At 37.1% G+C, this 461,373-nt stretch carries 432 protein-coding genes, 18 tRNA genes, 6 rRNA genes, 4 pseudogenes, 8 riboswitches and 3 other annotated features (2 of these 471 running past the window's edge); of the genes and pseudogenes, 115 read left to right on the top strand and 345 right to left on the bottom strand.

Annotated features, from left to right (window positions below; genetic code table 11):
• From MKY37_RS15775 to MKY37_RS15740, 8 genes are all read right to left on the bottom strand, one after another.
• Positions 1–816, bottom strand: the start of a protein-coding gene (locus MKY37_RS15775; protein WP_340778607.1) for a carbohydrate-binding domain-containing protein. Its footprint begins 1,482 nt before the window's first position; 816 of the gene's 2,298 nt are visible here — the first part of the coding sequence; the start codon lies at positions 814–816; its stop codon lies beyond the left edge, outside the window.
• A gap of 56 nt (positions 817–872) precedes the next feature.
• Positions 873–1,559 carry a DUF4956 domain-containing protein gene (locus MKY37_RS15770; protein WP_340778606.1) on the bottom strand — a complete coding sequence of 229 codons (687 nt, stop codon included), beginning with the start codon at positions 1,557–1,559 and terminating at the stop codon, positions 873–875.
• Between the two features lie 161 nt (positions 1,560–1,720).
• Entirely contained in the window at positions 1,721–2,422 is a 702-nt protein-coding gene (locus MKY37_RS15765) for a polyphosphate polymerase domain-containing protein (RefSeq protein WP_340778605.1), read from the bottom strand.
• Between the two features lie 302 nt (positions 2,423–2,724).
• Positions 2,725–3,504 carry an enoyl-CoA hydratase gene (locus tag MKY37_RS15760; RefSeq protein WP_445323050.1) on the bottom strand — a complete coding sequence of 260 codons (780 nt, stop codon included), beginning with the start codon at positions 3,502–3,504 and terminating at the stop codon, positions 2,725–2,727.
• Between the two features lie 30 nt (positions 3,505–3,534).
• Entirely contained in the window at positions 3,535–3,708 is a 174-nt protein-coding gene (locus MKY37_RS15755) for a hypothetical protein (protein ID WP_340778603.1), read from the bottom strand.
• Between the two features lie 387 nt (positions 3,709–4,095).
• Positions 4,096–4,440, bottom strand: a complete 345-nt coding sequence (locus tag MKY37_RS15750; RefSeq protein WP_090570206.1) for a YlbF family regulator — start codon at positions 4,438–4,440, stop codon at positions 4,096–4,098.
• Between the two features lie 18 nt (positions 4,441–4,458).
• A complete protein-coding gene (locus tag MKY37_RS15745; protein ID WP_445323069.1) occupies positions 4,459–5,604 on the bottom strand; it encodes a DUF445 domain-containing protein in 1,146 nt (381 codons plus the stop codon).
• Positions 5,605–5,667: 63 nt separating this feature from the next.
• Positions 5,668–6,057, bottom strand: coding sequence for a ferritin-like domain-containing protein (locus MKY37_RS15740; protein ID WP_340778601.1), 390 nt, complete (start codon positions 6,055–6,057; stop codon positions 5,668–5,670).
• A 72-nt stretch (positions 6,058–6,129) separates the two neighbouring features.
• Between MKY37_RS15740 and MKY37_RS15735 the strand changes: the two genes are divergently transcribed.
• Entirely contained in the window at positions 6,130–6,333 is a 204-nt protein-coding gene (locus MKY37_RS15735; RefSeq protein ID WP_340778600.1) for a YheE family protein, read from the top strand.
• A 9-nt stretch (positions 6,334–6,342) separates the two neighbouring features.
• The gene (locus tag MKY37_RS15730; RefSeq protein WP_340778599.1) at positions 6,343–6,738 is read left to right on the top strand and encodes a hypothetical protein; all 396 of its coding nucleotides are present in this window, start codon (positions 6,343–6,345) and stop codon (positions 6,736–6,738) included.
• 292 nt (positions 6,739–7,030) lie between these two features.
• Here the strand turns inward: MKY37_RS15730 and MKY37_RS15725 are convergent, their stop codons facing one another.
• From MKY37_RS15725 to chrA, 7 genes are all read right to left on the bottom strand, one after another.
• Complete coding sequence (locus tag MKY37_RS15725; protein ID WP_340778598.1) at positions 7,031–7,912, bottom strand: DMT family transporter; 882 nt, start codon at positions 7,910–7,912, stop codon at positions 7,031–7,033.
• 96 nt (positions 7,913–8,008) lie between these two features.
• Positions 8,009–9,175: a PucR family transcriptional regulator gene (locus MKY37_RS15720; protein WP_340778597.1), complete on the bottom strand. Its 1,167-nt coding sequence runs from the start codon at positions 9,173–9,175 to the stop codon at positions 8,009–8,011.
• Positions 9,176–9,518: 343 nt separating this feature from the next.
• A complete protein-coding gene (locus tag MKY37_RS15715) occupies positions 9,519–10,775 on the bottom strand; it encodes an MFS transporter (protein WP_340778595.1) in 1,257 nt (418 codons plus the stop codon).
• A gap of 128 nt (positions 10,776–10,903) precedes the next feature.
• The gene (locus MKY37_RS15710) at positions 10,904–11,710 is read right to left on the bottom strand and encodes a DUF2935 domain-containing protein (RefSeq protein ID WP_340778594.1); all 807 of its coding nucleotides are present in this window, start codon (positions 11,708–11,710) and stop codon (positions 10,904–10,906) included.
• A gap of 559 nt (positions 11,711–12,269) precedes the next feature.
• Positions 12,270–14,009: an ABC transporter ATP-binding protein gene (locus MKY37_RS15705; RefSeq protein ID WP_340778593.1), complete on the bottom strand. Its 1,740-nt coding sequence runs from the start codon at positions 14,007–14,009 to the stop codon at positions 12,270–12,272.
• Entirely contained in the window at positions 14,006–15,748 is a 1,743-nt protein-coding gene (locus MKY37_RS15700) for an ABC transporter ATP-binding protein (protein WP_340778592.1), read from the bottom strand. The genes MKY37_RS15705 and MKY37_RS15700 overlap by 4 nt, the downstream gene beginning before the upstream one ends.
• 379 nt (positions 15,749–16,127) lie before the next feature.
• On the bottom strand, positions 16,128–17,285 hold the full coding sequence (gene chrA, locus MKY37_RS15695; protein WP_340778591.1) for a chromate efflux transporter: 1,158 nt from the start codon (positions 17,283–17,285) through the stop codon (positions 16,128–16,130).
• A gap of 221 nt (positions 17,286–17,506) precedes the next feature.
• On the opposite strand from chrA, the gene MKY37_RS15690 reads away from it, so the two are divergent.
• A complete protein-coding gene (locus MKY37_RS15690; RefSeq protein ID WP_340778590.1) occupies positions 17,507–18,844 on the top strand; it encodes a hemolysin family protein in 1,338 nt (445 codons plus the stop codon).
• Between the two features lie 79 nt (positions 18,845–18,923).
• A complete protein-coding gene (locus tag MKY37_RS15685; protein ID WP_340778589.1) occupies positions 18,924–19,808 on the top strand; it encodes a cation diffusion facilitator family transporter in 885 nt (294 codons plus the stop codon).
• A 292-nt stretch (positions 19,809–20,100) separates the two neighbouring features.
• Here MKY37_RS15685 and MKY37_RS15680 read toward each other — a convergent pair whose 3' ends face one another.
• From MKY37_RS15680 to MKY37_RS15665, 4 genes are all read right to left on the bottom strand, one after another.
• Positions 20,101–20,748, bottom strand: a complete 648-nt coding sequence (locus tag MKY37_RS15680; protein WP_340778588.1) for a response regulator transcription factor — start codon at positions 20,746–20,748, stop codon at positions 20,101–20,103.
• A 12-nt stretch (positions 20,749–20,760) separates the two neighbouring features.
• On the bottom strand, positions 20,761–21,876 hold the full coding sequence (locus MKY37_RS15675) for a GAF domain-containing sensor histidine kinase (RefSeq protein WP_340778587.1): 1,116 nt from the start codon (positions 21,874–21,876) through the stop codon (positions 20,761–20,763).
• A gap of 132 nt (positions 21,877–22,008) precedes the next feature.
• Positions 22,009–23,730 (bottom strand): phospho-sugar mutase, encoded by a 1,722-nt coding sequence (locus MKY37_RS15670; protein WP_340778585.1) that lies wholly within the window; start codon positions 23,728–23,730, stop codon positions 22,009–22,011.
• 21 nt (positions 23,731–23,751) lie between these two features.
• Positions 23,752–25,293, bottom strand: a complete 1,542-nt coding sequence (locus MKY37_RS15665; protein ID WP_340778584.1) for a GNAT family N-acetyltransferase — start codon at positions 25,291–25,293, stop codon at positions 23,752–23,754.
• 128 nt (positions 25,294–25,421) lie between these two features.
• On the opposite strand from MKY37_RS15665, the gene MKY37_RS15660 reads away from it, so the two are divergent.
• The 3 genes from MKY37_RS15660 to MKY37_RS15650 are packed head-to-tail and all read left to right on the top strand — an operon-like array spanning position 25,422 to position 27,220.
• Positions 25,422–25,847 carry a disulfide oxidoreductase gene (locus tag MKY37_RS15660; RefSeq protein WP_340778583.1) on the top strand — a complete coding sequence of 142 codons (426 nt, stop codon included), beginning with the start codon at positions 25,422–25,424 and terminating at the stop codon, positions 25,845–25,847.
• Position 25,848: 1 nt separating this feature from the next.
• Positions 25,849–26,319, top strand: coding sequence for a thioredoxin family protein (locus MKY37_RS15655; RefSeq protein ID WP_340778582.1), 471 nt, complete (start codon positions 25,849–25,851; stop codon positions 26,317–26,319).
• A 52-nt stretch (positions 26,320–26,371) separates the two neighbouring features.
• Positions 26,372–27,220, top strand: a complete 849-nt coding sequence (locus MKY37_RS15650) for an RluA family pseudouridine synthase (RefSeq protein ID WP_340778581.1) — start codon at positions 26,372–26,374, stop codon at positions 27,218–27,220.
• A gap of 187 nt (positions 27,221–27,407) precedes the next feature.
• On the opposite strand, the gene MKY37_RS15645 is transcribed toward MKY37_RS15650, so the two are convergent.
• The 10 genes from MKY37_RS15645 to queG all read right to left on the bottom strand — a co-directional run bounded on the left by MKY37_RS15645 (position 27,408) and on the right by queG (position 33,475).
• Positions 27,408–27,827 (bottom strand): NUDIX hydrolase, encoded by a 420-nt coding sequence (locus tag MKY37_RS15645; protein WP_340779956.1) that lies wholly within the window; start codon positions 27,825–27,827, stop codon positions 27,408–27,410.
• A 64-nt stretch (positions 27,828–27,891) separates the two neighbouring features.
• Positions 27,892–28,110: a hypothetical protein gene (locus MKY37_RS15640; protein ID WP_340778579.1), complete on the bottom strand. Its 219-nt coding sequence runs from the start codon at positions 28,108–28,110 to the stop codon at positions 27,892–27,894.
• Positions 28,110–28,394, bottom strand: coding sequence for a hypothetical protein (locus MKY37_RS15635; RefSeq protein WP_340778578.1), 285 nt, complete (start codon positions 28,392–28,394; stop codon positions 28,110–28,112). Before MKY37_RS15635 ends, MKY37_RS15640 begins: the two co-directional genes overlap by 1 nt.
• 94 nt (positions 28,395–28,488) lie before the next feature.
• Complete coding sequence (locus tag MKY37_RS15630) at positions 28,489–29,037, bottom strand: NUDIX hydrolase (protein WP_340778577.1); 549 nt, start codon at positions 29,035–29,037, stop codon at positions 28,489–28,491.
• Between the two features lie 20 nt (positions 29,038–29,057).
• Positions 29,058–29,276, bottom strand: a complete 219-nt coding sequence (locus tag MKY37_RS15625; RefSeq protein ID WP_340778576.1) for a hypothetical protein — start codon at positions 29,274–29,276, stop codon at positions 29,058–29,060.
• A gap of 21 nt (positions 29,277–29,297) precedes the next feature.
• Positions 29,298–29,573, bottom strand: a complete 276-nt coding sequence (locus tag MKY37_RS15620) for a hypothetical protein (protein WP_340778575.1) — start codon at positions 29,571–29,573, stop codon at positions 29,298–29,300.
• 508 nt (positions 29,574–30,081) lie between these two features.
• Positions 30,082–30,909, bottom strand: a complete 828-nt coding sequence (locus MKY37_RS15615) for an aldo/keto reductase (RefSeq protein WP_340778573.1) — start codon at positions 30,907–30,909, stop codon at positions 30,082–30,084.
• Between the two features lie 286 nt (positions 30,910–31,195).
• A complete protein-coding gene (locus MKY37_RS15610) occupies positions 31,196–31,378 on the bottom strand; it encodes a hypothetical protein (protein WP_340778571.1) in 183 nt (60 codons plus the stop codon).
• A 471-nt stretch (positions 31,379–31,849) separates the two neighbouring features.
• Entirely contained in the window at positions 31,850–32,323 is a 474-nt protein-coding gene (gene trmL / locus MKY37_RS15605) for a tRNA (uridine(34)/cytosine(34)/5-carboxymethylaminomethyluridine(34)-2'-O)-methyltransferase TrmL (protein ID WP_340778570.1), read from the bottom strand.
• A 12-nt stretch (positions 32,324–32,335) separates the two neighbouring features.
• Positions 32,336–33,475: a tRNA epoxyqueuosine(34) reductase QueG gene (gene queG / locus MKY37_RS15600; RefSeq protein WP_340778569.1), complete on the bottom strand. Its 1,140-nt coding sequence runs from the start codon at positions 33,473–33,475 to the stop codon at positions 32,336–32,338.
• A gap of 55 nt (positions 33,476–33,530) precedes the next feature.
• Here queG and MKY37_RS15595 point away from each other — a divergent pair, with 55 nt between their 5' ends.
• From MKY37_RS15595 to MKY37_RS15585, 3 genes and pseudogenes are all read left to right on the top strand, one after another.
• Positions 33,531–34,196, top strand: coding sequence for a B3/B4 domain-containing protein (locus tag MKY37_RS15595; protein WP_340778568.1), 666 nt, complete (start codon positions 33,531–33,533; stop codon positions 34,194–34,196).
• 29 nt (positions 34,197–34,225) lie between these two features.
• A complete protein-coding gene (locus MKY37_RS15590) occupies positions 34,226–35,284 on the top strand; it encodes an ATP-grasp domain-containing protein (RefSeq protein ID WP_340778567.1) in 1,059 nt (352 codons plus the stop codon).
• A 68-nt stretch (positions 35,285–35,352) separates the two neighbouring features.
• Positions 35,353–35,979: pseudogene (locus MKY37_RS15585) on the top strand (TerD family protein); the annotation flags it as partial.
• 100 nt (positions 35,980–36,079) lie between these two features.
• On the opposite strand, the gene proS reads toward MKY37_RS15585, so the two are convergent.
• Entirely contained in the window at positions 36,080–37,519 is a 1,440-nt protein-coding gene (proS, locus tag MKY37_RS15580) for a proline--tRNA ligase (protein WP_340778565.1), read from the bottom strand.
• 239 nt (positions 37,520–37,758) lie between these two features.
• Positions 37,759–37,975: a binding site (T-box leader), on the bottom strand.
• Between the two features lie 276 nt (positions 37,976–38,251).
• On the opposite strand from proS, the gene MKY37_RS15575 reads away from it, so the two are divergent.
• The gene (locus MKY37_RS15575) at positions 38,252–39,034 is read left to right on the top strand and encodes an alpha/beta fold hydrolase (protein ID WP_340778563.1); all 783 of its coding nucleotides are present in this window, start codon (positions 38,252–38,254) and stop codon (positions 39,032–39,034) included.
• 201 nt (positions 39,035–39,235) lie between these two features.
• Positions 39,236–39,607, top strand: coding sequence for a VOC family protein (locus MKY37_RS15570; protein WP_340779955.1), 372 nt, complete (start codon positions 39,236–39,238; stop codon positions 39,605–39,607).
• A gap of 155 nt (positions 39,608–39,762) precedes the next feature.
• On the opposite strand, the gene MKY37_RS15565 is transcribed toward MKY37_RS15570, so the two are convergent.
• The 4 genes from MKY37_RS15565 to MKY37_RS15550 all read right to left on the bottom strand — a co-directional run bounded on the left by MKY37_RS15565 (position 39,763) and on the right by MKY37_RS15550 (position 41,773).
• Positions 39,763–40,224, bottom strand: a complete 462-nt coding sequence (locus MKY37_RS15565) for an SRPBCC family protein (protein ID WP_340778562.1) — start codon at positions 40,222–40,224, stop codon at positions 39,763–39,765.
• Positions 40,208–40,597 carry a DUF1801 domain-containing protein gene (locus tag MKY37_RS15560; protein WP_340778561.1) on the bottom strand — a complete coding sequence of 130 codons (390 nt, stop codon included), beginning with the start codon at positions 40,595–40,597 and terminating at the stop codon, positions 40,208–40,210. Before MKY37_RS15560 ends, MKY37_RS15565 begins: the two co-directional genes overlap by 17 nt.
• Positions 40,598–40,723: 126 nt before the next feature.
• Positions 40,724–41,119: a VOC family protein gene (locus tag MKY37_RS15555; RefSeq protein WP_340778560.1), complete on the bottom strand. Its 396-nt coding sequence runs from the start codon at positions 41,117–41,119 to the stop codon at positions 40,724–40,726.
• Positions 41,120–41,320: 201 nt separating this feature from the next.
• A complete protein-coding gene (locus tag MKY37_RS15550; protein WP_340778559.1) occupies positions 41,321–41,773 on the bottom strand; it encodes an SRPBCC family protein in 453 nt (150 codons plus the stop codon).
• A gap of 166 nt (positions 41,774–41,939) precedes the next feature.
• Between MKY37_RS15550 and MKY37_RS15545 the strand changes: the two genes are divergently transcribed.
• Positions 41,940–42,344 (top strand): nuclear transport factor 2 family protein, encoded by a 405-nt coding sequence (locus MKY37_RS15545; protein WP_340778558.1) that lies wholly within the window; start codon positions 41,940–41,942, stop codon positions 42,342–42,344.
• Positions 42,345–42,548: 204 nt separating this feature from the next.
• Positions 42,549–43,397, top strand: coding sequence for an MBL fold metallo-hydrolase (locus tag MKY37_RS15540; protein WP_340778557.1), 849 nt, complete (start codon positions 42,549–42,551; stop codon positions 43,395–43,397).
• 346 nt (positions 43,398–43,743) lie between these two features.
• Here MKY37_RS15540 and MKY37_RS15535 read toward each other — a convergent pair.
• From MKY37_RS15535 to MKY37_RS15430, 22 genes are all read right to left on the bottom strand, one after another.
• Positions 43,744–43,826 (bottom strand) — tRNA-Leu (locus MKY37_RS15535).
• A 33-nt stretch (positions 43,827–43,859) separates the two neighbouring features.
• Positions 43,860–43,933, bottom strand: a tRNA-Cys gene (locus MKY37_RS15530).
• Between the two features lie 11 nt (positions 43,934–43,944).
• A tRNA-Gly gene (locus MKY37_RS15525) sits at positions 43,945–44,019 on the bottom strand.
• Between the two features lie 7 nt (positions 44,020–44,026).
• Positions 44,027–44,098, bottom strand: a tRNA-Gln gene (locus MKY37_RS15520).
• Between the two features lies 1 nt (position 44,099).
• Positions 44,100–44,175 (bottom strand) — tRNA-His (locus MKY37_RS15515).
• A gap of 38 nt (positions 44,176–44,213) precedes the next feature.
• A tRNA-His gene (locus tag MKY37_RS15510) sits at positions 44,214–44,289 on the bottom strand.
• Positions 44,290–44,315: 26 nt separating this feature from the next.
• Positions 44,316–44,389: transfer RNA gene (locus MKY37_RS15505), tRNA-Trp, on the bottom strand.
• A 9-nt stretch (positions 44,390–44,398) separates the two neighbouring features.
• A tRNA-Tyr gene (locus MKY37_RS15500) sits at positions 44,399–44,482 on the bottom strand.
• A 7-nt stretch (positions 44,483–44,489) separates the two neighbouring features.
• A tRNA-Thr gene (locus tag MKY37_RS15495) sits at positions 44,490–44,565 on the bottom strand.
• A gap of 9 nt (positions 44,566–44,574) precedes the next feature.
• Positions 44,575–44,650, bottom strand: a tRNA-Phe gene (locus MKY37_RS15490).
• A gap of 135 nt (positions 44,651–44,785) precedes the next feature.
• A tRNA-Asp gene (locus tag MKY37_RS15485) sits at positions 44,786–44,861 on the bottom strand.
• A 3-nt stretch (positions 44,862–44,864) separates the two neighbouring features.
• Positions 44,865–44,939: transfer RNA gene (locus MKY37_RS15480), tRNA-Met, on the bottom strand.
• Positions 44,940–44,975: 36 nt separating this feature from the next.
• Positions 44,976–45,051 (bottom strand) — tRNA-Val (locus MKY37_RS15475).
• A 168-nt stretch (positions 45,052–45,219) separates the two neighbouring features.
• Positions 45,220–45,294 (bottom strand) — tRNA-Glu (locus tag MKY37_RS15470).
• A 24-nt stretch (positions 45,295–45,318) separates the two neighbouring features.
• Positions 45,319–45,410: transfer RNA gene (locus MKY37_RS15465), tRNA-Ser, on the bottom strand.
• Between the two features lie 5 nt (positions 45,411–45,415).
• Positions 45,416–45,490: transfer RNA gene (locus MKY37_RS15460), tRNA-Asn, on the bottom strand.
• An 8-nt stretch (positions 45,491–45,498) separates the two neighbouring features.
• Positions 45,499–45,614 (bottom strand): 5S ribosomal RNA (gene rrf / locus MKY37_RS15455).
• Between the two features lie 117 nt (positions 45,615–45,731).
• Positions 45,732–48,660 (bottom strand): 23S ribosomal RNA (locus tag MKY37_RS15450).
• A 152-nt stretch (positions 48,661–48,812) separates the two neighbouring features.
• A tRNA-Ala gene (locus MKY37_RS15445) sits at positions 48,813–48,888 on the bottom strand.
• Positions 48,889–48,904: 16 nt separating this feature from the next.
• Positions 48,905–48,981 (bottom strand) — tRNA-Ile (locus tag MKY37_RS15440).
• 94 nt (positions 48,982–49,075) lie between these two features.
• Positions 49,076–50,629 (bottom strand): 16S ribosomal RNA (locus MKY37_RS15435).
• The 16S, 23S and 5S rRNA genes sit together here with 18 tRNA genes alongside, the layout of an rRNA operon.
• Positions 50,630–51,098: 469 nt before the next feature.
• Positions 51,099–51,965 (bottom strand): nucleotidyltransferase-like protein, encoded by an 867-nt coding sequence (locus tag MKY37_RS15430; protein WP_340778556.1) that lies wholly within the window; start codon positions 51,963–51,965, stop codon positions 51,099–51,101.
• A gap of 134 nt (positions 51,966–52,099) precedes the next feature.
• On the opposite strand from MKY37_RS15430, the gene MKY37_RS15425 reads away from it, so the two are divergent.
• From MKY37_RS15425 to MKY37_RS15410, 4 genes are all read left to right on the top strand, one after another.
• Complete coding sequence (locus MKY37_RS15425; protein WP_093538186.1) at positions 52,100–52,444, top strand: YgzB family protein; 345 nt, start codon at positions 52,100–52,102, stop codon at positions 52,442–52,444.
• A gap of 84 nt (positions 52,445–52,528) precedes the next feature.
• Positions 52,529–54,286, top strand: coding sequence for a LytS/YhcK type 5TM receptor domain-containing protein (locus tag MKY37_RS15420; RefSeq protein WP_340778555.1), 1,758 nt, complete (start codon positions 52,529–52,531; stop codon positions 54,284–54,286).
• On the top strand, positions 54,283–54,999 hold the full coding sequence (locus MKY37_RS15415; protein WP_340778554.1) for a LytR/AlgR family response regulator transcription factor: 717 nt from the start codon (positions 54,283–54,285) through the stop codon (positions 54,997–54,999). Before MKY37_RS15420 ends, MKY37_RS15415 begins: the two co-directional genes overlap by 4 nt.
• A 133-nt stretch (positions 55,000–55,132) precedes the next feature.
• Positions 55,133–56,596: a carbon starvation CstA family protein gene (locus MKY37_RS15410; RefSeq protein WP_340778553.1), complete on the top strand. Its 1,464-nt coding sequence runs from the start codon at positions 55,133–55,135 to the stop codon at positions 56,594–56,596.
• Between the two features lie 130 nt (positions 56,597–56,726).
• On the opposite strand, the gene perR is transcribed toward MKY37_RS15410, so the two are convergent.
• From perR to bcp, 3 genes are all read right to left on the bottom strand, one after another.
• A complete protein-coding gene (gene perR, locus MKY37_RS15405; protein WP_340778552.1) occupies positions 56,727–57,170 on the bottom strand; it encodes a peroxide-responsive transcriptional repressor PerR in 444 nt (147 codons plus the stop codon).
• Between the two features lie 113 nt (positions 57,171–57,283).
• Complete coding sequence (locus tag MKY37_RS15400; RefSeq protein ID WP_340778551.1) at positions 57,284–58,225, bottom strand: D-2-hydroxyacid dehydrogenase; 942 nt, start codon at positions 58,223–58,225, stop codon at positions 57,284–57,286.
• A gap of 2 nt (positions 58,226–58,227) precedes the next feature.
• Positions 58,228–58,710, bottom strand: a complete 483-nt coding sequence (gene bcp / locus MKY37_RS15395) for a thioredoxin-dependent thiol peroxidase (RefSeq protein WP_340778550.1) — start codon at positions 58,708–58,710, stop codon at positions 58,228–58,230.
• A 181-nt stretch (positions 58,711–58,891) separates the two neighbouring features.
• Between bcp and MKY37_RS15390 the strand changes: the two genes are divergently transcribed.
• Together MKY37_RS15390 and MKY37_RS15385 are read left to right on the top strand one after the other, a co-directional pair.
• Positions 58,892–60,178 (top strand): glutamate-1-semialdehyde 2,1-aminomutase, encoded by a 1,287-nt coding sequence (locus MKY37_RS15390; protein WP_340778549.1) that lies wholly within the window; start codon positions 58,892–58,894, stop codon positions 60,176–60,178.
• Between the two features lie 39 nt (positions 60,179–60,217).
• Positions 60,218–61,300: an FUSC family protein gene (locus MKY37_RS15385; protein ID WP_340778548.1), complete on the top strand. Its 1,083-nt coding sequence runs from the start codon at positions 60,218–60,220 to the stop codon at positions 61,298–61,300.
• 226 nt (positions 61,301–61,526) lie between these two features.
• On the opposite strand, the gene MKY37_RS15380 is transcribed toward MKY37_RS15385, so the two are convergent.
• The 10 genes from MKY37_RS15380 to mutY form a co-directional block, all read right to left on the bottom strand.
• Positions 61,527–62,426 (bottom strand): ABC transporter permease, encoded by a 900-nt coding sequence (locus MKY37_RS15380; protein ID WP_340778547.1) that lies wholly within the window; start codon positions 62,424–62,426, stop codon positions 61,527–61,529.
• 14 nt (positions 62,427–62,440) lie between these two features.
• Entirely contained in the window at positions 62,441–63,445 is a 1,005-nt protein-coding gene (locus MKY37_RS15375) for an ABC transporter permease (RefSeq protein WP_340778546.1), read from the bottom strand.
• Positions 63,446–63,666: 221 nt separating this feature from the next.
• Complete coding sequence (locus tag MKY37_RS15370; protein ID WP_340778544.1) at positions 63,667–65,295, bottom strand: ABC transporter substrate-binding protein; 1,629 nt, start codon at positions 65,293–65,295, stop codon at positions 63,667–63,669.
• A 25-nt stretch (positions 65,296–65,320) separates the two neighbouring features.
• Entirely contained in the window at positions 65,321–66,304 is a 984-nt protein-coding gene (locus MKY37_RS15365; RefSeq protein ID WP_340778543.1) for an ABC transporter ATP-binding protein, read from the bottom strand.
• The gene (locus MKY37_RS15360) at positions 66,279–67,298 is read right to left on the bottom strand and encodes an ABC transporter ATP-binding protein (protein ID WP_340778542.1); all 1,020 of its coding nucleotides are present in this window, start codon (positions 67,296–67,298) and stop codon (positions 66,279–66,281) included. Before MKY37_RS15360 ends, MKY37_RS15365 begins: the two co-directional genes overlap by 26 nt.
• Before the next feature lie 177 nt (positions 67,299–67,475).
• On the bottom strand, positions 67,476–69,227 hold the full coding sequence (locus MKY37_RS15355; protein WP_340778541.1) for an ABC transporter ATP-binding protein: 1,752 nt from the start codon (positions 69,225–69,227) through the stop codon (positions 67,476–67,478).
• Between the two features lie 61 nt (positions 69,228–69,288).
• Positions 69,289–69,828 carry a nucleoside tri-diphosphate phosphatase gene (gene ntdP / locus MKY37_RS15350; protein WP_340778540.1) on the bottom strand — a complete coding sequence of 180 codons (540 nt, stop codon included), beginning with the start codon at positions 69,826–69,828 and terminating at the stop codon, positions 69,289–69,291.
• Positions 69,829–69,965: 137 nt separating this feature from the next.
• Positions 69,966–70,118, bottom strand: a complete 153-nt coding sequence (locus MKY37_RS15345; RefSeq protein ID WP_340778539.1) for a gamma-type small acid-soluble spore protein — start codon at positions 70,116–70,118, stop codon at positions 69,966–69,968.
• Positions 70,119–70,477: 359 nt separating this feature from the next.
• Positions 70,478–71,224, bottom strand: a complete 747-nt coding sequence (fabL, locus tag MKY37_RS15340; protein ID WP_340778538.1) for an enoyl-[acyl-carrier-protein] reductase FabL — start codon at positions 71,222–71,224, stop codon at positions 70,478–70,480.
• Position 71,225: 1 nt separating this feature from the next.
• A complete protein-coding gene (gene mutY / locus MKY37_RS15335) occupies positions 71,226–72,290 on the bottom strand; it encodes an A/G-specific adenine glycosylase (RefSeq protein ID WP_340778537.1) in 1,065 nt (354 codons plus the stop codon).
• Positions 72,291–72,412: 122 nt separating this feature from the next.
• Between mutY and MKY37_RS15330 the strand changes: the two genes are divergently transcribed.
• Entirely contained in the window at positions 72,413–73,396 is a 984-nt protein-coding gene (locus tag MKY37_RS15330) for a metal-dependent hydrolase (protein WP_340778536.1), read from the top strand.
• A gap of 676 nt (positions 73,397–74,072) precedes the next feature.
• On the opposite strand, the gene MKY37_RS15325 is transcribed toward MKY37_RS15330, so the two are convergent.
• The 3 genes from MKY37_RS15325 to recX are packed head-to-tail and all read right to left on the bottom strand — an operon-like array spanning position 74,073 to position 75,475.
• Positions 74,073–74,339: a YfhJ family protein gene (locus tag MKY37_RS15325; protein WP_340778535.1), complete on the bottom strand. Its 267-nt coding sequence runs from the start codon at positions 74,337–74,339 to the stop codon at positions 74,073–74,075.
• Position 74,340: 1 nt separating this feature from the next.
• Positions 74,341–74,670, bottom strand: coding sequence for a YfhH family protein (locus MKY37_RS15320; RefSeq protein WP_340778534.1), 330 nt, complete (start codon positions 74,668–74,670; stop codon positions 74,341–74,343).
• On the bottom strand, positions 74,663–75,475 hold the full coding sequence (recX, locus tag MKY37_RS15315) for a recombination regulator RecX (protein WP_340778532.1): 813 nt from the start codon (positions 75,473–75,475) through the stop codon (positions 74,663–74,665). Before recX ends, MKY37_RS15320 begins: the two co-directional genes overlap by 8 nt.
• A 106-nt stretch (positions 75,476–75,581) precedes the next feature.
• Here recX and MKY37_RS15310 point away from each other — a divergent pair, with 106 nt between their 5' ends.
• From MKY37_RS15310 to rlmD (MKY37_RS15300), 3 genes are read left to right on the top strand one after another with little or no spacing between them, the layout of a single operon-like run.
• Entirely contained in the window at positions 75,582–76,478 is an 897-nt protein-coding gene (locus MKY37_RS15310) for a TIGR01777 family oxidoreductase (RefSeq protein ID WP_340778531.1), read from the top strand.
• Between the two features lie 52 nt (positions 76,479–76,530).
• On the top strand, positions 76,531–77,340 hold the full coding sequence (locus MKY37_RS15305; RefSeq protein WP_340778530.1) for a polysaccharide deacetylase family protein: 810 nt from the start codon (positions 76,531–76,533) through the stop codon (positions 77,338–77,340).
• 42 nt (positions 77,341–77,382) lie between these two features.
• Positions 77,383–78,756 (top strand): 23S rRNA (uracil(1939)-C(5))-methyltransferase RlmD, encoded by a 1,374-nt coding sequence (gene rlmD / locus MKY37_RS15300; protein WP_340778529.1) that lies wholly within the window; start codon positions 77,383–77,385, stop codon positions 78,754–78,756.
• Positions 78,757–78,806: 50 nt separating this feature from the next.
• On the opposite strand, the gene MKY37_RS15295 is transcribed toward rlmD (MKY37_RS15300), so the two are convergent.
• Positions 78,807–79,259 (bottom strand): SRPBCC family protein, encoded by a 453-nt coding sequence (locus MKY37_RS15295; RefSeq protein WP_340778528.1) that lies wholly within the window; start codon positions 79,257–79,259, stop codon positions 78,807–78,809.
• Positions 79,259–79,600, bottom strand: coding sequence for a MerR family transcriptional regulator (locus tag MKY37_RS15290; RefSeq protein WP_340778526.1), 342 nt, complete (start codon positions 79,598–79,600; stop codon positions 79,259–79,261). The genes MKY37_RS15295 and MKY37_RS15290 overlap by 1 nt, the downstream gene beginning before the upstream one ends.
• A 140-nt stretch (positions 79,601–79,740) precedes the next feature.
• On the opposite strand from MKY37_RS15290, the gene MKY37_RS15285 reads away from it, so the two are divergent.
• Entirely contained in the window at positions 79,741–80,880 is a 1,140-nt protein-coding gene (locus tag MKY37_RS15285) for a zinc-dependent alcohol dehydrogenase (protein ID WP_093495073.1), read from the top strand.
• A 51-nt stretch (positions 80,881–80,931) separates the two neighbouring features.
• On the opposite strand, the gene MKY37_RS15280 is transcribed toward MKY37_RS15285, so the two are convergent.
• The 5 genes from MKY37_RS15280 to MKY37_RS15260 form a co-directional block, all read right to left on the bottom strand.
• Positions 80,932–81,771, bottom strand: coding sequence for a DUF2785 domain-containing protein (locus tag MKY37_RS15280; protein WP_340778521.1), 840 nt, complete (start codon positions 81,769–81,771; stop codon positions 80,932–80,934).
• Between the two features lie 192 nt (positions 81,772–81,963).
• The gene (locus MKY37_RS15275; protein ID WP_340778520.1) at positions 81,964–82,935 is read right to left on the bottom strand and encodes a DUF2268 domain-containing protein; all 972 of its coding nucleotides are present in this window, start codon (positions 82,933–82,935) and stop codon (positions 81,964–81,966) included.
• Positions 82,932–83,366, bottom strand: a complete 435-nt coding sequence (locus MKY37_RS15270; RefSeq protein ID WP_340778519.1) for a hypothetical protein — start codon at positions 83,364–83,366, stop codon at positions 82,932–82,934. The genes MKY37_RS15275 and MKY37_RS15270 overlap by 4 nt, the downstream gene beginning before the upstream one ends.
• 136 nt (positions 83,367–83,502) lie before the next feature.
• The gene (locus MKY37_RS15265) at positions 83,503–85,254 is read right to left on the bottom strand and encodes a methyl-accepting chemotaxis protein (RefSeq protein ID WP_340778517.1); all 1,752 of its coding nucleotides are present in this window, start codon (positions 85,252–85,254) and stop codon (positions 83,503–83,505) included.
• Positions 85,251–86,429 carry an MFS transporter gene (locus MKY37_RS15260; protein ID WP_340778514.1) on the bottom strand — a complete coding sequence of 393 codons (1,179 nt, stop codon included), beginning with the start codon at positions 86,427–86,429 and terminating at the stop codon, positions 85,251–85,253. Before MKY37_RS15260 ends, MKY37_RS15265 begins: the two co-directional genes overlap by 4 nt.
• A gap of 394 nt (positions 86,430–86,823) precedes the next feature.
• On the opposite strand from MKY37_RS15260, the gene MKY37_RS15255 reads away from it, so the two are divergent.
• The 3 genes from MKY37_RS15255 to MKY37_RS15245 all read left to right on the top strand — a co-directional run bounded on the left by MKY37_RS15255 (position 86,824) and on the right by MKY37_RS15245 (position 92,058).
• Complete coding sequence (locus MKY37_RS15255) at positions 86,824–87,009, top strand: SE1561 family protein (protein WP_090568418.1); 186 nt, start codon at positions 86,824–86,826, stop codon at positions 87,007–87,009.
• A gap of 1,464 nt (positions 87,010–88,473) precedes the next feature.
• Positions 88,474–90,003 carry a fumarate hydratase gene (locus MKY37_RS15250; protein ID WP_340778511.1) on the top strand — a complete coding sequence of 510 codons (1,530 nt, stop codon included), beginning with the start codon at positions 88,474–88,476 and terminating at the stop codon, positions 90,001–90,003.
• 144 nt (positions 90,004–90,147) lie between these two features.
• The gene (locus tag MKY37_RS15245) at positions 90,148–92,058 is read left to right on the top strand and encodes a heavy metal translocating P-type ATPase (RefSeq protein ID WP_340778507.1); all 1,911 of its coding nucleotides are present in this window, start codon (positions 90,148–90,150) and stop codon (positions 92,056–92,058) included.
• A 29-nt stretch (positions 92,059–92,087) separates the two neighbouring features.
• On the opposite strand, the gene MKY37_RS15240 is transcribed toward MKY37_RS15245, so the two are convergent.
• Both MKY37_RS15240 and MKY37_RS15235 read right to left on the bottom strand, forming a co-directional pair.
• Positions 92,088–93,059: a YihY/virulence factor BrkB family protein gene (locus MKY37_RS15240; RefSeq protein ID WP_340778506.1), complete on the bottom strand. Its 972-nt coding sequence runs from the start codon at positions 93,057–93,059 to the stop codon at positions 92,088–92,090.
• Between the two features lie 26 nt (positions 93,060–93,085).
• On the bottom strand, positions 93,086–93,469 hold the full coding sequence (locus MKY37_RS15235) for a YtxH domain-containing protein (RefSeq protein ID WP_340778504.1): 384 nt from the start codon (positions 93,467–93,469) through the stop codon (positions 93,086–93,088).
• Between the two features lie 201 nt (positions 93,470–93,670).
• Between MKY37_RS15235 and MKY37_RS15230 the strand changes: the two genes are divergently transcribed.
• Positions 93,671–95,029, top strand: coding sequence for an alanine/glycine:cation symporter family protein (locus tag MKY37_RS15230; RefSeq protein WP_340778502.1), 1,359 nt, complete (start codon positions 93,671–93,673; stop codon positions 95,027–95,029).
• A 65-nt stretch (positions 95,030–95,094) separates the two neighbouring features.
• A complete protein-coding gene (locus MKY37_RS15225) occupies positions 95,095–95,316 on the top strand; it encodes a DUF1128 domain-containing protein (protein ID WP_340778500.1) in 222 nt (73 codons plus the stop codon).
• Between the two features lie 400 nt (positions 95,317–95,716).
• On the opposite strand, the gene MKY37_RS15220 is transcribed toward MKY37_RS15225, so the two are convergent.
• From MKY37_RS15220 to motA, 4 genes are all read right to left on the bottom strand, one after another.
• Positions 95,717–96,628: a pseudouridine-5'-phosphate glycosidase gene (locus MKY37_RS15220; RefSeq protein WP_340778498.1), complete on the bottom strand. Its 912-nt coding sequence runs from the start codon at positions 96,626–96,628 to the stop codon at positions 95,717–95,719.
• Positions 96,625–97,725 (bottom strand): PfkB family carbohydrate kinase, encoded by a 1,101-nt coding sequence (locus tag MKY37_RS15215; RefSeq protein WP_340778495.1) that lies wholly within the window; start codon positions 97,723–97,725, stop codon positions 96,625–96,627. The genes MKY37_RS15220 and MKY37_RS15215 overlap by 4 nt, the downstream gene beginning before the upstream one ends.
• Before the next feature lie 249 nt (positions 97,726–97,974).
• Complete coding sequence (motB, locus tag MKY37_RS15210; protein ID WP_093495083.1) at positions 97,975–98,748, bottom strand: flagellar motor protein MotB; 774 nt, start codon at positions 98,746–98,748, stop codon at positions 97,975–97,977.
• On the bottom strand, positions 98,732–99,535 hold the full coding sequence (motA, locus tag MKY37_RS15205; RefSeq protein WP_340778491.1) for a flagellar motor stator protein MotA: 804 nt from the start codon (positions 99,533–99,535) through the stop codon (positions 98,732–98,734). Before motA ends, motB begins: the two co-directional genes overlap by 17 nt.
• Before the next feature lie 191 nt (positions 99,536–99,726).
• Between motA and MKY37_RS15200 the strand changes: the two genes are divergently transcribed.
• From MKY37_RS15200 to MKY37_RS15185, 4 genes are all read left to right on the top strand, one after another.
• The gene (locus MKY37_RS15200) at positions 99,727–100,959 is read left to right on the top strand and encodes an aminopeptidase (RefSeq protein ID WP_340778489.1); all 1,233 of its coding nucleotides are present in this window, start codon (positions 99,727–99,729) and stop codon (positions 100,957–100,959) included.
• 91 nt (positions 100,960–101,050) lie between these two features.
• Positions 101,051–101,185, top strand: coding sequence for a hypothetical protein (locus tag MKY37_RS15195; protein ID WP_340778487.1), 135 nt, complete (start codon positions 101,051–101,053; stop codon positions 101,183–101,185).
• 255 nt (positions 101,186–101,440) lie between these two features.
• Entirely contained in the window at positions 101,441–102,448 is a 1,008-nt protein-coding gene (mreBH, locus tag MKY37_RS15190) for a rod-share determining protein MreBH (protein ID WP_340778485.1), read from the top strand.
• Between the two features lie 720 nt (positions 102,449–103,168).
• Complete coding sequence (locus tag MKY37_RS15185; RefSeq protein WP_340778481.1) at positions 103,169–103,738, top strand: beta-class carbonic anhydrase; 570 nt, start codon at positions 103,169–103,171, stop codon at positions 103,736–103,738.
• A gap of 312 nt (positions 103,739–104,050) precedes the next feature.
• Here the strand turns inward: MKY37_RS15185 and MKY37_RS15180 are convergent, their stop codons facing one another.
• On the bottom strand, positions 104,051–104,596 hold the full coding sequence (locus tag MKY37_RS15180) for a GNAT family N-acetyltransferase (protein ID WP_340778480.1): 546 nt from the start codon (positions 104,594–104,596) through the stop codon (positions 104,051–104,053).
• Positions 104,597–104,602: 6 nt separating this feature from the next.
• A complete protein-coding gene (locus tag MKY37_RS15175; protein ID WP_340778478.1) occupies positions 104,603–106,405 on the bottom strand; it encodes a M3 family oligoendopeptidase in 1,803 nt (600 codons plus the stop codon).
• Positions 106,406–106,562: 157 nt separating this feature from the next.
• On the opposite strand from MKY37_RS15175, the gene MKY37_RS15170 reads away from it, so the two are divergent.
• On the top strand, positions 106,563–107,288 hold the full coding sequence (locus MKY37_RS15170; RefSeq protein WP_340778477.1) for a tryptophan-rich sensory protein: 726 nt from the start codon (positions 106,563–106,565) through the stop codon (positions 107,286–107,288).
• 28 nt (positions 107,289–107,316) lie between these two features.
• Here MKY37_RS15170 and map read toward each other — a convergent pair whose 3' ends face one another.
• On the bottom strand, positions 107,317–108,066 hold the full coding sequence (gene map, locus MKY37_RS15165) for a type I methionyl aminopeptidase (protein WP_340778475.1): 750 nt from the start codon (positions 108,064–108,066) through the stop codon (positions 107,317–107,319).
• A 47-nt stretch (positions 108,067–108,113) separates the two neighbouring features.
• A complete protein-coding gene (gene thiT, locus MKY37_RS15160; RefSeq protein ID WP_340778473.1) occupies positions 108,114–108,695 on the bottom strand; it encodes an energy-coupled thiamine transporter ThiT in 582 nt (193 codons plus the stop codon).
• Positions 108,696–108,758: 63 nt separating this feature from the next.
• Positions 108,759–108,850, bottom strand: a riboswitch (TPP riboswitch).
• A gap of 106 nt (positions 108,851–108,956) precedes the next feature.
• Here thiT and MKY37_RS15155 point away from each other — a divergent pair.
• Both MKY37_RS15155 and MKY37_RS15150 read left to right on the top strand, forming a co-directional pair.
• Positions 108,957–110,033, top strand: coding sequence for a M20 family metallopeptidase (locus tag MKY37_RS15155; protein ID WP_340778471.1), 1,077 nt, complete (start codon positions 108,957–108,959; stop codon positions 110,031–110,033).
• Positions 110,034–110,054: 21 nt separating this feature from the next.
• Complete coding sequence (locus MKY37_RS15150) at positions 110,055–110,387, top strand: DUF4870 domain-containing protein (protein ID WP_340779954.1); 333 nt, start codon at positions 110,055–110,057, stop codon at positions 110,385–110,387.
• Between the two features lie 332 nt (positions 110,388–110,719).
• Here the strand turns inward: MKY37_RS15150 and MKY37_RS15140 are convergent, their stop codons facing one another.
• The 6 genes from MKY37_RS15140 to MKY37_RS15115 all read right to left on the bottom strand — a co-directional run bounded on the left by MKY37_RS15140 (position 110,720) and on the right by MKY37_RS15115 (position 115,622).
• A complete protein-coding gene (locus MKY37_RS15140; protein ID WP_340778466.1) occupies positions 110,720–111,589 on the bottom strand; it encodes an SGNH/GDSL hydrolase family protein in 870 nt (289 codons plus the stop codon).
• A 13-nt stretch (positions 111,590–111,602) separates the two neighbouring features.
• On the bottom strand, positions 111,603–112,832 hold the full coding sequence (locus MKY37_RS15135; RefSeq protein WP_340778464.1) for an aminopeptidase: 1,230 nt from the start codon (positions 112,830–112,832) through the stop codon (positions 111,603–111,605).
• Positions 112,833–112,834: 2 nt separating this feature from the next.
• Positions 112,835–113,986 (bottom strand): DEAD/DEAH box helicase, encoded by a 1,152-nt coding sequence (locus tag MKY37_RS15130; protein WP_340778462.1) that lies wholly within the window; start codon positions 113,984–113,986, stop codon positions 112,835–112,837.
• 113 nt (positions 113,987–114,099) lie between these two features.
• Positions 114,100–114,258, bottom strand: coding sequence for a Fur-regulated basic protein FbpA (locus tag MKY37_RS15125; RefSeq protein WP_340778459.1), 159 nt, complete (start codon positions 114,256–114,258; stop codon positions 114,100–114,102).
• A gap of 38 nt (positions 114,259–114,296) precedes the next feature.
• Positions 114,297–114,857, bottom strand: coding sequence for a VanZ family protein (locus MKY37_RS15120; RefSeq protein WP_340778457.1), 561 nt, complete (start codon positions 114,855–114,857; stop codon positions 114,297–114,299).
• A gap of 30 nt (positions 114,858–114,887) precedes the next feature.
• Positions 114,888–115,622, bottom strand: a complete 735-nt coding sequence (locus MKY37_RS15115) for an AAA family ATPase (RefSeq protein ID WP_340778454.1) — start codon at positions 115,620–115,622, stop codon at positions 114,888–114,890.
• A gap of 54 nt (positions 115,623–115,676) precedes the next feature.
• On the opposite strand from MKY37_RS15115, the gene MKY37_RS15110 reads away from it, so the two are divergent.
• Both MKY37_RS15110 and MKY37_RS15105 read left to right on the top strand, forming a co-directional pair.
• Positions 115,677–116,285 carry a DUF3298 and DUF4163 domain-containing protein gene (locus tag MKY37_RS15110; protein WP_340779953.1) on the top strand — a complete coding sequence of 203 codons (609 nt, stop codon included), beginning with the start codon at positions 115,677–115,679 and terminating at the stop codon, positions 116,283–116,285.
• Between the two features lie 60 nt (positions 116,286–116,345).
• Positions 116,346–117,125, top strand: coding sequence for an HAD family hydrolase (locus tag MKY37_RS15105; protein WP_340778452.1), 780 nt, complete (start codon positions 116,346–116,348; stop codon positions 117,123–117,125).
• A 706-nt stretch (positions 117,126–117,831) separates the two neighbouring features.
• On the opposite strand, the gene serA is transcribed toward MKY37_RS15105, so the two are convergent.
• Positions 117,832–119,418, bottom strand: a complete 1,587-nt coding sequence (gene serA / locus MKY37_RS15100; protein ID WP_340778450.1) for a phosphoglycerate dehydrogenase — start codon at positions 119,416–119,418, stop codon at positions 117,832–117,834.
• Between the two features lie 58 nt (positions 119,419–119,476).
• Positions 119,477–119,709: a binding site (T-box leader), on the bottom strand.
• 378 nt (positions 119,710–120,087) lie between these two features.
• Here serA and MKY37_RS15095 point away from each other — a divergent pair.
• Positions 120,088–121,452 carry an aspartate kinase gene (locus MKY37_RS15095; RefSeq protein WP_340778448.1) on the top strand — a complete coding sequence of 455 codons (1,365 nt, stop codon included), beginning with the start codon at positions 120,088–120,090 and terminating at the stop codon, positions 121,450–121,452.
• Positions 121,453–121,570: 118 nt separating this feature from the next.
• Here MKY37_RS15095 and MKY37_RS15090 read toward each other — a convergent pair whose 3' ends face one another.
• The 16 genes and pseudogenes from MKY37_RS15090 to MKY37_RS15015 all read right to left on the bottom strand — a co-directional run bounded on the left by MKY37_RS15090 (position 121,571) and on the right by MKY37_RS15015 (position 137,904).
• Entirely contained in the window at positions 121,571–122,557 is a 987-nt protein-coding gene (locus tag MKY37_RS15090) for a ketoacyl-ACP synthase III (RefSeq protein WP_340778447.1), read from the bottom strand.
• 145 nt (positions 122,558–122,702) lie between these two features.
• Positions 122,703–123,053, bottom strand: coding sequence for a hypothetical protein (locus tag MKY37_RS15085; protein WP_340778445.1), 351 nt, complete (start codon positions 123,051–123,053; stop codon positions 122,703–122,705).
• 190 nt (positions 123,054–123,243) lie between these two features.
• Positions 123,244–124,236, bottom strand: a complete 993-nt coding sequence (locus MKY37_RS15080) for a bifunctional NUDIX hydrolase family protein/GNAT family N-acetyltransferase (protein ID WP_340778443.1) — start codon at positions 124,234–124,236, stop codon at positions 123,244–123,246.
• 390 nt (positions 124,237–124,626) lie between these two features.
• A complete protein-coding gene (locus tag MKY37_RS15075; RefSeq protein ID WP_340778441.1) occupies positions 124,627–125,901 on the bottom strand; it encodes an MDR family MFS transporter in 1,275 nt (424 codons plus the stop codon).
• A gap of 299 nt (positions 125,902–126,200) precedes the next feature.
• On the bottom strand, positions 126,201–127,487 hold the full coding sequence (locus MKY37_RS15070) for a globin-coupled sensor protein (RefSeq protein ID WP_340778437.1): 1,287 nt from the start codon (positions 127,485–127,487) through the stop codon (positions 126,201–126,203).
• A gap of 231 nt (positions 127,488–127,718) precedes the next feature.
• Positions 127,719–128,159 (bottom strand): cell wall hydrolase, encoded by a 441-nt coding sequence (locus MKY37_RS15065; protein ID WP_340778435.1) that lies wholly within the window; start codon positions 128,157–128,159, stop codon positions 127,719–127,721.
• 106 nt (positions 128,160–128,265) lie between these two features.
• A pseudogene (gene uvsE, locus MKY37_RS15060) lies at positions 128,266–129,233 on the bottom strand (UV DNA damage repair endonuclease UvsE).
• Between the two features lie 104 nt (positions 129,234–129,337).
• Positions 129,338–129,748: pseudogene (locus tag MKY37_RS15055) on the bottom strand (solute carrier family 23 protein); the annotation flags it as partial.
• A 184-nt stretch (positions 129,749–129,932) separates the two neighbouring features.
• Entirely contained in the window at positions 129,933–130,256 is a 324-nt protein-coding gene (locus MKY37_RS15050) for a phage holin family protein (RefSeq protein WP_340778432.1), read from the bottom strand.
• A gap of 60 nt (positions 130,257–130,316) precedes the next feature.
• On the bottom strand, positions 130,317–131,198 hold the full coding sequence (locus MKY37_RS15045; RefSeq protein WP_340778430.1) for a hypothetical protein: 882 nt from the start codon (positions 131,196–131,198) through the stop codon (positions 130,317–130,319).
• A 415-nt stretch (positions 131,199–131,613) separates the two neighbouring features.
• On the bottom strand, positions 131,614–132,888 hold the full coding sequence (locus MKY37_RS15040; RefSeq protein WP_340778428.1) for a nucleobase:cation symporter-2 family protein: 1,275 nt from the start codon (positions 132,886–132,888) through the stop codon (positions 131,614–131,616).
• Positions 132,885–133,472: a xanthine phosphoribosyltransferase gene (locus MKY37_RS15035; RefSeq protein ID WP_340778426.1), complete on the bottom strand. Its 588-nt coding sequence runs from the start codon at positions 133,470–133,472 to the stop codon at positions 132,885–132,887. Before MKY37_RS15035 ends, MKY37_RS15040 begins: the two co-directional genes overlap by 4 nt.
• Positions 133,473–133,620: 148 nt before the next feature.
• Positions 133,621–133,722, bottom strand: a riboswitch (purine riboswitch).
• Positions 133,723–134,488: 766 nt separating this feature from the next.
• The gene (locus MKY37_RS15030) at positions 134,489–134,779 is read right to left on the bottom strand and encodes a hypothetical protein (RefSeq protein ID WP_340778424.1); all 291 of its coding nucleotides are present in this window, start codon (positions 134,777–134,779) and stop codon (positions 134,489–134,491) included.
• 68 nt (positions 134,780–134,847) lie between these two features.
• Positions 134,848–135,756, bottom strand: coding sequence for a methyl-accepting chemotaxis protein (locus MKY37_RS15025; protein WP_340778422.1), 909 nt, complete (start codon positions 135,754–135,756; stop codon positions 134,848–134,850).
• Positions 135,757–135,780: 24 nt separating this feature from the next.
• Positions 135,781–136,869, bottom strand: coding sequence for an NAD(P)/FAD-dependent oxidoreductase (locus MKY37_RS15020; protein ID WP_340778421.1), 1,089 nt, complete (start codon positions 136,867–136,869; stop codon positions 135,781–135,783).
• A gap of 3 nt (positions 136,870–136,872) precedes the next feature.
• Positions 136,873–137,904, bottom strand: a complete 1,032-nt coding sequence (locus tag MKY37_RS15015) for a S66 family peptidase (protein WP_340778419.1) — start codon at positions 137,902–137,904, stop codon at positions 136,873–136,875.
• 121 nt (positions 137,905–138,025) lie between these two features.
• On the opposite strand from MKY37_RS15015, the gene ypfJ reads away from it, so the two are divergent.
• From ypfJ to MKY37_RS15000, 3 genes are all read left to right on the top strand, one after another.
• A complete protein-coding gene (gene ypfJ / locus MKY37_RS15010; RefSeq protein WP_340778417.1) occupies positions 138,026–138,874 on the top strand; it encodes a KPN_02809 family neutral zinc metallopeptidase in 849 nt (282 codons plus the stop codon).
• Positions 138,875–138,947: 73 nt separating this feature from the next.
• Entirely contained in the window at positions 138,948–139,802 is an 855-nt protein-coding gene (dapF, locus tag MKY37_RS15005) for a diaminopimelate epimerase (protein WP_340778416.1), read from the top strand.
• Positions 139,803–140,167: 365 nt separating this feature from the next.
• The gene (locus MKY37_RS15000; protein ID WP_340778414.1) at positions 140,168–140,734 is read left to right on the top strand and encodes a 3D domain-containing protein; all 567 of its coding nucleotides are present in this window, start codon (positions 140,168–140,170) and stop codon (positions 140,732–140,734) included.
• A 16-nt stretch (positions 140,735–140,750) separates the two neighbouring features.
• Here the strand turns inward: MKY37_RS15000 and MKY37_RS14995 are convergent, their stop codons facing one another.
• The 5 genes from MKY37_RS14995 to MKY37_RS14975 form a co-directional block, all read right to left on the bottom strand.
• The gene (locus MKY37_RS14995; protein WP_340778412.1) at positions 140,751–141,392 is read right to left on the bottom strand and encodes an NUDIX hydrolase; all 642 of its coding nucleotides are present in this window, start codon (positions 141,390–141,392) and stop codon (positions 140,751–140,753) included.
• 16 nt (positions 141,393–141,408) lie between these two features.
• On the bottom strand, positions 141,409–142,050 hold the full coding sequence (locus MKY37_RS14990) for a FusB/FusC family EF-G-binding protein (RefSeq protein ID WP_340779952.1): 642 nt from the start codon (positions 142,048–142,050) through the stop codon (positions 141,409–141,411).
• Between the two features lie 417 nt (positions 142,051–142,467).
• Positions 142,468–142,731: a CD3324 family protein gene (locus MKY37_RS14985; protein WP_340778410.1), complete on the bottom strand. Its 264-nt coding sequence runs from the start codon at positions 142,729–142,731 to the stop codon at positions 142,468–142,470.
• A 239-nt stretch (positions 142,732–142,970) separates the two neighbouring features.
• Positions 142,971–143,216, bottom strand: a complete 246-nt coding sequence (locus MKY37_RS14980) for a DUF3006 domain-containing protein (RefSeq protein WP_340778407.1) — start codon at positions 143,214–143,216, stop codon at positions 142,971–142,973.
• Complete coding sequence (locus MKY37_RS14975; RefSeq protein WP_340778404.1) at positions 143,203–144,402, bottom strand: MBL fold metallo-hydrolase; 1,200 nt, start codon at positions 144,400–144,402, stop codon at positions 143,203–143,205. The genes MKY37_RS14980 and MKY37_RS14975 overlap by 14 nt, the downstream gene beginning before the upstream one ends.
• Positions 144,403–144,517: 115 nt before the next feature.
• Positions 144,518–144,562, top strand: a riboswitch (PreQ1 riboswitch).
• Positions 144,563–144,568: 6 nt separating this feature from the next.
• Between MKY37_RS14975 and MKY37_RS14970 the strand changes: the two genes are divergently transcribed.
• Positions 144,569–145,051, top strand: coding sequence for a QueT transporter family protein (locus MKY37_RS14970; protein WP_340778401.1), 483 nt, complete (start codon positions 144,569–144,571; stop codon positions 145,049–145,051).
• A 42-nt stretch (positions 145,052–145,093) separates the two neighbouring features.
• Here the strand turns inward: MKY37_RS14970 and MKY37_RS14965 are convergent, their stop codons facing one another.
• The 7 genes from MKY37_RS14965 to MKY37_RS14935 all read right to left on the bottom strand — a co-directional run bounded on the left by MKY37_RS14965 (position 145,094) and on the right by MKY37_RS14935 (position 151,173).
• Positions 145,094–145,987 (bottom strand): glycine betaine ABC transporter substrate-binding protein, encoded by an 894-nt coding sequence (locus MKY37_RS14965; protein ID WP_340778399.1) that lies wholly within the window; start codon positions 145,985–145,987, stop codon positions 145,094–145,096.
• A 4-nt stretch (positions 145,988–145,991) separates the two neighbouring features.
• Entirely contained in the window at positions 145,992–146,636 is a 645-nt protein-coding gene (locus MKY37_RS14960; RefSeq protein WP_340778397.1) for an ABC transporter permease, read from the bottom strand.
• Positions 146,637–147,599, bottom strand: coding sequence for an ABC transporter ATP-binding protein (locus MKY37_RS14955; RefSeq protein WP_340778395.1), 963 nt, complete (start codon positions 147,597–147,599; stop codon positions 146,637–146,639).
• 698 nt (positions 147,600–148,297) lie between these two features.
• Complete coding sequence (locus MKY37_RS14950; protein WP_340778393.1) at positions 148,298–149,275, bottom strand: ring-cleaving dioxygenase; 978 nt, start codon at positions 149,273–149,275, stop codon at positions 148,298–148,300.
• Between the two features lie 336 nt (positions 149,276–149,611).
• Positions 149,612–149,740, bottom strand: coding sequence for a hypothetical protein (locus tag MKY37_RS14945; protein ID WP_340778391.1), 129 nt, complete (start codon positions 149,738–149,740; stop codon positions 149,612–149,614).
• A 249-nt stretch (positions 149,741–149,989) separates the two neighbouring features.
• Positions 149,990–150,535 (bottom strand): histidine phosphatase family protein, encoded by a 546-nt coding sequence (locus tag MKY37_RS14940; RefSeq protein WP_340778390.1) that lies wholly within the window; start codon positions 150,533–150,535, stop codon positions 149,990–149,992.
• A gap of 86 nt (positions 150,536–150,621) precedes the next feature.
• A complete protein-coding gene (locus MKY37_RS14935) occupies positions 150,622–151,173 on the bottom strand; it encodes a hypothetical protein (protein ID WP_340778388.1) in 552 nt (183 codons plus the stop codon).
• Positions 151,174–151,367: 194 nt separating this feature from the next.
• Here MKY37_RS14935 and MKY37_RS14930 point away from each other — a divergent pair, with 194 nt between their 5' ends.
• On the top strand, positions 151,368–152,822 hold the full coding sequence (locus MKY37_RS14930; protein WP_340778387.1) for a phospholipase D family protein: 1,455 nt from the start codon (positions 151,368–151,370) through the stop codon (positions 152,820–152,822).
• A gap of 62 nt (positions 152,823–152,884) precedes the next feature.
• Here the strand turns inward: MKY37_RS14930 and MKY37_RS14925 are convergent.
• The 7 genes and pseudogenes from MKY37_RS14925 to MKY37_RS14895 form a co-directional block, all read right to left on the bottom strand.
• A pseudogene (locus MKY37_RS14925) lies at positions 152,885–153,025 on the bottom strand (IS5/IS1182 family transposase); the annotation flags it as partial.
• Between the two features lie 318 nt (positions 153,026–153,343).
• Entirely contained in the window at positions 153,344–153,565 is a 222-nt protein-coding gene (locus MKY37_RS14920; protein ID WP_340778384.1) for a helix-turn-helix domain-containing protein, read from the bottom strand.
• Between the two features lie 10 nt (positions 153,566–153,575).
• Positions 153,576–154,058: a DUF2975 domain-containing protein gene (locus tag MKY37_RS14915; RefSeq protein WP_340778382.1), complete on the bottom strand. Its 483-nt coding sequence runs from the start codon at positions 154,056–154,058 to the stop codon at positions 153,576–153,578.
• Between the two features lie 440 nt (positions 154,059–154,498).
• Positions 154,499–154,972 carry an NUDIX hydrolase gene (locus MKY37_RS14910; protein ID WP_340778380.1) on the bottom strand — a complete coding sequence of 158 codons (474 nt, stop codon included), beginning with the start codon at positions 154,970–154,972 and terminating at the stop codon, positions 154,499–154,501.
• A complete protein-coding gene (locus tag MKY37_RS14905; protein ID WP_340778378.1) occupies positions 154,956–155,456 on the bottom strand; it encodes a YbaK/EbsC family protein in 501 nt (166 codons plus the stop codon). Before MKY37_RS14905 ends, MKY37_RS14910 begins: the two co-directional genes overlap by 17 nt.
• Before the next feature lie 163 nt (positions 155,457–155,619).
• Positions 155,620–156,753 (bottom strand): TIGR04053 family radical SAM/SPASM domain-containing protein, encoded by a 1,134-nt coding sequence (locus MKY37_RS14900; RefSeq protein ID WP_340778376.1) that lies wholly within the window; start codon positions 156,751–156,753, stop codon positions 155,620–155,622.
• Positions 156,754–156,928: 175 nt separating this feature from the next.
• Positions 156,929–157,168 carry a DUF2249 domain-containing protein gene (locus MKY37_RS14895; protein WP_340778375.1) on the bottom strand — a complete coding sequence of 80 codons (240 nt, stop codon included), beginning with the start codon at positions 157,166–157,168 and terminating at the stop codon, positions 156,929–156,931.
• 173 nt (positions 157,169–157,341) lie between these two features.
• Between MKY37_RS14895 and MKY37_RS14890 the strand changes: the two genes are divergently transcribed.
• Positions 157,342–158,034: a Crp/Fnr family transcriptional regulator gene (locus MKY37_RS14890; protein ID WP_340778373.1), complete on the top strand. Its 693-nt coding sequence runs from the start codon at positions 157,342–157,344 to the stop codon at positions 158,032–158,034.
• Positions 158,035–158,094: 60 nt separating this feature from the next.
• On the opposite strand, the gene MKY37_RS14885 is transcribed toward MKY37_RS14890, so the two are convergent.
• The 3 genes from MKY37_RS14885 to MKY37_RS14875 are packed head-to-tail and all read right to left on the bottom strand — an operon-like array spanning position 158,095 to position 160,061.
• Entirely contained in the window at positions 158,095–158,361 is a 267-nt protein-coding gene (locus tag MKY37_RS14885; RefSeq protein WP_340778371.1) for a hypothetical protein, read from the bottom strand.
• A gap of 27 nt (positions 158,362–158,388) precedes the next feature.
• Positions 158,389–159,144 carry a methyltransferase domain-containing protein gene (locus MKY37_RS14880; protein ID WP_340778368.1) on the bottom strand — a complete coding sequence of 252 codons (756 nt, stop codon included), beginning with the start codon at positions 159,142–159,144 and terminating at the stop codon, positions 158,389–158,391.
• A gap of 17 nt (positions 159,145–159,161) precedes the next feature.
• Positions 159,162–160,061 (bottom strand): S16 family serine protease, encoded by a 900-nt coding sequence (locus tag MKY37_RS14875; RefSeq protein ID WP_340778366.1) that lies wholly within the window; start codon positions 160,059–160,061, stop codon positions 159,162–159,164.
• A gap of 445 nt (positions 160,062–160,506) precedes the next feature.
• Between MKY37_RS14875 and MKY37_RS14870 the strand changes: the two genes are divergently transcribed.
• The 4 genes from MKY37_RS14870 to MKY37_RS14855 are packed head-to-tail and all read left to right on the top strand — an operon-like array spanning position 160,507 to position 162,526.
• Positions 160,507–160,761, top strand: a complete 255-nt coding sequence (locus tag MKY37_RS14870) for a DUF2249 domain-containing protein (protein WP_340778364.1) — start codon at positions 160,507–160,509, stop codon at positions 160,759–160,761.
• Positions 160,751–160,966: a DUF2249 domain-containing protein gene (locus MKY37_RS14865; protein ID WP_340778363.1), complete on the top strand. Its 216-nt coding sequence runs from the start codon at positions 160,751–160,753 to the stop codon at positions 160,964–160,966. Before MKY37_RS14870 ends, MKY37_RS14865 begins: the two co-directional genes overlap by 11 nt.
• Position 160,967: 1 nt before the next feature.
• A complete protein-coding gene (locus MKY37_RS14860) occupies positions 160,968–162,212 on the top strand; it encodes a hypothetical protein (RefSeq protein ID WP_340778361.1) in 1,245 nt (414 codons plus the stop codon).
• Positions 162,213–162,232: 20 nt separating this feature from the next.
• Positions 162,233–162,526: a metal-sulfur cluster assembly factor gene (locus tag MKY37_RS14855; RefSeq protein ID WP_340778359.1), complete on the top strand. Its 294-nt coding sequence runs from the start codon at positions 162,233–162,235 to the stop codon at positions 162,524–162,526.
• A gap of 811 nt (positions 162,527–163,337) precedes the next feature.
• Here the strand turns inward: MKY37_RS14855 and MKY37_RS14850 are convergent.
• From MKY37_RS14850 to MKY37_RS14790, 13 genes are all read right to left on the bottom strand, one after another.
• Positions 163,338–163,886, bottom strand: a complete 549-nt coding sequence (locus tag MKY37_RS14850; RefSeq protein WP_340778358.1) for a hypothetical protein — start codon at positions 163,884–163,886, stop codon at positions 163,338–163,340.
• A gap of 1 nt (position 163,887) precedes the next feature.
• Complete coding sequence (locus MKY37_RS14845) at positions 163,888–164,520, bottom strand: SCO family protein (protein WP_340778356.1); 633 nt, start codon at positions 164,518–164,520, stop codon at positions 163,888–163,890.
• 65 nt (positions 164,521–164,585) lie between these two features.
• A complete protein-coding gene (locus tag MKY37_RS14840) occupies positions 164,586–166,265 on the bottom strand; it encodes a cbb3-type cytochrome c oxidase subunit I (protein ID WP_340778354.1) in 1,680 nt (559 codons plus the stop codon).
• Positions 166,266–166,281: 16 nt separating this feature from the next.
• A complete protein-coding gene (locus MKY37_RS14835) occupies positions 166,282–166,749 on the bottom strand; it encodes a cytochrome c oxidase subunit II (RefSeq protein WP_340778353.1) in 468 nt (155 codons plus the stop codon).
• 16 nt (positions 166,750–166,765) lie between these two features.
• Entirely contained in the window at positions 166,766–166,906 is a 141-nt protein-coding gene (locus MKY37_RS14830) for a hypothetical protein (RefSeq protein ID WP_340778351.1), read from the bottom strand.
• Between the two features lie 326 nt (positions 166,907–167,232).
• Positions 167,233–167,694 (bottom strand): hypothetical protein, encoded by a 462-nt coding sequence (locus MKY37_RS14825; protein ID WP_340778349.1) that lies wholly within the window; start codon positions 167,692–167,694, stop codon positions 167,233–167,235.
• A gap of 172 nt (positions 167,695–167,866) precedes the next feature.
• Positions 167,867–168,652, bottom strand: a complete 786-nt coding sequence (locus tag MKY37_RS14820; RefSeq protein WP_340778348.1) for an SDR family oxidoreductase — start codon at positions 168,650–168,652, stop codon at positions 167,867–167,869.
• Between the two features lie 70 nt (positions 168,653–168,722).
• A complete protein-coding gene (locus MKY37_RS14815) occupies positions 168,723–169,499 on the bottom strand; it encodes a methyltransferase domain-containing protein (RefSeq protein ID WP_340778344.1) in 777 nt (258 codons plus the stop codon).
• Entirely contained in the window at positions 169,489–170,199 is a 711-nt protein-coding gene (locus tag MKY37_RS14810; RefSeq protein ID WP_340778342.1) for a YwaF family protein, read from the bottom strand. Before MKY37_RS14810 ends, MKY37_RS14815 begins: the two co-directional genes overlap by 11 nt.
• A 96-nt stretch (positions 170,200–170,295) precedes the next feature.
• Positions 170,296–172,008 (bottom strand): GGDEF domain-containing protein, encoded by a 1,713-nt coding sequence (locus MKY37_RS14805; protein WP_340778341.1) that lies wholly within the window; start codon positions 172,006–172,008, stop codon positions 170,296–170,298.
• A gap of 100 nt (positions 172,009–172,108) precedes the next feature.
• Positions 172,109–172,621: a GNAT family N-acetyltransferase gene (locus MKY37_RS14800; protein ID WP_340778339.1), complete on the bottom strand. Its 513-nt coding sequence runs from the start codon at positions 172,619–172,621 to the stop codon at positions 172,109–172,111.
• 5 nt (positions 172,622–172,626) lie between these two features.
• Positions 172,627–173,625 (bottom strand): glutathione S-transferase family protein, encoded by a 999-nt coding sequence (locus tag MKY37_RS14795; RefSeq protein ID WP_340778337.1) that lies wholly within the window; start codon positions 173,623–173,625, stop codon positions 172,627–172,629.
• A 209-nt stretch (positions 173,626–173,834) separates the two neighbouring features.
• Positions 173,835–175,691, bottom strand: a complete 1,857-nt coding sequence (locus MKY37_RS14790; RefSeq protein ID WP_340778334.1) for a serine hydrolase domain-containing protein — start codon at positions 175,689–175,691, stop codon at positions 173,835–173,837.
• Between the two features lie 413 nt (positions 175,692–176,104).
• Here MKY37_RS14790 and MKY37_RS14785 point away from each other — a divergent pair, with 413 nt between their 5' ends.
• Together MKY37_RS14785 and MKY37_RS14780 are read left to right on the top strand one after the other, a co-directional pair.
• A complete protein-coding gene (locus MKY37_RS14785; protein WP_340779951.1) occupies positions 176,105–176,356 on the top strand; it encodes a phospholipase in 252 nt (83 codons plus the stop codon).
• A 137-nt stretch (positions 176,357–176,493) separates the two neighbouring features.
• A complete protein-coding gene (locus tag MKY37_RS14780) occupies positions 176,494–177,237 on the top strand; it encodes a GTP pyrophosphokinase (protein WP_340778332.1) in 744 nt (247 codons plus the stop codon).
• A gap of 668 nt (positions 177,238–177,905) precedes the next feature.
• Here the strand turns inward: MKY37_RS14780 and MKY37_RS14775 are convergent.
• On the bottom strand, positions 177,906–180,083 hold the full coding sequence (locus MKY37_RS14775) for an MMPL family transporter (RefSeq protein ID WP_340778329.1): 2,178 nt from the start codon (positions 180,081–180,083) through the stop codon (positions 177,906–177,908).
• A gap of 220 nt (positions 180,084–180,303) precedes the next feature.
• Between MKY37_RS14775 and MKY37_RS14770 the strand changes: the two genes are divergently transcribed.
• The 4 genes from MKY37_RS14770 to MKY37_RS14755 all read left to right on the top strand — a co-directional run bounded on the left by MKY37_RS14770 (position 180,304) and on the right by MKY37_RS14755 (position 185,337).
• Positions 180,304–180,834: a TetR/AcrR family transcriptional regulator gene (locus MKY37_RS14770; RefSeq protein WP_340778326.1), complete on the top strand. Its 531-nt coding sequence runs from the start codon at positions 180,304–180,306 to the stop codon at positions 180,832–180,834.
• Positions 180,835–180,945: 111 nt separating this feature from the next.
• Entirely contained in the window at positions 180,946–182,754 is a 1,809-nt protein-coding gene (locus MKY37_RS14765) for a sulfatase-like hydrolase/transferase (protein WP_340778324.1), read from the top strand.
• Positions 182,755–183,155: 401 nt separating this feature from the next.
• Positions 183,156–184,433 carry a phytoene desaturase family protein gene (locus tag MKY37_RS14760; protein WP_340778322.1) on the top strand — a complete coding sequence of 426 codons (1,278 nt, stop codon included), beginning with the start codon at positions 183,156–183,158 and terminating at the stop codon, positions 184,431–184,433.
• Positions 184,434–184,437: 4 nt separating this feature from the next.
• The gene (locus MKY37_RS14755) at positions 184,438–185,337 is read left to right on the top strand and encodes an RNA polymerase sigma-70 factor (RefSeq protein ID WP_340778320.1); all 900 of its coding nucleotides are present in this window, start codon (positions 184,438–184,440) and stop codon (positions 185,335–185,337) included.
• Positions 185,338–185,621: 284 nt separating this feature from the next.
• Here MKY37_RS14755 and MKY37_RS14750 read toward each other — a convergent pair whose 3' ends face one another.
• Together MKY37_RS14750 and MKY37_RS14745 are read right to left on the bottom strand one after the other, a co-directional pair.
• The gene (locus tag MKY37_RS14750) at positions 185,622–186,527 is read right to left on the bottom strand and encodes a hypothetical protein (RefSeq protein ID WP_340778317.1); all 906 of its coding nucleotides are present in this window, start codon (positions 186,525–186,527) and stop codon (positions 185,622–185,624) included.
• Positions 186,528–186,665: 138 nt separating this feature from the next.
• Complete coding sequence (locus tag MKY37_RS14745) at positions 186,666–187,355, bottom strand: hypothetical protein (RefSeq protein ID WP_340778316.1); 690 nt, start codon at positions 187,353–187,355, stop codon at positions 186,666–186,668.
• A gap of 183 nt (positions 187,356–187,538) precedes the next feature.
• On the opposite strand from MKY37_RS14745, the gene MKY37_RS14740 reads away from it, so the two are divergent.
• Positions 187,539–188,033: a L,D-transpeptidase family protein gene (locus tag MKY37_RS14740; protein WP_340779949.1), complete on the top strand. Its 495-nt coding sequence runs from the start codon at positions 187,539–187,541 to the stop codon at positions 188,031–188,033.
• A 231-nt stretch (positions 188,034–188,264) separates the two neighbouring features.
• On the opposite strand, the gene MKY37_RS14735 is transcribed toward MKY37_RS14740, so the two are convergent.
• The 3 genes from MKY37_RS14735 to MKY37_RS14725 form a co-directional block, all read right to left on the bottom strand.
• Positions 188,265–190,637, bottom strand: coding sequence for a polyprenyl synthetase family protein (locus MKY37_RS14735; protein WP_340778313.1), 2,373 nt, complete (start codon positions 190,635–190,637; stop codon positions 188,265–188,267).
• Between the two features lie 219 nt (positions 190,638–190,856).
• On the bottom strand, positions 190,857–191,918 hold the full coding sequence (locus MKY37_RS14730; protein WP_340778310.1) for an LLM class flavin-dependent oxidoreductase: 1,062 nt from the start codon (positions 191,916–191,918) through the stop codon (positions 190,857–190,859).
• 255 nt (positions 191,919–192,173) lie between these two features.
• Positions 192,174–193,361: a DHH family phosphoesterase gene (locus MKY37_RS14725; RefSeq protein WP_340778307.1), complete on the bottom strand. Its 1,188-nt coding sequence runs from the start codon at positions 193,359–193,361 to the stop codon at positions 192,174–192,176.
• 182 nt (positions 193,362–193,543) lie between these two features.
• A riboswitch (Lysine riboswitch) is annotated at positions 193,544–193,723 on the top strand.
• Positions 193,724–193,950: 227 nt separating this feature from the next.
• Between MKY37_RS14725 and dapA the strand changes: the two genes are divergently transcribed.
• Positions 193,951–194,838, top strand: a complete 888-nt coding sequence (gene dapA / locus MKY37_RS14720; protein WP_340778305.1) for a 4-hydroxy-tetrahydrodipicolinate synthase — start codon at positions 193,951–193,953, stop codon at positions 194,836–194,838.
• Positions 194,839–194,901: 63 nt separating this feature from the next.
• On the opposite strand, the gene MKY37_RS14715 is transcribed toward dapA, so the two are convergent.
• The 5 genes from MKY37_RS14715 to MKY37_RS14695 form a co-directional block, all read right to left on the bottom strand.
• Positions 194,902–195,414: a YehS family protein gene (locus MKY37_RS14715; protein ID WP_340778303.1), complete on the bottom strand. Its 513-nt coding sequence runs from the start codon at positions 195,412–195,414 to the stop codon at positions 194,902–194,904.
• Positions 195,415–195,582: 168 nt separating this feature from the next.
• Entirely contained in the window at positions 195,583–197,280 is a 1,698-nt protein-coding gene (locus MKY37_RS14710; protein WP_340778300.1) for a methyl-accepting chemotaxis protein, read from the bottom strand.
• A 516-nt stretch (positions 197,281–197,796) separates the two neighbouring features.
• Positions 197,797–198,669, bottom strand: coding sequence for an aminoglycoside 6-adenylyltransferase (locus MKY37_RS14705; RefSeq protein WP_340778299.1), 873 nt, complete (start codon positions 198,667–198,669; stop codon positions 197,797–197,799).
• A gap of 79 nt (positions 198,670–198,748) precedes the next feature.
• Positions 198,749–199,171, bottom strand: a complete 423-nt coding sequence (locus MKY37_RS14700; protein ID WP_340778296.1) for an SRPBCC family protein — start codon at positions 199,169–199,171, stop codon at positions 198,749–198,751.
• Positions 199,172–199,340: 169 nt separating this feature from the next.
• Positions 199,341–199,751 carry a GNAT family N-acetyltransferase gene (locus MKY37_RS14695; protein WP_445323049.1) on the bottom strand — a complete coding sequence of 137 codons (411 nt, stop codon included), beginning with the start codon at positions 199,749–199,751 and terminating at the stop codon, positions 199,341–199,343.
• A 495-nt stretch (positions 199,752–200,246) separates the two neighbouring features.
• On the opposite strand from MKY37_RS14695, the gene MKY37_RS14690 reads away from it, so the two are divergent.
• Positions 200,247–200,435: a hypothetical protein gene (locus MKY37_RS14690; RefSeq protein ID WP_340778293.1), complete on the top strand. Its 189-nt coding sequence runs from the start codon at positions 200,247–200,249 to the stop codon at positions 200,433–200,435.
• A gap of 155 nt (positions 200,436–200,590) precedes the next feature.
• Here MKY37_RS14690 and MKY37_RS14685 read toward each other — a convergent pair whose 3' ends face one another.
• Together MKY37_RS14685 and MKY37_RS14680 are read right to left on the bottom strand one after the other, a co-directional pair.
• Positions 200,591–201,244 carry a M48 family metallopeptidase gene (locus tag MKY37_RS14685; protein WP_340778291.1) on the bottom strand — a complete coding sequence of 218 codons (654 nt, stop codon included), beginning with the start codon at positions 201,242–201,244 and terminating at the stop codon, positions 200,591–200,593.
• Positions 201,245–201,546: 302 nt separating this feature from the next.
• Complete coding sequence (locus tag MKY37_RS14680; RefSeq protein WP_340779946.1) at positions 201,547–202,098, bottom strand: DUF4256 domain-containing protein; 552 nt, start codon at positions 202,096–202,098, stop codon at positions 201,547–201,549.
• A gap of 270 nt (positions 202,099–202,368) precedes the next feature.
• On the opposite strand from MKY37_RS14680, the gene MKY37_RS14675 reads away from it, so the two are divergent.
• Both MKY37_RS14675 and MKY37_RS14670 read left to right on the top strand, forming a co-directional pair.
• Complete coding sequence (locus MKY37_RS14675) at positions 202,369–203,049, top strand: phosphoribosylaminoimidazolesuccinocarboxamide synthase (protein WP_340778289.1); 681 nt, start codon at positions 202,369–202,371, stop codon at positions 203,047–203,049.
• Positions 203,050–203,187: 138 nt separating this feature from the next.
• On the top strand, positions 203,188–203,628 hold the full coding sequence (locus MKY37_RS14670; protein ID WP_340778286.1) for a YtoQ family protein: 441 nt from the start codon (positions 203,188–203,190) through the stop codon (positions 203,626–203,628).
• Positions 203,629–203,893: 265 nt separating this feature from the next.
• On the opposite strand, the gene MKY37_RS14665 is transcribed toward MKY37_RS14670, so the two are convergent.
• The 3 genes from MKY37_RS14665 to MKY37_RS14655 are packed head-to-tail and all read right to left on the bottom strand — an operon-like array spanning position 203,894 to position 205,419.
• Positions 203,894–204,403, bottom strand: coding sequence for a YfiT family bacillithiol transferase (locus MKY37_RS14665; RefSeq protein WP_340778283.1), 510 nt, complete (start codon positions 204,401–204,403; stop codon positions 203,894–203,896).
• 24 nt (positions 204,404–204,427) lie between these two features.
• A complete protein-coding gene (locus MKY37_RS14660; RefSeq protein ID WP_340778281.1) occupies positions 204,428–204,574 on the bottom strand; it encodes a hypothetical protein in 147 nt (48 codons plus the stop codon).
• On the bottom strand, positions 204,568–205,419 hold the full coding sequence (locus tag MKY37_RS14655; protein WP_340778277.1) for a DegV family protein: 852 nt from the start codon (positions 205,417–205,419) through the stop codon (positions 204,568–204,570). The genes MKY37_RS14660 and MKY37_RS14655 overlap by 7 nt, the downstream gene beginning before the upstream one ends.
• 546 nt (positions 205,420–205,965) lie before the next feature.
• Between MKY37_RS14655 and MKY37_RS14650 the strand changes: the two genes are divergently transcribed.
• A complete protein-coding gene (locus tag MKY37_RS14650; protein WP_340778275.1) occupies positions 205,966–206,772 on the top strand; it encodes an aldo/keto reductase family protein in 807 nt (268 codons plus the stop codon).
• Between the two features lie 201 nt (positions 206,773–206,973).
• Here MKY37_RS14650 and MKY37_RS14645 read toward each other — a convergent pair whose 3' ends face one another.
• The 5 genes from MKY37_RS14645 to MKY37_RS14625 form a co-directional block, all read right to left on the bottom strand.
• The gene (locus MKY37_RS14645) at positions 206,974–207,582 is read right to left on the bottom strand and encodes an ABC transporter ATP-binding protein (protein WP_340778273.1); all 609 of its coding nucleotides are present in this window, start codon (positions 207,580–207,582) and stop codon (positions 206,974–206,976) included.
• Positions 207,572–208,495 (bottom strand): ABC transporter ATP-binding protein, encoded by a 924-nt coding sequence (locus tag MKY37_RS14640; protein WP_340778269.1) that lies wholly within the window; start codon positions 208,493–208,495, stop codon positions 207,572–207,574. The genes MKY37_RS14645 and MKY37_RS14640 overlap by 11 nt, the downstream gene beginning before the upstream one ends.
• A gap of 131 nt (positions 208,496–208,626) precedes the next feature.
• Positions 208,627–209,499 (bottom strand): ABC transporter permease, encoded by an 873-nt coding sequence (locus MKY37_RS14635; protein ID WP_340778268.1) that lies wholly within the window; start codon positions 209,497–209,499, stop codon positions 208,627–208,629.
• Entirely contained in the window at positions 209,496–210,455 is a 960-nt protein-coding gene (locus MKY37_RS14630) for an ABC transporter permease (RefSeq protein ID WP_340779945.1), read from the bottom strand. Before MKY37_RS14630 ends, MKY37_RS14635 begins: the two co-directional genes overlap by 4 nt.
• 43 nt (positions 210,456–210,498) lie before the next feature.
• Entirely contained in the window at positions 210,499–212,115 is a 1,617-nt protein-coding gene (locus MKY37_RS14625; protein ID WP_340778265.1) for an ABC transporter substrate-binding protein, read from the bottom strand.
• Between the two features lie 265 nt (positions 212,116–212,380).
• Between MKY37_RS14625 and MKY37_RS22410 the strand changes: the two genes are divergently transcribed.
• Positions 212,381–212,662, top strand: coding sequence for a recombinase family protein (locus tag MKY37_RS22410; RefSeq protein ID WP_445323048.1), 282 nt, complete (start codon positions 212,381–212,383; stop codon positions 212,660–212,662).
• A gap of 630 nt (positions 212,663–213,292) precedes the next feature.
• On the opposite strand, the gene rlmD (MKY37_RS14620) is transcribed toward MKY37_RS22410, so the two are convergent.
• From rlmD (MKY37_RS14620) to MKY37_RS14455, 35 genes are all read right to left on the bottom strand, one after another.
• A complete protein-coding gene (gene rlmD, locus MKY37_RS14620; RefSeq protein ID WP_445323047.1) occupies positions 213,293–214,690 on the bottom strand; it encodes a 23S rRNA (uracil(1939)-C(5))-methyltransferase RlmD in 1,398 nt (465 codons plus the stop codon).
• A 310-nt stretch (positions 214,691–215,000) separates the two neighbouring features.
• Positions 215,001–215,327, bottom strand: coding sequence for a YckD family protein (locus MKY37_RS14615; protein WP_340778263.1), 327 nt, complete (start codon positions 215,325–215,327; stop codon positions 215,001–215,003).
• A 155-nt stretch (positions 215,328–215,482) separates the two neighbouring features.
• Positions 215,483–216,187: a YjjG family noncanonical pyrimidine nucleotidase gene (locus MKY37_RS14610; RefSeq protein WP_340778260.1), complete on the bottom strand. Its 705-nt coding sequence runs from the start codon at positions 216,185–216,187 to the stop codon at positions 215,483–215,485.
• Positions 216,188–216,480: 293 nt separating this feature from the next.
• A complete protein-coding gene (gene cydS / locus MKY37_RS22405) occupies positions 216,481–216,585 on the bottom strand; it encodes a cytochrome bd oxidase small subunit CydS (protein ID WP_445323046.1) in 105 nt (34 codons plus the stop codon).
• Between the two features lie 12 nt (positions 216,586–216,597).
• Complete coding sequence (locus MKY37_RS14605) at positions 216,598–217,626, bottom strand: cytochrome d ubiquinol oxidase subunit II (RefSeq protein ID WP_340778258.1); 1,029 nt, start codon at positions 217,624–217,626, stop codon at positions 216,598–216,600.
• Positions 217,623–218,969, bottom strand: coding sequence for a cytochrome ubiquinol oxidase subunit I (locus tag MKY37_RS14600; RefSeq protein WP_340778256.1), 1,347 nt, complete (start codon positions 218,967–218,969; stop codon positions 217,623–217,625). The genes MKY37_RS14605 and MKY37_RS14600 overlap by 4 nt, the downstream gene beginning before the upstream one ends.
• A 257-nt stretch (positions 218,970–219,226) precedes the next feature.
• Complete coding sequence (locus MKY37_RS14595; protein ID WP_340778253.1) at positions 219,227–220,138, bottom strand: diacylglycerol kinase; 912 nt, start codon at positions 220,136–220,138, stop codon at positions 219,227–219,229.
• Positions 220,139–220,264: 126 nt separating this feature from the next.
• A complete protein-coding gene (locus MKY37_RS14590; RefSeq protein ID WP_340778249.1) occupies positions 220,265–220,828 on the bottom strand; it encodes a thioredoxin family protein in 564 nt (187 codons plus the stop codon).
• 82 nt (positions 220,829–220,910) lie between these two features.
• Positions 220,911–222,041 (bottom strand): hypothetical protein, encoded by a 1,131-nt coding sequence (locus MKY37_RS14585; protein WP_340778247.1) that lies wholly within the window; start codon positions 222,039–222,041, stop codon positions 220,911–220,913.
• Positions 222,025–222,555 carry a sigma-70 family RNA polymerase sigma factor gene (locus MKY37_RS14580; protein ID WP_340778245.1) on the bottom strand — a complete coding sequence of 177 codons (531 nt, stop codon included), beginning with the start codon at positions 222,553–222,555 and terminating at the stop codon, positions 222,025–222,027. Before MKY37_RS14580 ends, MKY37_RS14585 begins: the two co-directional genes overlap by 17 nt.
• A gap of 93 nt (positions 222,556–222,648) precedes the next feature.
• Complete coding sequence (locus tag MKY37_RS14575) at positions 222,649–223,278, bottom strand: Type 1 glutamine amidotransferase-like domain-containing protein (RefSeq protein WP_340778244.1); 630 nt, start codon at positions 223,276–223,278, stop codon at positions 222,649–222,651.
• Between the two features lie 1,011 nt (positions 223,279–224,289).
• Positions 224,290–225,717, bottom strand: coding sequence for an Asp-tRNA(Asn)/Glu-tRNA(Gln) amidotransferase subunit GatB (gatB, locus tag MKY37_RS14570; protein WP_340778243.1), 1,428 nt, complete (start codon positions 225,715–225,717; stop codon positions 224,290–224,292).
• A gap of 1 nt (position 225,718) precedes the next feature.
• The gene (gatA, locus tag MKY37_RS14565) at positions 225,719–227,182 is read right to left on the bottom strand and encodes an Asp-tRNA(Asn)/Glu-tRNA(Gln) amidotransferase subunit GatA (RefSeq protein ID WP_340778241.1); all 1,464 of its coding nucleotides are present in this window, start codon (positions 227,180–227,182) and stop codon (positions 225,719–225,721) included.
• A gap of 21 nt (positions 227,183–227,203) precedes the next feature.
• Entirely contained in the window at positions 227,204–227,494 is a 291-nt protein-coding gene (gatC, locus tag MKY37_RS14560) for an Asp-tRNA(Asn)/Glu-tRNA(Gln) amidotransferase subunit GatC (protein ID WP_340778239.1), read from the bottom strand.
• 80 nt (positions 227,495–227,574) lie between these two features.
• Positions 227,575–228,711: a CamS family sex pheromone protein gene (locus MKY37_RS14555; RefSeq protein ID WP_340778237.1), complete on the bottom strand. Its 1,137-nt coding sequence runs from the start codon at positions 228,709–228,711 to the stop codon at positions 227,575–227,577.
• A gap of 13 nt (positions 228,712–228,724) precedes the next feature.
• The gene (gene ligA / locus MKY37_RS14550; RefSeq protein WP_340778236.1) at positions 228,725–230,728 is read right to left on the bottom strand and encodes an NAD-dependent DNA ligase LigA; all 2,004 of its coding nucleotides are present in this window, start codon (positions 230,726–230,728) and stop codon (positions 228,725–228,727) included.
• Positions 230,729–230,746: 18 nt separating this feature from the next.
• Complete coding sequence (gene pcrA, locus MKY37_RS14545; RefSeq protein ID WP_340778235.1) at positions 230,747–232,975, bottom strand: DNA helicase PcrA; 2,229 nt, start codon at positions 232,973–232,975, stop codon at positions 230,747–230,749.
• Between the two features lie 53 nt (positions 232,976–233,028).
• Positions 233,029–233,718 carry a heptaprenylglyceryl phosphate synthase gene (locus MKY37_RS14540; RefSeq protein ID WP_340778233.1) on the bottom strand — a complete coding sequence of 230 codons (690 nt, stop codon included), beginning with the start codon at positions 233,716–233,718 and terminating at the stop codon, positions 233,029–233,031.
• Between the two features lie 381 nt (positions 233,719–234,099).
• The gene (locus MKY37_RS14535) at positions 234,100–234,417 is read right to left on the bottom strand and encodes a YerC/YecD family TrpR-related protein (RefSeq protein WP_340778231.1); all 318 of its coding nucleotides are present in this window, start codon (positions 234,415–234,417) and stop codon (positions 234,100–234,102) included.
• An 82-nt stretch (positions 234,418–234,499) separates the two neighbouring features.
• On the bottom strand, positions 234,500–235,558 hold the full coding sequence (locus MKY37_RS14530; protein ID WP_340778229.1) for a DUF3048 domain-containing protein: 1,059 nt from the start codon (positions 235,556–235,558) through the stop codon (positions 234,500–234,502).
• Between the two features lie 13 nt (positions 235,559–235,571).
• Positions 235,572–237,302, bottom strand: coding sequence for an adenine deaminase C-terminal domain-containing protein (locus MKY37_RS14525; protein WP_340778227.1), 1,731 nt, complete (start codon positions 237,300–237,302; stop codon positions 235,572–235,574).
• Between the two features lie 343 nt (positions 237,303–237,645).
• Entirely contained in the window at positions 237,646–238,905 is a 1,260-nt protein-coding gene (gene purD / locus MKY37_RS14520; protein WP_340778224.1) for a phosphoribosylamine--glycine ligase, read from the bottom strand.
• A 14-nt stretch (positions 238,906–238,919) separates the two neighbouring features.
• Positions 238,920–240,455 (bottom strand): bifunctional phosphoribosylaminoimidazolecarboxamide formyltransferase/IMP cyclohydrolase, encoded by a 1,536-nt coding sequence (purH, locus tag MKY37_RS14515; RefSeq protein WP_340778223.1) that lies wholly within the window; start codon positions 240,453–240,455, stop codon positions 238,920–238,922.
• 368 nt (positions 240,456–240,823) lie between these two features.
• Positions 240,824–241,411 carry a phosphoribosylglycinamide formyltransferase gene (gene purN, locus MKY37_RS14510; protein WP_340778220.1) on the bottom strand — a complete coding sequence of 196 codons (588 nt, stop codon included), beginning with the start codon at positions 241,409–241,411 and terminating at the stop codon, positions 240,824–240,826.
• Positions 241,411–242,466: a phosphoribosylformylglycinamidine cyclo-ligase gene (gene purM / locus MKY37_RS14505; protein WP_340778218.1), complete on the bottom strand. Its 1,056-nt coding sequence runs from the start codon at positions 242,464–242,466 to the stop codon at positions 241,411–241,413. The genes purN and purM overlap by 1 nt, the downstream gene beginning before the upstream one ends.
• Positions 242,467–242,477: 11 nt before the next feature.
• Complete coding sequence (gene purF, locus MKY37_RS14500; RefSeq protein ID WP_340778216.1) at positions 242,478–243,899, bottom strand: amidophosphoribosyltransferase; 1,422 nt, start codon at positions 243,897–243,899, stop codon at positions 242,478–242,480.
• Complete coding sequence (gene purL / locus MKY37_RS14495; protein ID WP_340778214.1) at positions 243,875–246,106, bottom strand: phosphoribosylformylglycinamidine synthase subunit PurL; 2,232 nt, start codon at positions 246,104–246,106, stop codon at positions 243,875–243,877. The genes purF and purL overlap by 25 nt, the downstream gene beginning before the upstream one ends.
• Positions 246,090–246,776 carry a phosphoribosylformylglycinamidine synthase subunit PurQ gene (gene purQ / locus MKY37_RS14490; RefSeq protein ID WP_340778212.1) on the bottom strand — a complete coding sequence of 229 codons (687 nt, stop codon included), beginning with the start codon at positions 246,774–246,776 and terminating at the stop codon, positions 246,090–246,092. The genes purL and purQ overlap by 17 nt, the downstream gene beginning before the upstream one ends.
• A complete protein-coding gene (purS, locus tag MKY37_RS14485) occupies positions 246,773–247,027 on the bottom strand; it encodes a phosphoribosylformylglycinamidine synthase subunit PurS (protein ID WP_340778210.1) in 255 nt (84 codons plus the stop codon). Before purS ends, purQ begins: the two co-directional genes overlap by 4 nt.
• Entirely contained in the window at positions 247,024–247,740 is a 717-nt protein-coding gene (gene purC, locus MKY37_RS14480) for a phosphoribosylaminoimidazolesuccinocarboxamide synthase (RefSeq protein ID WP_340778208.1), read from the bottom strand. The genes purS and purC overlap by 4 nt, the downstream gene beginning before the upstream one ends.
• Positions 247,741–247,768: 28 nt before the next feature.
• A complete protein-coding gene (purB, locus tag MKY37_RS14475) occupies positions 247,769–249,064 on the bottom strand; it encodes an adenylosuccinate lyase (RefSeq protein ID WP_340778206.1) in 1,296 nt (431 codons plus the stop codon).
• Between the two features lie 16 nt (positions 249,065–249,080).
• Positions 249,081–250,202 carry a 5-(carboxyamino)imidazole ribonucleotide synthase gene (gene purK / locus MKY37_RS14470; protein ID WP_340778204.1) on the bottom strand — a complete coding sequence of 374 codons (1,122 nt, stop codon included), beginning with the start codon at positions 250,200–250,202 and terminating at the stop codon, positions 249,081–249,083.
• The gene (gene purE / locus MKY37_RS14465; RefSeq protein ID WP_340778203.1) at positions 250,199–250,687 is read right to left on the bottom strand and encodes a 5-(carboxyamino)imidazole ribonucleotide mutase; all 489 of its coding nucleotides are present in this window, start codon (positions 250,685–250,687) and stop codon (positions 250,199–250,201) included. Before purE ends, purK begins: the two co-directional genes overlap by 4 nt.
• A 219-nt stretch (positions 250,688–250,906) precedes the next feature.
• Positions 250,907–251,006, bottom strand: a riboswitch (purine riboswitch).
• Positions 251,007–251,104: 98 nt separating this feature from the next.
• Positions 251,105–251,293, bottom strand: coding sequence for an NETI motif-containing protein (locus MKY37_RS14460; protein ID WP_340778201.1), 189 nt, complete (start codon positions 251,291–251,293; stop codon positions 251,105–251,107).
• On the bottom strand, positions 251,290–251,832 hold the full coding sequence (locus tag MKY37_RS14455) for a DUF2179 domain-containing protein (RefSeq protein ID WP_340778199.1): 543 nt from the start codon (positions 251,830–251,832) through the stop codon (positions 251,290–251,292). Before MKY37_RS14455 ends, MKY37_RS14460 begins: the two co-directional genes overlap by 4 nt.
• 459 nt (positions 251,833–252,291) lie before the next feature.
• On the opposite strand from MKY37_RS14455, the gene MKY37_RS14450 reads away from it, so the two are divergent.
• Positions 252,292–252,618: a transposase gene (locus MKY37_RS14450; RefSeq protein WP_340778197.1), complete on the top strand. Its 327-nt coding sequence runs from the start codon at positions 252,292–252,294 to the stop codon at positions 252,616–252,618.
• A gap of 494 nt (positions 252,619–253,112) precedes the next feature.
• Here the strand turns inward: MKY37_RS14450 and rrf (MKY37_RS14445) are convergent.
• The 4 genes from rrf (MKY37_RS14445) to MKY37_RS14430 all read right to left on the bottom strand — a co-directional run bounded on the left by rrf (MKY37_RS14445) (position 253,113) and on the right by MKY37_RS14430 (position 260,113).
• A 5S ribosomal RNA gene (gene rrf, locus MKY37_RS14445) occupies positions 253,113–253,228 on the bottom strand.
• A 186-nt stretch (positions 253,229–253,414) separates the two neighbouring features.
• Positions 253,415–256,343 (bottom strand): 23S ribosomal RNA (locus MKY37_RS14440).
• 195 nt (positions 256,344–256,538) lie between these two features.
• A 16S ribosomal RNA gene (locus tag MKY37_RS14435) occupies positions 256,539–258,092 on the bottom strand.
• A 689-nt stretch (positions 258,093–258,781) separates the two neighbouring features.
• On the bottom strand, positions 258,782–260,113 hold the full coding sequence (locus MKY37_RS14430; RefSeq protein ID WP_340778195.1) for an NCS2 family permease: 1,332 nt from the start codon (positions 260,111–260,113) through the stop codon (positions 258,782–258,784).
• Positions 260,114–260,204: 91 nt separating this feature from the next.
• Positions 260,205–260,306: riboswitch (purine riboswitch) on the bottom strand.
• Positions 260,307–260,491: 185 nt separating this feature from the next.
• On the opposite strand from MKY37_RS14430, the gene MKY37_RS14425 reads away from it, so the two are divergent.
• The 5 genes from MKY37_RS14425 to MKY37_RS14405 all read left to right on the top strand — a co-directional run bounded on the left by MKY37_RS14425 (position 260,492) and on the right by MKY37_RS14405 (position 265,005).
• Positions 260,492–261,418 carry a helix-turn-helix transcriptional regulator gene (locus MKY37_RS14425; RefSeq protein ID WP_340778193.1) on the top strand — a complete coding sequence of 309 codons (927 nt, stop codon included), beginning with the start codon at positions 260,492–260,494 and terminating at the stop codon, positions 261,416–261,418.
• A gap of 31 nt (positions 261,419–261,449) precedes the next feature.
• Entirely contained in the window at positions 261,450–261,830 is a 381-nt protein-coding gene (locus tag MKY37_RS14420; protein WP_340778191.1) for a GyrI-like domain-containing protein, read from the top strand.
• Positions 261,831–262,147: 317 nt separating this feature from the next.
• Positions 262,148–263,356 (top strand): sensor histidine kinase, encoded by a 1,209-nt coding sequence (locus MKY37_RS14415; RefSeq protein ID WP_340778189.1) that lies wholly within the window; start codon positions 262,148–262,150, stop codon positions 263,354–263,356.
• Entirely contained in the window at positions 263,343–263,987 is a 645-nt protein-coding gene (locus MKY37_RS14410) for a response regulator transcription factor (protein WP_340778187.1), read from the top strand. Before MKY37_RS14415 ends, MKY37_RS14410 begins: the two co-directional genes overlap by 14 nt.
• 145 nt (positions 263,988–264,132) lie before the next feature.
• A complete protein-coding gene (locus MKY37_RS14405; protein WP_340778184.1) occupies positions 264,133–265,005 on the top strand; it encodes a CPBP family intramembrane glutamic endopeptidase in 873 nt (290 codons plus the stop codon).
• Between the two features lie 212 nt (positions 265,006–265,217).
• Here the strand turns inward: MKY37_RS14405 and guaA are convergent, their stop codons facing one another.
• The 11 genes from guaA to MKY37_RS14350 form a co-directional block, all read right to left on the bottom strand.
• Entirely contained in the window at positions 265,218–266,771 is a 1,554-nt protein-coding gene (guaA, locus tag MKY37_RS14400) for a glutamine-hydrolyzing GMP synthase (RefSeq protein ID WP_305080237.1), read from the bottom strand.
• Between the two features lie 140 nt (positions 266,772–266,911).
• Positions 266,912–267,013: riboswitch (purine riboswitch) on the bottom strand.
• A gap of 34 nt (positions 267,014–267,047) precedes the next feature.
• Entirely contained in the window at positions 267,048–269,252 is a 2,205-nt protein-coding gene (locus MKY37_RS14395; RefSeq protein ID WP_340778181.1) for a transglutaminase domain-containing protein, read from the bottom strand.
• Positions 269,249–270,454, bottom strand: coding sequence for a DUF58 domain-containing protein (locus tag MKY37_RS14390; protein ID WP_340778179.1), 1,206 nt, complete (start codon positions 270,452–270,454; stop codon positions 269,249–269,251). The genes MKY37_RS14395 and MKY37_RS14390 overlap by 4 nt, the downstream gene beginning before the upstream one ends.
• Positions 270,451–271,401 (bottom strand): AAA family ATPase, encoded by a 951-nt coding sequence (locus tag MKY37_RS14385; protein WP_340778177.1) that lies wholly within the window; start codon positions 271,399–271,401, stop codon positions 270,451–270,453. The genes MKY37_RS14390 and MKY37_RS14385 overlap by 4 nt, the downstream gene beginning before the upstream one ends.
• A gap of 165 nt (positions 271,402–271,566) precedes the next feature.
• Positions 271,567–272,394 carry an ammonia-dependent NAD(+) synthetase gene (gene nadE, locus MKY37_RS14380; protein ID WP_340778176.1) on the bottom strand — a complete coding sequence of 276 codons (828 nt, stop codon included), beginning with the start codon at positions 272,392–272,394 and terminating at the stop codon, positions 271,567–271,569.
• Entirely contained in the window at positions 272,394–273,878 is a 1,485-nt protein-coding gene (locus MKY37_RS14375; protein WP_340778173.1) for a nicotinate phosphoribosyltransferase, read from the bottom strand. Before MKY37_RS14375 ends, nadE begins: the two co-directional genes overlap by 1 nt.
• A gap of 405 nt (positions 273,879–274,283) precedes the next feature.
• Complete coding sequence (locus MKY37_RS14370) at positions 274,284–276,467, bottom strand: outer membrane protein assembly factor BamB family protein (RefSeq protein ID WP_340778171.1); 2,184 nt, start codon at positions 276,465–276,467, stop codon at positions 274,284–274,286.
• A 144-nt stretch (positions 276,468–276,611) separates the two neighbouring features.
• The gene (locus MKY37_RS14365) at positions 276,612–277,892 is read right to left on the bottom strand and encodes an aminotransferase class I/II-fold pyridoxal phosphate-dependent enzyme (protein WP_340778168.1); all 1,281 of its coding nucleotides are present in this window, start codon (positions 277,890–277,892) and stop codon (positions 276,612–276,614) included.
• 103 nt (positions 277,893–277,995) lie between these two features.
• Entirely contained in the window at positions 277,996–278,748 is a 753-nt protein-coding gene (locus MKY37_RS14360; protein ID WP_340778166.1) for an exodeoxyribonuclease III, read from the bottom strand.
• Between the two features lie 837 nt (positions 278,749–279,585).
• The gene (locus MKY37_RS14355; protein WP_340778164.1) at positions 279,586–281,181 is read right to left on the bottom strand and encodes a catalase; all 1,596 of its coding nucleotides are present in this window, start codon (positions 281,179–281,181) and stop codon (positions 279,586–279,588) included.
• Positions 281,182–281,259: 78 nt separating this feature from the next.
• Positions 281,260–281,856, bottom strand: coding sequence for a hypothetical protein (locus MKY37_RS14350; protein ID WP_340778162.1), 597 nt, complete (start codon positions 281,854–281,856; stop codon positions 281,260–281,262).
• Between the two features lie 394 nt (positions 281,857–282,250).
• On the opposite strand from MKY37_RS14350, the gene MKY37_RS14345 reads away from it, so the two are divergent.
• The 4 genes from MKY37_RS14345 to tatA all read left to right on the top strand — a co-directional run bounded on the left by MKY37_RS14345 (position 282,251) and on the right by tatA (position 285,326).
• A complete protein-coding gene (locus tag MKY37_RS14345; protein ID WP_340778160.1) occupies positions 282,251–282,508 on the top strand; it encodes a hypothetical protein in 258 nt (85 codons plus the stop codon).
• A gap of 29 nt (positions 282,509–282,537) precedes the next feature.
• On the top strand, positions 282,538–283,290 hold the full coding sequence (locus tag MKY37_RS14340; protein ID WP_340778158.1) for a gluconate 2-dehydrogenase subunit 3 family protein: 753 nt from the start codon (positions 282,538–282,540) through the stop codon (positions 283,288–283,290).
• Between the two features lie 26 nt (positions 283,291–283,316).
• Positions 283,317–285,041, top strand: a complete 1,725-nt coding sequence (locus tag MKY37_RS14335; protein WP_340778156.1) for a GMC family oxidoreductase — start codon at positions 283,317–283,319, stop codon at positions 285,039–285,041.
• An 81-nt stretch (positions 285,042–285,122) separates the two neighbouring features.
• Positions 285,123–285,326 (top strand): twin-arginine translocase TatA/TatE family subunit, encoded by a 204-nt coding sequence (gene tatA, locus MKY37_RS14330; protein ID WP_340778154.1) that lies wholly within the window; start codon positions 285,123–285,125, stop codon positions 285,324–285,326.
• A 267-nt stretch (positions 285,327–285,593) separates the two neighbouring features.
• Here the strand turns inward: tatA and MKY37_RS14325 are convergent, their stop codons facing one another.
• The 20 genes from MKY37_RS14325 to MKY37_RS14230 form a co-directional block, all read right to left on the bottom strand.
• Positions 285,594–287,606 carry a sensor domain-containing protein gene (locus MKY37_RS14325; protein WP_340778152.1) on the bottom strand — a complete coding sequence of 671 codons (2,013 nt, stop codon included), beginning with the start codon at positions 287,604–287,606 and terminating at the stop codon, positions 285,594–285,596.
• Positions 287,607–287,652: 46 nt separating this feature from the next.
• On the bottom strand, positions 287,653–289,764 hold the full coding sequence (locus MKY37_RS14320; RefSeq protein WP_340778150.1) for a FapA family protein: 2,112 nt from the start codon (positions 289,762–289,764) through the stop codon (positions 287,653–287,655).
• 166 nt (positions 289,765–289,930) lie between these two features.
• Positions 289,931–291,958, bottom strand: coding sequence for a PAS domain S-box protein (locus tag MKY37_RS14315; RefSeq protein WP_340778148.1), 2,028 nt, complete (start codon positions 291,956–291,958; stop codon positions 289,931–289,933).
• 471 nt (positions 291,959–292,429) lie between these two features.
• Positions 292,430–292,750, bottom strand: coding sequence for a hypothetical protein (locus tag MKY37_RS14310; protein WP_340778146.1), 321 nt, complete (start codon positions 292,748–292,750; stop codon positions 292,430–292,432).
• A 113-nt stretch (positions 292,751–292,863) separates the two neighbouring features.
• The gene (locus MKY37_RS14305) at positions 292,864–293,469 is read right to left on the bottom strand and encodes a TetR/AcrR family transcriptional regulator (protein WP_340778145.1); all 606 of its coding nucleotides are present in this window, start codon (positions 293,467–293,469) and stop codon (positions 292,864–292,866) included.
• 213 nt (positions 293,470–293,682) lie between these two features.
• Positions 293,683–297,123: a methionine synthase gene (gene metH, locus MKY37_RS14300; RefSeq protein WP_340778143.1), complete on the bottom strand. Its 3,441-nt coding sequence runs from the start codon at positions 297,121–297,123 to the stop codon at positions 293,683–293,685.
• Positions 297,104–298,963 carry a bifunctional homocysteine S-methyltransferase/methylenetetrahydrofolate reductase gene (locus MKY37_RS14295; RefSeq protein ID WP_340779942.1) on the bottom strand — a complete coding sequence of 620 codons (1,860 nt, stop codon included), beginning with the start codon at positions 298,961–298,963 and terminating at the stop codon, positions 297,104–297,106. The genes metH and MKY37_RS14295 overlap by 20 nt, the downstream gene beginning before the upstream one ends.
• Before the next feature lie 72 nt (positions 298,964–299,035).
• A riboswitch (SAM riboswitch) is annotated at positions 299,036–299,144 on the bottom strand.
• A gap of 301 nt (positions 299,145–299,445) precedes the next feature.
• Positions 299,446–300,267: a nuclease-related domain-containing protein gene (locus MKY37_RS14290; RefSeq protein ID WP_340778141.1), complete on the bottom strand. Its 822-nt coding sequence runs from the start codon at positions 300,265–300,267 to the stop codon at positions 299,446–299,448.
• Positions 300,268–300,509: 242 nt separating this feature from the next.
• Positions 300,510–301,901, bottom strand: coding sequence for a protoporphyrinogen oxidase (locus tag MKY37_RS14285; RefSeq protein WP_340778139.1), 1,392 nt, complete (start codon positions 301,899–301,901; stop codon positions 300,510–300,512).
• Between the two features lie 558 nt (positions 301,902–302,459).
• Positions 302,460–302,891: a hypothetical protein gene (locus MKY37_RS14280; RefSeq protein ID WP_340778137.1), complete on the bottom strand. Its 432-nt coding sequence runs from the start codon at positions 302,889–302,891 to the stop codon at positions 302,460–302,462.
• A gap of 66 nt (positions 302,892–302,957) precedes the next feature.
• Positions 302,958–303,584, bottom strand: a complete 627-nt coding sequence (gene kynB / locus MKY37_RS14275) for an arylformamidase (RefSeq protein ID WP_340778136.1) — start codon at positions 303,582–303,584, stop codon at positions 302,958–302,960.
• Between the two features lie 11 nt (positions 303,585–303,595).
• The gene (gene kynA / locus MKY37_RS14270) at positions 303,596–304,435 is read right to left on the bottom strand and encodes a tryptophan 2,3-dioxygenase (protein WP_340778135.1); all 840 of its coding nucleotides are present in this window, start codon (positions 304,433–304,435) and stop codon (positions 303,596–303,598) included.
• Positions 304,432–305,709, bottom strand: a complete 1,278-nt coding sequence (gene kynU / locus MKY37_RS14265) for a kynureninase (protein WP_340778134.1) — start codon at positions 305,707–305,709, stop codon at positions 304,432–304,434. The genes kynA and kynU overlap by 4 nt, the downstream gene beginning before the upstream one ends.
• Before the next feature lie 214 nt (positions 305,710–305,923).
• A complete protein-coding gene (locus tag MKY37_RS14260) occupies positions 305,924–306,619 on the bottom strand; it encodes a glucosamine-6-phosphate deaminase (protein ID WP_340778133.1) in 696 nt (231 codons plus the stop codon).
• A 147-nt stretch (positions 306,620–306,766) separates the two neighbouring features.
• Positions 306,767–307,486, bottom strand: a complete 720-nt coding sequence (locus MKY37_RS14255) for an SIS domain-containing protein (protein WP_340778131.1) — start codon at positions 307,484–307,486, stop codon at positions 306,767–306,769.
• 20 nt (positions 307,487–307,506) lie between these two features.
• Positions 307,507–308,661 (bottom strand): N-acetylglucosamine-6-phosphate deacetylase, encoded by a 1,155-nt coding sequence (gene nagA, locus MKY37_RS14250; RefSeq protein WP_340778128.1) that lies wholly within the window; start codon positions 308,659–308,661, stop codon positions 307,507–307,509.
• A 115-nt stretch (positions 308,662–308,776) separates the two neighbouring features.
• Positions 308,777–310,219, bottom strand: coding sequence for an N-acetylglucosamine-specific PTS transporter subunit IIBC (gene nagE / locus MKY37_RS14245; protein WP_340778126.1), 1,443 nt, complete (start codon positions 310,217–310,219; stop codon positions 308,777–308,779).
• A 65-nt stretch (positions 310,220–310,284) separates the two neighbouring features.
• A complete protein-coding gene (locus tag MKY37_RS14240; RefSeq protein WP_340779939.1) occupies positions 310,285–311,106 on the bottom strand; it encodes a PRD domain-containing protein in 822 nt (273 codons plus the stop codon).
• A 32-nt stretch (positions 311,107–311,138) separates the two neighbouring features.
• Positions 311,139–311,627, bottom strand: coding sequence for a PTS sugar transporter subunit IIA (locus MKY37_RS14235; RefSeq protein ID WP_340778125.1), 489 nt, complete (start codon positions 311,625–311,627; stop codon positions 311,139–311,141).
• Between the two features lie 260 nt (positions 311,628–311,887).
• Positions 311,888–314,116 (bottom strand): PepSY1/2 domain-containing protein, encoded by a 2,229-nt coding sequence (locus tag MKY37_RS14230; RefSeq protein ID WP_340778123.1) that lies wholly within the window; start codon positions 314,114–314,116, stop codon positions 311,888–311,890.
• 166 nt (positions 314,117–314,282) lie between these two features.
• On the opposite strand from MKY37_RS14230, the gene MKY37_RS14225 reads away from it, so the two are divergent.
• Positions 314,283–315,038 (top strand): serine/threonine-protein kinase, encoded by a 756-nt coding sequence (locus MKY37_RS14225; protein WP_340778120.1) that lies wholly within the window; start codon positions 314,283–314,285, stop codon positions 315,036–315,038.
• A 45-nt stretch (positions 315,039–315,083) separates the two neighbouring features.
• Here the strand turns inward: MKY37_RS14225 and MKY37_RS14220 are convergent, their stop codons facing one another.
• The 4 genes from MKY37_RS14220 to MKY37_RS14205 all read right to left on the bottom strand — a co-directional run bounded on the left by MKY37_RS14220 (position 315,084) and on the right by MKY37_RS14205 (position 317,074).
• Entirely contained in the window at positions 315,084–315,209 is a 126-nt protein-coding gene (locus MKY37_RS14220; protein ID WP_340778118.1) for a hypothetical protein, read from the bottom strand.
• A gap of 102 nt (positions 315,210–315,311) precedes the next feature.
• Positions 315,312–316,055: an EcsC family protein gene (locus tag MKY37_RS14215; protein WP_340778116.1), complete on the bottom strand. Its 744-nt coding sequence runs from the start codon at positions 316,053–316,055 to the stop codon at positions 315,312–315,314.
• A gap of 367 nt (positions 316,056–316,422) precedes the next feature.
• Positions 316,423–316,722: a DUF1292 domain-containing protein gene (locus tag MKY37_RS14210; protein WP_340778113.1), complete on the bottom strand. Its 300-nt coding sequence runs from the start codon at positions 316,720–316,722 to the stop codon at positions 316,423–316,425.
• Between the two features lie 76 nt (positions 316,723–316,798).
• The gene (locus tag MKY37_RS14205) at positions 316,799–317,074 is read right to left on the bottom strand and encodes a DUF1292 domain-containing protein (protein ID WP_340779937.1); all 276 of its coding nucleotides are present in this window, start codon (positions 317,072–317,074) and stop codon (positions 316,799–316,801) included.
• A gap of 452 nt (positions 317,075–317,526) precedes the next feature.
• On the opposite strand from MKY37_RS14205, the gene MKY37_RS14200 reads away from it, so the two are divergent.
• From MKY37_RS14200 to MKY37_RS14190, 3 genes are read left to right on the top strand one after another with little or no spacing between them, the layout of a single operon-like run.
• Positions 317,527–319,023, top strand: coding sequence for a spore germination protein (locus tag MKY37_RS14200; RefSeq protein WP_340778111.1), 1,497 nt, complete (start codon positions 317,527–317,529; stop codon positions 319,021–319,023).
• A complete protein-coding gene (locus MKY37_RS14195; RefSeq protein WP_340778109.1) occupies positions 319,024–320,187 on the top strand; it encodes a Ger(x)C family spore germination protein in 1,164 nt (387 codons plus the stop codon).
• 16 nt (positions 320,188–320,203) lie between these two features.
• The gene (locus MKY37_RS14190) at positions 320,204–321,301 is read left to right on the top strand and encodes a GerAB/ArcD/ProY family transporter (RefSeq protein WP_340778107.1); all 1,098 of its coding nucleotides are present in this window, start codon (positions 320,204–320,206) and stop codon (positions 321,299–321,301) included.
• Positions 321,302–321,460: 159 nt separating this feature from the next.
• On the opposite strand, the gene MKY37_RS14185 is transcribed toward MKY37_RS14190, so the two are convergent.
• From MKY37_RS14185 to MKY37_RS14150, 8 genes are all read right to left on the bottom strand, one after another.
• Positions 321,461–321,991 (bottom strand): D-glycero-alpha-D-manno-heptose-1,7-bisphosphate 7-phosphatase, encoded by a 531-nt coding sequence (locus MKY37_RS14185; RefSeq protein WP_340778105.1) that lies wholly within the window; start codon positions 321,989–321,991, stop codon positions 321,461–321,463.
• Between the two features lie 61 nt (positions 321,992–322,052).
• The gene (locus MKY37_RS14180) at positions 322,053–322,556 is read right to left on the bottom strand and encodes a GNAT family N-acetyltransferase (protein WP_340778103.1); all 504 of its coding nucleotides are present in this window, start codon (positions 322,554–322,556) and stop codon (positions 322,053–322,055) included.
• A gap of 67 nt (positions 322,557–322,623) precedes the next feature.
• Complete coding sequence (locus MKY37_RS14175) at positions 322,624–323,088, bottom strand: hypothetical protein (RefSeq protein ID WP_340778101.1); 465 nt, start codon at positions 323,086–323,088, stop codon at positions 322,624–322,626.
• Between the two features lie 104 nt (positions 323,089–323,192).
• Complete coding sequence (locus MKY37_RS14170; protein WP_340778099.1) at positions 323,193–323,792, bottom strand: lysozyme inhibitor LprI family protein; 600 nt, start codon at positions 323,790–323,792, stop codon at positions 323,193–323,195.
• A gap of 72 nt (positions 323,793–323,864) precedes the next feature.
• A complete protein-coding gene (locus tag MKY37_RS14165; RefSeq protein ID WP_340778097.1) occupies positions 323,865–324,320 on the bottom strand; it encodes an SRPBCC family protein in 456 nt (151 codons plus the stop codon).
• 18 nt (positions 324,321–324,338) lie between these two features.
• Entirely contained in the window at positions 324,339–324,791 is a 453-nt protein-coding gene (locus MKY37_RS14160; protein ID WP_340778095.1) for an NUDIX hydrolase, read from the bottom strand.
• Positions 324,792–324,800: 9 nt separating this feature from the next.
• Positions 324,801–325,124 carry a hypothetical protein gene (locus MKY37_RS14155; protein ID WP_340778093.1) on the bottom strand — a complete coding sequence of 108 codons (324 nt, stop codon included), beginning with the start codon at positions 325,122–325,124 and terminating at the stop codon, positions 324,801–324,803.
• 16 nt (positions 325,125–325,140) lie between these two features.
• Positions 325,141–325,848, bottom strand: a complete 708-nt coding sequence (locus tag MKY37_RS14150; RefSeq protein ID WP_445323044.1) for a nucleotidyltransferase domain-containing protein — start codon at positions 325,846–325,848, stop codon at positions 325,141–325,143.
• Positions 325,849–326,190: 342 nt separating this feature from the next.
• Here MKY37_RS14150 and MKY37_RS14145 point away from each other — a divergent pair, with 342 nt between their 5' ends.
• Positions 326,191–327,138, top strand: a complete 948-nt coding sequence (locus tag MKY37_RS14145; RefSeq protein ID WP_340778089.1) for a DUF1672 family protein — start codon at positions 326,191–326,193, stop codon at positions 327,136–327,138.
• A gap of 13 nt (positions 327,139–327,151) precedes the next feature.
• Entirely contained in the window at positions 327,152–329,236 is a 2,085-nt protein-coding gene (locus tag MKY37_RS14140) for an SA1320 family protein (RefSeq protein ID WP_340778086.1), read from the top strand.
• A gap of 555 nt (positions 329,237–329,791) precedes the next feature.
• On the opposite strand, the gene MKY37_RS14135 is transcribed toward MKY37_RS14140, so the two are convergent.
• The 17 genes from MKY37_RS14135 to MKY37_RS14055 form a co-directional block, all read right to left on the bottom strand.
• Positions 329,792–329,968 carry a hypothetical protein gene (locus tag MKY37_RS14135; RefSeq protein WP_340778084.1) on the bottom strand — a complete coding sequence of 59 codons (177 nt, stop codon included), beginning with the start codon at positions 329,966–329,968 and terminating at the stop codon, positions 329,792–329,794.
• Between the two features lie 90 nt (positions 329,969–330,058).
• The gene (locus MKY37_RS14130; RefSeq protein ID WP_340778082.1) at positions 330,059–331,963 is read right to left on the bottom strand and encodes an endonuclease MutS2; all 1,905 of its coding nucleotides are present in this window, start codon (positions 331,961–331,963) and stop codon (positions 330,059–330,061) included.
• 468 nt (positions 331,964–332,431) lie between these two features.
• Positions 332,432–333,493 carry a D-xylose ABC transporter substrate-binding protein gene (gene xylF, locus MKY37_RS14125; protein ID WP_340778079.1) on the bottom strand — a complete coding sequence of 354 codons (1,062 nt, stop codon included), beginning with the start codon at positions 333,491–333,493 and terminating at the stop codon, positions 332,432–332,434.
• Positions 333,494–333,505: 12 nt separating this feature from the next.
• Positions 333,506–335,053, bottom strand: coding sequence for a response regulator (locus tag MKY37_RS14120; RefSeq protein ID WP_340778077.1), 1,548 nt, complete (start codon positions 335,051–335,053; stop codon positions 333,506–333,508).
• Complete coding sequence (locus tag MKY37_RS14115; RefSeq protein ID WP_340778075.1) at positions 335,028–336,491, bottom strand: sensor histidine kinase; 1,464 nt, start codon at positions 336,489–336,491, stop codon at positions 335,028–335,030. Before MKY37_RS14115 ends, MKY37_RS14120 begins: the two co-directional genes overlap by 26 nt.
• On the bottom strand, positions 336,488–337,468 hold the full coding sequence (locus MKY37_RS14110) for a sugar ABC transporter substrate-binding protein (RefSeq protein WP_340778073.1): 981 nt from the start codon (positions 337,466–337,468) through the stop codon (positions 336,488–336,490). Before MKY37_RS14110 ends, MKY37_RS14115 begins: the two co-directional genes overlap by 4 nt.
• Before the next feature lie 310 nt (positions 337,469–337,778).
• Complete coding sequence (locus MKY37_RS14105) at positions 337,779–338,954, bottom strand: sugar ABC transporter permease (RefSeq protein ID WP_340778072.1); 1,176 nt, start codon at positions 338,952–338,954, stop codon at positions 337,779–337,781.
• A 13-nt stretch (positions 338,955–338,967) separates the two neighbouring features.
• On the bottom strand, positions 338,968–340,488 hold the full coding sequence (locus MKY37_RS14100) for a sugar ABC transporter ATP-binding protein (protein ID WP_340778070.1): 1,521 nt from the start codon (positions 340,486–340,488) through the stop codon (positions 338,968–338,970).
• An 83-nt stretch (positions 340,489–340,571) separates the two neighbouring features.
• Entirely contained in the window at positions 340,572–341,675 is a 1,104-nt protein-coding gene (locus MKY37_RS14095; RefSeq protein WP_340778069.1) for a sugar ABC transporter substrate-binding protein, read from the bottom strand.
• A gap of 290 nt (positions 341,676–341,965) precedes the next feature.
• Positions 341,966–342,667, bottom strand: coding sequence for a Type 1 glutamine amidotransferase-like domain-containing protein (locus MKY37_RS14090; RefSeq protein WP_340778066.1), 702 nt, complete (start codon positions 342,665–342,667; stop codon positions 341,966–341,968).
• A gap of 1,076 nt (positions 342,668–343,743) precedes the next feature.
• Positions 343,744–344,106: a helix-turn-helix domain-containing protein gene (locus tag MKY37_RS14085; RefSeq protein ID WP_340778064.1), complete on the bottom strand. Its 363-nt coding sequence runs from the start codon at positions 344,104–344,106 to the stop codon at positions 343,744–343,746.
• 172 nt (positions 344,107–344,278) lie between these two features.
• Positions 344,279–345,094 carry a class I SAM-dependent methyltransferase gene (locus tag MKY37_RS14080; RefSeq protein WP_340778062.1) on the bottom strand — a complete coding sequence of 272 codons (816 nt, stop codon included), beginning with the start codon at positions 345,092–345,094 and terminating at the stop codon, positions 344,279–344,281.
• Positions 345,095–345,418: 324 nt separating this feature from the next.
• On the bottom strand, positions 345,419–346,186 hold the full coding sequence (locus MKY37_RS14075; protein ID WP_340778060.1) for an ABC transporter ATP-binding protein: 768 nt from the start codon (positions 346,184–346,186) through the stop codon (positions 345,419–345,421).
• 29 nt (positions 346,187–346,215) lie between these two features.
• Entirely contained in the window at positions 346,216–348,570 is a 2,355-nt protein-coding gene (locus tag MKY37_RS14070; RefSeq protein ID WP_340778058.1) for an ABC transporter permease, read from the bottom strand.
• A 620-nt stretch (positions 348,571–349,190) separates the two neighbouring features.
• Positions 349,191–349,724: a hypothetical protein gene (locus MKY37_RS14065; RefSeq protein WP_340778055.1), complete on the bottom strand. Its 534-nt coding sequence runs from the start codon at positions 349,722–349,724 to the stop codon at positions 349,191–349,193.
• A gap of 9 nt (positions 349,725–349,733) precedes the next feature.
• On the bottom strand, positions 349,734–350,198 hold the full coding sequence (locus MKY37_RS14060; protein WP_340778054.1) for a hypothetical protein: 465 nt from the start codon (positions 350,196–350,198) through the stop codon (positions 349,734–349,736).
• A 28-nt stretch (positions 350,199–350,226) separates the two neighbouring features.
• Positions 350,227–350,772, bottom strand: coding sequence for a helix-turn-helix domain-containing protein (locus tag MKY37_RS14055; RefSeq protein WP_340778051.1), 546 nt, complete (start codon positions 350,770–350,772; stop codon positions 350,227–350,229).
• A gap of 123 nt (positions 350,773–350,895) precedes the next feature.
• On the opposite strand from MKY37_RS14055, the gene MKY37_RS14050 reads away from it, so the two are divergent.
• The 4 genes from MKY37_RS14050 (at position 350,896) to MKY37_RS14035 (ending at position 354,212) form a co-directional block, all read left to right on the top strand.
• A complete protein-coding gene (locus tag MKY37_RS14050) occupies positions 350,896–351,135 on the top strand; it encodes a PLD nuclease N-terminal domain-containing protein (RefSeq protein ID WP_340779936.1) in 240 nt (79 codons plus the stop codon).
• On the top strand, positions 351,132–352,037 hold the full coding sequence (locus MKY37_RS14045; RefSeq protein ID WP_340778050.1) for an ABC transporter ATP-binding protein: 906 nt from the start codon (positions 351,132–351,134) through the stop codon (positions 352,035–352,037). Before MKY37_RS14050 ends, MKY37_RS14045 begins: the two co-directional genes overlap by 4 nt.
• Positions 352,034–352,822 carry an ABC transporter permease subunit gene (locus tag MKY37_RS14040; RefSeq protein WP_340778048.1) on the top strand — a complete coding sequence of 263 codons (789 nt, stop codon included), beginning with the start codon at positions 352,034–352,036 and terminating at the stop codon, positions 352,820–352,822. The genes MKY37_RS14045 and MKY37_RS14040 overlap by 4 nt, the downstream gene beginning before the upstream one ends.
• Positions 352,823–353,072: 250 nt before the next feature.
• Positions 353,073–354,212 (top strand): SpoIIE family protein phosphatase, encoded by a 1,140-nt coding sequence (locus MKY37_RS14035; RefSeq protein ID WP_340778046.1) that lies wholly within the window; start codon positions 353,073–353,075, stop codon positions 354,210–354,212.
• A 106-nt stretch (positions 354,213–354,318) separates the two neighbouring features.
• Here MKY37_RS14035 and MKY37_RS14030 read toward each other — a convergent pair whose 3' ends face one another.
• The 19 genes from MKY37_RS14030 to groES all read right to left on the bottom strand — a co-directional run bounded on the left by MKY37_RS14030 (position 354,319) and on the right by groES (position 375,749).
• The gene (locus MKY37_RS14030) at positions 354,319–355,176 is read right to left on the bottom strand and encodes a CheR family methyltransferase (RefSeq protein WP_340778044.1); all 858 of its coding nucleotides are present in this window, start codon (positions 355,174–355,176) and stop codon (positions 354,319–354,321) included.
• 12 nt (positions 355,177–355,188) lie between these two features.
• Positions 355,189–357,978, bottom strand: a complete 2,790-nt coding sequence (locus MKY37_RS14025) for a CHASE3 domain-containing protein (RefSeq protein ID WP_340778041.1) — start codon at positions 357,976–357,978, stop codon at positions 355,189–355,191.
• A 180-nt stretch (positions 357,979–358,158) separates the two neighbouring features.
• Positions 358,159–359,415 carry a DUF4179 domain-containing protein gene (locus MKY37_RS14020; RefSeq protein ID WP_340778040.1) on the bottom strand — a complete coding sequence of 419 codons (1,257 nt, stop codon included), beginning with the start codon at positions 359,413–359,415 and terminating at the stop codon, positions 358,159–358,161.
• Entirely contained in the window at positions 359,412–359,912 is a 501-nt protein-coding gene (locus MKY37_RS14015; protein WP_340778037.1) for a sigma-70 family RNA polymerase sigma factor, read from the bottom strand. Before MKY37_RS14015 ends, MKY37_RS14020 begins: the two co-directional genes overlap by 4 nt.
• A gap of 260 nt (positions 359,913–360,172) precedes the next feature.
• Positions 360,173–360,328, bottom strand: coding sequence for a hypothetical protein (locus MKY37_RS14010; RefSeq protein WP_340778035.1), 156 nt, complete (start codon positions 360,326–360,328; stop codon positions 360,173–360,175).
• A 162-nt stretch (positions 360,329–360,490) separates the two neighbouring features.
• Positions 360,491–360,676 carry a hypothetical protein gene (locus tag MKY37_RS14005; protein WP_340778033.1) on the bottom strand — a complete coding sequence of 62 codons (186 nt, stop codon included), beginning with the start codon at positions 360,674–360,676 and terminating at the stop codon, positions 360,491–360,493.
• 307 nt (positions 360,677–360,983) lie between these two features.
• A complete protein-coding gene (locus tag MKY37_RS14000) occupies positions 360,984–361,553 on the bottom strand; it encodes an SF0329 family protein (protein WP_340778031.1) in 570 nt (189 codons plus the stop codon).
• 541 nt (positions 361,554–362,094) lie between these two features.
• Positions 362,095–363,579: a hypothetical protein gene (locus tag MKY37_RS13995; RefSeq protein ID WP_340778030.1), complete on the bottom strand. Its 1,485-nt coding sequence runs from the start codon at positions 363,577–363,579 to the stop codon at positions 362,095–362,097.
• Positions 363,580–364,218: 639 nt separating this feature from the next.
• On the bottom strand, positions 364,219–364,860 hold the full coding sequence (locus tag MKY37_RS13990) for a lysozyme inhibitor LprI family protein (protein WP_340778028.1): 642 nt from the start codon (positions 364,858–364,860) through the stop codon (positions 364,219–364,221).
• Positions 364,861–365,046: 186 nt separating this feature from the next.
• Positions 365,047–366,048 carry an LCP family protein gene (locus MKY37_RS13985; RefSeq protein WP_340778026.1) on the bottom strand — a complete coding sequence of 334 codons (1,002 nt, stop codon included), beginning with the start codon at positions 366,046–366,048 and terminating at the stop codon, positions 365,047–365,049.
• 76 nt (positions 366,049–366,124) lie between these two features.
• Positions 366,125–367,114 carry an LCP family protein gene (locus tag MKY37_RS13980; RefSeq protein ID WP_340778025.1) on the bottom strand — a complete coding sequence of 330 codons (990 nt, stop codon included), beginning with the start codon at positions 367,112–367,114 and terminating at the stop codon, positions 366,125–366,127.
• Positions 367,104–367,631, bottom strand: a complete 528-nt coding sequence (locus MKY37_RS13975) for a sigma-70 family RNA polymerase sigma factor (protein ID WP_340778024.1) — start codon at positions 367,629–367,631, stop codon at positions 367,104–367,106. Before MKY37_RS13975 ends, MKY37_RS13980 begins: the two co-directional genes overlap by 11 nt.
• 617 nt (positions 367,632–368,248) lie before the next feature.
• Positions 368,249–370,270 carry an ABC transporter permease gene (locus MKY37_RS13970; RefSeq protein ID WP_340778023.1) on the bottom strand — a complete coding sequence of 674 codons (2,022 nt, stop codon included), beginning with the start codon at positions 370,268–370,270 and terminating at the stop codon, positions 368,249–368,251.
• A complete protein-coding gene (locus MKY37_RS13965) occupies positions 370,260–371,027 on the bottom strand; it encodes an ABC transporter ATP-binding protein (protein ID WP_340778022.1) in 768 nt (255 codons plus the stop codon). Before MKY37_RS13965 ends, MKY37_RS13970 begins: the two co-directional genes overlap by 11 nt.
• Positions 371,028–371,083: 56 nt before the next feature.
• Entirely contained in the window at positions 371,084–371,500 is a 417-nt protein-coding gene (locus MKY37_RS13960; protein ID WP_340778020.1) for a hypothetical protein, read from the bottom strand.
• Positions 371,501–371,659: 159 nt separating this feature from the next.
• Positions 371,660–372,673 carry a sensor histidine kinase gene (locus MKY37_RS13955; RefSeq protein WP_340778019.1) on the bottom strand — a complete coding sequence of 338 codons (1,014 nt, stop codon included), beginning with the start codon at positions 372,671–372,673 and terminating at the stop codon, positions 371,660–371,662.
• Complete coding sequence (locus MKY37_RS13950; protein ID WP_340778017.1) at positions 372,670–373,338, bottom strand: response regulator transcription factor; 669 nt, start codon at positions 373,336–373,338, stop codon at positions 372,670–372,672. The genes MKY37_RS13955 and MKY37_RS13950 overlap by 4 nt, the downstream gene beginning before the upstream one ends.
• Positions 373,339–373,790: 452 nt before the next feature.
• Entirely contained in the window at positions 373,791–375,425 is a 1,635-nt protein-coding gene (gene groL / locus MKY37_RS13945) for a chaperonin GroEL (RefSeq protein WP_090568932.1), read from the bottom strand.
• A gap of 39 nt (positions 375,426–375,464) precedes the next feature.
• On the bottom strand, positions 375,465–375,749 hold the full coding sequence (gene groES, locus MKY37_RS13940; protein ID WP_340778015.1) for a co-chaperone GroES: 285 nt from the start codon (positions 375,747–375,749) through the stop codon (positions 375,465–375,467).
• A gap of 187 nt (positions 375,750–375,936) precedes the next feature.
• Here groES and MKY37_RS13935 point away from each other — a divergent pair, with 187 nt between their 5' ends.
• Positions 375,937–376,674 (top strand): CPBP family intramembrane glutamic endopeptidase, encoded by a 738-nt coding sequence (locus tag MKY37_RS13935; RefSeq protein WP_340778014.1) that lies wholly within the window; start codon positions 375,937–375,939, stop codon positions 376,672–376,674.
• Positions 376,675–376,719: 45 nt separating this feature from the next.
• Here the strand turns inward: MKY37_RS13935 and MKY37_RS13930 are convergent, their stop codons facing one another.
• The gene (locus MKY37_RS13930) at positions 376,720–377,361 is read right to left on the bottom strand and encodes a redox-sensing transcriptional repressor Rex (RefSeq protein WP_340778013.1); all 642 of its coding nucleotides are present in this window, start codon (positions 377,359–377,361) and stop codon (positions 376,720–376,722) included.
• 131 nt (positions 377,362–377,492) lie between these two features.
• Here MKY37_RS13930 and MKY37_RS13925 point away from each other — a divergent pair, with 131 nt between their 5' ends.
• Positions 377,493–379,424 carry an ABC-F family ATP-binding cassette domain-containing protein gene (locus MKY37_RS13925; protein ID WP_340779934.1) on the top strand — a complete coding sequence of 644 codons (1,932 nt, stop codon included), beginning with the start codon at positions 377,493–377,495 and terminating at the stop codon, positions 379,422–379,424.
• Positions 379,425–379,481: 57 nt separating this feature from the next.
• On the opposite strand, the gene MKY37_RS13920 is transcribed toward MKY37_RS13925, so the two are convergent.
• From MKY37_RS13920 to MKY37_RS13880, 9 genes are all read right to left on the bottom strand, one after another.
• Positions 379,482–380,564, bottom strand: coding sequence for a serine hydrolase domain-containing protein (locus tag MKY37_RS13920; protein ID WP_340778011.1), 1,083 nt, complete (start codon positions 380,562–380,564; stop codon positions 379,482–379,484).
• 137 nt (positions 380,565–380,701) lie between these two features.
• A complete protein-coding gene (locus MKY37_RS13915; protein ID WP_340778009.1) occupies positions 380,702–380,977 on the bottom strand; it encodes a hypothetical protein in 276 nt (91 codons plus the stop codon).
• Positions 380,978–381,463, bottom strand: a complete 486-nt coding sequence (locus tag MKY37_RS13910; RefSeq protein ID WP_340778008.1) for a DinB family protein — start codon at positions 381,461–381,463, stop codon at positions 380,978–380,980.
• 525 nt (positions 381,464–381,988) lie between these two features.
• On the bottom strand, positions 381,989–383,008 hold the full coding sequence (gene tsaD / locus MKY37_RS13905; RefSeq protein ID WP_340778007.1) for a tRNA (adenosine(37)-N6)-threonylcarbamoyltransferase complex transferase subunit TsaD: 1,020 nt from the start codon (positions 383,006–383,008) through the stop codon (positions 381,989–381,991).
• A complete protein-coding gene (gene rimI / locus MKY37_RS13900; RefSeq protein WP_340778006.1) occupies positions 383,005–383,460 on the bottom strand; it encodes a ribosomal protein S18-alanine N-acetyltransferase in 456 nt (151 codons plus the stop codon). The genes tsaD and rimI overlap by 4 nt, the downstream gene beginning before the upstream one ends.
• Positions 383,450–384,136 (bottom strand): tRNA (adenosine(37)-N6)-threonylcarbamoyltransferase complex dimerization subunit type 1 TsaB, encoded by a 687-nt coding sequence (gene tsaB / locus MKY37_RS13895; protein ID WP_340778004.1) that lies wholly within the window; start codon positions 384,134–384,136, stop codon positions 383,450–383,452. Before tsaB ends, rimI begins: the two co-directional genes overlap by 11 nt.
• Complete coding sequence (tsaE, locus tag MKY37_RS13890; RefSeq protein ID WP_340778003.1) at positions 384,133–384,585, bottom strand: tRNA (adenosine(37)-N6)-threonylcarbamoyltransferase complex ATPase subunit type 1 TsaE; 453 nt, start codon at positions 384,583–384,585, stop codon at positions 384,133–384,135. The genes tsaB and tsaE overlap by 4 nt, the downstream gene beginning before the upstream one ends.
• 880 nt (positions 384,586–385,465) lie before the next feature.
• Entirely contained in the window at positions 385,466–385,876 is a 411-nt protein-coding gene (locus MKY37_RS13885; protein WP_340778002.1) for a YugN family protein, read from the bottom strand.
• A gap of 60 nt (positions 385,877–385,936) precedes the next feature.
• Complete coding sequence (locus MKY37_RS13880) at positions 385,937–386,548, bottom strand: SGNH/GDSL hydrolase family protein (protein ID WP_340778001.1); 612 nt, start codon at positions 386,546–386,548, stop codon at positions 385,937–385,939.
• Positions 386,549–386,658: 110 nt separating this feature from the next.
• On the opposite strand from MKY37_RS13880, the gene MKY37_RS13875 reads away from it, so the two are divergent.
• Entirely contained in the window at positions 386,659–387,705 is a 1,047-nt protein-coding gene (locus MKY37_RS13875; RefSeq protein WP_340777999.1) for an acyltransferase family protein, read from the top strand.
• Positions 387,706–388,421: 716 nt separating this feature from the next.
• Here MKY37_RS13875 and purU read toward each other — a convergent pair.
• Positions 388,422–389,324, bottom strand: a complete 903-nt coding sequence (gene purU, locus MKY37_RS13870) for a formyltetrahydrofolate deformylase (RefSeq protein WP_445323068.1) — start codon at positions 389,322–389,324, stop codon at positions 388,422–388,424.
• Between the two features lie 137 nt (positions 389,325–389,461).
• On the opposite strand from purU, the gene MKY37_RS13865 reads away from it, so the two are divergent.
• Positions 389,462–389,959, top strand: a complete 498-nt coding sequence (locus MKY37_RS13865; protein ID WP_340777997.1) for a hypothetical protein — start codon at positions 389,462–389,464, stop codon at positions 389,957–389,959.
• 44 nt (positions 389,960–390,003) lie between these two features.
• Here the strand turns inward: MKY37_RS13865 and MKY37_RS13860 are convergent, their stop codons facing one another.
• The gene (locus MKY37_RS13860; protein WP_340777996.1) at positions 390,004–390,999 is read right to left on the bottom strand and encodes an ABC transporter substrate-binding protein; all 996 of its coding nucleotides are present in this window, start codon (positions 390,997–390,999) and stop codon (positions 390,004–390,006) included.
• A 122-nt stretch (positions 391,000–391,121) separates the two neighbouring features.
• On the opposite strand from MKY37_RS13860, the gene MKY37_RS13855 reads away from it, so the two are divergent.
• Together MKY37_RS13855 and MKY37_RS13850 are read left to right on the top strand one after the other, a co-directional pair.
• A complete protein-coding gene (locus MKY37_RS13855) occupies positions 391,122–392,162 on the top strand; it encodes a FecCD family ABC transporter permease (protein ID WP_340777995.1) in 1,041 nt (346 codons plus the stop codon).
• Positions 392,162–393,187: a FecCD family ABC transporter permease gene (locus MKY37_RS13850; protein WP_340777994.1), complete on the top strand. Its 1,026-nt coding sequence runs from the start codon at positions 392,162–392,164 to the stop codon at positions 393,185–393,187. Before MKY37_RS13855 ends, MKY37_RS13850 begins: the two co-directional genes overlap by 1 nt.
• Positions 393,188–393,250: 63 nt before the next feature.
• Here the strand turns inward: MKY37_RS13850 and MKY37_RS13845 are convergent, their stop codons facing one another.
• The gene (locus MKY37_RS13845) at positions 393,251–394,006 is read right to left on the bottom strand and encodes a 3D domain-containing protein (protein WP_340777993.1); all 756 of its coding nucleotides are present in this window, start codon (positions 394,004–394,006) and stop codon (positions 393,251–393,253) included.
• A gap of 339 nt (positions 394,007–394,345) precedes the next feature.
• Complete coding sequence (locus MKY37_RS13840; protein WP_340777991.1) at positions 394,346–394,981, bottom strand: 3D domain-containing protein; 636 nt, start codon at positions 394,979–394,981, stop codon at positions 394,346–394,348.
• A gap of 622 nt (positions 394,982–395,603) precedes the next feature.
• Between MKY37_RS13840 and MKY37_RS13835 the strand changes: the two genes are divergently transcribed.
• The gene (locus MKY37_RS13835) at positions 395,604–396,146 is read left to right on the top strand and encodes an NADPH-dependent FMN reductase (RefSeq protein WP_340777990.1); all 543 of its coding nucleotides are present in this window, start codon (positions 395,604–395,606) and stop codon (positions 396,144–396,146) included.
• On the opposite strand, the gene MKY37_RS13830 is transcribed toward MKY37_RS13835, so the two are convergent.
• Together MKY37_RS13830 and MKY37_RS13825 are read right to left on the bottom strand one after the other, a co-directional pair.
• Positions 396,141–396,356, bottom strand: coding sequence for a hypothetical protein (locus MKY37_RS13830; RefSeq protein ID WP_340777989.1), 216 nt, complete (start codon positions 396,354–396,356; stop codon positions 396,141–396,143). The genes MKY37_RS13835 and MKY37_RS13830 overlap by 6 nt on opposite strands.
• Before the next feature lie 228 nt (positions 396,357–396,584).
• A complete protein-coding gene (locus MKY37_RS13825) occupies positions 396,585–396,716 on the bottom strand; it encodes a hypothetical protein (protein WP_340777987.1) in 132 nt (43 codons plus the stop codon).
• 352 nt (positions 396,717–397,068) lie between these two features.
• Here MKY37_RS13825 and MKY37_RS13820 point away from each other — a divergent pair, with 352 nt between their 5' ends.
• The 5 genes from MKY37_RS13820 (at position 397,069) to MKY37_RS13800 (ending at position 401,352) form a co-directional block, all read left to right on the top strand.
• Positions 397,069–397,902, top strand: a complete 834-nt coding sequence (locus MKY37_RS13820) for an alpha/beta fold hydrolase (protein WP_340777985.1) — start codon at positions 397,069–397,071, stop codon at positions 397,900–397,902.
• A 199-nt stretch (positions 397,903–398,101) separates the two neighbouring features.
• Entirely contained in the window at positions 398,102–398,818 is a 717-nt protein-coding gene (locus MKY37_RS13815; RefSeq protein WP_340777984.1) for a carboxymuconolactone decarboxylase family protein, read from the top strand.
• A 19-nt stretch (positions 398,819–398,837) separates the two neighbouring features.
• A complete protein-coding gene (locus MKY37_RS13810; RefSeq protein ID WP_340779932.1) occupies positions 398,838–399,518 on the top strand; it encodes a CoA transferase subunit A in 681 nt (226 codons plus the stop codon).
• Positions 399,511–400,146: a 3-oxoacid CoA-transferase subunit B gene (locus MKY37_RS13805; protein ID WP_340777981.1), complete on the top strand. Its 636-nt coding sequence runs from the start codon at positions 399,511–399,513 to the stop codon at positions 400,144–400,146. The genes MKY37_RS13810 and MKY37_RS13805 overlap by 8 nt, the downstream gene beginning before the upstream one ends.
• Positions 400,147–400,158: 12 nt before the next feature.
• Entirely contained in the window at positions 400,159–401,352 is a 1,194-nt protein-coding gene (locus tag MKY37_RS13800) for a thiolase family protein (RefSeq protein WP_340777978.1), read from the top strand.
• A gap of 79 nt (positions 401,353–401,431) precedes the next feature.
• On the opposite strand, the gene MKY37_RS13795 is transcribed toward MKY37_RS13800, so the two are convergent.
• Positions 401,432–401,752 carry a DUF3870 domain-containing protein gene (locus MKY37_RS13795; RefSeq protein WP_340777976.1) on the bottom strand — a complete coding sequence of 107 codons (321 nt, stop codon included), beginning with the start codon at positions 401,750–401,752 and terminating at the stop codon, positions 401,432–401,434.
• Positions 401,753–401,906: 154 nt separating this feature from the next.
• Between MKY37_RS13795 and MKY37_RS13790 the strand changes: the two genes are divergently transcribed.
• The 5 genes from MKY37_RS13790 to MKY37_RS13770 are packed head-to-tail and all read left to right on the top strand — an operon-like array spanning position 401,907 to position 406,540.
• Entirely contained in the window at positions 401,907–403,238 is a 1,332-nt protein-coding gene (locus tag MKY37_RS13790; RefSeq protein ID WP_340777975.1) for a short-chain fatty acid transporter, read from the top strand.
• A 60-nt stretch (positions 403,239–403,298) separates the two neighbouring features.
• Positions 403,299–403,901 carry a carboxymuconolactone decarboxylase family protein gene (locus MKY37_RS13785; RefSeq protein WP_340777973.1) on the top strand — a complete coding sequence of 201 codons (603 nt, stop codon included), beginning with the start codon at positions 403,299–403,301 and terminating at the stop codon, positions 403,899–403,901.
• A gap of 14 nt (positions 403,902–403,915) precedes the next feature.
• Positions 403,916–404,803, top strand: a complete 888-nt coding sequence (locus MKY37_RS13780; RefSeq protein WP_340777969.1) for a 3-hydroxyacyl-CoA dehydrogenase NAD-binding domain-containing protein — start codon at positions 403,916–403,918, stop codon at positions 404,801–404,803.
• The gene (locus tag MKY37_RS13775; protein ID WP_340777968.1) at positions 404,804–405,847 is read left to right on the top strand and encodes a zinc-dependent alcohol dehydrogenase; all 1,044 of its coding nucleotides are present in this window, start codon (positions 404,804–404,806) and stop codon (positions 405,845–405,847) included.
• Between the two features lie 12 nt (positions 405,848–405,859).
• Positions 405,860–406,540 (top strand): cyclase family protein, encoded by a 681-nt coding sequence (locus MKY37_RS13770; RefSeq protein WP_340777966.1) that lies wholly within the window; start codon positions 405,860–405,862, stop codon positions 406,538–406,540.
• Between the two features lie 55 nt (positions 406,541–406,595).
• Here the strand turns inward: MKY37_RS13770 and MKY37_RS13765 are convergent, their stop codons facing one another.
• The 15 genes from MKY37_RS13765 to MKY37_RS13695 form a co-directional block, all read right to left on the bottom strand.
• The gene (locus MKY37_RS13765; RefSeq protein WP_340777965.1) at positions 406,596–407,270 is read right to left on the bottom strand and encodes an AlkZ-related protein; all 675 of its coding nucleotides are present in this window, start codon (positions 407,268–407,270) and stop codon (positions 406,596–406,598) included.
• 311 nt (positions 407,271–407,581) lie between these two features.
• Entirely contained in the window at positions 407,582–408,460 is an 879-nt protein-coding gene (locus MKY37_RS13760) for a MurR/RpiR family transcriptional regulator (RefSeq protein ID WP_340777964.1), read from the bottom strand.
• 56 nt (positions 408,461–408,516) lie between these two features.
• The gene (locus tag MKY37_RS13755) at positions 408,517–409,464 is read right to left on the bottom strand and encodes a GNAT family N-acetyltransferase (protein WP_340777963.1); all 948 of its coding nucleotides are present in this window, start codon (positions 409,462–409,464) and stop codon (positions 408,517–408,519) included.
• A gap of 6 nt (positions 409,465–409,470) precedes the next feature.
• On the bottom strand, positions 409,471–410,382 hold the full coding sequence (gene murQ / locus MKY37_RS13750) for an N-acetylmuramic acid 6-phosphate etherase (RefSeq protein WP_340777962.1): 912 nt from the start codon (positions 410,380–410,382) through the stop codon (positions 409,471–409,473).
• 12 nt (positions 410,383–410,394) lie between these two features.
• Entirely contained in the window at positions 410,395–411,555 is a 1,161-nt protein-coding gene (locus MKY37_RS13745) for an exo-beta-N-acetylmuramidase NamZ family protein (protein WP_340777961.1), read from the bottom strand.
• 2 nt (positions 411,556–411,557) lie between these two features.
• A complete protein-coding gene (locus MKY37_RS13740; protein ID WP_340777960.1) occupies positions 411,558–412,526 on the bottom strand; it encodes a carbohydrate ABC transporter permease in 969 nt (322 codons plus the stop codon).
• 17 nt (positions 412,527–412,543) lie between these two features.
• Complete coding sequence (locus MKY37_RS13735; protein ID WP_340777959.1) at positions 412,544–413,488, bottom strand: carbohydrate ABC transporter permease; 945 nt, start codon at positions 413,486–413,488, stop codon at positions 412,544–412,546.
• 60 nt (positions 413,489–413,548) lie between these two features.
• Entirely contained in the window at positions 413,549–414,880 is a 1,332-nt protein-coding gene (locus tag MKY37_RS13730; protein ID WP_340777958.1) for an extracellular solute-binding protein, read from the bottom strand.
• 25 nt (positions 414,881–414,905) lie between these two features.
• On the bottom strand, positions 414,906–416,057 hold the full coding sequence (locus MKY37_RS13725) for an anhydro-N-acetylmuramic acid kinase (RefSeq protein ID WP_340779930.1): 1,152 nt from the start codon (positions 416,055–416,057) through the stop codon (positions 414,906–414,908).
• Positions 416,058–416,162: 105 nt separating this feature from the next.
• A complete protein-coding gene (gene nagZ / locus MKY37_RS13720) occupies positions 416,163–417,731 on the bottom strand; it encodes a beta-N-acetylhexosaminidase (protein ID WP_340777957.1) in 1,569 nt (522 codons plus the stop codon).
• Position 417,732: 1 nt separating this feature from the next.
• Complete coding sequence (locus tag MKY37_RS13715) at positions 417,733–418,449, bottom strand: PIG-L deacetylase family protein (RefSeq protein WP_340777956.1); 717 nt, start codon at positions 418,447–418,449, stop codon at positions 417,733–417,735.
• A gap of 10 nt (positions 418,450–418,459) precedes the next feature.
• On the bottom strand, positions 418,460–419,512 hold the full coding sequence (locus MKY37_RS13710; RefSeq protein WP_340777955.1) for a serine hydrolase domain-containing protein: 1,053 nt from the start codon (positions 419,510–419,512) through the stop codon (positions 418,460–418,462).
• A 55-nt stretch (positions 419,513–419,567) separates the two neighbouring features.
• A complete protein-coding gene (locus MKY37_RS13705; protein WP_340777954.1) occupies positions 419,568–420,539 on the bottom strand; it encodes a BadF/BadG/BcrA/BcrD ATPase family protein in 972 nt (323 codons plus the stop codon).
• Between the two features lie 551 nt (positions 420,540–421,090).
• Complete coding sequence (locus MKY37_RS13700; RefSeq protein WP_340777953.1) at positions 421,091–422,674, bottom strand: SpoIID/LytB domain-containing protein; 1,584 nt, start codon at positions 422,672–422,674, stop codon at positions 421,091–421,093.
• Between the two features lie 285 nt (positions 422,675–422,959).
• On the bottom strand, positions 422,960–423,664 hold the full coding sequence (locus MKY37_RS13695; RefSeq protein WP_340777952.1) for a DUF421 domain-containing protein: 705 nt from the start codon (positions 423,662–423,664) through the stop codon (positions 422,960–422,962).
• Positions 423,665–423,831: 167 nt separating this feature from the next.
• Here MKY37_RS13695 and MKY37_RS13690 point away from each other — a divergent pair, with 167 nt between their 5' ends.
• Positions 423,832–424,416 (top strand): Crp/Fnr family transcriptional regulator, encoded by a 585-nt coding sequence (locus tag MKY37_RS13690; RefSeq protein ID WP_340777951.1) that lies wholly within the window; start codon positions 423,832–423,834, stop codon positions 424,414–424,416.
• 8 nt (positions 424,417–424,424) lie between these two features.
• Here the strand turns inward: MKY37_RS13690 and MKY37_RS13685 are convergent, their stop codons facing one another.
• Positions 424,425–425,132: a DUF4386 domain-containing protein gene (locus MKY37_RS13685; protein ID WP_445323043.1), complete on the bottom strand. Its 708-nt coding sequence runs from the start codon at positions 425,130–425,132 to the stop codon at positions 424,425–424,427.
• A gap of 142 nt (positions 425,133–425,274) precedes the next feature.
• Here MKY37_RS13685 and MKY37_RS13680 point away from each other — a divergent pair, with 142 nt between their 5' ends.
• Entirely contained in the window at positions 425,275–425,670 is a 396-nt protein-coding gene (locus tag MKY37_RS13680; RefSeq protein WP_340777950.1) for a pyrimidine dimer DNA glycosylase/endonuclease V, read from the top strand.
• 435 nt (positions 425,671–426,105) lie between these two features.
• On the opposite strand, the gene gltS is transcribed toward MKY37_RS13680, so the two are convergent.
• Both gltS and hutG read right to left on the bottom strand, forming a co-directional pair.
• Positions 426,106–427,296 carry a sodium/glutamate symporter gene (gltS, locus tag MKY37_RS13675; protein ID WP_340777948.1) on the bottom strand — a complete coding sequence of 397 codons (1,191 nt, stop codon included), beginning with the start codon at positions 427,294–427,296 and terminating at the stop codon, positions 426,106–426,108.
• Positions 427,280–428,263 (bottom strand): formimidoylglutamase, encoded by a 984-nt coding sequence (gene hutG / locus MKY37_RS13670; protein WP_340777947.1) that lies wholly within the window; start codon positions 428,261–428,263, stop codon positions 427,280–427,282. The genes gltS and hutG overlap by 17 nt, the downstream gene beginning before the upstream one ends.
• 119 nt (positions 428,264–428,382) lie before the next feature.
• Here hutG and MKY37_RS13665 point away from each other — a divergent pair, with 119 nt between their 5' ends.
• On the top strand, positions 428,383–429,264 hold the full coding sequence (locus MKY37_RS13665) for a LysR family transcriptional regulator (RefSeq protein WP_340777946.1): 882 nt from the start codon (positions 428,383–428,385) through the stop codon (positions 429,262–429,264).
• Between the two features lie 145 nt (positions 429,265–429,409).
• Here the strand turns inward: MKY37_RS13665 and splB are convergent, their stop codons facing one another.
• Positions 429,410–430,438 (bottom strand): spore photoproduct lyase, encoded by a 1,029-nt coding sequence (splB, locus tag MKY37_RS13660; RefSeq protein WP_340777944.1) that lies wholly within the window; start codon positions 430,436–430,438, stop codon positions 429,410–429,412.
• Positions 430,439–430,745: 307 nt separating this feature from the next.
• On the opposite strand from splB, the gene MKY37_RS13655 reads away from it, so the two are divergent.
• Positions 430,746–430,853 (top strand): putative holin-like toxin, encoded by a 108-nt coding sequence (locus MKY37_RS13655; RefSeq protein WP_245762754.1) that lies wholly within the window; start codon positions 430,746–430,748, stop codon positions 430,851–430,853.
• Positions 430,854–431,675: 822 nt separating this feature from the next.
• Here the strand turns inward: MKY37_RS13655 and MKY37_RS13650 are convergent.
• The 3 genes from MKY37_RS13650 to MKY37_RS13640 all read right to left on the bottom strand — a co-directional run bounded on the left by MKY37_RS13650 (position 431,676) and on the right by MKY37_RS13640 (position 434,467).
• Positions 431,676–432,407 carry an MBL fold metallo-hydrolase gene (locus MKY37_RS13650; RefSeq protein ID WP_340777942.1) on the bottom strand — a complete coding sequence of 244 codons (732 nt, stop codon included), beginning with the start codon at positions 432,405–432,407 and terminating at the stop codon, positions 431,676–431,678.
• Between the two features lie 131 nt (positions 432,408–432,538).
• Positions 432,539–433,156, bottom strand: coding sequence for an ankyrin repeat domain-containing protein (locus MKY37_RS13645; protein WP_340777940.1), 618 nt, complete (start codon positions 433,154–433,156; stop codon positions 432,539–432,541).
• A gap of 147 nt (positions 433,157–433,303) precedes the next feature.
• On the bottom strand, positions 433,304–434,467 hold the full coding sequence (locus MKY37_RS13640; RefSeq protein ID WP_340777938.1) for a TerD family protein: 1,164 nt from the start codon (positions 434,465–434,467) through the stop codon (positions 433,304–433,306).
• Positions 434,468–434,617: 150 nt separating this feature from the next.
• On the opposite strand from MKY37_RS13640, the gene MKY37_RS13635 reads away from it, so the two are divergent.
• Positions 434,618–434,944 (top strand): nucleoside triphosphate pyrophosphohydrolase, encoded by a 327-nt coding sequence (locus tag MKY37_RS13635; RefSeq protein WP_340777937.1) that lies wholly within the window; start codon positions 434,618–434,620, stop codon positions 434,942–434,944.
• A gap of 168 nt (positions 434,945–435,112) precedes the next feature.
• On the opposite strand, the gene MKY37_RS13630 is transcribed toward MKY37_RS13635, so the two are convergent.
• From MKY37_RS13630 to MKY37_RS13610, 5 genes are all read right to left on the bottom strand, one after another.
• Positions 435,113–437,164 carry a HAMP domain-containing sensor histidine kinase gene (locus MKY37_RS13630; RefSeq protein WP_340777935.1) on the bottom strand — a complete coding sequence of 684 codons (2,052 nt, stop codon included), beginning with the start codon at positions 437,162–437,164 and terminating at the stop codon, positions 435,113–435,115.
• Positions 437,151–437,837, bottom strand: a complete 687-nt coding sequence (locus MKY37_RS13625; RefSeq protein WP_340777933.1) for a response regulator transcription factor — start codon at positions 437,835–437,837, stop codon at positions 437,151–437,153. Before MKY37_RS13625 ends, MKY37_RS13630 begins: the two co-directional genes overlap by 14 nt.
• A gap of 546 nt (positions 437,838–438,383) precedes the next feature.
• Positions 438,384–439,346, bottom strand: a complete 963-nt coding sequence (locus MKY37_RS13620) for a helix-turn-helix transcriptional regulator (RefSeq protein WP_340777931.1) — start codon at positions 439,344–439,346, stop codon at positions 438,384–438,386.
• Positions 439,347–439,391: 45 nt separating this feature from the next.
• The gene (locus MKY37_RS13615; RefSeq protein WP_340777930.1) at positions 439,392–439,925 is read right to left on the bottom strand and encodes a nuclease-related domain-containing protein; all 534 of its coding nucleotides are present in this window, start codon (positions 439,923–439,925) and stop codon (positions 439,392–439,394) included.
• Positions 439,926–439,956: 31 nt separating this feature from the next.
• Positions 439,957–441,018, bottom strand: a complete 1,062-nt coding sequence (locus MKY37_RS13610; protein ID WP_340777929.1) for an NERD domain-containing protein — start codon at positions 441,016–441,018, stop codon at positions 439,957–439,959.
• A 360-nt stretch (positions 441,019–441,378) separates the two neighbouring features.
• On the opposite strand from MKY37_RS13610, the gene MKY37_RS13605 reads away from it, so the two are divergent.
• Together MKY37_RS13605 and MKY37_RS13600 are read left to right on the top strand one after the other, a co-directional pair.
• Positions 441,379–442,179: a hypothetical protein gene (locus MKY37_RS13605; RefSeq protein ID WP_340777928.1), complete on the top strand. Its 801-nt coding sequence runs from the start codon at positions 441,379–441,381 to the stop codon at positions 442,177–442,179.
• A gap of 280 nt (positions 442,180–442,459) precedes the next feature.
• Positions 442,460–443,230 (top strand): NRDE family protein, encoded by a 771-nt coding sequence (locus MKY37_RS13600; protein WP_340777927.1) that lies wholly within the window; start codon positions 442,460–442,462, stop codon positions 443,228–443,230.
• 163 nt (positions 443,231–443,393) lie between these two features.
• Here the strand turns inward: MKY37_RS13600 and MKY37_RS13595 are convergent, their stop codons facing one another.
• From MKY37_RS13595 to MKY37_RS13580, 4 genes are all read right to left on the bottom strand, one after another.
• Positions 443,394–443,615, bottom strand: coding sequence for a hypothetical protein (locus MKY37_RS13595; protein ID WP_340777926.1), 222 nt, complete (start codon positions 443,613–443,615; stop codon positions 443,394–443,396).
• A gap of 573 nt (positions 443,616–444,188) precedes the next feature.
• Complete coding sequence (locus MKY37_RS13590) at positions 444,189–445,853, bottom strand: DUF262 domain-containing protein (protein ID WP_340777925.1); 1,665 nt, start codon at positions 445,851–445,853, stop codon at positions 444,189–444,191.
• A 393-nt stretch (positions 445,854–446,246) separates the two neighbouring features.
• Complete coding sequence (locus tag MKY37_RS13585) at positions 446,247–447,080, bottom strand: alpha/beta fold hydrolase (RefSeq protein ID WP_340777923.1); 834 nt, start codon at positions 447,078–447,080, stop codon at positions 446,247–446,249.
• Between the two features lie 200 nt (positions 447,081–447,280).
• Entirely contained in the window at positions 447,281–448,030 is a 750-nt protein-coding gene (locus MKY37_RS13580; protein WP_340779927.1) for an SDR family NAD(P)-dependent oxidoreductase, read from the bottom strand.
• Positions 448,031–448,144: 114 nt separating this feature from the next.
• Between MKY37_RS13580 and MKY37_RS13575 the strand changes: the two genes are divergently transcribed.
• Together MKY37_RS13575 and MKY37_RS13570 are read left to right on the top strand one after the other, a co-directional pair.
• The gene (locus MKY37_RS13575) at positions 448,145–448,777 is read left to right on the top strand and encodes a TetR/AcrR family transcriptional regulator (protein ID WP_340777922.1); all 633 of its coding nucleotides are present in this window, start codon (positions 448,145–448,147) and stop codon (positions 448,775–448,777) included.
• A 48-nt stretch (positions 448,778–448,825) separates the two neighbouring features.
• A complete protein-coding gene (locus tag MKY37_RS13570; RefSeq protein ID WP_340777921.1) occupies positions 448,826–449,359 on the top strand; it encodes a dihydrofolate reductase family protein in 534 nt (177 codons plus the stop codon).
• 27 nt (positions 449,360–449,386) lie between these two features.
• Here the strand turns inward: MKY37_RS13570 and MKY37_RS13565 are convergent, their stop codons facing one another.
• The 3 genes from MKY37_RS13565 to MKY37_RS13555 form a co-directional block, all read right to left on the bottom strand.
• Positions 449,387–450,040 carry a LysE family translocator gene (locus MKY37_RS13565; RefSeq protein ID WP_340777920.1) on the bottom strand — a complete coding sequence of 218 codons (654 nt, stop codon included), beginning with the start codon at positions 450,038–450,040 and terminating at the stop codon, positions 449,387–449,389.
• An 11-nt stretch (positions 450,041–450,051) separates the two neighbouring features.
• Positions 450,052–450,516: an Lrp/AsnC family transcriptional regulator gene (locus MKY37_RS13560; protein WP_340777919.1), complete on the bottom strand. Its 465-nt coding sequence runs from the start codon at positions 450,514–450,516 to the stop codon at positions 450,052–450,054.
• 294 nt (positions 450,517–450,810) lie between these two features.
• Entirely contained in the window at positions 450,811–452,223 is a 1,413-nt protein-coding gene (locus MKY37_RS13555) for a tetratricopeptide repeat-containing diguanylate cyclase (RefSeq protein ID WP_340777918.1), read from the bottom strand.
• Positions 452,224–452,740: 517 nt separating this feature from the next.
• Positions 452,741–452,993 (top strand) — a binding site (T-box leader).
• A 69-nt stretch (positions 452,994–453,062) separates the two neighbouring features.
• Between MKY37_RS13555 and brnQ the strand changes: the two genes are divergently transcribed.
• Entirely contained in the window at positions 453,063–454,385 is a 1,323-nt protein-coding gene (gene brnQ, locus MKY37_RS13550; protein WP_340777916.1) for a branched-chain amino acid transport system II carrier protein, read from the top strand.
• 63 nt (positions 454,386–454,448) lie between these two features.
• Here the strand turns inward: brnQ and MKY37_RS13545 are convergent, their stop codons facing one another.
• Complete coding sequence (locus MKY37_RS13545) at positions 454,449–454,691, bottom strand: hypothetical protein (RefSeq protein ID WP_340777915.1); 243 nt, start codon at positions 454,689–454,691, stop codon at positions 454,449–454,451.
• A gap of 286 nt (positions 454,692–454,977) precedes the next feature.
• On the opposite strand from MKY37_RS13545, the gene MKY37_RS13540 reads away from it, so the two are divergent.
• Genes MKY37_RS13540 through MKY37_RS13530 form a run of 3 tightly spaced genes read left to right on the top strand, consistent with a single transcriptional unit; the run spans position 454,978 to position 455,651 of the window.
• Positions 454,978–455,205 carry a MarR family transcriptional regulator gene (locus MKY37_RS13540; RefSeq protein ID WP_340777914.1) on the top strand — a complete coding sequence of 76 codons (228 nt, stop codon included), beginning with the start codon at positions 454,978–454,980 and terminating at the stop codon, positions 455,203–455,205.
• 54 nt (positions 455,206–455,259) lie between these two features.
• Complete coding sequence (locus MKY37_RS13535; protein ID WP_340777913.1) at positions 455,260–455,436, top strand: hypothetical protein; 177 nt, start codon at positions 455,260–455,262, stop codon at positions 455,434–455,436.
• Positions 455,437–455,477: 41 nt separating this feature from the next.
• Positions 455,478–455,651 carry a hypothetical protein gene (locus MKY37_RS13530; RefSeq protein ID WP_340777912.1) on the top strand — a complete coding sequence of 58 codons (174 nt, stop codon included), beginning with the start codon at positions 455,478–455,480 and terminating at the stop codon, positions 455,649–455,651.
• Positions 455,652–455,786: 135 nt separating this feature from the next.
• Here the strand turns inward: MKY37_RS13530 and MKY37_RS13525 are convergent, their stop codons facing one another.
• Positions 455,787–456,374: an NAD(P)H-dependent oxidoreductase gene (locus MKY37_RS13525; protein ID WP_340777910.1), complete on the bottom strand. Its 588-nt coding sequence runs from the start codon at positions 456,372–456,374 to the stop codon at positions 455,787–455,789.
• 117 nt (positions 456,375–456,491) lie between these two features.
• Here MKY37_RS13525 and MKY37_RS13520 point away from each other — a divergent pair, with 117 nt between their 5' ends.
• Positions 456,492–456,923, top strand: coding sequence for a MarR family winged helix-turn-helix transcriptional regulator (locus MKY37_RS13520; RefSeq protein ID WP_340777909.1), 432 nt, complete (start codon positions 456,492–456,494; stop codon positions 456,921–456,923).
• A 19-nt stretch (positions 456,924–456,942) separates the two neighbouring features.
• On the opposite strand, the gene MKY37_RS13515 is transcribed toward MKY37_RS13520, so the two are convergent.
• The 4 genes from MKY37_RS13515 to MKY37_RS13500 form a co-directional block, all read right to left on the bottom strand.
• Complete coding sequence (locus MKY37_RS13515; protein WP_340777908.1) at positions 456,943–457,125, bottom strand: hypothetical protein; 183 nt, start codon at positions 457,123–457,125, stop codon at positions 456,943–456,945.
• 173 nt (positions 457,126–457,298) lie between these two features.
• Positions 457,299–457,568 carry a 30S ribosomal protein S14 gene (gene rpsN / locus MKY37_RS13510; RefSeq protein ID WP_090568730.1) on the bottom strand — a complete coding sequence of 90 codons (270 nt, stop codon included), beginning with the start codon at positions 457,566–457,568 and terminating at the stop codon, positions 457,299–457,301.
• A 54-nt stretch (positions 457,569–457,622) separates the two neighbouring features.
• The gene (gene rpmG, locus MKY37_RS13505) at positions 457,623–457,772 is read right to left on the bottom strand and encodes a 50S ribosomal protein L33 (protein WP_090568728.1); all 150 of its coding nucleotides are present in this window, start codon (positions 457,770–457,772) and stop codon (positions 457,623–457,625) included.
• A complete protein-coding gene (locus MKY37_RS13500; RefSeq protein ID WP_340777906.1) occupies positions 457,769–458,905 on the bottom strand; it encodes a GTP-binding protein in 1,137 nt (378 codons plus the stop codon). The genes rpmG and MKY37_RS13500 overlap by 4 nt, the downstream gene beginning before the upstream one ends.
• Before the next feature lie 477 nt (positions 458,906–459,382).
• Between MKY37_RS13500 and MKY37_RS13495 the strand changes: the two genes are divergently transcribed.
• Positions 459,383–460,126 carry an SDR family NAD(P)-dependent oxidoreductase gene (locus tag MKY37_RS13495; protein WP_340777904.1) on the top strand — a complete coding sequence of 248 codons (744 nt, stop codon included), beginning with the start codon at positions 459,383–459,385 and terminating at the stop codon, positions 460,124–460,126.
• Positions 460,127–460,224: 98 nt separating this feature from the next.
• Here the strand turns inward: MKY37_RS13495 and MKY37_RS13490 are convergent, their stop codons facing one another.
• Together MKY37_RS13490 and MKY37_RS13485 are read right to left on the bottom strand one after the other, a co-directional pair.
• Positions 460,225–461,259 carry a Gfo/Idh/MocA family protein gene (locus tag MKY37_RS13490; protein WP_340777902.1) on the bottom strand — a complete coding sequence of 345 codons (1,035 nt, stop codon included), beginning with the start codon at positions 461,257–461,259 and terminating at the stop codon, positions 460,225–460,227.
• Positions 461,260–461,269: 10 nt separating this feature from the next.
• Positions 461,270–461,373, bottom strand: the final stretch of a protein-coding gene (locus MKY37_RS13485; protein ID WP_340777900.1) for an ABC transporter permease. 871 nt of this gene lie beyond the right edge of the window; the window shows 104 of its 975 coding nt (coding positions 872–975); its start codon lies beyond the right edge, outside the window — the gene reads right to left on this strand; its stop codon occupies positions 461,270–461,272.

Here is a 461,373-nt window from a genome sequence, read left to right as displayed (position 1 = left end):
TATAATTTCCTTTTCGGCTTGTATACCGTCCCCCTGTGCTACAACTGTTAAATAGCCACTTTCGAGCACAATATTACCTTGATTTGCATCCTCATCATTTGATGATTTTACACCATCACCATCTGCAGTTATATTAACTGTAGCATTAGACATTGCAAACACATCGCGACCGACAACTCCATCATCGACTGCAGTTACATTAATAGTTCCACCTGTAATAATCAAATCATCACGGCTCGTTATTCCGTCTTTGTACTGACCATTAACTGTCAAAACACCAGTACCATTGATGACTAAATCATCCTTACTAAAAATAGCTGCCCCGACTTCTGTATTTGATTCGTCTTCATAAACATAGGATGTTGCATCAGTTAAATTATTTTCTTTTCCTTTTTCAAGTGAGATAATCGTTTTATCTGATTGCTCGATATTAATCGTTGCATTAGTGGATGAAGTAATATCTACACCATTTAGTATTAAGCGTACATTTCCAGTGTCCTCTGTATTCACCTTAATTTGACCATCAGAGAGAGATCCTTCCAGTACATAAGTACCTGATGTATGAATCTCTACATTTTGACCATTAATAATAACGCCACCAGAGCCGTCAAAAGTTGTTGCCTCATCATTTAAAGTTATTTTGGTAAATATATCACCTTCCCAGGAAGTGTAGTAATCTTCTGAATCATAATCTACATATTGAGAAATTAGCGCTTCCGTATCCAGTGATGATGTCTCTGAACTACTCTTGTCATTACATCCGGCAGCAATTAAAACTGCCGATAATATTAACGGTATTACTATTTTTTTCTTCATCATTTTACCTCCTACTATAGAAACAAAAGGTCTGTAAATTTACAGACCTTCTAAACTTATGCTGTAAAATTACCATCGTAGCTTAGCATTACCGCTGAAGATACACCTTTTACTTGTGAAATATCTGAAACGATTTTTGTATCATTTTCTCTCACACGTATTTCATACGTTACTTCCGTTTCATATTCTAAAATATGAGACTTCGATTTTAACGCATATTTCTTCGTTGAATTTCTCAATAGTTGATCAATAGAATCTGCTGCTTCACCATTAGCAAATTTCACAACTAATAAATATGGATTTTCAACTACAATTTTATTTGCAAATATTATAATAACTAAACTTATTAAGATTGTGCCGACGATTCCCAACAGTATAAAACCTGCACCACATAAAATCCCGACAATGATTGACCAAAATAAGTAGACTAAATCCATTGGATCCTTAATCGGCGTACGGAAACGAACGATAGATAACGCTCCAACCATACCAAGAGACAATAGAACATTTTGACTAATACCCATGATGACTAGCGATGTTGCCATTGTCATAATCATCAGTGAGATATTAAATGTATGAGAGTAAATTACTCCATTAAATGTTTTCTTATAAACTACATAAATAACTACCCCCATAAGAAATGCTGAAATAAGACCTATTAGTGAATCAGTTAAAGAAAATGTAGCTGTTTTTTCTATAAAGCTTGATTTGAAAATATCTGTAAAAGTTGTTGAAGTTGCCATTTTAAATCCTCCTATTTTATCCCGGATTAACGGGCAGTATAACTCCACCATCAAGGCCTGACCCAATAACTCATATAGCTGGAAGATAACTGCCCGTAAAAGCCCGATTGGTTTAACTAACAATCAGCGGGAATAAAGACTCCCCTGAATGGAGTTTCACTTTATATATACATACGACTTAACTGATATTTGGAATACGCTTCATGTTTTGTATTAATACCTTGAAGCATCATTTTCACAACATCTGGTAAGTACTCGTCAAATTTCACTTCTAAAATAACCTCTGTCGGATCAAGGACATCGATCATTGGTAAATGCTTATTGAACATATCCGTATTACGTATGCTTGTTTGCACTTTACTATCAAACGTCACTCTAACATTCCCATATAAATAAACGTAAGCCTCTCTCTCGTAATCTACTACTGACATTGGCTTTAATAAGTTCATTTTCATTTCTAAGTACAAGTCACAAATTAACGAGCGATTATCTTTTTCCATCCACGAAATATCACCAATACGAATCTTTTCAAATTCGGTCCGTGTCATATTACACTTAGATTTAAAAGTTAAGTTATTGCGCTTACTTTTCCGTTCTAGATTAATAATCTGATCACTTTTCCCATAAATTCGGACACGGTATTTATCTCTAGTTAAATACCCTTCCTTTTTCTCGTTCATTATTTTGTTCTCAAAATTATCGAAGTAACAAGAGCGAATTAAATATTTTCCTGTTGGACCAGCATGTGTATCTAAACGCATCACATATTTCAGTTTGTTTTTTAATAACATATAATCTAAATATGTAATGCCGTATTTCAGTTCTTGTCGCCCCTTTGGACTAAATGATGTTTGAATAGGCATGATTACACTCCTTTTTTGTTCAATTGGCTTTGGAAATGATCAACTAACTTGCTGATAATCCTACTTTAACTGCTAAATAAGTCAGCAATATGTCAAGTAAATATTTTTTAAATTTTTCATCTGATGACTTAGTATTTCTAGTTGTTTTGAACTTTTTCTGACTTCATAAAAAGAGGATAGAATGACTAAAAGTCGCTTCCATCCCCTGTTTTAATTAATAATGTATCGAATTGCTTCCTTTTTTGGTATCCAATCATACAAAAAAAGAAGATCAACTTAATGACCTTCTCACTTTTGTTTCCTTATTTACCTTTAAACTCAGGCTTACGCTTTGCTACAAAAGCCTGAATACCTTCTTGATGATCTTCCGTTTTTCGCATTGCTGATTGGGCAACAGCTTCTCTTTCTAGAACGGATTGTAGTTCTTTTAATTTTGTCGCGTGTAAGATTTCTTTAGATGCGATCATGGCAGCAACTGGAGATTGGATTAGCTTTTGTGCATAGGAAGCTGCAGTTGCAGATCCTAAGCCGTCTGAAGCAACTTCATCTACAAGTCCGATTTTTTGAGCTTCTTTTCCAGAGAAAAGCTGTCCGCTCCACATAAGCTGTTTTGCTTTTGGAATACCGACTCTTTCTTTTAGGAAGAAGTGGCCACCTCCATCTGGAACTAAACCAATTCCGATAAAATTCATGGCAAGTTTGCTATTTTCTTCAGCTATGATAATATCACATCCTAATACCATACTAAATCCTAATCCAGCAGCTGCCCCATGTACTGATGCAATAGTAATCTGTGGCAGCGTATATAAAGTTGTAGCAATTCGTGTAAGGTAGGTCATCGCCTCATCAATATCAAAAGGATTCTCTTTATCTAGCATCGCTTTAATGTCTCCACCTGCAGAAAATGCGCGCCCCTCTCCTTTAATAACTAGTACTTGAACAGATGTGTCAGATTGAAGAGATTCCAGGCTTTCTGCTAACTCTCTCATCATCACTCCATTCATCGAATTCATTGCTTCTGGACGATTCATTGTTAAAGTCGCAATACGACCTTCTTTTTCCAGCAATAAAGTATTATACATATACATTCCCCTTTGTAAGTGAATAGTCATTCATTCTTCTATTAGATTCGCCATTAAACTTTTAAAGTCCTGCTGAAAAAAGTAAAAACTATTTACTTGAGTTGGCATGGCTGTTACTTGCTTTACTCTGTAGTCAACTTGTGCTTCTTCCCCAGTTACTTCTGCTAGATAGCGATTTACTTGAGGAACGGATAAAATTACCATAGTATTTTACTAATTCAAAGCCTAAATGTGTAGAATTGAGCTACTTAAAAGTCTTTTTCTAATTAGTAGGTCGACTGCAATGAAAAGTATCTTTAGCTAATCTTGCATTCATCGTGTTCAACACAAAGGCAGGATATTAATTGATTGATTGTAGCGGAAGTCGGCGACTCCAGCGGGATTAGCGTTAGGCGAAGACCCCGCAGCGTAGCGAGGAGGCTGAGGCAACGCCCGCGGAAAGCGTCCGACTGAAGTGAAAATCATAGCGATATTATTCATTTATTTATTTAATTATCAAGAACTTAGTGTTCACGTACTTTTTGATATACTTTATTTAAAGACAAAAAAAGAACCTCTCCTGTAATAGGAAAAGTTCTTTACGTTTATTTCTTAGATGCCTTCATAAAGTTCTTGGACTGGCTTGATCAATACTCGGTTTACTTCTTCAATTAGTTGACTTAAAGCCATTTCTGCTTGAAGCATGTGGAATATTTTTTCGTTTCCTTGCGCTAGCTGAGCTGTTTTTTGAGCATACTCAATCTCTTCTCCAGAAATTTCTTCCCCATTCATTTGTTTCTCTTGTAAAGACAATTGAACCTTACGGAAACTTTGGAATAAAGCTAGAGCCTCTTCATCTGCTTTTACAGATTCTACTGCAGTCTGCACATTGGAGAATTCATCTGTTTGGCGTAGTGTTTTTTCTAGTTTGTTAATGTCATCATAAATGTTAATCATGTTAGTAGCCCCTTTAATTTAAGTAGTAAAGAATACGATTAGTCCTTGAATAATACCGATAAGTCCACCAAGAACACCACCTAAAATGGTAATCATTTTGAACTCTCTCTTCGAAATACCAAGAACAATCTCCTCTAAGCGAGATACTGGGAAAGTATCTACTTGCTCTTTTACCATATCTTCTAATTTCATTTTACGCAAGACTTCTTCTAGCTTTGTTTCTGCTTCCTGGAATGCAAATGTCGTCACTTTCGGAATAAGATATGACTCGGTCCATCCAGTTACTCCTGGGAAGTAATGGAGGAAACTATAATCTAATCTTTCTTCGATTGCCAACTGTTCTGTCAAATACACTTTAACATTTTTAACAATAGGCTCAAAGTCAAAACCTTCCATCATTTCATTGAGCGGGCGATCCTTTAACTTCTCCCATTCGCTTCGTACTATTTTTTCTAGCATATTTTTTGTCCCAGGTGCTCTTAGAAATTTTAATATTTCCGGCTGAACCTTCCCAGCAAGTGATGATGATTCCCCCATGAACATTTGTATCATATTGCCAAGCGTCCCTTTTGTAGAAAGGAAATCATCAATAAGATTTTTTACCGTCTGCTTACCTTCATCTGATTCGAAGAAATCTTCACCCTTAAGTAGAATGTACGAAACGATTTCTCCCACTTTAGTATCTGCTTTTTGCTGCCAATCAATTGGTGCAAGCTGACGTATTGTTTCTTTTTCAAATCTAGTTTTTAATTGACTAAATTGCACGTCCACCTGTTCTTCTATTTTTCCCTTTACAATAGTTGGCACGCTTTCTAGTCCAGCAAGTTTCAACCAATCATTTATCGTTTTGTCCGATTGGAAGATTTTATCGTTCAGTTGCTCCGTTAAGAAATGAGCCGCTTTATTTTTCATTTCTTCGTTAAAATATTTTTTCTTAAAAATATCAGGCGTCAACAAATGCTGGATAACAGTATTACCTAGTTGTTTCGCAAGCTCATCACGTCTTTTAGGGATCAGACCAGGTGTGAATGGGATGCGCCACGAGCCTATATATTTTGCCTCATGTGGTCTGAATAACATCTTAATAGCAAAGTGATTAGTTACTGATCCAATAGCTGCTCCGACTACTGCCATGAATGTGATTGTCCATATAAAATCCATCAATTTCACCTTTTTCCTCTAGCTTCTAGATTATTATAGCAGAGGATGGGCAAACACTAAAAGAATTTACAATAAATGAAGCATAGTTGTAAGACGGATTGCATGCTCGGTCTCATCATGCATTGCAACAAATAAGGGGGCGTAAGCTTGTTGAATTGGTATTTGTAATACCATTTCTTTATAAAGCTCCGCAGATTCTAGTTCATCTCTAATAGCATCTTTTAAGCATTCCTTCAAGTCTGTACATAAAATGGGTTCCGGAAAGCTTTGTACAAATGTACCAGTCAGCATATAATAGAGTTGTTGGAACATTTCGTAATGGCTTCTTTCATCCTCATATATATGTTCGATAAAACTTTGAAAATACGGATCATCCGTCAATTTATACATAGAACGATAAAAATGATAATCCTGAAATTCGTTAAGTATGGCTTGCCTTAACTGCTCATTAAACAATTCGATGCTCCTTCACTAATCATTTATACTAGTGTATGCGAGCAAATTCACTCACATGAAAGGTTGATATTCTTGCTTCAACATTTTAGCTTTAAACCACTCTTTGAAAACAAACAACTTCCAGGTTGGACTATCTCTTTCTTTTATAAACAACAGAGATACGCCGCTGAATATGAACCGGATGGAACTATTAAATGGCTTGGTGAAACACCTGTTGATGAAGAGACAGTGAAAAAAATGATACATGAACTAATGCTTTTTCATGTGTATGACTGAAGTATTAATATGAATACATCTGAGAATAAAAGATCTATTTTAATTGATAGTGATTCAATAACTATTTGGGATGCCATAACGGATCCGCTTATACTCTCTGAGTGGTATGTTCCAGGTTCACCTTGGGAAATTCCAAATTTGAGGAAAGGTGAAAAAGGAACCTTTACATTAATGCCTAGCCGACATAATAGTTTAACAACAAAGCTTTATATGCCCTTTACTATTCAAAGTATTCATCCATACAAAGAATTTGCTATCTATTTAGATGAACAACAAGTAATGATATCTTTTACGGTAGAAATCGAATCCAAAAGCACAAAAGTAACTATAAATTCAGCAGGATTCGATCAACCTTTAGAAAATCTCAAAGCTTTAATAGAAGGAAATGAAATTCCTCATTTTTAAATCGGTGATTGCTAATCGTTCGGAATAAAAATTGATTAAAACATATCTACGAATGTTTATCTAATAGAAAATTTTAGCCCCTATTTTGAACAAAGACTGATCAAAATGGGGCTATTTGTAATAAAGAATGATTATTTTGGAAAGTGAATATACAACTGATGTACCAGTTTAAGTGTCATTTTTCACAATGTCCCGTAGAAACGGTTCAGCTTTGTAAATGTTTTTTTATATTTCATTAAAAAAGGTTTTAGAACGGCCAATTCTAACAATCGATTAAAACAACCTATTTCATTCACGTGCGTTTCTTACAATGTGTTTTTTTGTAGAAGACTGGCTTTACTTCAGAAATTAAGATAGCCACCATAATTAATACAGCTCCCATAACCATACGATCTGTCAGTACTTCATGTAGAAATAAAACTGACAATATCATGCCAAAAATTGATTCTGTTGATAAAATAATGGCTGCCTTTGTAGCTGTTGTATATTGATGTGCCATATTTTGAAAAAGATAGGCAATCGTTGTTGAAAAGACTGCTAAGTACACAATCGAATACAAGGCTTCTTTTTCAATTTCTGTCGGTATATCCCCTTGAATGAACACCATGGTTACGCTAATCAAAGATGCTGTTATGAATTGTACTATCGTTAGTAAAATGGCATCTTCCTTTTGGACAAATACATTGGTATAAAAAATATCAAAAGCAAAGGCGACTGCACACGCAAGGGATAGTGCATCACCTATATTGATCATCATAGAACCTTGTAATGACAATAAGCCAATGCCTAAGATTGCGAGTATTGAGCCTATTATTTCATATCGGTCAATCCTACGTTTGTAAATTAGAAAAGCAATGATTGGCACAATCACAACATTAATTGCTGTTAAAAATGCATTTTTAGATGGTGTTGTATATTGTAAACCTACCGTTTGTAATGCAAAAGCAATATATAAAATAGTGCCTAATATAACTCCTTTCCACACGACAGATTTTGTCATTTTTTTGTATTTGTAACCAAACAATATTGTAAGTATAAGTGTAGCTAAAGCAAATCTTCCTGCCATCACTTGACTAGCAGTTAAATATTCTAATGCAATGTCGGTTACAACAAATCCACTGCCCCAAACAATCGCTGTAATGAGCAACATTCCATCGCCAATATATTGTTTCATCTCTTCTCCTCCTTGCTATCACAAGGAACAAGGATATCATGAGAAGAGGGAAAGTAATTTGATATTAATTCTAAAATTTCCAGCTTATTTTTGGACTTATTCCAAAGCAATTGTTATTTCTTTAATTGTTTGATGCAGTAAATACAATTTTACTGCTGTAGATAAATGCTCAAAAAAAATGAACTCGTTGCCAAAAGGTTCGATTAATTGACGTATTTTCGTCATACGATAACGAATCGTATTCGGATGACAATAATGTGTGACGGCTATTTCTTTCACATTGCCTTTTTTAAGTACAAATGTCACAGCTGTATCCAGTAAATCCTGTTCTTCTAAAAGCGGTCCTAAATACATTTCCACATAATGATTTGTAAACTGTAAATCTTTTCGATAAAGCTCAATCAGCAATCGTTCAGATGCAAGCTGTTTATAGTGACAAATAGGCATTAGTTCAATTTTAGCCATGACACAAGCATAATAAGCCTCTCTAACAGCTAGATGAAGTTCCGTCTTAGTCTGGTGAACTTGGCTAAAACCAATTGTTAATGCATCTGTTGGAATTGCATAAATCCTCATCCATTCCATAAGTATTTTTTCAAATTGTTTTTGAGATTTATCTGTATAAAGGATGAAGATGCTTTGATTATATGTACAAATTATGCCAGATTTCAAAAAGGAATCTAACTGGAAAAAGGAATTCATCCAATGGGAGCCTTTGGACTGTTTCATTTGAATATTCGCTACAAATACATATTTGTCAAACGGTTTATTCATTTGTATTAAGAAGGACTCTATTTGTTCCGCTGTAACCTCTTCTTCGATTAGACATCTCATCGTATTTTGCAAGAAGAGCGAATGGTTCCTTTTGTTTATATGATTCATCACTTTAAAAATGACATCTTCAAAAAATTCATCTCCCCCAAAACGTAAAATCGGGAAATCTTGCTCATTTGCGAAAATTAGGACCTCACTAGGTAAATCCTTAAAAATAACTGGCTTATAGGCTAAAGCACTTACCTTTAATTCAATAAGCTTTTTAATCGTGTCGATTAAACTTTTGGGCTTTTGGTTAGCAAATAATAAGCTGCTTAATACAATGCTATGAGAGCTGAAGGCAGTTTCTCTCACTTGATGAATACCTTCCGTAAATTCAAAATCTAAAATTTCAATACTTTGGATTGTTTTATTTAATCCATTGCCACCTGCTACAACCGAAAAATCTTTTGTAACTGGCAACTGCAATAATTCCTTTACAGTTATCATACCTATTATCCTTTCTAATAACATATAACATGATTATAAAGTATCGCAGTATGATTCATATACTGCCCCATGAACTAACCTGCCGCATTAACTTAAGTTTATTTTTTCAAAATTTTTAATGCATTTTTAACATAAGTATTCAATAGAAGTCACTTCTAACAAAAATTTGAGAAGTAATTTTTATCAAACTATAAACAATCTTTTTTTATAAACTACAACTTCCTACTAAAGTGTATGGAATTGATTTCTTCACTTCCATACACTTTTTTATTCCCACAAAAAAATGATAAATTGATGTTAAATCATATGGCAGGTAGCTCTTAGTTTCTTCAGGGACATAATTCTAATTGCTACTAGTCTTCTTACGTCCAAACAATAAATAAAAATAGGTAGATGCAATAATATATAGAATTCCGGTAATCGTAAATGTATATGCATATCCCCAGTAAAAGCCAAATGTCATGACAAGCCCCGTTGAAATAGCTCCAGTACTTGCCCATCCTACATTAAAAACCATTTGATTTACTGAGTTTGCAAGCCCCTTATATTTATCCTGCACTAGGTCCATTGCAATTGCACTTTGAATAGGATTCCCAGCATTCATCAAAGCCTGGCGCATTAAAAACGCTATAGAAGCGATGATTAAAGAATTGGTATAACCAGTGATAAATAGAAATGGTATTGAGAGCAGCTGAAAAATAACTAAAGCCTTTACTTTCCCGACCTTCTTCACAAGGGCAGGTCCTAGTAACATTGCCACTGCCGTCATCGCAGATCCGAGCGACAGGATGAGTCCAATATAAGTGTTCGATGCATCGAATCGGTTGGAAAAGTATAAGTTCAAGTAAGGAATTACAAGTCCTGAACCTGTTCCGATCAATAAGTTCGCAATTCCAAATAACACAATAACCTTCAGATTTTTTCGGAATCCACTTGGAGCACTTACTCCTGATTCTTCCGTTTGCTCCTCAGTATTCTCCTCTATTTTTATTGGCTTCAGCTGAAATAAAGGAACTATACCCAATGTAAAAATAATCGCTCCAATTATTAATACATACTTAATGGAATCTACTGTAGGAATATTTCCAATTACATGAAGGGCATCAGCTAACACCCCTCCCCCTAAACTTCCCACTACACTAGCAATGGTCATCAAGGAAAAGTGAATACTAAATAGGTGCATACGCTCACTAGAATCTGTATTTTCAGCTAAAAAAGGAACGCCGGATACCTGAACTAATGCCATAAATAATCCTGTAAAGAATGCAGCATAAATCAGTGATTGTTCGCCCGTTACTAAACTTCTGTAGAATAGAGTACTTGCAGCAACTACAGCACCTGCGATTATGATTCTTTTCCTACCTAACCGGTCACTTAAATAACCTGCCGGCACTAACATAAGGGCAGAAGCAAGAGATGTCATAGAAATAATCTTGCCATTAAGTGTTTCAGGGAAGCCAAGCTCTTTTATGTATAGGTTGTACATAACTGAAAATACACCCATTCCAATTTGAATGAGTATATTTGCAAGCATAAACATTTTCACATTCCTATTAAAGGATGACAACTTCTTTTTCCAATCAGCAATCCAAATATACATAGAGTACCTCTTCTTTTTTATTTCGATACTCTAAATATATGTTTTTCGAATTAAAATTTCAATATAAAATATTTTTATTACTCTGTTAATATCATGAAAATTTAGCTTTCCCGCTCTCTACTGTGTGGTTATTGTCCTACTGCAGGGGTTCCGTTAGTAAGATTTTCCTCAAATAGATCGATAATTTCTATAAAACGTTCTGCTTCTCTAAACGTGTGGTCTGCTAATAGGGGATGAATATTGCTCTTAATTCGACACGCCTCAATTAAGTCACGTGCCGTTTTCTTAAAGTCTCTTAATGAAACGACAGATACTCGATTTTGATCTAAAAACTGGTGAAGCAGTGGTGGAGTCTCTGATTGTGGTCTCATGCTTTCCAAGTCAAGTGCCTGATATAATAACTGATCAAAATCGTGGCTAAATTCTCTTGCCTGATCGACTAATTTTCGTTCACTTGGATCTAAAAGATGACCAATAAATTTAGCGTGGTCTGCCATAATTTTAAGGAAAAACACATTTTCTTTAATAATTGCTTCTGGCAAAGGCTGCAGTTTCCCTTCATTTAATTCTTTTAACCTTTTAGCAAAGTAAGCTGCTTCTCTACTTATATGATCAACTAATAGTGGATAATTGTTAGTTCTGATTTCGCAACGTAGTATTAGTCCTAATACTTTCCGTTTATACGCCCAAATCGATACGGCCGCTTGATACACATGTGAATTGAAAGCCTGTATTTGCCTTGGATCAGAATTCAACGAGTACCCCGCTAACTGCTCTTCGATTTTTTCGAAAATTGCAATGTACTGTTGCGCCTCTTCAATTAACTTTTGCTCATTAAAAGTAAATCCTAAGCTTAAAAATAATGCATGTTCCTTCATAATCCTTGACCAAAATCTAATTTCATCTAATGACCTTCCAACAAACTCATTTGCCAACCTTCCACCTCCAGGTTTTTCGTCCTAACATTGTATGATTCGTTTAGTAAAAAAATCTCCAAACTATGTGATCAGAATAACCGAGCAAAAAAACGGAACATTAAGACCTGTTTCTATAGATTACGAAGGGGTTTGAACAGACGTTTTGCTATATGATTAACGATAGACTTTTTAAGAGACTGATCGTGACTAACGTCACGACCAGCCTCTCTTTTCTTGGTATTCTTATGGCTTTTGTCTTTCTGTCACCCTTCTACCCCCCCTAAAAACAGGTTAAAGCGTTTTTGGATAACTAGAGAAACGATTTCTAAGCATACGATATGTTATATCTTATAGTTAGTTGAGTACTACATATTATGTTGATTGTATTGAAAGGTGGCGACTCCGGCGAGATCACGAAGGCGTTGCCACACGAGGTGGCGCTCTTAGCCTTTGTTCCTCCACCTGAAACGCAAATCAGTAGTAGTATTAATTCATTCTAAAAAGTATCTTGAACTCAGTGTTCACGAGACAATTTTATATACTTTCTTTCAAAAAAAAGGGAATATCCCCGCATGTGTTACACATGCTGAGATACCCCTGCTTGTAATTTATACATTTGTTCATAGCGACCTTGTAATAGTAGTAACTCATCATGAGATCCACTTTCGACAATTTCTCCACGGTCCAATACTAAGATGCGATCAGCATTCTTAATAGTAGAAAGTCGATGAGCAATGATAAAAGTAGTTCTTCCTTTTTTCAGTACATCCATTGCGTGTTGAATAATCTCTTCGGTTTCCGTATCAATATTAGATGTCGCTTCATCCAAAATTAATATAGCCGGGTCAAATGCAAGGGCTCTTGCGAAAGAAACGAGCTGTCTCTGACCGGACGAAAGTGTGCTCCCCTTTTCAATAACAGGTTCATCCAAACCTTTTTCTAGATTTTTCAACACTCGTTCTCCTCCCACAGCCTCTAAAGCTGCCTCTACCTTCTCTCGAGAGATACGAGGATCGTTTAAACTTACGTTTGACTCTATCGTTCCTGAAAACAAATAAGGATCCTGTAAAACAATACCCATATGATTACGAATCGTTTGTCTAGGTAATGTAGTTATGTCTGTTCCATCTATCAAAATTCTCCCTTTTGATGGATCATAAAAGCGGAACAACAAGTTCATAATAGAACTTTTACCAGAGCCTGTATGACCAACAAGCGCTACTGTTTCTCCTTTATTTGCTACAAAGTTTAAATTCTTCAAAACATATTCATCTGCTTTATATGCAAAGGATACATCTTGAAATTCAACATTTCCTTCATATCGTTCCATACGCTCATCATTTACTTCTTCGCCAGTTTCATCAAGTAATTGGAACACACGATTTCCAGCAACCAATGATCGTTCTAACTGCGAAAATTGGTTAACAATCCCTGTAATTGGATTAAATAATCGTGTTGTATAATCTACGAATGCATAGAGCATACCAGCTGAAATAATTGTATCTGGCTCCATGGATAAGCTTCCAAAATACCAGATGAACATGATAAACATAATCGTACGGAGCACACTTACTAGGTTAAATGCAGTTGCTGAATCTAAAGTTAGTAACTTTTTCTGATAGAGATAATGCTCTTCATTCATCTCCTCAAATTCACGTTCCATTTGCTTTTCGCGTTTAAATGCTTGAATAATGGACATTCCTTGGATGGATTCATTTAACATTGCATTTAAATCAGCAATTTTTGTACGAACTATATGATTATATTTAGATGCATATTTCCGATAAGCAATCATCCAAACATACACAATTGGAACAACAAATAGTGCCATTAAAGCCATTTGTACATTTAAGATGAACAATGCTACGTAAACCCCTGCAATAGAAATAATACTTGTTGCAAACTGAGATAATACTTGCACATATAAATTACGAATTGCTTCTGTATCGTTCGTAACACGTGCTACAACTTTTCCAGCAGGCAAGTTATCAAAATACTGTATTGGCAATGTTTGAATATGCCCGAAAACATCATTTCGGAGCTTTTGCACAACTCGGTTTGCGCCAATTTGCAAATAAATAAACATAAAGTATCTAAAAATCGCTGTTACAATTGCTAAACCAAAATATAGAGCCAATAGCATTAATATAGGCTGAAGATTAATAGCTCCATCTGTAATATGGTCATCGATAATTTTCTTAGCTATGAATGGACCTGTTAAATCAGCAAACACTGCAATAGTTAAAAAGATTAGACCAAGAATAATTGGTTTTTTATAAAATAACGCATAATGGTAGAGTCGTTTTCCAGTACTCATGACGACACCCCCTCAAGCTGTTGGCGATCATATTGCTCTTTGTACCAACCATTTTGTTCAAGAAGGTCTTCATGAGACCCTTCTTCCACAATAAGACCTTCATCTAAAACGATAATATGGTCAGCATGTTGTATACCCGACAATCGATGCGTCGTAATAATTGTTGTCTTCCCACTACGTTCATTTTGTATATTTTCGATAATCTTAGCTTCTGTCTTTGCATCTACAGCAGAAAGAGAATCATCTAACAGTAAAATTTCTGGATTTTTAATAAGTGCACGTGCAATCGATACACGCTGTTTTTGTCCACCTGATAATGAGACCCCTTTTTCCCCAACTAACGTTTCTAAGCCCATCGGTAAATTCATCAAATCCTGTTGAAAATGTGCTAATCGAATTGCTTCTTCTAATTCATCCTCCGTCGCATCTTCTTTACCAAAAAGAATATTTTGACGAATCGTTCTAGAAAACAATACATGGTCCTGTGGAACATATCCAATCCATTCTAGAACCTGATCTTTCGTTTGCGCTGAAATAGCAGTTTCTCCTATTGTAAGCTGACCAGCACCAATCGGATATTCCTTTAATAATTGCTTCATAAAGGTAGTTTTTCCGGAACCAGTTTTGCCAACAATCCCTAGTGTTTGACCTTTTTGGAGATTCACTCTAATATTTTGAAGATTTTTTACTTGGGACAATGGGTATTGGAATCCAACATCCTTAAATCCAATGGAATCCACACTATTTAACTGGACTGGTGATATAGGATCTTTTACATCCTGGTCGTAGTCTAGTGTTTCTTGCACACGATCCAACGAGGCATTTCCACGTTGCATTACATTGATCAGTTCTCCAATTGCAAACATCGGCCAAATTGCCATTCCTAAGTAAACGTTGAAGGTGATTAAATTACCAACTGTCATTTCACCTTTTGATACTAGATAAGCACCATAACCTAGGGCAACTACATAACTAATACCAGTTCCCACTTTAGTAATAGGGCCAAAAAGTGCATCAATTCGTTCTACAACCATATTTTTTTCGTAGACTTCTTCACTCATATCAGCAAAATTCTTTTCATCAGCTCGTTCTTGCACATAAGCGCGGATAACGCGAACCCCAGCAATTGACTCTAATACACGGTCATTTAAATCCCCAAATGCATCCTGTGCAACCATATACTTTTCGTGAATAATTTTCCCAAGATATTGCATGATAAATGCTAAAATAGGTATTGGTAAAATTGCAAAAATAGTAAGTTTCCATGAAATGATAAAGCCCATTGCAAGTATAAGTGCAGCCATATACATTGTTGAATCAATTAATGTCATGATTCCAAATCCTGCTGTAGTTGCTACAGCATTCAAATCATTTGTTGCACGGGCCATTAAATCACCCGTACGATTTTTCTCGTAAAATGTAGGTGTCATATTCAAAAATTTTAAGTTTAACTTTGATCGTAATATACGCTCGATCGTGATTGAACCACCAAATAATTGATATTGCCAAACAAAGTTAAGTCCATAACCTATAATAATTATTCCAACAAAATAGAGTACATATTGCATTAATGACTCTTTTGTCATTTCCCCCATAGTTATTGAATCGATTGCCTCACCAACTAACCACGGTGGTAAAACCTCAAATGCACTAGCAATTATTAACAAACTAACCGCTACTGTATAACGTTTCCAATGATCTTTAAAAAACCATTTCAATTTAAATAAAACAGAAAACATTGTATAACCCCTCTTTTCTTCTTTCTACACATTACTTATTAGCTATCCACCTTCAAGAGATTCCTTCAGTAAAATTTGTTTTGTCCGTTGAATATTCATATCCAACACTCCTTTTCATATTTTTCACCAAAAATTGGAAGTAAAAAGACATAAAAAAGCGCATTACCCATCTAGAGGTAATGCGCTTTAATAATAGACAAAATAATACGTAAAATGTCTGTTATTAAATCATTTCCGGTCTAATGGTAGGTATGAACAACTTATTAAGTCAACAACACTATCTTTTAAACGAATCATTTTGTCATACCTCCATTTCCATTTTTTTGTGTATATTAACAGTAGCATACCGAAATTTTAATTGTCAATACTTTTCGAATTTTTATAATGAATGGACTATTGCACCTAACACAACACTTATAAGTACTACTTTGTATGGTGCTAATTTATATACAACTAAAAGTGTAAAAGTTATTAATACAATCACAAAATCCATCGGACTATTCACAGCACTCGTGAATACTGGATCATAAAGTGCTGCAAGAAGAATTCCAACAACAGCTGCATTAACTCCCTTTAAAGCGGCTTGAATACCTTTTTTGGAACGAATAATAGACCAAAATGGCAATGTTCCAATGACCAATAAAAATGATGGTAAAAACATTGCAAAAACTGCTATCAATGCTCCACCAGTTCCAGCAGTTATTTGCCCTAAAAAACTAGCGATTGTGAATAACGGTCCAGGTACTGCCTGTGCTGCTCCGTACCCAGTAAGGAACATATCTGCTGATACATCTACTTCCCTTTGTAGCATTGGTAATACAACATGCCCACCACCAAACACAATCGATCCCACTCGATAATAAGTGTCAAAAATAGCATAATAGACAGATTGTACAAATGGCTTTAATAAAGGCAGTAAAGTAAGCAATATAAAAAACAATATCCAACTAATTATTCCAGTCTTTTTCCCAAAGCTGAGCTTCATCTCAGGAGCGGAATCAATTGAAGCATTTTTGAAATAGAAATAACCAAAAATACCCGCAATAAGAATAATTGCTATTTGTCCAACTGCAGTTGGAAAAAGTAACGTGAGTATTGCGCATCCTATTGCAATCGTAATTCTTATACGATCTGGAGCTAATGACTTTTGCATACCGATTAAGGCATGTGCAACAACTGCTACTGCCACTATTTTTAAGCCTTGGATCCACCCACTATCAAAAGAGCCTGAACTCGATATGAATGCAGCAAATAACATTAAAAGGATTACTGATGGCAGCGTAAAGCCTATCCATGAAATAATACCTCCTAATAATCCCCCTCTTAATAATCCAATAGAGATTCCTACTTGAGAGGAAGCTGGTCCAGGTAAAAACTGACATAACGCAACGATATCTGCATACAATTTGTCGTCTAACCATTTCCTTTTATCCACATACTCATCCCTGAAATATCCTATATGAGCAGCTGGTCCCCCAAATGATGTTAAACCAAGCTTAGTGGATGCTTTAAGTATTTCTATATATTTATTTTTCATTTGAACCTCCTCAATTATATTAATCTCTATTATCTAACATGTATGAGATGATATATATTAAGTTTTTGTAAATTTTGTTAACAGAATATCTCTATATAGAGTAGAAAGATTTGTAATTTCTTTTTTTATATTTTATTATTAAACGTATAAACTATTTTTTAGAAAACAGGAGGTGTACACTTTGTCTTACCCCTCATTTGGGTTAGGGACAAAGTAATTATTTGGACATAGCCATACGATTGACAGCGTTTGCTGTCTTAATCGCATTCACTGCATTTTTCGTTGCGAGTGAGTTTGCAATTGTAAAAGTAAGAACTACAAGAATTGATCAGCTTATTGCTGAAGGGAACACTAAGGCGATAAATGCCAAAAAAGTAGTTTCCAATCTGGATGAATATCTATCTGCCTGTCAGCTTGGAATCACCATAACAGCATTAGGGTTAGGGTGGCTTGGAGAACCGACAATTGAACGGATTCTACATCCGGCATTTAATTATTTTGAGCTCCCAGAGAGTGTTGCCTCTTTACTTTCATTTATTATTGCATTCTCTCTTGTAACGTATATTCATGTAGTTGTAGGAGAGTTAACACCAAAGACTTTTGCTATTCAAAGGTCTGAACAAATTACATTAGCAGTAGCAAAACCGCTTATCATTTTTGATAAACTTATGTATCCAGTTATTCACGGTATGAATGGTTCCGCACGTTTCCTAGCAACTAAAGTATTTGGTTTAGATGCTGTTTCAGAATCAGAGGTTGCTCATTCCGAAGAAGAGCTTCGTATGATACTTTCTGATAGCTTTAAAGGCGGAGAGATCAATCAAGCCGAATACAAATACGTAAATAAAATTTTCGAATTTGATGATCGTATTGCAAAAGAAATTATGGTTCCACGAACGGAAATAACTTCTATTGATAAAGATTTTACGTTAGATGAGGTATTTCAGCTAATCGGTGTAGAACAATATACAAGATATCCAATAACTGATGGGGACAAAGATCATATTATTGGACTTGTTAATATGAAAAATCTATTAACGGCATATATAAAAGATCCTACAAATGCAACAACACCCGTAAGCGATTATATGCAACCGATTATCCGAGTTATTGAGAATATGCCAATTGCTGATTTATTACTTAAAATACAACGTGAACGAATTCATATGGCAATCTTAATGGATGAATATGGTGGTACTTCAGGACTTGTGACTATAGAAGATATTATCGAGGAAATCGTTGGCGATATTCGTGATGAATTTGATACTGATGAACTTCCAGAAGTTCAAAAGTTAGAAGAAAATCATTATATTGTTGATGCCAAGATGTTAATCGAAAATGTTAATGACCTACTAGGTATAGATATCGATGAAGAGGATATAGATACTATAGGTGGTTGGTTCATGACTAAAAGCTACGAAACCGTAAAAGGTGAAAAAATTCAAGAACAGGGCTATGATTTCATGATTAAAGAGATCGATGGACATCATATTCAATACTTAGAGATTATTAAATCTGCTCCACCAGTTGAAGAGCTAGAGCCAATAATTGAACAATAAAATCATTATAGATTACAAAAACGACTCTCATTTGAGGGTCGTTTTCCTATGTCTATAATTGTTGAAATGAGGAAACATTGTGGAGCTATACACAAACTTACGTGAAGGGGAAAAAGGTGCCTGGATAAGTATTAGTATTTATCTACTGTTGAGTACACTTAAGCTAACCATTGGTATCATCGGATCTTCAGAGGCCTTAAAAGCAGATGGCCTAAATAATTTTACAGACATTATTGCCTCTGTCGCTATATTAATCGGACTGCGTATTTCTCAAAAACCACCCGATAGTCATCATCAATATGGACATTTACGTGCTGAAACTATTGCTTCGCTAGTAGCTGCGTTCATCATGGCTTTTATCGGAATCCAAGTACTTATTCAAGCAATTCAACATCTTGCTAACCCTACCCAGGAAACCCCTTCATTTTTGACTGCGATTGTTGGATTAGTTAGTGCCATTATTATGTACGTTGTCTATAGATATAATTTACAGCTAGGAACCCGTATAAACAGTGCTGCTTTAAAAGCTGCAGCCTATGACAATCGATCAGATGCATTAGTTAGTATCGGTGCAACTATTGGTATAGTCGGATCTATTTTAGGGTTTCCAATTTTAGATGGAATAACTGCCCTACTAGTCGGAGTAATCATTATCTATACGGCCTATACCATTTTTCATGATGCAGCCTACACATTATCTGATGGCTTCAATGTAGAGGAAGCCGAATCTTTGTCAACAATAGTAAGACTCGTCGAGGGTGTTGATAAACTAACGGATTTTAAAGCGAGAATGCATGGAAATTTGATGTTTGTCGATATTACTGTAACAGTAGATCCAAATTTAAATGTTGTGAATAGCCATCGTATTACGGAGGAAATAGAACAACGTATAATGAAGGTAAAGCCATTTTCCGTTATCCTAGTCCATATTGAACCAAATATGGACATACTGAATAATGAGTAAGTAGTTTTTGGATTATGCGTAAATACCAACAGGTTTTACGCAACTTTCTACTCTTTATGCGCAACATTTCCATGCGTTTACGCAATGATTTCTTTATACGCAACATTTTTCTGCTTACTCGCAACTTCCGAAGCCATTTGCGCAACTTTCTGCCCTGTAAGCGCAACTCCCAAGCGGTTTTACGCAACGTTTAATAGATTTCATCTTTTGTGCGAACAAGTTCTAGAAGAAATATGCCAGACTAACAAAAAAGCACGGGATCTCGCATGGCCATTGCGATTCTCCGTGCTTTTTATTGTCCACTTGGTTCTGTTAATCCGTGCTTTACCGCATAAAGAGCTGCTTGTGTACGGTCTTGAACATGTAGCTTGGCAAAGATATTGGAAATATGCGTTTTTACTGTTTTTTCAGTAACAAACAATGATGATGCTATTTCTCTATTACTTTTCCCTTTTGTTAATTCGGATAATACGTCCTGTTCCCTTGGAGTTAACGGATGTTCTTCATGTGGACTTAGTTCCACTGGCTCCCACTCTTTTTCTAACTGGGTTGTCGCCTCTGGATGTAATGTATTTTCACCTCGCATTAGCTTTCGAATTGCATCGGCAAGGTCATCTGGCTCTATATCTTTAAGTTGATACCCGGCTGCCCCAGCTTTTAAGGCAGGTATCACATGGTCTCTATCTGAAAAACTAGTGAGCATTAATATTTGGATTTCTGGATTTGTAGCCTTTATGCGCTTCGTTGCTTCTATGCCATCCATTACGGGCATGACCAAATCCATCAATATAACATCGGGCTTCAAATCTGCTGTTAGCTGCACAGCTTCTTTCCCATTTGTAGCCTCACCTACAATATCCATATCCTTTTGCGTTTTTAGAAAAAACATTAACCCTCTTCTTACTACATGATGATCGTCTGCAATTAGTACACGTATCATAATTACTCCCCCCTAATAAGGTAATCGCACTAATATTTCTGTTCCTTTTTCCCACTCCGTTACCCAATCCACCGTTCCACCAACAAAATTCGCTCTATCCCTCATGCTTTGTAAACCGATTGAACGTAGTCTTTTAGGTTCTTTCATATGAAATCCACACCCCTCGTCTTTCACAACCAATAAAACATCTGTAGGAGTAACCGTTAAATATAGTTCTGCTTGAAGTACACCAGAATGCTTGCGTATATTATTCAATGCTTCCTGAGCAATTCGAAATAGTGTTTCTTCAATAATTGCAGGCAGGTTAATGACTCCCTTTACCTTCACTGTCAATGAAAGTCCTAAAATATCTCCGTATCCTTTAAGACCTTCGATAATTCCTGACTCCAATCCTTTAGGGCGTAGCTGCCAAATGAGTGCTCGCATTTCTGTTAGTGCTTCCTGAGTTAAATATTGTATTTCTTTAAATGTATTTTTTATCTCCTGCTGCTCTGTCATTTCTATTCCACCGCGAGCAGTTAGGGTTACTGAAAATAATAATTGGTTAACCGAGTCATGTAAATCTCGTGCAAGTCGGTTACGCTCCTGTACGAGAGCTACTTGCTGCTCCTGCTTTGTGAGGAAAATTCGCTTAATAGCTGAGCCGATTTGAAAGGCTACCGATTCCAGTAAAGCAAGCTCTCCATCTGAAAATCGAATCGTATTCGGAGTAGCTACATTTAATAGACCAAAGTTTTCCTGACCTGATTGTAACGGTACCGTTGCATGGTGCGTAATGCCACCGCTATCTTCATTACTCATCTTTCTTGCGTTGACAATTCTTTTACATTCAATAATATTTGAAGCCTTTTTTAACTCCCCATTTTGAAATCTTGAAACACACCAACAGCCACCTTTTTGCAAATGTTTGCAGTCATTTTGCTGTAATGCATTTGGCAGATTTTCATGTGCAATTAGCTGTTGCTTCCCCTTTTCATCAATAAAAAATATCCAACCCGTTTCAAATAATGTACCCTCTAATAGTTTGTGCAAGGCACCCTGTAACATTTTTTCCATTTCTGTTTCTTCATTTAATAATTCTGCTATTTCTTTTAGTAATTCAATGTTCGAGAGTTCATTTGATAGCATGTAAACTCCTCCAGGTATGTAATTCATCTTATTCCATAATATCACTTATCCACTATTCTCAGTAGGATCTGGACATCATACTTTTGACCGAAAAAAAACAGGAAAAGCAAGTTCACTTTTCCTGTTTCTCTATTATTCTTCTAAATATTGATTCATCTTCAACAAAAAATCATCCTGTAAAGCTTTTAGTTTTTCTATACTTTCTGCTTCTGACCCACTAAGCACACCAAAATAATATTTAATCTTTGGCTCTGTCCCGCTTGGTCTCACACAAACCCATGAGCCATCTGCAAGGAAGTACTTAATAACGTTTGATTTTGGGAGGAATATTTCCTCCTCTTCTCGACCATCCGTGAATGTTCGAATTGAATGCAAATAGTCTTCTTGAGAAAGAACAGTAATTCCGGCAACTTCCGTAATTCTATTTACACGAACCTGTTCAAGTAAGTTTTGAATTGCATTCGCACCACTTACTCCTTTTTTCGTAACAGACCTGAGCCCTTCCAAATAAAAACCATGTCTTTCATATAACTGAGATAATACATCGAGTAAGGTCAAGCCTTGTTTTTTATAATAGGCAGCAGCTTCTACTATCCCTAGCACGCTTTGTACCGCATCCTTATCACGTGCAAAGTCTTTTATCAGATAACCATAGCTTTCCTCATAGCCAAATAAAAACTCAAACTCTTTGGTCTCTTCGTATTGCTTGATTTTTTCACCGATAAATTTGAAGCCGGTTAATACATCTTCTGTACTTACTCCGTAATATTCGGCTATTACTCGCCCTAAGTCCGAGGTAACTATCGTTTTAAAAACACGCCCATTTGCAGGTATATTCCCTTCCGCTTTACGCTGTGACATCAGATATTCGATTAATATAGCTCCGGTTTGATTGCCCGTTAAAAGCTCATATTTAGAATGAGTTTTAACAGCAATACCTACTCGGTCCCCATCTGGATCAACAGCTATTAGAATATCTGCATCATTTTTTTCTCCATATTGAATAGCGTATTCAAAAGCACTTTGCTCTTCTGGATTTGGAGATACTACCGTTGGGAAATCTCCGTCTGGATCCATTTGTTCATCTACATAGTAGATATGCTCGTAGCCAATCTCACTTAATATTCTTTTAACCGTTTTTCCAGATGCTCCGTGTAAAGGTGTGAATACTACCTTCAAATCAGTGGACGATGCTAATCCATCTTTTTCTTGAACTGTTTTTAGGGCATCCATATATGCTTGGTCCAACTGTTCATCTAATTGAATTACTAATTGTTTATCTGGATTTCTTTGATCGATATGGAGTGCATCTCCCGCATCAGTCACATGCTGGATAACTACCTCGGCGTCTGCTAGATTTAACTGTGCCCCATCCTCCCCATAAACCTTGTACCCATTATATTCAGGAGGATTATGACTTGCAGTAATGACTATCCCCATGAAAGCATGCAAATATCTTACTGAAAATGAAAGCTGGGGTGTAGTTCTAGGTTCCATATATAGATAAGCTTTTATACCATTAGATGCTAGCGTATTTGCTGCTTCTCGCGCAAACTCTGGAGAATATCTGCGACTATCATAAGCAATAACGACTCCACGCTCCATCGCTTCTGCTCCAGCTCCTTTAATATAAGAAGCAAGTCCAGTGGTCGCTTTACGAACAGTATACGTATTTATACGATTCGTACCAGCACCGATTTCCCCTCGCATCCCACCAGTTCCGAATTCTAAATCGCGATAGAATGCATCTTCTATTTTTTTTTCATCCTTTGCTAGAAGTTGAAGATCCTCTTTCCAATAGGACTCAAGCTCTGAGAAGTTATTCCATTGGTCAAAAAGTTGTCTATATCGCATAGGCTTGCTAACCCCTCTCCATCATTTTTTGTAATCGACACTGTAAATATCATGACGTCTATCTTTTAATTGTTTAACCGTCCCATCTTGACGTTGACGGCGGAGGATTTCTAAATCTACATCCCCTATTAAAACCATTTCTACATTCGGCTCTGTTTCCCCTACAATTCCATCACGAGCAAACTCAAAGTCAGATGGGGCGAAAATTGCGGACTGAGCATATTGAATATCCATATTTTCCGTTTGAGGTAAGTTTCCAACTGTACCAGAAATAACCGTATAGATTTGGTTTTCAATTGCACGTGCTTGTGCACAATAACGAACCCGTAAGTAGCCTTGACGATCCTCGGTACAAAATGGAGAGAAAATAATATTCGCACCCATATCTGTTGCAATTCGTGCAAGCTCTGGAAACTCTATATCATAGCAAATTTGAATCGCAATCTTACCACAATCCGTATCAAATACTTGAACGGAGTCACCTGCACTAATTCCCCACCATTTACGTTCGTTCGGTGTAATATGGATTTTATATTGTTTATCAATGGCACCATCTCGGTGGAATAAATAAGCGATATTATATATTTCCTCGTTCTCTTCTTCCACAAAGTGAGAGCCAGCAATAATATTAATATTGTAACGGATCGATAAATCCGAAAATAACTCCATATATTGCGGAGTATACTCTGTCAATTTACGGACCGCTTGACTTGGAGAGGGTTCGTTTAGGAATGACATTAGCTGTGTAGTAAAGATCTCGGGAAACACTACAAAATCTGATTGGGCATCGGACGCCACATCAACAAAATATTCACATTGGTTGGCAAACTCTTCAAATGAATTAATTTTGCGCATCATATATTGGACTGCACAAATTCGTACAGGATAGCTCGTTTTGAAATGTCGTTTAGAAAGTGGGATATAATCAATATTATTCCACTCCATCAGTGTTGCATATTTGGCAGATGCCTTATCATCTGGTAGATAGTTAGGATTAATACGCATCAATGTAAAGCCATTCATTAATTGGAAAGTTAAAACTGGATCATATATTTTATGGCGAGAAACAGACGTCACATATTCTCTTGGAGACATCTCTTCTGCAAATTTATGATAGTTTGGAATACGCCCTCCAATAATAATTGATTTTAAGTTGAACTGTCTTGCAATATCTTTTCTGCCTTCATATAAACGTTGACCAACTTTCATTCTTCTGAATTCTGGGTGCACCATGACTTCAATTCCGTACAAATTATATCCCTCTGGATTATGGTTTGTAATATAGCCTGCATCTGTCACATCCGACCAGGAATGGCGGTCATCATACTCATCAAAATTAATAATAAGACTTGAACAAGAACCAATTACTTTTCCATCCAGCTCAGCAACTAGCTGCCCTTCTGGGAAAATAGTTAAGTGACTACGTAAATGAGCTAATTTCCACGGGTCCATACCCGGAAAACATAATCGTTGAATTTCTAAAATTGACTCTATATCGGAAAAAGACGTTTGTCTTATAATCATGCTTTGTTCAAATGGAGATAAATCAAATTCTTCAGTCATTTTATCGGCTCCTCTTTTATTAAGTAACTTCATTATATAGCTCTTTTCACTTCAGATAAAATATTTTACATGTAATTAAAGAAGCATTATACTTTAATTTGAGTTCAAAGTAATTTAAAGGAGTTCCTATGACAAAAAAACTGGAAAATCTATTATTATTTATGTGGACAGTTGCCTTAACTTCAACACTAGGTTCCCTTTATTTTTCAGAGATAAGGGGATACGAACCTTGTGATCTATGTTGGTATCAGCGTATACTCATGTATCCACTTGTACTAATATTGGGGATTGCATACGTTCAAAAAAATCCGAAAATCGCAGTGACTTCACTTGTATTCTCTGTGATCGGTGGATGTATATCTGCCTATCATTATAGCATTCAAAAGCTGACTTTTATGCAGGAATCTGCACCGGCATGTGGGAGAGTTGCTTGTACAGGGGAATATATAAACTATGCAGGATTTATCACAATCCCATTTTTGGCTCTTATTGCATTTATTTTAATCGCAATTACAAGTGTTATAGTATGGAAGGACATCAAGGAGGAAAAATAACTTGAAGAAACTACTAATATTCGGTGGTATTATCATCGCGGTCTTTGTATTAATCTTTGTTTTAAACTCACAGAAAAACAAGGATGCATTAGCTAATAATCCATACGATACTAAGGATTTAAGACAATCTACCATTGATCTAATTGATGATCCGAACTATCAGAACATTATTTTACCAGAGGATTTGAAAAAAAAGATTGCTACTGGAGAACCTGTTACAGCTTATTTCTTCAGCCCAGAATGTGTTCATTGTCAAGAAATGACACCACGTTTATCTCCACTTGCTGAAGAAAATGACATTGAAATTGTCAAATATAATGTACTTGAGTATGAACAAGGCTGGGATGACTATCTTATCCAAGCAACACCAACAATGATCTATTTTGAAGATGGCAAAGAAGTTGTAAGAGTTGAAGGCGCTATTTCGAATGATCAAATTCAAGGATTCTTTGATGAAGTCGTTTTAAAATAACCAAAAGGGTCATGTCGAGTAGACAGACCCTTTTTTTTAAAGGAGTGGGAAAATGATTCATACATTAACATATACCGTACAAGAAGATGGTTTAACGATAGATAGCCTTTTCCAAGAAAAATGGAAACTTGGCAAAAAGTTAATACATGAGCTGCGCATGCAAAAAGCTGTTAGCAATACGAGTGGAGAACTTTTACAATGGAAGCTTCCTAACAAAAAAGGTGATGTACTTGTCATTAAATGGGAGGGTGAGTCCTCGAATTATCTACTTTCCGATCAAATCCCTTTGTATGTGGCGTATGAAGATGAGTATTTATTGATTGCTTCTAAACCACGTGGTGTATCGACGCATCCCAATGAAGAAGGTCAAAATCATACCTTTATGAACACCGTGACAAACTATTTGCATGGTAAAGGTCATCATTACGGAGAACATGTACATCGCATTGATGAAGGCACAAAGGGTTTAGTCGTCATTGCAAAAAGTCCTCTTGTTAAAGGTATGCTAGATCGTATGTTGGAAAATAAAACTATCGTCCGCACCTATGAGGCAATTGTAGAAGGACAAGTAAAAAATCAGCATGGTACAATTCGAGCAGCTATTGGAAACGACCGCCACCATCCAACTCGAAAAAGAGTTTCTACATCTGGTCAAAATGCGATTACACATTATGAAGTTGCTGGGAAACATGAGCAGTTCACGAAAATACATGCAATTTTAGAAACTGGACGGACGCATCAAATCCGTGTTCATTTAGCTCACCTAGGACATCCTATCGTAGGTGATGAGCTATATGGTGCTAAAAAAACACCTACGAAAATGTATGAGCTTCATGCTTTTAAAGTTCAATTTAATCACCCAATCACAGGTGAAGTACTTGTTGTGGAAGATAAACGATAATATAGGTTAGAAAGGCTAGCGAAACTCGCGCTAAAGCGTCTCTATGTTGCGGATAAATAGCGGAATGTTGCTCATAAGCAATAAAAGTTGTGCATAAACATGCCAATGTTGTGAATATACCTTCGGATGTTGCACAAACGAAAAAGCAGATGAGAGATTTTCATTTCTCATCTGCTTTTTTTAAAGTCTAAATATTTTTATCCAACTTCACTTCAAACTTAGGATTCGTTACATATTCCATATATTTTACCTTGCCATTAAAGCTTTCATATGCCTCATATCGTGCTCTAACAGCAGCTGCAGTAACGAATTCTAGTACTTTCTCTTTCTTAACCCAACAGCTCTCAGACGTTTCCTCTGAGGTACTTAGTATTCCACCAATAGGCTTACATACAAAATCGAACATTACTTTTGTAGGCACATCTGTAACTTCGTCATACCATTTATAGATTCCTGTATTTGAATAGGTTCCTATTAAGTGGCCTACTTCTATATCAATTCCGCTTTCTTCTTTAACTTCTCGAACTAACGCATCTATTAGATTTTCTCCAACCTCCACTTGACCACCAGGATAGACCCATCCTCCATGCTGCGTTTTTACTAACAGAATTTCCCCTTTCTAATTTTCAACAATTCCCCCAACAGCCACAATATGCGTAGGCATAATCATTCTACCTTTCCTCCTTCTTATCTTTCCTCTTTCTTCTATAAATAAAAGCACATATTGTAAAAATTGCCAATATAAGAGTACCAGCCGTTCTTACAGCTAGATGATATTCAGTTGGGAGAGTTATAAACAAGATAATAGAAACAATAGTAATCGGCAACATCACATAAAACCACAAGCGAACAATTGGATTGCGAAAACTAACTTCAAAACGATCGTCCATCATAATTCCACCTTTAATGAATGTCGTTCATATTTTTTCCATTTAGCAAAGACATAGCAAAATTGCATAACTATTCCTATTATCAAAATTCCTGAGAAAAGAATAAATTCAATTTGTGACCAGTCAGCTAATTTATAAATAATGATAAGACAAAGAATAACAAGAGGAACTGACCACAATATTCGAATCAATTTTCTCCTATAGCTTAACTTATAGTAAGCAAATACAAATCCTTTATCGACTTTTTCCTTATTTCTATAAATAGTTGCTGAAATCCAACTCACAATCAAGCATATAACCACTATAATGTAATTAGCATAAGAGATAATTTTTCCTCCTTTATAATTTAGTATTTTGATCCTCATGGGTACATTTATATTAGTTTTCAATTAGAAAATTTCTTGCCATATAATAAGCACTAGCAGTAAATAGCTGCGTTTTAATCTCATTCCTTTTTAACAAAGAACTGAATAACTCAAAATCAATTAGCCTTATATTTATCTCTTCGGTTTCATCTAAATCTTGTTCATATTGTTTAAAAGCATCTACTATAAGATAGGTTTTTATTTTGTTATTTTGTGTGGCAGGATTTATCATAAATTCACCTAACAAAATAGGTTTTTTATATGAAACAAAGCCAGTTTCTTCTCTAATTTCTCTTATAATACCTTCTTCATCCGTCTCATTTTTTTCTTTTTTCCCAGCTGGAATTTCTAAGTAAATATCATTTCCAGCATGTCTATATTGTTCGACAAGTAGCATTTGTTTTTCCTTTGTAAGGACAATCGCATTCACCCAATCGGAATATTCATTTACATAATAATCATCGATAACAATCCCATTAGGGAGCTCGCATGTATCTTTTCTAATATTTCCGTATGGACTTTTATGCACATACTCAGATTTTAACATTTTCCACTGTTCCATATTTATCACCGCTTAATCCTTTATTTTATCATCTCGTTAAAAATATAAAGATTGTACAATGCAGGGATTAGCAAGCCAACTCCTAGGCAAATTACTGCTCCGAATTTAGATTGTCTAGTTAATCTAGCATCACCTTGCTTTAAGTATTGAAAAAAAGTAAGTGTAAAGTAAAAGCATAATATTATAAATACCATAGAAAATATTCCTACCCAATTCCCTGTTCCCATAAAATTTCGCATTTACGTTTCCCCTATCGTTATTTACTGAAGAATAATAGCAAATAAAATATACAAAACCCCTAATCCTATTTCTCTTCTTATGATCTTCTTACTTGCTTTTTGAAGATAGCTTTCTATTCCTTCTACAAATGAATTAATTCCTACAAACACGAACACTAACTTCACATAGAAAATATCGATACCGTTTAAAATGGCCATTATTAGCATAGTAATCATCAAGACTATCAATACCAGCTTTAGTATTATGAATGGTGTACTACTTTTTTTCTTGTTCGTATTTTCAAAAAATATACTCATCAATGAACCTCATCTAATATTTATTAAACTATATTACTAATACGTTAAAATATGTAATAGGTTTCATTATTGAGTAATATTTTCCAATCCACAAAAAAATACACGATATTACTTTTTAAGTGAAAAAGTACTATCGTGTTAGTTTAATTTTAATTTTATTAGAAGAGTTATATCATATTGTTGATTTCTATTACACTAGTTTAGCCCTTATGGGTGAGCTGGTCTGAAGATAGGATCTATATATGACCTTGCATCGGCATCGTGTTTAATAGAAAATTTCAATTCTAATTAATAGTTAAATACTGCTCATTTTTAATTGAAAGGAAAGTCGGCGACTCCAGTGGGAACAGCGAGAAAGTCGAGACCCCGCAGGGAGTATTCATAGGAACGTAGGCTGTATTTTGTTTCATATTCAGACAATTTGTGAACAGTAGTTTACTTACCCGAGGAGGCTCGGTCTCGCCCACGGAAAGCGCCCGACTGAAACGGAAATCCGTAGAATTATTTGTTATTCAAAACTAAAGTTATCCGGATCTTTTCCTGTACGCTCATTTAAGTTAAGTGCATCAATATTTTTCATATCCTCGAATGACAACTCAAAATCATATACATCCATATTCTCCGCAATTCTAGATGGATTAACAGATTTAGGAATAACGATTAAATCATGTTGCAGATGCCATCTAATAATTGTTTGAGCAGTTGATTTACCATATTTTCCACTAATACGTTGAAGTGTTGGCTCTTCTAGTAAATGACCTCTTGCAAGTGGTGACCACGAAGTTATCGCAATTTCTTGCTCCGCACAATACTCACGTAAATCAAACTGAGTGAGTCGCGGATGACATTCAATTTGGTTGACCATTGGTTTAACGTTAGCTTTAGCAGCAATCGCCTCTAAATGATGCTCATGATGATTTGCTACTCCAGTTGCACGAATTAGCTTTTCATCATATAGTCGTTCTATTGCACGATATGTATCCACAAAGGTTTCTTTAATTGGCCAATGGGTTAAATATAAATCTACGTAATCCATTCCTAATAATTGCAAAGATTTTTCGAATGCTCTCAGTGTTTGATCGTAGCCTTGATCTGTATTCCACACTTTTGTTGTAACAAATATGTCTTTGCGTGGAATATTTGATGCTCGAACAGCCTCTCCAACCTCTTTTTCGTTGGCATAAAAACTCGCCGTATCAATATGACGATATCCATAATCCAGTGCAGTTGTAATTGCTTGAATAGCGATATCGGATTCTGTCATTTTATAAACACCTAATCCGAGTCTTGGCATCTCTACTCCGTTATCCAATTGTTTCATTGATTGTATATTCATTTTTTTCATCCTTTCTTATAAGGAAAACGACTGAAATAAAGTGAAACTTTAATCAGCGGGGTTGCCACTGATTGAAATAAAAATGAGTTCAGGCAAATAACACCGCGTCCGGCGGCATATGAACATAGCTAAAGCCACACGAAGTGGCATTTTTCATCTATGTTCTACGTCGGGTTTTTACGAGCGGCTATCTCCCACTTTTGCTTTTTAACTTGGGTCAGCCCTGGTATGGTGTCTTACGGCGTGCAGGACGTACTAGTTGACCTGTCCGTTAATGCAGGATAAATCAGTCGTTTTCTCTTTTCTTCATGGAAGAAGTAACTTCTGATTGGGCTGGATCGGATACGCGATTATCTTCTTCCAACTCATTATTGTCCCTCATTCTATCCATCTGTTTTCCTAGTTGCTTTACTTCTTCCATATTCGTTGCCATTGAGCCGTTCTCTGGATCATTTTTGAATTCATTCATTCCAAAAATCACTCCTTTTCTTAATGTTAGTAGAATATTCGAAAGCTTGCAACATTCAAATGAACGATTTTCGTCAAATTTCATTTCTTCGCATTATTTCTTTTTCAAACAATTTAGGGTATACTAGGTGCAGAATACTATAGAGGAGGCACTCCATATGAACTTAATTCTTATTCTAGGTGTTTGTGTTTCATTTCTTGTTGCAATTTTAACTGCAGGATATGATGACAAACCAGGTGCATCTGAAAAATAATCTATTATTAAAACGGACGAGTCTTTTATGACATCGTCCGTTTTTTTATCTGTCTAACTACAGTGCCTCGCCCCTCGAGTCGTTTCAGGATGTCGGAGGCCCACAGGATGTGGGTCAGTCAGTCGTTGCGAAATGCTTTTTATTTTACGACGAGCTTTGCGCAGGAGCACCACGATGTCGCAACGACTGACTTCCAAAACATAGGCACTTGCGCTTTTCTAGTGTAAATTTGGATAGTTCTGCTGACGTAATGCTTCATAGACTAATATTGCTGCTGTGTTTGATAAATTTAGAGAACGAATATTATCATTCATAGGAATTCGTAAAGCACGGTCCGGATGAGCGTCGATAAACTCACGTGGCAATCCTTTTGTTTCACGCCCAAAAATAAAGAAATGATCTTTCTCAGAATCACTAAAATCAAATGTAGTATGTGGCTTAGCACCAAACTTCGTGATTAAATAATATTCTGCTGCTGGATGTGCTGCAAAAAACTCCTCTAGTCCATCATAATAGGTAATTTCAACATGCTCCCAATAATCTAATCCAGCTCGCTTTAACATTTTGTCATCTGTCGAGAAACCTAAAGGTCGGATTAAATGTAATTTAACCCCGGTTCCCGCACATGTTCTAGCTATATTCCCTGTATTAGCAGGTATTTCTGGTTGATATAAAACAACATTAATACTCAATTATTCCACTTCCTAGTTCTCTATTGTATAGTAGTCGAGCCCTTTTCGAATCTCTTCTATGACCTCTTCTACTTGTTCATTTTGTTCGGCTTCTTTAAGTGCAAGTAAGCCTTCTTCTGTATTTATCTTACCTATTGCCCATGCTGCAGTACCTCTTATTACTGGTCTAGCATCATGCTGCATTAAATCTATAAGCGTAGGAACAGCTTCCTGCTCTTTAAAATGTGCTAATGCGATTATAGCATTTCGCTGAATCGGATTCTTCCCTCTCCAAGCACCGGACATATGACCATACGTTTCTTTGAAAGTACGATTAGTCATTTTAAGTAAAGGAAGGAGTAAGGGCTTCACTAACTCAGGATCTGGCTTAAATGCTTCGTTATGAAGATTAGCTTTTCCTTTATTTTTTGGACAAACTGTTTGACATGTATCACAGCCATAAATACGATTGCCTATTTTCGCTCGAAACTCATCTGCCACCATTGTTTTCGTTTGAGTAATAAAAGCAATACAGCGCTGTGCATTTAACTGACCGCCTTCTATTAATGCTCCTGTCGGACAAACATCTAGGCATAACCGACAATCCCCACATTGATCTTCCATCTGCTCACTCGGAGCAAAAGGAATAGACGTAATCATTTCTCCTAGATAGACATAGGAACCAAACTCAGGGGTAATAATAGAGCAGTTTTTAGCACTCCATCCTATACCTGCCCGCTCCGCTACAGCACGGTCAGAAAGTTCTCCCGTATCCACCATGGAACGAAGTTTAGCTTCCGGTATATGCGTTAAAATATATAATTCCAATAGTGCTAACTTTTCTCGTAAAACGGTGTGATAATCTATGCCCCATGATGCACGTGCGAAGATCCCTCGTCTTGCACCTTTCACACTTTGTGGAGCATCCTTCATTTTTGAAGGGTACGCAATTGCGATAGATATGATACTACTAGCTTCGTCTAGCAAAATTTTAGGATGTACTCTTTTCTCAATATCAGGTTCTTCGAATCCGGAAGCATACCCTAACTCCTGCTGCCTGAGCAATCGATTTTTTAATTCGTGAAATGGAGAAGCAGAAGTAAATCCAATTTTATCAATTCCAATGGATGCAGCGTAATCTATGAGGTTTTGTTGAAACTGAATGATATTCACAAATGTTCTCCTTTCTTATGCTACACTATAGAAAATAAGTGTAAGGATGGTTGATATGATAGTAAAATTGGATGATTTAATTGTTGAAATAGAGCCCTCATATAAAATAGGCATTATCCATTATACCAAAATTGTCGTTACTTCTTCTCCCCAAATGCTTAAAGGACGTCTTCAATTATTTCAAGAACAACTTTTCTTTGAATTGGATGACAAAGCAGTAACTGATTTCGACGGGATAAAAGAATGGAGAGCTCTTTGGAAAAAGTTCGGAGCAGATCCAAACCGATACCGCCCTTCAATGGAAGCAATGTACAGAAGGATTGCAAAACAAAATTATATCACACCGATGCATTCTGCTGTGGATTTAAACAACTTCTTCTCTGTACAATATGAAATTCCAATGGGAATCTATGATGTGGCAAATATTCATGGTAATATAACTCTAACAATTGGCAATGAAGAAACAACATATAATGGGCTAAATGGAAGAGAAAATAAATTACGCAATATACTTACTCTTCAGGATGATATAGGACCATTCGGCAGTCCATTTGTAGATTCTGTTCGAACTGCTGTGACTGAAAACACTACAGAGGCTCTACAAGTCGTATTTCTACGACCTTCGATAAATAAGGAAGATGCTCTCAAATTGATTACTTCTATGGGGGCAATGTTCACCCAAATACATGGCGGAGATTTTGATACTACATTAATTGGTTAGTTTACACATACATGAAAGGGAGAATAATAATGGTGCTTAATATTTGGTTTAATAGATGGTTTTCCACTGTGTCACATTATATGGAGTCGATCCGAAATAACCCCGATCAACAGGAATTTGTTATTTACGGAACTCATCCCAATCCGGATACTGTGTATTTTAATTACTGTGATGTATCTGGTACTGAACCAGATATCGCTGGCGAAGAATATCTTCAGTTTTGTATTGACTATTGTATACAAAATAACATACATATTTTTGTACCGCGAAAAGAGAATGTCCTTATTTCCCAGCATCTAGATAAGTTTGATGAAATTGGCGTGAAGGTGCTAGTTTGCCCTGATGGTGATTTAATGGCTATGATGGACGATAAAGCGGCGATGTATCGTTCTTTGGAAATCCGAGAGACGGAAGGCAATTGTATCGTACCTATCCCTACCTACCGAGTTGTAAACAATGCTGATAGCTTCAAGAAGGCGTATGCCGAACTAAGCAACGATAATATGAAATTATGTATTAAACCAGTCATTGGAGAAGGTGCAAGTGGATTCCGTATTATAGATAATAATGCCGATACCATTCCATTTATCTTCAGTACTGCTTCCTCCCAAAAGATATCCTATGAAACAGCTTATAAGATTTTGCAAACAGAAGAGCATTTTCCTGATTTAATGGTTTTAGAATATCTTGATGGCTATGAGTATAGTATCGATTGCTTAGCCGAAGCAGATGGAACTTTGCTTACTGCAATACCAAGGAAAAAAGGTAATGGACGAATTCGAGAGATTGAATACAATAAAGAATTAATCGAAATCGCTGAGAAAATGGCTGCACAATATAAAATTCCTTATGTGTATAACATTCAAGTAAAATACAAAGATAATATACCTAAACTATTAGAGATTAACCCTCGAATGAGTGGAGGAATGCATATTAGCTGCCTTGCAGATATTAATATTCCTTATTATGCTATCAAGTTACTCCTAGGATACCAAGTAGAAGCTCTTCATCCTAAGTTTGGAGTCAAAGCAACTCATATTGAACAACCAGTAATATTATCATCTAAAGAACCTGCTATATTAGCTTAACCTCATATTTTGGATATAATAACCTTAAATGGTATACAATAGAATAAAAGAGGAGTGATTAATTAATGGTGAACTTGAACAAAATCGAACTAAAGAAAAAAGGACAATCTATTAATCTCACTAAGAGCAACAATAATAATATTGGAGAAATTTTAGTAAACCTTCAATGGGATCAACAAGTTAAAGCAAAATCTGCTGGGTTCCTTTCCTCCTTACTTGGTGGAAAATCAAAAGGTGTAGACCTAGATTTAGGCTGCTTATACGAATTAAATAATGGAGAAAAAGGCTGTGTGCAAGCTTTAGGAAATGCTTTTGGTACACTTAAGCAAGCCCCATATATTGAACTAGATGGGGATGATCGCACTGGCTCAGTATCAGGAGGAGAAAACCTAAGAATTAATGGAAATAAAGTATCCGATATTAAACGAATTCTCGTGTACTCGTTCATCTACAAAGGTGTTGCTAATTGGGCAGAAGCAGATGGGGTTGTTACATTAAAATATTCGGCAGGACCAGATATCGAAGTAAAGCTAGATGAGCATCGAAATGGACAAATCATGTGTGCAGTTGCAATGATTGAAAATGTAAATAATGAGACATTCAAAATTGAGCGTCTAGTAGAGTACTATAAAGGGCATAAAGAGATGGATAATGCATATAACTGGGGTATGAACTGGGTAGCTGGATCAAAATAAATATATTGAGGATCGTAATACAATTCACAATCCTCTTTTGTTTAGACAAAAAAATCAACCATTTATAAACAATGGTTGATTTTTTTTGATCAATCTTTAATTAGTACGCGCGACCGAACCATACAGTATGTTTAGAATCTTTACCACAGTTGATACATGTAGCTTTTTCAGCTGGTGGATTGAATGGAATATTGCGAGTGGTAAATTTCGTTTCGTTTTTCACATTCTCTTCACAAGCGTCATCCCCACACCATCCTGCAAGAATCCATCCTGGAATCTCTCCTTTTTCAGTTGAATCTGTAAGATGTTGCTTTAACTGCTCTAAAGAATCCACATTTGTATGTGAGTTCTCGTCACGGAATGCTCGAGCTTTTTCAAGTAAACGTGTTTGCATTGTAGTTAGGGCACCTTCAATACATTCAACAGCCGTTGCTAGCTCCACAGAAACTTTTTCAGCTTCATCACGTACTTTGATCAGTGCTTGATTGTTTTCTAAATCACGAGGTCCTAATTCAATACGAACTGGTACACCTTTTAGCTCCCATTCATTGAACTTATAACCAGGAGATTGATCTGAATCATCAAGACGAACACGAATACCTTTTGCTTTCAATGCTGCATATAGCTCATCTAATTTTTCCATTATTGCTGGGTTCTTCTTCCAAGGACCCACTGGAATCAGCACTACCTGAGTTGGAGCAACACGTGGTGGTAATACAAGCCCTTGCTCATCACCATGTACCATAATAACAGAACCGATTAATCGAGTAGATGTTCCCCATGATGTTGTGTGCACATGCTGATGTTTGTTTTCCTTATTCAAATATTTAATATCAAATGCTTCTGCAAATTTTGTTCCTAGATAATGAGAAGTACCAGCTTGAACCGCTTTCCCATCTTTCATCATAGCTTCAATTGAATATGTGTCTACAGCACCTGCAAAACGTTCTGAAGGTGTTTTTTGACCATCGTATACAGGGATGGCTAAAAGTTCCTCTACAACCTCTTTATAGATGTTAAGCATCTGCATTGTTTCGTGACGTGCCTCTTCTTCATCTACATGTGCTGTATGCCCTTCCTGCCATAAAAATTCAGAAGTACGGATAAATGGTAGAGTTTTCTTTTCCCAACGGAACACATTTGCCCATTGGTTAATAAGAACTGGCAGATCACGATAACTCTTAATCCAATCTGAGTACAAATGACCAATCATCGTTTCGGAAGTTGGACGTAATGCTAAACGTTCTTCTAGCTTTTCACCAGCTGCTTCTGTTACCCATGGTAGCTCTGGAGCGAAACCTTCAATATGATCCTTTTCTTTTTGGAAGAAAGATTCCGGAATTAGCATTGGGAAATAAGCATTACGATGTCCTGTTTCTTTAAAACGTCTGTTCATTTCGTCTTGAATATGCTCCCAAATTTCAAAGCCATCTGGTTTAAATGCAATACATCCACGAACAGGCGTGTAATCCATTAAATCGGCCTTCTGGATTGTATCGATATACCATTTAGTAAAATCATTTTGCTGCTGATTTGTCATCTAAATTCCTCCTATTTAAATCAATTACGTCTCGGCGTTATTGCGTCCAGATTTTAAGTTGTGTATAGGCCTGCGTGATGCAGGTTAGTTGGCCGTTGTCGCATGGATGCTACGTATTTAGGCTAACATCCTTTCCACTCCTTTTTAAAATCTGTGACATCTGCCAGAGACTTTAATTCGATTTAGTCAGGGTCCCTCTACCTGCTAAAGCGAATTAAAAAAGCACAGAATCGTCCTCGTAAAAGGACGTCTCTGTGCTGAATAGACGTGGTACCACCTTAGTTTAGCTCAAAATAAATTTAAGCCCTCTAAACGTTTGGTAACGAAAACGAATCGGTTATGTTTGCATAACATCTCCGTGATAGGTTTCAACAAGAAGTGGTGATATAGCTCTCAGCGTACGCTATACTTTCTGTTTCACAATTCTCATCTACTTGGTCACTTCGCAGATTGTATTACTAATAATATACCAAATATCCTACTTTAATACAATGTAGATTAAGCTATGCCTGTAATTTTTCTATTGTATTTGTGGAGTGAGACAGTGGACTTGTGATTTTAAGACTGTAGCTTGCGATTGTTGCTGTGGAACTTGCGATTAAAGGACTGTACTTTGCGATTTGTGGACTAGAACTTGTGATTCAGAACTTGCTCTTCCGCAATAGGTATTCACCCATATGTTGAGTTTTGAGTATCTTATACCTGTAATACTTTTTTTATGGAGGAATCAATGTGGGATATTTTGTAAACGTAGAGCACGGTGTAAATTTATATGTTGAAGACATTAACCCAAGCGCAAGCAAGACAATTGTGTTTTTACATGGTTGGCCATTAAGTCATGAACAATTTGAATATCAGTTTGATATACTGCCATCCATGGGATATCGCTGCATTGGTATTGACTGGAGAGGATTTGGAAAGTCAGATAAACCTATGAGTGGCTATAATTATGACAGACTAGCAGATGATATCCATTCCGTAGTTAAAGCACTCCAACTTAGCAATTTCACACTAATTGGTCACTCCACCGGGGGAGCAATCGCTATACGCTATACTGCTCGTTATAATGCTTACGGAGTATCAAAACTAGTCTTAATAGATGCTGCTGCTCCCACTGGATTTACACAGGAAACCGCGAACAAACTACTAACAGAGACACTAAATGATCGTCCCAAAATGATGCAAGGTGTAACGGATACTTTTTTCTTTCAATATATTTCAGTTCCATTCTCTAATTGGTTTAATGGGTTAGGGCTACAGGCAGCGGGATGGTCCACCTCAGCAATCATCAACACCTTGAGGGATGAAAAGCTTGATGCAGATCTTCCCAAAATAACTGTTCCTACTTTAATCGTTCATGGAGTACATGATAAGGTTATCCCATTTGAACAAGCTCAAATACTTAACCAATCCATAAAAAATTCAAACCTCGTCCCATTTCATTACAGCGGACATGGGCTTTTCTGGGAAGAACGAGTAAAGTTTAACGAGCTATTAATGCAGTTTGTTGGATAGATACAGTGGAATAAATTTAAAATACGAAGGTTCACAAGAAGCTTTTAAATATACTTGTGAACTTTATTGTTTTACACCTAAATATATAGCCAGTTATCACCCCAAATACTCACAATAAGTAGAAAATACAATCATAATATCTTATACTTATAAATGATTGAATTTTCAATTATTAAAGTGAAATATGAGAGGTGGAGAAACATGAAACTAGGTGCTTTTTCTGTAAGTTTAAATGTTAAAGATATTAATGCTTCAAAAGATTTCTATGAAAAACTTGGATTCCAATCCTTTGGAGGTGAAATTGCTCAAAATTGGTTAATCATGAAAAATGAAGATACCATAATTGGTTTGTTCCAAGGAATGTTTGAGAAGAATATTCTAACCTTTAATCCTGGATGGAATAGCAATGCCGAAAATCTAGAATCTTTTACTGACGTTCGTGAACTTCAAAAACAGCTTAAACAGAATGGAATAGAACTGCAGACAGAAGCAGATGAAACTACAGAAGGACCCGCACATTTTATACTCGAAGATCCAGATGGCAATCAGATTTTAATAGACCAACATAGATAAATTAAAAGCAAATCGAGTAGAATTTTAATAGCGCTTGAAGAAATGCAACGGGGTTCATTTGTTTAATTGAGAGATGAAGGAAAATGAAATTTTATTAATTTAATAATACATGAAGCAGGTTCAAATAGGGGAACCTGCTTTTTTATTTCTTATTGTTATACGTTAGCATCAGGAAACTTATCTGCAACAAGATTCAACACAACATTATGCTCAAGGAATGCCTTTAGACCGCAAAGAACTATGGTATATCCACCTGTTGAGTCTATTACTTGATTTACTATTTCAGATGAATTGCCCTTAAAACCATAATTTTTAATCTCAATGAATGTTCCTTCTGATTCCCTTGGAGTAAAAAGCCATTCAACATTTGTGTCATCATCAAATTGTATAAGAATTCGCTTGTTTTGTTCAATTTCCTTCACGTCAAGCTCCGCAGAAACACCGTACATCTCCCAATCCCAACGAATTTGTTTTCCCTTTTCTAATCTTCCATTGCTTTTAGTAAACCAAAATTTTGTTGTAATTTCGGGATTAACAAAAGCTTCAAATACCTCAGCTACAGGCTTTCTAATAAGCATTCCTACATTAACAGTTGATATTTCACTTAGATTGGACATTATATTCTCCTTCATTTAAAGCAATTGCCTCTTGAATAAGAGACGTAAAAACATCTGATTGGATTTCATCTATTTTTGTAATTCTAATATGTCTCATTGTTTTACCTGACCCCTGCAATAAATTATTTATATCTTTTTCTATCAGTTCATTTCCTTTTTGAAAACCTAAATTAACATGTTTTTTGGCTGTTTGCAGATAGCAAACTAATCCTTTACATGAATAGTTAGGCATCGACCATTTATATTCTTCCACAAGAGCGGGAGATGCGTCTAGAATTATTTTTCTTAATGCCTCAGCAATGCTTTGAATATCATTAGGTAAACCTCGGATAAATTTATCAACCTCTGTAATTGTTCTTGTACTATTTTCCATGGTCTATCTCCTTCCCTAGTTTTTCTAATAATAACTGCTATATAAGCCTTCTTTCATCCAATTTAAAAAAGACGCCCGAGATTACAATAATCTCAAACGTCATTTGTAACGTTCCTTTAATAGATTCTACTTCGCGTTCTCATCAGGCTGATGAATACCAAAAACATTACCTTCAGTATCAACATAATATCCCTGCCAAGCCATTCCAGGAAGAGCATACTTTGGCATTGCTACTTTTCCACCATACTCAAGGATTTTTGCTTCTGTTGAATCGTAATCTTCCACACCCAATGTACAAGAAAATCCATTCATAGGCTGGTTTTGTTCTGGAGGAGGTGTTTGACGTTTCATTAAAGCTCCATCTATACCAGGTTGACTTGCATCACCAGTAATAGCCCCAAAATAAGGCATTCCCGCAAAATCAGTCCAGTCCTGAAATGTCCACCCAAATATTTCTCCATAAAACTTCTTTGCACGGTCCATGTCATCCACATGAATTTCGAAATGAACTAATCTCCCCATAATTCTCCTCCTAGTTATCTCATTTAATAAGCAAGTATACTTTCTATCTTATTGTAATAAAGATTGAAAATTAAATCAATTTGTTAAATGACAACTAGCTTAATATTTTCACATAAACTCTATTTGGAGAATATCCATATGACTGTTAACTGATTTTATAACTAAGTAGCTTTATAAACATTGTTAATCGGTCCTGTTGAATCATTTTTCTAAGTATGCAATCAATCCATCCAAATCCTTTGCAGATGCTTTCTTAAAGGTACCCGCCATCATTTTACCAAAAAATTTAGTTATGCTGGTGAGCCCTTTTATTTCTCCGTTCAACGTAATCTCTGTAAGGTTATCAGATGAAGTAACCATATATGTAAAAATATATTCTCCTTTACCAGTTGTACCTTTCGTTCCATCACAGCGAAGAACAATTTTATACAACTCATTTAGTTCAGCAACCTCAAAATGTTCCGTAGCCACTTGTCCAAACATTTTTCTAGATTCCTTCCACTGGCTCCCTACTCTCATTGGTCCATCATCCAATCGCTCAATACCTACAAGCCCTTGCATCCAGTGATTAGCAGCCTCTAGATCAAGTAAACCATTATACACTTGCTGCTTAGTTACTTTGGTAGTTCTTTTCACTTCAAAATTAATGCTCAAGACAAATAGCCTCCTAAAATATTTTCTAAAGTATATCATACAGCCATGTAGACTTTACTTGATAAAGATAATTTTAAAGTATTATCTTTATCAAGTAATGAAGATTGACATACAAGTTACAGTAACTTAAACTTCTCTCCAAAGTTAAAACTCTCGTTATGAAAGGATGAATAAATTGACCATTGACCAACAGTCGAAGCCCCTCTCCCTTAAAGAGAAATCAATTTCTTTTCTTCAGAATGTAGCATTTGGCAATGTTCGAGAAGTTTACCAGAAATACGTAGGTCCTGGATTTCTTCATCATAACCCATTTTTCCCAGGTGATGCCAAATCTCTAATGATAGCAATGGAAGAAAATGCTGCCAAAAACCCTAATAAAAGATTTGAAGTAAAATTTGCGATTCAAGAAAAAGATATGGTTACGGTTTATTCACACATAAAACAAAATCCAGATGATCTTGGAGCAGCTGTAGTACATATCTTTCGTTTCAAAGATAACCAAATCGTTGAAATGTGGGATGTAGGTCAGCTGATACCTGAGGATTCTCCTAATAAGAATGGAATGTTTTAATAAAAACTAGAATACAAAAAAACACTCACAAATGTTGACTTAACAATTTTGTGAGTGTTTTTTTATATACCGTTAATAGATACTCTTCTTTGATAACAGCGAAAGAGAAAGATGAATTTGAAGACACTTCTAGCATTGTTTTGTCACTTCTATAAATAGTAGTATATAATGAACGTTACAACATTTTTAAAGGAGTACGAATTCATGCAAACATTAGAAAAACTTTCCGATCGGCTCTTTTATCTGCCTCCATATCAAAAAACAGATCGACCGATATTAGCTGCTATTGTAGGGGACAATCAGACATTATTGATTGATGCTGGGAATTCTTCTAATCACGCTAAATATTTTAAAGAGCAATTAGCTTCTTATCATGTCACCGGAGATATTCTGGTTCTCACACATTGGCATTGGGATCATGTATTTGGCTTAAGTGAAATGGATATGCCTTCAATTGCCAATTTCATGACCTACGACAAAGTAAAAGAACTACAAGAGTTATCATGGGAAGACAAGGAGTTGGATGGACGTGTCGAAACAGGGATTGAAATTCCGTTTTGTGCAGACGCGATAAAGCTAGAGCTTGGAAGTGTGCGAGAGGTTATCATACCAAATCCCACTATCATTTTTGAAAAGCGATTAAAACTAAATATCGGTGGGGTTACCTGTATCATTGAACATGTTGGTGGAGATCATTCATCTGATTCGAATCTCATTTATATACCGGAGGAAAAAACGCTATTTCTTGGTGATTGCCTCTATGCAAATATGTACGCAGAAAAGTGGCATTATACCATTGAAAAAATGTATAGCCTTCTGGGGAAGATTAAAGATTATGATGCAGAAATCTACTTCTTATCTCATCATCCAGCACCTTTGACAAAGGATGAGTTTGCTTCCTTTGTTTCATTATTGAAGACAAGCGCTGAATTAACGAATAAGCATAAAGGGAAAATAGAGGCAATTGAAGCAGAAATGTCCTCTCATTTTGGACGTAACTTAACCGAAGACGATTTAGAAATAATCACGTACTTTGTAGATGGTTATGCGTAACATGCATCGAAGTTTTACACATTACAAATTTTCCCAACAAGAAAGCTTACTTCTTCAAATATAGAATAATAGTGAGATGTACTCTCTTTGGATAAGTAATGTGAGATTTTCACCTTGCACTTCAGCGAAATGATTTCACCTTTGGTAGCAAGAATACTATTGGATACCAAAGGTGTTTAGTTTGCAGTTTTAGCCATGGGGGTCTCAATCAAGTAATATGGATGGACAAGAGATGCGTGATTGAGCTCTACTAATACAGTAAAAGTTGGATTACAAAAAAACACTCACAAATGTTGATTAAACAACTTTGTGAGTGTTTTTATTAAAACGTGTTTGTTTCTAATGATACCGGTGGTCGGGGTCGAACCGACACATCCAGAGGATACGGGATTTTGAGTCCCGCGCGTCTGCCAATTCCGCCACACCGGCAAAAATAAAATACTAGGCAGTTTTTTAAAAAATTGGAGGCGGCAACCGGATTTGAACCGGTGATAAAGGTGTTGCAGACCTGTGCCTTACCACTTGGCTATGCCGCCGAAAAAGTAATTGGAGCGGAAGACGAGGTTCGAACTCGCGACCCCCACCTTGGCAAGGTGGTGTTCTACCACTGAACTACTTCCGCAAAAAAACTGGGGTACCTGGATTCGAACCAGGGCATGATGGAATCAAAATCCATTGCCTTACCGCTTGGCTATACCCCAATGGGGCGACTGATGGGAATTGAACCCACGAATGCCGGAATCACAATCCGGTGCGTTAACCACTTCGCCACAACCGCCATAAATAAATAAAAAAAGAGCTAACTCAATAGGAATATGGGGCGACTGATGGGAATTGAACCCACGAATGCCGGAATCACAATCCGGTGCGTTAACCACTTCGCCACAACCGCCATTATTCAAAGTTAACTTATACATTTGGCAGGGGCAGTAGGAATCGAACCCACATCAAAGGTTTTGGAGACCTCTATTCTACCGTTAAACTATGCCCCTATTAAAAACTGGTGGTGGGGGACGGATTCGAACCGCCGAACCCGAAGGAGCGGATTTACAGTCCGCCGCGTTTAGCCACTTCGCTACCCCACCACTATAGTGGTGCCGGAAAAAGGACTTGAACCCTCAACCTACTGATTACAAGTCAGTTGCTCTACCAATTGAGCTATTCCGGCGTTTAAATATGGTGGCTCAGGACGGAATCGAACCGCCGACACAAGGATTTTCAGTCCTTTGCTCTACCGACTGAGCTACTGAGCCTTCTTCGATTTACGCTAAGCGGCGCATCTCTTTGTCAGCTTCACTCACTCTGTCAGTCACGTATTTTAATACGTTCCTTCTTTCGCTCGATTGCTTCCTCGACCTGCTTGCTTATCCTAAACCTTAAATAATAAATGGCGGTCCCGACCGGGATCGAACCGGCGATCTCCTGCGTGACAGGCAGGCATGTTAACCGCTACACCACGGGACCATTTGGTTGCGGGGACAGGATTTGAACCTGCGACCTTCGGGTTATGAGCCCGACGAGCTACCACTGCTCCACCCCGCGACAATAGAATACTTACTAATTTATTTCTTAAAGAAATGGTGGAGGATGACGGGCTCGAACCGCCGACCCTCTGCTTGTAAGGCAGATGCTCTCCCAGCTGAGCTAATCCTCCTGGGTAAAATTACGATAAGCTTCGCATCTCTGCGTCAATTTCATTCGTTCAATCAGTCACGTATATAAATACGCTCCCTCATTCTCTCAATTGTTTCCTGAATCTACTCGCTTCTCCTAATTTACATAAGATAAGCTTCGCATCTCTGCGTCAAATTGATTGAAATAATGGTGACCCCTACGGGATTCGAACCCGTGTTACCGCCGTGAAAGGGCGGTGTCTTAACCGCTTGACCAAGGGGCCATTCTTTTATGTGGAAAACTTATCTGGCGGAGAGCAAGGGATTTGAACCCTTGAGACAGTTTAACCCGCCTACACGATTTCCAATCGTGCTCCTTCGGCCACTCGGACAGCTCTCCTTAAATGGCTCCGAAGGTAGGACTCGAACCTACGACCAATCGATTAACAGTCGATTGCTCTACCACTGAGCTACTTCGGAATAATACAGCCTAGCGACGTCCTACTCTCACAGGGGGAGACCCCCAACTACCATCGGCGCTGAAGAGCTTAACTTCCGTGTTCGGTAAGGGAACGGGTGTGACCTCTTCGCCATCATCACTAGACATTATTAATTTGAAAGACAATATTTATTATACCAAAACTATATATTATTTCAAGCTTTTTTTATATTTTTTTTGTACTTTCAAAACTGGATAAACGACATTGGAACTGAAACAAATTTGGTTAAGTCCTCGATCGATTAGTATTCGTCAGCTGCACGTGTCGCCACGCTTCCACCCCGAACCTATCTACCTCATCGTCTTTGAGGGATCTTACTTACTTGCGTAATGGGAAATCTCATCTTGAGGGGGGCTTCGTGCTTAGATGCTTTCAGCACTTATCCCGTCCACACATAGCTACCCAGCGATGCTCTTGGCAGAACAACTGGTACACCAGCGGTGTGTCCATCCCGGTCCTCTCGTACTAAGGACAGCTCCTCTCAAATTTCCTACGCCCACGACGGATAGGGACCGAACTGTCTCACGACGTTCTGAACCCAGCTCGCGTACCGCTTTAATGGGCGAACAGCCCAACCCTTGGGACCGACTACAGCCCCAGGATGCGATGAGCCGACATCGAGGTGCCAAACCTCCCCGTCGATGTGGACTCTTGGGGGAGATAAGCCTGTTATCCCCGGGGTAGCTTTTATCCGTTGAGCGATGGCCCTTCCATGCGGAACCACCGGATCACTAAGCCCGTCTTTCGACCCTGCTCGACTTGTAGGTCTCGCAGTCAAGCTCCCTTCTGCCTTTACACTCTTCGAATGATTTCCAACCATTCTGAGGGAACCTTTGGGCGCCTCCGTTACACTTTAGGAGGCGACCGCCCCAGTCAAACTACCCGCCTGACACTGTCTCCTACCCGGGTTACGGGTATGGGTTAGAATTTCAATACAACCAGGGCAGTATCCCACCGACGCCTCCTCCGAAGCTGGCGCTCCGGGCTCTATGGCTCCTGCCTATCCTGTACAAGTTGCACCAAAATTCAATATCAAGCTATAGTAAAGCTCCACGGGGTCTTTCCGTCCTGTCGCGGGTAACCTGCATCTTCACAGGTACTATAATTTCACCGAGTCTCTCGTTGAGACAGTGCCCAGATCGTTACGCCTTTCGTGCGGGTCGGAACTTACCCGACAAGGAATTTCGCTACCTTAGGACCGTTATAGTTACGGCCGCCGTTTACTGGGGCTTCAATTCGCACCTTCGCTTGCGCTAAGCACTCCTCTTAACCTTCCAGCACCGGGCAGGCGTCAGCCCCTATACTTCACCTTACGGTTTTGCAGAGACCTGTGTTTTTGCTAAACAGTCGCCTGGGCCTATTCACTGCGGCTCTTCAAGGCTATTCACCCTAAAGAGCACCCCTTCTCCCGAAGTTACGGGGTCATTTTGCCGAGTTCCTTAACGAGAGTTCTCTCGCTCACCTTAGGATTCTCTCCTCGACTACCTGTGTCGGTTTGCGGTACGGGCACCTATCACCTCGCTAGAGGCTTTTCTTGGCAGTGTGAAATCAGGAACTCCGGACATACGTCCTCGCCATCACAGCTCAATGTTATAGAATGCGGATTTGCCTACATTCACACCTTACTGCTTGGACATGCATAACCAACAGCATGCTTACCCTATCCTTCTGCGTCCCCCCATTACTCAAACGGTGGTTTGGTGGTACAGGAATATCAACCTGTTATCCATCGCCTACGCCTATCGGCCTCGGCTTAGGTCCCGACTAACCCTGAGCGGACGAGCCTTCCTCAGGAAACCTTAGTCATACGGTGGACGGGATTCTCACCCGTCTTTCGCTACTCATACCGGCATTCTCACTTCTAAGCGCTCCACCAGTCCTTCCGGTCTGACTTCAACGCCCTTAGAACGCTCTCCTACCACTGATACCAAAGGTATCAATCCACAGCTTCGGTGATTTGTTTAGCCCCGATACATTTTCGGCGCAGCGTCACTCGACCAGTGAGCTATTACGCACTCTTTAAATGATGGCTGCTTCTAAGCCAACATCCTGGTTGTCTAAGCAACGCCACATCCTTTTCCACTTAACAAATACTTTGGGACCTTAGCTGGTGGTCTGGGCTGTTTCCCTCTTGACTACGGATCTTATCACTCGCAGTCTGACTCCCAAACATAAATCATTGGCATTCGGAGTTTGTCTGAATTCGGTAACCCGGGATGGGCCCCTAGTCCAAACAGTGCTCTACCTCCAAGATTCTAACGTTTGAGGCTAGCCCTAAAGCTATTTCGGAGAGAACCAGCTATCTCCAGGTTCGATTGGAATTTCTCCGCTACCCACACCTCATCCCCGCACTTTTCAACGTGCGTGGGTTCGGACCTCCAGTAAGTGTTACCTTACCTTCATCCTGGACATGGGTAGATCACCTGGTTTCGGGTCTACGACCACATACTCATTCGCCCTATTCAGACTCGCTTTCGCTGCGGCTCCGTCTTCTCAACTTAACCTTGCATGTAATCGTAACTCGCCGGTTCATTCTACAAAAGGCACGCTATCACCCATTAACGGGCTCTAACTACTTGTAGGCACACGGTTTCAGGATCTATTTCACTCCCCTTCCGGGGTGCTTTTCACCTTTCCCTCACGGTACTGGTTCACTATCGGTCACTAGGTAGTATTTAGCCTTGGGAGATGGTCCTCCCGGATTCCGACGGAATTTCACGTGTTCCGCCGTACTCAGGATACACTCAAGAGAGAATGAATTTTGGACTACGGGGCTTTTACCCTATCCTGCGGACCTTTCCAGATCGCTTCGTCTAACTCATTCCTTTGTAACTCTATGTAGAGTGTCCTACAACCCCAAGAGGCAAGCCTCTTGGTTTGGGCTATTCCCGTTTCGCTCGCCGCTACTCAGGGAATCGATTTTTCTTTCTCTTCCTCCAGGTACTTAGATGTTTCAGTTCCCTGGGTGTGTCTCAGATGCGCTATGTATTCACGCAAATGTACTGCTCCATTACGAACAGTGGGTTTCCCCATTCGGAAATCTCCGGATCAAAGCTCACTTACAGCTCCCCGAAGCATATCGGTGTTAGTGCCGTCCTTCGTCGACTCCTAGTGCCAAGGCATTCACCGTGCGCCCTTATTAACTTAACCTAAAAGTTAAAAAGTCTTACACGTTATGATTACCGAAGTAACCACAACTTGAATTTCTTGTTGTTTATTGTTTCAATGTCGTTTTATCCAGTTTTCAAAGAACAAAGGTTTTGCCCTTTGCGACGAATAATCGCAGAAGCAAATTATAAATTTGGTGGAGCCTAGCGGGATCGAACCGCTGACCTCCTGCGTGCAAGGCAGGCGCTCTCCCAGCTGAGCTAAGGCCCCGAAATTTAAAAAGGTATGGTGGGCCTAAATGGACTCGAACCATCGACCTCACGCTTATCAGGCGTGCGCTCTAACCAGCTGAGCTATAGGCCCTCTTTGAATTTCCATATATAAATATGAACATTCAAAACTGAACTGCAAAACGTTAAGATACAGATAAAGATCTGTATTCCGATATTATCCTTAGAAAGGAGGTGATCCAGCCGCACCTTCCGATACGGCTACCTTGTTACGACTTCACCCCAATCATCTGTCCCACCTTCGGCGGCTGGCTCCCGTAAGGGTTACCCCACCGACTTCGGGTGTTACAAACTCTCGTGGTGTGACGGGCGGTGTGTACAAGGCCCGGGAACGTATTCACCGTGGCATGCTGATCCACGATTACTAGCGATTCCGGCTTCATGTAGGCGAGTTGCAGCCTACAATCCGAACTGAGAACGGTTTTATGGGATTTGCTCACCCTCGCGGGGTTGCGACCCTCTGTACCGTCCATTGTAGCACGTGTGTAGCCCAGGTCATAAGGGGCATGATGATTTGACGTCATCCCCACCTTCCTCCGGTTTATCACCGGCAGTCACCTTAGAGTGCCCAACTGAATGCTGGCAACTAAGATCAAGGGTTGCGCTCGTTGCGGGACTTAACCCAACATCTCACGACACGAGCTGACGACAACCATGCACCACCTGTCACCGCTGTCCCCGAAGGGAAAACTCTATCTCTAGAGCGGTCAGCGGGATGTCAAGACCTGGTAAGGTTCTTCGCGTTGCTTCGAATTAAACCACATGCTCCACCGCTTGTGCGGGCCCCCGTCAATTCCTTTGAGTTTCAGTCTTGCGACCGTACTCCCCAGGCGGAGTGCTTAATGCGTTAGCTGCAGCACTAAGGGGCGGAAACCCCCTAACACTTAGCACTCATCGTTTACGGCGTGGACTACCAGGGTATCTAATCCTGTTTGCTCCCCACGCTTTCGCGCCTCAGCGTCAGTTACAGACCAGAAAGCCGCCTTCGCCACTGGTGTTCCTCCAAATCTCTACGCATTTCACCGCTACACTTGGAATTCCGCTTTCCTCTTCTGTACTCAAGTCCCCCAGTTTCCAATGACCTTCCACGGTTGAGCCGTGGGATTTCACATCAGACTTAAAGGACCGCCTGCGCGCGCTTTACGCCCAATAATTCCGGACAACGCTTGCCACCTACGTATTACCGCGGCTGCTGGCACGTAGTTAGCCGTGGCTTTCTAATGAGGTACCGTCAAGGTACGAGCAGTTACTCTCGTACTTGTTCTTCCCTCACAACAGAGTTTTACGATCCGAAAACCTTCTTCACTCACGCGGCATTGCTCCATCAGACTTTCGTCCATTGTGGAAGATTCCCTACTGCTGCCTCCCGTAGGAGTCTGGGCCGTGTCTCAGTCCCAGTGTGGCCGATCACCCTCTCAGGTCGGCTACGCATCGTCGCCTTGGTGAGCCGTTACCTCACCAACTAGCTAATGCGCCGCGGGCCCATCCTGTAGTGACAGCCGAGACCGTCTTTTAACATTTCCCCATGTGAGGAAATGGATTATTCGGTATTAGCCCCGGTTTCCCGGAGTTATCCCAATCTACAGGGCAGGTTGCCCACGTGTTACTCACCCGTCCGCCGCTAAATCAGAAGAAGCAAGCTTCTTCGTCATTCGCTCGACTTGCATGTATTAGGCATGCCGCCAGCGTTCGTCCTGAGCCAGGATCAAACTCTCCATAAGATCTGGATGACGTTACGCAGCACATTGCTTTGTCAGCTTCACTCGTTCGGTCAGTCACGTACGCTAGTACGTTCCTTCCCTCTCTCGATTGCTTCCTCGCACTGCACTACGTCTCGTCATCCAGCGAATAGAACTAGTTTAAAAGCTCATTTGTTTTGCTGGCATCATCATTAAATGATGTCAAAATTGTTTTGCTTATCATTCTAACAAGTTAGTTGTAAGCTGTATGTCTTAACGTTTTGCATGTTCAGTTTTCAATGTTCAATTTGCTGTGTCGTTTTTTGCGACTTCTCTAATTTACCATCGTACTAAGTAAGTGTCAAGAAGTTTTTCAAAAAACTTTTTCGCTAATATTAATTTGAAATAGTTCGCCGTGCTTTTGACGACGCTTATTATAATAACACGTAATAAATTAATATGTCAACAATAAAAACGAACAAATTTAATTGTCCGTTTTTAAATGTTGTCTCTATAGGACTACTTTATAGTATCTATGCATGATCCCATCACTTTTCGTTTGTTGCTTTTCAATTAAAATATATCCTTTATCTATTAGAAACTCGATGAAAACCTCTAAATCTACAGAGTAGTTTTTAAGTTCTTTTTGCTCATGAATTTCTTGGATGGTCCAAAATTCTTTTAATCCTAATACCTCTACTATGTGCTTTGCACCTTCTTTTGTTCGGGAATGGATCAAGAAGTCACTGGCTAAAAATAGAAGCTCTAATCTTTTTTCTAAAGATTCCTCACTCGAGATTAACTCATCGTACAATTTATAAATAGAAGGATCTAATTGTTTTACTTGCTTCCATACCATCACCTCTGGATGCATGCCATTTTCAAAAACAGCTAGACGAGCCAAATGATGTAAAGAATCTACCATATGATTATAAGCGTCCAGATAGTTACGTTGTTCAAAAAATAATTTACCTTCTAAATATCTTCTCGTTAGTTTTGCAAACTCAATACCCATACGAGCTTTTCTACCGTTTATCGGAAATACGTACAGCTCCTGTTTCAAACTTTCTACATATTCATTTCTATCAAATACCACACGACCATTGATCAACCAATCCACCATTTTAGGATTAGTCCCCAACAATAACCACTTTCTTAGCTGCTTCTCCGTAATTATATGAAGTGCAGTTTTTTTATCCCCATACGTATAATGCTTTGTGAATACAGGTACAGAAGATTCTTTCGTTATGATAAATAAAATGGAATCAAACATATCTGTAATAGGACTAAACTCTGCCCGTTTCTCTACTAAAATAATACCTAGTGTATTAGGTTCACTCGCTCTTTCTTGATAAATTGGTCTCAATAATGCTTCCAAAAGTGAAGCCTCCTTTATTTCCTTCTACTAATAAATTTTCGACAACTTTTCTATATTTCCTTCTATATTTACTTCAAAACTTAACTTTATATTAAAATATGATATAGTGTATGTAGAAATTAGGAGGTCGAAAAATGAAACCCTATAAAAACAAAATAAATCGTATACGCTCCTTTGCACTGGGACTTATATTCTTTGGTTTTATCATAATGTATGGTGCAATATTCTTTAAGGATAACGGAATATTAGTTACCATTTTCGTGACACTTGGGCTACTATCTATTTTAGCGAGTACAGCGGTCTATGGATGGATAGGATTATTATCTACTAAAGCTGTACCTGTTGTATGCCCTAACTGTGGGAAGCATACTAAAGTGTTAGGCAGAGTAGACATGTGCATGTACTGTAAAGAACCACTAACGCTTGACCCTAATCTTGAGGGACAAGAATTTGATGAAGCATTGAACAAAAAAAGATAATTGGACACTTTGCTTTTTAGCAAAGTGTTTTTTATATGTTCATAGTAGTATAGAATAAAGATACTTTAAAAGGAGGTCAATTATTTGTTAATCGTATCTCTGATTGAGCGTCTAGCTATCATTGCGACAATCGCTTTTCTTTTAACGAGATTTAAGTTTTTTCGGAAATTATTTGATTATCATACACAAATGTCAACAAAACAGAGAATAGTTCTCACTTTAATATTCGGATTATTTGGAATTATAGGTACATATACAGGAATTATTGTAAACCCCTTTGAAAATACAGAAGATCGCTGGTCCAGAGCATTGAATAATGAAGAAGCTATCGCTAATTCTCGTGTTCTAGGAGTGGTTGTTGGTGGTCTACTAGGGGGCGTTCGGATTGGTTTTGGGGCGGGTATCATTGCGGGGGTGCATCGCTTCTTTCTCGGTGGCTTTACAGCGGTCGCATGTGGAGTAGCGACCATTCTTGCTGGGTTGATAGCAGGTTTGATCGGAACAAAGCTGCGGAAACAGACTCTACTCTCTCCTTGGACTGCTCTTATTGTCGGGACAGCGACGGAATCTATTCAAATGATTGTCATTTTGTTAGTAGCGGACCCATATTCTCAGGCAGTTATTTTAGTGAAGGAAATAATGTTCCCTATGGTTATAACGAACGGTATTGGCTCCGCCCTTTTCATACTTATCATAAGAAGCGTTCTTAAAGATGACGAAAGAACAGAAGCTAATGGTGCCCAAAAAGCATTGCAAATTGCGGAATCGACACTGGATCATCTTAGAGCAGGACTAACATTCCAAACTGCGGAAAAAGTATGTGAGTTAATCTATTCCAAAACTACCTCTCTTGCAGTTTCTATGACAAACAAAGATACTATCTTAGCTCATGTAGGGATGGAAAGTAATCACCATAGCTCCGGAAGTCCCATTCAAACAGAGTCTACTCGACAAGTTATACGATTGGGCCACCTATTATCTATAGGAAAGGATGAGATATTATGTAATCACCCTAATTGTTCTTTAGGTGCTGCAATCATTGCTCCGATAAAGATAAAAAATGAAACCGTAGCTACTTTAAAGATTTATGTACATAATGAGAATTTGCTAACTCCTTCTTTAATAGAACTTGTTCAAGGATTAACAAGCATGTTCGGACATCAACTAGAGTTATCCGAGCTAGATCAATTACAGGAACTCGCAAAAGAGGCAGAGATTCGAGCATTACAGGCACAAGTGAATCCCCATTTCCTATTCAATGCTATGAACACAATTGTTTCTTTAATACGAACCAATCCTGATCGTGCACGTAGCTTACTAGTTTCACTTGCAAATTTTATTCGGCAAAACGTAGAAAGCTCAACAGCTGGCTTGGTCACACTTCAAAAAGAAGTAGAACTCATCAAATCATATCTATTAATAGAGGAAGCAAGATTTGGTGATCGTATTCAAGTGAAGTATTCCATTGATCCAAACACACTCAGGTTTTCTATTCCATCCATGGCCATTCTTACTTTAGTACAAAACTCTTTTAAGCATGGGCTACAAAAGATGAAAAAAGAGGGTTTAATAGAAATCACTATTAGAGATGAACAGTATTTTATCCATATTTCCGTTCTAGACAATGGTACGGGAATGAATGAATCCAGAAGGTCCTCACTTCTAAGTGATAAGGTGGAATCGGAAAACGGTACAGGAATCGGTCTTTATAACTTGCATCAAAGACTACAAAAAATGATTCACCGGTCAGACGGGCTTAATATTAAAAGCAGTGAAAACGGAACAGAGATTTATTTCTTTGTCCCAAAAGATGATGAACAAGAGGTGAAAAGGTCCTCATGACATACAAAACAATTATTATTGACGATGAACGATTTAGCCGTGAAGAACTATCTTTCTTACTTTCTACTTATAAAGAGATAGAAATAATTGCGGAGGCTGATTCTGCCGAGAGTGGATTAATACTTGTGGCTAAAAATGAACCGGATATTGTGTTTGTGGATATAGAAATGACTGGAATGAATGGTATTGATTTTGCTAAGATTACGAAACAAATGAAAAAATCACCTATAATTATATTCGCAACAGCGTTTCCAAATTATGCACTTGATGCTTTTGAGACAAATGCATTCGATTACTTATTAAAACCATTTGAGAAAAAACGCCTTGATGAAACGATCGCACGAATTCATTTGGCTACAAAACCATCAGTGTCCCCTTTTGTGACACTGAAACTCGCGGTACACGAAGATGACCGTATTATTTATATAGAACCTAATTCTATTTTGTATATTTCTCGTAATGATCGAGATACAGTTATACGGACCGCCAAAAGGGAATTTACCTCCAAATATACATTAAAGGAATTAGAGGAAAAACTAACAGGTCACCATTTTTTCCGTACACATAAAAGCTTTTTAGTAAACATTCATCAAATTGTGGAGGTTTCCACATGGAGCTCAAGTATCTATCATGTTCGTGTAAACGGGATTTCTGAACAAATTCCTTTAAGTAGAAATTATGTAAAGGAATTGAGAGAGCTATTAGAAATGTAGGATAACAACATGTAAGCGTGAATTTTATACATCTTAGACGGAAATTTTAACATCTCGCGCCTAAAATAACTATTACAGGAGTTTTTGAAATAAACTAATAATTGTAAATAATTATTAGTTTAGGGGGAAAACAATGATTACTTTCTTAGTTTCCATCGTATTGTTAATAGTAGCTTATTTTACGTACGGTAAATACGTTGAAAAGGTTTTTGGTGTGAAGGAAGAACGTAAGACACCAGCTTATTCACTTGCGGACGGCGTCGATTACGTACCAATGTCTAAAAACAAAAACTCACTTATTCAATTATTGAATATAGCAGGAGTTGGTCCAATCTTTGGACCTATTATGGGTGCACTTTACGGACCAATCGCTTTTCTTTGGATTGTACTCGGTGCAATTTTTGCCGGTGCGGTTCATGATTATTTAACGGGGATGATTTCCTTGCGTAACAAAGGGGCTCATTTACCTGATCTTGCTGGAAAGTTTTTAGGAAAAGCTTTCAAACATGTTGTAAACGTTTTCGCACTTTTATTATTAGTTTTAGTTGGTACTGTTTTCGTTTCTTCACCAGCAGCACTTCTAGGCGACTTGACGAAAGGTTGGATGTCCGTCGGTGTTTGGATTATTATTATTTTCGCTTATTACATCTTAGCAACTATATTACCAGTTGATAAGATTATCGGACGTTTATATCCAATCTTCGGAGCACTTCTACTAATCAGTGCTGTAGGTATCGGAGCAGCTTTATTAATTCAAGGATATACTATTCCAGAACTATCATTCCAAAATATGCATCCAGATAACTTACCTATTTTCCCATTATTGTTCCTAACTATTTCTTGTGGAGCATTATCGGGATTCCATGCAACACAATCACCAATAATTTCCCGTACAACACAAGGAGAGTCCCAAGGACGTTATATCTTCTACGGAATGATGATTGCAGAAGCAATAATTGCTATGATTTGGGCAGCAGCTGCAATGTCAATTTTCAATGGTCAAGATTTAAATACATTACTAAATACAGTAGGTACTGCTGGTATTGTTAAAGAAGTATCTGTAACAACTCTTGGAGCTGTAGTTGGAACAATTGCTGTATTAGGAGTTGTTGTTCTGCCGATCACTTCCGGTGATACGGCATTCCGCAGTGCACGTATGATCATTGCAGATTATATCGGGATGGCACAGAAGAAAGTATCAAAACGTTTCGTTATAGCGATACCTATGTTTGTCATTTCGATTGCACTTACGCAAGTAGATTTTACAATCCTATGGAGATACTTTTCTTGGGCTAACCAATCCACAGCAGCAATTGCACTTTGGGTTGGCGCAATGTACCTAGCACTCCAAAAGAAAAATTTCTGGATTGCAGCAATACCTGCAACATTCATCACAATGGCTACATTTACGTATATCTTCAATGCAAAAATTGGGTTTAACTTATCGATGCAAACTTCTTATATAGCAGCTATAGTAGTAACCGTAATAATCATTATCGGATTCTTCTGGGGACTAAAACGCAAACTAGAAGCAGCAGAAAGTGGATTCAAACCTATTGTTCTTGATGATAGTCTTGAAACTCAACCTGCGAGATAGTATTTAGTATATAAAATGGTTGGTCACGGATACTTATCTCGCGACCAACCATTTTTTTGAGTAGTGGTATTCCTTGTTCGATTCTAATAGTTTTCATAAAAAAACCGAGCGTAGATACGCTCGGTTTTGCTTATTGTATTTTCGTTGCATGCTCTTTACATGTTGGACAAACACCGTAAATTTCCATTCGATGATAACTTACATCAAAACCAGTTAAATGAGAAGCTAAATGCTCCACCTCATCTAGTCCAGGATAATGAAAATCAACTATTTTACCACAGGCATCACAAATCATATGATAATGATCATTTGTAACAAAATCGAAACGACTAGACGAATCTCCGTAAGTCAATTCTTTCACAAGTCCTGCTTCTCTAAAAACGCGTAAATTATTATAGACCGTTGCAACACTCATGCTAGGAAATTTACTTTCTAGTGCTTTATATATATCGTCCGCTGTGGGATGTGACATAGATTGGATTATAAATTCCAGTATCGCATGGCGTTGAGGCGTAATTCGTACACCAGTCGATTTTAATGTATCTAAAGCATCTCTTAAATGTACTTCCGTCATCGCAATGCACCTCTTTTCATATTCATTCTTTAATTATAATTGTTACAATAAGTATAATTAAAAGATACATGAACTGTCAAATTTATTACCCCTTCAGTAAAGAAATACATAGATTAGTAACCTTTTTCCAAGTCAATTTCATTTTCCAATGGCTTCTGCTCCACCCAAGCATCTAAATTTCTGGAGAAGATTTGCAATGCTCGTACAACATACTGAGAAGAGTGACTAGACACATGTGGAGAAATGATAACATTAGTCATGCTCCATAATGGATGTCCTTCTGCAAGTGGTTCTTTCTCAAATACATCTAGAACAGCATATGCAATTTGCTCTTCTTTTAATGCACGAAGTAGGAGCTCTTCTTTTACTACATCTCCACGTCCAAAATTCATAAAGATGGCTGTTGGTTTCATAGACTGTAAATGCTCATATGTGATTAGCTCTTTTGTTTGTTCCGTACTCGGTAGTATTGAAATAACAATATCTGCTTTTGGCAAGACATCATTTAATTTTTCAAAGGAAACTATTTCGTCCATATATAGAGCAAGACGTCCACTACTATTACATCCAATTGTATGCACGCCAAAAGCTTGCAGTATTCGACCGACTTCTCCACCTATTGCACCCGGCCCTAATATTATTGCGGTTGAACCTAGTAATTCGGTAGGAAATACCCGCTTAGACCACACCCCATTTCGTTGATTTTCATTGATCAACTGGAGTGACTTTTTGATAGACAGTATATGTGCTAAGATCGTTTCTGCCATAGGAGTTTTGTGAATTCCTCGTACATTGGTAACGACAATACCCCGGTTTGCGATTTCCTCTAACGGCATTTTTTCTAGTCCAGCGGAAGCCACCATAATCCATTTTAGCTGTTCTGCAGTTTCGAGATGACTTGCATGTAAGTCCTCCCCATACGTAACTAGAATTTGTGATGACTTTAATACATCTTCATTTAGACCTTTTTGAAATACAAATTCTGCATCTGGGAAATTCCCTATTAATTCATCTTGTTGCTCTTGTTTAGGTAAAAAAGAAAACAATATTTTCATACTTATTGCCCTTCAGTCACTAATGATTTTAATGTTAGCAGCGCTTCTTCGACATGTCCGTCAACTTTTACTTTATTCCATTCTTTTACGACCGTCCCAGTGGGATCGATTAAAAAAGTAGAACGTTCAATACCCATATACTCTTTTCCAAAATTCTTTTTCAACTTCCATACTCCATATGCTTCGGAAACTTCATGCGTATCATCTACTAATAGGGAAAACGGTAGACCATGCTTGTCTATAAATTTTGTATGAGCCTTTTCATCATCTGCACTAACTCCTAGAATAACCGCATTTAACTCAGTAAAACTTGTAAAAGCGGTTTTAAAATCACACGCTTCTGTTGTACAACCTGGCGTAGCATCCTTTGGGTAAAAATACAAAACTACATATTTCTTACCTGCAAAATCTTTTAATGAAACAATTTCTCCTTTTTCATTTTTCAATGAAAAGTTTGGTGCTATCATACCTTCTAATTTTTCCATCCTAATCCCTCCTATATATTATATCGTATCGAAGTTAGTCACTATGTTCAATTTTCTTAGCATTTTTCCTTATTATTGTCTACAATTAAAGTGGACTTAAAAGAATTAACACACTAGACAATAATTGGATAGGAACGTTATACTTTCTATCTGCAAACAAACTAAAGCGGAGGCTATTACATTGAAACAAACACAATCAGAAATAATACAAAAAGAAGCGTTAGAACATATAGTAGGTGGGGTAAACAGTCCATCAAGGTCATATAAAGCTGTAGGTGGCGGAGCACCAATCGTTATGGAAAGAGCGGAAGGCGCTTATTTTTATGACGTTGATGGCAATAAATACATCGACTATTTAGCTGCATACGGTCCCATCATTACTGGTCATGCACATCCACATATTACAGAGGCTATCACAAAAGCTGCACAAACTGGTTTATTGTATGGTACCCCAACAAAACATGAAGTAACCTTTGCAAAAATGTTAAAGGATGCTATTCCTTCTATGGATAAAGTTCGTTTTGTTAACTCGGGAACAGAGGCGGTCATGACAACAATTCGAGTTGCACGTGCCTACACTGGAAGAACAAAAGTTATGAAATTTGCTGGATGCTATCATGGACATTCCGATTTAGTATTAGTTGCAGCCGGTTCAGGACCAGCAACACTTGGTACACCAGATTCCGCAGGGGTACCTCAATCTATCGCTAAAGAAGTAATCACTATTCCATTCAATGATCCAAAAGCTTATGAAGAGGCAATGGAGAAATGGGGAGAAGAACTAGCATGTATTTTAGTAGAACCAATCGTAGGAAACTTCGGTATGGTAGAACCAAATGAAGGCTTCCTTCCATTAATACACAAAATTGCGAAAGACAAAGGTGCATTAGTTATTTACGACGAAGTAATTACAGCATTCCGCTTCCACTACGGCGCAGCATCTACCATGTTAGAACAGACACCAGACTTAACTGCTTTAGGGAAAATCATCGGTGGTGGACTTCCGATTGGTGCATACGGCGGCAAAAAGGAAATTATGGAACAGGTTGCACCATTAGGACCTGCTTACCAAGCGGGAACAATGGCAGGTAATCCAGCGTCAATGCAAGCAGGGATTGCTTGTTTAGAGGTTCTACAAACCCCAGGAATATATGATGAACTAGATAGACTAGGCGCACTTCTCGAGGCTGGTATTTTAGAAGCTGCCAAGAAAAATAATGTAACTATTACTATTAACCGTATTAAAGGAGCCCTATCTGTTTACTTTACAGACGTAAGGGTAGAAAACTATGTGCAAGCAGAAGCAAGTGACGGTGAAATGTTTGCGAAATTCTTTAAGCTAATGCTAAACCAAGGTATTAACTTAGCACCTTCTAAATATGAAGCTTGGTTTATAACGACTGCCCATACAGAAAGTGATATTCAAGAAACACTGAAAGCAGTTAATAATGCCTTTGCTAAGCTCTAATAATCAAGTATGCTGTTTCTTACGAAAGGATAGGATTTAATGAAATTAGGAGCTCGAATTTTTAAAACTGGAGTAGCTATTGTATTCTCTTTGTTCATAGCCGAATTACTTCAACTTCCTAATCCTGTTTTTGCAGGAATAGCAGCTATTTTCGCCATTCAGCCTTCTATTTATAGATCGTATAAAACAGCAACTGAACAAGTTCAAGGTAATCTAATTGGAGCTATTATTGCAGTTATATTCTCCCTAGTTTTCGGAAATGATTATGTAATAGTAGGATTTGCTGCAATTATCACAATTACGATAATGCTTAAATTAAAATTAGAAAAAGCATTAACATTGGCCCTTGTAACAGTAATCGCTATTATGGAAATACAGGGAGATGACTTTTTAGTATTTGCAGTGTTACGATTTGCAACCATTTTAGTTGGAGTAATCTCAGCATTTATAGTGAATTTGGTATTTTTACCTCCTAAGTTTGAAAAGAAGCTTTTCAATGCAATTCACTATACGCAGGATGAAATAATCCGTTGGCTACGAATAGCAGTTAGGCAGGCGTCAGATCATCAATCGACTAAACAAACAATCCAGCAATTAAAAGATAGACTAGTTCGAGTCGATCAACTATACTCCTTCTTTAAGGAAGAACGTGGGTACACAAAAAAAGCACCTCATACAAAGGGAAGAAAATTAGTTATTTATCGCGAATTAATATCCACTTCGTACAAAAGCTTAGATGTACTCAAAAAATTACATCACCATGAGCATGAACTAACTGATCTACCGGAACATTTTCGGATGATGATAAAGGAAAGATTGGATACACTATTAACCTATCATGAACAGCTCCATTTGAAGTTCATCGGTAAGTTAAGACCCGAGCATATGGAAGAGAACGATTCGGAGGCATTCTTGCAAAGGCAAGAGGTAATGGATATTTTCGTCAAACAAATTACCATTACGCAAATGGAAGAGGAGTTTTCGTCTTACCACCTTCTGCATTTACTATCGTCTATTTTAAAGTATGAGGAACAATTGGAGCATGTCGATAAACTGATCACATCGTATCAAAACTTTCATAGTGAAGAACTGACTGTTCAAATTGAAGAATCGCCTTATTAAATAAACTGGTTGATCGTGAGTTACTTCGCGACCAACCAGTTTTTTTATAGACTGTTTTTGAATGTTAAAGTATTCGACCGATTGTTAGTAGTATTCAACCTATTATTCTTTCTATTCGACCTATTATTGCTGGTATTCATCCGAATTACTCTTGTAATGGGTCGATCAACTTTTAAAAAGAGCAAAACATGCCACCCAGCAATAAACTTGCTAGATGGCATATTTGTTAATTTTTCATCTTAGGATCTAGTGCATCTCGGAGTCCATCGCCCATCAAGTTAAATCCTACTACTGTCAACATTATTGCGAGTCCTGGGAATATCATCGTCCACGGAGCATTCCTTAAATACATACGAGCATCCGCCAACATCTTTCCCCATTCAGGTGCCGGTGCCTGAGCACCCAGTCCTAAGAACCCTAATGCGGCTGCTTCGATAATGGCCGATGCAATTGCCAGTGTACCTGCAACAATAACCGGTGCCATTGAATTAGGTAGAATATGAGAAAATAAAATTCGAATATCTCTCATCCCAATAGCTTTAGCAGATGTTATGTACTCCTCTTCTTTAATACTTAGAACTTTTGAACGTATTAGTCGACCAAAGTTAGGGATATTAATAATCGCAATAGCGATTAACGCATTTTGCAAAGATGGTCCTAAAACAGATACAACTGCTATTGCCAATAGTATACTTGGAAAAGCTAACATGATATCGAAAATTCTTGAAATAATCATGTCTATCCATTTCCCATAGTAACCTGCAATAATACCTAAAATACTACCGACTACTACAGAACCAATAACAGAGAAAAATCCTACCATTAGAGAAATTCTAGCTCCATGAATAATTCGAGAATATATATCCCGCCCAAAATCATCCGTACCGAACCAGTATTGACTAGACGGTGGTTGTAAGCGGTCTGTTAAAAGCTGATCATTAATACCTTGTGGAGCAAGCAGAAAACCAAAACCAGCTAAAAATACGAAGAATAAGACAATCCCTGCTCCTACAAGCGCTCCTTTATTTTTACGAAAGCTACGCCATGCATCTCGCCAAGGACCGGTCGACGTTTCTTTAGTTGCCATTACTTGATCATTTGTCGAATTCGGAACCATTTCGGACATATCTATTCCTCCTTTTAGTCATATTTGATCCTAGGATCTACTAACCCATACAAAATATCTACGAATAAATTAATCATAATAAATATAAAAGCGACAACAAGTATACCTGACTGAATAACAGGATAATCACGGAATGAAATAGCTTCGTAAATATACCGTCCGATTCCCGGCCAGCCAAAGATAGTCTCTGTTAAAATAGCGCCTCCAAGTAATAGCCCTGTTTGAAGTCCAATTACAGTTAATACAGGAATAATTGCATTTTTTAAAGAATGTTTGTAAACAACAAAAAACATTTTCTGACCTTTAGCTCTAGCAGTACGAACATAATCCGCTCGCATTACCTCTAGCATACTAGATCTAGTCATACGTGCAATAATCGCCATTGGAATTGTAGCCAATGCAATACCAGGCAATATTAAATGCTTCAAAACGGTACCTAATTGATCGAATCTACCCTGTATAATTGTATCTATAATATACAAGCTGGTAATAGAATTAACAGGATCCCGTACTTCTTCTCGACCAGTCGTTGGAAGCCATTGCAATTCAACACCAAAAATCCATTGTTCCATCAAACCTAGCCAAAAGATTGGCATTGATACACCTATTAAAGCTAAAACCATTGCCATATAATCAAACCAAGAATTCTGGAACCAAGCAGATATAATACCTGCATTCACTCCAATAATAACCGCAATAATAATAGCAAAAAAAGCAAGCTCGATTGTTGCAGCCAAGTATGGCCAAATCTCTTTAGCAACCGGTTGAACCGTTCGCATGGATTCTCCTAAATCGCCTTTTAAGAGACCAACTAAATAGTCAAAGTATTGTGTATACCAAGGCTGGTTTAAGCCTAGCTTAATCTCCAATGCTTCTATCGCTTCTTTAGATGCTAATTGTCCTAGAATTACTTGAGCAGGATTACCAGGAATTGCTCGTATGATCATGAAAACAATGAATGTCATACCAAGTAATACGGGTATCAATTGTAATAATCGTTTACCGATATAGTGAAGCATTTTCTTCACCTCTCTAATTTAAAATAAGAAAAGCACAAACGCCTATGAAAGCCTCGAAAAGCGCTGGAAGGAATTGACGTAAAGGCGTCCTTTGCCTTTACTAAAATCCTGAAGCGACTCGAGGGGCTAGGCGTTGGAGCTAGACAGATGCTGAATAAAAACAAATTTCTAATTGAATAAAGAAAGGGGAGAAATCACGGAGACCTCTCCCCTTAAGTATATTACTTAAAGTCGACCTTGTTTAATCTATCAGAACCAGTCGGATGTGGTTTGAAATTAATAATTTCTGCATCACCTGCTAGTAAAGGTGTTGAGTGTGCAAGTGGAACCCACGGAGCATCCTCAAAGATAATTTCTTGCGCTTGTTTATATAGTTCATTACGTTTCTCTTCGTCTACTTCTGTTTGTGCTTCGATTAATAATTTATGTGTCTCATCATTACTGTAGTAGCTATAGTTGTTACTTCCTATATTATCTTCGTCAAGTAACACATAGATGAAGTTATCTGCATCTCCATTATCACCTGTCCAGCCTAACAAGAATGCGTCTGCTTCTCCGTTTTCAGCTTTTTCTAAATAAGTAGCCCATTCATAAGATACGATATTAGCAGTAATACCAACATCAGCTAAGTTCTTTTGAATAGCTTCTGCAACTTTTGCACCATCTGGCATATATGGACGTGGAACTGGCATTGCCCATAGTTCCATTTCAAATCCGTCAGCAAAACCAGCTTCTGCTAATAATTGCTTCGCTTTTTCTGGATCGTATTCATATCCAGGAATATCATCATTGTAACCGCTTATAGTCGATGGCATTGGATTTTTCGCTACTTCTGCACGACCTTCGAAGAAAGCATCGACAATCGCTTGTTTATCAATTGCATAGTTTACAGCTTGACGAACTTTTTGGTTATCAAATGGTGGACGAGTACTTGTTAAACCAAGATATCCAACATTCATAGATGGTCGTTCGAATAATTGTAGCGCTGCTTCTGCTTCAACTGTTGTACCATCTGATGGATTTACCCCATCAGCTAAATCTATTGCTCCAGTTAGAAGATCGTTCAAACGTGCAGAATTGTCTGGAATTGCACGGAAAACAACTTTATCCAATTTAGGCTCTTCTGAATTCCAATACTCATCATTCTTTTCAATAGTAATAGAATCATTACGTTTCCATTCTACAAATTTAAATGGTCCAGTACCAACTGGGCTATCACCAAATTTGTCTCCAGCTGCTTCAAATGCAGTCGGACTTGCAATTGCGAAAGGACTCATTGCAATATTTTTTAAGAAAGGTGCTTGAGGACGAGTAAGCTTAAATATTACTGTGTAATCTCCTTCAGCAGTAACTGAATCAATTACGCGACTTTCGTCACCAGCAAATCCCCCGAACATAGACTTATAATACGGGAATAGATCTTCGGAACCATTTGCCCAACGTTCAAAGTTTTTAACTACTGCCTCTGCATTGAAGTCTGTTCCATCATGGAATTTTACTCCTTCACGAAGTGTGAATGTATAAGTAAGTCCATCCTCAGATGGCTCCCATTTCGTAGCTAGTCCTTCATTGATCTCCGTATTTTGCTCACCAAAGTTCAATAGTGTTTCTAACACGTTTTGTGTAACTTTAAACGATTCACCATCCGTAGCACCTGCTGGATCTAGTGTAACCGAGTCACCTCCACGACCAAAGACTAATACTTTCTCTTCAGAAGTATCTGTCGTCCCCTTGTCATTATCTTTTTTTGTATCGCCGTCTGATGAATCGCCAGATGAACACGCAGCAAGTACTACAGTAAGTGCAACGAACATCAACAGCATAAATGACCATATTTTCGATTTTCTCATTTGGACCCCTCCATAAAATTTATTATCAATGTTGCATTTGCTCATTGTATAAATGGCATGCAACAAAATGACCAGCTTTAGCTTCTTGTAATTGTGGAATTTCCTTCACGCAAATATCCATTTTAAAAGGACATCTTGTATGGAAGGTGCACCCTGTAGGTGGGTTAGAGGGACTTGGAATGTCTCCTTCTAAAATAATTTGTTCGCGTTTAAATTCCGGATCTGGTACTGGTACCGCTGAAAGTAAAGCTTTTGTATAAGGATGTAGAGGTTCAGCATACATAGATTCACTTGTAGCAAGCTCTACCATTCTACCTAAGTACATTACCCCTACACGGTCACTAATATGGCGAACTACTCCTAAATCATGGGCGATAAAAATATAGGTTAACTTTAGCTCTTTCTGTAAATCTTGCATGAGATTCAAAACTTGTGCCTGTATAGATACGTCGAGAGCAGATACTGGTTCATCCGCTATTATTAACTTCGGATTAGTCATCAATGCTCTTGCAATTCCTATACGTTGCCGCTGTCCTCCACTAAATTGATGTGGATAACGTTTTGCATGATAGCTACTTAAACCAACAATTTCTAGAAATTCATGTACTTTCTTTTTCCGACTTTTTGGGTCTCCAATATTATGAACAATTAATGGCTCCAATAAAATCTTTTCTACGGTATGCCGAGGATTCAAGGATGCGTATGGATCTTGAAATACCATTTGTATTTCACGTCTTGCTTTTCTCATCTCGTCATTGGAAATATTCGTTAGCTCTTTTCCGTTAAATGTCACTTTACCTTCAGTAGGCTCTAGTAATCTCATAAGCATTCTGCCAGTAGTAGATTTACCGCATCCAGATTCGCCAACAATGCCAAGTGTTTCTCCTTCATTAACAAAAAAAGAAATACCATCAACTGCCTTGACATTGCCTGTGTGCTTTCCTAACAGTCCAGTACGTATTGGAAAATACTTTTTTAAACCTTCAACTTTTAACAACGGCTCTGTCATCTGCCAAAACCTCCTTCTCATCGTATAAGAAGCATCTTGTTTTATGACCTTCCGATGTTTCGTATAATGGAGGATTTTCTTCGGTACATCTTCCAAATACAAATTCACAGCGAGCTGCAAATCTGCAGCCCTGTTTAATAGATCCAGGTTTTGGAACACTTCCCGGAATAGAATAGAGTCGTTGTTTTTTATAACGCATATCTGGAACAGAAGCGATTAAGCCTTTTGTATAAGGATGTTGTGGGTTATTAAAAATCGTATCCACAGTACCCTCTTCCACTACTTTTCCCGCATACATAACGACTACTCTCTCACAAGTTTCCGCTACTACCCCTAAATCATGTGTTATTAAAATTACTGCTGTGTTTAGTCGTTCATTTAACTCGCGCATTAGTTTTAATATTTGAGCTTGAATTGTTACATCTAAGGCTGTAGTTGGCTCATCAGCTATTAAAAGCTTAGGATCACATACTAAGGCCATTGCAATCATTACACGTTGTCTCATTCCTCCGGAGAGCTGGTGTGGATAGTCTTTCATAAGCTCTTCTGCTCTAGGTAGTCCAACTAGTTTTAACATTTCCACCGCTCTTGCATATGCTTTCTTTTTGTTCCAATCTTTCTTATGTAAAGTAATTGCCTCAAGCAATTGATTTCCAATTGTAAATAAAGGATTTAAAGATGTCATCGGCTCTTGGAAAATCATTGCAACATCGTTACCACGTACTTTACGCATTTCTTTCTCCGAAAACTTCGTTAAGTCTTTTCCTTCGAACATTATTTGACCACTAGTAATTTTCCCAGGTGGACTAGGAACTAGTCCCATAATAGAAAGAGATGTTACACTTTTTCCACATCCAGATTCCCCAACAATACCTAATATTTCCCCTTCTCTAACATGAAAATCAATATGGTCTACGGATGGAATAACACCATCATCTGTGAAAAAGGACGTTTGAAGATCTTTCACTTCCAAAATTGTTTGTCGTTCTCCCATGATGCTCCCTCTTTTCACAAAAATTGAAAATTTTCTAACTAATTTACTATTAATTTAATTTTACACAAAAACTTTTCTTATGCAATACTTTTCTGAAAAGTCGCGCGACTCTGTTATCTCATTAGGTTAGAAAAAACACCTTATAAGCTTAAAAGCACTTATAAGGTGTTTAAATGACTATTCAATATCAAGTTGTTGGATTTGAAATAAATTATAATAAATATTTCGTTGTTTCATTAGATCGACATGCGAACCGTTTTCCATCACTTTACCATCTTCAATAACAAATATATTATCCGCATGGGTAATTGTAGATAGTCGGTGAGCTACAATTATGGTCGTACGATTTGAAGCTAGCTTCACTAATGAATCCTGTATTAAAGATTCACTCTCTAAATCTAATGCGGAAGTTGCCTCATCTAGAACTAATATAGGTGGATTTTTTAGAAATACTCGTGCGATAGCAACGCGTTGCTTTTGACCTCCCGAAAGCTTCACTCCGCGTTCCCCAACTTTTGTTTCATATCCCCCAGGCAGCTCCATTATAAAATCATGTGCATTTGCAGCTTTTGCCGCTTCCATTACTTCTTCGTCTGTAGCATCTGGTTTTCCCATTAATATATTGGATTTGACCGAATCACTAAAAAGAATATTATCCTGTAGCACTATACCAATTTGTTGTCTTAACGATTCAATAGTGACGTCTCGAACATCTTTCCCGTCAATGAGTACTTGTCCAGTAGTAACATCATAAAATCTAGGGATTAAGCTGATAATAGTCGATTTACCACCACCACTCATACCTACAAAAGCAACTGTTTCTCCTGCATTAACACGAAAGTTAACATCCTCTAAAATCATATGACCTTCTTTTTCATACTGAAATGAAACGTTTGAAAATGTCACTTCCCCACTAGCGATACCTATAGTAGAAGCTCCTTTTTTATCGACAATATCATACTCTTCATCCATGAGCTCAAATACACGATCCATAGAAGCAAATGACTGCGTTAGTGTTGTCGATGAATTCACTAAACGTCTTAAAGGGCTATATAAACGCTCAATATATGCTATAAATGCAGCCATCGTTCCTACTGAAAGTCTTCCATGGATAGCTTCATAACCAGCATAAGCAATCACAAGTAAAGGAGCAATATCCGTTATCGTATTAACTACTGCAAATGCTTTTGCATTCCAAACTGTTTGTTTTACTGCTGCATCTAGAAATTCTCCATTTGTTTCGTTAAAAAGTTTTTGTTCATGTTTTTCTAATGTAAATGTTTTAATAATGCTCATGCCTTGTACACGTTCATGCAAATAGCTTTGAACTCCAGCTAGTGCTTGCGAACGCTCTTTCGTCAAGTCCCGTAATCTTCCGAAGAAATATTTGACACTGAACGCATAGAACGGGAAAGCGAGTAACGTGACTAAAGTAAGCTTTACATTCATCGTTAACATAATTCCGATAGCGATTAAAATAGTTGCTAAATCCAGCCAAACATTCATCAAACCAATTATGACAAAGTTTTTCGTCTGCTCGACATCATTTATAACCCGTGATATAACCTCGCCAGCACGGGTGTTAGAATAATATTTCAAGCTTAGCTTCTGCAAGTGAATATACAGTTTTTTACGTATATCAAATAAGATTTTATTACTTACTAGTTGTGCTAAATATTGTCTATAATATTCTATTGGTGGACGAACGATTAAGAATACTAATACAGTCCCTCCAAGCCAATAAAATAATTGAGTTAACTTTTCATCATTTGTTAAAGCTTCTGCTCCGATAATATCGTCAATAACAATCTTGATAAGAATCGGAATAAATAACGGAATTGCAAATTTAATAATCCCGATCACAATCGTTAAGAAAATTTGAAAGTTATACGGTTTTACAAACTGCATATATCTTTTCATCGAACTCATTTTAAAACTCCCTTCTACCATGAGAAAAACCTGTTGCATGTTTTCAACAGGTTTCCTTCAACTACTCATTCAACTGTTTATGAAAATGATAACGACTTGTCCAAGCCTCAATAAAGTCTGGTGCAAATGGACCTCTTCTTTGTTTGATCCAGGATATGAGCTTTTCTACATTGCGATTTAGAATACCATCAATTTCTTCTGGATACTTCATTTCCTTTTTATGTTGCTCGTATTCGTCCTCATCTAGAATTGTGTAGGTCATATCAGGAAAGACCTTCACATCCAAATCATAATCAATGTACTTTAGCATTCCATTGTTATAGACAAATGGAGAACTCATGTTGATGTAATAGTATACACCATCTTCTCTTAGCATACAAATAATGTTAAACCAATATTCTGCATGAAAGTAGCAAATAGAAGGTTCTCTTGTAATCCAAGTTCTACCATCTGATTCAATTACAAGTGTTCGCTCATTTGCACCAATTACAATATTTTTGGTTCCTTTTAAAACCATCGTTTCTTGCCAGACACGGTGGATTCGGCCATTATGCTTGTAGCTGTGAATTTGAATAGTCTCTCCTTCGTTTGGAATCGCCATGATTTAGCCACCTTTTCGTCAAGCGCAAATTAGAATTTATATACTTATTTTCTTATTATAGCAATTCACTGTTAAAAACTATAGTAAAAAAATCAGCGAGGGTATTTTTACCCTCGCTGACTTTTGGTGAATCCATGTTATTTAGTTGGGTTAGAAGAACGATTTGCTTGTGGACCGCTAGCTTGTTGTTTTTTCAACTCTGCTTGACGATTTTGTTCTTTAACTTTTTGAATATCAGTTTCAGAAGCAAACTCTTGGTTTTGGTTCTGCTGTTTTCTGTTATTCTTCATGGACTTTTCACCTCCGCACATAGATATCATGTGCAGATAGCAAAATATTATTCACTTTTTTGTTTTTTTATTGCTTATTAGGACCCTTTAAGTTCGAAACCTGTTTCTAGCGTTTCTGAAGTGCTACTCACTATAAAATAACAGCATTATATTCTCGTGTACCACTTTTTTTATAAGATTGTAGTGGAAGGTGGCGACTCCAGCGGGATCAGTGAGACAGATGAAACTTCACAACGAAAGCGAAGCGGCGGTGAAGGTTCATCGTTCCCCCCGCGGAAAGCGTCCACCTGCAACGGAAATCTGTAATATCGATTATCTATTATTAATAGAAGTTATACTCGAATGTAGCATGCCATCTCTTACATTTTTATCGATCTTCCACCATCGACAATGATTGTTTGTCCGCGAATCATAGAAGCGTCATCTGATAGTAAGAACATGGCGGTTTTTACCATGTCTTCGATTTCTACCATTCGACCGGCTGGTGTGTTCACTCGGGCATCCTCTAATAGTTCATCCCGATTTGGAAAATGCTTAAGAGCATCTGTGTCGAGTGCACCACCAGAAACAGTATTTACGACAATGCCTTTAGGAGCAAGCTCCACAGCTAAATATCTTGTAAGTGACTCGATAGCCGCCTTAGATACACCCACAGTTGTATAGTTTTCTAAATAGCGGATAGATCCTAGAGAACTGATCCCTAATATCTTTCCACCTTCAGGCATTAACTTTGCCGCTTCTTGGGCACCAAAGAGCATTCCTTTTGCGTTAATATTCATCGTCCAGTCCCAGTGTGATTCCTCCAATTCCATAATAGGACGTAAAACACCAGACGCTGCATTGCTAACAAAAATATCTAGTCGACCAAACTCTTCTTTAATTGTTTGGAACATTACTCGTAGCTTCTCTACATCCCCTACATTTGCCTTCACTAACAGTGTTTTTCTTCCTAAAGCCTCTATTTCCTTTACTGTTTCAAGGGCTGCAGTTTTACTTCTCGCATAGTTTACAACTATATCATAACCATTTTTAGCAAGCTCAATAGCAATAGCTTTCCCTAAACCTCTACTACTACCTGTAACTAATGCAACTTTGTTTGTTGTCATGTTAAATCTCCCTCTCTTTCCATGCATTCCATATTTTTAACATTGGAACAGGCATCGGTTGTTGATTTATTTCCTCAATTGTAAGCCATTTACATCGAGATGTTAGTTCTTTTTCCTTTTTTAAGGTTGCTTCAAAGCTCTCCATTTCCCATACTAAATGAGAGAATACATGTTTAAATTCATTGATCGAAGGACCTTTTGATATTTCCACTCCGTAATCATGTTCAACAATCTCTTCAACTGTATGGTTAGGAGTTGGTAGTTCTACCATGGGAAACTGCCACATATTCGCAAGTAATCCTTTAGAAGGTCGTTTTTCCAATAAAACAAGACCAGCCTTATTACGTATAACGACCGTTTTTACTTTATGTATTTTCGACTTTTTTTGGATTGTTTTTATTGGTAGCTCTTCTTGCATACCTTCAAAAAATGCAGAGCAGTTTTCCCGTACTGGACATAATAGGCACTTTGGTTTAGTTGGAGTACAAACTATTGCGCCTAGCTCCATAAGTCCTTGGTTAAAAGCAGAGGGATTTTCAGGATCTATTAAATCCATTACCGCTTCTTCAAATATTTTCTTCGATTTCGGCTTCGCAATATCTTCTTTTATCAATAATAGTCGAGAAAGTACACGCATGACATTTCCATCGACTGCGTGTTCTGGGACTCCATATGCAATACTAAGAACAGCCCCAGCTGTATATGGACCTACACCCTTTAACTTGGAAATTTCTTTTCTTGTGGAAGGGACAACACTTCCATATTGTTGAACGACTTCTTTAACACCAGATTGTAGGTTTCGGGCACGGGAATAGTAACCTAATCCTTCCCATTCTTTTAATAGTTCTCCTTCATCAGCATTAGCTAGTGACTCAAGCGAAGGATATTTTGCGATAAATCTTTCATAATAAGGAATAACCGTATCAACCTTCGTCTGCTGTAGCATAACCTCGGAAACCCAAATTTTATATGGATCCGTTGTTTTTCTCCAAGGTAAATCACGTTTTTCTTCAAGAAACCATGAAACTAGAGCATTTCTAACCTGTTCTTTATATAATTCGTTCACTGTAAAATCCTTCCTTGCGATTATTGACATGAAATAATGGGTATATGAATAGTAGTAGCTTTGTTTTTTAAGTAATCTATTTTAAGATGTAGTTAGCTTTAATCCTAAAAGGAGCTGGTTGTATGGACACAGGTACACATGTCGTTATGGGTATAGCACTGGGTGGTCTATCTCTTATTGACCCCGTAGTAGCAGGCAGTACGCTTACAACGACTGCAGTAATAGCAGGTACAATAATCGGCTCACAAGCCCCTGATATAGATACCGTTTTAAAATTACGTAATAATGCTGTTTATATTCGACATCATCGTGGGATTACCCACTCCATTCCTGCCGTTATTTTATGGCCTATCTTGATAGCAGGAGTGCTATGGCTTATTTTGCCAGAAGCAAATTTACTGCATTTATGGTTATGGACCTTTTTAGCGGTGTTTGTACATGTTTTTGTTGATATATTCAATTCTTATGGAACTCAAGCATTAAGGCCATTTTCAAGGAAATGGGTTGCCTTAGGTGTTATCAATACATTTGATCCTATTATCTTTGGCATTCATGTGGTTGGTCTACTGTTTTGGATGTTTGGTTTAAATCCTGTTCCAACCTTTCTTACTATGTACGCCGTTGTTTTCGTCTATTATATTTTAAGATTTGCCGTACAGCATGCGGTAAAAAATTCTGTAAAGCATACTATTCCCGATGCAGATGAAATTATCGTCGCGCCAACGATGAAATTTCTACAATGGAGAGTGGCGGCAATTTCAAAAACACATCATTATGTCGGACGAGCATATGGTAGGTCTATCACTATCTATGATAAGTTTGAACGTAATCCGCTTCCCGAATCTGAATTAGTAAAAGCGGCCTTAAAGGATAAAAACTTAAGTGCCTTTACTTCTTTTTCTCCTATATATCGCTGGGAGATTACTGAATTTGAACATATTTATGAAGTAAGGCTAATTGATTTACGATATCGTAGTAATGACTATTATCCATTTGTAGCTGTAGCACATTTGAATGCGGACCTAGAAATAGTCAATTCCTACACAGGATGGATTTTTAGTGAAGACAAGCTACACAAAAAGTTAGATTTCATGCCACATAACTAACAGTAAGTAAATTTTTACTTTTCACTTATTTCGAAACGTAGATATACCGTTGATTTCCGCTCCGAGCGGACGCTTTCCGTGGGCACGGCTTCAGCCGCTTCCCTTGCTCCTGCGCAAGCTCGTCGCAAAAAAGATTTTCGCTACGCTCTGTCCAGGGTCTTCAGCTCGCGCTGTTCCCACTGGAGTCGCCGCTCTGCGCTACAATCAATTGGGTCACTTTATATAATAGGATAATTTGATATAAAACCACATAAATAAACGTGTTTTATTTTAAGTAGGTAATGATGAGTTAGATCCTAATAAAAGAAAATCCATTTTCTTCTTTCATGATAAAATAGTATACCTAATCGGGCAGAAGGTTTTATCACTAAATTCACTTTGACTGCTATTATCGTCTAAGCAATACGCTTTGCCAAATCTTATAGTTGAGAACTACACTTTATATTGATTGTAGTGAAAGGTGGCGACTCCAGCAGGATGAGTGAGACAGATAAGACATCACAACGAACGCGTAAGCGGCGGTGATGGCTTATCGCTCACCCTGCGGAACGCGTCCACCTGAAACGGAAATCATAGCACTATAATTTCTTTCAAGTCCCATGAGCCAAGTATTCACGAAGCTTTTTTATACTTTCTATCTTTTAGGAGAAAACGCTAGGATACTTTCCTAGCGTTTTTAATTGGTAAAGTCATCTGTTTCTAATAAATGCTTATACTTCTCATTCGTGTTTGCAAATTCATGCAATTGTCCACCGTAGCCATCGATCCATTTTCGAATAACCATTTCCGTTACGGCTGCTCCTTTATAATCATAGCCTGCCTTTGCATAAGAGGATTCAAAATCTGACCACAGAAGCTCTATCCACGCTCTTGCTTTTGCAGCGGATAATTTATCATTTTTTTCAAGTAGTGCGAAAGTTAATTCATCTATTTTTGTTTGCATATTATTTCCCTTCCTCTAGCGATTCTAACATTGAGATCGGTAAAGCTTCCTCATATTTATCTCCACCTAATCTATATCCCCATGCAAATCTCCCTTTCAAATATTCCACTTGAAAGAATACACCCGGATCTCCAATAATACGATACATTTCACCTGATTTAATAGAGGCTGGATCTATCAAAAATGCTTGTGCCATCAATGCTTTTCTTTCGTAAACAGCATACTCATTTACAATGCCTAGTTGCTCTGCCTTACGTGATTTTTCCTTTAGGTTTGCAATTTCTGTTCTAAGTTCCTGTACAGTCATATCACTATATTTTTTCTCAGTCATCTTGCTCTTCCAGCTCCTTCTTTTCAATATAAAGATCAATTTGTTCAGCAGGGAATCCTTTTTGATACAATGCTGTCTTTATACGTTTGTGCAAATCATTCCCCTTATATTTCGCGGCATGCTTACGCCAAATTTTATCTCCCTGGGTAGTAATAATTTCAATCCATTCCTCCTCACTTTTTTCTAATTCAAAAGTGGAAAGGGCTTGTGAGATTATTGAAAAATTATATCCTTTTCTTTGGAGGGTATCTTGAACTTTTTGTTTAATTTGTCTTGGTGTTTTATCTTGATATTGATTGATGATCTTCTCTGCTAAGGTTTTCGCTATACCAACTTGCTCTTCTTCGGAATAGTTCCTCAGTACTTCCTCTTGAAGGTCTTTTTCAATTCCCTTTTTCTTTAATTCCTGACGAATTGCAACAGGTCCTTTTTTGCTATTTTTCTTTTGCGTTTCTACCAGTGCTTTTGTAAAGCTTTCATCATTAAGGAAGCCATACTCATATAATTTTCGGATTGCTTCTAATATAACTGCTTCACCAAACTCATTTTGCAGAAGTTTTTGTTTCACTTCATGCTCACTTCTCATTCGGTAGCTTAAAAAGTTAATCGCTTTATTAAAAGCCTTCCTTACTTCATCATCAAAAACCATTTCATCTAATGTAAATGCTTCGATGACTTTTCCCTTTGTTAGCTGATACTTTATGAGTACTGCTTCATCTAAGCTAAGTGCATATTTTTCATCCAAATATAAATTATACCGTTCATTATTATTTTTTTGTCGTGCAATTTTCGTAATAACCGGCATGTATAAATCTCTCCATTTCTCTACACTTATCAATTATAACCGATAAGTTGGTTGGTGATAAATGATTGAACTGTTATGATAATGCTAAGAAGGAGGTTGGTGACAAATGAAAATTGCAATTACTGGCGGAACTGGTTTTGTTGGAAGAGAACTAACGGATTTACTTTTACAAAAGGGACATGAAGTTTTTATATTATCTCGTTCGAAACAGGGGAAGGAACGTGGCGTAACGTATGTACAGTGGCTATCAGAAAATGCATCTCCCGAAAAACAGTTAGAAGGCGTCGATGCTATTGTAAATCTGGCTGGTGAGTCGATCAGTAATGGAAGATGGACCGAAAAGCAGAAACAGAAAATTTATGATAGTCGGATGAAAACGACAGATGAAGTGCTCCGAATTTTACATGCCTTAGCCATAAAACCAAAAGTGTTAGTAAATGCGAGTGCAATTGGCATTTATCCAGCCTCTAATAGCACAAGGTATACAGAGGAATCCAAAGAAGTTGGTACGGACTATTTGGCTCGAACAGTTCGAGATTGGGAACTGAAAGCTCAAAGTGCAGAAAAGCTTCAGATTCGTGTTGCTTGTGGCAGATTTGGCATTATTTTAGGAAAATCAGAAGGTGCACTCCCTTTAATGGCACTCCCATATAAACTATTTGTTGGTGGACCTGTTGGAGCCGGTGATAATTGGATGTCTTGGGTACATGTAAAAGACGTTGCAGATGCATTACTATTTGCAATAGAGAATCCTATTAATGGTCCCTTCAATGTCACAGCTCCTCACGCTAAAAAAATGAAGGATTTTGGAAAAACTTTAGCGAGTATATTAAAAAGACCGCATTATTTTCCAGTTCCATCTTTTGCATTAAAGATTGCACTTGGAGAAAAAAGTCAGCTTGTGATAGAAGGCCAACATGTGATCCCACAGATATTAATAGATGAAGGTTATTCATTCCATTTCCCTAATTTGGAAAGTGCATTACGTGATATTTATAAATGAATAACTAAATCACATTGGCGCAACCTACTAAAAAAGAAGGGTTGCGTTTTTTATGTGGAAATCTCATTTTGTAGGAATCGTAATTGCTACAATCATTTTAAGTGCTGGATTAATGTATAAACCTTTCTCTGCACAAGCAGAGGAAATCCATTGGGGGTTAAAAAAGGCAACAAATGAGCAGCCAGCGGAAGCTGGCGGAGAATTGGATGCTATGCTTAAAAAACATGGTGCAATATATAAAGGCTCTGCTGATAAAAAAATACTGTATTTTACATTCGATAATGGCTATGAAAACGGCTATACCGAAAGCATTTTGGACACCCTGAAAACGGAAAATATTAAAGCTACATTCTTTTTGACCGGCCATTATTTAGAGAGTGCTACTCCTTTAGTAAAACGTATGATTACAGAGGGACATCAAATTGGTAACCACTCTTATGGCCATCCAAATCTAGCAAAGCTCTCAAAGGAAGGGATTCAAAAAGAACTGCAAAAGTTTGATAAACGTTTGAGTGAATTAACTTCATTAACAAGAACTACTGTAACTCGTCCACCAGAAGGAATTTTTAATGAACAAGTACTTGAGGCTGCTAATGAAATAGGACATCAGCATATATTTTGGTCTGTCGCATTTATTGATTGGCATAAGGATCAGAAAAAAGGTGGCAAATATGCCTATGATCAATTAATGTCTCAAATACATCCTGGTGCAATTATTTTAATGCATACTGTTTCACCTGATAATGCAGAAGGCTTACCGATGTTCATCAAAGAGGCTAGAAAAATGGGATATACCTTTGGCACTCTGGACGATTTAATCATGAATAATCTGGATATTCCGCTTACTTTGCTTCCTGAATAAACTACTTTATAATAGAAAGAAGATTATAAAGGACGTGAAGTTATGAGTGAAAAATCAGTTATAGAAATAGGACAAGAATTTCCCCTTACGATTAAACGACTTGGTATTAACGGAGAAGGCGTTGGATTTTTTAAGCGCAATGTTGTTTTTGTAAAAGGAGCACTTCCAGGAGAGGTAATAACTGCAAAGGTTACAGTAGTAAACCCTAAGTATGCCGAAGCGGAAATTAAAACATTAAGAGAATCATCTCCACATCGTGTTAATCCCCCCTGCCCGGTATATGAAGCTTGTGGAGGATGTCAGCTGCAGCATATGACATATGAAAGTCAGCTACATGTTAAAAGGGATTTAGTATTACAAGCTTTAGAACGTTATGTGAAGGACCTGGCTCCGACAATTGATGTAAGACCAACTATCGGTATGGAAAACCCATGGAATTACCGTAACAAAAGTCAGTTCCAAGTGAGAGAATTAGGCGATAAAGTTATTGCAGGGTTATACGCAGAAGAATCCAATATGTTAATCGATATTAACGAATGTTCGGTTCAAGAGCCAGCCACTACCCATATTACGAATGAAATAAAAAGATTCCTGGAAGAACTGAAGATTTCTATCTACGATGGTAGAAATTCTAAAGGAATCGTCCGTACTATTGTCGTTCGTACTGGTATGAAAACTGGACAAATTCAAGTTACACTTGTAACAACTCAAAAGAAAATGCCACATAAAGAAGAACTAGTTCAAAAAATACGAGCAATCGACCCTAATATTGTGTCCATTAGTCAGAATATTAATCCAGAGGATACTTCTCTGGTATTTGGAGATACGACATTTAACTTACATGGTAAAGAAACGATTCATGAAAAACTTGGAGAACTAGCTTTTGACTTATCTGCTAGAGCTTTTTTCCAATTGAATCCGGAACAAACAGTTCATTTATACAATGAAATTGAAAAAGCAGCAGCACTCACAGGTGAAGAAACAATTGTAGATGCATATTGTGGTGTTGGTACAATAGGACTTTGGCTTGCCAAAAATGCAAAAGAAGTTCGAGGGATGGATATTGTACAGGAATCTATTCAAGACGCGAAAAAAAATGCTAAACGAAATGGTTTTAAAAACACAAAATACGTTCATGGTACAGCACAGCATTGGTTACAAAAGTGGAAAAGCGAAGGATTCGTTCCTGACGTATTAACTGTAGATCCACCTCGTGCAGGCTTAGATGATGAACTGTTAAAAACGTTATTAGATATTAAACCAAAACGCTTTGTTTACACTTCATGTAATCCATCAACACTTGCAAAGGATTTAGCAGCGCTTAAAGATGTATACAACATCAAGTATATCCAACCTGTTGATATGTTCGCTCAAACTGCTCATGTCGAAGCAGTGACACTGTTGGAGTTAAAATAAAGAGAAGAAAGCTGTCGGAGATATTTAATTAATCCGGCAGCTTTTTGGTTTTATAGCTTTAATGCTTCTCGATTTACCTTTTCCATAAATTCTTGGACCACTTTATTATTACTTTTCTCACTACCAAGTTTCATCATTGCTCGTCCTACAAAATTTACTCCTTTATTTTGTCCCTCATAAATAAATCTTGTATGATTATCATCCATTTTATACAAAGTAAAACTAAACATAATTTCAAATGCTTTGCCCAATACAAAACTTATTTGTTTGTGCTTTTTATCTGGTCGGTCCTCATATGCCAATGTTTCTACGATATATGTCTCTACTCGCTTCCCTTCCCGATAACTTTGTCTATGCTTCGCACCAACCTCATTCTCCTGTTTTTCTATAAGAACGTGCTCCTCCACCTTATCCATAATCTTATGTATGTTTTTATCCATAAATAAGCTCCATACTTTTTCGATGTTTACCTTGATTTCTGTTTCTTCACTCCATTTAATCATTAATTATTCTCCCTTCCTGATTCTAAAAATTCATCTAGCTCACCTAATTTGGCTGTTAGATTATCTATTTGAAGCAATATTGTACTTCTTTTTTGCTGTAGTATTTTTTCAAGGTTAGCAAATGATTTATCGTCCATTACAGAAATCATTTCTTGTATAGTAAATCCAAAACTTCTCAGTTTCACTAAGAGGATGGCTAGAAAATAGCTGCCATCATCGTAGTACCGATAATTATTGAGTGGATCAATATAAGCTGGTTCGAGTAATTTAACTTCTGCATAGTATCGTAAGGTCTCCTTGCTTAACCCAGTTATGTCGACAAATTCACTAATCTTATACATTCTGCGCCTCCCTTTTTTATTATAAACTGTGGGGTGCACCACAGAGTCAATCCATTTTACCTAAATATATCATGATGCGTTTTATTTGAAGAAGTTAAGGGAATCAATAGTGTGAACATTTAATTAAAGGAGGAGTTTAAGTGAAGGCAGTCACATTTCAAGGAGCCAAAGATATTCAAGTAAAAGAAGTTCCAGATGCAAAACTGGAGAAACAGGATGATATTCTAGTACGTATTACTACTACGGCTATTTGTGGATCTGATCTCCATATTTATAGAGGTGGAATACCTACTCGAAAGGACTTTGTTATTGGTCATGAGCCAATGGGTATCGTGGAAGAGGTTGGTCCAGCTGTAACAAAAGTTAAAAAAGGTGATCGAGTTGTTATTCCTTTTAATGTTTCATGTGGAGAATGCTTTTATTGCCAAAATGAGATGGAAAGTCAGTGTGATAATTCAAATGATAATCCAGCCTTAGACTCCGGTGCTTATCTTGGCTACACCGAACGTTATGGTAATTTCCCAGGTGGGCAGGCTGAATATTTAAGAGTCCCCTATGGAAACTACATGCCTTTCTTAATACCGGAATCATGTGAACTAGAGGATGAGTCTTTGTTATTCCTATCAGATGTTCTTCCAACTGCCTATTGGAGTGTTGAAAACTCAGGCATGAAAGAAGGAGACACAATTGCAGTTTTAGGTGCAGGTCCTGTTGGTTTAATGGTACAGAAATTTGCGTGGATGAAAGGTGCAAAACGAGTAATTGCAGTTGATCACTTAGATTATCGTTTAAAGCACTCTGTGAAGATGAATAACGTCGAAGTCTACAATTTTGAACAGTATAAAGATATGGGCTCCCATATTAAAGAGATCACCAATGGAGGAGTAGATGTTGTCATTGACTGTGTAGGGATGGACGGTAAAATGTCAATGGTCGAAAAAGTAGAGCAAAAGTTAAAGCTCCAAGGTGGAACTCTAAGTGCTATTGATATAGGAATAAATGCAGTAAGAAAATTTGGAACGATTCAATTAACTGGTGTTTATGGATCATTATATAATATGTTCCCATTAGGAAATATTTTCGAACGGAATGTGTCACTAAAAATGGGACAGGCACCCGTCATTCATTATATGCCTCTATTGTTTGATAAAATTACGAATGGCGAATTTGACCCGAAAGAAATTATTACGCATAGTGTACCACTAGATAAGGCAAGTGATGCTTATAAAACTTTCCACGATCATGAGGACGAAAGTATTAAATTTGTGTTAAAACCATAAAAAATTTAAGTGAAGATGAGGACAGACTTCCTGACTTGTCTGTCCTCACCCTCACGATAGAAAATTCCAATCTGATTTAAGACAATCTTCTATACTTTTTTTCAAAGGATCTAATTTGGGTATTTTTTGAACTTTAATAAGGAAGCTTTTTAAAAACGCCTTACAGTTCGCGTACAGGAACCAATACTCTTCTTCCTTAATTATACTCTTTTTCTTTTTTAATTCGTTTGGTATTTGTTGTATCAGTAATTCTATTTCCTTTATTTTCAAACCTCGTTCGAGCATCTCCAATATTGGAATTAAAATTCTTTCCTCTTCTTCGTGTATGTAAACACTATCGAAAACAAATAATTTGTTCCATAGTGCATTTAACATTTCTCCAAAGTGTTCTGAGTCTACTTTATTACTTTTTACTAGTTCATCAAAAGTATCTGCTACATGCGCAATACTATGAGCCCAACCTTTATCTGGTACAAAGCCTCTTAAGTCTTTTTCAAGATTAATATAATCAATCAAGTTATCTTTTACTCTTAGAATCATATTTTGGTCAAGAAAGTCATTTTCGTTATCTCTATATAGGATAAGTGCTATCAAAAGAGTAGTAAAAGATCTCGTAAAAACAGTATCTGTTTCCTTTTCTCCAATTCCTTTGTATAACAAATCATTTAACGCCACTTCCAATAATTCAGTTAGTAGTTTAGGCCCTAGTAAATTCTTTTCTATTATTAATTGATAAAACATGCTGTAGATTAGTTGATCTCTTAGTTCACCATCTGTAGAACCTATATGTTCTAGCATTGAGTAAACAATCACGTCGTCCTGTTCTGCTTCCCAAGTTCTTTCTCCACTTTTTAGTTCACTTAAAATCTTTTTAAGTTCATTTGCTTCCATCTGATAATCTCATTTCCTTCCTTAAGATACGATTAGCCGTTTACTATTACATAAAAATTAATGAAGTTCTAAATCTATTTTCTGCTTTAAAACCTCGAGCTGGTTCTACTACAATTATAGTGGTCCTTAGCTTAGGAACCGTTACATCTCTTTTTTTGTACTGGAAACTTTTTTTCTTTCGCAAATTCTCGTCTATTCTGTCTTATTAAGCAAAAGATTACTTTTTTCTAGCACTTCTTTTGCTGGCATTTTTGTCCATTCTTCCACTGTCAAATTTGAATGCTTTGTTAGCAAGGCTTCCATAATTTGAGATCCTATTATATATGTTGCAAACTGCGGTATATCTTCCCGTTCGTCTCCATACAAAAAATCTACAGAAAGTTCCACGTCAGTTGATTCCAAGTTTGCGCTGAATATCTCCATTACTTTTGTATTTTCTTCAGTTGTAAAAGGTTCATAATAAGACATAAAACTCTCTGGATATAACATCGTTGCGAAAGTATCAGCTTTTCCTTCTAGTACAGCTTGTTCTAACAGAGTGTACCATTTACCACCTTTAGTATCCATGTAAACCACATGATGATACTCATGAGCTACAGTGTATGCCAAATCAACTTCTAGAAAAGAAGGACCAACAAGTAGAACGATATTATTTTTATTCCAGGCGTAACCACCTACACTACCTGCTTCCTCTTCTATGTTGTGAGTTATTTCAGGAATAATAGGCATAATGTGAATCTTTTTACTTCCTCCAGGGAGTTCCGCGACCGATGTAGCTAATGCTTGTTTAATGGTTGTATTAAGCTCATCCTGTCTTTCAATAAGCACTTCTATTGTATTTCTAAGTTTCACCACATCACTTGGTGTGTAAAATATCTCTGCATTAAAATCGCTATAACTAAAACCATTCTCTTTAAAAGAATTCAGTACAGTATTTTTATATATTTCCTCCACATTATCTGGTTGTTTCTCAGCTTGAGCTAAAAAGTCTAAAAAAGATTGATAATAGGTATAAATTTCAAATTCCTGTTCTCCCTCTATATAAGTTTCTGGGCTACTAAGAAGTGTTGGAAGTGGTTTTTCAAATTCTTCCGTCTCATTAGAACAGCTAGCTAAAATTACTAGAATAATTATTAGATTTATACATCTAAAAGTTTTTTTCAAACTAGTAACCCTCCAATCACTTTCTTCAAAAAATTTAACCTATCTATATAAACAAAAATAGCCATTACAAAAATAACAATAAAAATACCTGATATTATTAAAGCAGGTTTAAATTCCTTCCTTTCAACTAGATTTGAAATGCTTATGAACCATGTGGAGAACACAACAATTCCCATAAGCCAAAGCGTTTTAAGGAAAATAATTTCCGATTTCAAAAGAGCAAATTTCAGTGCATTTTCTTCTGTAAGCTCAATCTTATACTGCTCTTCTTGAATAATATCTATTTTTGTTATTGTTATAGATTGTGCATCAACATAATCTAGTTGATACCCACCAGGATATAGATCTAAGGAGTATGTAACTAACCCAAAAATTATAATAAACAAGTATACAAGCAAATTTCTATACTTCTTTTCCCTAGTAACCTCCAAAGTTGCCCCCCCTACTTTTTCTTAAAATGGTATCTTCTACTAATTATACGGTAAATTCACAGAAAAGTTCCGCTACTCAAGAAAAAACACTAAGGCTCAATGTTCCTAGATAAGAACAAGCCTTAGTGTTTCGATATTATAGATTAAATTGATTAATTGCTTTGTGAAGCTGATCAGCTGATTGTTGCAGTGTTTGAATCGTTTTATCTAAATTTTCGACGGTAGTCACTTGGTAATCCGCTGAAACAGCCACAGTTTTCGTTTGTTCGACTGACTCATTTACAATAGATGCAACCTGCTCCATTGATGCAAGCACTTCTTCAGAACTTGCTGACATTTGTTCCGTTACTGCTGAAACATCTTGTACTTCTTCATTTACATGTAGTACAGATTCTAGCACCTTATTTAAGTCGTTTCCTATTTCTTCCACAGCTACAGACCCATTTTGAACATCTTCAGCACTTTTAGCCATTTCTTCGAGTGCTTGAACAGTTACTGCTTGAAATCCATGAATATGATTACGAATTTCTTCCGCAGAGTTTCTCGACATTTCTGCAAGTTTTCTAACTTCGTCGGCGACAACTGCAAATCCTTTACCTGCTTCACCTGCTCGAGCTGCTTCAATAGCTGCATTCAATGCAAGGAGATTCGTTTGATCGGCAATACCAGTTATAACTGTAACCATGTCCTCGATTGAATGATATTTTTCTCCTAAATCTTTTACATGTTTTTCAGTTGCTAGTACAGAAGCCTCCACATTTTTGATTTGACGAACGACTGACTTAGAATTTGCTGCACTTGTGGTAACCAGCTCTGTCATGTCACTCGATGATATCGCCACCGATGTTGAAGAATCTGCAATTCTTTGGATACCAATAGTCATTTCTTCCATAGCAGTTAACGCTTCATCATTATTTGTTTTCTGTACTTCCGAACCAGAAGCTATTTTATAAATACTTTCTGATATTTCATCATTAGAGATTCTAACTGACTTCATTACTTTCTCTAATTCATCGGATACTTTTAATAACGAACCTGCTGTTCCATTCATATTCGTTAAAATAGAGGATAATTGTCCAATAGATTTTCGGAATGATTTAGCAAAATCGGTTATTTCATCATTTTGTCTCATTGATACGGTTGATAATGTTTCCTCTGCCTCACGTAAATCTCCATTTGCGAACTTATAAGAAGCATCTTGCATCTTTGCAAGTGGCTTCAATGCAATTCGGATATAACGATAGAGCAAGAAAATAATGATTATGCTTAGAAGAATAACCATTAGCATAGAAAAAGGTATAGATTGCTTTATTGAATTTTGTTGAATCGCTTGTATATCTGTAGCTGCAATATCTACTCCAACAATTGCAATTGTCTCTCCTGCCTCATTCTTTAATGGAGCATATGAAGATAGGTATTCACCATACACTTCATCGACTACTATGTCCGTATAGTCCCCATCACCTTTTATAGCACCTTCTACTACATCATAATCTGTTCCTTCGCTTATATCTCCAGGTAAATATACTGAATCATCTTCTGCTTCACCTGCATCTACAAGGATAGTGGCAGCTTCTCCTGCTTGTGGGATATCCGTAATATACGCATACATAACACCGTTTTGAACGGTTAAATCATATAATTCCTCTCTTAATTCCCAATATATATCGTTTTGTTTAGGATTTTGTTTAAATTCTTCATACGCTGGTACATCAACTAGTGTCGCAATATTTTGAGCTATATGTATACCATTTTGCCCCATTGTATTTTTAACCGTAGTATTCGTGTTATAAATAAGTACAGTTATAAATAACGCCACAAGTAAAAGTATGCCTATGATTAAATATAATGCTATTTTATTGCCTAATTTAGAGGATTGTTGCTTCATAGTAATCGACCTTTCTTATGTGGATTTGAGATGAATATGACAAATGATAATGAGCCTAACAAAAGGGCTATTAGAATTAAGAAGCTTACACCTTCAAATAATTGTATAAATAGACCACCTAAAAATGGACCCGATAAACTGCCCATACTAAAGAAAATTCCGCAAAGTAAATTACCTGTTGGAAGTAATTCTTTTGGTGTAAGATCGGTCATATACGAAATTCCAAGAGAAAATGTAGAACCTACAAATGTACCAGCAATAAAAAATAAGCTTCCTATTACTAATGCTGAGGTTTCGAACATACTCGCTACACCAAATGTCACTGCGCCAAATGCAAGTGCAAAAATAAGTACTTTTCTTCTACCGATACGATCACTTAGTACCCCTAATGGCAACTGTGATACAACACCACCGATAGAAAAGGCGGCTAGTATGTATGAAAGATCCGTAACATCTAGTGCATTACGTAATGCATACACAGGATAGATTGCATTTAAAGAGGATTCCAAAAAACCATAGCTAAACGGTGGTATAAACGCAATCCATGCAACAGCAAATGCTGCTCCAAAGCGTTTCCATGTACCTGCTAAAGAGGCACTATCAGTAAAAACTTCCGGCTTCTCATTTTTAATACAAAACACAAGAACCCAAGCACATAAACAAAGAATACTCGAAATGATGAATGGTAAACCTTCAAAGACTTCCACCAACTGGACAAATAAAGGTCCAACCGCAAAACCTACCCCAAACGATAGTCCATAAATAGCTATATTTCTACCTAAACGCTGCTGCGGAGAAAAGCTAGTAATCCAAGTCTGCGTGGAAAAATGAAGTGCATGATCACCAATTCCGATTAATAATCGTAAAACAAACCAAAAGGCAACACTTTTCCATAAAGGGAATAGCATTAAGGACATAATAACAAGAAGTCCACCGAATATAATAATCGGCTTATACCCAAATCTTCGTAAAGGTGGTTCCATAAACGGGGAAATCAATAACGTACCTATGTATAATCCAGTAGCACTCAATCCATTTAAAGTTGCACTTACACCATCCTGTTCAAAAATGACAGAGATCAGCGGGAGAAGCATCCCTTGCGAGAAACCGGATATCGAAACGATTATGACTAAAATTCTAAAACGTTTTTTTTCTTCTATTGTAAATTCATGCATAGTAATACCTCTTTTTTTACATACTAATTATCTAATAGCTTAAGTTTAGCAGAGAATAAGTATGGATAATATATAAATTTACACAACAAAAGGCTCAGCCGATATCTCTGTAAGATAATGGACTGAACCTTTACATATAACTACTATTCACTTGTATATTCATAACTGCATTTTCGGCTAGTTTGCCGGTGAAATGTCTAAACACCCTCCTTCTAACTATTAGAATGGTCGACTATTCACTACGGCCTCCCTTCTATGTATCTTAAAGTTACTTTATCATATAAACAGAATATTGTAAAGATTGTAAATAAACGAATCATTAAATTAACTCTTTAGACCTATCTTTTCTTTACAATTTCCTTTATCCTATACATATAAAGTGAGGTGTTTTTCTGTGGGTAATCATATTTCAAATCCAGAACAACAAGTATCTTATTTAAAAGATCGACTACAAATGTTTTTAGAAGTATTAGACACAATCGAGCCTGAAACAACAGAACTTGAAGATATAGACCGTCTGATTCAAATGATGGATGACCTTGAGTTAAAAATGGAGCAGTTTAAGAACACAAAGGAATAAACGAGAAGTTCGGAATGAATCCATTCCGAACTTTTTTTATTTGGAGGCGGATGGCTACGTTCTCGAGCGGATGACTGTTGTTCCCGAGCGTTCGATTGATTTCCGAGCGGATGACTGCCATTCTCGACCGCATAGCCCTTGCTCTCGGGCGGATACATCTACTTCTCGGGCGTTCGATTGATTCTCGGGCGGATGACGGTCGCGCTCGGGCGCATAACTCCTGCTACCGGGCGGATACATCTACTTCTCGAGCGTTCGATCGATTTTCGAGCGGATGACTGCCATTCTCGGGCGGATGACTGCCAGTCCCGAGCGCATAGCTCTTGCTACCGGGCGGATACATCTACTTCTCGGGCGTTCGATTGATTCCGGGCAGATGAATGCCATTCTCGAGCGCATAGCTCTTGCTACCGGGCGGATACATCTACTTCTCTGGCGTTCGATTGATTTCCGAGCGGATGACTGCCATTCTCGAGCGCATAGCCCTTGCCCGCGGGCGGATACATCAATTTCTCGGGCGTTCGATTGATTTCCGAGCGGATGACGGTCGCGCTCGGGCGCATAACTCCTGCTCTCGGGCGGATACATCAACTTCTCGGGCGTTCGATTATTTCCGGGCGGATGACTGCCATTCTCGAGCGCATAGCCCTTGCTCCTGGGCGGATATATCAATTTCTCGGGCGTTCGATTGATATCCAGGCGGATGACTGCCAGTCCCGAGCGCATAACTTCTGCTCCCGGGCGGATACATCTACTTCTCGGGCGTTCGATCGATTTCCGAGCGGATGACTGCCATTCCCGAGCGCATAACTCTTGCTCCCGGGCGGATACATCTACTTCTCGGGCGTTCGATCGATTTCCGGGCAGATGAATGCCATTCTCGAGCGCATAGCCCTTGCTCTCGGGCGGATACATCTACTTCTCTGGCGTTCGATTGATTTCCGGGCGGATGACTGCCAGTCCCGAGCGCATAGCCCCTGCTCCCGGGCGGATACATCAATTTCTCGAGCGTTTGATTGATTTCCGGGCGGATGACTGCCATTCTCGAGCGCATAGCCCTTGCTCTCGGGCGCATACATCAATTTCTCGGGCGTTCGATCGATTTCCGGGCGGATGACTGCCATTCCCGAGCGCATAGTCCCTGCTCTCGGGCGGATACATCTACTTCTCGAGCGTTCGATTGATTCCGGGCGGATGACTGCCATTCTCGAGCGCATAGCCCTTGTTCTCGGGCGCATACATCAATTTCTCGGGCGTTCGATCGATTCCCGAGCGGATGACGGTCGCGCTCGGGCGAATAGCTCTTACTTGTGGGTCGATGAATGATTTTTTCCCCGAGCCATAACCACTGCGTAGGCGTATTCTCCAGCATTTATTCCCCCAGCGACTCTTTTTTTCATCCTAATAAAATAGTATACTTGTAATGTTTGTTATCTACATACATTTAAAAGGAGCGTTTACATCATGCAATTGGAGCAATTAGAGAAAAGTATTTATGATTTGATTACCGAAACTTCTACAAATTTACCGAAAGATGTTCGTCGCGCTATCAAAAAAGCAAAAGCGGCAGAAAATGCTGGTACGCGTGCAGCGATGAGTCTAGATACGATCACAAATAATATTCAAATGGCCGATGATAATGTATCTCCTATTTGCCAAGATACTGGTTTACCAACGTTCAAGATTAAAACACCAATTGGTGTAAATCAATTAGAAATTAAAGCTGCTATTAAGCGCGCTATAGCTTCAGCTACTAAGGATGCAAAGCTTCGCCCTAATGCAGTTGACTCTTTAACGGGTGCTAACAGCGGGGATAACTTAGGAGATGGGCTTCCTGTCGTAAAGTTTGAGCAATGGGAAAACGACTATATTGAAATGAAGCTGATCTTAAAAGGCGGTGGCTGTGAAAACAAAAATATTCAATATAGCCTGCCAACCGAACTAGAAGGATTAGGTCGTGCTGGACGTGACTTAGATGGAATTCGTAAATGTATTTTACACTCTGTTTACCAGGCACAAGGTCAAGGGTGCTCAGCTGGATTCATCGGAGTAGGAATCGGTGGCGACCGTTCTTCTGGCTATGATTTAGCTAAAGAACAATTATTTCGCCATGTAGAGGATTCTAACCCCAATCCCGACCTAGCAAAACTAGAACAATATATTGTTGAAAAAGCTAACACACTAGGTATAGGTACAATGGGCTTCGGTGGAGAAGCTACTTTACTTGGCTGTAAAATTGGCGTAATGCACCGTATCCCTGCTAGTTTCTATGTATCTGTTGCTTATAACTGTTGGGCTTACCGTCGTATGGCGATCAATATCAACCCAACTAGTGGAGAAATTATCGAATGGCATTACCAAGATGGAGAAAAAATTGAGTTCAAAGATCAAACATCAGAAGAAGCTCCTAAAAAAGTAGTTGAATTACAAGCTCCTATTACGGAAGAACAAATTCGTGAACTACAGGTGGGAGATGTCGTATCAATTACTGGTCGTATGTATACTGGTCGTGACGCAATCCATCATCACTTGATGAGCCACGATGCACCAGTTGACTTAAATGGACAAATTATTTATCACTGCGGTCCAGTTATGCAAAAAGATGAAGCTGGAGACTGGCATGTACGTGCTGCAGGTCCAACTACATCAATACGTGAGGAACCTTACCAAGGGGATATTATGAAAAAATTTGGTATCCGTGCAGTTATCGGTAAAGGTGGAATGGGTCCAAAAACACTTGCCGCTCTTTCTGAACATGGCGGAGTTTACTTAAATGCAATCGGTGGTGCTGCTCAGTATTATGCAGATTGTATTAAAGGAGTTGAAGGTGTTGACTTAATGGAATTCGGTATTCCAGAAGCAATGTGGCATCTTCGTGTTGAAAAATTTACAGCAGTAGTAACTATGGATTCCCACGGTAACAGCCTACATGCAGATGTGGACAAGTCTTCACTAGAAAAACTATCCGCTTATAAAGAAAAAGTTTTTAGCTAATGTAATTGGTTGACTTATAAAAACCTCTAGATTATAATAATTATAAATTAGTAATAAATATAAAATGGATTTCCTATTGGAAGTCCATTTTCTTCATTTATACAGCTTATTAATATTGAAATTCATTATCAAGGAGGTTTTTATATGACAACGATAACCGAAAGGAAATCTACCCCGATTTTCCTTACACCTATACTGACCAATGCAGAATTGGTGGCAGCTCTTTTTTCAGGAGTACTAATTCTAATAGCATGGCTTTTAGGTAATGCACAACAAGAAACTGCATCGATCATTTTCTACTTACTAGCATTTGCAATAGGTGGGTACGCAAAAGCCAAAGAAGGTCTAATCGAAACATTTAAAGAAAAAGAGTTAAACGTGGAGTTGTTAATGATATTAGCAGCAATTGGCTCTTCTATCATCGGCTATTGGACAGAAGGAGCAATCCTAATATTTATATTCGCAGTAAGTGGTGCACTAGAAACGTATACGATGAATAAAAGCAAAAAGGAAATTTATTCTCTCATGGAGCTTCAGCCAGAAGAGGCATTACGATTAAATAGTGATGGCACTACTTCACGCATCCCAGTAAGTGAGCTTGTTATAGGTAATAACCTTGTTGTAAAACCGGGTGAACGAATCCCTGCCGATGGGAAAGTCATAAGTGGCACGACTGCAATTGACGAATCCGCAATAAGTGGTGAATCTATTCCTGTAACTAAACAGCTGCATGATGAACTATTCGCAGGAACAGTTAATATGAGCGGTGCTATTACAATGGAAATGACAAAGGCAAACAAGGACTCACTTTTCCAAAAGATCATCAATCTTGTTCAAACGGCTCAGGATGAAAAATCTCCTGCTCAGCAATTTATAGAACGCTTTGAGGGTACTTATGTGAAAGTTGTCTTAATTACCGTAGCATTCATGCTGTTTCTCCCTCACTTTCTACTTGATTGGGACTGGAACACAACATTCTATCGAGCAATGGTTTTATTGGTAGTGGCATCACCTTGCGCACTTGTAGCATCTATCATGCCTGCCACCTTAGCAGCGATTTCAAATGGTGCTAAAGTGGGAATATTATTTAAAGGTGGGGTACATTTAGAAAATGTCAGTGAAATGAAAGCAATCGCATTAGACAAAACAGGTACGCTAACAACCGGTAAACCAGTCGTTACAGACTTTTTAGTTCGACCAGATTTAGATAGAACATCAACTTTATCAACGCTGGCAACTATTGAGGGGCAATCCAACCACCCACTAGCACAAGCAATTACTGCTTTCGCAAAATCAGAAGGGATAGGACATCTCCCTCTTATCCATATTGAAGATAAACCCGGATTCGGCATACAGGCTACAATTGACGGAGAAATAGTTCTAGTAGGAAAACCTGATTTTGTCAATAAAAATGATGCATTTGCTTTTCATAATGGGATTGCTTCATCGCTTGCGGAAGAAGGAAAAACCGTCATCTTTATGCGAGACGAAAAAGGAATTGCCGCTGTTGTTGCATTAAAAGATACGGTTCGAGAAGAGGCAAAAACTGCGATTAAGCAACTCCAATCACTCGGTATTAAAACAGTAATGCTTACTGGAGACAATGAGAAAACGGCAAGCGTAATTGCCAAAGAGGCTGGAATTGATCAATATATTGCAGAATGTCTACCAGAAACGAAAGTTAAGCATATGAAAGAATTACTTAAGGAACATAGATTTGTTGGGATGGTTGGAGATGGTATCAATGATGCTCCTGCACTTGCAACAGCAACTACAGGTTTTGCCATGGGAGAAGGTACAGATGTCGCGCTAGAAACTGCAGATATCGTTTTAATGAAAAATGATTTGTCAAAAATTGCGTATGCAGTGAAAATGTCTCGTAAAATGCGTCGAATCGTTAAGCAAAACATCGTCTTTTCAATAACGGTTATCGCACTTTTAGTTGTCTCCAATTTCCTTCAAGCAGTAGATCTTCCATTGGGAGTAATCGGCCATGAAGGTAGTACCATATTAGTTATATTAAACGGATTACGAATGCTAAATAGAAATATATAAATGAATTTAAAGAAAACAGAAGGACACGATTAGACGTGTCCTTCTGCTTCTTTTTTTTCTATAGCTATTTTACGTTCCTGCATAACTGCATTTATCTGACCACCAACCAACAAGATGATGCCCGAAATATATAACCATAACATTAATACAATAATTCCCCCGATACTTCCATACGTGGAAGAATAGTTAGAGAAATTACTAACATAGAAAGAGAATCCTAATGATACGATAATCCAGCCAAATGCTGCAAAAGCAGCTCCTGGTAGCACACTTCTTAGGAATAACTTTGTGTTTGGAACTATCCAATACAAGGCGATCAATACGATAAACATTATTAACGGACTAATCGTCCATCTTAAACTATTCCAAAGCTTAACAAAGCTTTCTTCAAAACCAAAGTAAGAAAATAGAATTGTGCCAATTTGTTGACCGAAGACCGGTAATACTAGCGCTATTATAAATAACATAATCATTAATAACGTAAATACGATAGACATTAATCTGACGATGAAAAAGGGTCTTGTTTCTTCAAGTGCATATGAACGGTTTAACGATTTTACAATTGCATTCATCCCATTCGAAGCAGACCAAATCGTACCAATAATCCCGATGGATAATAACCCACCGTTCCTACTTACCAAAACTTCAATTAATGTTTCCTCAATAAGAATATATACGTCCTGTGGAGCATAATTTTCTAAAAGGCGAAAGACTTGTGCCTCGTCTAAGTTTAAGTATGGCAACAAGGTTATGATGAAAATTAATAATGGAAATAGGGATAGTAGGAAGAAATAGGCTAATTGAGCTGCAAAGCCCGTAATATCCGTTTTCTGAATATGTAGTATTAAATGCTTTATGTACCCTGACCATGTAGTAAGATCATGATGCACTTCTTCCTTCTTTTCCTTCTTTTTTATATTTAGAAATTTTAACTTCTCGAACCAGCTATTGCTTGAGGATGAAGTTTTTTTATTTTCTTTTGTCTCATGAAATTCTTTCACTCCATCCTCTCCTTTCTGATCAATGATTACTTTTTTGGTTCAAAAATACTTTTTTCTTCCTTTTCGGGAACTACTATTGATTTGTACTCCTCTTTTGATTGGGAGAAGGTATCTTTTGTATCAGTTAATATTGTTTTAACCTGTGGTGTTATTTCTTTAGCCTCTTTCACTTTTTCAGTCAAATACATTGCATCCGATGAAAACTGATCATATATAGATTTCCATTTTGTTATTTGATGTTCGATATTTGTCTTTAATTCTTCCCTATTTTTACTGTAATACTGAATTTCATTTCGCATGTACCTTGTTTTGTTCATAACTGAATCTCTTGTTTTTCTATCGAGCATCGTTAAAGCACCACCAATAACTGCACCACATATAATTCCTTTTACAAATTTATTTTCACTCATCCAAATTACCTCCAAGTTTAACTATATAAAGATGCTTTAATTATACCCTCACCAAAATAGAATCAAACAATATTTTCATTTATTTAAAAAATAGTCTTGACTAGCAAGCGGAATTTTACGAATATTGTAATAAGGTAGAATAATTTGAAAGGATGATAGATTCCATATTGTATTTAAATATAAAACTTGGGGGTAATGTTGATGGAACAATTGAATGAGTTTTTAGGGTCTGTATCAACCTTTTTATGGGGTATTCCACTTCTTGTATTAATAGTAGGTACTGGTATTTATTTGACGGTGCGTTTAGGAATTTTACAATTACGCTTGTTACCTGCTGCATTAAAGCAAGTTTTCTCCAAAAATCACGATAAATCTGCAGAAGGAGATATCTCACAGTTTCAGGCTCTCACTACAGCATTGGCCGCAACAGTTGGTACTGGTAATATAGTTGGGGTTGCCACTGCGGTAGTTTTAGGTGGTCCTGGGGCAATATTTTGGATGTGGATTTCTGCATTCTTTGGAATGGCGACAAAGTATGGAGAAGCAGTACTAGCTGTTAAATATCGTGTTAAAGATGCCAATGGTGAAATGGCCGGCGGACCTATGTACTATTTAGAGCATGGTTTAAAACAAAAGTGGTTGGCTGTTTTATTCGCAATTTTTGGGGCAGTGGCAGCATTCGGTATCGGAAACGGAACACAATCGAATTCTGTTGCAGGAGTTGTAAATGATACATTTGGAATTGAAACTTGGATTACCGGAATTGTATTAACTGTTTTTGCTGCTTTAGTTATTCTAGGTGGTATTAAATCGATTGGTAAAGTTACTGCAATTTTTGTTCCTGTAATGGCGGTTTTCTATATTGCTTCTGGATTAATTATTATGATTTTGAATGTTACAGCTATTCCTGAAGCATTTGTAACAATTTTCAAGATGGCATTTTCAACTGAAGCTGCGGCAGGTGGAGCAATCGGTGCTGCTATTAGATATGGTATTGCTCGTGGGGTATTCTCAAATGAAGCTGGTTTAGGTTCTGCTCCTATTGCTGCAGCTGCTGCAAAAACAGACCTTCCAGGTCGCCAAGGACTTATCTCAATGACTCAAGTATTTTTTGATACATTTATCATCTGTTCAATTACCGGTATCACAATTGTCATGTCTGGAATATATACCGATAAAAGTTTAGCTGCAAATGAAATTACAACTGGTGCATTTGGTCACTTCTTAGGTGACTTCGGACCAATTGTAGTAGCAATTGGATTAATATTCTTTGCTTCATCTACGATAATTGGTTGGGCTTATTACGGAGAGAAGTGTTTCCAATATTTATTCAAAAATCCTTCGCTATTGATTGTTTACCGCATTGCATTCGTATTGATGGTATTTGTTGGATCTGTTATTTCACTAGATCTAATCTGGACTTTCTCTGATATAACCAATGCATTAATGGCTATTCCTAACTTAATCGGTCTTCTTGGACTTTCTGGTGTAATTATTTATGAAACGAAAAAAATTCAAGATAAGTTAAAGGAAGAAAAAGAGGCTGCAAAATCTATTTAGTGTTTGACATTGTCGGCATAGCGTGAAATGATTAATTCTAATGTATGAAAGGCAGGTTACAATAGATGAATCTATCACAACCCTCAGTAGAAAATGTCACGTATATGATTGAAACAATAAAAGAGAAGCTTCGGATGGTCAACGTAGACGCAATGAGGCCAGAAGATTTCAATGCAACACAATATGAAGATCTTGTTTACTTATATGAAATGGTTAAAAAACGAAATACTTTCAGTCCAAGTGAAATGCAAGCAATTGCATCTGAGCTAGGAAACTTAAGGAAATAAGTACATGCAATGATTGGCCGTGAATAAATTCATGGCCAATTTTTTTGTTTTAATTTGAGTATAGGTACAGTCTTAATCTCTAACCAATAAAATACCCCTGTTCAAAAGGGATGAAGTAGCTATAGTGACACATCCTAAAAGGTATATGCCGTAGCGTACAGTAAACGCATATTCGTGTACTTGTTCTTACCAGGATTTTACTCGCTTTACTCTGCTAGTTACTTGCTCATACTCTTCACTTACTTGCCCTCGACTGAGGATTACTTGCAGAACGGTAAATTAACCATTTCCACGTATTCTTGTAGCAATCGGCAAGCGTACTTTTCAAATAGAATTTCTCCAAATAATATAAAAAAGCTATCTATTGTCACTTTGCTGACAATAGATAGCTTTATTTCTCTTATAGATTATTTAACTCAACTGCAATTTTAGATCCAACTCGAGCATTATTATAAACTAGTTCGATATTCGCCTCTAAAGATTTACCTTCTGTTAGTTCTTTTACTTTTCCTAACATAAATGGTGTTACGTCTTTTCCTTTGATGCCATTTTCTGCAGCTTCCTGTAAAGCAGATTGGATAATCGAATTAATATAAGATTCTTCCAATGAATGTTCTGTAGGAATAGGATTCGCAATTACTGCACCACCATTTAACTCAAGATCCCATTTAGCTTTCAGCATTTCCGCTACTTCTTTTTCGCTGTTTAAACGGAAGTCCGCATTGAATTCACTTGTTGTTGTATAAAATGCTGGGAATGAGTCAGTTTGGTAGCCTACTACTGGAACACCTTTTGTTTCTAAGTATTCTAATGTTAAACCGATATCTAAAATAGATTTTGCTCCTGCACATACTACTGCAACATTTGTATTTGCTAGTTCTTCTAAATCAGCTGAGATGTCCATAGTCGTTTCTGCACCTCTATGCACACCACCAATTCCACCTGTAACAAATAGCTTAATACCCGCCATTTCTGCACAAATCATTGTTGTTGCAACTGTAGTTGCACCAATTTCTTTTGAAGATATAACATAAGCAAGATCTCTTCTAGAAGTTTTTCTAGCATCTTTGCTCGTTCCAAGCGTTTCTAACTCTTCATCGGATAAACCAATTTTAATTTTCCCGTCCATGATAGCAATAGTCGCTGGAACAGCACCATTATCACGAACAATTTGTTCTACTTTTCTAGCCGTTTCAACATTTTGAGGGTATGGCATACCATGAGAGATAATTGTCGATTCTAATGCTACGATAGCCTTTCCTTCTTGCATACCTTTTGCTACTTCTTCTGAATAAGTGATGTATTGTTTCATTGTGTATTTTCCTCCATCTCATTAGTTAAATTATTTCGAGAAAGCTCTGTTCGTACCGTATCGCTTGAGCGAATAGTTCTACTTGCGTTCATCATACCTGTTTGGATTGTTTTTGGAATATCTTCTCCACTCAACCAAGCGTATAAAGTTGCGGAAACAAAAGCATCCCCCGCACCAGTTACATCAACTACATCCTCTACTTCAATTGCTGGAAAATAGGACGTTTCCATGTCACTACCCGCGTACATTATCCCCTCACTACCCCAGGTTATAACTACATGTGAAATACCCTTTTGTACAAATTGCCTTGTTGCTTCTTTCCACGATTCTTTATCCTCAATACTCATACCTAAATACATTTCTGATTCATCTTTATTGGCTATTAACCATTCAATCCCCTCTAATGATTCAGGCATTCTATCCATTTTCGGAGAAGATACAGGTATTAAAGCTAAGGGAATATTATGTCCTACCGCAACAGTTCGAATATATTCAATCACTTCTTTGGAACAGTTCATGTCTATAATGATTAGTTGAGCATTCGTTAAATGAGCTTCATGTTTTTTTAAATAATCTACAGTCAACTGTTCATAGATATCCATATTTGCTAAAGCTAGAAGCATTTCACCATTCGAATCTAGTACTGCCGAATATGTTCCTGTTGTATAATTTGGTAACTTTTCAATGGAAAATAAGTTAATCCAATTACTTGAAGCTTTTTCAATAGCTTCATATTCCATATCTGTTCCAACAACTGATAACAAACGTACAGCATGTCCTAATCTACCTAAGTTTTCTGCAATATTCCTTGCAACCCCACCTACACTTTGTAAGCTAGATGTAGGATTAGATGTACCCATTTGGAGATCTTTGATCAATGTATATTTTCTGTCTACATTCGCTCCACCGATACAAATGATTTCTTTGTTCTCGGGTAAAATATAAGCTCTTCCAGTTATGTTCCCATTTTTTATTAATTGGGAAATAATATTAGCTACGGCTGGTCTAGACATATTTAGTTCATTTGCTATTTCCATTTGGGATGCATATGGATTTTCCCGCAAGTACTTTAAAATATTCATTTCTTTTGCATTCACTTTGCGTACACCTCCCTTCCGTCTTGAACTTTTGTTTTAATTATAAACTTTTGTTTTAAAAAGTCAAATAAAAACTGCCAACAATTATTCTGTTGGCAGTTTTTACTTTTATCCCACATTAGCTTCCTGCGAGCCTCGGTAAATAGGATGTTGGTCACTTAGGCATTGCCGCACGATGCTGCGTTACTTGCCTAATTTCAATTTGACAATCTGTAGGGGATTAAGCCCTTCACGGATTGAAGTTTCATTTTACTCAGGTTGATCGTTTAAAGTACCATCCTCTAGAACGCGTGGTTGAATCAATACTTCAACTCTTCTATTTTTTGCCCGATCTGCTGGAGTATCATTGGAAGCTACAGGTCTAAATTCACCGTAACCTTTCGCACTAAAATATAGCGGATCTATCGTATTATTTCCTGCTAATATTTTCAGGAAATTAACTGATCGCATTACACTTAGCTCCCAGTTGGAAGAATATTCACTACTAGAGATAGGAATATTATCTGTATGGCCAGTGATAACGACATTTCTAGGAGGATCAAATACAAGTAAATCGGAGATATCTTCAGCAATTGAACGATACTCACCTTTTACTTCTGCTTCGCCAGTATCAAATAATATACTATCTCTTATCGTAACAAGTAAGCCTTCATCGGTTAGTTTAGTAACAAACTGTTTTTCTAGCGCATTTACTGCTATATATTCATCCACACTGTCTTGAATTTCGGAGAGTGCTTGCTGGTCTTCCATATATGCAGTGCTCTCCCCATCTTCTCCCTGACCTGAATCATCAGGAGCATCTGGCACTTCCAAAGGAGATGGCTGTTCAAAAATACCGGTTCCACCATTAAGGACTTCGTTGAACGCTTGAGACATTTGTTCCAATTTTTGTTGGTCTACAGAACTAGTAGCAAATAATACGATAAATAAGGCTAATAATAATGTTAAAACATCGGAGTACGGAAGTAGCCAGGCTTCACTTACTTCTTCCTCATGCTTATGTTTTTTATGCTTCTTTGCCAAGGCCAGCCTCCCCGCTTTCCTCTAAGACTTTTTTGCGCTCTGACATAGATAAATAGGAAGCCAGTTTTTGTTCAATAACCCTTGGTGCATCTCCCTCTAATACAGAAAGTATACCTTCGAGCATCATGGTCTTTTGTCTAACTTCTTGTTTAGATTTACGTTTTAATTTATTCGCAAATGGATGCCATAAAACATAACCAGTGAAAATCCCTAGAAGTGTCGCTATAAATGCTGCAGAAATGGCATGTGCTAATTTATCAATATCACTCATATCACTTAAGGCTGCAATTAGCCCAACTACTGCACCAAGTACACCTAGAGTAGGTGCATATGTACCTGCTTGCGTGAAAATTTGTGCTCCTCCAGAATGTCGTTCCTCTAATGCGTCAATTTCCTCTGTCAAGACATCACGAATATAATCTGCATTTTGCCCATCAATAGCCAATGTCAGACCATTTTTTAAAAATGTATCTTCTACATCTGTTGTTTTACTTTCTAAAGCTAATAATCCTTCTCTACGCGCTAGGTCTGCCCAACTAGAAAACATTTTAATTACTTCCACATCAGGTACTAGCTTCGCCTCTTTAAAAATAACTCCAAAAAGCTTAGGTATCCTTTTTAACTCATTTGTTGGGAACCCAATGACAATTGTTGCGATTGTCCCAAATATAATGATTAATATTGCAGCAGGGTTTAATAAGTTTACTAAACTTGCCCCTTTTAATACCATACCAACCGCTACTGCAAGAAACCCTATTAATAAACCGAATACTGTAGACTTATCCATTCAACTTCCCCCACATTCTATTTCTTTCCTTTATTTCGGCTATATTAATAGTTTTTTAATAAAAAACAACCGAATGATTTTATTAAATTTCTAAATTATGAACAAAATTTAACTTATAGACTTATTTGAATATTGATAATGCAAGCCCATAACTGATACTATGGAGATAATAATAGAAAGGAAGTATCCATATGACATCTTTTAATACAAAATTAGAAAACTACGCTTCACTTGTTGTAGAAGTAGGAGTGAATATTCAATCAGGACAAAATTTATTTATTGCCGCTTCCACTGATAGCGTGGAATTAGTTCGATTGATAACAAAGAAAGCATATGTAGCCGGAGCTAAACAAGTATTCGTAGACTTTACAGATGATGAAATCACACGCTTACGCTATGAGCTTGCACCGGGAGACTCATTTGATTTCTTCCCTTCTTGGAAAGCGCAAGAAAAAGAATTATTAGCCGAAGGTGGCGCTGCATTTATAAGTGTTGTAAGCCAAAGCCCAGACCTTTTAAAAGGCATGGATTCTTCTAGAATCGCAGCGTTCCAAAAGGCTGCTGGTCAAGCATTAAGTAAATATCGTCAATATGTACAATCGGATAAAATTAGTTGGTCAGTCATTGCATCTCCATCTACAGATTGGGCAAAAAAAGTGTTCCCTGACTTACCAGAGGAGGAACAAGTACCTGCACTATGGGAGGCAATCTTCCAAGCAGTTCGTGCTGATGTTGCAAATCCTACAGAAGCATGGATTGAACATGATAACCTTTTACATACAAAGGTAGATTATTTAAACGACAAAAATTATAAAAAACTTCATTATACAGCTCCGGGTACAGACTTAACAATCGAATTACCAAAAGGACATTTATGGTGTGGAGCTGGTAGTACTAACGAAAAAGGATTTTCTTTCATGGCTAACATGCCAACGGAGGAAGTATTCTCTGTTCCACTAAAAACGGGCGTTAACGGTTATGTAGCAAGTACTAAGCCATTAAGCTACGGTGGGAATATTATTGATAACTTCACTATCACATTTGAAAATGGACGTATTGTAAAAATAGATGCTGAACAAGGTCAAGAGGTGCTTGAGAACTTAGTTGCTACGGACGAAGGGTCACACTATTTAGGTGAAGTAGCATTAGTACCACATGACTCACCAATCTCTAACTCGAATCTATTATTTTATAACACATTATTTGACGAAAACGCTTCTAATCACTTAGCAATCGGTAGTGCATATGCTTTCTGTATAGAAGGCGGCAAGAAAATGAGTCCCGAAGAATTAGCAGAAAATGGCTTAAACGAAAGTATTACGCATGTAGATTTCATGATTGGTTCAGAAAAAATGGATATCGACGGTATTAAAGAAGATGGAACTTCAGAGCCAATATTCCGCAATGGAAACTGGGCATTTTAATATTGTTAACTTAAATTCTATATATTTCTAGTTACAATTCTTTCATTTTTACGTTATAATAAGTACAAGAAAACAAGTGAGGTGTTATAAAATGGCTTTATACACAGTTACAGTGCTTGGTTTTACTGCAATTATGGGAATCGTAGGCTATGTGATTTTACATTACTTTGGAAAAGGTATGAATTCAAAAGATTCAACTACAATAGATCCAAAACCTTTTCAATAACTCACAAAACAACCGTCGAGTAAGCTGACGGTTGTTTTTTTATATGTTATCTCTTCTCTTTTTCTTCTCAAATCAACTACAAATCTATTACATTTAGATGACAAAGCATTACTATTCATTCATTTTTTCTGTCTTTCCTATTTCAAATGACCTAAAAACCTCTGAAATATATGTAAACTTCCATTATGTTACAAATGGCAAGACCCTGTTTATCTATTATACTTACTAAGTATGATTGGAATAGGAGGAAGACAAATGTTTTCAAACTCACATATTGGAATAGATTTAGGTACAGCAAATACGTTAGTTTATACAAAAAGCAAAGGCTTATTAATAGATGAACCTACAGTAGTAGCAGTTAATACTAAAACTCGTGAAATCGTTGCTTTCGGCGAAGAAGCAAAAAAAATGATTGGTAAAACACCCACTTCAATTGAGGTAATACGTCCTTTGAAGGATGGGGTAATTGCTGATTTTGATATTACAACACAATTATTGAAACTAATCATGCAAAAAGCAGGAAAAAAACTTGGTACTTCATTGAGAAAACCGACTGTAGTTGTATGTACTCCATCTGGTGCAACTTCTGTTGAACGAAGAGCTATACAAGATGCGGTAAGACAAAGTGGCGCAAAGGACGTTCAGTTAATGGAAGAGCCCGTTGCTGCTGCAATCGGTGCCGGTCTACCAGTCGACGAGCCAGTAGCTAGTATGATTGTGGACATTGGTGGAGGTACTACAGAAGTAGGTATAATTTCTTTCGGTGGAGTTGTAGCATCTAATACAGTAAAAGCCGCTGGAGATCGTATGGATGAAGCAATTATTCACTTTGTTCGAAAAGAGTATAATGTCATCATTGGCGAACCTACAGCTGAGATTATAAAGATGACTATTGGACATGCTTTATTGCCTCACGCAGTAGAACAAATGCAAGTTACAGGAAGAGATGTTGTGAGTGGATTACCAAAGACTATTCACCTATCATCTACTCAAATTCAAGGTGTTTTAACAGAATCGTTGGAAACAATTTTAGAAGCAATTCGTGCTACTTTAGAAACCTGCCCACCTGAACTTGCGGGAGATATAGTCGACCACGGAGTAATATTAACCGGTGGTGGGGCATTACTAAAAGACATTTCCGAGTGGTTGACTCAGGTCATTGAAGTACCGGTTCATCTTGCACCAGAGCCATTACAGTCTGTGGCTATTGGTACAGGAAAATCCTTTTTTATATCAGACAGAAAACAAAAACTAGCAAGATAAAGTGAAACTACAATCTGGGGAGATTCTTCCCCCCCTGATTGTTAGTTGAACCAATAGGGCTTTTACGGGCAGTTAGCTCCCACTGACTCTTCGTTACTTCGGTAAGCCTTAAAGCGAAAGTCTTACTGCCCGTTAATGCGGGATAAAGTGAAACTACAATTAGTGGGGTTTATTTCTCTTTCTAATAAAATTTTCTAATATAAATGCAATAGAGTTGTCCACTGTGGTGAACAACTCTATTGCTCTTTATACATTAATAAGATTAAATTGTACGATAAGTACCCATGATGTATGACACTTATTTAGAAAGAAACGAATCTCTATACAGTAATATAAATTATATCCAAAGCTCTAGTCGAGTTGGTAGAGAATCGCACTTATTTATGGATGAAATTTCTACATAGCAAGTGAATTGTCTTTAAACGCAAGTAAAGGATAGATATCAGCAAGTTACTTTTTGAGTAGAGCAAGTAAAATCCCGATGAGTGCAAGTATATGGTTGGGAAGTTGTAATCACTCTTTATAGATACCTGTTATACGGTACGGATGTGCGCTTCTTTCAAGGATGATCACCATAGTCTCTTGAGTAAAGCTAGGTGCATCAAAAGCTTCCCTCTTCTTCATCCTTTTGAAGTCTTGTTTTGACAGGCACAAGTATTAAGTAAAGCAATTATCTTTCATTTCCTATAAAATATAATTACAACATAAAGGGGGAATACAATGCCAAGCCTTCAAGAGATTTTAAAGTACAATGATGACTTTGTGGAAAACAAACTATACGAACCATTTTTAACTACAAAATTTCCAAATAAACGAATTGTTATCTTAACTTGCATGGATACAAGGTTAACAGAAATGCTCCCAAAATCCATGAATATTAAAAATGGTGATGTGAAAATTGTTAAAAGTGCTGGAGCAATCATCAACCATCCATTTGGCGGAATTATGCGCAGCCTTATCGTAGCTGTTTATGAGCTAAAGGCTGATGAGATTTATGTAATTGGTCATCATGATTGTGGAATGAGTGCTATCGAAACCGATAAAATTATGGATAAAATGATTACTCGAGGAGTGGACCCTCTTGTATTAGATATCCTCAAAAATTCTGGAGTGAACTTAGAAAAATGGTTGGAAGGTTTTTCCAACGTAGAAAGTAGTGTTTTACATAGTGTTGAAATGATTCGAAATCACCCGCTTATGCTTCCAACAATTCCGGTTCATGGTCTGATTATTGATCCAGAAACTGGTCGACTTGATTTATTGACAGATGGTAATGTCGACAAAAACTAAATTATTTCCCGGGAAATCGACAGGAATAGTATAAAGAAGAGACTGGGACAGAAGTAGCAATTTTATTGGATAAGGAGAAAACTTTACTTATTAGTGGATATTTAATAAAATTGATTGAAATGTAGGGGCGACTCCTACGGGAATAGCGTGACACCTGAGACTACAGGCTCAGGCCACGCCCGTGGAAAGCGTCCCTGGAATGGAAATCAATTTTGTGCATAGCAAAAAAACAGCATTTTTCTCACTGAGAAAAATGCTGTTTTTGGGTTCTGTCCCAGCCTCTTTTAGTTTATCAAGTATATTCTTACTCTTTCAATGTTCGTCAGTTAAGGATGCATATATAAAATGATCTTGCCATTTACCATTGATATAGAGCAACTTTCTTAGTAGACCCTCTTGCATGAAACCGTTTTTTTCTAAGACTTTTATACTGCCATTATTCCGCGGAGATACATATGCTTCGATACGATTTAATTGGACATGCTCAAAACCAAATATTGTAACTAGATGTACTGCTTCAGAAGCAATTCCTTTTCCAATATAAAGCTCATCCATAGAATAACCAATAAGCCCACTTGAAAAAGGCATTCTTTTAATACTGTATAGCGATACACTGCCAATCATTCTTTCTGTCTGATGCTCAAAAATACCGAAGCTATATTCTCTTTTTTCCTTCGATAACGTGAGAGATTCTCGAATTTTCTCTCGTTGAACAGAAGTCGTGTAATAATCATCTCGATGTAACGGTTCATAAACAGACCAATACACCTTATTGCGATAAGTCAGATCCGCTAGGGCTGGTGCATCTTTTATATTCATTGTTCGTAAATAACATGTATCTCCTTCTAGATAAATCAAACACCTTCACCCTTTTGCGTTAGTTAATTGGATAAACTCATTCACGTCTTGAATACAAAGATCAATCCCCTTTATCCAAAATGATTCCTGAGTAATATCTTCATTTAAATGCTTTATCGCTAAATCTTCTACTGACATTACTGCAGTATCTTGCAATAAAGCAATATATTTTTCCTCAAAGTTTGCCCCTTCGCTTATAGCTTTTGCATAAATACTTAAAGAGAATAAGTAACCAAATGTGTACGGGAAGTTGTAAAATGGTACTTCTGTAATATAAAAATGTAATTTAGATGCCCAAAAGTGTGGATGAGTTGTATCTAATGCATCGCCATATGCTTCTTGTTGAGCTGTCTCCATTAAAGCACTTAATCGAGCTGCAGATACGATTCCATTTTTTCGCTCCTCATAAAATCTAGTTTCAAATAAGAACCTAGCATGGATATTCATGAAAAATGCTACACTACGTTGGATTTTATCTTCAAGTAAAGCAATTTTTTCTTCATCTGTTTTTGCTTCTTTTACAGCAGCGTCTGCTACAATCATTTCTGCAAATGTGGAGGCAGTTTCAGCAACCCCCATTGCATATTGACGATTCATCCAATGTACCGGTCTTAAAGCATATGAATGGAAGGCATGACCTAATTCATGAGCTAATGTAGAAACATTGGACATTGATCCACTATATGTCATGAAAATACGAGATTCCTCCGATACAGGCATACCTGTACAAAATCCTCCTGGTCGTTTGTTTGGACGATCCTCTGCCTCAATCCAACCCTTTTCAAATGCATTTCTTGAAAATGATTCTAATTTTGGTCCAAATTCTTTAAAATGCTTTAAGATAAACTCTGCGCCTTGTTGATAATCCATTTTCTCCGTAGAAGTACTAACTGGTGCGTCTAAGTCATACCAATGCATTTGTTTTTCGCCTAGCATTGCCGATTTTTTATTTAAGTATTCTACGAATGGAGCTTTATTTTTCGAGATAGCACCCCACATTGCATTTAGTGTTTCTTCTTTCATGCGATTAATCTGGAGAGGCTCTTCTAAAACGGAATTCCATCCTCTTTTTTCGTAAATAGCAAGACGGAACCCTGCTATATGATTCAGTGTTTTTGCAAAGAATTCTTCTTTATCTGTCCAAGCAGCTTCTAGTGCTTCAAATGACTCTTTACGAATCGTGGCATCCTCGTGAGAACTTAGATTATTTGCTTGGCCAACCGACATTTCTTTTTGTTCACCGTCTATTGTAAGCTTAATGCGAATATCACCAACTAGTAAATCATAAAGCTGTCCCCATGAATGATAACCATCCACTCCAAGTGTCGTAATCATGTCTTCCTCTTTTTCAGAGAGCATCCGCTTTGCTTCATCTCTCCATTCATTTAATACAAATGCAAATGGAGAAAGCTCAGCAGTTTGCAGTAGCTTCTCCCACACTGTTTCCTCCGTTTTACTTAGCACTTGTTGGATGGTTAGCATTTGGGAAGAAAACTTAGCATATAGCGATCCTACCTCCCCCTGTAATAATGCCGCATGCTTATCTGTTGTATCCTGTGCTAAAAAACAACCTATTACTGCTCCACCTTCTGATAAATTGGTTGCTATATCTTTTAACTCATTAATCATTTGCTCGATTTTCGAAACATCAGCAATAGATACCGGAGATTCAAAGTTTTTTAGTTTAGTTTCAAAGCCGCTCAGCTTTCCTTTTACTTCATCCAAATGGCTTCTTAAAGATGGTGAGCTACTACCCCCTTCAAAAAAGCGATCAAGATCCCAAACAACCGGATAAGTTTGTTCAATCATCTAAATATTCCTCCTATATTGACAATTATTTTAGAATTCTAGTATATCATGTTTTTCTAATGCAGATTGTTTGATTTTCGTCACATAACATTCATAATTCTAATTTGTTGTTGCTATATATCAAAGGTATACTTATTAAATAGAAGGAGGCAGCTGAATGTTAAAAATAATCCTTTTAATGTTATTTTTTATATCTACTGTAATCGTTAAATTACTATCTAATTTACTTCCCATAAATGGTCAAACTAGTGGCGAAATATTCCATAGACTTCCTGTATTTTTTACTCCAGCAAATTATGTATTTTACATATGGGTTGTTATTTTTATATTATTAGCTTGGTGGATTTGGAATATTATGAAGGACTACAAATTTTCTCGTCCAATACCTACGAAGCGCATTCTATTATATGGTGTAGCCTCTATTTTATATATTTTGTGCATATTTAGTTGGCATTACGAACTGTTTGGATATGCTTTTGGTATTCTCACTGTCTTACTAAGCTGCTTGTTTAAATTGTATTTAACCTATCCTTTAGATGATATTAATCGAAAGAATCGTTTGCCAATTTCCTTCCTTTTAGGTTGGACATTTATCAGTTTCTTCACAAATCTATCTTATCTCCTAACGTTTTATGAATTCGATGGATTTGGTATGACAAAATCGCTTTGGGGAGTTATCTTCTTAACCATTGCGACAGCCATAGCTCTTCATTTTCGTTATCATTATTTCGACCGTCTTATGTCGGTTGTTTTTATCTGGACTTTCATCGGAGTAGCAATTCAACATAACTTTAGTCAACTACTCCTAACCGCAGCCTCACTTTTTTTAAGTTGTGTACTGATTGTAGGAATATTCTTCTTAAATAAAACGCCTTCGAAATAGTAAAATTTCGAAGGCGTTTTGTTTTGTTTTAATCTAATTTAGTTAATAAAATAGGAGCACCTTTTGTCACAACAATCGTATGCTCAATCTGTGCTACTAACGATTTATCAGGAGTCACAAATGTCCAACCATCACCGGATTCCACAATATGTTCTGCTTTCTCAGAAATAAACGGTTCTACAGCTAAAACCATTCCCTCTTTTAATATCGTAGGATCCCATGCATCGTAATAATTCAGTACATGCTGAGGAGCTTCATGTAATGATTTCCCAATACCATGTCCAGTTAGGTTCATAATAACATGTAAGCCATTATCTTTCGCTTCTCTTGCTACGGCTTTCCCGATTTGATTTAAACGAGAACCAGCCTTAACTTTTAGCATCGCACGATCAAATGCACTCTCAGCTACTGCACATAACTTTTCTTTTTCTTCATATCCCTCACCAACAACAAAAGAAATCCCAGTATCTGCAAAGTAACCATCAAGTGATCCAGAAACATCGATATTCACGATATCGCCATCTTGAATAACACGAGAGCCTGGCATTCCATGTGCTACTTCCTCATTAACACTGATACAAGTATATCCTGGGAAATCATATTCACCCATTGGTCCAGAAATAGCACCATGGTCTTTAAATAGCTTGCCACCGATTTCGTCCAGTTCTTTCGTTGTAATCCCAGGTTTAGTTGCAGCTTTCATCACATCACGAATTTCTGCAACAATACGACCTATTTTTTTTAATGCTACTAACTCTTCGTCAGTTTGTACAATCATCTTAACAAGATCCCTTCTTCACTAAATGTATTCTAATCATATCATATTTAGTGAGAATTCGGCAGTGCTAGGCGCGGAGCTTTAACAAATAAAACAGAACAAATAAAAGCAGCTATTAAAAATACTGGAATCATATAAGTAGAATTATAGATTAAAGAATACAAAATCACGTTTTGATCACCAGCAAATTCTCCAAAAAATAGAATACCTGAAGTCACATGTGCTAAATAGCGAAGAAAGCCAGCGATGAATGCACCAATGACAACTGCTGTAATCATTTTCACTTTATCCTTTTGTTCAAATGCTTGTATAAATGCAGGTCTTAGAAAGCCTGCGAATCCTGCAACCATAAAGGCGATGAAATAATCGATTGCTACCTGTGCAATAACTATTTCAAATGATAGTGGGGCTGCATAAAAACGACCTGTCACTACTTGTAATACACCTATTAAAAAGCCAGTAGCAAGTCCCGCAACAACGCCACGACGAAAGGCCATTAGAATAACAGGTACAAGAACGAATGTTACGGATCCACCTTGTGGCATTCCAAAGCCAATCATATCTAAAACATATCCTAGCGCCGCAAAAATAGCTATTTCCATTAATATTAATACTCGTTTATTTTTCATAACAATCCCCTTTTTTGACCACAAAAAAACGACCCCTGGGATAGACCCAGACATCGCGCGATTGTCAGTTTCCATCCACATCCCTACGCAAGCATTAACTTACAGGTTCGAAGGGTACTATCTCAGCCGAATCACCGGCGCCCCTTGTGGTTTGAATTATTTAGTTCGAATTCATTGTAGCTGAATAAAATAAGTAATGCAACCTTCTTTTGTTCATTTGTTATACTTGTAAAAATACTATATGCAAAAGGGGATGTATACATGATTACCTTATTAAAGGATTTGGTACGTATCAAAAGCGATACAATCGAAGGCGCAAATAATGCTTTATTATTCTGTGAAAATTGGCTTGAGGAACGAGGGATTACTACTACCGTCTTAAAGCATGAGGAAAAACTGATGCTTGTGGCAGTAATTGGAGATGGTGATGAATGTATGATTTGGAACGGTCATGTAGATGTTGTTCCGGGGAACCCAGAGCAGTTCGAGCCATTTATAGAAGGAGATTTATTATATGGTCGCGGAACTGCTGATATGAAAGCAGGAGTTGCTGCGATGATGCAAGCCTTTTATGAGCTATCTAAAGAACCTAAAAATCTAACTAAAAAAATTCAATTACATATTGTAACGGATGAGGAAACAGACGGTGAGACATCAAAATTTTTAGTAGATCAAGGATATACTGGTGACTTTGTTATATGTGGTGAGCCTACCCACCTAAAGATTGGCTTACAGGCAAAAGGAATTATTCAATTTGATGTCATACTCAAGGGGAAATCTAGCCATGGAAGCCGTCCATGGGAAGGAAAAAATGCTATTGAACAAGCCTTTCTCTTTGACCAACAGCTCCGCACGCTTTCTTTTTTAACTGCAAGCAATGAGTTCTATGATTATCCTTCCTTAAACTTGGCAAAAATACAAGCAGGCGAACGCTATAACGTTGTACCTGACAATTGCATAATAAGCTATGATCTTCGTTTCGTTCCTGGACAGGATATGCAGAGTATTATCGCAGATCTTACAAAGTTGGCAGGGGAATTTCCCAATAGTGAACTAAAGATTCAAACGACTGCTCCTGCAGTAACAACGAAAGCTATCAACCCATATATACAACGCATTGCTTATGTCACATCACAGTTTATAGGAAAACCTGCTGTATTATTTGGACAGCATGGAGCTGCAGATGCTCGATTCTATGCGGAAACTGGAGCAGGTGCCATTGAGTTTGGACCAAGTGGCGGAGATTGGCATGGTGAAAAAGAATATGTATCTATTTCCTCTACGGAAACCTTCAAAAATATTTTAGTTTCCTTAGTTATAAATAAAAGTATTTCGTAAAAAAGAAGGAGGTTGAGTAGACTGGATAATCCTAGAATTTTATCAGCACTTTCCTATTTTAGTGTATTGTTTGCACCCTTTTTATTGCCCATTATCGTTTATTTTATATCGCAGGATTCTGAGGTTAAATATCATGCAAAAAAATCATTAATCTCTCATATCATCCCTGTTATTTTGTTAGTAATTTTATTCATAAGCGTTTTTACAAGCTTTCTCCCTATTACTTCAGGATTTAATGAACAACCTTCGTTATGGATGGCAGCAGGACCGCTCATACTTATCGCTGTCTATATGCTCGTTTATGTAATAGTAATGATTTGGAATATCGTCCAAGGTATTAAAGTTTTGCGTTAAAGTGAACGTTTGAGTATAGGCTTTTGAGGGTACATAATTATTAAGATCGAAAGCCAAGGAGCGATTACGATGAAAGTAAAAAACTTAGTCAAAACAGCTATTAAATGGGCCCCAATTGTTTATCCCATTATACGAAAAGTAATAAAATCTAAAAAAACTGCACGCTAAAAAGCTGTCCTCCTGATTCGGGGACAGCTTTTTGTTGTTGTGCATTATACTTTGCGCAATGTTTCGACATGTATGCGCAACATTTGTCTGATTATCCGCAACATCTACCTCGTTTGAGCAACTTCCAAATGCTTATGCGCAACTATACATTAGTAGTGCCTAAGCTATATTAATGGCTTCATTTCTGTTAACGAATAGTAATTATCCATTCCTTTTGATCTTGCCACAGGAGACTTCATCTGATCATTAGTTGCATTCAAAATTTGCTCAAAAGTAATTGGATTTGGTGCTGGCAACTCACTTTGTGTCACAAATATCCCATTGTTATATTGCTTAAAGAATGCATTCGCCATAACACGATATCCTTCCATCGTTGGATGCACATCTGCAGGATTTGGTAAAAGAGTTGTAGCGTTTACACCGAACGATTCCTCTACGGATACATATGTCGCCCCATTAATCTCCGACTGCGTTTTTAAAATGGTATGCAATCGGTCTAACTCTTTCTTAATACCTTCCTTTTGGGACGCTCTCACATGAGGATAGGCAAAATAATAGCCCATTACATAAATTTTTGCTTTTGGTGCTGTTGCCTGTACTTCTGTAATAATTTGCTCTATGTTTTTTCGAACATTATTTAACGCAAAATCAGCTGGGATTTGCTGATAGGCAATGGAACCACTTGTTGAATTGACTTGCACCATTTGTAGCAAATCATTAGCTCCTGCTGATATAGTAACTAACGTAGCGTTCTTCAACGTTTCCTTTGCTTCATCCGTCTTAACCTTAGCAAGCACATCCGCAGTTGTATAACCCGGGTAAGCCAATGCTTTCGTATAATAAGCAAGCTGCCCAGTCCTAGTTAGCTTCTGTGCTATTAAATCTGTATAACCAGTATCTATAGCTCGATTCGGTGTTTGACCGGCTGCTAAGGAATCTCCAAGCGCAATATACACTTCTGTTCCCTTGGCATCTACCGTGATAGATCCAAATGAAATAAATAGAATGATTAAAGTGCAAAGCCATTTCTTCAAGCCTATCAACTCCTTAAAAAGCCCAAGTACCTTTTGTAAATATAGGCTCCATTGTTCCATCTACTAATTCACCCATAATATCCATGTCTCCGCTACCAATCATAAAGTCTTCATGAACTATTGATGTGTTAATACCAATGTCCTCTAGTTCACTTTTATTTAAACCACGAGCACCCTCAACACATGTAGGATATGCTTCCCCAATAGCGAAATGGTTGGAGGCATTTTCATCAAATAATGTATTAAAGAATAATACATTCGAAGCAGAAATAGGTGATTCATGTGGTACCAAAGCAATCTCGCCTAAGTATTTTGCTCCTTCATCTGTTCCAATTAGCTCTTGCAATAGCTTCTCACCGGTTGACGCTGTAATGGAAATAATCTTGCCATTTTCAAAGGTTAAAGTAAAATCATCTATTATATTCCCCTGATAGACAAAAGGCTTTGTATTTTTTACGTAGCCATTTACACCTGTTTTGAGTGGTGCAGTATATACTTCCTCTGTTGGCATATTCGCTATGAACGGAACGTTTTGACCATTTTTACTTGCTCCTGACATCCAAATATGTTCTTTCGGAAGCTCGACTTGAATATCTGTTCCTTCTGATTTATAGTGCAGCTTTTTGAAGCGTTTATTATTTAATAGTGTTGCTCTACTTTCGAGGTTATCAATATGTTCTTTCCATTTTTGAACAGCTGTTCCTTCACCTATACGCACAACTTGGAATATTAAATCCCATAATGCCTGCATTTGTTGCTCAGGCTTCAGGTCTGGAAATACCTTAGCAGCCCATTTTTCTGAAGGCATTGCAACGATTGACCATGTAATAACATCATTCATCACTGCTTTACGATAGTTTTCTAACGCTTTGCCACTTGCCTTTTGAAAGCTTGAAATACGATCAATCGAAACGCCTTCTAATAGGTCAGGATTATCTGCATCAATCCATAATAATGCGCCTTTATTTTCGATTAGCTCATCACGCTGCATAGCAGCCCATTTCGGGAATTCATGGAAGGCATCATCTGGAGCAAAATCATAAAATGCACGTGCACTTACTTCATCTGTATAATTTACGTCTACTCGTTTCGCACCTGCTTCATACGCCTTTTTCACTATTAAACGTGTAAATTCAATTGTGTCCGTCGTCGTATTTATAAGAAGTGGTTGGTTAGGCTGAATGTTCAGACCCACTTTTACTACTAATTCAGCATATTCTTCAAGCTTTTGTTGAAAATCCATCTTTATTTCCCCTTTTGAGCGATAGTTTTGGATGATCCCTCGATTAATTCGCCGCGATACCATACTTTTTGAACTGGCTTTTTAGGAAGCTCTTTTGTCCACTTTTTATACGTCTTTTCATCAGAATAAGTTAACAACGTCATTACCTCTCCATCCGCTCCAGCACGTCCTGTACGTCCCGAACGATGTAAGTACTGTTCGACCGAATGCGGTACATCTACATGGATAACATGTGTAAGCCCAGAAATATCTAAGCCTCTTGCTGCCACATCCGTAGCAATCAATAAGCTCACCTTACCGCTTTTAAAATCATCCAATGCTTTCTTCCGTTCATCTTTTTTCATCTCCGAATGAAGAGAAACGATTGGTGCATCTCTATATGCAAGTTTTGCATCCTTCATTAAGAGCTGATCTAGACTATTTACGAACGCAAGACCACGCATACCTTTTAAATAAGAGATTCTACGTAACAATTCGGTTTTATCACGAGGTTCCGTCTTCACAAAACTGTGTACAACTTCACCTTGCGATGGGACATCTTCTGCAGATACTTGAATACGCACAGGATCCTTCATCATTCGTTCCGCAACTAATTCTATTTCTTCTGTAATTGTTGCAGAAGTAACAATCAGCTGACTTTCCACAGTTGCGTCGACTAGACTTTTCACAGTTGTACGATGCTCTCGGCTTAGGAGTTGGTCTCCTTCGTCTAGAACAACGATGTTTATCTCATGCATTTTTAGTTTTTTAGTTTTCACTAGCTCTTGTAATCTGCCTGGAGTACCAACGACAATTGTCGGCTTCTTTTTAAGCACATCAATCTGTCTGTTAATATTTGCTCCGCCGATTAATTGGGCAACCGAGATGTTTGTATCTTTCACCCATTCACGGAATACCTCCACAATTTGCATACCAAGTTCCTGAGAAGGAATGATTACCATTGCCTGTATTTGTTTCTTGGTTGGATCAACCATCTGCAGGATTGGAAGCACGTAAGCAAGTGTTTTTCCAGTTCCTGTTGGAGATTCTGCCACAACGTCAGAACCATCCAACATATGTGGGATTAATTTGGATTGTATCGGCATTGGAGATGCAAAATTTGCATCCTCCCATTTTTTTTGTAATGTTTCATTTAAATTAGTTATAAAAGTCAAGTTTGTTTCCACCTTATCTGTATTTGAGTCAAGTGTACCATATTTTTTATATCGACTAATATTTATAGATAATAGAGGTTTGTTCAAAAAAAAGTGCCCTGTAGGAAAGGCACTTATCTACTCTCATCTTCAGTTGTATATTCCTTCATTAATTCATAAAAGTTTAACTCATATAATTGTCTTCCATCAATTTTATATACACCTTTGTTTACAAACTCTTCAATAATATCATCACGTTTTTGCTCAGTTTGTGATTCTTTAATTTTCATCATGTTTACTATCTCCTTGCAATATTCTTACTATCCTATATTTACCCATTCTTATGTTTTATAAACTCGCTTTTTTTGAAAGCAACTGTAAACGAAGGGAAAGCTTTGCGAATAAAGATATAGCATAGATAGCCAAGAAAAGCACCAAGCGTATTTAACCATAAGTCATCGACATCACTACTCCTACTTTGAGGAAGCTGCATAATTTCAATAAATAAGGATATGCCTAGACCTACTAATATAGGAAATATAAAAAACTCCATTTTTTTAAAGAGTAGAGGTAAGAGAAACCCAATAGGCATAAAAAGAATAATATTACCAAGAAAGTTAATATAAAATGGCTGCCAAAATCCTAAGTATATAATGGCATTATATGTTTCTTCTACAACACGAAATAATTCTAAATTAACGCCAGTAGTATAAGCAGGCACCTCACCTGCTTTGGGTAATATCGTTTGAGAAAACAGGCCAACAAGCACAGAGAAAAAAACTAAAATGCCAAGCTCATGTAAAAACTCCTTTAGCTGAAATCCTCTCTTCTTCCAACGAAACAGTCGCCAAATGACAATCAATGGAAGTGCTATCCCTATAAAAAATAACATATCATCTAAATAATTTATAATTACATGCATTTACTCACCTTCAAATAGCTCTTCTAAAAATTTTTCCCGATGGTCTAAAAAGTATTTCGTAATTTGATAATGTCCAGTCATTTCATAATCGATTTCCTCAATCTCTCCATCATCAAAACTTAGGATTGTCGATTCTGGATACCCTAAAATAATGGGAGAATGTGTCGCAATGATAAATTGGCAATTCTGTTCCTTGATCAAATCATGCATGATACGTAAAAATGCCAATTGTCTCTGTGGTGATAACGCTGCTTCTGGCTCATCTAAAAGATAAATAGCTTGACCATTAAAACGATTTAAAAATAGCGATAGAAAAGACTCTCCGTGTGATTGTTCATGAAGCGATTTTCCACCGTAGCTATCTAGTACACCTTCTCCAGGATTTTCTCTTTCCTGTTCATCGATATGAGATGCAAATTGATAATAGGATTCTGCTCGTAAAAAGAAACCACTCGTCACTTTCGGCATCCAGGAAAGTTTAAGATATTTCCCTAGAGCACTTTCTGCAGAGTCTACATCATATAAATTATTCCGGCTTCCACCTGCTGTATTAAATTCACATTTATCTGCAATTCCTTCTAAAAGTGTGGATTTCCCTGTACCATTCTCGCCTACAAAAAAAGTTACTGTTGAGGTTAACTCAAGCTCTTTAAAGTTGCTAATAGCTGGAATGGTGAAGGGATATTGACTTTCCACTTGCGGCTCTTTGAAAAGGGTCACTCTATTTAAAAACATATGATTCCTCTCCCACTCATACTATTTATTATTACTTAAGAAAGGTTGTCTGCCATGGATCTACCTGTTCGTATAGAAACGAAATATATTAGGAAAAGTTCACCAAACATTAATGTTTATTATCCTATTGTTACTAACTTACCTCATCCCGCAGTAGAAAAAAAGATAAATGCTGATATTATTCATGCACTAAACACGCTTTTGATCGAACAAGGATTTTACAGTGAGCATTTAGTAGAAATGGTCAGTACTTATGAAATCAAAACAAACGAGCGTGGAGTGCTAAGCTTAAGTTTGACTGTCTATTCCTTTACAGGAGGTGCACACGGACTTACAATTACAAAATCACTCACCTTCGATGTGAAGACAGGTAAGCTATATGTACTAAGTGAACTGTTTAAGCCGGAAAGCAATTATGTTAAAGTTCTTTCTGAAATGATTAAAAAGAAAATAATAGAGTGGGATGTCCCACTATTAGAGGATTTTACACAAATACGCAGTGACCAAGATTTTTATATTGCCGATCACTCACTCGTCATTTACTTTCAAGTGTATGAATTGACTCCATACGTATACGGCTTCCCTTATTTTCCAATTACTATCAAAGATATAGAAGGAATTATTCGGGAAGATGGAATTCTAGAAAAAATGGTACCATTCTAGTGACACGAACTCTTTAGTACGGTAAAGTATTAAGTAAATACATGCTGGAGGTTTCGGTGAATGAAAAAAGCAATTTTCTTTGACTTAGATGATACTTTACTATGGGATAATAAAAGTGTGTCCGTTGCATTTGACAAAACATGTGCATACGCAGCGGCACAGGTTAATGTAGATCCACTTGCATTAGAACAATCCGTACGTGCAGAGGCAAGTGCATTGTACGATACATATGAAACACGCACATTTACCCAAATGATCGGTATTAATCCCTTTGAAGGATTATGGGGGACATTTGACGATCCTTCAGAGGATTTTCAAAAAATGAAAGCCATCATACCAGAATATCAACGATTAGCATGGACAAAGGGATTAGAGAAACTAGGGATAGATAATGAAGAATTAGGCAGAAAGTTAGCAGAACATTTCCCGAAAATGCGAAAAGAAAGCCCATTTATATATGAAGAAACCTATGAAGTATTAGATAAATTAAAAGGAAAGTATACGTTATTATTAATGACAAATGGCTCGCCGAGTCTTCAAAACATTAAATTGGAAATCACACCGGAGATAGCTGCATATTTTGACCATATACTTATTTCTGGCGCTTTTGGTAAGGGGAAACCCGATCCATCGATTTTTGAACATGCTCTTGAAATTGTCGGATTGACGGCAGATGACGTATTGATGGTCGGCGATAATCTAATGACCGACGTTTTAGGATCTTCTAGGGTCGGCATGCAATCCGTATGGATCAACCGCGAAGAAAAACCTGTCAGTGAAGAAGTAAAGCCTACATATACAATTAAGAACTTAAGAGAGCTATTGACACTGCTTGCATAATTAAAAAGCTGAATCCAAGACAAGTACTTGTCCTAGATTCAGCTTTTTTGTTGGTTGCGAGCGGATACGCTCCTTTCTCGGTCGCATAACACTCAGCCTCGAGCGGGCGATTGTCACCCGAGCGCATAGCCTCTTCTCGCGGGCGGATACGCTCCTCTCTCTGGCGCATAACCCTCAGCCTCGAGCGAGCGATTGTCACCCGAGCGCATAGCCTCTTCTCGCGAGCGGATACGCTCCTCTCTCGGTCGCATAACGCTCAGCCTCGAGCGTTAGATTGTCCTCCGAGCGCATAACCTCTTCGGGCGAGCAGATACGCTCCTCTCTCGGGCGCATAACGCTCAGCCTCGAGCGGGCGATTGTTCCCCGAGCGCATAGCCTCTTCGGGAGGGCGGATACTCTTCTCTCTCGGGCGCATAACGCTCAGCCTCGAGCGTTAGATTGTCCTCCGAGCGCATAACCTCTTCGGGCGAGCAGATACGCTCCTCTCTCGGGCGCATAACGCTCAGCCTCGAGCGGGCCGATTTACCTCCGAGCGCATAGCCTCTTCTCGCGAGCGGATACGCTCCTCTCTCGGGCGCATAACACTCAGCCTCGAGCGGGCGATTGTCCTCCGAGAGCATAGCCTTTTCGGGCGGGCGAATACGCTCCTCTCTTGGGCTAACAGAGTCACCCGACCGCAAACCTTAACACATACTATTCATCTCTCTTATAGATCAATCGGTGTTGCATCAAAGATGTCTTCTAATGCTTTAAGCTGTTCAATACCAGAGTTTTCTACATGCTTATCAATGGAAAGCATCATGATTGCATCTCCACCTACTTCTGAACGCCCCACTTGCATGGCGGCGATATTGATACCTTCAGAAGCAAGTAATGTTCCTACTCGTCCAATAGCGCCGGGTTGATCTTTATGACGGATAAACAATAAGTAGCCAGATGGGATTACATCGACGATAAAGTCATCTACACGTACAATGCGTCCACCCAATCCATTTAACAAAGTACCTGCTACTTTTCTTGTTCCAGCTGAAGTTTTTATTTCAACTGTGATTAAGCTAGTAAATCCTTTTGATTTAGAAGTTTTTAATTCATTGACAGTTATACCTAAACGGTCTGCCAGGAATTTTGCATTTACATCATTAACAGATTCACCTAGTTTGCTTTTTAGAAGACCTTTTACAGCATTACGAGATAATGGACGAGTATCTAGGTTTGCTAATTCTCCAGAATAAGTAATATTTACCTCCTCCGGAACTCCTTCAGTAAGATCGCTTAGGAATGAACCTAATTGCTCTCCTAGATTAAAGAATGGCTCAATTTTAGCTAGGACATCCTTTGGCACAGAAGAAAGATTAACTGGATTTTTCACTGTTCCATTTTGTAGGAAGCTTACTACATCATAGGATACATCGATTGCTACAATTTCTTGTGCTTCTACAGTACTAGCACCTAAATGAGGGGTTGCGATAACCTGTGGAAGGGTTAATAATTTATGTTCTACAAACGGTTCTTCCTCGAATACATCTAATGCAGCTCCTGCAACCTTACCTGACATGATTGCATCGTACAATGCATCTTCATCGATAATTCCCCCACGAGCACAGTTAATAATTTGAACGCCGTCTTTCATTTTTTCAAACGCTTCTTTATTAATTAAATGACGAGTTTCTTTTAAAAGAGGGGTATGCACAGTTATAAAATCTGCCGCTTTGATAACATCCTCTACTGAACCAAATTGAACACCTAATTTCTCCGCTCTTTCAGCTGTTAGGAATGGGTCGTACGCAATGACATTCATACGTTGGCCTTTCGCACGGAAAGCTACCTCTTGTCCAATTCTTCCGAAACCTAGAACACCTAACGTTTTGTTCTTCACTTCTACACCGATAAATGTTTTTCGATCCCATTTTTTATTTTTCAAAGAATGGAAGGCTTGTGGGATATTACGCGCAAGTGACATAAGCATAGCGATTGAATGTTCTGCTGCTGAGTTTGTATTTCCGTCTGGAGCATTAACAACGATGATCCCGCGTTCTGTTGCAGCAGTTAAATCGATGTTATCTACTCCTACTCCAGCCCGACCAATTATTTTTAAATTAGTCCCTTTTTCAATAATTTCTCGAGTAACCTGTGTTTGGCTACGAACTAATAATGCATCAAACTCACCAATTTTTTCGCCAAGTTGTTCTGGTGTTAGTGCGGTATCTACGACAATATTAAATCCTTCTGCTTCTCTTAATGGGAAAATACCGTCTTCGCTTAGTGGATCACTGATTAGAATATTGAATGTCATGTTATTTTTCCTCCTTATTTTTGAAAACATAAAAAAGCCCTTCACTCCCTACAATCATGTAAGGGGCGAAGAGCTTATAATAACTCACGCGGTACCACCCAAATTTTACTGCAATTATCTTGCAGATCTCTATTAGTATGCTTAACGCGCATTAACGGATGAACCTAAATCCTCTGTTTTTAGTCCACCAATTCTAGAGTGCTACCCCACAAACGAAACCACTGATTTACACCGACCATCAGCTCTCTTAAGATTTCAATATGTAAAGCCTATCTCCGTCAAAATTGTTCACACTTTATTGAATTAAACTTATCATACGCATCAGCAAATTAATTGTCAATATAGTTAAAAAACTTGTAAACGCTACCATTTTATTTTTCATTCCCAAAATGCTGATTTCATGCAGTTTACTCATTTGAAAAAATATTTTTATTTTTTTATAATTCGTGTTCTGACGATAAAATCAATAGAATATAAATACATATACATATTCACCTCTAAAAATACGAACTTTATTAAGATATTTTATTTTAAAGTTCGTATTAATAAAATAATATTTAAGAAATAACCACAAAGTTATTGACCTCTAACGATAAAGTTTGTACACTGTATAAAACCATCTGTTTTTTCCATAAGTACAATCATATAAAAAAGTAAGGATTTGATTAGATGAAGGTAAGTAAATTTGGAGGAACTTCTGTAGCAAGCGCAGTCCAAATAAAAAAAGTAGCTGCAATTGTTAAAGCAGATCCATCTCGAAAATTTGTCGTTGTGTCTGCACCGGGTAAACGCTTCGATGCCGATAAAAAAGTAACAGACTTACTAATCGAATTGGCAGTTGCCGCAATACATAATAAAGAAGTGGAAGAAAAACTCCGTCAAGTAGTGGATCGTTATAAGGAAATTGCACAGGGCCTATCACTAGACGAGACCATTTGTGACGTGATTGAAGAAGACCTACGAGCACGCATCAGGGAAGATCAAAGCGTTATTGAATTATTTATAGACAATATTAAAGCAAGTGGAGAAGATAATAATGCAAAACTAATTTCTACTTATTTCACAAGTATTGGTCTTGACTCTCAATATGTGAATCCGAAGAATGCTGGATTAGTCGTAAATGATTTTCCTGAACGAGCACAAGCCTTGCCTCAGGCATACGACAATCTCCATGCATTAAACAACCTTACTGGAGTCGTTGTGTTCCCGGGCTTTTTTGGATATACACCAAACGGGGTTCTTCGCACATTCGATCGGGGAGGGTCAGACATCACCGGTTCAATACTAGCGGCCGCGGTCAAAGCAGATTTATATGAAAACTTTACCGATGTCGATTCTGTATTTTGCGCTAATCCTAAAGTAGTAAACCATCCTGCGGAAATAGAAGAAATAACATACCGAGAAATGCGCGAGCTTTCCTATGCAGGCTTCTCTGTTTTTCATGATGAAGCATTAATGCCTGTATATAAAAGCGGCATTCCAGTATGTATTAAAAATACAAATAATCCATCGGCTCCTGGTACGAAAATAGTAGATAAGCGTAAAGCAAACAAACGTCCTGTAACTGGAATTTCTGCTGATAATGGATTTTCTATTTTATATGTAAGCAAATATTTGATGAACCGAGAAATTGGATTTGGTCGTAAGCTTCTTCAAATTTTAGAGGAAGAGCATATTTCATATGAACACACACCATCAGGATTAGACGACATTTCCGTTATCATGCGAAGTCATCAATTAGATCCAGAAAAAGAAGAGCGTATTTTGAATCGTGTATTGAACGAGTTAAACGCAGATGATGCCCATTTCCGTCATCATTTTTCGATGATTGTTATTGTAGGAGAAGGCATGAACAATAGTACTGGACTCGCAGCTCGTGCTGCAACTGCCATTGCAAATACTGGTTCAAATATTGAAATGATTAACCAAGGATCATCAGAGGTCAGTCTAGCATTTGGAGTACATGAAAGTAGTGAGAACAAAATACTGCGTGCACTATACAGCGAATTTTTCTCTGCAGTAACAGTTGGATAATATAATAAACCAGACTACCTCTTAGTTAGAGATAGCCTGGTTTATATTTTTTTGCAAAGTAGCTAGTACTAGCGAAAATTCAGTACTTTTGCTATTTCTCTGCCCGTCGCCTTTTACTTTAATATCTAAATAACATAGTAATGAACTCGTGACCGCCACCGATTGTCCAAAATAATATTAAGTCTCCACGCTTAATGTTACCAGATTCGATTCCTTCATGAAGGGCAATAAAAGGACTGCTTGTACCAGTATATCCATAGCTGTCTCCTACATAAATAACTTTTTCTTCTGGTATATCAAAATGGTTTTGAATTTCATCCATATTAACTTTAGCAAATTGAGACAAGCAGAACACGTCCACATCATCAATTTTAAGCTGATTCCTTTCTAAAATGGATTCAAACATTTCATACGTATATGGTAGTGACATCGTTCCGTCAAATGGGAGCCAATGCATGAATTCTGCACTTTCATTAGATTTAATCGTTTGGGATAATCCCTTGTGTGGATATAGAATATTATTTCGGTTACTTGAGTCTACTTCAAACATCGCGTCGACAAATCCTGTATTAGTCGCAGTCTTTTCTAATATAATTGCAGAAGCAGCATCTCCAAAGTTCGCAAAGGTCATTGCATCCTTTGGATCAGCCACTAATGAAAGATAGTCAGAACCTATCACAAGTGCGGTATTAACATGTGGATTGGATTTCATGTATCGTGACGCCTGTTCTACTCCTATCGTCATACCAGCGCAGTTTGCATTCATATCAAAAATAACTGTTCCTTTTTTTGCTTGAATAGCATTGTGAATGAACATAGCGTTGGTTGGAACAGTTACTTCAGGTACTTGAGTAGAAAATACAATCATATCTATATCCTTACCTTCTAATCCCGCTTTTTTCAATACCCGATTTGTTGCTTCAATCGCCATCGTAATAGTATTTTCTTCAAGATTATCAATGACATAACGCTGTTTTCTTCCCATAATATTCAAGAAATTTGTAATATCTTTTTCTTGTTTTTTAAAGTGTTCGAGGTAAACATCATTGTTTACTTGCTTTTTCGCATGGTAAACATCCACTGCTTTAATTCTTATGTTAGTCATAGTCGTAATAACCTCTCTAATGAAATTTTAGAATTATATCGAAGTCCGTATCATTTTTTTATCCCATCAATTTTACGAGCTTGTTATTCAAATACCCAATAAAAAAGGCAGGATCTATTAATAGCTCCCTACCTTTTTACGAGTATTAATATTTTTGAATTACTTCAAACGTAGTTAGCCCCACATTATTCGCCAAGCGTTTTAATTGCATGGAGATTATAGCACTTTTCTTAATGCCTACTTCTACTTTCTTAAATCCAGTAGATTTATAAAGTGCTAAACAATTTTCAAGATCGGGTATCATTTCTTTTGTTACTACATCCAAATCTCTGCAATCAAATTCCAAGACGAATTCGCTGGCATTAATCGATGCTAGCTTAAGCTGATAATCATCGATAAATTGTTTAGCTTTTTCAGGAGTAAAAGTTCCACTCACCGTCATATCAACCGTTTTATCACTAAGATTTACTTTCATTGTGTAAGTACCTTCTGCCATAATATAATACACTTCCTTATTACAATCTATGAGAATTTTCATTTAGCCTTTTCATTTAATAGGGATATTTACTTAGAATTTCCTCCCTATTTTAGATATATACAACTAAAAAAATTCCCCACTATAAGTATCGACATATAACAAATTTTGTTAATATCTATTTAATATTACATAACTTTATTTTTGTTTTTCATGTTGAAATTGGTTTCAAATGGTTGAACCCAATTAACTTTGTATAGTGAACAAGTGTCATCTGCTCATTTACCTTCCATTCATCACCTGTTTTCAGATAGCCCATTTTCTCGTATAAATAGCAATTTCTTTGTTCCTGCTTAATCGTATCTAGCTCCCAGCTTTGCGCTTGTGGATACATACTTTCTAGACGGCTCATGACCTTTTGGGCAATTCCTTTACCCTGAAACTGTTGTAAAATATTGATCATATGTAATCGCATAATGCCCGAAGACTTCGGATAAACATGGACACTTCCTACCAATAAGCTATCTTCATAGATTTTAAAATAGTCTCCTGTTTGCAGACGTTCTGTAAATCTTTCAAAAGATTGGAAAACCGGACTCGTATCATGATCCTGATATTTTTCATAAATAGGTTGAAAAACCTTTTTTTGCATCGCAAATAATTCTTCAGCATCTAATAGACTAGCCTTCCTTAAAGAAATAGATGATCTGCTAATCTGGAAAAGCGGTTCTAGAATATGATAAGGAATGAAATCCCTACTTTCGACAAGCTCGAGTATTTCATCCATTGTTGCCCATTTAGCATCTGCTACCTCTTCGTACTGCAGATTTAATTGTTCCAGATCTATTTCTTGTTTTACCAACCAATGATCATCAAAACCACGAGAAAACTTTACAGTAAATACAACCTCTGCATGATCCATTTGTAGCTCAATGCCCAATTCTTCTTTAGTTTCACGCATAGCACCTATTTCACTAGTTTCTCCTACTAAAACAGATCCTGCAGCAGCACAGTCCCACATATTAGGCCACCCTATTTTCCAAGGCTGACGCTGTTGTATAAGAAACTCTCCTTTTTCATTCATAATCCAAATATGAACAACCTGATGAAAGTCCCCTTCCATCATTTCATCTCCTCTTATCCAAGTCTTTCCTGTTTTCTCTCTGAACTCATTTAAGATATCCCATTGTTCTATTTTCTCCACCCACTTTACTTAATTTACCATTGAATTAGTATATCATTTTTGCTCGTTATTTTTGACCATATTTGACATTTGTTTTTTTGTGTGAGATAATGTCCTAGTTAACATTTGGTACGACATAGTTTTTAGATATTGGCATTCTGCTATATGTGTTTTTGATAATACTTATTCACACTGGAGCGGCTACAGGGTCGCAAGGACGTAAAAGAAGGTAGGGTTTACGTTGCTTAGGTTAGAAGGCAACCAGTGGAACAATTTACCGCGGCATTGAAAGTGTTTCTTTCATGGAAATTATTCCCCGAGCTTTTCGGGATGAAATTTAAAATTCAAAAGTTATGTTATACCTATACAAAATCAAGGGGTGTTCTCATTAGGAGAACACCCCTTGTCCAATTATACGGCTATTTCTTTTTTTCGTTTATTGTATTCTTTAAACATCAGCAGATAGATGAATCCACTTAGTAACGCTAAAGCTGCTAGTATAACAAATGTCCATGTAAACCCAATCCATGTGACTAGCGGAAATACTAATGGTGCAATTGTACGACCAATTGTATAGCGCAAACTTGCCGCCGCAAAATACTGTCCCCTCATATCATCAGGAGCTAATTTTGAAACAAAGCTTTCCTGCAATCCAACCGTTGCTAGTTCTCCTAATGTAAAGATTGCCATAGCAATTAGAAAAACCCAGAAGTTCGCTGTCATCGGAAATACAAGCATTGCCACTGCGTATAAAAACGAGGATAGAAAGAATACCCACTTTTCCGGATACTTCGTCATCCATCTGGTGACAAATACCGTAAACATCACTACTAATAATCCATTTTCCGAAAGTAAAATACCGAACGAACCTTCCCCCGTTACCGCCCACTCCCTGTTAAACAGATTACCAAGTACCTGCTTATCAATAGCTTCCTTCATATAAACTGGTATGAGCATATCCAATTGCATATATGTTTGTGCCAACAAAATACCAGCAATGACAAATAAGAAGAAAACCTTATCCTTCACGATCAATCCATAAGCTTTAACTTGCTTGACGACAACCTGCATCCAATTATTCGAGCCGCTTGCCATCTGTGCCCGTACATCAGTCGGTAACGTCTCTTCTGTTAAAAATCTAATGGCCAATCCAACCAAACAGAAAATAATTCCAGAAACCAATAAAAGCACAAAACGGTAATTAAAGAATAATACCGCTCCTACTATTGGTCCAATAACTACCGAAATATTTATGGACGTATAGAACACCGAAAATACAGTACTTCTGTCCTTCTCTGGCACAACATCTGCGACAATTGCTTGACTTGCAGGATGATACAAGGAACCAGCCATACCTGCAATCGTAAAGGCCACAAAGCTTAGCATCGGTGAATCGAACCATGGAGAATTCGCAAAAGCAAATAAAATAAATGCTAGCCCTTCTGCAGTTGCAGAGAAAAATAACATTGTCCTTCGACCAAATCTATCTGCACAATAACCTCCGATTAAATTAGAACCAACCGAAAATACTTGCGATGCAACGAGTAAAATCCCTGCCATACTCGTACCAAATTCATCAGCAAAATAAATCGCTAAAAAGGGAAATACCATCCAAAAACTTAAATTACTAAAAAACTCTCCAAACAAACGGACCTTCAAACTACGATCCCAATCTCTTATTCTCATCATTTTTTCCTCACAACTCTTAGATTAGACAATACTATCACATTATTTCGGTTTGCGAAATAGATATTTTACTAGAGTTCGTTTTCTTAGTACGTGAGTCTTGTGAGATGAGTAGTAAAGCCCGGTAAAACTACTAATATAGCCCTTAAGCCTTCTTATACAGCCCATATCTGTACTGCAAGCCCTTAAACCAAATAATAACCCTTAAAGCTTCGCAAATAGCTCTAAAACTGCAACCAACCGCCCATAGAAGGTCTAAGGTTTACGACATATTCACCTGATAAGCTTACAAGGATTAACTAAATTTTTTGAATTGTCTCATCTAAAAGTTTTGTAGACTCTAGTATTTGAATGGACGCCGCTCCAATAGATTCAACTGCAAATGTTAAGTCATTAATATCCTTGCCGACTATCTCAGCGTCAGCTGCTACTTCTTGAATCATGATGGAAATACTCGCTAAGGATAAGGCTGTTTGGTCACTTTCTTTCAAACCTATATTTGCTAAACGCTGTACATCCTCAATAGATTTTACAACTTCCAATTGCGCATCGTTCGAGACTCCAATTAGCAAGTCGATTTGCTCTACAGAATTCTTGGTTTGTTCGGCAAGCCTACGCACTTCCTCCGCAACTACAGCAAAACCCTTTCCATACTCACCTGCTCTCGCTGCTTCTATAGCTGAGTTTAATGCTAGTAAATTTGTTTTTATCGCTATGTCTTTGACTATTTTTACAACATTCAAAATTTCTTGAGAGGATTGGTTTAATTTATCGATTAAACCTGACATGGAATTTGTTTTGCCGTATATTTCCTGCGAATGACTAGTTAAGGTTTTTATAATTTGCTTGCCAGTTTCCGCCTTTTCAATCGCCTTATTGGAGGTTTCGATACTTTTTGCCACCTCAGTCTCCACTTCTTTTGTCGTTCCAACTAGCTCTTCTACAGAGGTAGTTGTTTCGGAAGATTGATATTCTAGGTTAGTAACGATATTTCCCAATGTCTCTTTGATTGCTCTTTTTATTTCACCTTCTTTTTCCTTTGCTTGCTCTTCCGCATATTGATCGTAAGCCTCCACAACTAATTGTTGCTCATAGCTAATTATCTTGTTTAAAGATGATACAAATTGGATTTGTGGCTCTATTGGCAGTTGAGTTAATAGTATCTTCTCAACCAAACTATTTTGAAGCTGATAACAAGCGCCTAAATAGCTTTTCGTTTCTAGCTGAATATGCACATGCATTTTAGCAATTTTCTTACGTTTTTCTATGTATTGCTCGTTCAAAACTCCGGTAAACCATTCTTCTAAGTGCTTTACCAATGTTTGTTCTAAACGATCGCGTGAACTATGTTTATTGATAATATCCACTAATTTTTCATTTACCATTAGGGAATCGTAGAAGTTCTTCACTGCTCCGGGAATGTAAGGCACCATGAATGACTCCATTTGTTTAAGGTTTGCTAGATCTTTTTCGGAGAAATCAATCAACTGTAACTGAGATAGAATGTCTGTATCTCGAATTGCTAAGTGAACTTCAGGATTATTTAACAGATTGATTGCTGGCAAATTTCGTTTTTTCCAAAACATTTCAAACCTCCTAATTATAAAGCATTATAATATATGCTAGCAAATAGGCAATTTGTCCACAGTGACTTTTCTCACATTTTTTTATATTTTACAATTACTTTACAAATAAGGCGTTGAATATATCATTTAATTTTCTTTTCATAAAACTAGAGCCATACTACATTAGACTATGTAGTATGGCTCTTTAAAGTTGTTTAAATACAAATCAAGTAAAGTAAATTAAATTGTTCCTTACCCCATATAAACACTTTCACAAGTTCCAGGTGCTGGTTCATAATAACAATGTTGTTTATATTGACCCGCAAAAGGTTGATCATACCATGTAGGAGGGCAAGGTGCATATGGATTAAAATACCATAGTGCATATTTCCCTGGATGTTCTCTCCAATAATCCAAAGCCTTTTTTGCTAATCTTTTTTCAACAGATCTCGCTCTTTCATAAAACAAATTACCTTTTTGAACTGCTTCAAAAGAATAATTTCCTCCTTGAACTTGAAAAATGACATCTTCAATTGTTCTTACATCTTGAAAGTCTAAACAATCAGCTTTAGCACGATTAACAATTACATTTCCAACGTATAACATTCCTTGTTTACCTTCACCTTCGGCTTCTGCTCTCATCATCCTAGCCATTAAGTCCACGTCTTTACTTCTGTAATTTACTCTTGGCATTTTTTCACCCCAAAGTATAGTATGAAAAAATGCCTTCATTGGTGTCGATATCCAACTCGCAGAAAAATTTTCAAGATTCATAAATCCTTAATACGACTGGATGTAATTACTTTAAATAAAAAGAGGAACCATCAATCATTTCAACATCTTTCCTTTTTTTAATCTCATCGATTAAGAAAAACAAAGCTTCATCCTTCTTTTTCGCCTCAATCATACAATCAATCTGCGAAACCGTTTCCTTGACTTCTTTTAAAAAGTGGAAAAACATATTCACATCCACATAGTCCGAATGATGACGAAATTCAGCCTCATTTTTTGGACTAGAAATATGCATTTGATAGGAAGGGGAGAATCATCCCAAGTTGCCACTGCTCGATTCCAATTACCTTCCCAATTTTTGTTACGATGGTGGGCAAGATGATGATGGTAATCAAATACAAGCGGAACTCCTAATTTTTCGCACAAATAAAGAGTATCGTCAAATGTAAAAGAAGTATCATCGTTTTCTAGTATGATCATCTTTTGAATGGAGCTAGGAACATCATTCCAGTTATTTATAAAACGTTCCAATGATTTTTCTGTATCCTTATAGTTACCACCTATATGAAGAACACAGCGATGGGTAGGATCAATCTGCATTTCCTTTAACAGCAAATAATGCATCTTTAATGTTTTTAATGAATTAATTAATACTTCTGGTTTGGAGGAATTCAGTATAACAAAATGGTCCGCGTGAAAATCTATTCTCATATTATGTTTACTCGTAAACTCACCTATTTCATGTAGCTTTTCTTTTATCGACGGTATCATAAAATCCCAATCGGGAATATCTACATGATTGGCTAATGGAATTATTCGAGAAGTTAAGCGATAAAAATGAATTTCACTAAACATATTATGTTTAAGAAGTCTATGCGTATTTTCTAAATTAGCCAGCGCAATCTGTTCTAATTTAGAAATTGCAGCTTCACGATCTCTGTATTTTTGAAATTGAGAGAATGTCATTGTTTTGGATGGGGAAGCATTTTTTAGTTCCATACTCATCGCAACATATCCTAGACGTACAATTGTCATTTTTATCACCTCCTCCATTAGTATGGAGAAAATAGCTAGGAAGTACACTATACACAGCTAAAAAAAAACTACGAATGATTATCTCCCTCGTAGTCTCTAGAAAGTTATGAAATTTTTCTTCTTGGAATCATGTTAAAGACGATATTTAAAACGATTGCGGTCACGCTTCCTGCTACAATCCCATTACTCGTCAATATTTTCATGTTCTTTGGTAACTCAGCAAATAACTCAGGAACCACTGTCACACCAAGCCCAATACCAATTGAACATGCTATTATCATCGAATTATCCTCAGTATCGGACACTACTTTACTTAACATTTTTATCCCTTGTGCTACAATCATTCCGAACATAGCAATCATTGCTCCACCTAACACGGACTCAGGAATGATTGTTGTAAGAGAAGCAATCTTAGGGATGAAGCCAAGTACGATAAGCATTGCTCCAGTTATATAAATAACTGTTTTCGTCTTAACACCTGAGATTTGCATAAGCCCTACGTTTTGAGAAAACGATACACATTACTATTACTTTTAAACCACTGATATATCAATAACTTCATTACTTTAATAATCCCACATTTTTGATAGTCGCCTACATTTCACTATCATATTAATTCAAATATAAATCATTTACTATTATTTAGCAACATAGGATGATAACACATAAAAAAAAGAGCATAGCAGTAATGCTACAATCTCAAATACCCATATAAAAGAAATAGCCATGTTCTAAAAACAGACACCCTGATGCAGTTAATACGTTCAACAAGTTAGCAATGATGATAACTAACATAATGGATGATTTTTTTAAAAATTCCCTATAAGATACTTTAGAATTTAATTTTTTCTGTATCGCTGCTTTTATTAAACCTGTGATTATATCAATAACCATGAATACAACTAATATTGTTAGTGATATGTGCCATCCACCTATTAAGAAAACAAAGAATGTTCCTAAAAGGGTGAAGACGAATAATAACTTTTCTATTTTAACACCTCCTATAGTGTGAAATTTGGACAAAAGAAAAAGCCACATCATTTAGATGTGACTTTGTGAATTAATCCTTTTACAGAAATATATTTATCTTGAACTTTGAATACTGGTTATATAATGGTCTTCAAAATATAAACTCCCTCTATCATAAACCCATTGTTCTTTAACTCCATAAGTAGTTTCAGTTTTATTTATACTTTTTGGTTTTCCCCATGTAGATTCTATTGCTTCATAATCGGTCATACCTATAAATGGTTCATACTTTGTAGTTGATGTAGTAGTTGTCGTATTATAACTTTCTCTTTCTCGTTCTTCTTTGTTTTCATAAGATAATACAATACCACGAAGTTTTTCAATATCATATTTGCTTATCATTTCTTTTTGAGAATCACCTAAATAGTTTGAATTTCCATTGATATATTCTAATTCATCAACATAATATCCCATTGCACGAGCATCTGGTAATGAGTGAATATCTATATTTTTAACTTCTTCATGCTCTAAATATAAAGTAACGATTTCATTATATTTCTTAATCATTTTATCATCAGGAGAATTTACCCTTACTATCCATTCAAAAGCACCTAAACCTTTACTTAAACTTTCCACATCATTTTCGTTTGCTTCTAACATATCTGAATACCCACTATCATATACCGTTTGATTTAATTTTCTTTCTTCAATAAAATCCGTTATGTTATTTAAGTTGAATAATAATATAATTCCTAGAATCCCAATGATAACTAATAACTTTTTAATAAATGTCAACTTTATTTTTTTTTTCATATTCCTACCCATTGTAAACTTTCTTGATTCATTAAATGTATTTTTTTTAAATAAATCAGGAGATTGGACGAACTTGAACGGTTGAGGACTAGTATTAGGAGTTTTCCTCTCATCAATCACCTTCTGAACTTTTTTCTCATTTCCTGTTTTAAAATCTTTTATTATTCTCACCCCTGTAAACATATTTACCCATATAGTACCATGACAATATATCTAAATGATAGGTTAATTGTCAAAATTTATATGTGCGTGAAAGTTGATATACTAGGGGTTTTGTTTTAACAAGTCCAATATCTTTATTGGTATTTCTGACCCAATTCATAAAAAAATTAAAATGTTCTTTGTAAGTTATTAGAGTGGTCTTTCGCATATCTTCTAATTTCTTAGCTGAATAAAAATAATCAAATGCTTGTTGAAACGTGAATGAAACAATTACATCATCACTTAAATCTCTACCTCTAAGATGCACCCTTTTTCTCATAAAAAATGTCCCCTCCTTTAATCTAAATGAATAGAAAAAGTAGGCGACATTTTATCATATTTTACCTCAAAATATGTGGGGTATTTCAAGGTAAAATCTTATTTGAATTTAATAGTTTTACTTCTTTTTTCTTCTTGGAATCATGTTAAAGACGATATTTAAAACGATTGCGGTCACGCTTCCTGCTACAATCCCATTACTCGTCAATATTTTCATGTTCTTTGGTAACTCAGCAAATAACTCAGGAACCACTGTCACACCAAGCCCAATACCAATTGAACATGCTATTATCATCGAATTATCCTCAGTATCGGACACTACTTTACTTAACATTTTTATCCCTTGTGCTACAATCATTCCGAACATAGCAATCATTGCTCCGCCTAACACGGACTCAGGAATGATTGTTGTAAGAGAAGCAATCTTAGGGATGAAGCCAAGTACGATAAGCATTGCTCCAGTTATATAAATAACTGTTTTCGTCTTAACACCTGAGATTTGCATAAGCCCTACGTTTTGAGAAAACGTTGTATAAGGGAATGAGTTGAAAACACCACCTAATACCACGGCAATTCCTTCCGCACGATAACCTTTCGTTAGATCCTCTTTTTCTATTTTCTTCCCAAGCATATCACCGAGTGCAAAGTACACTCCAGTCGATTCGACTAACGATACTATCGCTACTAAAGTCATTGTAATAATAGGTGAAACTTCAAAAGTTGGTGTACCAAAGTAGAATGGTTGAATCATATGGAAGAAATCTGAATCTCGAACAGGAGAAAAGTCAACTTTCCCCATAAATGCTGCTGCAATTGTTCCACCAACAATCCCTATTAAAATAGAAATAGCTTTTATAAAACCTGTAGAGAAGCGGTATAACAATACAATAAATATCAGGGTACCAAAGGCTAACAGAATGTTAGAAACGGAACCAAAGTCTTCTGCTCCTTCTCCGCCCCCCATATTATTGATAGCAACGGGTATTAACGTAATCCCAATAATAGTTACAACAGAACCAGTTACAACAGGAGGGAAAAACTTTACAAGCTTCCCAAAAAATCCACTTATTAATATAACGACTACACCAGAAACAATAATTGCTCCATAAATAGCAGAAACCCCGTAATCCCCACCTATAGCGATCATTGGTCCAACTGCAGTGAATGTACATCCTAATACTACAGGGAGCCCTATTCCAAAAAATCGGTTACTCATAACCTGTAAAATGGTTGCCACACCACACATTAATATATCAATAGCTACTAAATACGTAAGCTGTTCCGTCGTTAGACCAATTGCTCCCCCAACGATTAGCGGTACAATAACCGCTCCTGCGTACATTGCAAGGACATGCTGAATACCGAGCGCAGTGTTTTTTAAAGCGCTATTCATCTTACCGTTTCCTCCTCAAAAAACTCAACTTTACCGTTTGCTAATGATTTAATATTGGCAAGTGAATCTACACGAATACCTTTATCACGAATAAGTTTTCCACCAGGCTGAAAACCCTTTTCAATAACTATTCCAACACCTGCAGTTTCTGCTTCTGCTTGATTTACAATATCTAAAAGACCTAATGCAGCTTGTCCATTAGCCAAAAAGTCATCAATGATCAATACCGTATCTTCATGGTTAATAAAATCTTTTGAAACGGAAATATCATTCGTTTCTCCTTTAGTAAAAGAGTGCACCTTCGAAGTAAATAGATTGTCAGAAAGAGTTAATGATTTACGCTTTCTTGCGAATACAACTGGAACCCCTAATGTAAGTCCTGCAAACATAGAAGGTGCAATACCTGAAGATTCAATCGTTAGTATTTTTGTTATGCCCGCATCCTTATAACGAGCTGCAAACTCGTTGCCTATTGCCTGCATTAACACAGGATCAATTTGATGATTTAAAAAAGAATCTACTTTTAATACATTTTCTGATAAAACTTTACCGTTTTTAATAATTTTATCTTGTAGTAATTTCATTATTAATCATTCCCTCTCGAGTTTTAATTTGGACAAATAAAAAGCCCGAATGATATTGCAGCCACTCAGTTATGGAGTGGAGCAATGTCATTCGAGCTAAAAAAGTCGAATCGAAATAAAATAGATTATGGCAATAATGCCATAAACCAAGTATTTCATCGCCACCCATAGTCAGCTTGTTTACGGTAAGCTGGTAGAAACTTGCAGGCCATATCCCTGCTATTATACGAGTTGTTGCTATTTGAATATTTCTCATTATAGCACGCTTATCCCTATTTACAATCACCCACAAATATGTTCTATGATTCATAAAATTCAGTCGAAATTCACAAACCAGTGGTATCTTGTGCCTAGGATTAAAGCCGTATATGCACTAGCCAAGCTGTCATGTGCTCGGGAGGATAGCGAACGTCCCAGATTTTTGCGCTATCCGCCCGAGAGAGTGGCGTATCCGTTCGAGCCAGGCTGCCATGCGCCCGATAGCATAACGCATCCGCCCTAGCCACGTCGCTATCCGCTCGGGAGGGTAGCAACGCCCCAGATTTTTGGGCTATCCGCCCGAGAGAGTGGCGTATCCGCTCGAGCCAGGCTGCCATGCGCCCGATAGCTTAACGCATCCGCCCTAGCCACGTCGCTATCCGCCCGGGAGGATAGCAACGCCCCAGATTTTTGGGCTATCCGCCCGAGAGAGTGGCGTATCCGCTCGAGCCAGGCTGCCATGCGCCCGATAGCATAACGCATCCGTCCCAGCCAGGACGCTATCCGCTTGGGAGGATAGCGAACGTCCCAGATTTTTGCGCTACCCGCCCCATAGAGTGGCGTATCCGCTCGAGCCAGACTGCCATGCGCCCGATAGCATAACTTATCCGCCCTAGCCACGTCGCTATCCGCTCGGGAGGGTAGCGAACGTCCGGGGATTTGCGCTATCCGCCCAAGAGCATAGCGTATCCGCCCGAGGCACGCTGCCATGCGCCCCCACTAAAAAAAACATCCACGCCTTATTAAAACGTAGATGTTCACGAGTGTTCAGTTTTCAATAACTTAAAGCCTTGTATAAAGTTAGATGGATTTTCTTGAATTTGAAATGGAAAAACACCTTGGTTTGTATGTAGATATAAAAGGCCACCTCCAAACGAGAATGGTTTATGAGATACATCATACACATGCTGCAGCTTAAACTTATTGCGCTCAGATATGATTCCATCCATCGTTAACTGGAGTTCGAATTGTTTTTCAACCTGCTTCATTTGAAAATAGAAATCTATTTGCCGTTCGATTTCAATATATCCTATGAAATATTTACTCATCCGCTGTACCTCCTATACCTCATCTAGTTTAACATGATTTAGGTTGGAATATACGCTAAGAGACCTTCTTAAATCATTTTCACAAATTCAGCCGTCTGACTTTCTAATTTGATAGCCGCTGATGAAATATCTTTGAACTCCTCTAAAGCAGAACGTATTTCTTCCTGACTTTTTTCTATACTTGCCTGAGAATTGCTATTACTACTCGTTACTTTCTCTACTTGCTTCGCGATGCCTTCGATATTTTCACGTACTTCCACGATGGAGTTCTCTACTCTTCCAGCTAATTTACGCACTTCCTGGGCTACTACATTAAATCCTCTTCCATGTTCTCCTGCCCGCGCCGCTTCTATCGCCGCATTCAATGCAAGTAAATTCGTTTGAGCTGCAATTTCTCGAATCGTTTGCACAATCCCGCGGATAGAATCTGCTTGTACTTGTAGGCTGTACAAAGTATCCGTATTCTCTTTTGAGCCGGTCGCAATCTCATCAATTCGCTGAAGTAATTTCTCACTTCTATTTGTACCGACCTCTGCACGTGTACTTAATTCCATTGACATCTCTTTAAGTTCTTCCGTCACATTCAGCAATATTTCATGACGTTCCGTTACATTTGTCGCGACTTTAGTTACCCCTAACACCTTTCCTGCAGAGCCAAATATCGGCATATAAGTTGCTTCTAACATAACACTATTACCTTGTTTAGTTTTACGCTCCACCTTATCTTGAAAATTCTTTCCGCCAATTAAATCCTTCCAAAACTTTTCATATTCCGGACTTTTTGCAAAAGCAGGGAAACATAATTCTTTATGCTGCTTCCCCATTAATTCACTAACAGAATAGCCGATTTCTTTTGCAAAGTTTTCATTTACATAAGCAACTCGACGATCTAAATCGAATCGGATAATAGCTAAATTCTTTTCTAAAGCCTCAACCACTGTCATATCGTTTACTTCTTCTACCTGTGAATAATTCACAATCCCCAACCCCCATGTTAATCTTTACATTGGTACATAATCAGTTAAATTCAGAATCGTTTCTTCCCCTAAGATGAATCTAGCTAGCTCTGCTCCAACAAATGGCCCTGCTGTTAAACCAGAGGCCCCTAATCCGTTGGAAAAATAAATGGACTCATAGCCAGGTAACTTCCCAATTACCGGAAGAAATTCTGGCGTATATGGTCTAAATCCTACTCGAACTTCTTCAACTGAAGCATTCTCCAGTGAACTAGCGATACTTATAGCGTTCTCTAGAAGCTCTTTCTTACCAGCCTCTGTCACCTCTGTATCATAACCAGTATTTTCTTCGTATGTAGACCCTGCTACAACTTTCCCATTATCAAATGTTAATAAATACTGATTAGTAGGAGGCAACACGACCGGCCATTCTCCAGTGTCCAAATTATTCACTAGAAAATGCATGATTTGTGCTTTTTGAAAACTAACTTTCATATCAACACCAAGCTTCTGTGGTAACTCATTGCCCCACGCACCTGCAGTAAATACGATTGCATTTGCTTCCATTAGCTGACCATCCACTTTTAAAACACCATTCGAAAATGTGGCATTGCCATAGATCACTTCTGTCCCAAGCTTTTTAGCAGCGCTTATTAATGCATCGCGCATCCCACCGCCGTCTACTCGAGCAGCACCCTCCACATATAAGGAAGTGAAGTCTTCTGATATTAGAGGAAATTGTACTTTCGTCTCTTCTGGTGATAATATTTTCAACTCACCAATTTCCGGTGCATCCACTCTTTTTTCCAGAGCTCGCTCTAGCATTTTCTGAAGTTTTTTCGGATCATTTTGAAGTGCAATAGCCCCCACCTGTTTATAGCCTGTGGAAGTTTCTCCTAAAGCCTCTAACTCTTCCACAAGCTGTTTATAATAATGTGCACCATTTTTAACTAATGCGTACCACTTTTTATTTCTTCTTTGGGAAATCCAAGGGCAAATTATTCCAGCAGCTGCAGCGGATGCCTGCCCCTTATCCTGACGATCCACTAGAGTAACCTTCACATTTCGTTTTGCGAGATGATATGCAGTGGATGCTCCCAAAATTCCACCACCTACAACTATATAAGAAGACATCAATTACTCCACTCCACTATCTAAAATAGAAAACGTTACATTTTCACAATTAATTTCCACATTTGCCCCGTACGGAAGAACAAATTTAGGTTCCGTATGTCCAAAGTTCAAGTTATATAAAATTGGCAGATTATCTAAGGAAAGCTCTTTCATGATTAAACGAATAGACTCTTTATATTCCTCATAGTATTTCTCATTTTGTGGCTTACCAAAAATAATTCCTTTTGCTTGCTGAAGAATTCCTTGAGTGCCGTAATTACGGAGCCAATATTCTAATTGACCAGGTGTTGGTAGCTCCTCAGACGTTTCGAAAAATAAAATACTGTCTTTCCAATATTCTTCTGCTGGCCAAAGCGATGTGCCTTTTGCAAATTCTAATACTTCGATACAGCCTCCTATTAATCTACCTTGCACTACCCCAGAACCTTGTAGTAGTTCATACCCTTTATTTGGATTCATCTTCCGTTTTTTATCTTTGTTTTCAACAATCCATTCTAGTCGTTCACTTGTCCATTCAGTTGCAGGCTTCACTTCACCAATTGCATCGACTGCAAACAAAGCCTTCTTCAATGCCTCTACGGTATATTCATGCATCACTACATTTTCCGCAAAATCCATTAATATAGCTGGTCCATAAAAGGAGGATATCCCTGCTTTATGACAGAATAGGTGCGTTACAGTAGAATCAGAGTAGCCTATAAATACTTTTGGATTCTCTCGAATTACATCAAAATCAATATAAGGTAATAATCGAATGCTTTCGCTACCACCAATATTAGAGAATATCCCTTTAATGGAAGGATCCTTAAATGCATTCATTAAATCTTCTGCACGTGCCTGTGGGTTTTCATATAAATAGTCGCCACCCTTCAAACTATTTGGCATTGCCACAACTTCCAGTCCAAACACATTACGTAATCTATCTACCCCTTGTTCATATCTCCATCGTAGCTCAGGTTCGCCAGCTCCTCCCCAAGACAAACTAATTGTAGCTATCTTGTCTCCAGCTTTTAGCATTTTTGGTTTTATAAGCATGAAAAATCCCCCTTTTTTATACATTATAAAGCAATCGTACCTCTGTGAATGTCTAATTTAAAAATTATTGGGTATAAAAATAATATACATACTATTTGCAATGGAAAAGGAAGTGCGAGAGATGAAATGGAAAGGTCGAGCCGGCAGCTCCAATGTAGAAGACCGTCGAGGAATGGGTGGAGGTAAAGCTATTGCCGGAGTAGGCGGCGGCTTAGGACTAATTATTATTATCATTGTTACATTACTTGGCGGAAACCCTGATGATTTGACGGGTAATCTTAGTACAACAGATCAATCGAACAGTATACCCTATGAGGAGACTGAACAAGAAAAAGAGCTATCGGAATTCGTTTCCGTTGTACTAGCTGATACCGAAAAGGTTTGGACTAAAATATTCCAAGAAAACGGCTTAGATTATGTAGAGCCAACTTTAGTGTTATATACAGATAGCGTCAATTCAGCGTGTGGTGCTGCAGGTGCATCAGTCGGACCATTTTATTGTCCGGGTGATCAAAAATTATATATCGACTTAAGCTTTTATCAAGAATTACAAACGAAGTTCAATGCACCAGGAGATTTTGCAATGGCTTACGTGATTGCACATGAAGTCGGGCACCATGTCCAAACTTTACTTGGTACAACTGAACAAGTAATGCCCCTGCGTCAGAAGTTAAATGAGGAAGAATTCAATAAATACCTTGTCCGCTTCGAGCTTCAGGCAGATTATTTCTCCGGAGTATGGGCAAAACATGCGCAAGGTCTGGGCTATCTTGAAGAAGGAGATTTAGACGAAGCATTGACTGCTGCAAGTGCTGTTGGAGACGACACACTTCAAAAACAGGCGATGGGCTATGTCGTTCCTGAAAGTTTCACACATGGTACCTCTGAACAGCGTAAAGATTGGTTTTATAAAGGCTATGAAAACGGCACGATTCAAGGTGGGGACACGTTTAATAGCAAAACTCCATAACATATTTTCTCAATGACCCGTATGTTATAATGGGATAACTAAGAAGATTGCGACAAAAGGAGTTACGCTAAAGATGAAAATACCATTCACAAAAATGCATGGCTGCGGAAATGATTATATTTACATTAATTGTTTTGAGCATGCTATCGATAATCCCAATACACTAAGCAAGCATATCTCTGACCGACATTTTGGTATTGGTGGAGATGGACTTGTATTAATATGCCCATCTGATATAGCAGATGCTCAAATGCGTATGTTCAATATAAATGGCAGTGAAGGAAAAATGTGTGGAAATGCTATCCGCTGCGTTGCCAAATACGTGTACGATAATAATCTTTCCACAAAAGAAGTGTTAACCATCGATACATTAAGTGGCATTAAAACAATTGAACTTTTTATCGAAAATGGCAAAATGACTTCCGCTAAAGTAGATATGGGCAAAGCCATTTTAGAGCCAACTCTTATACCTGTTCATTCAAAAGCATCAAATCCGCTAATAAACTTCCCCTTCGAGGTGGAAGAAAAAACATATCATATCACAACTGTATCAATGGGTAATCCTCACTGTGTTGTTTTTGTGGAAGATCCAATGTTAGTAGACTTACCACTTATTGGACCTAAATTTGAGCATCATTCGTTTTTCCCGGAAAGTGTAAATACAGAGTTTATCTCGATAGAAAATCGCAAGACTATTTATATGCGCGTATGGGAACGGGGCAGTGGTGAAACACTTGCCTGTGGAACTGGCGCTTGTGCTGCAGTAGTGGCTGCTGTCTTAAATGGACACTGCGACAAAGACGCCGATATAACTGTAAAACTATTAGGTGGTGATCTTGTTATACGCTACACCGATGAAGGAGTATTTATGACAGGGCCCGCAGTAAGTGTGTTTGATGGAGAGATTTTAATAGAGCCGATAAATTGATTGATTGCCGGAGAGCCTTTTAGTGAAAACTAGTGAGGTTCTTTTTTTATGGGCTACCTTCGTTTGTTTATGGGTTATTGATGAGGGGTTATGGGCTAAACTGAGCAATTTATGGGCTTTCGTCCGTTTGAGCAATTAGCTTGGAGGAATTATGGGCTACCTTAAGATATTTAAGAGCTATCAGCAGGGAATATAGTTTCCATTGGTATAAAACGCAAATCTATTTAATAAACTATAATCTGCGAATGTTAATTTTCAGATGTAACATTATTAAGATTTGTAACGATATTGGTAAGTCATCGTAATACTCTCGTAATAAAGTCCTGGTAAGATGTGCTTAGACTAAATAGCAAGGGGTAGAGTATTTGAGAAGAATTCTTGGGACACTCATTATTACATTTGCATTATTGGTTAGCGGAACAAGCACAAGCCTAGCCGCATCTTCAACTTATACTGTTCAAAAAGGCGATACTTTGTATAAAATTGCTAAAACGCACAAAGTCTCTGTATCAACTTTAAAATCATGGAATCATTTAAAATCAGATACGATTAAACTTAACCAAAAGTTAAAAATCTCATCAAAAGCGGCAACTGCTGCAAAGAAACCGAAAACACCTTCAAGATCTACAGATGATAAGGTAGTAAAAGAAATTGTTGTTACTGCAAGTGCATTTACAGCAACCTGTAATGGCTGCTCTGGTGTCACTAGCACAGGCATCAATCTCAAGCGTAATCCGGATGTAAAGGTCATCGCAGTAGATCCTAAAATAATTGCACTTGGTACGAAAGTTTATGTCGAAGGATATGGTTATGCAATAGCTGGAGATACAGGAAGTGCTATCAAAGGAAATAAAATAGATGTATTTTTCCCAACGAAAAGCGAGGCCTATAAATGGGGTCGCAAAAGTGTAAAAATCAAAATTTTAGAATAGAATATAACCAACTTTCTTAACTAGAAAGTTGGTTTTTTAATGAAAAAGATATCATTTCTTTGCAAATTTCTTCGTAGTAAAACTGATCATGTGGAACAAAACTCGTTTTTCCAACAACCTGGTGAATCGGACTTTTAGCACCCTCTTCATTCATTTTAAAACCGAAGATTTCTATTTCCTTTAATTCCTCTTTCCAAAGTTTAACAAACTCCGAAATCTCCACACGTACTATTCCTGAAACCTCTTCTGCCTGTAACGCAAATTGCTCCCATTCCAATACGCAGTCATACAAAAATACATGAGCTAATTCATTATCTACTAATTCACCCGTCTTAACAGAATACTTCATAACACCAAGTGAATATAATTCCTCAAAGAGCACGTCTATACCGAGCTCCTCTTTCACCTCTCTTATCCCATCAAAAACTGTTTCACTCGCGAGTAAATGCCCCGCAGCAGTAATGTCCAACAGTCCAGGATAGTCTTTTTTCAAATCACTTCGTAATTGCAAGTAAACATATTGTTTTCCCTCATGTTTACCTATAAACCAGCATTGAAATGTTTCATGCCACAAACCAAGTTTATGAATCTCCTCCCGGGTCTCCACCCCTATTTGGTTATGCTCCTCGTCAAATACTTTTAGTAGTTCTTGTTCCATATTAATACCTCTTCATTTATTTATTTTGAATAAGCTCTACGAAATTATTTAATTTTTCCAATGAAATAATGTTTTCGTTACACTTTTGACTATCCTGGCAAATATAATTCCCTCTCGTAATAAAGGCATCTTGTGTTACACCCTTGACCGATGAAGTAAACATTCCAATTTCTTCTGTGCGATTACATAATGCACAAATTCCTTTTTTGTTCGAAACTTTATAACCACCAGATATTCCGACTAATTTGTTTTTGTGTTCAACAACGAGAAATTTTTTATTGGACCCTTTATCTAACCAGCCTAAATAAGATATTTCCTTAAAATCAATACTTTCTAATGAAGGAACTTTGAGTTTCTTCGCCTTCGGAAAAATCTTTTTAATAGCAGTCTCGCTAATTTCTTTAAATGGAATGACATAGGGCTTTAGAGTTTCTAAAAATTCTTCGGCATCTAATTTTTCTTTTACTTCTACAATCGGATTCAATAGACTTTTTTGGTCTACTGTCATTTCCGCAAATAATCCGAATACCTTCTCGTATGATAATGCTTGTAAGGCATTTAAAACCGCACGATCGTTTACAGTGGCATGTCCATTTACCAATGTTTGCGCTTGTCTTTTTATAAAGTTATATTGATCACTTCTAATGAAAGGATTCATATATCCCTCTCCATTCATAATTATTTTCATTAGTCCAATTGTATCGAAAAGTAATTGCTTAATAAACGGATAAGATGATTAGGAATTGTTTTCACCATATAAATCATAAGAAAAACCGGTCAAAAAGACGCCCTGTCCCTGAAGATCAAAACCTGCTTCTATCGTTTTCGAAGGGCTTTGATTTCGCTTCTTTTGACTCCAGCGGGATGAGGGAGAAAGATGAAACATCACTACGTACCCGAAAGGGCGGTGATGGTTCATCGCTCCCCCCGCGGAACGCGTCCACCTAAAACGGAAATCATTCGTATTATTCATACTACTAAGTTCTATAAACCCAGTGTTCACGCTACATGTTTTTATACTTTCTTTTCTTTTAAAAAACTGGCAGCCCCTATAGGAGCTACCAGTGTATACTTATTACTTTGTATAAATAATTTTCTTAACAGTTTCGATAGAAAGATAATACTCTTTTGCAAGCTGCTCCATGGAAATCCCACTTCTATATGCTTCTTTTAGAGAATTATTTCGCTCATCAATCCGCTTTCTTTCCCCAGAAAGCGTTCCCCATTGTTTATAAGTTTTTCCCGGTTTTGGGATATAAATCGTTTCCCCTTGAATATACTTTTGAATTTCCTTCACTAGCTCCTCAGGTAAAACGGAAGTTGCTTTAATATATGTCATTTTACGCTCGCTCCTTATTTTTACTATCTAAATAAGGTGCAAAGCCAACATTATGAAATGGCGATAAAAATATTATAACTTCTCATACAAAGTATCGCCCTTTCATCTTTAGGCTTTGCATGAGGCGTTGCACTGTCTAGCAAGATCCTACTATTTGCCATTCCACTCACCTCCAAGTTCGCTATTTCCTATTTTAATACAAGTGAAAATTTTTCAGAACCAATAAATTGAAACTTTCATCAGGTTCTATTTTTTAGTTGTTCAAGTAATTGGCTAATCCTTTCCTTCTGGCTCGCTGTTTCTTCAGCTAAAGGTTCAATCTTATATTTTTCTTCTTTAATTGAAATATTAACTATATCTCCTTTTTTTACCTTATCATTTAGTTCAGAACTTTGGACAAGCAGGCTCTCAGTTTCATTTGGATATTTCAAAAAGACTGCATAGTCCCCTTCAAAACGGTCTAATGTATATTTATTCGAGTTCACTCACAATCTCTCCTTTGTTATTCAATAATGTGGCTGCGTCCCCATCATTTCTCCACATTTGTCCAGTCGTCCATTTCAGATAGCCTGAGCCCTCTTTTGCTTCTGAACCACTTGTTACATAAATCGTCTCCCCAGCCTGTAAGTTGATATTTGGAAACTTGAATATTTGATTGCCAATTACTGAAACTAATTGCCAGTCTTTTAAAATAATAGCAGTATCACCATAATTGGTAATCCCGACTATCTCACCTCGAAGATCTTTACTAGAAATGTTAATGCCTATTGCTGTATCAGCAATTTCAGATGGCTCCACACTTCCATTTGTTAATACGTTATAATCTTGCCCATCCGTTTCCACCACTATATTGCCAACTTCTGCAGTACCATATATTTGTGTTTTTATTTGTTCCAGTCTCGACATAACTTCCGCATCCGGATGACCATAGGAATTATCTTTACCATAACTTAAAATAGTAACCTTTGGATTTACTGCCTCGATAAACTCTTTTGAGCTACTCGTGTCTGAACCATGATGTCCAGCTTTCAAAACAGTTGCTTCTACGTTTGCGCGTTCTAATATTTCCTTTTCCACAACAGTATCAGCATCCCCCATCAATAAAAAGGAAATCTCCCCATAAGATATTTTTAATACAATAGATGCTTCATTATTATCATCTGAATCATCCCCTACATTTAAAACCTTAATATCTAGTTCATCATCTAATGAGATATTATCACCAATATTTGGCACGGTAAACGGTATAGCTTTATCTAATATAAGCTGTAGCATTTCCTCATATGTTTGAGAGGTATGTACCTTACCAGAATCCACAAAGTTTTTTATAGATATAGAGTTCAAAACGGAAATCAGTCCGCCGATATGGTCGGCATCAGGGTGAGTTGCCACTACATAATCTAGTTTTTCAACTCCCTGCTTTCGTAAGTAATCTACTACATCTTTTCCAGCTTTTTTTGTACTTCCATCGACTAGTAAATTTTTTCCGCTTGGAGATTGTACTAAAATAGAATCCCCTTGCCCTACGTCTAGAAAATGGACCTTCATCTCTTTACGAGCCTCGACTGGTACCTGAGAAGATTCTAATGTCTTGTTCGTTTGCTGATTTAGTGTACAACCACTAAGCAAAACTGCCATACATATACAAACTATCATTACTATCTTTCTCATATAAAACCTTCCTTTTCGTTGCTGTGTACCATTCTACCATAGGAAAACAAAATTCATATATTACAAATTCCCTTGACAGTTGATAACTATTCGCATAGAATAACTGTTTGTGAAAACTAACGTGGTTCGAGAACCTCCCACGTAAAAAAACTAAGGAGAAATGATAATGAAAACAAAGACTATTGCAGTAACTGGTGTAATTGCCGCTCTTTATGTTGCGGTATCTCTACTAGTGGCTCCTTTTGCATTTGGTGCAGTACAGTTTCGTATTGCAGAGATGTTTAATCACTTAATCGTATTTAATAAAAAATACTTTTTTGGAATTGTATTAGGAGTATTCATCACAAACATGTTCTCTCCAATGGCCGCTTACGACCTAACATTTGGAGTAGCTCATTCTATTATTACGCTATCACTAACGATTTTGGCAACTAAATATGTTAAAGGAAACATCGCTCGCATGGTTATTAATACAGTTCTCTTTACAATTACCATGTGTATTATCGCATTTGAATTAATGCTTGCGCTTGATTTCCCATTCTTCTATACATGGTTAACCGTTGCAGCTGGTGAATTCGCTGTACTGGCCGTCGGTATTCCGATTATTATTGCTTTAGATAGACGACTGAATTTCAAGACTCTAATCTAAATAATTCCACCCGATTCTAGTATTCTAGAACCGGGTGTTTTTTTATTCTTCTATTAAACCTTTCTCTACTAGAAAGTCTCGAGCAACATCCTCTGGTTTATCGCCATCTATATCTACTCTTGCATTCATCTTTAGCATATCTTCTTCAGATATTTGACCAGCCAACTCGTTTAGTGTATTTTCTAGTTCCGGGAATTTTTCTAATGCTTCCATACGCACGACTGGAGCTGCATCATACTTAGGGAAAAAGCCTAAATCATCCGTTGTCGTTAGCAAATCAAAACGCTCAATACGTCCATCAGTCGTAAATGCAGGTATCACATCGACGTCTCCATTTTTCAACGCTTCATACATCACATTTGGATCTAAACTTTGCGTTTCTGAAAATACAAATGGATACGTATTTATTAGATCGTCAAAGCCATCTCCTTTTCTTTCATAGAAAGCATGAGGTGCCCCAAATACCATATCACTAGTTTTAGAAGCCTCTACTAAATCAGAGTAAGTTTCTGCATTGTACCCATTATCCTTTGTATAAGCTAATGTATACGTATTTTCAAATCCAAGTGGGCTCAACCATGTAGCTTCAAACTGTTCCTCGTAGCCTTTTCTTACTTTTTCCAGCACACTATCTGAGCTTTCTCCCACCGCAGATTCCTCTTTCAAAACATCCTTTAAGCCCGTGCCAGTATACTCCACATATAGATCAATATCGCCTTTTTCCAAAGCAGGAGTCATAATTGCAACTTCTCCTAGACCTTCTTTATACTCCACATCAATATCTGTCTTTCCCTCAATATATTGTCCTAAAATCTGAGGAAGTATAAATTGTTCCGTCCATGGTTTCCCACTGATTACTAATGTTTCCTCTGAATCCGAGCAGGCACTTAAAAGCATTATTGCTGCAAGTCCCACTATCCCTATTAACTTTTTCATCCCATCATCCTCCAGTACTCATTCCTTTTGGTGTAGCTCTTTTCTCAATCCATTTCAATAGTAGATCGAATAGAATTGCTAATAATGCAACGGGTAATGCACCAGCTAAAACGAGCGAATTATTATAAGATTGCAATCCACGGTAAATTACATCCCCTAACCCACCTGCTCCAACAAATGTTGCCAGTGTAGCAATACCTACAGTCAGAACTGTAGCGGTTCGAATACCCGCCATTATAAACGGCAAAGCAAGCGGAAATTCAATCTGCCAAAGCAGCTGACTTTTCGTCATACCCATTCCTCTTCCAGCCTCTATCATCGATTCATCAATATTTGAAATCCCAGTATATGTATTACGTAATATTGGTAAAAGTGCATAAATGATCAGGGCGATTAAAGCTGTTTTAGCACCAATTCCTATTAGTGGAACGAGAAATCCGAATAATGCTAAACTAGGAATTGTCTGAAAGATCGCGGTGATTCCTATAACTGGCTCCGCTACTCTACGATATCTTGCAACTAATATCCCTAAAGGTAGGGCAATTGCAATCCCTACTGCTAAAGCTATAAAGGATAAGTAAATATGTTGCATAAATGCCTCTTGTATTAAATCTGAACGACTTTGAATCGTTTCTATAAAATTACTCACTTATAACACCTCTTCCTTTACAAGCATTGCTCGAAGAAGTATTGATTGGTTAACAAAGCCTAGCTCCTTATTACTTTGCATTACTAGCAGCCCTCTCGTACTTTCATTTTCCAGTAAAGCGATAGCTTCTTCCACTAACATAGAACCGTCAACCTCTAGATAATGAGATCCCCTTTCACCATCAAAAAATGAAGCGAAGTCCTGTAACTCTCTTTTGCCAACCGATTTTTTTCTATTGATACGTTCGATCCCAATAAAGTTTTTCACAAAGTCATTAATAGGGTTTTCTATTATCTCTGCTGGTGTTCCAACTTGCTCAATCATTCCATCTTTCATGACGACAATCATATCCGCAATCTTTAATGCCTCATCTATATCATGAGTAACAAAAATGATTGTTTTTTTTATTTTTTCCTGCAAATACTTTATCTCATATTGCAATTGTTCACGGCTTATCGGATCCAGTGCACTAAATGGTTCATCCATTAAAATAATATCCGGGTTCGCAGCAAGCGCCCGCACAACACCTATTCTTTGCTGCTGACCACCACTTAGCTCAAGTGGATATTTACGTAGAAATTGGTCGGGTTCAAGTCCAACCATCTTCATTAACTCATGAATTCGAGCTGTCGTCTTCTCCTTTGGCCATCCTTTCAAATTCGGTACAAGCGCAGCATTTTTTTCAATCGTCATATGAGGGAACAAGCCAATTCGTTGAATAACGTATCCAATCGTTTTACGTAGCTCAACGGGATCTATAGTGGATATTGCTTTATCCTCCACGTAAACTTCACCAGACGTAGGAGTTTCTAAGAGATTGATCAGTTTTAATAGGGTAGTTTTACCGCAACCACTCGGTCCAATAATGACCACTAATCGCTCTTTCGGAATTGTTAAAGAGACATCCCTCAAAGCATTCGTTCCATCAGGATATACTTTCATAATATTTTCAAAACGAATCAAATCACTGGCCTCCTTTCTTCTACTATATTTAGTTTCTACTATATTTACCCTAAAAAGTTTATGATAAAGCCTTTTATCCGATCTATTTCGTGAAAAATTTTGGAGTTTGTGGAAATCATCGTTTATGTTGTGCTCTCTCGTATAGGGAACTTGCTCTCTTGTATAGCTACTGGTGGCTCTCGTTTAGAACTCGGCGGCTCTCGTTTAGAACAATTTCTCTCTCGTATAGGGGCTGATCGCTCTCGCATAGCACAGGCTCTCTCGTTTTGACCTCGGTGGCTCTCGTTTAGAACAATTTCTCTCTCGCATAGGGGCTGATCGCTCTCGCATAGCACAGGCTCTCTCGTTTTGACCTCGGTCGCTCTCGTTCAGAACAATTTCTCTCTCGTATAAGGGCTGATCTCTCTCGCATATTGCAGGCTCTCTCGTTTAGACCTCGGTGGCTCTCGTATAGAACAATTTCTCTCTCGTATAGGGGCTGATCTCTCTCACATAGCACAGGCTCTCTCGTTTTGACCTCGGCGGCTCTCGTATAGAACAGTTTCTCTCTCGTATAGAGGCTGATCTCTCTCGCATAGAACAGACTCTCTCGTTTAGACCTTGGCGGCTCTCGTTTAGAACAGTCAAAAGTATCTACTTTCACTTCCAAATGTACGCATGCAAAAACCGCCTCCTTCAGGAAGCGGCTCACTCTGTTATTATTCTTTTACAAACTCGATGGTGCTACGTACTGTGTCGATCGGACGCACTAGTCCTTCGATTTGTTCTCGTTTTGGTTCTAAGAAAGGAGGCAATGATAGTTTTTCTCCTAGAGTTTCATATGGTTCGTCTCCCATAAATCCTGGACCATCTGTTGCAAATTCAAATAGGATTCCGTTTGCAACTCTCGAATACAATGATTGAAAAAAGAAACGATCGACGAATCCTGATGTCTGGAAGCCGAAGCTTTCCATACGATGTGTCCATTCATCTAGCACTGCTCTATCTTCAACTCGGAAAGCAGCATGGTGAACTGTTCCAAAACCTTGACGACCTGGTGGAAGAATGATATTTTTTTCCACAATAACCTGTGCACCATTACCACCTTCACCTACTTCAAATAAGTGAAATGCTCCGTTCTGTCCAATTTCTTTAAATAATAGAACCTTTTCAAGCACTTCTTTCATATAATCAAATTCTGCAATACGAATAGTAATCGGACCTAGACCGGTAATAGCATACTCTAGTGGAATCGGACCTTTTTGCCATGGTGTACCTGCTGCAACACCTTTATTGTTTTCGTCTGACACTAGTTGATAATGTTGATCATCGAAATCTACAAATGACAATACTTTAGTTCCGAATTGCTCTTGGATTCCAGTATGCTTCACATCTAGTCGATCAAAACGTTTTACCCAGTAATCTAAAGCCGCGTCAGTCGGTACACGGAAGCCCGTACGGTATATTTCATTTGTACCATGCGTCCCCTTTGGAATGTTTGGAAAATCGAAGAACGTCATATCCGTTCCAGCTCCCCCAACATCATCTGCAAAAAACAAATGATAGGTTTGAATATCATCCTGGTTGACTGTTTTCTTAACGAGTCGCATGCCTAATACATAAGTGAAAAATTTGTAATTTTCTTCAGCACTGCTTGTAATTGCAGTAACATGGTGCATACCTTTTAAGTGATTCATATATATTCCTCCAATATTTTGTCTTTAATTTAATTATCTTCAATTCGAAGTAATTTTATCATGAATAAAAAAACATGTCAACAACTCCATTCTTCCACCAAATTACAAAAGAAAACCACCTATTAGAGTAATTTTTCACAAATAAAAAAACTGTCCCAGTTAAGACAGTTTCTACTTGCTGCTGAAAATACGTATCATACTTATTAAACATTCTTAATCACAAATGCAATTACTATCTTTGTTTTCATATTTAGTAATCGTAATCATTGTCTTTCTCAGTGGATTTATTTATGATCTACAAACATATTTAATAATATAACACCAAATATATTATTTTTATAAGCTACCCATTTCTCTCTTTTCAATAAAATCTTCTTCCCATACTTCTTTCTTATCTGTAACTAAAAGATATTGGAATCTTGCAAATAGCTCTTGAATCTCTTTCTGCTCATTTATAATGGTCATACTTTTATTGTATTCTTTTTCATCTGCATATCTAGAAATTTCTATCCATTTTGTTTCATCATCTTTGCTATTGATTTACATTGTATGAAAATTTAAATATTTGCTATAGATTTCTGAGGCTTTTTCTTGAATACTTAAATATTCTTCAACCTTATCTTGTTGTATATGGTACTGATAGATTTTAACAAACATATTTACTCTCCTTTTTTGTCTAAACCTCTTCCTCTAGTCAAACCAGGAATATGTCGTTCAATTCCAATGTTTTGCACCAGTCCTTGTTCTACCTTTCCACCCCATCTTCTTTAATTCCTTGGTGATTAACATATTAAAAAAACCATGACCAACTAAAACGATTGATTTATGTTCATTCGTGTGATCAATTAATTGCTGCGCGGCCTTCTTTGCCCTTAATCTCGCCTGACTCAAAGATTCACATTGATTAGAATAGCCGCTAAACCATAGCAATCTTAAAATAACTGCCCATGTATTTGGCTTTAATTTTATATTTAATAATATTCTTGGACTAGCGGGTAACTCGGTTTCTCGAAACAAGGAGTCAGAAATGGTTTTTGTTTTTGAATTTAATAATTTTGCTGAAACAACAGATCTTTTCAAATCACTTGTAATTACAAGCTTCGCAGCTGTTACTTTTTCGATTGTCCCTACAGGATAGACCGACTCTTCAAATACTCCATTAAAATCATATTTTTCAACCCACTTCTTAAAGTCTGCAAAAGCTATTCTATCATTTTCTATTAATTGTGATTTACCGTGCCTTATCAATGAAATCTCCATTTCATACTCCTTAATTATTATAATAAGAAAAAGAGCTATCTAAGTAGCTTAAAAGTTATTAAGTATACAAAATATTGAGTAGAACCCTATGTATTTCTCCATACAGTTGCATATTTCTTTTGATATTTACTGTCTTCTTCTGTTGCAATGAGATCAAGTGAGGTTTGTTTTATTTCTTCTTGTTTTGTCTCATCATATAGATTTCTAAGACCTTGAATAATATCAAATCGGATCAATGTGTAATTTTTTTCTTCGGCGCAGTTTCTAAAGCGATCAGTCAAGTGATTAATAAGCAGCTCTTTTTGTTCAACTCCTGCTAAACCTACTCTCCATATGGATTGCAAACTATGTCTTGCAGTAACAAACTTAGGGTCTTTTGTCACTTTCCACAATGAAGAAAAATCATTAAGCATTCTCTTCTCAGGGTCGCTTATTGCTAAATGAGAAAGAAATTGTGCTGCAAGTGATCTTTTATGATTGTCTCGATTGTTTAAGTCTTGTAATAATTTATCCCAAACCTCATATGCCCAGTCTACTTCTTTTTCTGTAACCGCCAATAAACTTTTGTATGCTTCATATTTCATTTCTTTGATTGGTGATTTTAAATCGTCAAAATACCTTTGAATCTGTGCTTCCATTTTATCAGCTCCTAAAAGGGTAGTGTATGTATTTTACTATAGCACTTATCTAATTTTTAGTTATATTTTTCATTGTCTCCTATTTCTAACAACAAGTACTCGGTTAAAATAATCTCCCGTGTTCACCAACTAATAGTTTGTAATCGACTGTTTAAGGGAAAGCACTTACAAAGAGATTAATAGGGGGAAGAAAAATGGCTAAAAAGAAAAGGAAGCCATGGAGCAAAAAGAAGAGAATCGTGATGGGTTCACTAGGAGTATTTGTACTTTTCTATATTGCAGTTATATTATGGCATACATATAAGCCTTTACCAGAAGGCGTTTCCTTTAAAGGGGAAATACATAATACAGATTCAGTTGAGATGATTACTGACTTAACCTTTGCACAGGACAGAAAAGGAACTGGCATGGTACACGAAAACTATATATTTGACGAAGTTTATAACATGATTGAGGAAGCGGAAGATTTTGTCGTAGTAGATTTTTTCTTGGTTGATGGTTTTTACGATGAAAAGGAAGATTTCCCGAAGATTGCAGATACTTTGTCAATTACATTAGCTCAAAAAAAGAGAAATCATCCGGATATGCCTGTTATATTTATCACGGATCCACTGAACAAGGGTTATGGGTCCTTTGAAAGTAAATGGTTTAAGAAAATGAGAGAAGCTGGCGTAGAGATTGTTTACACCGATCTAGACCAATTGCGCGATTCTACCCCTATCTATTCGGGTATTTATCGTACTTTTTTCCAATGGTTTGACTTTGGAGGCGAGGGTTGGATTGCGAATGCGATGGCAAGTGAGGCACCCAAGATGACCGTGGCCTCGTATTTGACATTACTCAATGTGAAAGCAAATCATCGGAAGGCAGTAGTAACGGAGAAAGAAGCGATGGTGACTTCTTCTAACCCTCATGATGCAAGTGGTTTTCATGGAAATGTTGCTTTGAAAGTAACTGGTCCTATCTTAAATGATATTTTAGAATCGGAGGAAGCTGTTTCTTTGTTTTCCGGAGGACCTAAATTACCCCGGGTTGATACGAAAGAATCTGGCGGGCAATATCAAGTTCAGTATTTAACAGAGAAGAAAATCCTAGATGTGTTACTTGCGGACTTAGCAGCAACAAAAAAAGGGGATAAAATTTGGCTCGGTATGTTCTTTGTAGCTAAAAGAGATATTGTCAATGCACTCATAGACGCAGCAAATCGTGGTGTTGAAGTTAATATGATTCTCGATCCAAACGAAAACTCCTTCGGTCAGCAGAAGTCTGGACTTCCGAATCGTCCAGTCGTGCAGGAAATGGTCGAGGACACAAAAGGTAAGTTAAATATACGTTGGTACAATACCGTTATCGGTCAATACCATACAAAAGCAATTTGGATTCAATCAGACGAGCAAACAATTATTTCAAGTGGTTCCTCGAATTATACTGAACGAACATTAGATGATTATAATCTAGAAAATAACTTAAGGGTAATTGCACCAAATGATAGTGAGTTAGTAGTCAAAATGGAAACTTATTTTGAACGACTTTGGAACAATGAAGATGCTATGTACACGGTAGAATTGGAAGAGTTCCAAGACAACTTTACTTGGTGGCAGCGATGGATTTATACATTGCAAAAGTTTATGAAAGTGACTACTTATTAAGTAAACAGAAGTATATCCTGTATATAAAGACGTAAAAAAAACGCTGAGTATATTCAGCGTTTCAGAGGTTCGACTACTGGATATATGAATGAAAAATCTATGGTAGCTTCAAGCTTTTGTACAAGATGATCTTGTGGTACAAGTTCATCAATCGTAATCATCTCTATTTGATCGCGTTCAACGTTTTGATTTTTAGTCATCATATCCATTCACCTCAATGTTTATTTAGAAAGTAGTTGATTGTAGTGTAGGCGGCGACTCCTGCGGGAACAGCCCGAGTCTTGAGACCCCGCAGGAGCTTGCGACGAGGAGGCTTGAGCCGGGCCCGCGGAAAGCGTCCGCCGAAACGAAAATCAACTAACCCTAATTCGAAAAATACTAATTCTATTTTAAAAGAAAAAAGACTGTAGTTAAACTCTAAATTTCTCGAGTTTGTCTACAGTCTGAAACGCTGAGTATATTCAGCGTTTTATTTCTCTTTATGGAAACTAAGCCATTGATAATTTTGTTATCTAATCCTATTATTTTTGAGCTTCTTCTTCACTTTTGTATTCTAAAATGTCTCCAGGCTGACAGTCCAAAGCCTTACAAATTGCCTCTAAAGTTGATAATCGAATTGCTTTCGCTTTTCCGTTTTTCAATATAGAAAGATTAGCCATTGTTATTCCAACTTTCTCAGAGAGTTCCGTAACGCTCATCTTCCTTACAGCTAGCATCACATCAATATTAATTATTATTCCCATTTTATTCACCTCAGACCGTTAAATCATTTTCAGACTTTATATTAATCGCTTCTTGTAAAAGTCTTTGGAGAACGGCTGCAAAGACTGCAATCATAATCGGAGCAAAAACAAAGAGCATTCCAATCAATACTACACCTGGCGCATCGTCTAACTGCGCAAATATAAAGAAGAATGGCATACCAGCCACATATAGACCACTGATTATAATTGCACAATATTTAATAATTTTTAAAGCTTTTACAGACACTTCCGAAAACGCTTTACTCTTATCAATATAACTTAAAAGTTTAAAAGCTTGATACAATGCAGCGAAAAATGGTACCACGGATACATACATAACTATTAAAATGCCGTATAGTACATAAGTGAACTCCGAATTACTTTCAGCTGCCTCTTTAGCTAATAAAGGCAACCCAAATATACATATAGCAAGAACTGGAGTCCCAATAAGAAAAACAGCTATCTTTAAAAAGATTGTTGAACCTTGTTTCATGAAAAGCACCTCACTCATTTGTTGTTAATTTTACTTTAACATACGTTTTATCGATTTACAATAAAACATTGTTGTAATTTAACATACTATTATTGTTAAATAAATTTTGTTCGTTTTTTTAAAAAGAAAAAAAGCATTTCTAATTTACAAGAAATGCTCTAAAACATAAATTATTCAATTTATAACTTGTACAAATCTATCCTCAAATGCGTCTCCACTTAGTTAGTGTTGAAATACTACTGTTAATGAAGTAAGGAAAACTATTAATCCACTATTTCAATCATAGTTCATTTTCACATTGTCTGTCGGGAAACATAATCGCTATAAGCTGATAAAACAGCATTCCAAATGTCATCATTAGTTTGCAATTTACTACGACTTATTTTAATTTTTTTTTTATTAATTCCTCCTCATCCTGTCACACTACCTCAGAGCTTTTTTCAAGTTTCAACAATATGCTTTATATGTAAAGGTAACTCGCTCATTTTCTCCTTCAGAAACTCTGGATATAGATTTATTAATTTTATTTCGTCCAACGTTTTCCAATAATAAGTATGTATTTTCCCGTTCTCATCTACTATAAATTCACTGCCTTTTTTAAGGATTTCCTCATCTATAAGCTCTAGCAAATAAAAAAAGCAAACTTCATGAAATTGCTCATGTAATTTATCTTCTTTGAAAAAGTTTTCATTAACCCAAAGCATCCGGCTTACCTTCACTTCTATTCCGAGTTCTTCTTTTATTTCACGCTTTACGGCATCTTCGCTTTTTTCGTTCATCTTGATCCGACCACCTGGTACATAATAATAAGCTTGGCCTTTGTCTTGCATAACTAGCAGTTTCTCATCGTGTACCACCAATCCTGCAACACGATAATTAAATCTTCCCTCCGTAGTCTTAAACGATATATCCATTAGTAGTTTCCTCCTCGTACCAGCCTTTGCAAACATCTACCCACTCAGCCGCTTTTGCAAAGATAAAAAGTTCTTCACATGAAAGCTCAATTGCACTATTACTGCTCCCACAAGCCGGAAAAACCGTCTCAAAACGTTTTAATGACTCATCTAGATAGACGTTAATATGTGCTGGGATGCCAAATGGACAAACTCCTCCAACTGCATGTCCTACCTGCTCTAATACTTCTTCTGGAGATAGCATTTTTGCTTTTACACCGAATACACTTTTAAATTTTGCATTATCAATTTTTGTATCACCAGCAGCTACTATGAGAATACAGCCATCCTCCATTTTAAACGATAGTGTTTTAGCTATCCTAGCAGATTCCACATTCAATGCCGCAGCCGCTAATTCTACGGTGGCACTAGACGCCTCATATTCTTGTATTTGGTTTTCCATTCCAAACTCTTTAAAATACTCTTTTACTAGTTCAATTGCCATTGCCTAATCCCTCGTTATTCTTTCGTCGTATTTTTCTGACTAATACATCTATTCTACTTGTTTTCATAGAAATTTGCCTAGCCTAAAATAAATTTGCAACTCAACCTTGTCGTCACATAAAAAAAACAAGTAATAGCATCTCCTCCTATTACTTGCTTTATAGTTATACAGTTGGTTGTTTGGATTTCTTTCGCATGGACTGCGGAATATATACGCAGTATGGTTCGCTTTCCATATAATCTCCTGTTACATTGTATGCTCTGGATCTGGATCCTCCGCACACTTTATTGAACTCACAAACTCCACATTTCCCTTTATATTTATCAGGACTGCGAAGGTTTCGGAAAACTTCTGAGTCACGGTAAATTTCTGCTAATGGTGTTTGACGGACATTACCAGCTTTTATCGGAAGTAGTCCACTTGGAAACACATCACCTGTATGCGAGATAAAGACAAAGCCATTTCCGTCATTTACTCCTTTTGGTGCTCGTCCTAAACCATCAATTTTACCGGTATCTCCCATTGTCAATGTATCTTCATAGAGGATATGCTCTTTATCACTCAATCCTTTTTGTTCCCGTAATTTTTGTTGAATAACCACTCGGCGATAATGCTGTGCTGCAGTTGTTTTAATATCAAACGGTACACGTTTGGAAAGATCATACAGCCATCTAAATACTTTTTCATGTTCTGCTGGTGAAATCATGTCTGTTTCTTTCCCACGACCAGTTGGAACTAAGAAGAACACACTCCATAATACACAGTTAAGCTTCTCTACCATTTCTGCTAACTCATCCAAGTATTCATAGTTATATCTCGAAATAACTGTATTAATCTGTAAAGGCATTCCTAATTCATTTAAATATTCGATAGCCTTTATCGTCAAATCAAACGAACCAGTCGTTCCCCTAAAGTGATCATGTACTTCTGCAGAATGCCCATCAATACTAAAAGCCCACCTAGCTAGCCCAATATCTTTTGCCTTTTGCATTGCTTCTTTTGTCACATTTGGAGTAGCAGATGGAGTCATAGATACACGGATACCCTTTTTAATAGCATACTCGGCAATATCAAATACATCTGGTCGTTCCAACGGATCCCCACCTGTAAATACAAGTAAGGGATTTTCCATTTCATAAATATCATCTATTAATTTTTTACCTTCATCAAACGTTAACTCCAATGGATGTCTATGATGCTGAGCCTCTGCACGACAATGCAGACAATGAAGCTGACATGCACGGGTTAACTCCCAAATAACAATAAATGGATTTTTATTATAATCTCGTGAAAACATACTTATTCCCTCCTAATTTGTTTCCTAAAATGACCGTAAGTTAACTTATACTTGGATTTTAACATTTTCACTTTTAATCCGAAGTGATATTATTCACATAAAAAATAGGAAGATATGACAAATAATAAACAAAAAGATCCCGAAATAGCTCTCTCTAGGATCTTTACGTGAAATATTATTTTTTACCGATAGCAACTCGCCAATGATTAGGGCCGTTTTCAATATATTCCCATGTGTATGTGTCTTCACGTTCTATCATAAATTGATAAAGCAATGGTTTTGGATCATGGTCATTTGAAAGTTCTAAAAACTCGCCTGACTGTAAAGCATCAAACGCTTCAAATATTCTAGGATGACGAATTCTTGGTTCAATATCAGGTGCGTTTAGTTTTACTGCAAATTGAATATTACTCATTTTGGTTTCCCTCCATTATTTTTGCTTCTGTTCCTATCATAAGGCTTGCCATTTTAAACTGAAGTGAGAAAAAACACATTGACCCTATGATTTTAATCACATCTCAGGTTCTCCAAAGAAAAACTTTTGATGGTACAATGAAAAGGACAGTCTAAAGAGAAAGGATGAGCTATATGAATGCAGAATCGATACAGGCACTTCTACAACGTTTTTCCTTATTTAAAGATTTGACCAATACAGAAATAGAACCAATACTTGATTTGGCAAAAAATCGATTTTATCGCCAAGGTACTCATATTTTTATGCAAGATGATCCACTAACTAATGTTTATTTTGTTCATCAGGGGCAAATAAAAATATATCGTACGGACATGCAAGGAAAAGAACAAATCATCAATGTTCTTGGGGAGGGTGAAATGTTTCCTCATATGGGATTCTTTCGCAAAGGTACCTACCCCGCTCATGCAGAGGTGTCAGAGGATGCGGTTTTAATATATATACCAATTCAATTGTTCGAGCAATTCCTAAAAACTAATCCAGAAATTTGTGTGAAGATTTTCCGAATACTCGGAGACAAAATCGTAGACCTACAAAATCGGTTGGAAGAGAAAATTTTGCATAATACATACGAGCAAATTATTTTACTATTAATACGCTTAGTAAAAAGTCATGGGAAGAAATACGATGACAATCACTATATCTTCACAACGCAGTTCACAAATCGAGATTTAGCTAATATGATCGGTTCGAGCCGTGAAACAGTTAGCAGAACGCTCACTTCTTTAAAAAAGTCAAAACTAATAAGCGCTGATCCAGCAGGCAATATTATTTTGAATATAGATAAGTTAAAAGATGAATTGTTTTAAAGAGAAAAAAAGGCAACCAAATTAATTGGATGCCTTTTTATTACAATAGAAATTTACATATTAAAAAAATAATACTTTTGAAATTAACAACAATATAATGATTGATGAAATAGATCTGATCCAAATAACTTTTTTACTAACGCCAGCTTTATTTTCCAGATAATTTATATAAGAAAAAGTAAGAATAAATCCAAAGAAAGGTAGCAAATAACCAGAAGTAACTTCAATAGTTTCATAATATTTGATAATAGTTACTGTTAAAAGAATCAGACCTAATGCACCTATACAAGTATGAAAATATAAAGTGAACTTATTGTCCTCCTCCAATTTCTCTCCTCCATCTAATAGCTCAAACTATTTTTTTGTAGCTTTAATAATCATAGTAGTCGGGAATCTTTTTGCTTTGTACAAAGAATAATATCGATCAGATACTTCTTCTGGAACTGATTCATAATTAACTGATACATCACTTTCAATTACAGAGTCTATTGTGAATTCTACTTTTATCAATTCATTAATATATGTACTGAGCTTTCTTTTAGGAATTACCATCGGAGCATCTTCACCTTTGAAGTTAGGATATGTTGTGATCCCTTCCTCCTGATATGAACCATTAAGACTTAGTTGCCCATTTTGACTGGCTATATGAGGATATAACGGATGATCCCAACTAAATACAAAGCTTCCTCCTTGCTTCAAATAGGAATAAATTAATCTAAAGGTAGTAGTCAAATCAGTAGTCCATCCAATAGCATAAATAGAATATACACAGTCAAAATACAATTTCGGTAATCCAATATCAACTTCCATTGGTGAACAGAATAAATGAGTTTCTACATCTTTTAGCGTTTCTTCGGCAGTCTTAATCTGCTTCTCAGAAAGATCAACTCCCCATAGTTCGCTAGCACCCCTGTTCGCCATATACAATAATGAGTGTCCGCTTCCGCAACCAATATCCAGTACTTTCTTGTTTGCTATATCTTTTAATAAGCTTAGTTCTTCTTCAGTTTGCGCAAAGGGACCATAATTAGGCAAAGCATCTACTCCATTAAAATGGTGAGCTACCACATCCCAACTTTGCTTGTTTTGTTTTAAGATTTCAGTAGTCATAATTTCCTCCCTCTCAATTATTTTGCATGTTCTTCATTTAATTTTTTAATAAGATCCATAGCCTGATCAATATGATTAACATCAAATATCTCTACTTTAAGATCGTGCATTTTCTTCACTTCATTAGCTTCCTCTGCGTTCTCACTAGGAATAATCATATACGGGTATGCATGTTCAGCTGCTATCAATACTTTTTCTTTAATCATGCCAATTGCCTTCACATCTCCTGAAGCGCTTAAAGCACCTGTCACCCCAAAAGTTAAATCATTTTCTAGTTTTCCTTCTCCAATCAAACCTGACAGTGCTAATCCAAGTCCCACACTATCACCAGAAATATCATTTCTATTTAAAACGTCATCGATACTATCCGTTTTAGCCACAAGATAACTAGTTACATTATCTCTCATAATAGTGAAATCATCTTTTTGAATTTTTAACCATCGAAGGATCTCACTATTTTTACTGTGGTAACGAATTTTATTGGTAACTTTATGTAAGTCTATGATGTCTAAGTTATCTTGTTGTAGTCCTTCCATGATAAGATCCTTATCTTCTAGGTATCCAATTTCAAAAGTAGTTACAAGCATTAAATGGATTCCTGAATTGTCGAAGGCTTCTATCGGTTCAGCATGACAACTAGCTGTATATGTATTAGATTCGTACCATAATAGTGGAGTTTCAAAGCACAATATCCCCCCCAGGATTAGTACAATCCAGCTTAACTTTCGTACCCTTTTTCTATCATTTCGATATACAATTAAAGGAATTAAGATTATTGCAAATGCAACTAGCATTACTCCTATAAAAACAAAACCATTTATGAGATCATTATTATAGGCAGCTAACAAAATAGAATAAAAAATAATGAGGGCAATAACCATAAATAGAAAAGGTAAATTTCTCTTTACTACATTCAAACTCGCATCTCCTTTCGTCATTACAGGAACAAGAAATATTATGCTCCCATAACTACTTCGACATCAAATCATTAAACCCTTCATATTCCTTTATCTACTAAATTGAGAAATAAATGCTCCTGAATGTTCAGTTCATAGGAATGTACTTTCAGGTCATACTTGGCATTTTTAAATCATTCAGCCTATATCAATTTTTTCTTTATCTACTCTATTAAAACAAAAATAACTTATAACATCCTCACCATTCATGACAACAAATATGGACTCCCCTCTGCTTTTACTAGTTCATTTCTTTTATTACATTCTACTAAGACCATCTAATACCTTCCTTAATAATAAAATATATACTCGCAGAATTAGGCTTTTTGCATAAAGTGATGTACGTCACTACGTTTGTAATTGAAAACGATTATCATATAGATAACAATAAAAAGGTGGGATACTTATGTATTTGCAAACGATTGTAGAGTTAGACGTTAGAGAGGATTTATTACTAAAAAAAGAGCCTTTTGACAAGATCATGGGAGCAATTAAACAGTTGGAGCCCGGTCAAGCTTTAGTACTACATGCACCATTCAACCCGTTACCATTGCACAAGCTATTAAGTAAAAAAGGATTCATTTACGAAGTGATTAAGTTAGAGAAAAAACATTGGCAGGTTACTTATATACAGAAAGAAGTGGAGAACAGTGATTCTTGATAATCGCGGGTTAGAACCTCCACATCCAATGATGCGCACATTAACAAAGCTAGAAAACATGGATGCTGGTGAAACAATTACCATTATAAACGACCGTAGACCCATGTTTTTATACGAAGAGTTAAATGGGCTTGGTTATTTGCATAATACCGAAGCTCTTGAAGATGGTAGCTTTAAAATTACAATTACAAAGTCTGGTGAGTAATTTGAATTCTACAAGTTTAAAATCCGACACAAATATTAAACTTCCATTAGCGTTTATCTTATATGCGTTAATAGCTTTTGTTGTAGCACAGGGTGTTCTTTTACTGAATAGTGATTTGTTAGTATCAAGTCAATTTCGACTTCCAAGTTTGTGGATGGGCGCACATTTCCTATTGCTCGGCTTTGCAGTAATGATAGCTATGGGGGCAATGTATCAGTTAGTTCCCGTTGCATTTTTAACCCCAATTTGGAATCAAAAATTGGGATATCTCCAATTTATAATTACAGTTGTTGGAATAACTAGCCTTACCCTCCTTCTTGGATTTCAGCCTAGCCACGCATTTTATGGAGGGATTCTGACAATCATTGGCATTACCTTATTCATCTTCCAAATGGCAATGACTATAGGTAAACAGAAAAAGCGAAATATGATTTCACTTTTTGTTATTGCGGCTATTTCGAGTTTTGCACTCACTATCTTGGCAGGGTTTTTACTAGCTTGGAATATTGCTTACGGAGGAATAGAAAGTCACAATACAATTCTCTATTCCCATATAACGTTAGGTGTAGCTGGATGGTTTACACTTTTAATATTCGGTTTTTCTTATAAATTAGTGCCTATGTTCAGCCTATCACATGGGTTTTCATTGAAATGGACCAGCCTTTCCTTCTCAACTTATGTATTCGGATTACTTATACTCATCGTTTCCTTTTGGGTTGAGTTTGCTGCACTAACTAAAATTGGTTGGCTATTTCTTTTTGTAGGGTTTTGCTTTTTTGTATTAGATATGAGAGAAATTCTACATAAAAGCTTAAAGAAAAAACTAGATAAGCCTTTTGTGTTTTCGATTATTGCGATAGGGAACGGTTTAGTAACACATTTTCTTGCTTTAATACTCAGTCTGATAGGAATAAACGATCCGTCTATTTGGAGCTGGCTAATATTTCTATACGTAATGAGCTGGATTATATTTAGTATTTTAGGATATTTGTATAAAATTGTACCGTTTCTTTGGTGGACACATAAATACGCAGATAAAATCGGTAAAGAAAAAGTTCCGACAATGAAGGATATGATTGACGAAAAGATGAGCGTCGTATTATTTAGTTTGTTTGTAGTTAGTATTAGCGGATTGACTGCCGGAGCATTATTACAAATCAGTTTAGTCGTTTTGACTTTCCAAGTGTTACTGACTGCAACATCCTTTTTCTATGCAATTTCCATCATTCGTATTCTATTTAAATAGTAAGGAAGGGAGTTCTTAGTATGTCTTATGAGGAAATAGTAGAACAATCATTATATGATGTAGTCGATCCAGAATTAGGGATTAATATTGTGGATTTAGGGCTAGTTTACGAAGTAAGTTCTGATGAAAATAACAATGTGATAATTACTATGACGCTCACTACCCCTGGTTGTCCAATGCATGACAGTATTACCAATGGGGTTAAGCACCGAGTTAGTCATCTAGAGGATATTGGAGAAGTTGAAGTAAATCTTGTTTGGGAGCCAGAATGGAGTCCAACTAATATGAGTGACCGAGCGAAGGAGCTGTTGTAAAGGTAGTTTGATAAGACTTGTTCTTGATGAGCAAGTCTTTTTTTGTGCTTGAATAAAATGAATTAAAGTGGATGAATCGCAAGTCCATACGGAAGCACAACAGGGTTCTTAGACGCTAGGCTCTCTCGTACCTTGATCTCTCTCGTAAAGCTCATAATCTCTCTCACATAAACCCTAATGCCTCTCGTATACGATTGGCTCTCTCGTATAAACCCCGATGTCTCTCGTATGCGATTGGCTCTCTCGTAAAGCTCATAATCTCTCTCGCATAAACCCTAATGCCTCTCGTATGCGATTAGCTCTCTCGTAAAGCCCATAATCTCTCTCGCATAAAGCCCGATGTCTTTCGTATACGATTAGCTCTCTCGTAAAGCCCATGATCTCTCTCGCATAAACCCCGATGTCTCTCGTATGCGATTAGCTCTCTCGTAAAGCCCATAATCTCTCTCGCATAAGCCCCGATCTCTCTCGTATACGATTAGCTCTCTCGTAAAACCCTTGATCTCTCTCGCAAAGCTCATAATCTCTCTCGCATAAACCCCGATGTCTCTCGTATGCGGTTAGCTCTCTCGTAAAGCCCATAATCTCTCTCGCATAACGCCCGATGTCTTTCGTATACGATTAGCTCTCTCGTAAAGCCCATGATCTCTCTCGCATAAACCCCGATGTCTCTCGTATGCGATTAGCTCTCTCGTAAAGCCCATAATCTCTCTCGCATAAGCCCCGATCTCTCTCGGATAGCTCACAAGCTCTCTCGAATACCAATACAATATAAAAAGTGGACAATTCGATAAACAAATCGTCCACGTTTTTATTCATAATCTAAAGGGTCAATTATTAGAGTTGAGATGAAGTAAATCATAATACTGACTGCAAAAAATACAAAACCCCAGCCTAGTGTCTTTTGTTCGATGATTAAATAATTATTGCATAGCTGAACGGGTGATGCGATGTATAACCATGCCATGACTCCGAAAATTACACTTACCAAAACATACATAATATTTTTTCCTATATTGCTTAGTTTTCCCCAGCTATCTCGCAATGGAACTCCAGCAAAAAATGGTAAGCTTATAAATTTAAATAGCTCGACTGCGGGTATCGACAGTGCTTCATCCATTGTTCTCGGAAGCAGCCAGTATCCGAGTATCACCATAAACAATAGAATACCCGGTACACCATTGCTATTCCATTTTTCAAATAATCTACGAAATCGTGTTTGAAAAAATGGAGCCATCAGTACACCAACGACAACAAGCAACGTCATCTGCATATGCATATGAATAGCCATAACTGATTCTGCTAAATTGGCAACAGGCGGTAGCATTAAGAAAATATATAGGACTAGTCCGTATTTCAAGCTACTCCCCCACTTTCGAATCGAGAATGGAATTTACTTTATTCGCTGCAATTTCGACTTTTTCATAGTCCATAACTTCTATTAAAATACCATTTGGATCTACTAAATAGAATGCCGAATTATGCTGGAAGTTGCCATTTTCATCAGGGATAACAGTCACTCCAAATTCTTTCAGTAATCCTTCTAACTCTCGTTGGTCTGAGATTCTCGCCATTCTCCATGTTTCACCATCGCTATCAAAATAATAGCGATACTTCTCAAGAGTTGCCGGATCATCATTCTTTGGATCAAAGCTAATACTTAAAAAGACGATATCCTTACCTATATACTTGGGTTGAATTTGCTTATAAACCTCAGCTAAATTGAATTCTAATTGTGGACAAACGTCCGAGCAGGCAGTATATATAAATGTCAGCATCACATATTTTCCCTCGAACTCTGAAAAGGAATAGACTCTTTCTTTACTATCCTCTAGTGTGACTCCAGGAAAAACTGGGTTTTCCTCCATTAATTTATTCACCCGAGCAGTTTCCACTGTATATGCAGTAAATCCGTCTGTTCCGATATAAAATAAAATTGCTCCGAATAATAGGACAACAAGGATTGCTATTGAATTGTATTGTTTGTTCTTCATAACAATCACAACCTCATGTTTTATTAAAGAAAAAGATAGCCTTCAAAGACTATCTCCACTTCTTTTTACCAAGTTCTAAATGGTGGTGAGCCTGGTGGTGCGTTTACGATCATATCGACAACTGGTATTACGTATGCCATGGAAACTATTAAAATCATTAGGACAATCCATAATGTCCAACGTTCTGTCCATTTCGGTGTTGGCGCAGCATTTTCCTCTGGCTCCGCGATTTGGAATTCCGTTTGTCCTTTTGGTGCAAAGAACATTAGATTGAATGCGATGTAGACCATTAGCACGACACCAACCATTAACAATGTACCACCAACTGCTAGCAGCAACAGGTAAGGATCCCATCCTAATGCTGTCGCATTATCTCCATAAGTTGTATAAGAAGTTCTTCTTGGAGAACCAAATAGGCCAACATAGTGCATAGCCCCAGACATTAGTGCCATACCCATTGTCCAAACTAATGTTTGAATAATCCCTAATTTATTTATTCGAGGAGTTAGAATACGTCCGGTTAAATGAGGTATCAACCAGTAAGCAACTCCAAAGAATGATAATACAACTGTAACGCCTAGAGTTAAGTGGAAGTGACCTACAACCCACATTGAATTGTGTACAACGGTGTTCAGTTGGTTATTTGTTTGTGCGATACCCCCTGCCCCAGCAGGTATAAAAGCGATCATCGCAATCATTGGCGCTAGGAATCGAACATCGCCCCATGGTAATTTTTTTATCCAACCTAACAGACCTTTCGCGCCTTTCTTTCTACCTGAACGTTCAAATATCGCAAACATTGCAAATGCTGTCATTAAGGAAGGAAATCCGATAGATAGACTCATAAATACATGCATGAATTTAATACCTTCTGTGATTCCTGGATCGACAATTTGATGATGGAATCCACCAGTAATATTTAAAACTACTAATAGTATTACAACCAGTCGAGTAAGCGTGTCACTCCATTGTCTTCCGCCGATAATTTTCGGTACAGCAATATACCAAGTAGATACAGCAGTAAGGTACCAAATGTTTACTAATGTATGTCCAAAGCTCCAGAATAGCGTACGACTTAACAGCACATTAATCGTATCCGTCCAACCAAACGCCCAAGGAATAATCATTAAAACTTCAATTGTTACACCGATACTACCGAAGAACAAAAGTACAAATACGCCAACTGCAAAGAATGCAAGCAAAGGAATATGCTGTCCTTTATGGTTCTTTCTCCAGTTCGCTACATTTATGAATGCACCAAATGCGCATAGCCAAATACCTACTACTAGAAATACTAATCCTACATAAAACCAACCAGATGCTGCCATTGGTGGATAAAACGTATACATGACAGATGCATCACCCATAATAATAGTTGTTGCAACAAACACAACCCCGACTACCATTGATCCAAAGCCAATCCATCCAAGTTTTCTAACCTTCGGAAGTAGCCCTCCTAATGTATGAGATAATGCAGCATAAAAATATCCAACCGTAAATGTTGTACTAAATACAAGAACTAAAAGTACCCCATGACCTGACAATACTTGATAGTAATTTAACCAGGCCGGCAGTTCTAATATTCCAGCGCGATTAAGACCTTGAAGCAATCCTAAAACTCCTCCGATAAAAAACGCGATAAATGCTACTATAAAAAGCGCTAGAGAAAATCGTGCATCTAGAGGATTAGCTCCTAACACGTTATTTACTTTTTGTTTCATTGTTTTCTTTGCTACTGCTTCCATGATGATCCTCCTTCCCCTATTTAACAGTAATCGTAGTACTCATCATCTGATGTCCAGCTCCACAATACTCGTTACATAAAACTAAGTATTCTCCGGGTTCATCGAACTTTTGAGTTACTCTTTGTATATGTCCTGGTGTAACCATTGCATTTAAATTAGTATTTGCTACTTGGAAGCCATGAACAACATCTTTAGATGTCATGATAAAAGTTACTTCTGCTCCTGCTGGGACTTCAATATCCATAGGTGTGAATGAGAATATTTGTAGAGTCATGATGACCTCGTATTCATTGTCTCCCGTTTTATAAACACCTGGTTTATCAAAAGGCGCTGTTTCATCAACCTTTTGCGGATCAATTGTCTCCAGTCCACTAGGTGTCCCCATATCCAAAGCAAAAGCCTGATATCCCGTGATTGCCATCGAAATAACTAAAATGGCTACGCCAATTATTAGCCAAATTTCTTCTGCACGATGCATTTTCATCCTTTTTCTCCTCCTATCAAACTCGATCTATATATAAAACTAGTAGTAGAACAATACATAAAATAATCGGTACCCCTACAAAGACGAGAGAGGCAAATAATGCTCCACTATAAGATTCCCCATGTTTTTTCACTTTTATTTCTTTATTGATTCCCATCTGTTTCGCCCTCCTTGAATTTCTTCTTACTCCTATTCTAGTAATAAAACACATACTAAAAAGTGTTCTAAATCACTTGTAGCTGTGATTTTGAACACGATGGTAATTTTGAGATAGACCATAAAAATGTGGAATTAGCCTTTAAACTGCTGTTATCCGCCAAAAAATCACGGCATCGCCCATAAAGTCACCAATATAGCCCTTAAAACTATTACCACTGCACATAAAATCACAAAATAGCCCATAGTCTAAACGTCTATACACTTGCAACAAAAAAAGCACTCAAGTTACTGTTTCTAAACAGTAACTTGAGTGCTTTTCCATCATTATGGCATATATTTCTCTTCAACTTTCACTATTACATCATCTTCAACTGTCACATAATAAGGTCCTTTGACACCAAGTAAGTAGGTGATAAATTCCTTCTCATCCACTACTCTAGGCTCCGAGGGATTCTCTTGATTAACAAGTAAGAACTCTGCATCCTCGGCTACTTTCATACTAGATTCTTCTTTTGTTTCATTATACATCACAAAGCCAGTAGGTAAGTCCTTCTCCACGTCCAGCCCTAACTCCTTAATTCTATCTTTGTCCGATTCCTCTATCCATTCAACCTCATCCAAAACAAGATTTCTGGTAGAAAGTTCATAATTCTTTATGATCGCTAATTGTTTACCTGGCGTATCTGTTTCTTTTGGTGTTTCCTCTTCCGAACAGGCTCCTAGCAAAATAATACCTAACATTACTAGAACAACCATGCTCCAACCAGACTTTTTAAATAAGTTCATATCATTAACTCTCTCCTTTATGAATTAGACCCTTTTGTAAATTAACAACTTTCATTCCTTTACACCATATATACAGAGATCCTGAAGCAATTCGTCCGACCACCCCGGAACATATACATAAAAAAAGTAGAGCACCAGTATATTGGTTAGCTCTACCCCTATATGAAAAATATTAAATTTCCATATCCCAGCGTTCTTGTTGAGCTTGTTTAGCTTGTTTTTCAGTTTCTTGTGGATACATAGTACGAAACTTATGATGGTCAGCTGGTATGATTTCAATCATTTTTTCAATCATATCTTTGGGATCGAATTGGTTTTTTAACTGCTCTTCTTGTTTTTGCATATCTTCCTTGTTGGTGAAATTGCTTTCTTCATTATACCATTTATATTTTTCCTCCGCACTTCTATCATTAAATCCTGTTTTATATGGTCCAGGATTAACCGTTGCCACTTGTACTCCAAACACTTTTAACTCTTTTTCAAGAGTCTTGGCAATTCCTTCAATTGCATGCTTTGTGGCAGTATATGGACCCACATAAGGTGTTGCAGATACGCCTGCAATAGAACTCATAAATACTATCTTTCCACTACCATTACTCACGAATTTCTTAGTAGCAATCTGCACCGTTTCTAAAGTAGCGAAAACATTTACTTCAAACAATGCACGAATCCGATCCATTGGTACCTCTCCTAGTGGACCTCCTTCATTGATAGCGGCATTAGCAACAAAAATATCAAAATCATAATCTTCCATTTGAGCACGGTCTCGTTCATTTGTAATGTCCATCTTAAATATTTCCATATCTAAACCTAACTCGTTGGCCTCTCGTAACAGATCGGTTTTCTGAGCGGTATTTTCTGTCGTAGCGATTAAACGATGCCCCTTCTTAGCAAGTCCAATTGCAGCACCTCTTCCAAGTCCACTACCCGCACCTGTGATAAAAATAGTTTTACTCATAATCATTCCTCCTACAAAGTGTCATCTATTTTCTGTTCCCTACCAGAAATATATAAAACACTTCTTTCGTTTAAATGGTTAAACGAACTATATAACGAGAAAATGTTATAGGTAGCCCTTGAGGAGTACTATTTTTTTCAAATATTTGCGTAATTTCCGATAAATTTTCTTTCTTTAGTCTTTCATAAACCGAGACCTTTTGACCAAAGCAGCGTATTTTTAATACATCTATAGGGGAATGCAGATATTCTTTACTTGTTACATGTTCGAGCTCAGCGGAAGTAAAACTACTAATCTCCAGTTGTCGATTTACTTTATTTAATATTGGTGTACCAAAAGAGTGGGCAAATAGATTTGGAAAAATTAGAGGAAGTTCCTTTGCAGAACCATCACCAGGATGAAGCCCGAGAATTGATCCTCCCTTCATTACTACTTCTGTAAGGGCTCGATATGCAGAAGTTGGCCCCTTTCGGACGAATGCACATTCAAACTCCTCTTTTTCAAAAGGTAATCCCTGTTTTGTATTTCCAACAATGAACGAAAGATTCGACTTTTCATTCACTTTTGCAACTTCTAAGAAATTTTCTGTTACATCAAACCCCACTATCTGTTTTGCAAACGAACTACAATACTTAGTAAACTCGCCATGTCCACAACCAACATCCAAAACTTTTTTATCCTTGATCATCTTTGTTACTTCTCCATCAAAAATAGACTCTCCGCTTGGGCCTGTAATTGTAGAATCCCAAGTATATTTATAAACACCCTGTAATTCTGAAAGTTGTTGATACCAGTCTATGGAATGTGGTGTTAACCATTCAGAAAAGGTCGTTGGATTATTTAACATCTACACTCTCCCCTTGACTGTTCCGCTCCTTAAACAAAAGCCACAAACAGCTAAATACAATAAGCGCAACGAATTCTAGTGATAAAATATACCATGGATAAGGGCCTAAAAAGTCCAACAAGCTTCCACCTTTAGGCTTTTCTCGTAAAAACATATAGTTGCCTTCAACTAGAAAATTTATAGCAAATAGGAATGGTAGCAATATATTTAACGTTATCATCGTCTGGATAACCCCTTTAAAGGTGGGTCTGTAACCTTTCACCCACGTAAAATAAAGGGCGGTTAAAATAATTCCAAAATGCGTATAGAAAAAATGAAAGAACCTAAAATGCGGAAAGTTAATATCTAAAACTGGTGTAGCAACTGCCTGAATAGCTCCTCCAATACCTGCGTAAAATACAAATGGATAGATCTTCTTATTCCCTGTCCAGAGCAAAACAATCGTTACTATTAAACTAATACTACATAGTTCAAGTGGCAATGAGTTGCCAAAGTCCCATCTTCCTGTTTGAACAAGCCATATATAATAACAACCGTCCATTATTAATAAGGTAAGAGCAAAAAAACGTTCGATGAATTGAACTTTCTGTTGTTCAATAGTCCACCTATTTCTACTGAAAAATAACAGAAGTATGAAAAAGCATAAGGAAACTATTATACTTAGATGTACTGCTGAAAACATTTCAAATGTAGTTTTCAATCTACCCCTCCCACTTTACGTTTATTCTATTAATATATCGGTACAATTCATTTATTGTCTGAGAAAAGATGCTTAATCCCTCATCAAGTAACTTCATCACTTGAATATAATTTTGACGTTATTACGTCCGGTAGATTTCGCTCTATAAAGCTCCTCATCTGCTATAGAATACATTTGTGCTTTGTCCTTAAACTGGCTACAAATACCATGGACACCGCCCACACTGATAGTCACATGAAAAGAATGCTGCTCCCAACAATAAAGTAAGGACAGTTTTTCAATCTTGTCTCTCAAAGTTTCTGCAAATTGAGCAAACTCTTCTCGACTAATATCCTTTAAAAAACAAACAAATTCTTCTCCACCGAAACGCCCTAGAATGCCTTCTCGACCATCCATCACAGATTTCATACAATCTGCTACTTGCTGTAAACAATGATCACCTTCCATATGACCATGAAAATCATTGTAGCGCTTGAAATGATCAATATCAATCATACAAAGTGCAACTTGCAAATCTTCACTTCCTAGATCCCATACATCTTTCAAGTATTTTGTCACATATTTTCGGTTGGGTAGCTGTGTCAAATCATCATAGAAAACTTCCCCACTTAGATGCAAATTGGTTTTTTGAAGTTCTTCCATCATTTTCTTTTGAGCAGCAATCTCATTTTCTAATTGATTATACATATTTTCTATTTCTTCTATCTCTTCCCCAGCATACAGTTTATTTAACTCGAGTTTGATAATTTCTAACCGCTGGGATATAGCTGTAGACCCCACCATTTGTTCCATTTGATGAAACTTTTTGTAATAGTCTAATGCCAGATCATGATTCCCTTTTGATTCGTAAAAGTCGGATAGTTTTTTAAAAATATGGCTAGATTTTTCTCTAGCCTGAATAGTTTCTGCGTAATTAATCGCTTTGTTAAGGTACTGCAAAAATAATTGTTCATTGAACTGAACTTCATATTCCGCCAAATCGACCAATACATCAATCGCATAGTATTTATTTCCAATCGTTTCTAACCGAGATAGTGATTGAACATAAAATTGTTTTGCCAGGTCTAAATCTTTTTGTAGATAATATATTTTACCAATCTTGTTTTCAACTTCCGCAAGTGAAGCCACATTGTCGAGCCTTAAAAGCATTTCATAACTTTCTTGATAATAATTATAGCTTGCTTTCAAATCTCCTTGTTGAAAATAAACCTGCCCAATGTTTCCCATAATGACCGCACTATTCATCAGAACCTCGGACTGCTGTGATAAATCAAGGGCTTTCAAATAAGCTATTAGAGCTTCCTCCGTATTACCTATCTTTCGGTATATTTCTCCGATATTATTATAAATTCGACTCATCAGCTCCGCGTCTTTAGGAAGACTCAGTACTCGCATTGCTTTTAAGAAATTTTCCATCGATTGCTCATACATAGCATTATAAAAGTAAGCCACTCCTATTAAATTCAGTGCAGTTGCGACACCTTCTAAATCTTCTAGCTCATCATATATTTGGTAGGCATCATAAGCATAATCAAAACAACTTTCTAATCTTGTCATTGATCTACAAGCTACAGCCATTACATACAAAGAAGCAGCTTCTTCTTCACGAGCTTGTAAGATACACGCTTCTTCGTATGTACCAGAAGCCCTTTCAAAAGCTTCCTCTGGATACTTTAATGCAGTTTTTCGAATTTCTAAAATCACCATCATTAATGTATTAGGTTGTGATAACATAACATCCCCCTTATATTTCACATTTTCGTCTGCTTGTCTTCCACTAATTTTATATTCAGATAATTTAAATAGCAATATTCTACTAGAAATAAATTCTATAAAAAAGTACCTGGTCCAAAACAACGTGAATTGCTTTGGGCCAGGTACTTTTTTGTTTATTCTTTCATTTTGAAAATTAAACCGTAATCCGGAATGCTTTTACGATAATTCCATCATTTGCTGGTTCAAAGTCAAATTGCGGCAATCGTTCAAAGCCAAGATGAGTATATAGTTTTATGGCATTTTCCATAAAATCTGCGGTATGGAGTCCCATCTCCGTGAAACCTTTTTCTTTTGTGCGCTTAATGCATTCATTGATGAGTGCTGTAGCTACTCCTTTTCCTCTTGCCTGTTGAGAGATTGCTAGCATACGTAGCTCTGGGTAATCCAGTTCTTCATCTAATAAGCCCTCGTAAATTTGCTTATCCGGTGCAAATAAGGCAACACTTCCTACTATTTCTCCATTAATCTCTGCTACCATTCTTTCAATACCAGGTTTTGAATCTGCATCCGATAAGATGGATTGTTTGAGTGTATTCCAATGAGCTTCTGGTATTTTGGATGCATGCTCCTCGTATGCCTGTAATCTCATTTCACGTATATAAGCTAATTCTTCCTCTTTCGAATCACGTATGAACAATTTTCCCATCTCCCTTATTGAATAAGATATTTCACTTCCTTACCACTCAAAGCTTCACGATCATGTTTTAAGCTGAAGATAGTGGTATCTGGACCTTTTGGTAGTATGTTATTTGACCCTTTTTGATCATCACTCGCAATATGGTTCGATAAATGATAGTGAATTTTAATCGCTTGAAAGTCTGTTGTATCTCCGAATCCAGGTGTTTGATATAAATCGCGTAGGTAACCCCACAAATTCGGAAAATCTACGATGCGATTTCGATTTGTTTTAAAAGCAGCATAATACGCAACATCGAAGCGGACAAGTGTCGCATATAAGCGGACATCTGAATCCGTTATATAGTCTCCCAATAAGAAGCGTTGTGTAGAAAGTCGTTCTTCTAATTGGTCTAATCGAGCAAATAAAACATCATATGCCTCTTCATAAGCCTCCTGCGAACGAGCAAAACCACATTTATATACACCATTATTCACTTCATGGAAAATAGTATCACTTAATGCATCAATCTCTTCACGCAAATGCTCCGGATACAAATTTGGTGCATTTTCTTTGTGGAATGGTTTCCAAGCTGTCTCTAAATGATTTGTTAATCGGAAGTAATCGTTGTTCACGGCTTTTTTCTCTTTCACATCGACAATAACAGGTACTGTTGGTCTGCCCTCATATGTAGCATCTGCTTGAAGATATATTTCACTCATATATTTAATACCTAAAACAGGATCTACTCCATTTTCATCCAATGAAAACTCCCAATCTACTCGATTAATATTCGGACGCATCGGACTTGCTGTACCTAAGCTAATAACATTTTCTAACCCAAGTACACTTCGTACAATGACAGAGCGATGTGCCCACGGACAAACCGCCGCCCATAAAAGACGATATCTTCCAGCTTCTACTGGAAGCTCCCCAGGTTCATTTCCGAAAGGTGTGGCAAAACGATTTTTTTGACGAATAAATTTGCCCTTTTCATCGACTTCTGATGGTATTTGTTTATTAGTCTCTTTCACTTTTCATCATCCTTTATTATAAAGCATATTTTTCCACTTGGTTTAGTTAAGCTTAAGGAAATATTATCTTGAAGTCAAGGTATATTAAACGCCGTTTATTTTAATTCCAAAACATTTAGCACCTAGCCTTAACTTAATTGGTTTAGACTAGGTGCAGTTTTATTTCTGAATATCAGCCACCAGGTCTTAAACTATATGGTTGCTAAAGGTTACTTATAAAGTTCCCAGCCTATGATTAAAGTCGCTAGCAAGAAACCCACCATACATGAAAGAATATAGTTTATGTTTTGTAATTTACTAGACGGAGCTTTTTTCCACTGTATTGCAATTGTCGTTATACATATTGCAACCATAGCTAAATAAGTATAGTTAATCCAAAAATGTATTTTTAACGATGCATACGATGCGTAGTAAAGTGTTCGATATGCTAGTATTGCGACATTAAATAACGCCATGATTCCAGCTACATTTAATAAAATAATCCACTTCTTAGTTGGTAAAGTGGTAATAGACTTTTTTCTATTTCTGATGCTGTTTACAGTCATCGCTATTAGTGAACCAAACAAGTACAAAACGGAAATGACCGTGGTAATACTACTAAAAATAGAAAAGCTCTTCAAACCTATAGGCATTGGGAACATATCTGTAACCATCATTGAAACTTTCTCTACTTTTCCATCATCCTCTGTAAAATGAAGAAACAAGTTATGTTCATCTGTCGACCGGTATAAATAAGGAGAAACTTTTTTGAATGTCGTACCAAACAAAGCAAAAGTTGAATCATCTTCTGCCTTTAAATGACCTGTCATAAAAACACCCATTAACTTGGAAAAACCTTTATAGACTTGTCTTGCCTGCATATAGCTTCCTTCCAAATCACGGGCAGTTGATAATGCCCCTTCACTGTCTTCGTGAACATAATCGCCATATATATAAACAGGTAACCCATAACTTAATCCTGTTTCAGCAATTTGATTTGTCATCACTATAACAGCTAAATTTTCTTCCTTCGAAAAGGTGAAATTACTAGAAAAGCTATCTGTATTTCCCCCATGCTCAAGCACCCCTACTGCATACATGCCTTGCCAAAACCCATGTGCATTTCTAGGGATACCATCATCATAATAATCGCTTGTAGTAAGCATATTATCTAAAGTAGTATTAGTCTTAAACAAAGGACTATTTTTTCCTTCTTGAGGCATCAATGCCGCAAGAAACTTTGCAGCATCCTCCGTTGTTCCAATTGCACTACCGGCAGGGTATAAACCGATATATATTCTGCTGTATGGTGAACGGCTAAAACCACTATCTCTATTTCCTAAGTACCCATGGACGGATTCCCTTTTCAGTGCGACACTCTTATTATCTTCTTGTGAAGGGTGTATGGCTGTGTTCTTCATATCAAGAGCGGTAAAAATATGTTCATTCACATAGTCATAAAATGGTTGTTCCGTAATTTTTTCTACAATATAGCCTGCAACAGCAACCCCATAATTGGAATAGGCGACAATTTCTCCTGGTTTGTTAATCTGACTTGGTTCGGAAATAGTTAGCATTTCCCCTAAAGGTTTAACATCTTTAGCCGAATGATAAAATAAATCCGTATAATTATCCTCCCATCCAGCGTCATGGTGCATAAGATTTAACATGGTAATTGGTGTATCATATTTTAGTTTTTTGAAAAACCCTTGAGGCAAGTACGCTTGAATATCTTCTTCTAAGTCCAGTTTACCTTGTTCCACAAGCTGCATCACACTTGTCCATACTAGTAGCTTAGTGGCAGATCCCCATTCAAAAACCGTATCCTCCCTAACTTCTTCCTTCTTTTCTAAATCACCATAACCATACGATGAATTAATAACTAACTCTCCATCTTTCACAATGGCAATTGCTGCCCCAGTTGTTGTTTCCCCAATATAGTTTGCAGCGTATTCATCCACCCGATGCTGTAGTTCTGAGTAAGGAATACCTGATGGTGTTGCATCGCTATTTTCAGTTGCCAACATCGTTGTTGGGTATTGACTAATAAGTAAAACGAAAACAACAAACAATATAACTTTTCTCATTTTTTTCATCCCCATTTTTTTGTCTCTATTATCTTATTACCAGATTTTTCGCTATATTCTTATTATCACATAAATTGGATGCTTCTTATTCCTCTGTAGCATCAAAATATACTAATAAAACATCTTTTCCTACTGCTTCGACTGCCTTTCTACTCTTTTCTTCACATCATCATGTGAAACATTCCGCAATGTGCTAAGTAGACGAGAAAGAGAGTTAAATGAAGTGAATATGTTGTGAGAACAACAAAAGGTGCTATCTATATTTAATTGCTACTTTCCTCCACTAATAAATGACATTTTTTGTTTGATAGTTTATACACTGTTAAAGTTTCGGAATAGACTATAAGAAGTAAATCAATTCTAAGGAGGTTTTTAATTTGGCACGTAGAAAAAATAGAAAACCCAGTTTTTGCGTGTTGCCAGGGTACAATTGGTGTGGACCCGGTTGCAGTGGACCTGGTGCACCAATAAATGATGTGGATGCGGCTTGTAAAGCACATGATGAATGTTATAGAAGGGGAAATAATCGGTGTGAATGTGATCGAGAATTTCTCCGTCGGCTAGAGCCTAAAATCAATAATTACACAAAAAAAGGAAGACATGCTCGCAAGCTATATAATTATATGAAATTACAGACAGCATTTACTTGTAAAGATTCTAGATAATAAAAAATAAATACTATTATAAAAAGATAGTAGGTTAATACGGTTCATTTCGCTTTCGCTACCTATCGATATATTTGTTTAGCAATGATAAATTTGTTATCCTTTTTACAGGTAGATATTTGAAGGAGCGCTTATAGATGAATCCAGAGCAAGTAGAACAGTTTCAGCAGATGAAAAAGAAAATGACGCGAATGATGCTGTTATATAAATTTGCATTAAGTGAGCTTGAAACAAAAATTGAAATTCTACGAGAAGAATTTTTAATGATCCATGACTATAATCCAATTGAACATACGAATTCTAGATTGAAATCACCAGAAAGTATTTTAAAAAAACTTAATCGAAAGGGTAAAAGTATTTCAGTAGACAGTATACGAGAAAATGTGAAAGACATTGCGGGATTGCGGGTTTCTTGTTCTTTTATTTCTGATATTTATCGGGTATTTGAGATGTTGGAAAAACAAAGTGATATAAAAGTATTGGAAGTAAAAGATTATATTAAAAATCCAAAAAGTAATGGCTATAAGAGTTTGCATGTGTTGTTGGAAACTCCCGTGTTTATGTCGGATGGCAAGGAAATTGTGACGGTCGAAGTGCAAATCCGAACTATTGCAATGGATTTTTGGGCAAGCCTTGAACATAAAATCTTTTATAAATATGATCAGTTTGTGCCGGAACAATTATTAATCGAGTTAAAAGAAGCGGCCGATTCGGCATTTGCACTAGATGAGAAAATGGAAAGACTGCATAACGAAGTTAAAGTAATTAAAGATGAAAATAAAATAACTGAAGTAGATGAAATAACTAAGCTAATAAGCAATTCAAGTCAGCCAATAACCATTCCTCCTGCTTTTTTGGAAATGCTAGAAAAAGTTAAATAAGATATCCTTTGACTTGTATTGCAATATAGTAGATATCTGTTGAGGCTTTTTGATAGTATTTCAATAATAAGAATAGCCAGGCAAAAAATGCCTGGTCCATATAGTTCAAAACATGTTTCTAATGTTTTCGAAGTCCTCTGAACAGACTTGTCGCTATATGATCACCGAATATTTTTTAGAGCAGCTGGTCGTGACTAACACCACGACCAGCTGCTCTTTTCTCCATAATCTTATGGCATTTGTCTGTCCGTCGTCCAACCACAACTTTTAGAAACAGGTTAGTGCATTTTTGGATAACTAGAGAAAAGCTACTAACTATTCCTAGAGTAAGCTCACGAAGATGCAATTTCGTTCGCTATAATACTTCTTTATATAGTAACCACTTACTATTTCCATGGTTCGTGGATCACCCTGCGGAGGCCAACAGGAGGTTGGTCACGAAGGCATTGCCACATGAGGTGACGCTCCTAGCCTTCGTTCCTTTGTAACCACCTGAAACCGAAATCAGTATTCATTCATTTTTAATAGTGCTGAAAACTCAGTGTTCCCTGGTCATTTTTCTATACTTTCCTATCTAAAAAAAAGGACCTACTTTAGGTCCTTTTTTGTATTATTCAACTAAATGTATGAAGTTTAAGAAATTTACTTAAGAGTTACTCACCACAGTATTATTTCTTGTTTTTTTCCACTTCTTTCATAAATGCTTCTCCCTCTATATCTAAATTCGGAAGTATTTTATCTAACCACTTTGGCAAATACCAAGCCGAGTTCCCCATTATAATCATTACTGCAGGTACAATAGCCATTCTTACTACAAATGCATCGAATAGAACACCAAATGTGAGTGCTAAGCCCATTGATTTAATCATTGGATCTGGTGCTAACATAAATCCAGTAAACACTGAAATCATGATTAACCCAGCAGCTGTAACTACTCCACCACTATCTCTCATCCCAGCTAAAACAGCCTCTCGTGCATTTCCTGTATGTGTATATACTTCACGCATTCTACTAACTAAAAAGACCTCATAGTCCATTGCTAATCCAAACAATATTCCTATTACTATTACTGGTAAGAAACTTAATACTGGATCTGCAATAGGAAATCCAAATAAATCAATCAAGTTTCCATCCTGTACAATAAATACCGTAAATCCTAGCGTTGCACCTAAAGAAAGTACAAAGCCCAGAACTGCTTTTAATGGAACTAAAATAGATCTAAATACTAGTACCAATAAAACGAATGAAAATCCAATAATTAATAGCGCAAATACTGGCAATGCATCACTCAATTTTTGTGATATATCAATATTTACCGCTGTAGAACCTGTAACCATTAATGTTATATGATCGGATTTTTCCAAGAAATCGGACCTTTTTCTAATATCATTTACAAGATCTTTTGTTGCTGAATCGTTTGACCCTGTCTCTGGAGTAATAGAAATAAGATATAACTCACCTGAAGGTCCAGGAATTGCAGGACTAACACTTTTTACATTTGATAAACCACTTAACTCTTCTATAGTATCATTTAACGCCAATTGTAAATTGGTAGTTTCACTTGAGGTTTTTGCAACTACAAGTAACGTTGCATGATGGCCAGGTCCATAAGCTTCAGTTAGTAAATCATATGCTTTTCTTTCCGTTGTCTCTTCATTTTTCGAACCGTTATCTGGGAGACCAAGTTCCATATGGAGCATAGGAGTCGCAATTATAGAAAGAACTACAATTCCAACAATCGCAACCTTCCACGGCTGTTTTGCAACAAAATTCCCCCATCTATCGGAAGTAGTCTGTTTTTTATCACTTTTAATTTTTGTTAAAAAAGTATTTTTTCTATCTGGTCCTACTTTTTGACCCATCATTCCTAAAAAGGCCGGCACCACAATAACTGCTATCAATATTGCCAATAGAACGCAAAGTGCTGCAGATAGACCCATCATTGTTAGAAATGGAATTTGTGCAACAGATAAACCTAACAGTGCAATAATGACAGTTATACCAGCAAACACTACAGCACTGCCGGCTGTTCCAGTTGCAATTGCTACAGACTCTGAAACGGAGTATCCTTCTTTCCTTTGTTGTCTAAACCGAGTCATTATAAAGAGAGCATAATCGATACCTACTGCCAATCCTAACATTGCAGCTAAGGTTATCGAAACAGAAGTAATATCCAAATAATTTGTTCCAATCACTATCAATAATAGACCAATAGCTAGTCCTATAACTGCCATTAAGATTGGCATTCCTGCCGCTAAGAAGGAGACAAAAGTAATTGCCAATATAACATAGGCTACTACTACTCCAATAGCTTCTGTGATTCCTCCAATTTCCAGTTCAGAAAATACAACATCACCAGCTAACTCCGTTTGAATACCAGCATCACGAGTCTCTTTTATATTTTCAATAATATTGTCCTTTGATTTTTCCGATACTTTATCGGCTGCTACATCGTAAGCAACAATCGCATAACCGATTTTTTTATCTTTACTTAAATTCCCTAATTCAACCGGAGTAACTACAGAAACAACATGATTGTCGTTGTCTTTTATCGCTATCAATGTGTCTTTAATTACTTTGTTAACCTCTTCGGAATCTAAGGTTTTATTTTCCGGTGCTTTTAATACTAACTGTACTTGACCACCCGTATTAGATGGAAATTCTTTTTTCATGAGTTGAAGCGCTTTTTCTGATTCAGTTCCTGGTATAGTCATCTCTTCCGAAAAATTTGGTCCCAGATTTAGTGCAAAGATTGCTATAACAATGAGAATCGCTAATGTGCTTCCGATTACTTTTTTGTTATTATTTGCTGCCCATTTACCTAACTTGTAAAGATACTTTGCCATTTAAAGCTTCCTTTCATCCTAAATTACCCTCCCTATTAAAACAACTAGTTATTATTTAAACACTCTGTTGTTTTAATGGTACAGAAATAGTATATTAAAGCTATTGGAAGATAACAATAAACAATGTTGAACTACCTGTTATTAAAAGGACAACTTTTAAAACTTTTGTTCAAATAACGACATAATAAATAGATTTGATGGTAAGTAGGAGGAGAAATACATGGTTGGTATAAAAGGAAACCGAAGAACCCTATATAGTAAAAAAGTAATTATAGATGCTTTTTTACTGTTACTTCAGGAAAAAAACTTAAATAAAATTACCGTAACTGAGATTTGCAAAGAAGCTGATATTAATCGTGGAACTTTTTATTCTTATTACAATGACCCTTTTGATTTAATGAGAAGTATTGAAGATGAAATGATAGAGAATATGATGAGTAAAATAAATAATTCAGGAGACGAATCCCTTCATGGAGTATTGAATTTGATAATTGAAAACAAAGAATTCTGCAAAATCATTTTAAATGAAAAAAGTAGCTCTCGGGTATTTAATACAATTTTGAATTTTACCTATGAAAATTCAATCGCAGAAAAGAAACAGTTACCAAATGCAAATAATACTTATTTAGAATATTATTTCTCTTATTCAACAGGAGGAACCATTGAAGTAATAAGAAAATGGTTAAATGATGATATGAAAATTCCTGTTGAAGAAGTTGTACAAATTTTAGAAAGTATGTACGTTACGTAACTATTTCCTTTGTTTAAAAATTGGACATCTCTCTAGACTAAATATCCATTACACCTCCTTCATTTTTCATAAGCTAAATAGATAGATAAAATAAATGGAGGAGTTTTTAAATTGAACAAATCAAATAAAGTCTTTTCAAGTTCTCATCACCATAAAAAGCGACCAAATATTCTTTTTATGATTGTAGATGAAGAGAGATTTCCGACTGTTTACGAAACCGAAGCTTTAAAAAAATGGCGAGTAAAAAATTTAAAAACACAAGAGCTTTTAAGAAATAATGGGATGACATTTTTAAATCATTATATTGGAAGTACGGCTTGTTCACCAAGCAGGGCAACTCTTTTTACTGGACAATACCCATCACTGCACGGTGTGACACAAACGACTGGCGTTGCAAAAGGCGCATTCGACCCTGATGTATTTTGGCTAGATCATAATACGGTACCTACTTTAGGCGAATACTTTCGTACTGCAGGATATCAAACATATTGGAAAGGAAAATGGCATCTTTCCGATGAGGATATTTTAATTCCGGGTACACATAAGGCCCTACCTAGCTACAACACTAAAACTGGTGTATCTAATCGTGCACAAGAGCAACTTTATGAACATGCCAATCGTTTGAATAATTATGGTTTCGATGGTTGGATTGGTCCTGAACCACATGGGTCAAATCCACGAAACTCCGGGTCTTCTGCTGGTGTCGGTGTAAGTGGTCGGGATGAAGTTTATGCAGCCGAGGTCGTAGATTTAATTCATTCGCTTGAGAAAAATGCACATTTAGAAGACGATCAGCCCTGGCTCATTGTGTCCTCCTTTGTAAATCCTCATGATATTACTCTCCTTGGGCTTTTCACTCGATTCAATCCCACATTTAATTTTGAAATTGATCCGACTCTCCCATTTGTTCCGCCTGCTCCTACAGCTAATGAAAACCTACTCACTAAACCATCCGCTCACTTGAGTTATCGTGATGTATATCAACAAGCACTTCAGCCAACGTTCGATTCACTACTTTATCGACAGCTTTACTATTCTCTTCAAAAAAAGGTAGACGATGAGATGTATAAAGTATTTCAGGCTCTTCAATCTTCTGTTTTTTATGAGGATACGATTATCGTTTTTACAGCAGATCATGGAAGTTTAGTCGGGGCTCATGGTGGTTTATTTCAAAAATGGCATAATGCTTATGAAGAATCCCTTCATGTCCCATTAATTATTCATAGCCCGAAGTTTTCTACTACTAAGGAAACTGACATGATCACCAGCCATTTAGACATTATCCCAACACTTCTAGGTCTCGCAAATATCGATGTTACCGATGCTCAAAATGACCTCAAAAAAAGTCATACCGAAGTGCATCCATTGGTAGGACGAGATCTCTCCGAATTGCTAAACGGGAATAACAAATTCACTCGAGCAAACGAACCTATATATTTTATGACGGATGATGAAGTGACGAAAGGATTGAACCAGTTTACTGTAACTGGAAAACCATATGAATCAGTTATTCAGCCAAATCATTTAGAAACGGTGATTTTGAAATTACCTACTGGAAAAGAAAAAACGGAGGAGATTTGGAAGCTTACTCGGTATTTTGATAACCCTCAATTTTGGAGTAATCCTGGAATAGATGATGAAGAGAAGGATCTGAAAGATTCCCAACCAGTTTCAGATACGAAGGAAGTTGCAATTTGTATAACAACAACCAAGCAATCCCCAGTCGAAGATCAATATGAATTATACAATGTTACAAGGGACCCAATGGAAGAATGCAATCTTGCATTTCATTTGAACGAAACACCTGAGTCAAAAGTTATTCAAAAAATAATAGTAAATATACTCCACGAACAATCCAATCAAAAAAGATTATCACCAACGAGTGGAACTGTTCCAGGTATGCCGAGCTGTAAGAACTAAGTAGGCCCTCTCATATAGGCTTTAGTTTCTCTCGTATCGAAGGTCAACACTCTCGTATAGCGTATCTTTGCGATCGCATAAATTGGTGGCTCTCGTATCGGCTTTAGTTTCTCTCGTATCGAAGGCCAACACTCTCGTATAGCGTAACTTTCCGATCGCATAAATTGGTGGCTCTCGTATAGGCTTTAGTCGCTCTCGTATCGAAGGTCAACACTCTCGTATAGCGTAACTTTCCGATCGCATAAATTGGTGGCTCTCGTATAGAAGCTAAACACTCTTGTATAAGTTTGCTTTTGCATTCCCTTACTTGCCATTTGTAAAAAAACCTTTTTTGAAAAGTGTCACAAATCATTCTCCACCCCCGTCTTAAGTTATGAAATAAAAGAGGAGGGATTCATCTTATGAAAGGTACATGGGATGTTGTAATAGTAGGTGGTGGTTTGGCGGGTTATGTTGCAGCAAATTATTTAGCTAAAACAGGGATGTCTATATTAATCATTGAAAAAGATAAAAAAGTTGGTGGTAGAGCTAGAACGGATAAGATTAATCAGGAGTTTTTTAATTTGGGTCCACATGCTCTTTATAAAAAAGGAAACGCAGTACCTATTCTTCAAGAACTCGGTATAGAATTATATGGTAAGTCACCAAAATTACAGGGATTATTAATGAATGATAAGGTGGAATATACTGCTCCTTTTAACCCTTTAGGAGTATTTACAACTGGCTTTTTGAGCTGGAAAGAGCGTATGGAGTGGTTGAAGGTTTTAGTGAAACTTAAAAGTACGGATATCGAAAAGCTTTCAGAGCAAACTTTTCAACAATGGGTTCAACAAATAACCAATTCCAAAAATGTTCAATCTCTACTCCTTATTCTTGGTAGGCTAGCAACTTACTGCCATGCCCCTGAGAAAGTAAGTGCAAGTGTCATAGTTACCCATCTAAAGATGGTTACGCAAGGTGTACTTTATATAGATAAAGGTTGGCAGACAATTATTGACCAGCTTCACAACAAGGCGGTTATCTCTGGGGTACAAATACAAACAGGCGTAATAGTTAATGAGATTAAAATGGCAGAGAATAATATAATATTGTCCCTTTCAACTAAAGAGGAACTAATATGCAAGTATGTACTCAGTACAACTGGACCTCAAGAGCTTATGAAAATGTTAGGTGATAACACTACACAAACGCAGATGGATTTTTTTGCTCAAATGTCACCTGTAAAGGGAGCTGCTTTAGATATCGCACTAACACAGCTTCCTAAACCAAATCGACTATTTGCTATGGAAATAACGGAACCCTTTTACTATTCCGTACATTCAAATTCTGCTGTTCTTTCCGACAACAAAAATACTATCGTACTACATGTGTTCAAATATCTTCACCCAGATGATAACATTGATGGAAAAGAACTTAAAAAAGAGCTTGAACAATTTTTAGAAAAGATACAGCCTGGCTGGCAAAAACACAAAATTTCTAGTCGTTTTATGCCTACTATTACAGTTAACCAGCGCTTACCTCAAATAGGAGATGAACAAAAGTTACAGCGTTCTAAATCGGAGGTTACTGGATTATATTTAGCAGGGGACTGGGTCTCTTCTCACTCCATATTATCAGAAGGAGCAGTAAGTAGCGCGAAGCAGGCTGCGGAAGAAATAATAGAAAAAGAGCAGAGGTGATGTTGTGCAAATTAGCAATGAAGTTTACCAACAGTATAAACCGTTATTGTTTTCCATAGGTTATCGTATGCTCGGATCTGTAGTAGAAGCCGAAGATCTTGTACAAGAAACTTTTTTAAAAGTCTATCAAGTTGAAGAAGACAAAATTGAAAACGTTAAAGCTTACCTTTGTAAGATGATGACAAATCGGTGTATAGATAGCTTAAGGTCCTCTCGATACAAACGAGAAGAATATGTGGGACCATGGAATCCGGAACCCTTATTGCTTGAGAAAGCACATGGCCTCGATCCATCTGAGGTTGTTCTACAAAAAGAAAGTTTAAGTATTGCTTACTTAAGAATGATGGAGCATTTGGCACCAGATGAAAGAGCAGCTTTACTATTAAGAGAAGTTTTTGAGTTCTCCTATTCAGAAATTGCAAATGTCCTGGAGAAGAAAGAGGAAAACTGCCGAAAAATATTAAGTCGAGCAAAGCAAAAAGTCACTGGTATAGAATGTGAAAGTCTAAACTATGAAAATAACAAGTCTATTATTAACCGATTTATCCAAGCTTTTGAACAACAACATATGAATATATTACTAGAGCTTTTATCCGAAAATGTTACCCTCTATTCTGATGGTGGAGGAAAAGTAAGAGCAGCTATACGCCCTATCCATTCTTTGCCGAATGTGTTGGCGTTTTTATATGGTATTGCGAAGAAGACCTCTCCAGATTATTATTTTGAGATAAAAAATGTCAATGGTCAGCCTGCAATGATAAATTATATGAATAGTAAGTTACACAGTGTCATCAGCTTTTACATTAAAAGTGACAAAATTGATGAATTTTATATTACAATGAACCCAGATAAATTGAGACTTCAATTAGTGGATGATTTCTTCTCTCCCACTACAGAAAATTGAACTTACACAAATAATATTATTATCCTTTAATTCAATCCAAAAATTAGCTAGTATAACTTCACTTTCTAATTCAACTATTTTTTTGTCTTTACTAATAACTAACTATGGCTTTGTTAGTTTTTTCTCATTCACAAAAATTCCTAAATATACTACGACTTCTATTATTGGAAGCCACTGTGTGCTCTTCCCAACTACTACCTTATTGCTTTAAATTATTTTCGCTAAAATTAAAAAGGTGCCGCCCCAAGCATCTTCCATTACTTGGTTTGACACCTTTTATCATGTTATTGTTCAGTTACTTCTATTGGATTTCCTTCTAAAATCTGCTCAACTTCTTCATATCCCTTTGGAAATGCAAAATTATATCGTGCTGGTAAAGCAAAAACATATTTGTCATTTCTTGCTAATTCAGTTGGAGGAATTGGTGCTGCTCCTATATGAAATTTTTCTTGCTGCAGCAAATCCCATTGTTCTATTGTCAAAATCATGATGGGAATATCTTGGCGAGGATCTTTGGCAGACCACTCGGGATGACGAATGGATATCATCGGTCCTGTTTCAATTACTTCTTCTTTACTAGTTGTAGGAATGGATAAGCCTTCCCACTTGTCTGTTACAATTGAATAGTTTTTCCAAGTATCCGGTAATGTGAAAGAAAAGTTGTATTCGGAATTTTGATAAACAGTTGAATTATTCTGATCAGTATCGGTCATTACTATCTCGCTTATCAGCCACTTTTCACCTATTTTCTCTACTAAAAGTTCTATCGGTATTCTGTTTGCCATCGCATCGCCACTTGTTATTTCGATTATTTCACCAGTCATCGCATATACAATTTCTGACTTTTGTTGGAGCGAACTAATTTCAATCCGATCTGGCCATGGACTGGAAGTTAGTCTGCCTGGAGCGTTTAGCGGATCATCCAACCATTTTTCAATAAGCTCTGGTTTAACCAATTCTTGATAATTTTCTTGCATGCTCTTTTTTAAGTCCTCATCTGGACCTAGTAATGAAACGTTTTGCAGTCGACTTCCAAATGTTTCTACTAATTTACGTACAACCTTTTCCTCTTGGTTATTAGTCTCTTCTGGAGGATGCTCTTCCGAAAGTACCTTTACGTCATTTTCCATGTTTCCACATCCAACTAAAGAAATACTCATCAAAAGAATTGCACTTAGTATTTTTTTCATATTTTCGCCTCCTAAAAGGTCATCTATTAATATAGACGTTTTCCTGTCTATATCGTTACATAGAAAATTACTACCCTTTAGAATGGTTCAATTTAGTACTTCTATTCAATTTATAAATATACTCCACTTCTATTTTCTTTATTGCCAAAGTCTTACAACTACTTTGTCATGTTCATAGCGTTTAATAATAATACATAGTTTTTGATACCATTCGTTACAAAGTGAATTTGCTTCCATATATTCTTCCGAGTCTATCTCAAGGGATTTTCCATATTCTATAAATGGATATTCTAAAATGGGATTGGTTAAATCATCTACTACTATTTTCAAACACAATGCTTCTATGAATTCTTCCTCATCATCTTCTTCATCTTCATCTTCATCTAAATCTTCATCCATTATTCCTTCGTTATTCACTAGAGTGCTTCCCAGTAAACCTTCCTTAGGATATAAGTTTACAACATGTTCTTCCTCTACTATTGCAGCCTCTAGTACTTGAAAAAACGGAATATTTTCTATACTAAAATCTTCTTCCAGAGAATCCCTTTGAAGTATATAAAGAATATTGTTTACATCATCAATTAGCATAACATTTAACAAATTGTCCGAAATCAGAGATTGAGTATGTGGAATCTCCGCGAGCAATTCCTCACATCTCCTTCTGTTTTCATTGTTTCTTCTATTAATAGTTCGTCTCCACTCTACTACTCCCCAAAAGAATAATAACAATGAAATGATTAAATATATGCCAATTGCTTTTGTACTTTCTAGAGAAAGTGATAATGCAAAATAAACAATAAATAATAGAAATATAAATAGTATTTTCAATCTCATTCCACCTTTAGAATTCTGTTATAAGAGATTCTATTCGTGAAACTATGTCCTTATACTAAAATTAAAAGACTTTCCGCGAGTAGGTTGTATATATCGAAAAAAAACGACATGATGAAGCATTTTTTAAAATTAACATATAATATACTATTTTAACAATTAATAACGGAGGTGTTTACACTGATTCATACTGTTCAACAAGGGGAAACACTGAGTCAAATAGCCAGAGACTTTCGGACACCCCTATCCGAAATAATTAACGCTAACCAATCTATAAATCCGAATGTACTTTTTATTGGCCAATCCATTGTTATACCAGGCTATCCGGACCCAAATACGCTTCCATATCAAATAGAGGTTTCTATAAATAATCGTCGGCTACGATTACTAAAAGACGGTCTTTTACAAAAAGAGTATCCTATTGCTGTGGGAAGAATATTATTCAATACACCTGTAGGGCATTTTATCATTATTAATAAAGCTCCTAATCCGGGTGGACCATTCGGCACAATGTGGATGAGTTTATCGAAAGAACATTATGGAATCCACGGCACAAACAATCCTAGTTCCATTGGTAAAGCGGTCTCACGTGGTTGCATCCGCATGCACAATAAAGATGTTGAGGAATTAGCACGTATTATTCCAATAGGAACCCCGGTTTCTATACGACCGTAATTAGAAAAACCATGCAAAAAAGAGGCTCGTTCCTTTACGTTCAAAACCTGTTTCTATCGTTTTCAAAGGTCTTTGGACAGCCGTTTTGCTATATGATTATCGAGTGAATTTTTAGGGATGCTGGTTGGTTGTGACGTTCGTCACGACCAACCAGCATCCCTTTTTGCGGTAATCTTATAGCATTTTGTCTGTCTGTCGCCCTCCGAAAACTTTAGGAAATATTACCAAGTCCTACTTGTCGCGATTGATAATATAGTCCAAAAAATGCTTCAAAAAAGTTGTATCCCGTGGTACATCTTGTAATGATTCCATCGCAATGCAGTAATTTTCCCACATTTCTTTTTTGGCATCATTCACACCTAGTATAGATACAAAAGTTGAGCTGTTATTTTCTATATCCTTACCAATCGTTTTTCCAAGTAAGGCTGTATCACCCTCTACATCGAGAAGGTCATCCTTAATCTGAAATGCAATACCTGCATGGCGTGCAAATTTTTTCAATGCTTCTATTTCTAATTTACTAGTATTTGAAAGAATTGCTGGCATTAGAATAGATGCTTCAAATCCTAGTCCGGTTTTGTAAAAGCACATTTTATTTAATTGTTCTAAAGTCAATTTTTCTCCTGTGGAATTTAAGTCCATCGCTTGGCCTCTGCACATATCAGCTGTCACTTGAGCCGAATACTGGATAAGTCGAAGCACAGCTTTCGAATCGAACTGCTCCAAAGTGGTTTGTTCCCAAATAGCCTTCTGCGTCAGAAAAAGCCCAGTTAACTCTGCAATAGAAATATTATAAACCTCATGGAGTGTTGGACGACCTCTACGAAGTGAAGCATTATCTTGGGACGGAAGATCGTCAAAAATGAGAGAGGCTGTATGCATATATTCTAATGATTTTAAAAGTGGTTCAAGTACTGAGCTACTTAAGCCATATGCATTTACTCCCATGAACCACGTGACTATTGGTCTTAGTCGCTTTCCATCACCTTGTAGACTATAGTTTGCAGCATCTATTATGGAATCAGTCACCTCATTGGTTTTCGGGATATTAAGGACTTTGTTAATCTGGCTACGTATAGTTTTTGCATTATCTATAAAGTCTTCCTGCCCCTGCCTGTCATTTTTCAAGCTTGTAATCATATGATCACGCAGCAATTTGTCAAAGAAATCTACATCGTCCGCTTTTCGCACCATCTCTTGAATTAGTTTATTGAATTTAGGATTTCCGGAAGCAAAAAGGTCCATTACCTCTTTGTATTTTTCCGCACCTGCTCGCTCCTTAAATCGTTTTAGCCCGTTTATAGCACGATCTAAAATTACCTCACGCGTCATTTTATCTGAATTATAAACTTGATGAATCAAATTAGAGATTACTGTCCAGTACATTTCAAAAGGATTTATGAGATCCGACCGTTTATCGTGATACTTCAAGTAGTACGTATAGGGAGTTACTGCGCCCTCCTCCATGTCATCAAACATATCTGCAAAATCATCTGCAAGTTGATTGTAAATGCCATAAAAAAATGTTCTGCTGTCAAATCCCTCATCCTCAGGAGCACCAATTACGGAACGAACAATCAATCGGGAAAAAGCGGATTTTAAAATAACTGGTATATACAACTCTTCGTTTGTATATTTTGCATTAGCGAGGTCTTTTTCACGATCTACTTCTTGTGAATTGAAAAACACATAAGATTGCTCAAAAAAGTTATTTCTTGTCTCCTGCCGCTGATTAGCCTTTATATAATCAAAGGCTTCTCGGAGTTCTGCATGAACATAACCTATTAACTCTGCGTTATTTCCAATCCATTGTTCTAGTTCTGGGACTACTCCAGTAGTAAGTGTTGTTCGTATCAGATTGGCGTATTGTTTTTCTTCTTCGTCTGATAAAATTTTTGCATCTAGAAGATCGTCAATAAACGGATAGGTAAGTCCATAGGAATAACCTAGCCTAATTGCTTTATCTAGCCTCAGCTTCCTCTCTTCTTTAGGAACCTCATTGTTCATCTCTTCAATTTCTTGCATAATTACCCCGGCAATGATTTTAATAAGTTTTCGCTGTGCATGCTCAGCATCCATCCCTGTCGGAATATTTGCGGATACTATCTTGAGCTTGTTGATCAGCCATATGAAGGTCGATTCCACACCTTCCTTCTGTGCAAGGCGGTACAAACCACTCATACTGAACATCTCTCCATCATTCTTTCGATCCTTTGTCGTAGATGTAAGATGATTCTTCAAACTTTCCACTACATTCCGGATCCGGCTTTCTGTGTCTGGAGAGTTCAATGATTTGCCTAGATCTCGCATAAAAATATAGGAAATGCTTCGATTCAAATAATTATCTAATTTCCCTGTATAATTTAGCCACTTTATATAATTATGGTACCCGCTAGCATTAGCTTTTCCTTTCCCTCTTGAAAATAATGATAGAATGGAAGGATTCCGGATATGGTTATGTTTCCACAAGTGTATATCTTCTGTAAGGATTTTCGCATACGTCCTTTGCTGAACCTGCGTATAAAGTGATTGGAAATAATGATTGGCCTTTTCCTCTGCTTGCTTATAGCAATCATCGGCATTGATGATTAAATTCTCGTTCATATCATTACTCACCTTCACTTCTTTTTTGTAAATTCCGAAATAAATATTATATTTATTATAACATCTAACTCTTTTTTAACTTATTATGAACCTCTAATTTTATAACTCTTTCTATTCCTATGAGTAGAACTACCACTTCATAATAGAAAAATAAAAAAAAGAGAACGAAAACCGTTCTCTTAGTAATTCTATATTAAAAATTTTTTAGAAAAAACTATATTAATTACCTTCACTATCTGCTTCCCATCTATCAATTTCTGCACGAACGATCGGCGCCACTTCTTTACCTAGTAGTTCAATTGCTCTCATCACGTCTTCATGAGGCATCGAACCAACTGGTACATGGAGCATAAAGCGTGTGATACCTACGTTTTTACGAAGGAATATAATCTTATCGGCTACTGACTTTACATCTCCTACATATAAAGCTCCTTCAAGGCTACGAGCAGCATCGAAGGTTGAACGAGTATACGGACCCCATCCACGTTCTCTTCCTAAAACGTTCATCGCTTGCTGTGTTGGCGGGAAAAATTTATCCACTGCAGTATCTGTACTTTCAGCAACAAACCCGTGAGAGTGTGAGGCAACTGTCAACTTCGATAAGTCATGTCCTGCTTCACTAGCAGCTTTCTTATATAGCTTCACAAGTGGTTCAAACTGCAATGGGCTTCCTCCAATAATTGCTAACACAAGTGGCAATCCAAGGAAACCAGCTCGCGCAACGGATTGCGGAGTTCCACCACTTGCGATCCAAACCGGTAGAGGGTTTTGTACAGGACGCGGATAAACCCCACGATTCTGAATCGCAGCTCGATGCTTACCACCATTCCAAGTAACCATTTCAGACTCCCGTATTTTTAGTAGCAAATCTAACTTTTCCTCGTACAATTCATCATAGTCCTTTAAATCATAGCCAAAAAGTGGGAAGGATTCGATAAATGAACCACGTCCAGCCATAATTTCTGCACGCCCATTGGAAATAGCATCTAATGTAGAAAACTCCTCAAATACTCGTACTGGATCATCAGAAGAAAGTACCGTAACAGCACTTGTAAGTCTTATTTGCTTTGTCTGAGAAGCTGCGGCAGCCAGAAGAACTGCCGGTGCAGAAGCGGCATAATCCTTTCGATGATGTTCACCTACACCAAAAACATCTAAACCTACCTGATCTGCCAATACAATTTCTTCTACAACCTCACGAATGCGCTCAGCATGGCTGATTACTTTGCCAGTTTTTACATCTGGAGTTGTTTCTACAAACGTTGTTATTCCAATTTCCATTTGATTTGCCTCCTTAGATTCTCCGGTTTCAATTGTTTATATAAAAGATTTTGTCGACTTTAATCATACCTTATCATTCTATTTATATTCAATTTTCCCGTTTCATTGGAGGAAGTAAGTTTTTGGTTAAATATTCCTTTACGAAAGTAAACCTAGGCTGAGAACAAGTAAGTAAGGACACTCCGCAAGTATTCGACCGATGAATGCAATTAAATGGCTCAAAAGTCAATTCTTTTCTACTAAGAATTCAGATCATCATGAGTTTTCTCTACTCTTCACTTCACTCATTAAGTAATCGACAAACAGGTCATCCCTTACCAAAGCAGCCTCATAGTTTCTTTTTAAGAACCGCTCGCCTTCTTCAAAGCTAGTAAAGGTTTGTTCTATTTCAGCTTTATTTTTTTCAAGGATCCAATCCTGATTATTTTTAGAATACAAAATGAAAGTATCATTATTTCTATTCTTATAAAAAGAACCAAACGACGATTGTTTCAAATTATATTGATTTCTTTTTGCATCTTCGGGTATTGGTGACAGATGGAAAGTGTCCAACACAAATAACTTATAAGCTTCCTCTGTTAATGTACAGCCAGATGCTTTTTGATGTCCTCCACCCCCGAATTGTCCAGCAACTTCAGATACATCAATATGGTCATAAATCGTACGAAGGGAGATTCTTTTCCCTCCCATTATTACAATTGCGATGTAATCGAGATGTGGAAACTCTTTCCCTAGTTCATTGCCTAGCTCTGAATGATACGTTTCTGCATACACAATACCAGCTAAATGCTCCCCAATGTTTGCCTGGACAATCTCTCTTTTCTTTCGACGTATATATCGGTCAATCTTGTCTGCTTCCATTTTCAATATTTTCTTTTCAAATTCATCAAAATCGAAATGATCACTTGTACGAAGGCGTTCAATTATTTTTTCTTCAAATTCTTCCATCGATATTAAATAGAAAAGCGAGTTTAACGAATGGGCCTGGTGGTTCCCATTCTTTTCCCATTCCCACGTATCATACTGTCTTACTAATTCTACAAATTCCGTTAGTGCAGCAGTCGGTTCTAACAGTTCATTTGTTACAAGATATTCATATAATAACGAAGTAGCTGAAGTTAATTTGCCTTCATGATCTTCCACTAAAATATATCCCCACTCATAATCATTAAAATGCAAAGCAGATTTATGATGATCAATTAGTTGGACCTTCCCTTTTGCATCGTAAAAATCATTAAGCCTTTTTTCATTATCCTCGTTTGGAGTCAAATCAGTTATAAATAAAAACGTATCTGGCTCATCATTTTCTAAAAAGTATTCAATCTCTCGATTAAGGGATGAAATCGAATTATAACGCACCTTCACTTGCTCTCCAAAAGCTAGCTTTGCTAAAATGCCACATCCGACGCCATCTAAATCATTATGAGACAATAATTTATACATCCTTTTCACCTCTTGATTAGTATGGTTTTAACGTTTGAAACTTATTAATTTTCATCAAAAATATAGTTTATCATGTCATAAAAATAAGTTAACACTTATTTTACAGGTAAACTGTTGCAATAGTATAAGAAAACATGTATTATCTTAGTAATTAAATATTCTCTTATTTCAAATACATTTGAAGTAAGGATAGAGGCGCGAAGACCATCAGTACACATTCGGAGGATAATGAGATCCTATGACAATTGTGGAAAGGGGGATTTGCCGAAGTTGAAAGAATCTCATTTTTCTTGAAGCTGGTTCAGCTGTTGAATAAACACTGAATTGTCATATAGGAGACTATATGGAGGGCTATCTTACGCACGGAAATATTACTTTATTTCTATTGCAACAACGAGCCCCTCGTTGTTGCTTTTTTGCGTCTACATAACTTGACTAAACAACCGTCAAGTTATGCCTCCGGCGGATGTCACAGATTTTGAATTTCGCTAGTGTAATTCAAAATCTGTACGCAATTACGCCGAGGCGTAATTGATACCGCCCTTCTCCCTGAATTTTTAATAATAAAACTAGAGGATGTGGAGAAGTTATGAATTTTGGACAAATATTAACGGCTATGGTGACTCCTTTTGATCATAATGAGGAAATCGATTTTCCAGCTACACGAAACTTAATAAATTACTTAATTGCCAATGGAACAGAAGGCTTAGTTGTATCTGGTACTACTGGAGAGTCTCCGACGTTAACTGAAGAAGAAAAAGTCCAGCTGTTTAAATTTACAGTGGAAGTTGTGAATGGTAGAGTACCAGTAATTGCTGGTACTGGTTCATATAATACAAAAGCGTCCATTGATCTAACAAGACAAGCAGCTGATGCAGGTGTCGATGGTATTATGCTTGTAGTTCCGTATTATAACAAGCCTTCACAAGAAGGTTTGTACCAACACTTCAAAACTATAGCTGCAGTTACATCATTGCCGATTATGCTATACAATATTCCAGGCCGTAGTGTCGTCAACATGTCAGTGGAAACGGTTATCCGTCTTTCTAAAATACCAAATATCGTTGCTATTAAAGAAGCTGGTGGGAATTTAGATGCAATGTCTGAAATTATTAGTAATACACCGGAAGACTTTTCGCTATATAGTGGTGATGATGGGTTAACAATCCCGGTACTATCGATTGGTGGAACAGGCATCATTTCAGTAGCATCACATGTTATTGGAAATGAAATGCAAGCAATGATTGCAAAGTTCAACAGTGGTAATGTAAGGGAGGCAGCTAAGGATCACCGCAAATTATTACCTATCATGAAAGCTCTATTTGCTGCACCAAATCCTACTCCTGTAAAATCTGCATTAAATTTAAAAGGAGTTCCTGTAGGAGGTGTTCGCTTACCTATGATTCCTTTGAATAAAGAAGAGCTGACTTCTTTACAAGAAGTACTATCCACATTGCCACAAACCGTGAAAATATAGGCTTTTCAATTGTTTACAGATAAAGAGGAAGAGCGAACTCAATTTAGAATTCGCCCTTCTTTATTAATTTCTATATTTTACTGCTAAACCTTTAAGGAATTTACGTGCAAAATTATCCCCGCATTCCTTATAATTACGATGTCCTGGTTTTCTTAAAATAGCACCTAGTTCGCCTTTAGATACAATAATTCCGCCATCATCTAATACTTCCAGCATATCTTCCGTTGTTAACTGTAAAGCTACTTTTAGTTTCTTCAAGAGTATATTATTCACATGATCCTTCTGCTGTTCTGCAGGCTCTGGATTAGTAGGTTGTCCCTGTTTTGGATCCTGTTTACCTCTTTTATGTGTGATTAAACCATTCAAAAATGATTCCAACATCTTGTTGTTACACTTCATATGATTTTCATCTTCCACTACTTCTTCATCATCAATATCTTCTTTTGATTTAGTAAGAATTTTAAGTACATCTTCTTTTGTAAGTTCAACGCCACCTAGTTTAAAAATCTCTACCATGTCTTTGTTTTTAATATCTAGGGCATATCTCAATCTGATTAATATATCATTATTTTCCATTTATTAACCTCCTATAAAACTATCTATATAACCAATATCTTCTCCATTTTACACGATTTCAATTCCACTATGTTACTGCCTTACAAATTTAACTTTAAAATTAGTTTCATAAAAATAAATGTGCCTGGTTCTAACACAATTCAGAATTGCATTAGAACCAGGCACTTTTTATTCTGCTGTTTTAGTTGTTTTAAATTTAGAAACTGCATCAGCAAGATTCATAGCAATTGTCGCCAAGTGTTGGGAACTTGCTACTACTTCTTCCATCGAACCAACGGATTCCTCAGCGGACGCAGCTGTCTCTTCTACACCTGCAGCAGATTCCTCTGAAACGGAAGCAATTTCTTGAACGGATGCATTAATCTGTTGGCTATTTGCGCTAACTTGTGCTAAATTCTTTGAAATCTGCTCTACCTTTTCTGTCATTGCATGAATACCACTTGTAATTTCCTTGAATTTTTCACCAGTACGTTGAATCTGTTCTGTTCCATCTGTTACTTCTTTATAACCGTTCTCTAAAGTGGTAACTACTGATTGAGATTCATTTTGTATTGTTGCGACAATATCGGTAATTTCTCCAACTGAATGGGATACCTGCTCCGCGAGCTTTCTCACCTCATCTGCTACAACTGCAAATCCTTTTCCATGCTCGCCTGCTCTTGCTGCTTCAATTGCTGCATTCAAAGCCAATAAGTTTGTTTGATCGGCAATAGATTGAATAACCTCAACTAGTGTTGATATTTCATTCGTTTTGTTATCTAATCCTTTTACTCTGTCCACAGAGCCTTTGACAATTCCATCGATATCTTTCATTTTATTAACGGATAGTTCCATTAACTGCTGTCCATCCTCAGCACCTAGGGTCACCAGATGAGAATCTTCAACAATACCTCTACTCGATTCATCCGAACTTTGAATAGCTTGTGCAAAACCATCCATCATTTCAGAAATATCCGATGCACTGGACGCCTGTGTCTCGGCCCCATTTGCAAGCTCATGCATTGTGGTTGCGATTTGCTCACTACCAACTTTAACTTGTTCCGCTGATTGAGATAATTGCTCGGATTGACTTGATAATGTATTGGAAGCCAAATGTATTTCAGAAATAACATTTTGTAAATCTTGTTGCATCTCATTTGTAGCATTGACCAATATTCCAATTTCATCTTTTCGCTTCGTAATTAATGGTGACTTGGTTAAATCACCAGATGCAATTTCCACTAGTCTCTCTGCTACTTTACGTGTTGGATTTCCTATTTTGTTACCCATAACAACACCAATGATAACGGCTACTATCAACGCAGCAAATGTAATGACAAATACGATGAATCGATTCGTTTCAAATGCTGACTTGTTGATATTATTCAGTTCCTCCGCAAGGGAGATATTTCTATCTTTCAATACTAGTAAACTATCTCTAGAAACCGCAAATGTTTCCTCACCCGCTCTTAGATCAGCAAGCGCATCATTATAGTTACCCGCATTAACCAATGCAATATTCGATTGAACTATAGTTGTAAATGCATTCCAATCTGTTTCAAATTTCGTAATGGCTTTTTTCCCATCCTCATCAAGTACTAGCCCCCGATAATGTTGGATGAGTAAAGCCACTTCTTCCATATTAGATTTTGCTATTTGCGTCTTTTCAGGATTTTCATTTAAAACAGCAGACAGCATTTGTACCCTCGTATTTTCTGTTAAACTTGCCATTTCTACAACAACCGTTAAAGGTATAACACGATTATGATACATTTCTTTCGAGTGTTGGTTAGTAGCGCCAAGTGCTAACAAAGATACACCTGCCACTACAAAGATGAAAACCGTAATTATCAAATAAGTACTAATTAGCTTTCCTTTTAATTTCAACCTAGAACCCCCCTGTTCTTAATAACTCAAACTCTCTATTCTTATAAAATTCTTTATAAACTTACGATTATCAACACATTCTCATATTAAGAAAACTGACTATCTATAACCTTATACTAGTTTATCGGATTATTTTAAAGGCTGTGAAGTAATCAAAAATCTATTTTTTCACCTTTTTAAGGGATGTTTTGTATCTACTAAAAAGGACTTCAATTCATTCCAATATCAATAATTTTTCTGATATATATAGCAATAAGAGATTGAGGACTTGAAAAAAAGAGCGAATTCCAAGTAATATGGGAATTCGCTCTTTCATCATTTTAACCTTCATTAAAAACAATATGTTTTATGTTAAATATCTCCAAATTTTCATTATAAAAGATAACTTAGGTTGAGTTTAAATTGATATTATACTACTTTCCAATTATTACAATTTCGCTCTATTTGGTAAAAAAGTAAAAAGCTCGAAAATTCAAAGTTGAACTTTCGAGCTTTTTACAGATGCATTATAATTCACTAATAGATTTCAGTTGCATTTGGAGATAAACGCCTAATATGTTCTAGGTATGCAGTAACTTGTTTATCCTCTTCACTTTTATAATTAAATCCTAATCTATCAGCAACATATAATGCTGTAGTTCGAAATAGACTAACCATTGCAAATAACGCTCTCCAAACATCATCATAACTTCCGTTGGCATAAGTGGAAAGCAGCTCCTCCCAACACTTTTCCGAAAGATATTTTTCCAAATATTTACCACATTTACCTACACTAACGGAATAGTCATTATCAATACCAACCTTCCACTCAAGCATTTTAAGCAGCATCGGTCTGAGAACATTATTCAGATGCTCATGAGCATATAGTATTTCTCTTCTCCATAATCCCTTTGCTACATATGTAGAGACCCACCAAAATTCATTGCAGCAATCAGAAAAAAAATCAGCAGAAGGACGTTTTGCCCAATAATCCTCATCTATTGGGGACGGGATTTCCGGAAGGCTGTTATCCTTGTCCATTAAAATAACCGTTAACTTATCCTCTTTGCAATACGTATCTTTTTCCTCAATCGGAACAAGTGTAAGATCAATACGGTTTCCGTCCTGAAACAACATAAGATAAGAGAATCTCCCTCCTAAAGTTGGTGGGAACATGGACGTATTCTCAGGAGTTTGCATAATGATTCGTTGTCCGAATACATCTATCCATTGTTGATCTTCCTTAAACGAATTCATCTCGGTTACTAAGTAAACAATATCAAAATCCTGAAACATATCTTTTGGTGCATTTGGATTCGTTTGCGAACCATTTAGTCCTACCGCACGAATTCTTTCATCATTCTTTGCATAAGTCAAAACTAATTCCATCATTTCATTTGGTGATCTCATGCTGATTCCCTCCTGCAATAAAAAGTGCCTAGTTCAAATACAATTCTGAATTGTAATAGAACCAGGCACTATATTCTAATTACTGTTGCTCCGCATGCTTTTTGAAATTGTTTAAAATTGCCTGCCATCCTTCTTGCTGCATTTCATTCGGATTAGTCGTTTCTGGCTCGAAAACTTCTACCACCTTCGTGTAGTTTTCTAATGGGATAAAAGTAATTTCAACTTTTCTTCCATCTTCTAATTTATAAGAAATGAACTCATGGGCACGCACTTCATCATAAACTCCTCCAAAATCAAAACCAAAGCTTCCATCTTTCGCTTCCATTCTAGAAACAAATTTCCCGCCGGCTCTTAAATCATTTTCAGCAAGTGGTGTATGCCAATCATCTGAAGCGGTATTCCACTTCGTTATATGATCCGGCTCTATCCAATATTCCCATACTTTTTCAACAGGGGCATGCACAATTGCTTCCACCGTTATTACTGAATTATTCTTGTCCATTTTATCGTCTCCTTTTCCTTTGTCATTCTCTATATTCGCTGTTTCTCTCCACTATTCCTTTATAGTTTGTCTGATTTTTTTACCCTGTGTCAAAAACAAACATGAAACTCACAACATTCACGTTTGTTTGAATCAACATGAATATTTCTTACACAGGGTTGTTTTTTATTTAGTTATTTCCAGATTGCATTTTATAGTTTCTCAAAACCATACCATTTGTCTTCGTCATTCCGAACTTATCATAATAAGGAACTAAGTCATCGTCACAACATAAATCTATCATATATATGTCAGCAAGTTCCTTTAGCATCCGACTTACTAATTCCTTGCCTATACCTTTATTTTTGTATTCTGGTAAAACCTCAAGAAATGGAATATAGGCAGATAGAACTCCATCACTTATCGCTGTAATAAATCCTACTACTTGGTTTGTATTATCATCAATCGCTATAATCACTTTACTGCTTTTATTTAACATTGCTAAGTGAGTTTTTGGACTCGGTGGATTAGGCCAATCCACAAAAAAACCTTCTAACATCTCAGAAGATATATTACTTGTTGAGTTTCTGTATACTATCATCATATCAGCTCCTAATTTATATTAACTAATTAGATAGACGATACATATCAAAAGTAAAGTAACAAAAATATAACCTCCCAACATTCTAAATATTATTATAAGTTAACTATTAATAAATGCAATATTTAGTATTTTCTAAAACGAAGCTAAACCACCTATATATATTGAAATAAACAAAGATACCCAATTCCTCGTTTAAAAGCAATGAATTTTCAATTATAGGACGCTATTATAGATTAACAAGCGGCCCTGTGTTAAAAACATTAAGATTACTGAATTTACAAGATTGACGGTAGAATTATTAAAAGCACGATTCAATTTATCTACTACTAGACAACATGAGCAACACATATATAATGCTCTTTCCGTTTCTTATTAACTAAATTCCTTTTCACTGTGCGCATACCCTCTATGTGCCTTAGATGTCTGAATATTTTATAGAGAGGGGAGAAGTTGAATTTATTGTTCTCTTTGATTAATTTATAGGAGGGAGGAATGGACATGCTGTTTTTTGGTAATGAAATACAGAAAGTGAGTAAAAAAGTGGGACAATCGGGAAGGAATATAATGCGATTACAAGACCCACGCGTAAATGGACAATTGCGGAAGGATCAGATAGCCCGGGAGACGGAAGCAAAGGAAGTAGAGAATCGTAGAAATCGCTCATTGAACGGAGATGACTGATTAGGTTAAAAAGACGTTGCCTCACCGATAAAGGTTTGGCTACGTCTTTTATTTTATGAATTTGAATCTATAATATTTGTTATGGGATCCGTATAAAGTGACCATGTTTATTGGGCTACAATTTCCTGCGTCAGATTTGGAAATGTAATCGTTTTTTAAAGTGACATCAAATGAGCATTCCTTGCTAAAAACTCTTCCTTTTCTTTGTAGTCTGGCATAATACTTCCAACACGTCTCCAAAATGAACGATCATGGTTCATATGAGTTATATGACATAATTCATGGATTATCACATAATCGATTACTTCTATTGGAGCCATGGCAAGACGAAAATTAAAGGTAATCTTTTTATCCGAACTACAGCTACCCCATTTGACTTTAGATTCTACTATTTCAATGATTTTAGGCTTTACTTTCAGCTGTTTTTCATATATTTTTATACGTTCCTCTACGATCGCTTTACACCTATTGATATAGAACTTCTTGAGATTTCTTTTAAGTGCCTCCTCATTTAAATCACTAATATCTATTAATTCATGAAGAAAACACTCTTTTCCAAGGTATAAAAACTTCCCTTGAGCGTGATACTCTCTTGCCCTAGGAATTTCTCGAGATACTTCAATTTCATGAATTTTCTCAAGTATCCATTTCCCTTTACTTTCTATTGCACTGACAATAATTTCATTACTTGTACCCTTTGGAACTTTAACAGTTATGAAACCCAACAAATCTATAAGTATGGATAGCTTCTTCCTATTTCCAAATTGAACATTAAATTCTATCATATTATTTTCAATTTCAACTTTCATGACTACCCTCATTTTAATATATATTAATTTCTAACTCGTTTTTAATAAAATCAAGGAATATGCGCAGTGCCTCGAGAGGAGTCTTTGCCTAATATAAACAAAACTATTTTAAACTTTACTATCTCTGGCCCGATAGAAGCTCCGTACGTAGAAAAGGTGTTAGATCCTAATACAATTTTGAATTGTTTTAGAATCTGGCACCTTAACTCTAAATCTATTCTAATTCTATTAATGAAACCGGCTATGAAATAGCCTTCCACAGGTGATAGCTCAAAATATAAATAGGGCCGTTTGTGTAAAAATTAGACCCTTAGAGAGCCACGGAAACCCCTTGCAGCATAGTAGGAATCTGCTCCATTGTGGTAAACAAAGACAGTGTCGTAGCGACAATCACAAAATAGAGCCCCGCCGAGTTTTCTAATATTATTAGGTGTTTGCACCCAACTCGATGTTTTCAAATCGAAATTACCAAGTTTCTGTAACTCTCGATATTGTTCCTCCGTTAAAAGTTCAATTCCCATGTCAGTTGCCATATCAATGGCGCTATTTTCTGGTTTGTGTTTTTTTCTTGACTCCAACGCTTCACGATCGAAACAAACACTTCTGCGACCTTTGGGACTTTCTGCTGAACAGTCAATGAAAATGTATTCGTCATTCTGCTTATCATAACCAACAACATCCGGTTCTCCTTCGGTTTTTTCCATTTCATAGAGAGACCACAGTTTTTCAGTATTCGCTTCTAACTTTGCTTGGACACTAGTCCATTCAATTCCATCATGACGATTCATGTATTTCTCAAAACGGGCTTTCAATAACCTAAGTAATTCTTCACGTTGTTCTAGTGACAACTCCATATTATTTTTTGTCAATTGGATTCCTCCTAATTGGTTTTCTAGTTCTTTTTTAATTTATCTTCACACAGTTTAGTATTCATTACAAGCTTGGACTAATTGAACAACTCTAGTTTACTAAAGACAAATAACTTGATAGAGGGCATAGTCTAACTATTTTTTGAAAATTCTTTTTTTAAAAATGTTTCCTTCAAGTATAATAGTGATAGAAATAGAAATCGTATAACTAATTTTGAATTACGATGGCTCAAATATAAAGGAGATAGATTTGACATGAAGCATGTTTATACAGGAAAAACAAAAGATGTATATGAATTAGAGGATGGCAACTTCCTTCTACAATTTAAAGATGATGTTACAGGTGTTGACGGTGTATTTGATCCAGGTGCCAATTCAGTAGGGTTGAAAATCGAAGGTGCTGGACGTTCAGGATTAAAGCTTACAAAATACTTTTTTGAAGTATTAAAGGAAAAAGGAATCCCAACTCATTATGTTGATGCTCATATCGAAAAGGCAACACTGACTGTAAAACCTGCTGAAGTTTTCGGAAAAGGGCTTGAAATCATTTGCCGATATCGTGCGGTAGGAAGCTTTTTACGTAGATACGGATTATACGCTGAAGAAGGACAACCATTAAATGCTTTCGTCGAAGTGACACTTAAGGATGATGAACGCGAAGACCCGCCAATTAGTGAAGATGCTTTAGATATGCTTGGTGTCTTATCAAAAGATGAATATAAAGTATTAAAAGAATTAACACAACAAATCGGAAACGTCGTTAAAGAAGAACTTGCGAAAAAAGACATTGAGTTATATGATATTAAATTTGAATTTGGCCGTACAGGTAAAGATAAACAAATTGTTTTAATTGATGAAATCTCTGGTGGCAACATGCGTGCTTATAAAGATGGAAAATATATCGAACCATTAGCATTAGAAAAACTATTCTTATAAGTAACCAAAAAACAAAAAATCTAGGACATAACATATTTTATGTAGCTAATATGTTATGTCCTTTTTGGTGCTCACTTTGAAAACTTCCTTAAATTCGATACTATATGATTAGAGTCAAATAGCATTGGAGGAATTAAAATGGAACTTATTGTTTATTTAGCAGGTCAGATCCATGATGATTGGAGAGAAGAAGTTGCACAAAAAGCAAGGGTTAAAAATCTTCCCCTCGTATTTGTATCCCCTCAAACAAATCATGATCGTTCAGACAATATCGGCGAAGAAATTCAAGGAAAACAGCCATCTGCTCTTTATAAAGATGATGCTGCATCAGATATTAATAATTTCCGAACACAAGTCTTAATGAAGAAAGCGGATATCGTCATTGCCTTATTCGGAGAAAAATATAAACAATGGAATACAGCAATGGACGCCAGCACGGCAATTGCTATGAACAAACCGACGATTATTATTAGACCTGAATCATTAATTCACCCATTAAAAGAGCTTTCAAATAAGGCAAATGTTACTGTAGAAACCGTTGATCAAGCAATAGATGTCATCAGTTATATTTTTAATTGATATTAGAATAAATAAAAACAGCGATTTTGAAACTTTACTCACTGTTTTTATCACTCTACTGTTCTCCCCGTCGTATCAACTTTCTTGTGCAAGTACAAAAAATGGACGCGGTAAATTACGCTTTTTTAATTTTTCTTCTAACATGTTGTCTATTTGGAAATTCAGAAGTAAAGCAGACGGTCAATTTGAGGTGCATTACCTCACTTCTAAACCGTCTGCTTTATATATTTCAAATTATTTAGTTATAGAAAACCTACATAGTATATCATTTTGATAATGCGATTTTAATATGGGCTAAGTGATGCTCTTCATGCCAAGATAATTTTGCAACTTTTGTTGCCACTGTTATTTTGCCATTTGTTTGGTGAGTAAATGCTCGTTCTAATTGCTCTTCAGTTAAACTTTGTCCTAAAGATACGATACGCTCATTGATGCCTTCTAACATTTTAATAGAACTTTCTACTGGAAGCCCTGTATCTGGTTGAATAGCCCACTTTTCTTCATCAAAAGCTGGGACTGTTGGATTGTCAGCTGTTAAAGCAAGCTTCAAACGTTGATACATGTTCAACTGAGAGTCTGTAATATGATGAACAAGTTGACGAACTGTCCAGGCACCTTCACGGTAAGTTTTGCTTAATTCCTCGTCACTTAATAAGTCGACAGTTTTCCTTAGTCGAACCGTGTAAGTTTCGATTTCCTTTAACCATTCTTGAATATTTGCTAACTTTACTTTTTCAGGAACTTGTAATTTTCCAATTGGGTATTTTACATCCATTTTCAACCCCCTCTTCCCTATTCTTTATTTTTCGATATTAACATTTACTATATCAAGCGGCTCAGATGCTGTAAACATTACTAAACTAAAACACTTAGAACCATCCATAATTGGAACTAAAAAAGTCGATCCTTCACTTGGAACGCCTTCTTTAACTTTGGTTGCTAACATTCTACTCCTGCAATCCCAAAACCACCTGGCCCAGCATGGGTTGAAATCATAGCACCCGCTTGCATCCATGTAACATTTTCGAAACCTATTTCCTTTGCGATTTCATCCATCCGTCTCTTAATACTCTCATCAAGTCCGATAGAGTAGATCAAATACAGCTGTTTTCTATCTATATCGTATTGGTTTAAGTAATCTCGCATGAGTTTTTCCGCAACTATGCTCATACTCCCACGGTATTTTCTAGTTGAAACAAGCTTTCCCTCTATTAACTCGATACAGGGCTTTATTTTTAATAATAACCCTCCAATATAAGCAACGTTACTTACCCGTCCACCCGCTCTTAGAAAATCTAAACTGCCGGGAAGGAAAGCCAATCTTGTTTTAGGAACTATAGATTCTAGCTCTTCTATTAAGCGAACATGGCTAATGGAAGGTTCTTCCTCAAGCATAGTTGCCGCATACATCACGATTGCAGCTAATCCACCTGTTACATTTAGCGTATCAAATAGGAAAAGGTCTTCAAAATCTTCCGCTGCAATTAATGCACTTTGAAAGGAAGCAGATGCTTTTGACGTATATCCAATGTGAATAATGATGCTATCAGGAAAATTTAATCGGATTTTCGTAAACAAATCATGATACTCATGTACATTCGTTGCTGTTGTAGATGGTATTTTTTTGGTACGACTATGATAATTAAAAACTTCCTCTACAGATAGCTCACCATCTAAATAATCCTTCCCATCCATGATGACGTGCATCGGTACTACTTGAATTCGATGTTTTTCAACCAGGTCTTTCGGTAGATCGGCTCCACTCTCTGTCGATAAAATAATCCTTCTCATTGTACATTCCTTTCAACTATCGCAGCGATTCCTGCGTACTTTTTTATTTTAATTATTCTAAATATACACCAAAAGGAAAAATTATACAGTAAAATAATCAGAAAATTTATCCTGCATTAGAAACAGATGTGAAAATTAAAACAGTCACGTTTGTTTGAATTAGAATAAATGTTTCTGGCACAGGGTTGTTTTATAAATAAACCATATGGCATAACGTTCTGCTGAAATGACGAAAATATCAGAGAGATAAGAAGCAATTGCTGGCTCCAGTATAGTTGGATTATGGGAAATAATGATGAGCACCATTAAAGATAGAACTCGTTAATAGCATTAAATACAGCTACATCAATTGAAAATATGTTTTAGAGCATAATAAAATACCAGGTTCGTGAACAATTTAGAGTTGTTCTTGAATCTGGTATTCTCTTTGCATATTATATTTTTAGAGCCACTGCCACATAGTACATATGAACAAATCATATTGTTTGATTCTATTTTTTAGTGAGGGTAAGGTAGGGTAAGAAAAACAGCATAGGAGGAATTAGGATGAAAAAAATTAAATTAAACAATGGCGTTGAGATTCCAATTGTTGGTACTGGTACAAATACATACGGTAAAGAGGAAAATCAGTACTCGGGTGCTTTAAGGGGTGACACACAGGAGATTGACTGGGCAATTGAAAATGGCTACCGTCATTTTGACTCTGCGCAAGTTTATTTCAATGAAGAAGTGCTAGGAGAAGGGTTAAAAAAATCTTCTCAACCACGTGAAAATTACTTTATCACAAGCAAGCTTAATACCTTTAAAGGTTTTGGCGGTACAGACTGGGCTCATGCGGAAATTAAAAAAAGTTTAGAGAAATTACAAACTGACTATATTGATTTATTCTTAATTCATTCTCCTTGGGATAACAACGAGGAAATTTTAGAAGCATGGAACATTTTAGAAGAATACTACACTCGTGGTGTGTTTAAATCTATTGGTGTTTCGAACTTTAAAAAAGGGCATTTGGATTTAATTCTTGAAAAAGGAAAAATAAAACCTGCTGTTAACCAGATAGAATCACACGTTGGACAATGGAATGAAGAATTAATTGCGTACAATAAAATCCACGACATAGCAACAGTTGCTTGGTCCCCATTAAAAGGTATCGATGAAAATGCTAAGCAGGTTCTAGAAAAAATTGGAAATCAGTATGGAAAGACGTATGCACAAGTTATATTACGTTATCAAATTGAAAGGGACGTTATCGTCATTCCTAAGTCTCATAATAAAGATCGCCAAGCACAAAGTTTAGATACTTTTGACTTTGAACTAACAGCAAACGATCGTGAACGTATCGCTGCCCTATAATTCAAGTTGGATTTTTTAATGTCCCGGTGTTATCCAATACATTAGTGTTTGGACCCTGTGTCAGAAACAAGCATGAAAATCATAACATTCACGTTTGTTTGAATTAACGTGAATGTTTCTGACACAGGGTAGCACTTTAAAATTATAACTCAAGCCATACAGGAATACTTTTTTGCTGTGTTTAAATCTGAATTCTATACCTTATGCATTAAAATTTTCCAACTCAATCTCTCGATGACAAAGTCTTTGAATCAGCTTCGCCTCATGGCTGACAATGATTATACCCATCCCTCGCTTTTTGGCGATTTCAAGAACTGCATGCCAAATTTGAGCTTGTGTAATTGCGTCGAGCATTGTTGTCATTTCATCCGCAATTAAAAAGCGAGTATTGGGTCCCAATGCCCTAGCTACACAAAATCGTTGTAACTCTCCTCCAGACAATTCGTTAGGCCAACGTGTCAGCCACTCCTGCTCAATTCCTAATAAATCTAGCAGTTCTTGATCAGGTTTCCACCCTTCATTAAGAATCTTCTCCATTTTCCATCGTGGATTTACCGCTTTTTCCGGATGTTGAAAGACTAATTGTACAGGATGAAATTCTTTCTTGGACACCGGTAGCCCATTTACGGTAATGTTACCCTCAATAGGTTTCTCGAATCCCGCTAAAATACGACAAAAAGTTGTTTTACCACGTCCACTCGGGGCCGTGAGTCCAACGATTTCCCCTGGTTCTATAGTTAAATCGACTCCCCGAAACAACCATGGCCCATTCCCATAACGAAATCCGATGTTTTTTGCATCAAGTTGCATGAATACACCTCACCTTCCCATTCCGAAGGTTGCGCATTTCCGGCAGTGCTTGTTCGCATTCAGAGGTTGCCATCGGACACCGTGGGGCAAACAAGCAACCAGATGGTAAAGCACTAGGATGGGGTTGGGCACCCGGAATTGGTGTAAATTCATTTTGTGGCAGCGCTCTCCATAAAGCCTTACTATAAGGATGTCGCAAAGCTTCACCATCACCAGTGAAATTCTCAACTGGGGCTACTTCTACAGTCGTACCTGCATAAAACACAGCAATTTTATCAGCAATTGTTAAAGCGGATTCAATATCATGTGTGATGAGCATAACCGCACATCCATTGTCTGCGAATTCCTTGAAATTATTTAAAGCTTCTTTGATAACAACTGGATCGAGTCCTGGTGTAGGCTCATCCGCAATTATGACTTTAGCTCCACTTACAATTGCAGTGGATAGAAGCGTTCTTCGTGCCATACCTCCAGAAAGCTGAAATGGGTACATATTCTCAACAGCTAATTTTAGATGAAGTCGCTCAAAAACATTTCGTTGTGCTGCAATAGCATCTCCATTTTTTACAGAAGTACGAACTTGATTCCCTACACGCATAAGTGGATCGAGATAGTTTACTGATTGTGGAATAAGTGCAATATCCTTACCGCGTAGTAAAGCTTGCCGTACGGCAGTAAGTACCTCTCCTTCATATTTAATAGTTCCACTTATGGCTGCATTGTCTGGAAGTATTCCGAGAATGGCATGGGCTAGTAAACTCTTCCCTGAACCACTGGCTCCTACGACTGCCAGAATTTCACCTGGTTCAAGCGTGACATTTAAACTTGATATTACATTAAAACTTTTCTGTTTCAAACCACTTATATATTGTTTAAAAGATATCGATAAATTTTCTACTTCAAGGATAGGCATCATTTACCTCCTCACAAAATAATAAGGTGACTTATGTCTCGTTATCACCTTGAAGAAACTTCTCCTCTTGTTAAAAAAAAGTGGACCCAAACTCTGTTCGCTTTTTCCGAAAATAAAATACACTTTATATATTACTTATCATGAGCTTTAGTGGGATCCATAATCATTCTAATACTTTCTCCAATCACATCAAATATCCGTACAATAATTAGTAAACAAAGCCCAGGGAAAAAGGCAAGCCACCACATACCAGCTGACAAATATTTCATGGATTCCGACAGAATAATACCAATGGCTGGCTCGTGAGGCGACATCCCTAAACCTAAAAATGTAACTGCAGCTTCGTGTAAAATCACGTGGGGGAACAGCAACATAAAACCAATCATAATTTGTGGGATCAAATGTGGAAGTATATGATGTGCAGCTATCCACCAACGAGATTTTCCCATCTGTCGAGAAATCTGAACATATTCGGCGGAACGAATTTGCATGACCTCTGCTCTGATAACTCGAGCAAGGCTTGGCCAATGGGTTAGCATAAGCCCTATAACAATACCTTTAAATCCTCCCCCCAACGTAAAAGCAATCAAAATCAGCGTTACAAGATGGGGCACACTTAGAAAAAGGTCGATAAGCCATGATATTAGACGATCTGCCATTTTCCCCATTGTTGCTGCAGCCATACCAAGGATAAGTGCAATTGACGTACTGCCAATTGCTCCAATCAATCCAACTCCAATACTTAATGAAAGCCCCATAATCGTCCGGGTAAACATGTCCCTACCTAACCAATCCGTACCAAAAAGATGTTCCATGGATGGGGACAAATTTCGAGCGATAAGATTTGTTGCAATTCTTTCTCTATCAAGTACGGCACCGATCACTACAACACTTACCAAAAAAATAGTCGCGATTAGGATTGTAACGAGCGTCTTCTGCCTTCTATTTAGGGAAAATAGTTTTATCTTACCTTCTGTTTTTTTCAATTTGAGACTTCGAATCATATCATCCGACTCTCCCTTGTTCTCGGATCTACTACGTAGTAAATCGTATCAGCAATTAAATTTCCTACAAAAACAAATATCGTACTAAATATGACTAATCCTAATAAAAGAGGAACGTCTCCCCTTAGACCCGCTTCTACTGTCGCTTGTCCAAGACCCGGATAAGAAAACACTTGCTCAGCAAGAACAGCACCACCAAACAATTCACTAAATGCAGCAAATTGTAAGGTGATTGCAGGCAGAGCAACATTACGTAATCCATGTCTCCAAAACAAAATAAAGCCACGTTCACCCCGCGCCCTTGCAAACAACACATAATCACTCGCAAGAACATCGATTAGCTTCTGGCGCGTATGTAATGCCACATTCGCAACACCAAGAATGCTAAGTGTCATCGCCGGAAGTACAAGATGCCGTATTCGGTCTGCTAGTGTGACATCTTCCGAGAGAACTCCCGCCGGAACACCTAACCCAATTGGGAACCATCCAAGCCACACTGCAAAAACAATCAGCATCAGAAGGCCCATCCAAAAGGTGGGTGTCGATGCCAAGGTATAACAGTACCATTTTATGATTCGATCGACCCAAGTGTCCTTTTTCATGGCCGACACTACGCCCATGACAAAACCGATAACTCCCGACAATACCCATGCGGTCAGCATCAAGACAAGAGAGTTTAAAAAGCGTTCACCGATGATTTCAGACACCGGACGTCGGAAAATCATTGAAGTTCCCAAATCACCAGCAAATAAAGCAGAAAGCCAACTAAAAAACTGCACCATTACAGGTTGATCCAGTCCCCAATACTCAGCAATCTTCTCTCGCTGTTCAGGTCCTACCTTTAACATATCAGCGCCAACGTAGGCCTGAATCGGATCAATCGGGGAGTTCTTTATTAATAAAAATGATATTAAGCAAATCGCAAACAATAATGTAAGCATTCTTAAACCTTTCATCAATAGAAAGGTCCCTATCTTTACAACGATATTTTTACGCACATTATTTACTCCATTTCCAATCAGCGATATTGTCTGTAGCAGGCCATCCATGTCCATGTACATGGATTCTTTGCTCTCCAATATCAAGGCCTTCTTTCACCAGGTACAAATGATCGATGTTAACCAACCATGCCCATGCAGCGTCCCCTTTTCCACTTAAACCAGTCGTGCCATCCCACTGTGCTTTTTTCCAAAACTCGATTGCTTCCGCTTCACTTTTCGCATGAAGGGCCTTCTTAAAATATTCATCTACTGTTTCATTTTTATAGTGGCCCGTATTATAGTACTCAACCCCAGCATTATTGCTGCTATAAATGCTGTAAAGTTCAAGTGGATCGTGACTTCCCCAGCCCATGAGTACGGCCTCGGAATACATTTTCTTTCCAATAATGTCCCAACTTCCACCCTCTACTTTTATATTAATGCCAAGTGGTTTCATCATATCTGCAACAGTAATGGCAAGAGATTGTCTAATCATGTCATTCGCTAAGTAGTAAAGACTGAATTCAGCTTTCAAAGAGCCTTTATCAAGTATTCCATCACCATCCGTATCTTTCCAACCCGCCTCTTCCAATACTTTACGCGCTCCGTCCACATCGCCATCTTCAATGACTGTATCCGGATTCCACCAAGGAAGCCCATCAACAGATGTATAGGCAGGTGTTCCGTATCCTTCCAACACACCGTCAATTAACGCTTGTCGGTCAACCGCAATATTAATTGCATGACGGATGGCTGGATCAGCCGTTACGTCATTACCGATTGGTAGACCTTCCTCAGTAAAATCGCCAGACTTTACATAAGGAAATACGATTCCACGATTGTCCACCGTTTTTTCGGCTTCGAGTTTCATGCCAGGCACTTTTTTGCTACTAAATGCAGCAGGTATATAGGCAAGATCGACTGTGCCCGCTTGAGCAGCTGCAAATGCAGCATCCTCATTTAAGAATACAAAGGTCAACTTCTTAAAATATGGATTTGTGCCATAGTATTCAGGATTCGTCTTCACAATCATCTGCTGTCCCTTGTCCCACTGTACAAGCTGATAAGGGCCTGAACCGATGGGATTTTCAGCATAATTATCACTATATGCATGTTCTGGGACAATTCCTGTTGCCACTAGATTGTTTATAAATGTTGATTGTACTTCTTTCAATGTAAATTTCACAGTAGTGTCATTTACTGCTTCGACTTTCTCCAATACGTTTAAATCGACAACTGATCCACTGTTAGCTGCTGTTTCAAATGTAAATTTCACATCTGTTGCTGTTAATGGTTTACCATCCGAAAATTTTATATCATCGCGTATATGAACAGTCCAAACCTTACCGTCTTCATTTACTTCGTAACTTGTTGCAAGATCATTTACAATGTTAAGCTTGTCATCTCTTTTTAAAAGTGTACTTTGGAATAGTGGTGAACCATAACGTCCCCATCCAGTTATTGGATCAAATCCGGTTTCAGGCTCAGATCCAAATGCCAGCACAAGCTCGTCCTTTGGTTTTTTCTCATTTTTTTGGTTTTTGTCATCCTTTTGACCAGACTCAAATAGTGTACATCCTGCTAACATAGTAGCTAAAATAGCAATTACTATGAGTCCCAAAAACTTCTTCATCATCTATTACACTCCTTCAATAAATATTATATAAAATAAAAATTCACAGTCCTGTTAACATTAATAATTTATTCAAAACCATTTGTAGAAGTGATGCTCCTACAAGCGTTGAAAAACTATAATTTCTAAATTAGACTTGTTCTACTGATATCACCTGTTCTATAAGCTTCTACCTACTCTAAGTAGAAGAAACAACAAATATAATTGTACGAAACTCTAGAAGCTCAGAATACTAGCGAAAGACTAAAGTTATTGTTCAAAGTATCAAATGACGGAGTTCACAGGTGCAAAATCCCCATACATGTATAAAGTTAATGTGATAAATAAAAACTTCAATTTCGTTACGATTCGACCTTTTGATATTATCAGAAGAATATTTTCAAAATATATAGCAGGTAATGGGTTTAAATGCTATAGCAAGCATTATTATATAACGAGGGGGGAACGACATCTTAACAAATCGCAGGAAAAGGCTACTGATAGGTGGAAAAGATTATCAGTGAGAGTAATACTCAAAAGTCCGCACTATGCTGGCATTTTACAACAATAAAGAGATTATAAACCTAGTATTCTAAGTAATAACAAGTACCTTGAAAAATAAGTAAAAGAGTTGTAGCAAACACGATAAAAATCGAGGCTATAATCGAAGTAAACACAGAGCAGTTGAAAGAGAAGAAGATGGATAAAACAAACTTAATAATTTTACTCGCAATTGGGGTCATTTCAAGTATAGACTATCAGTTAGCTATTAAAATAATCAATGAAGATATTTCAAAGTTATAAACTAGCAATTATAATCTCTCTAAAAAATTAGAGTACCGCGATACTGATAAAGAATCAAATAAGTTCAATAATACTTAATCCTGAAATGCTTCTTATGTTAGTTGATAAAATATAAGTTCATGCAGACGGTACAGCCAAAGGTCATTATCAATTTAAAGCACCAGCCCGCCTAACACCGATCTTTCGATTACTCTTTTCCAAATAAATAAAATAAAGTCACGCAATGATTTCATGTTTTTCGATTTACAATAAAGACCTTTATCTTTAAGCCCAAAGTGTTTACGAATAAGGGTTTGAAGAAGATATTAGGGTTAAAGAATGCTGGTCTTTATTTTAAAAACTTGAAATCGGATATAACGAATCGACTATATTTTAAAGTCTAAGACTTTATTTAGGTCTACAACTGTAATTCTAGTAACGCACAGCATTCCACATGTGTACTCTGTGGGAACATATCAACTGGTTGAATTTCCTGTGTTTTATAACCACCATCTTCTAAAATTCTCAAATCGCGAGCAAGTGTTGCTGGGTTACAAGATACATACACGACACGCTTAGGACGTTGTTCGATGATTGTCGTAAGTAGTGCCTCGTCACAGCCTTTTCTTGGTGGATCCACTACCAAGATATCTGCTTGCTTTCCTTCTTTGTACCATTTAGGAATAACTTCCTCGGCTGGCCCTGCTTCAAAATAAGTATTAGTAAATCCGTTCAGTTCGGCGTTTCTTTTCGCATCTTCAATTGCCTGTGGAACGATTTCTACGCCAAGTACCTGTTTTGCCTTTTGCGCTAAAAAGAGTGAAATCGTACCTATTCCACAGTAAGCATCGATCACTGTCTCATCACCTGTTAGCTGAGCATGTTCAAGCGCTTGCTTGTATAGAACCTCTGTTTGTTCTGGGTTTACTTGGTAGAATGAACGGGCTGATATTTCAAAGCGAACATCTCCGATTAAATCTTCAATAACTGCTTTACCCCAGATAACGTTTGTTTCATTTCCAAAGATCACATTTGTGTTTCGATTATTCACATTATGAACGATTGACTTTACATTTGGCTCCACTTCACGGATGAACTGTATAATAGCGTCTTGCTTTGATAGTTTAGCATGCTTCGTTACAAGTACAACCATGATCTCTCCAGTTGCTCGTCCTTTACGAACAACTAAGTGGCGTAGCTGGCCTTTTTTTGTTTCTTCATTGTATGGGATTAAGTCTAGCTTCAATGCATTTTCTTTTACTGCTCTAAGTAATCTATCCGCTTCATCCGTCTGTATTAAACAAGTATTTGTATCCGCAATACGATGTGATTTAGACTGGTAGAATCCAGCGATTACTTGACCATTTTCCAAATCGAATGGAATTTGAGATTTATTGCGGTATTCCCAAGGCTTGTCCATGCCCTTTACTGGAAGTACAGGTGCATCTATTTTCCCTATGCGTTTCATGACGTTACGAACCATGCTCTCCTTCCATGCAAGCTGTCCTTCATACGTCATATGCTGAAGCTGACAGCCTCCACATTCATAAAACACTGGGCATGGTGCCTCTACACGAAATGGAGAAGGTTCCACGATATTTTTTAACTTGGCAAAGCCATAGTTTTTTAATGTTTTAAGCACATGGACTTCTACAGTTTCGTTCGGTAAGCCACCCGCAATAAATAAAGGATATCCATCGACCTTTGCGACTCCTGCACCATCATGTGTTAAATCTTCAATATAGACTGTTAACTGATCATTTTTTTGTACTGGTGTATTCAATGTTAATCTCCGTTCTAGGTATGATTGATTCATTATACCAAAAAGAATGCGTACAAGTCTGCTGACCCATTCGCATAATCAAATATTTTTCAGTTCTTTTATATTTAATAGTTTAATTTCTTGTTGTCCCTCAAGCTTAATATAACCTTTTTCCTAGTATACGGCTAACTTTCTACTTAACGTTTCTTGTGACATTAGTTGAGAGGCAAACACCGCTTTTTGCTTATCTATTCCTAATATGGAACTTGGAGCTGGATGAATGGTAAATACTACATTGACCTACATGAAAATTGAATGTAAAAAAGCAACCAAAATTATTACTTTGGCTGCAATATTTTATTGCTTAAGATTCTTTGCTTCGATGTTTTTTATAGTCATCATGAAAGTTAGGGACAAATTCATTTTGTTCCAGTTTTTTATAGCGCTCTTCTAAATGCGTTATTACTTTTTGACCTTTTTCTTTTGAAAACACACCGTACTCAACATACTTATTGATGATTTCTTTCTTTTGGTTAAGGGCATCTTGTTGTAAAGACTTCATCTCTTCTTGTTGCTCGGTCGTTAATTTTACATCTGTCGGCATATCTGCCTTTACCACTAATGACGACAATCCTATCATCCCTACAGCCATTAAAATCGCTGTCAATACACTAAACAAACGTTTATTCATTCACATTTCCTCCTTTCCTTGTTTTGTTTTATCGTGTGCTATTCGACAGCAATTATCCTTTTTTTGAAAAACTGTATAGTTTCCGGATATGGATAAATCCTATGAGTAGAAAAAAGTAGACAAAAAAAGAACCTCATCTCGAGGTCCATAATTTATTATTTTACTTCCAATACTTTTGTGTTTAGAATTTCCGCTAACTGATCCCATGTATGAATTTCAAAGGTTGGCTGGATATCAATATGATTTAACTTTCTATTTGGATTAAACCAGCATGTATCAATTCCGAAGTTATTTCCACCTTGGATGTCGGATGTAAGCGAATCACCAATCATTAAAACACGAGATGGATCGGAAATTTGAAGTTTTTCTAAAGCATATGCAAAAATTTCTTTCTGTGGTTTTTGGAATCCTGTTTCCTCTGAAGTTATAATGACTTCAAATAAATTTTTTAATGCCGATCCATTTACCCTTGGATGTTGTACATCTTTAAATCCATTCGTAAGAAGTGCAATTCGAAAATCCTTTATGCTAGCGAACATTTCTTCCACGCCTGCAATCATATGTACTTCTTTCCCTAAATTTTCTATGTACTTTTGACCAAATACTATAGGATCTATATTTAATGCATGTTCTGTAAATAATCGTTTAAAACGTTCGACCTTCAACTCTGCTAAGGTTGTGCGACCATTCTCTAGATCATCCCATAAAACTTTACTAATCGTCCTATAGCTTTCGTGATAATCATTTAAACCATTTGGAAACCCATACTCTTCAAATAGAAGACGGAATGCATTATGTTCAGTCATTCCAAAGTCGAGTAAAGTATCATCCAAATCAAATAGCAACACATCATATTTCATCAAAACCGCCCCTTTCCTACTTCTCTAATTGTAGCATATTTAAATCCAGAGATTAGATTGGAATACTTTTCTTGCTATCCTATTATTTAGAATCTTTACAAAGATCCTTGATTTGACTGAAAAAAATTTTATGGGCTTTATTCATTGTGTTATAGGCTATTTTAATACATTTAAGAGCTTTATTGCTGGATTTATAGGCTTTTTTTGGGGGGATTTTTAAGGGCTATCCAATCTTAGGTCTCTGACTGATAACATAAAAATGACCCCAATCTACTTGATTGAGGTCGCAAGCATTATTCGTCCTTCACTGCCCCGTCTTTAGAAGCAGCCCAAAAGGCTACGATAATGGAGCCAATCAATACGATGAATGGTGCATAAAATATCATAAACTCTGTCATATTAGCTCCTCCTTATGCATGATTATCTTCCTTTTTTCCACGTACATAGTCTTTATTGAATAAAAATAACCTTAGTAATAAATACAGTGACGGGATTAACAGAGCAAGCCCAGCTATAAAAGCAACAATTAGAGCAATAGCCATCGCTTCATTTGTAAAACTGTCGTATATCGTTAAGTGTGGATACAGTAAATATGGACGATGCGCAAATCCGTAAGCGAAGAATGCTATTAGAAATTGTCCTCCTAGTAACACAAATGCCAAACCGTAGTTTCGTTTTGACCAAAGTAACCATACTGTTCCGATAAAGAGCAATAGTGATAGTGCAAATGCCCACCAAATATCGAGCATGTTTTCATAATGCTCCGGATTATGTGAACGCAGCTCCACCATAATCCCACCTGCTGTTATGATGGTCGGAAGTGCCCAAATGAGCGCATACTTTCTCATCAGCCTTGTTGCGTCTAAATCTCTAGCTTTATCTGCATACCAGGTTAGGAATACGGATGAAATGTACAGAACTGAAGTAAGACTTAACACAACGATCGCCCATGTGAGTGGGCTTGTAAATAGAGCCTCATAATCGAGGGTTGGTGATTCATTGATCATATGGACAAAACCGCCCTCTGAAATGGTCAGTACGATAGACAGAGCCGCCGGTATAAATAGACCAGCAAGACCGTACATAAATGAATAGCCCTTATGTCCTCTAGAGCCATACGTTTCAAACGCATAGTAAGAACCACGGATTGCAAGTAATATTAATGCGATGCTAGCGGGTACTAGCAAGGTCGTACCATAATAAAAAGCGGTCTTCGGGAAAAATCCGATAATACCCACAAAGAAAAATACAAGAAACACATTCGTTACTTCCCAAACCGGCGACAAATAACGTTGTATAATATTCGTTAGTATTCGTTGCTTTCCAGTTAGCAAACTGTAAGCGTTAAAAAAACCGGCGCCAAAGTCAATGGATGCTACGATCAAGTAGCCAAAGAGAAACGTCCACAATACAAAAATTCCGATGATTTCTAATGTCATAAAATATCACCGCCCTTTTCAGCATGTCGATCTTCTATTTCCTGTTCCACTGGATTTTTTCTAAACATGCGACTTAAAACCACGATACTTCCGACACCAAGGACCAGGTATAGACCTGCAAAAAGGATTAACATTACATCCACATGAGGACTGGACGTAGCGGCATCTTCAACCCGCATTATGCCCCTTAATATCCATGGCTGTCTTCCGACTTCTGCAAGCCACCATCCTGCTTCAATCGCTAAAACGGATGCAGGTCCACCTAATACAATGAGCCATTGATACCATCTAGCGTCAACAAAGGACCATTTTAACTTTTTACCAAGCCAGTATAATCCCGAAAGCACTACCATAGACATACCAATCGTCACCATGATATCAAACAAATAGTGAATATATAACGGCGGTGTTTCATCCTCTGGAAACTGATCTAAACCAATTACCTCTGCCGTCGGATTGAAATGGGCTAGAATACTTAAAGCAAATGGTATTTCTAACGCATATTTCACTTCTCCATCATCTAAAATTCCATATAAAATAAGTGGTGCATTTTCCTCTGTTTCAAAATGCCATTCAGCAGCCGCCAGTTTTTCAGGCTGATATTCCGCCAAATATTTTCCAGAGAAATCTCCAATAATGGCAGTCGCAATAGAGAATATTAGTCCAACTTTCATAGTAAGGAATAATGCTTTTTTATGATAAATATGATTAGAGCCTTTTAATAAACGGAATGCGGCAATTGCAGCTAACACAAATGCGGAGGTCATATACGCTGTCACTACTACATGTGCCACCTTTGTAGGCATGGCAGGATTGAACATTGCTAGTAGCGGGCTAATATTCACTAACTCCCCATTAACTACATCAAACCCTTGAGGTGCATTCATAAACGCATTTACAATCGTGATAAAAACGGCGGAAAATGATGCTCCAATGGCCACTGGAATAAGTAATAGGAGATGTTTTTTTTGATTTTCAAATCGATCCCATGTATACAAATAAATACCTAGGAAAATAGCTTCAAAAAAGAAAGCAAATGTCTCCATAAATAGAGGAAGGGCAATAATATTTCCCGCTAGTTCCATAAAGTTCGGCCAGAGTAAAGAAAGTTGCATACCAATCGCTGTCCCAGTCACTACACCAACCGCTACAGTAATTACGAATCCTCTTGCCCATCTACGTGCTAGTAATATGTAATGTTCATCATTCTTTTTAATACCTACCCACTGGGCAATCATAATCATTAAAGGAACGCCAACACCAATAGTTGCGTAAATAATATGAAACGATAAGGTCAATTCGGTTAGTACGCGACTAAAAAATACGGATTCTTCATTCACCATTCTTCCCCCTTTTTAATTCCCAAATATTCTCCCCGCAATTGATAGCATCATGATCCCCGCCACAACAAAAGCAAGCCACATTAAATACTTTTCCTGTTTCTTATACATGTGCTCCACTCCTTTATCTATATGATACCCAAAATTAAAATTATTGAACTTTATTATTATGAAGGTAATACAAAATTATGATAGTAGAGATTTTCGTAGACAAAGTGCATATAAAAAAAGCTCAACATCTAAAATGTTGAGCTTTTTACTTACGGTCTGTCTTCTTCTCTAATTTCATCGATTGGAACAAAGACCTCTATATGTCTATATAAATTTTGGAATGTTGCTGGGATAGTCCCGCCATATTCGCCATCTAAGTTAAGAAGAACTTTATCATCAGACGTTACTTTAATATGTTTCGCTTTTTTATGAATAACATGTGGATCAGTCAAATGCTCTCCGCGTAATGCTAAAGACGCCACACGAATAAACTCGGCAATGTTCAATTTTTTCAATATCAATAGAGAAAATAATCCGTCGTTAATACTTGAACTCGGAGCAAGCTTTTCAAATCCACCAACTGAATTCGTTAAACCTACTAAGAACATCATAGCTTCGTCATCAAATACTTCTCCATCATATTCAATTCTTACCTTTGTTGCATTAATCGATGGAAGCATCTCGATACCTTTTAAATAATAGGCAAGCTGCCCAAGCATCGTTTTAAGCTTGCTTGGCACTTCATAAGTAAGCTCCGTAATTCGACCGCCACCTGCAATATTGATAAAATAGCGATCATTAACCAAGCCCACGTCAACTGGGATTGTGTCCCCTTTAACAATAATCTCTACGGCTTTTTTAATGTCTCTTGGAATATGAACAGCTCTTGCAAAGTCATTCGTCGTGCCCATTGGAATCAGTCCAATTTTTGGACGTTTCTCAAATTCACTTACACCTGCAACTACCTCGTTAAGCGTTCCATCTCCTCCAGATGCAATAATGATATCAAAGCCATTTTCTACTGCCTTCTTCGCTGCCTCTATGGCATCTCCTTCAGCTGTGGTCGCATGACATGACGTTTCATAACCAGCGATTTCTAAGCTTTCCAAAACCTCTGGCAGATTTTTTTTAAATAACTCTCTTCCGGAAGTTGGGTTATAGATAATTCTTGCACGTTTCATACTTATTTCCTTTCTGCTTCACAATACTTTCTTGTCATATAGACTTCATCACATCACAAAAAGTTTCATGCCACTATTAAAAGAGTCGACTTCTGCCGACTCCATTAAAAGTTTGTTTAAAATATTTTATTTTTGAAGTGCTTGTAACCAAGTATTACGGATGTCTTCATATACAGCTAAGTGAAATTCTTGATTGCTAACAAACTCATTGGACATTTGTGCATAAAAGTCTTTTTGTATTTCCTCAAACGAAGGATCTTCTTTTGCAGGGAATTTTGCTCTACCATCCATTACGAACTGTTGAACTTTTTCTGCGCGTGGACCCCATTTAGAAATCACTTCACCGTCTTTATCCAACAACAAATAAACTGGAATCGAACGTCCGCCATTTGTTAAATACTGATCAATTAAATCCAGGTTTTCATCGCGATAAACAGCCCGTACTTCTACATTTGCCGCCTCTGCAATTTTACGTAAAATGGCGTTGTTCATCATTGCATCCCCACACCAGTCCTCTGTAATAACTAGTATATGTGGTGTTTTTTCCTTTAATACTTGAATGAATTCATCATCTGCAGGTACATCGAATTTATTGTAGATGCTGAATGACTCTTCTTTTTTCGTAGTCATATCATCCATATAGTGAGGTAGTGGTTTTGCATTTTCAAAATACTGTTGTTCTGTAGACAAGTGAGTAGCCCCCTTTTTTCTAAGTATACTTCGTTTTCAATTCTTATTCAAACAAGCTAGACTCGTGATTTTTCAAATTATATTATGGATCCTGCAAATACATCGTTCGCTCAGTACCTTCTCCGTTTACTACTAGCACACCATCATCCGTAAACCGAGGTCGTACAAGTCGTTCGCTAATATTTTTGAATGCCGGGACCTCTTTAAGCTCATTATCTTCTATTTGATATAATTTAACCGTAGTGCTGTCCTTAACAACAACTGATAATGCTACGTAATCTTCATACACAGCATACTCTGAAAAGAGTGGAGTCTTTATTTCATGCAATTTTCCATCCTCTAAATCAATATAACCTAACCGCGAATTTTCATCCTCATTAATAAGTTCGGCAAATATTTTATTGTCTGTAAGAGTTACAAAAGCTGCCATTTCATAAGGAACTTCATATTCACCAATCAAAATATTTTTTCGATAGTCATATAAGTAAAATCTGACGAGCTGTTCACCATCGGTTTCTACTTCCTCTGGAACTACTAGTAAGTTATCGTAAACAGATGCACTGCTTCTACTACCGTTACCAGTTAACTCATGGATTTCATGCTGTTCCATGGTTGATAAATCAATAGCTCTATAACCAATAAAACTATCTTTTACCCCGATGTCCATGAATATTAATGTACTACCTTGAAGCTGTAGATTTCCAATAGTTATATTAGGTAATTCCATAACCTCCTTGCTATTTCGATTTAGCACATTTAATGTACTTGTCGTGATATCTTCCCAAGCTAGCCAATTCTCATTCACATCAAATAGATGGATTCGCGCATCTTCCTTTGGGGTAACAAGTATTTCTTTTGTACCTGTCTCCACCGAATAAGCATATATTCCATTCCAATCCGTATAAATCATTTCTTCGCTATTATCCACATAAATTGATCTTATTAACGAATCGTATGGAGCATACGGTATGGTCACATCCACTAAATTCTCATCATAGAGCTGCTGAAAATCAGCCTTTAAATACGGAATCACTAAAAATAATGAAAGGGATATGATTGCTACACTAACTATAAAAGGAATTGATGGCAGCTTGAATCTCTTCTGTTTCATTCGATTAGGGGCTTCCAGCATAATTTTACTTTTTTGTGCTTCCGTTAACGTAATATGTCTCGGAATAGACGCATCTAAATGACGTTTAATGTCTTCTCGCATGTTCAATCTCCTCCTTTAATGTTAGACGTGCCGCATTTCTACCTCTCACTAATCTTGTTTTCACAGTGTTTGGTGAACACTTTAAAACCTCTCCTATTTCAAGAACTGATAGCTCTGCAAAATAATGAAGCCATAATACCTCTTTATATTTAATAGGTAATTCATTTATTTTTAGTGCAACATATTCAGCTTGTTCCTTTTGCAGTATCTCTTCTTCAGTCGTTTGTTTATTAGTTAGTAAATTATTCACTAGATTGGAGAGTTCCAGTTTTCTATAAGCCCAGCTTTTAAAATAGTTATGACACTCATTGACAGTGATACGGTATAAGTACGTTTTAACACTTGAACGGCCTTCAAAGTTTTCCAAATTTACGTAATAACGTATAAATACTTCTTGGACGATGTCCTCTGCTCTTACCTCATCCTTTACAAAAGCGTAGGCTAGTCTCGTGAGATAATGACCGTATTCATCCATTGCTTTTATTAACAAATGGTCCTTTTCATGCTTTTCCAAACTACCCCTCCCTCCCCGTTATCTGTTAGACAAAGCAAAGTCCATAGTGGTTTCAGTTTGCAATAAAAAAGACTGTCACCAAGACAGCCAAATTTATATTATTGATTTTTTCTTCTCTTGAAATGCAATTACGGCATTTACTTTTTTATGTATATTACCATCCTTATAAAAAACGGCACTTCCATCTGGGAGAGCATAAATAGTACGTTCAGTGGAAAGTGACATTAACTCATCGTCTGATTCCACGTTATAATGTACTTCCACGCTAAAGTCTACTAGACCTAAACCTTTTATCACTAAGGACTCTGGGTAGTCATCGTCTTTCGTTAAAATACAATCCTCGCAAAATGCCAGTGCCCCTGCACTATAGCCAATTAATAGCCCCGGATAATTTCTAATGCTCGAAACTAGTTCTTTTTCTTTGATTAACTGAAGTAACTTTTCCGGTCTCCCACCTATTAAATAAAGTACATCACTATCATTAATCATAGATACCATTTCACTTTTTGAAAGATCCTCATGCAATAATTCTAGTTTCGCATTTGAAATGTTAGCGAAAACCTGTTCAAGACTTAGCATCCAGCTATCATATTTTGAAACATCCGTAGCAAAAGGAACTACTACAATATTTGCATTTGGTTTAATCCTCTTCGACAATTCTTCGAATACTTCATCCAACTCACCTTTTAAAACATGTCCTCCACCAATAAAACATAGATCCACTTCACTTGCCCCCAATACGTATAAAATATGCTTTCATCATAGCATCAGTATACTTGGAAATAAATACTATCACTTGAATATAGATAACGAGAGCGAATCAACCCTATACGAGAGCAATCTCACGCTATCCGAGAGCGTTTCACATACTTACGAGAGACACTATGAATTTCCTATCTATACGAGAGTGAATCAACCCTATACGAGAGCAATTTCATGCTATTCGAGAGCGTTTCACATACATACGAGAGACACTATGAATTTCCTTTCTATACGAGAGTGAATCGACCCTATACGAGAGCAATCTTACGCTTTCCGAGCGAGTTTCACATACTTACGAGAGACACTATGAATTTTCTTCCTATACGAGAGTGAATCGTCCCTATAAGAGAGCAATCTCATGCTATCCGAGAGCGTTTCACATACATACGAGAGACACTATGATTTTCCTTTCTATACGAGAGCGAATCAACCCTATACGAGAGCAATCTCACGCTATCCGAGAGCATTTCACATACTTATGAGAGACACTATGAATTTCCTTTCTATACGAGAGTGAATCAACCCTATACGAGAGCAATCCCATGCTATCCGAGAGCGTTTCACATACATACGAGAGACGCTATGATTTTCCTTTCTATACGAGAGTGAATCGACCCTATACGAGAGCAAACTCACGCTTTCCGAGAGCGTTTCACATACATACGAGAGACACTATGATTTTCCTTTCTATACGAGAGTGAATCGTCCCTATACGAGAGTGAATCAACCCTATACGAGAGCAATTTCATGCTATCCGAGAGAGTTTCACATACTTACGAGAGACACTATGAATTTCCTTTCTATACGAGAGTAAATCAACCCTATACTAGAGCAATCTCATGCCATCCGAGAGCGTTTCACATACTTACGAGAGACACTATGAATTTCCTTTCTATACGAGAGATAACCGCTCATATTCGAGAGTGCACACACACAAAAAGGATGCCCCAGTCACTCGGGCATCCTTTAGTATTAACGTTTAACGATTTCTTCGTTCAAGATTTTGTTAACAAGAGGTGGATTTGCTTGGCCTTTTGTTGCTTTCATGATTTGTCCAACTAGGAAGCCGATTGCGCGGTCTTTCCCGTTTTTGAAGTCTTCGATAGATTGTGGGTTAGCATCAAGTGTTGCTGTAACGATTTCGCGTAGAGCGCCTTCGTCAGAAATTTGTACTAAGCCTTTAGCTTTCACGACTTCTGCAGCATCTCCGCCGTTGTCAGCAAGTTCTTTGAATACTTTTTTCGCGATTTTTGATGAAATAGTACCATCTGTAATTAGTTTAATCATTCCAGAAAGATTAGCAGGAGTTAGACCTATGTCCTTCAATTCTTTTTGGTCTGCGTTTAGATAGGCAGAAACCTCACCCATCATCCAGTTAGCAGCTAGTTTTACGTCTGCACCATCGGCAATAGTTGCTTCAAAGAAGTTAGCCATATCCTTAGACAATGTTAATACATGCGCATCGTATGGTGATAATCCTAGCTTTTCGATATAGCGTTGTTTACGAGCATCTGGTAGCTCAGGAATTTCAGCACGCACACGTTCTAACCATGCATCATCAATTACTAGATCTACTAAATCTGGCTCTGGGAAATAACGATAATCATCCGTACCTTCTTTAACACGCATAAGAATCGTTTTACCAGTTTTTTCATCATAGCGACGAGTTTCTTGTTCAATGATTCCTCCAGCAGATAATACTTCGGCTTGGCGAACCTCTTCGTGCTCTAGACCTCTACGAACGAAGTTGAACGAGTTTAAGTTTTTCAACTCTGTTTTAGTACCAAACTCTTCTTGACCATAAGGACGAATAGAAATATTCGCATCACAGCGTAAAGATCCTTCTTCCATTTTACAGTCTGAAACGTCTGTATATTGGATAATAGATTTTACTTTTTCTAAGTAAGCGTAAGCTTCCTCAGGTGTACGGATATCTGGTTCTGAAACGATTTCTACTAGTGGTGTTCCTTGGCGGTTAAAGTCTACTAAAGAATAACCATCAGCATGGGAAAGTTTCCCAGCATCTTCTTCCATATGAAGACGAGTAATACCGATACGTTTTTTCTCACCATTTACTTCAATTTCAACCCAACCATTTTTACCGATTGGTTTATCAAATTGTGAAATTTGATATGCTTTTGGATTATCTGGGTAGAAATAGTTTTTACGATCAAATTTTGTATTTTGTTCGATTTCCATATTTAATGCAAGTGCTGCACGCATTGCGAAATCTACTACGTTTTTATTTAACACAGGTAGTACGCCAGGGTATCCTAGGTCTATTACTGTTGTATTTGTGTTTGGCTCAGCTCCGAAATGATTAGGTGCTGATGAGAAGATTTTAGAATTAGTTTTTAACTCTACGTGTACTTCTAATCCAATAACTGTTTCAAAGTTCATGTTATTTTCCCTCCCAAATTTGAGGAGTTTGTTTATGGAAATCAGTAGCTTGCTCGTAAGCATGCGCTACGCGATAAATTGTTGATTCGTCAAAATAATTTCCGATAATTTGTAGCCCTAGTGGTAACCCATCTTCAAATCCACAAGGGATAGAAATTGCTGGTACACCTGCAAGGTTAATCGGAATTGTTAAAATATCGTTTGCATACATCGTTAAAGGATCTTCTACGTTTTCTCCAATTTTGAATGCTGGAGTTGGTGCAGTTGGTCCGACAATTACATCATAGTCCTCTAATACTTTATCGAAATCTTGTTTGATAAGTGTACGAACTTGCTGTGCTTTTTTATAGTAAGCATCGTACGTTCCTGCGCTTAACGAATAAGTCCCAAGCATAATACGACGTTTAACTTCGTCACCAAATCCTTGTGCACGAGTTTCTTTATAAAGATCCAATAAGTTTTCAACGTTCTCAGCGCGGTAACCATAACGAATTCCATCAAAACGAGAAAGATTTGAAGAAGCCTCTGAAGATGAAAGAATATAGTATGTAGCTAAAGCATATTTAGAATGTGGCAATGAAACCTCTTCCCAAGTTGCTCCTTGTGCTTCTAGTACTTTCAACGCATCCATTATAGACCCACGAACTGCTTCACTTACACCCTCTCCTAAATATTCTTTAGGCACGGCAATACGAAGACCTTTAATGTCTCCAGTTAAAGCAGCAGCAAAGTTAGGAACTTCAACGTCTGCAGAAGTAGAGTCATTAGCATCAACTCCAGAAATTGCTTCTAAAAGTAGAGCATTGTCTTCCACGTTACGAGTGATTGGACCAATTTGATCTAAAGAAGATGCAAACGCTACAAGTCCGAAACGTGAAACACGTCCATATGTTGGTTTCATCCCAACAACACCACAATAGGATGCTGGTTGACGAATAGATCCACCTGTATCTGAACCTAATGAGAATGGTACTTCACCAGCTGCTACTGCTGCTGCTGATGCACCTGAAGAACCACCAGGTACACGGTCTAATGACCATGGGTTTTTAGTTGTTTTATATGCTGAATTTTCATTGGAAGACCCCATTGCAAATTCATCCATATTCAATTTACCGATTGTAATCATACCAGCCTCGCGTAACTTTTTCACAACCGTTGCATCATAAATAGGATTGAACCCTTGTAAAATTTTACTTGCACAAGTAGTTTCTAATCCTTCTGTTACGATATTATCCTTTACTCCGATTGGTAAACCAAATAATGGCCCACGTTCTTCAAAAGGAATTTTTTCTAATTGTGTAGCTGTTTCTAATGCTTTTTCTTTATTTAAAGCTAAGAAGGCTTCTACCTCGCCATCAAGTTTTTCTACACGTTCAAAAGCTTCGTTTGTTAAATCTACTAAAGAAACTTCTTTACTATGTACAAGCGCTTGTAGTTCTTTCGCTGAGCGATTAAATAACGTCATGATTTTCCCTCCTTACATCTATTAGTCCATAATTGATGGTACTTTTACTTGACCAGCTTCTTGTTCTTTCACATTCAACATCATTTTTTCACGATCTAGCCCTTTAGTAGCGACGTCATCTCTAAGCACATTTACCAATGGTAGGACATGTGTAGTAGGTTCTACATTTGTTGTATCCAATTCTTTTAATTGATCAGCAAATTCTGTGATTGCTCCTAGTTGAAGTGCAAACTTTTCTGCTTCTTCTTCCGTAATTGCAAGTCTTGCAAGATGCGCAACGTGCTTTACTTCTTCTTTTGTTAATTCCGCCATTTATAACACCTCCGAATTCAAGTAACCATAAGAAATATCATATCATTTTTCACTCTGCTTGAACAGAGAGTACCCATTGCTTATTGTGAGTATATATGCACAATTGCCTCTTCATCACCAGGTTTTTTCACAAGCAATGCTTCAGCACCATCTAAGGAATTCACTTGTACTTCGATATTCATCGAAGGATTAAAATGATCCTTTACCAAGACAGCTAGATGCTGTGTAAATCCAATTACCTCTGCAGTTCCGTAAAACTGAATAGGAATAGTGATCGTCCACTTTTGAAGCTGTTTGTCTTTAAAATAGCCTGTCCCAATAATACTCGTGTAATTGGAAAAGTACATTTCTACATCCTGTTTGAAGTTACGGAAAATTGTATCTAAATCGCGATACTTTTCTTGAGAGTCCGCTGTAGGGAATAGAACATATTCTTCGTCAATAGCCTTCCAATCAGACACATTTTTCCCTGCTGGTGCTGTACTATACGTAAAATATGTTCCTGGAACAACTGCATTCCTGCTATTTTGCTTGAACAAGCCTACTACAATTGGAATATCCGCAAGACCATCCATTTTGCGTAAACGTGTAACTACTTCTTCCGCAATCCTTTTACCATTCTCTTCAATTTGAGCCTGTGTCAGTTTCTCTTCATAAGTTGCACCATAGTCTTCCTTCGTATAGTAATACGTCGAGTTTAATGCCAAACCTATAGAAATTCCGGATAGACTTACTGCATTATCTTTCTTTTCTAAATAATTTTGTTCCACGATATGAGTTATATAGACTGGTGCTTTTTTGGCCTTTTCTTCTCCAACTAAGCCCTCATCACTTGGATTTAACCCGCCTTCTTCTTGATTGCTTCTAGCTAGCCAATCCTTTAGGGTGCTCGTATCTAAGTACTGCCCTTCCTGGAACAAATACTTATCCGGCGAAAACTCATTTTGAGATAGACGAAGAAGGCCGTTTTCTACTTCCTTCATATCGTATTTAGTAGATAAATTAGATAAGACTAATCCTCTACTTGCGCTTTCCTCATAAGGTAATAATGTTCGGTAATATGTTTCGTCTAGCTGTAAACTCGGAATTATTACTGTTTTGGTCTCTTCTTCTTCCGTATTTTGTATAACCTTTGTTTCGTCACCCAAAGAAGGAGCACAACCAGAGACCGTAAGTAATAAAGCCAGTGTCAACATGCCTATTTGTTTTTTGGTCATGTTCGCCACTCCCTTACTCCGTTGTGGAGTCTAATAATTTTTGTTCATCCCAAACCTCGATACCGAGGCTTGTTGCTTTTTCTAGTTTAGATCCTGCTTCTTCTCCAGCAATAACTAAATCCGTTTTTTTACTGACACTTCCGGCAACTTTTCCACCTAATGACTCAATTTTTTCTTTTGCTTCTGTCCGAGTTAGTTGAATAAGCTTCCCTGTTAATACAACTGTTTTACCCGCAAATGGGCTGTTTTCCATTACAGCTGCATCAATAATTCTACCAGTATACTGTAGCGTCAATCCTGCATCTTTTAATCGACCTATCAATAACTGGACCTCGTCCTGCTCAAAATAGGTCACTAATGAATCGGCCATTTTGTCACCTATTTCAAAAATAGCTATAAGCTCTTCTCTTGTTGCTTTCATTAACGCTTCAAAGCTATGAAAATTCTCCGAAAGTATTTTTGCAGCTTTTTCTCCAATATGACGGATACCAAGTCCAAATAATACTCGTTCCATTGAATTTGCTTTTGAAGCTTCAATTGCTTCCACTAAATTAGTTGCAGATTTTAGACCCATACGCTCCAGCTTTACTAAATCATCCACTGTTAATGTATATAAATCCGAAATATCTTTGATGAGTTGTTCTCTAAATAACTGTTCCACCACTTTTTCACCAAGTCCATCAATATTCATCGCATTGCGAGAAGCAAAGTGGTAAATACCTTCTTGAATTTGGGCAGGACATTGTGGATTTACACAACGAAGTGCGACTTCTTCTTCAATTCTAATTAATTCGCTTTCACAAACCGGACAATTGGTAGGCATTTCGTACGGTACTTCCGCACCTGTTCTCTCTGCAGTTATAACTGCTACTACTTCTGGAATAATATCTCCTGCTTTTCGAATAATAACACGATCACCGATGCGAATATCCTTTTCACGGATTAAATCTTCGTTATGAAGTGTAGCACGTTGGACAGTAGATCCGGCTACTTGTGCCGGCTCTAAAATAGCAGTTGGAGTGACAACACCCGTGCGACCAACTGTTAAGTCGATATCGATTATTTTCGTGACTACTTCCTCTGCAGGAAATTTATACGCTATTGCAAATCGTGGACTCTTTGCGGTAAATCCTAGTTCTTCTTGCTGTGCATAGTCATTTACTTTTATAACAATGCCATCAATTTCATATGGAATGTCATGTCTTTTTTCCGTCCACTCTTCTATAAAGCTAAGTACTTCTTCGATGGATGTACATTTTTTTGTTTCCTTATTAGTCGGTAATCCCTGTTTCTTCATAAATCCTAGTGCATCTAAATGAGTGTCTATATTCTGGTCCTCACCGTCGCCACCCATGCCATAGACGAACATTGATAAATTACGGCTAGCAGTTATTTTAGGGTCGAGCTGACGTAAGGAGCCTGCTGCTGCATTACGAGGATTTGCAAATAATACCTCAGTCTGTGCTGCGCGCTCTTCATTCAACTTTGCAAAGGAAGACTTTGGCATATATGCCTCTCCTCTTGCCTCCACGGTTACCTTTTCCTTTAAGCGCATTGGAATGGAACGAATGGTTTTAATATTACTTGTAATATCCTCACCTGTCGTACCATCCCCACGGGTAGCCCCTCTTACTAAAAGACCATCCTCATATAATAGGGAAATTGCAAGTCCATCAATTTTCAATTCACATACATACGTTGGTGCTTCATCGATAATACCTTGAATACGTTTATCAAAATCACGCAAATCCGCTTCGTTAAAAGCATTCGATAGACTAAGCATTGGATTTGCATGGGTTACTTTTTTAAAGCCTTCACTTACGATGGAACCAACTCGCTGAGTAGGGGAATCCGGTAATATTAGATCTGGGTTTTGTTCCTCCAAAGCTATTAGCTCATGCAAATATTGATCGTAAACGGCATCCGGAACAATAGGATCATCTAATACATAATAGGCATGTCCATAATCGTTTAAAAGCTTGTGTAGTTCTTGAACTCGTTGTTCTAACTGATCCATCCAGGGCTCCTCCTGTTGTTATACTTTTTCAATTGGGGCAAATTTAGCGAGTAGACGCTTAATACCCGTAGGACTTGGAAATGCAATATCTAGCTCGGTATTCTCACCTTCGCCACGAACACTGACAACCATACCTTCGCCCCATTTTTTATGAGCCGCTTTATCTCCAACCTGCCAGCCCATTTTCTCTCCACCAGATTCATTATATGCCGGTCGAGTTACTACTGCTTTACGAGTATTACCAATAGCTTTTGCATGTCTTTCAGGATTTTTGCCAATGTCTTTAGTCCAACCAACGACCTCTATAATATCATCTGAAATTTCTTGGATAAAACGAGATGGGCTATTAAAACTGCCACGACCAAATATAGTTCGGGACTGCGCACAAGTAATCACAAGTCTTTCTTCAGCTCGGGTGATTCCTACATAAGCCAGGCGTCGTTCCTCTTCCATTTCATCATCATCACCAAGTGAGCGTGAATGTGGAAAGATATTTTCTTCCATTCCGATGATAAATACAACTGGAAATTCCAAGCCTTTTGCCGCATGCATCGTCATTAAAATAATATTTCCTTTAGATATATCTTCATCTTCATCCAATTTATCTATATCGGAGATAAGAGCTAAATCTGTTAAAAATGCAACTAACGACTTGTCCTCACTCTTTTCCTCAAATGCTTTCGTGACAGATAGAAACTCTTCAATATTTTCTAAGCGACTCTCCGCTTCAATAGTCTTTTCATTTTTTAGCATCGTACGGTAGCCCGTTTTATCAAGCACTTGCTCAACAATTTCTGTGACAGACAAAAATTCCTGCATTTGGGTCAAGTTATTGATTAGCCCTTGGAATTGAATAACAGAATTTACAGCACGAGCTGGTATCCCCATAAAGTCGACTTCATTTAATGCATCTAAAATCGAGCGATCTTGGTCCAGTGCATAGAGCGCCATACGTTCAAAGGATGTAGCTCCGATATTTCGTTTAGGCTCATTAATAATTCGAGCAAGTGATAGATCATCATCGTTATTGGCTATTAAACGTAAGTATGCAAGTAAATCTTTAATCTCTTTGCGATCATAGAACTTTGTGCCACCAACAATTGTATAGGCCATATTAGATTTAACAAGTACTTCCTCCATCACACGGGATTGAGCATTCGTGCGATACAAAATGGCGAAATCATTCAATGTACGATTTTCTAATTCCATTAATTCTTGAATTTTTTGTACAACATATTGTGCTTCCTGATGCTCATTCATCGCACGGAATAACTCGAGCTTTTCCCCTTCTAGATTCTCTGTTCGTAAAACCTTCGGATATCTACTCGTGTTATTTCCAATGACGTCATTTGCCGCCTGTAAGATTCTTTGAGAAGAACGATAGTTTTGTTCTAACATAATCGCTTTTGCATTTGGGTAATCCTTTTCAAACGATAGGATATTCTGAATATCTGCTCCACGCCAGCGATAAATCGATTGATCCGAGTCACCAACGACACAAATATTTTTGAACTTTTTAGCCAGCATCTGCACTAACTCGTACTGCGCTTTGTTCGTATCCTGATATTCATCTACATGGATATACTGAAACTTGTTTTGGTAAAATTCAAGTACGTCAGGAACTCGTTTGAACAATGTCAACGTGAGCATGATTAAATCATCAAAATCAAGGGATTGGTTCTTTCTCAACTTTTTTTGATAACTTTGATACACATTGGCAACCGTCTTTTCAAACGGATTCATCTCATTCATCTGTGCACGATACATATCCGAATCGATACAAATATTTTTGGCACCACTGATGGCATTTAGCATCGAGCGAGGGTCATATTGCTTCGAATCAATATTTTGTTCTTTTAGTACATTTTTAATAACTGTCAATTGGTCACTTGTATCCAGTATCGAAAAGTTTTTTGTATATCCAATTCGATCAATATCTCTTCTTAATATACGTACGCACATGGAGTGAAATGTAGATACCCACATTCTTTCCCCAGTTCCTGGTCCTAATAAGCCATCTATACGTTCTCGCATCTCTCTTGCTGCTTTGTTTGTAAAGGTGATCGCTAAAATTTTCGATGGATATACTTCCTTTTCAACGATTAAATATGCGATTCGATGTGTTAATACACGTGTTTTTCCAGAACCCGCACCTGCCATAATAAGAAGTGGACCTTCTGTTGTCTTCACGGCTTCTTCTTGTTCTTTATTCATACCATTCAATAAGTTTTTCGCGATGATTTCCATAGTGCACTTCCTTTCTTTAGAACATTTGTTCCATCATATCGTAGTTCCAATATTTACTCAATGTTCTTTACAGCCTGAACTGTCCTTAACGCTTCTGCTAAGTTGTCATATATCTGATTGCCTACGATGATTGTATCTGCATAGGTAGCCATTTGTCTTGCATGCTCCTCTGTTTGAATACCCCCACCATAAAATAGCCTTGTGTTTTTTAAACGTTCCTTCACTTTTTTTACTGTATTTACATCGCCATACATCCCACTATATTCCATGTAGAATATAGGGAATTTGAACAAATGCTCCACCATTTCTGCATATGCTATGATATCTTCTTCACTGCCTGGATTCACTGCATTTGTTAGTTTTGCTGCTTTGCAATCAGGATTTAAAATACAATACCCCTCTGATATAATTTCATCCCAATTCATAACTTCCCCAAACTCTTTGGTAGCTGCATGATGTAAATCCTTTACCCACTTCGTTTCGGAGCTATTTAACACACTCGGTATAAAATAATAATCAAATCCAGGCGTAATAGATTCAATCGTAGATACCTCTAACGCCACAGGCACTGCATATCTTCTAATACGCATTAACAAATCTATCACATTGTCAAGCGTTACATTATCTGATCCCCCGATTATAATCGCATCTGTACCAGATTCGCATACCAGTTCAAGTGCCTCTGCATCTATAGTTTTAGCGGGATCTAACTTAAATATATGTCGCCAATCTTTATATTCCATTTTTTCACCTACATCTCGTTAGTTAACATTTATCCATTATAACAAAAAAACTGAACAGACATCGCTGTTCAGTACATGTTCTTACATATTTTGAAAACTTATATTTTTCTTCCTATTCTTTAATCCCGCATTAACGGGCAGTATAACTTCCACAACAACGTTTAGCTGAAACAACAAAGCGAAAGTGGTTGATAACTGCCCGTAAAAGCCCGTCGTAGAACAATAGACGAAAAGCCCCACGTCGTGTGACTTCGTCTATGTGACTCGCTTCCTGCGAGCCTCGGGCCAACAGGATGTTGGTCACTTAAGCATTGCCGCACGACGCGGCGTTTTTTGCTTGAGTTCCATTTACAATCAGTGAAAACACCACTGATTGAAGTTTCACTTTATCGTTGGTGCCGGATTTTCTTCTGGATATAGACGTCCTAACATTTCATCGTAGGTACCATTACCATAGTCGTATGCACGTCTTACGCGTGATATTGTTGCAGTACTTGCCCCAGTTTCTTTTTTTATAGATTCATATGTTTTTTTCAAGCGCAATAAATGAGCTACCTCGAAACGCTGCGCCAAGGATTGAATTTCACTTATCGTACATAGATCATCAAAAAATCGATAGCATTCTTCCATATTTTTTAATTCTAATACCGCTTTAAATAGTTGCTCTGTTTGATTTCCTTTTATTTTCTCAATTTGCATTACGGTCATCCTCCTCTTTCTTTAAATCGGCTATGTTATTTCGTCTCTGCATTTTCACTTGTCTCATATAAACATCTAAGTATTAAGGCAAATAAGTTACCATTTCCTCTAATCCAGGACTTGTTGGTATAAAACTGATCCAAGTCTGTCCAGGTACTAGTTTAGCAGGAACTCCATTTTCCATCGGCATGAGAATTCCATCGATATTTTCCCATTCGATTTCTCTCATAATACCCGCTTGAAAAATATAAGCTCTTCCCCCATCACTTAAAGATAACTGAAGTCGACCAGAACTATCAATAACTTTATGAGGCATTTCCATACAAATTATATTTGCAATTTTAATAGGTTCTTCTGTCTCTTTGTCTATTGTTAGAACTCCAGCAGTCTCTCTTATATATATACCTTCATCGGAAATATACGTATATTTATTTTCAAAAGAGGAGCCCGAGCCATAATGGATAGAAAAACTAGATACCGGATTACCAATTTTTATCCCTTCAAAGGATTCAAAGAAAGAGAATTTTGGTATTTTATTAATTTCCATCGAAGCCCCTACTTTTTCTGCACCTGCTAAAACATTATCCTTTGAAATATACGAATTATGCGGAGCTTTTCGCTCACTTGATCGGTTAAATAATATACCGTCGTATTGCATCCCATTTATGTTATCAACTACTCCCGCTTTCAGCATTTTTTGAGCATCTGGACTATATCCATGTGCAATATAAAATGCATCCAGCCCTTTGGCGATGTCAACGAAGTAATCTCTAGCACTTCTAACAGGACCAAGTTTTTCTGGAATTTCACTTTGATACACTGCTAAAAATCTTGTTACATTGCCTTCTGCTAACATTTCGTAAATGATATCCGCTTTTGCAATTCCCGACTGTGGACGTGCGAGCGGATGATTGTTTATAGTGACTAGTACTGGTCTTTGTGTCAATTCTGTTTCTGAACCAACACCAGTAAAAGGTGCTATAAACGGCACCACAGCTTCCACTTCTGGCACTTCTACTTCTTCCACAACTTCTTCTATTATCTCTTCTACTGGATTTACTTCTTCTTGTCCTTCCTCTTTATCGGAACAAGCTACAAGAAGTACACTAGCGGCCAATAAAATTCCCCATTGTTTGAACACAACCTACGTCCCCCTACCTCATTAATGCTGGAAATAATACTTGTTTTTTCATCACATCAAAAATTCCTCTTTGCGTAACCCTTACATATGGTAAGTGTGTTGCTTGAAGAAATAACAATGTGTAAATCGCATCCCCATGCTTAAATCCTCTATTAGCTAGTTCTTTTTTTAACACTAGCTCCTCTTCTATCAATTCTTCTACTGACTTATTAGAAAGTACCCCACCTATTGGGAGCTCAATAGAACAAATGACTTGTTCATCCTCTACAACGACAATTCCACCGTTCATTTTTTTTACTTCGCGAAAGGCTTGTTGCATGCTTTTCTTGTTCTTACCGATTAAAATAATATCTCCTGTATTAGAGTACGAGGAGGCGAAGCCCATTAAAGAAGTTGCAAAACCTTTAATAAGTGTGGATACCTTCCATTTCCCTTTACGGTCTATTAACAATAGAAAACTTTCGTCGTGATCTTTTGATAGCTCGATGTCGGTTGTATCAAATGAGATGGAATAGGGTTTAGTAATTACATCATTTACCATTTCTATTCCAAACGGTATCGAGAACTGAAAGTCTGCTTCTGATACATCAAACGACAAGTTTAAGTCTGGCATAGGAGACCAGTCAATTGGCTCTAATGCTCTAGTCTTTTGTTGCTCTTTCTTCAACCATACTCCTTTGGATAACACACTTAATGGGACAGGACTTTGCTCATCCTTTAAGAAATTGAGATTTGCAAAACGTCCCGTTGCAATTACGCCATGTAAATTGGACAAATTATAGTATTTCGCCACATTAAAGGATGCCATCAAATATGCATCTATCGGTTTCACTCCTGCATCTAGTGCGACTTGAATGCATTTATCCATAACTCCATCCACATGAAACGAAGGAGTTGCTCCATCTGTCGTCATCATTAAATGATCAAAAATATGAAGATCTTTTTCTAAAATATCCTTTAATAGTTGTGGTAAATCTGGACGTATCGACGAATGACGGAGTGTTACCGCATACCCATGAAGAATACGCCGCTCCACTTCTTCAATGGTCATCGCCTCATGATCTCCATCTGCTCCTAATAAACGCATCCTTGCAAGCGTGCGCTCAGAGGCTCCAGGAAAATGCCCTTCAATTTTCATACCATTTGTCTTAGCTTGCTGCAGCCAATAAAGCATTTGATCATCACCTGAAAGTAAGCGTGGCCAACCTGTCAACTCACCGCCCATTATGACATCATGACGCTTTATCCATTCTCCAACCGTTTTTGAAGTAAACAATTCTTCTTCATTCTCTAACTCCGTTTGAGAATCAAAACGTGCCCACCAATAAAAAGAAAATGGCCTTTTTTGTAGTTCATCTATTAATGAAAACGCTTTCTTATTTTCAAGCATCAAGAAAAATGTTAAGTTATCTGCGATAAATGTTGTCGTTCCTAATTGAGCAGCATAGTCTGCGAATGTTTGTGGATTATAAAGCTGGAATGGATGTACATGAGGCTCAATATAACCAGGTACTATTTTTTGACCTGTTGCATCATATACCTCTGTTTGTTCAGAAATTAATGGCATCTCAGAACCTGTATAAACAATTCGATCTTTTACAATCCAGATGTTTCCTGTAATCCATTTCTTTAAATGACTATGCAGAAACGTTGCATTAGTAATAACAATATCTGGTGACTGCGTTCCATTGACCACATCGAGCTGATGCCTTATTTCTTCAATCTTCCAAATGGGATATTGCATACCATCCATTCTCCTTTCATTTGTTTACTCATAAATCGATTTCATAATAGAGTATTTAGTAGTGAAATCCGAACAAAGTTGATATCCAATCCAATCAACGAAACCCACTTTGTTTCAGTAAATAATCGTATATAAAATCAACTTAACGTCTGGGTTATTTAATGATATCAGTAATTATGAAATTGACTCTCATAAAAATAATATTAGCATAGTGCTTTAGTAAAGCAAAGTATTGAATTTTAATTTCAAGGAAATCTTATAGAAAAATTAGGAAATTGGATCTTGAACCCACCACAAAAATAGGCAAAGAAAAACATGTCGTTTTTCTTTGCCTGTTCATCCATTATTGAAATGTACGCCAGCCAATATCTTTACGATAGAATAGACCATCCCATTCAAAATCAGCTAAGCCTTCATATACTTTTTGTTGTGCTTCCTTTAAAGTAGACTCGCTTGCTGCCACTAGGATGACACGCCCTCCATTAGCTATAAAGTCTTTGTCTTCTACTTTTGTCCCTGCGTGGAAAACATATAATCCTGCGCTAGTTAATGTAGTTAAATCTGGAAGCTTAGCTCCTTTTTTCACATCAGTCGGGTAACCCTCGGATGCGATTACAACACCAAGCATTGCTTCATTTGACCATGTTAATTCAAATGGTGTTTCATTCATTAAGGCTATCATGAACTTTCCAAAATCACTCGTCATTCGGGGCAATACTACTTGCGTCTCCGGGTCTCCGAAGCGCGCGTTGAACTCGATCACTTTTGGTCCTTCATTCGTCAAAATCAATCCTGCGTAAAGAATACCTGTAAAAGTGATTCCTTCTGCTGTCATTGCTTTCACAGTTGGAACTACGACTGTTTCGTACGCTCTGTCAACTATGTCCGATGAGATTTGTGGAACTGGTGAATAAGCACCCATTCCCCCTGTATTTGGTCCTTTATCGCCATCATAGGCACGCTTATGATCCTGTGCGATGACCATTGGATAAATTTGTCCTTTATGGACGAATGACATAAAAGAGAATTCTTCTCCGGCTAAAAACTCTTCAATAACTACTCGTGATGAGGACTCTCCGTATAACTGATTACCAATCATGTCTTCCACAGCTTGGTTTGCCTCTTCCACCGTCATGGCAACTACGACACCTTTACCAGCTGCAAGTCCATCTGCTTTTACAACGATTGGAGCTCCTAGCTTTTCAATATATGCTTTCGCACTAGCTACCTCTGTGAAAGTTTCATACGCAGCTGTAGGAATATTGTATTTATCCATAATTTCTTTTGCGAACGCCTTACTTCCTTCAATTTGAGCTGCTGCTTTTGTGGGACCAAATATTCGTAAACCTTCTGCTTCAAAATAATCTACGATGCCGGCTGCCAGTGGTTGCTCTGGTCCTACAAATGTTAAGTCAATGTTATTATCCTTTGCGAAGGTTGCCAGTTCTTCAAAAGCCAGCACATCAATGGGAACAATCTGAACATCCCTTGCTATGCCGTCATTACCAGGAGCTACAAATACGTTTTCAACTGATGGAGAATCAATGAATTGCTTGGCGATCGCATGCTCACGACCGCCACTACCAATTACGAGTATATTCATATAGAAATTCCTCCTTAGTGTTTGAAATGACGTACGCCAGTGAATACCATCGCAATGCCGTATTCATTCGCTTTGTCGATAGAATCTTGGTCTTTCACTGACCCACCTGTTTGAATAATAGCTGTAATACCTGCTTTAGCAGCTATCTCCACTGTATCGTTCATTGGGAAAAATGCATCTGAAGCAAGACCTGCTCCTAATGCACGTTGTCCCGCTTGCTCTAAAGCAATTTTAGCTGAGCCTACACGGTTCATCTGGCCTGCACCAACGCCAATGGTCATATCTTCAGTTGCTACTACAATTGCATTTGATTTTACGTGTTTAACAACACTCCAGCCTAGCTCTAATGCTTTCCATTCATCGGCAGTCGGCTCACGGTCCGTAACGACTTTTACATCTGCATCCTTTAACCCGAATGTATCAGGGGATTGAACAAGTAACCCACCTTCCACAGATACTGTATTCCACGCATCCTTTTTCGTTTGCTCATAAGAAATAGTCAAAAGGCGAATGTTCTTTTTCGCTGTCAGCATAGCAATTGCCTCATCTGAGAACGAAGGAGCAATAATAATTTCTAAGAAAATACCAGCTAATACTTTTGCAGTTGCTGCATCTACTTCACGATTTAAAGCAACAATCCCACCGAAAATAGACGTCGAATCTGCTTCATAGGCTTTGTTGAAAGCAGCCGAGATTGTTTCACCTGTCCCAACACCACAAGGGTTCATATGTTTTACCGCCACTGCAGCAGGTAGCTTGAATTCTTTTACGATTTGAATAGCAGCATTGGCATCTTGGATATTGTTATAAGAAAGCTCTTTACCATGCAATTGAGTGGCAGAAGCAATAGAGAAATCAGATCCAAGTGGTCGTTTGTAAAATGCTGCTTGTTGATGTGGGTTTTCACCATAACGTAAAGATTGCTTACGTTCGTATGTAAGTGTCAATAATTCTGGGAACTCTTCTCCAGTTAAATCAGTCATATAGCTAGCGATTAACGCATCGTACGCAGCTGTGTGACGGAATACTTTTGCAGCAAGCTTGCGGCGTGTTTCAAGTGTCGTTTCACCAGTCTCTTTTAACTGAGCAAGCACTTCATCATAATCAGAAGCATCTGTTACAACTGTTACGTACTGATGATTTTTTGCAGCAGAACGAAGCATTGATGGACCGCCGATATCAATATTTTCTATTGCATCTTCAAATGCTACATCTTGCTTAGAAATTGTTTCACGGAATGGATACAGGTTTACACATACTACTTGAATAGGAGTTATTTGATGTTCTTTTAGCTGTGCTTTGTGTGAAGGGTCGTCATGCTTTGCCAATAAACCACCATGTATCATTGGATTTAATGTTTTTACTCGACCATCCAAAATTTCTGGAAAGTTTGTTACTTGGTCTACCGAGGTAATAGCCACGCCATTTTGTTCCAAAAATGCTTTTGTTCCACCAGTCGATAAAATTTCATAGCCAAGTAGTTCCAACTCTTTTGCAAACTCGAGAATTCCTGATTTATCTGAAAGACTAATTAACGCACGTTTTGACACCATAATTCCTCCTTAAATTGGTAGATCTAGTTGTGTTCATCGCTGTTGAGAGATTAGTACTGAGATTCGAACTTAGTCGCATCCATATTAGTCTGATGTATGCTGCAGCCCTCGCTATTCAAGGCTACAACATAACAAAAAATGGATATATTCCCCATTACGCAAGTAAATCCTAGCTAAGAGCAAGTAACCGAATTTGAAGCGCAAATAACTTATGGAGTTAAGCAAGTAAAATTGTATACAACGCAAGTAACTGACATGTCAAAGCAATTAAGTAGGGATGAAAATGAGCTAATTGACGATAGATGATTACTCTTTACCTATACCGTTGTGTGCTGCCCTAATCTACTCATGAGTCCTCAGTATGTTTACTTATCTAAATGATTATTACTAAACAACTGTTGTAAAGCCTTCGGATACAACGCATGCTCTACCGCATGGATATGTTCCTCCGTTTGTTCTCTGTTTCCTTTTACTACTTCTACTGCTTGCTGAGCTATGATTGGTCCAGTATCCATTCCCGCGTCCACATAGTGAACCGTTACTCCGGTTACCTTCACTCCGTGCTCCATTGCTTGTCCAATGGCATCTTTCCCCGGAAATGCGGGTAGTAACGAAGGGTGGATATTGATAATTCGAGTGGGAAATGCTTCTAGTAAAACATCCCCGATTAGCCGCATATATCCAGCTAGGACAATCCACTCCACATTTAGCTCATTAAGCTTTTCTAAAATGGCATCTTCATAAGCTGCTTTTGAGGGAAAACTGGCTGGCTTAATAACGAGTGTTTCGATGCCTGCATCCTCTGCACGCTTTACTACAAAAGCACCCGGCTTATCGGTAACTACTAACACTGTCTCGCCAGCAAGATCCCCCTCCTGTATTGCATCATAAATAGCTTGAAAGTTCGTACCACTACCCGACGCAAACACAGCAAATTTCGTCACTTCAGTCATTACACTAAACTCCCGTCATGTGTTCCGTTGAAGATAACACCTTCACCTTTCACAACACGTCCAATTGTATATGCTTTTTCTCCATGAGCTTCGGCAATTGCAATCGCTTTTTCTGCTTCCTCTGCAGAAAGTGCAAGTACAAAGCCTACTCCCATATTAAAGACATTATATAAATCACGGTCCGCTAGCTCGCCTTTTTCCTTTAACAAATCAAATATAGGCAGCACTTTCCATGAACCAAGTTCAACTTCAACAGCTAAACCATCTGGCATCATACGGGGTAAATTTTCATAAAAGCCTCCACCCGTTACATGAGCCATCCCGTGAATAAAAAGCTCTTGATGCATTTCCATTACTGGCTTCGCATAAATTTTCGTAGGTGTTAAAAGGGCTTTCCCAATCTCACCTAAAGCTTCATAACCTTCTACGACATCACTTGGAGAGTAGCCCTGCTCTTCAAATACAATTTTACGTACAAGTGAATACCCATTCGAGTGAACACCGCTAGAAGCAATACCAACTAGCACATCTCCATCAGCAATATTTTCACCTGTTACGATTTTTGATTTTTCGCAAGCACCTACCGCAAATCCAGCAAGATCATACTCATCTTCCTCGTATAAACCTGGCATTTCTGCTGTTTCTCCACCGATTAATGCTGCTCCGGATTGCACACAACCGTCAGCCACACCTTTAACAATTTGTTCAATTCGTTCAGGGAACGCCTTACCTACCGCTACATAATCTAAGAAAAATAAAGGCTCTGCGCCCTGTGCAACGATATCATTGACACACATCGCCACACAGTCTACACCGATGGTATCGTGCGAGTCTGTCATAAATGCAAGCTTCAATTTTGTTCCAACACCATCTGTTCCAGAGATTAAAACAGGTTCTTTATAATTCAATGAAGATAAATCGAACATCCCACCGAAACCACCGAAAGTACCCATGATTCCTTTTCTAGCTGTACGCTCGACATGTGATTTCATTCTTTGCACGGCTTCATACCCTGCTTCAATATTCACGCCTGCTTTTTCATATGCCTTTGACATGTAAAATCCTCCTATCGAACAAGCTCTTTTTCATGTGGTAATTTCGTATCCGCGTAAATACTTGTCGGATATTCTCCAGTAAAGCATGCTAAACAATGCCCGCAATTTTTTTCAGCATCTGATCTTCCAATTGCCTCTACCATTCCTTCAACCGATAAGAATGTTAACGAGTCTGCTCCGATCAGTTCACGCATTTCGTCAATTGTATTGTTAGCTGCGATCAGTTCAGAATCCGAACTTATATCAATGCCATAAAAACATGGATTCTTTAAAGGTGGAGAGCTAATAACAACATGAACTTCCGTCGCTCCTGCTTCCTTCAACATTTTCACAATGCGACGAGAAGTAGTTCCACGAACAATTGAATCATCTACCATAACTACCCGTTTGCCATTCACAACCTGACGTACTGGTGAAAGCTTCATCTTGACACCACGCTCACGCAGGTCTTGTGATGGTTGGATAAATGTTCTGCCAACATAACGGTTTTTAATAAGACCAAGCTCATAAGGAATACCTGTTGCCTCAGAAAAACCAATGGCAGCAGAAATACTTGAATCTGGTACACCTGTTACAACGTCTGCATCAATAGATAATTCTTTTGCAAGTTGCTTACCAAGACGTTTTCTAGCCATATGAATATTAATACCATCAATATCTGAATCAGGACGGGAAAAGTAGACATACTCCATCGTACAAATAGCACGGTCTTTTTTTTCTACATAACGCTCTGAACGACAACCTTCTTCATTTATTACTAATAATTCACCAGGGTCAATCGAACGGACCAGCTCTGCACCAATTAAATCGAATGCACTTGTTTCAGATGCAACTACCCATGCACCGTCTAGCATCCCTAAAGAAAGAGGACGCATGCCCTGTGGATCCTGCGCTACATACATCGCATGCTCGGTCATGATAATAACAGCAAAAGCTCCATCTAATAAGCGTAATGCTTGTTTTGCACGATCTTCAAATGAAGCAAGATTACTTTTCTTCAATAAATGCGCAAGAACTTCTGTATCAGATGTAGTTTGGAAAATACTACCCTGCTGCTCTAAGTTACGTTTCAAACGTGTTGCATTTACGATATTCCCGTTGTGCGCAATCGCAAGGCCTCCAGTTGTCGAATTAAATAACAAAGGTTGAACATTTTCAATGCCAGAGCCACCAGAGGTAGCATAGCGGACATGCCCTATTGCAGCGTGTCCCTCTAATTTCTCTAGTTTGCCGTTATTAAATACATCGTTTACTAGACCTTCGCCTTTTACTGCACGTAGGTACTTGCCATCCGTCACGATAATTCCAGCACCTTCTTGACCTCTGTGTTGAAGTGCGTGTAATCCGTAATAAGTCATGGCTGCAGGATTTGGATGTCCCCATATCCCGAATACACCACATTCTTCGTTTAAGCCTCTGAGTTCAGCAAGCATGGTATTGCTCCTTTCCAAGCGGAACGGAATTCATCAACAGAACCGCTAATCCAAGTAGTTCCGTCTTCATGTGAGATTACTACATTATTAGAATCAGTTACTTTACCAATTTGTGCTGCGTCTGCTACGATTTCTTCAAACTTCTTAGCATGTTCAGGTTTTACCGTTACGATAAAGCGTGATTGAGATTCACTGAATAACGCACTTGTAGCCGATCCAGTAATTGTTACTTCTACTCCAAGACCAGTAGCACCGAAAGCTTTTTCAGCTAAAGCTACTGCAAATCCACCCTCCGAGATATCATGTGCAGACTGCACAATCCCAGATTTGATTGCTTTTAAAATAGCTTTTTGACGTGCTACTTCTACTTCTAAATCAATTGATGGTGCTTGTCCAAAAATACGTTTTTCTATTAATTTTTGAAGCTCAGATCCACCAAATTCTGTTTTTGTATCCCCAATTACATATACAATATCTCCAGTTTGTTTCACTGATTGGGTCGTTACATGTGCAAGGTCTTCTACAAGTCCAACCATGCCAATTGTTGGTGTTGGATAAACCGCAGTTCCACTACGTTCGTTATATAAAGATACATTCCCACCGATTACTGGTGATTCTAATGCGATACATGCCTCAGAAATACCGTCTGCAGATTTCTCAATTTGCCAGAAGATTTCTGGGTTCTCTGGGTTACCAAAGTTTAAGCAGTCCGTAATAGCAAGTGGTCTTGCACCTGAACAAACAACATTTCGAGCAGCTTCAGCTACTGCAATCTTACCGCCGACTACTGGGTCAAGATAGATATAACGAGAATTACAATCTGTTGTCATAGCTAGTCCTTTATTAGTCCCACGAACTCGAACTACCGCAGCATCCGAACCAGGTGTTACAACTGTACTTGTGCGTACCTGATAATCGTATTGATCATAAACCCATTCTTTAGAAGCTATTGTTGGTTGTTGAAGTAGGCTTAATAAAGTCTCTTTATAATCTGAAACTGCAGGCTCTACATTTTCCATCTCTTGGAATTCTGTATAGTAAGCAGGCACTGATGAGGGTTTATAGTAAACTGGTGCTTCTTCTGCAAGTGCATCTGCAGGTACATTTGCTACTATTTCTCCGTTATGAATTAAACGAAGCATTTTATCATTTGTAACTTTACCAACAGCTACACAATCTAGGTCATATTTTTCAAAGATTTTAACAATCTCATCTTCACGGCCTTTTTTCACAACGATTAGCATACGTTCCTGTGATTCAGAAAGCATCATTTCATAAGCTGTCATCCCAGTTTCACGCTGTGGTACGAAATCTAAGTTCATTTCTACACCGAAGCCAGCTTTGGATGCCATCTCAGCAGATGATGAGGTTAACCCAGCTGCTCCCATATCTTGAATACCGATTAAAGCATCTGATTTTATCACTTCTAAACAGGCTTCTAATAGAAGTTTCTCCATGAATGGATCTCCTACTTGAACAGCAGGACGCTTTTCTTCAGAAGCTTCAGTTAACTCTTCCGATGCGAATGTCGCTCCATGAATACCGTCACGTCCAGTTTTTGCACCAGCGTACATTACTGTGTTACCTTCACCAGCTGCAATCCCTTTTTGAATATCCTCATGATTGATCAGTCCTACACACATGGCATTAACAAGTGGATTTCCTTCGTAACAGTCGTCAAATTGAATTTCTCCGCCTACTGTTGGAATTCCGATACAGTTACCATAGCCAGCGATACCAGCTACTACCTCTTCAAACAAGTATTTCACACGCGGAGTCTTTAACTCTCCAAAACGAAGTGAATTAAGCATTGCAATTGGACGTGCTCCCATCGAGAAAACATCACGGATAATACCGCCAACGCCTGTTGCTGCTCCTTGATAAGGTTCAATCGCAGATGGATGATTATGAGACTCCATTTTGAATACGACTGCTTGACCATCGCCAATATCAACGATTCCAGCACCTTCACCCGGCCCTTGTAAAACATGTTCCCCTTTTGTAGGGAACTTACTTAAAACAGGTTTAGAGTTTTTATACGAACAATGCTCCGACCACATAACTGAAAATAAACCAGTTTCAGTATAGTTAGGTAGACGTCCTAGAATTTTCTCAACCATTTCAAATTCTGAATCGGACATTCCCATTTGAGCATATATTTTTTGTTCCTTAATTTGCGTTGGATTTGGTTCAAGCATGACTGACATGAGTTTCCCTCCACTGTTTTACTATTGATTTGAATAATGCTAGTCCATCCGAGCCACCCACAAGTTCATGTACAGCGCGCTCTGGATGAGGCATCATGCCAAGCACGTTTCCTTTTTCATTGATAATACCTGCAATATCCTCAATGCTTCCGTTTGGATTGTCTGTAGCGTATGTGAAAACGATTTGGTTATTATCTTTTAGTCTAGCAAGTGTTTCATCGTCGCAATAATAATTCCCCTCACCATGTGCGATTGGAATTTGAATTACTTCGTCTTTTTCATATCCAGCAGTAAACTGTGTTGCATTGTTTACTACTTTCAACTCAACGGAACGACACATGAATTTTAAGTTTTTATTACGTAGAAGGGCTCCGGGTAGTAACCCAGCTTCGGTCAACACCTGGAATCCGTTACAAATACCAAGAACTGGCTTGCCTGCTTCTGCTGCTTTAACTACCTCTGACATTACGTTAGATTGGTTAGCCATAGCTCCACAACGTAGGTAATCCCCATAAGAGAATCCTCCTGGCAATAAAATTCCATCAAATCCGCTTAAATCCTTCTCATCATGCCAAACGTATTCTACTTCTTCCCCAAGCTCGTCTTTGATCGCGTGATACATATCTAAATCACAGTTCGATCCTGGAAATACGATTACTGCAAACTTCATTTGCTTACAGCCTCCTCAACTTCATAGCGATAGTCTTCGATTACTGTATTCGTTAGAAGTTTTTCACACATTTCTTTAACTACTGTATCTATATCACGAGTTCCTTCTTCTATTTGAAGCTCTAAAAATTTTCCGATACGAACATCCTTCACTTCGTTATATTCCATTGAGTGAAGAGCCCCCATAACTGCAGAACCTTGTGGATCTAAAACACTTTCACGTAACGTCACATACACTTTAACTTTTTTCATTTGGATAATCCTCCTAGGCGGGAAAGTATTATTTCATAAACTTCTGTTAAGCTTCCTAAATTACGTCTAAACACATCTTTGTCTAGTTTGTTATTTGTTTTGTCGTCCCACAATCTACAAGTGTCGGGAGAAATTTCATCAGCAAGTAGAATTTCACCATTTGCTGTTTTTCCGAACTCTAATTTAAAATCGACTAGGGTAACACCTATTTCTTTGAAGATGGGCTGAAGCACTTGATTGATTTCCAGTGCCTGTGATTGAAGTGTTTCTATTTCCTCTGGTGTAGCAAGTGCTAGTAATTCTATATGAGCATTTGTAAGTAGTGGATCTCCAAGCTCATCATCCTTATAATAAAATTCAACGATGGTGTACTTTAACGGTGTTCCTTCTTCCATTCCTAATCTCTTTGATAGACTACCAGCTGCAATATTACGGACTACTACTTCAAGTGGAATGATATCCACTTTGCGAACAAGTTGCTCATTGTCTGAGATCTTCTCAACAAAGTGGGATTCAATTCCTTTGCTTTTTAGTTGCTCGAAAAGGATCGTTGTAATTTTATTGTTTAAAATACCTTTTCCATCGATGTTTTCCTTTTTCTCACCGTTAAATGCAGTAGCACTGTCCTTATAGGATACAAACAAAATATTTTCATCTTCTGTTTCGAATAATTGTTTTGCTTTACCTTCGTATAATAGGCGACCTTTTTCCACTGTCAATTCCCCCTAATCAATCTAAAGCTTAGTTAAGTCCTAAACGTTCAAAAATCATGTCTACATGCTGAATGTGATAGTTGTAGTCAAAGCAATCATCTAACTCTTCTTTTGTTAATAAAGAAGTAACTTGCTCATTTGCATCCACAAAAGTGCGGAAAGCAGTTTGAGATTCCCATGCTTGCATTGCAAGAGGTTGTACAGTGTCGTATGCTGTTTCACGAGCTAAGCCTTTGTCGATTAATGCAAGTAACACACGTTGTGAGTAGATTAATCCAAGAGTAGAATCCATATTGCGTTTCATATTCTCTGGGAAGACAGTTAAGTTTTTCACGATATTCCCAAAGCGGTTTAACATATAGTTAAGAGCAATCGTTGCATCTGGTAAAATAACACGTTCTGCAGATGAATGGGAAATATCTCTTTCATGCCATAATGCTACGTTTTCATATGCTGTCATCATGTAACCACGGATAAGTCTTGATAGTCCAACCATATTTTCCGATCCAATTGGATTACGTTTATGCGGCATAGCAGATGAACCTTTTTGACCTTTTGAGAAGAACTCCTCTACTTCACGCGTTTCTGATTTTTGCAGACCACGAATTTCAGTAGCAAATTTTTCAATAGAAGTAGCAACTAATGCTATAACACTTAAGTATTGTGCATGACGATCACGTTGTAATGTTTGAGTAGAAATTGGTGATGCGGCTAAACCTAATTTTTCACAAACATATTGCTCTACAAATGGATCAATATTGGCATATGTTCCAACAGCACCTGACATTTTACCTGTTTCAATTACCTTTGCTGCAGCTTCAAAACGTTCTAGGTTACGTTTCATTTCCTCTGTCCATAGAGCTAGCTTTAATCCGAAAGTGGTTGGTTCTGCATGAACTCCATGCGTACGCCCCATCATTACTGTGTATTTATGTTCTTTTGCTTTGTTCTCTAAAATTTCGATAAAGTTTTCAATATCTTTACGTAAAACAACGTTTGCTTGTTTGATGATATAAGAAAGAGCTGTATCTACTACGTCAGTAGAAGTAAGACCATAATGTACCCATTTGCGCTCTTCTCCTAATGTTTCTGATACTGCACGAGTGAAAGCCACTACATCATGTCTTGTTTCTTTTTCAATTTCTAAAATGCGTTCTACATCAAAGGAAGCATTTTTACGAAGAAGAACTGTATCTTCTTTTGGAATATCTCCAATTTCAGCCCAAGCCTCACAAGCTAGGATTTCTACTTCTAACCATGCATTGTATTTATTTTGTTCTGTCCAAATTGCTCCCATTTCTGGGCGGGTATAACGTTCTATCATTTAATTTCCTCCTAGTTTATAACCAAATTTTAGATTGTTCTATTTCCTTTAATGTCTGCTCTACATCTGTTGATAGGATTGTTACATGCCCCATCTTTCTATTCTCTTTCGCTTCGCTTTTGCCGTATAGATGAACCGACCAATTTGGATATTTGGCAAGATTATTTGTTAGAGGTATCACATGCTGGCCTAATATATTCACCATTACTGTTTCTGTCCAAAGCTTTGGCTTTCTTAGTGGCCATCCGCAGATAGCTCTAACATGCTGATGGAATTGAGAGATATTACAAGTTTCGATTGAGTAGTGACCTGAATTATGTGGTCTCGGTGCTAATTCGTTTATTAATAGTTCATTATTCTCTAAAACAAACATTTCAACCGCAAGTGTACCTATTAAATTTAGACGGTTGGCAATTTTTTCAGCGGACTCTATAGCTTTTGTAGAAAGTGATTCATCAATACGAGCTGGCACAATTGTTTCATGCAAAATATGATTTACATGAATATTTTCACCAATCGGTAAGCAATATGTGTCACCACTTCCATTACGCTGTACAATGACAGATATTTCCTTCGTAAATGGAACAAACGCTTCTGCGATACAAGCCGAATGAGCAAACAAAGATTTTGCTAAAGGTAGTTGATCTTTTGTTTGAATTATTTGCTGCCCTTTGCCGTCATATCCTCCACGAGAGGTCTTAACTACACATGGAAAGCCTACTTTATCAATTCTTTGCTCTAACTCTTCATACGTAATAGCTTCGACAAATTTCGCAATAGGAACACCAGCTGACTGGATTTCTTTTTTTTCAAGAATACGATCTTGAGTGATTCTCACTAATTCCGCTCCTTGAGGAACATACGCAATTTCTGATAGTCTCTTTAATCCAGCATAATCAATATTTTCAAACTCATAAGTTATGACATCGCTGACCTCTGCTAACTCCTCTAACGCAGTCTCATCATTGTACGGGGCAACAATTTGTATATCGGAAACTTGTCCACAAGGTGAATCTATCGTAGGATCTAAAACCGCTACCTTAAATCCAGCTTCCTTTGCAGCTAGTGCCATCATTCTACCAAGCTGCCCGCCACCAATAATTCCTATCGTCTGTCCTGGATAAATTACTTTTGTCATTGAAGTTCACCATTGCTTTCAAATACTTTGTTTTTCGTATCTTCTCTTCGCTTTTCAAGACGTTCTGCTAACTCATGATCTAGGATAGAAAGGATTTGAGCGGCAAGTAATCCTGCATTTGTAGCTCCAGCCTTTCCTATTGCAACAGTTGCCACCGGTACCCCACCTGGCATTTGAACAATCGATAATAATGAATCTAATCCGTTTAGTGCTTTAGATTGAACTGGCACCCCGATAACTGGAAGTATTGTCTTGGCTGCAACCATACCTGGTAAATGTGCTGCACCTCCAGCTCCTGCAATAATCACCTGTATTCCACGTGATCTTGCTTCCTCTGCATATTCAAACATTAAGTCTGGTGTTCGATGTGCAGATACTACTCGTTTTTCATAAGGTATATGAAGCTCCTCAAGAATCTCGCAGCTATATTTCATTGTCTCCCAGTCACTAGAGCTACCCATTATCACACCAATTTTTGTATTCAAAATTTATCGTCCCTTCTGTCAAATTCACCTTGGCATCGAAACTAAAACTCAGGCGATTACATCGAGCTTAATGGATTAACCTAAGGCATAAATGTTGTAAGCATAAAAAATTCCCCAAATAAACTACTCTCTCTATGAAAGAAAAGCAGTTTACTTAGGGAACATAATTGCCCAGTTTGTGTCGGAAATAACATAAACAAACACATCCTTTTGCAGTATCCATAAGTCGCTTTCCCTCATAGTCCAGTCATTACGGTGACTTGGTAGAGACGCTAAAGCCAATCCTTTAGCATATATGGGGATATAATCGTCTATTTCTATTCATATTTTAACAACTTAAATGGAGAACGTCAATGCTTAAATACGAACGATTAATTTTCAGAAAACTTTAATGTTCGGTTTTAGGTCGTTTTTTCACTACTTTAATTCTTTAATTCCCTTTAACATTATTAATTGTCTAACAGGAACAGGTTGACCGTCAACCTCTGCAAAAAGCGGCTCCTCTCTCCGCCCTGCAATCTGGAAGCCATCTTTAGTCATTCTTTCTATACACTCAGTAATAGTTTCATTCTCTTCTACTTCAAACCATTTTGTTTCTTTCTTCATTTAAATAATTTCCCTTTCTTCACTGATTTTACCCAAAATCCGCCGTGAATCGTTTTAGCTTCGTATGAGATAATAAAAATTTTCGGATCAAGTTCTTTTAGTCTCAAATATAACTTTAACTCATATCTACGTGGAGTTAAGATTTGAAGAGCTTGTCTATTCCCTTCACGACCATTTGCTTGCCAATCAGTCACGCCATATCCTTCTACTCTTAAAATTTCCGGTAAATTTAAATCCATTTCGGTAGAAATTGCATTAACCATAATATACCCAAGCGCCATTTTTTCTTCAATCTTCGTTCCGATAATAACCCCAGTGCCATACCCTACTGCATAAGCAACCAAATTTTGAATCTCATTTAAGTTATCTAAAACTAGACCTAATCCTACTATATAAATTACCACTTCTACCATGCTTATTAGTGCAGCGACATAGCGGTATCCCTTTAATGTAAGAATCATTCGCAAAGTAAAGAAAGTGACATAGACAATATTTATAGAAAAGATAATGACAACCATTAAGATCGCAGATGAATCCATCCAATCAACTCCTAATATATATGTTTTATATTGTTCTTCATTATCGCATATAGTGACACAATTTCAAGGAATTCAAGCTTATAACTAGAGCTTTACATTATAAGAATAGCATAAACGCCTATGCACCCCTCCAACAACACTCTTCTGCGCAAGAGCACACACTGGAATAATTTTACTTAAAAGTGTCTTTTGCTTTGCTTATCCTGAAAGCTAGACAGATAATGAGTAAAAAACTTAAACATTCTAATCTTTTTAGAAAAGCAAAATCCTTCTTTATATTACTTGGCAATTTTTAAATATCTATTAAATTAAAGTTTCCTATTATCTTGATGACAAATAGCATAAAATATAGTACAATACACTAATTGAGTGAAGCGTTAAAGTGTAAGAATAGTTATACTCTTATTTCATGAATATTTGTAGAAAATATCATCAATTTCTAAATAGGGGGATCAGTCAATGCATGGACAATTTAGGAAAAGATATACGCAAACAACACAAGAACAAAAGATGTATGCAGTACAAGAAGTACTTAAAAATGGACGAGGACGCAAAGAGCTAGCAGAAGAATTGAATGTGAGTGTCAATTCAATCACGACATGGATAAGAAAGTTTAAAGAAACTGGGAAAAATGGTATCACCTCCTATTCACAAGACGAAATAATGCGTCTTAAAGAGATTGAAAAAAAGTACAATGAACAGAAAGAAATGGAGTCACTAAAAAAACTCCCCATTTATATACACGTGAAAAAACTACCGTATCCCAAAAAGGTAAAGAAGCTATGAATATTTCTTAATTTATCTTTACATAAAAGTCCTTTGTTTATCTTAAACAGAGTAGACAAGTTAGAAATGAATGAAGTTTTCTCCCTACGAGCGTGCTAATACTGCTCTTAACCGAGACTGAGCATCGAAATTTTCTACTCTCTTTCCAACAATTCATAAAAAAAGTCGTTACCGAGATAACTCGGTAACGACTTTTTCTTTGGTGCCCAGCACGTCCTACTCTCACAGGGGGAGACCCCCAACTACCATCGGCGCAAGAGCTTTACTTCCGTGTCCGGGACTGCGAAAGCAGATGGGCGGCAGATATTTCTTCGTCAGCCCCACTCGTCCAATTCTCGCGTATGTTATACGCTCCGAGTCTCTCTCACTTGCTTCCTTGAACTCTTTGCCCCTCTACTTTCTCGCATACTTTCTTATAGAGATAGACTACCTACGGCTTATTTTTTAACACAAAAAAGCCGCTACCAATTACTCGGTAACGACTTTTCTTTGGTGCCCAGCGACGTCCTACTCTCACAGGGGGAGACCCCCAACTACCATCGGCGCTGAAGAGCTTAACTTCCGTGTTCGGTATGGGAACGGGTGTGACCTCTTCGCCATCATCACTAGACTCTTCGGCTTTCAATACACATCGTACTTCTTCGTCAACTGCATTCGTTCGGTCAGTCACATACGTTAGTATGTTCCTTTCCTCTCTCAATTGTTTCCTCGAATTACTCGTGTCTTGAAACCCTCGTATAAATAGAGTGTTTGTTCACTCAAAACTGGATAAACGACATTGTTACGATAAACAAATTTGGTTAAGTCCTCGATCGATTAGTATTCGTCAGCTGCACGTGTCGCCACGCTTCCACCCCGAACCTATCTACCTCATCGTCTTTGAGGGATCTTACTTACTTGCGTAATGGGAAATCTCATCTTGAGGGGGGCTTCGTGCTTAGATGCTTTCAGCACTTATCCCGTCCACACATAGCTACCCAGCGATGCTCTTGGCAGAACAACTGGTACACCAGCGGTGTGTCCATCCCGGTCCTCTCGTACTAAGGACAGCTCCTCTCAAATTTCCTACGCCCACGACGGATAGGGACCGAACTGTCTCACGACGTTCTGAACCCAGCTCGCGTACCGCTTTAATGGGCGAACAGCCCAACCCTTGGGACCGACTACAGCCCCAGGATGCGATGAGCCGACATCGAGGTGCCAAACCTCCCCGTCGATGTGGACTCTTGGGGGAGATAAGCCTGTTATCCCCGGGGTAGCTTTTATCCGTTGAGCGATGGCCCTTCCATGCGGAACCACCGGATCACTAAGCCCGTCTTTCGACCCTGCTCGACTTGTAGGTCTCGCAGTCAAGCTCCCTTCTGCCTTTACACTCTTCGAATGATTTCCAACCATTCTGAGGGAACCTTTGGGCGCCTCCGTTACACTTTAGGAGGCGACCGCCCCAGTCAAACTACCCGCCTGACACTGTCTCCTACCCGGGTTACGGGTATGGGTTAGAATTTCAATACAACCAGGGCAGTATCCCACCGACGCCTCCTCCGAAGCTGGCGCTCCGGGCTCTATGGCTCCTGCCTATCCTGTACAAGTTGCACCAAAATTCAATATCAAGCTATAGTAAAGCTCCACGGGGTCTTTCCGTCCTGTCGCGGGTAACCTGCATCTTCACAGGTACTATAATTTCACCGAGTCTCTCGTTGAGACAGTGCCCAGATCGTTACGCCTTTCGTGCGGGTCGGAACTTACCCGACAAGGAATTTCGCTACCTTAGGACCGTTATAGTTACGGCCGCCGTTTACTGGGGCTTCAATTCGCACCTTCGCTTGCGCTAAGCACTCCTCTTAACCTTCCAGCACCGGGCAGGCGTCAGCCCCTATACTTCACCTTACGGTTTTGCAGAGACCTGTGTTTTTGCTAAACAGTCGCCTGGGCCTATTCACTGCGGCTCTTCAAGGCTATTCACCCTAAAGAGCACCCCTTCTCCCGAAGTTACGGGGTCATTTTGCCGAGTTCCTTAACGAGAGTTCTCTCGCTCACCTTAGGATTCTCTCCTCGACTACCTGTGTCGGTTTGCGGTACGGGCACCTATCACCTCGCTAGAGGCTTTTCTTGGCAGTGTGAAATCAGGAACTCCGGACATACGTCCTCGCCATCACAGCTCAATGTTATAGAATGCGGATTTGCCTACATTCACACCTTACTGCTTGGACATGCATAACCAACAGCATGCTTACCCTATCCTTCTGCGTCCCCCCATTACTCAAACGGTGGTTTGGTGGTACAGGAATATCAACCTGTTATCCATCGCCTACGCCTATCGGCCTCGGCTTAGGTCCCGACTAACCCTGAGCGGACGAGCCTTCCTCAGGAAACCTTAGTCATACGGTGGACGGGATTCTCACCCGTCTTTCGCTACTCATACCGGCATTCTCACTTCTAAGCGCTCCACCAGTCCTTCCGGTCTGACTTCAACGCCCTTAGAACGCTCTCCTACCACTGATACCAAAGGTATCAATCCACAGCTTCGGTGATTTGTTTAGCCCCGATACATTTTCGGCGCAGCGTCACTCGACCAGTGAGCTATTACGCACTCTTTAAATGATGGCTGCTTCTAAGCCAACATCCTGGTTGTCTAAGCAACGCCACATCCTTTTCCACTTAACAAATACTTTGGGACCTTAGCTGGTGGTCTGGGCTGTTTCCCTCTTGACTACGGATCTTATCACTCGCAGTCTGACTCCCAAACATAAATCATTGGCATTCGGAGTTTGTCTGAATTCGGTAACCCGGGATGGGCCCCTAGTCCAAACAGTGCTCTACCTCCAAGATTCTAACGTTTGAGGCTAGCCCTAAAGCTATTTCGGAGAGAACCAGCTATCTCCAGGTTCGATTGGAATTTCTCCGCTACCCACACCTCATCCCCGCACTTTTCAACGTGCGTGGGTTCGGACCTCCAGTAAGTGTTACCTTACCTTCATCCTGGACATGGGTAGATCACCTGGTTTCGGGTCTACGACCACATACTCATTCGCCCTATTCAGACTCGCTTTCGCTGCGGCTCCGTCTTCTCAACTTAACCTTGCATGTAATCGTAACTCGCCGGTTCATTCTACAAAAGGCACGCTATCACCCATTAACGGGCTCTAACTACTTGTAGGCACACGGTTTCAGGATCTATTTCACTCCCCTTCCGGGGTGCTTTTCACCTTTCCCTCACGGTACTGGTTCACTATCGGTCACTAGGTAGTATTTAGCCTTGGGAGATGGTCCTCCCGGATTCCGACGGAATTTCACGTGTTCCGCCGTACTCAGGATACACTCAAGAGAGAATGAATTTTGGACTACGGGGCTTTTACCCTATCCTGCGGACCTTTCCAGATCGCTTCGTCTAACTCATTCCTTTGTAACTCTATGTAGAGTGTCCTACAACCCCAAGAGGCAAGCCTCTTGGTTTGGGCTATTCCCGTTTCGCTCGCCGCTACTCAGGGAATCGATTTTTCTTTCTCTTCCTCCAGGTACTTAGATGTTTCAGTTCCCTGGGTGTGTCTCAGATGCGCTATGTATTCACGCAAATGTACTGCTCCATTACGAACAGTGGGTTTCCCCATTCGGAAATCTCCGGATCAAAGCTCACTTACAGCTCCCCGAAGCATATCGGTGTTAGTGCCGTCCTTCGTCGACTCCTAGTGCCAAGGCATTCACCGTGCGCCCTTATTAACTTAACCTAAAAGTTAAAAAGTCTTACACGTCATGATTACGTAAATAATCACAACAGAATTTCTTGTTGTTTATTGTTTCAATGTCGTTTTATCCAGTTTTCAAAGAACAAATTTCGAATCTTCATATAAAATGAACATTCAAAACTGAACTGCAAAACGTTAAGATACAGATAAAGATCTGTATTCCGATATTATCCTTAGAAAGGAGGTGATCCAGCCGCACCTTCCGATACGGCTACCTTGTTACGACTTCACCCCAATCATCTGTCCCACCTTCGGCGGCTGGCTCCCGTAAGGGTTACCCCACCGACTTCGGGTGTTACAAACTCTCGTGGTGTGACGGGCGGTGTGTACAAGGCCCGGGAACGTATTCACCGTGGCATGCTGATCCACGATTACTAGCGATTCCGGCTTCATGTAGGCGAGTTGCAGCCTACAATCCGAACTGAGAACGGTTTTATGGGATTTGCTCACCCTCGCGGGGTTGCGACCCTCTGTACCGTCCATTGTAGCACGTGTGTAGCCCAGGTCATAAGGGGCATGATGATTTGACGTCATCCCCACCTTCCTCCGGTTTATCACCGGCAGTCACCTTAGAGTGCCCAACTAAATGCTGGCAACTAAGATCAAGGGTTGCGCTCGTTGCGGGACTTAACCCAACATCTCACGACACGAGCTGACGACAACCATGCACCACCTGTCACCGCTGTCCCCGAAGGGAAAACTCTATCTCTAGAGCGGTCAGCGGGATGTCAAGACCTGGTAAGGTTCTTCGCGTTGCTTCGAATTAAACCACATGCTCCACCGCTTGTGCGGGCCCCCGTCAATTCCTTTGAGTTTCAGTCTTGCGACCGTACTCCCCAGGCGGAGTGCTTAATGCGTTAGCTGCAGCACTAAGGGGCGGAAACCCCCTAACACTTAGCACTCATCGTTTACGGCGTGGACTACCAGGGTATCTAATCCTGTTTGCTCCCCACGCTTTCGCGCCTCAGCGTCAGTTACAGACCAGAAAGCCGCCTTCGCCACTGGTGTTCCTCCAAATCTCTACGCATTTCACCGCTACACTTGGAATTCCGCTTTCCTCTTCTGTACTCAAGTCCCCCAGTTTCCAATGACCTTCCACGGTTGAGCCGTGGGATTTCACATCAGACTTAAAGGACCGCCTGCGCGCGCTTTACGCCCAATAATTCCGGACAACGCTTGCCACCTACGTATTACCGCGGCTGCTGGCACGTAGTTAGCCGTGGCTTTCTAATGAGGTACCGTCAAGGTACGAGCAGTTACTCTCGTACTTGTTCTTCCCTCACAACAGAGTTTTACGATCCGAAAACCTTCTTCACTCACGCGGCATTGCTCCATCAGACTTTCGTCCATTGTGGAAGATTCCCTACTGCTGCCTCCCGTAGGAGTCTGGGCCGTGTCTCAGTCCCAGTGTGGCCGATCACCCTCTCAGGTCGGCTACGCATCGTCGCCTTGGTGAGCCGTTACCTCACCAACTAGCTAATGCGCCGCGGGCCCATCCTGTAGTGACAGCCGAGACCGTCTTTTAACATTTCCCCATGTGAGGAAATGGATTATTCGGTATTAGCCCCGGTTTCCCGGAGTTATCCCAATCTACAGGGCAGGTTGCCCACGTGTTACTCACCCGTCCGCCGCTAAATCAGAAGAAGCAAGCTTCTTCGTCATTCGCTCGACTTGCATGTATTAGGCATGCCGCCAGCGTTCGTCCTGAGCCAGGATCAAACTCTCCATAAGATCTGGATGACGTTACGCAGCACATTGCTTTGTCAGCTTCACTCGTTCGGTCAGTCACGTACGCTAGTACGTTCCTTCCCTCTCTCGATTGCTTCCTCGCACTGCACTACGTCTCGTCATCCAGCGAATAGAACTAGTTTAAAAGCTCATTTGTTTTGCTGGCATCATCATTAAATGATGTCAAAATTGTTTTGCTTATCATTCTAACAAGTTAGCTGATAAGCTGTATGTCTTAACGTTTTGCATGTTCAGTTTTCAATGTTCATGTTGTTTAAGTTGTCGTCTTGTTTCAGCGACCTTTGTATCTTAACACCCTTTTAATAACTTCGTCAACACCTTTTAGTAAAGATGTTGTGTAAAATATGATAACACTTTATTCTAAAAAATTCAACAATTAACTAGATTCGATTTAAACCCTTTAAAACACTAACTTTATAGCACTATTAGTAAACTTAAATTAGGCTACTTCTTTTATTAATCATAGTTTTAAAATCTAATTTAAATCAGTATATATCTTCTATTTCATATTTCATCATCAAGTTTTGTATTAAAAGTCTAAGTGGATAAGATTATAAGTTTTTAATATCCCATTCTTATACATGACTACTTAATACTAATAATTAATAACTCTTTTTTATTATAGAAGAAACAAAAAAAGAGAGGCAAGATACCCCTCTCTGCTAAAACGTTTATAAGAAGATAAAGTAACAAAGGAATACTACCCAGAGACCATACATGATTGGGTGAATTTCTTTTATTCTACCAGCAACGATCATAGTAATTGGATAGAATAAAAATCCGATTGCGATACCAGTTGCGATTGAGTACGTAAGTGGCATTGCTAGGATAACGAAAAATGCCGGAACAGCAATCTCAAATCTCTTCCAATCAATTTGCCCTAAAGCCGATACCATCAATACACCTACGATGATTAATGCTGGTGCAGTTACATATGAAGTAACAACACTTAATACCGGATAGAAGAATAACGATAACAAGAACAATACACCAGTGACGATAGCTGCAAATCCAGTACGAGCACCTGCTGCAACACCCGCTGTAGACTCTACATATGAAGTAGTAGTTGAAGTACCTGAAACTGCACCTGCTACTGTTGCAATTGAATCTGCCAATAACGCTTTACCAGCGCGCGGAAGTTTATCATTTTTCATTAAACCTGCTTGGTTAGCAACAGAAATTAGTGTTCCTGCGGTATCAAAGAAATCTACGAATAAGAATGTTAGTACTATCACTAAAAACTGAGTCGTAAGTAGTGCTGTTGGATTATCGAAGAATACATCAAATGCAGCACCGAATGTTGGTCCCATATCTGGAACGCTTCCTACTATTGCATCAGGTAAAGCCACTAAGCTGAAGATCATTCCGACAATAGCTGTAATCAGCATGCCGTAGAAAATCCCACCTTTAACACCTTTTACCATCATAATAACAGTTATAACAAGTCCGAAGATTGTTAATAAAATGTTAGGATCAGATAGATCTCCTAAGGAAACTACTGTATCTGGATTTGAAACAATGATTTTAGAATTTTGTAAACCTACAAATGTGATAAATAAACCGATACCTGCACCCACTGCATACTTTAACTCTGCAGGGATTGCATTGATAATTGTTTCACGAATACCGGATAATGAAAGAATAATAAAGATAATACCTGAGAATAGAACCCCAGTTAAAGCAATCTGCCACGGAATTTCATAAGTTAATACTACTGTATATGCAAAGAATGCATTGAGTCCCATACCTGGAGCTAGCGCAATTGGATATCTTGCTATTGCCCCCATAAGAATAGAACCAATTGCAGCGGCGATTGCTGTTGCTGTAAATACTGATCCTTTATCCATATACATAAATTCTGGTAACCCTTCTACCGTTTCCAGAGATAATGTCATTGGGTTAACAACTAGAATATAAGCCATCGCCAAGAAAGTAGTTAGACCACCGATAATCTCATTCCGATAATTTGTACCTAGTTCTTCAAATCGAAAATACTTTTTCATAATTTCCTCCATTTATTGTCTGTATAACAGAAAAAAGCACACGACTAGTGAATCAGTCGTATGCTTTAGTATCTCAAGTAAGGGAAGAATTATCCTTCTTCCACTTAATCGTAGTCGAATCATTTACGGTGATTCGGTAGAGACTTTTGGGCCTTATTCCCAACGTTATACGACGACATAATTAAATTATACTAGTAATATAACATCATTATTTTAGGAAATCAACACTAAATCCGAACATTTTTAAATAATAAGTTGAAATAGTTCGGCAATGTGGCATTTCCAACATTACTAGAAAATCAAAGCACGGAAGCATTTCTCACTAGTATAATTAAAAGGAATTACTAACTTACGTCTTATATAGAAGGAGTGTGCATAATGACAAAAGTTGAACGACTATTATCTATACTAGTCACTTTATTAAATAGGGAAGTAGTATCAGCAGATGAACTAGCCAAAAAGCTAGAAGTTAGTAAAAGAACGATTTATAGAGATATCGAATCATTAGGATTATCAGGGCTTCCAGTCGTAACTATTCACGGTCGAAATGGAGGCGTTGGATTGATGCCTTCCTACAAAATGGACAAATACTTGTTTTCTGATGAGGAGAAACAAAAAATTATAGAATCTTTAAAAATACAGCATAATATATTGCAAGAGGATAACCAAGTTCTCATAGAAAAGTTGGAGAATCTAAAAGGAAATGATGAATCTTTTAATCACCTTTCCTATTATTCTCCCACTATGCATAGAATAGAAATCGAACAGGAAACCAAGGAAAAGCTAGCAACTTTAAGAGGAGCAATATTACAGAAAAAAAAGCTGAAAATAAAATACATTTCTTTAAATGGAGATATTACTAGCCGTGTTATTTCTCCCAGTAACATAGTTTTAACAAATGGTAGCTGGTATCTGGAAGCATATTGTGAAAAAAGAAAAGATAGAAGAATGTTCAAGCTTACCCGAATTAGAGAGCAGCTCTTAATAGATGAAGAATCTACCTCAATAGAAGGAAAAGAATTTAACATAACAACTATTTATGAGCAAGCTGAACTAACTTTCCATAGAAATCAGTTAGGCAAGTTATATGATTTTTTCTTGGAAGAAGAAATTGAAATTAGAAGCAATTATATAAAAGTCACTTTCAAATATGACAGTAATAGAAATCTGATACCTTTTTTATTAATGTTCGGTAGTACTGTTGATGTGATAAAACCACAGACATTGAAACAAGAATATTACAATGAATTAAATAAAATCCACAAAAAAATAAATGATGACAATCAGTTGTCATATATACCATGATATATTCCCTTTAGAAGGGTGGAGATTTAAAGTGAAAACTAAAGTGATTTACGGAAATAAAGTGAGAACAAACAATCATGATAGTAGTATATTTTCTAAAAAATGGGAGGAGTTCTTACAGAACAAAGTTAATGGTGATATTTATGCCATATATGGTAACTATGAAAGTGATTTTACTGGTGACTTTGACTTCATGATTGGCACGGAGGAAAATACCGGAGAAGATAGCTTTACTATCGCAAATGGAGAATATTATATTTGGGAAGTCAAGTCAAAAGATCCAAGTGGTGTTGGTCAAGCATGGAGAGAAATTTGGGAAAGTGATTTGCCGAGAGCTTATAAAACAGATTTTGAAGTTTATAAAACAAACGGAAGTATAGCCATTTATTTATCCATTTTATCTAAGTCGTAAAAAATAGCCTTGCATCCTTTTTTCAATAAGGATACAAGGCTATTATTAACTAACTATTACCACTTAATAGTAGCTGGCGGCTTACACTAAATGTCATACACTACGAAGTTAGTGTGAGGTGATACTACAATAAATCGAGACAATACTTGCAGACCTTGCGGAGTTTCAGGTTACATATATTGCCGGTAGATCCTATTACTCCCTAAGTCATGAACGAAGCAACCAATCGAGTATGGAGTAGTTGTAAAAAGATTTAACCTTATAATAAAAAGTAAATTGTTGGAAGTAAACTTTAATGATACACTTGATTCACTGGTGTGATTTATTGGAAAAGTGGGGATGGCGATATAAAAAAAATATTATCTTTCATGGATTGGGGCATATTTGCCCTGCGTTTATACCATTATATTTTGCTATTGTCGCAGTTTTTCACAGAAAGTGAGCTTTCGAACAGAACATTGTTAAACTTCATCTGGTTGATGATAGCACTTATCATCCCTATGATATTTTGGTTTCCTCAACGAAGGATGAACAAAGTCTGGTTCTGCATACTGGAGCTATTGCTAGGCGGTTCTTATTATGTGAATTCCGTCTTCGATCCGGATTTGACATCAAAAGCAGACTACTTGTTACCGAGTCTTACAATGGGATACTTATTGACTAAGCAGACGTTTTGGATCATTCCTGCGGTTACTTTGATTCCTTTTACCTTTCAGTCTTTCTTAAGATTACCTTGGGAACAAACCCTGAGTATCGGAGCAGACAATCTGTTATTCTGCTTCATCGGCTTATGGGTAAGCTTAATAGCCAAAGCGTATTATCAGAAAAATGAACTGGTAGCTGAAGTGGAGCAACAAAATAAGCTGTTAACCCACTATGCAGATGAGATTGAGAAGATGACTTTACTTGAAGAGCGCAACCGCATGTCCAAGGAACTTCATGATACACTGGGGCACTCTTTTATCTCACTCATTATGAGTCTTGATGCTTCCATTGCCCTTTTGGATCGTAAACCTGCCGAGGTAAAAGGTCGGTTAATTCGTTTAAGAGCATTAGCTGAACAAAACCTGGACGAAATGAGAAACATTGTCCACGAGATGGGAGAAGAAGAGGAGTCGAATCTTACACGACAAGTTGAGGCGCTTGCGGTCAGTTTCCGGGAGTACACTGGAACAGTCCTCACTTTGAATCTGTTTGGAATAGAGCAGCCGATGCGTTTTGAAGTTCGACAAACTATCCTTCGAGTCATTCAGGAGTCTTTTACAAACGCACTAAAACATGGAAAAGCGTCTCAACTGCATTTGGAGCTTCGATTTTCCGAGTCCAATTTGCAATTGTTAATTCAGAATAATGGAAAACCGATTGAAAACAATTTGGAATATGGCTTTGGCTTGACTACTATGAAACATCGAGTTGAGCGATTGGGAGGTAGACTGTTTGTGTCACCTAAAGTGGGAAATGAAGCAATCACCGAAGTCAGTTGTGAAATTCCGCTGAAAGGATTGATGCTGCATGGCGAAAATTAAAGTGTTGCTTGCCGATGATCAGGAATTAATTCTGGAAAGTCTGCACATAGTACTCTCCATGGAAGAAGATTTAGAAATTGTCGGGTTAGCCAAGAATGGCGAAGAAGCAATTAAAGGCTGTGAGCAGTTTAGGCCAGATATTGTGCTGATGGATATCAATATGCCCGTCATGGACGGCGTTGCCGCAACTGCCCTGATAAAAGAACAGATACCTGCAATCAAAGTTATTATGCTGACCTCCTATCGAGAAGTAGAGTATGTATTGACAGCATTAAGCCATGGAGCAGAAGGTTATCTGCTCAAAGCTATTCATCCTAGGGATCTGGCTGCAGGCATACGGGTAGTTCATGCGGGAGGGACTTTAATCACTCAGGAGATGGCGAGTAAAATGATTAAAAGTATGAACAATAACTCCTCCACAAAAAGTAATGAATACGGACTCAGTACCCGTGAAATTGAAGTGCTGCATAAGCTGGCTTTGGGCTTGCGCAATCAAGACATTGCTGAGGCACTATTTCTTAGTGAAGGAACTATTAAAAATTACATCTCAACCATTTATTCGAAACTTAATGTGAGTGGAAGGCGTGAGGCCGCCCGTAAAGCCCGAGATTCCGGAATCATGGATCATTAAGAAACCGATATTTAAGAAGCTAGCAACTTATTATTGTTGCTGGCTTTTTTGGTCATGTTTAAATAATGACAAAAGCTCACTTTCTCTTTATGACTTTTTCAACCTATACTCATAACTATCAAGCAATAGAGGAGCTGAAGCAAGAATGAAGAAAACGTCTGCACACAAAGTGAAGCAGCAGGTTGGTGGAAAATTAAGTACATGGAGTCGATTTTGGCGCTTTCCAATCATCTGGATGATTGCAGGGTCAATCGGTATTATTCTCGTGGATTCACTATTCCGTGCTCTAGCAGAACAAGTAGAGGGAATTTTTTCCCTTCTTTTGACATTAACAGCGGGTTTTGTTGCCATTATGGTCTACAAGCTTACGATGAAATACCTGGCAAGTCGGTCAACTCCAGAGATATCAACACACCGCATAGGAATTGAAGCTGGCATGGGATTACTAACTGGGGCAATCTTTATCATAGTATCCACTTTTATAATAGTTGCTATGGGAGGTTACTCCTTTCAATGGGCGAGTGCGGATATGGGTTCTGTTCTTATATCCTCCATTGAAGCAGCTTTAGGCGCAGCCATTATTGAGGAACTCATCTTTCGTGGGCTTATGTTCCAAGCCATCAGTAAATTAGCAGGAAACTGGCTCGCACTCGCTGTGACCTCACTATTCTTTGGAGTTGCCCATCTTGGAAATACAGGGGCAACACTATGGAGCTCGTTCGCCATTTCTATAGAAGCAGGTCTTCTGCTCGGAGCAGCATTCATGTGGCGACGGAATTTGTGGTTTGCCATGGGACTGCATTTTGCCTGGAATGCATGTGAGGGTTTACTTGGTATTCCGGTTTCTGGACACTCTTCAGTCGGTCTGTTTACTGTGAAAGTAAACGGTGCTGAACTTCTCACGGGGGGGGATTTTGGACTCGAGGGCTCTATTGTGCCGGTTATGATCAGTCTTCTGATAGCCATTCCCATGCTGATTGGCTCTGCAAGGCATCGAGCATCAGTAGGGAAGCTTTGAACTTGAGAATCAATTAAATTTATATGTGTAAAATTCAATGGAATTTCCTCCCTTCTGTCATGAAAAAACTCCCTTCTACTTGTGAAATAACACAAATAAAAGGGAGTTTTTTATGAAATCAAATGCAGGTAGACGAATAGTACCTTATGTCAAAACCACAATTCATTTTGATTTATAAGGATATAGCAGACATTTAAAGTATCTAAAAATGGTTATTCCCACTCAATAGTAGCTGGTGGTTTACTCGTAATGTCATACACTACGCGGTTAATGTGAGGTACTTCATTTACCAAACGAACACTTACTTTTTCTAGAACATCCCATGGGATACGTGCCCAGTCAGATGTCATTCCGTCGATAGAGGTTACTGCACGGATACCGATTGCGTAATCATACGTACGTGCATCGCCCATTACTCCAACGCTGCGGATGTCAGGAAGTACTGTGAAGTACTGCCAAATATCACGGTCAAGTCCAGCTTTTGCAATTTCCTCACGAAGGATGAAATCAGATTCACGAACGATTTCTAATTTTTCTTCTGTAATTTCACCTAATACACGAATTCCTAGACCTGGGCCTGGGAAAGGTTGGCGCCAAACGATTTTTTCGTCTAAACCAAGTTCTAGTCCTAAAGCGCGTACTTCATCTTTAAATAACGTTTTTAATGGCTCAATTAGTTTAAACTGCATATCTTCAGGAAGTCCACCAACATTATGGTGAGATTTGATCGTTTGAGCTGTTGCAGTTCCAGACTCAATAATATCCGTGTAAAGAGTACCTTGTGCTAAGAAGTCCATACCATCTAACTTAGAAGCTTCTTCATCGAATACGTAAATAAATTCGTTACCGATAATTTTGCGTTTTTTCTCTGGATCTGAAACACCGGCTAATTTATTCATGAAGCGCTCACGAGCATCAATTTTGATGACGTTCATGTTAAAGCCTTCTGTAAAAGTCTTCATAACTTGCTCCACTTCACCTTTACGGTTTAAGTTATGATCTACGAACATACAAGTTAATTGGTCACCAATTGCTTTATGGATTAATACCGCAACTACAGAGGAATCCACTCCACCACTTAATGCACAAAGAACTTTTTTATCCCCGACTTCTTGACGAATGTTTTGAAGCTGCATTTCAACAAAGCTCTCCATTGACCAGTCACCTTTAGCATGACAAACATCAAATACGAATTGACGAATTAACTCAATCCCGTAAATGGAATGTCTAACCTCAGGATGGAATTGTACAGCATAAAAATTCTTCGCTTCATTTGCCATTGCAGCCACTTCACAAGATGGACTAGTTGCAATAACTTCAAAGCCTTCAGGTGCAACTGTTACATGGTCTCCATGGCTCATCCAAACAACTTGGTTTTCTGGAAGTTGTCCAAATAAAGGCGTTGCATTTTTCACATTAATCTCTGCTTTACCATATTCTCTATGAGAAGCTTTTTCTACTTTCCCACCGAAATGCTGAGACATTAACTGCATCCCGTAACAAATACCTAAAATTGGCACACCTAAGTCATAAATTGCTGAGTCGATATGGAATGCATTTTCATCGTAAACTGAATTAGGACCACCTGAGAAGATAATTCCCGTTGCATTTATTTTTTTCAATTCTTCTGCTGTAACTGTATGTGGAAGTAGTTCGCTATATACTCCAAATTCACGGATACGACGCGTAATTAATTGGTTATATTGACTTCCGAAATCTAGAACGACAATTTTTTCTTGTTCTTTTAACAATGGTGTTAAAGACATTAGCTCCACCTCTTCTTATAAGTAATCCAATTATACCCTCTGTCTCATTGAATGATAAAAAAACGCGTTAGAAAGCATACCTCTTTCTACGCGTTTATGTTTTCTACATCAAAAAGGTGAATGCATATGCCTGAAAAAGACATGACTGCATTCACCTTCATAGTCAAGTTGTTAATGGCAACTTGGTAGAAACATCCGAACCATATCATCGGACATATACGAGGGCAACATTGGTCATTTTATTTGACTTCAGTTTACAGGTTGTTGCCCTTAAAATCAACCACTAAGCTGATTGATTAAATTTTCCCAACTTTCTCTCATTGATATATAATCTATGCCTTCTCGATTATTACCATATAAACCTTTTTCGTATGCAGCCGTTAATTTGCGCATATGCGTTTCTCCAAGGCTTGCATCTACATATTTTGCATATGCAGATAACGTCTGTCCTTGCTCTCTTGTCATTCCATATGCATTTAATTGTTTTAATAGCTGGTGATACATTTTTTCAAACGTATCCCAATCGTTTTTCCGCATTCGGTTAACCGGTATCAATACTTTTGATAACCACTTTCTCCGATGGCGATATGCAAATATAGATAATAAAGCTAAACCGAATATCGTCCAAAAAATTAGCGCTTTATGATCAGATACCCATTTAGCAATATTGCTCATGATTTCTGTAAAACCTTTAGAAACTTCCTTCTCATCTTTATCCGCTTGAGTTTTTTCTGGAGTTTCCACTGGGGTATTTTCAGGTGTTTCCAATTCATCTTTTTCAGTATCTATATCATAATTTAAATTGACAGCATTCGAAAATCCAATAGTTGGCTCAAACGTCATCCATCCTACACCTGGGAAATAAGCTTCTACCCATGAGTGGGCATTATTATTTGTCACCTCATAAACCGGAAGTCCATTTTGGCGTTCGACTACCTCTCCTGGTGCAAAACCTTTTACCCAACGTGCGGGAATTCCTTCAGAACGCAATAACACAACCATCGAAGTCGAGAAGTTATCACAATAGCCTATCTTTGTATCAAATAAAAACTGATCAACATAGTCGGTATCGCCCTCCGGAATCGCAGCCATATCCTGATTATAACTGAAGCCACTTAGACTGAAATACCGTTCAATTGCTTTTGCTTTATCATATAAACTATCACTATTTGTTGTAATAGAAGTTGCCAAATCTCTTACCCTCGTTGGTAATGTTTCGGGAAGCTGCAAGTAGCGATCGAATTCACTAGGCAATCCTTCTAAGTTTGCAGGCACCGTTTCCCTAAGTGCTTTTAAGCTATAAATCGGCTCATTGTACATTACATTGTAGGCCCCAACAGGTGTTTCTTCGGTCCCGTTAAATGTATTCAGCTTTTGATTTCTAACATTTAACGATAAAGTAACTGGCTGCTCTGAATCAACCTGCTCAATTCCATAGGGCTGCATGATAAAAGGATAAGACTGAGACATGAAAATATTTGCCACTAACGAGTCATCTTCTGTTCCAGGTGCTATATCAGATTCAATTGGCTCTCCTAGCTTGTAATTCGTTAGAATTGGAGGTTCTGTTGCAGAATTAACCCAGCCCTTCGAAGTATAAGTATCCTTCGTTTCAATCTTCCAATATTGCTTCGTTGGAGCGGTTGCATAAAATACTGGGGTAGCATCGCTTGCGAAAGCCCCACCTAAGCGCTCATCATTTTCCCCGTATCCAACTCTTTGGGTAGCTCCACCCACACCTCTTCCATCTTCACCATTTGAAGCGTTTGGACTAGTAGACAATAGAAAAGGTACTGGATCTGGCCAGCTTGGACCTGCTTTTGGCAACACATAAGCAAGAGTACTACTAAGAAGTATGACACCGCACAAACATCCAATACCTGCTACTAAAAACGCCCCATGTAGCTTACCATCTTGCTCATGCATCATTTTTTGTGCATATAACAAGCCTAAAATGATGAACCCAGAAGTTAATACGATAACGATACTTTTCTCGCCACTATATGGACTAAACGTATCTAAAATCGTTATAAATAAAACCGTAAATAAAAAGAACAACATCAAGTTTTTACGTAGCCGTATCCAATAGTTTAGTAAATAAGTAGTCATCCATAGTAAAATAAAAAACAAAAATGTTCGAAAGGGATTCGTAACTCCTACCCAGTCTTGGCTTAAAAGAGAGACAATATTTTCTACGAACATCCCCCAAATTAACTTAAAAGTATCTAATGATAAGAAAGATAAATCTGTATAGATATGTACAATTACCCAACAAATATATACTAACTTAACGGGAAATACATATACCCATTTCAATTTTAATAGATAAAATGCGAAGGAAATAGCTAAATACCAACCAAATAAGTCTAAGTAACCCGTATCTGTGAGTTCAATTACCGGTTTTAACCACTCCAACATTAGTATAAAAACAAATGAATAAATAAATACAGATAGTACGGTTTGCTGTGTTTTTTTACTCATGAACGTTTCACCTCCAAAAAGGCTTGGGCAAAGCGATCTTTCGTAATAGACTGTACTTGAAAACCTCTGCTTGCTGCATACTTGTACATGGCATTCTCTTCCCGGGTAGTTTTTTCAGTTTTCGTTTTTATGACAAAACAAGTACAAGCTCGGAGGTTCGTTGCATTTTTTTGTACACTATCCATCCATTCATAAGTTAAGTTACTAGTTACATATAAAAGAGTTGTTGCATTAGACAACGATGGATCATGCAAAATTACCTGTTCTAGTGGTTTCGTTAAGTCATCTCTCACTTTGGTTAAATGGTATAGTACTCGCTGTAGATGTTGATCAGTCTGAACTTCAGGTAAAAACATCCGATCCTCTCCGACTGACAGAAATGCTGAGGAAGCTTGGTGCCTTACGATTGCTTGCATAATGGAAGCCGTTAAATCGACCACTTCCTCAAACAAAGGCGAAGGAGTTCGATCGATCATAACGAACATATCCTGAGATTGCCGATCTTCAAATTCCTTTGTTTTTAATGTTTGCGTTCTCGCAAAAGACTTCCAGTGAATCCACGATACTCGGTCACCAGGTTGGTATGATCTAACTCCAGTCGCCATCGATGTATCTTTCATTGCTTGGATTCTTGAGGCAGCTGCTCCTTGGTCATATCTCGTTTCAATTGGTATGTAGACCATCTCCGTCAAATTAGGGAATACTAGTATTGTTTTAGGATTGGCTATAAATAATTCCTTTTTCACCCACCCAAACAAATCACTAACTCGAATGCTCATCCCCTCTAAAACATGCTCACCACGTGGAATATGCTCTATTTCATAGGTCCATGTAAATTCTTTTTTCATACCCCAAAAGGTAAGCTGTTTCCAAGAAGCTTCTGTAGTAAGGGAAGGACTTACCTTCTCCTCCATCTGAACGTACATAAGCGGAAAACGACTTTTCCTAGTCACACGAATTGTCGCTGAGAACCTACCACCACTTTGAACTTTACGCGTCTCAATTATTCGCTCAACGACTATATCAGCTAACGAATTCATAAATAATAGCAACGAATATAAAGAAATAGGGACGATCAAATAAAATAAAAACCAGCTAACAAATCCCCCTTGAAACATTGCATACACGAATGCTACAACTAACAGAAACAGCACGCCTACTACTCCTCGAATCTTCCTCCATCGGTTAAGCAATCGCTTCATTGACTTACTTTCCTCTTAATAGGGACCGGAGTTCGCTTCACAATTCGTGCTAGCACTTCTTCAGAAGAAATCCCATCATATCGTGCTTCTGGGCGTAAAATGACACGATGTCCAAATACATAAGGCATCAAATACTGAATATCATCTGGAGTAACATAATCTCTACCATGAAGCATGGCTAGCCCCTGTGATGCGCGCATCAAAGCAATAGATGCACGAGGGCTAACCCCTAGATAAATATATGTATCCTGTCTTGTACGATTAGAGAGGTCAACAATATAGCCCTTCATCGTTTCATCTACTTTTACTTCTTTCACTCGTCTTTGTAGATGGATTAATTCCTCTAAGGAAATGACGGGCACTAAAGTATCAATCGGTGACGCATGCTCTAATCTATTTAATACTTCAATCTCTTCCCTCGGATGCGGATAGCCCATCTTTAATTTTAATAAGAAACGGTCTAACTGCGCCTCTGGTAACGGGTATGTCCCTTCATGTTCAATCGGATTTTGCGTTGCCATAACAAAAAATGGCTTTGGAATTGGTATCGTCACTCCATCAATCGTAACGGAAGCTTCCTCCATCCCTTCTAAAAGCGCAGATTGCGTTTTAGGAGATGTACGATTGATTTCATCAGCAAGAACAATATTCCCTAAAATCGGACCTGGTCTAAATTCAAATTCCATTTCCTTTGGATTGTAAATAGATACACCTAATACATCCGAAGGCAATAAATCCGGTGTGAATTGGATTCTTTTAAAGTCTGCTCCGATAGATTTAGCAAGGGCGCGTACCATCATCGTTTTCCCTACACCTGGTACATCCTCTAATAACACATGCCCTTGTGCCAATAATGCAACTACAGCGAGCTGGGCAATATTTTTTTTACCAATCATTACTTTTTCTATGTTCTCAATAATTGATTCTATCTGCGCTTGTTCTCTCATCCATTCTTCCCCCTTAGGTACCTTATAAATAGATTAGCGTGAAAATTTATACAATGCAGTATAAGCATACCCAAAATTTGCCTTAAGTACAAATACAAATTAAAAAGTCGAGCTGTCATTTTAACCGACAGTTCGACTTTTCGTTCTATTATTCCGGCTTTGATATTATTTCCAAAAGTCGTCAAAAATGGTGATTGGTAAATGACGCTTATGCATGGATCTGTTATAAAAGCCTTCAATTTTTTCTTGAGATTCCTTCGACACCGTTTTACCTTCTAAATAATCATCAATTACTTCATACGTTACACCAAGCGCTACTTCATCTGGAAGTGCAGGTCTATTTTCTTCCAAATCTGCAGTAGGAATTTTCGTATAAAGATGCTCAGGACATCCTAATTCCTTCAATAATTGTTTACCCTGACGCTTGTTTAAGCGGAAGATGGGGGTAATATCTACCCCGCCATCTCCGTATTTAGTGTAGAAACCAGTTACTGCTTCTGCTGCATGATCCGTCCCAAGAACAATCCCATTATTCATAGCTGCAATAGAGTATTGTGCTTTCATTCGCTCTCGAGCTTTTTCATTCCCTTTAGCAAAATCTGATAGTATAATACCAGCTTCTTCTAAAGCTTTATCGCTAGCATCTACCGCTTCTTTTATGTTGATCGTCACACGTTTACTTGGGTTTATAAAATCCAGTGCATCTTGACGATCTGTTTCATCAAATTGAACACCATACGGCAAACTTACTGCTATAAATGAATATTTATCCTCACCAAGCTCTTTATTTAATTCGTCTATTGTAAGCTGTGCAAGTTTACCAACTAATGTAGAATCCTGACCACCAGAAATCCCTAAAACCAAACTTGTCAAAAATGGGTGTTTTTTTAAATAGTCCTTCATAAAATCAATACTAATACGTATTTCATTTTGTACATCAATGGCTGGCTTCACTTTTAACGCTGCTATAATTTCTTGTTGTTTAGCTGACATTAATATCTACCTCCATTTTGATCAATAAAATTATGTTCCATCTCCTTGATCTCTTGAATATTACGCATTTTATTATCCCAACATTTTTGGCTTAAATCCACTGGATACTCCTCTGGATTTAAAGAGCGTTTATACTCTTCCCACAATAATTCAAGATTTTCATGCGCATACTCACGAACCTTAGATAACTCAGGGATTTCGTAGATTACTTGACCGTTTTCTATCACTTTTTTATGTAAATCCCTTGCTTCAAAATTTGTCACAAATTTAGAGACAAATGTATGCACTGGATGGAACATTTTTAAGCGTTCCTCATGCGTAGGGTCTTCATCATACATCGTGATATAGTCGCCTTCTGCTTTACCATTTTCTTTATCGATAATTCGATATAGTTTTTTCTGACCAGGAGTCGTAACTTTTTCAGTAGTAGAAGAAATCTTAATCGTATCTTCCATAACCCCAGCTTCATTTTCAATTGAAACAATTTTATAAACAGCACCAAGTGCCGGCTGATCATATGCCGTGATTAGTTTCGTCCCGATACCCCAGCTATCAACCTTGGCTCCCTGAGCTTTTAAGTTAAGAATCGTATATTCATCCAAATCATTGGACACAACAATTTTAGCATCATGGAAACCAGCTTGATCTAACATTTTTCTTGCTTCCTTCGATAAAAACGAAATATCACCTGAATCTAAACGGATACCGATAAAGTTAATCTTATCGCCAAGCTCTTTTGCTACTTTGATAGCTGTAGGCACTCCTGTTTTCAATGTATTATATGTATCCACTAAAAATACGCAATCTTTATGGCGCTTCGCATACGAATGAAAAGCATCATACTCATCCTTATATGCTTGTACTAACGAATGAGCATGCGTCCCCGTAACGGGAATTCCAAACATTTTCCCTGCACGAACATTACTAGTTCCATCTATTCCACCTATGTATGCAGCTCTTGTTCCCCAAATAGCAGCATCCATCTCTTGCGCACGTCTAGAACCAAATTCCATTGCGACCTCATCTTTTATCACTTGTTTGATACGCGATCCTTTAGTTGCTATTAACGTTTGATAATTGACGATATTAAGTAAGGCTGTTTCCACTAGTTGCGCTTCCGCAAGCGTAGATTCAATTCGAATAATCGGTTCATTCGGGAAGACAAGCTCCCCTTCTATCATCGAATACACATTTCCAGTGAAACGAACAGTACGCAAATACGCTATAAAATCTTCTCTATATCCAAGCTCATCTTGTAAGTAAGCTAAATCACTATCAGTAAAATGAAAGTTCCGTAAATAATCAAGACATCTTTCCAATCCTGCAAAAATTCCATAGCCATTGCCAAATGGAAGTTTACGGAAGAACAATTCAAACACCGCTTTTCGTTCATGCATATTATCTGCCCAATAGGCTTCCACCATATTTATTTGATATAAGTCAGTATGTAATGCTAAACCGTCATCTGGATAATTTTTTTTCATAAAAATCCCCTTCTCCATAACTATTGAACTAAGTATACACTATTTACCCTTTTTCTTGGCAAGTAATCCTATTTAGAAGTGGTCAGGAAAAGGCGCTGTACAGATTTCCGGTCACGTTGCAATTACTAGCAGTAATATTGCGCATATGCGTTCGATTGTTGCGCATAGACGACCCAATGTTGCGTTTAGCCTGGTGTAAATTGCGTATACGATAAACGTTGCGCATACAGGATAGAATGTTGCGGGTAATCGGAGAAACGTTGCTTATAACTATAATTATTATAAGTGTTATTTTTTTGAATTAGATGCGCCACTCAGGAACGCTAGTAATTCATAAGAAAAAGAAAAAGCTACCCACTAAGTTTGAAGGACAACTTAATGAGTAGCTAATAGCTTTTTCTTGCACTATTCTCCCTGTGAAGAAATTACATCTGCAACATAAGCCGCCACTGCTTCAATTTCTTCTGGCGTCAGCGTATCTTTAAACGAAGGCATCGAAGAACCTCCCTCTTCTATACGTGCTATAACTTCCTCTTTACTTTCAGCTACTTCGCTATTTTGTAAGTTTGGTCCATTATGACCGTTTGCCCCCTGGTTCCCATGGCAAGCTAAACAGTTTGCATCATATACAGAAATACCTTTATCAGGTTTTGCGCTCACTGTTTCTCCTGCAGTTGAATCTTCTGCAGGTTTTGTGCTTTTAGCTGGAAATTTAATTACTTGACCTTCTGGTAGATTTCCATCTAATTTAAATGTGTATATTTTATCCCCATGTTTACTACCTGCAAGCGCATTCCCTGCAGCGTAAATACTGATATATTGCTCACCATCAATTTCATACGTAATGGATGGTGCATTTGCTCCTGCGTCCATCATGTATTCCCAAACTTGATCGCCAGTTTTTGCATCGTATGCTATTAGACGTCCATCATTATGTCCAACAAAAACAAGATTTCCTTTAGTAGTTAAAACACCACTATACGCTTGAGCATCCCACTTTTGCTGCCATGCAATTTTGTTTGTTTTTACATCTATCGCAGTGACAGTCCCACGAACAGGAGCATCTAAAATTGGTCCAAAAATACTTCCAAAATATTGATCTCCTTCTTTGAATTCCTCCAATTCACTTCTCTCAAACGACATATATGTGTCATTACCTAATACATAAAAGTATTCGGTATCAGGGTTATAAGCTGAAGGTGGCCAGTTTGCCCCACCAGTTGGCCCTGGCTTAAGTGTTATTGGAACATCCCAAAACGGCGTGAAAATACTTCCAATTTCTCCTGTAAAATCAGCTGATAGATCATTCTTCACATCTTCCTCTGTTACAGCCTGCGGAACAAATGCATCTCCAATAGGAAACGGTTGTGTTGCTGCAGTTTTTTGACGTTCATCCTGTGGTACAGGTTTTTCTTCTATGCCAACAAGTGGAGTTCCATCTACACGGTCTAAGAGATAAACCCAACCAGTTTTACCAGCCTGCCCAAGCCCTTTTCGCAATTCACCATCCATTTTTACATCATAAAGAATGACAGGGTTTGCAGGATCCATATCCCAAATATCATGATGTACTTGTTGGAAATGCCATACATATTGACCGTTTTCGGCATTCACCGCAACGACGGAATTGGCATATAAATTATCCCCTTCACGATTACTGCCATCTAAATCTGGTGCAGTATTTCCAGTTGCAAAGTAAATGTACCCCAGTTCAGGATCTACTGATGGTGTATTCCATACTGGACCACCACCCGTTAACCAGGCATCGTTATCTGCTGGCCATGTATCCCCATTAATATCAGCTGGATTTGGAATTGTGTAGAAACGCCAAACTTCAAAACCTAAATCTGCATCATAAGCCATTACCCGACCACGAATACCATATTCTCCTCCTGCTACCCCGGTATATACTTTCCCGTTATAGAATAATGGTGCACTAGTAATCGTGTAGCCTTCTTCCCATTCAGCTACTTTAGTTTCCCATAAGACTTCTCCAGTTTTTTGATCAAGTGCGATTAAACGAGCATCGAGTAATCCTACAAATACTTTCCCATCACCAATTGCAACCCCACGAGTCGTCCACCCGCAGCAGACTGTATCCATCTCTTGTGGAATATCAGGATTGTACGCCCATATCTGTTCTCCAGTTTTAGCATCAATTGCGAAAACGTCATTAGCGCCAGTAGCGATATACATAATACCATCAACTACAATTGGAGTAGCTTCACCAGAATATTTACCTTCTGCTCCAGATCCTAAACTTGAAACCCAAGTTGGTTTTAAACCCCCAATATTTTCAGTAGTAATTTGGTTTAGCATAGAATATCGCCTGTTGTAGTAATCTCCACCATGTGTTGTCCATTCTGCCTGCGCATACTTTACTTCTCCTTCATTAGTTGATGGACTAGTTTCAACTTGGGCTTCTTTTTCTGGTTCATCTTTTACTGTTATGGTGGCATATGGAACTTCTTCGTTCCCTTCATCTGAACTTTCAAAATTTACCACTAAAAATATCATAAACAAGGCTACCAAAATAGCTAATAAACCTATAAAAAATAGTGCGGATACCGATAACCCTTTGTTTCGCATCTGACTCTCCCTCCAAACTCTTGAATTGTCCTGATTAAATAGTTTATGTTTCGAATTTGAAAGAAATGCCGTCAGATATAACTTCGAAACAAAATAAAAAACTGTTCAAGAGTTTTAGACTCTTAAACAGTTTTTATCAAATTTTTATTTTGTTAAATCTTTGCAGCCCTCATAGATTAAATCAAAAAGCTCTTGAATATCGTTTTCTTCTACACAGGAGAATGCTACACGAATGTCTGTTTTATTGCTTGCGATTACACCTACACCATACCTGTCGAGTAGATGCAGTCGTAACGTTTCAGCATCGACTGTATTTAGCTTCAAGCACATGAAGTATCCTGAGTTAAATGGATAATAAGTCCAATGCTTTGCGTATTTTTCATCCGCTAAGACTTGCTTCGTTTTTACTGCTCTTCCTTGCATGATTTGGAACTTCTCTTCTTTTTCTTGTAAAAAGTCTTCAGATTGAAGTGACTCCAAAAGAATCGTCTGAGAAATATGAGATCCACTTGAAACAGTTCCACGAATGATGCCCTTCGTTTTTTGTTCTAAAGCATCTAGAGTTTCTGGAGCTGCTGCGTACGTGATGAATCCAACACGTAATCCCCAAACGTAGTTTTCTTTCGTCGCACCATCAATTTTTACTGGCAAAATATTTTCATGGCTGTCTGCTAGTAAACCGAACAATGATTCTTTAATAGAATCCTCATAAAATAAGCCGAAATAAGCATCATCTAGTAAAACAACTAATTTCAAGCCATCTTCTGCAACATCCTTCAACACTTGGACGATTGCTTCTGCTTCTTCTACAGAAGGAGTAAAACCGGTAGGATTGTTAGGGAAGTTTAACAAAACAATTGCTTTTTCCGTTTGTTTAGCAAGTGTTTCACGGAAAGCTTCCACATGGAAACCACCAACTTCATTGAATAGAGGGAAGGTTTCAACACGGCCGCCTCTTCTTACTTGGAATACCGTATTGTAATTACCCCAGTATTGCTGTGGTGTTACTAGCACGTCTCCAACGTCCATGAACAAATCTGCAGCTATACTTAAGCCATGTGTTAATGCACTAGTTACAATCGGTGTGCCAATCGATTTGCCTTTCATAGATGGGTTGTCCACTAAAAGCTTTTCCTTCCATAGTGATCGTAAAGCTTCCTTACCTTGAGGAGCTGCATATGGATATATATCATTTGGTTTATAATCTAATTTCTTTTGTATATGACGAAAATGCATCGGTTCGCCATTTTCCGTCGCGATTCCAATAGTAGCATTAAAGCGATGTGCTTTTTTCCCTGCTTCCGCACTTTGGCTTAAAATCCCTTTTGGGTAATACAAGTTTTTACCTAAGTCCGATAACATATTATAAATTGCAGGATTTTCTTGTTGTATTTTCTCGTTTAATTGCGTTGCTAAAGCATTCATCTATTGGTACCTCCATAATATTTGATTTAAAAGTATTGTACTCTATTTGGCTAAAGTATTATACCCTTTCATGAAATATATTGAATATTTCATAATTTACCCACTACTTTAGTTTTAAAATAACCGGACAATGATCACTTCCAAGTACATGAGAATCTATAGAAGCATCCTTTAATAATGGTACAAGCTTTTGGGAGGCAACAAAATAATCAATTCTCCACCCAATATTGCGCTCTCTTACCTTATTCATATAAGACCACCAACTATAGGCACCTTCTGTTTCCGGATAAAAATAACGAAATGTATCAACAAAGCCTTTCCCAAGTAAATCCGTCATTTTGCCACGTTCCTCATCCGTAAACCCAGAGTTTCCTCTATTGGATTTAGCGTTTTTCAAATCTAAATCCCCGTGAGCAACATTTAAATCCCCACACATAATTACTGGTTTTATAGCATCTAGCGTCTTCAAATAAGTGCGCATCTCATCTTCCCATTCCAGTCGATATGGAAGTCTAGTTAAATCTCGTTTTGCATTCGGCGTATATACGTTCACTACATAAAATTGATCAAATTCAAGGGTAATAACTCTACCTTCATCCTCTGAATCACGATCTCCTACACCATACTTCACAGAAATTGGTTTTATCTTTGTAAACACTGCTGTTCCAGAATACCCTTTTTTCAAAGCATAATTCCAGTACTGTTCATATCCATCCAATGGAAGCTCTATTTGACCTGCCTGCAGCTTCGTTTCCTGCAAACAAAAAATATCTGCGTTTACTTCATTAAAATATTCCAGAAATCCTTTTTTCACGCAAGCTCTTAAGCCGTTCACATTCCATGAAACCAACTTCATTTTATTTCCTCCAAAATTGTATTCTATGTAATTAGTTTTATGTTAATCATAACAAAATCTTAGTTTAATGAAAAACCAGAGATAACCAAAGCGTTGCAGATTGCTAAAGAGGGATTAAACATCCTTATTAATAAAAGAGACTGGGACAGAACCCCAAAACAGCATTTTTCTGAATTAGAAAAATGCTGTTTTTTTGCTGTGCACAAAATTGATTTCCATTCCAGGGACGCTTTCCACGGGCGTGGGCTGAGCCTGTAGTCTCAGGCGTCATGCTATTCCCGTAGGAGTCGCCCCTCCATTTCAATCATTTTTATTAAATATCCATTATTTAGTAAAGATTTCTCCTTATCCAATAAAATTTCTACTTCTGTCCCAGCCTCTTTTATTTTTTGGACATCCTCAATAATACAAATATAGCGATAGCAAGCGCAAAAAAACCAAACAAAATAACCAATGAAATAGCTCCAAATGCAAGTAAGCTCATATGTAGACCCCCTTAGTTGCTTCTATTCCTTTATTATATTTCTTTATAGGAATTACACAAGGAGGGAAATCACGGGTCAATGGCCAAAAGGCAAGTGCAACGGATGAGTATGCTAAAACGCCTGCCGGCTTGCTCTATCCACCCGTAATCCTTGACTATACGCCCAAGCGTACCTTGTCCGCAATATGCCTATCTTCATTCATCTCTTCTACTATATCCGCCCGCAAGTACCCAGTACGCCCGACGACTCACTTTATAAGCTCGTAATCTACACCTTTACGCCAACCATTCTCCTCTAGCCGCCCGAGTTCACAATAGAAAACCCTGCTCCAGTGAGAGCAGGGCGATTATTATTAATATGGTTCTGCTTCATGGCCTTTATTGACTGCCTTTTCTGGTGCTTTATCTCCGTCTTTGTTCCCCAACGGTTTTTGAGAGGAGCCATTATTTTTAGCATGAGCAAGTCCTTCTCTTAAATGTCGACCATAGTCTTCATCTGCTTCCTCCGCTAGAGCGATCATCCTTTCTTGAATTCGTGGATCACATGCAGAGAGGTCATTAACAAGATTAGCGATAAGCTCTGTTTTTTCCCATTGCTCAAATTGCCGATAGGTTTCTCCTGCTTGCTTTGTATTACTTTGACGCTCGATAGACTCTCGAACTAAGTTTCCTTTTATCAATGGAGTGTACTCTTTACCTGTCTGAGTTGCTTCCTTTAAGCCGTCTAATATAGACGGTTCGTAATTTATATGTGGATTTTGGAAAGGTCCTCTATCTAATCGGTATGCCATTTGTCCGCCACTTTGATTGGTTGCTACTCTTTTTTTCGGCGCATTGATCGGTAGCTGTAAATAGTTCGCTCCAACACGATGTCGCTGTGTATCAGAATACGAAAATGTACGACCTTGCAGCATTTTATCGTCTGAAAAGTCCAATCCATCTACGAGCACGCCCGTTCCAAATGCTGCCTGCTCCACTTCTGTAAAGTAATCTTCAGGGTTTCGATCTAACACCATTTTTCCCACGGCCTTCCATGGGAATAAATCTTCTGGCCAAAGCTTCGTATCATCTAATGGGTCAAAATCGAGCTCTGGATGATCATCATCACTCATCGTTTGAACTAGCAGCTCCCATTCGGGGAAATCTCCCTTTTCAATCGCATCATATAAATCTTGCGTGGCATGATTAAAGTTTTTCGCTTGTATTTCCTCTGCTTCCTTTTGAGTTAAGTTACGAATACCTTGCTTCGGCTCCCAGTGATACTTCACGAGAACTGCTTTCCCTTCGCTATTTACCCATTTGTACGTATTCACACCAGAACCTTGCATCATTCGATAGTTTGCTGGAATCCCCCATGGAGAATATACGAAAGTCACCATATGGAAGGACTCAGGAGAACTAGCACAAAAATCAAAAAAGCGCTCAGAATCCTGAATATTCGTTACGGGATCTGGCTTAAAGGCATGAATCATATCTGGGAACTTTATCGCATCACGAATAAAGAATATCTTCAAATTATTCCCTACTAAATCCCAGTTTCCATCCTCTGTATAAAACTTCACTGCAAATCCACGTGGATCACGCAATGTTTCGGGAGAATGTCCTCCGTGAATAACGGAAGAAAAGCGAACAAATACAGGCGTTTTCTTCCCCTTCTCCTGAAATAATTTAGCTCGAGTATATTTAGATACTTTCTCATCCCCAACAGCACCATACGCTTCGAAATAACCATGCGCACCTGCACCACGTGCATGTACGACGCGCTCTGGTACTCGTTCTCTGTCAAAGTGACTAATTTTTTCAATGAAATCATAGTTTTCTAAAGTAGCCGGCCCTCTGTTTCCAACCGTTCTCATATGCTGATTATTCGTTACGGGATGTCCCTGTCTATTCGTGAGCGTATCCTCATTTTCCACATTTGTATCGTAGTTTGTTTGTTCTTCTGCCACTCTTCATCCTCCTAGACATTTAGATAGAATTTACATTCTCCTATATACTGTCCAGAACAATGAGTAAATATTCCAATATTACATAAAGCTTGCTATCGATAAGGCATATTTTCTCCAAACTGATACATGAATCGGTTGCTCTACATTCCTTTTACTACTCACATATGTTTGCAGATTCCCCTTAAATTTTAAGGTTAAGGCTGAAAGTTGTTCAAAGTGATGTGGTTGAGCCAAAGGTGGTGCAACCTGTAGTCGCGAAGATGGACATTCTTTCATAATTGTTGCGACAAATTGAGAGCAAAAGAAAGCATTCTCACGCTCCATTTCAATATTTATAGCAACAAACACCAAACCTATTAAATTATATTTGTATAGTTGTTTCTGCTTTTCCATCTGGCTAATTTTATTTTTCATCCCCAAATATTCGGAATCTGTCACCTCGCACTCATATATAGCACAGGTCGCTCTTTGAAACAGTCCTTCAGTAGGATTCTCCTTAATGAACCCTCCATTGAATGGATTATGACTACTTTTCCGACCGAAGCTATACATCTCATTTAACTCTTCATCAAAAGCAATGGAGGCATGGTTTAAATCTTTTTTTGTATACATGCCAATAGCCTTCGAAAATAATGTACCCGTATTACTAAGAATTATATAAATCTTTTTCCCCATTTTGCCACCTCGTTCATAAGAGACATTTTTGCCTCAATTCTATTATTTTAATCATGCTCTATTTGCTGATTATTCCATACGTACTTAAGATGGAAAATGACTAAGACCTAAGGCGTAGATGATTGATATAATACGATTCTTAGCTAGGTAGGTCGGAAAATAATCATCTTTTTATGCAATACTACCCAATTAGTTTATATAACTAGTCCAGTTAATGGAAGATTCAAAATAAACTTTTCTATCAAACACTTATACTCTGAGTGTTGAGTAAGTAGTCGTTTAGCCTTGCATTAATGATTGTGGACATATTACAAAATTGTTACACTGTCATTGTTTGTAATAATTACAAAATAATTATTATTCCACAGAAATAATATTTAAAAGGAGAGATAATGTGACCCAATATAATTTAGAAGAATTAAAAATATTGAATCAGTTTTTATTTGCTCTATTTATCGTAGCCGATTTTGCACTTTTTCTTCATTTTAATAATACCATTTTTCCTTGGTTCGCATTAATTGGTGCAGCAATTGGCTTGTCCATTATTGTTGCTTGTTGGACAGGAAAAAAATATACAAGTTTTATCGTAGCTTTATTAGTAAGCACGGCATTATTTTCAATCGTTTATAATTGGCAAGCAATTGTACATTAATACTTTTTACATAATTGGAGGATTTGAATATGTCAAAGCAGGAAAAAAATAATCCTATTTTAGATAATCGTTCATCTAGACGTACATTTATCAAAAATTCTGGGTTAACTGTTGGTGGTCTTGTTTTAGGAGGAGCCCTCGGTACTTTAGTTGGTGGAAAAACAGAAACAACTAGTCATACGAAAACAAGTGGAGCTACTCATACTGCAATCGATTATAGTGATACACGTCAGTTTTTTGTACGTCAAAAAGATTTTGATGCACTTAGCACAGCAGCTGAACTTATTTATCCAGAGGATGAGCATGGACCAGGGGCTATAACTCTAGGAGCACCTTATTTTATTGATAAACAACTAGCTAGCCCTTGGGGTATCAGTACGGATGATTATAGAAAAGGTCCTTTCCAACCAGGGGAAGTCCCACTCGACAAAGCCGAAATTATGCTACAGGGGGTTCGCAAGCTAAATGAGGTTTCGGAAAAAGAGCATGAAGGCACGGTCTTTAAAGATTTAACCGAAGAGCAACAAATTGCCATCCTTACTTCTTTCCAAGCAGGAGAAGTCGAAATGGATTTAGTAAATTCAGCAGCATTCTTTGCATTACTTAGAACCCTTACTTTGCAAGGTTGCTTCTCAGATCCACTTTACGGGGGAAATAAAAACATGGCCGGTTGGAAAATGAAAGAATTCCCAGGAGCTCAAATGTCTTATACATCCTATTTAGAAGAAGAGGAATTTGTATTAATAGAGCCAATCAGTTTAGGCGGACACAAACATTCATAAGTTGAAACAACACGAGGAGGATTACAATGGTTACAAAATTACCTAAGGTTGATATAGTAACAACAGGTATGGGCTGGACAGGCGGTATTGTTGCTGCAGAACTAACGAAAGCAGGCTACCATGTTGTTGGATTAGAACGTGGAGTAGAAAGATCAATCGAAGACTATTTACACGGTCATGATGAACTAAAATATAATATTCATAAAGAATTAATGCAAAAGTTAACAAAGGATACGATTACATTCCGTAATACATTAAACGATGCAGCAAAACCAGTACGTGATGAAGGTGCATTTGTAGTAGGAACTGGTACTGGCGGCGGCGGAGCTCACTGGGGTGGTCAAACATATCGCTATTTCCCATACGATTTTCAAATTCGCAGTAAAACGATTGAAAAATACGGAGAGAGTAAAATACCTGCAGGAGTTACTATTCAAGACTGGGGTATTTCGTACGATGAAATTGAACCGTATTACGCTAAGTTTGAACAAATGGCTGGTATTTCTGGGGAACCCGATCCGTTAGCAGGACATCGTTCAATCGATTACCCAACACCTCCATTAAAAAAATTACCTCAAATGAAAATGTTCCATGAGGCAGCTGAGAAACTTGGGTATCATCCATTCGTAGTTCCAACAGCAAACGTTTCGGAAAGCTATACAAATCCAGATGGAGAAACGTTAAATGCATGCCAATACTGTGCATTTTGTGGTAACTATGGCTGTGAGTACGGTGCAAAAGCAGATCCAATCGTAACTGTTATCCCAACTGCGAAAAAAACCGGAAACTTTGAACTGCGTACAAATTCTATAGTTACGCGTGTATTATATGATGGAACAAAAGCTACTGGGGTTTTATATAAAGATACGAGAACTGGTGAGGAATTCGAACAGCCTGCAGACCTTGTTGTTTTAACTAGCTATATCTTTAACAATGTTCGCTTATTATTGTTATCCGGTATTGGTAAGCCTTATAATCCAAAAACTGGCGAAGGAATTATCGGTAAAAACTATACAGATCACCATACTATTACTGGAGCAATCGGTTATTTTGAAGAGAAGAAATTCAATAGTTACATTGGAACAGGTTCTTTAGGTTCTGCTTTCAATGACTTTAATGCCGATAACTTTGACCATGCTAATCTCGATTTCATCCATGGCGGTCAGATTGAAATGCATTTAATGGGCAATGAACCAATTGCTAATAACCCCGCTCCTTTTGGAACACCGACCTGGGGTAAAGAATTTAAGAAAAACTCTTTACACTATTTCTATAGAAATGTAACTGTTGTATCCCAAAGAGCTATTTTGCCGCATAAAGATCATTATCTAGACCTAGATCCAACGTATACAGATGATTATGGTGATCCGTTGATTCGCGTAACATTCGATTATACCGAGATGGACCATAAACGTAATGAGTTTTTAGTAGAAAAATGTAATGAAGTAGTAAAAGAAATGGGAGCAGACATTATCGATACAATCCCAATGGCTGAGCATTTCGGTGGAAGGTTCACATTCCAACACGATGGTGGCGGTGTAATTATGGGAGATAGCCCAGATAACTCTGCTGTCAATAATTACATGCAAATGTGGGATGTAGATAACTTATTCGTTTGTGGAGCTTCAGCATTCCCTCACTTCGGTCCAACGAACCCAACCCCAACTGTTGGCGCGTTAGCTTACCGAGCAGCTGAAGGCATGATCGAGTACTTGAAAAACGGCGGCGGACCATTAGTATCTAAAAAATAATACAGTCGCAAGTGTCAAACCATCATTTTTGCCCAGAATGTGTTATATTAATAACGATTCTTTATAGAAGGAGGAGATTCTATGCCAAACATAGGGATACCCGGTTTAATACTTGTACTAATTATTGCTTTGATCATCTTTGGTCCATCTAAATTACCTCAACTAGGCAAAGCTGTTGGACAAACGTTAAAAGAATTCAAAACCTCAACTCGAGATATTATAAATGATGAAGAAAAAGATGCTAAGAAAGTCGAAGCATCTGAAGTAGATTTAGATAAGAAATAAACCATTCCTGAGTGAAAATTAGGGACAGAACCCCAAAACAGCATTTTTCTCTGTGAGAAAAATGCTGTTTTTTTGCTGTGCACAAAATTGATTTCCATTCCAGGGACGCTTTCCACGGGCGTGTCCTGAGCCTGTAGTCTCAGGCGTCACGCTATTCCCGTAGGAGTCGCCCCTCCATTTCAATCAATTTTATTAGATATCCATTCCCAGCCTCTTTTCTTATTTAATCGAAAAGAAATGGGGTTGTTTTAATATTACTATTGATTCTCACAAATTTTCCTTTTGTTTTGCAGGATATCTAATGCCGAATTGCTGTAAGCGATAAATAAATTGATCTTCATTTAGTGGCATATCATAAAAAAATCCTTGTATTAAAGCACAATTATTAGCTATAAGAAAGTCCCTCTGTTTCTCGGTCTCTACTCCCTCTGCAAGAACGTCTATCTTTAAATTATTAGCAAGTACAATAATCGCTTGGAGAATAGCTTCACCTTTTGTATTTTTTCCAATACAATTTGTAAAAAACTTATCTATTTTTATTTTGGATATTGGTAAATTACTTATATAGGATAAGTTCGAATAACCTACTCCAAAATCATCAATAGCTATACGAATACCTGCTTGTTGGATATCATGCATATGATTATTAATAATAGAGGATGAAAAAATTTGCACATTTTCTGTAATCTCGATTTCTAATATCCCTCTTGGAATTGAATACTTCTCTAATTGATACATAAGAAATGAAACAAACGACGGCTCATTCAATAAAGAGGATGACACATTTATTGAAATTCCACCAGCGAACCCGCTTATTTTTTTCCATTTATTGTATGTTAAAAGCGAAGTATCTATTATATGCTCTGTAAGCATTCGAATCTGACCAGTTTCCTCTGCGATAGCTATAAACTCATCAGGTGAAATATATCCTAACTCAGGATGTTTCCATCTAGATAATACTTCAATCCCTATAATTTCGTCCTTTAAAATATTTACTTGAGGCTGAAAAACAGTATAATATGCATTTGTTAGAATTGCTTCTTTCAAGCTTTTTTCAATAATAAGACGTCTATTTAAAGACTTCGACATAACACTTTCATAACGTCTCCATTGGTCACCCTTTGCTTTTTTCGCTTCGTACATCGCAATATCGGCAGCAGTGATTAAAGAATCCACAGAGTTACCATTTTCAGGGAACAAACTTATCCCTATACTCGCTGTTATATTTAAAGGAGGTAATGCGGGATTATTAAACGGTTTTTCAATAGCAGACAAAATATGGTAGGCATCACTTTGAACTTGAAAATCATCTACAAATGTAGTGCAAAGAACAAACTCGTCTCCCCCATATCGAGAAATAATGAACTTTTCAGGTAGATCCCGTTTTAACCTATTAGCTATTTCTAGTAATAGAATATCTCCCGTTTCATGACCATATGCATCATTTACTAGTTTAAAATTGTTCAGATCTAAAAAGAACAATACAAATGGTTCCTGTTTTGCTATTTTCTTATCTATCTTTTTATATAAAAGTAAACGATTAGGCATTTCCGTAAGATGGTCATGATGAGCCGTATTCCATAGTTTATCTTCTTTTGACTTTTTATCGTTAATATTATTAAAAAAAATAGATACCCCACTTTTTCCTTTCGGGTAAGCATGGATTTCAAACCATGTTTCTAAGGGATCATAATATGCTTCGAAACGAGTCTCCACACGTTCATACATCGTTTTTGAATAGTTTTCATTAAATATCGAATCGACTGCATCAGGGTAAATTTCCCATAAGTCTACCCCTAGTAAATCTTCTTTAGAAGCAAACAATAGCTTTTCTGCCTCTTTATTAAGAAAGGTAATTTGCCAGTCTTTATCAACCGTTAAAAATGCATCTGTCATATTTTCTAAATCGTTATACATTTCTATGCGTTCTTTTTCATATTCACTTATGTCTTTATGGGTAATCGTTGCACCTATAATTTTACCTTGATCCATAAGAGGACTCACTAACTTGGTATACCAATTCTCCGATAAGCATGGATAAGTTGTGTTAAAAAAAGGAATCTCTCCTTTTAATACTGCTAATATTCCATTGTATTCCTCTAGGTAAATAGAATTAGATAAAATTTCCAAGTAATTTATGCCAACGACGTCCGCATTTTTGAGACATCCATTAGTCTCCTGGCAAAACTTTTTCCAGGATTTATTTGTAACAATAATTTCACCGTCCGCATTTATAACTGCTATAGAGTCTTGCAACGAATCGATTATTTCTTTATACATACTTCTCACCTCATTTCTTTTTAGCTCAACTCTATTATGCGAACTACTAATATAACTGTAGATTTCCCTCAGCATCTATAAAGGCTGCAATCTTCGCTGTACCTTGACTAAAGGTATGCATACGTCTACCTATTTGGATTACAGTATCCACATGTGCATAATTAATGTATATTTTCCCGTTTATAGGGACGGAAATAGTCGTTTTACCACCATTTTCGGAACCAACTTCATTAAGAACAATATCATTTCCTGCTGAAATCATCCCTCCACGGCAAACACCTTTAATAATCACATTATGATCTGCATGCAGCGAACAATGATACACACCCTGGCCAAATATATGAATGTTCCCACTTGAATATAAAGTAGAATTAATACCATACGGTAATTCTATTGTCGCATTTGGTTCTGGAGGTAAAAAGTATATTTCATATATTTCCCTTGCACTCTCTATAAGCGACTCCAAAGCTTTCAACTGAATATTTTGATCTCTTGATACGGTTATAAAATATTCTTTCAACTTAACGGATAACGATTTCCAATCTCTATCCAAATTCTGTTCATTTTGCTCGATTATGTCACAAAATCTTATTACTAAGTCACGAAAATCCCCGTACTTTTTTTCTAATAATAAGCGTATTAAATATGAAATTTTCATAGTTTCTTCTTCTGGCTTGTTTTGTTGACGAATCATTAGTATTTGATTGATTGCCCCTAGAATATGATCTAAATACGTCAATAACTCCGACAAAACTTGAGTCAATGAAGCGATAATATGGTTAACCTTACCCACTGATAATTCAGAGGAAAACACATTTTGTTCTACTCTCATGAAATGCCCTGATTGTATAACTGCTCTATTGACGGTACCTTTTATATAAACTCTTCCTTCTGCTTCAACAAACATAGAATCCAGTACATTGCCATTTATGCGTATATCTCCTTGGAACCGAATATTCCCGCTTTCTAAACTTACGTCTCCCGTATGAACATACTCTTTAATAACATCAATTTTTACTAATTTTCCCCTTGTTTCAATAGAAGGTCTGCCTGCCGTAAGAGCTACTATTTGGTTATCTTTTTGTTCCACATGTTTTCCTATCTTCAGAACCACTTCGTGTACGGGCTTTGAAGGTACTATAGTTCCAAATAAATCAGAGCCATGTTTTCCGGCAATAGCCAGTATCTTTTTGGCAATAATTTGACCAACTTCTACCGCTAGAATAGATTGACCTTCTCTATAATCAATTTTCTCTGAATGAAGTATATCCTTATCATCCACCTTATTATCTTCCCATCCATCAATTAGTATTTCTATATCTCCATCCAATCCTTCTATTGGAGAAATACCTTTTGCTATAATTGCCTCTCCTACTCCATCAATTAACATATCACGGATAGAAGGATATATAATACCTCTTTCAATTTTAAGGGATTTCAACTTTTGCAATACCTCATCTAATCTAATATCTATAAAGGAAGACTCTGTTTCTTTTGCGCTAATAACAAGATGTTCTTGAGGACCTGTCTCTTCCAACTCCCGTACTATCTTCTTTCCTGGCTTGATCGAAAGAGTGGCCATCATGTTATTATCTTTTATATCAATCCAAAAACTACTTGGAATAACTTCATTCTCTAAAACAACCTGAACTTTATCTGTGCTTGTAACAATTTGTGGTTTTACCAAACGTTCACCATTTACTAACACTTTCACTTTTCCGTCCGCTTCGATGATTGGTAGTCTTTGATCATTTTCCTGTATATACACTTTATTGTTTTGTATCCAGGCACCAAATGTAATCTCGCTGTGTAAGGCTCCCGAATCTTTTTTTGGAAGAGTTGGAACAATTGCTTCCTCTCGTTCCTGCTCTGGCATATCGTAGTCTATAACTTTATCAATTAGTTTATCCAATTCCCTATCGTTGATAGCAAAAACAGAATTTTCTTCCTCTCTTTTTGCTTTAGTTAAAATAACATTGGAATTTACCTTTGTAATACTAACTTCCGCTAAACGTTTCCTTAAACCAAATAAACTTTTCGAAGGTGATTTTACAACTTGAACATTAATATCCTCGGTCGTACATTGCAAAATATTAAGAGCCGTTTGAACAGCTTCCTCGATAGTTTCTGCTTTTATAGTAATAGAATTTTGTAACATATCAATTAAACCTCCCTTCCACCTAATAAAATAGGAATAAAAACGCAGTTACAATATACCTACTTACACATTCACTAGTGAGTCTAAAGACTATGTAATTACACAATAACACATCATTCATTTTATTTCGATATTTTATTTTATATTTTTTGAATATATATTCTATTCAAACTTCTTTGTATAGAACGAATCTATTCCTCCCATTTTCCTTTGCAGTGTACAATGCTTTATCCGCATTTACCATCAATGTATCCATATCTGTACCGTCACTTGGATAAAGAGCAATACCGATACTTGAAGTCGTCTTAAAAGAATGTCCATCAATTATCCATTCGCGCTGTAAACTCTCCAATATTTCTTTCGCGCAGATTTTAGCTTTTTCCCCACTCTCAATATCAAGTAACAGGGCCGTGAATTCATCCCCTCCTTGTCGAGCGAGCATATCACTATCACGTAAGCAGGCACTCACTCTCTCACCAAATAATTTTAATAATTCATCACCAATTGAATGTCCAAGATTGTCATTAACCCTTTTAAATTTATCTATGTCCATATACAATAATGCGAATTTCTGATTTTTTCTGTTCGCTTCCTTGATGACTTGCTGCATCTTCTGCCCGAACAGCCTTCTATTCGGTAAACCTGTTAAACCATCATGGAAAGCCATAGATTTTAGTTTTTCTTGTAATTTTTTTCTTTCTTCAATATCACGAGAAACAACTAGCAGGAATGGTTTGCCATGTTCTTCATCAATACAATAGGTTGCTTTCGCTTCCACCCATAGCCATCCTTTTGTTTTATGTTTTACCCTAAACTCTGCTGCAACAGATTCTGTTCTGTTTAATAATGACTTAAAACGGGGAATAATTTGAGCAAAGTCTTCAGAATGTACTTGCTCCCTTGCTTTTGTGCCTTGTAATTCTTCTATTGGAAATCCTAAAACAGGTTGAAAAGAAGGGGAAATATACTTTAATATTCCATTCTCATCAATGAGAGAAACTAAATCGGTCATATTTTCTGCTATTAATCGGTATTTTTCTTCACTACGTATTAAAGAATCTAATAGCCTTTTTCTTTCCGTAATATCCCTATATATTACTTGTATGGCCGGCTCATCTTCATATTCTATTCCTAAAATTGTCGCTTCTACTAAAATGGTTGAACTATCTGCCCGCAACATTGTCTGTACTATAGTTTTTTTAGGAAAGTATTTATCTATTTTAGACATTCGAATACTCTCTCTGACGGTTTCCTGGGAGTTAATATGAGTAAAATCCAGTATATGGCGATTCAGTAACTCGCTAGGATGATAGTATCCAAACAATTTAGTCCCGGCTTCATTTATATAACGAATCACGCCTTGACTGTGTACGCAAATTGCTTCTGGAGATACGTTTAATAAAGACTTATATCGATTTTTACTATCTCTTAGATCGGACTCCATTTTTTTTCTTTCTGTTATGTCACGAGAAATATCTAAAAATCCAACTACTTTTTCTTCTCCATTCAAGAGAGGAGATATGGTTATGCTCATATCAATTGAAGTGCCGTCTTTTTTTATACAATCTACTTCCAAACCTCGAGTATATTCTCCTAGTATTGCCTTTTCACGTCTTTCTTTTACTGCATCCAAGCGACTCTTTGGTATCGTTGGCAGCTTTTTTCCGATAAGCTCTTTCTTATTCCATCCATACATTACCTCGAAGGCAGGATTAACTAACATGACATTTCCATTTATATCGATAATGTCAATAGCATCCGCTGAGGAATTAAAGATTGAAATAAATTTTTCGGATGTCTCTTGTAATGTCAATCTCGTTTGAGTAAGTTCTGTTTCATCTTTTGCTACAACCATGACACCAACAGTTTTGCCCTCTTCCAACATTGGAACATTTTTAACCTGTAAATAAAGAACACTTCCGTTTTTATGATATGCACTTGCCTGATAGGCACAAGTTTCGCCGTTCCATGATTTATCCATTAATGTTTTTAAACTATAGTCTGTACTTGGTATTATTATATTTGGATAATATAAATTCAACATTTCTTCAGCCGAATAACCATATATATTAGCAGTTGCGCTATTACTATCTAAGACTTTTCCATTTTCATCTAACAAGAAAATAGCATCTGGATTATTACTGATTATAGATCGATAGACATCATTAGAAATATTATTAAACAATCTTTTCATATTTTTTTCCTTTCAAGAAGATTAATAGATAAATTAATTTATCTTTTGATCCACCTAAGATTAATATTGTTACTAAAAAAAAGAAGATTAATTTACCTAAAAAGGTAGTGTGTGGTTTTTGTAAATGAGGATTACGTTGAGGATTTCCAGTTTTAACCTCTTCCGGTTGAGGGAGGATGAAATTATTACTTTACGGTGGGAAATAGCCCTCTTGTTTTAATTAAGCTGAAAATATAACAACCCTGCCGGAATATTTAATCATTTATTTATATCATTGTCTAGTTTAATTTCCTTCTTCTTTGCAATTGAAATATAGCATTCAAAAGTAACTAATAAGTCCTTTTCAATATTCCCAAACAGGACTTAAGGTTCTGTTTTAGGTATAGGTATTTTATATTATAACTACCCACATTATACGTTTCTAAACATCATATCCAAGCAGACTACCTCAACTCGAGATATTATAAATGACTAAGAAAAAGATGCTAAGAAAGTCGAAGCATCTGAAGTAGATTTAGACAAGAAATAAACCACTGCTGAGGAAAAATTAATATAATTCCATTTTAAAAAAGCTAGTATTTTCACAATAGCTAGCTTCAGACTGTAGACAAACTCAATTTTTGGTGCATAGAGTTGTATACTAAAATCGGCAAGGACCACCACTTCGCTTTCCGTGGGCTTGGCTTCAGCCTCCTCGTCACTGCGTTCCTGCGGGGTCTTCTGCTCAAGCTGTTCCCACAGGAGTCTTCGTGGTGGTCCTTGCCTTATAAACAACTCCTTAAAGGTTTCCACTATATATACTTTTATTTAGATAAAGCAACCTCATTAAAGATATTTATTATTACTCATAGCAGTTTATAAAAATACTTTTGTCGTCAAGCTAAAGCCAGCTATTTTCACAATAGCTAGCTTTTCTTATTGAATCGAAATGAAATGGAATTGGTTTTAAATATTTCTAACAGATTATCTGCGATTTCCTCTGGTGTTTGTATACAACCACCGTTTATCCATTCCAGAATAACGCCGTAAGAACCGTACATTTTATACGTATTAAAGTGCTCTAGCACAATACCCTCATTTGCTTCATTTAAATATGTGATTCCTTCGAAAACTTCTTTAAACTTCAAAAAGAATTTTTCTTTAAATCTAGGAATGGTATCTTCCAAGCTTAATAAACTATAAAATTCTCTATTAACATAAAAATGCCTAAAAAAAGCATTAGATGAAGGTAAGATGAGGTCATATTCAACAACCTTCGTGTTTATAAAAGGTTGATGAAATGCCGTTTCTAACTCTGCCAAAGTTTCGGCAACTAATTCTTCGGCTATGTCTTCCTTATCTTTAAAATGTAAATAGAATGTGCTTCTATTATAGTCAGCCTTCTCCACGATATCCGTGACCGTTACATTTTTATATCCTTTTTCTTTCACTAGTTGGATAAAATGCCCCTTCAGGAGATTTTTTGTTCTCCGAATTCTTCGATCTCCCATCGAATGATTTTCTAAATTCATGAGCAATCCCCCTTGTTTTTTTATACATAGTGAAAATTATACATGATTAGTCACCCTTGAACCAAACTCTTTTAAGTTCGTGCATCTTTTGTTATCAAGTGACTAATCGATTATTCTACCCGATTAAACTATTTGACCGATGTTGAGTATTATTCAACCAATTCGCCATTTTATTTCATCAAAAAAACACTGCCGATATGGCAGTGTTTCATTTTAGTCTACGACAAAATATCTTGCGTCTGGGTGCGCAAATACGATTGCAGACACAGAGGCTTCTGGTTCCATCATGAATTCTTCGGTAAGCTGGACTCCGATATCTTCAGGTTTTATAAGACCAAACAGTTTTGCTTGGTCATCTAAATTCGGGCATGCTGGATAGCCGAATGAAAAGCGTTGACCTTGGTATTTTGCAGCAAAACGGTCGCGCATTGTGAAATCCGTCGCATCTGGGAATCCCCATTGGTCTCTAATTTCTTGATGAATACGTTCGGCAAATCCCTCAGCTAATTCTAGCGCAGTCGCCTGCAGTGCGTGGCTTTCTAAAAATTTGCCTTGGTCTTTTAGTTTAGCCGATTCAGCACGAACTCCATGTCCAGCAGTTACTAGCATCAACGCAACATAGTCCATTTCCCCACTGTCCACAGACTTTAAATAATCTGCTAAACAAAGAAATGGCAGGGCAGATTGGCGTGGGAATGTGAATCGCTCGATTTCTGTTTTTGCGTCGGTTGGGTCATAGATAATTACATCATCTCCATCCGATTGCGCAGGGAAAAATTGATATACCCCTTGTGGCTTCAAAATATCCGATTGTAAGTATCCTGTAACTAATTCATGTAACCCGGTTGCACGCTCGTCACCTTCTGCTAATAATTTATCGCTATATCCCTTTAGTCCTAAATGATGACCTATTAGCGTTCGCATATTCACATATGGATGCAAATGGGAAACCGAGTAATCTTTTAAAATATGTCTTCGAACATCCTTTGGTACGTATACTTGAACATCCTCACGTACGGTTTTAACCGGTTTTTCTAAAACAGCAACCGCCTGCTTGGCTGAGCGATTAGCTTCTGCAATTTTTCGTTTTTCCTGTTGAACATCAAGTTCTACTAATAAAATCTCTTTATCCGCTTCATTTTGCAAACGATTAGCTAGGTCGAGTCCCTGCATCGCATCTTTCGCGTATAGAACGGGACCATCATATTCAGCAGAAATTTTTGTTTCTGTAAAACGACGAGAAAGCGCTGCTCCACCTACAAGTATAGGTACATCAATACCCGCTTCTTTAAAATCCTGCGCAGTAATTACCATTTGCTGTGCTGATTTTACAAGCAGTCCCGAAAGTCCAATCATATCGGGCTTTTCCTTCCGAATAACTTCTATTAAAGTGGCTGGAGTTACTTTAATGCCGACATCGATTACTTTATATCCATTGTTACTTAATATTATATCTACTAGGTTTTTTCCAATATCATGCACATCGCCTTTAACAGTCGCAAGGACAATTTTACCTTTACCTGAATCATCCTCTTTTTTCTCCATGAACTGCTCCAAGTATGCAACAGAAGCTTTCATCACACCAGCACTTTGAAGCACCTCTGCAACTATTAGCTGATTGTCATTAAACAGTCTCCCTACCTCGGCCATGCCCTTCATCAATGGACCATTAATGACATCTAGTGGTGCATCATACATTTGAAGAGCAGCTTCTAGATCCGGGATAAGCCCTTCCTTCGTTCCTTCAATAACATAATAGGCAAGACGTTCTGGTACAGTTTTCGGAATATCATCTTCCGTCTTTTCTTTCTTTTTGTCACGGTAAAAATCGGTGAAATCAGCCAGTGTTTGATCAGTCGTTGTAAATAATAGCTCATTTGCCATGTCAATTTCCTGTTTAGGAATAGAAGCATACCTTTCAAGCTTTTCTGTATTTACAATTGCGTAATCCAGACCAGCCTGCGTACAGTTGTATAAATAGACAGCATTCAATACTTCACGACCAACTGGCGGAAGACCAAATGATACATTACTGACACCTAAAACAGTCAATGCTCGTGGTAATTTTTCTTTTATTAGCCGGATACCTTCAATTGTCTCTACTGCCGATCCGATATATTGTTGGTCTCCTGTTCCAACCGGGAATACAAGTGGGTCAAAAATTATATCCTCTGGCGCAAGTCCCCATTTATTTACTAATAAATCATATGAACGCTCTGCGATTTCAAGCTTCCGCTGCCTTGTAACCGCCATACCTATCTCATCGATTGTTCCAACTACTACTGCCGCACCGTACTTTTTCACTAGAGGCATTACCGCTTCAAATCGCTCTTCACCATCCTCTAAATTAATAGAATTGATAATTGTTTTTCCTTGGGAATATTTAAGTGCTGCTTCGATTACCTTTTCATCGGTCGAATCAATAACAAGAGGAACTTTAACTTTTTTTACTACTTCTTTCATGAAGTTAGTCATGTCCTCTAGCTCATCACGGTCAGGATTCGCTAGGCAAATATCAATTACATGAGCCCCACCTTTAACCTGTGCTCGCGCAATTTCAGATGCTTCTTCAAACTTTTCATCTATGATTAAACGTTTAAACTTTCGAGATCCTATTACATTTGTACGCTCCCCTATGAATAACGGACGCATCGATTCATCGTATTGAAGGGGTTCTATTCCGGATACTACATGCCCTTGTCGACCCGACTCTGCCGGTTTTCGTGGAGCAAGGTCTTGTACTGCTTCTCGGACTGCTCGAATATGAGCAGGGGTCGTTCCACAGCATCCACCAACAACATTCAACCAACCTTTTTCAGCAAAGCCACGGAGCTTTTTGGAGAGCGATTCTGGAGATTCATGGTAATGCCCTTCTTCATCTGGTAAGCCGGCATTTGGATAACAGCTAACATAGCCGTCCGATAGCTCAGATAATGTGCGGATGTGATCCGTCATAAATTCAGGTCCTGTCGCACAATTCAAGCCAACAGAAAGTGGTTTTATATGTTCAATCGAAATATAAAATGCTTCAATACTTTGGCCTGCAAGTGTCGTCCCCATTGGTTCGATGGTTCCTGAAATCATAATTGGAAGATCTTTTTTCAATTCCTCAAATGCCTGTTTTATACCGATTGTTGCGGCTTTTACATTCAGCATATCCTGGCTTGTTTCCAAAAGGATAACATCTACGCCGCCTTCTATTAAAGCCTTTGCTTGTGCATAAAAATCGTGCGTAAGTTCATCAAATGTGATTCCACCAGTGACTGACAATGTTTTTGTCGTCGGTCCAATTGCCCCCGCTACAAACCGAGGCCAATCAGATGTAGAAAATTCCTCTGCACAGTTTTTAGCAAGCTCGGCTGCACGAAAGTTGATATCATGGGCTTGATCACCAAGATCATATTCATTTAACACGACTGGCGTCCCACCAAATGTATTCGTACAAATAATATCAGCGCCAGCCTCTAAATATTCACGATGGACTTGTTCAATTACACTTGGCTTGAAGACATTTAAATACTCATTACAGCCGTCGTAATCTTCGCCTCCAAAGTCTTCTGGACTAAGATCTGCATTTTGTATCATCGTTCCCATCGCACCATCGATAATTAGTATTCTCTTTTGGAGTTGCTGCTCAATTAGATGTTTGGACATAGCTGAATTCTCTCTCTTTCTTACGATCAATTTCTTGAATATAATGAATTAACTCGAGGGACATATCATATCGGAAAAATGGTGTAATAATATAAATGCCGTTAAATAGTTCTGCTGCTGTATCGATTAATTCCTTCGATATTTGAATACCTTCTGCAGTAGCACGCTCTCTATCTTCTCCACATAAACGCATCCGTTCCAGCACTTCTTCGGACAATTTAATGCCAGGCACTTCATTGTGGAGGAACTCAGAATTACGACTATTGGTCAATGGCATAATGCCGATGAAAATAGGCGTCGATAAATGCTTCGTTGCTTCATATATTTCATGCATTTTTTCTTTTGAATATACAGGCTGCGTGATGAAATAATCAGCCCCACATTCGATTTTCTTCTCAAGTCGCTTCACTGCACGCTCAAGCACACGAACATTTGGGTTAAACGCAGCTGCTACTGAGAAATTAGCTTTTTTACGAAGTGATTTTCCAGAGAAAGAAATACCTTCGTTTAATTGTTTGATTAGCTGCAGCAACTCTAAGCTCGAAACATCATAAACACTTGTTGCTCCAGGGAAATCCCCAATTTTCGTTGGGTCCCCAGTTACCGCAAGAATATCATGAATGCCTAGCGCATCCAGCCCCATCAAATGAGATTGAAGACCGATTAAGTTACGGTCACGGCATGTAATATGAGCGAGGGGACGAATTTTTTTTTCATACTTTAACATAGAACCCATTGCCATATTGCTAATACGTGGGGAGGCCAATGAATTGTCCGCCATCGTCACTGCATCAATTCCAGCGGCATATAGCTGTTCCGCACCTTCCATGAAAGTAGCTGTATCTAGGTGACGAGGAGTATCTAATTCCACAATAATCGTCCGTTCGGTTTTAACTTTTTCATGAAGGGGCTGTGTGTTAGTCGGTTTGGCGTCTTGAATAATAATTGGCTTTTTCAACTCTACAACTTTACTCGTAATTGGTGCTAAATGCCCAATATGTTTTTTTACTGCTTCTATATGCTTTGGCGTCGTCCCGCAGCAGCCCCCTATTAGTCGGACTCCTGCATCCCTCAGGTATAACGCAGCTTTACCAAAATATTCAGCATCGGACTCATAGACAATCCGTCCTTCATCTATATCAAGCAGACTCGCATTCGGATAAGCAGATAGGAACGCTTTTTCCGGAAGCTTTACTCCTTCTAATGCTTGAATCGTATGATGGGGACCTAGTCGACAGTTGACTCCAACTATGTTCGCCCCAATTGCTTCAAGCTGAAGCAGAGCATCATTAAGTGGTAAACCATTTTGCAAAATACCGGGCTCATGCATGGATACTTGGGCAATGATTGGAATATCTGTATGTGAGCGAAGATGCGTTATAGTAGTCTTTAATTCTTCCAAGTCATAATACGTTTCGAGTAATAATCCATCTGGATCTCCTGCTAACAGCTGGATTGCCTGCTGATCGAGTGATTGGATAATCTCCTGAAGCGAGGCATCACTTTTCCGAATTCCTCGAATGCCCCCAATCGTACCGAGGACAAATTGGTTGCCCGGTGCAGCAGCTCTTTTAGCAATTTGGATAGCCGCTTCATTTATTTCTTTCACTTGGTTTTCTAAGCCATAGCGAGCAAGCTTGATGGCATTCGCTCCATACGTATTCGTTTGAATAATATCTGCTCCAGCTGCAATATAATCCTGATGTATCTTCTCAATAATTTCCGGCTTTTGAATATTCAATTCCTCATTGCAATAATCGATTCCATACGAATAAAGTAACGTACCCATTGCCCCATCCGCTGTCAGTATAGATGTCTGTAACCCCTCTAATAAACCCATATTGTATCCATCCTCTCCATATAAAAAAGCCTTCCATGAAAAGAAGGCTTTACGAGTATGCAAGATACCACCTTCTCATCTTTCAGACTTTGCAAAGTCTGCTGGATTTAGCACCTGACCAATTAATTGGCTGGTTGCTGAAGCATCATAGGGCCAGTCCCTTAGCTTCTCTTGATAAGAATTTCATTTATTCAATTTTCTAATTAGACATATCGTACCTTTATTCAACTAAAGCGTCAAGACATGTTTTGAATTTTCTATACTTTTTGACTTATGTTTATCGCATTCAAGTGATTTTCCTGTATATTCTAGTGATTCTGTTCTGGATTCTAGTGATTCTTCGCTACATTCTAGTGATTCTTCTCTACATTCTAGCGATTCTTCGCCACATTCTAGCGATTCTTTGCTACATTCTAGTGATTCTTCTCTACATTCTAGCGATTCACTCTTTTTCTATCTTTCTCAGTATATGCACAGTTGCTTTACCATATCCATTTATACTTGGTGTTCCTGGATGTTCCAATCTTGGTTAGATTCATTGAATGCAGGATTCTGTGCGCAATATAATTTGACTCTAGATGAAGAAATGTTCTGCATTGTTTATTCGTAATAGTATCACTAATCAGCATAAACCAATCCCTAATAGCTTTTTCATGTGCGAATTTATCGAAATGACCACAGCGAGCGCAAGTCCAACCACTTTTTCTTTTTACCATTCCATGAAAATTACAGTTTTCACAGCGGACTCCGCTTTTCAGGTCTTCAGGTTTAATTCCCCAGCGTGCACACATTGGAAAGGGAATATAGGTTTGTTGGTCGACTTTTATTTTTTCACTAAATTTTTGCATCTCATTCGAATTAAAATATACATTTTCACGAGGAAGATTGCGCAAATAGACAGGAATGGTTTGTGGAAGAATAGCACTATGTTTTTTCGGGGGTTCAATCACTCTTACTTTCGGATTGCTAAGAACGATCACTCCGTGTATGGGGATAGTCAATGCTTGATCTCCTAGCCATTCTTCCAGTAAATAAATATTCCGGGATAATTGAATTTCTGGGCTTTCAAATACATCTATTTTCCCATCATTTGTTTCACGCTCTAACAATGCAGGGTTTTGTTTGAAAAATAACTTACCACTTATATTTTTACTTTCAAGAATTACTAAAAAAAAGGGAGTAAGAAAGATTGCATCCATTTGAAATTTACCGTTTGAATTCAACCCTACATTTTCAACGAATAAGTACTCAAAAGGAAATGTATATTTTGCAAACACCTCACTTATTCTTCGTTCTCCTTGCAAACCAGCTTTTGCCCCCTTTGCTTTTGCAATAATTATTTCCTTTTGTGCATGTGTATCATTTCATCGTTCCCCTAACACTTGTAAACCAATTAAATTATATTCGCAAGAATCCATATTTTTAAGCATACAATCACCTCCATCTGCATCGTAGCACAACAAAAGAAATTGTAAATTTCACCAAATATGCAACTATTCCACTTTCCCCATAAAAAAGGACCAAAATTGAATTTTGGTCCAAAAACTTACTCAACTATTGAATTTATAATATTTTCCGCAGTTTCTTTACCGTTCTTAATACAAGCGACAATTCCAACCCCATAATAAGAACAGCCAGCCAGCACTACGTTTGGCATTGCGTCAGTCATTTTAGCTGTTAATGACTGAATCGCCTCACCGTGTGCTAAATGATAGTTTGGCATTTGGTCGTTCCATTTTGTTACTTCAATCACCTCAGGCTTGCCCGTTAATTTCAAGCTCATTTCAATGTCTTGGAGCGCAACTTTTACTAGCTCATCCTCCGTCATATCCTTCATGCTCTCGAAGACTGGACTTGAGCTCTTATAGAACATTCGAACAAGTAATTGATTGTCCTTTGATGTATGTGTCCATTTGCGGCTTGTCCACGTGCATGCATTACATTTCACATCACTATTTTCGGATACGATAAAACCAGTACCCTCTGCAGGGAGTTGCTCGTCAGGTATATCAAAACCAAGATATACGCTAATAAGAGATGAATTTTTAAGGCTGTTGAAATCAGTATCTAACTCTTCGTCCTGAAGAATTACCTGAGCTACATGATGAGGAGTAGCGAGCACTACACTATCTGCTTCAATCGTTTCTCCATTAGCCAATAAAACCAGATAGCGGTTATCCTTCTTTTCCACTTTCTTCGTTGCCACACCTTTAATAATCGTTGTTTCACTCAGCACTTCCTCTAAACGATCGATAAGTGTAGAAAGCCCATGTCGGAAAGAGATAAACTTCTTATTTGCTGCTGCAAGGAATTTGGCTTTATTTTCTTCAAAACCTTTAATAATACTTCCGTATTTATTTTTATAATCAATCAAATAAGGCAGTGTTGTAGCGATAGTTAGCTTATTTAAATCGCCAGAATACACACCAGATAACACAGGTACAATTTGTTTTTCAACTAATTCTTTCCCTAAGAAATATTCTAAAAATGACCCCACGGAGCTTTCTTTCGTAAAGGTTTCATTTCGCAATTCCAAATCCTTTAATGCTTCTTTTTTCCCCGCTTCTGATACTAACGTACTGCTATTTAACGACTCGATGCTTGTGGGAATACCGAATACAGTGTCTGCGGGAATCGCATGTAATTCATTGTTTGTGTAAATGTATGAAATGCCCGTAGAGTTATACACTTTTTCATCTTCAAGCTTAAGCTCTTCAATCAACTCTGAGATGGCTTCGTTTCTTGCAACGATTGAATCCGCACCAACCTCAATTATGAAGTCGTTCTGCTTCACGGTATGAATCTTACCACCTAAATACTCATTCGCTTCAACTAATACTAACTCTATATCTAAAGACTTTTCGTTTTTAAGTTTTTGCAAATAATGCATTGTAGAAAGCCCTGTAATTCCCCCACCAATAACCACTATTTTTTTCAACGTAACCACTCCTTATTTCAATTCATACAACTAGTATAAGTGTTTTTTAAAATATCGGATATGATTTACCTCACTGTTAAAAGGAATTGTGAAGAAATAGAGAAGTTAGCACTAAATTGAAGTAGGTACGCAGAGGACTAAAAAAGGACCTTTTATAAGGTCCTTTCAGCTTGACGACAAAAGTATTTTTATAAACTGCTATGAGTAATAATAAATATCTTTAAAGAGGTTGCTTTATCTAAATAAAAGTATATATAGTGGAAACCTTTAAGGAGTTGTTTATAAGGCAAGGACCACCACGAAGAATCCTGTGGGAACAGCTTGAGCAGAAGACCCGCAGGAACGCAGTGACGAGGAGGCAAAAGCCAAGCCCACGGAAAGCGAAGTGGTGGTCCTTGCCGATTTTAGTATACAACTCTATGCACCAAAAATTGAGTTGTATACAGTCTGAAAGGACCTTTTATAAGGTCCTTTTCTTAAGAGGCAATGAAGAAATCAAAATCCAATTTTCTTACTTCATATTGTATAGCTTTATATCAGTCAACAACTTGCATTATACTAACTCACACTTTCCGTAGAGGAGGTGTTACTTTTTAAGCTATCTAACAGAACGTAGCCAAATATTACCCCAGCTATAGACGTGAATATTGTATCCCCTAACATGAGAAATGATTTTGAAAATAATAAATTTGTTCCGAAAGAAATAATAAGAAGTGGAATTGTTGCTATATAGAAAGACGGAATTCCAATTACTATGATCTTCATCCAATCAAAGGACCATTTCTTTTTGTCTCTTATTTCTATTATCAATTTAGGTAATCGTAATAATAACCCTATAAAAACGGGGTAAATACTTATAAATATATAATAAGGTTTCATATCAAATACGATTGCTGATTTTTCTCTTAATCTCACTTGATATTCCATTCCAATATAAAAGATAATTCCAATAACTACTGTGGAACAGAAAATAAATAAAAACCTTTTCATTCTAACTCCTCCTTTTAAAATAGAAAAGGATAGACTAGCATATTAAAGTGCTATCTATCCTTGTTATTAAATTTTTCTCAGCACTGCTCGTATGGGACTCCCATCTGCCCCTTCAATTTTCAGAGGTAAAGCTATTAAATCATAATCACCAGGTTCCACATTTTCTAGCAAGAGATTTTCTATAATATGCACATCATTTTTAAACAGTGAATGATGTGCTAATAGTTCCTTACTTTCTATACTATCAACTGATGGTTGGTCCGTTCCAATTAGAAAAATACCATTCTCCTTTAAAAAAGGTCCGATATTTTCTTTCAATATATTTATCTGTGTAGGAAACTTTTCGGGAGAAGCAGTATTCACCGTTTTTAAAAGCAAACGCTCCACACCTCTTAGGTCAAATCCTTCTAATTCTTCCCTGCCAATTTCGGAAGCCCCAACAACACTCACCACTTTTGCATGTCCAATATACATATTCACATCAAGCTTATCTAATGTTTTCCCTTCACTGGCATAATGAAATGGTGCGTCTGCATGAGTTCCAGTATGCAAACTTGCTTTTATTGTCCCGACATTTGCAGCACCACCCTCTTCTTTTGTAGCGGTTAGTTCAAATTCAAACAGAGTATCCCCTGGCCATGTCGCTATTCTAGTCGAGATAGTTTGTGTAATATCAATCCATTCATTTTTCATATTCATTCCTCCTATAAATTTGTACGTAATTCCCAAAGCTCTGGAAAGAAACGATGGTCTAATACATGTCGTAAATAATTCACACCAGATGATCCTCCAGTGCCCTGTTTAAATCCTATTATTCTTTCTACTGTTTTCATATGACGGAAGCGCCACTGCTGGAGCCAATCCTCCACATCTACTAGCTTTTCTGCTAGTTGATACAAATTCCAGTGTTGATCGACATTTTGGTAAACTTCCTTCCACGCACTTGCCACCGATTCATCCCCAACATACGTAATAGAATAATCTCGATTCAATAAATCCGGATTTATCGAAAACCCAGCTTTCGCCAAAGCTTGAATCGAAACATCATAAATACTAGGTGCATGAAAAGCAACTTTTAAGTCCTCATACAATTCTTTCTCCTGTTCATAAATCTTGAGTATATGCTTTGTCTTATAGCCAAGTGCGAATTCGATTTGTCGGTATTGAAAGGATTGAAAGCCAGACGCCTTACCAAGCTTATCTCGAAATTCTAAATACTCGGCAGGAGTTAATGTTGAAAGAACATCCCAAGCCTGAATAATTTGTGTTTGAATTTTCGTAACTCGTGCAAGCATTTTAAAGGCTGCTTGCATTTTATTCGCTTGAATTGCTTGAATTGCACTAGTCAATTCATGTAGTATAAGCTTCATCCAAAGTTCACTAACCTGATGGATAATTATGAATAGCATTTCATCATGATGTCCTGATAACCTTTTTTGACTGGATAATAAATTATCTAAATTAAGGTATTCTCCATATGTCATATCCTCACTAAAGTCTGTATGAATTCCGCTCTCTTTCGACACGCTACCTCTCCTTTTCAAGCAATTACATCACGTTTGTTTTCATACTTTTTATAAAGATTTTCCTCCATAATCATCTTTAAAATCTGCACAGTCTTCCACACATCCTCAAACGAGTTATACAATGCAACCGGTGCCAGACGAATGCCATTTGGTGAACGAAAATCGGGAATAACTTGATGTTCTTTTAACGCTTTGCATATACGAGCCGCCTCATCATGTACTAAAAAGATATGACCACCTCGCTTTTCCGATTCACGTGGATTGGCAATTACAAAACTATATTCACCTAACTCCACATCGATTAACATCATCATATAATCAGTCAGCTTTAGCGACTTTTCCCGAATAGCATCGATTCCAACCTCCGCGAACATTTCTAGCGATCCATATAGCGGCGCACTACTTAATATATGCGGAGTCCCAATTTGATAGGCACCCGCATTTGCTGCGGGAATCATTTGAGTCGACAAATCAAACTGCTTCTCCTTATCTGAGCCGAACCACCCTGCAAGTCCAGGCTTTTCCCCAAAATGCTTACGGTTTATATATATACCCCCCGTTGCTCCAGGACCACCATTCACATGCTTGTAGTTGCACCAAAATGCGAAGTCCACATTCCACTTATCCAGCTCATGTGGTACAGAACCAATCGAATGACATAAATCAAAGCCAATCAAAACATTTCGCTCATGCGCCGCCTCAGTGAGTTTCCCAATGTCTAATACCTGACCGCTTCGATATAACACACTAGGCAGTACTATTAAAGCCACATCATCCGTCATCGCGGTTATTATATCTTCTTCCAGTAATGTAAAGCCGTCATGACTTTTCACCAGTTTCATATGTTCTTCCGCATCGAAACCATGCAATGCTAGCTGACTACTAATTGCATATAAATCGGATGGAAAGTTTAGTTCATCCGCTACTATTTTCGTGCGCATTCCATCTGGTCGATAAAAACTAGCAACTAATTGATGTAAGTTTGCCGTTGTAGAGCCTGTTATGATAATTTCATCCTTTAATGCACCCACCAGAGGAGCACTCATCTCACTTAAAGTTTCTGCAAAATAAAACCATGGATGCTCCCCTTGTGTCCATCCGTCTATTCCATAACGCTTCCATGAATCTAGTAGCTTCAATACCGACCTTTCCGCTCGCTTGGATAGTAATCCGAGGGAATTTCCATCCATATAAATGACATCTGGTTTCACATAAAATTCATCTCGATACATCCTCAAAACATCTTGCTCATCTAACTTTTTTGCATAATCTAATGAAGTACTTCGTTCCATAATTTATCCTCTCCTTCATAAACCTCACCCACTCGCAAATAAAACTTCCTTTACCTACTTCTGCAATTATCTGAGAAATCCTGCTTTCTGTTCATTGAATGTGATTATGGGGAGGATCAAAAATATCCCTACATTATCTCTATATGCACAAAAAAACATCCGAAAAGATACTCTTCGGACGCTTTTATATAAGTAAGCTATTTTCTTTTTCTTATTAGATCGTCAAATCGGTTAACACGATAACATTTGGATGATTGCAAAGTCTGGTAACTGGAATATCCTCCGTTACATCTCCTTTTAACAATGCTTCAATGGCAGCTCTTTTTTCTTCTCCAACCGCTATTAAAAGAATGCATTTTGCTCTCATTATAGAAGCAATCCCCATCGTAATGGCTTGCTTGGGAACCTCATCCATCGTATCAAAAAATCTTGCATTTGCAGATCTTGTAGAAACTGTTAATTCGACCACATCTGTTTCACTTTGGAAGGACGTACCTGGTTCATTGAATCCTATATGTCCGTTCACGCCAACTCCTAACAATTGCATATCGACGGTTAGTGATTTCAACAAGTTTTCATATTTTAACGCTTCGGCATGTACATCTTCTGCTACTCCATTTGGAATATATGTATCTTTAAATGGTTTTGCTTCAAAGAGTTGCTGTTGCATAAACGTATAATAACTTTCGGGATGCCCTTGTGGAATTCCCACATACTCGTCTAAATTCACACTCTTACAATGAGAAAAATCCAACGAACTATTTCGTAGTTTTTCATATAGCGGTATCATAGTCCCGCCTGTTGCCAATCCAAATGTACTTGCACCATTCTCTAATTCTGTTGAAAAGATTTCTTGTGCACGACTATATAAAGCATCCTTATCTTCCCATACTTCTAAATTTAATGTCATTATTAAACCCACCTTTTTTCCTAAATTGCAATCATTTGCTAATTACTAACACGCTTCACTTAAATAGATTATTAGTTAATGAAATTATCATTATATTCAATTTGGTCATTTGATGCAAATGGAGAAGCCCCTCTCACAATAATGACTCTAATTAAAATCAATTCGATTCTTATATTTCTCCATCATAGCTTCATTATGAAGATGGCTATCTGATAGATTTGCGCTTTTAAAAACAGGCAATTCTTCAGCGCCCTTACTTATCTCCACGATTACTTGGCTTATGAGTGCATTGAGAAGTGCAGCACCAACAACTGTAGATGCCGGTCCATATTGTAGTCCCTTATTACTTAATAGACCATCACCAACAGGGACATGTGTATTTAAAACAATATCCACAACTTCCTCAAGTCGTTTTCCACTCGCATGACGCCCTTCCTGGTCCCTGTACAATAATGACTGAAGTGAAATGACCAAGATTCCAGCTTCCTTTCCCAAGAAAGCCATATCTATTGGTGCTGGATTACGACCAGATGTAGAAATAACGACTAGAATGTCATTCGGTTCAAAGCTAATTTGATCCTTATTTTGCTCGATGAATGCAGGATTTTTCTCGTTCTGCGAAGAAGTCAATGCTCCTTTATGAAGCATTAAAGGCTCTAACGTAATAGGAGCAACTGGCACTAACCCACCCGCACGGTAATATGCTTCCTGTGCCAAAAGGTGAGAATGTCCACATCCAAACAATTGTATTATTCCACCCTTTTTAATACGATCTGCGATTAATTTAGAAGCATTCTCTATATTCTTAATTTCTTGTTCAGCAACCTGCTCCAGTAGAATGCTTATTTCTTTCCAATAGGACTGCATTTGATCACCTCCATTTTCTTTTAATTTTCAAATACAATATTTCCTCGGCAGATCGTTTTTTGTACATTCAATTCCATATCCAATATAACCAAATCTGCATCAAAGCCCTCTCCAATATATCCTTTATGAGATAAATTCAATTGCTTCGCTGCATTTGTAGAAGACATCGTAACGAGTTCCTTCAATGAACAACCCGTCGACTGTTTCATATTACGAACGGCCTGATCCATTGTCAGTATACTCCCCGCTAATGCGCCACTAGAAAGATGAGCACCTTTTTCTGTAACATGAACAGTTTGTCCACCAAGGTCATACTCCCCGTACTCTAATCCTTTGGCACGCATCGCATCTGTTATTAAAATAATTCCTTCTGCACCTTTCAAACGATATGCAAAATTTACTGCCTTCGTATGACTATGTATATAATCGACGATAATTTCCACTTGCATACGGTCTTCCATTAAAACAGACCCGACTATACCTGGTTCACGATGATGGAACGGACGCATTTGGTTATATAAATGTGTAGCCTGTCTAGCTCCTAGTTGGACTGCTTTTTCTACTTCTTCTGAATCGGCATCTGAATGACCTATTGAAACTACAATATTTTCTTTACTCATTGCTTGTACAAATTCAAAACCACCCGCTATTTCAGGAGCAACTGTAACTTGTTTAATACGATTACCACTTAGCTTCTGCCACTTAAAAAACTGTTCAATAGATGGCTCGGTAATATGCTCGACTGGCTGTGCCCCAGCCCATTTAGTAGATATATATGGACCTTCTACATGAACGCCTAGAACCTCTGCTTCATCTTCATTATTTACAAAGTCTTTTACATTTTGGAGTGCTGCTTCAATAGCATCCACTGCCTGAGTGATTGTCGTCGGCAAATAGCCAGTAGTTCCTTCTTTTACTAATGAACGTGACATTCCTCTAAGGGCTTCTTCCGTTGCATCCATCATGTCAAAACCAGCTGATCCATGAATATGCATATCGATAAACCCTGGCATAACTATCCAGTTCTTTGAAGTGCCGTCTATATAGACATCAGCCTCTACTTGTAGAGCTTGTCCCATTTTTTCAATCTTACCGTTTCGAATAAATATATTTCCCATACTCTCTTGGTCATGATTCACAATAATTACATTCGATATGAGTATACTTTTGTTCATTTGCTACACCCCTCTGTAGTTTACTTATTTACAGTATATATTAATATAAACTATAAATATAAATAAAAGCCGTTTAATGTGGAATCCCATATTAAACGGCTTTTTCTATTATTGACTATTTACGAATCTTCTCAATTTCATCTGCAACAAATTGTACGCTTGTTCCTACAATAACTTGAATACTTTTCGGTCCCACTACATTAATACCTGGAACACCAGTATCTTTAATTTTCTTTTGATCGACCTTATCCATGTCTAATACTTCTACGCGTAAACGGGTTGTACAGTGATCTACAGAAGCAACATTCGCATCTCCACCTAGACCATCATAAATTCTAGCTGCCATATTTGAAAACTTATCATCAGTTGAAACTTCTACAGTATCATCCGTCTCATCTGTATCATCTTCTCTACCAGGAGTTTTTAAGTTAAACTTCACGATTAAGAAACGGAATAAGAAATAATAGATAACTGCAAATACTAATCCTTGAAGCACTAGCATAAGTGGTTGATTTGCTATAGGAATACGAAGACTTAAAAAGTAATCGACAAATCCTGCACTAAACGCAAAACCTGCTGTCCAGTTAAAGGATGCCGCGATGAATAAAGATAAACCTGTTAATGCTGCATGAACAACATAAAGAGCTGGAGCTAAAAACATAAAAGCAAATTCAAGAGGCTCAGTTACACCTGTAAAGAACGCTGCAAAACCAGCTGCAAGCATTAGAGAAGCTGCTTGTTTTTTTCTTTTCGTTTTAGCTGTATGATACATAGCAAGAGCTGCTGCCGGTAAACCGAACATCATAATCGGGAAGAATCCAGCCTGGTACATACCAGTTACTCCCTTAACACCTTCACTTGCCCAGAACTTACCGATATCATTAATACCAATAGTATCAAACCAAAATACTGAGTTTAGTGCATGATGCAACCCTGTAGGTATTAATAGTCTGTTAAAGAATCCATAAAGCCCAGCACCTACTGCTCCTAGATTACTAATTGCTTCACCAAAGTTAACTAACCCACCAAAAACGATTGGCCAAATATAAAATAGTGCTGCAGAAGCAATTAACATTGCAACAGCTGACATGATAGGAACTAAACGTTTTCCACTGAAGAATGCTAAGAAATCAGGTAATTTTACGTGACTGAAGCGATTATACATCACTGCAGCGACAACTCCAGAGAGAATACCTATAAATGCGTTATTAATCTTTCCGAATGCAGGATCAACGTTCTCCACATCGATTCCTTGTAATAATGAAACTGTTCCACTTGAAAGCATCGTTGTGACAACTAGGAAAGCAACTAATCCACTTAATGCAGCTGCTCCATCCTTCGCCTTGGACATCCCTATAGCTACTCCTACTGCAAATAGAATAGGAATATTGTCGAGGATTGAGCCCCCAGCTTTTATCAAAAAGGCAGCCAAGACATTTCCAGATCCCCAACCTTCAGGGTCAATCCAGTATCCAATACCCATTAATATAGCAGCTGCAGGTAATACAGCTACTGGAAGCATTAAAGAACGTCCCAGCCTTTGTAAATATTTCATCATAATCTTTTATCCCCCTTTTTACTGTTCATAAATAAAATATAATAATATAAAATAATGCCGAATTACTAAACTTGCTTTCTTAAACGTTCAATATGCAGTGCAATATAGCCTAACTCTTCTTCGGGAAATTCAATAGCATGTTCATCCTTTAGTTCTTTTGCTATTTGAGTTGCACAACTATAGCCAACCGGGAATTTCTTTTGAATCATTACTAGCATCTCTTCATCCATCATATGAAGCTCAGACTGATTTAACCTTGTTAATGCAAAACGCAAATGGGTTATTAAACGATGATAAGAAATATCATTCTCCTCAATCTCGATGTTCAAGTATCGTTTAATCGATAAAACCATACCTTTTATTAAATTCGTTTGTCTTATTGTCTGATGTAAATCCCCCCCTTGAATTTTCATCGTATGTATGTGAAGCGCTATGTAAGCCGCTTCATCAACAGGCATTTCTACCTGACACGAATTTTTTATATGCTGTATTGCCCAAAGGCCGATTTCAAACTCTGCTCTATAGAGAACGCGAATCTCATGGAGCAGCCTATTATTTAGATTAATGCCATCCTTAGCTCGTTCAATAGCAAAAGAGATATGGTCTGTCAAAGCTATATGAATATGCTCATTTAGTCTTGTATTTAAATACGCTTCCGCGTAGGTAATTATTTCTTCCGAGATAGTAAAATGCTCTTCTGGAATTCGACTTAATAGCTGCACCAGCTTGTCATTTTCTTGCATGACAAAAATCTTTTCAATCTTAGAACTAATGATAATGTCATTTCGTTTCTTTTGAAAAGCTATGCCCGAGCCAATTGCTATTTTCTCGCGTCCATCTTGTAAAACAATCACCGCGTTATTATTAAGTATCTTTGTGATCTTAATGGAAAGTCAGCTCCTTTCACATACTTCCCCTTTCACACTTGCTTCGAAGAAACAGTCATTACTAACGTTTCACCTGCAACACTAGCTGTCGCTTCAGCATATTCTACAGATCTCTCTGCACTATTGGTAATTACTATTGGAGTAATAATGCTTGGAACTTTATCTTTTATAAGATCCCAATCCACTGCCAAAAGTTTTTGCCCGATAGAAACCACGTCGCCTTCGTTTACAAATACAGAAAATCCTTCACCCTTTAATGTAACCGTTTCCAATCCAACATGAATTAGCACCTCAGTATCATCTTTTGTACGAATACCTATAGCATGTTTTGTTTTGGAGATTAACACAACTGTACCATCGATTGGCGAGACTACATCTCCTCCTGTTGGCATAATAGCTACTCCCTCACCCATCATCTTTTGGCTAAATACTGGATCTGGAACCTGTTCTAAGGCAATCACTTGACCATTTAATGGTGAGAATACTTGTACTTTGTTTTTTTTCATAAATTTAGAAAACATTAGTAAAACTCCTTTGTGTAGATGTTTTTTCTAGTTGTAAAATCGTCTTATTAAAATATATTGATTCATGAAACCGATAAGAACATAAAAAGGCATGGGGCAAAGGAAAAGAATAATAATATTCTCTCTCATTTTACCACCATGCCTGAAAATTCAGTAACATGTGACCAATATGTGTATTTATAATCCGATAATATCATCAAAGGTTCAAAAAAGCAACGTAAATTTATATGTTTGAAAAATATTTGAGTGCTTATTTATTAATAAGGGAAAGCTCTTCCTTTTTCTGAAATTTTATGAGCAAGTTGAATTGTTGAAACCGCTAGCTCTGCATAAGTTACTTCTTTTTTAGGATTAAACGCACCTTGATCCGCCTCTAATAATTCTAATGAGTTAGCTAATGCAACATAACCTAATAATTCTTTTTGTACCTTATCTGTATCTGTAAATGAAAGCTTATAAATAGCAGAATTTTTGGCTGCCTGATCAAGTCCTAATGCACGAATATACCAAACCGCTAGCTGTTCTTTACTAATTGCAGTATCTATCGCAAAGCTCTTCGTATCAGGTTTTATCACACCCATTTCAACAGCACGCTCAACGGATTGGTATAAAGGATGGTCAGGATCGATGTTATCGAATGTTTGGTTCCTATTTTCCTGTTCAGGATAATAGTAGCCGCCATACATATACGTAAGGGATTTCATAAGGACTTGGAGAGCTTCTCCCTTGGAAATAGCTGCATCTCCATTAAACTGTTTTGGATCTTTTACATCGAGGATTTTTGCATTTATAAAATAATTTAGCTCCTCCTCCGCCCAAGGATGTGTCACAACAGTTGAATTATTTTCACCATTTAGTGATTGCCACTCTCCTGTTAAAGCATCTAAAGTACTAAAAGATCTCTCATTAAATAAAGGGGAGTAGACAAGGTCATAATGGTTATTTTCTTGTTTTTGATTGGCCTTCATATAATTGAGCCTTAAGCTTAAAGCTTTCGTTAAAATTTCCTTGGCTTGTTTTTCTGATATAGCTTTATCTACTGATGGCCAGTTTTCCACCTCTTGATAATTTACATATAGATTATTTAAAGAGCCATCTTTTGCAACTCCTACGTTTATAGAGTCACCCGAAACAATTACTCCGTTTACAACTCTCGGGAAGTTAAACATATAGCTTCCTTGCATTTCATCCAAATACGCGACCTCCATAGGTTTTGCATAGTTATGAAGGTAGGATGGAACCCATTTTTTAATATGTTCAATTGCTTTTTCTAGAGCCTGTTTTTCTGACAGAGGTTTCGCTTCGCTTGGTTTCTCTCCTAGTTGCTCTAAAATTTCGCTCTTCACATTATAGTACTGGGTAACTTCGCCTGTTTGTTTATTTATTTCTAGATTTGCTCCTGAACCACCATTTGGAAAACTGTACATATATTGAATACTATAAACTTCCTGCCCATTATAATTTTTTGTTTCTCTAATAGACTCAATGTTTGATTTAACATCTTTCAAATCGATTTTCAGTAATTGTTCTGCTATTTTCTTAGCCTCTTCAATAGTTATCCCTCCCTCGTTCTTTGTAGGGAGAGGTTTTGAAGCGAGCATAGATATGGTGGATTTCTTAGGAAAATCTGCTGAGTATCCGTTTAAAGTTAGGTATTTTCCAGATGAAGCATGAACGCCAAGTAAGCTTGGTATCGGCTGATAAACGAGTCGAACGTGGCGTTCACCAGTTTGGTAATCTGTTTCTATTTGATATTGCTTTTCCAAATATAGATTTTCTTTTACCTTTTTTAATATGGCATCTTTCGCTTTTACTTGTTTCGTGTCATCAAAGGTGGAAGCTTTGTTAGCATTCAGATTTCTATAGAAGCCAACTATCTCACCGTTTCCTAAAACAGAAACTTCTATTCGTTGGTCATTGATGGAAACTTTGTTTTTCAAGCGGGTATAGGAAAATGAGTATCGGATAGGTTCCGTTAGTAGTTGAGTTGGGTAATATCCATAAGAATCCGTTTCTAATTGGTATTCCCCTCCCTCTAGATATTTTTTCATAAAATCTCCAGCAATTTTCTGTGCTTCATCTTTGGAAACTTTAGCTGGAAAAAGCGCTTCTGTTACAGTTGCCGGCTGATAAGAAAAATTCTCTATTTGTAAATCCTTACCTACAAACGAAACATTTCCATACAATTGTTTTCCACTAATGGTTTTTGTAAAGAATAGATCGTAACGCATCGTCTCCTCACCAGGATAATAATAACCACCGTTCATTTGAAAATCAGCATTCGTTAAGAAATCAAATTGCTTCGGAAACAATGCACGAAACTTCTTTATCAAATCTTCTTTTGTGAAAACATTCTCTGTTGATGCCGCTTGAATTTGTACAGGTGGTTGTTCATTCAAAGTTGTAGTTGCACTTACGTTCGCTGAAAAAAGTCCAAGTGATAATGCAGAAGCTCCTAGTATGATACCAACGTGTTTAAAATCCATAAAAAAATCTCTCCTTCTTTTGCAGTCTTTGAATTCTATGATTGCAGAAGAGAGAAAATACCAATTATTTGATATTGAATCTATTTCATCCGATTAAGGTAAAATTACTTTATAATGAAGTAAATAGGGGGCGAGTAAATTTTCTTTCTTACGTTCAATTCGAAAAATGTACCAGTTTTTTGTAGATAAACCGGTCGATAACGGGACTATTATAAATAACCTTTATAAGGTATCACATGTTATTGGCTCGGGTAGTTATGGAATTATTTATTATAGTAATGATATACAAACAAATGAAATAAGGGTCCTTAAACAACTGCGAACGAGTAAGCACCGAACGAAAAGCGAAGTAGCTTTATTTGAAAACGAAATTTCGATTATTAGTAGGTTACAGCACGCTCACATGCCACAGTTTTATGAAGCTTTTTCAGTAAATGGCTCTCTTTTTTACTCAATGAATTACATAGAAGGTATAAACATGGAGGACCTGATCTTTTCAACGAATAAAACATTCAATGAACAGGAGGCACTGGCCTTTATATTAGATTTACTTCCTTTAATAGATCACTTACACAAAAGGAATATTTTCCATGGAGATATACGTATTTCGAATATTTTAATGAACAAAGGCAAGCTATTCCTTATAGATTTTGGTTTGTCAAAGATAGAACAAAATGACTTCAAATTCTTAGAGATGAAGCAAGAGGACTATTATGATTTAGGGGACATACTTCTATATTTACTTTACACGACCTTTTCCTCCGAAAGTAAAAAAGCTCTTCCTTGGACAGAAGAACTTTCTTTAGAAAAGGAAACTGTTCATTTACTGAAGAGATTATTACAAATCAATGAAGCATACTCCACCTTAGAGAACATTACAAAAGATGTAGAAGTGGCACTTTTAGCTATCACTAAAAAATAATTTAGCTACTACTGCGTCCTTTACGTTTGTAGTAGCTACTTCCACCTAATGGATTACGTTTATGGCGGCTACTGCTGCTACTTCCTCGTTTATAATAACTTTTGTGACGATCGCTACTGCTTCCTTTTCGATAATGACCATGCCTACGTTCACTACTTCCTCTGGTTGCATCTTTGATTTGTTTCATTATTTTTTTAAACATAAAACCCTCTTTTCCTATTTATATTTACTCTAACATAGCTAGCTAATTAGCTCACTAAATTTACCTTTATGCTATTTTAAAAATTGGCTACTTTCTTGTTCCTCATCTTTGGATAATAAACGTAAACGATATGAATTCATCGCTGTTTCACCAAGTTGATCGAGCAAATTATAATTAGCAACAGCACCTACCATCGCTCCTATTCCCGGTAGTAATTGGAACATTTTCACTAGATCAATATAATCCCGATATTCCTGTTGAAAGTCTCGCCAATCCATCTCACCAATTAAGTCCTTTTGTTGTTCCCAGTTCTCCATAATTTCCAGCGTTTCTTTTCGTTTTTCCTCACTCGAAAAAGCTAGAAGGAATATATGCAAAATATAAAGTCTTTCCTCGTATTCATCCGTATCAAATCCATAAACCGCAGCTGCTTCAAATAGAAACTTCATTTTAATAGATAATAGCAGTGGGAAGTCTGCTAGGCCAAGGAGTATACCTCCCGCTCCCGTTCCTGCCCCTTCTACCACAGCTGTTTTCCTAAACGTAGTGAGCTTTTCCTTTAAAAGTTCATCTTGCTCCTGAAGGCTACGTTTTATTGGTAGTCTTTTTTTCATCTTTATATTCGACCCAACAAGCGTTGCCTTCACCATATTTTTAATGCTTTCCGTCATCACTTTATGTACCTTTTCAGGGATGAGCCCGTTAATCTTAGTTTGTACATTTTTAGACGTACGACCTATTAACCCAGTTCGTTTCGTCATTTTCCTTTTCCAAAGAAAAAGTTCCTCTTCTACTTTCCATCTATATGCATCCATCTTTTTTTACCCCTTATCTATTACTATTATCGTCCATTATATCTTATTACAGCTACATTCGAATGAGCCTTGAGATCGGCTATATCTCCGCCTAAAGATGTAGTAAAAAACCAGGCGAAAAGATGCCCGGTCCTAAAGTTCAAAACCTGTTTCTATCTTTTTCGAAGGACTTTGGACAGACGTTTTGCTATATGATTACCGAGTGAACTTTTAGTGGGGCTGGTTTGTTGTGACGGAAATCAGCCGTTGTATTCATTTTTTTAAATTGCCGCAACCTCCGTGTTCACAGCACATTTTTATATACTTTCTTTTAAAAAAACATGATACCTTTTGTCTATCAGGTACCATGCTCTAATTTTCTAAGTTATTATCTTTTTCTCTGTTTAGTAAAGTTATTTTTCTCTAGCTTGATATATGCTGCTGTTACGCTCTCAAACTCTTCTTCGCTCTCCATCATAACAAAATCATTATCATTCTCTACACGGAAGAAGAAAATACCTATTTCATCTTCTGAATCTTCTTGTATATCTTCTATAAAGCTAACTGCTACGTATTCTGTGTCATCTACACTTAAATAACCTAAAACCTTTAGTTCCTGCTCTTGATCATTTTCATCTAAGACTTTAAACGTACCGCCAACTTCCAGTTTACCTTCATTTTGTAACATTCCATTTACCTCCTACAAAACCTTTTCTACTTGCGAAATAAAAAAAGAGGAAATAATCCTCTCTTATTTAATATTCCTATTCTTCGTCTTCTGCTTCTTCAGCCTCAAGAAAGGCTGCGGATACTTTTTCAAATTCTTCATCCGTTTCAATTTCTGCTAAGTCTTCTCCTTCAACCACTTGGAAAAAGAATACGTCCATATCTTCGTCTGTTTCTTCTTGCGTATCCTCTGCAAATGCAACAGCTGCATACTCTTTATCTTCAATTGTTAATAGCCCGATTACTTCAATTTCTTGCTCACGATCATCTTCATCTAATACTGTTAGGATTTCTCCAACTTCGATGCTACCCATTTTTTCTTCCATTCAAAATTCCTCCTATTATTGTAGCGTTATTCTTTCTAACCATTCACTTACCCGAAACAGCTTGCATTTACACAAAATCTATTTGATTTGTTTACCCATTTAGTATTTCACGTACCTATGGTTTTATTCGTGACTCCATGCATATTCAAATCATCTCACATTCGCTAGCCTTTAGCAAAATCCTATTTCTTTTCGAATTATATGCTAATGACATACGATATAATTCTGCCAGAACAATACCTTCTTTTAGATAGGATCATTCTGTATGACTTTTGTGTTTATTGAAAATTTGAAAAAGTTGTCTCTTATACTTCGGATTCTTCATCTTTTTATTAATTCTCCCAGTATGAACGTTTTCTTTAGCTCTAATATCATTAAACTTGAATGATAACAAGCTAACTTGGAAATAATTAAATAAACATTTAGGAAGAGGAGTTTTGATGAAAACAGCAGATCTTCATCTAAAAGAATTTATTAAATCCTATGAATTTCTACCATCATCACTTGAAGAGAAAACAAAAATATTGAAAAAAATCTATAAAAATTGTGATGATATAGTTTTTCATCCTTTTTTCTCTAAACAATCTGCTTATCTTCTTATTTTTGTAAGTGGATTATGTGACGAAGAAAAGATACATGAACATATTGTTAGACCAATACAACATACAAGCATAGTGTCACCAGAATTACCGTTGATTATATCTCATGTAACAAATATAACAAATACAAAGATTCTGTCTAATACACTTGAAATTATTGACGAGATTGCAGATGGAAATGCCATTCTCTTTAATGATATAGAAAATAAGGCAGTTTCCTATCGTATTACGAGTTATGAAAAAAGATCAATAGAAGAGCCCCAAGCAGAATCTGTTATTATTGGGTCAAGAGAAGGATTTATCGAGTCTGTCAGTACAAACTTGTCTCTTGTTAGAAGAAAAATAAAAACTCCTTCTTTAAAAATGAGTTCTATGGTAATCGGAACATATTCTCATACTTCTATTTATATATCTTATATCGAAGGTATCGCCAGTTTACAAATTGTAGAGGATGTAAAAGAAAAGTTAAAGAAGCTTAATGTTGATGCCGTTCTTTCTAATGCTTCTATTGAAGAAGCATTAGAAGATAATTGGTCTTCTCCATTTCCACAAGTTCAATACAGCGAACGGCCGGAAGTGGTAGCCGCTGCCCTTTTAGAGGGAAGGGTAGCTATTTTTATCGATGGTGTTCCATTTGTTTTAATGGTCCCAGTCACTCTCTTTACCCTTTTGCAAACCCCTGAAGATTACACAGAAAGGTTCATAAACGGAACACTTAGTAGGTGGCTTAGATACTTTTTTCTAATGGTTGCACTACTGGCACCATCAGCTTATATAGCTATTTTGACTTTTCATCAAGAAATGATTCCTACTACACTTTTACTACGCATAGCGCAGAGTAGAGAGGAAATCCCTTTTCCTGCATTTTTAGAAGCTTTAATCATGCAAGTGATATTTGAAGTACTTCGAGAGGCTGGAATACGTTTACCAAAACAAATGGGTTCCACGGTAAGTATAGTAGGCACTTTGGTCATTGGACAAGCAGCGATACAAGCAGGACTAGTTTCAGCGCCGATGGTTATGATTGTTGCTATCACTGGTATTTCTTCATTTTTGTTACCTCAGTATACACTAAGTATTGTACTTAGATGGATTCCGTTTCCGGTAATGTTTCTTTCTGGAATGTTGGGGCTAGTGGGGCTAATGCTAGGAGTTTTAATAATTGCTAGCCATCTTTGTTCACTAAAATCATTCGGTCTTTCTTATTTAGCACCCTTGGCTCCAAATGATTCTTCTTTGTTAAAGGATGTATTAATAAGAGTACCTCTTAAATTTATGAAAAAAAGACCGAGTATCTATTCATCCATTAATCCTAATCGACGAAATGAAGGGAAATAAATGCGCAGAAAACATCTTAATTCTTTAAAAATATATATTACTCTTATATTAACTTCAATTATTCTCTCCGGTTGTTGGGACGTTATGGAAGTCAACGATTTAGCAATAGTAATTGCTACAGGTATTGATCAAATAGAGGATGAACAAATAGAAGTAACTTTTTTATTATATGTACCTAATCCTTCAGGGGCTGCGAGTGGAGAAGTAAGTGGCTCTAGTAAAAACTCATATTCAATTTCAATGACTGGAGATACATTTTCAGATGCTGTTATGAAGCTTGAATCAGAAGTACCTAGAGAAATCTTTTGGGGTCACTCAAATATTTTTATCTTTGGAAGTGAGCTTGCAAAAAAAGAACTTGGTAAGCAGATAGATTTTCTTGTTAGAACAGCGGAACCAAGAGAACAATCTCAAATTTATATTAGCCAAGACAAAGCTAAAATAGAAGTAAATAAGTTTGTAAGTATAAACACCGCCGAATTGTTTAGTAAACTTCCGAAGTCTCGTTATTTAAAATCGATTACATTAAAAGACATAGAGGAAATGCTTGTAAATAATTCTCAAGCTGGCCTCGTTCCTATTAGTGATACTAACAGTATTAAAACTTCAGCAGATACAATTGACTCTTTTGCGGTCAAAGGGTCCGCTATAATCTACCAAGGAAAAATGATTTCAAGTATCTCCGGGGAAAAAGATATTGGCAGTCAATGGCTATTATTTCCGAGGACAAATACTCCCATTAACATTAATCCGGATGGGAAAAATGGTAAAGTGTCTGCAGAAACGATTAAAAAATCTACTAAAGTAACCCCATTATTAGAAGATAAAACATGGAGTATAAAAATTAAAGTAAAGACAGATTTATTGATTCTACAAAATTCCACTTCTCTTGACATATATAATCCTACTGTGATGAATCAATTGAAGAAAGAGTTTTCTAAGAAAATAAAAGCCGATATAGAAGAATTCATAAATCATATACAAAAAGATTTAAAAGCTGATGTCATTCAATTTTATGAAGCATTTCATCGAAGCTATCCTAAAGAAACTGATGATGTAAAAGAAAACTGGGAAGAACAATTTGAAAATATAAAGGTTTCCATCCAAGTGGAAGTAAAAATTAAAAATCCAGGAGTTACAAACCTAAATATCGAGAATAAGTAGAGCAGGTGTTATTGCTTTGAATGATAATGTATTGACATACAAACAATTATTTTGGTTATTTTTAAGTATGCAGGTAATTATGAATATGCTGCTTACACCCTCAGGTTCAATAATGATAGCCCAACAAGATGCTTGGTTGTCCGCTTTAATAGCAATATTAATTTCCTTACTTACTTTGTGGACTTCTATTAAAGTGTGCACTAGATATCCAAGTATGGATTTTCATGTAATTATTGAAACTATTGCTGGGAAATGGATCGGTAGAATATTATCCATATTTTTATTAATTTCTTTTACTATTGTATTAGCAGTAATGCTTAGACAATACGGGGAATTTGTATCGGGCACAGTTTTACCAAAGACTCCTATTAGTGTAATAATATTTTGTATCTTAGTCACTGCCATATATCCAACCTTTCATGGATTAGGTGTTATAGGTCGTCTAGCAGAGATTTTTGGACCCATTCTTTTGTTGGGAATTATATCTCCTATACTTCTCGGCATAGTAAATATGGATGTAAAACATCTACTACCCTTTTGGTATGACAGTGGTATTTTAGCTATTATAACCGGTTCCTTAGGACCTGCTGCTTTTTTAACAGATTGTGTATTAATATTATGGATTTTTAATCTTAGTGAATTTCATCCAAATAAAATAAAGTATTTGGTGTGGGGTATTATTACAAGTGGTTTACTATATTTATTATCTGTTACATCGATTATCGCTACGTTCGGAGTTAAGATCGCTTCTACTCATCTATATCCATTTCTAATTTTAGAAAGATACATTTCAATCTTCGGGATGATCGAAAATTTAGATGCAATTGTGATAACGGTTTGGATATTAAGTATCTTCTTGAAAATTTGTTTATATTTATTTGTAACTAGTTACGGTTTTTCAATGTATACAGCAAAAAAAAATAGACAAAAAATGGTGTTTTATATAGCTGGTATAGCATTTCTTCTATCCCTACTACCAAGGAATGTTGTTGATATATCTATCGAGTTTCCCCAAGTAGTTGGAATACCATTTATTTTACCTTTTTGGGTAGTTCTCCCCTTATTTCTCAGCCTAACAATTTTTATAAAAGATAAAATAAATAAGACCCAATAAATACTTTGTTATTTTAACAGGGTTTACTCCAACCTTTACATTGTCCATGCAATTAAGTAGGATACTGAAGATACTATACTACTACATTGTCCCCAATATTATCATCTGGATCAATAACTGTAGCTATTCCGCCTGTCCAAACATTGGAACTAAATTCTCTTATCTTGTTTTTGCATCTTGTAAAATCCAATCTACTGCAGTTATTAAATCTGGAAAAACAGCATCCGCAATAGGGTCGCTTTTGCCTAAGAAAACTCCCTTTGTACCTGCTTTCTTCCCTGCAATAATATCTGTGTCAGTATCACCTACCATATAGGATTTGGATAAGTCGATATTATACTTTTTACCAAGATCTACGATTAATTTGTTGTGTGGCTTGCGACATGCACAACCAGATTTCGGCTTATGAGGACAATAGACTGCTTCATGAATGGTGGCACCTTCTTTTTTTAATTGTTCAATCATATATTCATGAATTTTTTGCAGTTGAGATTCCTTCATAAATCCCAATCCTACTCCTCCTTGGTTGGTTACGACAAATATATAATCGAAGAAGGCATTCAATTTCTTAATAGCTTCGGGGACACCTTGTAAAAAGTAAAGTTCCTCTGGCTTGTTCACAAATTTAACCCGTTCTGATAACACCTCATTAATAACACCATCGCGGTCTAAGAATACTGCATTCTTCATGTAAGACAACACCTTTGCTTAAGATTCGTTTACTCCTTAGTTGTTCCCCAAAATTAACAACTTATTTTGTTTTTTCACTTTTAGAGCCAAGATAAATCATCGTAATGGATGTCCCTGCTATACAATAGTCTACAAAATCTAACTTCCTATAAATATGAACTGCACTTGTGTTCTTAGGGTCCACACTTAAAGATAATGATTTATAACCATCCTCCTTAGCCTGCTGAATGATCTTTTTCATAAGCAATGTCCCTATTCCTAATCCTCTGGCTTCTTTAGTAACTGCTATTCCTAATTCAGGAGTTCTATTATTTACAAAGCCATATCCCTTATTTGATTCATCAAACAATCTATACCAAACTGCTCCTACAGCCTGGTTATTCTTATCTATCGCTATTAATGCTGTATCCCCTTCTTTTCCCCAGTCTTTATAATACTTTTTAATAGAAGGGGAATTTAATAGCTCCTCTTTATTCTTTATATTCTCTGGAATATAAATAGATTCATATAACATATCCTTCAGAAATTCCAGTTCCTTTTTCTCTAAATTTCTAATAATTACCAAAGTATTTTCACCTCATATATCAGCCTATTGCTTACTTCTACAAATCTCCAACTATCCCTGCAAGTTCTTATTCCATTTCTACAACAAATGTATAAGATACTTCCCCATTTGACCATTCTGCAAGCACTTCGTATACATACTTTCCAGCACTTTCTGGTGCTTCCATTTGGTTATTATTTACTGAAACCTCTTTTTGTCTTCCTTTTTCATCCCAAAGATACACAGTTATTGTTGGTTTATCTTCTATATTAATATGAATGGGCTCTCTCTGACTGATTGGAATTGCCTCAAAGTTTTCCGCAATTTGATAGGGTGAAGCTGCATCGGTTACTATAACTTGTGTCTCCATTCCTTGTTTTCTTTCCCATCTGTAATTCCCAGTTGCTATATCATATTGTTGCCCATTAACTTCTATAGTTCCTTTCATTGTAGGCGGAAAATTATTTTCGTTTTCTGTTTTACTTGACTCAGACGAACAGGCTGTCATTGCTAGCGATAGCCCTAACAAAATAACTGCTAAAATTCTTTTCATAAGATAGCCCCCTTTATAAAAGTTAGACTATTAATATCAAATAATGTTACATCTATTTAACAAAAAAGCTGAAAACCAACATTCGCTGATTTTCAACTCCATTTTTACTTCATATATTTTTCTACTAATTCATAACTGCGTTCTTTCGTCAGCTGTGCCAGTGTAGCTACGTATATAGTAGACTCCATCGTTCCACCCTTAAAAACATAAGACTCCTCTTTTGCCTTTTGATCTCTTTGCTTAATCCAATTCCGCTGTTCCTCTTGCAGACTACTCATTTCATCTGCAGATAACTGTTTTTTCAATACACCATAGATTTCATTTAGAGCATTATCCCATTTTTTTAGAATTTCAGACTTCGCTTCGTGCATCTCGGATTGTGTACCACTATTGTATTGATCGTTCAAATCACCTAGGCTATTTTCAATGTCATTTAGCTGCTTTAAATATTTCTCTTTTGTGCTATGGAGATTTACAGTTTCTGTTTTTTCTTTAGTTACAGGTTTTTCCTCTACTATATCATTGCTTTTATCTTCTTTAACAATTGTAGTTTCTTCTAACTCATTTTCTTCAGCCTCTTCATTTGGCTTTTCTGTTACCGTTTCGCTTCCTAGCTGATCCGTTTCTGGAGCCTGTTCTGTCTCCTCATTATTGCACCCAATCAATAAAACCATTGGTATTAAAACAAATAGTAAATTCTTCATTTTCTCCTCCTGATGTATGTTCTTTAAAGTAGTTATCTATTAGACGTTCTACGAGGTTAAAAGTTTGGAAATTTATCTATCTTTTTCCGCTATTTTCTTTAGTTCCATCGATCGGGAAATAATGAACTTTTTCATATATCTTTCTAAAAATAATTTATCTGCCAGTTTTCCCAGAATGCCAAAAGGAGACTTATAGTCAAATGTATCAATCATTAATGTGCCTTCTGGTACTTCTAGAAAATCATGTGTGTGCATAAACGAATGAAAAGCGCCTTTTACCATAGTATCTTTAAATTGATTTGGCCTTTCCATCCAGATTATTTTAGCAGTAAGCCTCTGCCTAATACGGAAATGTGTAGCTTCCCAAGTAACTATGTCTCCTTCCTCTAATAAACCTTCCGTTACGCCTCCTACTGCTTTTTCGTTTGTATGAGAGGTTGTTTTTGTATGTACTTCCACGTTCCTTGCCAAGTCAAAGCATATTTCTTTAGGAGCATTTATGATTTGTTTATACACAATTTTAGGCAAGTACTCACCCCCTATTTTTTAAAGCCAATTATGTTCCTTAGCAGATTCTTCCGCTAACTTTATGAGATTAGTTCTTTTTGGGTTACTTGGTTCGATCTTTTCGATTAATTGTAATGCTGTTTCAAAGTTAAATGATACATAGCCCGTTTTTTCAAAATCATAGGAATATGGCTTTATCTCTATTATTTTGGCTAAAAACCATATCGTATAAGAATCTGTAGAATCCCAATACCATAAAGCAAAAGGAACTTTCTCTTCCCCCAATATAATTCCTACTTCTTCCATCGCCTCACGTTCTAGCGCCTGGTCAATGTCTTCATTTGCCTCTATCCTTCCTCCTATTGTAGTTAATAGTTGCTCATCTCTATCCCACGCCATAAGAATATTGCCATTTTCCGTAAATGGAACACAATGTACTCCTGCAATTTTTTTATCAGTTGGCATAGCATCTATTTTAGTTAGCAATTCCATTCCCACTCTCTATCCTTTAGTCCATAAGTAATCTACCATTGAAAATAACGATCCTATAACAATTATAAGAATCCCAAAACTGCTTCCCGCATCGCCAGGTTTCAATACGAACGCAATTCCAAATAAAATCATCGCAATACCTATACCTATAACTCTCGTATAAATTCTACCTTTTGCTATTCCTCGATTACTAAGTACTATAGCTCCAAGTACACATAACGCTACTCCATATATAGTTAACAGAATATTCCCTACTTTTCCGAACTGATTAATTGTTATACTAATAAATAGTGCTCCAAATAATATGGATATTATTGCAATAAAAGTTTTCATACGCCCTCCATATTCCTTATTTCCCTAGCGAGAAACCTTCTAACAATCGTCCTCCAAAAGGCTCCATCACTATCCCAACTAAATGAATTACCTCTCTTTTATCGCCAGTTTTGTAATACGTATCAAATGCTTCAACAAATTGATTGGTAAACCCTTCGTCAAAAGCCTTTAAAGAGCGGACAATCCATTTAGAAGTACCTATCCAATGACAATTGGTTCTTAAAACAAATTCACTTAATAGTTCTGCTAAAGTGTTTGCGATGAATATTTCTTCAGCTCTATTTGAACAACCTACAAAATCATCTAGTGTATCTGTAAGAAAATACCGTTTTATTTGTACAGTTTCTTCGGACCATTTTTCTGGTCCTTCATTTAACAGTTCCGAAGCTTCTTTTTTTATAGCTTCTATTACTCCATCGTCACTTAAAATAATTCCCTCCGACACCATTCTAGGCATCGATGGTTGGGCACGTTCTCGATCAGTCTCAAAAAATGGCTTATAGGAGCTTGCATTATGTACAAACACTTCAATTGGCCAATCAAATTCTATAAACGACTCTCGATACGAAGAAGGAACTGTTTCATCAAAAATAATAATATCTAAGTCAGATGTATCCGTTCCCTCTCCCCGAACGACGCTCCCTGCTAACAAAGCACCATTACAACTCGGAAAATATTTTTGTATAAATTTTTGGGCTGCCTCCATAGGATTATCTTTGTTCATATCTATCATCCCCTCTCTTATTAATTTCTGTAGTAATGAGGAAATACCTTCATTTTATGAAAGGATAAAAAAACCTTTTCAGTTCTGGACAATAACCAATCTTTTAGCTTTTAGTCTCGTAAATTATCATTTTAAAGTATCATCTAGTCTTTTTATCCCTTCAATTCTATTTTAAAAGACCTATATATTTTTTTTAAATCCATTCCCTTTCACCTGTTTTTTTAAAATTCAAACAAAAACTTAGGATTACATTTTCATATCTCTTCTCGTTTTAATACAATTAGTAAATATAGGATATTTCAAATGATTAAGTTTTAACATCCACGTTAGGAGGATTTTCATATGCGTAAGAATTATAAATTTTTGGCATTTGGTTTAGGCATAACAGTTTTGTTAGGAGGATGTAACATGGAGAAAGATACTACTAAAAACACTGACGTAGAAACTTCAGTTAAAGCTAATCAAAAAGATGGAGTTACGTTAAACACAGAAAATTTAGTAAGTGTACAAGAATATACCGGGGAAGGTTATGCATTAAGGAATGGTGAAAAAACAGATAAAATTGCAGAAGATAACCGGGAAGATATCGAGGTTGCTGTGAAAAAGTTCTTTATTGAAAAGTACAAAACAGAAGTACTTGTACACAATCTAGTAGGAAATACGGATGGTGTTTCGGTATTTGTGGAATCAGTAAGGGAACCTCATTTTCACGCTGTCGCGATTGTCCCGATTGATGTAGATAATAAAACAATTGAAACAGACAAAGTGTTTACCCAAGCCGGTCAAGTAGAAGATGCGCTAGCCAGCGGGTTATACGCAATGGCATATGAAGAAGAAATAGAAAGTTTAAATAACTTTATAGAGCAAATATCAAAAGATTATTCTTTAGTAGGAAAAAATGAAGAAGCTGTTCAAAATGTAGGCGGAACAGGGTTTTTAACTCCTTATTATTTCATAAGTTCTATAGGTGAGACCTTCGATAAGATTAACTCTATGTACTTAGAGGATCAAAATATAGATAAAACAGAGATCAGAAGTATTTTGGATGAAAGTAAATTCAATCCGGATGATGTGAATATCGTTTTTAACGTTTTTATGAAAAACGGCAGTACAGAGCCAGATGAAAAAGCTTACGATGAAATTTCCAAAATGATTGAGACAGCTGAAGGATTTCCTAGAGGTTCTTACTCTCTCCTAATGCATGATAACTTAATCAACAGTAAATATGGAAGCGGCTCAAAAGGAAACACTATAGATAAACACTCCATAAACGAAATTATGAAGGAATAGGAGTTGAATACCTATGACAACATTAAATAACTTAACCAGTCCTGATACTAACGACAAGGATTTAGTTGAACTGGCAGGCTATCATGCTTACCAACACTATGAAGAAAAGAAAAGAATTGAAGTTAATGGAAAACATTTTGATGTGATTAATGTTGTGAATGACTCTAAATATGGACTTGATGCTATAACAGTTAAAAATGTGGACTCTAAGGAGCTGACTGTTGTTTTCGTAGGTAGCGAACAATTGGATAAAGATTGGATCGATACGAATACTAAGCTTATTGGTAAAGTTCAACCACCTCAGATTGAAGAGGCTAAAGCATATTTCCAGCAAATGAATAATAAATACGGAGAAATTTCGTCTGTCTCTGGAAATTCACTTGCTGGTGCATTAACAAACGCAGTTGCGATTGAGAATCCTGGGGTAAAAGCAGTGACGCTTAATCCTGCTATTCTTCCTCTTGGTATGGTCGATTCTAGCAAAGAATATCCCAATATTACAAATTACTATAGTAAATATGATTTCCTCACAGGAACAGAGGAATCTCTTAGTTTAGGTGATCGGATTCCTGGAAACAAATATGGGATAAATAATGGCGTTCCTCTCTTTTCAATGCTTGGTTCAAATCACACTGGCTATGTAGAAGCGGATGAGAATGGCGAGTTCAAAATTGAAGTAGGGGTAAAAGGTCAACCCGGGCATGGATTTATCTATATTGGTGCAGATGATCATATTGTTACGAGCCTTTGGACTGGTTCCCCTTTATATGGTGGTCAAACAGAAAAAATTGTTTTAAACAAAGAAAATTTGCTACTGCTATCAAACGGGATTCAAGATCAGGTAAAAGGCAGAATTACCAACGTTCAAAACTACCTAAACAATTCCGTAGATATTGTATTAGATGAAAGTATGCATTTTGCTACTCGTGTAACAGTCTTACAGCAAACCTTTCAAATGATGTTTGATGAAACTGCGGGAGAACCTTTATTCAACGGGATATCCAACACGGGTACGCTTATCAAAGGGTGTATTGACCATTTAATTGCTCTACTTGACGCTGCTGAAGCGAAATGCAGAATTCTAAATTCTATACTGAACTCTAAGCCTGCAGAAATTATAGAATTTATCGCTTCCATAAATATTGATGTAGAAAGTCTCTTTGCTCCTGCAAGAGAATATTTAAATCAGTTAAAAGATGATGTGGATAACTTAGTGAATGGTGCGCAAAACATTATCCAAACTTACATACCCGAACTTTTTAAAGGTGGCAAGGATATGTTCGTAGATGCAGTAGTCGGTGAATTAAATGCGCATTATTCAATCGTTCACAAAAACAAAGAGGCGGTTTATAACCAATTAACAAACTATGAAACACAGGTCAAAGATATAGCTACGTCCATGTTTAACAAGGACCAAAATCTGGGAAGCTCTATCCAATCTGGGACCTCACTTGCAGACGGTGTAGATGCTATACAAAAGACGGAGATCATGCATATTGATAATTCTCCATATCTAACAATAGGGATGAAAATAAAAGAACTTCAAGTTAATCTAGCCCACCAACAATTTACTTCATTAGTCACTACTATATTATATCCAATTGTTGACAGTATTTATCGGTTGGCTCTGCTAATTGAATCAGCAGTAATCGCGATTACTATTTCCGTTAAAGCTGCTTTAAATGTAGGACTCTATGGTAATCCAGTTGGTTTATTAATCAGTTTATTTACAGATTATGAACAAAAGATAAAAGCAGCAGTTAATAATGCATTAGTGCCTTTAGAGGAGATTAAAACAATAGCAGAAACTGTGCGTCTTGGAGCTGGTAGTATGTCAGCCAATCTTCCTGAAATGCTTCAGAACTTTAAGCCTTATATTGATACAGCCATTTTCGAGCCTGGTAAGTTTGATGATGTTCGACTCTATAACATTTCAACCTTAGCTATTCTAGACGAAATGGAACTGCTATTTAATGATATTATCTTTCAATTATCCGATGAAAAAGCAAATGCTATTGAAGCAACACTAGAAGTATCCAAGAATGTATTGAGCAATCTACAAATATTAAAGGAACAAGTTAATCGAGGTACACTTTAGATAAAGTGACACTAACCATAAAACCTATTTCTATCGTTTTTGATAGGCTTTGGACAGACTTGTTTGCTATATTACCTTTTTATTTTCTTTGAGGCAGGTCGTGACTGACGTCACGACCTGCCTCCCTTTTCTCGGTAATTTTATGGCGTTTGTCTATCCGTCGCCTTCTACAACTTTTAGAAACAGGTTAGTATTTTTTTGGATAACTAGAGAAAAGATACTTTCTTATTAATAGAATAAGCGCTCATACTACATTCATTCTATTACCTCAGCAATTTGTTTGTTAAATCTTATTGTTGAACTCTACACTCTATATTGATTGTAGTGAAAGGTGGCGACTCCAACAGGAGGAGTGAGACAGAGAAACCATCACAACGAACGCGTAGCGGCGGTGATGGCTTCTCGCTCCCCCTGTGGAACGCGTCCACCTGAAACGGAAATCGCTAGTATTATTCCTTCTTTAAAGTACTATGATTCCAGTTTTCATAGGACGCTTTTATATACTTTCATAAGAAAAAGGTGAGCTCTTAATGATCTCACCTTTCATGTCATTTACTAATTATTTTTTCTTTTGTTAGATGGGTTTTTATTAATTTCATTCGTTATCTTATTTTTGGAAATCTCCACAAACTCTTCTGAAAATTCCTCGTCCGGATTATTCGTAGGATTCTTGTACAATTCATAACTATTGTGCGTTCTTACATTTACCGTCTTATTGTTATTTTTACTCATGAATATTCACCTCCTAGAGTCTAATTTGCTCTAGCTAGAGGGATTTATGCTTATTGTGTAAGTGTATATTCAGGATTAATTACTCTCCTGCTAATCATCCGTTCTCTTTTTTATTTCCTTAGCTATTTTTCTTAAAGCTTTTTTGGACCCTCTTTCCATGTCATGCGTGAATTTCCTTTCTGCATAGCTTATAAATAATGTTGATAGATCGTATCCTTCTGGGTATAAGTCGGCTGCTTTTCCCTCCAACACGATTCTTTTCACATTTTGCTTTATTACTTCGTTTTTATAGAAAACAGACACATTATTCTGTTGATCCTTTTTCTCATACACGATACCAAAATCGTCATGTTCAAGTAACTTTACTCTGTCTCCTCTTTCGAAGTTGTACGTTTCTTCATTTGGCGCCATTATAGTAGTTGGTTTTTTTATTTTATTTTCTCTCACCCGTTCTAAATCATACGTTTTGTTTTCCATATAATTTTGCGCTTTTTTGAGAACTTTTTCTTGTATATTCATTTTTTTAGAAATCCATAGAGCATTACTTTCCCCTGATTTACCAATGAGAAGCTTATACATCGGCTCTAATGCTTCACTGTCAAACTGCATCGCCGCATTCATAAAGTCACTATGGATTTCTGAGTAACGCTTTATCTCTCCATAGTGAGTCGTTGCGACGGTAATACAGCCCATTTGATAAAATTCTTCCAGGATTGCAATAGCTAGTGCTGCCCCTTCATTTGGTTCGGTTCCACTTCCTATTTCATCAAAAAGAAGCAATGTATTATTCGTCGATGCACTCATAATTTCCGAAATATTTTTCATATGCGACGAAAAAGTGCTAAGGGAATTTTCAATGCTTTGATTGTCTCCGATATCGACAAATAGGTTATCAAACACCGATATTTCCGTCTCAACATCAGCGGCTATATGAAATCCCGACATGACAGCAAGAGTTAAAATACCAATTGTCTTCAGCACAACCGTTTTTCCTCCTGCATTTGGTCCAGTTATTATCAAGCTGCGATAGTCCTTTCCAATTTCAAAATCTAGAGGTACGATGTTGCCAGGTAAAAGTGGATGCTTACAATTTTTTAAATGGATATATCCATAATTGTTTAACTTCGGTTCAATGCCATCGATGCTTTTACTAAATTTTGCTTTTGCAAAAATCATGTCATACTGAGCAATCAATTCAATATTAATATGAATTTGTCTAACTTCCTCTTGAATCATTCCTGAAATAGTCGCTAAAATTTGATACTCTTCTATCGATTCCTCCGATTTAAGAATTGCAAGCTCTCCGTTAAGTTTAGTGATCGTTACTGGTTCGATAAACACTGTAGATCCTTTAGAAGATGACTCAATTATCGTACCCTGCACTTGGTTTTTATAGGAAGCTTTAATCGGGATAGTAAATCTATCATCTTTTTTACTAATAAAAAATTCCTGTATATATTCTTTGTTGGCACTACTTTTGAGAAATTTATTCAGCCTCTCCTCTATCTTTTCTTCGGTTTTTGCTATTTGATTTCTTATACGCTTTAACTCTCTGCTCGCTTCAGAATCCACCATATTCCCTCTAATAGAAGCATTAATCGTTTCCTCAATAGTCGTAAACTCCATCATGGAATAAGCATAAGAGTGAAGAATAGGCGCAAAAAATTCTTTTCCTAACATAAATTTCTTAATCACCCTACACCCTCTTAAGAAATCTGATATTGCTACTAATTCAGACGGTCCTAAAATAATCCCTTTCTCAAGTTTCTCCATGAGGTGACTAATATTGGAGATACCCTTTAACGGAAGATGATTTTCTGCATCTAATAACTTTCTTGCCTCGGTTGTCTCGTTAAGTCTATTTTTCACCACTTTACTGTTTGGACTTGGGAAAAGATTATCCAATAATTCCTTTCCTAAGCTGCTAACGCAGTAGGATTTCACCATTTCTTTAAGTTCGTTATATTGTAATTTTTCATATGTCATCTTATTCATTTTCTTACCTCCACTTAAAATAATAAAAAAATGCCCGCAAAAAATCCTCCTACCACTCCATTTCAAAAAATGGATAGAAAGCTCCTGCGGGCATCTGCCAAGTATATTAGACAAAGCATACAAATCGTTCACAAAAAGAGGCCAAGAAAAATGAGCGCAGCAGGACAAATCCCACCACGCTCTTCGTTCTAACATACATCATGTTAAACGAACAAGGGATGCGGAAGCAGTCTTCAGGTAGGTATCCACATTGAAAAACAATGTAGAACAAGGCGTACTAAACAAGCTGGTTTATCACCAGGTTTTTAAACACCTTATTAAACTAATGAAAATTAGCTCATACCTACTTCAGACATACTTCACCACACCTTTTATTAGAATATTTACACTATAGCATCATTTAAAATGAGAGTCAATCAGTTATTGTGCTTGAAAACGTTGTGTGCGTGGAACTCGTACCCCGATCTTTTATTCTTTACCTTTTCCATAAACCTCTTCTGCTGCATGAAACCCATCCTCAATAACGGTGCTTTCTAGATTGTCTGTATTTACGGCAATTGGAGGTAGCAACACCGATGGCACTTCCTTCTTACCATTATTGACTTGTTGGTTGGCTGTTACGGTTTCCCCCTTTGCCATAGCGACTGCTATTTCAGCTACCTTTTGGGTAAGCATATGAATAGGCTTATAGACAGTCATTGTTTGTGTTCCTGCTACAATTCGTTGGACACCCGCTAGGTCGGCGTCTTGTCCTGCTACTGGTATCTGACTAGCTAAGCCATGGTCTTCCAGTGCTTGAATGGCACCACCTGCTGTGGCATCATTCGCGGCAATTACTGCGTCAATCTCTCCATTCGTGGTACGAATAGCTTGCTCCATATTGGTCTGTGCATTTACAGGAGTCCAATCTTTCGTCCACTGGTCATAGACAACATGGATATCTCCTCGCTCAATATACGGTTGTAACACCTTGAATACGCCCTCTTTCAATAGATGGGCGTTGTTGTCTGTAATGGCTCCTCCTATAAAGACATAGTTCCCCTTTGGGACAAGTGCTGTCATAGCCTCTGCCTGCATTTTGCCAACTTGCTCATTATCAAAGGATACGTACATATCCAGCTCTGCATTTTTGACGAGACGATCATAGGCAATTACTTGAATTCCTGCTAGATGTGCTTTATGGACAATTGCCGCTGTAGCCGCAGCATTATGAGGAACGATTACCAAAAGATCAATGCCGCTTTGGATGAGTGTCTCTGCTTGCGATATTTGTAACGCATCGTCCCCATTTGCAGCAACAATTTCTACCTCTGCTCCAAGGTCTTCTATAGCTTCTTTAAACAAATCACGGTCTTTTAACCACCGTTCTTCTAGTAATGTATCCATCGAAAAACCAATCCTTACTGGGGCATCGTCTTTCATGACTGGGCTAACTTCGGGTTCAAGCGTTTTAGGTATAGAGGTATCCGTACAGCCAAAAAGAAGCATAATTACTCCTAAAAGGCTTACAGAAAATATTTTATTTTTCATCTGACTCCCCCTCTACACTTCAGCTTTTTTGCTCCATAATGTTTTTCTATATTCCTTCGGAGACACCCCACACATTTTCTTAAATACCTTACTAAAATAATTTGGTTCATGGTAGCCAATCTCAAAGGTAATTTCCTTTAAGCTTTTTTCTGAGTCATTCAATAATTTCTTTGCTTTATCTATACGACACTCCGTTAGATAATCTATATAGTTAACCCCCAGCTTTTCTTTGAACATTTTACTAATATAAATCGGGCTTAATTTCACTCGATGTGCTAGCGTATCTAGAGAAATATCTTCATGCGAATGTTCTAGAATATACTGTTGGATTTGGTGGATTTTATCTGCTTCTATTTGATCATAATGTGCATTATATTCAAAATTCAACTGTTCCAACAATAATAATGTCTCTGTCCGTAGCTGTCGATAATCATTTGCTTGGAAGGAGAAAAATAATGTACTTGCTTTCATTCCCATTTCATCCATCACACGATTTGTCACCCAAAGTAGCTCCAGTATTCGCTGCTGCGTATAGATTAATGAATTCCCAACATTTTCGTACTGCTGAATTATATCCAACAAATTGGTACGAATAGCCATCCAGTCTCCAAGTCGAATATGGTCAAAGAAATCTTTCTGTTGTTGCTTAATAATCTGATTATCTGTTTCTAAAGTAAGCGCTGGAACATCCACATAAAACCGGTATTTAACCGCTAGAGTTGTATCCATAGTTGCAATAAGTGCCTCTTGGTAAGACTGTCGAATGTCATCCAGTGTTTGACACACCTGACCGATTCCCAAAAACCAATCTTTTCCGTGCCGTTCCTTATCTAAAGACAAAATGGCTTTAGCTAAAGCTATCGCTTGGGAACGAAAGCTCCTCTTGGAATCTCGGAAAATAATTAGAGGGAGCTGCCTCCCGCTTAAAGCTCCTACCCAAGCGTCCCCAGTTTCCCGAACCCTTTTTTTTATTGGCAAATAATAATTGAGTGCTCCTTCTGGTAATACAACTACTACAACAAACTTTTCAAGTGTAGAGCGAGTATCAAGCATTTCTACGAGCATATCAATATGAACCTCATGTACGTGGTCAAATAATAATTGGGTGACAATATCTGTTTCCACCAAGGTAAATGCCTGCTCCCACTTCTCGATTTGCCTATTGGTATTACTAGTTGCCATCTGCTCCTTCTGACACTCATCCAGTACTTTTCCAACAGTTAAAACTATTTCGCTAGCTTTACTTGGCTTCAATACGTAATCCTTCACACCAAGCTTGATAGCCTGTCTTGCATAATCAAACATATCAAAAGCAGTTACCATCACAAATTTGATAGTAGGATGAGAAACCTGAATTGTTTCAATGGCTTCTAGCCCAGTCATGCCTGGCATCATGATGTCCATTAAAACCAAATCAGGCTGAAAACTGTCAGTTAGTTCGATTGCCACCTTTCCATTTTTAGCCTGTGCAATTAAAAGGTCTGGAAATGCCTTTTGTAGGATGGCTTCCATTCCTGCTCGCTCAATTGGTTCGTCATCCACGATTAAAAGTTTCATCACTTACCTCCTCCCTAGTTTCTGGGATTTGTATGATTACCTTTGTTCCAATGCCTTTTTTACTTTCAATGGATACTAAATTTTCCACACCGTAAAATAGATGGAGCCTTTTTACTACATTTTGAAAACCAATGCCAGTGGAATGCCCTTCATTTGCATCGATTTGTCCTTCAAGTAGCTGATCTATTTTTTCCTTCGATATTCCTTTTCCGCTATCCTCTATTTCAATAATAATCCATGAGCCATCTCTTAAAATTCTAAAAGAAATAGAACCACCATTCTCTTCTGGTTCGATCGCATGGATGACAGCGTTTTCAATAATAGGCTGAAGTGTAAGACCAGGGATATTGACATGCAAGCATGATTCATCGATAGTTGCCTGGAAATGTAATCGGTCCGTAAAACGTGCTTTTTGTATTTCCATATATTGATTGAGCACAAGTACTTCCTCATATAAAGTAACTGATCGATCTATTCGCTTTAGGTTATACCGCAATAACCCGGCTACACTAACTAACAGGTCGCTCGTTTCTTCTGCCCCGTCCAAATATGCCTTCTTGGACAAAGTATTCAATGTGTTAAATAGAAAATGAGGATTAATCTGACTCTGTAGACTTCTTAACTGACTCTCCTTCAGCAGCAACTTACTCTGCTGCAACTCATGCTCAAGCTGTGCCTTTTGCTGAATCTCCAATATCAAGTCATTAATATTAATACGCATTTCATCAAACGTTTGAGCTAAGAATGCAATTTCATCGTTAGATTCCACTATTATTTTTTGATTGAAACGTCCCCGTGCTAACTCATTTGCTGCCTTCGTTAGCTGATGAACAGGTTTTGTAATACTTAGCGAGAACCAATAGGTAGCCAAAAGTAATACAACTGTTACTAGTAGAAGTATCCAAATTCCTAGCTTTTTTAATTCCTCTGACTGATCGATGATTTCTCGGTAGAAAAGATTATAAGTCTTTAAATCCCGATCTAAAATAGTTAATGTCATTTCAGATATGTACAGTGAAATGCGATTCGCTTCATTGAATTCATTCGTAGAACCTTCTAACTCCTGCTCCTCTGAAAATAGTATAGAACGATTTGCCGTCTCCACTAAACTATCGATTAAATGTATATAATTCGTAACAGAAAATGCATTCTCTTCATTGCGAAGCTTTGCTACATCATGTTGAACTTCCTCTATAGTTTTAATGCTTTTTTTTATTTGTGTTTTATGCACTTCTGAAGGGTCCAGCAAGTAGTTATTTAAGTCGGTTATTATTTTTTGACTAGCAATAGTTACTTCATTCATGCGTAAATAGCGCTGTAGAATGGTATTCGTTTGTTCCTGGGTTTGCTGATTGTAATATGTTAGCATCATCCAAATAATTCCCATGGAGAGTAGCATAACGGAAACGAGCAGCCAAATCTTTCGTTGAATGGTTGTCATGGGGTATCACCATCCGGTACGAGCATATGTGTTTCCGTCAAATACCCATCGGAATCGAGCGGAACCGTCTTACCTGTAATCCATTCCATGAGCCACTTTACACTTTCCTTGCCCATTTCTTTAGGCTTTTGCTCTAAAATACCATCTAGCTTTCCCTGCTCTAAAAGGGTAGTCGATTCAACTCCATCATCAAACGTATAAATATGGTATGGCTCCACCTGTGTTCGTCTTCCTATTTCCTGAATCATAGGTCCTGCATATTTCGCATTGATCGCGATAAACGCAGTAGCTCTAGGTGCTTCGTTCATCAGTTGTTGGGTTGTCGAAATCACTCGTTCATTTGTATCCTCTGTTCCTCGAATGATTATGTTAATCTCTGGATATCCTTCGAGAGCATCCTGTATTCCTGCTAAACGTTCTTTTTGATAATATGCTTGCACTTCATCCCCAAGAATTATGACTTCCCCAGATGTTCCCATTTCTTTAATGAGCTGATGGGCAACCATCTTTCCTGCCCAGAACTGATCCGAACCGACGTATGTTTTACGCAAACTTTCTTCCACTGGAACGTCATTAGCAACTGTGATGACAGGAATTCCATAAAAGGCTGCTTTAATTTTTGACAGCTCTTTAAATTCCTCGGTATCTAGCCCCTGAACGATGATCCCATCCACTTTGGAATGAATGGCAATCTCCATCTTTTTTAAAAAATCGTCCTGGTCATTTCCATAGCTTCCCCACACTTCCAGCTCAACGTTTTCTTTCTTAGCCTGCTCCTTGGCCCCTTGTCCGACCTTATTCCAAAAGGGTGTATCTAACTCTTGCGTGATTAGTACGATACGAACAGAATCCTCCAACTTGGAAAGGGGTGCAGGTAATTCACTTGTGGATCGAAAAGCCTTTGTTGCAGATATAATCGTGAAATAACTGAAAACAATGATGAGTGCACCAAGTAGAAGAACAATTTTTTTCCGCATTTACCTTCCCCTTTCCATATACTTGTTTCTTCCATATTAACACCCGGAATTAAATTGACAATCCTATTTTTTCGGCATGTTTTAACGGTGAATATCCTCTTATTATTAGATGCCCTGTTTATTTTTGGTAAAAAATTGTCCATTCCGCAAGTATTTTCACCTGTGGCGCAAGTAAATAGAGGTTGTATGCATGTATGCTATACTAATGAGCAAGTAATCGCCCTATTATCTTTTTAGAAAAACATTATCATATGAATAACACGAGGCACCCCTATAACAGAAAGGGTGCCACAAATCATCACTTATTGTATTAAGCTCGTTGCTTACGTGTCATCACATCAAAGATTACCGCTCCAGCTAAAACGCCTCCACGAATCATGTACTGATACGAAATACCAACACCAAGTAAGTTCATCCCACTCGATAAGGAAGCCATAACAATGGCACCAATAATAGCACCTGTTACTTTACCGACACCACCAGCAGAAGATACCCCTCCAACATATGCTGCAGCGATTGCATCTAGCTCGAATAGTGTTCCTGCTGTAGTCGTTGCTGATTGAAGCCTAGAAGTAAATAGAATCCCAGATAATGCAGCGAGCATTCCCATCGACCCAAATACGATATATGTAATCTTTTGTACATTGATACCGCTTAAATGAGCAGCTTCTGGATTACTCCCGACTGCATAAATATGGCGACCAAGTACAGTTTTCGACGATAAGAAGTGATAGATAATTACTACTATAATCATAATGATTACTGTCCAAGACAAACCGTTATACCCTGCTAAAATCCATGTAATATATCCAATAATTGCGGATATTAATACAAGCTTTGCACTGAATAATCCACTAGACATAACCTCGAAACCATAGGTCATTTTGTTACGTCTATTTGAAATTTCATTGTAAACAAACAAAAGAATCCCTATTAAACCTACTAATAATGTTAAAAGATGTAAGCCATTTATTTGCATAATAGATGGGATAAATCCGTTCCCAATCGCATTAAACTGATCGTCTTTAATAATAATAGTTCCTGTCTTTTCCGTAACCTGAAGCAAAGCCCCACGGAAAATCAGCATTCCTGCAAGTGTTGCTACAAAGGATGGTATTCCAATTTTCGCTACTAATACACCATTAACCAATCCAATCAGTGCTCCAAGGATTAAAATAACTGGGATAGTAATCCATACTGATACTCCCATTTGTGTTAAAAATATCGCAGCAATGGCACCTAAAAATCCTGCTAAAAACCCAACTGACAAATCTATGTGACGAATGACAATCACTAGCGTCATCCCTACTGCCAATACAGCGATATAGCCAGCTGAATCCAATAAATTACTAATGTTTCGTGAAGACATAAATAATCCGTTCGTCATAATCGTAAACGTTAACATAATCACTATTAACGCAATATACATTCCATAATCTCGAATGTTGGCTTTGACGAGCGCTTTAGCTTCCTTAAAAAAGTTCATCGTTATCCCCCTTTTATTGCGTCGCAAGTTCCATTATCGTTTCTTGTGTCGCTTCTTCCATCGTTAGCTCGCCTTTAACGGAGCCTTCTGCCATGACATATATTCGATCACTCATCCCTAGTACTTCACCTAGTTCTGAGGAAATCATAATAATACTCATTCCTTCGCTGATCAGTTCGTTCATTATTGTATAAATCTCAAACTTCGCTCCTACATCGATTCCTCTTGTCGGTTCATCCAATATCAAAATCTTAGGTCCAGTAAACAACCATTTACCAAGTGATACTTTTTGTTGGTTTCCACCACTGAGTTTCCCAACAATCTGTTCAAGTGAGCTTGCTTTAATATAAAGCGAATCCTTATATTCAGTTCCTATCTTCACTTCTTCGTTTAAATTTAGTATTCCCTTTGTGGAGATTCCTTTTAGATGCGCTGCAGAAACATTACTCTTAATATCCTGTAATAGGAATAAGCCGTCTCCCTTACGATCCTCGGTCACATAGGCAATACCAGCTTTAATAGCTTCACTTGTATGCTTTAGTTCTTTTGTTTCCCCAAACATTTTCATGTTGCCCTGTAGCTTATAGTTTTTAGGGTTACCAAAAATGCTGAGTGCAAGTTCTGTACGACCTGATCCCATAAGTCCTGCAATTCCAATGATCTCGCCTTTTTTCACCTCAAGCTGAACGTTTTTTACGACATTCCGACCGAGTTGGGAATCATAAGCAGTCCAATCAGATAATTCTAGAATCGTTTCACCGATTTTCTTGTCCAGACGCTTTGGATAAATATCTTCTATGTCGCGGCCTACCATATTTTTTATAATGACATTTTCAGATACTTCACCGCTACTCGCGTCTAGAGTACAAATCGTCTGTCCATCACGTAATACTGTTACTTTATCTGCAATGGAGATGACTTCCTTTAGCTTATGAGAAATCATAATGCAGCTAATTCCTTGGTTTTTCAGTTCCTTTAAAAGTACCAATAAATTTTCACTGTCATCCTCATTAAGTGCGGCAGTTGGTTCATCTAATATAAGCAAGTTAACATCCTTACTTAGAGCTTTGGCAATTTCAACTAGCTGTTGTTTCCCTACACCTAATTCCTTGATCAATGTTTCTGGAGTCACTTTTAACTTTACTTTTTCCAACAAACCGGTTGCTTGAACTATCGTTTTGTTCCAATCTACGAAGGGACCTTTTTTAAGTTCGTTTCCAGCAAATATATTTTCATACACAGTCAAATCTGGAAATAGTGCTAGCTCTTGATAAATAATTCCAATACCAACTTTGACACTATCTGTTATTTCATTGAACTGTTGAACTTTTCCTTCAAATACAATATCCCCATCGTAAGTTCCATATGGGTACACTCCACTCAGCACTTTCATCAGAGTCGATTTTCCTGCACCGTTTTCTCCAACCAAACAATGAATCTCACCTTTTCTCACTTTGAAATTCACATTTGAGAGGGCCTTGACTCCTGGGAATTCTTTAGAAATTTTATTCATCTCTAAAATATAATCACTCATACTATTGCCTCCCCTTACTAAAACAAATAAAAATGGAGAAATAGTGATAGATGAATCTATCACTATTCTTCCTTTTCAGATGTTTACTCTAAACCAGTGAATTCGCTTGCCTCGTAATACTCAGAGTCGATAAGCTCTGCTTTAACATTTTCTTTATCAACTACGATTACATCTGTTTGTTTTGCTTTTACTTCAACTGACCCATTGTCGTAAGAACCTGTTGTTTCTGGTGTATTACCATCTAACACTTCTACTGCCATACCCATAGCATCTTTTACTAATGTACGAACATCCTTGAAAACAGTCATCGATTGTTGTTCATCTATAATATATTGAATCGATGCTTTTTCTGCATCTTGCCCAGTTACAAAGTATTTAGTAATTGCGCTGTCAGAAGCAAATACATCTGCGATAGAACGCGCAGTTCCATCATTTGGTGCAAGAATTGAAACATTTCCTTTTAAATCGTCACTAGCTGCAGTTAAATGTGTCTGTGCTTTATTTTTAGCATCATTGGCATCCCAGTTCGTTGTAATCTGACCGATGATTTTACCTAATTGGTCACGCGATAGATCCGCTGAATCCTTTAAAGCTTCTGCTTCACTTGAGTTTGCAATTTTGAAAGTTCCATCAGCAATTTTCGGTTGAAGCACTTTCCATGCGCCCTCGAAGAACAAGAATGCATTGTTATCAGACGCCGCACCCGCATACAAATAAAGTGGAACGTCTGAACCATCTGCATTATCTACTAAATACTGAGCTTGTGCAGCCCCAACTGCTAAGCTATCAAAAGTTACATAGTAATCTACCGCGTCAGTATCCGTGATTAAACGGTCATATGCTATAACTGTTACATCCTCTTTTTTCGCTGCTTCTACCGCTGCAGCTGCTGCCGCTCCATCATGAGGAGTGATGATTAATACTTTTATCCCTTTATTTAATAATGCTTCTACATTTTCTTTTTCTTTCGCTGAAGATCCTTGGCTGAACAGGATTTCCGTAGAATAATCCGAATCTGCTAAAGCATCTTTAAAGCGTTGTTCATCTTGAACCCAACGCGGCTCATCCTTTGTTGGCAAGACGATACCAACATCTACCGAACTGCCTCCGCCATTGTTACATCCCGCGGCTACTAATGCGAAAACCATTAAAATAACTAAAAAAGTTAACCCCTTGAACTTCTTCATTCTTTTATCCCTCTCCCTTTTTCTAAAAAGTAATTACTCTTTAATTATAAATTCCGAATACTTTTGTGAAAGCGCTATCAACTGTATTCTTTTATCATTACCTATACTTTTTTAGCTTTTGGAATGATGAAGAGGGTTTTGGGCTAGAATTCAAGGTGGATTGCGTATTATATATGTCAATAAAAAAGAAACCTTAAGCATCAAATGCTACTGGCTTCTTTGAAAGTTCTATTTTACTATGTAATCAGGTCCTGGTGAGCTTGCAATTCTAAGCACAAGTCTTCCCCTGTTTAATAATATGAACCTAAGTATTCCGTTTCTAGTTCTGTTTCCACTAAGTGATTATCGTATGAAATCTTATATGCTTTTGCGGCTGGTCTTGAACTAACTATTTTATTTATTTTCTGATCAATATAGTGAATGGCAACACCGTCATCAGTTGCGATTCCTGGTTTAATACTATTAGTAGCGATTAGATTCTGATAAGCAGGTCTCCTATCAGATTCTCCATCATAATGAGGACAGTTACTTCCCCTTAATAAGCCTAGACACGAAATTGGTTCAAGGCTATCCCCATAAGAATCAGTAACTCCTTCTTCAAACCAACAAATAGAGCCTGCACTAATTCCAGCCAATACCACGCCTTGCTCCCATGCTTTTTTTAGCATAGTATCAATTCCCCATGCCTTCCATAACACTAATAAGTTTTTCGTATTTCCGCCACCAACATAAATAATATCTTTATCTAATAGGAAGCTTTCTAAATCTCTAGCTGGTGGTTTAAACAATGAAAGATGAGAAGGCACACAATCTTGTTTATCAAAAAAGTCATAATATCTGGAGATATACCCCTCTGAATCTCCACTTGCCGTAGGGATAAAACAGACTTTTGGTGTGGCTTTACTAGCCGACTGCAGAATATATAAATCCAACAAAGGGTTATCTGGTTCCATAGAGAATCCCCCACCACCGAGTGCAATTATTTGTCTCATAATTTTACCTCCATTTAAAAGTCATTTACTATAAAGATTTACTAGCTGCTTACCGTCTGTTGGACCAACAATTGTATTTAGTGCCCGGATTCGTGAACAAGAGCTATAAAAGGAAAAATTAATAAAGTTATTACGATGAAGTTAATTAAGAAATCCATCTTTCCACCCTTTTTTTTACATCTACAAAATAACTAAAGAGTAGTTCCAATTATTTTATAAGTAATAAGAAATCGAACAAGAAAATCCCAGATCCTTAAAGTTCAAAACCTGTTTCTATCGTTTTCGAAGGGCTTCGGACAGACCTTTTGCTATATGATTACCGAGTGAAATTTTAGGGATGCTAGTTGGTTGTGACGGACGTCACAACCAACTAGCATCTCTTTTGTTCGGTAATCTTATGGCGTTAGTCTGTCCCGCGCCCTTTTATAACTCTTAGAAACAGGTAAGTGCATTTTTGGATAACTAGAGAAAAGCTACTTTCCTATTCATAGAGAAAGCTCTCGAAAATGCAATTTCGTTCGCTATTTCGCTTCTTTATAAGGTAAACACTTACTATTTCTCTATACTTCCACTTGTATAATAGAAATTCTACTTCCTTCATCTCTTATCAAATAATAGCATTTCTAATTTATAAGCGATTACAAATGATTTTGTCCCTATTTAAAATTTGACCAATCTTATCATCTAAGCGATAAGCTATGCTAATTCTTCTAGTTGGGTACTACACACTGAATTGATTGTAGTAAAAGGTGGCGACTCTAGCAGGATGAGTGAGACAGATAAGCCATCTTAGGCGAACGCGCAAGCGGCGGTGATGGATTATCGCTCACCCTGCGGAGGCCAACAGGATGTTGGTCACGAAGGCGTTGCGATCGCGAGGTGCGCTCTTAGCCTTTGTTTCTTTGCCTGAAACGGAAATCAGCTGTTTTAATCCTTCTTTAAAGTCCAATGAGCCCAGTGTTCACAGGACATTTTTATATAATTAACCTGTAAAAAAGTTGATGATCAAATAATAATCATCAACTCTTCAATTCTATATTAATTTTCTGTTTTTTCGAATTGTTATCTGGATATCTTTAGCCATTTCGCCAATCATCTTCCCAAAGTTCCTGTTTTGCATTCCCTATATTCTTCTCTTTATCTTGTACAAATTGTTCAAATGATTCCATCAAGCGTTCAAGTAAAATATTTTCTTCCTCGTAAGTGTCTATTGGTTTCACGTCTACTGATGAAACATTCGATGGAACTCCAGTAAGCTTATAAACACTCACATCTAAGGCTCGTGCAATCGGTCTATTATACCGTTCATCTGGGACGTATTCCTTTCGTTCCCAGTTAGAAATGGTGCTGACTGTAACCTTTAACTCTAAAGCTAGTTCTTCCTGTGACATGTTCTGTTCTTTTCGTACTGTACGCAATACCTCTCCCTTGATTTGCAAAGTATAGTCCCCTTTCTTACCATTATTTAATAAGCAATCTACTAATATTTACCCCACTTCATAAATATTATGTAAATTATCAGATAATGACTAGAATGTACCTATACTAAGAGAATAGTTATTTCGACCGACTAAATAAGTTTATAATTGGAATCGTATATTTGTAATTCTATTAAGCATCTATCTTTCTTCCAATATAAAGTAAGTGTGAGGAGATTCCTAAAACATTAGGATCACTAGCTTTTTCAGTTAGTAATTTTATGACTTTTGCAAACTCATTTTCTCCTTTATCTCTCCAGTAACTCCAATCATCACTGCTCAGGAGGGCACCTATATTGGAACCTATTAATGCTAGACTTTCAAATCCCTGTGACTCCATGAATGGTTTTATTTCTTCTATATTAAAGTAATAAGCACCTGTAAATCGCCCTTCATCTCCATGATTAAAGCATCCTGTTCGAGCAAATTGCTCAATGTTATCCATTTCGTTATTTGGCTTCCAATTTTCAGGATGTAAAAGAGAAGTTAAGATATGTCTAATTCTCGGCATAAATGCCACAAAAACAATACCATCCTTTTTCGTAACTCGATATAACTCTTCTACTGCTTTAATCCGATCTGATTCTTCCTGTAAGTGATACAAAGGGCCAAGCATTAATGAAGCATCAAACTGCTCATCCTTCAGTAAAGTAAGATCTCTTGCATCAGCCGCATGGAAACCATTAAAGTTTTGTTCTATCTTAAGTTCATGCGCTTTGGTTTTCGCAAGTTCAACTAGCTTTGGGGTTAAATCAGTGAGCGTAACCTTATACCCCTCATTAGCAAGTTGCATAGAATATTTCCCTGGTCCTGCACCATTATCTAGAATATTCCCATTCAGAGGAAGATACTTTTTTATATAATGCCAATTCACTTTAAACTCGATAGGCTCTCTATCCAGTCGCCCCCATTCATCAAACTTGTTGTAGTATTTAATAATGTTATTCATCTACGCACCTACATTCTTTTCATTTAATTAGTAGTTCAACATAAAGATAGAAAGTTCCTTCTATAAAAAACTATCTCTTGTACTTTTTCCCTTTTCGGAGATCTTACAAGGTTATATACTATTTCAATGTAAAAAAGAGACCTCTCATTTATCATTTAGTATGAGGAGAAATCTCTAAATTGAATTTAACCAACTTGCCCCTATAAGTTTCATTGATGTTGCTTCATGTGCCGCAATTATTCGTACGGGGATATCTTTTCCTCGTAGCTAATTATAGAACGGTAGTATTTAGTCAGGATTTCTTTTAACTCATTTTAATAAAATTTAGAACCCATTTTCCACTAACCATTTCATAATACTTTCTTCTCTTTGCTTAATATCGTCTTGCTGCTCATCGTATTTTAGCATTTTCTTCTGTGCAACAAGATTTCCATCTACCATAAATAGTATTCTTTCAGTTTTTGCTGCCACCTTCACATCATGTGTAACGAGCATGACAGTTGTCCCTTCCTTGTTAATCTCTGCCAGTATAGACATTATCTCTCTTGTCGATTTGGAATCTAATGCTCCGGTCGGTTCGTCTCCAAAAATAATATCTGGATTATTTATCAATGATCTGCAGATAGCTACTCTCTGTAACTGACCACCAGAGCCTTGGATGATAGTACGATCTGCAAGCTTGTCAATTCCTGTCATCTTCATCAGATTTTTTGCTTTTTGATACACTGCATTTTTATCCACATCCTTTGGTACAAGAGCGGGAAACATAACATTGTCAATCAATGAAAGATTTTTTAATAGATGAATATCCTGAAAGATAAATCCCATGTGATCCAGTCTAACCTTTGCAAGTTCTTCTTCTTTTAGTGTGCTGATTTCACGGTCTTTAAATTTCACACTGCCGGAAGTAACTCTATCCATTCCGCTTATATTATACAAAAGCGTTGATTTTCCACTACCAGATGGCCCCATAACTGACACGAATTCACCTTCTTCTATATCCAGGTTTACATACTTCAATATATGAAGCTCATTATCTTTTCCTAATTCTACTTTTTTGTTCATACTTCTTGCTTCTATTATATTGCTCATCTATATCCCTCCATGTCTTTTCAGCACTTCTAACTTCTTAAAACGACAGATAAATCATCTTTTACGGCTACCCTACAGGACACAAATATTGTAAAGCCAACTACTACAATCAGCGCTAGCGGACATAGCAGCCAAGTCTGCCATACAACATGAACAAATTCAATTTTTGCAGCTCCCATAAAGGACATAGCCATACTAACAAGAAACTCCCCTAAATAATTCGAAAACAGCACGCCAAGTATGATTCCTAATATCAGGACCATCAAAGTTCCTGCCATATATTGATGACTAATATTTTTTGAAGTTAGACCCGTACTTCGCATGATTGCAATCTGAGACATATCCTTGGATAATAACATTCGAAGGAATAATGCCGTAATTAATACAGCTATAATAATCGCGATGGCGAATCCGCCTATCACTACGGTACCCATCTGCTCTATGATATTTCCAAGTGTCTGATGCGTATATTCTTTGATATTATTGACCTGAGCTGTGCTATAAGCATTCTGGTAGTAGTCCATTTTCACCCGATTTTCAGCACCATCAGCCAAATCCAAACTCACAATATACCAAAGAACGGCCTCTTCATTTACTCCAAGACTCGTATGGGCCTTTGCTGTTTTTCCACCATTTGTAATATCCTGATAAATACCCGTAACCGTTAAAGTCTGTTCTTCCTCGCCAATCTTGACTGTTATATCATCTCCTACTTTCTTGTTTAATCCGTCTTTTGCGGCATTGGCAAAGGAAAGTGAGATCTCTGCTTTACCCTCCGGTGCTCTTCCTTCCAGATAATTTAATGGAAATACGGAAAAATCTCCAGTTTCAATATTATTGTAGTCCCAAGAACCTTCCCTATTTTTAACCTGGTAGGAACTTGTGATATAAGCAGCATACTTTTCTATATCCGAATCATTTTTCAGCTCTTCCTGCAGCTTTTTAAAATCTTCTGTAATACGATCAGTCCTTCTAAGATCTATTCGCATATCGGATTTCCCTATTCCCATGTAAGTGGAAAATTCCGGTGAATTCATCGTGTTATAGATATTTACAGGAAGTATGGCAATAAACGTACATACGATAAAAATAACAAACAGCAGCCTGTATAGTTTGAATCGTTTCCATACATCCCTTAGTCCCATATAAATATTAGTGCTGAAAATTTTGTTTTTCAGCAGCGGAAAACTGTACTTTCGATTCTTTCCATGTTCCATAGAATCTTTCCGCAATGCTTCCACCGCAGAAATCTTATCAATTCGTTTCAGTACTTGTTTGCTGTACATCACAATCATGAAATATACAAATAAAGGTGCTATAAGAGTTAGTACATATTTCAAGTTTCCAGATAAATCCGAAGAGATATAAAGTCTCATATTACCGTTCAACAGATTTACCGCTACAAAGGAAAGTAAATAACCGATAATACCAGCAGCTATTGAGATAACTCTATATTTGTTAAGATAGACCTTTTTTATATCTCTTTTGGATATCCCAATTGCTTTCATAACACCAATTTCTTTAATATCCTCATCAAACGTTGCCAGAAATGTAAGTCTGATACAGAGTGTAGCAATCACAATAAGCAGAATACTAATAAATATAATAACAAGTGCAACTGCCAAATCTGACATGGCATTAAACATCGTAAATATCTTACCTTCCATTATAGGCCCGTTTGCCGGAAGACCTGCTTCGTTATAGGCAGTCTGAACAACCGCAGAATCCCCTTTTTCATTCAGCTTGAATTCGATTAGATATTCTAGTTCGCCTGCCTGCATTTTAAGCATTTCATTATAGTCATTTTGATTTATCACAAACCGTTTAGAGGAAGTAATGGAAGAGTTCATCTCAAAATCTCTTGCATAATCTGAAATGATAAGCTCTTTCTCATACCCGCCACTTTTCACCGTAATCGTATCACCTATTTTTAAATCACATCGTTCCATGAAATAGATGGGAACCGCAACGAAACCTTCCCTTACATCCAACTTTTCATTATCCAGGTCCAAAATAAAATCAATATTCTTATTCTGTATAACAAATGAAATATCCTGTATAGTTCCAGCCATCGTTTGATTTTGAGCAAAATGAATATCACTTCCATCTATATTTTGAAGAACCATCGTCTCCTGCATAAATATATGATCTCGGTATTCTTCTGTGAAATGGTCGATGTCTGCCTGGTCATATTCTCCGGCATGCATCACAGTAATGTCAGCTGGTACTGCACTCTCCTGAAAGTCTGACACCCCCTGAATCAGATTAGCAATATTATTAATGGCACTGGCCGCCATAATAACGGACATAGTGATAAACACAAATATGGACACAGTTAAAAACTTATTCTTAATGAAATCGTTTTTCACAATTCTTAAAAACAAAATTCCCGCTCCTTTCTCCTATAGAATTTTTCTGTTTTTTTATAAATACAATTTTTCTAACTTTCATAATAATCATACGATACTAAATTATGAAATTAACGCTCTAGAGCCTAATTATCCACTAAGGCGACAGCCCTATTTTAGTAAGTTGACTAGATGTAGAAATTATTGACATCCAAAAAAAAGAAGCCTTCCAGAGTTTTAAACTCATGAGAAGCTTCAGTTATATGATGATGAAAAATCTGCCCTAGTTCAACTTTTGGACAGGCAATTCTTTATTCTTTTATCTCGATTACACGAATCCTTTTGTAATCAGCTATCCAATTACTGTCTTTACAAGTTTTCTAAATTATTCTGAACCTTTGTTATTATGTAGTCTTTTTTATCTCCATCAATACCTTCAAACATTTGACTGCCGAACATTTCAATCAAATTCTTTAATCTATTTTCACCGTCTAATAGAGTTGGGCTATCTAAGTGCTGGGAAGTTCCTTCTATAAGTCTTCATATAAAGAAAGACCTCTCTCCAATTTAATAATGAAGAATTAGCTTTAATGGAGTTTCCAAGTATTATGTAAAAAAGCCCCCGATCAGTTCAGTAAATTGATTGGAGTCTTATTTTAGTTTTCGTCATTCCAAAAATCATCTTTAAAAAATGGCTCTAGCTTTGTTTCTCTAAAAAAATGTTTCATATGAGGTATGTTAATGTCCGCATTCGGCTGTAAAACTTCTTTCCTAAGTCGATTACACCAAATAGGGTCTAATTCTGGAAACCTTTCTTCAAACGATATTAGTTTCTCGTCCTCCAAATGAATAAAAAACCATACAATAAATGCATACATAATCGGAAAATCTCGTTGAATTTCCTGATGATATGTGACAAATGCTTTTATATAGTGATGAAATTCATGCCATTTTACATCTCCAAAACCACCGACAAACTTACGTTTATGCTGAGGGGTAAACGAAAAACTACTACCAGCATGCCAAGTACCAAGTTGCATCGTAAAAGCTGTAGTTGCACTTCTTCTTACTTCCATGTCCAGATCATTTAAATATAAATCATAGCGGTCATATGGAGGTACCATACCAGTATGAAAACCACCTACACCAACTCCAGTTAAAGCCGCTTTTACCTTTTCTATTATCGTCATAATTCACCTCTACCTTTGTTGGACATAATGCATTAGTTCTGTTCTGTACTTGGCAATTTCCTTACTCGGATTCGGATATAATTCAAGTAATAGCTGCATTAAATCAATCATGCCCTCCCTTGAATGCCCTAGCTTATAACGTACTACAGCAAGCATTGCACGAAATGCTTCCGAATCATGAAATTTCCCTATGCCATTATAGAGTATTTGTTCTGCCTCTTCATACCGATGAAGTGAAAAATAATTAAAACCAAGATCCATATAAGCTTTTTGCTTTAATTCCTTTGGTAACTCTAGTTCAATGGCTAACTCATAATACTTGATGGCCTTATTTGCATTGTCTAGAACACTATAATTCCATCCACATTCAAAATATATACGCCCATCTTTATCAGGGATACTTTCTAATATTTTTATAGACTCTTCAATCTTTCCGTCTCGTCGCATTTCTATAGCTTGTTGAAGTTGTTCCATAATTATTACCTCCCTCGCAATTACTACTTCATGTATCTGGAATAATTGTAACCGCTATTGTTCGCACAGGGGTATCTTTTTCATTTTGGTCCTTCGTAGAATGGTAGTATTTAGTTAAGATTTCTTTTAGCTCATTTTGAAAATTTAGGAAGTCTCCATCATTCATTTTTAATTCCACTAAAGAAAATGTCGCTCCATCAGGAGAATCGTTCGTTTCTTCTATTTTCTTTAAATAATTTTGATATTGAGTCATTAGTGATAATTGATAAAAGGATACAAAATCCAGTTTTTCTTGTTGTGACGCTTGATTCCATTCATCTTGGTCAAGTTTCAGCTTCTCTTCATTTAATACATAATATTTCTCAGATACCGACTTCACCTTTTTTTCCTTTATTACACGAATTATTTCGGAGTCCAATAACACTTGTATATGTCTGTAGAGTGTTGCTTGTGGCACATCTTTAATGATTTTGACCATTTCTAATGGTGTTAGTCCATCTTCTTTATTCCTTAATAATGCTTGAGAAATTTTCATTCGTACTGGATGCATTAGAACTTCAACTTTATTTAACATTCTATCCCCTCACTTAGTTATTCTTATTCTCATTATAAAGAATAAGAATAACTAGTGCAAAAAATAACTTATCATGTTATCATTATCAATAATGAAAATGAAATTATTGAAGGAGTTGGGATTATGCAATTACATTATGGAATAGATGATTTAAAGGACTTTGATTTAATGTCGTTTCTACCTATTGTACTTCCAGTTATTTTAGTAGGATTCATACTTGCAATGGTGGCATTAATAGATTTGTACAGAAATAAAAGCAGAAGGAATAATGTACTCATATGGACGCTAATAATAATTTTTGGCAATACAATTGGACCTATTCTGTATTTTGTTATAGGAAGAAAGGATAGTGAGCGATTTTGAAATTGGAAATCAGAAATGTAAAGAAAACTTTTAAAAACAAAACTGCAGTCGACAGCTTCTCGATGGAGCTACAATCAGGAGATTGTGTCGGACTAATCGGACCGAATGGAGCTGGGAAATCGACGCTCATTAAAATGATCGCAGATATTATTAATCCAGACACTGGTGAAATACTCTTAAACGGAAAAAAAATTTCTTCGATGAAAAAAGAAATTGGATACTTACCACAATATCCAAACTTCTTTCATTGGATGACAGCTAGAGAGACACTTATGTTCATGGGAAAACTTTCGGGACTAAGTAAAAATGTATTAACGAGCTCTATTCCAATCATTTTAAAAAAAGTTGGATTAAGCAAAGAGGAAGACACGAAAGTAGGTACATTTTCAGGAGGCATGAAACAACGACTTGGAATTGCTCAAACTTTACTACATAAGCCTTCCCTCATTATTATGGATGAGCCAGTTTCTGCCTTAGACCCTATTGGTCGAAGAGAAGTATTAAACCTTATTCAAGAAATAAAAAAGGAAACAACGATTCTACTATCAACACATATTTTAGGTGATGCACAAGAAATCTGTGAGAGATTTATAGTTATTAAAGATGGATTGAAAATTGAGGATACATCAATTACTGAACTACTTCAAAGAAATGGTGACAATAAATTAAATATAGAGATTACAGAGAAGGATCAAAAATGGATTGGCATTGTAGAAGAATTACCTTACGTGAAAGGCATAGAAGTAATTGGGAATAAGCTAAAGGTGAAAGTTGAAAACCTTGAAACTAACAAAAACTTATTACTAAGTCATGCACTGAAGCATAATGTAAATATCCTAAAGTTTGAAATCGGAAACGATACATTAGAAGAAATCTTTTTGAAATTGGTGGTGGAAAAATGAATAGCTTTATAGTCCTCGTAAACAAAGAATTTACCCAGATGATACGAGATTTTAAAATCATTTGGCTGCCGCTAGTATTTATCTTATTAGGCATTACACAACCTGTAATGACATATTACTTACCTACCATATTAGAAGCTTTAGGGAGCGGTCAAGGCATTACGATTGACCCTAGTATGACTGCTCAGCAAGGTGGAGAGATTTTAGCTGGAACGTTAGCTTCACAATTTGACCAACTAGGAATTATGATTATCGCAATCTCTTTGATGGGGATTATACAAACCGATAAAGCGAACGGAATGCTAGCCTTTATATTAACCAGACCTGTAGCGGTTCGTTCATACGTAGGAGGCAAAATTGCTTCTAACTATATTTTTACTGCATTTAGTATTACTGTTGGGTACCTTGCATCCTATCTATACGTGAATTTTCTATTCACAAATGTTGCTGTTTCCGATATGCTCATAGGCCTATTATTTTATCTTGTCTGGGTTCTTTTTATAGTCTCGTTTACAACTATGATTAGCACTCTTATAAATAGTCCCGGCCTTATCGCATTAATTTCCATTGCGTGTTTAATAGCTTGCAGAGTTATTGTGGGCTTAAGTTCAGTCATAGATTTAGTAAACCCTGCTAGTATGAGTATGTATGCTATGGAAGTACTCATAACAGGTTCTGTAAATTCAAACGCAATAGGCAATCTAGCGCTAACCTTTCTTTGTGTGATCTTGGCAGTATTTGTAACAAACTATTGGATTTCCAATAAAAAATTCAGTAACGAATGATAGGAGACTAAAATAGAAATGGTACGTCCATATCACCAATTTTGTGTTAGGTAGCGAGTTCCTATTAGCGTTAAATTGGACACCTTGATACAAGTATATTGAACAAGATTTTAAATTGAAGTATTTAATCATCTTTAAAACATACCGTATCTGTGTATTCTTTTGTATAATAAAGAGATAATGAGTTTAGCTATTATTTTTAAATAATAAAATACAAAACTATCTTTTTAAATACAGGGGGAAATAACCAATGACGATTCTACTGGTAGATGACAATACAGTCAATCTATTTGTAATAGAAAAAATATTAGATAGCGCTGGTTATAAAGATACTGTACCACTAACATCGGCTCAAATGTTATTTGATTATTTACAGCTGGACAACCCAAATCCAACCTTTAATTCGGTGGATTTAATCTTACTAGACATTATGATGCCCGAAATTGATGGCATTGAGGCTTGTAAACGCATCAAACAAAATGAGCGATTTAAGGATATCCAAATTATTTTTGTAACAGCACTAGAGGATAAAAACAAATTAGCTGAAGCTCTTGATATTGGTGGAATCGATTACATAACTAAGCCAATAAATAAAGTAGAGCTATTAGCACGAATTCGTGTAGCCCTTCGTTTAAAGGCAGAACTTGATTGGCATACACAGCATGAAAACAAAATTCAATACGAACTAGACTTAGCTACACATGTCCAAAGAAGTCTTTTAACTCCTCCCTTTAAAGAAGAAAAGATTCAAATAGAAGTATCATACCTCCCCTCCTTTAATCTTGCGGGGGACATGTACTATTGGCATAAAATAAGTGAACATCGATATGCAATCGTTTTGTTGGACATGATGGGACATGGTATTTCTGCTTCCCTAGTATGTATGTTTATATCCTCTGTATTAAGAGAATCTATTAAGCAATTAGTAGATCCCGAACTTGTTATAAAGGAGTTAAATCGCTATATGCTTGTTTTACATAACGAGAAGATTGGAATTCCTTATTATTTTACAGCCATATATATGGTAGTAGACACAGAACTGAAAACAATAGAGTACGTGAATGCTGGTCATCCACCGGGATTTGCACTTGTCGACGATAACAAAATGATTCCAATAGATAAAGGAAGCTGTGCCGTCGGATTCTTTGATGAGATAGAGGTAAAAAAAGAGGTCATTACGTACGAGAAAGATATACAAATTATATTGTATACAGATGGCGTTTTAGAAGCAATGGGACCATGTGAAATAGAATCAGAAAAGCAGCTTGAACATTTAGCTTCTAAAAAGTGGAACCAATCACAGTCACTGATTGATAACCTATTAACAAAAGATAAACAAACGGCTCAACCAGACGATATGTGTTTGTTAATGATTAAATCTAAGAAATAATATAAAACGCAAGAATGTTGAAAGAACAACATTCTTGCGCTTTTTATTTTATAATTTATTGGTAAATAGTTTCCTATGAGTAGAAGTTTCCTACTTCTTAAGCCCATTATCTAACCCTTTGATAAATACGTTCGTTGCCTGCTATTTCTTGATAATTTTCCATGGTTTGAGAGAATCGGAGCGTTTCTTTGTCCCCCAACCCGAGGAAGCCCTTAGGACTTAAACTCTCATAGAACAGATGTTGTACCTGCTCCTGAAGCTCTGAAGTAAAGTAAATAAGGACATTTCGGCATATAATAACATGAAACTCATTGAACGATTGATCTGTCACTAGGTTATGCTGTGCAAAGATAATGTTTTCTAGTATCGACGGGTGGAAATAAGCATATTGATGATCTGCTTTATAGTACTCAGAAAATGCGTAATTTCCCCCAGCAAGCATATAGTTTTTTGTATATGCTTGCATTTTCTGGATAGGAAAAGCTCCTTTGCTAGCCTTTTCTAATACTTGTTCATTCATATCTGTCGCATATATGACTGTTTTGTCCTTGAGTCCCTCTTCTTCTAACAAAATTGCCATGGAGTATACCTCTTCACCCGTCGCACATCCAGCATGCCAAATACGAATCTCTGGATACTCACGAAGAATAGGTACTACTTCTTTTCTAAAAGCTTTGAAGAAGCTGGGGTTACGAAACATTTCTGTTACGTTGATAGAAAAATCATTTAGCATTTGTTCTAAAAAATCCTCTTCATGTATCACCTTATCGAGTAAACCTGTGATCGTCTCAAGGCCATTAATATTCATGCGATTGTGAATACGACGAGAAATGGAAGATCGATTGTATTTCCGAAAATCGAATCCTGATAAGCGATAGATTGCTTCTAGCAAGAAATCGATTTCCATGCCTTCGTATTGTATATCTACGGCTTCAAGTTCCATATTTTCACATTGCTTGTCCATCTTATAACTCCCTTAAGATACTAACCATACTCGAAGTACAGAGAATAGTTGATCTAGATTTAGCGGTTTACTGATGTAGTCAGAAGCACCAGCTTCCAGACACTTATCTCGATCATTTTTCATTGCTTTGGCTGTTAAAGCTATAACAGGCAATTCTTTAAATTGTAGATCATTTCTAATTCTAGACATCGTTTCATATCCATCCATATTCGGCATCATGATGTCCATTAATACAATATCAATTTCGGCTTCACCCTGTAGTATATCCAAACATTCGATACCGTCTTTAGCTATAAGAGTATTCATACCCCTTCTTTCAAGGGCTGTTTTAAGAGCATATATATTACGGTAATCATCATCAACGATTAAGATGTTTTTGTCTTGGAAGACATTCGAATGATCATGCAAAGAAGCTAACATTTCATTTTTTTCTTTTATTTTGTGCTCTTGCATATCTAGACTAGCGAAGTCTGGCACAAAATCTGTGAGCGGCTCCAATGATACATGTGTGGCAGCTACTTCTGAATAACCTATATTTAGATGTTTATCTAAAATAAGGCCGTTTGGTAAACTGGGAACAATCAGTTTAAATATGCTACCTACACCCTCTTCACTTTGAAGAGTAATCCAGCCACCAAGGAGCTTAGCAAACTCTTTACAAATAGATAAACCAAGACCTGTTCCGCCATACTTACGAACAGTTGCGCCATCTGCTTGCTGGAATGTTTCAAAGATAAGCTCATGCTTGTCTATCGGAATACCGATGCCAGTGTCGGCTATCGATACTTCCAACCAATCTTTACTTATTGCTCTCATTTCCTCTGTTTGCAATTGGCTATCAATTTGTTTAATCGTTAAAGCAACGGAACCTTGTTTAGTGAATTTAAAAGCATTTGATAGAAGATTTTTTAAAATTTGCTGAAACCTTTTTTCATCTGTAAAGAAAAGGTCTTTTACATCCTCCGCTTTGAAAATATGAAATTCTAAATCTTTCTTCTGTGCAACAGGTGAGAATACATGCTCCATATGTACAGGTAATTCACTTAAATTCACTTCTTCAAATAGAACTTCGAATTTACCTGCCTCTACCTTAGAAAGATCTAATATATCATTTATTAATGAGAGTAAATCTTCCCCTGAAGAATGTATAACATTTGCAAACTCCGCATCCTCATCTGCTAAACGCCCTTGAGCGTTTTCTGCTAGCATTTCCGAAAGTATGAGGATACTGTTCAAAGGTGTTCGGAGTTCATGAGACATATTCGCAAGAAACTCTGATTTATAGTTTGAATGTAGTGTAAGTTGCTCTGCCTTTTCTTCTAATTCTTGTCTAATTTTCTCTAGCTCTTCGGTTTTTGTTTCCGCATCCTTTGTTTTTTCTTCTAATTGTTCATTAATTTGTGTTAATTCTTCCGTTTGCATTTGAAGCTCTTCGGATTGAGTTTGTAATTCTTCAGACTGTACTTGTAATTCCTCTGTCATTGCTCTGGATTCGTTTAATAGTCGAACAATTTCCATACGTCCCATTACACTATTAATGGACAATCCAAAGGTTTCCACAATTTGTTTTACTAAGTCCTGCTGTAGCTTACTATATTCATACATGGTAGCAAGTTCCATCACTGCAATGACGTCCTCTTCAAACAATATAGGAACAATAAATATACTACGAGGGGGTACCTCCCCTAAACCTGTAGATATATAGCGATAATCTTTTGGTATTTCATTAAATACAAAGCTATGTTTCTCTTGTGCACACTGTCCAATCAAGCCTTGCCCTAAACGAAAACTTTCTCTTCCTATTTCCTTCTGAGGAGGAGAAGTATCGGCAAAGGATGCTTTCTTGATGAAATAATTCTCGTGATCGTTTGTTTCTCTTACATAAAATGCACCAAATGAAGAGTTGGTCATTATAGCTATTTCAGACATAAATACTTTTGCAAGTGCGTCTATAGAAGCAACGCCCTGATATTTTGTCACAATTTCAGCTAGATTTGTTTGTAACCATTCTCGGTCATCCAAGTTATCCAATAGCTCATTTGTTGCATTTGCAAGCTCGTTTATTTCATCATTAGTGTTTACATTTATTCTTTCTTTGAGATCACCATTTTCAGAAGCAATTTTTTTTATGGTTTGCGCTACTTCATTAATTGTTCTCACAATCGATTTGGAAACCTGGTTTGATATTGTTATCGCAATTATAGAAACAGCAAGGAGTAGTCCAAATAATCCTACAGTTAATGTATTATTTTGCCTATCTAACTCCTCAGCTCTAACTTGTGCAATTTCTCTTTCAGATTCTCGAAAGTCATTAAACTGGATTCTTATAGACTGCATATATTCGCGACCACGATCATTTGCATAGAATTCTTGAATAGCAGCATCATTATTATCCCTTTTAAGTCTTATCGCATTTTCCCCAGCCTCAGCTATCCATAGGTCAATTGTTTCTCTTACCACTTGGAGTTTTTGTTGCTGATCTGGTTTGTCAGCCATTAACTGATACAGTTCCTCGAATTCAATCTGCCACTCACCCGCTGCTTTATAGTAAGGCTCTAAGTAGATTTCATTCCCTGTAATAATAAATCCTCGCTGACCTGCCTGCATGTCCATCACGAATTTTTCTACGTTATTTGTCAATGTTTCTACTTCGTTATTATATTGAAGGAGATAATTTCTTTCTTGCTGAAGTGAACGAATTTGATTGTTCAATATAATAACGGAAGCAAATAAACAAATAATAATAATGATGTATCCGATGGTAATCTTAGAACGTATACCAAACTTCCATTTATTCTCCATTTAAATCCTGCCTTTATTTTATATTTTCTATTTTAATACTATATTAAGTGGCAGTAGAATAACAGAGTTTCCTACGAACTGAAACATGTTATTTGGTAGATTTTATACGGAGCTGGTACAAGTAGTCTGCAATATAAAAAAAGATGTTCAAAAAGGTTCTCCTTTTTGAACATCTGCACCTTATTGCAATGGAATATTCAGTTCGATATTTTTTCCAATAGGATTGGAATAATAGTTGATATATATTTTTGCTTTGCCATCATACTCTTCAAATTGCGTCGTCTCAGTTACATACTGCTCATCTCGTGAAACATTGCCACCCATAACTCCTAACTTCGTACCATCTTCTTTTACAGCATCAGCTAGTATCAAAAACCTACCCTGTTCCCCTTTATTTATAGCAACTGATACATCTTGCTGCGCAACGGAGACATCCCAAGGGAAATAATCAGGCTTCGAAAGTACTTCTTTTGTGCCAAAATCCACTTCGATAAAATCCTCTCCCTTTGGAACGGCATGAACAGCTCCAATTATAACCTTGAGTGACTCTGGATCATCGAAATAATTACTTTGCAAATAGACCGTATATTTACCTTCACGAATATTACCGTGTGTTGTAATGCCTTGTCTAATGCTATCTCTTCTCTCACCGCTCTCCGTCACGACTGCAATATCATCGAGCGCTAATATTTGCATTGTATTCGCTTCGTCTATTTCAATATCGAGAGCCACTTTTAATGGAGATCGGCGGATTTGTGTAATCGTAAGATTCTGACCATCGACATCTACAATACGATTCGCAGCAATTATTTTTTCTTCTGCGATTTCATTTTGTAGTGTAAACGGTACCGTAATTTCAATTTTCCCCTTCACTTTATCATTAAAATGAAAAACAGCTTTAAAATCCTTTGATATATAAGAAATGGGCTCTGAAAAGTTATATTCTACTGTTGAAGAGATATGTGTTTGATCACTTACATTCTTGATAAATGTATTGTTACCTTGTACTTCATCGTCTCCTTGGAATAATTGAACTTCTTCCAAATTTAATTTGGAAATATCAAATGAGGCATCCGCGTCATAGAAAAGTACAAATCCCGAATAATCTGCAATCACGCCTTGCAATGTAAGTGATAAGCCACTTTCGGAACGCATCTCATTGATCTCCTCATAGTAATGATTATCTACAACATCTTGTATCCCTTTATCCATTCTAACCGCCGTAACAATTGCTTCAAAACCAGGTATTTTTTCAACATAACTAGCAATAGTAGGAGAAACGCGAATTGAATATAAAATACTTACGCAAAACAAAGCAACTATTGCAACCGAAACAATGCGCTTCTTTGTTCTTTCTTCTTGCTGAACTTTACGAAACGTTTCCATTCGAACATGTTGTAGTTTCTCCTTCGGGACGTCAATCTGTAATTTACTCATAGCCAGTCCTCCTTTTCTCCAGCGAAGTTTCTAAGCTTCTTTAGTATGTGATGAAGCTTAGACTTTACAGTGCCCTCAGGAATTCGATTTAGCTCCGCAATTTCTTTGTTTTTTAGTTGCTGAAAATATTTCATATAAACGAGTTGCTGCTCAGATAAGGATAAATGTTCCAATAACCTCTCCATATCTGAATAGATGACCCATTCAAACAGGTGATTTTCCTCAATTGGAACGGTTAGTTGTCGTTTTCGTAAATGATCTTTACAACAATTGATCAAGACACGCACGAGCCATGTTCTGGCGTATTCATGCTGCTTGACGGTATGCATTTTTTTAAGCGCCTTGTAAAAAAGCTCCTGCATAACGTCTAAAGCATCTTGCTCATTTTTCATATATGTAAAAGCAATGCGATATAAAATTTCTTCATCCTTTTCAATTAGTAAAAGTATCGCTTGTTGATCACCACGAATAGCACGCTGCACGATTTCAAAATCCATCCTTTCGCCTCCTTCCCCCATTAGACGCGACGATTCTTTGTTTCGTTCAAATATTTTAATTTTTTTGTAAACCATCTTATACTTTATTTAACTGAGTCAATTTCATATTACTTATTTTAACTAGAAAGAGGAATAATTTTATGTTTTATATCTTAACCGCGGTCATTACCTTGCTAACCCAACAATCGCAGATACAAATATTTGGGTAGCCGCTCAACAAAACAAGGCATAATTAAAAATCATTTTGCAATAGAAAAAGCTCACAATTCGTGGGCTTTTTCTATTGCAAACTTAATACCAAATTCAATTAATATCGTACCTGTTAGCCCTTCGTTGGATGCGAATATAATCGAAAATGTAAGTACATTGTTGGCAAACAAACTTACGGAAAAGAACTGGAATTTACTATTTTTCACTTGATTGTGTTAGCAAAATATTAGCATCCATTTAGGTAGTCTTTTTTACACTTTACTCAAAAAAAGGGGGGGATGAATATTCTTCTTTTTCATTCCCCCTCCTCTTTTTATTCAAAGCCATTAAACTCTTATACTACGTTCGATTATTCTAGAGAGTCCCTCTTATTTTAAGAAGTTCATAAAGTTAGCGAATGAAGCTACTAAATCTTGATAGTATCCTACTATTTTATCTTTTAAAGAGATTTGGTCGGATTCATTTTCTACCTCGTTTTGACTTATTTGTTCTGTTTCAGTAGCCAAACTTACTTCTTCATCAACTGTTTGTACTGGTTTTTCTAAATCTGACACTGAAATTGATCAAATCACCAAGAATGTCTATCTCCACATTAGAAAAGAAATGAAAAAAGAAGCTTCCCAAAAGTTTGCACAACTAATGGGTAGCCTCAATTCCTTGATTTTCCCGAATTTATTAATCATTGCTAGCTCGGTAAAGTTTCTCTTGGATTGAAAATGAAGGAAATCAATAAGTAATGTAAGGTTTTCAGGAGATGTAAGGGTTCCATTCTTCTGTTAATCAACCCATGGATAAAACAAAAATCTACTTCTCGATAAATTTTTCGCAATAAGTGATGTTAAGATGATGAGTTATTTATTATCAAAACGTCCTAAGTCGTAGTTCATAAAAATACTGCACAATTGGATGCTTTAACTTCATTTCCTCAGCCATTTTTAGAATTCGTTTTTTGCCAACCCGTCTGTCCACCAAAGCTAGAATATTTAATAGGATATCATTGCTCTTTAAGCTTTCCTCTACAGAAGAGGATAAGAACTTATTAGCTACAACGGTAAAATTTGATTTAGTTAATGATGACTGCGCTGAAAAAAGCTCCTTTGCATATTCTGATATTTTTTTACCCCTTGCAATTACTAGTAGCCGATCTTCCGGAACTTTCCCCTTGGTTTCTTTTCTTACCACTTCAATTTCCTCATCGTTGATAGGAATTTGGATACCTGAATCATTCTTAATTTCGAGCTCTGTCTGATACCATCTGATTAAGGTAGTTTTATCACTCATATTGAATACATTCTTTTTATCAACCGCAATATAACAAGTTCCTGCTTTATCAGGTAAATAACGGTAGCTGGTTGAACGGTATTCAACCCTTCCATATAATGCAGGACAGAGAAAACTCTCTAGATTTTGCTTCAATTTGCTCCAGGCCATATAATTCTCCTTAATTTTTATATTTAAGTATTTGTTAAGGCAGTTGTTCTATTATCCATAATACAATAACCACGACATCAATCACACTAAACACAAGGTTAAGTGTGACTTGAATTTCTCATGTATCGATAATAGTGAGCGAATAAAATAACCAGACTGATGAAACAATAATATAAGTTAAATGGACATTCGGCATAAAACAACAATATGATAAAAAGATATATCGAGCGTATCTCAACAATACTAATCATCCCTACCACAAAAAGGAGGCTAGGACAGAAGTAGAAATTTTATTGGATAAGGAGAAACCTTTACTAAATAATGGATATTTAATGAAATTGATTGGAATGGAGGGGCGACTCCTACGGGAATAGCGTGACGCCTGAGACTACAGGCGCAGGCCGCGCCCGTGGAAAGCGTCCCTGGAATGGAAATCAATTTTGTGCCCAGCAAAAAAACAGCATTTTTCTCACAGAGAAAAATGCTGTTTTGGGGTTCTGGCCCAGCCTCTTATTTTCATATTACTCGTTTCCGGTCACTCTTATTTTAAGAAGTTCATAAAGTTAGCGAATGAAGCTACTAGGTCTTGATAGTATCCAACTACTTTATCCTTTAAAGAGATTTGTTCTGATTCTTTTTCTACCTCATTTTGACTTACTTGTTCTGTTTCAGTTGCCAAACTTTCTTCTTCATTTACTGTTTGTACTGGTACCTCAAGATCCGATACTGTATCTTCTACTTTTTGTACTGGTTCCTCAAGATCTGATACTGTATTTCCTACTAATTCTACGATTTCCTCTGGTGTTTCTACATCAGAAGGTTGCTCTTCATTTTCTACGACCACTGGGCTTTCTAGATTAACGTTAATATCATTTGTTAAATCTGTATTTTCGTTATCAACAGAGATGTCTTGAGACGAGTCTGCTTCTAAAGTTGTTGTATCTTTTTCACCAGAATCAGCAGATACATCGGATACTACATCAATAGCTTCAACGTTTTCTGGTTCTTCACTTGTTTGAGCTAACTTTTGTTCAATAAGTGTTTGATAGTATCCTATAACACTTTGATAGCCATCACCGATAAATTGATAAGTTTCATCTACCCATGTACTAGAGTCATCTTCTTGATTTTGTGAACCATCTACTTGACCATCTTCAGTTGTTGGTACTTCTGGTTCTTCAGCTGTTCCTTCTTCTTCAACTGTTTCTGTTCCATCTTCTACTTGACCATCATCAGTTGTTGGGGTTTCTGGTTCTTCAATAACTTCTTCTTCTTCTTCAACTGTTTCTGTTCCATCTTCTACTTGGCTATCTTCAGTTGTTGGGGTTTCTGGTTCTTCAACAACTACGTCTTCTTCAACTGTTTCTGTTCCATCTTCTACTTGACCATCATCAGTTGTTGGGGTTTCTGGTTCTTCAACAACTACGTCTTCTTCAACTGTTTCTGTTCCATCTTCTACTTGACCATCTTCAGCTGTTGGTACTTCTGGTTCTTCAGCTGTTCCTTCTTCTTCAACTGTTTCTGTTCCATCTTCTACTTGGCCATCTTCAGCAGTTGGAGTCTCTGGTTCTTCAGCAACTACGTCTTCTTCAACTGTTTCTGTTCCATCTTCTACTTGGCTATCTTCAGTTGTTGGGGTTTCTGGTTCTTCAGTTGCTGCGTCTTCTTCAACTGCTGTATCGTCACTTATTTCACCTTCTTGTGGCACATTATTATTTATTTCATCTATATTATCTGGATCATCATTAGTTGTGTCAGAATTAGCTCGAGCTTGTTCGCTAACTAGTTTACCTTTTTCCGGAGATCCTGGTAGACTTTTTGCTAATGCAGATACTTCCTGACCATGATTATTCAATTGTTCAATAACTTCCGGGTTAACGCTCTTTGTATCAAGCTCTGCCGCAGAAATAGGTGCACCAGCCGCTAAAAAGGTTGCAGCTATCATTGATGTTGACATTACTAGTGGCGCTACTTTCTTCGATAATTTTTTATTTACTCTCTTAGAATCCATTTGTTTTTTATTCATTACTTGATCTCTCCTAATTCGTATTTTTTTCTACTGATAGGATGGATTTTTCATAAACTCCGTTACTTATCGTTTCATCTCCCAGTCCGAGTAAAAACATTACTCAAATTTTCCGGCAGCACCATCATCTGCCTACTTTAATATAACAAAGCTTTGTTACCAATTAGTGTTACTCTGATTAAAAAAAATGACGCTTCCATTACGTCTTTTTAGAATTTTGCAATATATGAAATAATATATATATCTTAAACAACTCTATTCTAAAAAAATAATTATGCTTTTATAATTGTTCTCACTGATATTTCAAGTGTTTTCCCACCCCGTATAATTTGAATAAAATTGTCCAATCTTACATTACAAATAAAACTAGAAAGTAAAAATTATCAAAACAATATAACAACTATTTAATTAACGTTTATATTCAATCAAGTGATAGCGTACCAGTAGTTTTCAAAAATATTGTCATTCTTTCCCTTTTGTACAATAAATAGAAAAAACAGACACATTATTTTGTGTGTCTGTTTCATTAACTAAATATCGTTATTATTCAGTTACATTTGTAGCTTTGGAATAAAGTTTGATTAAATTAACTTTATAAACCTGAATATGGATAACCAATTACTCATCATTGTTAAAATATTACTTCATATAATTTGAAACTAACTCATAGCATCTTTCTTCTGTAAGATTTGTTAGCACAGCCACATATTCTAAGTGTTCCTGTGTACCGCCTTTATATTTTAGTGATGCTTCCAGCGCACAATCATCTCTATATTTTATCCAATTTCGTTGTTCTTCTCTTAATTGGTTCATCTCTTTGTCCGACAGTTGCTCCTTTAGAACTCCATAAATTTCATTCAACAATTCATCCCAAATATCCCATCTATCGTTTTCCACTTTTTTCAAAGCGTATGTCGAAGAATCTGTTGCCACCAATTCTTCCGCTTCTTTTTTAGTATAATTTATTTTCTTGAGATACTCTTCCTGTAAACTTCCCTCAGTATTATTTGTAGGCGGTTTTTCTTCTTTTACAATTACATTGTTTGATGTATCCACATTTTCTTTTGAATCATTATTGTCTTTATTAATAGTGTCTGTATCATTGTTGTCGGTCTTAGCAGTATTTTCTGTTGAATCGTTATTTGTATTTTGAGTTAAGTTATTATTTTGTGACTTATTGTCTAACGTAGCACTAGACTCTTCAGACGAGTTTCCACATGCAGCCAATATAACTATTACTAATGTTAATAATACCTTTAAGGAATCCCCATTATTTCTCATTTTAAACACCTCTCTTCTATTGTAGTTTTGAAGACTCACCCGCTCTCCAATAATCCTTCTACTTTTATTTATGAAAATGTAAATTTTATGTAGTTTGTACTAACTCTGGATTTAATGAAATGAAAACTGGTGACTAAATTTATTAAATCCATCAATTATATTTACATTTGTTATAAAATGACTAATCTATTTTAATTCCAGTGATTCACGTAATTGTTGACTTACTTCCTCTATGCCTGACTCTTCAGGAATAAAATAAGAACTTCCATTTACATACTGATCTTGGCCACCAATTAGAATTGTTTTTATAGTAGATTTATTTATTTTAGAATACTGTTGTTGTAGAATATAGATTTCTTCAGCACTTAAATCAGTATCTATATTTTCTCCAAGTATACTGGTAATTTTATCGACTTTAAATATTGTTCCTGCTGAAATAAATTGCTTAATTAGCGCCTCTATAAGTTGCCTTTGTCTTTCATCTCGTGAATAGGTTAAATTGACATCTCTCAACCTCATACGAACGAAAGCAAGAGCCTCTTCTCCATTTAATTTATCTTGACCAGGGGTGAAATAAATTTTCTCGTCATTGTTGTAAATGTTTTTTTCCCAAAATCCTTCTTTTATATCAATGTTAACACCGCCAATGGCATCAATAATATCTCGAAAACCATCAAAATCTATTGCAACAAATTTATCTATAGGTATATTAAGCAGTTTTTCAATCGTTTCTACTTGAAGTTTTTCAGCTCCATATCCGGTGATTGATCCATAGGTATATGCTGAATTTATTTTATGAATACCAGAATATTCTCCTGCATTTTCAATATTGACTCTTGTATCCCTTGGAATAGTCACCATAGCCATTTCGTTTGTATTTGGATTCAACGTCATAACAATTTGTGTATCCGCTCGTCCGTCTTTATCACCAGTCGAGTACCTTTCTACACCCATTAGTAAAATTGAAATTGGGTTACTCCCAATATTTACTGCTTCCTCTCTAAGTTCTGACTTATCACCCTCACGATTTAAGTCAACTTGTGCGTTATCTAAAGCGCTTTTGGTTTTATAAAAAACAAATACACCGTAGACACTTGTAATAAATAATAAAAACAAAATAAAGAATATTATTCTTTTTGTCCATTTCTTTTTATTTGTTTCTCTTCTTTCCATTCTTAATTCATTCAATAAAGTCTCCTCACTTTTAACTTGATTGTTTAATCCGCCTTTATATAGATATAAATGTTTTTCCAAAATTTATCTTTTATTTGGTTAATTTTTCTGTAATTGAATTTAAAAAATCTTTTTCGAATTTAATAAAGTAAATGCCCTCTGTCGCTGAGATTATTTTCGATGAGCTTATTATTCCATCGATTAATGAGACCAATTGAATTGAATTGAGTTCCATTTCATTCTCGAACAATTTTTCAATTGAAAGATTGCCTTCTATTTTAGAGGTAAAATGTTTTAATTGTGTTTTTGGTAAACCATTTATTGTTTGATTTATCACTGCATTAATGAGATTGTATTGGTCTTCTTCACCCAAACTTTCTCCCACTGTAGCATCCATCATTAATGCCACAACCTCTTCGCCATTCAAACGATGCTTCCCCTTTTTGAATTCAAATGCAACTTGAGATATAGCTCTTACTCGAATATCTTCTTTCAAGTCGTATTCTATCCCATTCACTGAATCAATCACCGTTGAAAAGGTTTCTAAATCCATAACAGCATAATAATCAATTGGTAAATCAAATAGTTTTGAAACTGCAGTTCTTACATTCTCAGCTCCTCCCGAGCCGTAAACATAAGCATGTGTCAATTTATCATCCAATATCGGAGTATAAGCATCACGAGGGATCGAAACAACTTTCATCATCTTTTTATCTTTACTATAAGTAAATAAAAGATTAATAGGTATTCTATCATTTTCATCTTTCACCATAAATAAAGCGGTAAAATACTCGTCTTCTTGCGATACAACTCCACTAGTATTACTTCCGTTATTTTCGTTAGTAAGGTTTCCAGGAAGAATCGATGGAATAAACAAAAATATACACAAACCGACCACTAATAAAGAAGCTGTAAGAATGGAGAATTGTTTTGAAATAAAAGCAAACGATTTCTTTTGGGGTTTAATCTCTTTTTCCATTTTATGAATTTGTTCAAACACTTTACCACGATCTTCTTTCGTAAATCTTAGGTCTTGTTCAGACATATTTTTTAATGCATCAATTAATCGTTTATCTTTCATTAAATTCAGCCTCCTTTACCATCGAGAGTAATCTTTGTTTTGCTCTTCTTAATCGAGTCTTCACTGTGTTAACTGGAATATCTAAAACTTTAGCAATTTCCTCTGTTTTTAATGAATCATAGTAGAATAGATAAACGACTTCTCGATACTCTTTTGGAAGAGTAGAGATAGTATCTTTCATATTTTCATTATTATATTTATCAATAACTGTTTTCTCTACTGAAGGTAATATTGACCTCGCTGTCTCATTAATAAAACTTTTTACTTGTACCATTTTGTAATTCCAACTTTTTAAATAATCTTTACATTCGTTAATGGTTATACGATAGAGCCATGTTTTTATTTGTGCATCATATCGAAATGAGTCTACGTTTTTGTAGCATTTGATAAACGTATTTTGAACCATATCCTTTGCAATCTCTGTATCTTTCACATAAGAAAATGCCAATCGTACCAACTCATTACCATATTCAATCATCACTTTTTCTAATATGAAATCTTTTTCTTCGCTGTCCATTCTACTACCCTCCCTTTCAACCTACTTCAAATTCTGCTATTAGACGATTATCAAAGCATAATAGGTTCAATTTTAAAAGTATTTATTTAACAAAGATTCTCTTCTTTTATCTGCGTTTAATCTTTAATTGATTTTTATAAATATTTCATATGAATCAATTTCAACGTTGATTTCCGCTCTAGGCGGACGCTTTCCGCGGGCACGGCTTTAATCTCCTCGTCACTACGAAAACATATGCTCCTGCGGTTACTCGTCGCAAAGACATTTGTCAAACAAAGTTCGACCAATGTCTTTCCTGCGGGCTTTCAGCTCGCGCTGTTCCCGCTGGAGTCGCCGCCTGCCACTCCAATCAACGGAATCGCTTTTAAAAAACGAATAATATTGCGATATTAAGTAAACATTCGTATTTTTAAAAGAAACAAGTAATTATGAAATTGACTCATATAAAAAAGTATCTATAAGATTAAATATATAGGGACAATTATAACTGAAATACAAAACCTGTATCTTAGATTACCAAGTAATCGTAGATACAGGCTAATTGTTTATAATTATTACAAAAGAAAATGAAAAAGAAGCTTCCCAATAGTTTTCACAACTAATGAGAAGCCTCTATATTAATTGCTATTTCTAACGATATTCTTAAAGCTAACATATGTTGCATAAAAGTATCCGCCATAGATTATTACAAGGGCAAAGGCTATCATAAATAAAGAACTGCCAATGATACTCTGACTGTAGGTTCTGAAAATTTCATTGACTACAACTATCCCAACTATAGAATGAATGATAGCCAAACCTAATGGCACCATAAAATAAATAAAAGTTTGTATTAATATTGCTTTGTTTATCTGCTTTTCTGTGACTCCGATCTTCTTTAGTGATTTATATCGTTCTAAACTTTCACTTGCATCCGATAGCTGTTGTAATGCTAAAACAGCTGCGCTAGATATAAGAAAAATGATACCTAAATATACTCCAAAGAATACAATCGTTGCAGTTGAACCATGCACTCTTGTATGTACTTGGTCTATTGTATTTCCAAAAACTAAAATAAATTTGTCTTCTATATAAGTGTTTCCTGAAATAGTTTCAAATAGGTTTGAAAATTTCTCTTCTGATTTTTCAGCATGGCTTTCATCATAGATCACGTTAAAACCTGTTGAAGCTAGGTGTAAGTCAGCTGTAAAGCTATCCGGGATAATAAGGAAAAAGAAGTCTATGATTGTTCCGGTAGTCAATATATTCTCTTCAATTGGAGCATCATTTTTTATAGTATAAATTTTATTTTCAATTGTTATTTGGTTTTCATTTTCCATAAAGGCATCCAATGCACCATTAATCTGCGCATAGTTCGATACAACTAAAACCTCATTATCCTTTAAATCAATAGGCTCTTGTCCTTTAAGCTTTAGGTTTGAATTATAGTCTGATATTTTCATTGCAGATAAAGGACCATCCATATAGTTTTCCCTAAAATCGATTATCTCCTGCTCACTCAAATAATCAAATAACAAGTTCTCTAAAGTAAGGTTAAGTTCATATACACTATAAAATGAATGTTTTTCATAGTCTTCAAACTCAAAGTTCACTATCTCTAAATATTCTTCAATATCATTTACCTTTTGCTCTTCGTCCGTCATAAGCCAAGAAGAAGCATCAAAAGAAGTATTTCCCTCTAACATTTTATCGTAAATACCTTTATAACCAAACATTGTAAACAAAAGTGTAATGGTTAAAAAAAGCATAAGACATATTGCAGACATCGATAGGAAGTTCGTATTAATTTTGTTATTGATCTGCCTTAAGATAAAAACATTTAACCCTTTTAGATAGATTCTTTTTCTCTTTTGTACAATATGGATAAAGAAATTGGAAAGACTCAAAAAGAATAACAGCGTACCTATTACTCCCATCAAAACAATAACGATCAGTAAAGCACCTTCCGAATTTAACCCATTCTTTTGTATGAGGATATACGAATTTACCAAAAGGATCACTGATAAAATAAATATAACCATTGAGACTAAAGTGTTGCTCAGCTTCACTTCTTCATTTTTCTTTGAAGCATTTAGCATATCAATCAATTTGTATTTAGAAATTGTTACTTGATTGAAGATCATCACAAGGAGGAATATGATTCCAAAATATACAATAGATTTAACCATAGCACTAATTGAAATCATAAATTTATACTGGTCTATGTCTACCGCCAAAAGTTGCGCTGTAATAACGGACATACCCTGTGATACTAAAATTCCGAATATTATTCCAACCGCTAGGGAGATGAAGCCTATCAACAGCGTTTCAAAGATAAATATTTTTGAAATTTTTCTCTTTGACATTCCTAAAGTCATATATATGCCTAGTTCTTTTTTTCGCTTTTTTATTAAAAAATTATTCGCATAAATGATTAACCCACCGAGAACAAAAGATACAAATATGGATGTCCCTGCGATGAGGTTATTTAGTGTTGCCATAAAGTTTGCAGTACTTTTACTCATTTCAAGCATGGCAGTTTGATCATCAATCGAATTGAAACTGTAAAATATACAAACTGCAAAGGTTAGCGTAAGAAAATAGATTGAATAATCTTTAAAGCTTCTTTTTACGTTATTAATTGCTATTTTAGAGAACATGGCCAATATCTCCTCCAAGCAAAGTTACCACTTCAATGATTTTATTGAAGAATTCCTTTCTTGAGTCATCCCCACGTATTAATTCATTGAAAATCCGTCCATCTTTTATAAACAAAATTCTATTAGCATAACTTGCTGTAAACGCATCATGGGTAACCATTAGTATTGTCGAATGAAGTTCTTTGTTCAGCTTTTCAAATGAATCTAAAAGTAATCTTGCAGATTTCGAATCCAAGGCACCAGTAGGCTCGTCGGCTAAAATTAGAGAAGGCTCTGTAACCAAAGCTCTTGCGGATGCTACTCTTTGCTTTTGCCCTCCAGAGATTTGAAAGGGATATTTGCTAAGTATTTCAGTAATTTCAAGTTTATCCGCAACTTTTTTTATCAGTCGATCTATTTCTTTAATATTCCTGTTTTGAATAGTTAAGGCCAAAGCTATATTTTCGTAAGCAGTCAGTGTATCTAGAAGGTTAAAATCTTGGAAGATAAAACCTAATTCATCACGTCTGAAGTCTTCCAATGCTTTTTTCTTAAGAGCTGTAATATCTTTATTATTTATAATTATGTGACCAGTCGTCACAGTATCAATAGTTGATACACAATTTAGGAGTGTCGTTTTGCCACTTCCAGATGGACCCATTATTCCTACAAACTCTCCCTTTTCAACACGGAAGCTTATATTATTAATAGCCTTTGTTATATTGCCTTTATTGCCATAATACTTTTCAATTTTTTCAACGTTTAGTATAGTTTGCATTACTTTTCCTCCATATGTTTTATGAGCTTTTTAAATAGTCGTTTACGCATATTTCTCTATTTTTTAATATCAAATTCGGTGTCTGTTTCTCGAATCTTCTTACCATCTACATAAATCGTAACACTATAATGACCTTCATCAAGGCCTTCCGGAACAGATAGCTCGGTAGTAAAGTATCCCGCTTTGTTAAGCTCAATTCCTTCCTCAACTAACAATCTGTTTGCTGTTGCAATTTCACCTTTATACCATACGACTTCTGCTTTTTTTATCCAAAATCTGTTAGCTTTCGCACCAAAATAAATCGTATCATCTGGTGAGAACTCAGTTGTTATATCTACAGGTTTTCCCTTGCCATCGATACTTTTTGACACAACACCATCTACAATCTTTTGATCCGTGATGTATTCGTACGTAAAGAAAACTCCAGCGAATAAAAATAAGGCTGCCAATATTGTGATTACTATTTTTTTCATTTCAATTCCTCCTAATTTGATTTCTTATACACATCTTATCAATAGTCACTAGGAGGACATATTCGTTTTTGTTTTATTAAAGTTACATTTTTGCAAGGTTAGGTTAGGCATAAAAAAACGGATTTATAGCTATTGCCATAAATCCGTCACACCAAAAAATCAATTCATTAAATTTACGCTTCCTAAGGGAAAAATAATGCTAACCATTGTGCCTTCTCCTGATTTTGAAGTTAAAGTTAGCCCTAAGCCAAGCTGTGCAGCAAGCTTTTGACACAAGTATAAACCAATACCGGTAGACCTTCCAAACTTCCTTCCATTTTCACCTGTAAATCCTTTTTCAAAAACTCTTCCTATGTCTTTATCTAGAATCCCTATGCCATTATCCTCTATTGTAAGTACAATATTGTTTTCGTTTCTAATAGTAGAAATTTTAACTTTTCCCTTACTGCCCTTGGTATATTTAATAGCATTTCCAATTAGTTGATTTAAAATAAATTCTAGCCATTTCGCATCGCTGTATACATTTCCTTCTACCGCTTCAATATCAATGGAAATACTTCTGCTAATAAAGTCTCTGGAATTTTTCTTTATAACACTTCTAACAAGGGTCTCTAAAGAGATTTCTTTTATAATATAATCTTTACTTACATCATTACTTCTTGAATAGTAAAGTACTTGTTCAATATATTCCTCAATTTTCTTCATTTCATAGTTAATATTCCTAGTTATTTCATTTTGATTATTTTCAATCATTAATCTTGCGGATGCAATAGGGGTCTTAATCTCATGTACCCAAGTCTCTATATACTCTCTATAGTCACTTTGCATTTCTCGATGTTTCTTTACGTGCTCGTGCATATCCTTATTTGCCTGTTTTAATAATTCGTATAACATTTTACCTTCGATAGATTCAGGTTCTTTCATAATTTCAGAAAGCAAATATTTTTGATCTAAACTATCCATTATGGCGTTTAGCTCGTTGTAGAAATTCTTTTGTTTAATAAATTCTACGATGAAATAAGAAAGAAGGGGTAAAACCCATAAGCTAAACATAAAGATAATTATATTATTGCTTATGCTAACTAGGAACATAATGCCACATATGATGATTAGTAATATAAAGTTAATGAGCAGGAATAGTGTTCTGTCTTTTAAATAGTCCTTTAAATTCATGGTAGTATATAACCTAATCCACGTCTTGTTTCAATATTTTCCTTCATCCCTACTCCTTCAAGTTTTTTTCTTAACCTTGTAACATTAACAGATAAGTTATTATCATCCACAAAAATATCCGAGTTCCACATAAAGTCCATTAAATCGTCCCTTGAAACGATTTTTCCTTTATTTTTAATCAGGCAGGAGAGTATTTTGAGTTCATTTTTCGTTAACTCTGCTGTATTGCCTTTATAAGTAACAGTGCCATTGGATAAATTAAGCTTTAGATCATTATAAGCAATGGTATCTCGATTACTAGATCCATGAACTCTTCTTAATATAGATTCGATTCTTGCCAAAAGAATTTGAGTATTGTATGGTTTTGTAATAAAATCATCCGCACCTAAATTCATACTCATAAGTTCGTCCATCTCGTTATCCCTGCTCGTAACTACTATTATCGGCACATCGGATTTTTTCCTTATTTCTCTGCATATATAGTATCCATCAGTTACAGGTAGGTTTATGTCTAAAAGTATTAAATCAGATTTTTCTCTTAAAATATCATTAATAATATTTTCGAAGTTTGTTGGAGCAACCACTTCATAACCATATCTATTCAAGAAGGTTTTAAGTTCCTCTCTTATAGTTTCCGCGTCTTCTATAATAATTATTTTTGACATAGATTCACTCCCTTTGTACTTTGTGGATACATAATCGTTTTTTTATACACAATTATTTTTTCAGTTATATCTTATAAATACGCTCCGTCAAAAATATAATTCCCGTTTCTTTTATACTTTATATCATGCTTAATAACTTATAACAAACATAAGTACATTTAGACATCTGAAAATTTGGACATTTTTTTGTCAAAATGAAAAATATAAAGCCACAAACTTTCCAAAGAGCATTTCATAATTATTGATAATTGTCTTAGTCGTACTCTTAAAAATGCCTGTCATCTGAAAGTCTTGGTACTCAAATTATAACAACACAAAAAACCATTCCCTAATTTTTTTGTAGGGAATGGCTTTTTGTTATTGATATATGTTTTTACGTAACTACTTCACAATTTAAGTGAATTGGGTGAAAAATAACTTAAGTTATTTTTCAGATGTACAGCTCAAAAGCCTTACATCATGCCGCCCATTCCACCCATATCAGGCATACCCATGCCGCCTGCTCCTGCTGGTTCTGGAATGTCTGCTACTACTGCTTCTGTAGTTAAGAATAATGCTGCTACAGATGCAGCGTTTTGAAGTGCTGAACGAGTTACTTTAGTTGGATCAACGATACCTGCTTCGATCATATTCACCCATTCGCCAGTTGCAGCATTGAATCCGATACCGACTTCTTCACGTTTTAAACGATCTACAACGATAGATCCTTCAAGACCTGCATTGTTAGCGATTTGACGAACTGGTTCTTCTAATGCACGAAGTACAATTTTCAGACCCGTAGCTACGTCGCCTTCTTTTGTTTCTGCTAATTCGGCAACTTTGTTATATACGTTTACTAGTGCAGTACCACCACCAGCTACGATACCTTCTTCAACTGCTGCGCGAGTAGCATTAAGAGCATCTTCAATACGTAGCTTGCGTTCTTTTAGTTCTGTTTCTGTTGCTGCTCCGACTTTAACTACAGCTACACCACCAGCTAATTTAGCTAGGCGTTCTTGTAGTTTTTCTTTGTCGAATTCAGATGTAGTGTCTTCTAATTGAGAACGGATTTGTGTTACACGACCTGCGATGCGATCAGACTCTCCGTTACCCTCTACGATTGTCGTATTATCTTTAGATACAACAACTTTAGATGCGCGACCTAATTGAGTAATGTTAGCAGATTTTAAGTCTAAACCTAAATCTTCTGTGATTACTTCAGCTCCAGTAAGAACTGCGATATCTTCTAACATCGCTTTACGACGGTCACCAAATCCTGGCGCTTTAACAGCTACGGCATTGAAAGTTCCACGTAATTTGTTTAATACTAGAGTAGCTAGAGCTTCCCCTTCTACGTCCTCAGAGATTAGTAAAAGTGGTTTGCCTTGTTGTACTACTTGCTCAAGCACAGGAAGAATTTCTTGTATGCTTGTGATTTTTTTATCTGTTATTAAAATATATGGATTGTCTAAAATAGCTTCCATTTTATCTGAATCTGTTACCATATAAGGAGATGCATATCCACGATCGAACTGCATACCTTCTACGACGTCAAGTTCAGTAGTGAACCCTTTAGATTCTTCAATTGTAATGACACCGTCGTTACCAACGCGCTCCATTGCTTCAGCAATTAGTTCACCTACTTCAGAATCTCCTGAAGAAATAGCTGCAACCTGAGCAATAGACTCTTTGCCTTCGATTTGTTTAGAAATTGCTTTTAACTCTGTAACTGCAGCAGCAACTGCAAGGTCAATACCTTTACGAATTCCTACTGGGTTAGCACCAGCTGTTACGTTTTTCAATCCTTCACGGATCATCGATTGCGCTAATACAGTAGCAGTTGTTGTACCGTCACCAGCGATATCATTTGTTTTAGAAGCAACCTCTGCCACTAATTTAGCACCCATATTTTCAAATGCATCTTCCAATTCGATATCTTTTGCAATAGTTACACCATCATTAGTAATAAGTGGTGAACCAAATTTTTTCTCCAGAACTACATTACGTCCTTTTGGTCCAAGCGTTACTTTAACAGCATCTGCAAGTTTATCTACCCCACGTAGCATTGCGCTACGAGCGTCTTCACTAAATTTAATTTCTTTAGCCATGTGTTAGTTACCTCCTGAATATATTTTCCAAAGATTTAATTAGCCAATTACAGCTAGAACATCGCTTTCGCGTAAAATTAAATAATCATTGTTGTCATATTTTACTTCTGTACCTGAATATTTAGAGAAGATGATGCGGTCTCCCTCTTTTACGTCAAGTTCAACGCGAGTGCCGTTTTCAAGTACTCGTCCAGTTCCTGTAGCAACAACATTTCCTTCTTGCGGTTTTTCTTTAGCAGAGTCTGGAAGTACGATGCCAGATGCTGTTTTTTCCTCAGCTTCGATTAATTCGATTACGATACGATCACCTAATGGTCTTAACAAGTGAAACTACCTCCCTAAAATAGTAAAATTTATTATTATTAGCACTCTTACTCTTTGAGTGCTAACACACTTATAATAATAATTAATCACAGAACATTTTGCAAGTGAGAAGCTATCTTTTTCTTTTATTTTCTATTTCCGATACAATAAGAAAAGAAGGTACATATAGAGAGGAATAAAACTGTTCATGAAACAACAAAAAACTGGTATATACATATTAATAGTTTACTGTGTAATGCAATTATCTTCAGGTATACTCGTCCCGTTCCTACCAGAGCTTTATAGCCTATTAGAAACTAAAGGAGTGGAAAATCCAGCACTTTTCATTTCTGGTTGGTGGGTATTTCTTAGCATGGGAATCGCTACATTGATCACCCTACTAATCATCCGTAAAGACAAGACTTACTTGAAGCCGCTAAATGGTAAGCCAAGCCCAACCCTCCAAACGATTGGTTGGGGAATTGCTGGTTTCTTTCTAGTATTTGTGGGACAGGGTATTGCAGCAAGCATCGAGCTCAAATTTGGTGTGGATCCTGGATCAGAAAATACAACTCAGTTTATAGAAATTGCCCATACCGTACCATTAGCTATTTTTTCAATTGTCATTTTTGCCCCTATATTAGAGGAGCTGATATTCCGAAGAATCATCTTCGGAACTCTGTTGCCAAAAACGAATTTCTTTGTAGCCGCTTCTGTAAGTGCAATTGTGTTCGGAATTATTCACTTTGACTTTACGCACATACTACTATATGCCGTTTCTGGATTTATATTCGCATTTATCTATTACAAGACGAAGCGAATTATCGCATCAATTATTTCCCATATGTTATTAAATGGATTTGTTGTGTTAGTTCAATTTTACGGTGACGACATTCAACAGTTTCTTAAACAATATTCAAATATGCAGTTCCTATTTTTCCATTAATAAAAGCCTTTGACCTGTTAGCATTATGGTCAAAGGCTTTTTTTGTTATTCAGTATGTTCATTTCTTATTAAATAAATAAGGGTCTGCAATTCGACAGAAAGATCGATTGTGTGCACACGGATTGCATCAGTTGTTTGGATACGGATTGGTGTAAAGTTTAATATCCCTTTAATAGAGGATGCCTCTAATTGATCGGCTACCTGCTGTGCTGCTCGACTCGGCAAAGTAAAAATTACTAATTCGATTCCATATTCCTCTAGTTTTTTTAGCATAACACTCGAGTGATATACTGGAATATCGCTAATTGTCGTTCCCTCAACTGGGGCCTTTGTATCAAATGCCACGACAATCTTAGTGTTGTGGTTTTTTTGGAAGTTATATTTTAGAAAAGCAGTTCCTAAACTACCAACACCAATAAGAGCCACATTTGCAGCCTCATCCTGGTCAAGTGTTTTACGGAAAAACTCAAGTAACGTTGGAACATCATAGCCGTATCCCTTTTTCCCAAGCGCACCAAAATGAGAGAAATCTCTTCTAATTGTAGCTGAATCGATTTTCATCGCTTCACTCAATTCCTGCGAGGAAACTCGTTTATGCCCAGCATTATGAAAACTTTGTAAAAATCTATAATATAATGGAAGTCTTTTCGTAGTTGCTTGAGGAATTCTCGGTGTTTCTGGTTTCATAAAAAATCCTCCTAGTTTAGTCAAACAAATCGTTATTATCTTACTAGACATTTCTATCATTGTAAACCTAGAGCGTTGCAACGACAAGCCCTATCTATTACACTAAGGATAGAATTGAGGTGCAAAGAATTGTGATTGTTTTACAAGTCAATCAAATAACAAAATCCTTTAACGGTGAAGATATATTAACTAACGTAAAGCTAGAGGTTCAGGATCGAGACCGGGTTGCCCTTGTTGGTAGAAACGGTGCCGGAAAATCTACACTACTTAAAATAATAGCAGGTGAAATGTCGTATGATTCAGGCGAAATAATTATGCCAAAAAATATTCGTCTTGGCTATTTAGAACAGCATGCAGGTCTCGAATCCAAGCTGACCATCTGGGAGGAAATGAAGACAATCTTTAGTCATCTCATTAACTCCGAAAAAGAGCTTCGTTCCTTAGAATCACAAATGGCAGACCCTTCTATATATGAAGATTCCGAAGCTTATGCAAGAGTGGCAGCAACATATGATGAATTACAGTTAGCCTTTGATGAAGCTGGTGGCTATCGTTTCGAATCAGATATCCGCTCCATCTTACATGGCATGCAGTTTTTCCCAGATGATTATGATAAACCTGTCCAAGCATTATCCGGAGGACAAAAAACGAGGCTGGCACTAGCTAAAATGCTATTGAGCAAGCCAGACTTACTTATCCTCGATGAGCCTACCAACCATTTGGACATTCAAACGTTAAGCTTTTTAGAAAACTATTTGAAAAATTATAATGGTGCAGTTCTTATTGTCTCACATGACCGATACTTTTTAGACCAAGTCGTCAACTTTGTTTACGAAGTATCTCGACATAATGTAGCAAGATATGTTGGCAACTACAGCTCCTACTTAACGCAAAAAGCAAAAAACTATGAGTTAGATAGAAAAAAATACGAAAAACAGCAGGAGGAGAAAGCAAAGCTAGAGGATTTTGTTAGTAAAAATCTGGCTCGTGCCTCTACTACTAAAATGGCCCAGTCTAGACGTAAGGTTATCGAAAAAACCGATTGGATGGACTCCCCGGATGGCGATGAAAAATCTGCATCATTCGGCTTTACTATCGATCGACCTAGTGGCAATGACGTTCTGCGCCTTGAGGAAATCGCAGTCGGTTATCCAAACAAGACCGTTTCGTCTAATATATCTTTTTCTGTATACAAGCAGGATCGAATTGCACTCGTCGGACCAAATGGAGTCGGAAAATCGACTCTATTAAAAACAATTATGAAACAATTGGAGGCTGCTGGAGGGAAAATCCAGTATGGTACAAATGTCCAATTTGGATACTATGACCAAGAACAAGCAGTACTAACTGGCAACAAAACTGCATTGCAGGAACTATGGGATGAATGGCCGTTGATGAATGAAAGAGATGTCCGCACCGTATTAGGTCGTTTCTTGTTTACAGGAGACGATGTACAAAAAACGATATCAACACTTTCCGGTGGTGAAAAAGCAAGACTCGCTCTTGCAAAGCTAATGCTTTTAAAAGCGAACACCCTTGTACTCGATGAGCCTACTAACCATCTAGACTTAGACAGTAAAGAAGTTCTCGAAAATGCATTGCTCGACTTTCCTGGGACTATCATATTCGTATCCCATGACCGATATTTTATAAACCGAATTGCAACAAAGGTTATTGAGTTAGCAAGCGAGGATGCAACCCTATTCCTTGGAGACTACGACTATTACTTAGAAAAAAAAGAAGAAATGGAAGAACTAGCATTAGAAAATGCCGTTGTTGAAAATACGGTAGTTACGAAAGTGAACACATCCACAATTGATAAAGAATCAAAGAAAAAAGAACGCCAGCTTCGACGTCAGCTAGAAGAACTAGAAAGTCAGATTCCAATTGTTGATGGGGAAATTGCTACAATTGAAGAAAAGTTATGTGACCCTGAAATCTTCCAAGACCACGAAGCTGTTCAACAATTACAGCGTGAACTTGATGACTTGAAAGAAAAACAAGATGACTTGTCTAATGAATGGTTGGAATTGCAGGAGCAACTAGAGGAAATAGCCCCATAAAGAAAAAAGGTAGTGAAACCAATTTGTTTTTTTGGCTTCATTACCTTTTCTAATTGCTTATGATTTTACTCTTTTTAGTTGTCTAATAATTTCAATTAATGCCTTGAAACTTTGAACCATTAGTTTACTCGATCCAAAACTCATAATAATATGGGTCTCAGTAGATGGGTCATAAAACAAATGAGTTGAAAGAACTCCAATATGCCCTCTTACTCTTGGTAACCCTTTCAATAGAAAAAAGAACTCTTCAAATCGGATTTCCATTAGCCCTGTTCCATAGTGAATACCAGTTCTGAATTTATGTTCGAATTTTTCCATAAACTGTATTTTTTCTTCATTAAATAATCTTCCTTCTCTAAAAGCTCTATTAAAAGAAAGAAGATCATTTGGAGTAGATATTATTCCACCTCCCGACCAGTCCACACTTAGACTTTGAAAGTCTGTTACATCTGTGCCGTTAAGCCAAATCTTTTGAAATTTTTGTAGGGGATTTTTAGGTTCCGAATAGAATAGCATATAAGAGTCCTGCATTCCAAGTGGGGTAAAGATTTCATCATGTAGATTCTCATGAAATGGTTTTCCTGAAACTTTTTCAATGATTAAACCAAGTAAAATATAACCAGTATCTGAGTAATGAAAGACCTTCCCAGGTATCCCTGCAGCTTTTTGCCTTTTCCGTGTGAATTCAACTAATTCATAAGGAGTCCATTTCTTTTCAGATTCGGAAACGATCAATTTAGACATCGGACTACCTGAATTTACTGGATCTTCGAAATAATCACCGATTCCTGAAGTATGCGCTAATAATTGTTCTACGGTAACTTCTTTCATATAATCTTTATCCTTAAATATAAAGAGATTTTCAAGTTCTATATTTGTAAAATAATTTGATATTGGATCGTGTAAGGATAAACTATTTCTTTCTATTAAAATCATTATTAGAGTAGCAGTAAACATTTTACCAATACTTGCAATATGGAAAGGTTGGTTTGAATCTTCTGATGAATAGTTATACTGAAAATCTAACTTTTTACTATCAATCAGAATTTGGATGCTTGATTGAGTATTCTTTTGATGAATTTTATTAAAGTATTTATCCAAATGCCTCTTTACGGCCTCTATACTTGTCGTATTCAACATTATGTCCCCCATCGTTTTACAACATTTGAAAAAAGCTGTTAGAAAAATATTTTAGCAGTTGCACTCTTTTACCTTTTCTAAAAATGACCTAATCCTTTGAATCCCAAAATATGTGTATAGAACATAACTGATTCTTCCTAATTATCTTTAGAAAACTCGTTCCTATTTTTTGTTTTCTCATTTACCCAAGTATCTAAGGACTTTTTTGAAAAGATAAACTCCTCATATACTTTTGAATAAGGGAACATCATACCTAAAAATGAACTATAATTATTCAATTGTATTTTATCCTGACTTATAATTGCCTCAATAGATTTTTCACTTATTTTTAAGGTAATCAGATGCCCCCGATAAAGATAAAACTTCATCGAATATGTGCGGTAAATTACAACTCCGTTTGTCTTGTGAATCATTTATTCTTTTGCTGAATCAGCAAGTCCACGTCCAATTACATTAGCAGATATCGGTTTTTTTCCTAATTCTCTTGCCCAGATTGATAATTGTCCGATATGGTGTATCTCATGAGCAATTACATGTCGAATAACTTCACCCCAAGTATCCTGTTCAATCCTTCCATCTGGCAACGTATCGTAAAGTATGCGACTTTCCATGCTATCATTCCAGTCGTTTACAAAGGCTTCGACTTCCAATCGAAATTCAGCGTCTAATTGCCGTACTTTTTCAAGCGTATTATAATCTTCAAACCTCTCTTGAAAGTCTGGCTTGCCTTGCAAAATGCGAATCCAACTCCATTCCACATCAGCTATATGAAATAAGGTTTCTAAAATACTGCCTATTCCACCTGTACGTTTGCATAACAGATCTTCTTCACTTAATCTCTTACACCATTGATACCATTCTTCCCTAACCACCCAATTATACTGAAAAAACATTTTCACTAAGTCTCCTCCTAAGAATTAAAAAATATTTATTATCGTATAGAGATTTTTTATTCAATCATTATTTATGAAATAATAGATTGGACCAGAACCAATTTTATAATTGAGTATTGGTGAAATCCTAACATTGTTTTTTGCATCTCCAGTTATTTTCTCACTTATTTCTATAAGTTCTACAAGTTCAACATTAATCCTTCTCATGTTCTATGGCTTGTTTGATATTATGTCGAATCGTATACATATATGTTGGTCAAGTACTATTTTGTAATAATTTTTCTCCACATATTTATTCACACCAAAAAACTAGTTATATCAATCTATCAACAGCTTTATCCACATTGTCCACAATCAAAAAACTACATTATCCACATAGATGTGTATAATAATCATACTATATATAGTTTTTTGACGACTTATGCACATGTTGTCCACAAATTGTGCATAAGTACGAATGTTCTCTATTGACAACTCCTAAAATCCGTGTTAAAAAATCCTCTTTTCTTGTCGAAGAAAAGAGGATTTCACTTAGTTCCAACTATTTAATTCTAAACCTGGTCTACCATTCATCGACATATTACTTGTATGTCCTGCCGAAAATTTAGAATTTCCTGCGGCTGCAATCATGGCAGCATTATCTGTACATAGTTTGATAGGTGGTACATAAAAAGGTATATTTTCTTTTGTAAAAGCATCCTCTAGTGAAGTACGAAGTCCTTTATTGGCAGCAACTCCACCTGCAGCTATGACCTGCTTCACTTTAAACTCACGTGCTGCACGAATAGTTTTTGTCGTTAACACTTCTACTACACTTTGTTGGAATCCTGCAGCTAGATGGTTCGGATTAATCTCTTCTCCACGTTGCTCGGCATTATGTTGATAATTGATAACTGCTGATTTTAATCCACTGAAGCTAAAATCATATGACCCTTCTTCTAGCCATGCCCTTGGAAATTGCAATGCTTTGTCACTTTCGTTAGCAAGCTTATCAATATGTGGACCTCCTGGATACGGAAGATTCAATACTCGGGCTACTTTGTCGTACGCTTCCCCAGCAGCATCATCTCTAGTCTCACCGATTAATTCGAACAGACCATCTTCCTTCATTAATACAAGCTCCGTATGTCCACCGGAAACGACTAACGCAAGAAGTGGAAATTCCATCTTTTGCACTAATGCATTTGCGTAAATATGCCCCGCGATATGATGGACACCAACAAGTGGAAGTCCATGTGCAAAAGCGAACGCTTTCGCTGCATTTATACCTATTAAAAGCGCGCCTACTAAACCTGGACCTTCAGTTACTGCTACTGCATCTATTTCCTTAGGCGTCATTCCCGCCTGTTTTAATGCTTCTTCGATGACAATCGTAATTTGCTCCACATGATGTCTCGATGCAATTTCCGGCACTACTCCACCAAATCGTTTATGGCTTTCGATTTGTGAAGCGACTACATTGGAAATAATCTCTTGTCCATTTTTCACAATCGATGCTGCTGTTTCATCACAGCTCGTTTCTATTCCTAATATATATTGGTCTTTTATCATTTGAATTCCACCCACATCACAAGTGCATCCTCTCCGGTGTCTGAATAATAGTTTTTCCGTATGCCTCCATCTTGGAAGTTAAGTTTATGATACAAGTTCTTCGCCACATCATTTGATACTCTAACTTCTAGCGTCATGAGCACTACATTCTGCTCCGTTACAGCACGGATAGCTTCACGCATCAATCCTTCGCCAATTTTGTTTCCACGCATTCGCTCGGCTACTGCCACATTAGTAATATGACTTTCATCCATCACTACCCACATGCCACAGTACCCGATTATATCTTTTGCTTCTGTTTCAGCAACAAGATAATGTGAATACAAATTTGTCGTCATTTCGTGCACAAAGGCTTCCCTCGTCCACGGTGTGTCGAATGCCTCCTGTTCGATCAACAGTACTTGATCTATATCATCTAAAGTCATTTTTCGATACGTTATATTAGTTTCCATTTTTCTTCTGCTCTTTCATCCAGTTTGCCTCTGCTTCGGTAATACGCAAATACTCTGGCACAACTGTATGTACTTCGGAAGGCTCCATTTTTTTCGCCATTTCTATTAATACAGCTGCATTTGGTAAATCGAAAGCGGCATTAACCCGTTGAACCTTTTCTCCAAGAACTTCTTTTATTGAATCCCAGTGAATTGTAACGTCCATACCGACAAATAAAACCGGCTGTTCCAAATTATCCAGAGTTGTCAGTAAATCTACTAATGACATATGCGCTTCCTTTACTACTTCACCGTTCATATAAATTCCAGCAAATACATTGCCGCGACGTGCATCCATAATGGAACAAACAACCCCTTGGAAATACGGGACGTTCTCGGCAAGTACATGTAAGCTCGACACCGAATATATCGGTATATTTAGTGTCCAAGCGAGTGTTTTTCCAATCGTTACTCCAATACGAACTCCTGTATAAGAACCGGGTCCTTTCGCTACAGCAATTGCCTCTATTTCACCCGGCTTGATATTCGCCTTTTCCATTAATTCTTCAATCGCTGGCATAGCACCGATCGAGTGAGTAATTTTCACGGAAGACTTGTACTCAGCAAGTACTTGTTCATCCTTTACAATAGCTACCGCAAGCGGTGTTTGTGACGTATCTATTCCTAACCAAATCATCCAAAAAGCTCCTCACATAATTGTTCATATCGTTTGCCAAGTGGCATAAACGTAAATTTTCGAGCATCCTCATCCAGCCGAATAATCTGAACCGCCAATCGTTCCGCTGGCAAATCCTCTTCTATTAAATGAGCCCATTCAATAATACTAACCGCATTCCCATAAAACAGCTCGTCCCATCCTAAATCCTCATCACTGTCCGCAAGTCGGTAGACATCTAAATGATTTAACGGCAGTCTGCCCTCATATTGCTTTAATATAGTAAACGTTGGGCTATTTACGTTTCGTGTAATTCCTAGCCCCTTCGCCACACTTTTTGTGAATGTCGTTTTACCTGCTCCTAAATCGCCTTCTAGCGTCAATACATCTCCGGCATGTAAGCGAGTTGCCAGTTGCTCAGCAAGAGTCCTTGTTTCTTGCTCCGAATTAATCATTCGTTCATATTTCATCGGTCGCTTTCCTTTCCAGTTACATCTCTAATGCTTCTATTATAATGAAATACAGAGAATATTGTAAGTGTGGGGGCTTTAGGGTAACTTAGGGGGCTAAGAAAAACCGGATAAAAAGACGCCCGGTCCTCTAAAAACAAACACTTAGATATGCCAATGATTTCCGCTACGAGCGGACGCTTTCCGCCGGCATGGCTTCAGCCGCTTCCTTCGCTACGCTCTGTCCAGGGTCTTCAGCTCATGCTATTCCCGGCTGGAGTCGCCACTCTACGCTCCAATCAATTAGGTCCGCTTTATCTAATAAGGTATCTCGATATAAAACCACTTAAATTACGGTTTTATCCCTCTTTTAACTTTGACTTCTTTTATCATCTAAGCGATATACTTTGTTACAATTTATATTGTAGTACTACACTATAATTGATTGTAGTGGAATGCGGCGACTCCAGCGGGAACAGCGTTAGGCGAAGACCCCGCAGCGAAGACATCGGCCTTGACCAATGTCTTTGCGACGAGTAAGCGCAGGAGCATATGTTTTCCAGTGAGGAGGCTGAGGCAACGCCCGCGGAAAGCGTCCACATGTAACAAAAATCATAGGATTATTCATTCTTTAAAAACTCATGAGCCCAGTGTTCACACCCTCCTACAACTTTTAGAAACAGGTAAGTACGTTTTTGGATAACTAGAGAAAAGCTACTTTCCTATTGATAAAGGAGGCTCTCGAAGATGCAATTTCGTTCGCTATTTCACTTCCTGAAACGGAAATCAGTCGTAATATTCATTTTTAAAAATGCCACAAACCCAGTGTTCACAGGACACTTTTATATACGCTATCTATTAAAAAAGATCACTTCGCATCCACTACGAAATGATCTCTTTTTTATTGGACTAACCTTACGATTTTCTCAACTGCTTGCTCTCCAGCTACTGTCCATTTATTTTTGTTGGCAATATGCCCGTCCTTATCAACTGGATCTTGGAATTGATTGAAGCCAGTTGATGTGAGCAGTGAATTCTCATCCTCGTCTAAGCCTACATTGACTACATGCTTGATGACATAAGGCGTTTGAAACTTAATTTGCGCATCGTAATTGTCTAGCTCTCCTTCCACCACTTCAAATGGAAGTCGCAAGTAGATTGTTTCCCCTTCATCTCGCCACAATACATTGTCAAAACTGCCTTTATGGTAATCCCAATTTCCACCTATTGTGTAGCCAAGGCTATCTATTCTACTTCTTAAATCACCAAACCCAATTTCTTTTCCTTCCAACTCTGTTTGTAATTGTAGCAAGAAAATTCACTCCTCGTCCGAATCTTCCTACTATCATTTCCAATAATCGACAGAAAAATACTAGCCTCTCATTAATCGGTCTACTAGTTTTTTGAAGAAACCATCCTCAATCTCCATCTCCTCTAATTTTTGAACTATTAAATCAGAAAGCAGTTCATAGCCCGCCTCACCAAAATGCAGTCCATCATTCTTCTCGCCGACTAAAAGCTCCTTGTAGTTTGGCTGAGAATAAAAAATATGAAAGAAATCGATAAAATAGCTCCCTGTTTCTTCGGCAACCTCCTGAACAGCCAAGGCATATTGCTTCATACGCTCATTCGTTCTATTCGGCTGAAGAGATTCATCCACAGGAGCAGGGCTTATCAATATCGTCTTCTCAGAACCAATCTGCTTGGCGAATAAAGAAATATTCCGCTTAAATGTATCTAAATCTACAAATTTATGAGTTGCCGAATCATTTGCTCCAAACAATACCGTAACCGCATCTGGTCTTTTAGATAGTACATCTTTATTGAAGCGGAACATCGCTTGCTCCGTTGTATTTCCAGATACGCCCGCATTGATAAATTCATAATCAGTCATTTTTGACGACAATTTATGAGTTAATATGGGCGATGGATGCCCCTCTTTTCTAGCAGTAATACTATCACCAAAACAAATTATTTCCAACATATAACAAAACTCCTTTTAAAAATATGTAATATAATTGAAACACAATATACGTTTATAATTACCCAAAAACGGATAAACAAACATAGATATTATGTTATGGAGGAAGTTTTATGGCTAACAAGCGTTTAACATGGGTCGATGTAACAAAAGGATTTTTAATGATATTAGTTGTTATCGGACATTATCCAGGTGAATTGAATTTCCCATTCATCACTTATATATACTGGTTTCATATGCCAGCTTTTTTCTTATTGAGTGGATTATTTTTTAAAGAATTAAAAGAAGAACAAGACACAAAAATTCCTATTAAAAAAAGATTCTTACAACTAATAGTTCCTTATTTGTTTTTCCTAGTAGCTATTACAACTGTTCGATACGGAATGGAGCTTGCGGGAGGTAACTTTGATGTATCCTGGTACTTGCAAGATTTATGGAAACTAGTAATTGCAGGTCGGTTTGCACGTGGTGCTTATGGAGTTTTCTGGTTCGTAACGACATTATTCTTTACGTATTTATTATTCATGATGATGACAAAGTATTTAAGTCGTGTCAAACAAATTGGATTACTTATCGTCTTTTATATTGTTGCTCATTTAGAAAGTATTTTCGCTATGCAATATATTAGCGGGGCTCCAGACAAAGCCTCCCAAACAATTCCTATGCTTTGGAACCTAGATGTAGTTCTAATGGCAATCGTCTATTTCGCTCTTGGTTATTACGGTAAAACGATTTGGATGAACATTACGAGACCATGGTTACTAGGTGCTCTAATCGTTGCAATCACCGCAATAATAACAGATAAACTAGGTTTTATTGATTATCACCTTAGTATGAAGTTCCTGCGGTATGATCATTTACTGCTCGACTTAGTCATTCCTATTGCGTTTATTATCGCTATTCTTGGTCTGTTCCAAAGAATTACTACCATTCTATCTCTAGACTGGTTGGCAAAAATTGAAAAGCACTCGATTACTATTATGTATTTGCATATTTTCACCGATATTATCCTGAACGATTATTTCCAATACGGTATTATTGGTTTTACTACTCTAGGGTTAATGATACCAATTATAGCGTCCATCGCTATCCAAAAAATGATTCCTTATGGAAAGTTCTTCTTAGGAGATATCCGAGCGAAGAAACCGATTCAAATTTAGTAAAAGAGGCTGGGACAGAAGTAGAAATTTTATTGGATAAGGAGAAACCTTTACTAAATAATGGATACTTAATGAAATTGATTGGAATGGAGGGGCGACTCCTACGGGAATAGCGTGACGCCTGAGACTACAGGCTCAGGCCACGCCCGTGGAAAGCGTCCCTGGAATGGAAATCAATTTTGTACACAGCAAAAAAACAGCATTTTTCTCACAGAGAAAAATGCTGTTTTTGGGTTCTGTCCCAGCCTCGTTTACATTGGGTAAGCATTTGCGAGAAGCATCCAGCCTGACAACAAATCGCAAGTCTGCTGCATCGAATCGCAATAGAATGAACAAAAATAGAACATAAGTTCTCTTTTGTGTTATAATAAGTTGGCAATTACATAGTAGGGTGGGCGGCTGGTCACTTTTTTCGTTAGGAGGTGTTGCCATGACAACATACCAGATGATGAGTTTGTTGATCCAGCTTAGCGCTGTACTAATAGCAACCTTTTCCATAGTAGTGACCATTATCATTTTCTTTGTAAAAAAGAAATAACCGTCCCCTGAGCTAAAGGTTTGACGGTTATTCTGAGCCTGGACCAACCGCTCTTTCTGCGGTCTGTAATTGCTGACTGGATATTCGCGTATCCAGTCTTTATAGTCTATGTTGCTATGTTCATTATATACAGAATTACTAGCACATTCAACCTATATAGGTCTTTACAACTTTTGGCTTAGTGGAACACAATCGTCTTATTACCTTCGACGATAATACGGTTCTCTAAATGCCACTTAACTGCTTTTGCTAATACTCGACGTTCAATCGTGCGACCAATTTTCTTTAGCTCTACAACGTCATCACGATGATCAACCCGCTCTACGTCTTGTTCGATAATAGGACCTTCATCTAAATTATTTGTTACATAGTGAGAAGTAGCTCCAATCAGTTTTACTCCACGTTCGTAGGCTCGCTCGTATGGACCGGCTCCGATGAATGCTGGTAAGAACGAATGGTGGATATTGATAATGCGATTTTCAAAATGATCCACAAACTCTGGTGTTAATATTTGCATATAACGAGCCAGAATTAATAAGTCAACATTGTATTGTTCCATTAAGCGAATTTGTTCAGCTTCCACTTGTTTTCGTATTTCTTTGTTTGCTGGGATATAATGATATGGAATGCCTAAAGCTTCAACAAATGGACGCGCTTCTTCGTGATTACTAATGACTACGACAATATCGGTATCCAAATCCCCGTTTTGCCATTCCCATAGAAGCTCCATTAAACAATGCGGTTCCTTAGAAACAAAGATTGCTGAACGTGTACGCTCATGCAAATAGTTAAAGCTATATTCCATATTATGCGCCGCAGCAATTTGTTCGAAATCCTTTTCCATTTGCGACGCCTTTTCGAGTAACCCATCACAATGATAAGCAATCCGTATAAAAAATGTACCGTTCTCTGGATTACTGGAGTACTGGCTGGATTCGATTATGTTTGAATTATGTGCATGTAGAAATGTCGATAATACGGAAACAATTCCTGGTTTATCGGGACATTTTACTAGTAGGCGTCCGCGGTTTTGTAAAACGGCGTTTTGTTGCTGCAAATTACCTTTTGCTTGCGTCTTGATTGACATGTAAACAGCTCCTATTATATCCATATTAATTTTCTTATTATGCAACATTCTGCACTTCTTCTCAACCCTTTAGTAAATTAAATGACTAAAGCGATTCTATTTTTTTATTTTAACTCAAATGAGGTGGTTGAATGTATCACAAACTTACAAAAAAACTATTTAATTTATTTTCAGGGGAATTGGCTGCAACAATAATGTTTGCAACGGTATGGCTAATGTTTTTAACTAGTCATGAATGGACAAAACCATACTTAACCTCTTTCACTCCTTTGTTTGCCTTTCTATTACTAGAATTTCTTTTATTACAGGGAAGTTATTATTGGTATTTGAAATGGAGACAAGCTAGGCGGAGGGATTTCTCTAATCTGCCCGAGTATCAACTAAAATTATTCCGTGGTCTGAAGAGAGTGAATTTATTTCTTCTAGGAGTTGGCTTTGTTCTCGTTATATATGAATTGATAAGTTATCCAAAAGAATTGTATTGGTTTCTCTTTCTATATCTTTTTGCTCTAGCAGAGTATATCAATTACTATCATGTTCGATTGTCCTATCAAACGATGGGAGAGATGAAGGAATTTAAGCGTCATAGAAGGTTTCGAAGATCTAAATTGGCTGAAGAGCTAGAATAAATAAAAGCTATCTCCCAACAACTCAGAGATAGCTTCTACTTTAATTATTTTATAAGGCTTTTCAAAATATTATCGATAATTTGTGTGTTTGCAATTGTTCCGGTATATAACCAGCTTTCGTCTGGTGAGAATTCATATACATTTCCTGCTTTTACTGCAGGTACACTATTCCATAATGCATCACTTAAAGCTGCAGAACCGCTTGTTGTATCACTGTTAATCAGGAACAAATGCTCAGCATCTAACTCAACCAATTTTTCTAAAGAGATTTCACTCCAGTTACCAGTTGCGCTTGCAGAGATTTCCTTCACTACTGCAGGTTTCTTCAACCCTAAATCACCATACATTACAGCACCACTAGATAGATTTTCTCCTACGACGAAGAATTTCCCACCTACTAGCCATACTGCTGCTACCGAAGGGTTCCCTACTTCAGCTTCAATCGTTGCTTTTGCTTCAGCAGCTTTTGTATCATAAGCATCCAATGCCTTTTGAGCTTCGTCTTCTTTACCAAATACTTCTCCCACACGTTTTAACTCATCGCGCCAATCGTTGTTTACTTCTGTTCCAATTACATATGTTGGAGCGATTTTACTATACTGCTCGTATTTACCGCCTTCCACCATGCTTGCTGAGTCCATAATGATCAAATCTGGTGCATATTCTTGAACTGCCTCGAATGGAAGGTCATGAGGAATCATAGGAACGTCTTTTAAGTCGCCTTGCAGGTATCCTTGAATGCTAGCTCCGTCTTTTACACTCCATTGCGCAACAGGTGTTATCCCTAATGCTACTAAATTATCTTCTAAGTACGAAGCTAGTACACGTTCTGGGTTGGCTGGTATTACTACTTCATTGCCCATCGCATCTGTCAATGTACGAGTATCACTTTCCTGTGTATCAGTTGCTTGTTCTTCTGTTTGGTCTGTTGTAGTCTGATCTTCTGTCGTTTCTTCATCACCACAAGCAGCTAATGTTAAAGCCAAGGCACCTGCTCCGACTAATTGCATCCACTTATTTTTATCTAGTAAATTTTTCATGTTAATCTCCCTTTTCATATGGTATACTAACTTTATTGATAATGATTCTCGATTTCAATTAGAATACAGAATTTGTTATTTGTCAATATTTAATTTTTATAAATGATGGAGATAATATACATATGAATAAAAAATTAAAGCATCTTAAAACTACGACGAGCGATTTTAAAAACCCATTCACGAGCTCTTTAGTAATTATCATCGGTATTGTATTACTAGGCCTTAGTGTGATAGTGTCTATAAATTTTGGAGCATCTAACTTAAATTATCAGGATGTATGGAACGCTATTTTACATTTTGATCCAGACAATTCATCCCATGTTATTATTCGTGAACTACGTCTACCTCGTGCTGTTGCTGCTATTTGTGTTGGAGCGGCATTGGCCGTTTCTGGTGCAATTATGCAAGGAATGACACGAAATCCTTTAGCCTCTCCCTCCATAATGGGAGTGACCTCTGGTTCATCTTTTTTAATAGCCATTGCACTGGCTATCCTACCAGGTATAAGCTATTTGGGATTAATGATGTTCTCATTCGTTGGGGCTGGGCTCGGTGCTGCTTTAGTATTTGGAATTTCTGCTATGGCAAAGGGTGGAGTTACTCCTGTGAAATTAGCGCTGGTTGGTTCAGCCATCACTTCACTACTAAGTTCCCTATCTACAGCTATCGGTATTAAGTTCAATGTATCGAAGGATATCAGCTACTGGTATGCTGGAGGTGTTTCTAGTATTCAACCGCAGCATATTTTATTTGCTACTCCATTTATCGTTGTAGGACTTATATTAGCGTTAATCCTCTCCCGTTCTATCTCCGTGTTAAGTTTAGGAGAGGATGTCGCAAAAGGACTTGGTCAACGGACTGGTTCCATACAACTTTTAGGGACAATTGCCGTCCTTCTTTTAACTGGAGCTGCAGTATCCATTGCCGGTATGATTGGATTTGTAGGTCTTGTAATCCCTCACATCACTAGATTTTTAGTAGGGGTCGATTATCGTTGGATCATTCCCTGCTCAGCTATTTTAGGCGGAATATTATTGATAACTGCTGATATCATTGGACGTATGGTAAATCCCCCGTTTGAAACACCCGTCAGTGCAATTACTGCGCTTATTGGTGTACCGTTCTTCCTCTATCTAGCACGTAAAGAGGGGAGAGGATTATAATGCCAAACACTTTATCTAAAATCGAGGCAAAGTATAAATTTCTTATGGTCACTACCTTTGTATTAATCATTGTTGCCGTTCTTATAAGTATTAATGCAGGATATATGAAAATACCGATAACTGATGTTGTTGCTACATTATTTGGAAATGGTACTCCTCAGAATGAACTAACTATATTCGAGTTCCGTTTACCTCGAATATTTATGGCATTACTCGTTGGTTTGGGCATTTCTATATCGGGTGCTATTTTGCAAGGAATTTCTGGGAACCCACTTGCCGATCCAGGTATTCTAGGGATCAATGCCGGTGCAGGCTTTACAGTTGTCCTTTATATGTTCTTTTTCCAAGGGACTGTATTTATAACAGGATGGCTATCTATTTTCATCATGCCCTTCACTGCACTAATCGGTGGGTTTACTGCTGCATTCCTTATTTACATTCTTTCCTGGAAGAATGGTCGAGTAACACCAGTTCGGCTTATACTCGTTGGTATTGGGATTAATGCTGCATTTGGAGCCGGTCTCACTATCTTCCAAATGAAAATGGAACCGATTAACTTTATGAAAGCTATCGTTTGGCTTTCTGGTAGTATTTGGGGAACGAATTGGACATTCGTATGGACAATTGCTCTTTGGTTAGTTGTTTTAATTCCAATTGTTCTTTATAAATCTCGAGTATTGGATGTATTAAAGCTAGGAGATTCTATCGCCATAGGTGTCGGTGCCAATACTGAAAAAGAGAGACGATTCCTGCTTTTCATTTCGGTTGCGATAGCTGGTGTTTGTGTTTCAGTTGGAGGAGGAATTACTTTTCTCGGTTTAATCGCTCCGCATATGGCCCGACGTTTAGTAGGTGCTTCACATGCCAAGTTATTACCGCTATCAGCTTTGCTAGGAGCACTGTTATTATTACTTGCAGATACACTTGGCCGAGTCATTCTAGCACCGATGGAATTACCAGTTGGAATCGTTATCTCTGTTCTTGGTGCTCCTTATTTTATTTACTTACTCATAAAAACTAACTAATAAAAATACACTTTCTACAAAAAAAGTCCAGATCAGCAAATAATAGCTGGTCTGGATTTTAGTTTAGTTGATTACTTTAATTTTTACTTCTTTGACTCCCCAAGCAATTGCATTATCATATGAAGGGATGAATACATCAATTTTATTTCCTTTAATAGCTCCTCCAGTGTCACCAGCTATAGCTTCACCATAGCCTTCTACCCACACTTTTGTGCCTAGTGGGATTATACGTGGATCTACGGCTATTACTTTTTGATCAGGGTTTGCTCGCAAATCAATTCCATATGCCGTCGTTCCTGAACACCCCTCACAATAGGCTGTATAGGCAGTAGCGGTAACAATCATCTCTTCTCCGGAACTTACTGGTTCTATTATAGAAGACGACGCGGGTACTTTTGGTTCCTCGGACACGTTAGTAGGTGGGGAACTTCTAGCTAAAGTTGATGCAACTGCTACATTATTAACAGTTTCAGGGATTCTGTCCTCACTTACATTCAACACGTCACCCGGGAAGATTAATTCCCCCTCAATATTATTCCATTCCATCAGGGATTCCAATGAAATACTGTGCTCAAGGGCAATCCGAAATAGATTATCCCCCTTTTCCACTGTGTATGTCAAAGGCTCAAAAAGAAAATCATAGGCTAGTTCAAGATTTAAAGCATCATCAAAAAGAATAAAATCCGTCTCGCTATCTGACATATATATATCATATCCATCTCCGTCACTCGTGGCGACTAGAAATGGGTCAGCAGCATACGTTACCGAACTCATCGAAAAAGTAACGACTATAATCATTAATATCGTTTTTGCTTTCAATACTAAATCCTCCTTACAAGCAATCTTTCAATCACTTTTAAATTTGACTAAGTATTGCCCAAAAACTTTCAAAAACAAACATTCGTACAAAATAAAAAGAAACCATCCTCCCAAACAACTAAAATCTGTTTGGAAAAATGGCTTTAAAAATAGTACAAGTACCTCATTCTAAGTTCACAACAATTTGGTTCTCCTTAGCAAAGGTCGTTGCCAAATTTAGCAACGACTATCCCACATCGTTCCGTCACGCAAATATAAAGCTACTCAGGTAGCTATGCGTAGGTAATAGAAAGATACTGTGATTCTTATCCATCAGAAATACAAAATTGCCCACAGAAATCATTCCATAATTTTCAGTACTATCTCCTGTCTGCCCCACTCAATCGCCCCATCATAAGTAGGAATGAAAACATCAATTCTATTACCCTTTATCGCACCGCCAGTATCTCCAGCAATCGCCTCACCGTAGCCTTCCACCCACACTTTAGTACCAAGTGGAATAACTGTCGGATCCACTGCAATCACTTTTTCCTCTGGATTATTTCTTAAATCTATACCGTAAGCGGTTATGCCAATACAGCCATAGCAATAGGCCGTATAGGCAGTTGCCTCCACTATCATCTCTATTCCTGGTCCATCTGGTGGTATAGAATCCGGGTGCTTAACCAATTCAGCATCTTTACTTAACACAAGCTGGTCTTTTGGATAAATCACATGATCAGTCAATCCATTCCACTCAATTAGTAGATCAACCGAAATATTATAAGCAGCCGCAATATCATATAAGTTGTCCCCTTCTATTACATTATGTATAGCTGGATCCGGAAGAATTTTAGAATTTTCCTCAAAGACAAGCTTGTCTTCTATATGTTTATTTGGTAAATTCAATTGGTCCAATAATAGTTCTTCAGCACTTGCTGTAGAAAAAGTCATACCTATAAAAAATAATGTAAAAATCGTAATTCTAGTCTTCAATGTTCTACCTCCAATATACTTTTCAATAATCCCCTATATGTATTGCCCTAAAAATGAGCGATGCAAACCTTTTTTGTTTATACGTGGGCAATATATAGCTATCATTAGCATAGTAAACTGTCTACTATATTTTCTAAATCTAATTTTATTGACTGTTCTAATGTGTATCTAAAAAAATTTTATATACGAGGGTTTATATGGAAATATCTTTTTTCGATATAGAAAATAATTTTTTGTCTCATAAAAAGAAGCTACCAAAAAGAGTTGTCTCCATACCGGTAATATTAGGAATAGGAAAAAGCATCACTGTAACTGTTCGTATTCCAGCACTTTCATAAAACGAAAGGTATAAGATTCTGTTCAAAATAGCCGCTACCGATTCTTTTTTTATTTTCTTTAGTACTTAAATAGAAAAGCTCGAGCCAAATACTTTGACTTACTTTTAGTAACCTTCTATACTAACAAAGGACTGAGGTAAAGACATGGCACAATATGATAATCAGCTTCTCAAATTACGCGCAGTGTAAGAAATGTATCGTGTCATCGTTAAAAACCTGGAGTCACACTTACAGTGGAAATCAAAAAAAATTTCTATTTAATAGAACTTTGGAGGGAACACATCATGAAAGTAGTAGCAATCGTAGGAAGTATCCGTAAAGAATCATTAAATTTACAACTAGCAAAACATATACAAACACGCTATACCGATAAGTTTGAACTAGAAATTTTAGACTTAAAATCAATTCCAATGTATAACCAAGATATCGAGTTAGATGCACCACAGGAAGTATTAGACTTCAAAGCAAAAGTGAAAGCAGCAGACGCTGTTCTTTGGGTAACACCAGAGTATAATTCTACAATTCCGGGTGTATTAGGTAACGCTATTGACTGGATGAGCCGTGTAGATAAAGTAATGAACGGAAAACCATCTATGATTATGGGAGCTTCTATGGGTGCTATGGGAACTGTAAAAGCACAAATGCACTTACGTGATATTCTATTTGCAAGTGGTTTAAACTCACCATTACTACCAATGAATGAAGTATACGTTGGAGCTGCACATACAAAATTTAATGATAATGGCGAATTAACGGACCAAGCGACAATTGAATTTTTAGATACAGTTATCGCTAATTTCCAAGAATGGATGAAAAATTACTTATAATAATGCTAAGAGGCTGGGACAGAACCCAAAAACAGCATTTTTCTCTGTGAGAAAAATGCTGTTTTTTTGCTGTGCACAAAATTGATTTCCATTCCAGTGACGCTTTCCACGGGCGTGACGCCCCTCCATTTCAATCAATTTCATTAAATATCCATTATTTAGCAAAGATTTCTCCTTATCCAATAAAATTTCTACTTCTGTCCCAGCCACTTCTAATTTAAAGGATAATATTATTTGTTCAAGTTAAATACTAACTGACCATACCTTCACATTCTCGCATAATGGAATTTCTTTTTCGCAAAAAGGAATCATCACTTCTAACTTTTTATATTTCATTTCATTCATCGTAATATCATCCTTGAATAATAAAGGCCCGTAAACTCTGCACCAAATTCTATTCTGAAATAGTTGCCTATAGCTGCGCACAAATAGCTTTTTTTAACTAGACTCGATCATCATAACATCATCCCCCAAAAATCCTGCTGCTTCCACTCCACCGGCTTTACAAGTCTTCAATGCGATACAATTTCCAGTACAGTGCTTCGCAGTTTGAAATACGTTCTGGACCAAACTTGGCCAAATAATATGGTTAAGAATTGCTTTTTTCATATAATAATTTCAACTTATTTTTATGAATGTCCCACTTCTACAAACCATATATCTATATACCTAAATATATATACGAACATCTGAATAAAACATCATAAAAGTACTATAAAGAAATTCCTCTCACTATTACAAGAAAACGCTAATAAAATTAGTGAAACGATGGAAATTATTTATAGTTCAAACAACTAAGAAAAGCGATGAATTTGCTAATTTGGAGCACGAAATTAATTTCATATTTAAAATAATTATTTTGACATTTCTAAAAAGAAGGTGTACAAATTACTCTATACTTTGTACATAAAGGAGGATACATATGGAATATCGTTCAATTGAAGTTAATGGTGGTACTTTAGCTTACGCTGACTATGAAGGAACAAAGGGTGTAATCATAGGTGTTCACGGCTTAACAGGAAATAATAAACAGCTACATTACTACGCCGAGTTACTCAAGGGTGATTATCGATTTATATCGGTCGATTTAAGAGGGCGTGGAAATAGCTCCGCGGCTACTGAAAATACAGGTATTGAGCAGCATACAAAGGATATTATCAGCTTAATCGATGCATTAAATATACAAAATCCAATATTAATGGGCTACTCAATGGGTGGGTTCATTATGGCAAATGTTGCTAGCAAACGGGGTGACGTGAAAGGTGTTATTTTACTTGATGGTGCTGCAACTTGTACGGATCATCAACGACAAATAGTGGAGCCTTCTCTTGGTCGTATTAGCAAACGTTATGAAACTGCAGAGTCCTATTTGGAGGAAATCAAGAGAATCTATAGTAATCTTGGAGTAGTCTGGGATGAGCATATGGAAAGCGTTGGTCGCTACGAAATAGCTGAAGTAGATGGTCATTGGGAGAATAAATCGGATGAAACAAAAATTCGTCAAGATTTCCAAAGTTTCTATGATTACAAGCCAGCCGAAGTGTTTGCTGGGGTAGAATGTCCAGTATTACTAGTTCATTCAACTGGTGGAATAGGTGCTATGCCAGCGTTGTTTTTAGCCGAATCGTATATTGAAACACAGCAATACGCAAAAAATATTCATAAAATCACAACAGATAGTAATCACTATACACTTGTTTTCGAGGAACGTAGCGATATAAACCCGACAATAAAGGATTTTGTAAAAAAATTATAAAAAAGGGTTGAAATTTTTCGGATCTTATGTGAATAATTAGATAATCAAAAATATAAGCCTATCAGGTGGCTACAGAGAAATGACCTTTCTTTGTTTTCCCCACTTGTCTGTTGGCCTCATTACTCTCAAAGGACACCACTAACCGTGTTCATGAGTGTAATGTGGCCTTTTTATTTATTTAAAAAGGAGCGTAAATAATATGTCAACTGGATTAGATTACTTTAAAAAGGTTTACGATGTCGTACCAGGATGGGTTCAAAAAATGCATGATTATAACCCATCTATGCTAGATCATTATACTGCATTACGTGGAGCAGCAATGGCAGAAGGGGTACTTTCGGTAAAAGAAAAGGATATTTTACTAGTTGGTATTAACTCCGCTCGAACTTATGCGAGAAGTATGGTTTATCACACAAAAGGTGCAATAGATGGTGGTGCTACACTTGAAGAATTGGCTGAGTATTTGCTTGTATCTTATAACTACGGTGGAGAGAAAGCATTACAAATTGGGCTTCAATCCTTTGAATATGCACTTGAGTTAACTAGTACACAAGCAGAGAAGATTTCACATGATGCAACAGCTACTGATATTGTTCGGTATTACGCAAAATTTGCTTCAACTGATGCTAGTAAAGTTTACTACGAGCAGATTCTTTCTCTTTTGGTATCCGGAGATGAAAACGCTTTAAAAAATAAATTACTAGCATCAAACGTAGTGGATGAACAAATGAAATATATTTTAATGGCTGGCATTTACACGACTGTGTTAAAAAATACAGAAACAGATTACTGGGCAAAAAAAGCTCGTGAAAAAGGCGTAGATGAGCCTCGACTAGCAGAGCTTGGATACATTTGTCTATTAACAGCGGGTATCCCCTCTTGGTTCGAAATCAGTGACGCACTTATTCAAAAATAATGGAGTGAAAAAATTGAAAATGTATGACTCAGCCGAAGAGGCATTAGAATGTGTTCAAAGTGGGCAGACAATCATGGTTGGTGGCTTTGGTCTAGTAGGCGGGCCGCTCACACTAATTGATACGTTAGTAGAACTTGATGTTAAAGACTTAACGATTATTAGTAATAACCTTGGTGAGCAAGGTAAAGGCTTAGGAAAATTACTAGAACAAAAGAAAGTAAAAAAAGCGATAGGCTCTTACTTCACAGGAAATCGGGACGTAGGCGATGCCTTCCAGCGTGGAGAAATCGAGATTGAGTTATTGCCACAGGGCACATTGGCAGAATCTATTCGAGCTGGCGGCTCTGGAATTGCTGGGTATTATACAAAAACTTCTTTTGGGACTAATTTAGCTAAAGGTAAAGAAACCAAAATGTTTAAAGGCGAGGAATACGTTCTTGAAGAAGCATTACAGGCAGATGTAGCGATTATTCGTGCTTATAAAGCAGATACGTTAGGCAATCTTGTGTATTACAAAACGGCGCGCAACTTTAACCCTCTCATGGCAACAGCTGCTAAAACAGTGATTGTTGAAGTGGAAGAAATAGTAGAAGCTGGTGAACTAAAAAGTGATGAAATCGCTACCCCCCACCTGTTCGTTGACCGCGTTATCCTAGCGAAAAAGATTTTGACAAAGGAAGGTGTCATCGAACATGGCTAATCCAATTCAAGAGGCTATTGCCCTGCGTGCTGCCAGGGAATTAGAGCAAGGACAAATCGTTAACTTAGGTATTGGAATTCCAACACTTGTGGCTAACTATGTAGAACAAAACCATGTGTACTTACACACGGAAAATGGGATGCTTGGTGTCGAGGATGTTACCGAGGAAGATATTGATCCAAATATCGTCAATGCAGGCAAGTTTGCAGTTGGGGAAGCTATTGGTGCCTCTTACTTTGATAGCGCTGCATCCTTTGCAATGATTCGTGGCGGCCACGTGGATGTAGCAATTCTAGGAGTTCTACAAGTAGATGAACATGCTCGTATTGCCAACTGGGCTGTTCCTGGAAAAAACATTATCGGTGTCGGCGGTGCAATGGACTTACTTGTTGGTGCTCGCAAAGTTATTGTAACAACCACTCATACATCTAAAGATGGAAAAAGTAAAATTTTGAAGGAATGTATTTATCCTATTACCTCTACCCGTAGTGTGGACGTCATTATTACGGAGTTAGCAGTTTTTAAATACATCGATGGTCAATTACATTTAGTTGAATTAATGCCTGGTGCTGATTTAGAAACTGTAGAAGCCAATACGGAAGCTACATTTGTAAATAGCTTGAAATAAGGAGGAATAACCATGAAGGAAGTAGTAATTGTAGAAGGCGTTCGTACTGCAATTGGAAAGCTTGGCGGCTCACTAATGACTCAGACAGCTGACTACTTGGGTGCTGCTGTTATAAAAGAATTACTCGCTCGCACGCAAATTGACCCTAAAGAAGTCGATGAAGTTATTTTAGGTCAAGCCAAACAAAGTGCTGATCAGTCTAATGTTGCTCGCCTTGCTTCATTACGTGCGGATATCCCGCTTGAAGTGCCCGGATACACGGTGCATCGTCAATGTGGTTCTGGCTTACAATCCATTAATAATGCTGCACAACAGATTGCGCTTGGATTAAGCGACGTTATTATTGCCGGTGGTACAGAATCTATGAGTACAGCACCTTACTATATCCGTAATGCCAGGTACGGGTTAAATGTAGGAAATAGCCAAATATTAGATCCAAATACCGAAAGTCAGCCCGGCTCTCAACCAGAATCCTACGGGCTAAAAACAATGGGCGAAACAGCTGAAAATTTAGCTGAGAAGTACTCCATTTCCCGTGAAGCGCAGGATGCATTTGCCTATCAAAGCCAAGAACGTACTGCTAATGCTATAAAAAAAGGCTTCTTTGAAAAGCAAATTGTCCCGTATGAGATTAAAACACGTAAAACAACTGAAATATTTAAGGTTGATGAGCATCCACGATTAACACCTGTAGAAAAGCTGGCTACTTTAAAACCTGTTTTCCGCGAGGGTGGATCTGTAACTGCCGCTAACGCTAGTGGTCGTAATGACGGAGCTGCTGCCCTTCTAGTAATGTCCAAAGAAAAAGCCGAAGAGCTAGGTCTTCAGCCAAAGGTTAAAATCATCGCCCAGTCGGCGGCTGGTGTAGATCCATCTATTATGGGTATCGGACCTGTTCCAGCAACACGAAAAGCATTAAAACAAGCTGGACTTTCTATTGAAGACATCGATGTGATTGAACTAAATGAAGCCTTCGCTTCCCAATCACTGGCCGTTATCGAAGAACTAGGCTTAGATCAAAGCAAAGTAAATCCTAACGGTGGCGCTATTGCAATGGGACATCCCATTGGTGCAACTGGAGCTATTTTAATGACAAAGCTTATCCATGAATTAGAGCGCACAGGCAAGCGTTATGGGTTAGTTACACTATGTATCGCCGGTGGACTTGGCATAACAACAATTGTTGAAAATTGCCAAGCAAAATAAAAAAAGAAAATTCTCCTGAGAGAATTTTCTTTTACAGACAAATGTAAACGCTTTAATATCAAGGACAATTTTAGTAAACTTATTTAGCTATTTTTTCTAAATATCTTTTCTGTGCGGATTTTAAAGCGACTATTACAGCACCACTCGAAGGGGCCATATAATGCTCTTCAATACGCTCGATTAAAATATTGATATCCGTCGTAAAGTCAAAATCTATTAACATGCGTTTAAAGAAATTTTGTGCTAACTCTGTTATGAACGTAAATTCGGCATCTACTATTTTATGTGTTAGTTTATCGATTTCAAGCACAATACCAGCGTGCTTATATGTTTCGTACATGGCTGTACCTTGTGGTGCTTTTGCGTATGCAGTCACTAATAACGTATTTAATTGTTGCATAAATAGGACCTCCGTTAATTTAAACTAGATACATTTTAGCATAGTTGTTCTGAAAAATAGGCATTGTTATACAAATAAGATTTAATATTTCAAGTTACAAAAAATTTATATGGGAGTAATTGTTGCCTATTAAACAATTTTAGGGGGATTTTATATGGAAAGATTAACGAATTTCTTTACATCTATTATGAGAAAGTATTTGCCAGATCCATTCGTATTTGCGATTGGTTTAACGATATTAACATTTATTTTAGCGCTTATTATTGAGGATATTTCATTCCTCAATTTAACAACATCATGGGGTGACGGCTTTTGGGACCTTTTAGCTTTCACTACACAAATGGCTGTAATTCTAGCAATGGGTTATGTACTAGCAACAGCACCAATTACAGATCGCTTTTTGAATAAAATTGCTAGCATGGTACATACACCTAAGACAGCAATTATAGTCGCTACTTTAGTTGGTGGAATCGGGAGTTACTTGAACTGGGGATTCGGACTAGTAATCGGTGGAATTATCGCCAAAAAATTAGCTGTAAAAGTTAAAGGTGTACATTATCCATTAATTATCGCTGCAGCATACTCTGGTTTCACATTTTATGGATTAGGTCTCTCTGCTTCTATTCCAATTTTAATCTCAACACCTGGACATTTCTTAGAAGAGAATATGGGGCTTATCGCTTTATCTGAAACTATTTTTAGCTTACCAATGATTCTTACAACTATTTTCTTATTAATCACATTACCATTATTCAATGCTATGCTACATCCTAAGGACGCAAAAAACGTTAAAGAAATAGATCCTACTTTACACTCAGATACGAAAAAGTTAAAAGTAAACGTATTAGAAGAAAATACATTTGCTAACAAATTAAATAATAGTCGCATCCTTTCTTATTTGATTGGTGCCTTAGGTCTTATTTATGTAATAATTCACTTTGCTAACGGTAAATCACTTGACCTAAATATTCTTAACTTTATCGTCTTATTCCTAGGAATTATTTTACTTGGTACTCCTGCAAAATATACAGAGCATTTATCAGATGGTATCAAAACCGTATCCGGTATTATTCTACAATTCCCGTTCTATGCTGGTATTATGGCAATCATGGCAGCGTCTGGACTAGTAGATACAATTTCACAAGTATTCGTTGATATCTCAACTCAGCATTCACTACCGTTCTGGGGCTTGGTTAGTTCTTTCTTCATTAACTTCTTTGCACCATCTGCAGGTGGTCACTGGGCAGTACAAGGTCCTTTCATGATTGATGCAGCAAAAGCATTGGGAACTTCACTTGGAGAGACTTCAATGTCTGTTATGCTTGGGAATGCCTGGAATGATTTAGTACAACCATTCTGGATTTTACCAGCACTAGCACTATCTCGCTTAAAACTAAAAGACATTATGGGCTTCTTAGTAATGATTATGTTCTATGTTGGAATTGTTTATATCGTTGCTACACTAGCTTGGTCTTACCTAGGCTAAAAAGAATCGAGCCTTTGTTTTCATAACATAGGCTCTTTTCATATAAATGGAGGTTTCGTTATGCACTCTTTACTTAAGGATTCTCATCTATCTAAAAAAGACAAGTCATTACTATTAGTAGGTTTATTTGCTGCTCGTCGCGAGGAACAGGCAATGCTTCACTTTACAGAAGTGGCTATTAAGGCTGGTAATACGGTCAATGAAATTGCCGAACTAATTTCTGCTGCCATCATTTCTCGTGGAATCCCCACTTGGTTATCGGGTATTGAGGCTATTTCCAAAGCAATTGAACTAACAGGGAAAGCTGAATCTACAAAAGAACCACAGAATATATCTGCTTTTTCAACTCAAGAAGAGTGTGTAAGCTACTATCAGTCAGAATTTGAACAGCTTCCAAAGTGGATAGCGTATTTAGTAGATTATGCACCAGATACACTATTAAAGTATAGCAATTTACGTACTACCTCCCTTCGTGATGGAGCTGTCTCTCGTTACTTAAAGGAATTACTTTTATACGCAATTAACATTTGCGATCAATATCCAAAAGGCATTGATATTCATAAAACGAACGCGATTCAATTGGGTGCAACAGATGAAGTACTCAAGGATACTCGAACTGTCTGCATTTACGTGGTAGGTATCCAGGCAATTTTTAATGATTAAGGAGATGTAAACTCATGCGACATGTATGCATAATTGGTGGCGGGTTTATGGGAGCATCACTAGCTCAATACTTTTTGAAAGCTCATATCAAGGTATCGCTATATGAAGGTTTTATAGCCCGTCGTCAGGAATTAATGACAGATGAAGCTTTTCAGGAAGTACACTTTATAGAAACAATAGAGGAATGTAAAGAAGTAGATTTTATTATCGAGGCAATTACGGAAAACTTACAAGCAAAGCAACAGTTATTCGAAAGCATAGAAGATTACTTTCCTAGTTCTACTACCTTTTGTACAAATACATCTAGCTTTCTAATTAGTTCTATTGCAGAAAAGGTTAAGAATAAGGAACGTGTGATTGGCACGCATTTCTTTTCACCAGCACATATCACTCCATTAGTAGAAGTTGTGCCAAGTGCTTTCACGGATGCTCAGCATATTCAAAAAACAATGACCTTTCTACAATCCATTGATAAAAAACCCGTACTACTTAAAAAAGAAATTCAAGGGTTTGTGGCAAACCGTCTCCAAAGCGCACTTTCGCGAGAGGCAATGTCACTAGTTCAAAATGGTATTGTCTCACCAGAAGAACTTGATTTCATTGCTAAATGGAGTTTGGGAATTCGCTTAGCCAACACGGGTCCTCTAGAACAGCGAGATATTAATGGGCTTGATACGCATATGGCCATTGTGGAATACGTTTATCCTACTCTTGAAAATAGTATTGAACCATTATCAATTCATAAACAACTAATAGATGACAATCGATTTGGCATGAAGACTAATGAAGGTTTTTATGATTGGTCCAAAACCGACACACAGCAATATTTGTCCGTTAAAGATGATGTTCTATTAAATATTATTAGAGCTGTGTCAGCTCAGGATGAAGAGGTGGGTAAATAAATGCATTACAAAGCACTAGTGAAAAATACAGCAGCTCAAAAGGATATAAAATTTGAAACATACGAAATGCCTGCTTTAGAACCCCATCAAAGCTTATTGAAAGTAAACGCTGTGGGCATATGTGGCAGTGATTTACATATGTATGATGGACATGGAGGCTATGATTGGGTAAACTATCCTCTTGTGTTAGGACATGAGGTGACTGGTAAAGTCATTGCAGTGGCTGAAGGTGAAATCCCTCCACAGCGCATGGTTATAAACCCGTATAAAAGCTGTGGCGTATGTGAGTTCTGTCTTGCAGGTGAAAGTAATCGCTGTGATTTCGATGATTATAAATATTTTAAAACACCAACGGAAGCATTACGTTATGGCTTTCGCGAACCAGGCGGAATGGCGGAATACATGGTTGTGGACAATAAAAATTTACTCCCTATCCCGGATGAAGTAACCGATGAGGTTGCTGCAATCTCAGAGGCGCTAGCCGTTAGTTATACCGCTGTGCTGAAAATAGAAAACTTTCCGAAAAAGTCGATCCTAGTAGTTGGTCCAGGACCGATTGGCTTAGGTGCAGCAGCTATCTTAGTCGGGTCGGGTAATTCACAAGTGATGATGTTAGGCACTGCTGTTGATAAAGATCGTCTTCAGCTTGCTAAAGAAATTGGTATTTCGCAGGTTTATGAAAATGCAGAGGATATACCACATGAACAGTTCAAAGGTTTTGACGCTATTATTGACTGCTCTGGTCATCCGACTATTCCAAATACAGCACTTCGCCTTTTAAAACGAGGTGGCGAACTCATCTTAGTCGGCATTAATCCTGCCAGTTTTTCTGTTCCGATGGATCAAATCGTTCGTGGGGAAATTAGTATAAAAGGAAGCTATGGCATTACACAATCAAATTATGAAGCCGTATTATCGCTTGCAGCAGATGCCCGCTACCCTTTCCAAAAACTAATTGCAGAAACAGTGCCATTTAAGGAATGTTTAGATGGCTTTGAAAGTGCGTTAAATAAAGCGACAGGTAAAGTCGTTATTAAAATGTAAGGAGGAATTTACATGAAACTTATTGATTTATCTTTAGAAATTTATGATGGACTTCGCTCATATACATCACACCCACCAATTGCTATTGCCGAGGAATCTACTTTTGAAAATTCCGGTCAACGCTATGTAGCTCCCTGTGAAGGTTTTGAGTCTCGCATGCTAAAAATGTCCGATCATAGTGGTACACATATCGATGCCCCACTTCATTTTATGCGGGATGGTGAATCTACTTCTGAAATGGATCTATCTAAAACACACGGGGATGCTGTACTATTAGATGTATCCGATTTTAAAGATCCTTTTCAAGCTGTAACATGGGAAATGTTGGAGGCAGCTGAAAAACGCCAAGGTATTACTGTTCAGCCTAATGATATTGTCCTCACTCGCACTCGTAAGCTTTCATGGGGAGAAGGATCGTTTTATGAAGAACATGCCTTCGCACCTAGTGCTGGTGACTGGCTCGTAGAAAAACAAGTAAAATGTATTGGATTAGATCTGGCAAATATCGATGTTCACGACAATATGATGCGCGAAGTACATCTAAAACTATTAAGTGTCCCTATTTATATAGTAGAAAACTTAGTTAATTTACATCAGCTACCTTTAAATGAACGCTTCACTTTCATGGCATTGCCACTCAACCTAAAAAATGCCACAGCTTCACCTGTTCGCGCTGTGGCGTTTATAAAATAACATCACTTTTAGAGTACTCTTTCTTTTTAGAAGGGGTACTCTAATTACATTATTACTATCCAAAGATTTTCTCGAATTTAGTTAAAGATTCCTTACTACATACATTCGAAAAGTGAGCTATGAGATATTTTTTTGCATCTTCTCTACTCGAGTCAATATTTGCTATTTTATTTCTGCTTGTCCAAGAATCATACGTCTCAAATGCAGTACTACTCCAACCATTCTTTTCTCCATCTATATTCTTTTTTTCCTGTATACCTGAAATGACAATATCCATTGATCCCTGCAAATCTAGTAATGCATTTTCAAATATCTTCTTTTTCTCTTTCTCCTTCAGCCCTGCTCTTGCCCTTAATGCCCTCGTATCTATCCCTTCCTCTTGACTAATAATCTTGTATATACTATTTGCTTCCCGTGAAATACTTCCACTAAAATAACGTTCTTCTATTAATTCATTGGATCCCAAAACCTTTTTTACGTATGGGAGCAGCTCCCGAGATACTAGTATTGATTTTTTCTTAATAAATTTCCCATATCCAGCGACACCGTCAGAAGAAAACTTAGTCCTCCATAACCAAGGGTCAAATTCTGTATCAGAATGCCAATTTTCTTGTAAAGTTAAGCTATTCAACGAAGGATAATCAGGTATTAAGGAAGCAAGAGGAAGTAATCCCAGCTCCTCAATTACTTTTATCGCTTCTTCATATGTTTTTACTTTATAATCTACCAACCTCAACAGCTCCTTTTCACTAACATACAAATTTCAATTGACTATTATTCATTACCATCTTTTCGGTATCTTTTTTTTTGCAGATAACTACTTTACAATTCTATAAAATATTATAGAATTCCTTCTTTTGAATAGAGTTTCCTAAGTTGAAAGCTCTTCAATTCTGAGCAACTATTGGTGTACTTTTGCTATTTATCAAGGGTGAGTAACACAAAAAAAACAAACGCTCCTAGAGAAAATCCTGTGGACGTTTGTTTTTTATCAATAAAGAAAATAACTATGTAATTCTAGAATTCATCTTAAGTCCAGCCTTATTTCCTCTTTTTCCGAAAGGTTTGATTTTGAATATCTTCAATTGCTTCTCGTGTAGCGTCCAAATAGGTGATTGTTACTTCAAATTGTCTAGAAGCAACCGACATGAACAGAATATCCATAACGTGTAGCTGTGCTAATCTTGACGATGTCGCACCACTTCGAAAGTTTGCCTCACGTGTTGGGGAAGTATGTAGCTGGATTTTCGAAATTTGTGAAATGGGAGATTGTCCAAACTTCGTCAGACTGATTGTTGTAGCTCCTTTTTCATTTGCAAGCTCCAAGATTTTCTCGACCTCAAAGGTAGCACCCGAAAAGGAAATTCCGACAACAACATCGTGGGTGCCAGCATTCGCTACAATAGTTGCACCCATATGTAAATCCGTGCTTGCAGTGGATGCTTTATGAATACGCAAGAACTTTTGTTGTGCATCGATTGCGGCTATACTAGAGGCCCCTACACCAAAAAAGTGAATATTCTTTGCATTGACAATGGCTTCAACAGCCTTTTCAAGCTGCTCGCTATCCAATAATTCCCCCGTTTCTAGCAAGGTTTGCACAGCGTGCTCCGTCACTTTTTGAATGGTTGTCGAAACGGGTTCGTTTGGCTGAATATCACGGTTCGTAAGTTCCGTTTTACGTCCAATATCTCCATTGATACGGAGTTTCAATTCTTGGAATCCCTTGAGCTTTAAAGATTTGCATAGTCTTGTAACTGCTGCTCCACTAGTTTGACTCATTTCACCTAGCTCCGAAATAGTCATCGTGACAATTTGCTCGGGATCGGCCAATATAAAATCTGCAATCTTTTGCTCCGACGGGGGAAGCATGTGCCTCATTTCGTTTAACAATACTAAACCACCATTTGATACTGCCATGTCCATCAACCCTTCTTCACTTGCTTACTAATCTATCCTATCATCTAAAGCACATCTTAATTTGTCAACTCTTTTACCATTACGTGGAATGTTCGAAAAGTTTTAAAGTCGTTTTTCAAATATAAATGCCCAGCTGAACTTGTTTCACTTGTCCATAAAAACCAAGCACCTTGTATGCTATTTTGCTTCATGGCATGGAGCGTTTCATGTAACAGGATTTTCCCCAATCCTTTTCCTTGTTCAGTATTAGCCACCCCGAAAGGTCCAAAACGTTCACGAATACCTTCATAACCTCCGAAAAGTGCAAATCCTACTACTTGATCATACTTCTTTGCTACCAAAATTTGCGATGGATCAAGCCCCTGCAATACTCCTTCACGGATTGCCCTGCCCCAATCAGGATTGAAATGAGTATTAGCAAACTGGATTAACTCATAAAAGTCTCCATCCTGAACTTTTCCAAAGGTATAGCCTTCCACTTCGCGTTCTTGTTTCAGTGCTTGAACAATGTCAGGATACACATAATCGATTAATGCACGATGCATTGCTACAGGTGAATACACTCGTCGGAAGCCTTCCTTTTGTAAAAAAGCAAAACCCGAAGGATAACGTGATTCATCAATACCCGGTAAAAAATAGTTTGGTGCATAGGAAGAAAAGAATATTTTTTTAGCACCTTGCTCTTGGATATAAGCGGAAGCCCGTTCTATTAACTCATGACCTATGCCTTCTCTTTCTAAACCTGAATCTACCATAAAGAAGGTGATCCAGCCTGTATCGGATTCCAGATTCGTTCCTTCCATAGGAAGCTTCCTAGTAATGGCTAAGATGGCGCCTATTATCTTTTCGTCACGGACTGCAACAACTAACCCCTTCGGATCGAAGTTGGCATCGAGCATAATTTGTTTACGGAATCGTGTTTGATTGATTGGATCATGTTTTAGTACGGCATTCCACAACTCAATTATTCCTACTTCATCCCCATTTTTAAATGTGCGATACATTGTCCATCACCCTTCATTAAAAGCTAGTTTCACTGCTTCTCTTACAAAACCTTTTGAATTTATAATCAGTGTCTCTGCTTTTTCTTTTTTGACCTCGGCAATTATCATGACGATAGCAAGTTTTACATCATAATCGGTTTCTTCCAACACTGATTCAGCTTGTTCGTATGTTACATCCGTAATATTACATACCATTTGTTTCGCACGTTCTCGCAATTTAAAATTACTAGCATTCAGATCTACCATCAAGTTTTTATATACTTTTCCGATTTTAATCATCGCAGTAGTAGAAATCATGTTAAGAATCATTTTATGGGCGGTTGCTGCACGCAATCTTGTAGAACCAGTTAATACCTCCGGACCTGTCACAATCTCAATTTTAATATGTGCAAAGTTGCTTATGGTGGAGTGCTCATTACTGGAAAGGCTGACTGTTGTTGCACCGCAAGAATTGGCATGGATGAGTGCACCTTTCACATATGGCGTACGACCACTTGCTGCAATACCGATAATGACGTCATTCTTTTTAATAACTAGCTTCTCCAAATCAGTTGCACCAAGCTGCTCATCGTCTTCAGCGCCTTCTACTGCGTTGAACATAGCTCCTTTTCCACCTGCTAAAACCGCTTGCACCTGCTCATGCGAAGTACTGAACGTTGGCGGACATTCTACTGCATCCAAAACACCGATGCGTCCACTCGTCCCGGCCCCTACATATATAAGTCGCCCTCCACTTTTAAAAGCATTTACGACTTTTTCTACTGTCTGTTCAATTTGTGGAATCACTTTTTGAACCGCCAGCGCAATGGTTTGGTCTTCCTCATTCATAATATTCAACACTTCATTTGTGGTCATTTCATCAAGTCTTATTGACTTTGGATTTGATTCTTCTGTTGCTAACCTTGATAACTTTTCCATCGCTCAGCCTTCCTATCTATATAGTAAGTATGGTTGCCTCATTTTTATAAAGTTGCTTGCGTCGAGATGACATTGATGAAGAAAATCCTCTATCTCCCCTGTCATCAATACATTCCTAAGCTGGCTGTTTCCAGCAAGCAGATCAAACATAGGATGCTTTAAACTGCCATATTCCAGAAACTCCAAATCCTTGGGATACAATTTTGCAATGACTGCCAAAATCCGCACAAAAGTTTGGACTGGTTGGAATGAATGTCGGTCGGTAATATGAAGCTGGATACCTTCACAAGGTTCTCCTGTGAATTTCTGGTATGAAGGTGTGAAAGAAATTGCCCGTGCTCGAACGTTTCCTAGATCCATCGAATTGACTTCTTCCTGCAATTGTTCTCCTTGTATAAACGGAGCACCTACTATTTCGAAGGGCTGTGTCGTTCCACGTCCTTCCGATAAGTTCGTTCCTTCTATTAAACAAGTACCTGGATACAGCAGCATCATGTCCAAACTCGTAGTGTTTGGAGACGGTGGTATCCAAGGCAATCCTGTCTCATGGAAAAATGAGTCTCTTTTCCAACCTACCATCTGTATAACCTTCATATCACAATGAATAGCAAACACTTCATTAAAATAAAGTGACAATTCCCCTACTGTCATGCCGTGGCGATTTGGGATTGGGTACATTCCTACAAAAGAAGTGAAATTTGCATCGACCAAGTTCCCTTCCACGATATGTCCACCGATTGGATTCGGACGATCGAGAATATACATTTTCTTACCTGTACGTGCACAGGCTTCCATCATATAAGCCATCGTGTAAATATACGTATAATAACGTGAGCCAATATCTTGCATATCAAAGACTATTGCGTCAACAGGTTCTAGCATGGCATCGGTTGGTTTTTTCGATTTTCCATATAAGCTAAACACAGGTACCCCTGTCATACTATGAACAGTGTCTGAAAACCTTTCGCCTTCCTTAGTGTTTGTCTTTAGGCCATGCTCCGGTGCATAGAGTGCTGTAAGTTGGATCTGTGGATGCTCATGAAATAATCGTATTGTCGAGACGAGATCTGCATTTGCTCCCGTTTGATTGGTCAGTAGTCCAATACGTTTACCTTTAAGTTCCTGCACATGATGTTCCATGAAAACGTCGATACCAAGCTTCACTTTGCGCATCATTATTCCTTCACACCACCAAAAGTCAAACCTTTAATGAAGTAACGTTGGAATAGGATAAATACGATAATCATTGGAATAGCAGCAACTGCAGCACCACTCATCAATAGTTTGAAGCTTGCTAGATTTGCGTCCTGCAAAGTTTTTAATCCTACCGGTAACGTGTACAATTCTGCGCTATTTAAGACGATGATTGGCCATAGGAAAGAGTTCCATACACTCATGAATGTAAAGATTCCAAGTGCTGCAAGTCCTGGTTTGGCAAGGGGTAGAACCACTGTCCAAAACGTCTTCCATTCACTTGCACCGTCCATTTTGGCTGCTTCTAGCAGCTCATCCGGAATGGAGAACATGAACTGTCTCATCAAGAACACTCCAAATACCATAGATAAATCAGGCAAAATCAAAGCCCAATGAGTATCCATTAAACCTAAGTTCCCAACCATAATGAACAAAGGAACAAGTGTTACTTGCCCTGGGATCATCATCGTTGAAATAATAATCCAGAAGATCAGATTTCGTCCTGGGAATTTCTTCTTTGCCAGTACATAGCCCGCCATTGAATCGATCAGTAAAATACCGAGTGTAACGAAGACTGAAATATATACACTATTGAAAAACCATTTTCCAACATCATGTTTTTGAAATAAGCTTTTGTAGCTAGAAAATGTATTATCAACAATATGATTCATCATCCCACGGTGGTAAGCCTCTTGTTTAGAGTCCCCCTCTTTCGCTGCTTCTCTTGCCTCTCCCCAATGCTCAAAATAGAGAGGTATTCCCATTGGATACATTTTGGGTGGATTAGCATCCACATATGAAACAGGACGTTCCATATCCTCTGATTGATAACTGCTTAGCTGGAGAGAAGTGGAGAAAACCCAATACAGTGGAAGTAAAGAAACCACTGCAAATACGGAAAGTAAAACAAAAATAATTAGTTTGTTCAATCTACTTTTGTGTTTTATCATAATTATCGATCCTCCAATCACTCATCATGTCGAAGTACCCGGAACTGGATAATCGAGAAGATGAGGATGATAACAAATAGTACGACAGATTGAGCCGCAGCAAGTCCAAATTCGAAATCTCGGAAACCTGTCTTGTAAATTAAATGAACCAATGTTTCCGTTGCACTTCCCGGTCCACCACCAGTCATCATAATGATCTGAGTGAAAACCTGAAATGAACCAATCGTACTTAGCAAAACAAGATATAGCGTCGTAGGTTTTAATAATGGAATAGTAATGTGAAGCCATTGCTTGAAGGTACTTGCTCCATCAATGCGAGCTGCTTCGTAAAGTGATTGAGATATCGATCCCATGGAAGCAAGATACATGATAATTCCTACACCGAACGGGATTAGACATTGCATGATGATTAATGCCCAAAGTGCACTTCCTGATTGTCCAAGCCAATTGATCTGCTCAATACCAAACCAGCCAAGAACATAGTTGAACAATCCAAATTCATAGTTGTACATCCAACGCCATACCATCGCGATGATTACCATGGAAGTAACAGTCGGCAAATAAAATGCCGACCTGAATAGACTTTGTGAAAATTTCCCTAGTGCAAAAATCATAGAGGAAATTACGAGTGCACTAATCACACCAAATGGTACTGTTACAACCGTGAACAATAACGTATTTTTCAAAGCAATCCTGAAAGCTTCACTCTCAAAAACTTTTATGTAGTTATCTAGACCTGCAAACTCACTACCAAACACTTTGTGATCCTGAAATGAAAGGACAAATGCCCAAATCACTGGAATCGCAATGAATAGTGTGAATAAAATTAGTTTTGGCAATAAAAAGAGGTAGGCGCTATAATTTTTCTTCATTTGTTGAAAAACGCCTTTATTCGGTTTTTTTATAACCTTTAATTTCTCCGTTTCTTTTTTGGGTACAGTACCCATCGGAATTTGAGCCATTTTGGGAAACCTCCTAAAAATGAAGCAGGCTTGCGTAATGCAGAGCCTGCTTAATGTTGGTTATTTTAATAATTCGTCCACAGCTTTTTTCGCATCTGCCATTGCATCTTCAGCTGTTTTTTCACCATTGAATACTAATTGAAGTTGTGCTTGAATTGCTTCATCAATTTTTTTCCACTCTGGATGACGAGGAAGCATAACGACTTGATCAGACATTTCCATTGCACGTGTCATTTCTGGATTATCTTTGAATGGATCCATTTCAGATGCACTGATACGTGCAGGGAAAATACCATAATTTTGCGCCATATTGTACTGTTCTTCTGCCGTTGATATAAATTTCATAAAGTCAGCTACTGCTGCTTTTTTATTCGCTTCTTCTTGGTGGAACATAATCCATCCACCAACACCACCGATTGTAGATGAAGCTTCATTTTCTCCTGTTGGATATTCTGCTACAGCAAAGTTAGTAGGATATGCTCCCTGTGCCGCTCCAATAGCCCAAGTTGCCCATGGTTGCATTGCTACTGTGCGTTGTTCTTCATTGGCCCATGCTTGGAACGTTCCACCTACATCTGCACCACCATGAGTTTCAGGTGCCACTTTTTCAGTCAGCTTTAAATCGGCCAAATCTTGGATTGCTTGAATAGCTTCTGGTGAATCAAATGTGAACTCCGTCATATCTTCGTTCAGTGGTGATCCACCATTTTTGTAGAAGAATGGCCAAGCTTCATAATAACCAGGCATGATATACGTAGAAAAACCGTAAACGTCTGTCTTTCCGTCACCATCTCGGTCAAACGTCAATTTTTTTGCAGCTTCTAAAAATTCATCATATGTCCACTTCCCATTTTCAGGAGGTGTCACACCTGCTTCTTCAAATAAGTCTAAGTTCAATAACATCGAGTGCAACGTGATACTATTTGGAATTCCGTATAACTTATCATCATATGTGTAAGCATCCAAAGCATTTTCATAAAAATCTGCTTTTTCATCCTTATCCAAGAACGCATCTAATGGTTCCACTACCCCTTGTTCGATATGATCTATACTAACTGCACTACCACTAATATCAACTGGAGCAATATCCGGCCATGATTTACCAGCAATCGCTACCCCTAGTTTGTCGCCCATTTCTGCCCAAGGAACTTGAACAAGGTCCACTTCAACACCTTCATTAGCCTCTTCGTATTCCTTGATCTTCGCTTCTAGCCAGTGGAATTTATTGTCGTCTTTGTCTGGCCATCTTGGACCATCCCAAATCGTGATTTTCCCCTTGAACTCTTCCGCATTGCCGACCTCTTCAGAATCACCATTACATGCTGCCAAAACTGATGCTGCCAACCCTAGAGTTGCAAGTGCAAGTGCTGACTTTTTAAACACTTTCTTCATTTTCCATTTCCCCCAATCGTCGATTTTACCAAGCAATTTTCCCCAAAATTGTTTGTCTTTTTGCTCCTGTTGTGGAGGGTAAATTATTTGGAACTTTTTGAAACCCTAAATAACCAAGTAATGCAAATACAAAAGCCTCTTTCGCATCACTGTTGAAACCAATTTCATCTAGTGCTTTCACTTTGACCTGATCTGGAAGCATGTCAGTTAAATAGGATAAGAGCGTCTTGTTATGGACACCTCCACCGCTGATGATTACTTCCTTCAAATCATGAGACTTAATGTATTGCTCAATCTCAAGACCTAATGATTTAGCGGTTAACATAGTGACCGTAGCAATTTTATCTTCTGCTGAGCAACCATATTCATCTCCTTGGTTCCATAGCTTTTCAGCATATGCAGCACCAAACAACTCTCTTCCTGTACTTTTTGGTGCAGGTAATGAAAAGTAATCATTCTCCATAAGTTGGTTCAACCATTCCAAATGGATATTACCTGATTTAGCTAGTTCTCCGTTAGAATCGTAGCTCTGCTTACCACCGGTAAACTTGGATACAAAGGAATCGATTATCATGTTTCCCGGTCCGGTATCATATGCAAGTACTTCTTTGCCATTTGGAGTGGGTGCTAACACTGTAATATTGGCAATTCCTCCAATATTAACGAGCACTCGCCCATTTGTACTCGATTGAAAAAGAAGCTGGTCTGCAAATGGTACGAGCGGAGCTCCTTGCCCTCCAGCTGCCATATCTCGTGTTCGGAAATCACCAATGACCGGCTTACCCGCATATTCAGCCAAGGCTGAAATATCGCCAATTTGCATGGTATTGGCCCTTGCAAATTCTCGCTTGCTTGCAGCGATTGGCTCGTGCCAAATCGTTTGTCCATGCGAGCTGATCAAATCTATCGACGCATATTCAATCTCTGAATCTACTAAAGAATCTTTGATAAGCTTTGCATACAGTTCTCCTAAATACATATTCATCGAAGATACATGATTCAGTGGAGCTAGTGGATCCATCAGCTTGAATAGCTGAGCTGTCAATTCTTCTGGGTAGTCCATTGTCACGAAATGCTTCAGTTCATACGTTAGCTTGTCAGAAACAAACGAGAAATCAGCAATGGCGATATCAAGTCCATCAAGGGATGTACCTGACATTAATCCACAAACACGCATGGGCTTCACGAGCATCCTTCCTTTCGATAAAAGCGCTTACACATATTTTAGTTGTTCCGAAATTAAATATCAATACTTTTTTAATATTCTAAAAAAAAATATCATTTAGAATAATGTAACGGGCAATTTCCCATTAATTTCTGTTCTTCCTACGAGATACTCTGCCACTATTTCAAATGCCGTTTGCGTGAACTCAAATGCACAAATCATACGATTCGCCTGTGGAAAGTAAGAGGCATCGTAAGGCGAACGAATCGCTACCACATCCACTGGCTTCCCGGAAGCGATTATTTGATGAACGAGCTTCTGCTGGTTTCCATGCTGCACTGCATTAAGTGTCAGCACCACGATATGGTCGTAGTTATTCACTTTGTCAATAGCATTTTCCAACACTTCTTCATAACGGGTTGGATCCACTTCAATTTCATCCACTTGTGAGTGAACTTTCTTTAGTTTTTCGGCCATTTCTAGTGTTGCATAGCGTTTATCCTCGACCATAGTTGCGTAAACGTTTGTCGGGTAGATCAATAGAACTCGGTCATTCGCTTGAATCGACTTACCTTCCCTACTAACCAATGTGATTCCATCCTTATAAATGGTTTTCATTTGGTCATGATGTATCTGTGAACCCACGAAGCTAGCAACCTCTTGTATTTTCTCAATCTCATCCCAGGATGTGTAGTTGGAAATCATTCGTTCAATTCGATTAATTGATTGATCGATTTGTTGCTCTGTTATCGTATTATTTCGGACTGCCTCCACCATTTTTAAGATAGATTCTTCCTGCAAGGAATGGATATGAGATACCATCACTAAGTCAACACCCGCTTCAACCGCCTTGACGCATCCATTGACAGTTCCAATACCTTTTGCAATAGCATCCATTTCCATACAATCCGTAGTGATGACACCTTCAAAACCTAGTTCTTTCCGAAGAAGTCCCGAAATTACCGAGCGAGATAACGTTGCAGGGGTGTTTGACTCTTTTTCAAGCGCTGGGAAATACACATGAGCACTCATAATGGCATCTGCTCCAGCTGCGATACAGTCCTTGAATGGCACCAGTTCAATCTCATGCAGCCTCTTCAAATCATGTCCAATCACGGGTAGATCCAAATGGGAGTCCACACTTGTATCTCCATGACCTGGAAAATGTTTCAGAGTCGTCATAATTCCCGCTTCCTGCATCCCAAGCATGGAATTCTTCGCCATCGTCGTCACTTCCTGCACATTTTCACCGAATGAACGCACGCCAATGACTGGATTCTCCGGGTTATTATTTACATCAACAACTGGCGCCAAGTTCCAGTTGATGCCAAGTGCTTTCAATTCTTTTCCGGTCATAAAACCAGCATTTCGCGCATGGTTTGGCTTATGAGTTGCCCCGAGTAGCATGGCTCCTGGGATGATGGTTGTACCTTCACCAAGTCTGCGGACCACTCCATTTTCTTGGTCAATACAAATTAATAATGGAGAAGTATATCCGGCAGCCTTCGCTTCTTTTTGCAAGCTTTTGGTCAGGTCTAATATTTCCTGTGGCGTGCCAATGTTTCGCCCAAATAGTATGACACCACCAATATGATATTCGTGAATTAAGTGTTTTATCTCGTCCGACATTGTAATACCCTTAAAACCAGCTATCATTAATCGGCCCACTTTTTTATGCAAGCTCATTTTATACCTCCTTCATAATAGGGAATCCTGGGATATGCCCTTCGCGGCGAACATGCAGCCCTTTTGAATTTTGTAAGGTTTGGGCATATTTTGTTCTACCCAAACATCCACGTGTTGTACCAAGTGCTTTGTAATAGTCATAGTATCTGAAACTAGTAGAGTTCATGATGAACCAGTAACAAGATAAAGCTTCCAAATATGCATCAAATGAATCCGTGACATCCACATAGATATCAGGTTCATATCCTTCCATATCCTCCCAGTTCTCACTATGGAATACGCGTCGGAGTCCATGTGGTGGCAGCCCCCCTAAATCAAAACCGGGCAAGGAAGCCTTCAACCATGCATCCTGTACAATTTTCTGACATAGAGCATGATCCGGATGCATACTATTCACCCAATGTGTTATGACGAAATCTGGTTTTTCTTTTCGGAAAATAGTTGCAACTTCTTTTACTAGCTCTTCATTGAAAGTCAGCTCTGCATCCCGATGATTTAACGTAATGCTCGTGCCTCCTAAGATGGCTGCTGCCTTTTTTGCTTCCTCTATCTTTTGCATGCGATAGGTCTCGACATCCAAGTGGGCAGGTGCTCCTTTTTCTCCCGCCGTTAAATGAAGAAACGTGACTTTATAACCCGCTTGTGCATATTTGTGTGCAATTGCACCAGCCTGAATCTCTCCATCTCCGCAATGCGCCCCAACGATCATTAAATGCATACCAACACTCCTAATTCGTTAAATTTGTAACAATGAGATTATGTAGACGTGGTCGTAATCGAATGATTGGGTCATGGCGACCGAAGTACACACGATTAGTTAATAATGTAACTGTCAATTCTCTTCTTGGATCGATATATATGCTTGTGCCGGTATAGCCTGTATGGCCATAGGTGGTGGGTGACAACAAGTCTCCCGCCGGACTGAGTCCCCGTCCTTTTAGTTGCCAGCCTAGACCCCTGCTCTCATCTGAAAACGGCGTGAAGTTTTCTCGTGATTTCCTCAGCCACTCTGGATGCAATATTTGCTTGCCCTCATAGATCCCATCATTTTCCAACATGTTTGTAAAGTTGGAGACATCCTCCATCGTAGAGAACAATCCAGCATGACCGCTAATGCCTCCCATAAATTCTGTATTATCATCATGGACAATCCCGTATTTATGATTTCCTAGATGTTCAAGAAACTCAGTCGGCGCATACTGAGTACGCTCGTATTTTGGCAGGTACCCTGTGCTCATCATGCCGAGTGGGTGAAATAAATGCTGCTTGGAGTATTTCTCGAGTGGCTGTCCAGTCACTTTTTCAATAACCGCCATCAGCAAAATATAACCAAGATCGCTATATACGACCTGCGTGTCAGATACATAGGAAAGTTGCTCCTCCAAAATTTCAGCGAGAACTTCTGGTGTCGTTAGTTTCCGTTCAAAATAAGGACGGTGTGCAATTAGTCCAGATGAATGCGTCAGCAACTGCCGTAGTGTTATGCTTTCTTTCCCATTCTTGCCGAAGCCCGGTAGAAATCTAGTGACTTTATCATTTAGGTAAATATCTCCATATTCAAGGAGCTGCAGCATGACAGGAAGTGTGACCATCACTTTTGTTAAAGACGCCATATCGAACACATGCCTATTGGTCATTGTTACGCGGTCATCTTCCAAACTATTGGTCCCGATAGCTTCTTCTAAAATGACTTTCCCCTTATGTTTAATCCGGATGACCGCTCCTGGGGTAACCTGTTTGTCGATTTCCTGTTGTAAAAACGCACGCACTTTATCTTTCATTCTCTCACTCCTTTTTGATAGAAATGACTTTACTAAAGCATAACGAACTCAGTTCTTAACTTGAGATTTCTTCGTTCAAATGCTTCACAATTCGATCATTAATCGGGACTTGTTGTGATAGTAGAGCAGCAATAACTGCCCCACCAACAGGGGATACGAGTGCTCGTTTAAATCTAATATTAGGAAGCTTCTCTTTTGCCAATTGTTGAAAATGATCTATAAAAAAGTCGGCGTTTGTAAATACACCACCAGACAACACAATGTTTGTGGCATGATTCTTTTCAAATAGCTGATCGTGACACGAATGTATAGAAGACATCATTTCTGAACACGCTTTAGCAATAATACTTTTCGCAATTTCATCATTAGCAATTGCAGCATCTACCACTAGCTGGGAAAGCGGAGCAATGATTGAACGTGGATGCTCCAATCCATAGACTTTTCCAATGATGTCCGGGACCAAATTCACTTCAAAGTATTCCAAAAAAGAAGTTGTCAATGAGGTCGATGGTCCACGCTGGTCAAATTCTTTAAAGACAGCACGAAGCGCTTCATTGCCCAAATGAAAACCACTGCCCTCATCATCAAACAAATAACCCCATCCACCTGAGCGCACCATTTTCGTTTCATCATTTACTCCAAATGTAATCGATCCTGTTCCGGCAATTTGTACTATCCCCACCTCTCCTAATGTCCCAGCATATAGAGCGTTTAGTGCGTCATTTTTGATAATAATATGGATGTCCTTCGGCAAATATTTCCTTAACAAGTCAGCAACTTCAGCATCCCTTCCGCTTTCACCAACTCCCGCCATCCCAGCAAAGCAGATGGATATTTGATTGTATATTTCGTCATTTTGTACGTTAAGCTGCAACAGCAAACCACTCATCACAATCTCGAACTCTTTTGGTGTCATCGTATTTAGATTACTGCCCCTGGTTATCGCTTTCATGTAAACGGTTCCATTTATATCTGCAACCATGGCTGTTGTTTTCGTTCCTCCACCATCAATCCCTAATACATACACCCCTACTCCCACCTTTTTTTAACTAATATATGTACATTATAAATTTTTGAAATATTTTTTCAACTTTTCTTTTTATTTTCGTTAATTTATTTTAAGTTGTGAGTATTTGAACGAAGTCTAATGACAGTGTTCCAAGAAATAGCAGCATATTTTTAAAAAAATCTTTGTTATAAAATACTGTTGATTTCCGTTACAGTCGGACGCTTTCCGCGGGCAGTCGCTAAGCCTCCTCGACTTGCTATTGCAAGTCTGTGGGGTCTCAGCTTGACTGCTGTTCCCGCTGGAGTCGCCGCCTTTCACTTCAATCAATAAAGCGTGTAGTACTTAACCATTAATTAGGATTGATCATTTGCTTTTAAACACGACAAATATGCATAAATAGTTCATATACAAAAGGGACAGCTTAGTTTGGAAAAATACTAATTATGGTTTGAATTTTTCCGTGGTATAACAAAGATTTTAAATTTGAAGGATTTCTACATGCTAAACTAAAAGATATAACAGAGACTAAAAAAGAAGGCTTCTACATATCTGCAGAAGCCTTTTCTTTATTAATATTTTGTTTCCAAATCAATTCCTTTGTAGAAATGCTTCAGTATTACGTCATACGTATAGCCTGCTTCAGCCATACCAACTGCTCCGACTTGAGACATTCCGACACCATGTCCCCAACCACCACCATTTGTCTTGAAGCCAGTGACTTCACCTGTTACATTATCTTTTACAGGTTCAATAATAAATAATGTACTTAACAAAACAGCAGGGCTACCATTTGCATTGATATACTGAAGAGCCCAGCGTATGCGGTCTTTATATTCATAGAATGTTCCATTTTCTGTTACAAACTCAATTTCAGCTGCTCGACCAGAGCTAGAACGCTCCGTTACATTAATTTCAAGAACTTTTCCGACTTCTGTATTGTAGTACGTACTAAGAACCTGACTGATTTCCTCGGAGGTCCATTCAAAATTCCATCGGTAATATTTTGACCAATCCGCTTCAAAATCTCCCTTTTTCACTTTTCTTAGTGATTCAGATCCGTCTTCCTCCAATTTATATATATCCAATGCAGGAACGTATTTTAGTGAATTCCCTTTTTGTGCCACATGGGTAGCACGTAGATAAGGTGTCGCTCCCGATGTCCAGACATCTTCGTTGTTTGCAGTAAAGCCACCACTTGTAGAATGGAATACTGCAGTGATCAGTTTACCTTCATAGGTTGCAACTATTCCACTTGTTTCGTCTACTGCATCATTCGAAACCTGATGTTCAGCTTCGAATCCACCATATACTTGGTCAGAGGTTGTCGGCAACAAATCATAGCCGTCTGCACTGCGTTTACCTAGATTCGATAGTGCATATGTGCGGGCTGCAATTGCCTGAGCTTTTTGCGCTTCAAGTTCAGCATATGGCACAGGTGGCAATTCGCGTGGTACTACTCCGTATAGATATTCTTCCGTTAATAATTCATTGATACCTGCTAATGTTCCACTGCTATTAAATCCAACTTCCGCAAGTCCACGATAAGTTGTCCCATTGATCGTTACTTTTTTTGATGGGGCAATTATTTGCAGCGCATTAGTAGTTATTTTTTCTTCCCCATTGTGAATGACCTTTAATTCGTTTTCACCATCTGCAATCGTAATGATTTTCCAAAAAGAATCACTCGCTGCAAGACCTTTAGAAACTACTTCGTTTTTAAAAGCAGTTCGTACGGTGAAGGAAGCATCAGCTGCAAATTCGCCAATGTACAGGCGGTACCCATCGTTGTAATCTTCCACATATGTTGGATAACCCTCTGCTTCTGCGCGAGCTACCCAATCAGTCACATATGCTTCACTCGTAGTATAGGAAACTTGCAAACGATAATTGGTTTGCACGGTAGAAGTGGACCCTAGCTCAACAAAAACTTCTTCATCTAGACCTGAAAACAAAACTACACCAGTAGCTTTATCTACTACATCAAATGCACCCTCTGCTCCAACAGTCAATGACTCTACACCTGGTACAACCCCAATTCGAATCGTCGGTTCAGCCACCATATCAGCAGATGCTTTATTTTGAACCGTTCCTTGAACAAATAAAGCGAATATAACTGCAAAAACGACTGCATACTTAAAAAGATTTTTCAACAAACCCATCCCTCTCATTCTATAATTTTGTTTCAAGGGATATAGATTCGACCTAATTTCGATAATTCCTTTCGAATTTTTAAAATATTCTTGATATTTTATTTTAATCATTCATTTGATTTATGAATTGATAAAAATACTTAAGAATAAAGAACTACAATTAATTTTCGGATACTTATTAAAATACAAAAAAACGACTGCCACTTTGAACAGTCGTTTCTATAGTAAAGATTATTTAGCTTCCAGTAAAAATTAACAAGCTCTAGTGTAAAAAACACAGATTAACATTCACTTATATAAAAATACCTTCAAGTTTTCTTTATTATCAATAGTACCAAGCAGAACGTATTTAATTTCCGTCTGATATTGTATTTTTAAGTTAGAAACTACCCATTCCTCGTCCTTATTAATTTTCTTTAATTCCTTTGATTCAAGTTTTCCATCTTTTATGATTAGCTTTGGCAAATCGAAGGGCTCTGTTACTAGCTGATAGTTTGCAGGTGTAATTGGATTATATTTTGGGTCCAGAAATACAGAAATTTTTCCGTCCGCCTCCCAAATTGCTAAAGCAACTTTCTTCACATCTTCTACTTTTTCCTCCCGAAGTTCTTCTAATAATACATCAATGGAGATTCTTGCCTTTTTTAATCCTTTGTAAATGATTTCTCCGTCCTTCACAAGGTTAATGGGTGGAGGGGTTATCAACTTTCTAAACCATGGCCATTTTAGAATTAAAAAAATACCGCAAAGATATAGGGAAACCAATACAATTGTGGTAACAACGGACCCTTTTAGCCCCAGCCTCTCATCAGACAATGGGTGTGCAATAATATTACCAATGACTAAAGCTATCACAAAATCTAGAAGTCTTAGTTGGGAGATGGCACGCTGTCCCATAACCTTAGCTACAACGACTAAAAAGAAAAATGCAACAACAGCCCGTAGAATCCACTCAATTGTAGTGAGTGTTTCCTGGCTTTGAAAAAAATCCATATGACACATCCTTTTCTCACAAAAGCTAAAAACTACTACTTAGTTTGCACGGATGTTATTTTATTAGTCATATTTAGGGGATAAATTTAACTAATAGAACGAACATAAACCTCCATTCATATTTGTAGTATTATAGATAAAAAGCGTTTGGATAAAAGGAGAGCAAAATGAAAAGTATATTGTTTAAGTACATGTCTAAATTCACTTCTCTTACCAAAGAACAACAACAAACCATCGCTGAAGAAATAAAAATAGAGGAATTTAAAAAGGGAACAATCCTTCTTAGACAAGGAGATGTTCCCACTAAATGCTATTTTGTGTTAAAGGGATGCATAAGACAATATTCAATAGATGAAAAGGGAAAAGAAGTAACGTCCAATTTTTACACGGAAGAACAGGCAATTGCGGTTTTCAATAATCATAAACTTGATAAATCATCTGAATACACTTTTGTGTGTCTAGAGGATTCAGTATTGGTTGTTGGTGACTTAGCTATTGAACAGGACATGTATACCAAATATACTCAGTTGGAAATAATGACCCGAAAGATGATAGAGGAAAACTTTGGGAAAGTACAAGAGGAATTTGCTACCTTTATCTCCTCTACACCTGAAGAGCGTTTTAAGACATTATTAATGAAACGACCTCAACTAGTTGATCGTGTACCGCAACATCAATTGGCAAGCTATCTTGGAATTACTCCAGAGTCATTAAGTAGGATAAAGAAACGTTTAAAAATAGATAACACTTAAAGCGCATGTCATGGGTTGATAGTGACTTTTCCTCCTTTGAATAGCAGCCATAATCCAAAACCTAACTCCCCTGCAATCATCGGTATATAAAAAACAAGTTCAAGTGTTGTAGTTATATTTTGTTCGATAAGTAAGGTTTTACTCAGGTGAATACCAATATAGCCTATTGCACCAAGTACTAACAGGATAGAAATAATTTTAGGAATGCTATTTGATTGGAAGCCAATCCATCCTACTACTAGTAGATGGACACCAAAAACAATTAAGCCAATAGACCAAATCATTTCAAATGCCTCCAAGTATAAAGTAACATTTGCTTGAAGATGATCCGTTACTGATGCATTATTTGAGACCAGTAATACAAATACCAAATTTAAAATGGCAATTCCCAGTATCGCTGCATAAGTAAGACGAAGCCATGAAGCAAGCATAGCTAACTCCTGATTAACCGGCTTTAGAAAGATATAAAATGACCAGGCGACAATTACGTCGAGGAGTAAAACAACAACCCAACCTATTATTTCAGCCTTGAAAAGCATTATGGATGATGCGATATTATGATAAGTCGTGCTTATATCGCCAGGTACGACAAGGCTACCATGGATATAACCATAAGAAAAGCCTGCAGCAATGGCCATAATGATAAGCGATATACCGGAAGTAATAGCAGCTTTCCTCAAATTTGTAACGTTCTTTTGTAAGCTAATAATAAACAACCTCCTTTTATTGTTTTTATTTTATTGTAATAGGAAGATTAAAATGGTTCATTGACTTAAATCAAGACGACTGCTTTTACGAACAAAAAAGTGAATTTTTTTGTGTTCATTGCCACAACAGATTGAACGGGAGGTGATTTGTTTGCGTTTATGGCATCAAAATTTACTAAGCATTTTGCCAAAATCACAGCTATTGGCACAGTGGCGTGAGTTAAATAGTATTTTCGCAAAGGAAGATCGGCATATTTTGATTAACTATATTTATGACTATTCAAAAGACGATTTGTTTGCCTATACCCAGCTTGTTCTGCATGAAATGCGTGCACGAGGCATTAATATACGTACGATAGATAAAATGGAGCGTTATTTCGCAGACGGATCTAACGAGAAGGTGGTGCATCCTTTCATTCATCATCATAACGAGGAATATTTTGAGATATGTTATTTTAATCTAAAAGAAAAGTTTATGCGCGGTCAGAAGGATTTTGATGCGGAGCGTTATGAGGCTTTAACGAAGTTGTATGAAGCGATAGTGTGATTATCCGCTCTTTGTGTTGGGTATCGCAAGTCAAGTGCTTCTAATCGCAAGGTCGATCACGAGAATCGCAATATACTTTCGAGAAATCGCAAGATCAGGACCACAAATCGCAAGTTGAATCGTGTTTTTGAACGTATCGCAAGTCAAGTGCTTCTAATCGCAAGGTCTACCTCGAGAATCGCAATATACTTTCGAGAAATCGCAAGTTGAATCGTGTTTTTGTGCGTACCGCAAGTCAAGTGCTTCTAATCGCAAGGTCTACCTCGAGAATCGCAATATACTTTCGAGAAATCGCAAGGTCGCCCCCGAGAATCGCAATATACTTCCGAGGAATCGCAAGTAGTTGTTTGTTCTTGATTTAGCAAACAAACATGAATGTTCAAGGACGATAATTAATCCCTTGTTCAACAACATGAACAAGGGATTATTTATCGTTTATTGGAATAAGTTAATTGTCGTAATAATAATAGGCATTGCAAACACATCTATGAGGAATGCTCCAACAATTGGTACGACTAGATATGCTTTTTTCGATGGGCCGAATCTTTCTGTTACAGCAGCCATATTCGCCATTGCATTAGGTGTTGCACCTAAGCCATGGCCTGTGAAACCAGCTACCATTACAGCAGCATCGTAATCTTTTCCTAAAAGACGGAACAGAACAAAGATGCCAAAAAGAACAATGAAGATAACTTGGACAATAACGATTGCGATTAACGGAAGAGCCAAATCTGCTATTTCCCACAGTTTAATGCTCATAAGTGCCATGGATAAGAAGATTCCTAAGGATATGTCACCTACTAAGCCAATACTATTCATATCTACAGTCTTAGGATTAAATTTATCTACAATATTTCTCACAATAACCGCTACAAACATAGCCCCAACGTATCCAGGAAGAACAAATCCTGTTGCAGAGGAGAACAAACCTCCCAAATAAGTTCCAAGTGCCATACAGAAAGTGATTAGTAGTAGTTGTGTGAAAAATGTATTCGTTTTGATTGCTTTATCATTTTCTTCAAGATCAACCTGTGTAGCTTCATCCGTTTCCGTTGATTTCAAATCATACTTCGTAACAAGATATTTAACAATTGGTCCTCCGATAAGTCCCCCTGCAACGAGACCAAACGTAGCAGCTGCTACTCCGATAGAAAGCGCCGAATTAATACCCAAATCTTCAACAGTTTGTCCGAATGCAGTTGCTGCACCGTGTCCACCTTCCATTGAAACTGCTCCAGCCATCATTCCAATTAAAGGATGAAGATCAAATAAATACGCCATAGACACACCGATTGTGTTTTGTGCAAGCGCTAAGAATCCACAAGCTAGCCAGTATATAACGAGTAGCTTCCCACCCAATTTCACAAGTTTAAAACTTGCTCCTAAGCCAACTGTAGTAAAAAAGGTAAGCATGAACAATCCTTGTAAAGATGTATCTAATGTAATTTCAAACAAATCAAATGATTTGGCTATTGTAGCAAGGAGTGCAAATAGTAATCCCCCTACTACTGGGGCTGGTATACAGAACTTATTTAAGAATCCAATCTTCTTTACTAGGTATGTACCTAGAACCAAAAGTGCTATGGAAAGGAAGATTGTTGTAATTTGGTCAAGTGCTAGTGTCATTCTTTCTTCCTCCTAAAAATGATGTAATTGCTTCATTTGTCAAATAAGCTCCAAGTTTTACGGTTCGATTATTTTCATCCAAGATTGGATTTACTTCCGAAATATCAAAAGACAACACTTTTTCATGGGAAGTTACGGTCTTGATAATTGCACGAACAATGGTGGGTTCCAAACCAAACGGTGATGGAGCACTTACACCTGGTGCAAATGCAGCATTTAATACATCCGTACATAGCGTAAGCATGATCCGATCATGTTTTTGGATAAACTTCTCTATAGATGCATTCACTTGGTCCAACTGTCCATGATGCATATCCTCTTCATAAATATAGGTAACTTCTAGTTCATCCGCCTTGTCGAATAGCTCTTGCGTATTACCGTATCGTTGGATACCAAGAACGAAATAACTACTGTTTTCATCTTGTTCCAATATTTGTCTGAACATCGTCCCTGAGGAAGTCTGTTCATCGTATGGGCGCAAATCAAAGTGTGCGTCAATATTGATAATCCCTAACTTCGCTTTATCTCCAATATAATCTCGAACACCAAGATAATGTCCGTAAGCGGTTTCATGCCCGCCGCCAAGAATAATCGGGGTCATCTCTTTATGTAAGACTTTGCTTACTACTTCCCCAAGCTGTTGTTGGGCTTTTTCTAGGTCACTGCCAATACACTCAATTGTCCCTATATCTGCAAGGTGCTTTCCATTAGATAGTTTCCATGGTAGCTTTGCCAATTCTGTACGTAAAGCGTTAGGTGCTTTTGCTGCTCCAAGTTGACCTTTATTTCTACGGACTCCCTCTTCACTTTCAAAACCGATAATTACACAAGTTTTTTCTAATAATTTAAGCGTTTCCATTTTTTCCAACTCAACAATTTGGTGATACCGGAAGCTTGTTCTATTTTCAAGATGATCGGTCCGACCTGACCAAATACCCTCATTTACTTTTTTTAGCAAGCCATTCATCCTTTCTGAAATTTATGAATTTAGATTTTTATCAATTATAAAACAACACATTTATAAATTCTAATATATAATTACTATAAATATATAGTTTTTAACTATAAATAATAGGAGTGACATATATGGATTTAAAGCAGCTTACGTATTTTGTGACAATTGTCGACCAAAAGAGCTTTTCTAAAGCCGCACAAAAACTACATATATCTCAACCATCACTTAGTAATGCCATAAAAATTTTAGAAAGTGATTTAGGCTTTCAAATTCTTGATCGTAATACGAGAAATATTGAATTAACTGAGACAGGCGCTATTTTATATAGTAAAGCAGTTCAGCTTTTATTAGAGATGGATAAGGTAAAAAAAGAAATGGATGAAGTAAAGCATATAGGAAGTGGGGAGATACAGCTTGGAATGATTGAATCAGTAAAGCATTGGATTCCAAAGGTAATTCTTCAATACAATGATGATTTTCCCAATATGCGCATAAAATTAACCGAAGTTCTAAGTGGAGATGATGTAAAAAATTCGTTACGAAATTACAAGACACATGCCATCATAACCAATCAATTTATAGAAGAGAACGATATCGAAACCATTCCTTTGTATAATGAAAAACTTGTATTAGTGCTTCATGAAAGTAATCCGTTGACGAATTATTCATCAGTAACATTAAAAGACCTAGTTGGAGAGCCGTTCATTATTAGCAGTGAGGGGTTTCAGACAAGAGAAGATGTGTTGAATGCTTTTGAAGTGGAAGATATAATTCCAACTATAAAGTATGAGATTGAGCGTTTTGAAACAGCATTAAGCTTAGTGCGAGAAGGCATCGGAATCACACTAATTCCAGAAAACTATCTACAAGCTCTTCCAGATAAAGCAATTGTAAAAAAATCTATCGATTCACCTTCACTGAATAGAACTGTCTATTTAACCTACTTAAAAAACCGGTATGTATCACCTGCCATCCATACATTTATAAATAAGACAAAGCTGTTTTTTAGCTGAACTGGATACCCTTCTCTTAGTTTGCCTCTGTGCAGCAAACTAACACAAAAGTTTCCTACCCAAGGACAGCAATCCACGATTCTGTCCATGAAAAAAAGCGTAAAAGCCCACAGTTCCCCCGGGACCTTACGCTTTTTTTTATTGCTCAAGTAAAGTACTCTAACTTCGCATTCGGAAAGTACTTTTCCATATAGCCGTATAGATGAGATTTTATTTCATCCTCTTCATCCTTTTGATAAATATACTTACCAATGCCATACTTGCCCCATTTGTAGCGTCTCTCTTCTTCATTTAACTCTAATTTTGACTTCGGATAGTTCTTTTCAATCACTTTTTTCGCGGGCTTCGTAAAACGATGTTGAATGAATTCAAATGTAATATCATCTCTTGCATCTTGTGGTAATTCCTCGTCCAGTCTTTCAAACATGTGGCGGTAGCCTTCCTCCCAGCCATCATGAAGATAAATGGGAGCAACGATAAAGCCTAGTGGGTAGCCAGCTCTTGCCACTTTCCCTGCAGCCTCGATTCTTTTATCTAGAGGAGAAGTGCCGGGCTCGAAATTTTTTATGACATAGTCAGCGTTTATGCTAAACCGGAATCGAGTATTGCCATTATGCTTGGCATCCAGTAAATGGTCAACAAAATGAAACTTCGTCACAAAACGTAGCCTACCTAGTTCTGTTTGACCAATATGTTCAATTGCTCTTTTTAAGGAATGCGTCAAATGGTCAATTCCCACAATATCGGATGTACACGCAGCTTCGAACCGGGTAATCTCAGGTGCACGTTCTTCGATGTAGCGATCAGCCGCTTCAAAAATCTCCTCCACGTTTACGTAAGTTCGAATATACGGTTTGCTGCCCATCGTCGTTTGCAAATAACAATAATGACAATGCCCCATACATCCTGTCGCAAGGGGGATTGCATATTCGGCTGAAGGTTTGGAGGTATCGAATTTTAATGTTTTTCGAATACCAACAACTAAGGTGGATTTTGCGATACGGTATTTTTGAGCGTCCGTTTCACCCGGCAAATCCCGAATTTGATTATGTGAGGTTGTAAAGCGCGTTTCAATTCCCATTTTCTCGAACTTTTCCTTCAGTTCTTTTCCAAGCGGATAATCAAGTGCATTCGGTTCAAAATAAACAAGTTGCGGTACGAAGGGTTTATTCATATTGCATAATACCTAATCCATAATTATAATCCATTCGATCACCTTTCTCTTTTCATATAGCTTGTCTTAAAAGCGAGAAATTATGAAAATGTACTTAATCTGGGGTGATTGTTCAAGACACTAATGCATGAGATTTTAAACAAAGAAAATCCAGGAAAGAAACAGGACCAAACCGTTTCTTTCCTGGATTACTTAAAACTTATCTTCTTTAAAATAGAATGTTCATTCTGTTTCAATGGTATAATAAAGGCACAATTGCATAGCAGAGTGGGCGGTTGGTCACTTCCTTTCAAAGGAGGTGATGCCAGTGACCACATACGAAGCAATCAGCTTGTTAATACAGCTAAGTGCTGTAATTTTAGCAGCTTTTTCAATCGTTGTGACATTGATTATTTTCTTTGCTAAAAAGAAATAACCGTCCCTCAGCAAAGGTTTGACGGTTATTTTCTGACCCAGGACCAACCGCTCTTTCTGCGGTTAGCAGTTGTAGGACTGGATATTAGCGTATCCAGTCTTTCTTATTTTATGATTCTAAGTTCATTATATACAGAAACTTTTTTGTATTCAACATATACGTATGTTATTGACTGTCCATCAATTGTCTTATCCAACACTAGATAATGAAACTGATAATAACATCTGCTAGACTAAATAGAAACTGCGACACAATAATTAATACGAAAGTCGGTGAAGCTATGAATGTTTTCCTAATAGTCACGCTCCTCATCTCGTTGACAATAATTATAGTAATAACCATTTACGGTTTAAGAGCAAAGACTAGCGAGAACATGATGCTATTTCAATCCTTGCCCGTATTCTTTTTATATAATTTCTTATTAATAGCTATACCACTTTTATATAAGCTGTTTCCAGAACGAGAAATAGAGAATACTAGTGTTCTATTCACGCTTCTATTTCCATCAGGATTTACACATTACGTTGGCTTCATATTCATCGTAATTTTCCCGACGTTTTTAGGTATCTTACTTTCCTTGACGATACTAGGTATTAAAGGACTGACTCAGTGGAAGACCAAGAAAGATAAACTCTTGTTCGCAATATCTATTGTTTCCACATTAAGCTTCGTATCCTTGACATTTACGATAATCCTATACCCATTAATAACCATATACATCTTGTGTCTTAAAATGGTTAGGAAACAAAATAAAAAAACCAACCCAATTTAGTAAAAAAGTTGGTAGAATAAATGCCTCCATGAGCATTCATCCTACCAACTTTATAATTCTATTAACATCCCTGATTCTGCTAATTCAATGTTTGGATTACCCTGTTTTTTCGCACTAACTACTAAATCGTTTAAATCACCGTAGTGTGGAAGATGTGTTAATAACACCCTTTTTGCTTTGGATTGATATGCTAGTATTCCTGCATGCTCGGACGTCATATGTCCCGAGCATGCTCCGTCCATTCCTTCATACAAGCTACATTCAGTAATAAGCAGATCGCAATTGGCTGCAAGTGAAACTAAATCCTGATTAAAGCTAGTATCTGACGTAAAAACAATACTTTTACCCTCACATACAATTTTTATGCTATACGTTTCTACTGGATGAATATTTCTCATAAATTTACAGGTGAACGGTCCGATTTCTAACTGGCTCTTTTCGTTAAATGAAGTAAATCGGGAATAAGCAACAGCCTCCACCTGCTCTTGCATCCCCTCGTCTTCTGGACCATATACACATAATTCTTCCACTGCTCTACCTAACTGTGTATTCACCAGTCTTGAGAATAAATACGCTCCAATATCACTGAAATGATCATAATGATAATGAGTTAAAATGGCATGATTTATATCATTTAAATCTATATAATTTTGTAATTCCGTTAAGACACCGCTACCGCAATCAATTAATAATGAAAATCCTTCATGTTGAATTAAATACCCCGAACAAGGACCATTTTTTTTAGGAAATCCACCCCACATACCAATTACTCTACACTCCATAAGTTTTAGCCTCTTTTTCTCAATCAACTATGACGCCGCAATATTATCATGACATATTAAGGAGTACCGAATTTTGTCTTCAACTCTGCATAATAAAAACGACTGCTCCTTAACAGTTACTTCCTTACGTATTATTTAGCCCCAGACTCCAACAAAATCTCTTCAATCTCTTTAAACTGTTTTTCACTATCATGCGCTAGCGGAGTTACTCCATCCTTATCCGCAAGATTTACGTCTGCTCCGTGCTCGATTAATAAACGAATCGTTTGCTGCTGTTTTTCAGATCCATCATTTAAAATTATTGCCTCTAGCAAAGCAGTCCACCCTAGATTATTCACATGATTAACGTCAGTTTTTGTTTTCGTTAAAAGCTCTTCCACTATCTCTACATACCCGTGCTCAGAAGCGGGGATAAGTGCAACTCCACCATATCGATTCGTAATAGTTGGGTCAGCCCCAGCTGCAATCATTAGCTTTAAGATGTCCATATACCCTTCTGCTCCCGCATATAAAAATGGATTATTAAGCATATCATCCTGAATATCCACATTTGCACCTTCGTCGATTAATATCTTTACCATGTCTACGTCATAAGCGTAAGTAGCAATCATTAACGCCGTCCTACCCTGACCATCCTGCGCGTCAATATCTACTCCGTTAGCCAGTAACTCTCTAACTGTATCAAACTCTTTGCCTTCCACGGCCTCGAATAATTGCTCCTGCATCGTCTCATCCTCTCCTACATTCATCCCATACAACCTTGAAGGATAAAAGTTATTCCAATAAACATGAACACTCTCGGCATTATATCCTCCCACAGCTTACATTTATTCTTTCCCTCATCATACTAACTTCGCTAATGGAGACAAAGAAATAGAAGGTCAATATTCCACTTTTTACTTTTTAAATTCTATTACTCCACGATCCATCTCAAATAAACCATCAACATATAGCTCAGGAGAACGTTCAGAACCAGATTTTGAGTACCTTTCAACATGACTGACATTAATATTCTCCGCATCTGTAAAATCAATATGCGCAATAGCTACCCAGTAGGCAAAATGGTTTTTCTCATATAATGGGCTAGTTATCCGTTGCCCCAGTTGGTTATCAACGACTGCTTGCGCCTTCATACTTTTAAAACTGCCAAAGCCATTGCTAACTGCACTATAAGATGCAAACAATACATATTTCAATTGGGTAGGATCATGAATCACAATGGTTTCTTTCCCTGCCACTCGACTATCACCATCGAGAGTAATAAAAGGCTCACGATTTGCATTCCCCATTGAACGATAGTAAACCTTTCCGGTATCGCCATTTTTCAATACATAAAAGCAATATAAATCCAAATCTTTTTTAGGGTTCGCCCACTCCAAAGTCGCTACAATTTTATTGGACTTAGCGATAGATATTGATTCCTTTTTCTTCAGATTAATATTCATCTTCTCGAGGTTTGGCTTTTGTTTAATAGGTTCTTCAACAGGAGGGGGAAGAGGAATATCATCCTGTATACCACTTGCGCTTTCTTCAATCTCTAAACCATAATTTAAGCATAGTGCCTCCAACCCTCCATTAAATCCACTACCTATCACATTAAATTTCCACTGTCCTTGATGCCTATACAGCTCACCAACAACTATCGCTGTCTCCTGTTGTAAGTCATCACCAAACGAATAAGAGTATAAAATATTTCCTGTTATAGCATCTCTTATAATAAGCTCTAAGTTATCTACTTCTTGAAAGCGCAAATTTTGTGCGTCCCCTTCATGAATAGTCAAGGCAATAGCTATTTTTTCAATTGTTTCTGGCACTGCATTCAATTGGATAGTAATCGAACCATCTAATGATGTTTGTTTTGCATAGCTAACTGATTTATCTGGACTATTCGGTTGGCCATAAAAGATAAAATGTTCATCTTTTACACAGCGATTGCTAGCTTGCAATAAAAAGGAAGAAATATCTAATTCCATTTGTTTTTTTGGTGTCGACCATCGAACAAAACATTCGAGTTGGGTTATATTTTCTAATTTAACCTTCTGTCCACGTTGTATCTGCATGAAAACACCCCTTAAGATTATTACTTTTCATTATACAAAATACGCTATGTTTTTTCTTTGTTTTCAGAAAATTAACTGACTGGTATAAAGTGCTCTCCTTTCAAATAATCATAATTTTCTCTATAATAAAAGAAAAAAGGGGGACATCTAATGCCATTCTTCAACAAACTAGTACGCGATCTAATCCCACAGGTCATCGAAAACTCAGGTAGCAAATTCACCACACGCACACTAGATCCTTCTGAACACTTAACAGAAATAAAGAAAAAGCTATATGAAGAAGTACAGGAATTCCAAAAAACTATGAACCACCAAGATGCCCTAGAGGAACTAGCCGACATTTTGGAGTTGATTCACGCTGCCCTTCCTATTCACGAAGCAACTTATGAAGATCTAGAGAAAATTCGCATTGCAAAGAAAGAAAAACGCGGTGGATTTGAGGAAGGAATTTATTTGATAGAGGTTGAGGATGAGTAAGTTACGGCTTATTACGTTAAATGTTATTCAAGTCTACAGTTAGACAAAAGCTCCACAATCCTCTAATTCTCTAGAATAAGCATGTTTTTCTAAACCTGAAAAACGTTGAAATTTTTTCTATACACAGAAAAAGAATAGGATACTCACATATCCTATTCCTTCGCTACATTATTCATTTGGAAATTTCGGTAAATAAATGATTGCCTTAAATAAATCACCATCTACTTGAATTAAAAACTTTCCATGCTGGATATGAATAAGGCTTTCAGCAATCGACAACCCTAATCCGCTACCTTGACTTGATCTAGATTCATCGCCTCGTTTAAAGCGTTCCATTAGCTCATCGACTGAAATATTTAATTCATATGCTGAGATATTTTTAAATGTCACGAGTATTTCATTCCCTAAATCTTCAACATCAATATATACCCTTGATGCAGGCTGTGCGTATTTAAAAATATTTGAAAATAAGTTTTCGATGGAGCGCCATAGGAGTTTGCCATCAGCCTTTACATACACCTTTTCTGTTGGGTAGGCTAACTTAAAATCTAATGACGACGCTTCGATTTTTCCACCCATTTCTCCTATTCCTTGCGTTAGTAATGATACGATGTCAATCCGTTCTAACTGAACAGGCATACTTCCACTTGACGCTTTAGCCGCTTCAAATAAATCATCCGTTAAGAGCTTAAGTCTTTTCGATTTTTGATCTAACACGTCTACATATTCAGCAATTATTTCAGGGTCGTTTTCTATTTTTAATAAATCGACATACGTAATGATTGACGTTAAAGGTGTTCTAATATCATGCGAAACATTCGTAATGAGCTCTGTTTTTAAACGGTCGCTCTTAATCTCACTATCCACCGACTTTTTTAACCCCTCAGTAATACTATTAATATTCACTGCAAGCCGGCTAATCTCCCCTTTTCCGTCTACTTCAATTCGATGATGAAGATCTCCATTCTTAATTTGCTCTACGCCCTCTTTAATGCGGTTAAACGACTTCACCTTTTTCATCGCAAACCAAGCAGCTAGACCCATGGTAATGGGAAACATGAAAAACGTTGCCACAACTACTAAAGGATAGCCAATGACAAGCAGTACGATTTTCACACCCATACTGCCACTATCAAATACACTTTTTACCAAAATAAAAATCTTTTTGAGAATTTGATAGATGAGTGTATGCTGAAGTAATGTTCTATTTTTGATATGCTTTACGAGCGATAAAATCATTAGTAAAACAATGATAAAAAAAGGTGCCGTGAGAAGCATGTATATATCATAGAACACTTCAAGCATCACCGCTATCCACACCGCTGGTAAACAAACGGCTATCACAATTTTGAGATCATTATATAGTTTGTCAACGACATGAAAATGAATCTCTTTATCTTTAAATGAGGTTCTTCCAATAACAATAATCAAATAAACAAAAGATAAAATAAATCCTGCTAGAAATACAATGAATTCATAAAAATAACGTTTGGCAATCTGTTTGTCTTTTTCCCATTCCTCTATTTTTTGTTGTAAGAAAGATTCTGGAAACGCTATATAAATGACGTCTGTTTGTGGATTCAACTGTTCAACATTGCTTGTAAAGTAATTAAGGTATTGACTTTCTTTCACTTCATTTGGGTAAAACTTTTGTTGATAATCCTCGAATAGCATATATGCATCATATGATTCAAATTGCTCTTTCTTATTTAGTTCATTATTAGAGAATACATGTTCACCATCACTCGCATAATATGTGATTCCTTCATGTGCTTCTAGTGTTCCGAGTAACCGATAAAATTCTCTTACCTGCTCACTCATTCTTTCGGCTTTTTTAAGATTTATGTTATCTGCATATTCTTCTTGATATATGCGCTCATTTTCCACTTCACTCAAATTCGGATTATATCTGTATGAATACCGGAAATCATTATATAAATTTTCATTAATTTCTCTATCATCTTCTTCAGTTAGTGTCTTACCACTTAAAATATGTTCTTCACTTTTATATTTTCCGATTAATTGCGCTAAGGAGGCAATAATGCTGTAACTTTCATCAGCGAATGCTCGGCTTTCAAAATAATTATCTTGATTTATACTACTAAGATGAACCTCATTAAATTCCATGTTGATAATTGCCTTCGTCGTACCAGTTAAACAAACGACGGCGATCAAAAACACAATCACTTTCGTAATGATTGCATGACTAATATTTCTCAACTTTATACCCAACTCCCCATACAACTTTTAAATACTTCGGCTCTTTCGGATTTATTTCAATTTTTTCTCGAATCTTTCGAATATGAACCGAAACCGTATTCTCTGGATTAATGGCCCTTTCATTCCATACCTTTTCATAAATCTCTTCAATTGTGAATACTCTCCCAGCATTTGCTGTGAGAAGCTTTAAAATTTTATACTGCACTGGTGTCAAATAAACCTCTTGATTATCAACAGTAATGATCTTCTGTTCATCATCAATCATGAGCCCGCCCGTTTGAAGTACATAACCACTCACCTCAAGACTCCCAAATGTCGTATACCTTCTTAGCTGTGATTTCACTCTAGCCACAAGTTCTAATGGATTAAACGGCTTGCCCATATAATCATCTGCTCCGATATTTAACCCGAGTATTTTGTCATGATCCTCAGACTTGGCAGAAAGTATAATTAACGGAATCATATTATCTTGTCGAATCTTCATCGTTGCCGTAATCCCATCCATTTTTGGCATCATTATATCCATAATAATTAGGTGAATTACATGATCTCGAATAAGATCGATTGCCTCTATCCCATCGTAAGCTTTGAATACTTGATATCCCTCATTTTCTAAATAAACGCTAATCGCCCTAACGATTTCTTTATCATCATCACAAATCAAAATGTTCAACTACATTCATTCCTCCATCTCTTTTGGCTTATGTGATCACCCCTGAGGATTCGTATAAGAATATGATACTATTTAAATCTTAACAAACACACACACCAATTCTTAAGACTTTCTTAGTGTTTTACTATGTACATAAATTATGCCGAATAGACGATTCTGTTTTTCCTGATTAAATTACACAAGTTCAATATAAAATCTTAGAAAATATTTAAAGTACTGCGAAAAAATCCGTAAGCGATTTGTAAAAGCCGATTTTCTGTTTGCTCAGAAAATCGGCTTTAGTTTTGTATGCATATCTAATTTAATAAATATAAAGTAAAAATATCACTTACTTATGATAGGGTTCACCGTAACGCATCTAAATGAGGTTTTTACCTTTTTTGTTAAAATGAATTTACTAGAAATTCAATAAAGAACAGTACTGAAAAAATGCTATTAACTTCTCAAAGCATTTACACTAATCAGAAGTATATACCCTATGTGTGCAAAATAGAGATGCACTGCAATTGGCCAAGCTCAAAATTATTTGGCTTTTAACCGCATTGCTTAAGGGAAGAATAAACATACTCTCTCATGTAAACCTTCTAAGACTTCTTCTGGCACTTCCCTGACCTTGATATCCTCACCTAGGAAAAGCAGCCAATTTGTTATTTCGGCCAATTCTCCTGAATTATAAACATTGATAAAAGTCTTTAGAATGGCTGTAGTTTGGTAAGGATTTGTATAGGAAATTGAAACTTTTATAGGATGGTATTTTTTGAACTGGGCAATTGCCTTTGGACCAAGTTCAAGGACAAGGTTGATCACTTCTTCCTGCTTACTTAGTTTTTCTAAAATATTTTTCTTACTTAATCTTTTTTTCGTAGGGTATGGTTCGACATTGGTGAGATTGTCGACAGGAAAAATCCCCCTATTCTCTTCCTTTAAGTCAAATCCTTCAATCAGCCAAAGGCTTTTTTCACGATAAAGGTGCAAGAGATAAATTGGGTAAGTCTTTACTATCTTCTCTTCTTCGATAGTAATCCATAAATAGCGATCCAAAAGAAGGATTTGGATAAGTTTTTCTAAAATAGGATGGGGGAGGTCTGACAGATCAAGTAGGTCGGGATTATTAGGGTTAGTTCCTTCAAAAAGCAAGATTTGATTTAAAAGAACGAGGTCATCTTGCTGGTTTTCTGAAATGAGGCCTAGTAATTTTTCAGCTAAAGACTGACGGCTCTTTAGATAAGGGAGTTGTTGATTTCTTGTGGCCATAAAGGCAATAAAGAGAGCTTTAATCTCATTATCGGTGAAGCGGACAGTGGGCAGGACAGAATTGTTCATGACAAAATAGCCCCCATCCCTTCCAACTTCAGCAACAAGTGGCATCCCCATTGCTTCAATTTCTCTGATATCTCTAATAGCGGTTGAACGAGAGATGTTAAATTCTTGCATGATCTCAGAAATTGTAAAGCGGGATCGGTTGTTGATATACCGCATGATGATATTAATCCGTTCAACTTTTTTCATCTCGACCTCCTAAACAGTATCATTTTTTGACACTATTAAAGATTATTATAAACTCATCAAGTGAAATGTAAATTGCGCAGTTTCAATAGATGGCAACAGGGCTTTCAGTGCCTTTATGTGGCCTAGATTTTGTTTGATGGGATTGTAAAAGGAAAACTTCTGCCCATTCTGAAAGGTTTGCATCCACTTTTGTGACTTTTCATCCCCAAAAATCCAGCCGCTGTAGTTTTTCGACTCGATTACGTAGATGCCGGTTTCATGAAGGTAGACCAAATCGATTTCAGTCGTTTGTTCTTTGCCGTTGGGTATATAAATATTGAACAATGCTTTATGGTACCCCGGCAATTTTGCCAATTTACCGTAGGATGAGAATTCACCGTAATTGCCTTTGTTGAACATGGTGGAGAACAGGCCATTTCCGGTCTGTTCCTTATAGGTAGAAATGACCGACTTTTGCTTGGGTTTGTCTGCGGTCTTCCTTGCTGCAGAAGAGCTAAGTAAATCTTCTACACGATTGATTATTTTTTTAAACAAACGCTCACACCCTTTCGTGTATTCTTTTTTAAATATCTGCCTCATTATTTTCTACCGCCTGGAACTCATTTACCTTTTAATCTTTTGAACTTTGTCTTTGAATAATTTCAATTATTTCAAGTCCAAACTCCTCTATCTTTTTCTCACCAATACCTCTTATTGTTGATAGTTCTATCAAAGTTGTAGGTTGTTTTGAAACAATTTCGTCTAGAGTCTGATTAGAAAAAATATGAAATGCTTTCATACCTAAAGCTGCTGCTCTATCTTTTCTAAAATTTCTTAAAGCCTCTTCCAATCCTGCTGCTACAGTTGCAGACTGTTCTTCTTTTGGATTTGCCATAGCCTCTACTGTTTCACCTAATAGTTTCAATTCTACTGTATCCTCTGTTTTTTCTATTTCATCTTCTATATGAGAGTCCATTAGAAAACTACTTATATCCAACATACGGTTATCTAAAATTTGAACAGGAGAAGATTTTTTTAACTCCTTTGATATGTATCCGACTAATCCATCTACACGTACAATTCTATCTTGTATATCTTCTTTTGCTTTTTTCAAGTCTAGTATCGTTCTATTATTCGTAAAAACAACTACTTGTTTAATAGGTGTTTTATTCCCTACTATTCCGTTCTCTTGCAACAACTTTCGTAATACTTCTGTCTGTCTTTCTATCTGGCGTATTGGACTGTAGAATCCTTCTTGAAAAACTACTTTTTTACCTTTCATGACGTTCCGTATAAAATCCCCTTGCTCTGTTACATGAATATTTCCGTAGTAGTTTTTCACTTCGATAACGAGTATAAATTTTCGAGTTATAACAACAAAATCAATTTGGGCTTTCCATTCATCATGTCGCAAATGAAGATCATGCAAAACATGAATAGGAATAAATGCGTTTACTAGCTCAAATTGAACACTTTTTTCACCGTATAATCCTAGTTCATGAATTTTAATTTTACTTAGTAAGTCTTTTTGAGTTTCCGATAACTTTTCTTTTTCTAAATCACTCTGCATTTTATCTATTTTTTTTTGCGCAGTAGTACCCTCTTTGATAAGTACAGGTACTCGTAGTTCTTCTTTATCCTTTAATGCTAATTTCATTCTTTCTAAAAAGGACTTTTTAGCAAATCCTGTCACTTTAATCTCTCCTCAATATAACTATATTTCTAGTCTAGTTTCCTTCAATTTGAAAGAACACTAGTATCCGCCATTCCAATTACCTTAATATTATCACAATATTTAACTATTTTATCAGACTTTCTTTATAAGAGATAAAATAAAAAGCTGCCGAAAATGTATCCTCGGTAGCTTCATTAAGGTATTTATAATTAGTTTTTCATTAATTTATGTTCAGAGTGAGCTCTTTTAATATGGGTTAGTGAACTAAATTGCGTTTTCAGATAAATTTTCCAACAATAGATGTATCCTTTCCCCAAAAACCCTCCTATCTAGTTAATGACAGCGACTTATCATTAGCAGCATTGGAGGAAAGAAGAGATGACTAATTATCTTACGGCTTATCAATCTTTTAAGACGGTTCAAGAAATGGATATACATGTTCAAAAACACATAATGGAGCATAATGGTGAGTTGAATGAGACAGATCGCGTTGCGGTCACTTTGTTAGCTCGATATGCATGTAAGTTTCCAGGTGCAGCTCATTTGAAAGTGGAATCCATTTGTAAAGCGATAGATAAATCAGAGGCTACTGTTAGAAGAACTTTACGTAAATTAGAAAAGCTAGCGATTATTAAAAAGGTTCCGACCATTCGCAAGGTTTCCAAGGGGTATGGTGCCAATATTATAGTTATTTTACCTTTTGATGACCACTCGAGTTTGACAGCTCGGGGAGAGGATGCAAAGCTAGAAATACAAAGGGATGAGCCTATCATTTCGCAAAAAGAAACCGATATCTTTTTAATCTCTAAAAAAGAATTATTTCATAATACGTATTCTGACGATAAAGTCCGCTCAGAAAATTATGTGGATAACTTTTCCGAAAAAAAAGAGCCTACATTCTATCAGCAATTCAAATCTGCTATTTTTGCTACGTCGGGACAAGATCAGCAACTGGTAAGCCGTTTGTATGGGGTATATCGAAGCCTCACTTATCGTAGCGTTCAGTTGTTCCCACAAGAGCAGAAGTTTTATGAAAACACTGGTTACCAAGCACTAACGATTTCTTTACACGCCATGAAAAAGAAAAAAGTTCGCAATCTTCCAGGATATTTTGTTGGCGTTTTTGAAAAAATTTGCGAACGAGCGTTATTTGAATTCTATCTGGAACATGAGGAATGAGAAGCAATATTAGGTACTTTTGCAGAAATAAATAGTATGCCTGTATGATACACCATTTCATCACCACTCAGAATTGCTTTTGAATTATACCTAACGCAGCCTTTACAAAGCTTCTTTATTATGCAAAATACCTATAGTTCCAATCATCTATATTAAAGAATATTTTTACCTTATATCAAATGTCTCATGATTAGTAAAGTTAATCCTTCAGAGTAAAATAATGCTTTACGTTATTTTTTAGGATAATATTAGTGAAAAACTAGTAAAAGGAGTAATGGGAATGTGTTTAGTAAATTTTCATTTTCGAGATCATCCGTTTTATAAACTGATTGTGGTGGCAAATCGGGATGAGTTTTATGAGCGACCTACTGCGGCTGCTGGATTTTGGAAGGATTGTCCGAATATTTTGGGTGGGCGTGATTTAGTGCATATGGGGACTTGGCTTGGTGTGACGAGAGATGGGCGTTTTGCCGCGTTGACGAACTATCGGGATCCTAATGAAGCACGGGGAAGTTATTCTCGTGGGGATATCGTGCGTGATTTTTTGTCCAGTGGTGATGCTCCAGTTGATTTTATTGAAACACTATCAAACAATAAAGGAAATTTTGGTGGTTATAATGTCATTGTGGGTGATGGAAATCAATTGTTCCACTACAATAATGTATTAAATGAAATGAATGAGATTACTCCCGGCACACATAGTTTGAGCAATCATACACTGAATACACCTTGGCCTAAGGTTGCAAAGGGCAAAAAGTATTTAGGTGAGTATGTTCAATCCTATCCTGGTGAAGCAGCTATAGATTCTCTATTTGATATCATCTCAGATCAAACCATGGCGGATGATATGGAACTACCTGAAACCGGAGTCGGATTAGAGATGGAGAGATTGTTGTCTCCTTTGTTTATTAAGATCTCTAACTATGGCACTCGTTCATCCACCGTCTTACTAATCGATAAAGAAAATCATGTTACATTTGTGGAGCGAACTTTTCAGAATGGAGAGTTCCAAGTAGAAAATCGTTTTGCGTTCAAGATTGGTGAAAAATAGGACTACCTTTATAAACAGGAGAGTGCTAGTACTCTCCTATTTTTCTATTACATTCATTTTCACTTCGACTGGATATCTGAGTATTGCACCATAGAAAAAAACACCTTCCGTTTATAGGTATTGTCTATACCTTCTTTAACGAAAAGTGTTTTATTGAATCCTATTATCTTCCACCGCGTTCATCCACATGATGATCATTTTGGCCATCTTTCACTTGAAGTTCTTCTTTCTGTTGGTCACTTAACTCATTTGGCTTTCCTTGCTCAACAGTTAGATCTTTTTGATTTGAGGATTCCTTTTCATGATTCGACTCTTTTTTCATCACATTCACCTTCCTAATATTCTTTTCAATATTTCTTTTCCCTAAAAAATTCACTTCTAACATTATTCTTTAAAAACTTAATGATTCGAGCATTAATTCCACAAAAAATACAGCCTTTCCGCATAAGCAGATGGCTGTCTAGTTTATCTTTATCTATCTTGTGATTTTGAGCAATAAGTTCAAAAGAAAGTGATGTGTCTATAATGCCAAAATCATTTTCACCCCCGTGAGAAAACTATTATTTCGTGGATGTCTCAGAGGGATATTTTTTCGGACAAAAATCGATTTACAAGCTCGTTAAATCGCTTACTATGTTCCCAGAACATCAAGTGTCCTCCGAGTACTTCTATAGAGGATTTGGGAGAAACATTTTGCGTAAATTCAATTGCTGTAGCTGACCAATGTTCTGCAACAATTGTCAATGTTAATTTTGTTCCCTGTGTCAGAAACAAACATGAAAATCATAACATTTACGTTTGTTCGAATTAACGTGAATGTTTCTGACACAGGGTCGCTATTTTTCATCTATAAAGTAAGAAATCTTTTCTGCCATCTTTCGGTTAAATTCGTCTTTCATGAGAGGGAAAATTTCTTCTACAAATGTATATTGCATTGCTATAATTCCTCTACAATAAATTAGTAGATTAAATCCTTAAAATTATTCAATATAAGCTTTTTTCTTTCCTCTAGAAATTCAGGATAGTTTTCCAACTTCCAAAGGTTTTTATCTCTAGGTATTAAATGCATTTTCAAATAATTATCTGACTTACCTTCAAACCATTCTTCTGGAAGAGTAGCACTCTTACCACCTGATCCATTCTCTTGCTGCGTTAATAACATACAATTAGCAATTTGATCTCGATCTTCTGCTCTATATGCTAAAACCTTCCTTCCTGAATTCGGATCTATATTTTTTATTGTTTTTAACGCACTCTGTGGGAAGATATGATCAACTTGTGGTTGATTATTTACAAATGCAGGATGATAGGAAAAATCCTTATACCAAAGGTTAAAAATTAAATGAATGTTTTTAGATCCATAAGCCAGTTCAAGAATTGTTTCTTCATCAATTTGTAAGTTTCGGCCGCTTCTTCGAATAGTGTCAAATAGATCACCTACATTAAAATCTCGTGATTTTTTTATCGCATCAATACAACGATCTATTACTGTATCAGGACTACCGCTAAAAGCTCCAGTTAATAATGTTCTTAATATGTATTCATCGAGCTTTTTAATGCTATTCCACTGGTTTTTAAAATGATATCTAAAATAAATTACTGGTATTAACCCAAGATAAGATGTTAATGCTTTATCTGACCTTAAAAACGTTTTACCATATAAAAAGTCTTTTACATCTTTGATAGCATTGGCAATATCATCCCACTTATTTGAAATAGCTTCTCTTGTCGTTTCGTCTCTAAATTTTGAAACATTATAGGCTGCACCTTTATCAAGCAGTGATAAACATGCTTTTAGCACAAAATCCCGATTGAATTTATAACCAGTGTTATTGAGATCTTCAAGTAATTCTTCCATCTTCTCGTCAGATTCTGACCAGCTAGCAGACAATAGAGAGAACAATAAGTCTGATTTCCCCAATACGGTTCCTCCAGAATTAGCTCTTATAAAAATTTCGACAACATCATCTTCAGTATATGCTTCTTCATTATCGACACTATCTAATTCTTGATATATCAATGTTTCATCTGAAGTAAAAATCCTTATTATTTTAGAAACATTTCTTCTTACGCGTCTTTGCTGTTCCTTAGTTAAATCAGTACCAGATTTATCAATTAGTCTTTCGCTAATTTCATCATATTCACCATTACTAAACACGATATCTTTGAACTTTATCCAAGGAAATTTAACCTTTTCTTTTTCCATAAACTTGAATTGGTATCTAATATCATCAGGTTGTGTTAAATCGCCACTTAAAATATCCAAATATAATTCTTTTCCTTCGTAACTGCCTTTTAAGCCAATGAACAAACTTTGTAAGCGTTGTTGCCCATCTAGTACTAACATCTTTATTTTTGAATCCTCTAATACGTAAAAATCCGACAACTTCTGTTTCTTTTTATAGTTTTGGATGAATTTTCTACGTTTAATACTGCTCTTAGTCTTCCACACAAGCAATGTACTAATGGGATATTCTCTAAGTATTGAATCGAAGAGTCGCTCTGTTTGCTCCTCTTTCCAAACAAATGGTCTTTGGATATTGGGTAGCCAGAAGCCACCATCCTTTTCTTCATTATTTAAATAACCAACCATTCTCCTAATAGTTTCTTTCTGGTTCTTCATCAGTTCACACTCCCTTTCCAGGTTTTTTTCGCTATTACTGTAATCTCAGTATATCAAGCTAAATCTGCTAAACAATCATTAATATTTGAAGTAATGTATTAATAATCAACACTTTAGAGGATGTTGTAAAAGCAGACTCAGAATCACATATTAAGTCTGCATTTCTATTAGAGTTTCTACTACAATAGACACATTACGGCTATTCAACCTCCCTATATTTAATCGAAAGGCATGTTAGATGTAATCTGTAGGTTTTGTACACATTTACTTGGTCTTCGTTTCAGGCGGCTACTCCAACCAAGAAAAGCGTGTCCATACGAGCCCCCTCAGAGAGCAGAAGGTAGAGTTGTATTTTCTATATTAAATTGTAGTAAATAAACTAAATCTTTTCGATTAAAGGGATATTTTTTCGGACAAAAATCGATTTACAAGCTCGTTAAATCGCTTACTATGTTCCCAGAACATCAAGTGTCCGCCGAGTACTTCTATAGAGGATTTGGGAGAAACATTTTGCGTAAATTCAATTGCTGGAGCTGACCAATGTTCTGCAACAATTGTCAATGTGGGTACTGTTTCACTAGCTGTTCTCGCTTCTTCACGATAATCAGAGAACATGCCCGAAGCAAATAAATTCGCAGCAATATAATAGGGGGTTTTTAGGGATTGCTCTACTAGCCAATTCAACTCGTCCTCGCTTACATCACGTTGCACCATGACGCTTGTTGTATACGCCTTCATAAATTCCCTTTGACCTGCCGGATTACGCAAATAAGTGTTATAGATCGCCCCAATATCATTAAGGGGACCTTCCACCCAATCTTCTACATCGTTTGTCGACAATGCCTTTGGTGACATGTCAATGAAAATAAGTGATTTTACATTGTCATAGCCGTTCTGTTTAAGATACTCCCAAATTGTTAAGCACCCGAACGACCATCCTGCTAGTGTAACGTTTTTTATTTGTAATGAATTGAGTACTTTTGCCAAATCCGTTCCGTGTGTTACATAATCATTTCCTTGTAACGTAATCGATGAACGACCATGACTTCTTGGATCGATAACAATTACTCGATTTGTTTTGGCGAAATGTTCGACTTGATGGGTAAACACCTCGGTTGTAAATGTAAAGCCAGGGATGAAAACAATAGGATCTCCACTTCCTACATCTTGAACATATAATTCTACACCAGGATCTACTTCTACATACTTTCTTTCCGACACTGTCATCAACTAGCCCCCTTATCATAAGAGCAGCAATAATAGAATTCTTGTCCACTCTTCGTTATATACACCATATTCGAACTTTTTAATAAAAATTCCATTTTCACATTTTCTACTTCACAAAAAAGAGTTTGCAAAAGTGACATCATCACTTCTACAAACTCTTCATTAACTATATAACTTCTACGTTCAGAAGCTCTTTTCTCTTATTTCGCTGTAACACCACCATCCACCGGTAACTCAATACCAGTGATATGGCTTGCTTCGTCTGATGCTAAGAACAATACCGCTGAAGCCACTTCTTCGGCTTTCCCAAGATTCGGTAGGGCAATTTGAGACAAGAAATAATTCTTGTAATCCGGATGTTCCATATGTGGTGCACTCATTGGTGTCACGATATAGCCTGGGTGTACGGAGTTAACACGGATATTTTTCTTACCGTAGTCAACTGCTGCTGCTTTTGTGATTGAACGTACAGCACCTTTTGAAGCTGTGTAAGCTCCTGCTCCAGCCATACCTGTTAATGCAGAGATGGAAGAAATGTTCACGATTGAACCACCTTCATTTTTCTCCATCAAAGGAATCGCAAGTTGCATACCAAGCATCGTACCGTTGATGTTGATGGCATATGTGCGCGCCCAGTCTTCTTCTGTCTGTTCCATGAAATCCTTAGCCAATGAAATTCCTGCATTGTTTACCAAAATGTCTAATTTGCCAAATGCTTCTACTGTTTTGTTATAAACGTTTTCCCAATCTTCTTTTGAAGCAACATTATGTTTGATAGCAATCGCTTCTCCACCAGCTTCTTTAATTTGTGCGACTACAGCTTCTGTTGCTTCGAAATTGATGTCTGTTACGACAACTTTAGCACCCTCTCTTGCAAACATAAGTGCTTCCGCTTCTCCCATTCCGCTTCCTGCTCCTGTAATTACCGCTACTTTGCCTGTTAATCTCATTTTTTTCACCTCATGATTATATTTTGATAGTCTAACTATCACTTATTTTACTCCTCAAAATGGACAGATGCAAACTTAAACGATGTATAATAAAAAAATAAAGGAGGTTATCCAATGCCACTAAGTGTTCGGGAACAAAATAAATCTACACGTTATCAACATATCGTATCTGCAGCTGAGCGCTTATTTCTTGAACTTGGATTAGATAGCGTCCAAATGCAAGATGTAGCTAAAGAAGCAGAAGTCGGAATCGCTACAGTTTTTCGGTATTTCCCTAAAAAAGATAAACTTATCGTTGCTGTTGCTATTCAAAACCTTGAAAGAATACTTCCTGCATTCACAAAGATTGCATCCTCACCTAAGACGGCATATGAACGGTTAGAGGATGTGTTAAATTACTTGCTCGAAGATCAAGACGAGAGTAACTCTTCCAAGTTTAGGGAAGCTTTTGAAAGCTATGCTTCTTTTACAAAAGAGCCATTACCAGACATTGAAGACTATATAGAAATCCAAAAACAAATTAGTAATAGCCTTATTCCAATTATTGAAGATGGTAAAACTGATGGGTCCATTCGAACGGATCTATCCATCAAAGAAACCCTCATAACTATCATTAACACTTTTGGGACTTTCGTAAATAATGTCGTATTGAAAGCACCTATTTCTTTTCTTGAGGAAGATATAGATCCACTAATTCAGCGACGTGTATTAAAAGACATTCTCTTATCATATGTACGACCTGTTTAATGCTGGTTTCTCTAGAAATTTACATATTAAATTAACAATAGGAGGCTTATGATGAATCAAAGAAAAATTGTATTGTTCATTGCGACAAGCTTAGATGGGTATATTGCGACCAAAGACGACTCTTTGGAGTGGTTGTTTAAGGTAGATGGTGAAGGAGATAATGGCTATTCTGACTTCTACGAAACAGTAGATACGGTAATTATGGGCAGACGCACTTACGACTGGCTTCTAGAACAAGAATTGGAAAGCTTCCCCTATGAGGGTAAGGAATGCTATGTTTTCTCCAGAACCGTCAGTGAGGATAATGAAAACGTCAAATTCTTCAGTGGAGATGTAGTCGACTTTACAAATCATTTGAAAAACAAAGAAGGTAAAGATATTTGGGTAATGGGCGGTGGAGATTTAATCCACTCATTTATCAAGGAAAAATTAGTGGATGAACTAATTATTACAGTGTCTCCTGTTTTAATCGGAAAAGGAATTCCTTTGTTTAAAGAAGTTGATTTTGAATTAGAGCTTACCTTAAAGAGCATCAATCGTTTTAATCAATTTGCAGAGTTGCATTATGAAGTGAAAAGATAACAAAAAAGACAAGGCAGTGAAGATCATTCACCTGTCTTGTCCTGTTATTTCATGGGAATCCAATTGGTCATAATTTTGTCTCCACACTGTACGTATCCCAAAGATCACCAACGTTATTCCAACAATTACATTTAATACTTTTAGAACAACTGTCTCCAAAAAAATAGTTAGATAGCTACCTAATATTGAAATAAACGTAAGAAAAATGAGGGTTGATAACACGGCACCTAGTCCAAAAAAATATATATCCTTCTGCTTAATATTTTCTTCCACTAGCTTCGTTGCAAAAACACCCGCCCAAAAAAGAATCGTTAATGGATTGGAGAGAGTTAAAACAAGTGTTTTCCAAAATACAGTTTCTATACTTTGTTGAGAGAGAAAGTTAAAGCTTGGGATGATCGATAACCCAAAACCTCCTGCTATACTACTTAAACCAAACACAACAAGGACTGCTGCTCCAAAGTAACGAATAATTTCTTTCAATTTCCGATGCCTATTCAGCATCTTACCTATTCCCAAAATTGCCGCAAGTATAAACAAGCCATCAATCAGAGCTACCCCCAACACACCCGTTTCTGCTGCTAAAAAACCAGATGTAGCTGCAGTTTGAAATATAAAAATGCAGATAGGTCCTACAGCAATCTGCAGAAACATTCCAAATCTAATTCCTTTCCAAATCATCCGCTATTCTCCTACCTGTTTGATATTTCTTTTAAAGTAGATAAAACAATCAATGTGTTGGATTTCTGGACCCCTTGAATGGATTTTAACTTTTCACTTAGAAAAATCTCTAACTTGCCCGTATCTTCTATCAATACCTTTAACATATAATCATACGCACCTGCCAGATGATGACATTCAATCACTTCGGACAACTGAATAATCGATTTTCTAAAGTGTTGAATATTGGCAGCATGATCGATATTTACAAAAATAATTGCTAGCAATTTGTATCCCATTTTTTCACGGTTTATCTTAACTGTATATTGTTCAATGACATTTGCTTCTTCTAATTTTTTAATCCGTTCTGATACTGCAGGTATAGACAGATTTACTTTTTTGCTAATTTCAGAAGCTGTAGACCTTCCATTATGCTTTAAAGCCTCCAGAATTTTTGCATCAATAATATCCATATCCCACTCTTCTTTCGAAATCATATTTTAAACTATTATAATTAATTTATTTAAATTAATAAATGATTTTCGGAAAACTCAATAAATAATAAAGTATTTATTGAATTCACATTATTTTATAAAGCCAACTGTGTAATTTATATGAAAATCCTAATAATTTAAAGGTCATTCCGAGTTCACTTTATCCTGAGCTAACACATTTCATGGTACCCTAAATTTAGATGAATAGAGATCAGAGTATACTAAACAAAAAAAACAAGCCCCTTTTTTAGAAAAAGAAGCTTGTTTTATGAGCTTAAATTTTTGTACTTATATTACCTATACTAAGTTACCTGCATTCACTTGATTCTTCCCATTTTGTTTTGCATTATAGAGGCGCATATCGGCCAAATGGAAAAGCTCGTCAAAGGAATTAGGTGAATCATCTTCTGTCGAAGAAATTCCAAAACTAGCTGCTATTTTTATGGACTGATCATTTCCCACCAATTTCATGTCCGCGATAGTTTCTTTCACTTCATTCGCAAGCATCACTGTCTCTTCTAAAGAATTTCTACCAATTATCACAAATTCATCCCCTCCATAACGCCCAACAACAAAACCAGGTCTCAATGTGCTTTTACACACCCTTCCTACTTCACGAATAACTTTGTCACCCATTAAATGCCCATACATATCATTAACCGTCTTGAATCCGTCCAAATCGAATGCAATACAGCTAATTGTTGATTTTGTTTCTTCTGCAGCAAGGAGCCAACTATTTGCAAGTTCACTTAAGTAACCCCGATTAAATAAACCAGTCAAATAATCCATATTAGCTTTTTTCTGTATCTTAGATAATTGGTGTTTAACATTCAATTTAATAGCCTTATATGCAATTTCTCTCTCATTAATGATATTCAGAAGGTTGATATATTCTTTTTGAACTTGATAAGATAAATGGAAGTCCTCCATTAGTTCACTTAATTTTAAACGCTTTTCTTGAATAGTCTTTAATAAATATACATCCTGGTACGTATCTACAATTTCCTTTGCAGTTGAATAGGCTTGAAAAGATTCCTTATGCGCTTCCTTCTTACTTAGCCAGTCCCCTTTTAACATTTGGAATTGTGCGCGTTCTCGTATAAATGTACCAAACACATTCTTCTTTTCCATTTCATCCATCACTAGTTTCGCATCTTCTAAAAGATTCAAACAAATATACGCATGAGCTATATTAAACATTACCCGTACTTCTAAAACAGGAGTGTTAGGCTCATGTAGCTTTGCAGCAGCTAGTCCTTTTTTGGACTGCTCTAATGCAGTTTCATATTCTTCCAGTTTGATGCACACATGACTATAATTACTATAGGCATTTCTCAAAATATTATATTTCTTTAATTGCTCTGCAAGCTGCATACTTTTATGTAGGGTTTCTTTCGCATTTTCATATTGTTTGTTATATTCATATAACAAAAACAAGATATTATATAATTGCAGATAGTCAGCATCATCACCATGTGCTTGTGTAATTTCTTCATAATGCTCCATACTTGCAAAAGCTTCTTCAATATCTCCAATGGAATAATAAGAAGCAGCCTGATTAATGTGAGCAATAAGTATCGATTTGTGGTCATTATATAATGTCCCGATCTCTAACAACTCACTTGCTTTTTCGATTGTTTCTTGATATTTCCCTTCTGCTCTTAACTGGGTTACTTCCGTCTGCAAACTACTTAACAATTCTTTCGCCATTATCTTGCTCCATTCTCCTCGGACTTCTACATTCAAAACAATTCAAGATTCAATTATTACCAAGTTCTATAAACAGAACTGATTATGTATATATTAAAATTGTGAAAAAGAGAAAATACAAAGGTATTTTAACCCACCCTCAAACTTGTTCATAGTTACTTTTTAACTATCTAATTATAACTTGGAAGTCATCATTTATCCAGTACTTGGAAAGCGAGTGGTAAGCTTCGAAAAACATATTGCTCCACTAGGTATAACTTTCTTATATCAAAAAAATAATTCTCCATCATAAGTGGGAATCGGTTTTTCTCAAATTATTCTTGGGTCCCACTGGGAGTTGTTAAAATCGGTATACTTCATCTCACTCTTTAAGTGCTCCAGATTCTACAATACTTTTTTGCTCTACCTGGTGGAACTACTTCAGTAAGCTATGTTTCCTTCATTGTTACTGACGTGTTTAACACTTTCCCACGTATATTGACAATTCAATTTTCTGTTGGTAAGCTATATATCAAATCCAAATTCGTTGAAGAGAATAAGTACGAATGGTCACTTAATCTGTAGAGAGTCGACGCTTGCTGAAAGTCGATGTTTAAGTCCTTTTCTGAAATCATCTCTGAGAAGCAAAATTGAACTTTTTGTAAATTTTGCCGGTTTATCCTCCGTTACCTTGGGATCACGTATGATAGTACGTTGGCTGAGTGCTGGAATTTTTGTGAAAGACAAATTTCCGGAATTAGGGTGGTATCGCGAGTAGTCTCGTCCCTTTTTATAGGGGCGAGTTTTTTTGTGCCTTTTTTTCACTGAATATGGATCATTATCTCGAGGGAGTGAATGAAATGAGTAAATCTAGAACGCTATTTGTAGGATTAATGTTATTTTCTATGTTTTTTGGGGCAGGAAATCTTATATTCCCCCCATTTTTAGGTGCAAATGCTGGGACAAACTTTCCCCTTGCTATTGCAGGCTTTATCGTTACTGCAGTTGGTCTCCCACTACTTGTACTAACTGCACTTTCTTTTGTTAAAGGCGGGGCTCGTACGCTAGCTGGTCGCATTCATCCTGTATTTGGATTAGTATTTACGGTTATCGTGTATTTATCGATTGGACCGTTTCTAGGTATCCCACGTAATGCAACGCTTGCTTATGAAATGGGTCTTAAACCCTTTATCTCTGATTCTTCCTTTGCTTTATTTGGTTTTACAGCTGTGTTTTTTCTTCTTGTATTTTTAGTTAGTTTAAACCAAAGCAAAATGGTAGACCTTATGGGGAAAATCATTACGCCCCTTTTATTGCTAAGTATGGTCGTGTTAGTCGTAACAGGTTTTATGCAACTAAAAAATGGTTCGTCGGATCCTTCAACACTAGATTATGAACAATCCCCTTTTTTGAAAGGATTTTTGGAAGGTTACAATACGATGGATGCACTTGCTGCGCTTGCGTTTGGAATCGTTATTTTGACTACCTTGAAGCAACAGGGTGTTTCTGAAGGGAAAATGATGCGAAGAGAAATGCTTAAAGCAGGTTTACTAGCTGGATTATTGCTTGCAGTTGTGTATTGTTCTCTTGGGTATATCGGAGTAGAAATGGCGGATTTGGGGTCATATGAAAATGGGAGTGTGCTACTTTCTTCTGCTTCTTTATTGTTATTCGGTCAATGGGGAAATTTGCTGCTAGGAATTATTTTTGTGTTAGCTTGCTTCACAACATGTGTAGGTTTGGTTTCTGCCTGCGGGAATTATTTTCATACGTTATTGCCGAAAGCTAGCTTTAAAAAAATTGCTTTGTTTTTTACATTCATCAGTTTCGGCTTTGCCAACTTCGGACTAAACACAATTTTATCTTTGAGTGTTCCATTTTTAGTAGCAACCTACTCCTTAACAATTGTGTTAATCGGATTATCTTTTTTTCATTCGCTATTTTGTGGTTCTTCTTATGTTTACATCGGGGCAATTACGCTAACTGGAATAGTCGCTGTATATGATGGTCTAAAGGCATTTGGATTCACATTCGGAATCTTTGATACTTATATGAGCTATCTACCATTTGCAGAGTTGGGACTAGGATGGATTATTCCTTCACTTGTAGGAACTGTAATTGGTTATGGATTATTTATAATGAAAAGAAAGCCGTTAAACCTTCAGAAACAAACTTTAGAGTGATGATGCTATGTCATAAGGTTAATCATAAAAGTGGTTGAAAATTTCATTTTAAAAGTAAAAGCATCAGGTTTTATTCATACCTGATGCTTTCTTCGTTTTATCTATTCTGTGATATTCCGATATTTGAGTCACTCGAACTCCCCTAGTATTCAGTTCATGGTATATCCCTCTACTATCTGTAAATGAAATATATTCGTCCCGTTCTTTTTGAATTAACTCTACCGCCTTTTCTTGAGACTCAACATAGATAAACCTTCTAATATAATGCTCTTCATCAAAAAAGTAAGTTACTTTGAATTCTTTCACTTTTATAACTCCTGTTCGTAAATTATAATTCCGAAATTATGAATTTCAATACTTAATCTAATTTCCTACAGTATAACTTAGTTTCCTCTCACATAAACTTCTCTTATTTCTTTAGAAAATATTATTTAATTGTCCAGTGGCAGATCATAAAGTTTTGGTACTTGTTTTTCATAAATTAATCAGTTGAACTGATTATATTTTTAACTGATTAATCTGGGAAGTGAAATTTAGCATGGATAAATGGAATAAATCTTATGGCTTTCTACTTGGAAAGGTTTTGTAGCAAATGGAAATTAAGTTTGCTGTAGGACTCGTCGACTTCAACATTAACGCCAGACAGTATGGAGTACTATTATTTATTGAGGAAAACCCTTACTCCTCACAAAAAGATATCTCCGAAAATCTACAAATCGATCGCACAACTATGGTGAGTCATATCGATCACTTTGAAACCCTAGGATTAGTTGAGAGGGCAAAGAACCAAAATAAATCAACAAGAGAAACAATTGCTTAAAGAATTCCTTGTTAAAGTTTGGAGTTCACTGTAGAAAATAGGAGGATATCAAATATGAACGCACTTGATGATTTTAATGCACGTCTCGAAGCAACTATAGGCCCTATGGATTTTCTGAAATCCAATCAAATAGATCCCAAAAAATACTTTTTAATCGATGTTAGAAATGGTCCTGCCCTTGTAAGAAGTTTAACTATTAAAGATGCGAATGTTATACCGGAACAAGAATAACAAATTGCCTAGGTGAAATACTAAAAGACAAGGAGATTATTGTGTATTGCTGGGATGTCTGGTGCAATACTGCTGCCAAAGTAGCGAAGGTGTTATTAGATAAGGATTATAAAGTTAAAGAGTTGACCGGGGGTATTGCAGCTTGGCAAGAAATGAACTTTCCTGTTAAAGAACTAGCCCAAGATGCTAGAGCAACTGATAATTGCGGATGTTGAGTTATGTTCCAACGAATAAAAGGTACTGAATTTGCTGAACAACTGGTGGATGTTAAAGGAGATTAGAAGGCTCTAATCTCCTTTAATCTTTTTAGATTTTCTCGGTTAAAATAGGAACAAAACGTTTATGGTTTCTTAGTGCTCAATCTTTTTAAAATAATTATAGACCTTCTCTAGCTTTTTCATTTGATTTCCCTTTGGACTTTCCATATTCCCAAACTCAAAGAACTTTACTTTCTTGATACCAACAAAATTAAACAAAGCCCTTTTCATTAGAATTTTGTGGGCATTGTTCAACCAGAGAAATGGATAGTTAGTTGGCCCCTTCATGGTAGACACACATACAACGGACTTTCCTTTCAAAAGCCCTTCTGGGAAAAGTCCCTTCTTATCTTTATAGGCAAAATTGGAAGAAAATAATTGATCTATATATCCCAATAGCATTGCGGGTGGTCTCCCCCACCAAATCGGATATACAAAAACAATCTTGTCAGCCCACATAATTTGTTTCCTATATTTTTCGATACTAGGATCAGTATGCATATCACGTCTTCGCTTTTGCTCGTTAAACACTAGAAGTGGATTAAAGTTCTCTTCATATAAATCTAAAACCTGTAAGTCCTCTATCTTGCGATTTTCATTACTCCCCTTAATAACTTTTTGTAAAAATGTATAGTTTAAGCTGTTGTGGTTTGGATATGTGTAAATTAGCAGCATCTTCATAACGCACCTCTTTATTATCATTTGATAACTAAATAATAGCACGGAAATTTTTAATTATCAAATGATAATTGTTTTTTGACAATATTTTTGTTACCTTATCTATAAGAGGTGAGAGAAATGGACAAAAATGCTCTTTTTTATAAATTAGTATCATTTACATCTTCTGTTCATCAAGTAACACATGAATTAACAAAAAATGCGAAATCAGATTCAATTTCGCAGGTTCAATATAACATTCTTGAGTATATTTCTGTGAGTCAACCTGTGACTCCAAGTGAAATTAACGATTGTCAAAATATGTCTATGCCGAACACGAGTCGCGAGCTAAGTAAGTTAAGTAAGAAAAATTTAATCGAAAAAATAAATGATACCGAAGATCGACGAAAACAATATATTCGTCTTTCGAATGATGGAGAAACCATGATGAACGAAGCTTTTGCAACTATAGAATCTCGTTTTCTAAAGCGAATAGAGAATGCTTCAAAAGAAGATTTAGATGATATTGAGCGTGCAATAGATATTCTTCAGACAAAACTTTTTTATCCATAGGCCATGATTTAAACTTCTCTTATGATAAAGATGCTGCATTTAATAACAATAATTTAAACGAAGGATAAATAAATAGTTTAGTGAAAATGAGATCAGTATAGATCTCATTTTTTGTTCCTCTTCTTCGTTTTCGTATAATCAATCCATTCCACTTTTTTACATCGTTTACTGATGGTACTGTTAAGCTCCAATTTAATTCCATCCATTATGTAACTCCGTTGCTTCCGCTATATCGCCCAAACTATCCTCTGTATCAACAATAAACTTTTAAAGCCGTTTCTTTTCTTCCGGAGGGATTTGGTACTTCGCTTCTCAACAGAAACTCTATTATCCGATCCTCACCTTCGTATTAATAAAAGAATCCCTATAACTTGGTTACCAACTCGCTTTTTTAACTCCAGGGATTTGCCCTTTATGTGCAAGCTCTCGGAAAGCAATACGCGACATATTAAATTTGCGCATATATCCTCGCGGTCTGCCGGTCAATTCACAACGATTTTTCAACCGCGAAGGAGAAGAATCTCTTGGCAACTTGCTTAATGCCCTGTAATCCCCTTTATCTTTCAGTTCTTTACGAAGCTCTGCATAATGGGCTACCATTTTCTGTTGCTTTTTATCTTTAACTACTTTTGATTTTTTCGCCATTTTATCGCCTCCTTTATACCGTAATCATTACGCTTTAAAAATACGTAAAATTTTTTATTTCGTTTCTCGGTGAAGTGTCACCTTCTGAAGTCTCGGACAGTATTTCTTCAATTCAATACGCTCTGGATTGTTTCGTTTGTTTTTGGTCGTTATGTAATTGCGATCGCCTGTCTCCGTGCAGGCCAGTGTGATATTCACTCTCATCTTACTTCCTCCTCTTTAATCTGTATTTCAAATGCGGGTAGTGGATCTGAAAAGCTATTCCAATCCTGTGCATACTCATGTTCTGTTAACTGGCATTGGTCCAAGTCAGCAGTGATTTGTTGCTGGTCCATATCTATTCCGATAAATACTAGTTCTGTCATCTTGATGCCATACTCCATATCCCATTTTCCAGCTCCCTCTATCCCTAGAGATGGCCCTGCTTGAGATAGCAGTACAGCAGTATCATCCCGAGTTGCTAGCCATAAAAATCCTTTAGTCCGTATCACTTCAACTGGCCAATCCATAATCCAATTCATTAAGCGTTCTGGATGAAAAGGTCTTTGACTTCGATAGACAAAAGAGGCAATACCATACTCCTCGGTTTCAGGCACATGTTCTTCGTTTAACTCTTTAATCCACCCCGCTCCTTGACTGGATGTTTCAAAATCGAATAAGCCTGTATTCAATACTTCGTTTAAAGCAAGATTTGCGTTTACTGTCACTATGATTTTCGCATCTGGATTTAAGCTGTTAAGGACAGCTTTTAACTCGCCGATTGTCTCTTCGTCAACTAAATCAGCCTTGTTCAAAATTAATACATTCGCAAATTCAATCTGATCAATAAGTAAATCGGCTATTTCCCGTACATCGTCATGAGTCGCTGCTTCCTTGCGATCTAGCAACGTTTCTCCAGAAGAAAAATCTTGCCAAAACCTATTTGAATCTATGACTGTAACCATAGTGTCTAGTCTACAAAACTTTGATAAATCGATGCCCAGGCTATCATCAATGTAAGTGAATGTCTGAGCTACCGGAACGGGCTCACTAATCCCAGAGGACTCAATTACGATATAATCAATTTCTCCAAGTTGAGCCAACTTCTCCACTTCTACTATCAAGTCCTCCCTAAGTGTGCAGCAAATACACCCATTCTGCATTTCAATCAACTTTTCCTCCGTACGTAAAAAACCACCCTGTTTTACCAAAGAGGCATCAACGTTCACCTCGCTCATATCATTTACGATGACCGCTACTTTAAGCCCTTTACGATTTTGTAAAATATGATTCAGTAGAGTTGTCTTTCCTGAACCCAAATATCCACTTAATATCGTTACCGGTATTCTATTCTCCATTTTTCTCCTAACCATTCAACACAATTGTATTGAATTATAAATAGTAATGATTACGATTTAAATATTATATTGTTTCCAAACAAACTGCAAGTATTATTATTAAGCTGTACTAAATTAGATACCAATACTAGTTCTAAAAAATAGTGCTATCAACTTGTTTAGTATTCTGTAGTCTCAATTTCTCTGCAATTCTAAAACGAAAAACCTTAATTATAATACAGGATGAAGGACTAGGTTGGTGGGTATTATAAGATAGTTCGAGATAGGTCGATAGGTCAATAACCCAAAACCACAAACATCGCTTTACTCACATTATTAATTTGCAAAAGTTCTCGGTATTTCTACATCTTCACCAAGTGCTAATGTTCGTTTAATATTTACCTTATAATTAGGATTCTCTAATTTGAAATATCTTGAAAAGAGGAATACAATTAGATTGTTATTAATTTTTATATAAACTAAATGGAGGGATTTATCATGACTGACTTAAAAGATAAAGTAGCGGTTGTAACAGGAGGAGCTTCTGGTATAGGATTAGCTACTGCAAAAGCTTTTTTAGCAAAAGGAGCAAAAGTTGTTATTGGTGATTACAACGAGGATTCTGGTAAAGCTGTAGAACAACAATTAAAAGATACGTTTGAAAATGTATTATTTGTACGTACAGACGTAGCAGACGAGCAATCTGTTGAAAACCTTGTAAAAACAGCGGTTGATCAATTTGGTCAACTAGATATTATTTTCAACAATGCTGGTATCGGTATACAGAAACCTACACACGAATTAACAGATGAAGAATACAAACGTGTTATCGCCGTAAACCAAGATGGTGTATTTTATGGTATTAAGTATGCACTTCGTGAAATGCTAAAAACTGGGGGCGGTGCAATTATTAATACGTCCTCAATTTTAGGTACAGTTGGGGAACCAACGTCAATCCCATACGCGGCTAGTAAAGGTGCAGTTAACTTAATCACAAAATCAGTTGCATTAGAATATGCTGATCGCAACATTCGCGTAAATGCTGTTGCTCCGGGATTCATCGAATCAGGTTTAGTAAACAAAGAATCATTAGGTGATTTCTATGATGGTTTAGTAGCAAAACATCCAGTGGGTCGTCTTGGTAACCCTGAAGAAATTGCTCACGCAGTTGTCTTCTTAGCAGAAAACGACTTCGTAACTGGTACCACTATTCACGTTGATGGCGGTTATACTGCGAAATAGTTAGGTTCACAAAAAAACATCATCATTATAATATAAAAGCCGTTTTCTGTTCAGTCAGAAAACGGCTTTGTTATTAAATTCAATTTAACCCTTGGACTTTATATCATCACAACCTTATTCGTTTCAGCTGCTTCTATAATACCTAAAATGACTTTTAACGAAGAGAGTGCGTCTTCTCCAGTTACAAGCGGCTGTTCATCAAGTCGAATACATTCGATAAAGGCATCGATTACACCGCTATTTGTTTGATTGTTATTAGTTTGGATATTCTCAAGCTTGTATTGTACCTTTTCCCCATCTTTTGTAATCACTTCTAATTGATATTGATCACTATGGTAAATCTTCAAAATGCCTTTTTCGCAATAGATGATCGTGCTATTATCTTCTTCACCGTAATACGTCCAAGAGAACGCAGCATTACCTAAACGTCCTTTTTTCGTTTTTAAACTACATACGATATTATCGCAAACTTCTATCGGTTCGTTATTTTCATCGACTTTGTCAAGTGCTCCCTTAAAGGCGCTTACATGCTCAATTTCATCATCTAATAAGTAATGCAGTAAATCCACTTTATGGACTCCTAAATCCCCTGCAACACCTAGACCAGAACGCTCCTTTTGAAAGAACCATGTGGAGTTTGATTTATTTATCCCCCATTGTTCTGGCCCCGAGTGACCAAACGTTGTTCTAAAAGTCAGCACTTTACCAAGTTCTTCACTTTTAATAATTTCTTTTGCCTTTTGATGCGCGCGAGTAAATCGCTGATTGTGATCCACCATTAATTTTTTCCCAGATTGCTTTTGGGCATCTACGATTTCTTTTGCATGTTCAATTGTTAGAGAAATTGGTTTTTCACACAGAACATGTTTCCCATTTAATAATGCTTTGGTAGAAAATATATGATGATATTCATTTGAAGAACAATCACTTATTACTTGTATCGTGGGATCTGTTAATAATTCATCCACATTTTGCACTACTGTCCCACCAAACATGACCGATAACGCCTCTGCTCGTTCAGGATTTCTGTCATAAAAAACGATTTCGTCTACGAATGGATTTGTTTTATATTCTGGTGCATGGCGCAATTTAGTAATTGAACCACATCCGATAATTCCTACTTTTATCCCCATTTAATCACTCCTACTCTCTCTTTTGGAATACTACAGCAATAATTATGATTAGACCCTTTACAAAGCCTTGTAGATACGGGGAGACGTTCATTAAGTTCATCATATTATTCAAAA

Origin of the sequence: Psychrobacillus sp. FSL K6-2836, assembly GCF_038003085.1 — a bacterium.
Classification (GTDB): Bacteria; Bacillota; Bacilli; order Bacillales_A; family Planococcaceae; genus Psychrobacillus.
This window is presented reverse-complemented; position numbering and strand designations above follow the sequence as displayed.

Bases quoted from the DNA above. Each gene is read 5' to 3' on its own strand.
- MKY37_RS15770 (WP_340778606.1), bottom strand. From the start codon at position 1,559: ATGGCAACTTCAACAACTTTTACAGATATTTTCAAATCAAGCTTTATA.
- MKY37_RS15765 (WP_340778605.1), bottom strand. From the start codon at position 2,422: ATGCCTATTCAAACATCATTTAGTCCAAAGGGGCGACAAGAACTGAAA.
- MKY37_RS15760 (WP_445323050.1), bottom strand. From the start codon at position 3,504: ATGTATAATACTTTATTGCTGGAAAAAGAAGGTCGTATTGCGACTTTA.
- MKY37_RS15755 (WP_340778603.1), bottom strand. From the start codon at position 3,708: ATGGTAATTTTATCCGTTCCTCAAGTAAATCGCTATCTAGCAGAAGTA.
- MKY37_RS15750 (WP_090570206.1), bottom strand. From the start codon at position 4,440: ATGATTAACATTTATGATGACATTAACAAACTAGAAAAAACACTACGC.
- MKY37_RS15730 (WP_340778599.1), top strand. From the start codon at position 6,343: ATGAATACATCTGAGAATAAAAGATCTATTTTAATTGATAGTGATTCA.
- MKY37_RS15725 (WP_340778598.1), bottom strand. From the start codon at position 7,912: ATGAAACAATATATTGGCGATGGAATGTTGCTCATTACAGCGATTGTT.
- MKY37_RS15720 (WP_340778597.1), bottom strand. From the start codon at position 9,175: ATGATAACTGTAAAGGAATTATTGCAGTTGCCAGTTACAAAAGATTTT.
- MKY37_RS15715 (WP_340778595.1), bottom strand. From the start codon at position 10,775: ATGTATATTTGGATTGCTGATTGGAAAAAGAAGTTGTCATCCTTTAAT.
- MKY37_RS15705 (WP_340778593.1), bottom strand. From the start codon at position 14,009: ATGAGTACTGGAAAACGACTCTACCATTATGCGTTATTTTATAAAAAA.
- MKY37_RS15700 (WP_340778592.1), bottom strand. From the start codon at position 15,748: ATGTTTTCTGTTTTATTTAAATTGAAATGGTTTTTTAAAGATCATTGG.
- chrA (WP_340778591.1), bottom strand. From the start codon at position 17,285: ATGAAAAATAAATATATAGAAATACTTAAAGCATCCACTAAGCTTGGT.
- MKY37_RS15680 (WP_340778588.1), bottom strand. From the start codon at position 20,748: ATGATACGTGTACTAATTGCAGACGATCATCATGTAGTAAGAAGAGGG.
- MKY37_RS15675 (WP_340778587.1), bottom strand. From the start codon at position 21,876: ATGCTATCAAATGAACTCTCGAACATTGAATTACTAAAAGAAATAGCA.
- MKY37_RS15670 (WP_340778585.1), bottom strand. From the start codon at position 23,730: ATGCGATATAGACAACTTTTTGACCAATGGAATAACTTCTCAGAGCTT.
- MKY37_RS15665 (WP_340778584.1), bottom strand. From the start codon at position 25,293: ATGACTGAAGAATTTGATTTATCTCCATTTGAACAAAGCATGATTATA.
- MKY37_RS15660 (WP_340778583.1), top strand. From the start codon at position 25,422: ATGACAAAAAAACTGGAAAATCTATTATTATTTATGTGGACAGTTGCC.
- MKY37_RS15650 (WP_340778581.1), top strand. From the start codon at position 26,372: ATGATTCATACATTAACATATACCGTACAAGAAGATGGTTTAACGATA.
- MKY37_RS15640 (WP_340778579.1), bottom strand. From the start codon at position 28,110: ATGGACGATCGTTTTGAAGTTAGTTTTCGCAATCCAATTGTTCGCTTG.
- MKY37_RS15630 (WP_340778577.1), bottom strand. From the start codon at position 29,037: ATGGAACAGTGGAAAATGTTAAAATCTGAGTATGTGCATAAAAGTCCA.
- MKY37_RS15625 (WP_340778576.1), bottom strand. From the start codon at position 29,276: ATGCGAAATTTTATGGGAACAGGGAATTGGGTAGGAATATTTTCTATG.
- MKY37_RS15620 (WP_340778575.1), bottom strand. From the start codon at position 29,573: ATGAGTATATTTTTTGAAAATACGAACAAGAAAAAAAGTAGTACACCA.
- MKY37_RS15615 (WP_340778573.1), bottom strand. From the start codon at position 30,909: ATGAATATACAATCAATGAAACAATTGGATAACGGAGTAGAGATGCCA.
- MKY37_RS15610 (WP_340778571.1), bottom strand. From the start codon at position 31,378: ATGAATGAATTCAAAAATGATCCAGAGAACGGCTCAATGGCAACGAAT.
- MKY37_RS15595 (WP_340778568.1), top strand. From the start codon at position 33,531: ATGATAGTAAAATTGGATGATTTAATTGTTGAAATAGAGCCCTCATAT.
- MKY37_RS15590 (WP_340778567.1), top strand. From the start codon at position 34,226: ATGGTGCTTAATATTTGGTTTAATAGATGGTTTTCCACTGTGTCACAT.
- proS (WP_340778565.1), bottom strand. From the start codon at position 37,519: ATGACAAATCAGCAGCAAAATGATTTTACTAAATGGTATATCGATACA.
- MKY37_RS15570 (WP_340779955.1), top strand. From the start codon at position 39,236: ATGAAACTAGGTGCTTTTTCTGTAAGTTTAAATGTTAAAGATATTAAT.
- MKY37_RS15565 (WP_340778562.1), bottom strand. From the start codon at position 40,224: ATGTCCAATCTAAGTGAAATATCAACTGTTAATGTAGGAATGCTTATT.
- MKY37_RS15560 (WP_340778561.1), bottom strand. From the start codon at position 40,597: ATGGAAAATAGTACAAGAACAATTACAGAGGTTGATAAATTTATCCGA.
- MKY37_RS15555 (WP_340778560.1), bottom strand. From the start codon at position 41,119: ATGGGGAGATTAGTTCATTTCGAAATTCATGTGGATGACATGGACCGT.
- MKY37_RS15545 (WP_340778558.1), top strand. From the start codon at position 41,940: ATGAATAAATTGACCATTGACCAACAGTCGAAGCCCCTCTCCCTTAAA.
- MKY37_RS15540 (WP_340778557.1), top strand. From the start codon at position 42,549: ATGCAAACATTAGAAAAACTTTCCGATCGGCTCTTTTATCTGCCTCCA.
- MKY37_RS15425 (WP_093538186.1), top strand. From the start codon at position 52,100: ATGAAACCCTATAAAAACAAAATAAATCGTATACGCTCCTTTGCACTG.
- MKY37_RS15415 (WP_340778554.1), top strand. From the start codon at position 54,283: ATGACATACAAAACAATTATTATTGACGATGAACGATTTAGCCGTGAA.
- MKY37_RS15410 (WP_340778553.1), top strand. From the start codon at position 55,133: ATGATTACTTTCTTAGTTTCCATCGTATTGTTAATAGTAGCTTATTTT.
- perR (WP_340778552.1), bottom strand. From the start codon at position 57,170: ATGACGGAAGTACATTTAAGAGATGCTTTAGATACATTAAAATCGACT.
- MKY37_RS15400 (WP_340778551.1), bottom strand. From the start codon at position 58,225: ATGAAAATATTGTTTTCTTTTTTACCTAAACAAGAGCAACAAGATGAA.
- bcp (WP_340778550.1), bottom strand. From the start codon at position 58,710: ATGGAAAAATTAGAAGGTATGATAGCACCAAACTTTTCATTGAAAAAT.
- MKY37_RS15385 (WP_340778548.1), top strand. From the start codon at position 60,218: ATGAAATTAGGAGCTCGAATTTTTAAAACTGGAGTAGCTATTGTATTC.
- MKY37_RS15380 (WP_340778547.1), bottom strand. From the start codon at position 62,426: ATGTCCGAAATGGTTCCGAATTCGACAAATGATCAAGTAATGGCAACT.
- MKY37_RS15375 (WP_340778546.1), bottom strand. From the start codon at position 63,445: ATGCTTCACTATATCGGTAAACGATTATTACAATTGATACCCGTATTA.
- MKY37_RS15370 (WP_340778544.1), bottom strand. From the start codon at position 65,295: ATGAGAAAATCGAAAATATGGTCATTTATGCTGTTGATGTTCGTTGCA.
- MKY37_RS15365 (WP_340778543.1), bottom strand. From the start codon at position 66,304: ATGACAGAGCCGTTGTTAAAAGTTGAAGGTTTAAAAAAGTATTTTCCA.
- MKY37_RS15360 (WP_340778542.1), bottom strand. From the start codon at position 67,298: ATGGGAGAACGACAAACAATTTTGGAAGTGAAAGATCTTCAAACGTCC.
- MKY37_RS15355 (WP_340778541.1), bottom strand. From the start codon at position 69,227: ATGAGTTCGATGAAAAGATATATGCAGTTTGTAAAACCGTATAACTTT.
- ntdP (WP_340778540.1), bottom strand. From the start codon at position 69,828: ATGGCGATTCCAAACGAAGGAGAGACTATTCAAATTCACAGCTACAAG.
- MKY37_RS15345 (WP_340778539.1), bottom strand. From the start codon at position 70,118: ATGAAGAATAACAGAAAACAGCAGAACCAAAACCAAGAGTTTGCTTCT.
- fabL (WP_340778538.1), bottom strand. From the start codon at position 71,224: ATGACAACAAACAAAGTTGCATTAGTTACAGGTAGTAGTAGAGGTTTA.
- MKY37_RS15330 (WP_340778536.1), top strand. From the start codon at position 72,413: ATGGACACAGGTACACATGTCGTTATGGGTATAGCACTGGGTGGTCTA.
- MKY37_RS15325 (WP_340778535.1), bottom strand. From the start codon at position 74,339: ATGCAAACAAAAATAGATGAATTAACTTTCGCACTACTTGAAAAAAAT.
- MKY37_RS15320 (WP_340778534.1), bottom strand. From the start codon at position 74,670: ATGACTGAGAAAAAATATAGTGATATGACTGTACAGGAACTTAGAACA.
- recX (WP_340778532.1), bottom strand. From the start codon at position 75,475: ATGCCGGTTATTACGAAAATTGCACGACAAAAAAATAATAATGAACGG.
- MKY37_RS15310 (WP_340778531.1), top strand. From the start codon at position 75,582: ATGAAAATTGCAATTACTGGCGGAACTGGTTTTGTTGGAAGAGAACTA.
- MKY37_RS15305 (WP_340778530.1), top strand. From the start codon at position 76,531: ATGTGGAAATCTCATTTTGTAGGAATCGTAATTGCTACAATCATTTTA.
- rlmD (WP_340778529.1), top strand. From the start codon at position 77,383: ATGAGTGAAAAATCAGTTATAGAAATAGGACAAGAATTTCCCCTTACG.
- MKY37_RS15295 (WP_340778528.1), bottom strand. From the start codon at position 79,259: ATGATTAAATGGAGTGAAGAAACAGAAATCAAGGTAAACATCGAAAAA.
- MKY37_RS15290 (WP_340778526.1), bottom strand. From the start codon at position 79,600: ATGTATAAGATTAGTGAATTTGTCGACATAACTGGGTTAAGCAAGGAG.
- MKY37_RS15280 (WP_340778521.1), bottom strand. From the start codon at position 81,771: ATGGAAGCAAATGAACTTAAAAAGATTTTAAGTGAACTAAAAAGTGGA.
- MKY37_RS15265 (WP_340778517.1), bottom strand. From the start codon at position 85,254: ATGAAGCAACAATCCTCTAAATTAGGCAATAAAATAGCATTATATTTA.
- MKY37_RS15260 (WP_340778514.1), bottom strand. From the start codon at position 86,429: ATGCATGAATTTACAATAGAAGAAAAAAAACGTTTTAGAATTTTAGTC.
- MKY37_RS15250 (WP_340778511.1), top strand. From the start codon at position 88,474: ATGCAATTGGAGCAATTAGAGAAAAGTATTTATGATTTGATTACCGAA.
- MKY37_RS15245 (WP_340778507.1), top strand. From the start codon at position 90,148: ATGACAACGATAACCGAAAGGAAATCTACCCCGATTTTCCTTACACCT.
- MKY37_RS15235 (WP_340778504.1), bottom strand. From the start codon at position 93,469: ATGAGTGAAAATAAATTTGTAAAAGGAATTATATGTGGTGCAGTTATT.
- MKY37_RS15230 (WP_340778502.1), top strand. From the start codon at position 93,671: ATGGAACAATTGAATGAGTTTTTAGGGTCTGTATCAACCTTTTTATGG.
- MKY37_RS15225 (WP_340778500.1), top strand. From the start codon at position 95,095: ATGAATCTATCACAACCCTCAGTAGAAAATGTCACGTATATGATTGAA.
- MKY37_RS15220 (WP_340778498.1), bottom strand. From the start codon at position 96,628: ATGAAACAATACATCACTTATTCAGAAGAAGTAGCAAAAGGTATGCAA.
- motA (WP_340778491.1), bottom strand. From the start codon at position 99,535: ATGGATAAGTCTACAGTATTCGGTTTATTAATAGGGTTTCTTGCAGTA.
- MKY37_RS15200 (WP_340778489.1), top strand. From the start codon at position 99,727: ATGACATCTTTTAATACAAAATTAGAAAACTACGCTTCACTTGTTGTA.
- MKY37_RS15195 (WP_340778487.1), top strand. From the start codon at position 101,051: ATGGCTTTATACACAGTTACAGTGCTTGGTTTTACTGCAATTATGGGA.
- mreBH (WP_340778485.1), top strand. From the start codon at position 101,441: ATGTTTTCAAACTCACATATTGGAATAGATTTAGGTACAGCAAATACG.
- MKY37_RS15185 (WP_340778481.1), top strand. From the start codon at position 103,169: ATGCCAAGCCTTCAAGAGATTTTAAAGTACAATGATGACTTTGTGGAA.
- MKY37_RS15175 (WP_340778478.1), bottom strand. From the start codon at position 106,405: ATGATTGAACAAACTTATCCGGTTGTTTGGGATCTTGATCGCTTTTTT.
- MKY37_RS15170 (WP_340778477.1), top strand. From the start codon at position 106,563: ATGTTAAAAATAATCCTTTTAATGTTATTTTTTATATCTACTGTAATC.
- map (WP_340778475.1), bottom strand. From the start codon at position 108,066: ATGATTGTACAAACTGACGAAGAGTTAGTAGCATTAAAAAAAATAGGT.
- thiT (WP_340778473.1), bottom strand. From the start codon at position 108,695: ATGAAAAATAAACGAGTATTAATATTAATGGAAATAGCTATTTTTGCG.
- MKY37_RS15155 (WP_340778471.1), top strand. From the start codon at position 108,957: ATGATTACCTTATTAAAGGATTTGGTACGTATCAAAAGCGATACAATC.
- MKY37_RS15135 (WP_340778464.1), bottom strand. From the start codon at position 112,832: ATGGATTTTCAACAAAAGCTTGAAGAATATGCTGAATTAGTAGTAAAA.
- MKY37_RS15125 (WP_340778459.1), bottom strand. From the start codon at position 114,258: ATGATGAAAATTAAAGAATCACAAACTGAGCAAAAACGTGATGATATT.
- MKY37_RS15120 (WP_340778457.1), bottom strand. From the start codon at position 114,857: ATGTTATTTTTTATAGGGATAGCACTTCCATTGATTGTCATTTGGCGA.
- MKY37_RS15115 (WP_340778454.1), bottom strand. From the start codon at position 115,622: ATGTTTTTAAATAGAGTGACCCTTTTCAAAGAGCCGCAAGTGGAAAGT.
- MKY37_RS15110 (WP_340779953.1), top strand. From the start codon at position 115,677: ATGGATCTACCTGTTCGTATAGAAACGAAATATATTAGGAAAAGTTCA.
- MKY37_RS15105 (WP_340778452.1), top strand. From the start codon at position 116,346: ATGAAAAAAGCAATTTTCTTTGACTTAGATGATACTTTACTATGGGAT.
- serA (WP_340778450.1), bottom strand. From the start codon at position 119,418: ATGACATTCAATATTCTAATCAGTGATCCACTAAGCGAAGACGGTATT.
- MKY37_RS15095 (WP_340778448.1), top strand. From the start codon at position 120,088: ATGAAGGTAAGTAAATTTGGAGGAACTTCTGTAGCAAGCGCAGTCCAA.
- MKY37_RS15090 (WP_340778447.1), bottom strand. From the start codon at position 122,557: ATGACTAACATAAGAATTAAAGCAGTGGATGTTTACCATGCGAAAAAG.
- MKY37_RS15085 (WP_340778445.1), bottom strand. From the start codon at position 123,053: ATGGCAGAAGGTACTTACACAATGAAAGTAAATCTTAGTGATAAAACG.
- MKY37_RS15075 (WP_340778441.1), bottom strand. From the start codon at position 125,901: ATGAGAATAAGAGATTGGGATCGTAGTTTGAAGGTCCGTTTGTTTGGA.
- MKY37_RS15070 (WP_340778437.1), bottom strand. From the start codon at position 127,487: ATGTTTTGGAAAAAACGAAATTTGCCAGCAATCAATCTGTTAAATAAT.
- MKY37_RS15065 (WP_340778435.1), bottom strand. From the start codon at position 128,159: ATGCCAAGAGTAAATTACAGAAGTAAAGACGTGGACTTAATGGCTAGG.
- MKY37_RS15045 (WP_340778430.1), bottom strand. From the start codon at position 131,198: ATGTTTACAGGGGTGAGAATAATAAAAGATTTTAAAACAGGAAATGAG.
- MKY37_RS15040 (WP_340778428.1), bottom strand. From the start codon at position 132,888: ATGAATAGCGCTTTAAAAAACACTGCGCTCGGTATTCAGCATGTCCTT.
- MKY37_RS15035 (WP_340778426.1), bottom strand. From the start codon at position 133,472: ATGAAATTACTACAAGATAAAATTATTAAAAACGGTAAAGTTTTATCA.
- MKY37_RS15030 (WP_340778424.1), bottom strand. From the start codon at position 134,779: ATGAGTAAATATTTCATAGGATATATTGAAATCGAACGGCAAATAGAT.
- MKY37_RS15020 (WP_340778421.1), bottom strand. From the start codon at position 136,869: ATGTCTTCTTATATAGTTGTAGGTGGTGGAATTTTGGGAGCATCCACT.
- MKY37_RS15015 (WP_340778419.1), bottom strand. From the start codon at position 137,904: ATGCTTATAAAACCAAAAATGCTAAAAGCTGGAGACAAGATAGCTACA.
- ypfJ (WP_340778417.1), top strand. From the start codon at position 138,026: ATGAAATGGAAAGGTCGAGCCGGCAGCTCCAATGTAGAAGACCGTCGA.
- dapF (WP_340778416.1), top strand. From the start codon at position 138,948: ATGAAAATACCATTCACAAAAATGCATGGCTGCGGAAATGATTATATT.
- MKY37_RS14995 (WP_340778412.1), bottom strand. From the start codon at position 141,392: ATGGAACAAGAACTACTAAAAGTATTTGACGAGGAGCATAACCAAATA.
- MKY37_RS14990 (WP_340779952.1), bottom strand. From the start codon at position 142,050: ATGAATCCTTTCATTAGAAGTGATCAATATAACTTTATAAAAAGACAA.
- MKY37_RS14985 (WP_340778410.1), bottom strand. From the start codon at position 142,731: ATGACATATATTAAAGCAACTTCCGTTTTACCTGAGGAGCTAGTGAAG.
- MKY37_RS14975 (WP_340778404.1), bottom strand. From the start codon at position 144,402: ATGAGAAAGATAGTAATGATAGTTTGTATATGTATGGCAGTTTTGCTT.
- MKY37_RS14970 (WP_340778401.1), top strand. From the start codon at position 144,569: ATGAAAACAAAGACTATTGCAGTAACTGGTGTAATTGCCGCTCTTTAT.
- MKY37_RS14965 (WP_340778399.1), bottom strand. From the start codon at position 145,987: ATGAAAAAGTTAATAGGGATAGTGGGACTTGCAGCAATAATGCTTTTA.
- MKY37_RS14950 (WP_340778393.1), bottom strand. From the start codon at position 149,275: ATGAATCACTTAAAAGGTATGCACCATGTTACTGCAATTACAAGCAGT.
- MKY37_RS14945 (WP_340778391.1), bottom strand. From the start codon at position 149,740: ATGACCATTATAAATGAGCAGAAAGAGATTCAAGAGCTATTTGCAAGA.
- MKY37_RS14940 (WP_340778390.1), bottom strand. From the start codon at position 150,535: ATGGAGATTTCATTGATAAGGCACGGTAAATCACAATTAATAGAAAAT.
- MKY37_RS14935 (WP_340778388.1), bottom strand. From the start codon at position 151,173: ATGGAAGCACAGATTCAAAGGTATTTTGACGATTTAAAATCACCAATC.
- MKY37_RS14930 (WP_340778387.1), top strand. From the start codon at position 151,368: ATGGCTAAAAAGAAAAGGAAGCCATGGAGCAAAAAGAAGAGAATCGTG.
- MKY37_RS14920 (WP_340778384.1), bottom strand. From the start codon at position 153,565: ATGGGAATAATAATTAATATTGATGTGATGCTAGCTGTAAGGAAGATG.
- MKY37_RS14915 (WP_340778382.1), bottom strand. From the start codon at position 154,058: ATGAAACAAGGTTCAACAATCTTTTTAAAGATAGCTGTTTTTCTTATT.
- MKY37_RS14910 (WP_340778380.1), bottom strand. From the start codon at position 154,972: ATGGATATATCGTTTAAGACTACGGAGGGAAGATTTAATTATCGTGTT.
- MKY37_RS14905 (WP_340778378.1), bottom strand. From the start codon at position 155,456: ATGGCAATTGAACTAGTAAAAGAGTATTTTAAAGAGTTTGGAATGGAA.
- MKY37_RS14900 (WP_340778376.1), bottom strand. From the start codon at position 156,753: ATGTTTTCACGAGATTATAATAAAAATCCATTTATTGTTATTTGGGAG.
- MKY37_RS14895 (WP_340778375.1), bottom strand. From the start codon at position 157,168: ATGAGTAATATTCAATTTGCAGTAAAACTAAACGCACCTGATATTGAA.
- MKY37_RS14890 (WP_340778373.1), top strand. From the start codon at position 157,342: ATGAATGCAGAATCGATACAGGCACTTCTACAACGTTTTTCCTTATTT.
- MKY37_RS14880 (WP_340778368.1), bottom strand. From the start codon at position 159,144: ATGACTACTGAAATCTTAAAACAAAACAAGCAAAGTTGGGATGTGGTA.
- MKY37_RS14870 (WP_340778364.1), top strand. From the start codon at position 160,507: ATGTATTTGCAAACGATTGTAGAGTTAGACGTTAGAGAGGATTTATTA.
- MKY37_RS14855 (WP_340778359.1), top strand. From the start codon at position 162,233: ATGTCTTATGAGGAAATAGTAGAACAATCATTATATGATGTAGTCGAT.
- MKY37_RS14845 (WP_340778356.1), bottom strand. From the start codon at position 164,520: ATGAAGAACAAACAATACAATTCAATAGCAATCCTTGTTGTCCTATTA.
- MKY37_RS14840 (WP_340778354.1), bottom strand. From the start codon at position 166,265: ATGGAAGCAGTAGCAAAGAAAACAATGAAACAAAAAGTAAATAACGTG.
- MKY37_RS14835 (WP_340778353.1), bottom strand. From the start codon at position 166,749: ATGAAAATGCATCGTGCAGAAGAAATTTGGCTAATAATTGGCGTAGCC.
- MKY37_RS14830 (WP_340778351.1), bottom strand. From the start codon at position 166,906: ATGGGAATCAATAAAGAAATAAAAGTGAAAAAACATGGGGAATCTTAT.
- MKY37_RS14825 (WP_340778349.1), bottom strand. From the start codon at position 167,694: ATGAACTTATTTAAAAAGTCTGGTTGGAGCATGGTTGTTCTAGTAATG.
- MKY37_RS14820 (WP_340778348.1), bottom strand. From the start codon at position 168,652: ATGAGTAAAACTATTTTTATCACAGGTGCGGGTAGTGGACTTGGAAGA.
- MKY37_RS14815 (WP_340778344.1), bottom strand. From the start codon at position 169,499: ATGTTAAATAATCCAACGACCTTTTCTGAATGGTTAACACCACATTCC.
- MKY37_RS14800 (WP_340778339.1), bottom strand. From the start codon at position 172,621: ATGGGAAAATTGTTCATACGTGATTCGAAAGAGGAAGAATTAGCTTAT.
- MKY37_RS14790 (WP_340778334.1), bottom strand. From the start codon at position 175,691: ATGAGAAAAGTTATATTGTTTGTTGTTTTCGTTTTACTTATTAGTCAA.
- MKY37_RS14780 (WP_340778332.1), top strand. From the start codon at position 176,494: ATGAATCCAGAGCAAGTAGAACAGTTTCAGCAGATGAAAAAGAAAATG.
- MKY37_RS14775 (WP_340778329.1), bottom strand. From the start codon at position 180,083: ATGGCAAAGTATCTTTACAAGTTAGGTAAATGGGCAGCAAATAATAAC.
- MKY37_RS14770 (WP_340778326.1), top strand. From the start codon at position 180,304: ATGGTTGGTATAAAAGGAAACCGAAGAACCCTATATAGTAAAAAAGTA.
- MKY37_RS14760 (WP_340778322.1), top strand. From the start codon at position 183,156: ATGAAAGGTACATGGGATGTTGTAATAGTAGGTGGTGGTTTGGCGGGT.
- MKY37_RS14750 (WP_340778317.1), bottom strand. From the start codon at position 186,527: ATGAAAAAAATACTAAGTGCAATTCTTTTGATGAGTATTTCTTTAGTT.
- MKY37_RS14735 (WP_340778313.1), bottom strand. From the start codon at position 190,637: ATGAACGAGAATTTAATCATCAATGCCGATGATTGCTATAAGCAAGCA.
- MKY37_RS14730 (WP_340778310.1), bottom strand. From the start codon at position 191,918: ATGGAAATTGGAATAACAACGTTTGTAGAAACAACTCCAGATGTAAAA.
- MKY37_RS14725 (WP_340778307.1), bottom strand. From the start codon at position 193,361: ATGTATAAATTATTGTCTCATAATGATTTAGATGGCGTCGGATGTGGC.
- dapA (WP_340778305.1), top strand. From the start codon at position 193,951: ATGAATTTTGGACAAATATTAACGGCTATGGTGACTCCTTTTGATCAT.
- MKY37_RS14715 (WP_340778303.1), bottom strand. From the start codon at position 195,414: ATGGAAAATAATGATATATTAATCAGATTGAGATATGCCCTAGATATT.
- MKY37_RS14705 (WP_340778299.1), bottom strand. From the start codon at position 198,669: ATGAGATCACCAAATGAAATGATGGAATTAGTTTTGACTTATGCAAAG.
- MKY37_RS14700 (WP_340778296.1), bottom strand. From the start codon at position 199,171: ATGGACAAGAATAATTCAGTAATAACGGTGGAAGCAATTGTGCATGCC.
- MKY37_RS14695 (WP_445323049.1), bottom strand. From the start codon at position 199,751: ATGATAGTATACAGAAACTCAACAAGTAATATATCTTCTGAGATGTTA.
- MKY37_RS14690 (WP_340778293.1), top strand. From the start codon at position 200,247: ATGGACATGCTGTTTTTTGGTAATGAAATACAGAAAGTGAGTAAAAAA.
- MKY37_RS14685 (WP_340778291.1), bottom strand. From the start codon at position 201,244: ATGAAAGTTGAAATTGAAAATAATATGATAGAATTTAATGTTCAATTT.
- MKY37_RS14680 (WP_340779946.1), bottom strand. From the start codon at position 202,098: ATGGAGTTGTCACTAGAACAACGTGAAGAATTACTTAGGTTATTGAAA.
- MKY37_RS14675 (WP_340778289.1), top strand. From the start codon at position 202,369: ATGAAGCATGTTTATACAGGAAAAACAAAAGATGTATATGAATTAGAG.
- MKY37_RS14670 (WP_340778286.1), top strand. From the start codon at position 203,188: ATGGAACTTATTGTTTATTTAGCAGGTCAGATCCATGATGATTGGAGA.
- MKY37_RS14665 (WP_340778283.1), bottom strand. From the start codon at position 204,403: ATGGATGTAAAATACCCAATTGGAAAATTACAAGTTCCTGAAAAAGTA.
- MKY37_RS14660 (WP_340778281.1), bottom strand. From the start codon at position 204,574: ATGTTAGCAACCAAAGTTAAAGAAGGCGTTCCAAGTGAAGGATCGACT.
- MKY37_RS14655 (WP_340778277.1), bottom strand. From the start codon at position 205,419: ATGAGAAGGATTATTTTATCGACAGAGAGTGGAGCCGATCTACCGAAA.
- MKY37_RS14650 (WP_340778275.1), top strand. From the start codon at position 205,966: ATGAAAAAAATTAAATTAAACAATGGCGTTGAGATTCCAATTGTTGGT.
- MKY37_RS14645 (WP_340778273.1), bottom strand. From the start codon at position 207,582: ATGCAACTTGATGCAAAAAACATCGGATTTCGTTATGGGAATGGGCCA.
- MKY37_RS14640 (WP_340778269.1), bottom strand. From the start codon at position 208,495: ATGCCTATCCTTGAAGTAGAAAATTTATCGATATCTTTTAAACAATAT.
- MKY37_RS14635 (WP_340778268.1), bottom strand. From the start codon at position 209,499: ATGATTCGAAGTCTCAAATTGAAAAAAACAGAAGGTAAGATAAAACTA.
- MKY37_RS14630 (WP_340779945.1), bottom strand. From the start codon at position 210,455: ATGAAAGGTTTAAGAATGCTTACATTATTGTTTGCGATTTGCTTAATA.
- MKY37_RS14625 (WP_340778265.1), bottom strand. From the start codon at position 212,115: ATGATGAAGAAGTTTTTGGGACTCATAGTAATTGCTATTTTAGCTACT.
- MKY37_RS22410 (WP_445323048.1), top strand. From the start codon at position 212,381: ATGACGGAGTTCACAGGTGCAAAATCCCCATACATGTATAAAGTTAAT.
- rlmD (WP_445323047.1), bottom strand. From the start codon at position 214,690: ATGAATCAATCATACCTAGAACGGAGATTAACATTGAATACACCAGTA.
- MKY37_RS14615 (WP_340778263.1), bottom strand. From the start codon at position 215,327: ATGAATAAACGTTTGTTTAGTGTATTGACAGCGATTTTAATGGCTGTA.
- MKY37_RS14610 (WP_340778260.1), bottom strand. From the start codon at position 216,187: ATGAAATATGATGTGTTGCTATTTGATTTGGATGATACTTTACTCGAC.
- cydS (WP_445323046.1), bottom strand. From the start codon at position 216,585: ATGACAGAGTTTATGATATTTTATGCACCATTCATCGTATTGATTGGC.
- MKY37_RS14605 (WP_340778258.1), bottom strand. From the start codon at position 217,626: ATGACATTAGAAATCATCGGAATTTTTGTATTGTGGACGTTTCTCTTT.
- MKY37_RS14600 (WP_340778256.1), bottom strand. From the start codon at position 218,969: ATGGTGAATGAAGAATCCGTATTTTTTAGTCGCGTACTAACCGAATTG.
- MKY37_RS14595 (WP_340778253.1), bottom strand. From the start codon at position 220,138: ATGAAACGTGCAAGAATTATCTATAACCCAACTTCCGGAAGAGAGTTA.
- MKY37_RS14585 (WP_340778247.1), bottom strand. From the start codon at position 222,041: ATGCGAGAAGACATTAAACGTCATTTAGATGCGTCTATTCCGAGACAT.
- gatB (WP_340778243.1), bottom strand. From the start codon at position 225,717: ATGAACTTTGAAACAGTTATTGGATTAGAAGTACACGTAGAGTTAAAA.
- gatA (WP_340778241.1), bottom strand. From the start codon at position 227,182: ATGACGTTATTTAATCGCTCAGCGAAAGAACTACAAGCGCTTGTACAT.
- gatC (WP_340778239.1), bottom strand. From the start codon at position 227,494: ATGGCGGAATTAACAAAAGAAGAAGTAAAGCACGTTGCGCATCTTGCA.
- MKY37_RS14555 (WP_340778237.1), bottom strand. From the start codon at position 228,711: ATGACCAAAAAACAAATAGGCATGTTGACACTGGCTTTATTACTTACG.
- ligA (WP_340778236.1), bottom strand. From the start codon at position 230,728: ATGGATCAGTTAGAACAACGAGTTCAAGAACTACACAAGCTTTTAAAC.
- pcrA (WP_340778235.1), bottom strand. From the start codon at position 232,975: ATGGAAATCATCGCGAAAAACTTATTGAATGGTATGAATAAAGAACAA.
- MKY37_RS14540 (WP_340778233.1), bottom strand. From the start codon at position 233,718: ATGGAATATAAAGATTGGCGACATATATTTAAGTTAGATCCCGCTAAA.
- MKY37_RS14535 (WP_340778231.1), bottom strand. From the start codon at position 234,417: ATGCAAATTGAGAAAATAAAAGGAAATCAAACAGAGCAACTATTTAAA.
- MKY37_RS14525 (WP_340778227.1), bottom strand. From the start codon at position 237,302: ATGCAATATCCCATTTGGAAGATTGAAGAAATAAGGCATCAGCTCGAT.
- purD (WP_340778224.1), bottom strand. From the start codon at position 238,905: ATGAATATACTCGTAATTGGTAGTGGCGGTCGTGAGCATGCGATCGCC.
- purN (WP_340778220.1), bottom strand. From the start codon at position 241,411: ATGACTGAAGTGACGAAATTTGCTGTGTTTGCGTCGGGTAGTGGTACG.
- purM (WP_340778218.1), bottom strand. From the start codon at position 242,466: ATGTCAAAGGCATATGAAAAAGCAGGCGTGAATATTGAAGCAGGGTAT.
- purF (WP_340778216.1), bottom strand. From the start codon at position 243,899: ATGCTTGCTGAACTCAGAGGCTTAAACGAAGAATGTGGTGTATTCGGG.
- purL (WP_340778214.1), bottom strand. From the start codon at position 246,106: ATGTCAGTCATGCTTGAACCAAATCCAACGCAAATTAAGGAACAAAAA.
- purQ (WP_340778212.1), bottom strand. From the start codon at position 246,776: ATGAAGTTTGCAGTAATCGTATTTCCAGGATCGAACTGTGATTTAGAT.
- purS (WP_340778210.1), bottom strand. From the start codon at position 247,027: ATGAAAAAAGTTAAAGTGTATGTGACGTTACGTGAAAGTGTTTTAGAT.
- purB (WP_340778206.1), bottom strand. From the start codon at position 249,064: ATGATAGAACGTTATACCCGCCCAGAAATGGGAGCAATTTGGACAGAA.
- purK (WP_340778204.1), bottom strand. From the start codon at position 250,202: ATGACAAAAGTAATTTATCCAGGACAGACGATAGGAATTATTGGTGGC.
- MKY37_RS14460 (WP_340778201.1), bottom strand. From the start codon at position 251,293: ATGAAGAAAGAAACAAAATGGTTTGAAGTAGAAGAGAATGAAACTATT.
- MKY37_RS14455 (WP_340778199.1), bottom strand. From the start codon at position 251,832: ATGGATTCATCTGCGATCTTAATGGTTGTCATTATCTTTTCTATAAAT.
- MKY37_RS14450 (WP_340778197.1), top strand. From the start codon at position 252,292: ATGCATGGACAATTTAGGAAAAGATATACGCAAACAACACAAGAACAA.
- MKY37_RS14430 (WP_340778195.1), bottom strand. From the start codon at position 260,113: ATGAAAAAGTATTTTCGATTTGAAGAACTAGGTACAAATTATCGGAAT.
- MKY37_RS14425 (WP_340778193.1), top strand. From the start codon at position 260,492: ATGACAAAAGTTGAACGACTATTATCTATACTAGTCACTTTATTAAAT.
- MKY37_RS14410 (WP_340778187.1), top strand. From the start codon at position 263,343: ATGGCGAAAATTAAAGTGTTGCTTGCCGATGATCAGGAATTAATTCTG.
- MKY37_RS14405 (WP_340778184.1), top strand. From the start codon at position 264,133: ATGAAGAAAACGTCTGCACACAAAGTGAAGCAGCAGGTTGGTGGAAAA.
- guaA (WP_305080237.1), bottom strand. From the start codon at position 266,771: ATGTCTTTAACACCATTGTTAAAAGAACAAGAAAAAATTGTCGTTCTA.
- MKY37_RS14395 (WP_340778181.1), bottom strand. From the start codon at position 269,252: ATGAGTAAAAAAACACAGCAAACCGTACTATCTGTATTTATTTATTCA.
- MKY37_RS14390 (WP_340778179.1), bottom strand. From the start codon at position 270,454: ATGAAGCGATTGCTTAACCGATGGAGGAAGATTCGAGGAGTAGTAGGC.
- MKY37_RS14385 (WP_340778177.1), bottom strand. From the start codon at position 271,401: ATGAGAGAACAAGCGCAGATAGAATCAATTATTGAGAACATAGAAAAA.
- nadE (WP_340778176.1), bottom strand. From the start codon at position 272,394: ATGTCAGCTAAACAACAAGAAATTATAGCAGCGTTAAAAGTGAAGCCA.
- MKY37_RS14375 (WP_340778173.1), bottom strand. From the start codon at position 273,878: ATGAAAAAAAATTATCCAGATGACGGTTTAGCATTACATACTGACTTA.
- MKY37_RS14370 (WP_340778171.1), bottom strand. From the start codon at position 276,467: ATGCGAAACAAAGGGTTATCGGTATCCGCACTATTTTTTATAGGTTTA.
- MKY37_RS14365 (WP_340778168.1), bottom strand. From the start codon at position 277,892: ATGAATGCTTTAGCAACGCAATTAAACGAGAAAATACAACAAGAAAAT.
- MKY37_RS14360 (WP_340778166.1), bottom strand. From the start codon at position 278,748: ATGAAGTTGGTTTCATGGAATGTGAACGGCTTAAGAGCTTGCGTGAAA.
- MKY37_RS14350 (WP_340778162.1), bottom strand. From the start codon at position 281,856: ATGGGGAAAAAGATTTATATAATTCTTAGTAATACGGGTACATTATTT.
- MKY37_RS14340 (WP_340778158.1), top strand. From the start codon at position 282,538: ATGTCAAAGCAGGAAAAAAATAATCCTATTTTAGATAATCGTTCATCT.
- MKY37_RS14335 (WP_340778156.1), top strand. From the start codon at position 283,317: ATGGTTACAAAATTACCTAAGGTTGATATAGTAACAACAGGTATGGGC.
- tatA (WP_340778154.1), top strand. From the start codon at position 285,123: ATGCCAAACATAGGGATACCCGGTTTAATACTTGTACTAATTATTGCT.
- MKY37_RS14325 (WP_340778152.1), bottom strand. From the start codon at position 287,606: ATGTATAAAGAAATAATCGATTCGTTGCAAGACTCTATAGCAGTTATA.
- MKY37_RS14320 (WP_340778150.1), bottom strand. From the start codon at position 289,764: ATGTTACAAAATTCTATTACTATAAAAGCAGAAACTATCGAGGAAGCT.
- MKY37_RS14315 (WP_340778148.1), bottom strand. From the start codon at position 291,958: ATGAAAAGATTGTTTAATAATATTTCTAATGATGTCTATCGATCTATA.
- MKY37_RS14305 (WP_340778145.1), bottom strand. From the start codon at position 293,469: ATGAATTTAGAAAATCATTCGATGGGAGATCGAAGAATTCGGAGAACA.
- metH (WP_340778143.1), bottom strand. From the start codon at position 297,123: ATGTCCAAACATCTAATTGAGCAGCAACTCCAAAAGAGAATACTAATT.
- MKY37_RS14295 (WP_340779942.1), bottom strand. From the start codon at position 298,963: ATGGGTTTATTAGAGGGGTTACAGACATCTATACTGACAGCGGATGGG.
- MKY37_RS14280 (WP_340778137.1), bottom strand. From the start codon at position 302,891: ATGAAAAGGTTTTTATTTATTTTCTGTTCCACAGTAGTTATTGGAATT.
- kynB (WP_340778136.1), bottom strand. From the start codon at position 303,584: ATGAAAAATGAATGGATTGATATTACACAAACTATCTCGACTAGAATA.
- kynU (WP_340778134.1), bottom strand. From the start codon at position 305,709: ATGGAACGAAGTACTTCATTAGATTATGCAAAAAAGTTAGATGAGCAA.
- MKY37_RS14260 (WP_340778133.1), bottom strand. From the start codon at position 306,619: ATGACATTAAATTTAGAAGTATGGGAAGATAAGGATGCTTTATATAGT.
- MKY37_RS14255 (WP_340778131.1), bottom strand. From the start codon at position 307,486: ATGCAGTCCTATTGGAAAGAAATAAGCATTCTACTGGAGCAGGTTGCT.
- nagA (WP_340778128.1), bottom strand. From the start codon at position 308,661: ATGAACAAAAGTATACTCATATCGAATGTAATTATTGTGAATCATGAC.
- nagE (WP_340778126.1), bottom strand. From the start codon at position 310,219: ATGATGAAATATTTACAAAGGCTGGGACGTTCTTTAATGCTTCCAGTA.
- MKY37_RS14235 (WP_340778125.1), bottom strand. From the start codon at position 311,627: ATGTTTTCTAAATTTATGAAAAAAAACAAAGTACAAGTATTCTCACCA.
- MKY37_RS14230 (WP_340778123.1), bottom strand. From the start codon at position 314,116: ATGGATTTTAAACACGTTGGTATCATACTAGGAGCTTCTGCATTATCA.
- MKY37_RS14225 (WP_340778120.1), top strand. From the start codon at position 314,283: ATGTACCAGTTTTTTGTAGATAAACCGGTCGATAACGGGACTATTATA.
- MKY37_RS14220 (WP_340778118.1), bottom strand. From the start codon at position 315,209: ATGCAACCAGAGGAAGTAGTGAACGTAGGCATGGTCATTATCGAAAAG.
- MKY37_RS14215 (WP_340778116.1), bottom strand. From the start codon at position 316,055: ATGGATGCATATAGATGGAAAGTAGAAGAGGAACTTTTTCTTTGGAAA.
- MKY37_RS14210 (WP_340778113.1), bottom strand. From the start codon at position 316,722: ATGTTACAAAATGAAGGTAAACTGGAAGTTGGCGGTACGTTTAAAGTC.
- MKY37_RS14205 (WP_340779937.1), bottom strand. From the start codon at position 317,074: ATGGGTAGCATCGAAGTTGGAGAAATCCTAACAGTATTAGATGAAGAT.
- MKY37_RS14200 (WP_340778111.1), top strand. From the start codon at position 317,527: ATGAAAACAGCAGATCTTCATCTAAAAGAATTTATTAAATCCTATGAA.
- MKY37_RS14195 (WP_340778109.1), top strand. From the start codon at position 319,024: ATGCGCAGAAAACATCTTAATTCTTTAAAAATATATATTACTCTTATA.
- MKY37_RS14185 (WP_340778105.1), bottom strand. From the start codon at position 321,991: ATGAAGAATGCAGTATTCTTAGACCGCGATGGTGTTATTAATGAGGTG.
- MKY37_RS14175 (WP_340778101.1), bottom strand. From the start codon at position 323,088: ATGAAAAGAATTTTAGCAGTTATTTTGTTAGGGCTATCGCTAGCAATG.
- MKY37_RS14170 (WP_340778099.1), bottom strand. From the start codon at position 323,792: ATGAAGAATTTACTATTTGTTTTAATACCAATGGTTTTATTGATTGGG.
- MKY37_RS14160 (WP_340778095.1), bottom strand. From the start codon at position 324,791: ATGGAATTGCTAACTAAAATAGATGCTATGCCAACTGATAAAAAAATT.
- MKY37_RS14155 (WP_340778093.1), bottom strand. From the start codon at position 325,124: ATGAAAACTTTTATTGCAATAATATCCATATTATTTGGAGCACTATTT.
- MKY37_RS14150 (WP_445323044.1), bottom strand. From the start codon at position 325,848: ATGAACAAAGATAATCCTATGGAGGCAGCCCAAAAATTTATACAAAAA.
- MKY37_RS14145 (WP_340778089.1), top strand. From the start codon at position 326,191: ATGCGTAAGAATTATAAATTTTTGGCATTTGGTTTAGGCATAACAGTT.
- MKY37_RS14140 (WP_340778086.1), top strand. From the start codon at position 327,152: ATGACAACATTAAATAACTTAACCAGTCCTGATACTAACGACAAGGAT.
- MKY37_RS14135 (WP_340778084.1), bottom strand. From the start codon at position 329,968: ATGAGTAAAAATAACAATAAGACGGTAAATGTAAGAACGCACAATAGT.
- MKY37_RS14130 (WP_340778082.1), bottom strand. From the start codon at position 331,963: ATGAATAAGATGACATATGAAAAATTACAATATAACGAACTTAAAGAA.
- xylF (WP_340778079.1), bottom strand. From the start codon at position 333,493: ATGAAAAATAAAATATTTTCTGTAAGCCTTTTAGGAGTAATTATGCTT.
- MKY37_RS14115 (WP_340778075.1), bottom strand. From the start codon at position 336,491: ATGACAACCATTCAACGAAAGATTTGGCTGCTCGTTTCCGTTATGCTA.
- MKY37_RS14110 (WP_340778073.1), bottom strand. From the start codon at position 337,468: ATGCGGAAAAAAATTGTTCTTCTACTTGGTGCACTCATCATTGTTTTC.
- MKY37_RS14105 (WP_340778072.1), bottom strand. From the start codon at position 338,954: ATGAACTTTTTTAAGGAAGCTAAAGCGCTCGTCAAAGCCAACATTCGA.
- MKY37_RS14100 (WP_340778070.1), bottom strand. From the start codon at position 340,488: ATGAGTGATTATATTTTAGAGATGAATAAAATTTCTAAAGAATTCCCA.
- MKY37_RS14095 (WP_340778069.1), bottom strand. From the start codon at position 341,675: ATGAAGAAGTTCAAGGGGTTAACTTTTTTAGTTATTTTAATGGTTTTC.
- MKY37_RS14090 (WP_340778066.1), bottom strand. From the start codon at position 342,667: ATGAGACAAATAATTGCACTCGGTGGTGGGGGATTCTCTATGGAACCA.
- MKY37_RS14080 (WP_340778062.1), bottom strand. From the start codon at position 345,094: ATGAATAACATTATTAAATACTACAACAAGTTTGATGAATGGGGGCGA.
- MKY37_RS14075 (WP_340778060.1), bottom strand. From the start codon at position 346,186: ATGAGCAATATAATAGAAGCAAGAAGTATGAACAAAAAAGTAGAATTA.
- MKY37_RS14065 (WP_340778055.1), bottom strand. From the start codon at position 349,724: ATGACGATAATAGAAAAGGTAAAAGCGGCTTTAACTGGAGTTGGTGTA.
- MKY37_RS14060 (WP_340778054.1), bottom strand. From the start codon at position 350,198: ATGGAACAACTTCAACAAGCTATAGAAATGCGACGAGACGGAAAGATT.
- MKY37_RS14055 (WP_340778051.1), bottom strand. From the start codon at position 350,772: ATGTTAAATAAAGTTGAAGTTCTAATGCATCCAGTACGAATGAAAATT.
- MKY37_RS14050 (WP_340779936.1), top strand. From the start codon at position 350,896: ATGCAATTACATTATGGAATAGATGATTTAAAGGACTTTGATTTAATG.
- MKY37_RS14040 (WP_340778048.1), top strand. From the start codon at position 352,034: ATGAATAGCTTTATAGTCCTCGTAAACAAAGAATTTACCCAGATGATA.
- MKY37_RS14035 (WP_340778046.1), top strand. From the start codon at position 353,073: ATGACGATTCTACTGGTAGATGACAATACAGTCAATCTATTTGTAATA.
- MKY37_RS14030 (WP_340778044.1), bottom strand. From the start codon at position 355,176: ATGGACAAGCAATGTGAAAATATGGAACTTGAAGCCGTAGATATACAA.
- MKY37_RS14025 (WP_340778041.1), bottom strand. From the start codon at position 357,978: ATGGAGAATAAATGGAAGTTTGGTATACGTTCTAAGATTACCATCGGA.
- MKY37_RS14020 (WP_340778040.1), bottom strand. From the start codon at position 359,415: ATGAGTAAATTACAGATTGACGTCCCGAAGGAGAAACTACAACATGTT.
- MKY37_RS14015 (WP_340778037.1), bottom strand. From the start codon at position 359,912: ATGGATTTTGAAATCGTGCAGCGTGCTATTCGTGGTGATCAACAAGCG.
- MKY37_RS14000 (WP_340778031.1), bottom strand. From the start codon at position 361,553: ATGGCCTGGAGCAAATTGAAGCAAAATCTAGAGAGTTTTCTCTGTCCT.
- MKY37_RS13995 (WP_340778030.1), bottom strand. From the start codon at position 363,579: ATGAATAAAAAACAAATGGATTCTAAGAGAGTAAATAAAAAATTATCG.
- MKY37_RS13990 (WP_340778028.1), bottom strand. From the start codon at position 364,860: ATGAGAAATAATGGGGATTCCTTAAAGGTATTATTAACATTAGTAATA.
- MKY37_RS13980 (WP_340778025.1), bottom strand. From the start codon at position 367,114: ATGAAAGATAAACGATTAATTGATGCATTAAAAAATATGTCTGAACAA.
- MKY37_RS13975 (WP_340778024.1), bottom strand. From the start codon at position 367,631: ATGGACAGCGAAGAAAAAGATTTCATATTAGAAAAAGTGATGATTGAA.
- MKY37_RS13970 (WP_340778023.1), bottom strand. From the start codon at position 370,270: ATGTTCTCTAAAATAGCAATTAATAACGTAAAAAGAAGCTTTAAAGAT.
- MKY37_RS13965 (WP_340778022.1), bottom strand. From the start codon at position 371,027: ATGCAAACTATACTAAACGTTGAAAAAATTGAAAAGTATTATGGCAAT.
- MKY37_RS13960 (WP_340778020.1), bottom strand. From the start codon at position 371,500: ATGAAAAAAATAGTAATCACAATATTGGCAGCCTTATTTTTATTCGCT.
- MKY37_RS13955 (WP_340778019.1), bottom strand. From the start codon at position 372,673: ATGAATTTAAAGGACTATTTAAAAGACAGAACACTATTCCTGCTCATT.
- MKY37_RS13950 (WP_340778017.1), bottom strand. From the start codon at position 373,338: ATGTCAAAAATAATTATTATAGAAGACGCGGAAACTATAAGAGAGGAA.
- groL (WP_090568932.1), bottom strand. From the start codon at position 375,425: ATGGCTAAAGAAATTAAATTTAGTGAAGACGCTCGTAGCGCAATGCTA.
- MKY37_RS13935 (WP_340778014.1), top strand. From the start codon at position 375,937: ATGAAACAACAAAAAACTGGTATATACATATTAATAGTTTACTGTGTA.
- MKY37_RS13930 (WP_340778013.1), bottom strand. From the start codon at position 377,361: ATGAAACCAGAAACACCGAGAATTCCTCAAGCAACTACGAAAAGACTT.
- MKY37_RS13920 (WP_340778011.1), bottom strand. From the start codon at position 380,564: ATGTTGAATACGACAAGTATAGAGGCCGTAAAGAGGCATTTGGATAAA.
- MKY37_RS13915 (WP_340778009.1), bottom strand. From the start codon at position 380,977: ATGATTCACAAGACAAACGGAGTTGTAATTTACCGCACATATTCGATG.
- tsaD (WP_340778007.1), bottom strand. From the start codon at position 383,008: ATGATAAAAGACCAATATATATTAGGAATAGAAACGAGCTGTGATGAA.
- rimI (WP_340778006.1), bottom strand. From the start codon at position 383,460: ATGGAAACTAATATAACGTATCGAAAAATGACTTTAGATGATATAGAT.
- tsaB (WP_340778004.1), bottom strand. From the start codon at position 384,136: ATGATTTGGTTAGGAATAGATACGTCACAAACACCGCTTGCGGTAGCT.
- tsaE (WP_340778003.1), bottom strand. From the start codon at position 384,585: ATGAAATATGAACGAATGATTAATTCGGAGCAAGAAACAAGGACTCTT.
- MKY37_RS13880 (WP_340778001.1), bottom strand. From the start codon at position 386,548: ATGTTGGAAATAATTTGTTTTGGTGATAGTATTACTGCTAGAAAAGAG.
- MKY37_RS13875 (WP_340777999.1), top strand. From the start codon at position 386,659: ATGGCTAACAAGCGTTTAACATGGGTCGATGTAACAAAAGGATTTTTA.
- MKY37_RS13865 (WP_340777997.1), top strand. From the start codon at position 389,462: ATGTATCACAAACTTACAAAAAAACTATTTAATTTATTTTCAGGGGAA.
- MKY37_RS13860 (WP_340777996.1), bottom strand. From the start codon at position 390,999: ATGAAAAATTTACTAGATAAAAATAAGTGGATGCAATTAGTCGGAGCA.
- MKY37_RS13855 (WP_340777995.1), top strand. From the start codon at position 391,122: ATGAATAAAAAATTAAAGCATCTTAAAACTACGACGAGCGATTTTAAA.
- MKY37_RS13850 (WP_340777994.1), top strand. From the start codon at position 392,162: ATGCCAAACACTTTATCTAAAATCGAGGCAAAGTATAAATTTCTTATG.
- MKY37_RS13835 (WP_340777990.1), top strand. From the start codon at position 395,604: ATGAAAGTAGTAGCAATCGTAGGAAGTATCCGTAAAGAATCATTAAAT.
- MKY37_RS13820 (WP_340777985.1), top strand. From the start codon at position 397,069: ATGGAATATCGTTCAATTGAAGTTAATGGTGGTACTTTAGCTTACGCT.
- MKY37_RS13815 (WP_340777984.1), top strand. From the start codon at position 398,102: ATGTCAACTGGATTAGATTACTTTAAAAAGGTTTACGATGTCGTACCA.
- MKY37_RS13810 (WP_340779932.1), top strand. From the start codon at position 398,838: ATGTATGACTCAGCCGAAGAGGCATTAGAATGTGTTCAAAGTGGGCAG.
- MKY37_RS13805 (WP_340777981.1), top strand. From the start codon at position 399,511: ATGGCTAATCCAATTCAAGAGGCTATTGCCCTGCGTGCTGCCAGGGAA.
- MKY37_RS13800 (WP_340777978.1), top strand. From the start codon at position 400,159: ATGAAGGAAGTAGTAATTGTAGAAGGCGTTCGTACTGCAATTGGAAAG.
- MKY37_RS13795 (WP_340777976.1), bottom strand. From the start codon at position 401,752: ATGCAACAATTAAATACGTTATTAGTGACTGCATACGCAAAAGCACCA.
- MKY37_RS13790 (WP_340777975.1), top strand. From the start codon at position 401,907: ATGGAAAGATTAACGAATTTCTTTACATCTATTATGAGAAAGTATTTG.
- MKY37_RS13785 (WP_340777973.1), top strand. From the start codon at position 403,299: ATGCACTCTTTACTTAAGGATTCTCATCTATCTAAAAAAGACAAGTCA.
- MKY37_RS13780 (WP_340777969.1), top strand. From the start codon at position 403,916: ATGCGACATGTATGCATAATTGGTGGCGGGTTTATGGGAGCATCACTA.
- MKY37_RS13775 (WP_340777968.1), top strand. From the start codon at position 404,804: ATGCATTACAAAGCACTAGTGAAAAATACAGCAGCTCAAAAGGATATA.
- MKY37_RS13770 (WP_340777966.1), top strand. From the start codon at position 405,860: ATGAAACTTATTGATTTATCTTTAGAAATTTATGATGGACTTCGCTCA.
- MKY37_RS13760 (WP_340777964.1), bottom strand. From the start codon at position 408,460: ATGGCAGTATCAAATGGTGGTTTAGTATTGTTAAACGAAATGAGGCAC.
- MKY37_RS13755 (WP_340777963.1), bottom strand. From the start codon at position 409,464: ATGTATCGCACATTTAAAAATGGGGATGAAGTAGGAATAATTGAGTTG.
- murQ (WP_340777962.1), bottom strand. From the start codon at position 410,382: ATGGAAAAGTTATCAAGGTTAGCAACAGAAGAATCAAATCCAAAGTCA.
- MKY37_RS13745 (WP_340777961.1), bottom strand. From the start codon at position 411,555: ATGCGCAAAGTGAAGCTTGGTATCGACGTTTTCATGGAACATCATGTG.
- MKY37_RS13740 (WP_340777960.1), bottom strand. From the start codon at position 412,526: ATGATAAAACACAAAAGTAGATTGAACAAACTAATTATTTTTGTTTTA.
- MKY37_RS13735 (WP_340777959.1), bottom strand. From the start codon at position 413,488: ATGGCTCAAATTCCGATGGGTACTGTACCCAAAAAAGAAACGGAGAAA.
- MKY37_RS13730 (WP_340777958.1), bottom strand. From the start codon at position 414,880: ATGAAGAAAGTGTTTAAAAAGTCAGCACTTGCACTTGCAACTCTAGGG.
- MKY37_RS13725 (WP_340779930.1), bottom strand. From the start codon at position 416,057: ATGCGTGTTTGTGGATTAATGTCAGGTACATCCCTTGATGGACTTGAT.
- nagZ (WP_340777957.1), bottom strand. From the start codon at position 417,731: ATGAGCTTGCATAAAAAAGTGGGCCGATTAATGATAGCTGGTTTTAAG.
- MKY37_RS13715 (WP_340777956.1), bottom strand. From the start codon at position 418,449: ATGCATTTAATGATCGTTGGGGCGCATTGCGGAGATGGAGAGATTCAG.
- MKY37_RS13710 (WP_340777955.1), bottom strand. From the start codon at position 419,512: ATGAAAGATAAAGTGCGTGCGTTTTTACAACAGGAAATCGACAAACAG.
- MKY37_RS13695 (WP_340777952.1), bottom strand. From the start codon at position 423,664: ATGGATTTTTTTCAAAGCCAGGAAACACTCACTACAATTGAGTGGATT.
- MKY37_RS13690 (WP_340777951.1), top strand. From the start codon at position 423,832: ATGAAAAGTATATTGTTTAAGTACATGTCTAAATTCACTTCTCTTACC.
- gltS (WP_340777948.1), bottom strand. From the start codon at position 427,296: ATGACACTAGCACTTGACCAAATTACAACAATCTTCCTTTCCATAGCA.
- hutG (WP_340777947.1), bottom strand. From the start codon at position 428,263: ATGAATGGCTTGCTAAAAAAAGTAAATGAGGGTATTTGGTCAGGTCGG.
- MKY37_RS13665 (WP_340777946.1), top strand. From the start codon at position 428,383: ATGGATTTAAAGCAGCTTACGTATTTTGTGACAATTGTCGACCAAAAG.
- splB (WP_340777944.1), bottom strand. From the start codon at position 430,438: ATGAATAAACCCTTCGTACCGCAACTTGTTTATTTTGAACCGAATGCA.
- MKY37_RS13650 (WP_340777942.1), bottom strand. From the start codon at position 432,407: ATGGAGTGTAGAGTAATTGGTATGTGGGGTGGATTTCCTAAAAAAAAT.
- MKY37_RS13645 (WP_340777940.1), bottom strand. From the start codon at position 433,156: ATGAATGTAGGAGAGGATGAGACGATGCAGGAGCAATTATTCGAGGCC.
- MKY37_RS13640 (WP_340777938.1), bottom strand. From the start codon at position 434,467: ATGCAGATACAACGTGGACAGAAGGTTAAATTAGAAAATATAACCCAA.
- MKY37_RS13635 (WP_340777937.1), top strand. From the start codon at position 434,618: ATGCCATTCTTCAACAAACTAGTACGCGATCTAATCCCACAGGTCATC.
- MKY37_RS13620 (WP_340777931.1), bottom strand. From the start codon at position 439,346: ATGAAAAAAGTTGAACGGATTAATATCATCATGCGGTATATCAACAAC.
- MKY37_RS13615 (WP_340777930.1), bottom strand. From the start codon at position 439,925: ATGAGGCAGATATTTAAAAAAGAATACACGAAAGGGTGTGAGCGTTTG.
- MKY37_RS13605 (WP_340777928.1), top strand. From the start codon at position 441,379: ATGACTAATTATCTTACGGCTTATCAATCTTTTAAGACGGTTCAAGAA.
- MKY37_RS13600 (WP_340777927.1), top strand. From the start codon at position 442,460: ATGTGTTTAGTAAATTTTCATTTTCGAGATCATCCGTTTTATAAACTG.
- MKY37_RS13595 (WP_340777926.1), bottom strand. From the start codon at position 443,615: ATGTTAGAAGTGAATTTTTTAGGGAAAAGAAATATTGAAAAGAATATT.
- MKY37_RS13590 (WP_340777925.1), bottom strand. From the start codon at position 445,853: ATGAAGAACCAGAAAGAAACTATTAGGAGAATGGTTGGTTATTTAAAT.
- MKY37_RS13585 (WP_340777923.1), bottom strand. From the start codon at position 447,080: ATGACAGTGTCGGAAAGAAAGTATGTAGAAGTAGATCCTGGTGTAGAA.
- MKY37_RS13580 (WP_340779927.1), bottom strand. From the start codon at position 448,030: ATGAGATTAACAGGCAAAGTAGCGGTAATTACAGGAGCAGGAAGCGGA.
- MKY37_RS13575 (WP_340777922.1), top strand. From the start codon at position 448,145: ATGCCACTAAGTGTTCGGGAACAAAATAAATCTACACGTTATCAACAT.
- MKY37_RS13570 (WP_340777921.1), top strand. From the start codon at position 448,826: ATGATGAATCAAAGAAAAATTGTATTGTTCATTGCGACAAGCTTAGAT.
- MKY37_RS13565 (WP_340777920.1), bottom strand. From the start codon at position 450,040: ATGATTTGGAAAGGAATTAGATTTGGAATGTTTCTGCAGATTGCTGTA.
- MKY37_RS13560 (WP_340777919.1), bottom strand. From the start codon at position 450,516: ATGATTTCGAAAGAAGAGTGGGATATGGATATTATTGATGCAAAAATT.
- MKY37_RS13555 (WP_340777918.1), bottom strand. From the start codon at position 452,223: ATGGCGAAAGAATTGTTAAGTAGTTTGCAGACGGAAGTAACCCAGTTA.
- brnQ (WP_340777916.1), top strand. From the start codon at position 453,063: ATGAGTAAATCTAGAACGCTATTTGTAGGATTAATGTTATTTTCTATG.
- MKY37_RS13540 (WP_340777914.1), top strand. From the start codon at position 454,978: ATGGAAATTAAGTTTGCTGTAGGACTCGTCGACTTCAACATTAACGCC.
- MKY37_RS13535 (WP_340777913.1), top strand. From the start codon at position 455,260: ATGAACGCACTTGATGATTTTAATGCACGTCTCGAAGCAACTATAGGC.
- MKY37_RS13525 (WP_340777910.1), bottom strand. From the start codon at position 456,374: ATGAAGATGCTGCTAATTTACACATATCCAAACCACAACAGCTTAAAC.
- MKY37_RS13520 (WP_340777909.1), top strand. From the start codon at position 456,492: ATGGACAAAAATGCTCTTTTTTATAAATTAGTATCATTTACATCTTCT.
- MKY37_RS13515 (WP_340777908.1), bottom strand. From the start codon at position 457,125: ATGGAATTAAATTGGAGCTTAACAGTACCATCAGTAAACGATGTAAAA.
- rpsN (WP_090568730.1), bottom strand. From the start codon at position 457,568: ATGGCGAAAAAATCAAAAGTAGTTAAAGATAAAAAGCAACAGAAAATG.
- rpmG (WP_090568728.1), bottom strand. From the start codon at position 457,772: ATGAGAGTGAATATCACACTGGCCTGCACGGAGACAGGCGATCGCAAT.
- MKY37_RS13500 (WP_340777906.1), bottom strand. From the start codon at position 458,905: ATGGAGAATAGAATACCGGTAACGATATTAAGTGGATATTTGGGTTCA.
- MKY37_RS13495 (WP_340777904.1), top strand. From the start codon at position 459,383: ATGACTGACTTAAAAGATAAAGTAGCGGTTGTAACAGGAGGAGCTTCT.
- MKY37_RS13490 (WP_340777902.1), bottom strand. From the start codon at position 461,259: ATGGGGATAAAAGTAGGAATTATCGGATGTGGTTCAATTACTAAATTG.